At 55.9% G+C, this 461373-nt stretch carries 379 protein-coding genes, 10 tRNA genes, 1 other RNA gene and 6 pseudogenes (2 of these 396 cut by a window edge); 77 read left to right on the forward strand and 319 right to left on the reverse strand.

Going from position 1 to position 461373, the window contains the following annotated elements; translation table 11 throughout:
- Positions 1-2628: the 5' portion of a calcium-translocating P-type ATPase, PMCA-type gene (locus RWV98_RS10905; RefSeq protein WP_317860708.1), read on the reverse strand. Its footprint begins 12 nt before the window's first position; the window shows 2628 of its 2640 coding nt (coding positions 1-2628); the start codon lies at positions 2626-2628; its stop codon lies off the left edge, out of view.
- A 130-nt stretch (positions 2629-2758) separates the two neighbouring features.
- Between RWV98_RS10905 and metA the strand changes: the two genes are divergently transcribed.
- Positions 2759-3673 carry a homoserine O-acetyltransferase MetA gene (gene metA / locus RWV98_RS10910; protein WP_280961172.1) on the forward strand — a complete coding sequence of 305 codons (915 nt, stop codon included), beginning with the start codon at positions 2759-2761 and terminating at the stop codon, positions 3671-3673.
- Positions 3674-3689: 16 nt separating this feature from the next.
- Positions 3690-4490 carry a hypothetical protein gene (locus RWV98_RS10915; protein ID WP_317860713.1) on the forward strand — a complete coding sequence of 267 codons (801 nt, stop codon included), beginning with the start codon at positions 3690-3692 and terminating at the stop codon, positions 4488-4490.
- Positions 4491-4543: 53 nt separating this feature from the next.
- Here the strand turns inward: RWV98_RS10915 and RWV98_RS10920 are convergent, their stop codons facing one another.
- The 20 genes and pseudogenes from RWV98_RS10920 to glyA all read right to left on the reverse strand — a co-directional run bounded on the left by RWV98_RS10920 (position 4544) and on the right by glyA (position 24545).
- Positions 4544-5185, reverse strand: coding sequence for a redox-sensing transcriptional repressor Rex (locus tag RWV98_RS10920; RefSeq protein WP_280961170.1), 642 nt, complete (start codon positions 5183-5185; stop codon positions 4544-4546).
- Between the two features lie 30 nt (positions 5186-5215).
- Positions 5216-6373: an isocitrate/isopropylmalate family dehydrogenase gene (locus RWV98_RS10925; RefSeq protein WP_280961169.1), complete on the reverse strand. Its 1158-nt coding sequence runs from the start codon at positions 6371-6373 to the stop codon at positions 5216-5218.
- A 69-nt stretch (positions 6374-6442) separates the two neighbouring features.
- A complete protein-coding gene (locus RWV98_RS10930; protein WP_317860717.1) occupies positions 6443-8365 on the reverse strand; it encodes an aconitate hydratase in 1923 nt (640 codons plus the stop codon).
- Positions 8366-8549: 184 nt separating this feature from the next.
- A complete protein-coding gene (tsaD, locus tag RWV98_RS10935; protein ID WP_317860719.1) occupies positions 8550-9575 on the reverse strand; it encodes a tRNA (adenosine(37)-N6)-threonylcarbamoyltransferase complex transferase subunit TsaD in 1026 nt (341 codons plus the stop codon).
- Between the two features lie 22 nt (positions 9576-9597).
- A complete protein-coding gene (locus RWV98_RS10940) occupies positions 9598-9843 on the reverse strand; it encodes a hypothetical protein (RefSeq protein ID WP_317860721.1) in 246 nt (81 codons plus the stop codon).
- An 11-nt stretch (positions 9844-9854) separates the two neighbouring features.
- Positions 9855-10325 carry a GNAT family N-acetyltransferase gene (locus RWV98_RS10945; protein ID WP_317860722.1) on the reverse strand — a complete coding sequence of 157 codons (471 nt, stop codon included), beginning with the start codon at positions 10323-10325 and terminating at the stop codon, positions 9855-9857.
- The gene (locus RWV98_RS10950) at positions 10322-10786 is read right to left on the reverse strand and encodes a GNAT family N-acetyltransferase (RefSeq protein WP_317860723.1); all 465 of its coding nucleotides are present in this window, start codon (positions 10784-10786) and stop codon (positions 10322-10324) included. Before RWV98_RS10950 ends, RWV98_RS10945 begins: the two co-directional genes overlap by 4 nt.
- Entirely contained in the window at positions 10783-11226 is a 444-nt protein-coding gene (gene rimI / locus RWV98_RS10955) for a ribosomal protein S18-alanine N-acetyltransferase (RefSeq protein WP_280961163.1), read from the reverse strand. Before rimI ends, RWV98_RS10950 begins: the two co-directional genes overlap by 4 nt.
- Positions 11223-11675 carry a low molecular weight protein arginine phosphatase gene (locus RWV98_RS10960; RefSeq protein ID WP_317860725.1) on the reverse strand — a complete coding sequence of 151 codons (453 nt, stop codon included), beginning with the start codon at positions 11673-11675 and terminating at the stop codon, positions 11223-11225. Before RWV98_RS10960 ends, rimI begins: the two co-directional genes overlap by 4 nt.
- A 93-nt stretch (positions 11676-11768) precedes the next feature.
- A complete protein-coding gene (gene polA / locus RWV98_RS10965) occupies positions 11769-14399 on the reverse strand; it encodes a DNA polymerase I (RefSeq protein WP_317860727.1) in 2631 nt (876 codons plus the stop codon).
- A 197-nt stretch (positions 14400-14596) separates the two neighbouring features.
- Positions 14597-15359, reverse strand: a pseudogene (gene spo0A, locus RWV98_RS19450) (sporulation transcription factor Spo0A).
- Positions 15360-15523: 164 nt separating this feature from the next.
- Positions 15524-16510, reverse strand: coding sequence for a SpoIVB peptidase (gene spoIVB, locus RWV98_RS10980; protein WP_317860729.1), 987 nt, complete (start codon positions 16508-16510; stop codon positions 15524-15526).
- Positions 16511-17386: 876 nt separating this feature from the next.
- On the reverse strand, positions 17387-18088 hold the full coding sequence (locus RWV98_RS10985; RefSeq protein ID WP_280961159.1) for an MIP family channel protein: 702 nt from the start codon (positions 18086-18088) through the stop codon (positions 17387-17389).
- Between the two features lie 110 nt (positions 18089-18198).
- Complete coding sequence (locus tag RWV98_RS10990; protein WP_317860731.1) at positions 18199-19173, reverse strand: P1 family peptidase; 975 nt, start codon at positions 19171-19173, stop codon at positions 18199-18201.
- Positions 19174-19228: 55 nt separating this feature from the next.
- Positions 19229-19888: an ECF transporter S component gene (locus tag RWV98_RS10995; protein WP_280961157.1), complete on the reverse strand. Its 660-nt coding sequence runs from the start codon at positions 19886-19888 to the stop codon at positions 19229-19231.
- A 63-nt stretch (positions 19889-19951) separates the two neighbouring features.
- A complete protein-coding gene (locus RWV98_RS11000) occupies positions 19952-20728 on the reverse strand; it encodes a type III pantothenate kinase (protein ID WP_280961156.1) in 777 nt (258 codons plus the stop codon).
- 65 nt (positions 20729-20793) lie between these two features.
- Entirely contained in the window at positions 20794-21156 is a 363-nt protein-coding gene (locus tag RWV98_RS11005; RefSeq protein ID WP_280961155.1) for a putative ABC transporter permease, read from the reverse strand.
- Positions 21157-21195: 39 nt separating this feature from the next.
- Positions 21196-21648, reverse strand: a complete 453-nt coding sequence (locus RWV98_RS11010) for a nucleoside 2-deoxyribosyltransferase (RefSeq protein ID WP_280961154.1) — start codon at positions 21646-21648, stop codon at positions 21196-21198.
- 62 nt (positions 21649-21710) lie between these two features.
- Entirely contained in the window at positions 21711-23042 is a 1332-nt protein-coding gene (locus RWV98_RS11015) for a glucose-6-phosphate isomerase (protein WP_317860736.1), read from the reverse strand.
- 261 nt (positions 23043-23303) lie between these two features.
- Positions 23304-24545: a serine hydroxymethyltransferase gene (gene glyA, locus RWV98_RS11020; protein WP_305147368.1), complete on the reverse strand. Its 1242-nt coding sequence runs from the start codon at positions 24543-24545 to the stop codon at positions 23304-23306.
- 218 nt (positions 24546-24763) lie between these two features.
- On the opposite strand from glyA, the gene nth reads away from it, so the two are divergent.
- Positions 24764-25402 carry an endonuclease III gene (gene nth / locus RWV98_RS11025; RefSeq protein WP_317860739.1) on the forward strand — a complete coding sequence of 213 codons (639 nt, stop codon included), beginning with the start codon at positions 24764-24766 and terminating at the stop codon, positions 25400-25402.
- Between the two features lie 53 nt (positions 25403-25455).
- Here nth and RWV98_RS11030 read toward each other — a convergent pair whose 3' ends face one another.
- Together RWV98_RS11030 and RWV98_RS11035 are read right to left on the reverse strand one after the other, a co-directional pair.
- On the reverse strand, positions 25456-26283 hold the full coding sequence (locus RWV98_RS11030; protein WP_317860741.1) for a type III pantothenate kinase: 828 nt from the start codon (positions 26281-26283) through the stop codon (positions 25456-25458).
- Positions 26284-26303: 20 nt separating this feature from the next.
- Positions 26304-26810, reverse strand: a complete 507-nt coding sequence (locus RWV98_RS11035; RefSeq protein ID WP_317865751.1) for a metallophosphoesterase family protein — start codon at positions 26808-26810, stop codon at positions 26304-26306.
- A gap of 144 nt (positions 26811-26954) precedes the next feature.
- On the opposite strand from RWV98_RS11035, the gene RWV98_RS11040 reads away from it, so the two are divergent.
- The 3 genes from RWV98_RS11040 to RWV98_RS11050 are packed head-to-tail and all read left to right on the forward strand — an operon-like array spanning position 26955 to position 27973.
- Positions 26955-27227 carry a hypothetical protein gene (locus RWV98_RS11040; RefSeq protein WP_280961150.1) on the forward strand — a complete coding sequence of 91 codons (273 nt, stop codon included), beginning with the start codon at positions 26955-26957 and terminating at the stop codon, positions 27225-27227.
- 18 nt (positions 27228-27245) lie between these two features.
- Positions 27246-27632, forward strand: coding sequence for a hypothetical protein (locus RWV98_RS11045; protein WP_280961149.1), 387 nt, complete (start codon positions 27246-27248; stop codon positions 27630-27632).
- Positions 27633-27649: 17 nt separating this feature from the next.
- Positions 27650-27973 carry a hypothetical protein gene (locus RWV98_RS11050; RefSeq protein ID WP_280961148.1) on the forward strand — a complete coding sequence of 108 codons (324 nt, stop codon included), beginning with the start codon at positions 27650-27652 and terminating at the stop codon, positions 27971-27973.
- Positions 27974-27980: 7 nt separating this feature from the next.
- Here RWV98_RS11050 and RWV98_RS11055 read toward each other — a convergent pair whose 3' ends face one another.
- From RWV98_RS11055 to RWV98_RS11185, 27 genes and pseudogenes are all read right to left on the reverse strand, one after another.
- Complete coding sequence (locus RWV98_RS11055; protein ID WP_317860744.1) at positions 27981-28307, reverse strand: TfoX/Sxy family protein; 327 nt, start codon at positions 28305-28307, stop codon at positions 27981-27983.
- A gap of 3 nt (positions 28308-28310) precedes the next feature.
- Positions 28311-29180 (reverse strand): 16S rRNA (adenine(1518)-N(6)/adenine(1519)-N(6))-dimethyltransferase RsmA, encoded by an 870-nt coding sequence (gene rsmA / locus RWV98_RS11060; RefSeq protein ID WP_317860746.1) that lies wholly within the window; start codon positions 29178-29180, stop codon positions 28311-28313.
- Between the two features lie 67 nt (positions 29181-29247).
- Positions 29248-29775, reverse strand: a complete 528-nt coding sequence (hpf, locus tag RWV98_RS11065) for a ribosome hibernation-promoting factor, HPF/YfiA family (protein WP_280961145.1) — start codon at positions 29773-29775, stop codon at positions 29248-29250.
- A 209-nt stretch (positions 29776-29984) separates the two neighbouring features.
- Positions 29985-30831, reverse strand: a pseudogene (locus tag RWV98_RS11070) (fumarate hydratase).
- Complete coding sequence (locus RWV98_RS11075; protein WP_317860748.1) at positions 30831-32015, reverse strand: amidohydrolase; 1185 nt, start codon at positions 32013-32015, stop codon at positions 30831-30833. Before RWV98_RS11075 ends, RWV98_RS11070 begins: the two are co-directional and overlap by 1 nt.
- A gap of 245 nt (positions 32016-32260) precedes the next feature.
- On the reverse strand, positions 32261-32710 hold the full coding sequence (locus tag RWV98_RS11080) for a S1 RNA-binding domain-containing protein (RefSeq protein ID WP_280961143.1): 450 nt from the start codon (positions 32708-32710) through the stop codon (positions 32261-32263).
- 36 nt (positions 32711-32746) lie between these two features.
- Positions 32747-33028 carry an FtsB family cell division protein gene (locus tag RWV98_RS11085; RefSeq protein ID WP_317860750.1) on the reverse strand — a complete coding sequence of 94 codons (282 nt, stop codon included), beginning with the start codon at positions 33026-33028 and terminating at the stop codon, positions 32747-32749.
- 49 nt (positions 33029-33077) lie between these two features.
- The gene (gene yabQ / locus RWV98_RS11090; protein WP_280961141.1) at positions 33078-33533 is read right to left on the reverse strand and encodes a spore cortex biosynthesis protein YabQ; all 456 of its coding nucleotides are present in this window, start codon (positions 33531-33533) and stop codon (positions 33078-33080) included.
- A gap of 7 nt (positions 33534-33540) precedes the next feature.
- On the reverse strand, positions 33541-33825 hold the full coding sequence (gene yabP, locus RWV98_RS11095; RefSeq protein ID WP_280961140.1) for a sporulation protein YabP: 285 nt from the start codon (positions 33823-33825) through the stop codon (positions 33541-33543).
- A gap of 120 nt (positions 33826-33945) precedes the next feature.
- Positions 33946-34188 carry an RNA-binding S4 domain-containing protein gene (locus RWV98_RS11100; RefSeq protein ID WP_280961139.1) on the reverse strand — a complete coding sequence of 81 codons (243 nt, stop codon included), beginning with the start codon at positions 34186-34188 and terminating at the stop codon, positions 33946-33948.
- Complete coding sequence (locus RWV98_RS11105; protein WP_280961138.1) at positions 34185-34463, reverse strand: HU family DNA-binding protein; 279 nt, start codon at positions 34461-34463, stop codon at positions 34185-34187. The genes RWV98_RS11100 and RWV98_RS11105 overlap by 4 nt, the downstream gene beginning before the upstream one ends.
- Before the next feature lie 13 nt (positions 34464-34476).
- Entirely contained in the window at positions 34477-34866 is a 390-nt protein-coding gene (locus RWV98_RS11110; protein ID WP_317860752.1) for a MazG nucleotide pyrophosphohydrolase domain-containing protein, read from the reverse strand.
- Positions 34811-35269, reverse strand: coding sequence for a MazG nucleotide pyrophosphohydrolase domain-containing protein (locus tag RWV98_RS11115; protein WP_317860754.1), 459 nt, complete (start codon positions 35267-35269; stop codon positions 34811-34813). The genes RWV98_RS11110 and RWV98_RS11115 overlap by 56 nt, the downstream gene beginning before the upstream one ends.
- 25 nt (positions 35270-35294) lie before the next feature.
- Positions 35295-36923, reverse strand: coding sequence for a putative polysaccharide biosynthesis protein (locus tag RWV98_RS11120; protein WP_317860755.1), 1629 nt, complete (start codon positions 36921-36923; stop codon positions 35295-35297).
- A gap of 68 nt (positions 36924-36991) precedes the next feature.
- Positions 36992-37384: a hypothetical protein gene (locus RWV98_RS11125; protein WP_317860757.1), complete on the reverse strand. Its 393-nt coding sequence runs from the start codon at positions 37382-37384 to the stop codon at positions 36992-36994.
- A 225-nt stretch (positions 37385-37609) separates the two neighbouring features.
- A complete protein-coding gene (locus tag RWV98_RS11130) occupies positions 37610-38533 on the reverse strand; it encodes a uridine kinase family protein (protein ID WP_280961134.1) in 924 nt (307 codons plus the stop codon).
- Positions 38534-38554: 21 nt separating this feature from the next.
- Positions 38555-40021 (reverse strand): coproporphyrinogen dehydrogenase HemZ, encoded by a 1467-nt coding sequence (gene hemZ / locus RWV98_RS11135; RefSeq protein WP_317860759.1) that lies wholly within the window; start codon positions 40019-40021, stop codon positions 38555-38557.
- Positions 40018-40650, reverse strand: a complete 633-nt coding sequence (locus RWV98_RS11140) for an MBL fold metallo-hydrolase (protein ID WP_280961132.1) — start codon at positions 40648-40650, stop codon at positions 40018-40020. The genes hemZ and RWV98_RS11140 overlap by 4 nt, the downstream gene beginning before the upstream one ends.
- A 95-nt stretch (positions 40651-40745) precedes the next feature.
- Positions 40746-41204 carry a D-aminoacyl-tRNA deacylase gene (gene dtd / locus RWV98_RS11145; RefSeq protein WP_317860761.1) on the reverse strand — a complete coding sequence of 153 codons (459 nt, stop codon included), beginning with the start codon at positions 41202-41204 and terminating at the stop codon, positions 40746-40748.
- A 131-nt stretch (positions 41205-41335) separates the two neighbouring features.
- Positions 41336-43522 carry a RelA/SpoT family protein gene (locus tag RWV98_RS11150; protein ID WP_317860763.1) on the reverse strand — a complete coding sequence of 729 codons (2187 nt, stop codon included), beginning with the start codon at positions 43520-43522 and terminating at the stop codon, positions 41336-41338.
- 23 nt (positions 43523-43545) lie between these two features.
- On the reverse strand, positions 43546-45618 hold the full coding sequence (recJ, locus tag RWV98_RS11155) for a single-stranded-DNA-specific exonuclease RecJ (protein WP_317860765.1): 2073 nt from the start codon (positions 45616-45618) through the stop codon (positions 43546-43548).
- Positions 45619-45785: 167 nt separating this feature from the next.
- Positions 45786-48617, reverse strand: a complete 2832-nt coding sequence (gene uvrA, locus RWV98_RS11160) for an excinuclease ABC subunit UvrA (RefSeq protein ID WP_280961128.1) — start codon at positions 48615-48617, stop codon at positions 45786-45788.
- 2 nt (positions 48618-48619) lie between these two features.
- Positions 48620-49420: a PhzF family phenazine biosynthesis protein gene (locus RWV98_RS11165; protein WP_317860767.1), complete on the reverse strand. Its 801-nt coding sequence runs from the start codon at positions 49418-49420 to the stop codon at positions 48620-48622.
- Positions 49420-50145, reverse strand: a complete 726-nt coding sequence (locus RWV98_RS11170) for a 4Fe-4S double cluster binding domain-containing protein (RefSeq protein WP_317860769.1) — start codon at positions 50143-50145, stop codon at positions 49420-49422. Before RWV98_RS11170 ends, RWV98_RS11165 begins: the two co-directional genes overlap by 1 nt.
- Entirely contained in the window at positions 50145-52100 is a 1956-nt protein-coding gene (gene uvrB / locus RWV98_RS11175; protein WP_317860770.1) for an excinuclease ABC subunit UvrB, read from the reverse strand. Before uvrB ends, RWV98_RS11170 begins: the two co-directional genes overlap by 1 nt.
- Positions 52101-52102: 2 nt before the next feature.
- Entirely contained in the window at positions 52103-52813 is a 711-nt protein-coding gene (locus RWV98_RS11180) for a JAB domain-containing protein (RefSeq protein WP_280961124.1), read from the reverse strand.
- A 25-nt stretch (positions 52814-52838) separates the two neighbouring features.
- Positions 52839-53441 (reverse strand): GNAT family N-acetyltransferase, encoded by a 603-nt coding sequence (locus RWV98_RS11185; protein WP_317860773.1) that lies wholly within the window; start codon positions 53439-53441, stop codon positions 52839-52841.
- Positions 53442-53623: 182 nt separating this feature from the next.
- Between RWV98_RS11185 and RWV98_RS11190 the strand changes: the two genes are divergently transcribed.
- From RWV98_RS11190 to RWV98_RS11200, 3 genes are read left to right on the forward strand one after another with little or no spacing between them, the layout of a single operon-like run.
- Positions 53624-54175: a DUF4364 family protein gene (locus RWV98_RS11190; protein WP_280961122.1), complete on the forward strand. Its 552-nt coding sequence runs from the start codon at positions 53624-53626 to the stop codon at positions 54173-54175.
- Positions 54172-54549 (forward strand): CidA/LrgA family protein, encoded by a 378-nt coding sequence (locus RWV98_RS11195; protein ID WP_280961121.1) that lies wholly within the window; start codon positions 54172-54174, stop codon positions 54547-54549. The genes RWV98_RS11190 and RWV98_RS11195 overlap by 4 nt, the downstream gene beginning before the upstream one ends.
- On the forward strand, positions 54542-55234 hold the full coding sequence (locus tag RWV98_RS11200) for an LrgB family protein (RefSeq protein ID WP_317860776.1): 693 nt from the start codon (positions 54542-54544) through the stop codon (positions 55232-55234). Before RWV98_RS11195 ends, RWV98_RS11200 begins: the two co-directional genes overlap by 8 nt.
- Before the next feature lie 52 nt (positions 55235-55286).
- On the opposite strand, the gene RWV98_RS11205 is transcribed toward RWV98_RS11200, so the two are convergent.
- The 3 genes from RWV98_RS11205 to RWV98_RS11215 form a co-directional block, all read right to left on the reverse strand.
- Positions 55287-55829: an NADH peroxidase gene (locus tag RWV98_RS11205; RefSeq protein WP_317860778.1), complete on the reverse strand. Its 543-nt coding sequence runs from the start codon at positions 55827-55829 to the stop codon at positions 55287-55289.
- Positions 55830-55869: 40 nt separating this feature from the next.
- On the reverse strand, positions 55870-56280 hold the full coding sequence (locus RWV98_RS11210; RefSeq protein ID WP_280961103.1) for an RrF2 family transcriptional regulator: 411 nt from the start codon (positions 56278-56280) through the stop codon (positions 55870-55872).
- A gap of 241 nt (positions 56281-56521) precedes the next feature.
- Positions 56522-57358 carry a MerR family transcriptional regulator gene (locus tag RWV98_RS11215; RefSeq protein ID WP_280961102.1) on the reverse strand — a complete coding sequence of 279 codons (837 nt, stop codon included), beginning with the start codon at positions 57356-57358 and terminating at the stop codon, positions 56522-56524.
- Positions 57359-57526: 168 nt separating this feature from the next.
- On the opposite strand from RWV98_RS11215, the gene RWV98_RS11220 reads away from it, so the two are divergent.
- Positions 57527-58795, forward strand: coding sequence for an MATE family efflux transporter (locus tag RWV98_RS11220; protein WP_442872061.1), 1269 nt, complete (start codon positions 57527-57529; stop codon positions 58793-58795).
- 66 nt (positions 58796-58861) lie between these two features.
- Here the strand turns inward: RWV98_RS11220 and RWV98_RS11225 are convergent, their stop codons facing one another.
- Positions 58862-60049, reverse strand: a complete 1188-nt coding sequence (locus RWV98_RS11225; RefSeq protein WP_317860783.1) for a phosphodiester glycosidase family protein — start codon at positions 60047-60049, stop codon at positions 58862-58864.
- A 69-nt stretch (positions 60050-60118) separates the two neighbouring features.
- Positions 60119-61753 (reverse strand): DEAD/DEAH box helicase, encoded by a 1635-nt coding sequence (locus RWV98_RS11230; protein ID WP_317860784.1) that lies wholly within the window; start codon positions 61751-61753, stop codon positions 60119-60121.
- A gap of 136 nt (positions 61754-61889) precedes the next feature.
- Between RWV98_RS11230 and RWV98_RS11235 the strand changes: the two genes are divergently transcribed.
- On the forward strand, positions 61890-62726 hold the full coding sequence (locus RWV98_RS11235; RefSeq protein WP_280961098.1) for a putative manganese transporter: 837 nt from the start codon (positions 61890-61892) through the stop codon (positions 62724-62726).
- Positions 62727-62823: 97 nt separating this feature from the next.
- On the opposite strand, the gene RWV98_RS11240 is transcribed toward RWV98_RS11235, so the two are convergent.
- From RWV98_RS11240 to RWV98_RS11255, 4 genes are all read right to left on the reverse strand, one after another.
- Positions 62824-63342: a CpXC domain-containing protein gene (locus RWV98_RS11240; RefSeq protein ID WP_317860787.1), complete on the reverse strand. Its 519-nt coding sequence runs from the start codon at positions 63340-63342 to the stop codon at positions 62824-62826.
- A gap of 281 nt (positions 63343-63623) precedes the next feature.
- Positions 63624-63980: a DUF2752 domain-containing protein gene (locus RWV98_RS11245; protein ID WP_280961096.1), complete on the reverse strand. Its 357-nt coding sequence runs from the start codon at positions 63978-63980 to the stop codon at positions 63624-63626.
- Positions 63980-65584, reverse strand: coding sequence for an ABC-F family ATP-binding cassette domain-containing protein (locus RWV98_RS11250; RefSeq protein WP_317860789.1), 1605 nt, complete (start codon positions 65582-65584; stop codon positions 63980-63982). The genes RWV98_RS11245 and RWV98_RS11250 overlap by 1 nt, the downstream gene beginning before the upstream one ends.
- Before the next feature lie 477 nt (positions 65585-66061).
- Positions 66062-66304 (reverse strand): helix-turn-helix domain-containing protein, encoded by a 243-nt coding sequence (locus RWV98_RS11255; protein ID WP_280960653.1) that lies wholly within the window; start codon positions 66302-66304, stop codon positions 66062-66064.
- Between the two features lie 210 nt (positions 66305-66514).
- On the opposite strand from RWV98_RS11255, the gene RWV98_RS11260 reads away from it, so the two are divergent.
- The 4 genes from RWV98_RS11260 (at position 66515) to RWV98_RS11275 (ending at position 68931) form a co-directional block, all read left to right on the forward strand.
- Positions 66515-67036: a nitroreductase family protein gene (locus tag RWV98_RS11260; protein ID WP_280960654.1), complete on the forward strand. Its 522-nt coding sequence runs from the start codon at positions 66515-66517 to the stop codon at positions 67034-67036.
- 16 nt (positions 67037-67052) lie between these two features.
- Positions 67053-67769, forward strand: coding sequence for an NAD-dependent protein deacylase (locus tag RWV98_RS11265; protein WP_317860791.1), 717 nt, complete (start codon positions 67053-67055; stop codon positions 67767-67769).
- Positions 67766-68650: an SPL family radical SAM protein gene (locus RWV98_RS11270; RefSeq protein WP_317860792.1), complete on the forward strand. Its 885-nt coding sequence runs from the start codon at positions 67766-67768 to the stop codon at positions 68648-68650. The genes RWV98_RS11265 and RWV98_RS11270 overlap by 4 nt, the downstream gene beginning before the upstream one ends.
- Before the next feature lie 65 nt (positions 68651-68715).
- The gene (locus RWV98_RS11275; protein ID WP_280960657.1) at positions 68716-68931 is read left to right on the forward strand and encodes a DUF378 domain-containing protein; all 216 of its coding nucleotides are present in this window, start codon (positions 68716-68718) and stop codon (positions 68929-68931) included.
- A 64-nt stretch (positions 68932-68995) separates the two neighbouring features.
- Here the strand turns inward: RWV98_RS11275 and RWV98_RS11280 are convergent, their stop codons facing one another.
- The 10 genes from RWV98_RS11280 to RWV98_RS11325 form a co-directional block, all read right to left on the reverse strand.
- Complete coding sequence (locus RWV98_RS11280) at positions 68996-70291, reverse strand: O-acetylhomoserine aminocarboxypropyltransferase/cysteine synthase family protein (protein WP_317860794.1); 1296 nt, start codon at positions 70289-70291, stop codon at positions 68996-68998.
- A gap of 434 nt (positions 70292-70725) precedes the next feature.
- Complete coding sequence (locus RWV98_RS11285; protein ID WP_317860796.1) at positions 70726-71784, reverse strand: PfkB family carbohydrate kinase; 1059 nt, start codon at positions 71782-71784, stop codon at positions 70726-70728.
- Positions 71781-72503 carry a glucosamine-6-phosphate deaminase gene (locus tag RWV98_RS11290; RefSeq protein WP_317860798.1) on the reverse strand — a complete coding sequence of 241 codons (723 nt, stop codon included), beginning with the start codon at positions 72501-72503 and terminating at the stop codon, positions 71781-71783. The genes RWV98_RS11285 and RWV98_RS11290 overlap by 4 nt, the downstream gene beginning before the upstream one ends.
- A 13-nt stretch (positions 72504-72516) precedes the next feature.
- Entirely contained in the window at positions 72517-73416 is a 900-nt protein-coding gene (locus RWV98_RS11295) for a sugar phosphate isomerase/epimerase family protein (protein WP_317860800.1), read from the reverse strand.
- A 12-nt stretch (positions 73417-73428) separates the two neighbouring features.
- Entirely contained in the window at positions 73429-74517 is a 1089-nt protein-coding gene (locus RWV98_RS11300; protein ID WP_317860802.1) for a Gfo/Idh/MocA family protein, read from the reverse strand.
- Positions 74514-75203: a YesL family protein gene (locus RWV98_RS11305; protein ID WP_317860804.1), complete on the reverse strand. Its 690-nt coding sequence runs from the start codon at positions 75201-75203 to the stop codon at positions 74514-74516. The genes RWV98_RS11300 and RWV98_RS11305 overlap by 4 nt, the downstream gene beginning before the upstream one ends.
- A 28-nt stretch (positions 75204-75231) precedes the next feature.
- Complete coding sequence (locus RWV98_RS11310) at positions 75232-76344, reverse strand: ABC transporter ATP-binding protein (RefSeq protein WP_317860806.1); 1113 nt, start codon at positions 76342-76344, stop codon at positions 75232-75234.
- 16 nt (positions 76345-76360) lie between these two features.
- Positions 76361-77206 (reverse strand): carbohydrate ABC transporter permease, encoded by an 846-nt coding sequence (locus tag RWV98_RS11315; protein ID WP_317860808.1) that lies wholly within the window; start codon positions 77204-77206, stop codon positions 76361-76363.
- Positions 77207-77220: 14 nt separating this feature from the next.
- A complete protein-coding gene (locus tag RWV98_RS11320; protein WP_280960666.1) occupies positions 77221-78093 on the reverse strand; it encodes a carbohydrate ABC transporter permease in 873 nt (290 codons plus the stop codon).
- Positions 78094-78188: 95 nt separating this feature from the next.
- On the reverse strand, positions 78189-79511 hold the full coding sequence (locus tag RWV98_RS11325) for an ABC transporter substrate-binding protein (RefSeq protein ID WP_317860810.1): 1323 nt from the start codon (positions 79509-79511) through the stop codon (positions 78189-78191).
- Positions 79512-80012: 501 nt separating this feature from the next.
- Here RWV98_RS11325 and RWV98_RS11330 point away from each other — a divergent pair.
- Entirely contained in the window at positions 80013-81785 is a 1773-nt protein-coding gene (locus RWV98_RS11330; protein ID WP_280960668.1) for a sensor histidine kinase, read from the forward strand.
- Positions 81763-83367 (forward strand): response regulator, encoded by a 1605-nt coding sequence (locus RWV98_RS11335; protein WP_280960669.1) that lies wholly within the window; start codon positions 81763-81765, stop codon positions 83365-83367. The genes RWV98_RS11330 and RWV98_RS11335 overlap by 23 nt, the downstream gene beginning before the upstream one ends.
- Before the next feature lie 74 nt (positions 83368-83441).
- Here the strand turns inward: RWV98_RS11335 and RWV98_RS11340 are convergent.
- Positions 83442-84834 (reverse strand): annotated as a pseudogene (locus RWV98_RS11340) (glycine--tRNA ligase).
- 153 nt (positions 84835-84987) lie between these two features.
- On the opposite strand from RWV98_RS11340, the gene RWV98_RS11345 reads away from it, so the two are divergent.
- Positions 84988-85063: transfer RNA gene (locus tag RWV98_RS11345), tRNA-Ala, on the forward strand.
- Positions 85064-85395: 332 nt separating this feature from the next.
- On the opposite strand, the gene RWV98_RS11350 is transcribed toward RWV98_RS11345, so the two are convergent.
- From RWV98_RS11350 to RWV98_RS11390, 9 genes are all read right to left on the reverse strand, one after another.
- Entirely contained in the window at positions 85396-86322 is a 927-nt protein-coding gene (locus tag RWV98_RS11350) for a transketolase family protein (RefSeq protein ID WP_317860812.1), read from the reverse strand.
- 2 nt (positions 86323-86324) lie between these two features.
- Entirely contained in the window at positions 86325-87131 is an 807-nt protein-coding gene (locus tag RWV98_RS11355) for a transketolase (protein ID WP_317860814.1), read from the reverse strand.
- Between the two features lie 3 nt (positions 87132-87134).
- The gene (locus RWV98_RS11360) at positions 87135-88598 is read right to left on the reverse strand and encodes an aldehyde dehydrogenase family protein (protein WP_317860816.1); all 1464 of its coding nucleotides are present in this window, start codon (positions 88596-88598) and stop codon (positions 87135-87137) included.
- A gap of 14 nt (positions 88599-88612) precedes the next feature.
- A complete protein-coding gene (locus RWV98_RS11365) occupies positions 88613-89503 on the reverse strand; it encodes a glycyl-radical enzyme activating protein (protein ID WP_317860818.1) in 891 nt (296 codons plus the stop codon).
- The gene (locus RWV98_RS11370) at positions 89484-91775 is read right to left on the reverse strand and encodes a pyruvate formate lyase family protein (protein ID WP_317860820.1); all 2292 of its coding nucleotides are present in this window, start codon (positions 91773-91775) and stop codon (positions 89484-89486) included. Before RWV98_RS11370 ends, RWV98_RS11365 begins: the two co-directional genes overlap by 20 nt.
- 39 nt (positions 91776-91814) lie before the next feature.
- On the reverse strand, positions 91815-92267 hold the full coding sequence (locus tag RWV98_RS11375) for a hypothetical protein (RefSeq protein ID WP_317860822.1): 453 nt from the start codon (positions 92265-92267) through the stop codon (positions 91815-91817).
- A 15-nt stretch (positions 92268-92282) separates the two neighbouring features.
- Complete coding sequence (locus tag RWV98_RS11380; RefSeq protein WP_317860824.1) at positions 92283-93794, reverse strand: sugar ABC transporter ATP-binding protein; 1512 nt, start codon at positions 93792-93794, stop codon at positions 92283-92285.
- Between the two features lie 27 nt (positions 93795-93821).
- Entirely contained in the window at positions 93822-94799 is a 978-nt protein-coding gene (locus RWV98_RS11385) for an ABC transporter permease (protein WP_317860826.1), read from the reverse strand.
- Between the two features lie 84 nt (positions 94800-94883).
- A complete protein-coding gene (locus tag RWV98_RS11390) occupies positions 94884-96041 on the reverse strand; it encodes a sugar ABC transporter substrate-binding protein (protein WP_317860828.1) in 1158 nt (385 codons plus the stop codon).
- 306 nt (positions 96042-96347) lie between these two features.
- Here RWV98_RS11390 and RWV98_RS11395 point away from each other — a divergent pair, with 306 nt between their 5' ends.
- A complete protein-coding gene (locus RWV98_RS11395; protein WP_317860830.1) occupies positions 96348-97214 on the forward strand; it encodes a helix-turn-helix transcriptional regulator in 867 nt (288 codons plus the stop codon).
- Positions 97215-97986: 772 nt separating this feature from the next.
- Here RWV98_RS11395 and RWV98_RS11400 read toward each other — a convergent pair.
- The 12 genes from RWV98_RS11400 to RWV98_RS11455 form a co-directional block, all read right to left on the reverse strand.
- Positions 97987-98760 (reverse strand): DeoR/GlpR family DNA-binding transcription regulator, encoded by a 774-nt coding sequence (locus RWV98_RS11400; RefSeq protein WP_317860831.1) that lies wholly within the window; start codon positions 98758-98760, stop codon positions 97987-97989.
- An 87-nt stretch (positions 98761-98847) separates the two neighbouring features.
- The gene (locus RWV98_RS11405) at positions 98848-99840 is read right to left on the reverse strand and encodes an ABC transporter permease (protein WP_317860832.1); all 993 of its coding nucleotides are present in this window, start codon (positions 99838-99840) and stop codon (positions 98848-98850) included.
- Positions 99833-101338: a sugar ABC transporter ATP-binding protein gene (locus RWV98_RS11410; protein ID WP_280960684.1), complete on the reverse strand. Its 1506-nt coding sequence runs from the start codon at positions 101336-101338 to the stop codon at positions 99833-99835. The genes RWV98_RS11405 and RWV98_RS11410 overlap by 8 nt, the downstream gene beginning before the upstream one ends.
- A gap of 110 nt (positions 101339-101448) precedes the next feature.
- Positions 101449-102486: a sugar ABC transporter substrate-binding protein gene (locus RWV98_RS11415; protein WP_317860833.1), complete on the reverse strand. Its 1038-nt coding sequence runs from the start codon at positions 102484-102486 to the stop codon at positions 101449-101451.
- A gap of 346 nt (positions 102487-102832) precedes the next feature.
- Positions 102833-103936: a glycerol dehydrogenase gene (locus RWV98_RS11420; protein WP_317860834.1), complete on the reverse strand. Its 1104-nt coding sequence runs from the start codon at positions 103934-103936 to the stop codon at positions 102833-102835.
- A 58-nt stretch (positions 103937-103994) separates the two neighbouring features.
- The gene (locus RWV98_RS11425; protein WP_317860836.1) at positions 103995-104765 is read right to left on the reverse strand and encodes a 5-deoxy-glucuronate isomerase; all 771 of its coding nucleotides are present in this window, start codon (positions 104763-104765) and stop codon (positions 103995-103997) included.
- A gap of 83 nt (positions 104766-104848) precedes the next feature.
- Positions 104849-105652: a 5-deoxy-glucuronate isomerase gene (locus tag RWV98_RS11430; RefSeq protein WP_280960688.1), complete on the reverse strand. Its 804-nt coding sequence runs from the start codon at positions 105650-105652 to the stop codon at positions 104849-104851.
- A 34-nt stretch (positions 105653-105686) separates the two neighbouring features.
- The gene (gene iolE / locus RWV98_RS11435; protein ID WP_317860838.1) at positions 105687-106586 is read right to left on the reverse strand and encodes a myo-inosose-2 dehydratase; all 900 of its coding nucleotides are present in this window, start codon (positions 106584-106586) and stop codon (positions 105687-105689) included.
- 25 nt (positions 106587-106611) lie between these two features.
- Positions 106612-108474: a 3D-(3,5/4)-trihydroxycyclohexane-1,2-dione acylhydrolase (decyclizing) gene (gene iolD / locus RWV98_RS11440; protein ID WP_317860840.1), complete on the reverse strand. Its 1863-nt coding sequence runs from the start codon at positions 108472-108474 to the stop codon at positions 106612-106614.
- Positions 108475-108493: 19 nt separating this feature from the next.
- Positions 108494-109369 (reverse strand): class II fructose-bisphosphate aldolase, encoded by an 876-nt coding sequence (locus RWV98_RS11445; RefSeq protein WP_317860842.1) that lies wholly within the window; start codon positions 109367-109369, stop codon positions 108494-108496.
- Positions 109370-109385: 16 nt separating this feature from the next.
- Positions 109386-110387: a 5-dehydro-2-deoxygluconokinase gene (iolC, locus tag RWV98_RS11450; RefSeq protein ID WP_317860844.1), complete on the reverse strand. Its 1002-nt coding sequence runs from the start codon at positions 110385-110387 to the stop codon at positions 109386-109388.
- 15 nt (positions 110388-110402) lie between these two features.
- Positions 110403-111419, reverse strand: a complete 1017-nt coding sequence (locus tag RWV98_RS11455) for a Gfo/Idh/MocA family protein (protein WP_317860846.1) — start codon at positions 111417-111419, stop codon at positions 110403-110405.
- Between the two features lie 419 nt (positions 111420-111838).
- Here RWV98_RS11455 and RWV98_RS11460 point away from each other — a divergent pair, with 419 nt between their 5' ends.
- Positions 111839-112684: an AraC family transcriptional regulator gene (locus RWV98_RS11460; protein ID WP_317860848.1), complete on the forward strand. Its 846-nt coding sequence runs from the start codon at positions 111839-111841 to the stop codon at positions 112682-112684.
- Positions 112685-112935: 251 nt separating this feature from the next.
- Here the strand turns inward: RWV98_RS11460 and RWV98_RS11465 are convergent, their stop codons facing one another.
- Positions 112936-116526 carry a response regulator gene (locus RWV98_RS11465; RefSeq protein WP_317860850.1) on the reverse strand — a complete coding sequence of 1197 codons (3591 nt, stop codon included), beginning with the start codon at positions 116524-116526 and terminating at the stop codon, positions 112936-112938.
- Positions 116527-116805: 279 nt separating this feature from the next.
- Between RWV98_RS11465 and RWV98_RS11470 the strand changes: the two genes are divergently transcribed.
- A tRNA-Pro gene (locus tag RWV98_RS11470) sits at positions 116806-116881 on the forward strand.
- 625 nt (positions 116882-117506) lie between these two features.
- Here the strand turns inward: RWV98_RS11470 and rpsU are convergent.
- The 11 genes from rpsU to smc form a co-directional block, all read right to left on the reverse strand.
- Entirely contained in the window at positions 117507-117689 is a 183-nt protein-coding gene (gene rpsU, locus RWV98_RS11475; RefSeq protein WP_280960704.1) for a 30S ribosomal protein S21, read from the reverse strand.
- A gap of 120 nt (positions 117690-117809) precedes the next feature.
- A complete protein-coding gene (gene leuS / locus RWV98_RS11480; protein WP_317860853.1) occupies positions 117810-120212 on the reverse strand; it encodes a leucine--tRNA ligase in 2403 nt (800 codons plus the stop codon).
- Between the two features lie 119 nt (positions 120213-120331).
- Complete coding sequence (gene rsfS, locus RWV98_RS11485; protein WP_317860855.1) at positions 120332-120703, reverse strand: ribosome silencing factor; 372 nt, start codon at positions 120701-120703, stop codon at positions 120332-120334.
- Between the two features lie 15 nt (positions 120704-120718).
- On the reverse strand, positions 120719-122350 hold the full coding sequence (locus RWV98_RS11490; protein ID WP_317860857.1) for an LCP family protein: 1632 nt from the start codon (positions 122348-122350) through the stop codon (positions 120719-120721).
- 19 nt (positions 122351-122369) lie between these two features.
- Entirely contained in the window at positions 122370-122957 is a 588-nt protein-coding gene (gene yqeK / locus RWV98_RS11495; protein WP_317860859.1) for a bis(5'-nucleosyl)-tetraphosphatase (symmetrical) YqeK, read from the reverse strand.
- Positions 122958-122999: 42 nt separating this feature from the next.
- On the reverse strand, positions 123000-123593 hold the full coding sequence (nadD, locus tag RWV98_RS11500; protein ID WP_280960709.1) for a nicotinate (nicotinamide) nucleotide adenylyltransferase: 594 nt from the start codon (positions 123591-123593) through the stop codon (positions 123000-123002).
- On the reverse strand, positions 123590-123889 hold the full coding sequence (locus tag RWV98_RS11505; RefSeq protein ID WP_280960710.1) for a YhbY family RNA-binding protein: 300 nt from the start codon (positions 123887-123889) through the stop codon (positions 123590-123592). The genes nadD and RWV98_RS11505 overlap by 4 nt, the downstream gene beginning before the upstream one ends.
- A gap of 124 nt (positions 123890-124013) precedes the next feature.
- The gene (rdgB, locus tag RWV98_RS11510; RefSeq protein WP_317860861.1) at positions 124014-124664 is read right to left on the reverse strand and encodes an RdgB/HAM1 family non-canonical purine NTP pyrophosphatase; all 651 of its coding nucleotides are present in this window, start codon (positions 124662-124664) and stop codon (positions 124014-124016) included.
- Positions 124665-124786: 122 nt separating this feature from the next.
- Positions 124787-125509: a ribonuclease PH gene (rph, locus tag RWV98_RS11515; RefSeq protein WP_317860862.1), complete on the reverse strand. Its 723-nt coding sequence runs from the start codon at positions 125507-125509 to the stop codon at positions 124787-124789.
- Positions 125510-126436: a signal recognition particle-docking protein FtsY gene (gene ftsY / locus RWV98_RS11520; RefSeq protein WP_280960713.1), complete on the reverse strand. Its 927-nt coding sequence runs from the start codon at positions 126434-126436 to the stop codon at positions 125510-125512.
- A gap of 171 nt (positions 126437-126607) precedes the next feature.
- Positions 126608-130183 (reverse strand): chromosome segregation protein SMC, encoded by a 3576-nt coding sequence (smc, locus tag RWV98_RS11525; protein ID WP_317860864.1) that lies wholly within the window; start codon positions 130181-130183, stop codon positions 126608-126610.
- Positions 130184-130424: 241 nt separating this feature from the next.
- Here smc and RWV98_RS11530 point away from each other — a divergent pair, with 241 nt between their 5' ends.
- Positions 130425-130961: a hypothetical protein gene (locus RWV98_RS11530; protein ID WP_317860865.1), complete on the forward strand. Its 537-nt coding sequence runs from the start codon at positions 130425-130427 to the stop codon at positions 130959-130961.
- Entirely contained in the window at positions 130861-132135 is a 1275-nt protein-coding gene (locus tag RWV98_RS11535; RefSeq protein WP_317860866.1) for an FUSC family protein, read from the forward strand. The genes RWV98_RS11530 and RWV98_RS11535 overlap by 101 nt, the downstream gene beginning before the upstream one ends.
- Before the next feature lie 51 nt (positions 132136-132186).
- On the opposite strand, the gene rnc is transcribed toward RWV98_RS11535, so the two are convergent.
- The 11 genes from rnc to RWV98_RS11590 all read right to left on the reverse strand — a co-directional run bounded on the left by rnc (position 132187) and on the right by RWV98_RS11590 (position 145143).
- A complete protein-coding gene (rnc, locus tag RWV98_RS11540) occupies positions 132187-132858 on the reverse strand; it encodes a ribonuclease III (RefSeq protein WP_280960716.1) in 672 nt (223 codons plus the stop codon).
- Positions 132859-133004: 146 nt separating this feature from the next.
- Positions 133005-134018, reverse strand: a complete 1014-nt coding sequence (gene plsX / locus RWV98_RS11545) for a phosphate acyltransferase PlsX (protein WP_280960717.1) — start codon at positions 134016-134018, stop codon at positions 133005-133007.
- Positions 134015-135325 (reverse strand): methylenetetrahydrofolate--tRNA-(uracil(54)-C(5))-methyltransferase (FADH(2)-oxidizing) TrmFO, encoded by a 1311-nt coding sequence (gene trmFO, locus RWV98_RS11550; protein WP_317860868.1) that lies wholly within the window; start codon positions 135323-135325, stop codon positions 134015-134017. Before trmFO ends, plsX begins: the two co-directional genes overlap by 4 nt.
- The gene (topA, locus tag RWV98_RS11555; protein WP_317860870.1) at positions 135318-137837 is read right to left on the reverse strand and encodes a type I DNA topoisomerase; all 2520 of its coding nucleotides are present in this window, start codon (positions 137835-137837) and stop codon (positions 135318-135320) included. The genes trmFO and topA overlap by 8 nt, the downstream gene beginning before the upstream one ends.
- A gap of 130 nt (positions 137838-137967) precedes the next feature.
- Positions 137968-139215, reverse strand: a complete 1248-nt coding sequence (gene dprA, locus RWV98_RS11560; RefSeq protein WP_317860872.1) for a DNA-processing protein DprA — start codon at positions 139213-139215, stop codon at positions 137968-137970.
- A 115-nt stretch (positions 139216-139330) separates the two neighbouring features.
- On the reverse strand, positions 139331-140101 hold the full coding sequence (locus RWV98_RS11565) for a TrmH family RNA methyltransferase (RefSeq protein ID WP_317860874.1): 771 nt from the start codon (positions 140099-140101) through the stop codon (positions 139331-139333).
- 6 nt (positions 140102-140107) lie between these two features.
- Positions 140108-140764, reverse strand: a complete 657-nt coding sequence (locus RWV98_RS11570) for a potassium channel family protein (RefSeq protein ID WP_280960722.1) — start codon at positions 140762-140764, stop codon at positions 140108-140110.
- 126 nt (positions 140765-140890) lie between these two features.
- The gene (locus tag RWV98_RS11575) at positions 140891-142201 is read right to left on the reverse strand and encodes a TrkH family potassium uptake protein (protein ID WP_317860877.1); all 1311 of its coding nucleotides are present in this window, start codon (positions 142199-142201) and stop codon (positions 140891-140893) included.
- 131 nt (positions 142202-142332) lie between these two features.
- The gene (gene lysS, locus RWV98_RS11580) at positions 142333-143841 is read right to left on the reverse strand and encodes a lysine--tRNA ligase (RefSeq protein ID WP_317860879.1); all 1509 of its coding nucleotides are present in this window, start codon (positions 143839-143841) and stop codon (positions 142333-142335) included.
- A 26-nt stretch (positions 143842-143867) separates the two neighbouring features.
- Complete coding sequence (gene greA, locus RWV98_RS11585) at positions 143868-144341, reverse strand: transcription elongation factor GreA (RefSeq protein WP_280960725.1); 474 nt, start codon at positions 144339-144341, stop codon at positions 143868-143870.
- Positions 144342-144549: 208 nt separating this feature from the next.
- The gene (locus tag RWV98_RS11590; RefSeq protein ID WP_317860881.1) at positions 144550-145143 is read right to left on the reverse strand and encodes a hypothetical protein; all 594 of its coding nucleotides are present in this window, start codon (positions 145141-145143) and stop codon (positions 144550-144552) included.
- A 114-nt stretch (positions 145144-145257) separates the two neighbouring features.
- Between RWV98_RS11590 and RWV98_RS11595 the strand changes: the two genes are divergently transcribed.
- Entirely contained in the window at positions 145258-145575 is a 318-nt protein-coding gene (locus RWV98_RS11595; protein ID WP_317860883.1) for a helix-turn-helix domain-containing protein, read from the forward strand.
- Between the two features lie 139 nt (positions 145576-145714).
- Here the strand turns inward: RWV98_RS11595 and RWV98_RS11600 are convergent, their stop codons facing one another.
- The 22 genes and pseudogenes from RWV98_RS11600 to RWV98_RS11705 form a co-directional block, all read right to left on the reverse strand.
- Entirely contained in the window at positions 145715-146872 is a 1158-nt protein-coding gene (locus RWV98_RS11600; RefSeq protein ID WP_317860885.1) for a S41 family peptidase, read from the reverse strand.
- A 67-nt stretch (positions 146873-146939) separates the two neighbouring features.
- The gene (locus RWV98_RS11605) at positions 146940-148121 is read right to left on the reverse strand and encodes a murein hydrolase activator EnvC family protein (RefSeq protein ID WP_280960728.1); all 1182 of its coding nucleotides are present in this window, start codon (positions 148119-148121) and stop codon (positions 146940-146942) included.
- Positions 148122-148154: 33 nt separating this feature from the next.
- A complete protein-coding gene (gene ftsX, locus RWV98_RS11610; RefSeq protein WP_280960729.1) occupies positions 148155-149039 on the reverse strand; it encodes a permease-like cell division protein FtsX in 885 nt (294 codons plus the stop codon).
- Positions 149026-149715 carry a cell division ATP-binding protein FtsE gene (gene ftsE, locus RWV98_RS11615; RefSeq protein WP_280960730.1) on the reverse strand — a complete coding sequence of 230 codons (690 nt, stop codon included), beginning with the start codon at positions 149713-149715 and terminating at the stop codon, positions 149026-149028. The genes ftsX and ftsE overlap by 14 nt, the downstream gene beginning before the upstream one ends.
- A 236-nt stretch (positions 149716-149951) precedes the next feature.
- Positions 149952-151043 carry a PucR family transcriptional regulator gene (locus tag RWV98_RS11620; RefSeq protein WP_280960731.1) on the reverse strand — a complete coding sequence of 364 codons (1092 nt, stop codon included), beginning with the start codon at positions 151041-151043 and terminating at the stop codon, positions 149952-149954.
- Between the two features lie 229 nt (positions 151044-151272).
- Positions 151273-152022, reverse strand: coding sequence for a pseudouridine synthase (locus tag RWV98_RS11625; protein WP_317860890.1), 750 nt, complete (start codon positions 152020-152022; stop codon positions 151273-151275).
- A gap of 452 nt (positions 152023-152474) precedes the next feature.
- Positions 152475-153155, reverse strand: a complete 681-nt coding sequence (locus RWV98_RS11630; RefSeq protein ID WP_317860892.1) for a DUF4830 domain-containing protein — start codon at positions 153153-153155, stop codon at positions 152475-152477.
- A 66-nt stretch (positions 153156-153221) separates the two neighbouring features.
- Positions 153222-154425, reverse strand: a pseudogene (locus RWV98_RS11635) (FprA family A-type flavoprotein).
- A gap of 308 nt (positions 154426-154733) precedes the next feature.
- Positions 154734-156818 carry an elongation factor G gene (locus RWV98_RS11640; RefSeq protein ID WP_317860893.1) on the reverse strand — a complete coding sequence of 695 codons (2085 nt, stop codon included), beginning with the start codon at positions 156816-156818 and terminating at the stop codon, positions 154734-154736.
- Between the two features lie 474 nt (positions 156819-157292).
- Positions 157293-160862, reverse strand: a complete 3570-nt coding sequence (locus tag RWV98_RS11645) for a hybrid sensor histidine kinase/response regulator (RefSeq protein ID WP_317860894.1) — start codon at positions 160860-160862, stop codon at positions 157293-157295.
- A 162-nt stretch (positions 160863-161024) separates the two neighbouring features.
- Positions 161025-163307 carry a hypothetical protein gene (locus tag RWV98_RS11650; RefSeq protein ID WP_317860895.1) on the reverse strand — a complete coding sequence of 761 codons (2283 nt, stop codon included), beginning with the start codon at positions 163305-163307 and terminating at the stop codon, positions 161025-161027.
- Positions 163283-164101, reverse strand: a complete 819-nt coding sequence (gene rlmB, locus RWV98_RS11655; protein ID WP_317860896.1) for a 23S rRNA (guanosine(2251)-2'-O)-methyltransferase RlmB — start codon at positions 164099-164101, stop codon at positions 163283-163285. The genes RWV98_RS11650 and rlmB overlap by 25 nt, the downstream gene beginning before the upstream one ends.
- 140 nt (positions 164102-164241) lie before the next feature.
- Entirely contained in the window at positions 164242-164970 is a 729-nt protein-coding gene (locus RWV98_RS11660) for an SDR family NAD(P)-dependent oxidoreductase (RefSeq protein WP_317860897.1), read from the reverse strand.
- A gap of 125 nt (positions 164971-165095) precedes the next feature.
- Entirely contained in the window at positions 165096-166112 is a 1017-nt protein-coding gene (locus tag RWV98_RS11665) for an alcohol dehydrogenase catalytic domain-containing protein (RefSeq protein ID WP_317860898.1), read from the reverse strand.
- Positions 166109-166786, reverse strand: a complete 678-nt coding sequence (locus RWV98_RS11670; protein WP_317860900.1) for a ribulose-phosphate 3-epimerase — start codon at positions 166784-166786, stop codon at positions 166109-166111. The genes RWV98_RS11665 and RWV98_RS11670 overlap by 4 nt, the downstream gene beginning before the upstream one ends.
- Positions 166787-166885: 99 nt before the next feature.
- Positions 166886-168181: a TRAP transporter large permease gene (locus RWV98_RS11675; RefSeq protein WP_280960742.1), complete on the reverse strand. Its 1296-nt coding sequence runs from the start codon at positions 168179-168181 to the stop codon at positions 166886-166888.
- 16 nt (positions 168182-168197) lie between these two features.
- Positions 168198-168695, reverse strand: coding sequence for a TRAP transporter small permease (locus RWV98_RS11680; RefSeq protein WP_317860902.1), 498 nt, complete (start codon positions 168693-168695; stop codon positions 168198-168200).
- Between the two features lie 36 nt (positions 168696-168731).
- Positions 168732-169748 carry a TRAP transporter substrate-binding protein DctP gene (dctP, locus tag RWV98_RS11685; RefSeq protein WP_317860904.1) on the reverse strand — a complete coding sequence of 339 codons (1017 nt, stop codon included), beginning with the start codon at positions 169746-169748 and terminating at the stop codon, positions 168732-168734.
- Positions 169749-169826: 78 nt separating this feature from the next.
- On the reverse strand, positions 169827-170627 hold the full coding sequence (locus RWV98_RS11690) for an enoyl-CoA hydratase/isomerase family protein (protein ID WP_317860905.1): 801 nt from the start codon (positions 170625-170627) through the stop codon (positions 169827-169829).
- Positions 170624-171937 (reverse strand): acetyl-CoA hydrolase/transferase family protein, encoded by a 1314-nt coding sequence (locus RWV98_RS11695; RefSeq protein ID WP_317860906.1) that lies wholly within the window; start codon positions 171935-171937, stop codon positions 170624-170626. Before RWV98_RS11695 ends, RWV98_RS11690 begins: the two co-directional genes overlap by 4 nt.
- Positions 171938-171964: 27 nt before the next feature.
- Positions 171965-172999: a zinc-dependent alcohol dehydrogenase gene (locus RWV98_RS11700; RefSeq protein WP_317860907.1), complete on the reverse strand. Its 1035-nt coding sequence runs from the start codon at positions 172997-172999 to the stop codon at positions 171965-171967.
- Between the two features lie 203 nt (positions 173000-173202).
- Positions 173203-174222, reverse strand: a complete 1020-nt coding sequence (locus RWV98_RS11705; RefSeq protein WP_317860909.1) for a LacI family DNA-binding transcriptional regulator — start codon at positions 174220-174222, stop codon at positions 173203-173205.
- A 476-nt stretch (positions 174223-174698) separates the two neighbouring features.
- Here RWV98_RS11705 and RWV98_RS11710 point away from each other — a divergent pair, with 476 nt between their 5' ends.
- From RWV98_RS11710 to RWV98_RS11720, 3 genes are read left to right on the forward strand one after another with little or no spacing between them, the layout of a single operon-like run.
- Positions 174699-175814 (forward strand): iron-containing alcohol dehydrogenase, encoded by a 1116-nt coding sequence (locus tag RWV98_RS11710; RefSeq protein WP_317860910.1) that lies wholly within the window; start codon positions 174699-174701, stop codon positions 175812-175814.
- Positions 175815-175838: 24 nt separating this feature from the next.
- Entirely contained in the window at positions 175839-176681 is an 843-nt protein-coding gene (locus RWV98_RS11715) for a transketolase (protein ID WP_317860912.1), read from the forward strand.
- Between the two features lie 3 nt (positions 176682-176684).
- A complete protein-coding gene (locus RWV98_RS11720) occupies positions 176685-177647 on the forward strand; it encodes a transketolase family protein (protein WP_317860914.1) in 963 nt (320 codons plus the stop codon).
- Between the two features lie 164 nt (positions 177648-177811).
- Here RWV98_RS11720 and RWV98_RS11725 read toward each other — a convergent pair whose 3' ends face one another.
- From RWV98_RS11725 to RWV98_RS11760, 9 genes and pseudogenes are all read right to left on the reverse strand, one after another.
- Complete coding sequence (locus RWV98_RS11725; RefSeq protein WP_317860916.1) at positions 177812-178465, reverse strand: DeoR/GlpR family DNA-binding transcription regulator; 654 nt, start codon at positions 178463-178465, stop codon at positions 177812-177814.
- A 31-nt stretch (positions 178466-178496) separates the two neighbouring features.
- Positions 178497-178586: pseudogene (locus RWV98_RS19455) on the reverse strand (hypothetical protein); the annotation flags it as partial.
- A 197-nt stretch (positions 178587-178783) separates the two neighbouring features.
- A complete protein-coding gene (locus RWV98_RS11730; RefSeq protein ID WP_317860918.1) occupies positions 178784-179602 on the reverse strand; it encodes a sugar phosphate isomerase/epimerase family protein in 819 nt (272 codons plus the stop codon).
- Between the two features lie 118 nt (positions 179603-179720).
- Complete coding sequence (locus tag RWV98_RS11735) at positions 179721-180800, reverse strand: zinc-dependent alcohol dehydrogenase (RefSeq protein WP_280960754.1); 1080 nt, start codon at positions 180798-180800, stop codon at positions 179721-179723.
- A gap of 96 nt (positions 180801-180896) precedes the next feature.
- On the reverse strand, positions 180897-181859 hold the full coding sequence (gene iolN, locus RWV98_RS11740) for a 3-dehydro-scyllo-inosose hydrolase (protein ID WP_280960755.1): 963 nt from the start codon (positions 181857-181859) through the stop codon (positions 180897-180899).
- A gap of 70 nt (positions 181860-181929) precedes the next feature.
- A complete protein-coding gene (gene iolM / locus RWV98_RS11745) occupies positions 181930-183102 on the reverse strand; it encodes a scyllo-inosose 3-dehydrogenase (RefSeq protein WP_280960756.1) in 1173 nt (390 codons plus the stop codon).
- A 580-nt stretch (positions 183103-183682) separates the two neighbouring features.
- Positions 183683-184711, reverse strand: a complete 1029-nt coding sequence (locus RWV98_RS11750) for an ABC transporter permease (RefSeq protein ID WP_280960757.1) — start codon at positions 184709-184711, stop codon at positions 183683-183685.
- A complete protein-coding gene (locus tag RWV98_RS11755) occupies positions 184708-186207 on the reverse strand; it encodes a sugar ABC transporter ATP-binding protein (protein ID WP_317860921.1) in 1500 nt (499 codons plus the stop codon). The genes RWV98_RS11750 and RWV98_RS11755 overlap by 4 nt, the downstream gene beginning before the upstream one ends.
- Before the next feature lie 136 nt (positions 186208-186343).
- Entirely contained in the window at positions 186344-187363 is a 1020-nt protein-coding gene (locus RWV98_RS11760) for a sugar ABC transporter substrate-binding protein (protein ID WP_317860922.1), read from the reverse strand.
- Positions 187364-188110: 747 nt separating this feature from the next.
- Between RWV98_RS11760 and RWV98_RS11765 the strand changes: the two genes are divergently transcribed.
- From RWV98_RS11765 to RWV98_RS11775, 3 genes are read left to right on the forward strand one after another with little or no spacing between them, the layout of a single operon-like run.
- Positions 188111-189016, forward strand: a complete 906-nt coding sequence (locus RWV98_RS11765; protein ID WP_280960760.1) for an AraC family transcriptional regulator — start codon at positions 188111-188113, stop codon at positions 189014-189016.
- Positions 189013-189753 carry a sulfite exporter TauE/SafE family protein gene (locus RWV98_RS11770; protein ID WP_280960761.1) on the forward strand — a complete coding sequence of 247 codons (741 nt, stop codon included), beginning with the start codon at positions 189013-189015 and terminating at the stop codon, positions 189751-189753. Before RWV98_RS11765 ends, RWV98_RS11770 begins: the two co-directional genes overlap by 4 nt.
- 24 nt (positions 189754-189777) lie before the next feature.
- Entirely contained in the window at positions 189778-190956 is a 1179-nt protein-coding gene (locus RWV98_RS11775) for an MFS transporter (protein WP_317860924.1), read from the forward strand.
- Between the two features lie 46 nt (positions 190957-191002).
- Here RWV98_RS11775 and RWV98_RS11780 read toward each other — a convergent pair whose 3' ends face one another.
- Entirely contained in the window at positions 191003-191497 is a 495-nt protein-coding gene (locus tag RWV98_RS11780) for a COG2426 family protein (protein WP_317860925.1), read from the reverse strand.
- Positions 191498-191655: 158 nt separating this feature from the next.
- On the opposite strand from RWV98_RS11780, the gene RWV98_RS11785 reads away from it, so the two are divergent.
- Both RWV98_RS11785 and RWV98_RS11790 read left to right on the forward strand, forming a co-directional pair.
- Entirely contained in the window at positions 191656-192006 is a 351-nt protein-coding gene (locus RWV98_RS11785) for a PadR family transcriptional regulator (RefSeq protein WP_280960764.1), read from the forward strand.
- The gene (locus RWV98_RS11790; protein WP_280960765.1) at positions 191993-192316 is read left to right on the forward strand and encodes a permease prefix domain 1-containing protein; all 324 of its coding nucleotides are present in this window, start codon (positions 191993-191995) and stop codon (positions 192314-192316) included. Before RWV98_RS11785 ends, RWV98_RS11790 begins: the two co-directional genes overlap by 14 nt.
- 42 nt (positions 192317-192358) lie before the next feature.
- On the opposite strand, the gene iolG is transcribed toward RWV98_RS11790, so the two are convergent.
- The 6 genes from iolG to cls all read right to left on the reverse strand — a co-directional run bounded on the left by iolG (position 192359) and on the right by cls (position 198195).
- A complete protein-coding gene (gene iolG, locus RWV98_RS11795; protein WP_317860927.1) occupies positions 192359-193378 on the reverse strand; it encodes an inositol 2-dehydrogenase in 1020 nt (339 codons plus the stop codon).
- A gap of 51 nt (positions 193379-193429) precedes the next feature.
- Positions 193430-193720, reverse strand: coding sequence for a Gfo/Idh/MocA family oxidoreductase (locus tag RWV98_RS11800; protein ID WP_317860929.1), 291 nt, complete (start codon positions 193718-193720; stop codon positions 193430-193432).
- A 15-nt stretch (positions 193721-193735) separates the two neighbouring features.
- A complete protein-coding gene (locus RWV98_RS11805; RefSeq protein WP_317860931.1) occupies positions 193736-194878 on the reverse strand; it encodes a Gfo/Idh/MocA family protein in 1143 nt (380 codons plus the stop codon).
- A 543-nt stretch (positions 194879-195421) separates the two neighbouring features.
- On the reverse strand, positions 195422-195886 hold the full coding sequence (locus RWV98_RS11810) for a threonine/serine exporter family protein (RefSeq protein ID WP_317860933.1): 465 nt from the start codon (positions 195884-195886) through the stop codon (positions 195422-195424).
- Complete coding sequence (locus RWV98_RS11815) at positions 195886-196647, reverse strand: threonine/serine exporter family protein (RefSeq protein WP_280960770.1); 762 nt, start codon at positions 196645-196647, stop codon at positions 195886-195888. The genes RWV98_RS11810 and RWV98_RS11815 overlap by 1 nt, the downstream gene beginning before the upstream one ends.
- Before the next feature lie 21 nt (positions 196648-196668).
- A complete protein-coding gene (gene cls / locus RWV98_RS11820) occupies positions 196669-198195 on the reverse strand; it encodes a cardiolipin synthase (RefSeq protein ID WP_280960771.1) in 1527 nt (508 codons plus the stop codon).
- A gap of 143 nt (positions 198196-198338) precedes the next feature.
- On the opposite strand from cls, the gene RWV98_RS11825 reads away from it, so the two are divergent.
- The 4 genes from RWV98_RS11825 (at position 198339) to RWV98_RS11840 (ending at position 208133) form a co-directional block, all read left to right on the forward strand.
- Positions 198339-199538 carry a M24 family metallopeptidase gene (locus tag RWV98_RS11825; protein WP_317860936.1) on the forward strand — a complete coding sequence of 400 codons (1200 nt, stop codon included), beginning with the start codon at positions 198339-198341 and terminating at the stop codon, positions 199536-199538.
- 29 nt (positions 199539-199567) lie between these two features.
- Positions 199568-200440 carry a DegV family protein gene (locus tag RWV98_RS11830; RefSeq protein ID WP_317860938.1) on the forward strand — a complete coding sequence of 291 codons (873 nt, stop codon included), beginning with the start codon at positions 199568-199570 and terminating at the stop codon, positions 200438-200440.
- 431 nt (positions 200441-200871) lie between these two features.
- Positions 200872-203169 carry an S-layer homology domain-containing protein gene (locus tag RWV98_RS11835; RefSeq protein ID WP_317860940.1) on the forward strand — a complete coding sequence of 766 codons (2298 nt, stop codon included), beginning with the start codon at positions 200872-200874 and terminating at the stop codon, positions 203167-203169.
- 86 nt (positions 203170-203255) lie between these two features.
- Entirely contained in the window at positions 203256-208133 is a 4878-nt protein-coding gene (locus tag RWV98_RS11840; protein WP_317860941.1) for an S-layer homology domain-containing protein, read from the forward strand.
- Positions 208134-208197: 64 nt separating this feature from the next.
- Here RWV98_RS11840 and RWV98_RS11845 read toward each other — a convergent pair whose 3' ends face one another.
- Together RWV98_RS11845 and RWV98_RS11850 are read right to left on the reverse strand one after the other, a co-directional pair.
- Positions 208198-209124: a YitT family protein gene (locus RWV98_RS11845; protein WP_317860943.1), complete on the reverse strand. Its 927-nt coding sequence runs from the start codon at positions 209122-209124 to the stop codon at positions 208198-208200.
- Positions 209125-209193: 69 nt separating this feature from the next.
- Positions 209194-209973 carry a sporulation initiation factor Spo0A C-terminal domain-containing protein gene (locus tag RWV98_RS11850; RefSeq protein ID WP_317860945.1) on the reverse strand — a complete coding sequence of 260 codons (780 nt, stop codon included), beginning with the start codon at positions 209971-209973 and terminating at the stop codon, positions 209194-209196.
- 340 nt (positions 209974-210313) lie between these two features.
- On the opposite strand from RWV98_RS11850, the gene RWV98_RS11855 reads away from it, so the two are divergent.
- The 3 genes from RWV98_RS11855 to RWV98_RS11865 are packed head-to-tail and all read left to right on the forward strand — an operon-like array spanning position 210314 to position 214525.
- The gene (locus RWV98_RS11855; RefSeq protein ID WP_317860947.1) at positions 210314-210712 is read left to right on the forward strand and encodes a hypothetical protein; all 399 of its coding nucleotides are present in this window, start codon (positions 210314-210316) and stop codon (positions 210710-210712) included.
- Positions 210706-211590, forward strand: coding sequence for an ABC transporter substrate-binding protein (locus RWV98_RS11860; protein ID WP_317860949.1), 885 nt, complete (start codon positions 210706-210708; stop codon positions 211588-211590). The genes RWV98_RS11855 and RWV98_RS11860 overlap by 7 nt, the downstream gene beginning before the upstream one ends.
- On the forward strand, positions 211583-214525 hold the full coding sequence (locus RWV98_RS11865) for an ATP-binding protein (protein WP_317860951.1): 2943 nt from the start codon (positions 211583-211585) through the stop codon (positions 214523-214525). The genes RWV98_RS11860 and RWV98_RS11865 overlap by 8 nt, the downstream gene beginning before the upstream one ends.
- Before the next feature lie 69 nt (positions 214526-214594).
- On the opposite strand, the gene RWV98_RS11870 is transcribed toward RWV98_RS11865, so the two are convergent.
- Positions 214595-215512 (reverse strand): exopolyphosphatase, encoded by a 918-nt coding sequence (locus RWV98_RS11870; RefSeq protein ID WP_317860953.1) that lies wholly within the window; start codon positions 215510-215512, stop codon positions 214595-214597.
- A 245-nt stretch (positions 215513-215757) separates the two neighbouring features.
- On the opposite strand from RWV98_RS11870, the gene rbr reads away from it, so the two are divergent.
- Positions 215758-217815, forward strand: coding sequence for a rubrerythrin (gene rbr, locus RWV98_RS11875; RefSeq protein ID WP_317860954.1), 2058 nt, complete (start codon positions 215758-215760; stop codon positions 217813-217815).
- Positions 217816-218152: 337 nt separating this feature from the next.
- Here the strand turns inward: rbr and RWV98_RS11880 are convergent, their stop codons facing one another.
- The 10 genes from RWV98_RS11880 to RWV98_RS11925 all read right to left on the reverse strand — a co-directional run bounded on the left by RWV98_RS11880 (position 218153) and on the right by RWV98_RS11925 (position 228654).
- A complete protein-coding gene (locus RWV98_RS11880; RefSeq protein ID WP_317860956.1) occupies positions 218153-219304 on the reverse strand; it encodes a Gfo/Idh/MocA family protein in 1152 nt (383 codons plus the stop codon).
- Between the two features lie 15 nt (positions 219305-219319).
- Positions 219320-220342 carry a Gfo/Idh/MocA family oxidoreductase gene (locus tag RWV98_RS11885; RefSeq protein WP_317860958.1) on the reverse strand — a complete coding sequence of 341 codons (1023 nt, stop codon included), beginning with the start codon at positions 220340-220342 and terminating at the stop codon, positions 219320-219322.
- Between the two features lie 38 nt (positions 220343-220380).
- Positions 220381-221226, reverse strand: a complete 846-nt coding sequence (locus RWV98_RS11890; protein WP_317860959.1) for a sugar phosphate isomerase/epimerase family protein — start codon at positions 221224-221226, stop codon at positions 220381-220383.
- Positions 221227-221238: 12 nt separating this feature from the next.
- Positions 221239-222414, reverse strand: coding sequence for an alcohol dehydrogenase catalytic domain-containing protein (locus tag RWV98_RS11895; RefSeq protein ID WP_317860961.1), 1176 nt, complete (start codon positions 222412-222414; stop codon positions 221239-221241).
- A gap of 7 nt (positions 222415-222421) precedes the next feature.
- Positions 222422-223201: a type I 3-dehydroquinate dehydratase gene (locus RWV98_RS11900; protein ID WP_317860962.1), complete on the reverse strand. Its 780-nt coding sequence runs from the start codon at positions 223199-223201 to the stop codon at positions 222422-222424.
- Positions 223202-223227: 26 nt separating this feature from the next.
- The gene (locus RWV98_RS11905) at positions 223228-224016 is read right to left on the reverse strand and encodes a type I 3-dehydroquinate dehydratase (protein WP_317860963.1); all 789 of its coding nucleotides are present in this window, start codon (positions 224014-224016) and stop codon (positions 223228-223230) included.
- Between the two features lie 17 nt (positions 224017-224033).
- Positions 224034-225545, reverse strand: a complete 1512-nt coding sequence (locus tag RWV98_RS11910) for a sugar ABC transporter ATP-binding protein (RefSeq protein ID WP_317860965.1) — start codon at positions 225543-225545, stop codon at positions 224034-224036.
- Positions 225546-225558: 13 nt separating this feature from the next.
- Positions 225559-226548 carry an ABC transporter permease gene (locus RWV98_RS11915; RefSeq protein WP_317860967.1) on the reverse strand — a complete coding sequence of 330 codons (990 nt, stop codon included), beginning with the start codon at positions 226546-226548 and terminating at the stop codon, positions 225559-225561.
- Between the two features lie 20 nt (positions 226549-226568).
- Positions 226569-227522 (reverse strand): ABC transporter permease, encoded by a 954-nt coding sequence (locus RWV98_RS11920; RefSeq protein ID WP_280960795.1) that lies wholly within the window; start codon positions 227520-227522, stop codon positions 226569-226571.
- A gap of 124 nt (positions 227523-227646) precedes the next feature.
- A complete protein-coding gene (locus RWV98_RS11925) occupies positions 227647-228654 on the reverse strand; it encodes a sugar ABC transporter substrate-binding protein (protein WP_280960796.1) in 1008 nt (335 codons plus the stop codon).
- A gap of 483 nt (positions 228655-229137) precedes the next feature.
- On the opposite strand from RWV98_RS11925, the gene RWV98_RS11930 reads away from it, so the two are divergent.
- Positions 229138-230205, forward strand: coding sequence for a GntR family transcriptional regulator (locus tag RWV98_RS11930; RefSeq protein WP_317860970.1), 1068 nt, complete (start codon positions 229138-229140; stop codon positions 230203-230205).
- 28 nt (positions 230206-230233) lie between these two features.
- Positions 230234-231274 (forward strand): zinc-dependent alcohol dehydrogenase, encoded by a 1041-nt coding sequence (locus RWV98_RS11935; RefSeq protein ID WP_317860972.1) that lies wholly within the window; start codon positions 230234-230236, stop codon positions 231272-231274.
- Between the two features lie 400 nt (positions 231275-231674).
- Here RWV98_RS11935 and RWV98_RS11940 read toward each other — a convergent pair whose 3' ends face one another.
- From RWV98_RS11940 to RWV98_RS11990, 11 genes are read right to left on the reverse strand one after another with little or no spacing between them, the layout of a single operon-like run.
- Entirely contained in the window at positions 231675-232982 is a 1308-nt protein-coding gene (locus RWV98_RS11940) for an acetyl-CoA hydrolase/transferase family protein (protein WP_317860974.1), read from the reverse strand.
- Between the two features lie 18 nt (positions 232983-233000).
- On the reverse strand, positions 233001-234122 hold the full coding sequence (locus RWV98_RS11945) for an iron-containing alcohol dehydrogenase (protein WP_317860976.1): 1122 nt from the start codon (positions 234120-234122) through the stop codon (positions 233001-233003).
- Positions 234123-234182: 60 nt separating this feature from the next.
- Positions 234183-234584 carry a cupin domain-containing protein gene (locus tag RWV98_RS11950; protein WP_280960801.1) on the reverse strand — a complete coding sequence of 134 codons (402 nt, stop codon included), beginning with the start codon at positions 234582-234584 and terminating at the stop codon, positions 234183-234185.
- Positions 234585-234606: 22 nt separating this feature from the next.
- Positions 234607-235581 (reverse strand): substrate-binding domain-containing protein, encoded by a 975-nt coding sequence (locus RWV98_RS11955; RefSeq protein ID WP_317860978.1) that lies wholly within the window; start codon positions 235579-235581, stop codon positions 234607-234609.
- Positions 235582-235634: 53 nt separating this feature from the next.
- A complete protein-coding gene (locus tag RWV98_RS11960; RefSeq protein ID WP_317860980.1) occupies positions 235635-236459 on the reverse strand; it encodes a CoA-transferase in 825 nt (274 codons plus the stop codon).
- Position 236460: 1 nt separating this feature from the next.
- Entirely contained in the window at positions 236461-237351 is an 891-nt protein-coding gene (locus RWV98_RS11965; protein WP_317860982.1) for a CoA transferase subunit A, read from the reverse strand.
- 30 nt (positions 237352-237381) lie between these two features.
- Positions 237382-238347, reverse strand: coding sequence for an ABC transporter permease (locus RWV98_RS11970; RefSeq protein ID WP_317860984.1), 966 nt, complete (start codon positions 238345-238347; stop codon positions 237382-237384).
- Positions 238340-239836 carry a sugar ABC transporter ATP-binding protein gene (locus tag RWV98_RS11975; protein WP_280960806.1) on the reverse strand — a complete coding sequence of 499 codons (1497 nt, stop codon included), beginning with the start codon at positions 239834-239836 and terminating at the stop codon, positions 238340-238342. Before RWV98_RS11975 ends, RWV98_RS11970 begins: the two co-directional genes overlap by 8 nt.
- Before the next feature lie 30 nt (positions 239837-239866).
- On the reverse strand, positions 239867-240676 hold the full coding sequence (locus tag RWV98_RS11980) for a hypothetical protein (RefSeq protein ID WP_280960807.1): 810 nt from the start codon (positions 240674-240676) through the stop codon (positions 239867-239869).
- Complete coding sequence (locus tag RWV98_RS11985; protein ID WP_317860986.1) at positions 240624-241577, reverse strand: CoA transferase subunit A; 954 nt, start codon at positions 241575-241577, stop codon at positions 240624-240626. The genes RWV98_RS11980 and RWV98_RS11985 overlap by 53 nt, the downstream gene beginning before the upstream one ends.
- 9 nt (positions 241578-241586) lie before the next feature.
- Positions 241587-242783: a CaiB/BaiF CoA transferase family protein gene (locus RWV98_RS11990; RefSeq protein WP_317860988.1), complete on the reverse strand. Its 1197-nt coding sequence runs from the start codon at positions 242781-242783 to the stop codon at positions 241587-241589.
- A gap of 289 nt (positions 242784-243072) precedes the next feature.
- On the opposite strand from RWV98_RS11990, the gene RWV98_RS11995 reads away from it, so the two are divergent.
- Complete coding sequence (locus tag RWV98_RS11995) at positions 243073-245091, forward strand: sigma-54-dependent Fis family transcriptional regulator (protein ID WP_317860990.1); 2019 nt, start codon at positions 243073-243075, stop codon at positions 245089-245091.
- 202 nt (positions 245092-245293) lie between these two features.
- Positions 245294-245527, forward strand: coding sequence for a hypothetical protein (locus RWV98_RS12000; protein ID WP_280960811.1), 234 nt, complete (start codon positions 245294-245296; stop codon positions 245525-245527).
- Between the two features lie 117 nt (positions 245528-245644).
- Here RWV98_RS12000 and RWV98_RS12005 read toward each other — a convergent pair whose 3' ends face one another.
- From RWV98_RS12005 to RWV98_RS12040, 8 genes are all read right to left on the reverse strand, one after another.
- Entirely contained in the window at positions 245645-246601 is a 957-nt protein-coding gene (locus tag RWV98_RS12005; RefSeq protein ID WP_317860993.1) for a DMT family transporter, read from the reverse strand.
- A gap of 121 nt (positions 246602-246722) precedes the next feature.
- Positions 246723-248339, reverse strand: a complete 1617-nt coding sequence (gene groL / locus RWV98_RS12010; protein ID WP_317860995.1) for a chaperonin GroEL — start codon at positions 248337-248339, stop codon at positions 246723-246725.
- 281 nt (positions 248340-248620) lie between these two features.
- Positions 248621-250270, reverse strand: a complete 1650-nt coding sequence (locus RWV98_RS12015) for a BCCT family transporter (protein ID WP_280960815.1) — start codon at positions 250268-250270, stop codon at positions 248621-248623.
- A gap of 33 nt (positions 250271-250303) precedes the next feature.
- Entirely contained in the window at positions 250304-250717 is a 414-nt protein-coding gene (locus RWV98_RS12020) for an acyl-CoA thioesterase (protein WP_280960816.1), read from the reverse strand.
- Entirely contained in the window at positions 250714-251010 is a 297-nt protein-coding gene (locus RWV98_RS12025; RefSeq protein WP_280960817.1) for a 4Fe-4S dicluster domain-containing protein, read from the reverse strand. The genes RWV98_RS12020 and RWV98_RS12025 overlap by 4 nt, the downstream gene beginning before the upstream one ends.
- 97 nt (positions 251011-251107) lie before the next feature.
- Positions 251108-252310 carry a CaiB/BaiF CoA transferase family protein gene (locus RWV98_RS12030; RefSeq protein WP_317860998.1) on the reverse strand — a complete coding sequence of 401 codons (1203 nt, stop codon included), beginning with the start codon at positions 252308-252310 and terminating at the stop codon, positions 251108-251110.
- Between the two features lie 37 nt (positions 252311-252347).
- Entirely contained in the window at positions 252348-253526 is a 1179-nt protein-coding gene (locus RWV98_RS12035) for a CaiB/BaiF CoA transferase family protein (RefSeq protein ID WP_317861000.1), read from the reverse strand.
- A gap of 49 nt (positions 253527-253575) precedes the next feature.
- Positions 253576-254754: an acyl-CoA dehydrogenase family protein gene (locus RWV98_RS12040; RefSeq protein WP_280960820.1), complete on the reverse strand. Its 1179-nt coding sequence runs from the start codon at positions 254752-254754 to the stop codon at positions 253576-253578.
- Positions 254755-255154: 400 nt separating this feature from the next.
- On the opposite strand from RWV98_RS12040, the gene RWV98_RS12045 reads away from it, so the two are divergent.
- Positions 255155-255598: a MarR family winged helix-turn-helix transcriptional regulator gene (locus tag RWV98_RS12045; RefSeq protein ID WP_317861001.1), complete on the forward strand. Its 444-nt coding sequence runs from the start codon at positions 255155-255157 to the stop codon at positions 255596-255598.
- A gap of 120 nt (positions 255599-255718) precedes the next feature.
- Here the strand turns inward: RWV98_RS12045 and RWV98_RS12050 are convergent, their stop codons facing one another.
- The 13 genes from RWV98_RS12050 to RWV98_RS12110 all read right to left on the reverse strand — a co-directional run bounded on the left by RWV98_RS12050 (position 255719) and on the right by RWV98_RS12110 (position 299978).
- Positions 255719-256561, reverse strand: a complete 843-nt coding sequence (locus RWV98_RS12050) for a MaoC/PaaZ C-terminal domain-containing protein (protein WP_317861003.1) — start codon at positions 256559-256561, stop codon at positions 255719-255721.
- Positions 256562-256701: 140 nt separating this feature from the next.
- Entirely contained in the window at positions 256702-256827 is a 126-nt protein-coding gene (locus RWV98_RS12055) for a hypothetical protein (protein ID WP_317861004.1), read from the reverse strand.
- Between the two features lie 26 nt (positions 256828-256853).
- Entirely contained in the window at positions 256854-260477 is a 3624-nt protein-coding gene (locus RWV98_RS12060) for an HD domain-containing protein (protein ID WP_317861006.1), read from the reverse strand.
- A 557-nt stretch (positions 260478-261034) separates the two neighbouring features.
- On the reverse strand, positions 261035-261889 hold the full coding sequence (locus tag RWV98_RS12065; RefSeq protein WP_317861008.1) for a DUF2971 domain-containing protein: 855 nt from the start codon (positions 261887-261889) through the stop codon (positions 261035-261037).
- A 96-nt stretch (positions 261890-261985) separates the two neighbouring features.
- Complete coding sequence (locus RWV98_RS12070) at positions 261986-263752, reverse strand: putative bifunctional diguanylate cyclase/phosphodiesterase (RefSeq protein WP_317861009.1); 1767 nt, start codon at positions 263750-263752, stop codon at positions 261986-261988.
- 18 nt (positions 263753-263770) lie between these two features.
- On the reverse strand, positions 263771-264157 hold the full coding sequence (locus RWV98_RS12075; RefSeq protein WP_317860696.1) for an HTH domain-containing protein: 387 nt from the start codon (positions 264155-264157) through the stop codon (positions 263771-263773).
- A gap of 120 nt (positions 264158-264277) precedes the next feature.
- A complete protein-coding gene (locus tag RWV98_RS12080; protein WP_317861010.1) occupies positions 264278-273514 on the reverse strand; it encodes an S-layer homology domain-containing protein in 9237 nt (3078 codons plus the stop codon).
- The gene (locus RWV98_RS12085) at positions 273472-273804 is read right to left on the reverse strand and encodes a hypothetical protein (RefSeq protein WP_317860700.1); all 333 of its coding nucleotides are present in this window, start codon (positions 273802-273804) and stop codon (positions 273472-273474) included. Before RWV98_RS12085 ends, RWV98_RS12080 begins: the two co-directional genes overlap by 43 nt.
- Positions 273805-273932: 128 nt before the next feature.
- Entirely contained in the window at positions 273933-285836 is an 11904-nt protein-coding gene (locus RWV98_RS12090) for an InlB B-repeat-containing protein (protein ID WP_317861011.1), read from the reverse strand.
- Between the two features lie 136 nt (positions 285837-285972).
- The gene (locus tag RWV98_RS12095) at positions 285973-293712 is read right to left on the reverse strand and encodes an InlB B-repeat-containing protein (RefSeq protein ID WP_317861013.1); all 7740 of its coding nucleotides are present in this window, start codon (positions 293710-293712) and stop codon (positions 285973-285975) included.
- On the reverse strand, positions 293709-297641 hold the full coding sequence (locus RWV98_RS12100) for an InlB B-repeat-containing protein (RefSeq protein ID WP_317861015.1): 3933 nt from the start codon (positions 297639-297641) through the stop codon (positions 293709-293711). Before RWV98_RS12100 ends, RWV98_RS12095 begins: the two co-directional genes overlap by 4 nt.
- A gap of 529 nt (positions 297642-298170) precedes the next feature.
- Entirely contained in the window at positions 298171-299025 is an 855-nt protein-coding gene (locus RWV98_RS12105) for a tyrosine-type recombinase/integrase (RefSeq protein ID WP_317861017.1), read from the reverse strand.
- 242 nt (positions 299026-299267) lie between these two features.
- Positions 299268-299978 carry a LytR/AlgR family response regulator transcription factor gene (locus RWV98_RS12110; RefSeq protein ID WP_317861019.1) on the reverse strand — a complete coding sequence of 237 codons (711 nt, stop codon included), beginning with the start codon at positions 299976-299978 and terminating at the stop codon, positions 299268-299270.
- Between the two features lie 90 nt (positions 299979-300068).
- Here RWV98_RS12110 and RWV98_RS12115 point away from each other — a divergent pair, with 90 nt between their 5' ends.
- Complete coding sequence (locus RWV98_RS12115; protein ID WP_317861021.1) at positions 300069-303800, forward strand: sensor histidine kinase; 3732 nt, start codon at positions 300069-300071, stop codon at positions 303798-303800.
- Positions 303801-304035: 235 nt separating this feature from the next.
- Here the strand turns inward: RWV98_RS12115 and RWV98_RS12120 are convergent, their stop codons facing one another.
- From RWV98_RS12120 to RWV98_RS12170, 11 genes and pseudogenes are all read right to left on the reverse strand, one after another.
- Entirely contained in the window at positions 304036-304284 is a 249-nt protein-coding gene (locus tag RWV98_RS12120; protein WP_317861023.1) for a hypothetical protein, read from the reverse strand.
- A gap of 190 nt (positions 304285-304474) precedes the next feature.
- A tRNA-Pro gene (locus tag RWV98_RS12125) sits at positions 304475-304551 on the reverse strand.
- 87 nt (positions 304552-304638) lie between these two features.
- Positions 304639-305454, reverse strand: a complete 816-nt coding sequence (locus RWV98_RS12130) for a purine-nucleoside phosphorylase (protein WP_317861025.1) — start codon at positions 305452-305454, stop codon at positions 304639-304641.
- A gap of 18 nt (positions 305455-305472) precedes the next feature.
- Positions 305473-306759, reverse strand: a complete 1287-nt coding sequence (locus tag RWV98_RS12135) for an amidohydrolase (RefSeq protein WP_317861027.1) — start codon at positions 306757-306759, stop codon at positions 305473-305475.
- An 84-nt stretch (positions 306760-306843) separates the two neighbouring features.
- Positions 306844-307131: pseudogene (locus RWV98_RS12140) on the reverse strand (sigma-70 family RNA polymerase sigma factor); the annotation flags it as partial.
- A gap of 150 nt (positions 307132-307281) precedes the next feature.
- Positions 307282-308193, reverse strand: a complete 912-nt coding sequence (locus RWV98_RS12145; RefSeq protein WP_280960826.1) for a DMT family transporter — start codon at positions 308191-308193, stop codon at positions 307282-307284.
- A 372-nt stretch (positions 308194-308565) separates the two neighbouring features.
- The gene (sigE, locus tag RWV98_RS12150; protein ID WP_280960827.1) at positions 308566-309264 is read right to left on the reverse strand and encodes an RNA polymerase sporulation sigma factor SigE; all 699 of its coding nucleotides are present in this window, start codon (positions 309262-309264) and stop codon (positions 308566-308568) included.
- A 13-nt stretch (positions 309265-309277) separates the two neighbouring features.
- Entirely contained in the window at positions 309278-310120 is an 843-nt protein-coding gene (locus RWV98_RS12155; protein WP_317861030.1) for a sigma-E processing peptidase SpoIIGA, read from the reverse strand.
- A gap of 229 nt (positions 310121-310349) precedes the next feature.
- Positions 310350-311345 (reverse strand): M42 family metallopeptidase, encoded by a 996-nt coding sequence (locus RWV98_RS12160; protein ID WP_317861032.1) that lies wholly within the window; start codon positions 311343-311345, stop codon positions 310350-310352.
- A complete protein-coding gene (locus RWV98_RS12165) occupies positions 311338-312363 on the reverse strand; it encodes a M42 family metallopeptidase (RefSeq protein ID WP_317861034.1) in 1026 nt (341 codons plus the stop codon). The genes RWV98_RS12160 and RWV98_RS12165 overlap by 8 nt, the downstream gene beginning before the upstream one ends.
- Positions 312360-313394: a M20/M25/M40 family metallo-hydrolase gene (locus tag RWV98_RS12170; RefSeq protein WP_317861035.1), complete on the reverse strand. Its 1035-nt coding sequence runs from the start codon at positions 313392-313394 to the stop codon at positions 312360-312362. The genes RWV98_RS12165 and RWV98_RS12170 overlap by 4 nt, the downstream gene beginning before the upstream one ends.
- 206 nt (positions 313395-313600) lie before the next feature.
- Between RWV98_RS12170 and RWV98_RS12175 the strand changes: the two genes are divergently transcribed.
- Positions 313601-314584, forward strand: a complete 984-nt coding sequence (locus RWV98_RS12175) for a hypothetical protein (protein ID WP_317861037.1) — start codon at positions 313601-313603, stop codon at positions 314582-314584.
- Between the two features lie 304 nt (positions 314585-314888).
- On the opposite strand, the gene RWV98_RS12180 is transcribed toward RWV98_RS12175, so the two are convergent.
- From RWV98_RS12180 to RWV98_RS12270, 19 genes are all read right to left on the reverse strand, one after another.
- Positions 314889-315500: a carbonic anhydrase gene (locus RWV98_RS12180; RefSeq protein WP_317861039.1), complete on the reverse strand. Its 612-nt coding sequence runs from the start codon at positions 315498-315500 to the stop codon at positions 314889-314891.
- Between the two features lie 19 nt (positions 315501-315519).
- A complete protein-coding gene (gene gatB, locus RWV98_RS12185) occupies positions 315520-316950 on the reverse strand; it encodes an Asp-tRNA(Asn)/Glu-tRNA(Gln) amidotransferase subunit GatB (protein WP_280960834.1) in 1431 nt (476 codons plus the stop codon).
- A gap of 113 nt (positions 316951-317063) precedes the next feature.
- Positions 317064-318530 (reverse strand): Asp-tRNA(Asn)/Glu-tRNA(Gln) amidotransferase subunit GatA, encoded by a 1467-nt coding sequence (gatA, locus tag RWV98_RS12190; protein ID WP_317861041.1) that lies wholly within the window; start codon positions 318528-318530, stop codon positions 317064-317066.
- Between the two features lie 18 nt (positions 318531-318548).
- Positions 318549-318836, reverse strand: a complete 288-nt coding sequence (locus RWV98_RS12195) for an Asp-tRNA(Asn)/Glu-tRNA(Gln) amidotransferase subunit GatC (RefSeq protein WP_280960836.1) — start codon at positions 318834-318836, stop codon at positions 318549-318551.
- A gap of 1 nt (position 318837) precedes the next feature.
- Positions 318838-320835: an NAD-dependent DNA ligase LigA gene (gene ligA / locus RWV98_RS12200; RefSeq protein WP_317861043.1), complete on the reverse strand. Its 1998-nt coding sequence runs from the start codon at positions 320833-320835 to the stop codon at positions 318838-318840.
- A gap of 189 nt (positions 320836-321024) precedes the next feature.
- On the reverse strand, positions 321025-321708 hold the full coding sequence (gene yunB / locus RWV98_RS12205; protein ID WP_280960838.1) for a sporulation protein YunB: 684 nt from the start codon (positions 321706-321708) through the stop codon (positions 321025-321027).
- A 177-nt stretch (positions 321709-321885) separates the two neighbouring features.
- Complete coding sequence (locus tag RWV98_RS12210) at positions 321886-323820, reverse strand: bifunctional 4-hydroxy-3-methylbut-2-enyl diphosphate reductase/30S ribosomal protein S1 (protein ID WP_280960839.1); 1935 nt, start codon at positions 323818-323820, stop codon at positions 321886-321888.
- Positions 323817-324401, reverse strand: coding sequence for a lysophospholipid acyltransferase family protein (locus RWV98_RS12215; RefSeq protein WP_317861046.1), 585 nt, complete (start codon positions 324399-324401; stop codon positions 323817-323819). Before RWV98_RS12215 ends, RWV98_RS12210 begins: the two co-directional genes overlap by 4 nt.
- Positions 324398-325078, reverse strand: a complete 681-nt coding sequence (cmk, locus tag RWV98_RS12220) for a (d)CMP kinase (RefSeq protein ID WP_317861047.1) — start codon at positions 325076-325078, stop codon at positions 324398-324400. The genes RWV98_RS12215 and cmk overlap by 4 nt, the downstream gene beginning before the upstream one ends.
- Positions 325079-325088: 10 nt before the next feature.
- Positions 325089-326312 carry an NAD(P)/FAD-dependent oxidoreductase gene (locus RWV98_RS12225; RefSeq protein WP_317861049.1) on the reverse strand — a complete coding sequence of 408 codons (1224 nt, stop codon included), beginning with the start codon at positions 326310-326312 and terminating at the stop codon, positions 325089-325091.
- A complete protein-coding gene (locus tag RWV98_RS12230; RefSeq protein WP_280960842.1) occupies positions 326309-327178 on the reverse strand; it encodes a MurR/RpiR family transcriptional regulator in 870 nt (289 codons plus the stop codon). The genes RWV98_RS12225 and RWV98_RS12230 overlap by 4 nt, the downstream gene beginning before the upstream one ends.
- A gap of 78 nt (positions 327179-327256) precedes the next feature.
- Positions 327257-327985, reverse strand: a complete 729-nt coding sequence (locus RWV98_RS12235; protein WP_317861051.1) for a pseudouridine synthase — start codon at positions 327983-327985, stop codon at positions 327257-327259.
- Positions 327986-328026: 41 nt separating this feature from the next.
- Complete coding sequence (locus tag RWV98_RS12240) at positions 328027-329106, reverse strand: D-alanyl-D-alanine carboxypeptidase family protein (protein ID WP_317861053.1); 1080 nt, start codon at positions 329104-329106, stop codon at positions 328027-328029.
- A 72-nt stretch (positions 329107-329178) separates the two neighbouring features.
- Positions 329179-329601, reverse strand: coding sequence for a GerW family sporulation protein (gene ytfJ, locus RWV98_RS12245; RefSeq protein WP_280960845.1), 423 nt, complete (start codon positions 329599-329601; stop codon positions 329179-329181).
- Positions 329594-329974 (reverse strand): DUF2953 domain-containing protein, encoded by a 381-nt coding sequence (locus RWV98_RS12250; RefSeq protein WP_317861055.1) that lies wholly within the window; start codon positions 329972-329974, stop codon positions 329594-329596. Before RWV98_RS12250 ends, ytfJ begins: the two co-directional genes overlap by 8 nt.
- 2 nt (positions 329975-329976) lie before the next feature.
- Positions 329977-330228 carry a hypothetical protein gene (locus RWV98_RS12255; RefSeq protein WP_317861057.1) on the reverse strand — a complete coding sequence of 84 codons (252 nt, stop codon included), beginning with the start codon at positions 330226-330228 and terminating at the stop codon, positions 329977-329979.
- Positions 330229-330235: 7 nt separating this feature from the next.
- The gene (gene scpB, locus RWV98_RS12260) at positions 330236-330850 is read right to left on the reverse strand and encodes an SMC-Scp complex subunit ScpB (RefSeq protein WP_280960847.1); all 615 of its coding nucleotides are present in this window, start codon (positions 330848-330850) and stop codon (positions 330236-330238) included.
- Positions 330847-331569 (reverse strand): segregation and condensation protein A, encoded by a 723-nt coding sequence (locus RWV98_RS12265; protein ID WP_317861058.1) that lies wholly within the window; start codon positions 331567-331569, stop codon positions 330847-330849. Before RWV98_RS12265 ends, scpB begins: the two co-directional genes overlap by 4 nt.
- Positions 331570-331573: 4 nt before the next feature.
- A complete protein-coding gene (locus tag RWV98_RS12270; protein ID WP_280960849.1) occupies positions 331574-332233 on the reverse strand; it encodes a site-2 protease family protein in 660 nt (219 codons plus the stop codon).
- 389 nt (positions 332234-332622) lie between these two features.
- Here RWV98_RS12270 and RWV98_RS12275 point away from each other — a divergent pair, with 389 nt between their 5' ends.
- Together RWV98_RS12275 and RWV98_RS12280 are read left to right on the forward strand one after the other, a co-directional pair.
- Positions 332623-333264, forward strand: a complete 642-nt coding sequence (locus tag RWV98_RS12275) for a TetR/AcrR family transcriptional regulator (protein WP_317861061.1) — start codon at positions 332623-332625, stop codon at positions 333262-333264.
- Positions 333261-333830, forward strand: coding sequence for a flavodoxin family protein (locus tag RWV98_RS12280; RefSeq protein ID WP_317861062.1), 570 nt, complete (start codon positions 333261-333263; stop codon positions 333828-333830). The genes RWV98_RS12275 and RWV98_RS12280 overlap by 4 nt, the downstream gene beginning before the upstream one ends.
- A gap of 72 nt (positions 333831-333902) precedes the next feature.
- On the opposite strand, the gene RWV98_RS12285 is transcribed toward RWV98_RS12280, so the two are convergent.
- The 8 genes from RWV98_RS12285 to RWV98_RS12320 all read right to left on the reverse strand — a co-directional run bounded on the left by RWV98_RS12285 (position 333903) and on the right by RWV98_RS12320 (position 342866).
- Positions 333903-334982 (reverse strand): Gfo/Idh/MocA family protein, encoded by a 1080-nt coding sequence (locus RWV98_RS12285; protein WP_317861063.1) that lies wholly within the window; start codon positions 334980-334982, stop codon positions 333903-333905.
- 64 nt (positions 334983-335046) lie between these two features.
- Complete coding sequence (locus RWV98_RS12290) at positions 335047-336057, reverse strand: zinc-dependent alcohol dehydrogenase (RefSeq protein ID WP_317861064.1); 1011 nt, start codon at positions 336055-336057, stop codon at positions 335047-335049.
- 39 nt (positions 336058-336096) lie between these two features.
- Positions 336097-337203 carry an ABC transporter permease subunit gene (locus tag RWV98_RS12295; protein ID WP_317861066.1) on the reverse strand — a complete coding sequence of 369 codons (1107 nt, stop codon included), beginning with the start codon at positions 337201-337203 and terminating at the stop codon, positions 336097-336099.
- 2 nt (positions 337204-337205) lie between these two features.
- A complete protein-coding gene (locus RWV98_RS12300) occupies positions 337206-338729 on the reverse strand; it encodes a sugar ABC transporter ATP-binding protein (RefSeq protein ID WP_317861068.1) in 1524 nt (507 codons plus the stop codon).
- 91 nt (positions 338730-338820) lie between these two features.
- Positions 338821-339879 carry a sugar ABC transporter substrate-binding protein gene (locus RWV98_RS12305; RefSeq protein ID WP_317861069.1) on the reverse strand — a complete coding sequence of 353 codons (1059 nt, stop codon included), beginning with the start codon at positions 339877-339879 and terminating at the stop codon, positions 338821-338823.
- Positions 339880-340103: 224 nt separating this feature from the next.
- The gene (locus tag RWV98_RS12310) at positions 340104-340892 is read right to left on the reverse strand and encodes an SDR family NAD(P)-dependent oxidoreductase (RefSeq protein WP_317861071.1); all 789 of its coding nucleotides are present in this window, start codon (positions 340890-340892) and stop codon (positions 340104-340106) included.
- Between the two features lie 403 nt (positions 340893-341295).
- Complete coding sequence (locus RWV98_RS12315; protein ID WP_317861072.1) at positions 341296-341718, reverse strand: HIT family protein; 423 nt, start codon at positions 341716-341718, stop codon at positions 341296-341298.
- 74 nt (positions 341719-341792) lie between these two features.
- Positions 341793-342866: an FkbM family methyltransferase gene (locus tag RWV98_RS12320; protein ID WP_317861073.1), complete on the reverse strand. Its 1074-nt coding sequence runs from the start codon at positions 342864-342866 to the stop codon at positions 341793-341795.
- Positions 342867-343268: 402 nt separating this feature from the next.
- Between RWV98_RS12320 and RWV98_RS12325 the strand changes: the two genes are divergently transcribed.
- The 3 genes from RWV98_RS12325 to RWV98_RS12335 all read left to right on the forward strand — a co-directional run bounded on the left by RWV98_RS12325 (position 343269) and on the right by RWV98_RS12335 (position 345166).
- Positions 343269-343727, forward strand: coding sequence for a hypothetical protein (locus RWV98_RS12325; RefSeq protein ID WP_317861075.1), 459 nt, complete (start codon positions 343269-343271; stop codon positions 343725-343727).
- Positions 343727-344578, forward strand: a complete 852-nt coding sequence (locus tag RWV98_RS12330) for a hypothetical protein (RefSeq protein WP_317861077.1) — start codon at positions 343727-343729, stop codon at positions 344576-344578. Before RWV98_RS12325 ends, RWV98_RS12330 begins: the two co-directional genes overlap by 1 nt.
- Positions 344579-344878: 300 nt before the next feature.
- Positions 344879-345166, forward strand: a complete 288-nt coding sequence (locus RWV98_RS12335; protein ID WP_280960862.1) for a hypothetical protein — start codon at positions 344879-344881, stop codon at positions 345164-345166.
- Between the two features lie 349 nt (positions 345167-345515).
- On the opposite strand, the gene RWV98_RS12340 is transcribed toward RWV98_RS12335, so the two are convergent.
- The 53 genes from RWV98_RS12340 to RWV98_RS12600 all read right to left on the reverse strand — a co-directional run bounded on the left by RWV98_RS12340 (position 345516) and on the right by RWV98_RS12600 (position 410562).
- Complete coding sequence (locus tag RWV98_RS12340) at positions 345516-346481, reverse strand: carbohydrate kinase family protein (protein WP_317861079.1); 966 nt, start codon at positions 346479-346481, stop codon at positions 345516-345518.
- A gap of 3 nt (positions 346482-346484) precedes the next feature.
- Positions 346485-347354 (reverse strand): Cof-type HAD-IIB family hydrolase, encoded by an 870-nt coding sequence (locus RWV98_RS12345; RefSeq protein WP_280960864.1) that lies wholly within the window; start codon positions 347352-347354, stop codon positions 346485-346487.
- A gap of 23 nt (positions 347355-347377) precedes the next feature.
- Positions 347378-348769 carry a glycoside hydrolase family 32 protein gene (locus tag RWV98_RS12350; protein WP_317861081.1) on the reverse strand — a complete coding sequence of 464 codons (1392 nt, stop codon included), beginning with the start codon at positions 348767-348769 and terminating at the stop codon, positions 347378-347380.
- A gap of 16 nt (positions 348770-348785) precedes the next feature.
- Complete coding sequence (locus tag RWV98_RS12355; RefSeq protein ID WP_317861083.1) at positions 348786-350696, reverse strand: PTS beta-glucoside transporter subunit IIBCA; 1911 nt, start codon at positions 350694-350696, stop codon at positions 348786-348788.
- 442 nt (positions 350697-351138) lie between these two features.
- Positions 351139-352119 (reverse strand): LacI family DNA-binding transcriptional regulator, encoded by a 981-nt coding sequence (locus RWV98_RS12360; RefSeq protein ID WP_317861085.1) that lies wholly within the window; start codon positions 352117-352119, stop codon positions 351139-351141.
- 69 nt (positions 352120-352188) lie between these two features.
- Entirely contained in the window at positions 352189-352701 is a 513-nt protein-coding gene (locus RWV98_RS12365; RefSeq protein ID WP_317861087.1) for a M48 family metallopeptidase, read from the reverse strand.
- Positions 352702-352789: 88 nt separating this feature from the next.
- The gene (locus RWV98_RS12370; RefSeq protein ID WP_317861089.1) at positions 352790-354367 is read right to left on the reverse strand and encodes an HD-GYP domain-containing protein; all 1578 of its coding nucleotides are present in this window, start codon (positions 354365-354367) and stop codon (positions 352790-352792) included.
- Positions 354368-354389: 22 nt separating this feature from the next.
- Positions 354390-354746, reverse strand: coding sequence for an Hpt domain-containing protein (locus tag RWV98_RS12375; protein ID WP_280960869.1), 357 nt, complete (start codon positions 354744-354746; stop codon positions 354390-354392).
- Positions 354743-356611, reverse strand: coding sequence for a putative bifunctional diguanylate cyclase/phosphodiesterase (locus tag RWV98_RS12380; RefSeq protein WP_317861092.1), 1869 nt, complete (start codon positions 356609-356611; stop codon positions 354743-354745). The genes RWV98_RS12375 and RWV98_RS12380 overlap by 4 nt, the downstream gene beginning before the upstream one ends.
- A gap of 262 nt (positions 356612-356873) precedes the next feature.
- Positions 356874-360203, reverse strand: a complete 3330-nt coding sequence (locus tag RWV98_RS12385) for an ATP-binding protein (RefSeq protein ID WP_317861094.1) — start codon at positions 360201-360203, stop codon at positions 356874-356876.
- Positions 360204-360380: 177 nt separating this feature from the next.
- Entirely contained in the window at positions 360381-360653 is a 273-nt protein-coding gene (locus tag RWV98_RS12390; RefSeq protein ID WP_317861096.1) for a phage holin, read from the reverse strand.
- A gap of 418 nt (positions 360654-361071) precedes the next feature.
- Positions 361072-361158: transfer RNA gene (locus tag RWV98_RS12395), tRNA-Leu, on the reverse strand.
- A 57-nt stretch (positions 361159-361215) separates the two neighbouring features.
- Positions 361216-362586, reverse strand: coding sequence for a sodium-dependent transporter (locus RWV98_RS12400; RefSeq protein WP_280962383.1), 1371 nt, complete (start codon positions 362584-362586; stop codon positions 361216-361218).
- A 10-nt stretch (positions 362587-362596) separates the two neighbouring features.
- Positions 362597-363085, reverse strand: a complete 489-nt coding sequence (gene tadA, locus RWV98_RS12405; protein ID WP_280962384.1) for a tRNA adenosine(34) deaminase TadA — start codon at positions 363083-363085, stop codon at positions 362597-362599.
- Positions 363082-364146, reverse strand: a complete 1065-nt coding sequence (locus tag RWV98_RS12410) for a rod shape-determining protein (protein ID WP_305147452.1) — start codon at positions 364144-364146, stop codon at positions 363082-363084. The genes tadA and RWV98_RS12410 overlap by 4 nt, the downstream gene beginning before the upstream one ends.
- 107 nt (positions 364147-364253) lie before the next feature.
- The gene (recD2, locus tag RWV98_RS12415) at positions 364254-366512 is read right to left on the reverse strand and encodes an SF1B family DNA helicase RecD2 (protein ID WP_317861101.1); all 2259 of its coding nucleotides are present in this window, start codon (positions 366510-366512) and stop codon (positions 364254-364256) included.
- A 27-nt stretch (positions 366513-366539) separates the two neighbouring features.
- The gene (locus RWV98_RS12420; RefSeq protein WP_280962386.1) at positions 366540-366839 is read right to left on the reverse strand and encodes a hypothetical protein; all 300 of its coding nucleotides are present in this window, start codon (positions 366837-366839) and stop codon (positions 366540-366542) included.
- Between the two features lie 194 nt (positions 366840-367033).
- A complete protein-coding gene (locus tag RWV98_RS12425; RefSeq protein WP_280962387.1) occupies positions 367034-367276 on the reverse strand; it encodes a hypothetical protein in 243 nt (80 codons plus the stop codon).
- Between the two features lie 406 nt (positions 367277-367682).
- Positions 367683-368885 (reverse strand): elongation factor Tu, encoded by a 1203-nt coding sequence (gene tuf / locus RWV98_RS12430; RefSeq protein ID WP_280962388.1) that lies wholly within the window; start codon positions 368883-368885, stop codon positions 367683-367685.
- 82 nt (positions 368886-368967) lie between these two features.
- Entirely contained in the window at positions 368968-371073 is a 2106-nt protein-coding gene (fusA, locus tag RWV98_RS12435) for an elongation factor G (protein ID WP_280962389.1), read from the reverse strand.
- A 38-nt stretch (positions 371074-371111) separates the two neighbouring features.
- Complete coding sequence (gene rpsG, locus RWV98_RS12440; protein WP_280962390.1) at positions 371112-371582, reverse strand: 30S ribosomal protein S7; 471 nt, start codon at positions 371580-371582, stop codon at positions 371112-371114.
- 186 nt (positions 371583-371768) lie between these two features.
- Positions 371769-372188 (reverse strand): 30S ribosomal protein S12, encoded by a 420-nt coding sequence (rpsL, locus tag RWV98_RS12445; RefSeq protein ID WP_280962391.1) that lies wholly within the window; start codon positions 372186-372188, stop codon positions 371769-371771.
- A 54-nt stretch (positions 372189-372242) separates the two neighbouring features.
- On the reverse strand, positions 372243-372494 hold the full coding sequence (locus RWV98_RS12450; RefSeq protein ID WP_280962392.1) for a ribosomal L7Ae/L30e/S12e/Gadd45 family protein: 252 nt from the start codon (positions 372492-372494) through the stop codon (positions 372243-372245).
- 268 nt (positions 372495-372762) lie between these two features.
- Positions 372763-376302, reverse strand: coding sequence for a DNA-directed RNA polymerase subunit beta' (rpoC, locus tag RWV98_RS12455; RefSeq protein WP_280962393.1), 3540 nt, complete (start codon positions 376300-376302; stop codon positions 372763-372765).
- A gap of 60 nt (positions 376303-376362) precedes the next feature.
- Positions 376363-380091: a DNA-directed RNA polymerase subunit beta gene (gene rpoB, locus RWV98_RS12460; RefSeq protein ID WP_317865752.1), complete on the reverse strand. Its 3729-nt coding sequence runs from the start codon at positions 380089-380091 to the stop codon at positions 376363-376365.
- Positions 380092-380359: 268 nt separating this feature from the next.
- Positions 380360-380521 carry a hypothetical protein gene (locus tag RWV98_RS12465; protein WP_317861105.1) on the reverse strand — a complete coding sequence of 54 codons (162 nt, stop codon included), beginning with the start codon at positions 380519-380521 and terminating at the stop codon, positions 380360-380362.
- A gap of 183 nt (positions 380522-380704) precedes the next feature.
- Complete coding sequence (locus RWV98_RS12470) at positions 380705-381427, reverse strand: amino acid ABC transporter ATP-binding protein (protein WP_317861106.1); 723 nt, start codon at positions 381425-381427, stop codon at positions 380705-380707.
- Positions 381414-382133: an amino acid ABC transporter permease gene (locus RWV98_RS12475; protein ID WP_317861108.1), complete on the reverse strand. Its 720-nt coding sequence runs from the start codon at positions 382131-382133 to the stop codon at positions 381414-381416. Before RWV98_RS12475 ends, RWV98_RS12470 begins: the two co-directional genes overlap by 14 nt.
- Before the next feature lie 77 nt (positions 382134-382210).
- On the reverse strand, positions 382211-382450 hold the full coding sequence (locus RWV98_RS12480; RefSeq protein WP_317861110.1) for a transporter substrate-binding domain-containing protein: 240 nt from the start codon (positions 382448-382450) through the stop codon (positions 382211-382213).
- Positions 382407-383021, reverse strand: coding sequence for a transporter substrate-binding domain-containing protein (locus RWV98_RS12485; RefSeq protein ID WP_317861112.1), 615 nt, complete (start codon positions 383019-383021; stop codon positions 382407-382409). The genes RWV98_RS12480 and RWV98_RS12485 overlap by 44 nt, the downstream gene beginning before the upstream one ends.
- 1285 nt (positions 383022-384306) lie before the next feature.
- On the reverse strand, positions 384307-385092 hold the full coding sequence (locus RWV98_RS12490) for an ABC transporter ATP-binding protein (protein WP_317861114.1): 786 nt from the start codon (positions 385090-385092) through the stop codon (positions 384307-384309).
- A gap of 12 nt (positions 385093-385104) precedes the next feature.
- Complete coding sequence (locus RWV98_RS12495; RefSeq protein WP_317861116.1) at positions 385105-385872, reverse strand: ABC transporter permease; 768 nt, start codon at positions 385870-385872, stop codon at positions 385105-385107.
- 11 nt (positions 385873-385883) lie between these two features.
- Positions 385884-387116: a nucleotide sugar dehydrogenase gene (locus tag RWV98_RS12500; RefSeq protein ID WP_317861118.1), complete on the reverse strand. Its 1233-nt coding sequence runs from the start codon at positions 387114-387116 to the stop codon at positions 385884-385886.
- Positions 387113-390133 (reverse strand): ATP-grasp fold amidoligase family protein, encoded by a 3021-nt coding sequence (locus RWV98_RS12505; protein WP_317861120.1) that lies wholly within the window; start codon positions 390131-390133, stop codon positions 387113-387115. The genes RWV98_RS12500 and RWV98_RS12505 overlap by 4 nt, the downstream gene beginning before the upstream one ends.
- Before the next feature lie 26 nt (positions 390134-390159).
- Positions 390160-391215 carry a hypothetical protein gene (locus RWV98_RS12510; protein ID WP_317861122.1) on the reverse strand — a complete coding sequence of 352 codons (1056 nt, stop codon included), beginning with the start codon at positions 391213-391215 and terminating at the stop codon, positions 390160-390162.
- Entirely contained in the window at positions 391202-392428 is a 1227-nt protein-coding gene (locus RWV98_RS12515; protein ID WP_317865754.1) for a glycosyltransferase family 2 protein, read from the reverse strand. The genes RWV98_RS12510 and RWV98_RS12515 overlap by 14 nt, the downstream gene beginning before the upstream one ends.
- Positions 392311-393573 (reverse strand): glycosyltransferase family 2 protein, encoded by a 1263-nt coding sequence (locus RWV98_RS12520; RefSeq protein ID WP_317861124.1) that lies wholly within the window; start codon positions 393571-393573, stop codon positions 392311-392313. Before RWV98_RS12520 ends, RWV98_RS12515 begins: the two co-directional genes overlap by 118 nt.
- The gene (locus RWV98_RS12525; RefSeq protein WP_317861126.1) at positions 393570-394001 is read right to left on the reverse strand and encodes a glycosyltransferase family 32 protein; all 432 of its coding nucleotides are present in this window, start codon (positions 393999-394001) and stop codon (positions 393570-393572) included. The genes RWV98_RS12520 and RWV98_RS12525 overlap by 4 nt, the downstream gene beginning before the upstream one ends.
- The gene (locus RWV98_RS12530) at positions 393998-394825 is read right to left on the reverse strand and encodes a glycosyltransferase (RefSeq protein ID WP_317861127.1); all 828 of its coding nucleotides are present in this window, start codon (positions 394823-394825) and stop codon (positions 393998-394000) included. The genes RWV98_RS12525 and RWV98_RS12530 overlap by 4 nt, the downstream gene beginning before the upstream one ends.
- Positions 394822-395415 (reverse strand): recombinase family protein, encoded by a 594-nt coding sequence (locus RWV98_RS12535; protein WP_317861129.1) that lies wholly within the window; start codon positions 395413-395415, stop codon positions 394822-394824. Before RWV98_RS12535 ends, RWV98_RS12530 begins: the two co-directional genes overlap by 4 nt.
- A 620-nt stretch (positions 395416-396035) precedes the next feature.
- Complete coding sequence (locus tag RWV98_RS12540) at positions 396036-397175, reverse strand: glycerate kinase (RefSeq protein ID WP_317861131.1); 1140 nt, start codon at positions 397173-397175, stop codon at positions 396036-396038.
- A 28-nt stretch (positions 397176-397203) separates the two neighbouring features.
- The gene (locus tag RWV98_RS12545) at positions 397204-398169 is read right to left on the reverse strand and encodes a D-2-hydroxyacid dehydrogenase (RefSeq protein WP_317861133.1); all 966 of its coding nucleotides are present in this window, start codon (positions 398167-398169) and stop codon (positions 397204-397206) included.
- Positions 398170-398276: 107 nt separating this feature from the next.
- Positions 398277-399383: a phosphotriesterase family protein gene (locus RWV98_RS12550; RefSeq protein ID WP_317861135.1), complete on the reverse strand. Its 1107-nt coding sequence runs from the start codon at positions 399381-399383 to the stop codon at positions 398277-398279.
- A gap of 24 nt (positions 399384-399407) precedes the next feature.
- Complete coding sequence (locus RWV98_RS12555; protein WP_317861136.1) at positions 399408-400400, reverse strand: sugar ABC transporter substrate-binding protein; 993 nt, start codon at positions 400398-400400, stop codon at positions 399408-399410.
- Positions 400401-400453: 53 nt separating this feature from the next.
- On the reverse strand, positions 400454-401425 hold the full coding sequence (locus RWV98_RS12560) for an ABC transporter permease (protein ID WP_280962415.1): 972 nt from the start codon (positions 401423-401425) through the stop codon (positions 400454-400456).
- The gene (locus tag RWV98_RS12565) at positions 401422-402924 is read right to left on the reverse strand and encodes a sugar ABC transporter ATP-binding protein (protein WP_317861139.1); all 1503 of its coding nucleotides are present in this window, start codon (positions 402922-402924) and stop codon (positions 401422-401424) included. Before RWV98_RS12565 ends, RWV98_RS12560 begins: the two co-directional genes overlap by 4 nt.
- Positions 402925-402939: 15 nt before the next feature.
- Positions 402940-403917 (reverse strand): carbohydrate kinase family protein, encoded by a 978-nt coding sequence (locus RWV98_RS12570; RefSeq protein WP_317861140.1) that lies wholly within the window; start codon positions 403915-403917, stop codon positions 402940-402942.
- Between the two features lie 14 nt (positions 403918-403931).
- The gene (locus RWV98_RS12575; RefSeq protein ID WP_317861142.1) at positions 403932-404975 is read right to left on the reverse strand and encodes an NAD(P)-dependent alcohol dehydrogenase; all 1044 of its coding nucleotides are present in this window, start codon (positions 404973-404975) and stop codon (positions 403932-403934) included.
- Between the two features lie 11 nt (positions 404976-404986).
- On the reverse strand, positions 404987-406051 hold the full coding sequence (locus tag RWV98_RS12580; protein ID WP_317861144.1) for a zinc-dependent alcohol dehydrogenase: 1065 nt from the start codon (positions 406049-406051) through the stop codon (positions 404987-404989).
- A complete protein-coding gene (locus tag RWV98_RS12585; RefSeq protein WP_317861146.1) occupies positions 406051-406962 on the reverse strand; it encodes a class II fructose-bisphosphate aldolase in 912 nt (303 codons plus the stop codon). Before RWV98_RS12585 ends, RWV98_RS12580 begins: the two co-directional genes overlap by 1 nt.
- Before the next feature lie 12 nt (positions 406963-406974).
- Positions 406975-407919 (reverse strand): aldo/keto reductase, encoded by a 945-nt coding sequence (locus tag RWV98_RS12590; RefSeq protein ID WP_317861148.1) that lies wholly within the window; start codon positions 407917-407919, stop codon positions 406975-406977.
- A gap of 220 nt (positions 407920-408139) precedes the next feature.
- On the reverse strand, positions 408140-409978 hold the full coding sequence (locus RWV98_RS12595; protein WP_317861150.1) for a histidine kinase dimerization/phosphoacceptor domain -containing protein: 1839 nt from the start codon (positions 409976-409978) through the stop codon (positions 408140-408142).
- Positions 409975-410562, reverse strand: a complete 588-nt coding sequence (locus RWV98_RS12600) for an ANTAR domain-containing response regulator (protein WP_317861151.1) — start codon at positions 410560-410562, stop codon at positions 409975-409977. The genes RWV98_RS12595 and RWV98_RS12600 overlap by 4 nt, the downstream gene beginning before the upstream one ends.
- Positions 410563-410891: 329 nt before the next feature.
- On the opposite strand from RWV98_RS12600, the gene RWV98_RS12605 reads away from it, so the two are divergent.
- Entirely contained in the window at positions 410892-411728 is an 837-nt protein-coding gene (locus RWV98_RS12605; protein ID WP_317861153.1) for a hypothetical protein, read from the forward strand.
- Positions 411729-411882: 154 nt separating this feature from the next.
- On the opposite strand, the gene RWV98_RS12610 is transcribed toward RWV98_RS12605, so the two are convergent.
- From RWV98_RS12610 to RWV98_RS12635, 6 genes are all read right to left on the reverse strand, one after another.
- A complete protein-coding gene (locus RWV98_RS12610; RefSeq protein ID WP_317861155.1) occupies positions 411883-413586 on the reverse strand; it encodes an SWIM zinc finger family protein in 1704 nt (567 codons plus the stop codon).
- 470 nt (positions 413587-414056) lie between these two features.
- A complete protein-coding gene (locus tag RWV98_RS12615; protein ID WP_317861157.1) occupies positions 414057-415076 on the reverse strand; it encodes a zinc-dependent alcohol dehydrogenase in 1020 nt (339 codons plus the stop codon).
- Positions 415077-415106: 30 nt separating this feature from the next.
- Complete coding sequence (locus RWV98_RS12620; RefSeq protein WP_280962427.1) at positions 415107-416489, reverse strand: MFS transporter; 1383 nt, start codon at positions 416487-416489, stop codon at positions 415107-415109.
- A 45-nt stretch (positions 416490-416534) separates the two neighbouring features.
- Positions 416535-417485: a transketolase family protein gene (locus RWV98_RS12625; protein WP_280962428.1), complete on the reverse strand. Its 951-nt coding sequence runs from the start codon at positions 417483-417485 to the stop codon at positions 416535-416537.
- A gap of 3 nt (positions 417486-417488) precedes the next feature.
- Entirely contained in the window at positions 417489-418340 is an 852-nt protein-coding gene (locus RWV98_RS12630; RefSeq protein ID WP_317861160.1) for a transketolase, read from the reverse strand.
- 383 nt (positions 418341-418723) lie between these two features.
- On the reverse strand, positions 418724-419791 hold the full coding sequence (locus RWV98_RS12635) for a zinc-dependent alcohol dehydrogenase (RefSeq protein WP_280962430.1): 1068 nt from the start codon (positions 419789-419791) through the stop codon (positions 418724-418726).
- 253 nt (positions 419792-420044) lie between these two features.
- Between RWV98_RS12635 and RWV98_RS12640 the strand changes: the two genes are divergently transcribed.
- Positions 420045-420494 (forward strand): hypothetical protein, encoded by a 450-nt coding sequence (locus RWV98_RS12640; protein ID WP_317861163.1) that lies wholly within the window; start codon positions 420045-420047, stop codon positions 420492-420494.
- 6 nt (positions 420495-420500) lie between these two features.
- Here the strand turns inward: RWV98_RS12640 and RWV98_RS12645 are convergent, their stop codons facing one another.
- Positions 420501-421586 (reverse strand): NAD(P)-dependent alcohol dehydrogenase, encoded by a 1086-nt coding sequence (locus RWV98_RS12645; RefSeq protein WP_317861164.1) that lies wholly within the window; start codon positions 421584-421586, stop codon positions 420501-420503.
- 148 nt (positions 421587-421734) lie between these two features.
- Positions 421735-422919, reverse strand: a complete 1185-nt coding sequence (locus RWV98_RS12650; protein ID WP_317861165.1) for an MFS transporter — start codon at positions 422917-422919, stop codon at positions 421735-421737.
- 218 nt (positions 422920-423137) lie between these two features.
- On the opposite strand from RWV98_RS12650, the gene RWV98_RS12655 reads away from it, so the two are divergent.
- The 4 genes from RWV98_RS12655 to gltA all read left to right on the forward strand — a co-directional run bounded on the left by RWV98_RS12655 (position 423138) and on the right by gltA (position 427281).
- Complete coding sequence (locus tag RWV98_RS12655) at positions 423138-424058, forward strand: helix-turn-helix domain-containing protein (RefSeq protein ID WP_317861166.1); 921 nt, start codon at positions 423138-423140, stop codon at positions 424056-424058.
- A 155-nt stretch (positions 424059-424213) separates the two neighbouring features.
- Positions 424214-424960: an N-acetylmuramoyl-L-alanine amidase gene (locus RWV98_RS12660; protein WP_317861168.1), complete on the forward strand. Its 747-nt coding sequence runs from the start codon at positions 424214-424216 to the stop codon at positions 424958-424960.
- An 88-nt stretch (positions 424961-425048) separates the two neighbouring features.
- The gene (locus RWV98_RS12665) at positions 425049-425891 is read left to right on the forward strand and encodes a sulfide/dihydroorotate dehydrogenase-like FAD/NAD-binding protein (protein WP_317861170.1); all 843 of its coding nucleotides are present in this window, start codon (positions 425049-425051) and stop codon (positions 425889-425891) included.
- A gap of 1 nt (position 425892) precedes the next feature.
- Positions 425893-427281, forward strand: coding sequence for an NADPH-dependent glutamate synthase (gene gltA, locus RWV98_RS12670; RefSeq protein WP_317861172.1), 1389 nt, complete (start codon positions 425893-425895; stop codon positions 427279-427281).
- 71 nt (positions 427282-427352) lie between these two features.
- Here the strand turns inward: gltA and RWV98_RS12675 are convergent, their stop codons facing one another.
- The gene (locus RWV98_RS12675; RefSeq protein ID WP_317861174.1) at positions 427353-428108 is read right to left on the reverse strand and encodes a TMEM164-related integral membrane acyltransferase; all 756 of its coding nucleotides are present in this window, start codon (positions 428106-428108) and stop codon (positions 427353-427355) included.
- A gap of 129 nt (positions 428109-428237) precedes the next feature.
- A complete protein-coding gene (locus RWV98_RS12680) occupies positions 428238-430892 on the reverse strand; it encodes a cation-translocating P-type ATPase (RefSeq protein WP_317861176.1) in 2655 nt (884 codons plus the stop codon).
- Positions 430893-431257: 365 nt separating this feature from the next.
- On the opposite strand from RWV98_RS12680, the gene RWV98_RS12685 reads away from it, so the two are divergent.
- A complete protein-coding gene (locus tag RWV98_RS12685; protein ID WP_280963506.1) occupies positions 431258-431425 on the forward strand; it encodes a DUF6774 domain-containing protein in 168 nt (55 codons plus the stop codon).
- An 8-nt stretch (positions 431426-431433) separates the two neighbouring features.
- Here RWV98_RS12685 and RWV98_RS12690 read toward each other — a convergent pair whose 3' ends face one another.
- From RWV98_RS12690 to RWV98_RS12700, 3 genes are all read right to left on the reverse strand, one after another.
- A complete protein-coding gene (locus tag RWV98_RS12690) occupies positions 431434-432171 on the reverse strand; it encodes a class I SAM-dependent methyltransferase (protein WP_317861178.1) in 738 nt (245 codons plus the stop codon).
- Between the two features lie 65 nt (positions 432172-432236).
- Positions 432237-432322: transfer RNA gene (locus tag RWV98_RS12695), tRNA-Leu, on the reverse strand.
- 25 nt (positions 432323-432347) lie between these two features.
- Positions 432348-432432: transfer RNA gene (locus RWV98_RS12700), tRNA-Leu, on the reverse strand.
- Positions 432433-432810: 378 nt separating this feature from the next.
- Here RWV98_RS12700 and RWV98_RS12705 point away from each other — a divergent pair.
- The 14 genes from RWV98_RS12705 to RWV98_RS12770 all read left to right on the forward strand — a co-directional run bounded on the left by RWV98_RS12705 (position 432811) and on the right by RWV98_RS12770 (position 445352).
- A complete protein-coding gene (locus RWV98_RS12705; RefSeq protein ID WP_317861180.1) occupies positions 432811-433140 on the forward strand; it encodes a helix-turn-helix domain-containing protein in 330 nt (109 codons plus the stop codon).
- Positions 433124-433402: a cupin domain-containing protein gene (locus tag RWV98_RS12710; RefSeq protein WP_317861181.1), complete on the forward strand. Its 279-nt coding sequence runs from the start codon at positions 433124-433126 to the stop codon at positions 433400-433402. Before RWV98_RS12705 ends, RWV98_RS12710 begins: the two co-directional genes overlap by 17 nt.
- 473 nt (positions 433403-433875) lie before the next feature.
- Positions 433876-434679, forward strand: a complete 804-nt coding sequence (locus RWV98_RS12715; RefSeq protein WP_317861183.1) for an NAD(P)-binding domain-containing protein — start codon at positions 433876-433878, stop codon at positions 434677-434679.
- 38 nt (positions 434680-434717) lie between these two features.
- Positions 434718-435545, forward strand: coding sequence for a carbon-nitrogen hydrolase family protein (locus RWV98_RS12720; protein WP_317861185.1), 828 nt, complete (start codon positions 434718-434720; stop codon positions 435543-435545).
- Between the two features lie 75 nt (positions 435546-435620).
- Entirely contained in the window at positions 435621-437249 is a 1629-nt protein-coding gene (locus RWV98_RS12725) for an ABC transporter substrate-binding protein (RefSeq protein WP_317861187.1), read from the forward strand.
- A gap of 84 nt (positions 437250-437333) precedes the next feature.
- Entirely contained in the window at positions 437334-438305 is a 972-nt protein-coding gene (locus RWV98_RS12730; RefSeq protein ID WP_317861188.1) for an ABC transporter permease, read from the forward strand.
- Positions 438306-438320: 15 nt separating this feature from the next.
- Entirely contained in the window at positions 438321-439142 is an 822-nt protein-coding gene (locus tag RWV98_RS12735; RefSeq protein ID WP_317861190.1) for an ABC transporter permease, read from the forward strand.
- Positions 439143-439211: 69 nt separating this feature from the next.
- On the forward strand, positions 439212-440204 hold the full coding sequence (locus tag RWV98_RS12740) for an ABC transporter ATP-binding protein (RefSeq protein WP_280963514.1): 993 nt from the start codon (positions 439212-439214) through the stop codon (positions 440202-440204).
- Between the two features lies 1 nt (position 440205).
- On the forward strand, positions 440206-441159 hold the full coding sequence (locus tag RWV98_RS12745) for an ABC transporter ATP-binding protein (RefSeq protein ID WP_317861193.1): 954 nt from the start codon (positions 440206-440208) through the stop codon (positions 441157-441159).
- Between the two features lie 216 nt (positions 441160-441375).
- Positions 441376-441747, forward strand: a complete 372-nt coding sequence (locus RWV98_RS12750; protein WP_317861195.1) for a YhcH/YjgK/YiaL family protein — start codon at positions 441376-441378, stop codon at positions 441745-441747.
- Positions 441748-441769: 22 nt separating this feature from the next.
- Positions 441770-443179, forward strand: coding sequence for a dihydropyrimidinase (hydA, locus tag RWV98_RS12755; protein ID WP_317861196.1), 1410 nt, complete (start codon positions 441770-441772; stop codon positions 443177-443179).
- A 161-nt stretch (positions 443180-443340) separates the two neighbouring features.
- A complete protein-coding gene (locus RWV98_RS12760; protein WP_317861198.1) occupies positions 443341-443919 on the forward strand; it encodes a TetR/AcrR family transcriptional regulator in 579 nt (192 codons plus the stop codon).
- Between the two features lie 118 nt (positions 443920-444037).
- On the forward strand, positions 444038-444400 hold the full coding sequence (locus RWV98_RS12765) for an MATE family efflux transporter (protein WP_317861200.1): 363 nt from the start codon (positions 444038-444040) through the stop codon (positions 444398-444400).
- 13 nt (positions 444401-444413) lie between these two features.
- Positions 444414-445352, forward strand: coding sequence for an MATE family efflux transporter (locus tag RWV98_RS12770; protein ID WP_317861202.1), 939 nt, complete (start codon positions 444414-444416; stop codon positions 445350-445352).
- A gap of 50 nt (positions 445353-445402) precedes the next feature.
- Here RWV98_RS12770 and murD read toward each other — a convergent pair whose 3' ends face one another.
- A complete protein-coding gene (murD, locus tag RWV98_RS12775; RefSeq protein ID WP_280963520.1) occupies positions 445403-446764 on the reverse strand; it encodes a UDP-N-acetylmuramoyl-L-alanine--D-glutamate ligase in 1362 nt (453 codons plus the stop codon).
- Positions 446765-446871: 107 nt separating this feature from the next.
- Here murD and rnpB point away from each other — a divergent pair.
- Positions 446872-447204: RNase P RNA component class A (gene rnpB / locus RWV98_RS12780), an RNA gene on the forward strand.
- Between the two features lie 102 nt (positions 447205-447306).
- On the forward strand, positions 447307-448590 hold the full coding sequence (locus RWV98_RS12785; protein ID WP_280963521.1) for an HD-GYP domain-containing protein: 1284 nt from the start codon (positions 447307-447309) through the stop codon (positions 448588-448590).
- Positions 448591-448707: 117 nt separating this feature from the next.
- Here RWV98_RS12785 and RWV98_RS12790 read toward each other — a convergent pair whose 3' ends face one another.
- From RWV98_RS12790 to fba, 17 genes are all read right to left on the reverse strand, one after another.
- Positions 448708-449355, reverse strand: a complete 648-nt coding sequence (locus tag RWV98_RS12790; RefSeq protein ID WP_280963056.1) for an ABC-2 transporter permease — start codon at positions 449353-449355, stop codon at positions 448708-448710.
- Positions 449355-450203, reverse strand: coding sequence for an ABC transporter ATP-binding protein (locus RWV98_RS12795; protein WP_280963055.1), 849 nt, complete (start codon positions 450201-450203; stop codon positions 449355-449357). Before RWV98_RS12795 ends, RWV98_RS12790 begins: the two co-directional genes overlap by 1 nt.
- The gene (locus RWV98_RS12800; protein WP_280963054.1) at positions 450203-450580 is read right to left on the reverse strand and encodes a GntR family transcriptional regulator; all 378 of its coding nucleotides are present in this window, start codon (positions 450578-450580) and stop codon (positions 450203-450205) included. Before RWV98_RS12800 ends, RWV98_RS12795 begins: the two co-directional genes overlap by 1 nt.
- A 137-nt stretch (positions 450581-450717) precedes the next feature.
- Entirely contained in the window at positions 450718-451725 is a 1008-nt protein-coding gene (locus RWV98_RS12805; RefSeq protein WP_317861207.1) for a sensor histidine kinase, read from the reverse strand.
- A 10-nt stretch (positions 451726-451735) separates the two neighbouring features.
- The gene (locus tag RWV98_RS12810) at positions 451736-452821 is read right to left on the reverse strand and encodes a hypothetical protein (RefSeq protein ID WP_317861209.1); all 1086 of its coding nucleotides are present in this window, start codon (positions 452819-452821) and stop codon (positions 451736-451738) included.
- A gap of 1 nt (position 452822) precedes the next feature.
- On the reverse strand, positions 452823-453518 hold the full coding sequence (locus tag RWV98_RS12815; RefSeq protein WP_280963052.1) for a response regulator transcription factor: 696 nt from the start codon (positions 453516-453518) through the stop codon (positions 452823-452825).
- Between the two features lie 191 nt (positions 453519-453709).
- Positions 453710-454090: an EamA family transporter gene (locus RWV98_RS19460; protein ID WP_442872123.1), complete on the reverse strand. Its 381-nt coding sequence runs from the start codon at positions 454088-454090 to the stop codon at positions 453710-453712.
- Positions 454002-454595, reverse strand: coding sequence for an EamA family transporter (locus RWV98_RS12820; RefSeq protein ID WP_442872124.1), 594 nt, complete (start codon positions 454593-454595; stop codon positions 454002-454004). Before RWV98_RS12820 ends, RWV98_RS19460 begins: the two co-directional genes overlap by 89 nt.
- Positions 454596-454688: 93 nt before the next feature.
- Positions 454689-454762: transfer RNA gene (locus RWV98_RS12825), tRNA-Cys, on the reverse strand.
- A 60-nt stretch (positions 454763-454822) separates the two neighbouring features.
- Positions 454823-454898 (reverse strand) — tRNA-Gly (locus tag RWV98_RS12830).
- A 140-nt stretch (positions 454899-455038) separates the two neighbouring features.
- Positions 455039-455114: transfer RNA gene (locus tag RWV98_RS12835), tRNA-Phe, on the reverse strand.
- A gap of 283 nt (positions 455115-455397) precedes the next feature.
- A tRNA-Asp gene (locus RWV98_RS12840) sits at positions 455398-455474 on the reverse strand.
- A gap of 83 nt (positions 455475-455557) precedes the next feature.
- Positions 455558-456439 carry an Hsp33 family molecular chaperone HslO gene (hslO, locus tag RWV98_RS12845; protein ID WP_317861211.1) on the reverse strand — a complete coding sequence of 294 codons (882 nt, stop codon included), beginning with the start codon at positions 456437-456439 and terminating at the stop codon, positions 455558-455560.
- Positions 456440-456445: 6 nt separating this feature from the next.
- The gene (locus tag RWV98_RS12850; RefSeq protein WP_317861213.1) at positions 456446-457186 is read right to left on the reverse strand and encodes a class I SAM-dependent DNA methyltransferase; all 741 of its coding nucleotides are present in this window, start codon (positions 457184-457186) and stop codon (positions 456446-456448) included.
- Entirely contained in the window at positions 457179-457472 is a 294-nt protein-coding gene (locus tag RWV98_RS12855; RefSeq protein ID WP_280963049.1) for a YerC/YecD family TrpR-related protein, read from the reverse strand. The genes RWV98_RS12850 and RWV98_RS12855 overlap by 8 nt, the downstream gene beginning before the upstream one ends.
- 458 nt (positions 457473-457930) lie before the next feature.
- Positions 457931-458383 (reverse strand): IS200/IS605 family transposase, encoded by a 453-nt coding sequence (tnpA, locus tag RWV98_RS12860; protein ID WP_317861216.1) that lies wholly within the window; start codon positions 458381-458383, stop codon positions 457931-457933.
- Between the two features lie 199 nt (positions 458384-458582).
- Complete coding sequence (gene fba, locus RWV98_RS12865; protein WP_280963046.1) at positions 458583-459515, reverse strand: class II fructose-1,6-bisphosphate aldolase; 933 nt, start codon at positions 459513-459515, stop codon at positions 458583-458585.
- Between the two features lie 257 nt (positions 459516-459772).
- Here fba and RWV98_RS12870 point away from each other — a divergent pair, with 257 nt between their 5' ends.
- Positions 459773-461014: a 6-phosphofructokinase gene (locus RWV98_RS12870; RefSeq protein ID WP_280963045.1), complete on the forward strand. Its 1242-nt coding sequence runs from the start codon at positions 459773-459775 to the stop codon at positions 461012-461014.
- 128 nt (positions 461015-461142) lie between these two features.
- On the forward strand, positions 461143-461373 hold the beginning of the coding sequence (locus RWV98_RS12875; protein WP_317861218.1) for an RNA polymerase sigma factor. The gene runs 285 nt beyond the window's last position; the window shows 231 of its 516 coding nt (coding positions 1-231); its start codon is at positions 461143-461145; its stop codon lies beyond the right edge, outside the window.

Here is a 461373-nt window from a genome sequence, read left to right on the forward strand (position 1 = left end):
CCGCATCCCTTTGGCGCGCAGCGCGGCCTTTCGTATCAAGTCCACCGGCACCACGGTCAGCGACAGCAGTGCGACAAGCGCCAGCTCCCCCATTGTCAGCGGCGCGGTGCGGAACAGCGTACCGCCCCAATAGACTAGACCGACCTGTATCAGCACGACCGCGCCCATGATGACGGTGAACAGGGTGTTTCTTTGCAGGTTGGCCATCAGGTTCAAGCGATACGTTCTTGTATTGAAGCTGTTGCATACGCCGCATAGGATGAACAGCGTAAAGAAACCGGTTTGCAAATAGATCGGTCCGGCGGATTGGCGGTACAGATCCTGAAAGACCGGCAGCTTCAAAAACGCCAAGCAAAGCGCGATGGTGTAGATGCCCATCCATAGTATCTGATGCAGCATATAAGGATTGAGCACCGGCTCGTCTCTCTTTTTTGGTTTCTCCTTCATATATTCCGGCAAAGGCGGTTCGCCCGCGAACGCCAGACCGGCCAATGTATCCATGATGATATTGATCCAAAGCATCTGCACCACGGTGACCGGGGTATCGATTTGCAGAAACGGCCCCACGATTGAAACGCCGACCGCGCACAGATTCATGGTAAGCTGGAAGATGACGAACTTGCGAATGCTTTTAAAGATCGTTCTTCCATAAAGCACGGCGCGCGTGATCGACGCGAAGTTGTCGTCCATCACAACAATATCGCCCGCTTCCTTCGCCACCTCGGTGCCGCTGCCCATGGCAAAACCGACATCGGCTTTCTTGAGCGCCGGCGCGTCGTTGATACCGTCGCCTGTCATACCGGCTACCAACCCGCATTGCTGCGCCACGCGCACCAGTCTGCTTTTATCCGTCGGCAACGCGCGCGCGACAACGCGCAGCGACGGCAACCGGCGCGTCAATTCGTCATCGCTCATGCGCTGCAACTCCGCGCTGGTCACGATCAGGCTATCCGTCCGGTCGAGCAGTCCGGCGTCCGCCGCAATGGCCGCGGCGGTCTCGCGGTTGTCGCCTGTGATCATAACGATCTGAATGCCTGCCTGCTGCGCCTCGCGGATCGCGGCCGGCGCTTCGCGCCGCAGCTCGTCCCGGATTCCGACAAGGCCGATCAGCGTCAGCCCGCGCAGATCGCTTTCACCGTTTACCGGATGATCGGCCACGGCGAGCGCCAACACGCGCATGGCCTTATTCGTCATGCCGCGCCACTCCGCTTCCAACGCGGCCTTGGAGGCAAGGGTGTGTCTCGCCCCCTGCTCATCTAAATAAGATACGCACGCGGGCAGCAATTTTTCCGGCGCCCCCTTGACCAGCGTCACCGCGCCCGCGCCGCCCAGCCGTACCGATGAAAATTTTCGCGTCGAATCAAACGGTACGCCGACCGTCTTAAGACGGCCCTCGATTTGCGCGGGTACCGGCGCAACCGCCTCGAGCAGCGCCCGATCGGTCGCGTTGCCGCCGAGCGCCCGTTTCCCGGAAAGCGCGGCGGCGTTATTATAGTAGCAGCAAAGCGCAAACTGCTCCCACAGCGCGCGGTGGCGCTTCATCTGCGCCAGATTTTCAAACCGCTGCCCGTTGCCGCAGACAAAGCCGGACACCTTGAGCTTGCCGCGCGTCAGCGTGCCCGTTTTGTCGGTAAACAAGATATTCAGGCTGCCCGACGTTTCAATACCGACCAGCTTGCGCACCAGCACATGGTCGCGCAGCATGCGCTTCATATTAGAGGATAGCACGACCGTGATCATCATCGGCAAGCCTTCGGGCACAGCCACCACGACGACCGTGATCGCCAGTGTCGCCGCGTGCAGCACATGGCCGATCACCGCGCCCGGATTTTGAAACTGCATGGCAATCAGCGCCGGGTCCATATCGCAGCTTAGAAAGAAAGAGTTAAATAGGTCGGCGCCCGCGACAAACAACCCGGCCGCAAGGCCGATCTTGCTGAGCACCCCGGCCAGCTTTTCCAAACGGACCTTGAGCGGGCTTTCCCGCGTGCTCTCCTGCATTTCGCGCGCCATGCTGCCATAGAATGTGCTGTCGCCCACGCTGGTCACACACATCACGCCGTCGCCCGCGCAGACGATCGCGCCGCGAAACAAGCCGCTGGGCGACAGAAAATCCTTTTCCGCGCCGCCGGGCGTTTTGCGCTGCTCGGCGCTTTCGCCGTTGAGCGCCGACTGATCGACCGAAAGCCAGCCCGAAACCAGCCTACCATCCGCGGGAATCCCTTCCCCCGCTTGCAGCAGCACGATATCGCCCACCACCAGCTCGCCGATCGGTATTTCGGTCACCAACCCGCTGCGCCGTACCCGGCACCGCGCGGCGGCGGCCTCCTCTTGCAGCTTTAAAAAAGCCGACTCGCTGCCGTATTCCGAAAGCGTTGATACAAAAGTCGCCAAAAAGATCGCCAGCGCAATGCCGACCGATTCAAACCAATTTGCCTCCCGAAACAATAGAATTACGTTGATCGCCAGCGCGGCGAGCAGGATCTTTATGATCGGATCGCCGAAGCTCGCTAAAAACTGCCGAAGAAAGCTCTGCCTTTCTCCCTGTGTCAGTTCGTTTGCGCCGTGCTTCTGCCGCGATTTTTCCACTTCCGCGCTGCTCAGGCCTCTGGCCCCGTCCATGTCCATAAACGTCCCTCCTCATAGGACAAACCTATGAAGGGGCGGCCGGATTTATGACCGTGATACTTGTGAACAGGTTCACATTCTGCTATAATCACAGGTAGATAATACCGCATTTGCAAAGGAGGGACTCCGCTTGCCGATCAAAATAGCCGACAGCCTGCCGGCGCGCGCCATTTTAGAAAGCGAAAATATTTTTGTCATGACCGAACACCGCGCCATGACGCAGGATATCCGGCCGCTGCGCATCGCACTGCTCAACCTGATGCCGCTGAAGATCGTGACGGAAACGCAGATCTTGCGCTGCCTGTCCAACACCCCGCTCCAGATCGAGGTCGATCTGATCCAAACCAAGTCCTATCAGTCCAAAAACACGCCGGAGGATCATTTACTTACCTTTTATAAAACCTTTGACGACATCCGTCATTTAAAGTACGACGGCTTTATCATCACCGGCGCGCCGATTGAAAACATGGCGTTTGAAGAGGTCGATTACTGGGATGAGCTGTGCGAGATCATGGACTGGTCCAAATCGCACGTGCATTCCACCCTGCACATTTGCTGGGGCGCGCAGGCGGGCCTATACCACCATTACGGCGTGCCCAAATATCCGCTGCCGCAAAAGATGTCCGGCGTGTTCCAGCACCATGTGCTTTACCCCAAGGAACCGCTCATGCGCGGGTTCGACAATGTCTTTTGGGCGCCGCACTCCCGGCACACCGAGATTCGGGCAGAGGATATCCGCGCGGACGACCGGCTGCGCCTGCTGGCTGAATCGAACGAGGCCGGCGTTTACATCGTCGAAGCCATGAACGGCCGGCAGATCTATGTGCTTGGTCATTCCGAATACGATTCGGACACCTTAAAGCTGGAATACGAGCGCGACCTCGCCAAAGGCATGACCCCGCAGGTGCCGCGCCACTATTTCCGCAACGACGACCCCACGAACGAAATTCTGGTCACATGGAAATCCACCGCATACCTATTCTACACCAACTGGCTCAATTACTACGTTTACCAGACGACGCCGTACGTGCTTGAAAAGATCTAAGACAAAGGATACTGCTATGATAGAAAAGATCGACGGCGCGCCGACGCTGCGGGATTGGCCGGTACGCATTTGGGACGAGGGCGAGATCCAGCCCCTCTACCGCCCGCATTTAGAGTTCTGGCTGAAGCAGGGATTGTCACTGGAACATCTCCTGTTCGTGCCCGCGCTGCCCTACCAAAAGAAGAGCGTCGAATATATGCTGGCGGTTCGCGACGGCGAGATTCTGCTGCTCTGCCGCGAAGGCGATACAGGGATCACACCGGTCTGCATCCGGCGGGATCAGCTTCGTTACGCCGCGCTGATCACCGAGCTGCTCTATAGCCGCCTTGACCTTTACTGGTCGGACGGCGGCGCGATCCACTGCTCTTCGGCGGCTTTCAACCGAACCACGCTTGATCTTTTTCTACCCGCGCTACACACGCTGCTTGGGCTGCCAATGGATTTTGATTGCCGGCAAGCCGCCGAGGCCCACCCGCGCCCCAGCGCGCTGGCGAACGAGCACTATGCGCTTTATCAGTTCGCCTTGGACGCTTACCGGCTTGGACCCGAAATCCGTGAATGCCATTGGCGCTATCTTCGCCCGGCGTTTTTCCGCCGCAAAAAAGCGAGCGAGGACGCCGCCGTGCTATCCTGCTGCATGCAAAACGGCTTATTTATACAGCGAATGCTCGGCAACCGGCTGGCGGCTTATTATTTTCCATGGCGCACAATCGGTTCGTCCTCCGAATACCGTTCGGCTGGCGCGGATACGTGGGAGATCTTCCTCGACGGACAGATCGGCGAACAGCGCAGCGCGGTCGAGTTTCTCCTTTTATAAGAAAAACGCCAACCTTATCGGGCATGAACTGCACCGATAAGGTTGGCGTTTTGTTATTCTTGTTTTTCCTGACCGATCAAATGACAAAGCGTCATCAGACTGTCGGACAGGTGCACGTTTTCCACCGGAATGCCCAGACCTTCCAGATGCAAATCTTCTCCCGTGAAGTTCCACAGGCCGCTGATCCCGTGATCGACCAGATCGCGCGCCAATTCGGGCGAGCGTCCGCGCGGAATCGTCAGCACGGCAACATCGGGCCCCCGCCGGGCGACATAGTCGAACAAGCCCGATGCGTCGCGTACCTCATGGCCGCCGAACTTACGGCCGACCAGCTCCGGATCGGCGTCAAACGCACAGAGCAGGCGAAAACCGCTCGCGGCAAAATCGAAGTTATTGAGCAGCGCGCGGCCCAGATTGCCCGCGCCGATTAGAATAGCGGTGCGCTGATCCTGCAGGCCGAGAATCGCGCCCAACTCCTCCAACAGCTTATCGACATTGTAGCCGTAGCCTTGCTGGCCAAAACCGCCGAAGCAGTTAAAGTCCTGCCGGATCTGCGATGCGGTCAACCCCATACGCTCGGCGAGCGCGCGGGAGGAAATGCGCTGTACGCCTTCGCCCTTGAGCTCGCTGATGTTGCGATAATAACGAGGCAAGCGCCGGATCACTGCTTTTGATACTTCTTGCTTGCGTTCCACAGGCACTCATCCTCTCTCCCGGCCACACGATTACAGGGCAGACACAGTCTCCAGCACGTAATCGGTGAATTCCTGCGCGGTGCAGCCGGTATCACGGCCGGTGACCACGTATTTCTTCTCTTCAAAAATGCAGATGTCGAGCGCGCGCTCAAGCTTTTTCGCCAGTTCCACTTCTCCAATATGCTCCAGCAGCATGACGGAGGCGCGCAAAACGGACGACGGATCGGCGTACTGCGCGCGGCCTTCCTGCACCATGCGGGGCGCGGAACCGTGAATGGCCTCGAACATGGCGTAGCGCTTGCCGATATTGGCAGAACCCGCCGTGCCCACGCCGCCTTGGATTTCGGCAGCCTCGTCGGTGATGATATCGCCGTAGAGGTTGGGCAGCACAACGACCTTAAAGTCGCGGCGGCGCTTTTCATCCAGCAGCTTCGCGGTCATGATGTCGATATACCAATCATCGAACACGACCTGCGGATATTCCTGCGCCACACGCTGGCAGGTATCAAGGAATTTGCCATCCGTGGTTTTGATAATATTCGCCTTGGTCACGCAGGAAACGCGGTTTTTGCCGGTCTTTGCCGCATAGTCAAAGGCCAAACGCGCGATGCGCTCACAGCCTTGCGCGGTCGCAACGGTAAAATCCAGAAACAGGTCGTCCGCGATTTGAACGCCCTGCGAGCCGACGGCGTAGCCGCCCTCGGTGTTTTCGCGGTAGAAGGTCCAATCGATGCCCAGCTCGGGCACCTTGACCGGACGCACATTCGCAAAAAGGTCCAGCGCCTTGCGCATGGCAACGTTCGCGGATTCCACATTGGGCCACGGATCGCCCTTGCGCGGCGTGGTGGTCGGCCCCTTGAGGATGACGTGGCACTTCTTGAGTTCTTCCAGCGTATCCGGCGGGATCGCGCAGCCAAGCTCGGCGCGGCGCTCAATGGTCAGGCCGTCGATCACGCGGAATTCAATCTTGCCGGCCTTTACCTTGTCCGCCAGCAGCACCTCAAGCGCGTGCTGGGACATCGCGGTGATCATGGGGCCGATGCCGTCGCCCCCGCAAACGCCGATGATAAGTTTGTCTAGCTTCTGGTAATCGATAAAGTCGTCCTGCGCCTTCATTTCTTCGATGCGCCTCAGCTGGCTTTCGACGACTGCTTCAAATTTTTTGATGATGGACTGGTCAATAGACATGGTCTGTATCCTTCCACTAAATTGATATTATTTTAACAAGTTTTCAGTGATCTGTCAAGTTTTCAGGTTTTACGCATTTTGCTGCTTGGCAAAATTGAGCGTGCCGCCCGCGAGCAGCGCGCCGCGCTGACGGTCCGATACCTCGCAGTCGGCCTTAAAGGTGCGGCCGCCGCACTGTACCGTTACCTGCGCGCCGCTTTCGATCTCCTCACGCACATGGGGCAGCGTGATCTCGTCCGCAAGACTTACGGCATCGTAATCGGCAGGGTCCGCAAAGGTCAGCGGCAAAATGCCGGAGTTGACCAGATTTGCCTTGTGAATGCGCGCGAAGGACTTGCACAGCACGGCCTTAACCCCCAGATAGAGCGGCACCAGCGCCGCGTGCTCGCGCGAGGAGCCCTGCCCGTAATTCGCGCCGCCCACAATGATACCGCCGCCCTGCGCCTTGCAGCGCTGCGGGAATTCGGGATCGACATTGATAAAGCAATAGCTGGAATAGTACGGCACATTCGAGCGGTACGGCAAAAGCTTGGCGCCCGCCGGCAGAATGTGGTCGGTCGTGATATTATCCTCGGTTTTCAAAACGATCTTGCCGGTGTACGAGGCTTCCAGCGCCTGACCCAGCGGGAAGGGCTTGATGTTGGGGCCGCGCACGACTTCGACGGCGGACGGATCTTCGGCGGGCTTCACGATGAGGTTATCGTTGACGTCGAAATGCTCCGGCATCTCTATTGCAGGCATTTCGCCCAGCGTGCGCGGATCGGTCAGCACGCCGGTCAGGGCGGAAGCAGCCGCGACCTCGGGCGAAACCAGATAGATCTGCGCGTCCTGCGTGCCGGAACGGCCTTCAAAATTGCGGTTGAAGGTGCGCAGGCTGACGCCGCCCGACTCGGGCGACTGGCCCATACCGATGCAGGGACCGCAGGCGCATTCAAGAATGCGCGCACCGGCTGAAATAATATCGGAAAGCGCGCCGTTTTTCGCCAGCATATCAAAAACCTGCTTGGAGCCGGGCGAGATCGTCAGGCTCACGTCCGGATGAACGGTCTTGCCCTTCAAAATGGCGGCGACCTTCATCATATCGTAATAGGAAGAATTGGTGCACGAGCCGATGCAGCACTGGTTAACCTTGATCGGCCCGATCTCCGTGACCTTCTGCACATTGTCCGGCATGTGCGGCTTTGCCGCCTGCGGCTCCAGCATGGACAGGTCCACCGTGTATTCTTCATCATACTCGGCGTCCGGGTCCGAGCTTAGCGGCACCCATACGTCGCCCCGTCCCTGCGCTTCCAGAAAGCGCCGGGTTTCCTCGTCGGAAGGGAAAACAGAAGTCGTCGCGCCAAGCTCCGCGCCCATGTTGGTAATGGTCGCGCGCTCGGGCACGGACAGCGTCTTTACGCCGTCGCCCACGTATTCGATAATTTTGCCGACGCCGCCCTTGACGGTCATCTGACGCAGCACGTCGAGGATGATATCCTTCGCGGATACCCACGGGCGCAGCTTACCGTTTAAGTACACCTTGACCATTTTCGGCATTGGAATGTAATAGGCGCCGCCGCCCATGGCGACCGCCACGTCCAGACCGCCCGCGCCGAACGCGAGCATGCCGATGCCGCCGCCCGTCGGCGTGTGGCTGTCCGAGCCGATCAGCGTTTTGCCCGGCGCGCCGAAGCGCTCCAGATGGACCTGATGGCAGATGCCGTTACCTGCCTTGGAATAGTAAATACCGTGCTTTTTCGCGACCGATCCGATATACTTGTGGTCGTCCGCGTTTTCAAAGCCGGACTGCAAGGTATTGTGGTCGATATACGCGACCGACCGCTCGGTCTTTACCTGATCCACACCCATTGCTTCAAACTGTAAGTAAGCCATGGTGCCCGTGGCGTCCTGCGTCAGCGTTTGGTCGATCCGCAGGCCGATCTCCTGCCCTACCGCCATTTCGCCATCCACTAGATGCGCCTTCAGGATTTTTTGCGCGATTGTCATACCCATAAAACTCAGTTCGCTCCTCTAAACTTTTTCCCGCCGCGCATGCAAGCGGGAACGGTTGCGGCTTCCACAGCCTTCTCCACGGCAGGCTAGCCCGCCGTGCCCATAAAAAAATAGAAGTGGTTTCTGTTGACAGAAACCACTTCTATTCTACCGCAAAAACGCCCCTTTGAAAAGGGCTTTTTGCCTATCGTTTTATACAAACATTTTCACCGATTTCCGCAGTAGCGAAAGCATTTTGCAGGGTCGTGCCCGTATTTCCTGCAAGAAACTCATAGTATGCCTGACTGCCGATCATGGCGGCGTTGTCCCCGCAAAGAGAAAGCGGCGGCAAATAAAGCGCCAAACCCAGCCGCGCGGCCAAATCGGTCAGCGCCGCGCGCAGGAAGGAATTGGCCGCCACACCGCCCGCGCAAACGATGTTTTTACCGCCCGACTGCTTTACCGCCAGTTCCAACCGCGGCACCAGCGTATCGACCACGGCGCGGCAAAAGCTCGCGGCGAGGGCCTCCCGGTCGAGCGCCTCCCCTTTTTGCTCCGCGTTATGCGCCAAATTGATCACGGCGGTTTTTAGCCCGGAAAAGGAAAAGTCCAGCGGCGCGTCCTTGATCTGGGAATGCGGCAGCTTATATTTCGTCGGATCGCCCGTTTGGGCCAGCTCATCGATCTTCGGCCCGCCGGGGTAGCCCACGCCCAACACGCGCGCCACCTTGTCAAACGCTTCCCCCGCCGCGTCGTCACGCGTGCCGCCTAAGATCTCAAACGTTGTGTAGTCCCGCACCATCACGATCTGGCTGTGCCCGCCCGATGCGATCAGTGTCAAAAACGGCGGCTTCAGCTCCGGGTACGCCAAATACACCGCCGCGATGTGGCCGCGGATATGGTGCACCGGCACAAAGGGCTTTTGCAGCGCGAACGCGAGCGATTTGCCAAAATTCGCACCCACCAGCAGCGCTCCGATCAAGCCGGGCGCGCAGGTCGCCGCGACGGCGTCCACCTCGTTCTTTGTCATGCCGGCCCGCTGCAGCGCTTCCTCAGTCACGCGCACCACGGCCTCGGTATGCCGCCGCGAGGCGATCTCGGGCACAACGCCGCCGTACAGCGCGTGCGTTTCGATCTGCGTATCCACTACGCTGGACAAAATGGTTCGTCCATCCTCGATCACGGCGGCCGCCGTTTCATCGCAGGAGGATTCAATGCTTAAAATTCTCATGGTTCCACCCGATCGTTTCGTTTTATCTCTGTATCACGTATCTGGCCCGCTCGGCATCCTCGCGGCGGACATAGATCACAAATTCATACAGGTAATCCTGCTTTAGGCCGATCACGCTTCTGCCGGAGCAGCCTCCTCGGCCGCGCAGTATATCGCGGCATCTGGCTTGGTAATCGATCCCCGCGCCACGCAGCTTTTCCCGCGCGTCATCATACTCCGTTTGCTCACGCGTGAGCAATATCTCCTGCCGGTTGAACACTGTGATCATGGTTATTCTCCTCACTCCGCCGCGCAAAGCGTCTTTTCCAAGCACACACAGTTGCTATCGCCCACATAAGGGCCGAAGCCCTCCGGCAGCGTCCGGTAGCCAATCCGTTCGTAAAACGCCACGGCTTCCGGCGTTTCCCGCGCGGTTTCCAGCACCGTGCGCGTATAGCCCAGCTGCCGCACCTGCGTTTCGATCGCTTCGACCAGTTGCCGCGCCGCGCCCTGCTTCCGGTAGGCAGGGCGCACATACACGCGCTTGAGTTCGGCGGTCGTCTCATCCAGCGGCTTCCAACCGCAGCAGCCGCAGGGCGTTTCCGCATCGTACAGCATGGCAGCGCCGGCGAGTTCGTTCAGGCTGTTATGCGTGCGGTAATCCAGATAAGCGTCGCCGAATCGGTCAAAATAAAAGTCGTCCAGCGCCTGAGACAGCAAGGTCAGCCCCTCGTCCGTGCGCTCCACAAATCGGCATTGCAGGGCGCTCATCGCATCGTTCCGTCGGAAATCGGCTTTTCCATGCAAACACAAATCTCATCGCCGATGAAATCGCCGTAGTTCGGCACGACCCGATATCCGTTCTTTTTATAAAACGCGAGGGCTTCCGGCATATCCGCGCCGGTTTCCAGCACGGCGCGGTGGCAGCCGCTCTTCGCGGCGTGCCGCTCCACAGCCTCCATCACCGCGCACGCCACCCCCTGCCGCCGGTACGCGGGTCTGACATACATGCGCTTTATTTCCGCCGTGACCGCGTCGTACGCGCGCCAGCAGCCGCAGCCCGCCGGTTTTCCATCTATGTATGCGACCACGGCGCAGGCCATGCCGGACAGCACATGGTATTGCTTGTAACGGTCAGCTGTTTCGCCCCAGCCCGCGCGGAAGAACACGTCCAGCTCAGCAACCAGCGCGACCAGATCGGCGTCGTCCACATCCACGAATTTTATATTCATTCCGCTTTCTCCTTTTTGTACCGCGTCATCAGCACCGCGTCCTCTTTGGGGGCATTGTAAAAGCCGCGCCGCACGCCGACGCGCGCAAAGCCCAAGCCCTCGTAAAGGGCGATGGCGGGCGCGTTGGAAGCGCGCACCTCCAGCGTGACAAACGATAGCCCCGCCGCCCACGCGCGTGAAAGCAGCGCGCCGACCAGCGCCCAGCCAACGCCCTTCCGGCGGTATTCGGGCAGGGTCGCAACGTTGGTGATATACCCTTCATCCATGACGGTTTGGCAGCCGACATAGCCGACGGCAGCACCGTTCATCTCCGCCACCAAAAATATACCGGAACCCAGCTCCTCGCGCAGCGCATTCTCGCTCCACGGCGCGTGAAAGCACGCCCGCTCGATCGCCGCGAGCGCGGGCAGGTGCCGTTCCTCCATCGATACGATGTTCATTTGCCCAGTTCTCCGTCCGGCCCACCCAGCTGGGTAATGACCGCCTGCACGCCCCGGTCGATCTCAGCCGCCGCGCGGCGGTAGGTCTCCAGATCGCCGCCAAACGGATCGGAGACATCCTCGGGCAGCAGCGTAAAAATCTTAGCCGCCTGATCCGGCAGAAGCGCGCAAAGCGAATCATAATGCGCGCCCGTCATGCACACCAGATAGCGCGCTCCCTGCGCGAGCTGCGGGGTCAGCCTGCGCGACCGGTGCGCGGCGATATCCGCCCCCCGCTCGGCCGCCGCTTTTACCGCGTTGCCCGATGCGGGCAGCCCATCCTGTGTAAACAGGCCCGCGGACGCGGCGCGCAGCCCCGTCTTCTTCTCCCCGCCGCGCGCACGGAACAGCCCCTCCGCCATCGGACTGCGGCAAGTATTGCCCGTGCAAATAAATAGTATCTCGTCCATCCTTTGTATCTCCCACTGCATGTCATCCGCATGTTTTCCCCCCACGCCGCAGCGCGCATTTCATGGAGAATAACAGCGAAGTTCCAATCGAAACTATTTTGCGTCGTACCAGCTAAACCCCGCCTTGGCTTCGGCCACAAGCGGCGCCGTCATTTGAAACGCGCCTTCCATCTCCTCGCGCAGCAGACGCATCGCGGTGTCCCGCTCCTCCACCGGCGCTTCAAGGATCAGCTCATCGTGCACCTGCAAAATCAAGCGGCTTTTCAGCCCCTCGCGCAGCAGCCGGTCGTGTACGCGCACCATGGCGATCTTGATGATGTCCGCCGCCGTGCCCTGTATGGGCGTGTTCATCGCCACACGCTCGCCGAACGAGCGGATATTGAAGTTTTTGCTTTTCAGTTCGGGCAGCGCGCGGCGGCGGCCAAACAGGGTCTCGACATAGCCCTTCTCGCGTGCGCTCTCCTTGATCTCCTCCATATATTTTGCAACGCCCGGATATGTGGCAAGATACGAGCGGATAAATTCGCCCGCCTGCTTGCGGGAAACGCCGATATCCTGCGCCAGCGAAAAATCAGAAATACCGTAAACAATGCCGAAATTAACCGCCTTACAGGAGGAACGCATCTGGGGGGTCACATCCTCGATCGGCACATGGTACACCTTGCTCGCGGTCGCGGTGTGAATATCCTGTCCATGCAAAAACGCCTCGGTCATGACTTCGTCCTGCGAGATATGCGCCAAAACTCGCAGCTCGATCTGCGAGTAATCCGCGTCAATCAGCACATGCTCCCGGTCGCCCGCGACGAACATGCGCCGCAATTCCCGTCCCAGCTCGGTGCGCACGGGGATATTCTGCAAATTGGGGTCGGTCGAAGAAAGGCGGCCGGTCGCCGTTACCGTCTGCTGAAAATGCGAATGAATACGGCCATCCTCCGGGCTGATTACCTTGAGCAGTCCGTCCACATAGGTGCTCTTGAGCTTGGAAAGCTGCCGGTACTCCAAAATGCGGCCCACGATCGGATGCTGTTCCGCCAGCCCTTCCAGTACCTCCACGTTCGTGGAATAGCCTGTCTTGGTCTTTTTCTGCGCGGGCAAGCCCAGACGCTCAAACAGAATTTCGCCCAACTGGCGCGGGGAATTGATGTTAAATTCGCCGCCCGCATCCTTGTAGATCTCGTCGACCAGCTCCGAGATGCGCTTATCGAGCGTTTGTCCAAACGTTCGCAGCTGATCGGGCGCGACCGCGCAGCCGAGCGCCTCCATCTCCGCCAGCACATGCATCAGCGGCAGCTCGATATCGAAGTAAAGCGCATGCATGCCCCACTCTTCCAGCTTGGCTTCGGCCTCCTGATAGATCGCGCGCACGGCGTTCGCGTGCGCCGCCATTGAGCGAAGCGCCTCTTCGGTATCGCCGAGCAGCGAGGGGCCCGCTTCCCAGTCGATCTCGGGCAGCTCGGTATTGCAGTAAGCCAGCGCCACGCGCGGCAGGTCGTAGCTTCCCTGCGTCGGATCGAGCAGATAGGCGGCAAGGCAGGTGTCGAATGCAATGCCCTTGGGTTCCTTGCCCATGCGCATCAGCGCATGGCATACCGGCTTCGCATCGTGCAGCACCAGCGAGATCGAGCCGTCGAACAGCCGGTCCGTCAACGCGTCCCAGTCCTCAGGCTCAAATTGCTGCTCGAACAGCACGTGCGCGGTATCCCCCGCGAGCAGGCAGAACGAACTGAGGCTTCCCGCGATCACCGCGAACACAGGGTCCTCTTCCGCGCCAAGCGCGTCGCATAGCGCAAAGGCCTCGCTCGCGCGGGTCAGCTCTTCCGCGGCGACCTCGGGCAGTCCGAATTTTGCGGTTTCGCCCGAAAGCCCCAGCCGAGCGATAAAGTTTTTAAATTCCAGCCGCGTCAGCAGTCCATACAGCGCCTCTTCATCCATGAATTCCTCGGGCAGGTTCTTAACATCAAGGGAAAGCGGCGCCTGACGGTCGATGGTCGCCAGCCAATAGCTGTCCTTCGCGGCCTGCTCGCCCGCCTCGAGCTTGGTCTTCACGCTCTTTTTGATCCCCGGATCATCCAGATGCGCATAGATCTCCTCCAATGAGCCAAAATCGTGCATTAGCTGCATCGCCGTTTTTTCACCCACGCCCGGCACGCCGGAAATGTTATCAGACGAATCGCCCATCAGCGCCTTCAAATCGATCAGGCGGATGGGATCAAAACCGTATTTTTCATGGAATTTAGCCGTATCATAGCGTTCGTAAGTCGTCTGCCCCATGCGGGTGGATACCAGACTGACGACCGTGCCGCCGCCGACCAGTTGCAAGCTGTCCTTATCGCCGGTCACGATCACGCAGTCGTCGCCGTTTTCATCCGCCAGGCGGCTGATCGTACCGATCAGGTCGTCCGCCTCAAAGCCGGGCTGCTCGGCGCGCGTCAGACCCATGGCGTCCAGCACTTCTTTGAGCACCGGCAGCTGAGCGGCAAGCTCGTCCGGCATGCCCTTGCGCGTCGCCTTATAGGATTCAAATTTTTTATGGCGGAAGGTTTTTTCGCGCACGTCAAAACAGACTACCGTACGGTCGGGCTTTTCATCCTCCTGCAGTTTAAACAGCGTGGATAAAAAACCGTAAATGCCATTTGTCGGCAAGCCTTCGTGGTTGGAAAGCTGGCGAATGCCGTAAAAAGCGCGGTTGAGTATGCTGTTGCCGTCGATCACCATTATCTTCATGCGTGCGTCCCTCATAATTTCAGCAAAATTTTCTTAATCTATAGTATACACGTTTCCCTTTGTTTTTTCCAGACAAAAAAAGGCTGGCGGCCTGTTTCGGCTTTCTGTTCCGCACGTTTATGCGGTATGAAAAATTGAGCCGGCGGAAAAATTCCGTCGGCTCAAAACAATGCAGTGCTCAGCGCTTTTGATTGGATTTATGAGCCGAACCGCATTTGCAGGCGCAGGCGGTCGGCGATCATAGAGATAAATTCGGAATTTGTCGGCTTGCCCTTTACACCGGATACCGTGTAGCCGAAATAGTTCTGAAGCGTTTCGATATCGCCGCGATCCCATGCGACCTCGATCGCATGACGGATGGCGCGTTCGACACGGGACGAAGTGGTTTTGAACTTTTTCGCGATCGAGGGGTATAATATCTTCGTGATCGCACCGACCGCTTCCATATCGTCTACCGCCATCATGATCGCTTCGCGCAGATATTGATAGCCCTTGATGTGCGCCGGTACGCCGACCTGATGGATCACTTCGGTCACGCGGACCTCAAGGGCAAGTTCTTCGCCGGCCGCGGACTCATGTTTCTTGCCGTCACGCCACATGCGGATGCGCTGCGCGATCGCCTCGGTGTCCATCGGCTTGCGCAGAAACAGTTCGACGCCGAGCGAAGTGCACTCCGCGCCCGCTTGCGGGCTGGCAAAGGCGGAAAAGGACGATCGTAGGCACGCTGAGCTTTTGCTCGCGCAGGCGATCCAAAACCATGATGCCGTCCAGCATCGGCAGCACCAGATCGATGAGGAGCAGATCAGGCTTTGTTTCCATCACTGCAGCTACGGCCTTTTGTCCATCCTCCGCGATTCCCGCGAGTTCAATATCCTCTGTTTTGGCAAAAGTTTCTGCCAAATGTGCGCAAAAATCATTATCGCTGTCAGCAAGCAATACCCGAATTTTCTGTTCCATGATGTCAAACCAACCTTTTCAAAAATTATTGTTTCTCTTTCTAACCTGCCATTAATTTACCATATCTTCCCAGCTCTTGCAAGTCTTTTGTCGGAAAAAGCGTTTTTACTTGTCGGGATAATCAGACATTTATCGACACGGAAATACAAAAAACCGCTTTTCTTTTATCAGTTTGTCATTTCCTCTATCATTTTGCCGATACTGATCGCATAGCCGCAAGTCGGGTCATTTACCAGCACATGGGTCACTGCGCCGATCAATTTTCCGTTTTGCAATACAGGGCTGCCGCTCATGCCCTGCACGATGCCGCCCGTCTGCCGAAGCAGCCGCTCGTCGGTCACGCGCAGCATCATCCCGCGTCCGTATTCGTCGTCCACGGGATAAACCTTGACCACCTGAACCGCGTACTTTTCCACTGTGTCGCCGTTCACATTCGCCATAATCTCCGCATCGCCTACCTGTACTTCGCTCGCCTCGGCCACCGGGTACGCCGTAAGCGACTGGTATAGGCTGCTGTCCGATAGTGTGCCGAAAATACCGCTTTCCGTATTCTCCGTTACCGTACCGACCTGCTGGTCGGCTGAAAACTCACCTTGCAGCGAGCCCGGCTCGCCAACCTTACCGCGCAAAACGGAACCTACCGTGGAATAGAGCAAGCTGCCTTCTTTTAAGGGAAGCAGCACGCCGGTCTCACTTTCGCAGATGCCGTGTCCCAGTGAACCGTACGCGCCGGTCTCGGGATCGACATAGGTCAAGGTGCCGATGCCCGCCATACTGTCCCGCGCGAGCACGCCGATACGGTACACGCCGTTTTCGTCAGCGCATGGCGTCGCTGAAATTGTTTTGCTAGAGCCGTCTCGCGTCACGCCAATCGTTACCGGCTGACCGGCCGAAAGAGCGATCTGCTTTTGCAATGTCTCGTTGGAATCGATCGCCGTTCCGTTTACCGAAACGATCAAATCGCCTTCCAATACACCGGCGTCCCGCGCCGGGCACATGGCTCCGTTCGCGGTCTGCACTTCGTTTAACCTCACTACCAATACGCCCTCGGCCGACATTTTAATGCCCACCGTGTGCCCAATCGGAATGAGGCTGGTCACTTCTGCCGCCTGCGCCGTCAGCAGCATGGTCATTGCTAAGATAAGGGAAATCACTGCGCGTTTCGCCCGCTGTGTCATCACTCATTCATCACCTCCGCTTTTACTATGTCACGAAATCCGCCGGTTCAGCATTGAGAACCTTTGCTATTCCCGTGATGTTTTTAGCGAATCGATCAGACCTTGTGACAGGAAAAACCCGGAAGCTCAGAGACCCGGCACGATTTAAGAAATCCATCTATCAAAAAGCGCCGTTTCTTGAGAATGTTACATCTGCAGGCTCGCGTTACATTATAAGACATTTTCTGCGCATCAGCAATACTTTCGTAACCATTATTTTTCGACATTTTTCGCGCTAAGATACTGAAATTATAAAAAATCCATTATTTTAAGCATATATAGCCTACAAACAGCACGGCGTCACCTTCCGTTCGGACAGGTATTTTCTGCTTCCTGCATCTAACAGAACCGCCCGCGCGCGTTTTCTATACAACAAACGTATACGCTTACTTATTCTTTACTTTTTCGCATTTTACTATGCCTGTTTGACGCAAATCCATTTACTGATACCGCACTACAAAACGCGTTAAAAGTACTGGAAAAATCAGCAATTTTATATTTTATCGATCTTGCGGACTATCATGATGATACAAAAAAAGTCCGCTTCCATGCCGGAAGCGGACATTATCAGCGTGTTAAAGAACTCCCTCGCGCCGCAGCGCGCATCAAATAGGATTTTGTTTTAAGAAACAAAATCCATAAAAACCGGGAGCATGTATCTCGGTTTTTATACAAACCGACTTCAAGTGTGCCTAAAAGGCGCGCGCAGAAGCCGGAACACTTCGATCGAAATGGGGCTTTGTTTCGATCGACAGGCGGTCAAAACAAGTTTTGACCGCCTGAAGCGGACTTTTTTCATGGGTTTACCCTGATTTAACTGCTCTTTTCAGGAGCCAGCACGAACTTGTAGAACAGGCCCGCCAGCGCGGCGCCAACCAGCGGCGCGAGAATGAATACCCATACCTGACCGAGCGAGCCGTCCGCGCAAAGCAGCGCGGGCCCAAAGGAGCGCGCCGGATTGACCGAGGTGCCCGTAAACGGAATGCCGAGAATATGGACAAGTGTCAGCGTCAGGCCGATGACCAGCCCCGCGACCGAGCCGTTTTCCACCTTGCTCGTAACGCCCAGCACGGCCAGAACAAACACGAAGGTGAGCACGATCTCAACGATCAGCGCCTGACCGACGCCGATGCCCAGCGCGCTTGCCGCGCCGTAGCCGTTGGTGCCAAGCGCCGCGTTCGAGCCAAGCATAACGATCAGTACGCCCGCGCCCGCGATACCGCCGAGGAATTGCGCAATGATATAGCCGATAAACTCATTGACCGGCATACGGCCGGAAACCAGCAACCCGAGCGAAACCGCCGGATTGATGTGGCAGCCGGACACATTGCCGATCGAGTACGCCATCGCGACGATCACCAGACCGAAGGCAAATGCGATCAGCAGCGTGGAGAACGCCAGCGGGCTGGCGGTAGGCGCGCCCGCGCCAAGCAGTGTGTTGGCCGCTACCGCGCTGCCGCAGCCGAAGATGACCAGCACAGCCGTACCCACAAATTCCGCAATAAGTTTTTTCATATGGATATCCCCCTCATTTATTTTTGGGCGTTTCAAGCCCAATCTTTACCTATCAAGTATAAGAGATTCCATTTTGAAAAACAAGGGAAGCGGTCGTTTCGGGTCGTTTTTCACACAGAATGCGCGGATAACGCCTTGGCGGCGGGCAATCCATACGCCGGACAAGCGGCGCGCACCGCTCTGGCGATCGCCTTGGCCATTACATGAGCCGCCAGCGTGCCCACCGCGTTGATATCCGCCGCCGCCTGTCCGGTGGATACCGCGTAGATCGAATCGCCGTCCGCCGTGGTATGCACGGGGCGAATCGCGCGCGCATAGCCGTTGTGCGCCATCGAAGCGATCTTGGTAAGCGCCGCCTTGTCAAACGCCGCGTTTGTCAAGACCGCGCCGATCGTCGTATTGCCGGTAAACAGATCGTGCGCGCGGTCGATGTCGCCATAAAGCGTCTGCTCGGTCGAAGCCAGCCCTTTGCCGTCCTCCGTGCGCAGTCCCGCGATCTGACGGCCCGTGTCGATATCAAAAATATCGCCCAGCGCGTTGACCGCGACCACCGCGCCAACCCGCACGCCGCCCACCTGCACGGCATACGCGCCGATGCCGCTTTTCATCGCACGCGCCACGCCTTTATATTTGCCCACCGTACAGCCCGTGCCCGCGCCCACACAGCCCTCCGCAAACGCCGTGCGCGACGCGCTCTCACAGGCGCGGTAAGCCATGGCCGCGTCCGGCCGCGCTTCCTTGCTGCCAATGGCCAGATCGAACAAACAGGATTGGCACACCAGCGGCACATGCGTCACGCCCACGTCAAAGCCAATCCCCCGTTCCTCCAGAAAACGCATCACGCCGCCGGCGGCGTCCAGCGCAAACGCCGAACCGCCGGAAAGCACCAGCGCGTGGATTCCCTTTGCATCCGCCGTTGGTGCGAGTAGCGGCGTTTCGCGCGAAGCCGGGCCTCCGCCGCGGATATCGACGCCCGCGGGCGCGCACGCGTCGAACAGCAATACGGTAACGCCCGTACCGCCTGCCTCGTCCTGCGCCTGTCCGGCGGCAAAGCCGCCTACCTCCAACAATCCGATTTCCTTCATATTCTATTCCTCCTACCAGAAAAGGGCCGCGAAAAGCGGCCCTTTTGGGTTGTTCTTATATTGTTTTATTCACTGCTTTGGGCGCGGCGGTCCCTATTTTTCCAAACGCGGAAAAGAGCGCCTTGCCAACCGCCAGCGTCAGCACCGCCGCGATGATCGCTTCGGGCACGCCGTTTAAGCCGACAACGCCCATGATGACCCCCAGCAGCAGACTCGGCTCGGTGCCGCCCGCCGCCGCGTACTGCTGGCCGAACAGCAGGTAGATCAGCCCCATCACGCCGACGGTATTGACCATCGAACCGATAAAGCCCGCCACCGGCAGCGCGATCAACTGATTCACCTTAACGCGCGTCAGCGCGCGGAACACATAGCCCGCGATCACACCGATCAGGATACGCGGCAGGATCGCGACGATCAGGCTCATCCAGCTGCCGTGAAAATCCGGGCTAAAGCTATAAAACGGCGTGAACACGAACGAGGTGAGATTGGGCGCGATCGTCGCCCGGAGGACGCTCGTCACACCGAACACGCCGCCCAACACGCCGCCCAGCTTGGGACCCAGCAGGCACGCGCCCAGAATGACCGGGATGTGCATGGTCGTCGCGTTCATAAAGCCAAGGGGGATAAAGCCCAGCGGCGTGAACGCCAGCACCAGCATCAGCGCTACCAGCAGCGCCATTTGTGAAAGCAACTTTACATCAGTCTTCTTTTTCATATGTAGTTTTCCTCCTGCTCCCGTCTCTTCCTTATAGAGTACAGGGCTGATTTTTCGGCAAGATCACTTTTCGGGGCGGTTTTTCTTCCAGATCAGCCGCAATCCGTCCAGACAAAGGCTGTCCACCCGCTCGAACGGTACGCGCAGATAGCGTTCCACCAGCATCGCGGAGCCGCCGGTCAGGTAAACGTGCGGCGTTTGGCCCAGCGCTTCGGCGAACCGATCGATCATGCCGTCCACCATGGCGGCCGCGCCGTATACCGCGCCCACGCGCATGGCGTCCGCCGTGTTGCGGGCGAGCACGCTCTCTTCCCCGGCTTCAATGGCCACGGCGGGCAGCTGCGCCGCCTGCTGCCGCAGCGCGGACAGGCTCAAACGAATTCCCGCCGTGATGGCCGAGCCGACCAACGCGCCCGTTTCATCCAGCACGGTAAAGGTCGTCGCCGTGCCGAGGATGACGACCACGCAAGGCAGCTTGCCGCGTTCGTGGGCCGCTACGGCATTTGCCACGCGGTCCGCGCCGACCTGCCGCGGCTGGTCGGCGCGAATGTTCAGCCCGGTCTTGATACCGCTCGACACCGCCAGCACATCGTCCACACCGAGCAGGTGCAGCGCATACTGCAATACGGCCGTCATAGCGGGCACGACGGAACTGATGATCGCGCCTGTGATCTGTTTGGTATCCACCCCATGCAGCGCGAATACCTGCTGTAGGGAGCAGGCGTAGAAATCGCCCGTCTGCTTGGTTTCGGTGGCGATGGAAGCGGCAAATACCTGCACGTCTTCCTCATAACCGCCCAGCAGCATATGGCTGTTTCCTGCATTGATCGCGATAAGCATGTGTGACCCCTCTTTCGGCATCTTGCCAAGGACATTATACGGTATCGCGCGGGCAAATTCAAGCATTATTTTGACGATTTTGGCAGCATGATCGGTGCGGCGAGCGCCATCCACAAAGCGGCGTATTTAGGGCACACCTGCCCCTTTACATTAAAGCGTTCTTCCGAGTAATCCCACACCTGCATGCGGTAGCGGCGGTTGACCGTCAGGCCGACGATGAATTCCGCCGTTGTAATCAGCGCCGCGCCCGCCGCGCAGCGGCCGAGCGGCGGTTCCTCCCGCACATGCTCGCGCAGATGCGTCAGCGCGACAAGCACCGCGCCGCCGGTCAACGCCATTGTCCAGTGGGTATAACCGCGCCACATCATCTCGATCGCGGCGTATCCCGCCGCACCCAGAGCAAAAAGCCCCGGCGTTTGTTTTTTCATAACATCACCGGGACTTATTGTGCCTGAAAGCAGGCTGTTTTATGCCTCCTCCTTCGCGCACCGCGCGAGTGCCGCGGCAAAGTCTCCTTCCACGATACGGGACGAGCACGCGAGCATTAAATTGAGCGGCAGACCCCAGTTTTCCACGGCAAAGCCGTTCTTGTCCGCCTCGCCCAGCTTTTCCCGCATGGTGCGCCCGTCCGCTAGATAGCCATACACCGTTTTTCCTCGCGCGAAAGCGTAGCCCACCTCAAAGCAGGTGCCGGAATCCGGTTCGTCGCCCCGAAATGGATTTAAATTGGCGATTACAATGTCGGCGGCATCGATCAGGCCGCAGTTGCCCGCGAAAATATCCGGCCCGTTATCCGCCTCGTTATCAAACGGATACAGACCGATGAACCCCTTTTCCGCGCACATGAGCTTCATTTTTGCCCCGCGCTGCCGCGCGTCCGGTGCGAACACGTCAAAGCCAGCCAAATAAATTTTTTTCATAACAGCCTCCCTATAGATAAAAAGGCGGAGCGGGAGAATTCCCGCCCCGGCCAATCGCAGTATTAAAGCCTTGCTTCCAGCTCCTTGCGCCGTTCCTCATATCCCGGTTTACCGAGCAGCGCGAACATGTTCTTTTTGTACGCTTCCACACCCGGCTGATTGAACGGATTCACGCCGAGCAGATAACCCGAAATGCCGCAGGCTTTTTCAAAGAAATAAGATAGATAGCCGAAATGCCATGCGTCGGCCTTGTCGATCTCCAGCAAAATGTTCGGCGTGCCGCCGTCCATATGCGCCATAAGCGTACCCTGATAAGCCTTAGAATTGACAAACTGTACGCTCTTGCCCGCCAGATAGTTGAGGCCGTCGATATCCTCTTCGGCAAGCTCGATCGTCGATTCGCTTCTCGGTTCCTTAACCCATACGACGGTCTCGAACATGCTGCGCGTGCCGTCCTGAATAAACTGGCCGATCGAGTGCAGGTCGGTCGAAAAATTGGCCGAGGTAGCGAAAATGCCCTTGTGATCCTTACCTTCGGATTCATCGAACAGCTGCTTGAACCACTCGCCCAGCATCACAAGAGAGGGCTCGTAGTTGACGAGAATCTCCATGCCCTTGCCCTTGCGGTACAGAATGTTGCGCAGCGCGGCGTACTTCGCGCAGTCATGGCCGACGCCCTCCGCAAAATCCGCCCGCGCCTTGGCCGCGCCCTCCATGGCCGCGTCGATATCGATACCTGCGGCCGCCATCGGCAGCAGGCCGACCGCCGTCAGCACCGAAAAACGGCCGCCAACGTCATCCGGCACGACAAAGGTCTCGTAGCCTTCGTCGTCCGCGAGCTTTTTGAGCGCGCCGCGCGCCTTGTCGGTCGTGGCGAAGATATGGTCCTTCGCACCCGATTTGCCGTACTTTTCTTCCAGCATTTTTTTGAAAACGCGAAAGGCGATGGCCGGTTCGGTCGTCGTACCCGACTTAGAAATAACGTTTACGCCAAAATCCCGGTCGCCGATGATTTTAACGATATCGTTCAGATAAGAGGAAGAAATATTGCTGCCCGCAAAGTAGACCTCGGGGATGCCCTCCGGGCGAACGCCGTTATACATCTGGCCGTTTACAAATTCGATCGCGGCGCGCGCGCCCAGATAGGAACCGCCAATCCCAATGACGACCAGCACTTCGCAGGTATCCTGAATCTTTTTCGCTGCCTTCTTGATGCGGTCAAACTCGTCGCGGTCATATGTATCAGGCAGGTCTACCCAGCCCAAATAATCGCTCCCAGCGCCCGTGCGCGCATGCAGGGTATCCTGTGCGGCCTTTACCAGAGGGGCCATGTTATCCAGCTCGTCCTCTCTTACAAAGCCGTTCAGTCCGGTCAGTTTCAGTTCCATTGCCATTGTCGTATTTCCCCTTTCCTTAGCCGAAGCCTCGGCTCTCTTCTCTTCAATAGTATAGCACAGTTGGGAAAAATGGCAAGGCGCTCGTCGAAACTTTACAAAAAATCCTGTACTTTTACATTATTTCTGTGTTATTTGCATAAACAAAACAGGCTTGCAAGCATGAAAAAAAGGCCGCAGGATTTTATCCTGCGGCCTTTTTATACGTTTTCAGAGCATATTCGGTACCGGTACGCGTTTTATGCGTTATGCCGCGCCCGATCAGTAGATCGGGAAATTCGTGCAGATCTCGGTCACGCTGCGGCGAATATTTTCCGCCTTGTTCTCGAAATCGGTCGCGGTATCCCAGATAAAATCGGCGATGCGGAGCATTTCGGGTTCGCCAAAGCCGCGGGAGGTAACGGCGGGCGTACCGATCCGCTGGCCCGAAGTGGTGAACGGGCTTTCCGGATCGTTCGGAACAGCGTTCTTGTTGGCGGTGATGTACACCTCGTCCAAGCGGCGCTGGAGTTCCTTGCCGGTCACGCCGGTGCCGCGCAGGTCGATGAGCATCAGGTGGTTATCCGTGCCGCCGGAAACCAGATTAAAGCCCTTGTTCAGCAGCGCGTCCGCGAGCGTTTTGGCATTGGTGACCACCTGCTGCTGGTAGGCCATGAATTCGGGACGGAGCGCTTCGCCGAAACAAACAGCCTTGGCCGCGATCACGTGCATCAGCGGGCCGCCCTGCGTGCCGGGGAAGATCGCCTTGTTAAACTTCTTGCCCAGTTCTTCGTTGTTCGTGAGGATCACGCCGCCGCGCGGACCGCGCAGCGTCTTGTGCGTGGTAGTGGTCACCACATCCGCGTAGGGCAGCGGGGACATGTGCAGGCCCGCTGCTACCAGACCCGCGATGTGCGCCATATCGACAAACAGGTAAGCGCCTACTTCGTGCGCGATCTCGGCGAACTTCGCAAAGTCGATCGCGCGGGGATACGCGGAAGCGCCCGCGATGATCATCTTGGGCTGTTCCTTCTGGGCGAGCGCGCGCAGCGCGTCGTAATCGATATAGCCGTTATCGTCCACGCCGTAGGGGATGATATTGTACAGAAGGCCGGACTGGTTGACCGGGGAGCCGTGCGTCAGGTGGCCGCCGTTGTCAAGGCTCATGCCGAGCACCGTGTCGCCGGGCTTTACCAGAGCCTGATAGACCGCCATGTTGGCCTGTGCGCCGGAGTGGGGCTGCACATTGGCATACTTAGCGCCGAATACCTCGCACACGCGCTGGATCGCAAGGTTTTCAACCTCATCCACGCACTCGCAGCCGCCGTAATAGCGCTTGCCCGGGTATCCTTCCGCGTATTTGTTCGTCAAAACCGAGCCCATAGCGGCCATGACCGCTTCGCTCACAATGTTCTCCGAAGCGATCAGTTCAATGTTGCGCGCCTGACGGTCATATTCCGCCTGCATCATTTTGCCGAGCTCAGGGTCGTACGCTTTTACAAATTCCATTGCCTCACGAACCATTTTGCGTTCCTCCGTCTTTCTCCGTATATTACAAAAATATATCTGTCTTAATTAAACCACATTTGCCCCTGTCTTGCCTACTGTCAAACAGATAGATTTTGCGTCACTTTCGCAAATCTTTATGTTAAAAATGTTAAAACACGTGGTCTGTCTTGTTTTTTTTGCGAAATATGATAAGATAAAAGCAGTATCGACTTCGCATATGGGAGATGAGAAACATGACCAAAAAAGAACGCGCCCGCGCGGTGACCGAGCTGCTGAAGGAAGCCTATCCGGACGCCGTCTGCGCGCTGCACTATACCCATGATTACGAACTGCTTTTCGCAACCCGCCTGTCCGCCCAGTGTACGGATGTGCGCGTCAACCTTGTCACGGAGGATCTGTTCCGCCGTTTCCCCAACCTTCAAAGCTTTGCCGAGGCGCCGGTCGAAGAGATCGAAGACTCGATCCGAACCTGCGGCCTGTTCCATACCAAGGCGCGCGACCTGAAAGCCGCCGCCATCATGCTGCTGGACCAATACGGCGGCAAGGTGCCGGATACGATGGAGGCGCTTTTAAAGCTGCCCGGCGTCGGCCGCAAAACGGCCAATTTGGTCCTCGGCGACATATACGGACAGCCCGCGATCGTGACGGATACCCACTGCATCCGCCTGTCCAACCGGCTGGGCTTTGTCAAAGATGAAAAGGACCCGGTCAAGGTTGAAAAAGCGCTCCGCGCGCTGATTGAACCCGCCGAATCCTCAGATTTTTGCCACCGGTTGGTGCTGCACGGACGCGAGTGCTGCACCGCGCGCGGCCCGAAGTGCGCCGCCTGTCCGCTCGGCGCGGTGTGTCCCTCCTTCCCCATCGGCAAGTAGTACATCCGCTATGAATAAAAAGCCTGTCCCGGAAAACGGGACAGGCTTTTTATTCATACTTCTTCTATCGCTTCCAGCAAACGGTTTTCAGGGCTCAGACGGCTGCCGGAGAACAACTCCTTGTTTTCCTGATAGATCAGACGCAGCCCTTCAAGCGTCAAATTGGGATCGACCTCGTCGATCAGGTCGCAATAGCTCGCCATCATACGGCCCATGCCGCCGGTGGCGACCACACGCGCCTGTCCGCCCAATTCCTTCTGGATATCGGTGATGATGCCGGTCAGCGCGCCCACATAGCCGCGCACCGCGCCGGACTGCATAGACTGTACCGTGTTTTTACCGATCGCTTGATCGGGGCGCTCGATATCGACGCGCGGCAGCTTGGACGCTTTGAGGAACAGCGCCTCCATCGCCACCTTGATACCCGGGAAGATCGCGCCGCCTTGATAAGCGCCGCTTTCGTCAATCGCATCGAAGGTTGTCGCGGTGCCGATATCGACGATCACCAGCGGGCTGCCATATTTCCGGATCGCAGAGACAGAGTTGACCAGACGGTCGACGCCGACCTCGCGCGGATTGGAGTAGCAGTTCTGTATCCCGATCTCCACATCGCGTCCCGCCATCAGCGGCTGCACGCAAAGATACTTCCGCACGGCGTTCACCAGCGTATACATAACCTGCGGCACGACCGAGGCGATGATGGCCGCGCTCGTCCGCTCGGTCTCAATGTTCAAGAACTGATAGTACTGCACGATCTGCATACCCAGCTCGTCCGAGGTGCGCTCGGCGTTGGTCGAAATGCGGAAAGAGCCGCGCAGCGTGTCCCCTTCATACAGGCCGAACACCATGTTGGTGTTGCCCACGTCAATGGCCAGAAGCATAATGATATGTCCCTTCTATTTCAGTGTCCGAAGCGTTCTTCACGGATCAGTCCGCCGTCCTCTTCCAGCAGGGTGAGCGATATCGGCATACCGTTTTCTATCGTCAGGCGCGCATAGCTTGCCGGCCCGCCGCGCGGCAGGCTGATGGAACCCGGATTGCAGACCCATACGCCGCCGTATTTTTCAAGCAGCATGCGGTGCGTATGGCCGTAAAAAGCGAATACGCAGCCGTTTTCCGCCGCCTTCTGCGGCACGATCCCGCAGGAATACATGGATACGCGCTCCTTATGTCCATGCGTCAGATAGATGGGCACGTTTTCCGGCGTAATCACCGCACTGTACGGCGCGTCCGAGCCGTAATCGTTATTGCCGCGCACGCGGTATATCGGTTTGTTATGATAGGCCCGGTCCAGCTCGTCCGCATCCTCGGTATGGTCGCCCAAATGCACGGCGCAGTCCGGCTGTTCCCGCTCCATCGCGTAAAACATACCGGCGTTTCGCCCGTGCGAATCGGCAAATATCAGCATCTTCAAATTTGTCCACCCCTTTGGCAGGTAGGATACAGTGGTATTCTACACCGCCCGCGCCGACTTGTAAACCCCACTTTTTCACATTTTTACACGTTCCCCGCATATACTGCACCATCAAGAAACTTACGGAGGGAACTGCCAATGCCGGATCTCAACGATATCTTACAGCAGCTTGCCGTCAAAACAGGCGACAAGGAAATGGTAGACAGGGTACGCGCCGCCCTGTCCACACCGAACGCGCATCAGGCCGCACAGATGGTCTCATCCCAAAACGCCGACGATCTCGAGCGCGCCGCACAGGCGGCTCAGCGCGGCGATATGGCGGAGGCCGCGCGCCTTGCCAACAAACTGATGCAGACGAGCGAGGGCGCGAAACTTGCCGGACAGCTGAGACAAATGCTGTTCCCGAAATAAAGGAGGAACCGAAGCGCCATGGATAACGACCTGTTTTCCTCGCTCCTGAACGACCCCAACGCCCTGCAAAACGCGATGAAAATGGCGAGTGAAGCGCTGGGCGGTGGCGGTGGCGGAGCCGCCGCTCCCGCCTCTTCCCCTTCGCGGGATTACGATCCCTCCGCCGAGCTGATGGAGAAAGCGCTTCCCGTGCTCGGCAACATCGTTCAGAGCGGCCAAAGCGCGGTCAAGCAGGAAAAGCGCGCGCTTTTAAACGCAGTCAAGCCATTTGTGACCGATCAGGTATCCACGCAGTTCGATCATGCCATGCGGCTGGTCAGCATGGCGCGCATGGCGCGCGCCGCGCTGGAGCAAGCGGGCCGCAGGGGCGAAGACCGGCCCGATGAGGGCGAAAAATCTCTTTGACAAGGGAGCGACCACACTTGTATAACCGATATCTCGCATCCTCCGCCCACAGTGCGCCGCCCTTACATAATCCCCAGCCCGCGGCCGGGCCGGCGGGCGACGGTTTTCACAGTGAGGCACAGGAACACGCGCCGCGCGGCGAAACGCCGCACGCACCGCCGCAAGCCGCCTCGGTATTCGGCGACCTCGGCCGGCTGTTTTCCGGCCGGCTGACCGGCATCAAGCTCGATATGGACACCATCCTCGTGCTCGTCGTCGTCTGGTTTTTGATCTCCGAGGGCGAGGATATGGACTGGGATCTGATTCTTATGATCGGCGGCCTTCTCATCTTGGGCATCTGAGCACTGCTCAGACGCCCTTTTTCTTTTTTGGCTTAGGCGCGGGCAGGGCGTCGCAGGTCGCGCGGGCAAGCTCCGCCAAAAAAACGCGGTCATCCAAATTTTCCACATAAAAGTAGCGCCCGCCCTCGTGCGGTTCGATCACGGTAGCCGCTTCGCCGAGCAGCGCCCGACCGGCCTCGGTGATCTTAAGGCAAAACTGGTCGTTCTCCACGGTCGCGAAAAATTTACCGTTTAAATAAACGCCGAATTCTCCAAACATCCGCTTATAGGTGACGGCGCCCGCATCCGAAAGCTGGTCGCACACGTACTGTACAAACTCATGGCTGGACGCCATACCTCAGCGCCCCTCTCTTTTGCTGTCGATCGCATCCGAAAGGCGCGCATAATCGGCAATGGAAAGCCGTTCGCCGCGGATGCGCGCGTCCAGACCGACGGATTCGAGCAGCGCCGCGATCTCTTCTTTGCCCATCTCCCCGCCGATGACGGGGCCCAGCGCGTTGACCAGCGTTTTGCGGCGCATATTGAACGCCGCGCGCACCAGCGCAAACATCTGTTTTTCATTGCCCACCTTGACCGGCGGCTCGGTAAGCGGCGTCAGACGCAGCACGGCGGAATCCACCTTGGGCCGGGGCGTAAAGCACTCGGCCGGCACATCGAACAATATTTCAGCCGCGGCGCGGTATTGCACATAAATCGAAAACGCCGAATAAGCCGCAGAGCCCGGCTCCGCGCAGATCCGCTGCGCGACTTCGCGCTGCACCATGACCGTGATGCGGCGAAACGCGCCGCAATCCAGCAGCGCGGAAAGCGCGGGCGTGGTGATATAATACGGCAGATTGGCGCAGGCGACCGCCTCCGCCCCGCCGAATTTTTCCCGGACCAGCGCGGCCAGATCAAGCGCCAGCACATCGCCCTGCACCACTTCCACATTGTCAAAGGCAGCAAGCGTCTCGTCCAGCACAGGCAGCAGCGCGCGGTCCAGCTCCACCGAAACGACCCGCTCCGCGCGGCCGCAAAGCTCCGCCGTCAGACAGCCCATACCCGGGCCGATCTCGACGGCGTTTTTATATTGCTCCGCCCCGCTTTCCGCGGCGATCCGCGCGGGAACCGAAGCGTCGGTCAGAAAATTTTGTCCGAGCGATTTGGAAAAATGAAAGCCGTGCCGCCCCAAAACGGAGCGGATCTCTTCAATGTCGCACAGACCCATAAAATCATCCTCTCATAAAAGGCCGGCAGCGCGTGCGCGTTGCCGGCCTGTCTCTTATTTGGTCTTGTCAGTCTTCGCTTTCGATCAGGCCGTAACCGCCTGCCGCGCGTTTGTAAACCACCGCGTGGATATTGTCGTTATCCGCGTTGCGGAAAAAGTAGAACTGGTGATCAAGCAGATTCATCTGCAAAACCGCTTCGTCAACGCTCATCGGCTTGACCTCGAACCGCTTACGGCGGACGATATCGAACGGCTCCTCAGCCAATTCGGCAGCCTGCTGCGCGGCCTTGTCGAACGCGCCTTCACGCAGGCGTTTTTCCAGACGGGTCTTGTGCTTACGGATCTGGCGCTCGATACTGCTGATCGCGCCGTCCACAGAGGCGAACATGTCGGTCGTCGTTTCCTCCGCGCGGATGACCAGACCGGACTGCCGCACTGTGACTTCTACCGTTTGTTTGCCGCGCAGTTCGCTGAAGGTCAGCGTGGTATCGGAATCCGTATGGAAATACCGATCCAGTTTTTCTACCTTGCGCAGCGCGTACTGACGCAGATCGTCGTCAATTTTAATTTTTCTCTCGACGATGGTGAACTTCATAACATCATCTCCTAACGGACCGTGGTCCATGATACTATGGGGATTTGCTACTATGAGTATACCACATCTTCGTATAAATTGTCCAATCTATTTTCGCATTTTTCCCAGTTTTTTCAGCAACATTCCCAATCGCGCCAAAAAAGCGACGCCGCGCGGCATATTGGAATCGTTTTAACGCCGCTTGGACCGTGAAAAAGTACAGGCCCGCTTTACAGCGTCCCTTCGGCGTGCCGGGTCACATGGCACGAAATATTGACCACGCACGGCAGGCCCGCGATGTGCGTGCCGAACGGCTCGATCGCGCAGGAAAGCGCCGTTACGGTGCCCCCCAAGCCCTGCGGGCCGACGCCGGAGGCGTTAACCTGATCGAGGATGGCTTTTTCCATCTCCGCGTATAGCGGATCCGCGTTATGCGCGTCCACCGGGCGCAGCAGCGCGCGCTTGGCCAGATACGCGGCCTTGTCCGACGTGCCGCCCAGACCCACGCCGATCACGATCGGCGGGCAGGGATTGGAACCCGCGTTCACGCAGGCGTCCGTGACAAAGTCGATGATATCCTGCTTGGAGGCCGCCGGCGTGAACATTTTCATCGCGCTCATATTCTCGCTGCCGAAGCCCTTGGGCGCGACCGTGATCTTGACCCGGTCGCCCGGCACGAGCGAGGTGTACAAAATGCAGGGGGTGTTATCGTTCGTGTTCTCGCGGCGGAGCGGGTCGCCAACGACCGAAAGGCGCAGAAAGCCGTCCGTGTAGCCCTGCCGCACGCCTTCGTTCACGGCGTCCTCCAGCGAGCCCTCGCCCGAAAGGTGCACATCCTGTCCGACCTCCGCGAATACCACAGCCATGCCGGTATCCTGACAGACCGGCATATCGTTTTCCCGCGCAAGATCGCAGTTGGCGATCATTTCCTCAAAAATCTGGCGGCCGAGGGGCGACTGCTCCTGCTCCTCCCCCGCGCTGGAAAGCCTGCCGCAGATCATCCGGCAGATAATAGTTCGCTTCCATGCAAAGCCGCCGCACCAGTGCGGCGATCTCGCGCATCTCGATTGTTTTCATCATTCGTCCCTCCTGTATTGCTGTGCGCCGTCGATCCAGACGACGCTTACACGCGATTCAAAGCGCATGGGATGTCCGTCCATCAGCACCGCGTCCGCATCCATACCGGGCGCGAGCGAGCCGATACGCGCCCCCAGCCCCGCGATACGCGCGGGCGCCGCCGTGACCGCGCGCAACGCCGCGTCTGCCGAAAGCCCCGCCTTTACCGCGATCTGCGCCGCCATCGGCAGCAGCCGCAGCGGCAGCTCCGGGTGATCCACCGTGATCGCGGTCTCGATGCCCGCCTGATGCAGCAGCAGGGGCGAGCGCTCGGTCAGCGCCCGCAACTCGGGTTTGGAGCGGTCGGTCAGATAGGGGCCGCTGATCACAGGCACGTTTTCCCCCGCGAGCAGGTCGGCGACAAGGTGGGCCTCCGTGCCGTGCACGATCACGGGCTTTAGCCCGAATTCCCGCGCAATACGCAGCGCGGTAAAGATGTCATCCGCCCGATGCGCGTGGAAATGCGCATCGATCTCGCCGCGCAGCAAAGGCACCAGCGCTTCGAGCTTGATGTCGAAATCGGGCGCGTCCTCATCCGGGTCTCCCTCGGCGCGATCCTTGCGGGCCAGATATTCGCGCGCCTTATAAAGCTGCTCACGGATCAGCGCAGCGGTCGCCATGCGGGTAACCGGCGTTTCGTCCTTCTCATGATAAACCGATTTGGGGTTTTCGCCCAGCGCGAACTTGATCGCAAGCGGCGCGCGCAGCACCATATCGTCCAGCCGGCGGCCGGCGGTCTTGATCGCGGCGATCTGTCCGCCGATCGGGTTGGCGCTGCCCGGGCTGACCGCCACCGTGGTCACGCCCGCCTCGATCGTTTCGCGAAACGACCGATCCATCGGATTGACGCCGTCGATGGCTCGCAGGTGCGGCGTAACGGGATCGGTATCCTCGTTCCCGTCCGCGCCTTCAAAGCCAAGGCTGTCCTCGTAAAGGCCCAAATGGGAATGCACGTCGATCATGCCGGGCAGCAGATAGCCCTCCCGCCCGTCTATCACTTCGTCAAATTCCTTTTCCGCCGGTGTTTTTTCCGCCTGACCCAGCGTTTCTATTTTGCCGTCCGCAAACGCGGCGAAGCCGAAAAACTGCTCGTCCGTTTGGTTCACAGTCAGTACATGCACATTTTTAATCAGCGTTTTTTTCATGCGATTCCTCTTTTTTGAAAAATATAGTTGACATTATTTGTAATTCATGGTATATTAATGACGGTGGCAGGAATGCTGCCATGCACCGTTCATATCTTTATCCCCACAATCCTATTTTTTGGCGTTCGGCCGCATTTGCGGCTGAGCGCCCCTTTTTTTATTACATGAGGATAAAACGAAAACCGAGGCTTCCCCCGGTTTTTGTCATGCGGTAAATAAGCGCGATCGGCCAAAACGCCCGGCCTTTACTTCCGGCGGCGCGAACCGTTCTTGCGGTCGGTCGCGTGGCGCACATCGGCCTGACGGGTTTCGCTGTCGGTCATAAACGCTTTGAGCTTATCTTCAAAGGTCATGCTCGCGGGATCCTTTGGTGCGGCCGCGCGGCCGCGCGGCGCCGCAGCGCGCTGAAAACGCGGCTGCCGGGGCGCAAAATTGCCCGCGCCCGGTTGAGGGTTCTGCTGTGCCTGCGCCTTTTTAATGGACAGATTGATGCGGCCCGCTTGGTCGATGCCAATAATCTTGACCTGAACCTGCTGGCCTTCCTGCAAAAAATCCTTGATATCGTTGACGAAACTAGACGCGACCTCAGAAATGTGCACCATGCCCGATTTCCCTTCGGGCAGGGCGACAAACGCGCCGAACTTGGTAATTCCCGTTACTTTGCCGTCTACGATCGATCCCACTGCCAAATCCATATAAATTTTTTTGCCTCCGTTAACAATTTGCCCGGCTTATCTGCTTGATGTGTCTACAAAGACACGCTCGCCGGGTTCCGCATAGCCAAGCTCCGTGCGGGCGATCTCACTGATATCCTCGTCTGAAATGCCGCTTTTAAGGTCTTCCTTCATCGCTTCGTTGGAAGCCTCGTATTCCTCCACGCGCATGTTCAGAGAGTTCAGCTGATCTTTTTTTTCAGCAATCTGCGATTGCAGACCAACGATCTTGACCGCTGCATAAAGCAGGAAAATGAGCGCCGCGATTTTGACCAACATAGGGATCTGCCGTTTTGTCATTTCGCGCCGCCTTTCCTCTTTTCTGTGCACTGCTTGACTGATACGAGTTTTATTTTAAACCCTTTCCACGAAAAATGGAAGGGGTTTTGTTAAACTTTTTTGCGCATTCCTTTATTTTTTTGGAAAGACCAAACCGTTCGGCAAGTCCTTTTACAAGGCGCGCCGCCTGCACGGCCCTGTCCCTTACAAATGCAAACGATGAAAAGAACAAGTGTAAAAGTGCTAACACCGGACCGCTGATCAGCGAAAAATAGATTCCCGCGCCAATGCCCGCGCCCGCGAGCACAAAATACCGCCCCTGCCCCGCGGCCAGCGTGATGCCGTATTCAAACATGGCAAAGAGCACGCCCGCCCAGAACACGGCGTCCAGCAGCGCCGTGAGCCCCCGTCCGGCGCGGCACTGCCGCCGCAGCGCGCGCAGCACATCGTAAAACACACCGATGCCCGCGCCCAAAAGAATGCTCTGTATCAGGATCAGTCCCTGCGCTTCCATCGGAAAAAACATAGCGGCCTCACCTGCCGAACAGGCGCGACAGCATGCCGCCGCGCGGCTGGACGCTGTCATCGTATTCGATCGAGCCGATTTCCCCTAAAACGATCAGCTCGCCCGCCTCCAGCTGCAAACGCTCCACATGCAGCCCCTCCCCGCGCACGGCGAGCATGCCGCGCACGGTCTCCAATAATATCTGTTCCTCATCAAAGCTCTGCACATCCGTCACACCCGAAACGGAGAGTTTCTGTCTTCCCTCCAGAATAATTGTGTGCGGCATTTCCCGACCGCGTTCCTCGGCTGCCATGGTACCGCCCTCCCAGCAAACAAAAATAAAACATCCCGCTCATCATCATACGTGAGGGCGGGATGCTTTATACGAATTTCCGGTAAAAACATGCCGTGTTTTTACCGAGGGATGGTATGATTACAAAAGCTCGCGGTAAAGCGCGGCGGCGTCCGCCTTAAGGGCGTGCTCGGCAATATCGAGCACCTCTACCTTCAGCGTACGCTGGCCGAAAGCGATCTCGATGATATCGCCCACTTTTACCTGATAGGAGGCTTTGGCCGGCTTATCGTTCACCGTGATGCGCGCGGCGTCGCAGGCGTCGTTCGCGACCGTGCGCCGTTTGATCAGACGGGATACCTTTAGGTATTTATCCAGTCTCACTGTTCGTTCAGCTTGTCCTTCAGAGCCTTGCCGGGCTTGAATACGGGCATGGTAGCAGCGGCAATCTCAATGGCTTCGCCGGTGCGGGGATTATGGCCCGTGCGCGCGGCGCGCTCCTTGGTTTCAAATGTGCCGAAGCCGCTGATCTGCAGCTTGTCGTTCTGCGCCAGTACGTCGCCCAGCGCGGCAAACACAACGTCTATCACCTTTTCAGTATCCTTCTTAGAAAGCTCGGCCTGCTCCGCTACCATCGTCACGAAATCGCTTTTTTTCATTTTGTTACCTCCGTTATACCTTTTCTTTCGATTTATTCCAAAGCGTGTCCAGCTCGTCCTCCGACAAATCAGACAGCACCTTGTCCTGATCAAACGCGGTCTGCTCCACTCGGGCAAACCGGGCGACAAACTTATCCGTCGCCTTTTCCAGCGCGCGTTCCGGGTCTACCTTTGCAAACCGCGCCACATTGACCGCCGCGAACAGCAGGTCGCCGATCTCCTCTTCCACATCGCCGCTGCCGGCAAACGCGTCGTTCACCTCGCGCAGCTCCTCGGTCACCTTATCGGCCGCGCCAGAAACATCCTTCCAGTCAAAACCGGCCTTAGAAGCCTTTTTCTGTACCTTTTCAGCGCGGATCAGCGCAGGCAGGCTGCGCGCCACGCTGGAAAGCGCGTCGGTCACGGTCTCCTGCTTTTTTTTCCTTGCGCTTGAGATCGTCCCAGTTGTTTAGTATCTCAGCCGAGGAGGCGACCACGGTGTCGGCAAAAATGTGGGGATGGCGGTAAATCAGCTTCTTGCACACGCCGTCCGCCACGTCGCCGATATCGAAAACACCCTTTTCCCGCTCCATTTCGGTATGGAACACCACCTGCAACAGCACGTCGCCCAGTTCTTCTTTGAGATGCTCGGCGTCCTCTTCATCGATGGCCTCGCACACCTCGTACGTCTCCTCGATAAAGTTGCGGCGGATGCTGTGGTGATCCTGCTCCCGGTCCCACATGCAGCCGTCCGGCGCGCGCAGAATCTCGATAATACGAAGCAGGTCGTCAAATGTATATTGCTCTTTTTGCTTAAAATCTACCATACTTTTTTCTCTTTCTTGTTCGCGCCTATTTCAGGCGCAGCAAATTTGCTATTTTTTCGCCCTTTGGCAAAAGCAGCACGTCCTCGCGCTCGACCGCGTGCAAAAGCAGCAGCAGCACGCCGTATACCAACACGGCAACCATAATGGAAACGAGCGTGACCAGCTTATCGACAACCGACCCCGGCGCGGCGGCCAGCGCACGCGACAACAGCGTGAAGCAGATCATGCTTGACGCGCCCATGCCGATTGTCGCGGCTATTGGCCGCACGACCGTTCTGCCGAATGGCGGCAGGCCGTGCGACAGGCGGCCGATCTGCACCAGATTGATCAGCGCGATCACCCAGTAGCACAGCGTGGTGCTGACAGGCGCGCCCGCGATCTGCAGCCGCGGATCGGCTACCATCACATAATCACCGCAAATTTTGATCAGCGCGCCGATAAACATGGAGATCAGCGGCAGATCGACCCGGCCAAACGCCTGCAGGATCGCGTTGGTGATGGCCACCAGCGCGACGGCCGGCACGGCAAAGCCGAGGATCTGCAGCAGCTGACCGCCCAGCACGGTGTCCTTGGAATAAACCAACCGCACGATCTGCTGACCGAACAGCAGAAAACCCGCGCCGGCAGGCAGGGTAATCAGCAGCGTCAGCCGAAATGCGGTGGACATGGTCTTGGATACCTTGGTAAAATTCTGCATCGCGCGCGCGCCCGCGATCACGGGCAGCACGCTCACCGAGATCGCGGTAATCAGCGTTTGCGGCAAATTAAAAAAGTTGACCGCATACCCCGTGTACACGCCGTAGATCGCCATCGCCTGATCCGAGGTCATTGCGATCGCGGGCGACTGCAGCCGCGCGGAGATGAGCGCCATATCGATCAAGTCGGTCAGGCTCATCACGGCCGAGGTGATGGTAATGGGAATGGACAGCGACAAGAGCTGCCCGCAAAGCTGGCTGAACGGACGCACGGCGTTGTTCAGGCCGTGGCTGAGGACAGAGGCTTGTTTTCTGGTCAGCGCCGCCCGGACCACCATATAGAACGCCGCGGCGACCTCGCCGATCGTGACGCCCAAAACCGCCATCGCCGCGACATGCGGCGCATCGTATCCCTGTCCGACCGCATAATAGGTCAGCCCAAGGCCGACGAACATTTTGCCGAGCGCCTCGATGACCTGCGAAACAGCGGTAGGCACCATATTGGCGCGTCCCTGATAGTAGCCGCGGAACACGGATAGGATGCACACCATCAAAACACTGGGCGCGATCGCCATAACGGCAAAGCGCGCGTCCGCGGATTTGATCAGGTCGGAAAAGACGCCCGCGCCCGCGTAAAGCGCCACCGAACAGACCGCGCCAAACGGAATAAAGATGACCGCCGCCACCTTGACAATGCGGCGCACCTCGTGTTCGCGGCCGCCCGCGGTGGCTTCGGCCACCATTTTGGAAAGCGCCGCGGGCAGGCCGACCGTGGATATGACCAGCATGGTCATATAAATGCGGTAGGCTGCCGTGAACAGGCCAAACGCCGGATTATCCTTGCCGCCGATCAGATTGACGAGCGGGATCTGGAAAACCGCGCCGATCACCTTGACGATCAGGCTTGCAACGACCAGAATCGCCGCGCCTTCGATAAAGTTCTGTTTTTTACGCTGCAAACGATACACGCCCTTTATGCAAATTCTTTTTCTTTAACCGTATGCCGGGCGTGACGGAATATGCGCTATTAAAGCGCCTTACCACAACCGGGACAAAAGGAATCCTCCCGGCTGCATTGCTTGCCGCAGCCGGGGCAGGTCACAAACGACCGCATGCCGGCCAGTTCCTCACGGAGCGCCGCAACCTTTGCTTGCTTTTCATCCAGCCGGTCGATGCGTTCGTCCATTTCATCGCTCGCGGCCTCGATCCCGCGGCGCACATCGTACACCATCCGGCCAATCTCCTTGTAGAGGACCTCGCATTCGGTATTCAAATCGAAAATTTGCAGGTTGATCCTCGTTGCCGAAGCCAGCTCGCCGGCTTTTTTACCGGCGACGTCCGCCGCGCGGCCGGCAGCCTGCCCCGTCCTCGTGGCAACTACCCTGATTTTGTCCAGCAGCGTCTGCACTTTCGCATCCATTGCGATCCTCTCCTTCCGGCGGGCGGCGGGCCGCCCGGTATATTGGCGTTTTTCTGATGTGTTGAAAGCCGAGTATCGATCATTTAAAATGTTAAAAAATCGTCATTTTAAGTGATTGTGCGGCATTATTCCGCACAAATAAACCACTTTACGGTTTATTCAGTAGACATTATTATAAACCTACGATATCCAAAAAGCAAGATATAATGCGGTTTTGCTCATTTTTCAGCCGATAAATTCATGCAAAACCGAGTCCTCCGGGATAACTTTTTTATAGTCGATCGGCGCGATTCTGTCCAAAACCTTATAGATCGGGTACAGATCAGCCGCTTCAAGTTCGTTTTCCCGGTTTTTCAGCTCGTCGCTCAAATACTGCATGAAAATGCATAGTTCGTATGGCAAAAAGGTGTCGATGGTCAGATTGGCCTGCCCCCGATAGGGGGCGATATAAAGCGTTTCGCCGCGCCGTACGGAGTTCCATTGGTGCAGCGTTTCCGCGACCGGCGAGGAGCGGAACAGGCTGTCCCGCATGGCGCGGCGCAAAAAGCGCAGCATATACGGTTCCAGCCTAGGACCTTCGCGCGGCACGACCGTGGACGCCACTGAGAGATACACGCTTGTCGCGGCATGCGCCAGATCGCCCATAATGACCGGATTAAACGAATGGATACCCTCGATCAGCGCGACCTCGTCGGATGCGAGGCTTAGCGTGCGGTCGTTCGGGATCGAGGTGCGCGTCTCGAACTCAAACCGGGGAATGGAGATCTCCTCGCCCGCGATCAGCTGCGCCAAATGCTTGCTGAGCAGCGGCAGGTTCATGCACTCCGGCGATTCAAGATCGGGCACATTATTTTCCGTATCACGCGGCACCTCATAGGTGCCGATCGTGCGGTAATAATCATCCATGGAAATGGTCTCCGCGTGGATGCCCAGCTTTAACAGCGCGCGGCCCAAGCGATCGTTGGTGGTCGTTTTGCCGCTGGAGGACGGGCCGTTGATTAAAACGATCGGCTTTTGCTTAATGTTTTTGGCGATCTCATTCGCCGCGCGTGAAACGCGCTCGCGGTAATAGGTCTCGCAGTCCATGACAAAATCCGCGGCGTCATACCGCGCGCGGTGGTTGATATAATTGACGGTGAATTCAGCCATTTGAGTGGCCTCCTCTCTGATTCAGACGCCGAGCCGCAGCAGTTTTCGCTTGCCGGCCGAAAGCCGGCCGGCCGCGCCGATATACTCCTGCGGATACTTTGGGTTATTCGTGCGTTCGATCCAGCCTGTGTCGCGCTCGACGCGCTTGGACACGCCGCCCGCACCCAGAGACAAGATCGTTTGCAGCTCTTCCATCATCGCAACATTATAGAAGCACTCGGTTCCCGGCTTGCACCAGCCTACGTTTTCAAACCCTCCGGCCGAAAACTTCTGGCGGTACAGGTAGTATGGCCCGTATCCCGCCGCGCCAAGCGCCGTTTCCGCAAGATCGAGCATTTCCCCCACCTTACGCCGCTCGGCGGCGTTCGCCGCCTTATCGGACAGGTCCGCGCCCCGCTTGATGGCCAGCGTATGCACCGTAATATTCTCCGGCGCAAGTCCGATGAGCGTATGAACAGACCGACCGAAGGATTCGGGCGTATCGCCGGTAAGACCGGCGATCAGATCCATATTAATCTCTCGGAACCCTGCCTGCCGCGCCTCTTCATAAGTGCGCAGCACATCTGTTGCCGTGTGGCGCCGTCCGATCTGCCGCAGCACCTCGTCCTCCATGCTTTGCGGGTTGATGCTCACACGGGTGACGCCCGCGGTTTTCAGCGCCGCGAGCTTTTCCGGCGTGATCGTATCCGGCCGCCCGGCTTCTACAGTATATTCACGAAGGAACGAGAAATCGAACGCTTCTGCAAGCCGCGCGGTCAATCGCTTTAGCTGCTCCGCCGTGAGCGTGGTCGGCGTGCCGCCGCCGATATAAATACTCTGTACCCGCTTGCCCGCCTCGCGTACCATAGCGCCGGTCTCTTCGATCTCGCGGCACAGCGCGTCCAGATAGGGCTCGATCAAGTGGCCGGACTGCGCGGTCGCCGCCGATACGAACGAGCAGTAATAGCAGCGGGACGGGCAGAACGGAATGCCGACATAGAGCGAAATATCATCCGGCCCGATCTCATTGCCAAAGAAGAGAGCGGTTTCCGCCGCGCGGATCGTGAGCGAAACACGCTTTTGAGAAACGAAAAAATGCCCGCGCAGGGCCTCGGCCGTCTCGGCGCGGCTTTTGCCGCGTTCGATCAGGCCCCTCGCGAGCTTGGCCGGGCGCACGCCGGTAAGGCTCCCCCAAACGGGCGCCTCCGGCAGGCCGGGCGCGATGGCTTCGTATAAGGTGGTTTTGATCAGTTCGGTCACCGTGCGCTTGCGCGCCAGTTCGTCCATCCCGTCAATGGCCGCGTCGCGCTCGCACCGCAGACAACGCCCGTCCACCACGGCTTCCGCCAAGGCATACGCGCGGCCATCCTGCTCGCGCAGCATGGAGAGACAGCGGTCGCCCGTTTCCGGCAGTTTTTCCGCGCGGGTGAGCACAGCGGCCGGCAGCAGGTGCAGCAGCATTTCTTCGACCGCGTGCTTCATCTCATGTCCGATCAGAACGTAGGTCATTTCCCGATCGCCTGCTTCATATAGGGATTGCGCGCGCGCTCCTCCGCAAGGGTCGACAGGCCTTCGTGGCCGGGCAGCACCTGATAGTCGCCCTCCAGCTCATAAAGCCGCCGCAGCGACCGGAGCATCTGCGAAAAGTCGCCGCCCTCCAGATCGCAACGCCCGCACTCGTGACGAAACAGCGTATCGCCGGTAAACAGGCAATCCCCTATGCGGATCACGGATGAACCGGGCGTGTGGCCCGGCGTATTCATATATGCCGCCGTAAGCGAACCAAAGGTGACGGTCGTCCCCTCGGACGCGAGGATATCGGGTACGTCCTCGACATACGAGCGGACAAAGGGACGGAATTCTCCCATCGCTTCCTTTTTCAGCAACCACGTATCCGCTTCGGGCACGACATATTTTGCGCCGGTCTGCTGCAAAATCTCATGCGCCGCAAGGATATGATCAAAATGCGCATGCGTGAGCAGCACGTACCGAATGTGCAGACCTTCCTTATCCGCCGCAGCTAAAATAGACGGCGCGCTGTCGCCGGGATCAATCACCGCGGCGTCCAAGCTCTGTTCGTCATATACGATATAACAGTTCGTCGCGACCGGGCCGACACAAAACTGAAGAATTTTCATAAAAACAACCTTCCTTTTTTAATTAGTAATTAGGAATTAGGAGTTAGGAATTATTTTACTTCCGCTTTCCATTACTAATTACTAACTCCTAATTCCTAACTATTTCCGCGCATTTGCGCGGTATCCATGATGAGTGTGACGGGGCCGTCGTTTACAAGGCTTACCGCCATATCCGCGCCAAACCTGCCGGTCGCGACCGGCAAGCCGGACGCGCGGCAGCGCGCGACGAACGCCTCATACAGCGGGATCGCGGTATCGGGCCGCGCCGCGCCGGTGAAGCTGGGCCGGTTGCCTTTTTTGCAGTCGCCGTAAAGCGTGAACTGCGAAACGATCAGCAAACCGCCGCCAATATCGGCCAGCGACAGATTCATCTTATCGTTTTCATCGGTGAACACACGTAGCTTTATCGTCTTATCCGCGAGATAGTGCGCGTCTTCCACCGTGTCCCCCTCGGTCACGCCCAGCAGGACCAAAAACCCCTGCCCGATCTTGCCGCAAACCGCCCCGCCGATCGAAACCGACGCTTTTTCAACCCTTTGAATCACAGCACGCATTTTCTTCATCCTTCATTGAGTTAGGAATTAGCAGTTGAATGTATCGGCCAAAGGCCGATATTTTGAATAACCGCGCTATGCGCGGCACCACAATTCCTAATTACGAATTCCTAACTCCTAATTAACAAATGTTAGTTGGTGTCCACCGTTCTCGTCACATCCAGCACGCCCTTGATACTGCGCATGCGGCTGATCAGGTTGTCGAGCTGGTGCACGCCCGCAACGTCCACCATCGCGTTAATCACGCCAAAACCATCGTTTAGATCGCGGGCCGAAATTTCATGCACGTTGATCTTGCAGGCGGCGAGCACGGCCGTCACATCGCTCAGAACCCCAATGCGGCTGCGGGTCGATATTTGCAGACCGGTCGAAAAACGATTCTGCCGGTCCGCGACCGTGATATCCTCGTCCCACCGGGCCTTGACCCAGCGATCGGGCTCTTCCTCCTCGTGCACGTTGACACAGTCCCGCCGGTGAATGGAAACGCCATAGCCGCGCGTGACATAGCCCACGATCTCGTCGCCTGGGATCGGCGTGCAGCAGCGGGCGAACTTGACCAAACAGTTGGCGATCCCTTCCACCACAACGCCGCTTTTGCTGTGTGTGGCGCGGCGCTCGGGCTGGGTATTGTGCACCGGCTGTTCCGCCGCGCTCTCCGGCTCGTTTTGGCGGCGCAAACGGCCCACGTCATCCTTGACCTTGTTGATGACCTTGGTCAGCGTGATGCCGCCGTAGCCGATTGCGGCGTACAGCTCGTCGAGCGAGCCGAACGAAAACTTGTTCAGCGTGTTCTTCTGGATCTCATCGTTGTCATAAAAGCCGTTATACAGCAGGTTGGCGCGCAGCTCGCGGTCCAGATCGTCACGGCCGCTAACAATGTTCTCTTCCCGGCATTCCTTTTTGAACCACTGCTTGATCTTGTTGCGGGCCTCGGTCGTTTTGACGATCTTGACCCAATCGCGGCTGGGGCCGCGCGCTTCCTTGGAAGTCAGTATTTCAACGATATCGCCGTTTTTGAGCAGGCTGTCGATCGGCGCGATTCGGCCGTTGAGCTTGCAGCCCGTCATGCGATTGCCGACGGCGGAGTGGATCGCGTAAGCCAGATCGATCGGCGTTGCGCCCGCGGGCATATTGACCACATCGCCCTTTGGGGTGAACACGAACACCTCATCCGCGAACAGATCGACCTTGATGTTCTTAATAAAATCCTCGGCCTCGGTGTCCTGCTGCGCTTCGAGCAGCTGGCGGATCCACGCAAAGGCCTCTTCATTCCCGGCCTTATCCAGTCCCTGCTTATACTTCCAGTGCGCGGCAACGCCGTATTCCGCTGTTTTGTGCATTTCGGAGGTGCGGATCTGGATTTCAAACGGAATGCCCGCGCGGCCGATGACGGTCGTGTGCAGCGACTGATAGCCGTTGGGCTTGGGCGTTGAGATATAATCCTTAAAGCGGCCCGGTATGGGCTTATACAGATCGTGCACATAGCCGAGGACATTGTAGCAGTCCGCCACGGTCTCAACGATCACGCGCACCGCGCAGATATCGTAGATCTCGTTAATGGTCTTGTGTTGGGCGTACATCTTGCGATAGATCGAATAGATGTGCTTGACGCGCGCCGAGATCGTGTTTTCGATCTTGGCTTCCTTGAGCTTGCCGCCGATGCGGTCGGTTATTCCCTTGAGGAATTCCTCATGCTGCTCGCTCTGCTCTCTCAGGCCGTCGACGATCTCCTTGTAGCCGATCGGGTCAAGGCACTTGAGCGACAGGTCCTCCAGTTCCCACTTGATGCGGCTCATGCCCAAGCGGTGTGCGATCGGCGCGTAGATCTCCATCGTTTCGAGCGCCTTGTCGCGCTGCTTGCGCTCCGGCAGGTGCTGGATGGTGCGCATGTTGTGCAGCCGGTCGGCCAGCTTGATCAGGATGACGCGGATATCGCGCGCCATGGCCAGAAACATTTTGCGCAGATCTTCAAACTGCTCCTGTTCCTTGGAATAACGCAGCATGCCGAGGCGTGTAACGCCGTCCACCAGTTCGGCCACCGTGGTGCCAAATTTGTTTTCGATCTCCCGGTAGCCAAACTGCGTATCCTCGATACAGTCATGCAGCAGCCCGGCGCAGATCGAATCGGTATCCAGCCCCATCTCGACGATGATCTCCGCCACGGATACCGGGTGGATGATATAGGGTTCGCCGTTTTTGCGTTTTTGTCCTTCATGCGCTTTCGCGGCGCATTCATAGGCCGCGCGTATCTTCTTGGTATTGGCCTGCGGGTTCTGTTTCTTTACCCGTTCCAGCAAAAAATCCAATTTATCCTGCATAAGTTTCTCCCCCATTTCGAGGCTCAACCGGCCATACTCTGCAACGTGGCGAGCACAACCGAACCGGAAATATCCGCTTTGCCTTCATACGGTTTGAGGGTGATATTGATCAAACCCTCTTTAAAATGATAGCTGATCAGCTGCGATTCGGAGAATACATCAAGGCAGACCAGCAGCTTGCCGATGTTGATATCGCGGCGGCTTTCCCACGCGATGCGGCGGGACAGCGCGCCGTCCGGAACGGACAGGCGGCCGTCCTCCGCGCGGCAGGACACGTGCCGCCATACCGCGACCAGCTCGGCCCGGCTCGGCAGCAGCACGCGTGCTTCGGCCGCGGAGAGCGGCCCATCCTGCATATAGGTATTGTATAGATTCAAAAGCCTCTGGTCGGCCAGATGCTCGCATTCGCTCAGCTGTACGTCGCACAGGGTGAGCTGCACGGTGGCGCGGCCGCGAAACTCGTTCAGCTCCAAATGAAAAGCCGCGTCGACCGAATTGCCCTGCGCAAAGCCGCAGCCGCCCAGCCCGGTGCCGAACAGCATGGCGGAAAAGCGCTTGCCGTCCTTGGTCAGCGTCACGCGCACATGGCGGTCGCTCGAAATGGGCGTGATATCCTCCACCGTCATGCCGCGCATGCAAAACACCGGCTCGGCGTTCTGCTGTCCAAACGGTTCAAGGAGCGACAGCCCCTTGATCGCCTGCTCGCTGATCCACGAGGGATCAACCTCGCAATCGATCTGCAGCTGCGGCTGCAGGTCCGCGATGGTGACGTGCTCGCCGGCGTACTCGCTCAGTCGCGCGCGCAGCTCTTCAATCTTTTCGCGGTCCACGGTCAGTCCGGCGGCCAGCTCATGCCCGCCGTAGCGGCGCAGCAGATCCTCGCAGGAGGACAGCGCGTCGAACAGGTTGAAGCCCTTGACCGAACGGCCCGAACCCTTGCCCGTATCGCCGTCCAGCGCGATCAGGATGACCGGGCAGCCGTAGCGGTCGCACAGGCGCGAACAGACGATGCCGATCACGCCATGGTGCCAGTTTTCGCCGGACAGCACGATCACGCGATCCTCCGCCGGGTTATATTCCTTGCGCAGACGGGTGAGCGCCTGCTCCAAAATGTGGTTTTCCTCACTCTGGCGTTTTTTATTCTGCTCGCACAGCTCGGCGGCCAGCGCCTGCGCGCGAACGGGGTCGTCCGTCAGGAACAATTCGGCGGCCAGCTCGGCCCGGCCCATACGCCCGGCGGCGTTGATTCGCGGCGCGAGCACAAAGCTGATCGTGGACGAGGTAAGCCGCTTGGTTTTCATGCCCGACTCGCGCAGCAGCATTTCAAGACCCAGATTCTTGGTCCGCGCCATCCGTTCCAGCCCGGCCGCAACGATGATGCGGTTTTCGCCCACAATGGGCATCACATCCGCCACGGTGCCGAGCGCGGCCAGATCGGCATAGCGCGCGAGCATTTCCTCCGCATCGCCTGATAGCGCGCTGATCAGCTTAAACGCCACGCCGACACCGGCCAGATGGCGAAACGGATACTCGCTCCCCGGCCGTTTATAATCGACGATCGCCTCCGCGTCGGGCAGCGCGTCGTGACACTCGTGGTGGTCGGTCACGACCACGCGCATGCCAAGGGCGCGGGCCGCGGCTATTTCGTCAAGCGCGGTAATGCCCGCGTCCACCGTGATAATCAGGCGCGTGCCGTCCTGCCAAAGCTGCTCCAGCGCCGCGCGCGACAGGCCGTAGCCCTCGCTCAGGCGGTTTGGGATGTAATAAGCGCAGTCGGCTCCCACCGAGCGCAGATAATGGGTCAACATACAGGTGGCGGTAACGCCGTCCACATCGTAATCGCCGAACACCGTGATGCGTTCGCCCCGGCTCACCGCGTCGCGTATGGTCTCCACCGCCACCGCCATATCGGGCAGGGCGAACGGGTCGTTCAAACCTTTGGGGTCGCAGGATAAGTACGTCTCCGCCTGCGCGCAGGAGGTGACGCCGCGGGCGGCCAATACGGCGGCGGCCAGCGGAGGAAAACCGCCGTCGCGCTGCAGCGTGCGTACGCACGCCTCGTCAGGTGCGGCGATCACCCATCGTTTTATTTTCATGGGAACTCCCTCATTTTTATTTTTAATTACAATTATTATACCAAATATCTCTCCATATCTCAACATATTTTATGCAAGCTGCAAAATGCACAGGTTCCTGCACTTGGTTTAGGACGATAGCCATAAGATATGGGGGCGTTGCCTTCTTCGGCAACGCCCCCATCGGTTCACTGTTTACTTTTTTCCAATATCTTTTTCAGGTACTGGCCGGTGTAGGAATCCTTGCAGGCCGCTACCTGCTCCGGCGTGCCCACGGTGACCAGACGGCCGCCCTCGTCGCCGCCCTCCGGGCCGAGATCGAGGATATGATCGGCCGTTTTGATCACATCGAGGTTGTGCTCGATGACGACCACGGAATTGCCCGCGTCCACCAGCTTTTGCAGCACGTCGACCAAACGGTGCACGTCCGCAACGTGCAGGCCGGTGGTCGGCTCGTCAAGGATATAGATGGTCTTACCGGTAGAGCGGCGCGACAGCTCTGTCGCGAGCTTGGCGCGCTGCGCCTCGCCGCCGGACAGCGTGGTGGAGGACTGTCCGAGCTTGACATAGCCCAAACCGACCTCTTGCATGGTCTGCATCCGACGGGCGATCTTGGGCACGTTCTCAAAGAACTCACAAGCCTCGTCCACGGTCATGTCGAGCACTTCATAGATGTTCTTGCCCTTATACCGCACCTCAAGCGTTTCCTTGTTGTAACGGCGGCCCTTGCACACATCACAGGGCACGTATACGTCGGGCAGAAAGTGCATTTCAATCTTGAGCAGGCCGTCGCCCGAGCATGCCTCGCACCGGCCGCCCTTGACATTGAAGGAAAACCGGCTCGCCCCGTAGCCGCGCGCCTTGGCGTCCGCCGTCTGGGCGAACAGCTCGCGGATATCATTGAACACCCCCGTGTAGGTCGCGGGGTTGGAGCGCGGCGTGCGGCCGATCGGCGACTGGTTGATGTCGATCACCTTGTCCAGATGCTCCAGACCGGTCATTTCATCATGCGCGCCCGCGCGCGTTTTTGCGCCGTTTAGCTCGGCGGCCAGCTTCTTGTAGAGGATCTCGTTGACAAACGAGGATTTGCCCGAACCGGACACGCCGGTCACGCAGGTAAACGTGCCGAGCGGAATGGTAAAATCGGTATGCTTGAGGTTATTGACCGTGCAGCCCTTTACCACTAAATTTTTGCCGTTTCCCTTGCGGCGTACCTCGGGGATCGGAATGGCCATGCGGCCCGACAGATATTTGCCGGTAACGGACCTTTCATCCTTCAGCAGCTCGTCGATCGTGCCTTCAAACACGACCTCGCCGCCGTGCCGCCCCGCGCCGGGGCCGATATCGACAATATGATCCGCCGCGTACATGGTGTCCTCATCGTGCTCTACGACGATTAGCGTGTTGCCCAGATCGCGCAGTCGGCCGAGCGTCGCCAGCAGCTTATCGTTATCGCGCTGGTGCAGGCCGATCGAAGGCTCGTCCAGAATATACAGCACGCCCATCAGCGACGAACCGATCTGGGTTGCCAGCCGGATACGCTGGCTCTCGCCGCCGGACAGCGTGCCCGACGCGCGGCTGAGCGTCAAATATTCCAAACCGACGGACTGTAAAAAGCCCAATCGGTCCATGATCTCCTTGATCACGCGGTCGCCGATCTTGTGCTGCATCTCGGTCAGCTGCAGGGTATGGATGAACTCCATCGCCTTGACGACCGAACGCTCGGCAAACTCCGCGACATTCAGGCCGCCGATCGTGACGGCCAGCACCTCCGGCCGAAGGCGGCGGCCGCCGCAATCCGGGCACGGGGTCTCGCTCATGCAGTCCTCGATCTCGGCGCGCGAGTACTCGCTCGAGGTCTCACGGTAGCGTCGCTCCAAATTATTGATCAGGCCCTCGAACGGCTGGCGCATCACGCCGCCGGAAACGCGGCTGACCGATATTTCAATGGATTCGCCCTTTGTGCCGTACAGCAGCTCGTCCAGCGCCTTTTCGCTGAATTCTTCAATCGGCGTATCGAGCGTGAAACCGTTGCGTTTGCCCAGCGCGGTGTAATACATATACGAAATGGTGCCGGGATCGGCATTGGCCCAGCCGGAAGCGCGGATCGCCCCCTGTTTGATGGAAAGCTTGCGGTTCGGGATGATACGGTTCGGATCCACCTTCATCTGCACGCCCAGACCGGTACAGGTCGGGCACGCGCCGTAGGGGTTGTTGAAGGAGAACATGCGGGGCGTCAGCTCTTCGATCGAGATGCCGCAATCCTCGCACGCATAGTTCTGCGAGAACATGATCGGCTCGCCGCCGATCACATCCGCGATCACAATGCCGCCGGAAAGAGCCGAAGCGCTCTCCACGGAATCGGTCAGGCGCGCGCGGATATCGGGCTTGACCACCACGCGGTCCACCACGATCTCGATGTTGTGCTTATAGGTCTTTTTCAGCTTGATCTCTTCGGAAAGGTCATAAACCTCGCCGTCCACCCGCACGCGGACATAGCCGGATTTGCGCGCGTCCTCCAGCACCTTGGTGTGTTCGCCTTTTTTGCCGCGAATGACCGGGGCCAGAATTTGCAGGCGCGTTTTTTCAGGCAGCGCCATCAGCCGGTCGATGATCTGGTCGATCGTCTGCTGGTGGATTTCCTTGCCGCATTTCGGGCAGTGCGGCGTGCCGATGCGCGCCCATAGCAGGCGCATGTAGTCGTAGATCTCGGTCACCGTGCCGACTGTCGAACGCGGGTTTTTGCTGGTCGTTTTTTGGTCGATCGAGATAGCGGGCGACAGGCCGTCAATATAATCGACATCCGGCTTGTCCATCTGCCCCAAGAACATCCGCGCATAGCTGGACAGCGATTCCACATAGCGGCGCTGCCCCTCGGCATAGATCGTGTCGAACGCCAGAGACGACTTGCCCGAACCGGACAGGCCGGTCAGCACGGTCAGCTTGTCGCGCGGGATCTTGATATCGATATTTTTTAAATTGTGCTCTCTGGCACCCTTCACATGAATATATTCGTGCATATTTATGATAATTCCTCACTTAAATAAGCCGTTGAAATTTCGCCGCTGAGATAGAGCCGCGCGCCGCCCGTTAGCAGCACCCGGTCGCCCGCGAGCGCACAGGCCAGCGCGCCGCCGCGGGCCGAGAGTTGTCTGGCAACAAGCCGCGCTTTGCCCAGCCGTTCCGCCCAGTACGGCGTTAGGTTGCAATGGGCGGAGCCGGTCACCGGGTCTTCGTTCACACCGCTTTTAGGATAAAAGCAGCGGGAAACAAAATCGCAGCTTTCGCCCCGCGCGGTCACGATCACGCCGTCCCCTTGCGGAATTTTTGCCATGGCCGCAAAGTCCGGTTGCAGACCGCGCACGGTCTGCTCGCTGTCCAAAACCACCAGCCAATCGCGCGCCAAATAGGTCTCCAGCGGTTTTGCGCCCAAAGCCGCCTCGATCTGCGGCAACGGCTCGGTCCGCCTCGCGGGCCGGGCCGGAAAATCCAGACGAAAACACTCTTCGACCGCATCCACATAGAGCGGCCCGCTCACGCTCTGGAAGGTCACGCGGTCGGCGTGCGGCTCCAGGTCGTGTCTGATCACAAACGCGCTTGCCAGCGTCGCGTGTCCGCACAGGTCAACCTCGCCCGCCGGCGTAAACCAACGGATCTGGTAAGCGCCGCGCGCGCGGGTCACGAACGCCGTTTCCGGCAGGTTGTTTTCCGCCGCGATACGCTGCATCTGTCTTGTGGAGAGCGGCTGCTCCGGCAGGCACACGCCCGCCGGATTGCCCAAATAGGCGCCTTGCGCGAACGCGTCGACAATAAAATACCGCATCAGCTTTCCCCCGCCGATTCCGCGCCGCGCGACACCGCACGTTCCATATTTCCCGTTTCTGCATAGCGGTTGGTAAAAGGACAATGTACCATGCACTGCCCGCAAATCGTCGTGGCAACGCCGAAGCTCTCCCGCGTCATTTGCAGCATTTGGCGGCGGCACGCCGCGATATCGACCAGTTCATCGCGGTCGGTACCGTTTTTCCACGCGCGGCCGCGCACCGCGCCCGCGGGACAGTATTGCTCGCAGCGGGCGCAGCCGCCGCAGCGCGGCTGCACGGGAACGCCGCAAACGAGCGGCGCGTCCGTCACCAGCGATGAGATACGGACAGCCGAGCCGTACGCTTCGGTCACGAGCAGCGCGCACTTACCGATCCACCCCAGACCCGCCCGCACGGCCACCGTTTTATGGGGCAGCGCCGTGCGCGCGTCGTCCGACTGGGTGACGCGATCGGTGGACAATGCGCGCGCCGCAAAGCCGCGCTCCCGCAAAAAGCGCTCGCCGGCCAATACGATCCCGTTCAAGCGGTCGTTTAAAACTTGATAACAATCGTAATACCGTTTTGTCGGCCCCTGCCGGATATCACGCAGCACCTCGCGCGGAATGCGCACGGCGACCGCGACGCCGTTGGGCAGCGGCGCGCCCGGCACGCCTTTCAGCGCCCCAAAGCCGATCAGATCCGCGCCCCGCGCGGTTAGGACTTCGCGCAGCTCTTCCTCCAGCATCAGCTTTCCTCCAGCGCCTTGATGCGGTCGCGCAGCTCGGCGGCGATCTCGAATTCCAGCATCTTGGCAGCCTCCCGCATCTGTTTGGACAGACGGTCGATCTCGTTTTGCTTTTCGCCCTTGGTGCGCATTTTGCGTTTGCTGTTCTCGGGCACGTTGGACGTGATCTCGATCACATCGGCCACCTTTTTGCGCACCGAGCGCGGCGTAATGCCATGCGCGATATTGAATTCGTTTTGTATTTTGCGGCGGCGTTCGGTCTCGCTCATCGCGCGGTGCATCGACGGCGTGATCTTATCCGCGTACAGCACGACCAAGCCGTGCTCGTTTCGCGCGGCGCGGCCAATGGTCTGGATCAGCGAGGTCTCCGAACGCAAAAAGCCTTCCTTGTCCGCGTCCAAGATCGCGACGAGCGATACCTCGGGCAGGTCCAGACCCTCGCGCAGCAGGTTGATGCCGATCAGCACGTCGAACACCCCGAGACGCAGATCGCGGATCAGCTCCTGTCGCTCTATGGTCTTGACGTCGTGGTGCATATACCGCACCCGGATGCCCGCAGTCTCCAAATAATCGGTCAGATCCTCGGCCATCTTTTTGGTCAGCGTCGTCACAAGCACGCGCTCGCCGCGCGCGGCGCGGTCGTTGATCTCGCCGATCAGATCGTCGATCTGCCCCTCGACCGGGCGGATGACGACCTCCGGATCGAGCAGGCCGGTCGGCCGGATGACCTGTTCGACCACCTGCCCGGAACGGGACAGCTCGTATTCCGCCGGCGTGGCGGATACATAGACAATCTGGTTCAGGCGTTCGTTGAATTCGTCGAAATTCAGCGGGCGGTTATCGAAAGCCGACGGCAGGCGAAAGCCGTTTTCGACAAGACTTTCCTTGCGGGCGCGGTCGCCGTGGTACATGGCGCGCACCTGCGGCAAGGTGACGTGGCTTTCGTCCACGATGAGCAGAAAATCCTTTGGGAAATAATCGATCAGCGTATACGGCGACGAACCCGGCTCGCGACGCGACAGCACGCGCGAATAGTTTTCGATGCCGCTGCAAAAGCCGATCTCCTGCAGCATCTCGATATCGTACCGCGTACGCTGGCCGATGCGCTGCGCCTCGATCAGCTTGCCCTGCGCCTCAAAATTGGCGATACACGCGTTCATTTCGTTTTCAAGGTCGACGATGGCTTCTTGCAGCTTTTCCTTGGGCGTGACATAGTGACTGGCCGGGAAGATCGCCGTGTGCCCCAGCACGCCGAGGCTGACGCCGGTGAGCGGATTGATCCGGCTGATGCGTTCAACCTCATCGCCGAAGAACTCGATGCGCACCACGTCCTCGTCCGAATAAACCGGCCAGATCTCCACCGTGTCGCCGCGCACCCGGAAACGGTTGCGCTCAAACGCGATATCGTTGCGCTCATACTGGATATCGATCAGGCGATGGATGAGCTGGTCGCGGCTGATCTCGGTGCCGGGACGAAGCGAAATGACCATGCTTTTATAGTCGATCGGGTCGCCGAGCGAATAGATACAGCTTACCGAGGAAACGATGATCACATCCCGCCGTTCGGACAGGGCCGAGGTGGCCGAGTGCCGCAGGCGGTCTATTTCGTCGTTGATCGCGGAATCCTTTTCGATATAGGTGTCGGTCGAAGCGATGTACGCCTCGGGCTGGTAATAGTCGTAATAGGACACAAAGTATTCGACCGCGTTGTTCGGGAAAAATTCACGCAGCTCGGTGCAGAGCTGCGCGGCGAGCGTTTTATTGTGCGCCAGAACCAGCGTGGGTCTTTGCGTTTGCTCGATGATATTGGCCATGGTGAACGTTTTACCCGAACCGGTCACACCCATCAGCGTTTGCTCGGTCAGGCCGTTTTGAATGCCCTCCACCAGCTTGCCGACCGCTTCGGGCTGGTCGCCCGCCATTTTGTATTCACTTACGATTTTAAAATCCGGCATGGTCAATGCAGCCCCTTTCCGCCGTTTATCCGCATTTTAGAACAGACCGATATATAACGGTCCCCCTGCACGACCAGATGGTCGACAAGGCTCACCTGCACGCTGCGCAGCAAATCCTCGATCTGGATGGTCACGGAGATATCCTCTTTCGATATGACCAGCTGTCCGTCCGGATGGTTGTGCGCGAGCGCCACGCCCGCCGCGTGCACGTTCACCGCGTTCGTCATCAACAGTCTGAGGTCGGCCCGCACCTGCGTGATGCTGCCCCGGCCGATCTCCTCGCAGCGCAGCACGCGGCCCTTGCCGTCCAGATAGGCGGCCAGCATGCGTTCGACCGTGTAGCCCTCGAACTGCGGCACGAAGTAAGCGGCCATCTTTTCCTCCGTGGTCAGCGCGCAGCCGTGCAGCTCCACCTTCACCGAATCGGCGCGGTAACGGCTGAACAGCTCGCGCAGAAACCGAAGATTGAGCGCGCTGACCGGGCCGATGCCCTCCACCTGCCGCAGCGCCTCCTCCGTCGCTTCAAACACGGCGTGCAGCGAGCCAAACGTGTTGATCAGCCGGTGTGCGATATCGTTGGTGTTGCCGCGCGGAATAGAGAGGTAGAGCGCCAGCTCCAGGGCTTCAACGTCGGTAAAGACGTCCATGCCGTACTTTTGGAATTTCTCCATCATGCGCTTACGGTGATGCGCGTGCAGGCTGCCGTCCGGCATGCGTCCGCCCTCCTTTTTCAAGCCGTTAACCGATGCGGATGCGCTGCGCGGCCTGCCGGAGCACGCGTTCGGCCACCGGCCCGTCCTTCACCGAGGGAAACGGCACGGTCGGCTGCGGTTCATCCTCGTGCGCGCGCAGCGTTTTTGCCATCCAGAGCACATCGCGCCATTTGCCAAACTTATACATACTGTCCTGATAGGCGCCCGAAATAACAAAGCCCATCGCGGTATGGAATTTGATCGAGGTCTCGTTCGGCGAGGTGATACCGACATAGATGTTATAGTATCCCTGCATTGCAAGCAATTCAAACAGCGCCGCGTAGATCGCGCCCGCCACGCCGCGCCGGTGATGCTCGCGCGCGACATAGATCGAGGTCTCGACCGACCACTGGTAGGCCGCCCGCGCGCGGTGCGGCGAAGCATAGCCATAGCCGATCACCTCATCGCCCTGCGTGCAGACCAGCCACGGCAATTTTTCACCGTAGGCGCGCATGCGGCGAAGAAACTCTTCCAGCGAGGGCGGCTCGTATTCGGAGGAAACGGTCGTTTCGATCACATAAGGCGCGTACAGGGCGAGCATGGCGGGCGCGTCCGCTTCGTCCGCCACACGTAAGATCACATCGCTCATTCTATTCTTTTCCCCTTGTTTCGCTAAAAAATCTACCGTTTTATTATACTACCCGCGTCCGTAATCTTCAATAGCAATTTGCCTGTCAAAGACCAGAAAATCGTACGGATGTTCGACTTGTATTTTGTGCAATTTTGCGATATACTTTTTATACGCTTTTTTTGAAAGGAGATGCAGGAGCGATGGTTCGTTACGGATTTATCCACACCAAAGAAGAGATCAAGTTCCTCATCCTGTTTGCCATGGATCTGCTGCCGTTTCCCGTCAGCTTCAGCACCATTGTCGACCTAACGACTTGGTGCGACGACGGTTTTGGTTATTTCGAGCTGAGCGAGGCATTTTATGAAATGGTGCCTTCCGGCCATATCGACGAGCAGGCAGGCGAAAACGAGCCTGTTTATTCCATCACCGACAAGGGGCGGGAGGCTGTGCCCGTATTTGAAAAACAGATCCCCTACCCCGTGCGCGAAGCCGCGCAGCGCTCCGCCATCCGCGTGGTGCGGCAGATCCGCCGGGACGCCGCGGTATCCACGTCGGTCACCGAGCACGCGGCGAACGACCTGACCGTGCGCATGGAAATGGATCAGGTCTTTTCCATTGAAATGTGCGTGGTCAGCCGTGCGCAAGCCTCCATGCTCGAACGCGCGTTCAAGGGCAACGCCGAGCAGATCTACCAAACGCTTTTACGCGCGCTCACCGCAGATTATGAAACAAAGAAGGACGAGAAAGCTTGAACTATCTGAAACAACTGTGCGTTTTGCTCGCCTGCTGCGTCGCGGGCGACGCACTGTCCATCCTGCTGCAGCGCCGCCTGCCCGGCAACGTGCTAGGCATGGCGCTGCTGCTCCTGTTGCTCGCGCTTGGCCGGGTACGGCCCGCGCATATCGAGGATACCGCGGATTTTCTGTTGCAGAACATGGCCTTTTTCTTTTTGCCCGCCTGTCTGGGCGTGCTGGATATCTTTTCCCAGATCAAGGGAGAGATTCTCGGGATTGTCGCCGTATGCGTGCTGACCACGCTGTGCACCGCAGCGGCCACGGCGGTCACCGTGCATCTGGTGTTTCGCCTGCAGCACCGCGAGACCGAGGAGGCGTTCGACCATGACTGATCTGATTGCCTCTCCCGCGCTGTGGCTTTGCGTATCAATCGCGGCCTACGCGCTGGGCCAATGGTTACAGCGCAAATCGGGTTCCGCCCTGCTCAATCCCCTGCTGTTCGCATCGGTTTTGGTCGGCGCGCTGCTCATCGCCGCCGGCGTTTCTCTGGAGCAGTACCAGAACGCGGGCGCGCTGATTTCCTTTTGCTTGACGCCCGCGACCGTCGCCCTAGCCCTGCCGATCTACCGCAAGCTGGAGGTGCTGAAGAAAAATCTGGCCCCCATTCTGGCGGGCGCGCTGGTGGGCTCCATCGTTTCCATCGGAAGCGTTCTGGGCTTTTGCCACCTGTTCGGTTTGTCGGATGTGACCACCCGTTCGCTGGTGCCTAAGTCGGTCACCACGCCGATCGGCGTGGCGCTATCCGAAATGCTGGGCGGCCTTGCCCCGATCACCGCCGTGTGCATCGTTTTCACCGGCATTATCGGCGCGATCCTGCTGCCTCCGTTCTTAAAACTGCTGCGCGTGCGCAATCCGGTGCAGATGGGCCTGTCGATCGGCACGGCGGCGCACTCGGTCGGCACGGCGCGCGCCATCGAGTTGGGCGAGACCGAAGGCGCGATGAGCGGCCTTGCCATCGGCGTGGCGGGACTGATCACTTCGCTGCTTGTTTCGATTGGTTCCCTGTTTCTGGGTTAAAAAAATCCTCCCGTATCGGGAGGATTTTTTATTATCCGTTTGTCTATCGGTATTAGCCGAAGTAACGAGCCAGCAGACCTTCAAAAGCCTTGCCGTGACGGGCCTCGTCGCGCGCCATCTCATGAACGGTGTCATGGATCGCGTCGAGGTTGTGCTGCTTCGCCAGCTTGGCCAGCTCGAACTTGCCGGCGGTCGCGCCGTTCTCAGCGTCTACACGCATTTCGAGGTTCTTCTTGGTGGAGTCGGTCACTACTTCGCCAAGCAGCTCGGCAAACTTGGAAGCATGCTCAGCCTCTTCGTAAGCGGCCTTCTCCCAGTACAGGCCGATTTCCGGATAGCCCTCGCGGTGCGCGACGCGCGCCATCGCCAGATACATACCGACCTCGGAGCACTCGCCCTCGAAGTTCATGCGCAGACCGTCGATGATCTCCTGCGGAGCGCCCTTGGCAACGCCTACAACGTGCTCGGCAGCCCAAGTCTTCTCGCCGGACTGCTCCTTGAACTTATCGGCCGGAGCGTGGCAGATCGGGCACTCAGACGGGGCGGAATCGCCCTCGTGAACATAACCGCAGACAGAACATACAAACTTTTTCATGGTTTTTTCCTCCTAAGTAAAATAATTTTTATAATATAGGTTAGCTGTGTAATGGAATAAACCGATCCAGCGTGATGGCGAACAGCTCTTTTCGCAGCGAGCGGTTGATCTCGCCAAACACACGGTGAAAATCGCATTCATTCCGGTCGCCCACGCGGGTGCACTGAAATTCATTGGACAGGCAGTGATTGATCGCAATCGGCCCGTCTATGCTTTCAATGATCTCGCCAAGGCTAATTTCGGAAGGGGCGCGGCCCAATTCGTAGCCACCGGATACACCTTTATAAGATCTGGTAATACCGGCCTGCGTGAGCTTGCGAAGAATCTTTAGGGCAAAGCGCAATGTTACGCCGGTAGATTCCGAAATATCCTTGGCGCATTGCTTACCCCCAGCCAAGCCGAGACAGTAGGCCACGCGAATCGCGTAATCCGCTTCATGCGTGATTCTCAAGTCGTCCCTTCCTTTCTCTAATTGGAACATCTTTAGTATAGTATTGACCCCCGATTTTGTCAAGGGGTTTGGCGAAAATTATTGATAATTTTTTTCATTAAGCATTTTCTATCGTTTGTGCCGCTTCAAGAGCGCACGGATAGCCCATGCCGGTTGTCTCTCATTTTCGTCTTTATTATCGTCAGTATATCACAAGTTCTCATAAAAGTCTATTTTTTTCACACAAGTTCACCCCCTCTTTTCATTGGGGGGCAGGGCTGATTTGAATGGAAATTTGATAGACAAAATTCTCTTCCGTGCCCGAAGCCAGATAGCTGACCAGATCATATACATAGCAGTTACCGCATACCACGCGGCCTTGTTCTTCGATATATCGCAGCAGAACGCGGTATGCGTCCCCAAAGGTCTCGCTTTTGCCTTTATGCAAAATGGTGGCATAGCTGCCCGCCGGTTTTTGATACAGGCCCTCGTGTTCAAAATCCGCAGGCACGCGGCTGAAGAAAAAGCTTTCCTCATCGCTGCCGCGCAGCACGTTTTCCCGGGGAATGATCGAACCGAGCGGAAATTTGTCCGCCAGCCTATATTGCTCGCAGCGTGCAAAATGTTCGGCCAGCCGCGCGACGATGCCCTCCGCCCGCTCTCCTTCGCCGGGCGCGAGCGGCACGGCGAGCAGCAGCTCCCTCTCCTGCCGCTCTATATACGGTTCGCCATATACCGCCCCAAGCGCCCGTTCAGTCATGGTTACCGTATGCGCGAGCATTTGCTCCATCTGCTCCAAGCGCCTGCGCTGTATGGCGATCTTTTCTTGTTTTTCGCGCAAAAGGGATAAAAAGTGATGACTGTCGTAATGCTCCAAATACCATTTGATCTCTTTCAGGCTGCTGCCCGCTTGCCCCAGCACGCGAATCAAGTCATAATCGAGAAACTGCGTGCAGGAATAACAGCGGTAACCGTTCGGCGCCACCTTATCCGGTTTTAAAATGCCGATGCGGTCATAATAAAACAACGTTTCCTTTGTCGTGCCGCATAGGCGGGCGAATTCGCCGGTGTTAAAATAAAGCTTTTGCATCTCGCTCATTGAAAAAACCTCTTGACTATGGTGTTACCCTATAGTTTATCATATAGCTTATCGGCAATCAATCTTTGACACGGAGGAATCTTTCCATGGCACCCCAATTAGAACACGAGCGGCTCTTCGGCTCCCTGCCGCCGACACGGTTGTTTTTTTCGCTGCGCGCTGCCCAGCATGGTCAGCATGGCGGTCACTTCACTCTATACGATCGCGGACGGCATCTTCGTCGGCCGCTTTATCGGCGCGGAAGCGCTGGCCGCCGTCAACCTTGTTATGCCGCTGATCATGATCAGCTTTGCGCTGGCGGACATGGTGGCGGTCGGCTCGTCCGTACAGATCGCCATTCGTCTGGGCGAACGCGACGAACACGAAGCCAACCGTATTTTTTCTTTCGCTTGCGGGCTGATCTTTGCCATTTCAGTCGCGGCCGGGGCGATCGGCTTCTTCTTTGCCGGCGATCTGATGCGCCTGCTCGGCGCGGAGGGGGCCGTGCTACGATACGCGGTCGACTATATGCGGGTATACGCGCTGTTTTCACCCGCGATCATGATCTTTTTTGCAGTGGACAACTTTTTGCGTATTTGCGGCAAGGTGCGCTACAGCATGATCATGAACATCGTCATTTCGCTGGCCAACATCGCGCTGGACGCGCTGTTCATCGTCGGTTTTCGCAAGGGCGTCGCCGCTGCCGCGCTCGCCTCCTGCCTGTGCCTCGCTGCGGGCACGGCGATTGGCTTTTGGCCCTTTCTGCGCGGCAGGCTGCCGCTTCGCTTTACCCGTTCTTCATTAAAGCCGCGAGCGGTTTTCAACATCGTTGCCAACGGCAGCTCGGAGTTTTTCTCCAACATCGCCAGTTCGGTCTGCATGGTGCTGTTTAACGCGGTGCTAATGGCGCAAGGCGGCTATTTGGCCGTGGCCGCGTTCAGCGTGATCATGTATATCGACAGCGTGGTCAAATCCATTCTGTTCGGCATGTCCGACGCGCTCCAGCCCGCGATCAGCTATAACTACGGCGCGCGCGACACGCGCCGCGTGTTCGCGCTTGAACGCCGGGTACAGCTTGCCGGGTTTTTGGTATCCATCGCCGTGCTTGCGTGGATGCTGACCGGCGCCCAAAGCATTCTCCCCTATTTCATGGAGGCAGGCAACACCGCGCTGCTTGAACTGAGCCGCCGCGCGCTGCATCTGTTCGCCCTTTCCTATTTGGTCAGTTGGTGCGGCATTGTATCGGGGTCTTTCTTCACGGCGCTGGGTCGTCCGCTCAGCTCGCTCCTGCTTTCCTTCAGCCAAACGCTGCTGCTGCCCGGGCTGAGCCTGCTCCTTCTGCCCCGCCTGTGGGGGCTGGACGGCGTTTGGCTCTCCCCGCTCGCCGCCGGTCTGCTTGCGGCGCTTTTGTCCGCCGTCCTGCTTCGGCGCATCGTGCGCCGCCTGCGGCAGGAATAAAATATGAACCGCCGTGCCAAAGGAAAATTTGGCACGGCGGTTCTTGTTATCCGGTCGTATCGACCGCTATTTTACCACAAAGCAATCGGGCAGGTAGCGTCCCTCCGGGTTTTGGGAAAGTGTGGTGGGGCTGGTGATCTCGCGTCCGTTATAGACCATGACCGAGGAGGAGCCGCCGTCCAGCATAGCGGCCTGATACGCGCCGTAGCGCTCCATGATCTCGCCGCAGCCCGCATAAGTGATGCCGAACGAATGCGTCTTTCGTCCATCCACAACAAGGAACATCGCGGTTTTGTCCTTGGTCTGTCCGATCGCGGTGCGCGGCTGCGCATCGTTCAGCCCTGCGTTGCGTATGATATTCTCACCGTTTAAAATGAGCACCGGCCAGAACTCCACCGCGTCGCGCAGGCTGGAGGTATCGGAAAACGCGCCGATCTGCAAGCGATCTTCATTATCAAAACCGATGATCTTCCAATCGCCGCCCTCGGCCCCTTGTATCTCGCGGCCCTCGCTCTTGAGAAAGCCGTAAGGGATACCGCCCGTGCCGTTGCCCTCATAATCGGCAAAGCCGGAAGCGTTGACGGCGAGCATCGCGTCGTAATCGCGCGCCATATCGGATACGAACGAGCCGTAAGAAAACAGCCCTTCGCATAGGCCGACGGAGACGCGCTCCGGCTGGTGGCAGAACGCGAGCTTGCCCGCATATTCCAGACCAAGTTCATCCTCGCCGGCGATTTGGGCAATCAAAATTCCATACTCCGCGTTGATGGCGACCACGGGATCGCCCTGCGTCGTCCATAAGCCGGTATCATACCGCTTTTTGGTCGGATCGTCGCCGACAAGGTCGATATCGATCTTATCGTAGCCATCCTCTATGTATTCAGGGTTTTGCTGAATGAAAGCATCGAAGCTTTCCGCGTCCAACTCGGAAAAGCGGCTCAAAAATTGACCGCGCGGAGTGGTTGGCGTTTCGTCGACAGGATCCGTTTCCGGTTCCCACGTACTTTCCAAGCCGGCTTGGTTGCGGTTCATCAAATACCGTTTGAGCATGACGTCGTTGATGATGTCGTGCGGGATGAACCACGTCGCCAACCACTGGTGGGTCATGGTGCCCATGGCGGTCTCGATGTACCATTCCCGCCAGCGGGTGACGAAGTTGTTCGGTGTGTAAAGCAGAAAGGGATAGACTGCGGTGATACACACGAGTATAAAGCACGTAAAACCAAGTGCAAAGCGGTGTCGGGCGCCGTTCATGGCCGTATCTCTCCCCTTATCTCTCTGTGGCTTAGGCGGTCACTATCTTTATCTATTGATGCCGGCGGCTTAGCCCTTGCGGTGGCCGCGGAACGAACGCGAACGCGCCGGTCTTGCGGAGGAAGCCGCAGGCTGTCCGCCGGCTTGTTTGACGGCGGGCGCCGCTTCCGTACGGGCCGCCATAGCCGCCGCGACCTTCTGACGGATGCGCGCGGCTGCCGCCTCGCTCAGTTCGCCGGTGCGGGCGGGGGTGTGCGCGTCGTACCGGGGTTCGTTCTGTTCATATTTTGCATAGGGGGCGCGTCCACGGCCCCGCGCGCCTGCCGAAGACGAACGCGAGCGGCGCGGCGCGGCCGCTTTGGCGCGCTGTTCCTCTCGCGCCTCCGCGGCGGGTGCGCGGCGGGCGGTCTGGCCCGCCGCGGGAGCTGCGGCCTTTGCGGCCGGCTGGCGGCGCTGCTTCTGCGCTTTTTGGCGTTGGACGTCCGCCGCGACCTCTTCCGCCGTGGCGTTTTCCGAAACCGGCTTGCGGGTCCTACCGCGGGGCGCGGGCGCGCGGCGCGCGGTCTCCTCGCCCTCCTTCGGCACATGCGGCACTTCGCCCTCGACCGGGATCGCCCGGCCGATCAGCTTTTCAATATCGGCCAGATAGGGCCGTTCGGTATGGTCGCAGAAGGAAATGGCGGTGCCTTCCTGCCCGGCGCGGCCCGTGCGGCCAATGCGGTGCACATAGGTTTCCGGAATATTGGGTAGTTCAAAATTGATAACGAGCGGCAATTCATTGATATCGATGCCGCGCGCGGCGATATCGGTCGCAACCAGAGCCGCGATCTTGCACGCCTTGAAGTCGCTCAGCGCGGTTTGGCGCTGGTTCTGCGATTTATCGCCGTGGATCGCCTTGGACTTGATGCCCGCGCGGTTCAAATCGCGCGCGACGCGGTCGGCCCCATGCTTGGTGCGGGTAAAGACCAGCGTCTGCGCAACGTTGCTTCGACGGATCACTTCCGCCAGCAGTTCCCTTTTTTCCGCTTTTTCCACAAAATACAGCTTCTGCTCGATCTTTTCAACCGGCTTGGCCGACGGGGTGATCGCAATGCGCACCGGGGTATGAAGCAGGCTGTCCGCCAGCGCTGCGATCTCCTTCGGGATGGTGGCGGAGAACAGCATGGTCTGCCGCTTTTCCGGCAGGAACTTGATGATGCGCTTGACATCCGGGAAAAAGCCCATATCCAGCATCCGGTCGGCCTCATCCAGCACGAAGCATTCGATCGAGCCAAGCGTTACGTGTCCCTGCCCCATCAGGTCCCAAAGGCGGCCCGGCGTGGCGATCAGAATATCCGCGCCGCGCTTAATCGCATCCACCTGCGGCACCTGCGACACGCCGCCGAAAATAACAGCGGCCGTGCGGCCCGTATAGCGCGCGTATTGGCAGATATTCTCGAAAATCTGCAAAGCCAGCTCGCGCGTCGGCGTTAGGATGAGCGCGCGCGGCGCGCGGCCCTTGGCGGTCTGCGCCTCCAGCCGCTGAATGATCGGCACGGCAAACGCGCAGGTCTTGCCCGTGCCCGTCTGGGCGCATCCCATGATGTCGTGCCCGTCGATCAGCGGCGGGATCGCCTTTTGCTGGATCGGCGTCGGCTCGTCATAGCCCGCCTCGTTCAAGGCCTTTAAAATGTTCTTTTCGATTCCTAATTCACTGAATTTCATATTGGTCGTACGATTCCCTTTCTTGTATCCGCCCGGCGGCGCAGGCAAATCCTGCTTGCTCGCACGGGCAAACCTGTGTTATAATAATAAATAGCTGTTTTAACGTTTTCAATGCATTTTTATGAGGTGAACCCATTTGTTAGAGATCCTGTCTGATTCATTTTTCGACATCGTCAAGACCCTGCCGCTGCTTTTGCTGGTGTACGCGCTGCTTTACTACGTGGAAAACCGGCTGACGAACGCTCCCACCTTGCTGGCCCGCGCGGCGCGGTTCGGTCCGGTCGTCGGCGCGCTGGCGGGCACGGTGCCCCAGTGCGGTTTTTCCGCCGCTGCCGCCGCGCTGTTTTCAGCGGGCTACCTCGCACCGGCCACGCTGGTCGCCGTGTTTTTGGCAACGTCGGACGAAGCGGTGCCCGTGCTGCTCGCGGGCGGCGTGGGCCTTCAAAAGGTACTTTTACTGCTCCTCGCCAAATTTGCGCTCGCGGTCGTGGGCGGCTATTTGCTGCGGCTGACCGTGTTCCGAGAAAAAAGACGCGGGCATGAACCCATCGAGATCGAAGTGGAGGACTGCTCCTGCTGCGGCGAAGGTTCTCCGGTCGCCGTCGTTTTGTGGCGGACTCTCAAAACCGGGTTGTTCCTCTTCCTCATCCTGCTGGCGCTGAATGGGGCGATCGCATGGATCGGCGAGGACCGCCTTTCCACCCTGCTTCTGGCGGACAGCATTTGGCAGCCGCTGCTCTGCGCGGTGCTCGGCCTTGTGCCCAGCTGCGCGATGAGCGTGCTGCTTTCCCAGCTGTTTGTAAACGGCACGATCAGCTTCGGCGCGTTAATCGCCGGATTATCCACCGGCGCGGGCTTCGGCTATATCGTACTGTTTCAGGAAAAGGCCGGCCGCCGCCGCGCGCTTCCCATCATTGCCGCCACGCTTGTGCTCGCCGTTCTGGGCGGCACGTTGCTGCAGCTTTTTGGCTAAGCGTTTTCCGCTATCGTTCATTTTCATCCTGAACGCAGCAAAAGCTCCCCGTGTATCCGCCGGGCGCTTTTGCTTCGCTCAGGATGTTTTTTTGTTTTTACTCCGCCTCGTGCAGCAGTTCGAGCGCTTGCGCGGCCCAATCCATATCAACGCGGGTAAAATTCTTTGCCGAGGTAAAAAGCCGTTCCTCCACATCCTGCTTCAGGCGCTGGTACAGCGCGCCCGGCATGGCGGCGTACTGTTCCACCCCATCGGACAAAACGGCGACAAAGCGAAAATCGCCGGTGCGCGCGTCAAGCTCGTGAAAGACCAGTTCCACCACGTCAAGATCGTGCCGGAGCCGCATCAGCAGCAACAGCTTCATGATCTCTACCGCGCGGTCGTCCAGCCCAAGTTCCAAAACCGCGATCTTTTCGCGGAACGCGTTCATGGTTTCAACCTCGCGCAGCTTATAACCGGCCAGCGGGTCAAAATCAGCCGTTGGCACGGGCTCCTCTTCATTCCAAAGCCAAACCATAAAGCCGTTTGACATATCGTGGTATAGGCAGGGGTGCACCGCCAGCACGGTTTCACCGCAGTTTGGGCACTCCACCCGGAACAGCGAAAGATCGCGCACCTTTTTCTCTCATTTCAGGCGTGCGGTCGATATTGATATGGTCAATCACCTTATGCTCGCTCTCTTCGTGGCAATGCGGGCACTGTACGGTCATGCGGAACAATCCTTTCTTTCTCACGCGGCGGATATCACAAAGTGTACCCGGTATTCCGCAGCGGCAAACGCGTTTAATTCCGCCGAGCCGCCGGGAGGCTTGATTGCGGTAACTGTGCAAAAAAGCTGCTTTCCGCTATTCTAACACAAAATGTAGTTCTATTGCAAGCGCCGGGGCACAATCGCCGTCAGAGAAACAACACCGGATCGCGCACCGCCAGCCGAACGAGCCAAAGGACGATCCACAGCGCGATCACGCCCCAAAGCAGCGCCCGTTCCCTCTTTTTACTGCCCAGAAGCGGCTTTTTTCCAAATAAGACGTAAAGGAATACCGGCGGCAGCACAAAGATCATCGGGTGCATGCGAAGGGCCCCCGCCAGATCGCCGCGCAGCACGCTTGCCGCCGCGCGGGACAGCCCGCACCCCGGGCAGGGCACGCCGGTAAGGCGCTGCGCCGGACAACCAAAGCCGAGCACGCCCGCCGTGCCGTACGCGAGCACGGCGACGGCGAGCAGCAGCAAAAGGCCCTTCACGCCCTTGCTCATCAGCCCTGATAGCTCTCGCGGAATTCCAAAAACTCGTCGTAGCTGCATTCCTTATCCAGCACGCCGTGCTCGCGCAGCTCGATCACACGGGTCGCGATCGTCTGCACGAACTCATGGTCATGGCTGGCGAACAGCACGGTGCCCTTAAAGTCGCGCACGCCGTTGTTGACCGCGGTGATGCTTTCCAGATCAAGGTGGTTGGTCGGCTGGTCGATCACCAGCACGTTGGAACCGAACAGCATCATGCGGGAAAGCATCATGCGCACCTTTTCGCCGCCGGAAAGCACGTTGACCGGCTTATACACATCGTCGCCCGAAAAGAGCATGCGGCCCAAAAATCCGCGCAGCGTCGATTCCAGCGTGTCGGTGCGGGAATACGGCGCGAGCCAGTCGAGCATGTTTTCCTTGTGGCCGTTGAAGTATTCGGAGTTGTCCTTGGGGAAATAGCTCTGCGAGGTGGTCGTGCCCCATTTGAAGGTGCCCTCGTCCGGCTGCATCTCCCCCATAAGGATCTGAAACAGCACGGTCATCGCCTGTTCGTTGTCGGAGATGAAGGCGATCTTGTCGTCGCGCCGCACGATGAAGGAAACATTGTCGAGAATCTTTTCGCCGTCCACCGTTTTGGAGATGCCGCGCACCTCGAGGATATCCTTGCCCGCTTCGCGGTCAGCGGTAAAGGCGACCCACGGATAGCGGCGGGAGGAAGCGGGCAGTTCCTCTACCGTCAGCTTATCGATCAGCTTTTTGCGGCTGGTCGCCTGACGGGACTTGGACTTGTTGGCCGAGAAGCGCTGGATAAAGCCTTGCAGCTCCTTGATCTTATCCTCGTTCTTCTTGTTCTGATCCTTGATCATGCGCTGCATCATCTGCGAGGATTCATACCAGAATTCGTAGTTGCCCACGTATACCTTGATCTTGCCAAAATCGATATCGACAATGTGCGTACACACGTTATTGAGGAAATGGCGGTCATGTGAAACGACCAGCACGGTGCCTTCAAAATCCATCAGGAAATCCTCGAGCCAATGCACGGCAGCCACGTCCAAGTGGTTGGTCGGTTCGTCCATCAGCAGGATATCGGGCTTGCCGAACAGCGCGCGCGCCAGCAGCACCTTTACCTTTTCGGTGTCGCCCAGCGTTTTCATTTCGCTGTACAGAATCGCGTCCGCGTCAAGGCCCAGACCGTTCAGCAGCTGGGAGGCTTCGGTCTCGGAATCCCAACCGTTCATTTCGGCGAATTCGGCTTCCAGATCGGCTGCCTTGTTGCCGTCCTCCTCGGTGAAGGGGTCCTTCATGTACAGCTCGTCCTTCTCGCGCATCACGGCGAGCAGGCGCGGGTTGCCGCCCAATACGGTGTTCAAAACAGTTTCCTCGTTGAACTCAAAGTGATCCTGCTTGAGCACGGACATACGCGCTTTGGAAGCGATGGATACCGTGCCGGAAGAGGAATCAAGATCGCCCGAGAGGATGCGCAAAAAGGTAGATTTACCCGCGCCGTTCGCGCCGATAATACCGTAGCAGTTGCCCTCGGTAAATTTCATGTTGACGTTTTTAAACAACGGCTCGCCGCTGAAGTTCAGGCTTAATTCAGATACAGTGATCATGGATAGGATATCCTCCGTTTGTCATATATTTAATCTGTATCAGTATACCACATTCCCGCGCGGTTTCACAGCTAATTTGGGAACAAAAACCGATTTTTGTACAAGATGTAGCGAATTTGCCCACGCTCTACCCGCCTTTTGGAGATTCTACGCCCGCAGGGCAAAAAAGCGGCAGGCGGCGGGCCTGTCATGACCCGCCGCCTGCCGCGCAGAGTATCAAAGAAATCCTCGCGCCGCAGCGCGCATTGAATGGAAAATTGAAGTTTTGCTTCAATTTGACAAAAAAACGGGAGCGTGTATCTCGTTTTTTTAACAAACCGGCGTAGGAGTGTGCCTGAAAAGCGCGCGACAAAGCTGGAATATTCGATCGAAATGGGGCTTTGTTTCGATCGACAGACTGTCAAAAATAGTTTTTTTGACAGTCTCAAGCGGCAGGCGGCGGGCCTATCATGGCCCGCCGCCTGCCGCGGTCGGTCGTTATCTGATTTCCTGCTCAAGGGAGTTCATGGCCGGCGTGTCAAAAAACTCGCCCAGCGTGATGTCGAGCCCATCGCAGATCTTTTTGATCGTCACGACGCCCGGGTTGTCGCTTCTGCCATACAGTACGTTTTTGACCGTGGAAGGCGGCACAGCGGACAATTCCGCCAGCCGGTTGATCGAGATGTGCCGCTCCTTGCACAATTCTACGATTCTGGCAGCTACGGTGTCTCTGGTATTCATGTCTTTATCCTCCTGCTCTTCCTTTTATAATTTTACTGAAAAGGGAGATCAAAAGTAGGCTATATATAATCTAGCGTATTATGTTGGCATGACTTGCATTGGACGTGTCGTAAAATGAAATTTCCTGTTCCTCTCCTTGCATTGCCCGAACAGAGCGGCTATACTGTAGTTATCACGATATTTTCAAACAAAACCGAGGAGGTCACTGTCATGAACGAATTGATGCAGCTTATCCAATCGCGCCGTTCCACGCGCGCTTTCCAGCCCGAACTGCCCCCCAAGGAACAGGTGATGCAGCTGGTGGAGGCGGCGGAATGGGCGCCTTCCGGCATGGGCAAATATCTTTGGCATTTCACCGTGGTCTACAGTGCGGAAAAATCGCTTCGTTTGGCGCGCGCGGTAGCCGAAGCGGATAACCGCGGGCCGGATTATAATTTTTACGGCGCGCCGGTCAACATCATCATTTCGTACAAGCGGGATGAAAACCACGCCTTTGTCGACGGCGCCGCCGCCATGGAAAACTTGCTGCTGATGGCGACCGCGCTCGGCCTTGGCTCATGCTGGATCAACCAGCTTCGCGTCACCTGCGATACCCCCGCCGTGCGCGCGCTGCTCACCGAATACGGCGTGCCGGCGGATCATATCGTCATCTGCTCCGCCGCGATCGGCTACATCGCAAAGGAGACCCCGGCAAAGCCCCGCAAGGAAGGTACCGTTACGTTCACCGAGTAAAAAGGAGGCGTCCCTCATGGAGGCACAGGTAAAGCAGCTCAAGGAATGGATCGATCAGAGCGACAATATCGTTTTTTTCGGCGGCGCCGGCGTTTCAACGGAGAGCGGCATCCCGGATTTCCGCTCCGTAGACGGTCTTTATAATCAGCAGTACAAATACCCGCCCGAAACCATTTTGTCCCGCACGTTTTTTGACGCGAATCCGGAGGAGTTCTACCGCTTTTACCGAAATAAAATGCTGGCGCTGGACGCGGCGCCAAACGCCGCGCATTTAAAGCTGGCCGAATGGGAAAAGGCGGGCAAGCTTCGCGCCATCGTCACCCAAAACATAGACGGCCTGCACCAGAAGGCCGGATCCAAGGAAGTGCTGGAGCTGCACGGCTCGGTCCTGCGCAACTATTGCATGCGCTGCCGCAGGCCGTACGATGCGCGCGACATCGCCGCCGGCAAGGGCGTGCCGAAATGTACATGCGGCGGCATGATCAAGCCCGATGTCGTTCTGTATGAGGAAAGCTTGGATTCCTATACGATGAACAAAAGCTTGGAATATATCCGCCGCGCGGACATACTGATCATTGGCGGCACCTCGCTCGCGGTATACCCCGCCGCCGGACTGATCAATTACTACGGCGGTACCAAGCTGGTGCTCATCAATAAAACGCCGACGCCCGCCGACCGACGCGCCGATCTGGTGATCCACGGGCCGATCGGCGAGATCTTCTCGCAGCTGTGACCATCAGGGAAGTGCAGTGCGCCGCCGCGTGCCGCCGTTTAAAGCGAGACTTTCCCTACCGGTGGGATCTGAACCCTTATCGCGGCTGCGCGCACCGCTGCCAGTACTGCTTCGCGGTGTATTCGCACAAATATTTGGAATCCGCCTCGTTTTACGATGAGATATTCGTCAAGACCAACATCGTACAAAGGCTGGAATACCAGCTTTCCCGGCCCGACTGGCCGCGCGAGGTGGTCAATATCGGCGGCATCACGGACAGTTACCAGCCCGCCGAAGCAAAATACCGGCTAATGCCCGATATCCTTCGCTTACTGATCCGCTACCGCACGCCCTGTATCATCTCCACCAAGTCCGATCTCATCCTGCGCGATTTTGATCTGATCGACGAGCTTTCGCGAAAATCCTTCGTCATCATCGCTTCAACCATCACCACGGTGGACGAGGACCTGCGCCGCGTGCTGGAGCCGGGCGGCGCGTCCTCGGCGCGCCGTTTTGAAATGCTCCGCGCGTTTTCGCGAACAAAGGCCTGCACCGGCCTGCATATCATGCCCATCATCCCCTACCTAACCGATGGACGCGATAACCTCGAAGGGCTGGCCGCCGCCGGCAAAGCAGCCGGCGTGCAGTATGTGCAGGCGGCCACCCTGTACCTGCGCGGCGGCACGCGACAGGTGTTTTTCGATTTTATCCGCCGCGAACGGCCCGCGCTTGCCGAAAAGCTGCGCCTGCTGTACGCCCCCGGCGCCGACCGAAAAGCGTACAAGGATAGTCTGTATCAAATGTTTTCCGCCGTCAAGAAAAAACATGGACTGACGGACGACTATGCCGCGATCATGCGCGACCGGCTGCCGCGTGAAAGCGAGCAGCTTTCGCTTTTTTAGCGCGGTATGATTTTTCTTCCTCCCGGCCATACTAAGGGCACAGAAACGTAGAAGGAGGAAGAAAAATGATCGCAGATAAGATCGCGCTGATCCTCGCCATTATCGGCGGGCTGAACTGGGGGAGCATCGGCCTGTTCGGCTTTGACTTGGTAGCCGCCCTGTTCGGCGGCCCCGCCACCATCATGAGCCGCATCATCTACGGCTTGGTCGGTCTGGCCGCCGTTTGGTGCATTTCCCTGCTCTTCCGAGAAGACAGAGCGGAGCACCGCCACGCCTCCTAAAAGGCAAAGAAAAGAGCGTATCCGTCCTTTTTTCGGATACGCTCTTTTTTATTGGGATATGGCTTTAATCCGCCAGCGCCTGCTTGAGATCGGCTAGAATATCGCGGATATTTTCAATGCCGATGGACAGCCGGACCGTGCCGGGGCGGATGCCCTGCTCGGCCAGCTCGGCTTCGGTCAACTGGCCGTGGGTTGTGGTCGCCGGGTGAATGACAAGGCTTTTCGCATCCGCCACATTGGCGAGCAGCGAAAACAGCTGTAGCCGGTCGATGAACGCCTGCGCTTCCTTTGCGCCGCCCTTGATATCAAAGGTAAAGATCGATCCCGCGCCATGAGGGAAATACCGCTCATACAGCGCGCGGTACGGGCTGTCCGGCAACGAAGGATGATTGACGCGCGCAACCTTCGGATGATCCTTTAAAAATTCGACCACCGCGATCGCGTTCTCCACATGGCGCTCTACGCGGAGCGAAAGCGTTTCCAGCCCTTGCAGAAGCAGAAAGGCGTTGAACGGCGAGATTACCGCGCCCGTATCGCGCAACAGGATGGCGCGCAGATAAGTGACAAACGCCGCCGGACCGGCCGCGTCCGCAAACACCATGCCGTGGTAGCTCGGATTGGGCTCGCTGAGTGCGGGGAATTTGCCAGAGGCCTTCCAATCGAACGCGCCGCCCTCTACGATCACGCCGCCAAGCGAAGTGCCGTGCCCGCCGATGAATTTCGTCGCCGAGTGGATGACGATATCCGCGCCGTGCTCGATCGGGCGAAGCAGATAAGGCGTTGCAAAGGTCGAATCGACCACAAACGGCACGCCGTGCGCGTGTGCGACCGCCGCGACAGAATCCAGATCAACCAGATTGGAATTTGGGTTGCCCAGTGTTTCGCAGAATAAAAGCTTGGTATTCGGCCGGATCGCGGCGGCAAAATTCTCCGGTTCGTCCGGGTCGACAAAAGTAGTCTCGATGCCGTAAGCGGGCAGCGTTTGCGCCAGTAGGTTGTAGGTGCCGCCGTAAATCGTCTTCGCGGCGACGATATGCCCGCCGCCCGCGGCCAGACCCTGCAAGGCATACGCGACGGCCGCCGCACCGGAAGCGACCGCGAGCGCCGCCGCGCCGCCTTCCAGCGCAGCCATGCGCTTTTCAAACACGTCCTGCGTTGAATTATTCAGGCGGCCGTAAATATTGCCCGCGTCCGAAAGGTCGAACCGCGCCGCCGCGTGCGCGCAGTCGCGGAATACATAGGAAGTGGTTTGATAGATCGGCACCGCGCGCGCGTCGCTCGCGGGGTCGGGGCTCTCCTGCCCGATATGCAGCTGCTTGGTCTCAAACGCCCAGTTCTCGGTGTTCTGTATCTTTGCCATGATGATAAATCTCCTTTTTACTCGTTTTGCTTTCGTTTCCCTTGTAAAAAGCAGCTTCACATTCGCCCAAACCGAAAATTGGCGCGCAGCAGCTCTTCAAATAGATAATTCATGGTCGCGCCTCAATTCATATTATTTAAATAGGATTTATGGGAATTATACCGTACCTTGCCTTCCCTGTCAAGTTCTTTTCAAAAGAAAAGAAAAAAGGGGGCTGTAAAAAAACTGTTGCAAAATAGAAGAGTACCCAAATGTCATTCTGAACGAAGTGAAGAATCTCGCGCGAACGCGCGGAATTTACGCTGGGAACGCGCGTTCGCGCGAGATTCTTCGTCGCTTCGCTTCTCAGAATAACAAAATTGGTAGCATTCTTCGCTTTGCAACAGTTTTCTATTCATTTGTGAAAATTTATTCTACAGCCCCTTTTTTCGCACTCAATGCAGACTGTCCAACAGCTCGGTCAGGCTTGGGTTATAGCCGTTTTGGATGTAAAAATGGGCAAAGGCGTTGGCAAACGCCACACGGTCGCCGTCCTCCATGCCCATGACCGCGGCAAAGCACGAGGCGGCGTTAAAATTATCGCCCGCGCCGGTCGATATCTTCGGTTCTTCCACAAAATCCGTCGCAAGCCGGGTCACACCGCGCGCGGTCAGCAGCAGGCTGTCGCGCAGGGTGTGAACGAGCACCTCGTCGATCCCATACTTGCCACGCAGCGCGTTTGCGATATCCTCGATCTCCCCCGCGCTGTTCAGCACAGCGGCGGATACGGTGAGCGCTTCGTTTTCGTTCAGGCTTAAAACGGCGGTGCGTTTTTCGGCAAAGCCGCCAATCAGGCGCAGCACCGCGTCGATCTGCTCCGCCGTTTTGCGGGACACGTCGCACAAGTCGAAAAACGCGAACCTCGTTTTATCCGTAGAATCAAGCGTTTTTAGCGCGTGCCGCCATAGATTGTGTGAAAAGGATAGTTCGCTCCAGTTGACCAGCGCGATCAGATCGGCCCCTTCAAAAAGCGCGGGCGCGCGGCCGTCCGTTGCGTCCAGCACGGTTTGCCAAGGGTCGCCCGGCAGCGTGCAATCCGCCGCGAGCATGACCTTGCCGTCCTGAAACTCCATGCAGGTGGATTGCCCCGAGGGGGCGAACGGGTAAAGCGTGCACGGCATGCGGCGGAACGGCTCTTCCACCGCCCCGTCGCCCAGCATGCCGATGCAGCTCACATCCAGCCCCAGACCGCCCGCGCCGCGCGACAAAAACGGCAGGTTGCCGCCGAGCTGGCGCGCCTCCACTTTCAATTCGACCGAGCAGCTCTTTTCCGCCTTGCCGACCAAAAACTCGCCGAACTGTCGGATGGTATCGAACGGCTGCGCGGGCGTATCCGCCGTAGCGGCCTGCCGAAGCGGGCGCACGATCAGATCCGTAAACCCGTCAAACCCAACGGTAAGCTTTTTCCGCGCGATCTCGGCCCGCCGTTCTAGCAGGCCGTCAAAGCGGCTCACAGCCGGGCAGCGGCCGCTTCATCCACCACAACGTAGCAGTTCGGGTGGTTTTGCAGCACGCTGGCGGGCACACGGTTGGTCACCTCGCCGCGCACCGCTTTTTCGATGATCTCCGCCTTGTGCGCGCCGTTCGCGATTAGAATAACCTTTTTTGCCGCCATGATCTGGGCGATGCCCTGCGAGATGCCGTATTCCGGGTGGAACTTCTCGCCGAAATACTTGGTCATGACCCGCTTGGTCGTATCGGACAGCGGAATGATATGGGCGTTCAGTCCAAAATCAACGCCATCCTCGTTAAAGCCCAGATGCCCGTTCATGCCGATGCCGAGCACCGATACGTCCAGCGGACCATAGGAGGCGATATAAGCGTCGAGCTCCCGGCGCTCGGCTTCGATATCTTCCGCCTTGCCGTTGATGATATGCAGATCGAGAAACGGCTTTTGGAGACGGCTCAAAAACTCCGCGCGGTTGAACAGGCCGCAGGAGCCCTCGTCCTCATTCGACAGCCCCACCCACTCGTCCAGCGAAACATAGCGCGCCCGCGCGATATCGACCTCGCCCGCGTTGACCAGATCGGCGAAGGCGTGCACCATGCCGCGCGGCGTATCGCCGCCCGGAAAGCTGATGAGCGCCTGCGGGTTCTCGCGCACGCTGTCCGCGGCGAGCGCGGCGGCGCGCGCGCTCATTTCCTCGTAATCCTTGCAAACAATAATTTTCACCGAATATTCCTCCTCAGTCGATGATATGGATATCGCGCAGGTAATTCAGATTGCGTTTGGCCGAAGCGAAAGCCTGCGCCGTCGTGGCGCGCGGCATGTCGGATTCGACCACCGCGATGCCTGAAAAACCGATATCGTCCATCGCCTTCTTCACTTCTTTAAAATCGATGATGCCGTCCGGCAGGTCGCACATCACGTTAATATCGAACGCGGTATCCGAATCGATATGCTCCGCCATAACCTTTTTGTACACCGCGCCGTCCACCTGTTTGAAGTGCAGGTAGGCGATACGGCTGACAAAGCGGCGCATAAAATTGGGCGCCGACGGATCGCCGGGCTGGCCGTTACCGTTGTCATAGGCGTGATGGCCCGTATCAAAGCAGAGGTTCAGGCCGGTATAGTCCATCAGGCGGACGATCTCCTCCTCGTACTCGATCATGGTCTTGATATGCGGATGATAGACCACCTCGATGCCGAACTCGTTTTTGGTATACTCGCCCATGTCGCGGATCTTGCCCAAAAACGCGTTCCACACGGCGGCGTCCATATCCTTCTTCTTCTCGCTGTACAGGCCCACGTCGGATTCGTCCATCGTCACCAGATACTTGGCGCCCAGCGCGTTCAGGCGCTTGCACAGCGCTTCGACGCGCGGGCGGAAATCGGCAAATGACGCGCCCTGATCAAATTGATAACAGGCCGTGCCCGCGCATACCGCAAGGCCGCGCTTTTGCAGCTCTTCCCGCAGCTTTGCTTCATCGGTCGGCAGATAGCCGTCCGGGCCCAGCTCCAAAGCCTTATAGCCCGCCTCGGCCGCCTGATCGAGAAACACCTCATACGGCGTGCCCGAGGGCGTGCCGTCGGCGTACCAAACGCCCCAAGAGCAGGGCGCGGTCGCGATCTTTACATGACTCATATCCGTTTCTCCTTATCCCTTCTGCTCTTTCATCACGCGGATGATCTCGCGGAACAGCACGAGATCCGCCACGGCGTCCTCCAGATTGGTCTTGGGCTGCTTGCCGGTCTCGATGCATTCAGCCAACAGCTTCAGTTCGGTGTGGAACGCATCGTGGAAGTCGGGGCCGTAGGTGGTGGTCTTGGTATCGGCGTCGTTCGATTCGGTCACCTGCACCGCCGCCGGCTGATAGCGCAGATAGGGCGTTTCGTACTTGACCAGCACCTTGCGCGTCTTCTGGAACACCTCAATCGCGGCGTCAAACTGTACGATGTTCTGGTTGTTGACCAGCTCGTATGTACCGAGGAAACCGTCCTCGAACTCCATCACGATAACGACCTGCTCTCCGTTCGCGGCGGTCGTGACCGAATGGATCTTCTTCGGCACGCCGAACAGCTCGCGCACGGCGGCGAAGGAGTGGCAGCCAAGGCCGGTCATCATCTGATAGGTGATGCGCATCTCGTCGGTCGCGTCCGCGCCGATCGCGCGGTCCAGATGCTGGCGGCGGCGCGCGCCGCCCTCTTTTATGACCTCAGCGGGCACATCGCTCGGATAGAAGATCGGTCTCGTCTGACCGATAAAGAACGGCGCTTCAAGGATGATGTCGCGGAAGCGCAAATATTCGGTCTTCATGGGCTTTTCGGTCAATATCTCCTTGGCCTTTAGGTACGGCCCCGCATAGCGGCGCATGTATCCCACCATGACGATCTGATCCGGATACTGCTTCTTCAGTTCGATCAGCTCGTTCAGCTCGTCCAGACACAGCGTGACCGGCTTTTCCACAAACACGTGCTTGCCCGCCTTTAACGCGCGCGCGGCGTATTCGCCGTGGTACTGGTCGGGCGACAGAATGAGCACCGCGTCGATATCCGCTTTTTCGATCAGCTCGATCGCGTCCAGATAAGTATCCTTGATGTGGTATTTCTTCGCGATAAAATTAACCAGCGAGGGCGCGACGTCGGAAACCGCCGTCACCTCATATTGCTCGCACATATCCTGTAGGATCGGCAGGTGCATGCACTGAGAAACCTCGCCCAGACCGATAACGCCAATTTTAATCATGTTTCATTTCCTCCATTGTTGTTTTTACGAACGATCAGCCGCTTGATATCCGACCACGCGGCAAAGCTCATGACAAAGCTCGAAAGGCCAAACGGGATGAACAGCACGAGCGGCAGCGAAAGCGGAAACAGCCACAGGCTCAGGCCGAGCAGCACCGCGCCCACCGCGAGCGCGGGCAGGCTGTGCTGCAAGCAGGCGAGCGGCAGGATCAGCGCGTTTTTTACCATTGCCCGCGTGGGAAGCTCCATGGAAGAAGCCATTGGCCAAAGGTAGCCGAAGAACAATCCGCCGAACACCGCGCCCATCAGCACAGCGCCGAGCAGCAGCGGACTCTGCCGCACGGCAGGCGCGCCGCATACCAGCAGCAGCACGCCGATGCAAAACAGCTCCGCAAGGCCGAATCCGAGATTTCTCCCAAAATCCTGTTTGAACTGCCGCCGGAAATCAGCCCATACGTCGTTCGGCTTATCGCGCACCATGTTCATCGTGCAGCGGCTGAGCGCACACCGCGCAGCGCCAAAGGTAAAGAGCGGCAGCGCGCATGCCAGAAACAGCAGGTTTAGCTTCAGCACTTGCCAGAACTCGCGCCCGAGGATTTCAAAGAACAGGGCGAGACCCTCCTTGGGCTTCGCGTCCTTTTCAATGCCGGGTCCTTCCTTTAAGTAGCTTGGTCGGAACAGCGTCATGGCGTCTCCCCTCTTTCGCTTCGCGTGATCAGTTGCTGATCACCCGCTCGGTTTCTTTATCAAACAGGTGCATTTTGTTGCGGTCCACCGCAAGGCGCACGGTGTCGCCCGCACGGGCCTGCACACGGCTGGGCGCGCGCACGGTGAGCGGCACGCCGGCGGTATCGCCGTACAGATAGATCTCCGCGCCCATCAGCTCGGCCAGATCAACGTGCAGCTCGATCACGCTCTCCCTCGAAGCGTCAAGGAAGGCGGGCTCGGTGTGCAGGTCCTCGGGCCGTACGCCTAGCACGACCGGCTTGCCTTCGTAGGCGGTCAGATCGGCGCGGTCGGCCATGCCCTCGTGCAGCGGGATGGAATAGGGACCAAAATCGACACAATAGGCCCCGTCTTTCTTCGTCAGCGTCGCATCGATAAAGTTCATCTGCGGCGAACCGATGAAGCCCGCGACAAAAAGATTGCAGGGACTGTCGTACAGGTTCTGCGGCGTATCGACCTGCTGGATCACGCCGTCCTTCATCACGACGATGCGGTCGCCCATGGTCATGGCTTCGGTCTGATCATGGGTCACGTAGACAAACGTGGTCTCAAGCCGCTTGTGCAGCTTGGTGATCTCGGTGCGCATCTGGGTGCGCAGCTTCGCGTCCAGATTGGAAAGCGGCTCGTCGAGCAGGAAAACCGCGGGATCGCGCACCATGGCGCGGCCCAATGCGACGCGCTGCCGCTGGCCGCCCGAAAGCGCCTTGGGCTTGCGGTTGAGCAAATGCTCGATGTCGAGGATTTTGGCGGCCTCATGCACTTTTTTGTCGATCACTTCCTTGCTCTCTTTGCGGAGCGAAAGCGCGAACGCCATGTTTTTATACACCGTCATATGCGGATATAGCGCGTAGTTTTGGAATACCATCGCGATATCGCGATCCTTGGGCGCTACGTCGTTCACCACGCGGTCGCCGATCGAAAGCTCGCCGCCCGTGATTTCCTCCAGCCCCGCGATCATGCGCAGCGTCGTCGATTTGCCGCAGCCCGACGGGCCGACGAGAATGATAAATTCCTTATCCTTGATCTCGAGATTCAGGTTTTCAATGACCTTTACGTCACCGGGGTAGGTCTTATCGATATTTTTGAGCGTTATACTTGCCATCTTGCTTCTCCCTTTCTCATTCCTTCACGGAGCCGGCGGTCAGGCTGGATACGACCTGCTCCTGGAACACCGCGAACACGATTATGGACGGGATGACCGCGATCGTGACCGCGGCGAACATCGCCGTGTAGTTAAAGCTGAACTGCGCGGTGAAGTAGCTCAGCGACAGGGGCAGCGTGCGCGCGGACTGGCCGCTAGTCAGCACCAAGGCGAACGTAAATTCATTCCATGAATTGAGGAAAGCCAGAACGGCCGCCGAAGTAAGGCCGCCCTTTGCGCACGGCATCATGATCTGGAAGAAGGTGCGCACAAAGCCCGCGCCGTCCACATAGGCGGCTTCCTCCAGCGCCTTGGGGATCGATAGGAACGTGCCGCGCAGAATGAGCAGACTCATCGGCAGGTTGAGCGCGGTGTACACCAGTATCAGCCCCGCCTTGGTATCGTACAGGCCCAGCGTCTGCACGACGCTGTACACCGGATGCAGCAGCGCCGTCATCGGGATGACCATCGCGAGCGACAGGACGAAATACAGCACGTCCCTGCCCTTGAAGCGGCAGCGCGCGAACACGTAAGCCGCCATTGCGAGGAACAGCACGTTCATAGCGGTCGCCGCGACCGTGATGATCACGCTGTGTCCAAAGTAGCTGAGAATCGGTGAGATCGTCAGCGCGTCCTTATAGCCGACAAAGCTGAAGCTTTTGGGCAGCGCCACGCCGTTTGACAATATTTCGGCGTTTGTCTTGAATGAGGACATGATGACCCACACGATCGGGAACAGTGCGACGAACACGCACAGGGTGAGGAAAATGTGTTTAAGCACGCACAAAACGCGCTCTTTTGTATTCATTTGAGCAATTTTCACGTTTCGCCGCCTCCTTAATAATCCTCTTCGTTGACTTTGAGCGCCTTATTGATGACCGTCATCGCGACGATGCCGATCACAACGATAAACACGCCGATCGTGTTGGCGTAGCCATAGTTGTTTTCGCCCTTATACACGCCGTAGAGCAAAAGCGGCAGGTTGGTCGTCGCCTTGCCCGGGCCGCCGTTGGTCGTAATGTAGATCAGATCGAACATTTGCAGCATATAGGTCGCCGCCATGACCATGGTGGTGCCAATGATCTTTTTCAGCAGCGGCAGCACGACGAACACATCGGTCTGGAAGGGCGTCGCGCCGTCCACGCGGGCGGCCTCTAAAACAGATTCGTCAATGGAAAGCGCCTGCGCGAGTACCAGCGTTGTCGTGTAGCCCGCGAACAGCACCCAGATCAGCGTGACCGAGGGGAACGCCGTGGAGGAATCCATCAACCAGTTGTGCGTCAGGCTTTCCAGCCCGACCGCCTTGAGCACCGAATTGATCACGCCGAACTGCGGGTTGAAAATGTTCAGGAAGATCATGCCGATCGCGGCGTTCGAGATAATATTCGGCACCATGTACGCGGTACGGACAAATTTCCAGCCGCGCGGCTTTTTATAAAGGATCAGCGCGATAAACGTGCCCAGCGCCACGTGCACGATGCACTGTATGCCGATCCACACGACCGTATTGGTCAGCGCTTGGAAGAAATCCGGGTCGTGGAACAGGCGGATGTAGTTATCAAAGCCAATAAACGTCATACCCTGACCGGTCAGCCGGTAGTCGAACATCGAGGTGGCGAACACCATGATGAGCGGCACCGCATAGATCAGCAGGAACAGCACGACGGCGGGCAGCAGAAAGACGGGAATCCACCCTTTTTTAATTTTCACGTGCGTTTCATTCCTTTCCTGTCAGCAAAAGGGACCCGGCGGAGCATTTCCGCGGGGCCCCTTTGCCGTACCTTTTTCGGGGGTGAAGGTTTGTCTTACTGATTCTTCGCGGCTGCGTCGGTCAGCGCCTGACAGAAGCCGGCGGGATCGAGGTCGGTCGAATACAGGCGCGGCAGCTCTTGGCTGACTACGTCCAGCAGGTTGGAGAACATCGTCGCCTGCATGTTGTCGGTACGTACGGTCGCGTCAGCGGCCTGACCCAGAAATTCAACCAGCAACGGGTATTTGCTTTCGGCTTCCGCGGATACCTCTACGGTAGAGGAAGCGGGTACCATGCCCTGCATTTCAAGACCGAGCTGCTGTGCATGGGCGGAGGTGAAGAACTTGACCATCGCGATCGCGGCTTCCTCCACCTTGGGATCGTCCTGCTTGGTGACAAAGTAGCCTTGGATCGGCGCGTCGTATACGAAGCTGTCCGGATAGATTGCGGAGCCGACCTTTTCGGCAAAGTCCGCGGTGGTCTTGGTGGTATCGGAGAAATCGCCGATCATCCAAGGACCGTTCGCGATCATCGCGGCCTGACCGGAGAGGAAGTTGTTGGCCGCATGCTCATACTTGCCGCCGATCGCGTCAAGCGTGGTATAGTCCTTGAGCATCTTCTGCACCTTGCCCACAGCGTCTTCCATGGCGGGGAAATTGTAATCGGTCGGGTTCATGGTCTGCATGAACTTCAGGCCTTCGTCGCCCGAGGTAGCGACCATGGCGCCCCACCAAAGCTGCGTGACCCAAGCGGAATCCGCGGTGTCGAGCGCGAGCGGCGTAATGCCCGCGGCCTTGAGCGTGTCGCACTGCTGGAAGAACTCGTCCCAAGTCTTGGCGGGCTCCTTGATGCCGGCCTGCTCGAACAGTTCCTTGTTATAGAAGTAGCCTACGACCGAGCCTTCGACAGACGAAGCATAGATTTTGCCGTCGCGGCTGTTGGTGTTGAGCGCCGCCTCCGAATAAAGCGCCTTCCACTCGGGGTCGGCGTTGACCGCATCGGTCAGGTCGACGACCAGATCCTTGGCCAGCGCCAGATCAAGCAGGTTGTAGCCCGCGCCGTAAACCACCGGCGGCAGGTCGCCCGTGCCGAGCTGTACCTTAATCTTATCGACATAGTTTGCATCGCCCGGCACTTCTTCCAGCTTGATCTGGTACTTGCCGGCATATTCCGCGTTGAATTCCTCTACCAGCTTGGCCACCACGGTCGCCGCCGTGTTCACGCCGCACTGGAACGTCGGGTAATTGATGGTGACCACGCCGTCGCCACCGGCGGCGTTCGGTTCCGCCTCGCCCTGTTTGCCGTCCCCACCGCAGCCGGTGAGCAGGGTCGCCATGATTGCCGCTGCCGAAATGAGCGCTAGCATTCTCTTCTTCATGAATGGGTTCCTCCTTTTTTCTCTGGAGCGTCTTTTCATCCGCTCCCCCTTTGATGGATTTATTATATCGTTTAGCCGCGCACCATACAATTCATGCTGCGGCGCAAAACTGGGATTATTCCGCTCTGTTCCCTGCCCGCCTGCGCGCCGGCCGCGCCGGTATTTTTAAAAACAGACTTTTCTTGCACTGTTCCTAGTAAAATCTTGTCCCATCTGACCGGACGCGCGCCCTTGGCTATTCCCTTGGGCACGCAACTATGGTATAATAGCCGCAAAACGGCTATTATACTTTGATTAAATTAATTATACCACCAGCGGCGCATAAGTGTATTTTAACACTTCGAAAATGCTTGCCGCTGTGGTATAATGGCCGCGAACGGCCATTATACCACTTATTAAATGACTATAGCACCAGCGGCACATTAGTAAGAGCTGACCGCTATGTTTTCGCCCGCCGCTGAGGTACAGTAGGAGCCGCCACTACCGAAGGGAGACCGCCGCATGAAAGCGAAGAGAAAGAAACTGCCGCTTACGCTGATCGCCGTCGTACTGTGCTGCGCGCTCGTCGTGGTTCCGGTTTTATGCTCTATCATTTATTTTACCACATCGGTCTCCACGCGTCTGGAAAATACCGCGCGGGAAACCGTTACCTTCTACCTCGATCAGTTTGCCGACCACAGCAGCTCTATTCTTGACACGCTGCGCAACAGCATTTATTATCTGATGAGCGACGACCGCACGCAAAGCATCATGCGCCGCGAGGATATGCCCGATCAGCTGGAACGGCTCGCCGTGGAAGAGGGACTCAGCCGCGCGTTTTTTCTCGGCAATCAGCTCGATCCCAGCGTGGTCACCGGCATCTATTTAGTCAAAAACGGGCGTCAGTACCTGTCGCTGCTGCGCAGCGGCATTTTTCTGGGCACGGCCAACCGTATTTTGAACGTGTATGAGCAATGCGGCACGGAAAACTCCGCGCGCGACCTGTACACCCTGCCCGACCAGCCGGACTATTGCTATTTTATCGTCGACTTTCTCGATCTGGAAACCATGGTCCCGCTTGGCAAGGTGATTATCGAACTGAACGCGGCGCACTTGGTCGATACCTCTTATATCGATTCGATCTATCAGCAGGCCGCGGTGCTGCTCCGCTCGACGGACGGCCGCGTGCTCGCCGCGCCGGACAGCGAGGCGTTCTCTACCGCCGCGACGGACGCGGGCGAAGGTTATCTCGACGTCGAGGGCAAATCCTACTACCACGCCAGCCGCGTGCTCTCCCCCAGCCGCGTGCAAGTCGATATTTTTGTGCCCAAGAGCGAAATTTTTGAAACGACCAATGAGACGGTCAAGGTATACGTTTTCTTTACCGCCGTTGTGCTGGTCATCACACTGCTGCTCGGCGCGGGCGTGCTTTATCTGGTCTATAAGCCCGTGCGGCAGATGCTGCAAAAGATCGACCGCCTTGCGACCGGCGACCTGACCGCCCGCATGGAGGACACGCCCTACCGCGAAACCGAACGCATGGCGGAGACCTTTAACGACATGGCCGACCGTCTGGAAGAGCTGTTCGACGAGGTATACGAAAAGGGTCTTTTGCTGCGGGACGCGGAATTCAACCTATTGGAATCCCAAATCCGTCCCCACTTCATCTTTAATGTACTGGAACTGATCAACATGCGGTGTCTGGCCGCGGGCGAACCCGGCATCTGCCACACGGTATCCAACCTCGCCCAGCTGATGCGCGCCAACATCACGCACAAAAACAAACAGACCATCTCGCTGCAAGAGGAACTGCGCTACGTGCGCTATTATCTGGAATTGCAAAAGGAGCGTTTTGAGGACAAGCTGAACTACTCGATCGATCTGGAGGATCCCGACATGCTTGGCTATTACCTGCCCAAGCTGACCATTCAGCCGCTGGTCGAAAACAGCATTGTGCACGGGCTGGAAAACAAGCGGGGCGGCGGCACCGTGCGCGTCAGCATCTGGGAGGAGACCGAAGCGATGTGCATCCGCGTGTCGGACGACGGCATCGGTTTCGACCCGTCGCTCGTCAACCTCGATATATCCGAAAGCGCCGATGAAAGCACACGCCACAACCACGTGGCGCTCGGCAACATCAACCGCCGTATCCAACTGCTTTACGGGCGGCAATACGGCATGCAGGTGACCTCTTCCCCCGGCCGCGGAACCGATATCCTGCTCACGCTGCCGGTAGACCGCGGCCCCTCACCCGAAGAAAGGAGCGCCCCTGATGCTGAAAGTGATGATTGTTGACAATGAAGCCGCGATCCGCAAAGGACTGATCCACTGCATCCGCTGGGAATCGCTCGATTGCACGATCGCCGCGCAGGCGGAGGACGGCATCGACGCGATCGAACAGATCGCCCATATCGAGCCCGATATCGTCATCAGCGATATCCGCATGCCCGGCATGGACGGTTTGGAGCTGGCGCGGCGGCTCAGCGAAGAATACCCACGCATTCAGGTCATCATCCTGACCGGTTTTCCCGATTTTGAATACGCGCAGCGGGCGATCGAATACCGCGTGGTGGATTTTGTCTTAAAGCCGACCTCGGTCGAAAGCCTGACACAGGCGATCGAAAAGGCCAAGGCCCGCATTCTTCAGGAGCGATCCAGTCAAGAGCTTGAGCGGGCGCTCGCGAACCAATCCGAACAGACGCTGCGTTTGGAGCGCGGCATGCTGCTGCACGATCTGATCCATCGGGTCGATCTGTCCCATCTGTTCGCGCTGAACCGCATGGCGCAGCTCGGTCTCGATCTGACCAGCTACTATGTTCTGCGGCTGGATATCGCCCCCCTCGCCCCGGAGAAGGATGAATCCGATTTTCTCTCCTACCTGCGGCAATCGCAGGAGGTGCTGACCGAGTGTTTGGAAGAATACCCCGTCCACTTTGTGCCGCGCGGCGATCAAATGTGCTACGCGGTCGTATGCGCGCCGGAATCCGCCACGCTGGAAGCGCTCTGCGTCGAAACCGTCGATATCATCGGCAGTCTGCCCCGCTTTTCCCTGTCCATCGGCGTCAGCCTGCACTGCTGCGATCCCCTGATGATGGCGGACGCCGCCGAACAGGCCGAGCAAGCCGTCCAGTTCGCGCAGTACTCGCCGGAACGGCCTGTCATGTGTTTTGAGGATATGCCCGCCATCCCGCAGCAGGTGACGGAACGCACCTTTTCCGATTTGCGGCTGCTCAAGTCGGCGATTGAGAACAGGCAGCGCACGGTCGCGCTCGATATCCTGCGCCGCCTATTCGCCTACATGCGCGAAAACAAACTGCCCGTGGAAACGGTGCGCAACATTTGTGTTTACATCCATCAGTTCTGTATCAGTCTGCTTTTTTTGCCAGATACCGAGGGCTACCTTTCGGAAAGCAGCCTGCCCGCGCTGAAAAAGCTGATCGATGGCGGCTCCCCTGAAGCGCTTGAACAAAATATGCTGTCCTTCGTTCAGCAAATGCTCGATCTGACCGGCGGCGACACCGCGGACGCGGACGGACTGATCCGTTCGGTCAAGGCTTATATCGCGCAGCACTACGCCGAGGAGCTTTCCCTCGAAAGTCTGGCGGGTCAAGTGTATCTCAGCCCCAGCTACTTAAGCAAGCTTTTTAAGCGCGAGGTCGGCGAAAATTTGAGCACCTATGTGCAGAATGTACGCATTGAAGAAGCGAAAACGCTGCTGCTCACGACCGGACTGAAAACCTATGAAGTCGCGGAGCGCGTTGGCATTCCCGATCCGGTGTACTTTTCACGCATTTTCAAAAAGCTTACCGGCGTCAAGCCGAAGGACTTTCGCCAAGCGGAAAGCGAAAAGTCGTCCTCCACGGATCACGCCCCGTGAATGCTGACCGGAGCCGCGGCACCCGCAAAAAAGCGCCTTTCCCTCATAAACGGGAAAGGCGCTTTTTTTGCTTCTTAATATGCCAGTTTCTTGGCGAGGTAATGGGTCAGGTCGTCGATTTTAACGCGCTCCTGCTCCATGCTGTCGCGGTCGCGCACGGTCACGCAGTTATCCTCAGCGGTCTCAAAGTCGACCGTGATGCAGTATGGCGTGCCGATCTCGTCCTCGCGGCGGTAACGCTTGCCGATCGATCCGGCGTCGTCAAAGTCGACGTTCCACTTCTGGGCCAGCTTTTCCCAGACAGGCTGGGCCTGCTCGGACAGCTTCTTGGAAAGCGGCAGCACGGCGGCCTTAAACGGTGCGAGCGCCGGATGCAGGCGCAGCACGGTGCGGATATCGTCCTTGCCGTTCTTATCCTGACCGACGACCTCCTCGTCGTACGCTTCGCACAGGAACGCGAGAGCGACGCGGTCGGCGCCGAGCGAAGGCTCGATCACGTACGGGATATACTTCTCGTTCGCTTCCTGATCGAAGTATTCCATGGATACGCCCGAGGTGTTCTGGTGCTGGGTCAGGTCAAAGTCGGTACGGTCCGCAATACCCCACAGCTCGCCCCAGCCGAACGGGAACATAAACTCGATATCGGTGGTGGCGTTGGAGTAGTGGGAAAGCTCCTCCGGGTCGTGATCGCGCAGGCGCAGGTTCTCATCCTTCATGCCCAGCGAGAGCAGCCAGTTGTGGCAGTAATCCTTCCAGTACTTAAACCATTCAAGGTCGGTACCGGGCTTGCAGAAAAACTCCAGCTCCATCTGCTCGAACTCGCGGGTACGGAACGTGAAGTTGCCCGGGGGTGATCTCGTTGCGGAAAGACTTGCCCACCTGACCTACGCCGAACGGAATCTTTCTGCGCGTGGTGCGCTGAATGTTCTGGAAGTTGACGAAAATGCCCTGCGCGGTCTCTGGGCGCAGGTAGATTTCGTTCTTTGCGTTTTCGGTAACACCCTGAAAGGTTTTAAACATCAGGTTGAACTGGCGGATATCGGTAAAGTTATGGCCGCCGCAGTTCGGGCACGCGATCTGGTGCTCGTTGATGTATTCGAGCATTTTTTGGTTGGACCAGCCGGCCGGGTTTTCGCCGGTCGTATCTTCGATCAGTTGATCGGCGCGGTGGCGGGTCTTGCAGTCCTTGCAATCCATCAGCGGATCGGAAAAGCCGCCCACGTGACCCGAAGCGACCCAAGCAGTCGGGTTCATCAGGATAGCCGCGTCCAAACCGACGTTATACGGCGATTCCTGCACGAACTTCTTTCGCCATGCGGCCTTGACGTTGTTTTTAAACTCCACGCCAAGGGGGCCGTAGTCCCAAGTGTTTGCGAGGCCGCCGTAAATCTCGCTGCCCGCGTACACAAAACCGCGCCCCTTGCAAAGTGCGACGATCTTTTCCATGGTCTTTTCGCTGTTATTCATTATCATTCTCCTTTTGGCGCATCTGGCTGATACGCGCTTTTTTCGTCAAACTGAAAAAAATGCTTGACATAGACCTATTCTACCGATATAATTATTACTTGTCAAGGGACTACGGCAGACTTCCCCAAAAACTCCTTTGATTCACTTGAATATGGGCCTGTAGCTCAGTTGGGAGAGCGTTCGGTTCGCATCCGAGAGGTCGAGAGTTCGAATCTCTTCAGGTCCACCAAAAAAACTGCACTTTATCATCATGATAGAGTGCAGTTTTTTATTACTTAGCCATATACCATCCTTAAATATCGCAGCCTATTTTTCTGTATACAGCAAAAACAAAAGAACGATTCGTCTTTTTTATCTGCCGCATCTTTTTTCTTGCGGCGCACTTTTCGGTCCGCAAATGGTAATTGTTCATGGGAATACTCCCTACCGGTCGTGTTTCTACATAGGCTTACAGCCTTAACCAAATACAATACAATAAGGGCGGCACCCGATGAAGTGCCGCCCTTATTGTTTAGCACTACTTTAAAGCAGCGCTAAATAAAGGAGAAGAGAGGAAGAAAACTATTTAAGAAATGCTGCCGCGTCTGCTGCGATACTCTCAGCGTCCAAACGATAATGATGCAGCAGTTCTTCCGGCTGGCCGGATTGTCCGAAGGTATCCTGTAAACCCAGCTTTTTCAGACGGCAGCCACCGTGTTCACATAGCACCGCCGCTACCGCATCACCTAAGCCTCCTATGACTGAATGTTCTTCCAGCGTCAAGATACGTTCATATCTCGCGGTGCAGGCATGCACGACCGCAACGTCTATCGGCTTGATCGTGTGCACATTGTATACGGCAATGTCGATTCCTTGCGTCAAAAGGATTTCCGCCGCGTCCAACGCGCGCTCCACCATGATACCGCAGGTAAAAATCGCGCTGTCTCGGCCTTGTCTCAGGCAATTTATTTTCCCTATGGTAAAGGGTTGATCCGGCAGCACTCTGGAAGGCATACGGCTCAGCCGCAGATAGGCGGGCCCGTCCATTTGCAAAACGGCGCGAAGTGCTTTTTCCGTTTCCCGTGCATCGGCAGGGCATAAAACAGTCATATTCGGCAGCGATCGCATCAAAGCCAAATCTTCTACAGACTGGTGACTGCCGCCGTCCGGCCCAACGCTAATGCCCGCATGCGTCATGGCTAACTTCACGTTAGCTTTTGGATAGCAGACAGCGTTGCGAATCTGTTCAAAATTACGGCCGGTTCCAAACACTGCAAACGTGGAAACAACGGGCACATACCCCATAGACGACAGGCCGGCGGCCACATCGGTCATGTTAGCTTCCGCAATACCAACGTTAAAAAAACGTTCAGGAAAGGCTTTTGCAAAATGCTTGGTCATAGTCGCGTGCGCAAGGTCGGCGTCGAGCACGACGAGCCTAGGGTTTTCCGCACCCAGTCGGACAAGCGTCTCGCCATAGGCCGCCCGGGTCGCAATCAGCTCCGCCATTCTTACGCCCCCTTTTGCAGTTCGGCCAATGCCGCAGCAAGCTGTTTTTCGTTTGGTACCACGCCGTGTGAACCCACTTGATTTTCATAGAAGGACACCCCCTTGCCCTTCACCGTATGCGCCAGTAAGCATCTCGGCTTACCGAAACCGCTTCCATGCAGCGCATGCACAATCGCATCCAGATCATGCCCATCCACATCATATACGGTAAACCCAAACGCGCGATATTTTGCAGCCAGATCGCCAAGGCTCATGACTTCGTCATTTGCACCGTCAATTTGCAAGCCGTTCCAGTCAACCAGCACAGTGAGGTTGTCCAAATGGTAGTGCGCGGCAGCCATCGCGGCCTCCCAGCAAAGACCCTCTTGCTGCTCGCCATCCCCTGTCAGCGTAAACACATGAGCCGGACTGCCCGATCGTTTGGCTCCTAACGCCATACCGACCGCGATGGAAAAGCCCTGCCCCAGCGAACCGGTAGACATATCGATGCCGGGCAGCTTGTTTTTGTCCGGATGTCCCTGTAAACGGCTGCCCAAACGGCGCAGCGTTTGCATATCTTCCTTTGGGAAATACCCCATCTCTGCCAGTACCGCATAGAGGGCGGGCGCGGCGTGTCCCTTGGACAATACGAAGCGATCGCGGTCTGGGGCGGTGGGATGTCTTGGGTCGACCCGCATAATTTCTCCATAAAGCGCCGTCAGCAACTCGATGCATGAAAGCGAACCTCCCGCATGACCTGAGCCCGCCGCGTGTAGCATGGTCAGTACATTGCATCTCAACCGGGCACAGGTTTGCGCTGAAACTTCCATAGGTCACCCGATTCCTTTCGTATCAAAAATACGCTTTAGCGCAATAGTTTTGGTGTTGCACATTTCGGCGAGCGTATAGGATACGCCTTCGTGCCCGCCAATGCCGGTCATTTTGCGGCCGCCGAATGCTTGATGGTTGTGGCGGTAGTTCGAGCTACCGTTGATGATGCACGCTCCCGCTTCCATCCGTCTGGCGACATACAGCGCCTTCTTAATATCATTCGTCATGACCGCGCTTTGCAGACCATAAGGGATGTCATTGGCGATTGCAAGCGCTTCATCGATTGTGTCAAAGCCGATGACCGGGAACACTGGTCCAAAAATTTCCATATCGTGCGCCACATCCATATCAGTGGTCACCGCGTCCAGCAGCGTAGGCTCAATGTAGGTGTGCTTGTAGCGATGCCCTCCGCACACACAGAACGCACCCTGTTCGATTGTCTTTTGAATTTGCTGTTCCACCTCGATCGCGGCCTTTTTGCTGATAACCGGTCCCATGTCGGTATCATAATCGTACAAATCGCCGGTTTTCACCTGCTCAAGCGCGGTTTTTAGCTTCTCGACAAACTGCGGACGAATGGTGTTCTGCACGATATAACGCTTGCTCGCACAGCAGGTTTGACCTGCGTTGCCTATCCGCCCGGCAACGGTCTCCTGAATAGCAAGGTCGAGATCACAATCGTCGAAAACAATGAGCGGATCATTGCCTCCCAACTCCATATGGCAGTGGTGCAAATGCTTGGCGCAGTTGGTCATGATCTGTTTGCCCGCCTGACAGCTGCCGGTTACGCTGACCGCATCTATGTCCGGGTGATCAGTCAGCCAGTTTCCGACTGTTCCTCCGCCGCCCGTCACGATCTGAATCGCGTTCGGTAGAACGCCGGCCTTCAGCAGCAGCTCGGTAATGTAGATGTTGGCCAGCGGGGTGTCCGATGCAGGCTTGACAATCACTGCGTTGCCCATCAGCAGCGCAGGTATGGCCTTGAAGCAATAAAGGTTGGTCGGGTAATTGAACGGTACGATGCACGCCACCACGCCAAGCGGCTCATAAAGGGTCAGGATCAAATCGTCCTTTGTCCCCTCTTCGCATTCACTGGGGATCATATCGCCCGAAAAGTTGCGAGCTTTCTCCGCAAACGCACGGCATATATATGCGCTCACGTGAATATCCTCCTCAGCCATGCGGATGGGCTTTCCATTTTCCGTGCACTCAAATTCTACTAACCGTTGGAAATGCTCCGGCTGCTCCAGTAGATCCGCAAAGCGGTAAACCGTTTGAATTCGTTCATATAGCGGCACAGCCGCCCACTCTTTTGCACCCAACCGTGCGTATGCCACCGCGCGGTCGACATCTGTTTTGGCAGCGGACGGCACGCTGTCGATCACCTGCATCGTCGCGGGTGCGATAACATCAAACGTTTTTCCGTCCGCCGAATCGGCTTTTCGACCGCCGATTATCATTTGCATAGGGTCGTCCTCCTTTAGCTTAGTGCATTTCGCTGCTTCTCCACAGCAGCCGCAAAACGATTTACTGCTTCGTCCGTTGGCACGGTATTGTTTTTCATGTGATAGGTACGTCCAATTTCTTGATATTTAGGTTCCCCATAGCCATGGTAGGGTAAAATATCCACCTTAACCTGCGGGTATGGTTTTAGGAACACTCCAAGCGCCCTTGCGTTTTCTTCCGAATCGTTATAGTCCGGAATCAGCGGAACACGCACCCATATTGGGGTTTCCCACGCTTGAATCCTTTGAAAATTGGTTAAGATCAGCGAATTGTCCACTCCTGTCATTCGGCTGTGCATCTCCGAATCCATATGCTTTAAATCATACAGCACCAGATCCGTATAGGGCAACAACGGTTCTAAATCACTCCATTTGCAATAACCACAGGTATCAAGCGCGGTATGAAGATGAGCTTGCTTCAGCTTGCGCAATAATTCCAGCGAAAAAGCCGGCTGCATCGTTGGTTCTCCACCCGACAGCGTAACGCCGCCGTTATCGCCATAATAAGGTTTATCCCGCAGCGCTTGCTTTACGATTGCGTCAACCTCCATGTCTTCGCCCGCTATACGGAGCGCGCCAGTGGGACAGGCCCGAGCACAATCGCCGCAAACCACGCATTGCTTGCGATCGATTCGGTGCTGTACCGTTGTGATAAACGAATGAACGGCTTGCCTGCAAACCGCTGCGCACCGCCCACAGCCGATACAACTCTGTCCTCGATAGCGCAACTCGGGGGCATACACCTGCGATTCCGGATTGTGACACCATGCGCAATTCAGTGGACAGCCTTTACAGAAAATCGTGGTACGAATGCCCGGCCCATCACCAGTACTGAAACGCTGGATATCAAATATGCGTCCCCTCATGTCTTCCCCCACTTTTTTTCGTACGGTTAATGATCTCTTCCTGTAGATCGGGTGACAAAACCACGAAATAGGCGCTATAACCGGTTACACGAACCAGCAGATTCCGGTGCATCTCCGGGTTTTGCCGTGCATCCTCCAGCACCTTTTCGTCTGTGATCATAATTTGGATATGAAGGCCGCCCTGCTCAAAATACCCCTTTATCAGCCGCATTAAATTCTCAGTTCCGATTTCGCCGCGCACTAGTTCAGGCTGGATGCTGAAATTTAGTCCGCCGCCTGCCGTGTACTCGAATGGTAACTTTGCCACTGAATTGAGGAATGCGGTGGGTCCGCAGCTGTCAACGCCATAAGTGGGAGACTGATTTTCTGATATGGTATCCCCCGCGCTGCGTCCATCCGCGGAAGCCGCCGTCACCCGGCCCATATCGATCGCCTGATTCAGCGTATAAATCGTGGGGAACAGTAATCGGTCGTAGCCATCCGGCTCATTGGGAATCGGTGAATGGCGCGCGACCTCCTGCACAAAATCGTTAGCCAACCGAACGGTAAAACGATCCACATCGTCATTATCGTTTCCAAACTTCGGAAAGGTGCTGTACACCTCTTCCTGAAGCTGCTCTTGCCCTTGCCAGTTGCTCTTTAAGATATCGGTAAGCTGAGGAAGCGTCAGCCGTTTTTCCCGAAACACCAGCCGATCGATCGCATAAAGGGAATCGCCCGCCGTTGCCATGCCGCATGCGTGCACGTTACAGTGCTTATACTGCGTTTTTTTTGTCATATCAACGCCGTTTTCAAGGCAGTACGGCAGCAATAGCGATTCAAAGGAGAATGTCTTTTTCTCCCTGCAGACCGCATCCGCCCGAGCGGTCACGCCTATCGCCCTTTCCAGCGCGATTTTGAAATGGGCGTTAACCGCACGGTAGATTGCATCCATATCAGTCAGTTGCTCCAGCGGTGATATTTCCGCGGTCAGTAGCTCGCCTGTCAGCATATCGTGGCCGTTATTAAGCGTGATCTCCACAAGCTTGGGCATAATATTCCAGATTTCTCGAATCTCATCCTCCATGGAATCCAGATTGATATTGCAACAGCCATAATGGGTGAAGCGTTTTGCGTCCGCTTCCGCAACGCCCGCATGCTTGAGCGCTTCCACAACGACCCGGTCATTATAAAACGCCGGGTCGCAACGCCCCTCCTTAATGATTTCGACCGCGCGACGTAGAAATGCCGGCGACAGATTGTTATGATAATGGACGTACAAGGTCGGCTGGTGTAGTTTTAATTCCGACTGCGCCTCCAGCATTAACCAGGAAAGTGCATTGATGCGGTCGTTCCCTTGTTCATCCTCTCCCCCAACGTAGATATACTGTACGCTATGGTTGGAAAGCGTACGCTTCGGATTGTAAAAATAGACGCAGAAACCTATCGTTTCATTAGTTTTGATGAAAAAGCTTTCGATCAGCTCCAGCGCAAACGCCTTCGTAAGTTTCCCATTTGCAATGTCCCTCTTATAGTAGGGATACATGTATTGGTCAAAGCTGCCAAACGCATAATCGCGTGCGCCGCAAATATTGGAATTGATATTTTGCAGGAACCACACCGTTTGAATCGCTTCATAAAAGCTACCGGCTGGATGCATGGGTATACGCTCAAAATTCCTTGCCATTTGCAACAGCTCCGCCCGACGTGCCTGTTCTGTCTGATCGACTGCCTGCCGTCGTAGCGTCTCGGCTGTGCGCGTCGCGTATCGTTCGATCGCGTCGCAGATTATGATGCCGTTTTCATAAAACTCGCGTTGTTCCGCATTCAGCAGATCGTTTGACAGTCGTTTGCTCATAAACGCGCGCAATCCGCCAAATCCCTTTTCCAGCACGCTTTCAATGGAATACTTATGATGTCCGTAAGAGAAAAACCATTCCGGCGCATACCGTTTGACCCATTCCGAGCGATGCAACAGCCCCAGACTTTCAAAGCCGAATCCATCCTGCATGTCAAATTGATTGCCCGGTTTTTCGAGAATTTGCTGATATACTTTTTCTTGCGTCACATCGGGTATGATCTCCTTGACCGCACCTACCAATAGTTCATCAGGATGCACGACAATCGTGATATGATCCAGCAAATATGCAAACGCATGCGCATATCTGCGGCCCACCGGCTCTTTTTCGTAAATCTGATACGCCTCTTCCAACAGGATCGCCCGCTCGTAAAAAAACGCCTCATCCGATGTCTGGAACAGCGCTTGTACCCGTTTTGCTATCCGCTCTGTCATTACTATACTTCCTTTGCCGTTTTGCTTTCTAAAACGCTTTTATACAGCCAAAACTGGTTCCGGCAGCTCCATCCGTGGCCCTTCCTGTACCGGTGCTACCACCAGCGCCTCATAATAGTCTGAATCCGGCACCGCCACGAAATGCGCTTTGTTTCCTTCGATCTCCACGCAGGTGCCCTCGCGTATACGCACAATCTGTGCGCTATCCAAGTCAGGCGCGCCGTCTCTCATGTCGCAAAGCAGCATCAGACACGTCCCCTTGATAAAATAAAAGATTTCCTTATCCGGATGCGTTTCGATCATGTGAAACTCCGGAACACAGTGCCATGCCTTGAGAAAACCGCAGGTGACTTGCGTACTGTCAAGCGTGGAAATTAACGGAAAGGCTGTCCAGTCAAAATACGCTTCCTTATGTGACGGCAATTCGTCTTTCCTGCAATATCGGATGCCGGAAACCTTTGCTTCCGCCAGCTCCTGAATCCTAATTTCCATGAATGAATCCTCCTATCATATTTCAGTCGTTCGGTTTTTTGTATTGGCAAAAGCTGCTTCCAAAATGTTAGCTTTACTGATTTGAGCCCCGCGCAATTCTCCGCTGATAACGCCTTCATGCATAACGATCACACGGTCGCACTCGGTGATCACCTCCTCGATTTCTGAACTGATCACAATCATAGATTTTCCTTGATCGCGCAGCTTTCGCATGATGGTGAATATTTCCGCTTTCGCACCCACATCGACGCCGCGAGTTGGTTCGTCCATCAAAATAATTTCCGGTGCGCGAGACAGCATGCGTGCGATCAGCGCCTTTTGCTGATTACCGCCGGAAAGGTTCGTAATACGGTTTTCAATGGTATCTGTTTTTACATGCAGACTATCAGAATACTGCTGCGCCAGCTTCTCCATTTTGCGATGGCTGAGCAGCCCCAAACGCCCTTTAATCAGCTCCTTTTGGATTATTCCAATATTTTCACGTATGGACATCAACGAAAAAATGCCCCATAGCTTACGATCCTCCGTCACAATGCCTATACCGGCGTTAATTGCATCGTTCGCCGACCGAAAGGCACACTCTTTTCCATGTATCCTGACCGAGCCGCTTTTCCGTTTGCGCAAGCCGTAGATCGTCTCAATAATCTCTGTACGTCCCGAACCTTGCAGACCATAGAATCCCAGAATTTCGCCTTGGTGCAGCCGAAAGGAGATATGATGAAATATTTTCCCATCAGACAAATTGATTGCCTCCAGAACAGCCGGCATCTGTGTGCGATCTTGCCGCGCTACCGTTTCATGCGTTAAATTTTTGCCTGCAATATAATTGACGACCGTCTGCATATCCGTTTCTTTCGTCTCCAACGTTGTAATATAGCCGCCGTTTCGCATGACGCTGATACGGTCGGAGATATAGAAAATTTCCTCCAGACGGTGAGAAATAAACAGAATGGTCACTCCTTGCTGCTTGAGTCGCTTAATATGATCAAACAGCTTGCGTGTCTCATTCTCGGTCAAAGAAGAGGTCGGCTCGTCTAGAATCAGCACTTTTGCGTTGCTGCTTAGTGCCCGCGCTATTTCAAGCATTTGCATCTGCGCCACGGTCAGTTCCTTTAGCTGCGTATCCGAAGAGAAATCCAATCCATAGGAACGTAAAATTTCCGCGGCCTGTGCATGCATAGCCTTCCAGTCCAGCCCCGCGCCTTTTCGCAGCTCGCGTCCTAAATAGATATTACCTGCCACATCCAGATTTTCACAGAGCATCAACTCCTGAAACACCGTGGAAATTCCTCGCTGCCGCGCCTCAATCGGTGAGGAAAACCGAATTGCTTGTCCTTCTAGAAAGATTTTCCCCGAATCACCCGCGCGCACACCGCCCAAAATGTTCATAAGCGTCGATTTACCAGCGCCGTTTTCACCCACGATGGCATGCACTTCGCCCTTATGAATAGAAAACGAAACATCATCCAGCGCGCGTATACCGCCGTAGCTTTTACATAAATGCTCAAACCGAATCATTTCTTGCATGCTTTCACCGTCTTTCCATGCGTCCACTCAGCGCTTGCGTTTGGTCGTGATAATATCGAATGCTACTGAACCGATAACTACCAACCCTACCACGATCGTCTGTACGAACGAAGTTACACCCAACAGCACCAGTCCGTTCTTCAGTACACCCATGATCAGTACGCCTATGACTGTGCCGACAATCGAGCCTTCGCCGCCGGTCGTACTCGTACCTCCAATGATAACAGCTGCAATCGCATCAAGCTCCATACCATCGCCCGTTGTTCCCTGTACCGAGCCGAGCCAAGCCAACCCCAGCACCCCCGCCGCAGCTGCCATGAGACCTTCAAACAGGAATACGATGACCTTGATTTTATCGATATTGACGCCTACCACCTTGGATGCGTTGGCGTTTCCACCTACCGCTTTTAAGCGAAAGCCAAACACCGTTTTATGTACCAGAAAGTAAGTAATCACCGCTAGCGCCGCAAAACAAATCGCTAGCATAGGGAAAACATCGAGAAGCTTTCCAACGCCAAAGAAGGTGAATATATCCAGCCCACTCGTTTTTACGGAATTCGCCGTCAATGAAATAACGATACCGCCGGAGATAGTTTGTCCCAAACCACGCGCCACGTTTGTCATGCCCAGCGTGGCGATAAAGGACGGCAGCCCCACCTTCGCTACGAGCAAGCCATTTGCAGCGCCCAACAACATACCCACCAATAGGCTGATCAGTATCGCAGGGATAAACGGTACACCATTTGTCACGAGCAGCGCACAGGTTACGCCGCTCATAAAATATACCGCGCCAGCGGAAAGGTCGATTTCGCCTAAGAGTATGACCAGCGACATGCCCATCGATAAAATACCGGTAAGGGATACCTGCCGCACGATATTGAGGATATTCACCATGCGGGTAAATTTGGGCGTTATGATGGAAAAGAAAACGATCATAATGATCAGACCGCAAAAGACACCGATTTCGCGTCTTTTACCAATCTTTCTCAAGAAACTAATTGACATGAACGTGGTCCTCCTGATTTTTTAACATTGCGGCTTCCCTCCGGCACATGCCGAAAGGAGGCCGCATGTCGATACTTTCAAAGATTAAAGCACCATCTCTCCGGCTTCAACCCTTTTAATATAGTCCTCTACACTATCCTTATCCACGACGATCGGCTCCAACGTAACATCTTCAAAAATACTCACATCATAATTAGAGTAAAACTCTGCAAAAATCTTAGCAGGCATATAACCCTGATTGGTAGGATCTTGGCTGGATAGATAGGTTTCCCATCCGTCACGCACGTTGTAGAGGCTCTCCTCAAACAACTCATGACCCGCACAGAAGATCGGTTCATCTCCAAAGTTGTTGCCAATATCATTCGATTTTAGATATTTTCCAAACAGATACTGCAAACCGTTCACGGAATAGGCGCCTACGATATCTGGATTTGCCAGCATCATGTTTTCAATATCCGCATAAACTGCTGCGTCGTCACCGGTCGTGTGAAGCTCAAGGATCTCTAAGGTACCCTCCGGGTATTCTGCCACACTGTCTTTTAACGCCTGTGCCCGTTTGATTGGTTCATTGGAAGCAAGATCGCCAAACAGCAAAATCTTGCCGCCGCCGTATGTATCATTTACCTTTTTCACCAACGGGTCTGTTATGGATTTTGCCACGCTATATACATCCACCCCCACTGTGCAGAGACGGGCCGATGTGTCTGTCATCGGAGAATTATACCCCACAACTGGAATACCGGCTTCCATCGCTTTGTGTGCCGCCTTAGTAAAAGCGTCTTCATCGATTGCAGCAATGATCAGACCGTCCACACCCTTATTGATCATGGAATCAATAATATCCATGCTTTCGGTGGCATCCCATGCCGTGCCGCCCAGTTGGTACGCATTGATACCGTACTCGTTTTTTGCATTGGTAATGCCGCTATCCAAAAGCTGTGCAAATGGAATCGAAACGTTCTCAAAAACCGCTACAATTTCCCGATCCTGGATATCCACATTCTTATCTACGGAGAATTCATAATCGCCATATGCATATTGGATGGTATTGGCATCATCTGAAATCACTTTTACACCGTCGGGCGCTGATGCAGCAGGCGTATTTGTTGTAGCATTCTCCGTCACTGCATCTAGATCCGGATCTGATGTATCCACTGTTTTGTCAGCACCGCACCCCATTAACATCGCAGCAATCACCGCCGAACAAATTGCAAAAGTCGCCCACTTTTTCGCTGTTTTCATCTGATTTTCCTCCTTTTTGTGTATCATCACTGCATTTCCTTGGTCTTAGTATAATCCCCAACCAAATATGAAGATACATCAATCCTTTCTTAATTTTGCATTATATTACGATGTTATTGTCATTACGTATCACATCCCACAATTTTTTATCGCATTTTTGTTCACTATGTTAGAACGCACATATAGTAGCATATATAAACCATGCTGGCAAAGGAATTTATTTACTTTGTCAAATATAAATTTTCTGCTATAATGTATTAATTCCAATATTCGTTGATTGCTTAGTCAGAGGAAACGGTGAATAGAATGCGTTATTTTGAGGAAGACTGTGCCATTTCCGCACAAGTGACACCAATTAAGCTATTGACCACCATATATAATCAAACTTCCAGCACACTCCCGCATTGGCATAAGTGTCAGGAGATTCTCTATATTGCAATGGGCTCTGTAACAATTACCATCAACAATCATCGTTTTTACGCGGACGAGCATGACCTCGTTTTCCTAAACTCCTTTGATGTGCACGCTTTATATGGCGAAGCAGTTGTCAAGGTCATTCAGTTTGAGGATTTGAATATGTATGACGCGAGACTAAATATCCTCTCTATCTTTTCCATGGCTGATAATTTGCGCATTCTGCGGTATGGCAGCCGCTTTGCAAGTGAAATTACGAGCGAGATTATCACCATTTTTCACAACCAGTCGCTTCATGAAATAGGGTATCAACTCAATAGCCTCGGCTGTTTATTTAAAATAATTTCCTATATCAGCCTATATTCCCCTGATTCGGATGCTGACATAGAAACTAACCGGAAACAGCGCTATAATGCCCATAAATTGCAGAGGGTTTTGGACTTTATCGATGAAAACTATGCGTCAGATATTCATATCGACACAGCTGCCGCTGTTATGAGTTTTTCCCCCAATTATTTTTGTACCTTTTTCAAACAATCTATGGGTATGACATTTTTTGAATTTTTAAATGCTTACCGCTGTGAAAAGGCTGAATATCTCTTGCAAATGACCGATCAAAGTATTACTGAGATTTCATATGCGGTAGGGTTTAGCAGTGTTCAATACTTTAACCGCACATTTAAAAGATTTCGTGGTCGTGTTCCATCGGCGATTCGCAAGGATGCAAAGAAATCTCCGCCGAGCAATACCGATTCCTAACAAGTCGACAAAGAATAGGGCGCGGTATACTTTTATAATCCGCGCACGATATGGAAGCGGTCAATATAATGCGTGTACGGCGCAATAAAAAAGGCCCAGAATAGTACGTTTTAACGTCTATTCCGGGTCTTTTATGCATCTATTGATGGGTTACTTGTGACATTGATCTTACGTATTGCCTGATAAACCGATCGCTTTCTCTGCTTTTGATCAAACAGCAGCCTGTCCCGAAATTGTCTATGGAGCGCCGTACAGCATAAGGGCGGATTGCCCGCAGATCAGCAGCGTACCATCGACTTATATCTACGATATAGTCGGAGGCTCAAGTGCTGAATTTGTATTAAAAAACCCCTGTCTGAAAAACTGCGTTTTACTAGATGTTCAGAAAAAATTCCAGTCGATTTTTATTCTCTACAATCACTTAACTTAGTCAAATTGCTTTTTCACATGTCAATATAAAAGGCAGAGATTATGTAACCGTATCAAAGAGCCAATCTCTGTACTTTTTCAGGGCATTTTAAACACAATAGCAGAAGTATGGCATCCTCTACTATCTCTACGATGACCCGTCCAGTTTTTTCTCGCTTTAACATCTTTCCTCATTCCATTTCTATTCTATCAAAATAGTTTTCTAAAGTCAGGACGTAAGGTTGCGCTTTCGCAACGCGCACGTTGGTACGCTTCCGTGCACTATTTCCTCTGGGATATGAATCCCGATTACACGCTCTGTTAGGCAAGCAGCCGCCCGTTTCGGTACGGTCGGCTGCTTTTGTCACTCTGCGATGAATACCTTGATCTTATACTTTTCCAACAGCCGCATCCATTTCTCGTCCGGCTGGTGGTCGGTGACGATCGTCTGCACCGCATCGAAATCAGCCAGCTTCGGGAAGCCAAGCTTTTCAAATTTTGAGCTGTCGCAAAGCAACACCGTCTGCTTGGACGAGGCAAACATTGCCTTTTTAATATTGGCTTCGGATTCGATTGCGTCGAATACGCCAAATTTTTGGGAGATGCCGCAGCAGGAAAAAAAGGTCTTATCCGCATAGAAGCCGGTGCGGATCAGTGTTTCCGCTGTTTCACCCACGTAGGAGAGGTTGTTTTTACGCAGCGCGCCCCCTGTGCAAATGACGCGAACGCCCTCTTCATCGCATAGCTCCATCACCACCCGCTCGGCGTTCGTGATAACGGTCAGATCCTGCCGCCCCTTTAAATACTTGGCTACAAAAAGCGAAGTAGAGGAACCGTCTATGAAAATCGTTTCCCCTTCGGCGACCAGACCGGCGGCAGCGGCGCCGATGCGTTCCTTGACCTTGCCGTTGATGACCTCGCGCTCACCGACGCGCACCGTTTTTTCACCGGCGGTATCAGACAGGACCGCGCCGCCATAGGTGCGCTTGAGCCACCCCTGCCCCTCTAAAGTTTCAAGATCCTTGCGGACCGTTCCGGGGGACACGCCGAAGTGCTGACACAGCTCCACGCAGGTGACGCCGTGCCGCTCTCTGACCAGACCCACTATTTTTTGCCTGCGCTCTGCCGGTAATATCATACGAATCCCCGCCTTTACGATCTGATCAGCGCCAGCCTGACCGGCAGGATACGGCGCTGTTATGGTTATCTGTATCTTACTGACAATCTATCTGGCCGCCAACCGCCGGGCGCGCGCCTCCATTGATCCGCGGATCACATCGATCAGCACCGCAATGATAATGACAAGGCCGATCACGATAAACTGTGCGTCCGACTGCGCGCCAAGCAGCGTCAGGCCGTTTCGGATGATCGCAATGATCAGCGCGCCGATCATGGTGCCCACCATGGTGCCCTTGCCGCCGAGGAACGACGCGCCGCCGATGATGCAGGAGGCGATCGCATCGGTGTCGTACGGCTGCTGTGCGTTGGTACCGTTGGCGATACCGGTTCGTCCGACCAGCACGATACCGGCCAGCGCGCACATGAATCCCGACAGCGTATAGCAAAAGGTGAGCACGTTTGCCGAGTTGATACCCGACATGCGCGCCGCCTCCGGATTGCCGCCCACGCAGTAGATCGAACGGCCGAGCGCCGTGCGCGTCAAGAAAACATGCATGGCGGCGTAAATGACAATGACCACAAGAAAGCCGACCGGAAATACGCCGCCTATCGTGGCCGAACCCAGCCAAGTGACGCCGTCAGGAAAGTCGGACACCATTTTGGAATCGACCAGCATGAGCGCGACGCCGCATAATACGCTCTTCATGCCCATGGTGGAAACGAAGGGATGGGGCAGGTGCAGCCGGGTGAGCATGGTGCCGTTGATCCAACCGATCAGCGTGCCGGTGAGAATGGCCACGGCGATCAGGATAAACGGACTGGTCACGCCATGATTTTTCATCATACCCATCAAACAGCCGACCGTGATCGCATTCGCGCCAACCGACAGATCGATACCGGCCGTGATCAGGCACAGCAGCATGCCGACGCATAAAAGCGCGTTGCTCGTCGCCTGCTTCAAAACCGCCATCAGGTTGGTGAGCTTTAAAAAGTTCGGCGTGGCGATCGCCAAAATGACGCACAAAAGGACGAGCGCGATCAAGGTGCTGAGTTTGGACAATATCTTTTTCAGATTCTTTTTGGTCTGTTCGTTACTCATCTAAGTTCCCTCCCCAAGCGGCTTTCATCAGAGATTCCTGATTAAAATGTGCGCTGCCCCGCGGTACCGTGGCCATGATGCGCCCCTCCCGCATAACGATCACACGGTCGCTCATGCCCAATATCTCAGGCATCTCGGATGATACCATGATGACGCACTTGCCCGCCTTGACCAAATCGTTCATCACGTGGTAGACCTCTACCTTTGCGCCAACATCAATGCCGCGCGTCGGTTCGTCAAAAATGTATATATCAGCGTCCGAATTGATCCATTTGCCAATGACCACCTTTTGCTGGTTGCCGCCGGAAAGCTGGCCCACGATCGTATCCGTTCCCGGCGTTTTGATGCGCAGCGCGCTCACATTGTCTTTTGTGCGCTGTTCGATCTGTGTATGATTGAGAAACAGGCCCTTGCAAAAGCCCTTTAAATTCGCCAAAATCAGATTGGTGCGGACCGGCTGGGCCAAAACAAGCCCCTGCCCTTTCCGGTCCTCCGTCAAAAAGCCGATGCGGTGACGGATCGCCTGCTGCGGGCTCCTGATATGCACGGGCGCTCCGCCAATGAATACCTTGCCCTCATCCAGCGGATCCGCGCCGAAAACAGCGCGCATGGTCTCGGTCCGTCCCGCGCCCACCAGACCCGCGAAGCCGAGTATTTCTCCATAATGCGCTTCAAACGAAACGTCATGCAAAACGCCGTACGCAGTTAAGTGCTCGGCCTTCAGCGCAACGCCGCCCCGTTCCGCCGTCGCTTTGGGATACATATTATCCAGCGTGCGGCCGACCATCGCGGTGATCAGCGAATCGTTATCCCATTCGCCGATGTCCTTGGTCGCGATGTGCTCGCCGTCGCGCATAACGGTCACGCGGTCGCAGATTTCAAACAGCTCCTCCAGCTTATGTGATACGAATAGAATGGCGATGCCGCGTTTTTTCAGGTCGTTCACGGTCTGCATGAGCTGAGCGACCTCTTTTTCACCGAGAGACGAGGTCGGTTCATCCATAATGATGAGCTTGGCGTCTATCAGCACCGCCTTAGCGATCTCGATCATCTGCTGCACGCCCATGCCGAACGATCCGGCAGGCTTGGTCACATCCAGATCCTGCCCTAAAAAGTGCATGATCTCGCCAGCCTTTTTACGCATCGCACCGTAATCGAGCAGACCCAGCTTGTTTTTTATTTGATTGTTGATGAAAATGTTGTCGGTCACGCTCAGCAGCTTAACGATATTCAGCTCCTGATATACGCAGGCGATGCCCGCCGCTTTGGATTGGTTGGGATCGGCAAATTTGCACGCTTTTCCGTCGATCAAAATCCTTCCCTCATCCGCGCGGTGCACGCCGGTCAGCGCTTTGATAAGCGTGGACTTTCCCGCGCCGTTCTCCCCGATCAGGCCGTGCACCTCGCCGGGCCTGATCCGGAGCGACATATCGCGCAGCGCGACCACACCGGGGAAGCTCTTTGTCATGTGTTCCAGTTCCAATACATATTCACTCATTTTGCGGTCTCCTCCATGCTCCGATCGGGCCGGTTGAAAAGCGGCGCCCCGCATAAAAATATTTATGCGGGGCCGCCTTGCGCACGGGCAAGAAACGCTCTTGTCCGTTCTCATTTCAGCATTGCGGTGTAGCTTTCAAGCAGGTCGTAGCGCTCCTGCGCGTTTTCTTTATTGACGATCGAAGCGCCGGTGTCGATGAATGTGGGAATGGTCTCGCCTTTTGCCGCCTTCAGGCAGGCTTCCACGGATTTGTAGCCCATGCCGAAGCCGTCCTGTGCGACGGACAGCGTTTCGCGGCCGTCCAAGATCGCCTCGCACGCGGAGGTGATGCCGTCAAAGCCGACAAAAACAGTCTTTTCATAAGCCGGATTTCCCTTGACCGCGCGCGCCGCAGCAATCGCGTAATCATCGCCGCTGACGAGGACCGCGCCCACGCCGTCCGGGTAGTTCTGGGAAATGGATTCCATGATGGCCGCGGCCTTGTCCGGCGCAGAATCGCAGTACTGTACCTCGATCACCTTGCCGCCCGCGCCCTCAAAGCCCTTTTTATAACCGGCCAGCCGTGTCTCCGTTGTGGTATCGCCCTGCACGCCCATGATGCAGACCGCGGTCTTCTCGATACCGAGCTCGTCGCAGGCCTCAGCCGCCGCCTTGCCGCCTACCTCGCCCGCCGCCTCGTTGCCCGTACCGACGAAGGACAGGCACTTGTCGGAATCAATGTTGGTATCGACCGCCACGACCGGCACCGTGATATCCGCGATACGGGTAGCGACGGTATCCGCCTGTAACGGCGCGATCACAAACCCGTCAAACTCGCCCGAGCTGATTTTGGTCTCGATCATGTTCATCTGCTCGTCATACGCGATTTCGGACACTGCGCCGATCACCTCCACATCGATCCCCAGATCGATGCCCGCCTGCTTTGCGCCGGCGCCTATGTAGCCCCAGTACTCGGTTGCCAGCGTTTTTAGGATCACGCATAGCTTATAATCGCCATCGGCTTTCTGCGCGGTATCCGGCGCCGCTGTGCCGGTGTTCGCGGCGGCGTCGGGCTGCGCCGTCTTGTCTGTGCCCGTATCTCCGTTCGAGCAGCCCACCGAAAGCCCCATCATCATAAGCGCCATAAACATTGCCAGTTTCCGTTTCATCCTCATTTTCTCCTTTCCATAGTGACGAAGTTATTTAAAAGAAAGACTTTCCTTTCTTTTGCCACGTATTCTTTGCCGTTCATTGCTGTTCTTTATCGTTTCTCTGCGTTATGTTTCTTTCTTGATACGATTATAGGCGTATATTGACGGTTCCGAAAGGAAAATCTTGCGCAGTTCCATCATGTTTTTAACGATAAACTTTATCTATTTGTATTTTCTTGTTGATTTTAAGAGAATGCCGCCCGCTTTTATCCTATCGGCGCGGTAAATCTCTCAAAAAAAGAAGGGCGCGTTGCGGAAAATTTGCAACATGCCCTTCTTTGTGTGTTGTGAAACCGTCCACTTGTTAAACGCGTTTCCGGTAGGCGTGCCCCAGTGCGTCGGCCAACAGGATCGCATCATACACCGCGTCCGCGGTGACGGTCAAGTTTGTGTTAAAAATACTTTCGCCCGGCGCGGTCGCCTTTTCGGCCACCATGCGCATTTCAGCAGGCACGGCCTGTGCGATCCCCATATCCTCCAGCGTGATCGGCAGGCCGATGTCGTCTAAAAACGCGAACGCTTCCCACAGTTCGGTCTCGTCCGCGTTTTCCAGTACCAACTCGGCCAGCGTGCCGAAGGCTACTTTTTCACCATGCATGCAGTGGCAGGCCGGGTGCCAGGTCAGACCGTCGTGGATGGCATGCGCGGCGCTTTTGCCGCCGCTTTCAAACCCCACGCCGGAAAGCAGCGTGTTTGCTTCCACTATGTTTTCCAAAGCCTGCGTGCACACGCCGGCGCGCACCGCCTGCATGGCCCGCCGTGCGTCGCGCCGCAGCGTTTCCCAGCAGAGCCGCGCCATGCCCCCTGCGGTGAGCGATACCTTGCCGCCCGCGACCGTGTCTCCATTTGCCAGCACGCACCGCCGTGATTCGATATAGGTCGCAAACGCATCCCCGATACCGGCGGCAAGCAGGCGCGCGGGCGCGCGGCAGATGATCTCCGTATCCATCACAACCAGATCGGGATTGCGCCGCAGACGAAGGCGGCTTTCCAGCTGCCCCTTTTCATTGTAGATGACCGCGAGCGCCGAGCACGGCGCATCTGATGAAGCCGCCGTCGGCACGATACCGACCGGCACCCGTGCAAAGTGCGCCGCCGCCTTGGCCGTGTCCAATGTTTTGCCGCCGCCGATTCCGAGCACCGCGTCGCATTCCTTTTCGCAGATCAATGCGGCCACGCGCTCTATTTCCGCCGTACTGCATTCGGCGCCGCCCTCGATCAGTAAAAGCTCATCCTCTGACAGGCTCCGCCGCAGGGCCGCCGTGACCCGTTCTATTGTTTCTTCGCCGATCGTCGGGTTGACGACCGCGAGAAACCGGCTGCCGAAAGCCGTCAAATGCTCCTTCAGCTCGCTGAGCACGCCTCTGCCCTGCACATATTTCCCGGGAAAAATGCTTATATTCGCCATAACCGCTCCCCTTTATCAATCAAAAAGTCCGATCAGCCGCTCTGTAACACGGCGCCTTTTACCACCCTGCTTGCAGCGCGGCAAAGCGCTCATTAAAGATTGGCCGCACATATGGATTGCCCGGCAGGTTGCGGATGCACCATACGCTGTATTGCCAGTAGCCCGGCGCTGTGACGCAGGGATGATCCGCGTTCGGCGTGATCTTAACCGCCGTGTTGTTAGTCGTAACAAACGCCTTGTCTCCCACATTCGCAATGCCGAAGCCGTTTGCCGGATAATACTGAAAGAAAAACACCTCAGGCTGGGGGTGGTAGTGATTCGGATAACCGCCCCAGCGGCCCGGCTTGAGGATTACCTCGCCCAGCACAAGATTGGATGCCGGGCAATTATCCTGCGATATGATATCCCGCACCACGCGCTCAGTGCTGCCCTCCAGCGTGTCCGCGCCGCGGCGCACGTTTTTCGCATCCGCGGGCGTCAACAGCCGGGAGGAAAAAGCGCGTTCGTTTTCTGTTTGGTGTACGGTCAGCTCGCTATGGTCGGCATGTCCCTCTATGCGCACCGCCGCCCCGGCGGGCACGTGCAGGCAAAAGGGGCCGTCATCCCGCCACAAGCCGCGCTTGACGCGCACGCGCTTTCCATCCCAGCAGAACGTCACGTCGCCGCGCACGAGCAGGAACGCGCGCTCTTCGTGCGACGCGTCCTCATAGCATGTTTTTCCGGCAAGCAGCAGGAAACCGAACTCCATTTGCAGCTCACCGTCGCCAACCGACGGACCAGCCACCGGATTATAGCCCGGCCGGAACGGTGTAACGCCATCTTTTTTCATTTTTCAGCTCCTTCCTTTGCCGCCCGCGGTCCCATTGCCGCGGGCGGCCCAGCAGAAAATTAAGAAGAGGAAGAAGAGAGCGTTCAAGGAAGCAAATATTTTTCGTTCTCCGGCACCCAGATGCCGGGCAGCCATGTGTGCTGCATCTCAAACAGCGGAATGTACGGATTTGCTTTGTCGTCCCGGATACACCAGATGTAGTAAAGGTTATAGCCGGGCGCGCCCACACAGGGATGCACCTCGTTTGGATAAATGGTAACGGTCTCGTCGTCCTCCAAATAGACCGCGTCGTCTCCCAGACGCTGCAAGCCGAAACCGTTCGACGGATAGAACTTGAAATAATAGATCTCCGGCTGCGGATGGTAGTGGTTCGGATAGCCCGACCAGCGCCCCGGCGCGTGCACATCCTCGCCTAAAACAAGGTTGGAATCCGGGTTGATCGAACGGTCGATGATCGTGCGCCACACGCGCATGGCCGTGTCGTCATTTACGTTCTTGCCGCGCACCTTGGTCACCACATCCTGCGGGGTATAGAGCTTGGACGGAAAAATGCAGTCGTTATCCGTTGCGTGGCAGGCGATCTGCACCGTGTCGGAGCGGCCCGTGATCTTAACGGCCACGCCCGCTGGCACGGACAGGCACCACGGCTGCTCGTCGCGCCACATGCCGCGGCCCGCGCGCACGCAATGTCCCTCCCACTCAAAATCCACCACCCCGCCGATTAGCAGGTAGGCGCGTTCCTTGTCCTCACGGTTTTCATAAATAAGGCCTTGGTTCATCATCAGAATGCCGAAATCCATCAGCATCTCCGGATATCTGTCCGGATTTCCCATTTCTACTATGCTGTTATAGCCCTTATGATAGGGCTTGGTACCGGGTACTTTCATAAAGCGCAAGCCTTCTTTCTCAATCGTATGCCGTTTAAAATCCCATCTTTTCGCGCAGGAATTTGCGCGCGTTCATCGTATAGGTCAGCGGGTGGGCCTTGCTCGGGTCCTGCTCCGCCTCCACAACGACCCAGCCGCCCCAATTATGCCGGTCGAGAATGCCGAAGAACGTATCCCAATCGACCGCGTCGCCGTCACCCGGGGTGGTGAACATACCGGCGGTCACACCCTTGAGAAAGCTCATATTCTCGTCCCGCACGCGCTGCATGACCGCCCGGCGTCCGTCCTTGATGTGCACGAGCGGGATACGGCCGATATAGGTTTCCAGCAGCGCGCACGGATCCTCGCCCGCCGCGGCGGTATGTCCCGCGTCTAGGATCAAATGGACGAGCGCCGGGTCCGTGCTGTCCATCACGCGTGCAATGTCCCCGGCCGTTTGCACGCCGGTGCCCATGTGCGGATGAATACCGAACAGGATTCCCTTTTCCGCCGCCAGCCTGCCGCATTCGTTCAGCCCCTTTGCCAGCGCATCAAACTGCGCGTCCGTCAGCCGCGGCGGCGCGGGATAGAGCGGCACGTCGCCCGATAAATGAATGGTCACGCCGCATTCGCCCGCGCCGATGACCGGCGCGCCCATGGCGGACATAAAATCGAGGTGCTTTTGGAATCGCTCGATCGTTTCCTGCATCGGCCGCTGGGTGAAGCGCATGGAGAACCACGCGTTCGCAAGCTTGAGCCCGCGCAGGTCGAGTTCGTATTTCAGCAAGGCGGGATCGGTCGGGTACGCGCTGCCCAGCTCCAGCCCCTCGTAACCGCCCAGCGCGATCTCCGAAGCGGTCTGCTGCCATGTGATGTCTCCCGCCAGCTCCGGTTCGTCGTCGCTCATCCGGGAGATCGGCGAGCAGCCGATATGTACTTTTTTCGGATCCAGCATAGTCTTTTCTCCTTTTCTAAATGCTTTAATACTGGCGAACCAGCTTCAAGTGCTCGTCGATCTCTTGGCGCGCCTTGCGCACGCTCTCGTGCTCCGATACCTCGGCCAGACCGACGCGCCACCAGCTTTCATACCGCGGCAACCATGAGAACGGCTCGGTTTTAACGTCGATCAGGGTCGTGATCTCTTCCCGCTGCGCGTTTTGCAGCGCGGTTTGAAATTCCTCCAGCGTGCGGGCGGTATAGCCCTTTGCGCCGTAGCCCCGTGCGATCATCGCAAAATCGACCGGCACCTTGTCCTCGATCCAGCCCTTGGGCCGGTCGTTGCGATACCGGAAATCCGTTCCAAACGAGCAAACGCCGTTTGAGGTTTGCAGCTCGTGGATGCATTGATGTCCCATGTTATCGAAAACGATGATAATCAGCTTTTTGTGCTCCTGCAAGCTGGTATGAATATCCGAATGCGCCATGAAGAATACACCGTCGCCCAGAAGCGCGTAGACCGGCTGGTCCGGCGCGGCGATCTTCGCGCCCAGCGCGCCCGAGATCTCATAGCCCATGCACGAATAGCCGTATTCCAGATGATAAGTGCCCGGCTTATGAACGCGCCAAGCTTTTTGCAGCTCGCCCGGCAGACTGCCCGACGCGGCGACGATGATCGCGTCTTCCTCCACCCCACGGTTGAGCTGCTGCAATACCTCGGTCATGCGCAGGCCGTTCGGGTCCTTTCGCCGTTCTTGCGCCGCGACCTCATCGAGCCACGCCGCCTTTTCCTTTTCATACTCATCCGTATAGGCGGAGCGCCAGTTACCGTTTCGCAACGCTTCTGTAAGCTGCGAAAGCGCTTTTTTCGCATCCGCCTGCACGGAAACGCCGTCCATCTTAAAGGAATCAAAGCGGTTCAAATTGATCGAAATCAGCGTCGCGTCTTCCCGGAAGCCGCCCTTGGAGCAAGTGATAAAATCGTTCAGGCGCGCGCCGATCGACAGCACCAGATCGGCCCCTTGCAGCATACGGTTTGCCGCGGCGTTGCCCGTCGTACCGCCGCCGCCCATGTTATAGGGTTTCTCCCACGGGATCAGTCCCTTGCCCGCCGCCGTTTCAACCATGGGCACGCGGAAGGTCTCGCAAAAGTCCATCAGTTCGGCAGCCGCGTCTGCGTATCCAACACCGCCGCCGCAGATGACGACCGGCCGCCTGCTGGAAGCGAGGCGCGCCGCCAGCTTTTGCAGCTGTTCCTCGGTGACCGGCCGGCGGTCCACCGTCCAAACCCGCTTGCCAAAGAAGTAGTCCGGAAAATCATAGGCCTCTCCCTGCACATCCTGCGGCAGCGAAATGCAGCACGCGCCCGTCTCGGCCGGATCGGTCAGCACACGGAACGCGTTGAGGCACGCGGTCATCAGCTGTTCGGGCCGGTCGACGCGGTCCCAGTATTTGCACACCGCCCGAAAGGCGTCGTTCGTGGTCACCGTATAATTGGAAGCGGTCTCCACCTGCTGTAAAACCGGATCGGGCTGGCGGGTGGCGTACACATCCGAAGGGAAATACAGCGCGGGAATGCGGTTTACCGTGGCGGTCGCGGCGGCGGTCACCATGTTGGCCGCGCCGGGGCCGATCGACGAGGTACAGGCGTAGATCCTCATGCGGCCCATTTGCTTGGCGTAACCGGTCGCGATGTGCGCCATATCCTGTTCGTTTTTACCGCCGATAAAGGCAAAATCCGGATTGTCATAATGCGCCAGCGCCTCGCCAAAGCCTAACACATTGCCGTGGCCAAAAATGCCGATCACGCCGGTAACAAACTTGTTTTCCTTGCCGTCGCGTTCGATATATTGCTGATCGAGAAAGCGCACCAGCGCTTGCCCAACCGTCATACGAATCGTCTTCATAGGATTGCCGTCCTTTCCGTTACTTGATGATACCCGCGCAGCCGAGCATGGTCATTTTCTTTTCCGCCTCTTCCCGGATACGCTGCAAAGGCAGCCGGAACAGTTTGGAACGGTCGAACGCGGCCGCGTCCTTTTCAAACTCCTGCCGCAGCGTGTTGCCGAACGCCATACGCAGCGCGGTGCCGATATTGACTTTGGTCACGTGCGTTGGCAGCAGCGTTTGCATGTCCCCGTCCTTGATGCCGGTCGAACCGTGCAGTACGAGCGGAACCTCGGTCTCGCGCTCGATCTCATGCAGCAGGTCGAAATCGATCACCGCGTCCTGCGTTTCCATACGGTGCACATTGCCGATGGATACCGCCAGCCAATCCACGCCGGTCTCGCGCGCAAAGCGGCCCGCTTCCGCGGGATCGGTCTTTGCGGCGTGATACGCCGCGCCGCCCGCGCCGTCCGAGTAGCCGACCGCGCCGATCTCGGCTTCGACCGCGACGCCCAGTCCGTGCGCCAGCTCGACCACCTGCCGGGTCTGACGGATATTTTCCTCAAGCGGCAGCTGGGAGCCGTCGAACATGACCGAATCAAAACCCGCTTTGCAGGCGCGTTCCAACACGGTAAGATCGGTCGTATGGTCCAGATGTCCGCAAACGGGTACCGAAGCATGCCGGGTCAGCATATTGAGTGCATCGGCCCACATTTCGATCGGAAACAGGTCGACGGCCAGTTTGTTCACCATCAGCATGACGGGCGCGCCTATTTTTTCCGCCGCCTTCACAATCTCGTATGCGTCGTCCAGCGAAAACACATTAAACCCGGCAAAAATATGATTTTGCTGTACAGCCTTTGTCATCAGATCGGTGAAAAAAGGTTGAAATTTATTTTTCGGCAGAGTAAGCATGGTTTCATAGCCTCCTTTATTCTCCTTGCACGGCCTCATGGGCCGCCATATATTCCTCCCGCTCGGCGCGGGTGGGCATGGAATCCGAGCAGTCGTTGCGCGAAATAACGATCGAGGACGCCGCCGCGCCGCGTTTCATGCACTCGTCCACGCGGCAGCCGTCCAGCAGCCCGCTGATGAAGGAAGCGGCGTAGGAATCGCCCGCGCCGAAGGTATTGATCACCCGCGCCGGATAAATACAGCCCGGGTACCGCGCGCCGTCCGCCTGAAAGCCTGCCGAGCCGGCCTTTCCGTGCTTGACGACGATCACCTTGGCCTTTTCCCGGAACAGGCGATCGGCCGTACGCTGATCGTCCCGGTTGCCGGGACAGACGATGCCCTCGATCATATTGAACTCCTCGCGCGTGCCGAGCAGAATCTCGCATTTTTCGCAAGCAAGATTGTAGTAAACAGCCGTCTCCTCACGGCTTTTCCATGTAAAGGGGCGGTAGTCGATATCCATCATGATCCGCACATTGTGCTTGATCGCATATTCGATGGCGACAAACACCGCCTCCCGCGACGGGCTGCCCGCAAGCGCCGTACCTGATATCATCAAAATTTTCGCCTGTGCGATGTAGCTTTCGTTGACGTCGTTTGGCTCTAAATTCAGATCGGCCACGCGGTCGCGGTAGAAGATGATGTTCGCCTTTTCCGGACTCAGGATTTCGGACACCGCGATCTGGGTGTTCGCACCCGTTTTGTCGTACACGATGCCGCGCGTGTCGATACCGGCCTGCTGAAAACGCGAGATGATGAACCGCCCGAAGCCGTCGGGCGCGATCTTGCCGATAAATCCGGTTTTCAGCCCCAGCCGCGCCGTGCCGATCGCGATATTGGCGGGCGAGCCGCCGATATGCGGCGAAAAGCTACGGATTTCCTCCATCGGGCAGTTCACGTCGTTCGCATACATGTCGATACCGACACGGCCAAGCGCGATCACATCAAAGGGCCGGTTCTTTTCAAAATGCAAATCCATTTGCAGTTCCACTCCTTATTTCAGCTCCACCGTTTTTCCTGCGCGCAGCGCCTCGGTCGCGGCATAGGTCGCTTCGGTACATTTGGTGCCGTCGTAAACCGTTACTTCAGGTTTTCGTCCTTCGCTGACACAGTTGATAAACTCGATCATTTCATTGAGGAACGCCTCGCGCCAGCGTTCCAGAAAATCCTCGGTGCATTGCTGCACCGCGCCGGTGTGGTCGTAGATGAGCACGCGGTTTTTCTCCGGCACCACCGCAATGCGCAGGATACCCTCGGTGCCCTGTATCTCGGTCTCCACATGCGAACCGTGCGGCGCGATACGGCCCGAATCAAACAGGGCGACCGTGCCGTTTTTAAACTCCATCAGCGCCACGGCGTTGTCTACATCACCGCAGTCGGCAAGCTCCTGATATTTATAGCAGCCGCCTGCCGCCGTGATCTTTTTTACATCGCTTTCCAGCAGCCAGCGCGCCAAGTCAATGTCGTGCACGGTCAGGTCGCGGAAGATACCGCCGCTCGTTGGCGCGAATGGCAAAAAGCTGTCGATGCGCGAATCCGGGTCCAGACTGGTACACTTGACTAAAAACGGCTTGCCGATCTTGCCTTCGCGGATCATTTGCTTGGCCGCCGCGTAAGAGGGGTCGAACCGGCGCATGAACCCCAACTGGAACACTAGCTCCGGGTGTGCCTCGACCGCATGCTCCGCTTGCTTGCACTGCGGCACATCCACGCCCAGCGGTTTTTCCGAAAATACGTGCAGACCGCGCGCCATCGCCTTGCCGATCTGCTCGCAATGCTGCCCCGAGGGGGACACGATCACAACCGCTTCCATTTCCATATTGGTCAGGAACTGATCAAAATCGGTGTACACGGACGGGACGCCCCAGTTATCTTTTACAAACGCCGCCTCTTCGGGCCGTACGCTGCACGCGGCGACAAGCGCCGCGTTCGGAATCTGGAACATCAGGTTGTTTGCGTGGCGCATGCCCAGCCGCCCAAGGCCGACGATGCCGACTTTTACCTTTTTCATCTGTCATCACCTTTCCTCTATTTGCTAAGTTCTGCGTTTCTCTATCGTTTCTTTACTTTTCTTAGGTATGATTATAGCGAAACCGCCAGTTTAGCGAAAGGAAAAATCCTGCTCTGTTTTCACGGAATTTTAATTTAATTTTGGCCGCCTTTGTATTTTGTTGCGCATTTCCCCGCGCATTTTCCCTTGCAGATAGAAAAAAAACGGTTCGTCGACTGACGCCCCGTTCCATTTGTCTGCAATCTGCTGTGGTTGTACTGTTTTGCGTCTTCGCTCAAAACAGCAATAAATATAGCATACTCAACAATTTTTAATTATCATTTTATTGCGTTTTATACCTTGTTTTAGCGCTTTGAAATTTGATATCATCAAAGTGTCATAAAAATATCGGTTTCTGTGCGATTCAAGGAGGTCGTTTTATGGAGACAATGGTTTGGCGCAAAGATCTTACGCTACCACAGTTGTTGTATGTCGATAACACCACGGCCGCGAATCACATCCACTGTATGCATAAGCACGGCCGTATCCTCGAGATCTTGCTGATCGTATCCGGACACGGCATCTACTGTGTGGAGGATGAACGCTATCTGATCGAAAGCGGCGATATTATCATTTGCAACGCCGGTTCGATCCACGATCAGATCCCGTGCGACCGCGAACCCTACGTTACCGCCTGCATCGGCCTGACCGATCTGCACCTTCCCGAGCTGCCTCAAAATTGCCTGATCGCGCCCGGTTCGCCCTCGCTGTTCCATCATCCCGCGCAGTTCGGTGAAATCGTCAAGCTGACACAGCTGATCTGCGCGCATATTCACGGCTTTTCCGAGACCGACCGCCTGCTTTGCCGTCACCTGTTGACTTGTCTACTGGAAAACGTGCTTCAAATGATCTCCTTCTGGCCGCGCCAAAACCCACAGAAAGACGAGCCGCTCATGCGGCAGATCAAGGCCTATATCGATGAGCATTACGCCGAGGAACTTTCCTTGGCTCAGCTCAGCGCGTTGTTTTATATCAGCCCCTATCATCTGTCGCATTTATTTAAAAAATATCTGAACTATTCGCTGATTCAATACGTCATCCGACGGCGTATTGGCGAGGCGCAGTCGTTGCTGATGAGCACCCGTATCAGCATTACCGATATCGCCGGGCGGACAGGTTTTGCCGATACCAGCCACTTCAGTAAGCTTTTTATCAAATATGTCGGCATGAGCCCCAGCGAATACCGCAAGTACCGCCACGAAAAGGCCCCTGCTGCGAATAATTAGCCGCTTCCTCTTCCTACATATCAAAAAGTCCTCTTCGCGCCGCGGCGCATATAAAAAGGAATCGCGCCCTACGATCTCGGTGAATCCCTTGTTTTTTCCTATGCGTTTCCCTTCACTAAATGATATTGATCATGTATCTCACTCTTTTAACAAACCGGCTTCTCTTGCGACAGACTGTCAAAATATTTTTCGACAGTCCAAACAGCGCCATCCGCATTTGCGGATGGCGCTGTTTAGGCGATTGCATATATTTAATCTTGTTCCGGGTTCATGAAGTCGTATAGGGTTTGATAGAGCCGTTTCGGATCGATCGGCTTTGCCAGATGCGCGTTCATTCCCGCCGCCTTGCTTTTTTCGATATCATCGTCGAACGCATTCGCGGTCATGGCAATGATCGGGATGCTTTCCGCATCCGCGTTGCTGAGGTGGCGGATGTTGGTGGTAGCCGTCAGTCCATCCATTAAGGGCATGCGGATATCCATTAGGATCGCGCTGTAATAGCCCTCCGGAGATTTACTGAACATTTCCAGCGCCCGCAGACCGTTTTCCGCCGTGTCGACCTGAAAGCCCTTATCCTCCAGCAGCATCACGGCTACCTCGGTATTAATGGCGTTGTCCTCGGCCAAAAGCAAGCGCTTTCCCGTAAAATCAAAATCCACGTTTTGTTCCGGCTGCGACAGCGCTTCCTTGTGACCCAGCGCCTTGGTAAATGCCGAAACCAAGGAGGATTTGAACATTGGCTTGCTCATCAGCAGGTTGACGCCCGCCAGCTTAGCCTCGTGCTCAATCGAGATCCAGTCATAGGCGGTCATGATGATGATGGTGACCTCGGGCCCGACAATGGCGCGAATCCGGCGGGCGGTCTCGATACCGTCCATCTCCGGCATCTTCCAGTCGATCAAGATCATATCGTAATACTGTTCCGCGCTTCTGAGCTCCGTGACCCGGTCGACAGCCTTGCGGCCGCTGTCCACCCATTCCGCCTTAACGCCCATTTCACGCAGGGTGACGATGGCGCTTTCGCATACCGCAACATCATCGTCCACAACCAACGTTTTCAGGTGCGCGAAATTGCAATCCTGAAGTTTCTGGTGATGGCGCAGCTTTTCTTCCTCCGTGATACCAAGCTTTACATCCACCGTAAATTCCGTGCCGATGCCCCGGATCGAGCGCACGGTGATTTTGCCGTCCATCATATCCACGATGTTCTTGGAGATCGCAAGCCCCAGACCTGTGCCGCCATAAAGCGCGGTCGTACCCGTGGATTCCTGCGAAAACGGTTCAAAAATATGCGGGAGAAACTCTTCGCTCATGCCGACGCCCGTATCGTTTACAATAAAGCGAATGGTGGCGTCGTTTTTATTCTTTCTGCGCAGGGCGGCGGAGAACGTCACTTTGCCGCCTTCACCGGTGAACTTGATCGCATTGGACAGGATATTGATGAGCACCTGCTGCAGCTTCATGGCGTCGCCGATATAGTAGTCGTCCAGCACCGCGTCTACGATGCATTCATAATCCACGCCCTTTGTATCCGCCTGTGAATAGCAGATGGAATTGATGCCGTTTAAAAAATCCTCTGTGGGGATTTTCTCGTTTTTCAGCAGCATTTTGCCGCTTTCGATCCGGCTCATATCCAAAATATCATTGATTAGAGACAAAAGGAACCGCGAAGAGATCCCGATTTTAGAGATGCAATCCGCCACCTGCTCATCATCCCCGATGGACTGCGCAGCAATGGTGCTCATGCCGATGATCGCGTTCATGGGGGTACGGATCTCGTGGCTCATGCGGGATAAAAAGTCGCTTTTTGCGGCGTTTGCCTGCTCTGCCGCCACCAAAGCCGAGGCCAGCTCCTCCTTCTGCCGCTGTTCCTGCAAGACGATATCGGTCACATCGGCCCGCGTCATACAAACACGGTGCAGCTCCTGATTGACATAAAACACCTGAAACTTCTTGACTCGTGGACCGCGCTCTTCCTGCACCTCCAGCACAAAGGTATAGGAATCGGTCTCGGCAAGCTGCTTACGCATGTAGGTAAAGTCTACTTTGCGTAAAAACTCTTCACGGGCCGCAGCATCCATGCTGCGTTCCGCGATCAGGCGGGCTTCTTTTTGAAAGCCGCCCTGAAACGGGATGCTCTTGCTCCAGTTATCATCATGGGCGACCAGACGGTATTCGCCTTTCAGCAAATCGATCTCGGTGATGATGTCATAATCGAACTGTGCGATTTTATTGAGCAGCTGCTCCTGCAGCTTCTGCTCGGTAACGTCCAACGTATAAAAGAAAATGATGATATCTCCGGTTTCGGGGTTCCGGCAAGAGCGAAAGCTTGTGTTGCTCCAAAACACGCTGCCGTCATTTTGCTTTTGCAAAAAATCAAAATGATACTCTATTTTTCCGACAGCGTAATCGGCCAAAATCTTGTCGCGGCATAAATTCTGCAATATCTCCTGCCCCACCTGCGCTTCGAGGGCGGAAGCCGCCAAATTTTCTATCGTTTGGTCATAGGTATCCCCAATCTGCGCGATCGATACATCGGAAATGGAAACATAGTTCTCTACCCGGTTCTTGGTGACATTGACGCGCCCTTGATTGCTGCCCTCTGCGGAGGAAGCTTCTACGAAATAAGCCAGTTCCTTTTCATAGAGCTCCCGCACTCGCTCCTGCATCTGTTTTTCCTCTGTGATATCGACGAATACGCAGTAAAAATATTTTGCATCCGCCTGCTCGGAAACGAGCTGCGCCTTTATCGCGATCCATTTTATCACGCCGTCCTTGCAGATCAGGCGGTTTTCATTGCGTATGGTATTACTGTGTTCGAGTTGCGCGAGCAGCTTGTCCGTCATGACCGCCAGATCCTCCGGATAGATCACGGCGGACATCCGGTTGCCCATAGCCGCAAATTCTTCCCGGGTATAGCCCATAAACTCAAATAAGCCGTCGTTCGCGTCGATCACAGAAAAATCCGCGTCGAACCGGCAGCGGAAAACAGCGCCAGGAATGTTGTTGTAAAGCCGCAGCACCTCGTCCTGCGCCTGCCGCTGCGCCGTGATATCGATGCAGACCGAGGAGATCGCCGGTCTGCCGTCCTCAGCCGTCATCCTGCGCCCCAGATCGTGCACCCAAATATACGAGCCGTCCTTTTTCTTCATTCGATATTCAACGACATAGCTCTCCGATTCTGCAAGCTGGGCTGCGACCTGTTCGTCGACCAAGACACGGTCGTCCGGATGCATGCAGTTTGAAACCAATCCGCCGATATCGGTCACAAATTCTTGTTCGTTTTCATAGCCGAGGTAGCTGAGCATTTGCCGGTTGATAAAATAAAAGGGAAAACCCGTTTCTATGTATCCGCCCATCATACCGCCGGGCAGCGAATCGTTTAGCAGCTCCTGCCTTTGCTGGGCAATGTTTTGGATCACCAGCGTTTGGGGGTAGTGCTCGCTCCCTCGCTGGCTGCTTCCCGGCTCGGCCACATGAAAGCTGATGATTTTCCACGTTCCGTCCTCCGCCCCGAGCAGGGTGAAAAATCCGCGCAGATGCCAAGTATACTGTGAATTTTGCAGCACGATTTCCATGGAAATCCCGCCGACATCCGCGGTCAATCGCTGCTCATTTATCACGGACAGCTCGCATGCAAACGGTTCCGGCATTTCTGCAATGTCCTGCCGAATGTACTCGTCCATTGCCGCTTTGCCTCGGGCAAATTCATTCCTCCCCGTGCCGACGAAAGTCACCCCGTCAGATAAAAGTGCCATTGCCGCATCTGCATCGCGCTGTTCAAACCATGCTTTACAAAAATCGCATACAATATCCTTGACTCCCCTGATTCGTGTCATCATTCTCTTTTTTCCTTCCCATGGCGGTTCTATATCTGACCATTCCGCATCAAGCAGGCCGCAGGTAAATTATAGTCCTTTTTATTATAGCACGGTATCTCAAAACGGTCTACTATGCAATCTCGCAGAGATATGGCCTAGAGATTTTATTGTACGGTTTTAGCGGGAATGCCTAACAAAAGCTGTATAAAAGGCATTGACAAACCAGCCAATGCCTTTTATAATAAATTAGTATTGCTCTATCGCATGAAATGCAAATTTTGTGCAAAACAGCATGGACATCCGGGTGTAGCGCAGTTGGTAGCGCGCCTGCTTTGGGAGCAGGATGCCGCAGGTTCGAATCCTGTCACTCGGACCAGCTCAGAAACACCCCTTATGGCACGAATCCCCGCCTACGGCGAGGCTTCTTAGCCGGGCGGGGTGTTTCTTCGCTTTCGCCCGCGACCCGCTGCGCTGGGCTCACGGGCGAAGAATACGGGGACACAAATATCGATTTTATAAGATAGTGGCAACGCGGAAACACCCCTTATGGCACGAATCCCCGCCTGCGGCGAGGCTTCTTAGCCGGACGGGGTGTTTCTTCGCTTTCGCCCGCGACCCGCTGCGCTGGGCTCACGGGCGAAGAATACGGGGACACAGATATCGATTTTATAAGATAGTGGCAACGCGGAAACACCCCTTATGGCACAAATCTCCGCCTGCGGCGAGGCTTCTTAGCCGGACGGGGTGTTTCTTCGCTTTCGCCCGCGACCCGCTGCGCTGGGCTCACGGGCGAAGAATACGGGGACACAGATATCGATTTTATAAGATAGTGGCAACGCGGAAACACCCCTTATGGCACGAATCCCCGCCTGCGGCGAGGCTTCTTAGCCGGGCGGGGTGTTTCTTCGCTTTCGCCCGCGACCCGCTACGAGGGGCTCTGCCGAGAAGAAAACGGGATAGACATGAAAAAAGCAGGTGCACCATGCACCTGCTTTTTTTAATTAGCGAAACTTTTTCTTCTTGGCGCGCGCAGCCTCAGACTTCTTGCGGCGCTTGACGCTCGGGCTTTCATAATGCTCACGCTTGCGGAGCTCGGAAAGCGTACCCGCCTTAGCGCACGAGCGCTTAAAACGGCGCAGCGCGCTGTCAATAGATTCATTTTCCTTGATGCGGACTTCCGACACAGTTTTCCCTCCCTCCGCGCGTTCCCTTTGGAGACGCTTTGCACGGACATGCGCGCACATGCCGCGCATAGAACCGTAAGAATATTATATCTTTTTTTGGCCTTCCTGTCAACCCATAAATCAACGGACTACAAGATTGACGATCTTATTCGGCACAACGATCTGCTTGACGACTTCCTTGCCCTCGATCGCGCGCTGTACCTTCTCCTCGGCAAGAGCCGCGTCGATGGCCGCCTGCTTGTCGGAATCGACCGGCAGCTTAACAGTAGCCTTGAGCTTGCCATTGATCTGCACGGCCAGCTCCACGCTGTCCTCGACGGTCTTGGCATCCTCATACTGCGGCCACGGAGCGACCGAGAGTAAGCCCTCGCCGCCGATCTGCCGCCACAGCTCCTCGGTGATATGAGGCGCAAAGGGGTTCAGGAGCGCCAGAAACGTTTTGTACTCCGCCATGTTGACGCCTTTATCCGCAAACTCATTGAGCATGCTCATCAGCGCCGCGATCGCCGTGTTGGCCTTGAGGTTTTCAATATCCTCCCCGACCTTCTTGATCGTGCGGTGCATCAGCACCTCATGCTGCGCGGAATAGCTGTCGCCCGGCTGTACTTTTTCGGCAAGCGCCCAAACGCGCTCTAAGAAACGGCGGCATCCCTTGATGGATTTGGGACTCCACGGCGCGGCCTTCTCAAAATCACCGATAAACATTTCATACAGGCGCATGGTATCCGCGCCGTATACATCGACGATCTCATCCGGGTTGACCACGTTGCCGCGGGACTTGGACATTTTTTCGCCGTTCTCGCCCAAGATCATGCCGTGGCTGGTGCGCTTGGCATACGGCTCCTTTGTCGGCACAACGCCGATGTCGTACAGGAACTTATGCCAGAAGCGCGAATACAGCAGGTGAAGCGTGGTATGCTCCATGCCGCCGTTGTACCAATCGACCGGAGACCAATACTCAAGCACTTCCTTGGAAGCGAGCGCGTTCTCATTGTGCGGGTCCATATAGCGCAGGAAATACCAACTCGAACCGGCCCACTGGGGCATGGTATCGGTCTCGCGCTTGGCGGGCGCGCCGCAGTGCGGGCAAACCGTGTTCACCCAATCCGTCATCTTGGCAAGCGGGCTTTCGCCGTTTTCGGTGGGCTCGTAGGAGTCGACGTTCGGCAGCGTCAGCGGCAGCTGATCCTCCGGCACCGGCACCCAGCCGCACTTTTCGCAATAGACGAGCGGAATGGGCTCGCCCCAATAGCGCTGGCGGGAGAATACCCAGTCGCGCAGCTTAAAATTAACCTTTTCGTGGCCAAGGCCCTTTTCAGTCAGGAAGGCGATGATCTTCTGCTTCGCTTCCGCAACGGACAGGCCGTTTAAGAAATCGGAGTTGACGAGCGTGCCGGTCTCCACGTCGGTGAACGCGGCTTCCTGCACATTGCCGCCGGCAATCACCTCGATAATGGGCAGGTCAAACGCCTTGGCAAAATCCCAGTCGCGGTCGTCATGCGCGGGCACCGCCATGATCGCGCCCGTGCCGTAGCCCATCAACACATAGTCAGACACAAAGATCGGAATCTGCTCGCCGTTGACAGGGTTGATCGCGGCCACGCCATCCAAACGGACGCCGGTCTTTTCCTTGTTCAGCTCAGTGCGTTCAAAATCCGACTTGCGCGCGGCTTCCTCACGGTAGACGCGGATCGCGTCGATATTTTTCAGCTTGTCCGCCCAAGTCTCGACCGCCGGATGCTCGGGCGAAATGACCATGTAGGTTGCGCCGAACAGCGTATCCGGGCGGGTGGTGTAAACAGTGAGTTTGTCTCCCTCGGTGGTGGTAAAATCGACTTCCGCGCCGGTGGAGCGGCCGATCCAGTTGCGCTGCTGGGTCTTGACGCGTTCGATATAATCGACCTCGTCCAGATCGTCGAGCAGCCGCTGAGCGTACTCGGTGATCTTCAGCATCCACTGGCTCTTATTTTTATGCACAACTTCGCTGCCGCAGCGCTCGCACGTGCCGCCCACCACCTCTTCGTTGGCCAGCACGCACTTGCACGAGGTGCACCAGTTCACGTTCATTTCCTTCTTATAGGCCAGCCCCTTTTTAAAGAGCTGCTGAAAGATCCACTGCGTCCACTTATAGTAGGCAGGATCGGTCGTATTGACCTCGCGCGACCAGTCGAACGACAGGCCAAGGCTTTTCAGCTGGCTCTTGAAGCGCGCGATGTTCTGCTTTGTGACTTCAGCCGGATGGACATGGTTTTTAATCGCGTAGTTCTCCGTCGGCAGACCGAAAGCGTCCCAGCCCATCGGATAGAGCACGTTGTAGCCCTGCATGCGCTTTTTGCGCGCCACAATATCGAGCGCGGTATAGGAACGCGGATGGCCGACGTGCAGGCCCTGACCGGACGGATACGGGAACTCGACGAGGGCGTAGAACTTCTCCTTATCAGAGTTGTTGGACGCCTCGAAGCAGTGCGCATCGTCCCAGATGTCCTGCCACTTCTTTTCCACTTGTTTATGATCGTACTTCAACGGTATTTCCCCCAAATGAATTAGTAATTAGAAATTAGTAGTTAGTAATGATATGAGCTCGTCCGCGTTACCGCTTTTGAATGACTCATTTCTAATTACTAATTACTAATTTTCTGGGATCACTCGGTAATACCGAGTGATCCCAGCGAGACGGGCGTGCCGTCCTTCCACAAATTCTCAAGATTATAGAATTTGCGCGCTTCGGGCATGAACACATGGACCAGCACGCTGCCGTAATCGAGCAGCATCCACTGGGCGGATTCATAGCCCTCGATGTGGTGCGGCAGGGTCTCATGGTCATATTTTAGGCGCCATTCGACGTTGTCCGCCAGCGCCTTGACCTGCGTGCTCGAGGAGGCCGAGCAGATGACGAAATATTCGGTCAGCTCGGTCAGGTGCTCTACATGCAGCACCTCGACATCGTTGCCCTTCTTTTCTAAAAGCGCTTCGCAGATCGCCTTTACTGTTTGCTGTGCAGTCAATTCATGCACTCCTTACTTATTGTTTTATGCTTCCGGGTCGATCGAACCGCCGCCGGATTCCCCGCCGCCGGTCTCGCCGCCCGTGCTGCCGCCGCCGGATTCCCCGCCGCCGGTCTCGCCACCTGTGCCGCCGCCGGATTCTCCGCCGCCGGTCTCGCCGCCCGTGCCGCCGCCGGATTCTCCGCCGCCGGTCTCGCCGCCCGTGCTGCCGCCGGTTTCTCCGCCGCCGGTCTCGCCGCCCGTGCTGCCGCCGGTTTCTCCGTCAGAGGTTCCCGGCGTAGTGGGCGTGCCGGGCGTTGTGCCTGTTCCCGTGCCGTCGCCCGATCCGTTACTGTCGCCTTGCTCAGGATCGATCGCGCCGGAACCGGAGCCGCCCTCGTTGCTGTCGCTGCCCGAGCTGGAGCCGGAATCAGGCCAAACGTAATCGTCGCCCGGATCTGTGCTTACATGTCCGCCGCCCGAATAGCTTTCCGGTCCGTCCACCATGTCCAGCGTGGTGATCGGCTCGGCAAAGGGATTCATATACTGGTTGACCAGATCGAGCGTTTGCTGATAATACGGGAAATAGAATGAATACGCGACCGGGTCGCTGCCCGCCGTGCTCATTTGCCCATAGCCCGGCAGGGTAAAGAACTGGATATTCTCGTTTTTGATATTCATCGCCTGCATGCCCATCCATAGGATCTGACCGGCGGTGAAGTCGGTTTTGACGTTATTGAAGATCGCGTCCGAAATGTCCTTGATCTTGAGGATGTTCTTCATCTGGAACAAATCGCTCGCGATCTTTTTCAGGAACTTTTGCTGGTTTTCCACACGGCCCTGATCGCCCGTTTCATACTGCATCGAATAGTCGTTCGAGTGCCGCCAGCGCAGGAACTCGACCGTCTGCTTGCCGTTGAGGTGCTGCATACCGGCGTACAGGTCGATGTGCAGATCCTGCGAGGGATCGTCGTACTGCATACGGAACGGCACCTCGTAATCTACGCCGCCGATCGCGTCCACGATCGCGGCGATACCGTCAAAGTTGACGACAACATACTTATCCGGTTTAAAGCCAAGCAGACGTTCGACTTCCTTCTTGGTCTGCTCGATATTGCCGCCCTTGCCGCCGGTCTTGATGCCGTATGCCGCGTTAATCTTACGGGACGCGCCCGAATAGCCGTTGTTGCACATGGTATCGCGCGGGATATTCATGATATTGATGGTCTTTTTCTTGGTATCCATGCGCGCGACCATGATGGCGTCCGTTCGCGTTTCATCCTCGTCCACCGCGCATACGACGAAGGTAAACAGATCGTCCACGCGCGTGCCGGCGTTTAAAAGCTCGTTGACATCCACCTTGTCTCCGTTTTCGGTATCATGGATGGTGGGATCGTTCTTGATTTCCGGCGGGCGGATAAAGATCCACGCCGCAGTTGCAAGACCCACGCACAGCACCGCCACGATGACCGCCGCGATGATGATGCGTTTGCGCTTTTGATTTTTCGTCAGCGGCGTTTTTACTTTGCCGCCTTTTCCGGCTTTTGCCGGCTTTCCGCCCTTGCCCTGTGGCTTCGGCGCCGTCTTATGTGTGCCAGTGGCCGCTTTTGGAGCTGACTTTGGCGAGCCGCTCCCTGTCGTTTTCTTGCGGCCGCCGCCGCCTCCAAACAGTTTCAAAGATTTCCTGCCTCCAGTTTCAGTCCTGCGCGTCCCTCCAGCGGACGCCCTGCGCGATCAAGTCGTTGTACGCGGCGATCGTATCGCCGTGGATCAGCTTGGCCCGCGTCACCAGCTCGATCAACGTTTGGTCGAAGCAATACAGCAGCGCGCGGTCGATGTCTTCTTTTGCGAGTTCGCGCGCATTTTTCACACCGGGAAAGTCGCGCGTATCCTCGATATAATCCGCCAAATAGAGTATCTTATCGAGCACATTCATTCCCGCCTTGCCTGTGGTATGGCAGGCAATCGCGTCGCACACATCCTGCGGCGCGCCGTACTCATCCTTTGCGATGGCGGCGGCCGTTTTTCCGTGCAGCATTTTTGGCTCGGAGAATTCAGCGTTACAGGGTATTATACCGTATTTCTTACTTAAATTCAACTGTTCTTCTTTAGAAAGATGCTTTGTTATGTCGTGCAGGATTGCTGAGAAAGCCGCTTTTTCCACGTCTCCCCCATAAAGTTCGGCTAGGTAGATCGCGGCGCGCTCGCAGCCGAGCGTATGCTCATAGCGGTACCCATGGAGACGCGCGAGTATTCCTTTTCTCATTTCGTCATTGCACAACATAACTTTTGACCCGCCTTTCTGTCTTTTCATCGAATAAAAATATTAAAAACCGTAAAGGTGTTTTCGCTCGATGTAATCGGCGACCGCGTTCGTGGTATAGCGGCGCAGATCGCCGCCGCACCGCAGTTCGGTCGAAGAAATGGTGAGTACGTCGCCGCGCACCAGCTCGATGCGCGCGCCGAGGCTGCTTTGAAGGCCCTTCGCCTTTTCCCGCAGGTTATTCCAGTCATCCGCTTCGCGGGCGCAGACGGCCAGCGTGGCCAGATGCGCGATCTCATCCGGCGCGCGCCAAACGCGATCGAACGATAAAAGCATATCGGTGCCGATGATCAAAAACAGGTCGCTCTCGCCACGATCGTGCAGCGAGCGCAGCGTATCCACGGTATAGCTGGCGCCGCCGCGCCGGATCTCGATATCGCAGAGCTCGGCCCAGCTTTCCCCTTCGATCATCAGGCGCACCATCTTGCAACGGTCGGCTGCCGAAGCGGTGTCCTCCGGCAGTTCCTTATGCGGCGGTATATTGGTCGGGATAAACAGCACGCGTTCCAGCCCAAGCGCGGTCTTGGCGCTTTTCGCGGCGTTTAAATGGCCCAAATGCGGCGGATTAAAGGTGCCGCCCAAAACGCCCGTTCTCATTTGACGAGGACGATCTTCCGCTTGTCCTTATCCGACGCGGGGCGATAGATTACAAATTTCGAGCCGATCACCTGCACCGGATTGGCGCGGCAAGCCTGACACAGCGCTTCGGATACCGTGCGCGGTGTGAGCATGGCGCTTTCCAGCACCTTACCCTTGACGAGTTCGTGGCTTTCCAGCAGCACGTCGAGCTCACGCTCGACCGCGTCGGTCACGCCCTCCTTGCCGATAATCAGCGTATCGGGCAATGTATTTGCCATCGCGCGCAGCTGCGCGCGTTGCTTGGTTGTTAGCATAATGCTCTCCTCTTAATCAATTAGGAATTAGTAGTTAGTAATTAGGAATTGTGGTGGCCGCCAAGGGCGGCTTATTTGATTTATCGCGCTTTGCGCGATACCGCAAACTCCTAACTCCTACTTCCTAACTCCTAACTATTTCATTTAGTTTTTCTTTTAGTTTTTGCAGCGCTCTCGCTCTGTGGGAGATTTGGTTTTTCACCTCTGCCGGCAGTTCGCCGAAGGTGCAGCCATAATCCGGCACAAAGAATACCGGATCGTAGCCGAAGCCGTTCTCCCCCGCCAGACGGCGGGCGATTTCGCCCTCGCATTCGCCACGAACGGTCAGCTCCCGGCCGTCCGTCCAGACGCAGGCGATTGCCGAGACAAAGCGCGCCTGTCGTTTGCCGTCCGGCACGGCGGCGAGATTTCGCAGCAACCGGAGCGTGCGCTCCTTATCGTTTGCATGGGGAGGCAGCGGCTCCAGACCAACCGAAAGCCCATGCTTTTCCGCGTACTCGAAATATTCCGCCGAGCCGTACCGCGCCGAATAGACGCCGGGCGCGCCGTTCAGCGCGTCCACACAAAGCCCGGAATCGTCAGCCAGCGCGGGTAGACCGGTGAGCGCGCACGCGGCTCGCGCTTTGATCAGCGCGTTTTCCTCAAAGGTGTCGCCATCCTCCACAGGCTCGGGCGCGCCTTCGGGCAGCGCGCTGACCTCGATGCCAAGCTCTTGCAAAATAGCGTCCATTTCGCGCAGTTTGTTTTTGTTATGGGAAGCCAGTATAAACTTCATGCGAACCTCCATGAGAAGTTGGATGTAGGAATTAAGAATTGTGGTGGGCGCCAAAGGCGGCTTATTTTGATTTATCGCGCTTTGCGCGATACCGCAAACTCTTAACTCCTACTTCCTAACTCCTACCTCTTTACCAAGTGTTTCTGCTGCACCTTGCTCAGCCTAGCGCAGCCGCGTTTTGCAAGCGCGAGCAGCTTTTTTAGCTCCGCATCGGTGAACGGGCGGCCCTCGCCCGTGCCCTGCACCTCGATAAACTCCCCCTTGGAGGTCATCACCACGTTACAATCCACGATGGCGTGCGAATCCTCGGCGTAGTTCAAGTCCATCACGGCCTCGTTTTCAAAAATACCAACCGAAACGGCGGAAACAGAAGCGGTGAGCGGCATTTTTTCGATCACGCCGTCCTCCAGCAGCTTTTGGCAAGCCAACCACAGCGCGACAAAGCCGCCAGTGATCGAAGCGCAGCGCGTGCCGCCGTCCGCTTGGATTACGTCGCAGTCCACCGTGATCTGGCGCTCACCCAGCGCGGCGCGATCGACCACCGCGCGCAGGCTCCGGCCGATCAGGCGCTGAATTTCAGACGAGCGTCCGTCCAGCTTTAAGCTCTTGATATCGCGTTTTTTGCGCGTGTTTGTGGCGCGGGGCAGCATGGCGTATTCCGCCGTCACCCAGCCAAGGCCCTTGCCCGTGAGAAAGGGCGGCACGTTATCCTCCACGCTCGCCGTGCAGATCACCTTGGTGTTACCCATTTCGATCAGCACCGAACCCTCGGCGTGCATGGTGTAGTGAGGCGTTATTTTGACCGGTCGCAGGGCGCCCGGCGTTCTTCCATCGGGACGTGTCATTTATGATATTCCTCCTTCAAGCGGCGGCAGAATGGCTTCCAAAAAGGCCGAACGGTCGAAATCGACCAGATCGTCCAGTCCTTCGCCCACGCCGACCAACTTGACCGGCACGCCAAGACCCGCCGAGATCGCCACTACGATACCGCCCTTGGCCGTACCGTCCAGCTTGGTCAGCACGATGCCGGACAGCTTCGCGACCTTGTTAAATTCCTCCGCCTGATGCACGGCGTTCTGGCCTGTCGTCGCATCCAGCACAAGCAGCGTCTCGCGCGAGGCGGTCGGCAGTTCGCGGGAGATAACGCGGTCGATCTTGGCCAGCTCGTTCATCAGATTGGCTTTGTTGTGCAGACGGCCCGCGGTATCGACGATGATGACATCGCTTTCTCGCGCCTTGGCCGCCGCGATCGAATCGAACACAACGGCGGCGGGATCCGCGCCCGCCCCGTGGCGGACGATATCCGCGCCCGCGCGCCCCGCCCAGATCTCAAGCTGATCCGCAGCAGCCGCACGGAACGTATCCGCGGCGGACAGCATGACCTTTTTGCCTTCCGCGACATAGCGCGCGGCAAGCTTACCGATGCTGGTCGTTTTACCGACGCCGTTGACGCCGATGACTAGGATCACGGCGGGCTTGCCCGTCGTATCGAGCGGCTGATTAGGCAGCATCATATCGGTGAGCGTGTCCTTTAAAACGTAGCGCAGCTCCAGCGAGGTGGTCACATTCTGACGCTTGGCGCGCTGCTCCACCTCCGCGACGATTTTCGCGGCGGAGACAGCGCCCACGTCGGACAGAATCAGCGCCTCCTCCAGTTCTTCCAGCAGATCGTCGTCGATCGTGACAAAGCCCGCAAACACCTGATCCAGCGACCGCGTGACCGCGTCGCTCGTTTTGGCGAGTCCCTTTTTGATCTTATCGAATAAACCCATTCTTTCACTAATTAGGAATTAGGAATTAGGAATTAGGAATTGCGGTGGCCGCCACTGGCGGCGATCCAATCATCGTGCTTTGCACGATACCACAAACTCCCACCTCCTACTTGCTAACGCCTAACGCCTCCTCTAATTACGAATTTCTACCCGAGAATTGCTTCCGGCAATTCATCGAATGCTGTTTCCCAGCCGCTTTTCTGCTTCCGCGAGGTTCAGCATCAGCAGCTTGGAGACACCCTGCTCCTGCATGGTTACGCCGTACAGCATATCGGCTTCTTCCATCGTGCCGCGGCGGTGCGTGATGACGATGAACTGCGTCTTATCGGACAGGCGGCGTATGTACTGCGCATAGCGGACGACGTTGACATCGTCCAGCGCGGCTTCGATCTCGTCTAGCACACAGAACGGCGTGGGCCGCAGCTTTAAAATAGCGAAGTACAGCGCGATGGCGACAAACGCCTTCTCACCGCCTGACAGCAGCGTCAGCGTTTTGACCGACTTGCCCGGCGGCGAAACGCGGATATCGATGCCGCAGTTTAAAATATCCGAGGTATCGGCCAACTGCAACTCCGCATGGCCGCCGCCGAATATTTCACGGAAGGTCTCGCCAAAGTACACGTTCAGCTTTGCGAATTCGGAAGCAAAAATCTCCTTCATGTTCTGCGTCAGTTGGTCGATGACCTTGTATAGCTCCTTTTGCGCCTTTTCCAGATCGTCCTTTTGTGTTCCAAGGAAAGTATAGCGTTCGCATACGTCCCGATATTCCTCCACCGCGTCCAAATTGACGTTGCCAAGGCTCTTCATCTGCGCGCGGAGCGTACCTGCTTTCTCTTTTGCGGCGTTTCCGTCGCCCAGTTCTATGGCAACGTCCTGCGCGGGCGTGGGGGTCAGCTCATAGCTTTCCCACATTTTGTCCAAAATCTGCGCTTCCTCGTTTTTGAGCTGCACGGCTTTGCTTTCCAAACGCGCGGCCTCTCGTTCGAGGTTCAGGATCGCCTCGTTCTGGCTCTGCGCCTCGCGGTCAACGCGGGCGCGTTCGCCTTCTATGCGCTCGCGCTGCTGGGTCGCGGCGGCAATGCTTTCACCCAGCTTTGCGGTGATGGTCTGCGTATCGCCGCGCCCGGCTTCGGCCTGCTCCAATTCCTGCGTCAGGCGCTCAATCTCGCGTTCAAAACCCGCGATCACATCGTCCGAACCGGAAACGCCTGCGTCCAGCTCGGCTTTCAGCTGCGTCAGTTCTTCCAGCGAGCGCGCCTCCGCCGCCGCAGCGGACCGGTTTTCCGCGATGGCAGTGCGCAGGGAGGCCGCTTCATCGGCTTCTCTCGCGGCTTCCTCCGCAATCTCACGCAGCGTTTCGCGGCACCGCGCGGTCTCTGCTTCCGCCGCTTCGGTGGCGGCTGCCGCCGCCGTTTCGTTCTCCGCGCATGCGGCGATGACGCTTTGATAGCCCGCGCGCGCTTCGGCAATGTTATCGCGTTCCAGCGTCAAACCGTTCAGCGACACGGTCAGGCTTTCGAGCAGCGCCCCATGCTGGGAAACGGAGGCGCGCAGCCCGGCTTCCTCCTGTTCGGCGCGGGCGCGTTCGGCTTCGATCGCCTTGAGGTCATAGTCCAAAGCGGCCAGTTCCTCGCGCGCGGCTAGGCTTGCCTGCTCCGCGTCCCCGAGCGCCTTTTGCAGCGCGGCGACCTGTTCGCGCAGGGCCTTCAGCTTGCCCGCGCGGGCGAGCGCGCCCGTGCCGCGAGAAGCCGAACCGCCCGTCATCGCGCCGCCGGCCTGCAAGATCTGCCCATCCAACGTCACGATGCGGAAACGCCGAGAATATGCTTTGGAAATGGCGAGCGCCGCGTCCATATCCTCTGCAATGACCGTGCGCGCCAATAGATTGCGCACGATCGCCGAATACTTCGGATCGGCGGAAACGAGCTGGTCGGCAGTGCCGCAGCAGCCTTTATGACCAGAAAGCCCGGTTTCGCGCAGCTCCGCCGGGCGGATGGTATCCAGTGGCAGGAAGGTGGCGCGGCCGCCGTCCGAGCGTTTCAAATACTCGATACAGGCTTTGCCGTCCGCCGAAGTATCCACAACAATGGACGAGGCCGAAGTTCCCAGCGCGGTGTCGATCGCGGTAACGTACCGTTCCGGTACGTCAAGCAGCGCGGAAACCGGGCCGTGCACGCCTCTTTGCGCTCCCTTTTCTGCGCGCACCATGATATTTTTGACCGAGCGGGAAAAGCCTTCGTACTCGCGCTGCATGTCGGAAAGCATCTTCTCGCGGTTTTTCGCGTCTGTCAACGCGGCGGCGGCTCTCGAAAGCGCTTCCTGCGTTTCCGCCGCTTTTTTGCGGCGGCTTTCAGCCTTAAGCGCCGCGCCCGCCGCTTTGTTTTTGGCTCCCGCCAACGTATCGAGACAGTCTCGCAGACTGTTTTCCAGCGTTTCCTGCGCGGCCCGCTCGGCGGCCAGCCGCTTTTCAGCCGCCGCGATATCGGCGCCGATCGTGCCCACGCGGCTGTCCATGCCCGCTAGGCCGGTTTCGGCGGCGGTGCGGTCAAGCGCCAGCTTATGGGTCTGCTGCTGCGCCGCTAGGCGTGCGTCCTCGGCCTGCCGTAGGGCGGCCTCCGCTTCCTCCTGCCGCGCGCGCCGGGTCTCGCTTTGACCCAGCACCGCGTTTAGGGACGCCATAAAGCCTTCGTGTTCGGCATTCAGCAGCTCAATGCGGCCCCGCCGTTCGGCCAGCTGTGCGCCCAGCCCCTGCGCCTGCGCCGCGCGCGTTTCGCTTTCGCGGCGGGCGCGGTCGATATTATCGCGGTTATTTTGAATATTGGCTTTCAGCACCGCGGCGCGGCTCGCTTCATCGGCGGCGCGCTGCTCGGCTTCGCGAAGCTGCTGACGCAGCCGGTCGGCTTCTCGGTCGACCCCGCGCATATCCTCGGAAAGCTGCTCGGAGCGCGCGTAAAGCGTTTCCTGCCCCGCTTTGGTTTCGATCAGCTGCGCTTTGCAGGTTTCCATGTCGGTCAGATTCTTTTCCGTATCGGTCTTGATGCGCGTAAGACCGAGCAGCCAGAGCGAAATCTCCAGCACACGCAGCTCGTCGCGCAGCAGCAGGTATTGCTTTGCCTTTTCCGCCTGCTTTTCCAAAGGGCCGACCTGACGCTCCAGCTCCGCGTACAGGTCGCGGATGCGGGTCAGGTTATCCTCGGTGGCGGAAAGCTTGCGTTCCGCTTCCTCCTTGCGGTAACGGAACTTGGTGATGCCGGCGGCTTCCTCGAAGATCTCGCGCCGGTCCTCGCTTTTCAGAGACAGGATCTCGTCGATACGGCCCTGCCCAATGATGGAATAGCCATCCCGCCCAAGACCGGTATCCATAAACAGCTCGTGAATATCCTTGAGGCGGCAGTGGCTGCGGTTGATATAGTATTCGCTCTCTCCCGAGCGGTAATAGCGGCGGGTGATCATGATCTCGGTGAAATCAGAGCGGAAGGCGTTTCCGGAGTTATCCAGAATGAGCGACACCTCGGCAAAGCCGACCGGGCCGCGTTTGGCGGTACCGCCGAAGATAACGTCCTCCATCTTGGCGCCGCGCAGAGAACGCGAGGACTGCTCGCCGAGCACCCAGCGGATCGCGTCCGATATATTGGATTTTCCCGACCCATTCGGGCCGACGATCGCGGTCAGGCCGCCAAGAAAGCTTATCTCCGTCTTGTCCGGAAAGGACTTGAAGCCCTGCAAAATCAGGCTTTTTAAAACCATGTATCCACCTCGTGAACATACTCTGGTAACAGTTTACCACTTCCGCCCCATCTTTTCAATCGCCAAACCCAGATTTTACACCGTGTTCATCTTCAAAAGCCTGCGTTTTCACGCGTTCCTTTCGTCTGCAATTTTCCCTTACCCTATCTATTCACAAAAAGTTTACAGAGTTTGTACGATTTCCACGTGGTTGCATCCGCGCTATATCCATGCTACCATATTAAGTAGAAGGAGTGTCCCTATGCTGCAAAATCGTTTTCACAAAATATCTGTAATCGTTCGTTCCAAGTTCAAAACCGTTACGCGGGATTTTCTGTTTATCTTCCTATTCATCACCCTATTCGGCATGCTGTTCGGGCCGGAAAATTCCATCGTCGGCGTGATCCTCACTATTTTGATGATGTCCTCCCTCGCGCAGGACCTGACCGCCACGCCGGTAAAAAATCTGATCTACGCTGCGTGTATTTTGGAAGCCATGACGCTCGCCGCGTTCCTCACCACGGCGCTGCCGCCGCTCTGGGCGGTGCCTTTCAACTTCCTGATGGTGTTTTTCCTGCTGTATACCTACACGTTTGAATACGCCAGCCACCTGTACATGCCCTATATCCTATCCTACCTGTTTCTGATCTTTCTGGCCCCCATCGGCGCGGCGCAGCTGCCCCGGCGGCTTTTTTTGCATGCTGGTCGGCGCAGGCTGCATTATGGCGTATCAACTGATCCGGTGCCATACCCGCGCGGCCGATACCGTGCAGGAAGCGCTCAACGCCATGCTGGATGAAGCGGGCAACTGCGTTTGCTGCCTGCTTACCGCTACTGCGACGCCCGCGGACCCGGAAACCGTGCGCGCCGAATTATGCAAGCTCAGCCGTGTGGTCTACGAGCGGCGGAAACGGGCGCTGTGTGTATCGGACGCGAGCTTTTCCATGCTGGACGCGGGGCGCGGACTTGAGCACGTGATCTTACAGCTTTACGCGCTGGAAGGCCCCATCACACCCGCGCGGGAAGTGATGCTGCGGCAGCTTCAAACCCAGCTTTCCGCTTTCCGCGCCTTTACCGATAAGGAATGCGGCACGCTGCCTTTGCTCAACCGAAACGCTTTCGGCCCCTTGGATGATGCTGAGGCGGAGGAGCTTTACCGGTCCGCCGCCTATATCCGGGAGCATCTGCTCCATATGGCCGACCCGGATAAGCGCACCGCCTACCGCCCCACGGCGCAATCACTTTCGATCCGTTTGAAAGCCGCGCTCGACGTCAGCCCGGTGCGCGTCGTTTACGCGCTGCGGGTAGCCGCGCTGCTCGCGGCGTTCACCGCGCTCGTGCAGCATTTTCAGCTGCCGCACGGCAAGTGGCTGCTCTTTACGCTGGCCTCGGTCTCGATGCCGTACGCGGACGACGTGGCGCCCAAGGCGAAAAAGCGATTGATCGCCACGCTGCTTGGCGGCGCGGTCGCTTGGACCGCCTTTTCGCTGCTTCCCTCGCCGGGGATGCGCACGGCGGTGATGATGCTGTCGGGCTATCTCACCTCCTACTTTTCCGATTACCGCTTCACCTTTGCCTGCGCCACGGTGGGCGGTCTGGGCGGCGCGGTGACGGGCCTTGCCGGCTGGCGAGAGATAGGCGGTATGTTCGGTGTGCGGCTGGGGTATATCCTCCTCGGCATTGCGATCGCCTGCGTGGTCAACCGCCTGCTCTTCCCCTTTATGCGCCGCACGGCGACCGACCAGCTTTGGAAGAAATACGCCGCCACCACCGCGCTCCTTTCGGAGCTTTGCCGGCAGCCCGGCGTCGATGTGCAGCTTTATTACAGCCTTGTGATACAAGCGCACCTGATCGAACAAAAGTTGCTGCAAAACGCTTCCGACGCCCGGTACAACGGCATGGGGGACCTGCTCGCCACCTGCCGCGACCGTGTCCGCCGCGCGCACCGCATGAGGAGCGCGGCCGGTTTCTAAAAAACGCCAAGACAACAAGAAGCGTTCCCGATCGGGAACGCTTCTTGTTGTTTATTCCTCGCCCATGAGTTCCAGTGCTTTTTTGGCCGCCATCTGCTCCGCCTCTTTCTTGCTGCGGCCTTCGCCGGTGGCAAAGACGTTGGAGTTAAGCAGCAGCTCCATTTGAAAGCGCTTGTCGTGGTCCGGACCGGATTGCCCGGCCAAACGGTAGGACAGTGTTTCCTGCTTGTTTTTCTGCACAATTTCTTGCAGCATGGTCTTATAGTCCTTAAACATGCAGCCAGCAAGCGAAGCGTCCACCTTTTTAGGAATAAAACGCAGAACGAACGCCCGCGCGGGCTCTATGCCGCCGTCCAGATAGATCGCGCCGATCAGCGCCTCGGTCGCGTCCGCTAAAATAGAGGCACGGTCGCGGCCGCCGCCCGCCTCCTCGCCGTGACCCAGACGGATATGGTCGCGCAGGCCGATCTCCGCCGCGATGCCGCACAGCGCGCTTTCGCACACGACAGAGGCGCGGATCTTGGTCAACTCCCCTTCCGGCAGATCGGGGAAGCGGTTCATCAGATGATCCGCCGTGACAAAGCCCAGCACAGAGTCGCCCAAAAATTCCAGCCGCTCATTGTGATGCAAGTGCTGGCTCTTGTGCTCGTTGGCATAGGACGAATGCGTCAGCGCCGTGTTCAAAAGTACCGCGTTTTTAAATTTATAGTTTAGATTCAGCAATCGTAAAACCTGCCTCCCGGTAAATAATTAGTAATTAGGAATGAGTAGTTAGGAATGATGGCGGCGCGCACAGCGCGCATTTATAATAATCGGCCTGCGGCCGATGCCGCAATTCCTAATTCCTAACTACTAATTCCTAACTGCCCTTATTCAACCGTCATGTATTGAATGTTTTCCGAAACCGCTTCGATCATGCCGCTTTTGGTGTAGGCAATGGCCTGCCGCACCGCGTTCATGATGGCGACTTCGTTCGACGAGCCGTGCGCCTTGATCACCGGCTTTGCAATGCCGAGGAACGGCGCGCCGCCCACCCGGTCCTGATCGAACAGGCCGCGAAATTCGTCCATGCCCTTTTTACACGCCAGATAGGAAAGCTTGGTGCCAAGATTGCGGTAAAACACCTTCTTGATCTCGCCCGCCATAAACTTGGCCACGCCTTCGATCGTCTTGAGCATCACGTTGCCCGCAAAGCCGTCGCACACCGCCACGTCGCACGCGCCGAGGGGCGCCATGCTGCCTTCCACATTGCCGACAAAGTTGATTCGGCCCGCATCGCCCGCCGCCTTTAACAGGCCGTACGCTTCACGGCGCAGCGCGTCGCCCTTGGTATCCTCGGTGCCGTTATTGATTAGGCCGACACGCGGATTTTTTACGCCGTTTATCTTTTCCGCGTACAGCGAACCCAAAAACGCGAATTGCAGCAGCATTTCCGCGGTGCATTCGGTGTTCGCGCCCGCGTCGCACAGCATCATCTGTCCGCCCGCGCAGGGCATGACAGGCGCGAGCGCGCCGCGGCGGATGCCCTTGATGCGGCCGCCGTACAGCGTCGCGCCGGTCAGCAGCGCACCGGTGTTGCCTGCGGAAACGAGCGCGTCGCCCTCGCCCTTTTTGAGCAGGCCAAAGGCAACCGCCATAGAGGAATCCGGCTTCTTGCGGAGCACGGTGGCCGGATCGTCGTGCATATCGACCAGATCGTTAGCCGGGACAATAGAAAGATTCGGCAGGCCTTCCAGCCCCTTGGCCGCGAGGATCGCCTGCGCCGCTTCCGGCTTACCGACGAGCACGACCTCTTCCCCGAACTGCTTTGCGGCCAGCGCGCCGCCCCATACAGCCGATTCGGGCGCGTTATCGCCGCCCATTGCGTCTACGATGATCTTCATGCGTCTATTTCCCCTTTCAAAGCTTCGATATGCCCGAGCGCGCGCTCGGATATTTGCATGTTCTTCTCGCGCTTACCCTTTACCTTGAAGCCAAGCGGCTCCAGTATGCCGAAGTTGATATTCATGGGCTGGAATTTTGTTACCGTGTGATCGGAAATATACGCTGCCAGCGCCCCGGTAGCCGTTTCCCGGTCGAGCGCGGGCAGTTTTTTCCCCTTAATCTCCAGCGCGGACGCGATCCCGGCGACAAGCCCCGAGGCGGTCGATTCAATATATCCCTCCACGCCCGTCATCTGTCCGGCAAAGCGAATGCGCGGATCGGTTTTCAGCGCGTAGGTCGCGTCCAGCAGGCGTGGCGAGTCCAAGAACGTGTTGCGGTGCATAACGCCGTAACGCACGAATTCCGCGTTCCGAAGCGCCGGTATCATGGAAAACACACGCTTCTGTTCGCCAAATTTCAAATGTGTTTGACAGCCCACCAAATTATACAGCGTGCCCGAAGCGTTATCGCGCCGAAGCTGCAAGACCGCGAACGGGTCGCGCCCGGTCTTGGGATCGGGCAGGCCGATGGGCTTTAAAATGCCAAAGCGGAGCGTATCGTACCCGCGCCGCGCATTCACCTCGATCGGCATGCAGCCCTCGAACACGCGCGCGTCCTCGAAACCGTGGACGGGCGCTTCCTCGGCGGCCGTCAGCGCGTTCCAAAACGCGTCGTATTCCTCGCGGGAAAACGGGCAGTTGATATAATCCGCCGTGCCCTTGCCATAGCGGGAAGCGGCATAGGCGCTTTCCATATCGATGCTCTCCGCGGTGACGATGGGCGCGGCCGCGTCGAAAAAGTGCAAAAATTCGCCGCCCACCGCGAGGTGGATCGCATCGAACAGCTTGTCCGAGGTGAGCGGGCCGGAAGCGACAATCACACGCCCGGCGGGCAGCTCGGTCACCTCGCCCGGCACGATCTCAATCAAGGGATGGCTGTTGATTTTTTCGGTCACGGCTTTTGCGAAGGCCTCCCGGTCCACCGCGAGCGCGCCGCCCGCCTCCACGCGGTTTTCATCGGCGCAGCGCAGGATCAGGCTGCCCAAACGGCGCAGCTCCTCCTTGAGCAGGCCCGCCGCGTTCGTCAGTTCGTCCGAACGCAGCGAGTTGGAGCATACCAGCTCCGCGAAATCATCCGAATGGTGCGCGGGCGTGCGGACCGCCGGCTTCATCTCGCACAGCACTACCGGCACGCCGCGTTCGGCCAGCTGCCACGCGGCCTCGCAGCCCGCGAGGCCCGCGCCGATCACCGTCACTTTCTCATGCATCGGCGCCTTCCTTTCCTTCGTCCGCGGTTTCCGCCGCCTTTTTCGCCGTGGTCTTCTTTGCCGCCGTAGTCTTCTTGGCGGCGGTCGTCTTTTTCGTCGTTGTGGTTTTCTTGGCTGCAGCAGTCTTCTTTGCCGCCGTCTTCTTGGCGCCGGTCTTTTCCTCGCTTGCCGACTCCTCGGCATCCGCGGTTTTTTTCGCAGCGGCGGTCTTCTTGGCAGCGGTGGTTTTTTTCGCGGCCGTCTTTTTGGCGGCTGTTTTTTTCGTTGTGGTTTTCTTTGCGGCCGTCTTTTTGGCGGCGGTCTTCTTTTCGCCCTCTTCCTCTTCGCCCGCGGCCGCCTTGGCGGCGGCGCGCTCGGCCATCTTGGCGGCGCGCGCTTCGCGGCGGGCGCGGTTCTTTTCAGCCTCCTCAGGCGGCAGGCCTTCCTTAACCAGCTCAGAATAGCCGCAGCCCTCGCGCAGGCAGATATCGGTCACTTCCTTGGAATCGCGGTCGGTATGGCGGAACAGCGAGGAATCGCAGTTCGGGCACTTGGTTTTCAGCGGCTTGTCCCAAGTCATGAATTTGCATTCCGGGTACTTGTCGCAGCCAAAGTACACGTAGCCGCGCGCCGACTTCTTCTTGACCACCTTGGCCCCGCATACCGGGCAGGCCGCGCCGGTATCCTCGGTAATGGCCTTGGTGTTGGTGCACTCCGGAAAGCCCGGACACGCGAGGAACTTGCCGAACCGTCCCGACTTGATCACCATGTTGCGGCCGCACTTATCGCAGATGATATCGGTCACTTCATCCTGAATTTTGATGCGTTGGCCCTCAAGGTCCTTTTCGGCCTGCTCGAGCGCGTTTTCAAAGCCGCCGTAAAAGTTCTTGAGCAGCTGGATATATTGCAGCTTGCCCGCTTCGACCTCGTCGAGCTCGTGCTCCATGTTGGCGGTAAACTCATAGTCCGAAACAGAGGTGAATTTATCCACCAAAAGGCCGGTCACCCCTTCGCCGAGCGGGGTCGGACGCAGCGCCTTGTTTTCCTTGGTCACGTAGTCGCGGTCAATGATGGTGGAGATCGTCGGCGCGTAGGTGGACGGACGGCCAATGCCGCGTTCCTCCATCGCGCGGATAAGCGAGGCTTCGGTATAGCGCGCGGGCGGCTGGGTAAAGTGCTGGCCCGGCGTAAGCGACTCGACCGTAAGCTTGTCTCCCTCGTCAAAGGACGGCAGCGGCTTGCCGGCCTCACCCTTCTTATCATCGTCCGTGCCTTCCTCATAAACGGCGGTAAAGCCGGGGAACGCGACCGTGTGACCGGACGCGCGGAACACATATGACTCACACAGAATATCGGCGGATACGGTGTCGAGGATCGCATCCGACATCTGGCAGGCGACAAAGCGCGACCAAATCAGCTTGTACAGCTTGAACTGATCGGGCGAAAGCGAATCGCGGATATCCTCGGGCACCAGCTTGACGTCCGACGGGCGAATGGCTTCGTGCGCGTCCTGCGCATTGCCCTTGGTTTTAAATACGCGGGGCTTGCCGGGATAATAGGCATCGCCGTAACGGCCCCGGATAAAACCGGCGGCGGCGATCGTCGCCTCGTCCGCCAGACGGAGCGAGTCGGTACGCATGTAAGTGATCAGACCGGTCAAGCCCACGTTTTTCAGCTCAACGCCTTCGTACAGCTCCTGCGCCACGCTCATGGTGCGGCGGGGCGTCATATTGAGCTTGCGCGAGGCTTCCTGCTGCAAGGTGGAGGTGATGAACGGCGCGGGCGCGGATTTCTTCTTTTTGCCGCGCTTGACCGGGCCGACCGCGAACGGTTTATCCGTGACGGCGGCGACGACCGCGTTCGTCTGCTCTTCGTTTTTGAGTTCCACCTTGCCGGTCTGGTCGCCGTAAAAGCGCGCGGTAAAGCCGCCGCCCGCCTCGGTCAAAAGGGCCGCTTCGATCGTCCAGTATTCCTCGGGAACGAAAGCGCGGATCTCGTTTTCGCGATCCACCACCAGTCTGGTCGCGACCGACTGCACGCGGCCCGCGGACAGGCCGCGCTTCACCTTACGCCACAGGAACGGCGAAAGCTGGTAGCCCACGACGCGGTCCAGAATACGGCGCGCCTGCTGCGCGTCCACCAGATCCGCGTCGATATCGCGCGGGTGCTCAATCCCGTATTTCACCGCGGGCTTTGTAATCTCGTTAAAGGTAACGCGCTTGGATTTATCATCCTTCAGCTTTAAAAGCTCCTTCAGGTGCCACGAGATTGCTTCGCCTTCGCGGTCAGGGTCAGTTGCGAGATAGACGAAGTCCGCTTTGCGGGCTTCGCTTTTCAGTTCGGTGATGATCTTGTTTTTTCCCTCGATCGGAATATATTCGGGGTCGAAATCGTGCTCGATATCAACGCCCATGGTCTTTCTCGGCAGGTCACGCAGGTGCCCCATCGAGGCCTTGACCACATAATCGGAGCCCAGATACTTGCCAATGGTCTTTGCCTTGGCGGGAGACTCCACAATTACTAATTTCGACATTGCTTCAACTTCACTTCGCTTTCGGTTTTCTATCCTAGATAGTTAGGAGGTAGAAGTTAGGAGTTAGGAGGTGATGGTATCGCGCTGAGCGCGATGATTTTATCCGCGCACCGCGCGGTACAATAAACTCCTACTTCCTAACTCCTAACTCCTCATTATTAATCGTGAGCATGCCCCGTTCTCGTTTTAAGATACCGTCCATTTCCAGCATGGTGACGATGGACATCACACGGGCCGGGGCCATATCGCACTGCTCAACTAATTCTGCCGGCGTCAGAGCGCCGCCCCGCACCAGCTCCGCGACCTGCCGTTCCTCCGCTGTGAGGTTTTCGGGAAGCGGTTTTGCCGCGGCGGGCTCGTCCGCCTGCGGCGCGGAGAGCGGCTTAACCGCCTGCCGCTGTTCCACCGCCTGCCATGCGGCTTTCGCATCCGCCGTTTGTCCGCCCGCCTGCCGCAAAAAGGCTTCGCGCACGCGCGCGCTGTCGGGCGGTGCGGGCAGCATACCGGCATAGGCGCGCAGAAGCGTTTCCGGTCCGGTCAGGATTGCGGCCTCGCCGCGCTCCAAAAGCTCGTTGCAGCCGGCGGAGCAGCCCGCGTCCACCGGGCCGGGCACGGCGTAAACATCCCGCCCCTGATCGAGCGCGTGGTGCGCGGTCAGCATGGTGCCCGAACGGTAGCTGCGCGCTTCCACGACGACCGACGCGACCGCAAGGCCGCTGATGATACGGTTGCGCGCCGGGAATAGCCCGCCTTTATGCACGGTGCCCGGCGGGTTTTCACTGACGACCGCGCCGGAAAGCAGGATATCGCCCATCAGCCGCCGGTTTTCCTGTGGGTAGCATAGATCCACGCCGCCCGCGAGCACGGCCACAGTGATGCCGCCGCCGCGCAGCGCGCCCCGGTGGGCGGCCGCGTCCGCGCCGCGCGCCATACCGCTTACCGTAACAAAGCCCGCCTCGGCGAGCGACCGTCCAAGCCCTTCGGCCATGCGCACGCCGTAAGGCGTTGGCTCGCGCGAACCGACCACCGCGATACCGGGCGCGGCGTCCAGATCGGGCCAGCGCCCCCGCACATAGAGGACGAGCGGCGGATCGGCGATCGCGCGCAGCCGGTCGGGGTAGGCGCTGTCGCCAAGGGTCAGGATGCGGATATCCTTCTTTTCGCAATCCGACAGGATATCATGCGCGCGGGTCAGGGACTTGTCCATCAGGCATTCCACCTGCCGGCGGTTCAGCCCGGCGGCGGAAGCGGCAAGAGCGGCGCGGTCCGCCGCGTACACCGCGTCCGGCGAACCGAACGCCTGCACGGCCAGATTTGCCGCCTGCGGCCCCAGCCCCGGCAATGTCGCCAGCCAAAGATAGCTTTGCAATGCAGACACCGTTCAACACCCCTTTTGTTAAATTAGGAATTAGTAGTTAGTAATTAGTAATGAAAGGACATCGATCCACGGTTATTTCCCGTGCAATTACTAACTACTAATTACTCATTACTAATTATTTTGTCATTTCATAGATCAAAATTGATGCGGCGACGCCCGCGTTGAGTGATTCGGCGCGCCCCGCCATCGGGATGATCACGGAGCCGTCCGCCGCGTCAAGCGCGGCCTGCGTCACGCCCGCGCCCTCGCTGCCGACGATCACGGCGGCGTTTTCCATTGCGCTGTCGCAAATGGGTACGGCGTCCGCTCGCAAGGCGGCGGCATAAATACGCAGCCCGTTTTGCCGCAGCAGCGACACCGCCTCCAAAAGCGGCAGGCGCGGACAGGGCAAGCGGAAAATGGCCCCCATCGTCGCCCGCACTACCTTGGGGGAAAACGGATCAGCGCAGCCTTCGCACAATACCACGCCGCCAAGCGCGAACGCATCGGCAGACCGCAAAATTGTGCCAAGGTTGCCGGGATCCTGCACCCCATCGAGCAAGAGCACAGGCTTTTGCTCCGCAAGGATATCCGCGCCCCACCGCGGCTGCGCGCAGGAAAACAGCACGCGGCCCGGCGTTTCCACCTCGGAGGCGGAACGAAACAGCGCGTCCGGCGCCTCGTACAGCTTGGCGCCGGCCTCCTCCGCTTTGCCGAGGAGCGCGGAAAACGCCGCGTCCTTCTCCCCCGCCCGCGCGATCACCGTGCCGATTTTCGCGTTTGACGATAGCGCTTCGCGCAGCATCTTTTCGCCCTCGCACAGCATTTCGCCGGTCTCGCGGCGGTACTTCTTTTTCACGGCCCAGCCGGGCCAGATGGCGAAGCGCCGCGTTCTGTTTGCTTTCAATGATGATCATTCGAGCTCCACCACCTGATTGACATTTTCGTTCGTGCCGATCACGATCAACACATCGCCTTCCGCGATCACTTGATCGACCGCCGGGGTCACATCGACCTTGCCGCCCTCGCCGTGGCGGATGGCCAATACGTTGATCAGATATTTGGCGCGCACATTGAGCTGGCCCAGCGAGTGCCCGATCCAGCTATGCGGCGGATGAATTTCCACGATCGAAAAATCATCGCTCACGCCGATATAATCGACCACGTTGGTGCGCGCGAGCCGCTGTGCCAAACGCTGGCCCATCTCGCTTTCGGGCAGCACCACACGGTCCGCGCCGATGCGTTCAAGCACGCGGGCGTGCACCGGGCTTTGGGCCTTGGCCACGATATATTTGGCGCCCATATCCTTCAGCATGACCGTGATGAGCACGCTTGCCTCCAGATCGGTGCCGACCGAAACGATGCAGCAATCGAAGTTGCGCGCGCCGACCGAGCGCAGAACGGCTTCATCCTCGCCGTCGCCCACGATAGCCTGCGTCACGCTGTCCGCGATGCGCTGTACGTTTTCCTCGCTGGAATCCAGCACAAGGACTTCCTGTCCAAGCAGCGACAGCTCGCGCGCCACCGCCATACCAAACCGTCCAAGGCCGATCACTAAAAAGGATTTCATTACGTTACTCCCCGTCATTTAATTAGTAATTAGTAGGTAGTAATTTACAGGCAGGAGTCTGCGGCTATTGCGCAAAGCCGCTACCACAATTCCTAATTACTAATTCCTAACTCCTAATTACAAGCTTCATCCCACCATGACAAACCCTTCCGGGTAGTGCATCTTGGGCGGTTCGCGGCGGCGCATGAGCACGGCGACGCCCAGCGTCAGCACACCCACGCGGCCAAGGTACATCAGCGCGATCAATATGAAATGCGACACCGTGCCCAGCGCGGGCGTCAGCCCCATGGACAGGCCGACCGTTGCAAACGCGGATACCGCTTCAAACAGGCACTGGTGAAAGGGCGCGGCCTCCAAAAAGGAGATGGCGCACGCGCCGGTCAGGCTGAGCATAAAACCGACGATCAGCATGGTCACGGCGTTCATCACGCTGCGCGGCGCAATGGCCCGGCCAAAGGCGAATACCGTCGTCCTGCCGCGCAGAGCCGAAAGCGTGGAAAGCAGCAGGATCGCCGCTGTGACTGTTTTTACGCCGCCCGCCGTCGATCCGGGTGATCCGCCGATCAGCATCAGAAAGCAGCCGAGCGCCTGACTTGGCCCGGTCAGCGCCGCCTGGTCGATCGTGTTAAAGCCCGCCGTGCGCAGCGTGACCGACTGGAAGCCCGCGGCCAACAGCTTGCCGCCCGTATTGAGCTGGCCAAGCGTGGACGGGTTGCCCCACTCGAACAACAGCGTTAGTCCGAAGCCCGCGAGCAGCAAAATGCCGGTCGTGACGAGTACCAGCTTGGTATGCAGGTGCAGGCGCTTAAAATTGCGCTTATCCCACACATCGCTCCACACGAAAAAGCCGAGGCCGCCGACCACGACCAGCACCATCAGCGTTAAAGAAACGATCGGATCGGAAACATAAGCCGTCACCGAGGGGTAGAGCCTGCCCGGCTCACCCATCAAATCAAAGCCCGCGTTGCAGAAAGCGGATACCGCGTGGAACACGCCCATTTTTACGCCGCGCGCCGGTCCGACGAGCGGGATAAAGCGCAAGGCAAGCACCACCGCACCCGCGCCCTCAAACGCGAGCGTGCCGAACAGCACGCGGCGCGTCAGCCGCACGATACCGGCGTTTTCGGTCATATTGAGGCCCGCGCCCATCACCATGCGCTCGCGCAGCGCGATCGTCCGGCGCAGCAGGAAGGAGGCGAGCGAAGCCATGGTCATAAACCCAAGGCCGCCGATCTGGATGAGCAGCAAAATCACCAGATGACCGAAATTCGACCAATAGGTGGCCGTATCATGCACCACCAGACCGGTGACGCAGGTTGCGGAGGTAGCGGTGAACAGCGCATCCTGAAAGGAAGTGAAATCGCCGTTTCTGGATGAGACCGGAAGCGTCAGCAACACCGCGCCCAGCAGGATAATGCCGATAAATCCAAGGGCCATAACGGACGTGGGCCGCCAGCACCTACGGCCACGCCCTAACGTATGGGAAAACGTAGTAAAACCTCTCCCCTCGAAAAGAAATACGAAATGCTGAAAGCCTGAACGGCACCCGTTCAGGCTTTATGTGCGGTTTAGTCCGCGCCCAGCGGTTTCATGGTCGGGAACAATAAAACGTCGCGGATGGAGGCCGAATCGGTCAGGAACATGACCAGACGGTCGATGCCCATACCCATGCCGCCCGTGGGGGGCATGCCGTATTCCAGCGCGGTGACAAAATCGTCGTCCATCATATTGGCTTCGTCGTCGCCCGCAGCGCGCAGCGCGACCTGACGCTCAAAGCGTCCGCGCTGGTCGATCGGGTCGTTCAGCTCGGAGAAGGCGTTGGCCAGCTCGCGGCCGAACACAAACAGCTCGAACCGCTCGGTCAGGCGGGGATCGGACGCCATGCGCTTTGCCAGCGGCGATACCTCGACCGGGTAATCGATGATGAAAGTGGGCTGGGTGAGCTTTTCTTCGACAAATTCCTCAAAGCACAACGCGAGCAGGTCGCCCCAGCTCTCCTTGCCCTTTTCGGTTTCCACGCCCTTGGCCTTTACTTGGCGCAGGGCTTCCTCGCCGTCGATATTCATAAAATCGATCCCAGCGTACTCCTTGACCGCGTCCGCCATGGTCTGGCGCTTCCAGCCCTTGGCAAAGTCGATCTCCGCGCCCTGATAGGTCACCTTGGTTTTGCCCAGCACCGCGTTGCACACGTGCACGATCATATCCTCGGTGATGTCCATCATGCCGTTATAATCGGTATAGGCCTGATAAAGCTCAATGGTGGTAAACTCCGGATTGTGCTTGGTATCCATGCCTTCGTTGCGGAAGATACGGCCGATCTCGTACACCTGCTCCAAGCCGCCCACGATCAGGCGCTTGAGGTGCAGCTCGGTCGCGATGCGCATGTACATATCGATATCGAGCGCGTTATGGTGCGTGATGAACGGACGGGCCGCCGCGCCGCCGGGGATGGTGTTCAGGCACGGAGTCTCGACCTCCATAAAGCCGCGGCCATCCATAAAGCGGCGAATTTCGCGCACAATAGCGGAGCGCTTTTCAAAGGTATCGCGCACCTCGGGGTTGACGATCAGGTCAACATAGCGCTGGCGGTAGCGCATATCGGTATCCTTCAGGCCGTGCCACTTTTCGGGCAGGGGCAAAAGGTTCTTGGAGAGCAGCGTCAGCTCCTGCACGGCAACGGAGATCTCGCCCTTCTGGGTGCGAAAAACCTCGCCGGAGACGCCGATCAGATCGCCGATGTCCAGCTTTTTGTAGCCCTTATACTCCTCTTCGCCGATGTTGTCGCGCTTGATATAAAGCTGCAACCGGCCGCGGCGGTCGGAAAGGTCGGAAAAGGACGCCTTGCCCATGATGCGCTTCGACATCATGCGGCCCGCGAGGCGAACGGTCTGCCCTTCGAGCGCGTCAAAGTTTTCGTGGATCTCGTTTGTGTGGTGGGTGCGCTCAAAGCGCACCTGCTGGAACGGGTCGGCCCCGGCCTGCTGGAGCTCGGCGAGCTTTTCGCGGCGAATGCGCGCAAGCTCGTGCAGCTCTTCGGCGGTCGGTTCTGCCGCCTGCGGGTTTTGCTCAACTGCCATATCTTTCACCTATCTTTAAATATCGATTACTTCTTGATTTCGAGGATCTTGTACTTGACCGTGCCGGAGGGCGCTTCCACCTCTACGATCTTGCCCACCTTTTTGCCCAGCATGGCCTTGCCAAAGGGGGATTCGTCGGAAATCTTGCCTTCCATGGGATCGGCTTCCTGCGAGCCGACGAAGTGGTACTCCTCTTCCTCGCCGAACTCCATATCCTTTACGACAAAGCGGCAGCCGGGCGATACCTCGTCCGCCGAGTACATATCTTCATTAATAATGACCGCGTGCGAGACAATATTCTCAAGCTCCGCGATACGAGAGAAAACCTTGCCCTGTTCGTTTTTCGCTTCGTCGTACTCCGAGTTCTCCGAAAGGTCACCGAAGGAGCGGGCTTCCTTGATCTGTTCCGCGACTTCTTTTTCGCGTACAGTTTTTAAATATTCCAGTTCGTCGCTCAGTTTATCCAGACTTTCCTGTGTCATCTTAAATTCTTTTGCCATAATCGAAACCTTCTCATTCTACGGAATCGGCCCAACTGGAGCCGTACAATACTCACTATTATATGTAAGGAAAACAGCAATGTCAAGCGACGATCAATTTTTTTGCCTAATTTGCCATATCCACGCCAGCTTATGCGCGCTTTTTGTGCTTTATTCGCCCATGCGCAAAAAAAGGGCGGCGGTATTCCCCCGTCGCCCGTGTCGATTGCTATTTTTCTTCCAGTCGGTAGCGCCGCATAGCCTCCGGCAGCGTATCCTCCCGGTCGTCGCCCGGCCAGCGCGCCCGTTGCAGCTCATAGCCGCCCAGCATATAAATTTCGCGCACCGAGCGGTCGATCGCCTCCTGCCGCGTGCAGTACGCGCGGAACTGATTAACCTTTACCTCGTCCGCGAGCCGCCGCTCGACCGCCGCTTTATGCGCTTCCGCCGTCAATCTGAGCTGCTGCACATACGCCCGCCCGCAATAATGCGCAAACTCAGCCTCCGCCTGCTTGAGGTCCGGCGCGCCCTCCGCCTTGCCCAGAAACACCAGCATGGCGTGCGCCTGACCATAGGCGACAAAATAACCGCGCAGCGCGTCTAAATAGATCCAAATGTCGTACATTTCCTCGGTCAGCGCGTTACAGGCGGCGATGTCAAAGCCTTCGTAAACACGATCCATCAGCTTTCTGTTTTCCTCCAGCGCCTGCTGATAGCCCTGTCCAAAGTCCTTCAGATACCGGTTCAGCTCTTCCGTTATCCCGTCAAAGTCCGCGTGCTCGTCCGGCGCGAGCGCCTTGATCGCATATGACAGAATGCTCATAGCATCAAATCTCCTTTTTCTTGATAGCTATATGATGTGTCATTTTGGCACAAATATGAAAGCACAATTTCTTGTCATGCTATACTGATCAAAGAAAAATTTGAGGGATGAAATATGGAGTTTTTTATGGGACGGCGCTTGAAAACAGCGCGCATTAGCCGAGGACTGACCGGTGAACAATTAGCAGAATTGTGTCACATCAACGCGACCTATCTTCGCCAAATCGAAGCAGAGCGCAAAACACCAAGTCTGCCGGTATTTATCAGCCTGTGTAACGAGCTCAAGGTATCGCCGACTTATTTACTGGTCGATGTTTTAATAGAAAACGAACTAAGCGATTTCGGCGTGCTTTACGAACTATGGGAAAGCGCAACGCCGGCACAAATTGAAATTGTGACCGCCATGGTCCGTAGTGCGTTGAAACATATGTAATCTTTCATGCTTTCAACTTGTACACATGCACGAAGAAGCATCGTGCGGCCGAGTGGGGTCACTCGGCCCTACTTCTTTGTAGGGCGTGGTGACCCCACCACGCCGTTCCTTTGGTCACGAGCGCGGCGAACCGCCAACGCTACTTTAATACCTCTATCGCCTTTTGCAGCTGCGGGTCCTCCTCGGGCTCCAAAAAGTAAAAGTTCTTCCGTTGCTCTTCGGTAAGATTCACCTCAATATCGGGCGCGATTCCCTTGCCCGCAAGGCTCACACCCTTGGGTGTGAAATACTCCTCCTCCGACAGGTTGACCGCCGAGCCGTCGGACAGCTTGAACGTCTGCTGCGCGCGGCCCTTGCCCGTCGTATGCGTGCCAATCAGCGTCGCGCGGCCATATTCCTGCAAGGCAGCCGGGAAAAACTCGCCGGCAGAGATGGAACGTTCATCGATCAGCACCGCGATCGGCAGGTCGATCATCTCCGCGTCCGACGAATAAACGGTCTCCTTGCCCTCGCGCGTGCGCAGCGTCATGACCGTGCCCTCGGGCAGAAGCGGGTCGAGCGCTTCGCTCAGCTCGGTGACCCGGCCGCCGCCGTTGCGCCGCACATCGATGATGAGCGCCCGCGCGCCCTGCTCGATCAGGCCGTCCAGCGCCGCCTTGAACTGCTCGGCGGCGCCCGCGTGAAAGCTTGCGATGCGTAAGTACCCGATCTGATCCTCCAGCATTTCGCCCCAAGAGATGCGCTGCACCACCATGGCGCGCGTCATCGCAAGCGTTTTTTGCTCGCCGGTCTCGCCCTTGCGGATGGTCACGGATACCTCGGTCCCCTCTTCGCCCGCGACGGCGCTGATCACTTCGCTCGCCCCGTCCTTTTCGGTGGTTTTGTCGTCCGCGCCCAAGATATAGTCACCCTTTTGGACGCCCGCCTTTTCCGCCGGCGAATCGTCGTAAACCTCGCTCACGCGGATCTCCTTATCGCTCGAAACAACGGAAACGCCGATACCGCAGGTCTTCCCCTCGCTCGACAGGCTATATTCCTCGTATTCCTCCGCCGTCATGTAATAGGACCATTTATCCTCCAGCCCTGCGACATAGCCGGTCGCCGCGTAATCGGCCAGCTTTTCTTGGTCGATATCGCCCACGAACACGCGGTTTGTAATATCGTCTATTTCATGCAGCTTGCTTTGCACCGCCCGGTTGGGCCATGCAAACGCCGCATAGCTGCCCGCCACGCCTACCGCGAGCGCCATCAGGCACATCACGCAAGCCGTTAAAACAGAAACTCGCTTTTCCCTCATTTAAATTCGCCTTTCCTCAAAAACAGGGGGAGAGCGTTTTGTGCTCTCCCCCCCAGATGTCGATCAATTAAAATGTAAAGTAGCTCTTCGGGTCGGTGGTCTGACCGTTGACGTACACCTCGAAGTGAAGGTGCGGGCCGGTGGAGTTGCCGGTAGAACCGACATAGCCGATCACCTGTCCCTGCTCGACATACTGGCCCACCGAAACGACCTGACTGGACTGGTGGCCGTAAGCCGTCATAACGCCGCCGCCGTGGTCGATGACCGTATAGTTGCCATAGCCGGAAACCCAGCCCGCGGTGGTGACGGTACCGGAGGCCGCCGCCAAGATCTCCGCGCCGTAGCCCGCCGGGATATCCTCGCCCGCGTGGAACTTACGGGTGCCGAAGATCGGGTGGATACGCCAGCCGTACGCCGAGGAATTGGAGGTGCAGCTCGGCGTGGGCCAAACAAAGGTGCCAGAATACGGGATGCCGCCCGCCGCCGCGGACTGGCGGCTCATCGCCGCGATTTCGCTGCTGACGGACGCCATTTCACTGGCGATGCGGTCATACTCGGCCTCTTGCTCGGATTTATAGGCTTCCAGACTTTCCTGCAAGGCGGCCTGCTGCTTTTCGTTCGCCGCAAGCTCATCCGCCTTGTAGCTCAGGTTTTCCTGATAGTTTTTCTGTTCATCCTGCGTGGTCTGCAATTCGTCGCGCTTCTTTTCAATGTCTTCCTTAGCGGCGCGGAACTCCTCGACCACCTTCTTGTTATGGTCGATCAGCTGGGTGACGACCTCGATGCGGGAAAGCATATCCGTAAGGCTTTTGGAGTTAAGGACAACTTCCAGATAGGAAGTGTCGCCCTGCTCATAGGTCTCGCGCACGCACTCGTCGAGCTGATCCTTCTTGACCTGCAACTGCTCTTCCGCGACCGTCAACTCGCTGGTTTTCACATCGATCTGGGTTTGCAGGCGGCTTATGTAATCCTCAACCGTGGCGATTTCCTGCTTGGTCAGCTCGATCTCGCTGTTGAGCGCTTTTCGCGCGGCCTCGATATCGCTCACCTGATCGCCTAGAGAAGCCAGTTCCGCTTTAATAGCGGATTTCTGTTCCTCCAAGGTGGATAGCTTATCCTTTAATTCATCCGCGTCCGCCGCCCCCGCCAGAGGGACCAGACCGGAAACGACCACGGAAACCACCATGACGATCACAAGGATCGCGGCGATCGCACCGGAGATCATACGAATGGTCTTTTTGCTCATCATAGAAATCACATCGCTCCTTTGCTCAATCGGGAATCAGACATTCATAAACTTGCGGATGCTCGTAACCGAGCCGCCGATGCCGAACAGCACGCCCGCTCCCGCGAACACGCCGAGCACCAGATACCGCAGGTGGTCAAACGGAACAAGATCGAGCAGCGGTATGACGCCGGAAACAACATTTTGCATTTCGGTATACACGCCCCACTCGGCAAAGAAAGCCAATACACCGGCGAACAGGCCAAGCACCATGCCCTCGATCACAAAGGGCCAGCGGATGAACCAGTTGGTCGCGCCGACCATCTTCTGAATGGATATCTCCTCGCGGCGGGCAAACATGGCCAGCTTTACGGTGTTGGAGATGATAAAGATCGAAATGAGCGCCAACGCCACGACCATGGCCAACGCGACAATGTTGAACACGCGCTGAATCTGCACCAGCTTGGCAATGGCGGAAGCATCCGCGCGAACGCGGGCCACGCCTTCCACGGCTTCGATCTCGGCGATCGTCTGGCTGGCGATGCTGGCGTCCTTAAAGGTCAAAACAAAGGAGTTGCGCAGCGGGTTGTTGCTCGAATCGTAAATATCGAGAATATCGGAATCCTCGCCCATATCGATGCGGTAGTTGGCAAGCGCCTGATCGCGGTCTACGAATTCTATGGTCGCGACGTTCTCAATATCCTTAAAATCGCGGCCAAGGCTTTTGGCGGCGCGGGTATCGAGGCTGTCGTCAATGAAAACGACGATCTCGCTTTGCTTTTGCAAATCGACGATATTCAGGTCGATATTGAGCGCGATCAGCGTCACGGTCCCGGTAAGAAGGAGACAGGCCAGCATAATGATCACAGCGGCGATGGACATAAAGCCGTGCGAAAAAATGTTGCGAAAGCCTTCCTTCCAGTAATAACTAAAGCTTCTCATAATTATAGTACCCACCTGTCTGGTCGCTGATGATTTCGCCCTGATCGATCACGACGACGCGCTTTTCAAACTCGTCCACAAGCCCCTTTTCGTGCGTGACGATCAGCACGGTCGTGCCCAATTCGTTGATCTTCTCGAACAGCGTCATCAGTTCGAGGGAGCGGGCGGGATCAAGGTTGCCAGTCGGTTCGTCCGCAATGATCAGGCGCGGATTATTGACCAGCGCGCGGGCCACCGCGACACGCTGCTGCTCGCCGCCCGAAAGGTTCATCGGCTTTTCACCGGCCTTTTCCGCAAGGCCGACCAGATCGAGCACATACGGCACGCGTTCTTTGATCGCGCGGCTTTTGGCGCCGATCGTCCGCATCGCAAAGGCGACGTTTTCATAGACCGTCTTATTCACGATCAGGCGAAAATCCTGAAACACCACGCCAAGCGTGCGCCGCAGGTAAGGAATCTGCCGTTTTTTCATTTCCCCAATGTTGTAGTTATTGACCAGTACCCGCCCTTCGGTGGGCCGCACCTCGCCGGTCAAAAGCTTTATCATGGTCGTTTTGCCCGAACCGGACGCGCCGACCAAAAAGACAAATTCGCCCGCTTCAATGTGCAGGCTCACTTTGTTCACAGCGCGCGTGCCATTGTCGTACACCATGGTGGCGTCTGTCATTCGTATCACAGGTAGTCCTCCCCGGATTTCTGTTCTTTTTGCAAAAAAAGACAAAGGCGCGTGCGTATGCGCGCCTCTGTCTATTGTAACAGATATTCCCCAAACGCGCAAGTCGACAATTCCTGTCAAAACCCCGCATAAGACGGTTTTTTTGTGAAGATTTCATGGATTTTTGGTAACACCGGCAATTCTTCCGCGCCGATTCCGCATCCCCGGTCGAAACTCTGTATTTTGATAAAACGCTTTTACCGGTTGTTCTCCTCGCGGCTCGCCAGATACTTGCGTACCATGAGCGCGACCTTGAATACGATCGCGTGGTCAAACTCGCGCAGATCGAGACCGGTGAGCTTCTTGATCTTTTCCAGACGGTACACCAGCGTGTTGCGGTGCACGAACAACTTGCGCGAAGTCTCGGACACGTTCAGGTTGTTCTCAAAAAACTTTTGAATGGTAAAGAGCGTTTCCTGATCGAGCGAATCGATAGAGCCTTTTTTGAACACCTCGGTCAAGAACATTTCGCACAGCGTGATCGGAAGCTGATAGATCAGTCGGCCAATGCCGAGGTTTTCAAAGCTGATGATACTCTTTTCCGTATCGAACACGCCGCCGACCTCAATCGCGGTCTGCGCTTCCTTAAAGGAGCGGGCGATGTCCTTCATCTGGGACGAGATCGAACCGATGCCAATCAGGCTCTTGACCGAAAGCTCGGTTTCGAGCGCCTCTTCGATCGCCGCGGCGGACTTGGTCAGCTCCTTCAAATCACAGCCGGCCTTGACCTCGCGAACGACGACGATATCGCTCTCCGAAATATGCAGCACAAAATCGCGCTGCTTGTCCGGAAACAGGCTGGTCACCACGTCGATGGCGGCGACGTCCGCCGGGGCCTGCTGGCGGATCAGGAATACCACGCGCGGCACATCGTTCCCAAAGTGCAGTTCGCGGGACTTGATGTAGATATCGCCGGGCAGGATATTATCCAGAATGATGTTTTTTACAAAAGTCGCCTTGTCGTGCTTTTCATCATAAAGCGTCTTGACGTTGTTGATCGCGACTGCCACCAGCGAACAAATGCTGCGGGCAAGCTCATCCTCGCCCTGTACAAACACGGCGTACTCCATGCGGGAGGTCCTGTCCCCCGTGGTGTGGTAAGTATATCCGCCAAAGCGCACCAACTCTCCGGCAAAGCCAAGCTCGGTGACCGCTTCCTCGCGCATCTCACCGATACGAGGCAGATCGGTGCATGCGATAACCGCTCCTGAAGCATCCACGATGCCAATGGTGCGATCCACCGTATCCTTCATCTGCAAAATGATCGACTGGAACAATCTCGAAGCCATTTCCATCACCTTTCCCGACTGTCGTTTACCCTCTTCTTCTCCTGCGCCGAACGCGCCCCTCATCTGAAGGTCTCTTCTTTGTGCGCTGTCATATGCGTGCTCGTTTAAACGGTTATGAGGAACCATCATTGTTCACAAGAATAAGACGGCATCCCTGTGCATTTTAAGTAATTATATCACAACCGTCAATAGTTTTGTACAAATTTTTTAAAAATTCTTTGTAGAAATTTTATTTTTTTGTTGAGGTCGCCGCGGCAAGCCCCTCCGAAGGGCGCAAAAGCGCGATTTCAGCCTCCGTCAGCGGACGGTATGCGCCGGACGCGAGCGACGTGTCCAGCCCCAGCGCGCCGATCGACAGCCGCTTGAGCGCGGTCACCTCCGCCCCCACGGCTTTGAGCATGCGTTTCACTTGATGGTACTTGCCCTCGCACAGGGTCACGCGCACGGTGAGCGCGGGCGCGTCGCGCACGATCTCCAACGCGGCGGGGCGGCATACCGTGCCGTCCCCCAGCGTCAGCCCCTCGTGAAAACGGGCTTCGGCGTCCGGCGCGAGCTCACCATCGCACACGGCTTCGTACAGCTTTTGCACATGGCGGCCCGGGGCCATGAGCGCGTGGCTCAAAGCGCCGTCGTCCGTGATCAAAAGCAGCCCTTCCGTGTCCTTATCTAGCCGGCCGATCGCAAACAGGCCCTTGCGTTCGTTCTCGGGAAACAGTTCCATCACCGTTTGATGGCGGCCGTCCCTGTTGGCGGTTATGACGCCGGCGGGTTTATTGAGCATATAATACCGCTGCGCGCGGTAACAAAGCGCCCTGCCGTCCAGCGTGAGCGCGGCAAGATCGGGATCGGCCTTATACGCGGGATCGCGTACGGTTTGTCCGTCCACTGTCACACGGCCCGCGCGGACCCACGCGGCGACCTCGCGCCTGCTGCCGCAGTTGAGATGTGTGAGAATTTTATCCAAACGCATTCCGGGCATTTTGTGCCTCCCGACCATCGATTACTGCAAATAGCATAACACTTTTTCGCAATTTGCACAATAGACAATCGTAAAAAAAGTGTATTTCTATCAGGCAACCGTGCGAAACAGAGAAACCAACAGCCATTTTTTGTGCGAATCGGCGTATACATTTGCATAAAAACAGCCCGCCGCAGACTCTGCTGCGGCGGGCTTTAGCGTGTCAAAGAACCTCTCGCGCCGCAGCGCGCATAAAATCGAATTTTGCCGCAAGTGGCAAAATTCATAAAAACCGGGAGCACGTATCTCGGTTTTTATACAAACCGACTTCAAGTGTGCCTGTAAGGCGCGCGCAGAAGCCGGAATTCTCGATCGAAATGGGGCTTTGTTTCGATCGACAGACTGTCAAAACTTGTTTTTTGACAGTCTGCAGCCCGCCGCAGACTCTGCTGCGGCGGGCTTTGGGTGTCATATTACTCGCTTGGCGCGCTTTCTGGCGTATCGCCGGCGTCCGCCGGCGGGGTCTCCGCACTGTCGGATGGGGCGGCCGCGTCCTCTGATGGAGTCGCGTCGGGCGCCGCCGTGCCCTCAGAAGGCGTTTCCGCGCCTTCCTCCGGCGGGGTCTGGCCGTCCTGCTGGGGCTGGCCGGTCTGCGGCGCGGCCGTCTTTTCCTCCGGCATGCCGGTGATCCCGTGCACAAAGCCGTCCGCCTCGGCGGCGCTGATATCGGCCGCGATCAGCTTGTTTTTGCGGATGAGCAAATTGGCGGTCACGCCCTCCGCCCCGCTGGGATATTCGGTCAGTTCATAGGTGTAAAGCGTGGCGCGTTTGCCCTGATAGGGCGTTAGATCGAGGCCCTGCGCGAGCTGAATGGCGTTGTAGGCCTCGTATGTTTCATCGAAGGTCTTGGGCACCTGCACCTCGCGCTCGCTGCGCGGCTCCGGTTCGACCTTCCAGCCGAAGCTGTTTAGAAGCGCGACGCGCTGCTCATTGTTCTTTAGTTTGGCGTCCATCCCCTCGGCCGCCGTAGCCTCCGCGCTGGCCGGTTCCGCCGCGTCGGGCACAAGCGCCGATACGCCCCACACGACCGCACCGACCACTAAAACGCCCGCAATCGCCTTTTTTACCGATACCTTAGTTGCGTAAACGATCATTTTCGTCCCTCCTGCCGCTAACATGGTCTATCCTATGCGGCGGGCGGACGGGTCAGAACAAAAAAGTTAAACAAGCTCCGCGGCAAACGCCTGCGCGAGCGCGTGCAGGCTTTCGCGCTGCACCTCGGTCAGCGAGGACCTGAGCGAGACCGGGTTCTCCATCACGTTCATGGCTTTCATTTCTGCAAGGCGCGCGGCCATGTGCTTGGCCGCCACGGGCGCCCAAGTGCCGTTATCGATCAGGGCCACCGTGCGGTTCTGCACGTTCAGCGCCTTCATATCGCTCATCAGCGCTTCCATTTTGGGATGCAGATTGCCATTATACGTCGGCGCGGCAAAGACAAGATGACTGCACCGGAAGATTTCGGCGATCAGGTCGGACAGATCGGCGTCCGATACGTCGTACATCTTGATATCATGCACGCCCGCTTCGGCCAGTTCGCCCGCAAGGACGGAGGCGGCGTTTTCGGTATTGCCGTACATGGTGGCGTAAAGGATGAGCACCGCTTTATCTTCCGGTTCGTAGGTGCTCCATTTCTGGTATTTCTCCACCAGCACCTCCGGATGCGCGCGCCACACCGGCCCGTGCAGCGGGCAAAGGAACTGGATATCGAGCAGCGCGGCCTTTTTCAGCACCGTCTGCACCTGCGCGCCGTATTTTCCCACAATGTTGGCGTAATAACGGCGGGCGTCGGTCATCCAGTTCTGGTCAAAGGTGATCTCATCGTCAAACAAATTGCCGGCCAGCGCGCCGAACGTGCCGAAAGCGTCGGCGGAAAACAGGGTCTTGCCCAGCTCGTCGTAAGTGACCATGACCTCGGGCCAGTGCACCATGGGCGCCATGAGAAAATGCAGCGTATGGCGGCCGGTGGAGAGCTTGTCCCCCTCGGCGACGACGAGCGTGCGGTCGCTCACGTTGAGCGGGAAAAACTGGCCGATCATGGACAGGGCTTTTGCGCTGCAAACCAGCTTGACATCCGGCCAGCGGCGCAGCGTTTCGCCCAGCAGCACGCAGTGATCGGGCTCCATGTGGTGGATGACCAAATAATCGAGCGCGCGGCCATCCAAACCATGCTCCAAATTTTCAAAAAACAGGCGGCCAATGGCTTCATCCGCCGTATCAAACAGTACGGTCTTTTTCGTCCAGCAGCAGATAGCTGTTGTACGACACGCCGCGCGGGATTGGAAAAAGGTTTTCAAACCGGTTCAGCCGGCGGTCGCTGCCGCCGATATAAAGAAGATCATCCGTAATTTTTCTTGTGCAATACATATTAAGGTGTGCACCTCCATTACTTCTAAGTCTGCTTCCAGTATACCACGTATTTTTCTCTAAGTGTATACAAAAATCCTGCCACGCAAACCGTGCGCTTCGTCAAAAAAGCACGGATTCGCCGTATTTAATGCGCCCGCTCCGCCTTACGGGCGGCCGCGCACATGCCGCTTGCATGAAACCGGCCGCCCCTGCCCGGTCATGCTAGACCTGCCACTGCTCGACACGCGGCGGGGGCGCGAGGGGCTCTTCAACACGCTAAAAGGAACCGGAGAAAATTTTCTCCAGTTCCTTTTTGGGTTTTTCTGTTATTCTTTATTGAGTGCTTCCAGACGCGCCTTGTTCTCTGCAATGACCTTTTCCTGAACCGGCTGGGGCGCTTCGTCGTACCGCTCGAACTGGGATACGAACGAACCGCGGCCCTGCGTCATCGAACGCAGCGTGATCGCATAGTCGGTCAGCTCGGCCATCGGCGCTTCCGCGACGATCTCCTGCTTGCCGCCCTCGATCGGGTTCATGCCCATGATGCGGCCGCGGCGCTTGTTCAGGTCGCCGATCACATCGCCCATGTAAGCATCCGGAACGACGGTCTTGATCGCGGAGATAGGCTCGAGCAGAACCGGGCTGGCCTGCGGAATGCCCGCCTTGTAGGCCAGACGCGCCGCCATTTTGAACGAAAGCTCGTTAGAGTCCACATCGTGGTACGAGCCATCGGTCAGCACAGCGTGCAAGCCGACCAGCGGATAGCCCGCCAAAACGCCATGCTCCATCGCTTCGCGGATGCCCTTATCTACCGCCGGATGGAAGTTCTTCGGCACGGAACCGCCGAAAATCTTTTCCTCGAACAGATAATCGCCCTCGGTATACGGCTCGAAGTCCATCTTGACATGGCCGTACTGGCCGTGGCCGCCGGACTGCTTCTTATGCTTGCCTTCCACCGATACCTTTTTGCGGATCTTCTCGCGGTAAGGTACGATCGGCTCGGTCAGATCGACATCAACGCCGAATTTATCTCTCAGCTTGGCGCACAGCACATCCAGATGGATGTCGCCCGCGCCCGAAATGGTGTGCTGCTTGGTCTCGGGGTTGAATTCGGTTTCAAACGAAGGATCCTCATCGTGCAGACGGCTGAGGCCGGCGGAAATCTTTTCTTCCGCGCCCTTCACCTTAGGCACGATACCGCGCGTGTAGCACGGCGGCGCGATCTCGATCGGCTCGAGTTCTACCTTGCGCACGCTCATGGAGAGCGTGTCGCCGGTCTTGGTGGTGACCAGCTTGGATACCGCGCCGATGTCGCCGCAGCCGACAAGCGGCACCTCGGTCGTCTTTTTACCGCAGACGGTAAAGATATGGCTCATTTTTTCGTTCGCGTCCGCCCGCTTGTTGACAAGCACCATGTCCTGCTTGACCTCGCCCGACATCACCTTGAAATAGGAGAAGCGGCCGTACTGGTCGGCAACGGTCTTGAACACAAACGCGCAGGCGGAACCGTTGGGCGTGCAGTTGATCTCAATCAGTTCGCCCTTTTCATCCTCACACAGCTCGATGGGCTTTTCATCCGGCGAGGGCATGTAGTCCGCAATGCCCTTGAGCATGGCATAGGAACCGATACCGGTCGCCGCGGTGCCGCAGAACACGGGCGCGATGACCAGATCCTTAACGCCCTGACGGATGCCAGCGATCAGCTCTTCATCGGAAAATTCCTCGCCCGCAAAGTAACGCTCCATCAGTTCTTCGGACAGCTCGGCCACGTTTTCGCAAAGCGCGGCGCGGTGCTGGTCGATGCGCTCCTTCATATCCTCCGGGATCGGGATCTCGACGCGCTTGTTGCCGTCCATCTTGTAGGCCTTGCGGATGACGCAATCGACCACGCCGACGGTATCGCGGTTGCCTTCAAAGATCGGCACGACGATTGGCGCGACGGATACGCCGAATTGCTTTTGCAGCTTATGCAGCGAGGTATAGTAATCCGAGTTTTCCTCGTCGATCTTGGAGATGTAGAACATGCGCGGCATGGCGTGCTCTTCGGCGCGCTCCCACGCTTTTTCCGTGCCGACGCCCGGGCCGGATTTGCCGGTCGCGACAATCAGCGCGGATTCCGCCACGCGCATCGCGCAGTTTACTTCGCTTTCAAAGTCGAAGAAGCCGGGCGTATCGAGCAGATTGATCTTGCAACCCTGCCACTCGATCGGCGCGACAGCGGTAGAAATCGTGAACTGGCGCTTGATCTCTTCGGGATCAAAATCGCACACGGTGTTGCCATCTGTGATTTTACCGACACGATCGGTCACGCCAGCGATGTTCAGCAGGCTTTCGATCAGCGAGGTCTTGCCGTCGCCGCCATGGCCCATCAGACATACGTTGCGAATCTTATTTACTGGATAATTGGCCATATGTTTATAACACTCCCCTGCCCTTGCTCCATGCGCGGGCACTTTGTTTCGGGAACAACTCCCTGTTTGTTATTATACACGAGTTTGCATGTCGTTGCAAGCGGTTTTTTGTGCAAGTTTATGAGGTTCGTCCGACGCAACCGGACAACACCCGCGTACGTTCGGCCCAGCAAATTTTTCTGCGCATTCCATACAATTTCCATTTTATCATTTTGTGCAACTCGACGAATTTTTATTTTTTTCAAATTTTCTGTCACAAATCGCCCTTGTCAAACGTTTATATAGTATACGAACCTTTGGAGGGATGGAATATGACCAGAGCCTATATCGCGACCGCCGCAGCCGTACTGATGGTAGCACTTGCCGTGTTTTCCATCCTATCCGTCATGCCGTTTTAAGCGTTGCCGTACATTCTCTTTTTTCTTCATTTCTTTTTTGACAAAGAGCCGTTTCCAGTAAGGAAACGGCTCTTTGTCATTTGTCTGAAAGCAGCTTTTCCAGCGCGTCGCGCAGCAGCTTCATATCGATGGGCTTGGCCACATGCGCGTCCATACCGGCGGCCAGCGCCGCCTGCACATCCTCGGAAAAGGCGTTGGCCGTCATGGCAACGATGGGGATGGTCGGCGCGTCCGGCCGGTCAGCCGCGCGGATGGCCCGCGTGGCTTCATAGCCGTTCAGCTCGGGCATCTGCACATCCATTAAAATCGCGTCATATGTGCCGGGAGCGGCGCTTAAAAACGCCTGCACGGCCCGGCGGCCATCCACGGCCACGGTCGAGCGCGCGCCGTGCAATTCGAGCAGCGCGCCCAGTATTTCGGCATTGATCGCATTGTCCTCCGCCACCAGAAAGTGCCGCCCGGCAAAAGCCGCGTCCCCGGTCTCCGCGCCGGCCGAATAGGGTTGTCCGTTCATCGTATCGGCGCAATCCGCCATCTCGCAGGAGCGAAAGTCCAGTGTGACAAAGAAGGTGGTGCCTTCGTCCACGCGGCTTGTAACACGGATGTCGCCGCCCATCAGATCGATCAAGCCCTTCGTGATGCTCAGGCCAAGACCGGTGCCCTCCATGCGCCCGGAAACCGATTCGCGGCTGCGGGTAAAGGGCTCAAACAGATGCGCGAGAAATTCCTCCGACATACCGCACCCATTGTCCTGCATGGTAAAACGATACCTTGCCCAGCCCGCGCCTTTGTTTTCCGGCAATTCATCCACCGTAAACCGCACCGTGCCGCCCCGCGGCGTAAACTTGACCGCGTTCCCAAGGATATTGATCAGGATCTGATTCAGGCGCAGCGCATCTCCATAAAAGCACGGATGATCCAGCGGGCCCATGTGCCGTTCCAGCGTAAGGCCGCCCGTTTCCGCCTGCGGCTGCAAAATGGCGAATAGCTGCTCGACCAGCTCGGGCAGTAAAATCTGCGTGCTGCCCAGCGTTACTTTGCCGCTTTCGATCTTGCTCATATCCAGTACATCGTTGATTAGGCTGAGCAGATGCTTGGAGGAGATCGCAATTTTGGACAGGCAGTCCCAAACACGTTCGGAATCGCCAAAATGGGCGGTGGCCAGCGTGGTCATACCCATAATCGCGTTCATCGGCGTGCGGATATCGTGGCTCATTGCGGAAAGGAAGTCGCTTTTGGCGCGGCTTGCTTCCTTAGCGAGCGCGAGCGCCTGTTCCAGTTCATCCTTGGCCTGCCGTTCGGCGCGGAGCATATCGGTCACATCGGCCCGCGCAAGGCAGACGCGGCCGAGCGACATATCCGCCGCTGAGATCGTGATGCGTTTGATGCGCTTGCCCGTCCCGGAAGATACGGTGGCGTAAGTAAACGAATAGGGACCCTCGCGCGCGAGCCGGTCCATGATATGATCCCGCTTGAGCATGTCGAAAAACGCTTCCCGATCCTCGCGCACCACATAGACTTCGCCGAAATGCCGCACAGCGTCCGAATAACAGTGGCGTTTGGGCCAAGCGTCCGCGCTTTGCGTAAAGGCCAAGGCGGTAAAGCTATCCTCCTGCACATCCACGTCAGCTACCAGATCGTAGCCCGTCAGGGAAAGACCGCGCAGGATACGGTCTGATATCACCTGATCGGTCACGTCCATAACGGTCAGGATACCCGTTACGTCGCCCGTATCCGGCTCGGCCACCAGATGCACCGTGATCTGCACATAGCGGCCCCGCTTTTCCCGCGGCATGCGCATGAAGCATTTCAGCCGCTGCTCGGACTCGCCGCGCCGAAAAGCCGCAAGCGCCGGCTCGTTCAGGTAGCGGTCCAAAAACGCCTGCCGCTCCGCCGGATCAGGGATTAACTCTGAAATACCGGTAAAAAAGGCGTTGCGCTCGTTGCCCAGATTATTCAGCAGATCGGAACCGGTAAAGTCGATGATCTCTTCTATCCGGCTTTGGGTCACATTGCAGTGACCCACGATCAGCGTATTCGGACCGGGCGAGCGGTAATGCTGTAAAAGCAGCTCTTTATACTGCTGGCGGATGCGCTCCTGATCCTCCATTTCCCGCGTCACATCGTTGCAGGTGGCATAGATGCGCTTGGCGCCGGTTTCCTCCCGCGCGATGGACAAACGGCATTTGATCCATATCGCGCTTCCGTCTACCCGTTTCAGCCGCCCGCGCAGTTCCAGAAAGTCGTCCTTCCCCGCTACAAATTCCCGTATCAGACGGCTCACGCGCGGTGCGTCGTCCGGATGGATACAATCCAGCACATCGTTCCCATAGCGCTGCTGCGCTTGCTCGGCCGTCATGCCGAGCAGCGCGCCGAAGCCTTCGGATAGATATTCCGTAAGGTAATGCTGCTTAGCGCTCAGCCGCACGACGGCAACGCCGCCGGGCAGATTGCTCACAATGGTTTGGAAGTACTGCTCAAGCCGCACCATTTCCTTTTGCGTTTCCTTCAGATCGGTGATATTGTGGAACACGCAGTGCAGCAGCGGACAGCCATCCTGCTCGCCGGTCTGCTTGGCCAGCACATGCACCCAAACGGTATGCCCGTCCCGGTGCAGCTTGCGGAATTCAAAATCCGCCACGGTGTGGTTTTGCAGCGCCTCGTTCACCCGGCGAACGACCATTTCCGTATCCGCGGGATGGGTCATTTGCACCGCGTCGCCACGGCAAAGCTCCCGGTATTCTTCCACGGTATAACCCGTTATCTCGGGCACGCCGTCGGAAAAGTAAATGGTTTCAAAGCGATCGGATATCTTATAGATCGCCACGCCGCCCGGAATGGCGTTGATGATATCCTGCATTTTTTCGCTGGATTCGGCCAGTTCTTTTTCCAGCCGCACCCGCTCGCTGACATCGGTATACACCGCGTACAGCAGCTTGGAGCCATCCTCCTGCGCCTTGACCGAACCGTCGAGCTGAATCCAGCGGTATTCTCCTTTTTTATCGTTAAACACACGGTAGATATGCCGCATGACGCGCCCCGTGCGGATGGTCTCCGCGATTTTTTGCGCAAGCGCGGGCAGATCGTCCGGGTTCACGCCAAGAAAGGTGGTCTCCTGTTCCATATCCGCGATGTGCTCATCCGAATAGCCCATGATCTCGTAAAAAGCAGGGTTATGGAACACCGGCGCAATCGTGCGGCCATCGTACCGGTAGCCGCACAGGCCGCAGGGAACGCTGCTGAAGGTGGTCTCCAGCTCCTCCGTGACCGCGCGCACCCGCGCTTCCTCACGCTTTTGGTCGGTGATATCCAGTATGTATTCGATATGGGCGCGGCGGCGTCCCCAAAGGATGACCTTGCCGCTCAACTGATAAACGCGGCCCGTGGAGGGCAGGCGGAACTCGCGCACGCACAGCTCGTCCTCCCGCATTTCGCCGATCCTGCAAAACGGACAAGGGCGGTCAAAGCCAGCGGCGCCGTAGCAGGTGGTCTTTCCCACGATCCCAGACCGCAGAAGAAGCTCGCGGGCCAACCGGTTTGCATAGAGCAGCTCGTAATCGTCCAGCGCGCTCACATACATGGCAACCGGAGCATTATCCAAAACGGCCGCCATTTGATCCGGGGATAAAACAACGCCCTGCATCATCAGCTTCCGCCCCCCTTCCATTACATACCTTCATTCTATCCCACACGACCGTCAATTACAAGTTGAAAAGCGTTCGCAGCATCAAAAACGGACGGACCGTAAGAAAAAAAGAGGAAGAAAAACGCACGGTTTTCTTCCTCCTTTTTCTGTTCTTGCCCCGGTTCAGTGGGTTTGCTGTGTGATGATAAACACGGGGATGTACCAAATCAGTAAATAAAGCAGCAGGTGCAGCACGGGCAGCGCGGAGACGGCGTTCTGGAACAAAAGGTAGAACACAATCAGCATACCGCACACCCCGGCGAACGCGCCCAGCGTGATGCACGAGCGCACCGCGCCCGCGAGCTTATCCGCCGCACGCAGCACCGTGATGAACGGCCCGGCGCCCTCGCGCGTCAGGATGGCAGCCGGCGCGTCGTCTGCGGTATAGGCCGCGTCCATGATACGGTCGACGGTGGCCGGGTCGGGCTGGTCGGCAAAGCCGCGTTTCAGATCGAACTGACTTTCGACCATGGCGGGCGAAATATTAAAATCCGTTACAGCCAGCGCGGCGCTCATATGCATGCGGCGCATGGTGCGCATGGCGTGGTAGGTGCCCTTGGTCGGCTGATAGCGCAGCGTCAGCACGCCCGCGAGCGCGCCGTCCACGACCAGATAAGCGTTGCAGGTGTCCGCGCTCTGTCCGGCGCGCATGCGCACGCCCATTTTGACCATCAGCGCCGCCGTGCCCAGCACGGCGCGGTGCCCGCCTACTTCACCGGCAACGCCGCCGTCTACCAGCTGCACGCTTTTGGCGCTGGCGACCGCGCCGTACCGCTCGCGCAGCGTTTCGTTCAGCACGCGGCCAAGCTCCAGCCCGGCCCCGTCGGTCAGAGCGGCGGCAAAGGCCAACACCTTATCATCCGCCATGCCGCCCATGTTTTGCAGCGCTTCCAGCGCGATCGAACCCGCGGGGAACAGATCGTTCTCCGTCAGGATGACTTCCTCCGTGCCGCGCAGCAGACCGGCTTGACGCGCGCCCGCGAGCGCCGCGCCCGTGCCGAGCAGGCGGCGGGATACATTTTTATACCCCGCGCCGAACGCGCACAGCAAGCCGATCGGCGCGGAAACGGATAGGAGCGCGGAAAACGCCCAGAAAAAGCGGATCGGATCACCCCGGCCGAGCGAAGCCACCAGCGCGAAGATAATGGACGCGGCCAAAGCGATCGGCGCATAGATCATGGAAAAGCGGTCGATCGTGTCCGGGCGCTCCATTTCGCGGAGAAAATCCTCCATCTGGCCGAGCGGACCCTTGACCGCGCGGCACACATCGTCCGTCCGGTCATAATGGCTGTACACCGCCATCGGCCGCTCCGCCGAAGCGATCGCCTTATATGCTCTCGCCCGCGCCGCGCAGCGGCCGCGCTCTTCGCGCATGGCCGCGTAAAGCAGCAAAATGCTGACGGCAAGATACGGAATCTCCACACCGGACTGGTTATCGAACACAATGATGGACGCGCCGTGCAGCAGCGAGGCGATCACTGAGAACGAGACCAGCGTGGAGCGGTCCGGAATGCCGTGAAACAGGTTGAAAAAGCCCATGCCGAATACGTCGACGCCCAGAAATATCGCGATAAATTGCAGCAGCATCAGCGCGCCAATCGCGATCGACTGGTTTTCGCCCGCATCCAGCGCGATGGGCACCGGCAGCATTTCAAACGTGGGCGCAAGGCTTAAGTAAGCGGCGGCGGCGGCGAGCAGCAGCACCAGAAGCGACCGCACATTCAGCCCGCGCGCGCGGCGAAGGGCCGAGCGCTGGGCCTGCGTGGGATCGCGCAGAACGATGTCTTCCTCTTCCTCGGCCTGCTCGGCGGCAAGGCGCGCGGCGCGCTCCTCCTTGCGGGACAGCTTCTGTCCGCGCGCGCGCTTTTGGGCGCGCGGAGAGGGCTGCGCCTGTTCGATCTCCTCTTCCGGCGGCTCGGCCGCGCGTGCGACGCGGACGGCGCGCTTTTGTTCGGCCTTTGCGCGCTTTGTGCTTTCCTTTGCTTCTCGGGCGGCGCGGCGCGCCTTGCGCTCGTCCACCTCTTGCTGTTCAAAAGCGCTCAGATCGGGCAAGTCGTCCTCGCCCACGATTTTTTGCTGCGCGGGCCGCGTTTTGGGAGCGGTCTGCGCGCGGGGCGCGGGCTGCGGCGCGGCTTTGGGCGCCGCTTGCCGGCGCGGCGCTTCCGGGCGCGCTTGCGCCTGCGGAGCGGCCTGTGTTCTGGGCGTTGGCTGCGGGGCGGCCGGAGCTCTGGGGGCGGCCTGCGCGCGGGGCGCCGGCGCCGCGGGCGGCTGGCGCTTTGGCTGCGCCGGGGCCAGCCCTTCCACTTCGGCGATGATGGAATCGAGGTCGAATTCCCCGCTGTCCGGCACGTCGTTTAAATACGCCTTGAGATCGTCAAGGTTCATGGTTTCGTCTTTTCTGTCCATATCTCTGTGATCCCTTTCTCTATTTCGCGTGCGTACGGCGGCGCACAGCCTCGAACAGCATCACAGCGGCGGCGTTCGACGCGTTGAGCGAATTGACGCGCCCCCGCATCGGGATGCTGACGATATAATCGCATTTTTTCGCGCGTCAGGCGGCTGAGGCCTTCGCCTTCGGACCCAATCACCAGCGCGCAGGGCCGGTCAAAATCCGCTTCAAAAAGCGGCGCGTCGCCGTCGGCCTCTGCGCCGAACAGCCAAATGCCGCGCGCTTTCAGCTCGTCCAGCACGGCGGCGAGGTTATTTGCCTTGTGCACGCCCATGTGGGCCAGCGCGCCGGCGGCCGCGCGGGCCACCGCGGCGGTCAGCCCGACCGCGCGGCGCTTGGGGATCACGATCCCATGCGCACCCGCCGCCTCGGCGGAGCGGATGATCGCGCCCAAATTGTGCGGGTCCTCAATGCCGTCGCATACGACGAGAAGAGGCGGCTCTCCGCGCTGCTCCGCGACGAGCAAAATATCCTCCAGCGCCACGTAATCCTGCGCGGCCACCTGTGCGATCACGCCTTGATGGCTGCCGGTCGGGCTCATGTGGTCTAATTTGCGTCTGTCGCACGTGACCACCGGCACCCCCTGTTTTCTCGCGGCGGAGGCAATATCACCGCCGCGGCCGCCCTCTGCCAGAAAAATCTTATCGATCGTCCGGCCGGCGCGCAGCAGCTCCAAAACGGCGTTGCGCCCTTCGATCAGCGTTCCGTCGTCCTGACGCGGCGGGCGCTCGCTCCGATATCCACTGGACATTTTTGTCCTCCCATTTAATTTCAGATAAATGGATTATACCATATTCGATGCCTACTATTCAACGCCGCTCGACCGAATTCGTGAAAAAAGCACAAAAGTTCGGCGCGTTTTTCCAAAACGCCCGAACCTTTGCGCCCGTTTTACTCTGTCCCGGCGCGCTGCTTCGCGCCATAGGCAGTGGGAAAGTACCATGGCGTGCCGCCTGCCAGCGCGCCGCCGTCCACGTTATACACCTGCCCCGTCATATAGCTCGACGCGTCGGACAGCAGCAGGATCGTCATGCCCATCAGTTCCTCCGGCTGCGCCATACGGCGGCAGCAGGTCATGTCCTCAATGCAGGACAGCCTAGCCCGGTCCTCCTTTAGTTCGCGGCACAGCGGCGTTTCAACAAAGCCGGGCGCGATAGCGTTGGCCTGAATGCCAAACGCGCCCCACTCGACCGCCATCGACCGCGTCAGTCCCAAGATGCCGCTTTTGGCGCAGCCGTAAACCGAGCTGCCGCCGCAGATGCGCGTGGAATTGTAGGAGGCGATATTGACGATCTTGCCGCCCCGCACCCGCATTGTCTTGCGCACCACCTGCTGCCCCATGAAAAAAGCCGCCTTCAAGTTGACGTCCATGATCGCGTCGTACAGCGCCTCGTCCACATCGAGCAGGCCCAACCGCTTGCTGACGCCCGCCCCATTAACCAGACCGTCGATGCGGCCGTGTGCCGCAAGCACCTCGTCCACACAGGCCTCGATCTCGCTCACCCGCCGCAGATCGACCCGGTGCGCAGTATGTCCCGCGCCCTGCATGGTTGGTAGCACCGCACGCACGGCGTCCAAGTTTAAGTCGCACAGCGCTACCTCCCGCGCCCGCGCCCGCAACGGCCCGCGCCATCTCGCTGCATATGCCGCCGCCCGCGCCGGTGATCAAAACCACCTTGCCTTCTAAAGAATAGTGTTTTCGCAGATTTTCCGCAACATTCACCGCTATCAGCTCCTTCTTATCCTCACACCGTCAACACGATCTTGCAAGCGTCCGCTTCCCGCTGTCCGGCAAGCGCGAACGCTTGCTCGTACTGCTCCAGCGGAAAGGTATGCGTTACAAAACGCCGCAGCATTTCCATACGCGCGGGCAGCGCCGCCAGCACCTTGGGAAACATTTTGTACTGATGCCGGGTGCCCGCGATGGTCAATTCCTTTTGATTGAGCGGTGCGAAATTGACCGTGACCGGGTCGCTGCTGAACGACAGCGGCACGATCGCTCCCGCGGTCGCCGCCAGCTCGATCGAGAGCGGCAGCAAGGAAACGTCGTCCGTCGCGTCAAAGATCTCGTTCGCGCCCACGCCGCCGGTCTGTTGCATGACCAGCGCCAGCAAATCATCCTTTTGCGGATCGATCGCCGCATCCGCGCCAAAGGCTGCCGCCCGGCGGCGACGGCTTTCACTTGGGTCGGATACGATCGCGCGGGCGCCCAGCCGCTTTGCGGTATCCAGCACCATCAGGCCGATCGGCCCCGCGCCATGGATCAACACCGTGTCGCCGGGCAGAGTGCCCGCCCTCGCATGCGCTTGCTCGCCGATCGTACAGGGCTCGATCGCGGTGGCAAGCGCCCAACCAATATCGTCCGGCAATTGGAAAAGGTTGCGCGCCGGACTGACAAAATACTCGGCAAAGCCGCCGTCCACATGCACGCTGACGATCTGCAGGTGTTGGCATACGTTGCGCCTGCCCCGGCGGCAGGCGTGGCAATCGCCGCAGTATCGCAGCGGTTCCGCGATCACCCGGTCGCCGGGCGCAAGCCCGGTCACGCCGTCGCCGATCGCCTGTACCTCGCCCACGATCTCATGCCCCGGAATGCGCGGGTACTGCGCCGCGGAATTGCCGCCGCAGAGCAAATGCAGATCCGAACCGCAAATGCCCACGGCGCGTACCCGGACCAGCACGTCGTCCGGCCGAATGATACGCGGCGGTTCCACCTCACGCAATCCATAAACGCCCGGCCTTTCGACCACGATTGCTTTCATACTGATACCGCCTTTCCTTCCGCTGCCGCGCGGATGCGCGGCACGATCCGATCATAGGGCGCTTGCTGCTCCAAAAGCACGCGGTTGCCGCAGATGAATCCGCGTACCCCCTGCTTTGCGAGCCGGGGGATCACCGCGGGCGTAACGCCGCCGTCTATCATCACGGTATAGCCCCACCGCGCCTGACCGGCGGCAAACCGCTTGATCTTCGGCTCGACAAAGTCCAGATAGCTTTGTCCGGCAAAGCCGGGATTCACCGTCATCAGCAGCACATAGTCGCAAAGCGGCAGCAGCTCCTCCACCTGTGCAAAGGAGGTCCCCGGATTCACCGCCAGACCGCTCTTGCAGCCCAGCGCGCGGATCGCCGCAAGGGTCGCCGCAGGGTGGCGGTCCGCCTCCGCGTGAACATACAGGATGTCGGCCCCGTGCTCCGCCGCCAGACCGATGTAGCGCGCCGGGTCGTTCACCATCATATGCACATCGATCGGCCGCTTCGTATGGCGGCGTATCGCGTCCAGATCCTGCATGCTCATTCCAAGGTTGCCGACAAAGCCGCCGTCCATCAGGTCAACATGAAACAGATCGACCCCCGCGCGGTCCAGCGCTTCCACCTCTTCCGCGATGCGGTCCACCGGCAGGTAAAAGGCGGATACCGAAAGAACAAGAGATTGCATGCTTCGCCTCCCTTTTCTGTTTTGCTCGGATGAATCATTTTGCCCACCGGCGTGCTGCCGGCGGGCAAAAGAAATGTGTACGTTGTTGGTTTACCTTCCTTATCCCGCCAGCAGATTGGGCAAAAAGGTGACGATTTGCGGGATATACGTGATCAGCAGCAGGCAGATGATCAGCTGCGCGATATAGGGCAGCGCTTCCCTTGTATAGTCCTCTATTCGCGTGCCGGTGATCGAGGTGGAAACGAACATCATCGCCCCGAACGGCGGCGTCATGCCGGCGATGGTCAGGTTGACCGCCAGCACGATACCGAAATGGATCAGATCGATGCCAAGCGCCTGCGCCGCAGGCACCAAAAGCGGCGCGAGTAAGATCATCGCCGCGCCGCCGTCGAAGAACATGCCGACGATGAGCAGCAGGATGTTGACGACGATGAGGAACACATACGGGTTGGAAATGCCGCTGATGATCGCTTCGGAAATCATATTCGGCAAACGCTCCCAAGTCAAGTAGATCGAAAACGCCTGCGCGCCCGCCAGAATGAACATAACGCCGGCCGTGTTCACGACCGATTCCTTGATGATCTTCGGAATGTCGGACGGCTTGAGCTCCTTATAAACGAACATGCCGATGATAATGGCATACAGTACGCAAATCGCGCCCGCCTCCGTCGGCGTGAAAATGCCGAAGCGCAGGCCGAGAACGAGGCCGAACGGCACGAACAGTGCCGGCAGCGCATCGATAAACGCGCGGCCGAACTCGCCGCCGGAAGCCGCCTTTTCGCGCGAGGGCTTGTAGTTTCTCTTTTTGGAGATCCACCAGGTGAGCACCATCATGGTAACCGTAATGACGATGCCGGGGATATAGCCCGCGTAGAACATTTTAGCGACCGATACGTTGGACGCGGTTGCGTATAGGATCAGGATAATGCCGGGCGGGATGATCGGCGTGATGCACGAGGACGCCGCGGTGACCGCGCAGGAAAACGCACGGTTATAACCCAGCTTCTCCATCTGCGGCACCAGCATTTTGCTTTGCAGCGCGGCGTCCGCGTTCGCGGAGCCGGACAGGCCGCCCATCAGCGCGGAGAGCAGCACATTGACCTGCGCCATGCCGCCCCGCATTTGGCCGACGATCATTTCCGCCAGCCCCATCAGACGCTTTGTAATGCCCGAATAGCCGAACACCACGCCCGCGCAGGTAAAGAACGGGATCGCCAGATAAGTGAACGATGAATTGGACGAGATCATTTTTTGTATCATGCTGCACGGGTCCATCGTCCCCGGGGCGAGCAGAAAATAGCTGGCAGCCGCAATGATCATAGAATAAGCGACCGGCACCTTGAGAAAGAACAGAACGAATAAAATGATGATCGGCACTACAGACCAGAATGACACAGCGTTTCCCCCTTTCTCAGGTACGTTCCTCAAGGGCGGCTTCTTCGATCTTTTCGCCCTTTAGGCACTTTATCATGTTATAGAATGAATAGCCGCCCAAGATCAGGGCCGCCGCCGGCACGCTCAGATCGACCCAGAAATACGGGATGCGCAGGATCGGGGTCGAACGCACCAGCCCTTGGATCGAAAGCTCGATTCCCCAAACGATCAGGCCGATATTGGCCACGCCGACCAGCGCGAAGGTAAAGACCTGCACCACGCGCTGCGCCCCATCCGGCAGGCGGCTGACCAGCGCGTCAATGGAGATTAGCCCTTGATTGCGGTATACGATGCAGATGCCGAAAAACACCGCCCAGTTAAAGCTGAGATAGGCGATCTCCTCCGCCCAAGCGAACGATTTGGAAAACAGAAAACGCGCCAGTACGTTGACTGTTATGACGCCGACCATGACGACAAAGCCGGTTCCCGCCACGATCGTTTCCAGACGGTATAGGATATCTCCGAATTTTTTCATATGTGGTTCCTCCATCCGGTCCGGCAGTGCGATCGCTTACGCGATCGCCTGCTGGATGCGCTCATAAAGACCATCCGACCACTCCGGGAACTGTTTCGGCGTGTCCTGCGCGGCTTCGATAAACGCGGCCTTGTCGATCTCGATGATCTGCACGCCCTCGTCCACCAGCTTTTGCTCATATTCCTTTTCCACGCTCTGCACCCGCTCGACCGCCTTATCGGCAAAATCGGAAGCGCAGTCGTCGATCGCCTTTTTCGCCTCGTCCGATAGCGACTGGTACACCTCTTCGCTCATCACGATCGCGGTGGAGGCGATCAGATGCTCGGTGCGCACCAAATACTTGCAGGGCTCGTACAGGCGCGCGGAATACAGAAGGCCCATCGGAGACTCCGCGCCGTCCGCCACGCCCTGCGACAGCGCTTGATAGGTTTCGCTCCACGCGGTGTTGGTCGCGTTGCCGCCGAGCACGCGCACGACTTCGTTCCACATCGGCGTGGCCGCGCAGCGGATCTTCAGCTTGCCGATATCCTCGCGCGAATGCACCTCTTTATTGCAGATCAGGTTGCGCGCGCCAAAGTAATGCAGGTCAATCAGATGCAGGCCCTTATCCGCCAGCGCCCGGCTCCATTCCTCGCCAACCTCGCTTTTCCAAAGCGTTTTGATCTGTTCGGGAGTCTGAATCAGGTAAGGCGCCATACCGGCCGCCAGATCGGGCACGTAATTTGCCAGATAGGAAAGGTCGCAGTCCACCACGACCGGCTGGCCCATGGCCGCCATTTCGAGTACGTCGGCGGTCGCGCCTAGCGCTTCGGAGGGATACAGCTCGTAGTTCACTTCCTCGCCGGAGGCCTCGCGGATATCGGAAAAGTACTCGTCGTACCACTGGTACTCGGGATCGGTGCTGGCCTTGACGAAGTTGAACTTCAGCGTGACCTTGTTTCCGCCCGCCTCGCCGCTTTGCCCGCCGGCTGTTTTCGCGTCGCCGTTTCCGCAGGCCGCCAGTGATACGCACAGGCTCGCCGCTGTCAATGCTGCTAACAATCGCTTTTTCATTGTGAAAACCCCTTTTCATTACACGTTTTAGTTTGTCTTTTTTCTTTATTCATGATGCCAAACGGCAACCATAAACATTTATTCGCCCCGGTAGTTCGGTTCGCGCTTTTCCAGAAAGGCCGTTACGCCCTCCGCGAAATCCTGATGCCGCGCCATATACCGGGTGTAGGTGACCTCCAGATCGTTTTTTCGCTTCATCTGAAAATCCTCCTGTGCGTTCAGGCACGCTTTCAGGTACCGAAGCACCAGCGGGCCGCGTTTCACCAGCTCCCGCGCCTTGGCCATGGCCGCGGGCATCAGCTCGTCCAGCGTATCGACGACCTGCGTCACGCCGCCGTACCGTTGCAGCTCCTCCGCCGTCAAAAAGGTGCCGCAGTAGCACATATCGCGCTGGATCATCGGCGGCAGGATGCGCCCCAGATGGCCCGAGCCGCCGACAACGGATAGCTTGGCCTCCGGCGCGCCGAACACGGTGTCCTTCACCGCGATGGTGATATCGGCCCCCGCCGGGTAACACAGGCCGCCGCCCAGACAGTGCCCGTGCACCGCGCAGATGAGCGGCACGCGCAGCTCGTACAGCGCCAGCGCCCCATCGTAATACTTTTCCTGTACGTTGGTCACGTCCCGGTCGTCGATGCTCTTCTTAAATCGTTTGATGTCAACGCCCACGCAAAAGGTTTTGATATCCGAATGCAGGATGCATACCCAAATATCATCCTCCCGATCAATGTAATCGCACAGCAGCAGAATCTCCTCCTGCACCGTGCCGCTCGCCGCGTTAACGGGCGGGTTGTGCAGCGTCATGACCGCAATGTGGTCCTCCACGGTCAAAAACACCTGTTCCAGCTTGTGCGCGCCCACGTGTTCCACTGTTTTCATGTCCCTGCCTCCTCGTTTCCATAGCGTTCGCGGTAAGCCTGCCGGAGCTCGTCCCGGAAATCCGGGTGCGCGATAGAGATGAGCAGCCGCGCGCGTTCGCGCAGACTTTTGCCGCGCAGATCGACCGCGCCGTACTCCGTTACGATATAATGTACGTCGGTGCGGGTGGTCGTCACCGTGGTGCCCGGGGCAAATACCGGCACGATACGAGAAACGGTACCGTGCTTTGCCGTGGACGGCATGGCAAGAATCGCCTTGCCATTCGGACACATGGACGCGCCCCGCACATAATCGAGCTGCCCGCCGATGCCGGAAAACTGCTTTGCCCCCATGGATTCGGAATTGACCTGCCCGTTAAAATCGACCTGTAAGCAGGAGTTGATCGCCACCATTTTGTTTTGCTGCGCGATTACGACCGGGTCGTTGACATAATCGACCGGCAGCATCAACACATCGGGGTTCTGGTCGACAAATTCATAAAGCTTTTTGCTGCCCATCAAAAAGGCGGCCACCATTTTGCCCTTGTTCAGCGTTTTCGCCGCGCCGGTGATCACGCCCTTTCGGTATAGATCGACCACGCCGTCGGAAAACATTTCGGAATGGATGCCCAGATCCTTTTTATCGCCAAGAGATTTCAGCACCGCGTCCGGGATAGAGCCTATGCCGAGCTGCAAGGTCGAGCCGTCCTCGATCAGCGCCGCGCAGTTGCGGCCGATCGCCTCCTCCACCGCGCCGATGCTGCCGCCGCCCAGCTCGGGCAGTGGGCTGGACGCTTCCACCGCATAGGTAAGACGCGAAACGTGAATAAAAGAATCACCCATGGTGCGCGGCATTTGGTCGTTGATCTGCGCGATCACGATCTTTGCCGCCAGCGCCGCCGGCTTGGTGCCGCCCACCGAAACGCCGAACGAGCAAAAGCCGTGCTTGTCGGGCGGGGTCAGGGATACCAGCGCCACATCGACCGGCATGGTGCCGTCCGTGAAAAACCGGGGCGACTGATAGAAGAAAAACGGGGTGTAATCCGCCCGCCCTTCCTGCACGGCGGCCCTTGTGGACGGACCGACGAACAGCGCGTTGTGGCGGATGTGCCCCGCCATTTTGGGCAGCGTATACTCGCCCTTGCCCATCGGCACCCAATGAACGATCTCCACATTTTTATACTGCTCATAGTTTTGCACCATCGCGTCCACCAAGACCGGCGGCTCGTTCGCGGCGTGCCCGAAAAACACGCGCGCGCCGTCCGGTATATGCTTCACCGCCTCCGCAGCCGTGGTCAGCTTGGCGCGGTAGATCTCTTTCCAATCCTGCATGTTGTGTTCAGCCCCTTTTATGCGTTGTTACGAAAAATCAATGAGTACTTTCAGCATGGATTTATCCCGCCGCGCCGCCTCAAACGCTTCCACGGCCTTTTCCTTCGGGTAAACAGCGGAAACCACCCGGCGTAAATGCTTATCGAGCAGACCGTCGTCGATGATCTTGGCCGCGGCTTCCATTGAGCGCGCGGTCGAATTGCGCACGCCCAAATAATTCGCTTCATTAAAAATGATCGCGTTTACATCAAAGCCGCTTTCAAACGAACCGCTGCCCGGCATGCCGACCTGCACCATCGTCGCGCCCTGCCGCAGCATTTTCAGACAGGTATCGAAGCCGTTTTGAAAGCCGGTCACTTCAAAAACACGGTCAAATTTCCTGCCGCCCGTAACGGCGGTGCACTGCGCTTCAAAATCCGCGGCCGCAATATCTGCCACGTCAAAACCCAGCTCGCGCGCGATGCGGATGCGATCGGCGTTGATCTCGGCCAGCACCACGTGGGCAGCGCCGTTCAGCCGCGCCACCATACCGATCAGCACGCCGATGGTGCCCGCCCCGGCGATAAACACATCCTCGCCCGCCTGCAAGCCCGACCGCCGCACATCGTGCACCGCGATCGTCAGCGGCTCGACCAGCGCCGCGAGCTTCATATCGACCTCCGCCCGGAAGGGAACGATCCGGTCGGCGCGGCATTTCACATATTCGCTGTAAAAACCGTCGCAGCCCGCTCCCATGATCTCAATCCGCTTGCACAGGTTCTCACGCCCCGACCGGCACATCTCGCACGATCCACAGCCCTTGACCGCGTGGATCGCGACCTTATCGCCCGGTTTCAGATCGCGTCTTCGCACGCTGTCGATCGATACGATCTCGCCGCATACCTCGTGCCCCATGACAAAGGGCGGGCGCGCCGTCGGATGCTGGCCGGACATGATGTGCATATCCGAACCGCATATCCCCGCGTACCGGACGCGGACAACCGCTTCCTCTTCCTCCGGTTCCGGAATAGGCGCTTCCACCAGTTCCAGCTTGTTGATATCTGTTAAAACCAATTTCTTCATTGCTCTATTTGCCTCGTTTCCGGTGCCGCTGCACCATATTCAAAGAAATGCTGTAAGAAACCGTTCTCGGTACCGCTCCCGCAGAGGTTTCAGAAATATCCCCTGTAAAGTGTAATCATAGGGGGATTACCATATATAGCCGGTACCGTGACCGGCACCGTTCCCGCGATCGAATAAAGAACCGTCCGCCCACGAATGTTCGCTCATGAGCGGACTTTGCTTGTACTCTCCCTGACGCACAGCGTCGGCGCGATATCAATCGAATGCGCGCGCTGCGTGTTCGGCTCCTCCAACAGGTCGAGCAGCAGATCAACGCATAGCTGCCCTTTTTCTTCGATATGCTGATCCACCGTTGTCAGCGCCGGGCTGATCTGTGCGGCGATCGGGATATTATCGAAGCTGACGATGGAGATATCATCCGGCACGCGCATGCCGCTGTCGCGCACCGCGCTTTCCACGCCAATCGCCATATAGTCGGAAGCGACGAAAAGCGCGGTGATGTCCGGATGGTCGGATAAGATCTCTTTTGTGGCGGCATAGCCCGATTCGATCGAGTTGCCGCCCTCGCGGATCATTCCTTCCGTAACCGGAAGGTTTTCGGCGCGCATCGCGTCCAGATAGGCGCGGCAGCGTTCCCCGCTGGAGGGCAGGAAGTGCGGGCCGTTGATATAAGCAATCCGCCGGTGGCCCAGCCCCAATAAATGCTCCATCGCGAGCATCGCGCCTTTATAGTTGTCGGTACAGACCTGATAGGCGTTTGATAAGAACTGACACTTGCCTACCGTCACAAACGGGATATTGCTTTCCAGAAAAGTCGTCATCGCGCTTTTATGCTCGGGCAGCGGGCTGACCATGATCAGACCGTCCACCCGGCGCTGCTTGACCGCGTTAATGGCTTCCTTCATATCCTTGCAGCACAGCAGCAGCACATAATAGCCGCGCTTTTGCGCCGCTTTCAGCATGGTTCGCTGAATTTCGGAATAATACTGGTTTTTGAAAATATAGTCGATATCGTGCGGGATGACCACGCCGATGCAGTTGCAGCGCTTTTGCGACATGCTGATCGCGTACACGCTGGGTTGGAAGCCGTACTTTTCCACGATCTCCATCACCCGCTGCTTGGTTTCCGGCAGTACATCCGGCTTGCTGTTGAGCACACGCGAAACGGTGGATTTGGAAACGCCGGCTTCCCGCGCAATTTCAGATATGGTGATATTGGCCATCGTTTCTCCCCTCCTCCGTCCGTTGTTCCGTCTGTCTGATTCACACTATACGTTCAACCGTCCGCTTTGTCAATACCCGAAAGGCGTATTTTTAACCCCTCCGCGGCAATTTTGTGAACAACCGCCATTCTGTGCAGATGATCTTTGTATAAATCTCATAAAACCGTTCCCGCAGAGCATTTCCCATCGTTTTATGTGGATTTACAATAGGACTTTGTGCAGGTTGCATTATCTCCCGGGAACGGTTTCGTGCAATCTTTTCAAACTTATTGAAATTTCGCAAAAGCGCTTGACTTCCGCTCCGCTCCGGTTTATAGTTGCCATAGAAACAGGAATGCGCAGGAGATCGGTCCGGCTGTGCCGAACCGTCCGCGCCTTTCTTTTTGCAACGTCGCGGTACCGCTCCCGCGCAAGGCTTCAATCATAATATCGATAGGATCACTCGTGCTTCAAACGCTAAGGAGGCTGTCTAACAAATGAAAGAATTTAAAATGTACGCTGATATCGTCTATCAGGATTCGCTGCAAGACTTTATGGAAAGCGAACGGATCGATGGAAACGATTTTATCCTTACGAACGAATTTCTCTATCACGAATTTGTAAGTCCCCTCGCCCCGCCGTGCGGCGCGCTCTTTATCGAGGCCTACGGAAATGGCGAGCCGACGACCGATATGGTAGACGCCATTCGCAAGGATTTGCCCGCCGGCATTCGCCGCTTGATCGCGATCGGCGGCGGCTCGGTCATCGATATCGCCAAAATGCTCTCGCTTCATGTGCCAAGCGAAAAGACGGAGGATCTGTTTCTTGGCCAGCAAGCGCCCACGCGCATTTACGAGGTCTACGCCCTGCCCACCACCTGCGGCACCGGCAGCGAGGTAACGAACGCCTGCGCCGTCGAATTGACCAGCCTGCACACCAAGCGCGGTCTGAACAGCCCCTTGATGTTCCCGGCGAAGTCCGTGCTGATCCCCGCGCTGATCGAGGGCCTGCCCTATCGTTTTTTCGCCACCTCCTCGATCGACGCGCTGATTCACGCGGCCGAATCCTTCCTTTCCCCCAATGCCTCGCCGGTTTCCGAATTGTTTTCCAAGGAAGCGATGCGGCTGATCATCAGCGGGTATCGGTACATTCTGCAAAACGGAACGGACAAATGGGCCGACCGCGCCTCGGATTTTATCAACGCATCCAATTTCGCGGGCCTTGCGTTCTGCTCCGCGGGTTGCGCCGCCGTGCACGCGCTCAGCTATCCCCTTGGCGGCGGCTACCACATCCCTCACGGCGAGGCCAATCAGCTCGTTTTTGCCGCCACCTTCCGCAAATATAAGGAGAAGCAGCCGGTAGGCAAGCTGAACGCGCTGGAGGCGCTCTGGGGCGAATGGCTGGGCGTGCCCGCCGAAGAGGCGCTTGAAGCGGCCTTCACGCTGTTCGATCAGGTGCAGGCCCGCCGGCCGCTGCGCGAGTACGGTATCCCGCAGGATGCGCTTTCCGGCTTTGCCGAGGGCGTGCTCGCAGGGCAGACGCGCCTTTTGAACAACAACTATGTGCCTCTGACGATCGCGGATATGATTGATATCTATCAGGCGGTTTATTGATGGAAGAAAGCGAAGGGATGAAACATGAATAACAATTTAAAGGAGCTCAACATTTTCGCCGCACGGATCAGAAAGGCGGCGCTGCGCTCGATGAACTCATTCCATGGCGGCCACGTTGGCGGCTCCATGTCCATGGCCGATCTGATGGCCGCGCTATACGGCGCGGCCATGCGGGTCGATCCGAAAAATCCCCAGTGGCCGGAACGCGATTGGCTGGTCGTATCCAAGGGGCATTGCGGCCCCGCCGTTTACGGCACGCTCGCGCTCATGGGGTATTTCCCCGAGGACGAGCTGGAGACCCTGAATAAGGAAGGCACCCGCCTCCCCTCCCACTGCGACCGCAACCGTACCCCCGGCATCGATATGACCACCGGCTCGCTCGGACAGGGCGTTTCGTGCGCGGTGGGCGCGGCTTGGGCCATGCAGTACCGCGGCATGCCCAACACCGTATATACCATTTTGGGCGACGGCGAATGCGACGAGGGACAGGTTTGGGAAGCCGCCCTTTTCGCGGCGACCAAAAAGCTCGGCAACCTGATCGCCTTTGTCGATCAAAACCAAAAGCAACTGGACGGCTTTACCCGGGAAATCTGCGACGTGGGCGACCTGCGCCAAAAGTTTGAGGACTTTGGCTGGCACGCGCAGGAGGTGGACGGCCACGATATCGCCGCCATTCTCGCCGCCATCGAGCAGGCCAAACAAACGCCCGGCCAGCCTTCCATGATTGTGCTGCACACGGTAAAGGGCAAGGATTGCTGCTTTGCCGATCAGTATTACAACCACTTTATCCGCTTTTCGGAGGAGGATTATCAAAACGCTGCCGACTGGCTGGATCAAAAAATCGCGAAGCTGGAAAGTGAGGACTGAACCATGTACAAAGTAGTCAGCGAAATTCGCCCCGAAAACGAGGAAATGCGTGTAGCCTTTGCCGCTACCATGGAGGAATTGGCCGCGGCCGATCCCGATGTGGTCTATTTCGACTGCGACGTAATCAATTCAATCGGCATGACGGCATTCTCCCAAAAATATCCCGACCGCTGCGTCGACTGCGGCATTCAGGAAGCCAATATGATCTCCGCCGCCGCGGGAGCCTCCGCAGTCGGCCTAAAGCCCTTTACGCACACCTTCGGTCCCTTCGCGGCGCGGCGCGTCATCGATCAGGTTTACATTTCCGCCGCCTACGCGGGCCTCAATATCCGCATGGTCGGCTCTGATGCTGGCGTGACCGCCTCCTATAACGGCGGCACGCACATGCCGATCGAGGATATGGGCCTTTTGCGCACCATCCCGCAGGTCACGCTGCTGGAACCGACCGATTCGGTCATGCTGGCCGACCTGATGCGGCAGACCAAGGATCTGCACGGCGTATACTACATTCGCATCACCCGCAAGGTGACCGACCGCATTTTTGAGGAAGGCTCCACCTTTACCATTGGCAAGGCCGCCGAGCTGCGCGACGGAAGCGATGTGACGCTGGTCTGTTCCGGCTATTCCACTTCGGACACGCTCCGCGCCGCCGGGCTGCTCGCGAACGAAGGCATATCCGCCAAGGTGCTCAATATTTTCACCCTCAAGCCGATCGACGCCGAGGCGATCACCGCAGCTGCCCGCGCGACCGGCGCGCTCGTCACGGTTGAAAACCATAGTATCATCAACGGACTGGGTTCCGCCGTTGCCGAAGTGCTGGGCGAGACCTGCCCGGTCCCGCTCAAGCGCATCGGTGTGCCGGACGTTTTCGGCGAGGTTGGCTCGATCGATTACCTGAAAGATACCTTTGGCATGAACGTTCGCCATATCGTGGACGCGGCCAAAGAAGTGCTGCGCCGCAAATAAAACAGCTTCTCTCTTTTTCTCCTCTCTTCTATCGGCCGGCTGCCCGTTTTCTCCGCGCAGGAGCAAAACGGACAGCCGGTCCCTTTTTACGGTCGCCGGCTTTTGCGCTTTGCTGGCAGACATACCAAGCCGCCGCGTAACACATACGCGGCGGCCCGATTTTTTTATTCAGCAATCAGAACATCGATATGCAGTTTTTCAAACATTTGCCGCCACGCCGCGTCCGGCGGCCGGTCGGTAATGATCGTCTGCACCGCTTCAAAATCGGCAAGCTTGGGAAAACCCAGCTTTTCAAATTTGGAGCTGTCGCAAAGCAGCACCGTTTGCTTAGAGGAGGCAAACATTGCCTTTTTAATATTCGCCTCGGCCTCCACCGCGTCGAAAATACCGAATTTTTGCGAGATGCCGCAGCAGGAGAAAAACACCTTATCCGCATAGAAGCCGGTGCGGATCAGCTTTTCCGCTGTTTCTCCCACATAGGAAAGGTTCTTCTTGCGCAGCGCGCCGCCCGTGCAGATCACGCGCACGCCCTCCTCATCGCACAGCTCGAGCACCACGCGTTCGGCATTGGTGATCACGGTAATGTCTTTTCGAGCCTTGAGGTGTTTTGCCACAAAAAGCGAGGTGGACGAAGCATCGATAAAAATCGTTTCCCCATCGGCTACCAGCCCGGCGGCAAACGCGCCGATCCGGTCCTTGACCGCTTGGTTGGTCACCTCGCGCTCGCTGATGCATACGGATTTGTCCTCCGCCCGTTCGGGCAGAACGGCGCCGCCGTACGTCCGCTTCCAGCACGCCCCGCTCCTCGAGTGTTTCAAGGTCCTTTCGGATCGTTCCGGGGGACACGTCGAAATGCTCGCACAGCTCCACACAGGTGACGCTATGCCGCTCCCGTACCAAACCCACAATTCTTTGTCTTCGCTCTGCCGGTAATACCATACGAATCCCGCCTTTTCGCTCTGATAAACGCCCGCCCTGCTTGGCAAGATATGGCGTTTTTTCTCTCTTACCTCTATCTTACTGAAAAAGCGACCCAAACACAAGCTGTTTTTGTAAATTCACGCCAAGGCGGCCCGGTTTTTCACAACAGCAAAAGGCGAAGCACCTATCGTACTTCGCCTTTTGCGTCGCGCTATTTAATGGATCAGCGCTTTCATATGCTCGATCGAACGCTTTGCCGCTTCCTCGCCGTTCGGCACGGGCAGGCACTCGACTGAGAGGATACCCTCATAGCCGATCTCGTCGAGCGCTTCCAGCATGCGGCCAAAATCGAATTGACCGCTGCCGCAATACTGGCGGGAATTGTCCGCCAGATGGAAGTAGCCGAGCCGCCCCTTGCAGCGACGGATGGCCGCGATCGGGTCGCATTCGTCAATGCCCATGTGGAACGCATCCAGATGCGCGTAGCAGTTATCAAGATTATACTTCTCCAAAAAGGACATGGTCTCTTCCGCTGTTGTGAAAATGTTCACCTCGTAGCGGTTGATTACCTCAATATTCAGCTTAACGCCGCGCTCCTTGCCATAATCGTTTAGAATGCGCATATTTTTGGCCAGACGCGACAAATATTTTTCACGGCTGCCGCCCTTCGGCACATTGCCCTTGACCCAGCCGACCACGATATCGGCGCCGAACTTCTGCGCCATATCGATATACTGTCGCATGCCGTCCAGCGCGGCCTGCGCGATATAGGGCTCGTCCGCGATCAGGCTGCACATGCCTTCGGTATTGAGCCTGCCGGTGATGACCATGCCGACGCGCGCGCCAGTGCGCTCGGACACGGCGCGGATCGCGTCGTAGTCAAATTCGACATCCTCGCGGGTGTGCACCTCAATCGCGTCATAGCCAAGTCTTGCCGCCTTTTCGAGGTTTTCTTCCACCGTTCCCTTGAGCAGGATCGGCGCCGTCGCCGGCGCGTCATCCGCTGAAGATACGGCAAATTTCCAATTATACATCAAGCCGCCTCCTAATAATAAAGCCGGATTTGCGAATGGGGCCTCGCAAACGAGGCCCCATCCACATGAGAGAGAGAAGAATAGGAAAGATATAAAGGATAGAGAATTGAGAGCGAACTTAGTCGTCGAAGGTCAGCATGACCTTGCGGGCAACTTCCTGATTTTGCGCCATCTTCATGGCTTCGTCCAGATCGTCAAACTTGTAGTAGTGGGAAACCAGACCCTTGAAGTCGTACTTATCCTTGATCTTGGACATGAAGCGGATCGTGCGCGGGAACCAGTTGGTCGTGCCGCCGGAGCCCGAGATGTGCAGGGTCTTCCAGATGGTCTTGCCGATCTCGACCGGAACCTTGCGGCCGATGGAGTGGCCGACAACGCCTACGCGGGCGGAGTGACCGGCAATATCGAACAGGGACGCGATGCCGATGTCGTTGCCCGAGCACTCGATGACAACGGACGGGCCGCGACCACCGGTCAGGCGCTTGAGCTCAGCTTCGAGCGCGCCCGGCTCCTTGAACTGGGAGGGGTCTACGGTCAGGGTCGCGCCATACTTCATGGCGTTCTGACGGCGGGACTCTACCGGATCGATCACGATAACGGTCGCGCCGGAGGTAGCCGCTACCATCGCGGCAGAGCAGCCGATCGGGCCGCCGCCGATGATTGCAACATCATCCGAAGCGTCGGGATCACAGTGGTTGCCCCAAATGCCCCAGTAAGCAACGTTGAAGTTCTCAACAAAGATGCCGATTTCGTCAGACCAATCGTCCGGGATCACGTGGGTGTAAGCTTCCTCGAGGATCATGTATTCGCCAAAGCCGCCGGGCGAGTCGGGACGGAAGCCGACTTCACGCATGTTCAGGCACGCGGAGGACATTTTGCCGTCCTTGCAGTTTGCACACTCATGGCAGGGCAGCACGCAGTCGCCAACGACCTTGTCGCCAACCTTAACGGAGGAAACGCCGGAGCCGATCTCAGCCGCGACGCCCACCCATTCGTGGCCGGGGGTGTAGGGGCCCAGATCGTAACGGCCTTCGGCCGATTCGCCTTCAAAGCACTCTACGTCGGACTTGCAGATACCGCAGGCCTTCAGCTTGATCAGGATCTGGTTGGGCTTCAGCGGCGGCAGCTCGAGCTCCTCGATGCGCAGATCGAACGGACCATGCATAAACGCAGCCTTGCACTTGTTAGGACGATTCATAATTAACGCTCCTTTTCTTAACTGTTTATTCGTTGCGGCGGGGCCATGGGGAGACCCAAGTCCCCGCCGCGGTCATTCGTTTTCAGACGCCGGGAATCAATACTCCAGCGTGTAGATGTGGCGGCCGCCGGGCTCGTTCGGCCCCTTGATGACGGCTTCGATGTCCTCGCGCGAACGCTGGGTCATCTTGTCGATCGGAGGCAGCTTGCCGGCCGGGTACATCTCGAGGATGTCGTTTACGAGCTTCTCGAGGTAATCGAGCGTGCGCTCTACGCCTGCTTCCGCCTTCTTGCCATCAGCCATGCGCGCATCACCAATAACGCCCTCGGGCTGGCAGATGCATTCCATGCCGCAGGAACCAAACGCGTTGTACCACTTGATCGGGCCAGCACCGTCCTCAGCAGAGGTATTGATATGGCCAGCGGGCAGGAGCGGAGCCTTGTTGACAGCGATCGCGTCTTCCATGTGGATGAATTCCGGGAAGAGCTCGAGGCACCAGGACTGCTCGACTTCGTCAGCATGTACGAACGGCATGTCGTAGGGCCCGCCCTTCTCCTTGGTGAACATCTGATCGCCCGCGCAGTTCCAGAAGTGGGTGTACAGCACGATGCCGGGCACCTGCCACTTCTTGCCGAAGGTGTGGATCGCAAGCGGGATCACATAGTCCTGACCGTGGCCGTTGACGATGATGATCTTGCGGAAACCGGTGTTCCAGTAGCCGGCCAGCACATAAGCGATGTAATCGGCCAAGATCTTTTCGGGGATCATGATGGTGCCCTTCTGGCCGAGGTGGTGGTACGGATGCGAGCCATACCAGATCGGCATGGCGACCGTGCAGCCGGTCTTTTCCGCTACCAGCTCGCAAAGGCGGGTATCAAGGTAAGTATCCTCGCCGTAGGGGGCGGAAGGACCGTGGTTTTCGGTGGAGCCGACAGGCAGCAGCAGTACGTCGTTCTTTTTCAGGCGCTCGTCGAGCATCTTGGTGGTCATGTTCTGGTAGTAGATGCCGTCCTGCGCTTCCATGTGTCCGCCCTTAGCGGGCAGGTTCCATTTGGACATAATTTGTTCCTCCTTAGTTTTCTTGAAGTGTGTGTATTTATATGGTTGTAAAGATAGATCGCGAAAGTGATTACAGGCGCGGGTAGCTGGTGGATACCAGTACCTTGCCGGCGGTGATCTTCATACCTTCGAGGATGTCCTCAAGGTTGAAGCGGCCGGTGCACATTTTGCGCATATCGATACGGCCGGAAGCCATCAGCGCGATCACATCGGGGTAGATGCCCTGACCGGACTGGCCGTTGGAGCCCGAGATCGTCGCCGCGTTCCACTGCCAGTTGAAGATATCGACCGGGGTAATGCCCACGGTGTGGCCGATCTGCACGGTCTTGCCGCCGATCGCCAGCGCCTTGCCCATAACGGGGTAGGTAAACTTGGTGGCGCCCGCGCACTCCGCGAAGAGCGAGATGCCCGCGCCGTTGGTCATGTCCATCAGCATTTCCGCCTGCTCGTCGGGAGACTTGAAGGAGGTGGGATCGTACACGTAGTCCGCGCCGCAGGCCTTGGCCAGCTCCACGCGCTCCGGCACGCTCTCGAAAGCGATCAGCTTGGCAGCGCCCGAGGTCTTGAGCAGCTGAATGGCAGCCAGACCAATCGGGCCGCAGCCGAATACCGCCGCGTGTCCGCCGGGACGAAGGCCGCCGCCGCGAACGAACAGGCCGTTGTAAGCAACGCCGGTGGGCTCGATCATCGCGCCCAGCTCGAAAGCGGTCATCTTGTCGCCGCCATAGTAGTTCATGATATCGTTGAGCTTGTAGCAGTACTTGGCATGAACCGCCGTGTACTCGGCAAAGCCGCCGTCATATGTAAGGCCGGGCTCTTCAAGCTCCTTGCACTGGTTGAACATGCCGCGGCGGCATGCGTCGCACTCGCCGCACCAGTGCATGGATTCGACCGATACCAGATCGCCTACCTGCAGCTTCTTGACGTTCTTGCCTACCTCGACGATCTCGCCGGCGAACTCGTGGCCGGTGATGATCGGGTACTTGGAGTGTCCGTCATACATCGAGTAGCCGTCCGCGTCCTGCTTGAGCAGGTGAGCGTCCGTGCCGCAGATGCCGGCGGCGCCTACCTTGATCATGACCTGCTCGTCGCCGCAAACCGGCATCGGACGGTCGGTCACAGAACCGTGGATGTTCTTCCAGATCTGGTTGCCGCGCAGCGCACGTCCGGTCGTCTTTTCCCGTTCGGAAAGGACATAGCCTTCACGCGGCGCGTGATCCGCTTCCACATAAAATGCTCTCATTTCATTATCCTCTTTTCGTCAGCAGTTCGTTTGGTTGCTTTCCTTCGTGGTTTATGGTATATCCGGGGGTTTAAGGAACGCTGCGCGCCTTGCGTTCCCTCTTTGCTTTTGTGTCTCTATTATAGCTTTGCACGCCGCTTTCCGCTATATTTTTCTTGTGCCATGTTTTCTTTTTGAGGGCCGTTTTTCGTGAAATCCCGCCTCGTTCTTTCACATTCTTGCGAGCACCTAATTCTTGCGGTGTCCGGCGCCCCTTTCTTGGGCATTCCTGCTTTCCTCTCCCCCTTCCCCCTCCCAAACAAGACCAATATGCGCTGTTTTGGCGATTATTTATAATTTACACCCTTCTTTTTGTTTACTTCGCATAATCGAGGCGCAAGGTATAAATCATTGTGAAATCATCAGAACGCCGGCCATATCGCAAAATTTCCATTCCCCTTGCGCGCGGTATGGGCAAAAGCACAGAGCCCCGGCGGCACGCGCAACGCGGCCCCGGGGCAAATAAAGAGGGCCGGAACTTACGTTCCGGCCCTCGATGCTGCTCTTACATCTTATATATAGGAGCAGTTTGGGTCTGTCATTACTTTTCGCTCTTCTCTTCAGCCTTCGCAACAGCAAGACGCTTTGCATTAGCTTCCATACGGCTGCGGACTACGTCGACGAATACCGCCGCGATAATGATGGCGCCGATAACGATCAGCTGCAAGTCGGACGAAACGCCCAGCAGGTTACAGCCGTTGCGGATAACGGTGATCATGAACGCGCCGATCAGCGTGCCCCAAACGTTGCCCTTGCCGCCGAGGAAGGACGCGCCGCCGATGATACAGGACGCGATAGCATCCAGATCGCCTTCCTGCGATGCCAGCGGTACCGCAGAGTTCAGACGGCCGATATACACGACGCCGGCCAGCGCGCAGAAGAAACCGCTCAGCGCATAGCAGGTGATCTGTACATTATCGGTATTGATACCGGCCAGACGGGCCGCTTCCGAGTTGCCGCCGAAGGAGTAAATCTTACGGCCAAGCGGCGTCTTGGAAAGGAAGATGTGCATCAGAACAAATACAACGATCGTCAGGATAAACGAGAGCGGAATGCCAACAGGCTCCGCGGTGCCCACGGTCAGTACGCCCTTCGGGAAGCCGGCGATAGAAGCCGAGCCCATGATAACGAGCGTGATGCCGCGGTAGATGTTCTTGGTGCCCAGCGTTGCGATGAAGGGGTGAGGCAGGTGCAGCTTGGTCAGCAGCAGGCCGTTGATCATACCCGCTACCGCGCCGATGACCAGACAGATGACGATCAGGACGATCGAGTTGACCATCGTATCGGCGGAAAAGAATTTCTTCATCAATACGGCGGTCACGCCGGTCGAGATCGCGAGCAGGGAGCCCGCGGACAGGTCGATACCACCAAGCAGGATAACGCACAACATGCCGACGCTCATCAGCGCCACGATCGGCACCTGACGCAGCAGGTTTAGGATGTTGGTCATGGTAAAGAAGTTGCCCTTGGTCGCGATGCCGAGCGCTACACAGATCAGCACCAGAGCAAGCAGCGGGCCGAGCTTGCCGAGAGCGTCCTTAAAGGACGATTTTTTCGTGGTTTCAGTCATTCCAAAGTTCCTCCCCATGCGGCTTTCATAATATCTTCCTGATTGAAGTGTTCGGAATCACGGTCGATCTTCGCCATGATTCTGCCGTGACGCATAACGATCACGCGGTCGCTCATGCCAAGGATCTCAGGCAGTTCGGAAGAGACCATCAGCACGGCTTTCCCCTTTTTGACCAGATCGTTCATGACGTTGTAAACTTCGATCTTTGCGCCGACGTCGATACCGCGCGTCGGTTCGTCGAAGATGTAGATATCCGCGTCCGTGTTGACCCACTTGCCGATAACGACTTTCTGCTGGTTGCCGCCCGAAAGCGAGCCGACCGGCGTTTCCAGCGTCGGCGTCTTGATGCGGTAGGTCTTAACGTTCTCTTCCGCTACCTTTCTGTGCTTGCTTTCATCGAGCAGCAAGCCCTTGCGGTCGCGGTCGATCGTGGCAAGGTGCAGGTTGTTCATGACCGATGCATCGAGGATCAAGCCCTCGCCCTTGCGGTCCTCCGTCAGGAACGCGATCTTGTTATGGATAGCGTCCGCCGGACGGACGATATTTACCTTCTTACCTTTAATGTAGATATCGCCGCTGTCGCGGATATCCGCGCCAAACAGCGCGCGCATGGTCTCGGTACGGCCCGCGCCGACCAGACCGGAGAAGCCGAGCACTTCTCCCGCGTATGCGGTAAAGCTAACATCATGCAGAACGCCCGCGCTGTTCATGTGCTCAATGCGGAGCATTTCCTCGCCCTTCTGGGCGAATTCCTTCGGGAACAGGTTGTCAAGGCTGCGGCCCACCATGTGGGAGATCAGCAGGTCCTTGGTCATTTCCTGTACCGGCGTGGTGGAGATCCATTTGCCGTCACGCATGACCGTGATATCGTCGCAGCACTCGAAGATCTCTTCCAGCTTATGCGAAACGAATACGATCGAAATGCCCTTATCCTTCAGCATCTTGATCGTTTTGAAAAGCTGTTCTACTTCCGACTCGGATAGAGACGAGGTCGGCTCGTCCATGATGATCAGCCGTGCATCCGAAAGGATGGATTTGCCGATCTCAATTGTCTGCTGCACGCCAAGGCCGAGCTTCGAGCATTCCGTACGGGGATCGACCGGCTGTCCGAGGTCGGCCATGATCTCCGCGGCGCGCTTGTGCATTGACTTATAATCACACAGGGGTCCCTTGGTTTTGTAATAGTTGATAAACAGGTTGTCCGTGACGTTCAGTTCCTGAACGATGTTCAGCTCCTGATACACACAGCCGACGCCCGCGTGCTTTGCGACCATCGGGTTGGTCAGATGGACCTGCTTACCATCGATAAATATCTGGCCCTTATCCGGCTGGTTTACGCCGGTAAAAACCTTGATGAGCGTACTTTTACCCGCGCCGTTTTCTCCGATTAGACCATGCACGGTACCCTTGCGCACCGTAAAGGACATATCATCCAGCGCGACAACACCAGGGAAGTATTTGGTGATATTCTTTAACTCCATGATTACTTCGTTCATAATGCCGCAATCACCTACTTTCGATAGATACGTTTTAAAAGGAAGCCGGGGGATATTACTCCCCCGGCATTGCCTTTCCCCATATAGTTCAAGACTTTCAGGGTAGCTGTTTCGTTCTTACAGTACTAAGTACGGATCAGCTCTCGCCTACCAGCTCCTTGAGGTTCGCTACGAAGTCGGCAGCGTTCTCCGCGCTGACCATCTCCGCGCCGGAATCGATGCGATCTTCGATCGTTTCGCCCTTGGCAAGCTTAACAGCGTTCTCAACGCCCAGCTGGCCCATCTTGTACGGGCTCTGCGCAACGGTACCGACCATTACGTCGCTGCCGCCGGCGATGATCTCGCAAACCGGGATCGTGCCATCGAAGCCGATAACCGGAATGGTCTTGCCCGCGTTGGTGATTGCGCGCTCAGCGCCCTGCGCCATGGAGTCGGCGGTGGTGCAGACTACGTCAATGTTGTCGTAGCGGTTCATCAGGTCCTGCATGACGTTCATGCCCTTCTCAGCCTCGGAGTCGGCAGCCTTGATCTCAAGGATGTTGACGCCAGCGGCTTCCAGACCGGCCTTGAAGCCAGCTTCGCGCTGATCATGGGTGGTGTCGCCCGCACGGCCGCGCAGGATGATGGCATTCTTGCCTTCGCCTACGAGCTTGCCGGCGAAGTCGCCGCCGATTTTGCCGGCTGCTTCGTTACCGGTGCCGATGAAGGAAACCTTCTTGTCAAAGGTCGGCAGGTCGGTATCAACAGCGATAACCGGAATACCGGCATCGTCAGCCTGCTGCAGAACGGGGATAACGGTGTCCGGAGAGGACGGAGCCAGACAGAGCACGTCGATCTTCTGACCAACGAGGTTCTGGATCATGTCAACCTGAGCCTGCACGTCCGATTCCGAGTTCGGAGCGATGAAGTCCAGCTTAACGCCGAGGCGGTCAGCCGCTTCCTTCGCACCCGCCTGAACGAGTACCCAGTACTGGTCGGCCAAGCTCTTTACAACAAAGCCAACATGCACATCGCCGCCGGCGGCACTGTCGTCGCCGCCCTCAGCGCTGGTGTCCGGAGTCTTTGTGTCGTCGGTCTTGGCCGGTTCGCTGCCGCAAGCGGTCAGCGACAATGCCATGGCACCCGCCAACAGCATTGCAAGTAATCTCTTTTTCATTTTTCTTCCTCCTTGAGTGTTTTATATAAACCAACCGAGTGGTTCATATCGTCTCTTAGCGCGCCGCCACCCCTCACGGGAGGAATTATGTACTGCGGCTGCGCGCACGCATAGGGTTCACAGGGCGCCGTTCTTTGGGTCGGTTCACTCAGCCGATGCATATATGCACCAAATGAAAAGGGCGCCTCTTCTATAAAACGCCCACGCCGGCAAGCAGCCTAACCAAAATATTGCGGGTGCGGTTTTCACCGCCTGTCCCTGTTTATCGGTGCGCCCGGCATGTCCGGACAACACCCGCCCTCAAGCGTGCAATTAGCATATCATGTTCCATCGTCGTTTTGCCATACAATTATTGCGGCGATTACACCCTTTTAGGGTTGTTTTAAGCCTCTTCAAGAATGTCAATTTAGTAATCTTGCGTTTTTGGGCCTTTTACGGACTTGTAACCTCATCCCGTTCAGTAACTTGCACAAATAAATCTTAAATTTTTGTGCAACTTTTTCAAAGAATTCAAGCACTGTCCGGTTTTTCTCTTTCTTGCGAACAAAAGTTGCTCAAAACTTGTGCCTTTTTCGCATATGATATGGTATCCTTTTGATTTCTTGCGATTCCACCCGCCTGTTTTTTGGGGTTCGAGCGATTGACAAGTTTGCGCTGACGTGGTATAAAGTTAGCGCTATCTATTAAATCTTGCGGTATGGACAAGACCGTCCGCGCCGTCATCCGACTATAAAGGAGGTTTGCCACGTGATCCAGTGCTTTGCCGATTCTGCGTATCAGTCCAGTTTTGAGGCTGGGAAAACGCCCCGCTTGCTTTTCGCCAGCAAGATTGACTCGTCCTATTCTTCACACCCGCGCGTGCTGCACAAACACAACGATTCTTTAGAAATTCTATATGTTCGCTCGGGCACCGGCGTATATATCATTGAAGAAACGCGCTACGCCATCAAAGCAGGCGACATCATCATTTGCAATTCCGGGCGGCTGCACGACGAGGACCCCTCCTGCAGTCAGGATCTAAACACCCTTTGCATCTCGGTATCCGACGTCCACGTGATCGGCCTGCCGCAAAACCATTTGATCGACGCGCAATACTCCCCCGTTTTCCCCGCGGGCGAATCCGCCGAAATCGTCGGCTCGCTGATGACCATGATTCACAGCATGCTCGCGAGCGATCCTTCCGGCTCGGTGGAGACCTGTCAGCACCTTACCGTCGCTTTGCTGTGCAAGCTGCTGCTCGTCATCCGCAAGCACTGTGCGATCGCGGGCGATACGGTGCACACCCGTACTGATATTATTGTAGAACAAGTGAAGAGTTATATCAACACGCATTTTGACGAACCCTTCACTTTACAAGATATTTCCGATTCCATTCATGTAAGCCCATACCATCTTTCCCATGTTTTTAAGGCACAGACCGGTTATTCACCCATGCAGTACACGCTGCGCCGCCGTTTGGGCGAAGCGCAAAGCCTGCTGATCTCGACCGGGCTGACGATGACGGAAATCTCCGTCATGGTCGGTTTTGGCAATCCGTGCCACTTCAACACCATGTTCTCCAAATATATCGGCATGTCGCCCAGCAAATACCGCTCTTCCTATGTCGATCGGAAAAGCGGTGAAAAAATACCGGAAACGAGGAAGCTGTTATGACCTTATCACTTGCCGTTTATATCTTCATTATTATTTCCATTTCCTTTATCGTCAAGGGTCTGGCGGGCTTCGGCGATCCCCTGATCTCCAATCCGCTGCTCGCCATGCGGCTGGACAACAAGGACATTACCCCCGCCCTGCTTCCCGTTTCGCTCATCCTGAACGCCTTTATCGTGCTGAAAAACCGCGCGGCGTTTTCTCTGCGCGCTGTCGCGCCGATCGCTTTTTGGGTGCTGCTCGGCATCATCCCCGGCACGATGCTCCTCAAGCTCGGCGCGCCGTGGATCCTCAAGGTCGTGCTCGGCCTGCTGATCATCGGCCTGGGCATCGAGATGCTCACCCGCAAGGATACGGGCGATATGAAGCCCAATCCGGCCGTTCAGGCGATCATGAGCTTCCTCTCCGGCGTTACCGCGGGCCTGTTTGGCATCAATATGCTTTTCCTGATCTACTTAGAGCGCACCGCAAAGGGCCGTCAGGAATTTCGCGCCAATGTGTGCTTTGTCTTTTTTCTCGAAAATCTGTTTCGCACGATCGTTTACATCTATAACGGCATTTTCACCGCGTTCACATTACAGATCACGCTGGTCACCATTCCCGCGGCCTTCCTCGGCATGTGGATCGGCTCGCAGATCGACAAGCATATCGACGAAAAGCGCATCAAAAAATTGATCATCTATGTATTTATTCTCGGCGGCCTATCAACGCTGATCAAAGCGCTGCTGTTCCGCGCCTGATAGAGAGGACAATCCGAAACCGACATGAAGAAACAATCTTTTTTCGGGTCTCTTGTGCCCCGCGACCGTTTCATGGTGGGCAACCTTTTCTTTCTGTATTTGATCCAAGGTATATTTACCATCCTGATCGGCTCGATCCTGCCGATGATGAAAGCGGAATACGGACTGGACTACCGCATCGGCGGTTTTTTGATCTCGGCGCACTCCATCGGCAACCAACTCACCGCGCTGATCGCCGGTCTGGTGGCCCTTGGACTGGGCACCAAGCGTTCGCTCTTAATGTTCAACGCCATGCCCTTTATCGGTTTTGCGCTGACGCTGGTCACCGGCAATCCGCTGCTTTTGATTTTCGCGTTGCTGCTCACCGGCGTTGGCCGCGGCGCGATTAGCAATTATAACAACCAGATCATCAGTTCTCTTTCGGGGGGCTCGGCGGCGCCGCTCAACATGCTGCATGGGTTCTTTGCGATCGGCGCGGTCTCCGCGCCCTTTCTTGTGCTCTTTTGCACCCGGAACAGCGACCACGGCTGGCGGTATGCCGTCATTGCCATCATCGCGCTCGGCATCATCTCGATGATCTCCTCGCCCTTTATGAAAATGGACAGCGCGCCCAGCGCGGATTCCGCCGAGGGCGGCAGCTCATTCGGCTTTTTAAAGGACCGGCAGCTTTTACTGTCCGCCGCGATCATGTTTTTCTATCAATGCGTCGAGGCCTCGGTCATGGGCTGGATGGTCACCTACTACATCGATTCCGGCGTCGCCACACAGGATTCGGCGCAGCTTCTCACCTCGCTGCTTTGGGTGACGATCCTCATCGGGCGCTTCGCGTGTTCAGCGCTTGCCAGCCGCTTTTCATCCGCGCGTATCATCCTGTTTTTGTGCAGCGGCATCATCCTGTTCCTTATTGTTCTGCTTTTCTGCCACAGCCTTGTTCCCATGCTGTTCGGTACGATCGGCCTCGGACTTTCACTTTCGGGCATGTACGGCACGACGGTCGCCAACGCGGGCGACGTTTTCGGTAAGTATCCGCTCGCCATGGGCGTATTCGTCACGGCCAGCGGCATCGGCGCGATCATTACGCCCTCGATCATCGGCGCGATCGCACAGCATACCGACATGCGCCTCGGCATGGGCGTATTGCTCTTCCCCGCCGTGATCGCCCTGCTGCTCGCCATCCGCAACCGGGTAAAAAACCCCGGGTAAATTAAAAAAATCCTTCGGACAGCGCATAACCGTCCGAAGGATTTTTTTATTGGAAGCTCTGAAACACGCCCAGCGCGCCGTGCGAGGCGGCCAGCACGATCAGCCCCGCCGTGACCACGCCGCACAGAATGGAGAACAGCGCCTTGCCCTTGGGCATTTTCAGAATGGTCGCGATCAGCGCGCCAGACCATGCGCCCGTTCCGGGCAGCGGTATCGCAACGAACAGGAACAGACCGATGCGCGCGTACTTGGTGACTTTGTCGGTCTTGCTCAAAAGTTTGTTTTTATAAGCCGTGCCGAGCTTGGTGAACGGCCGCAGCGAGATCACCCAGTCGAGTATCTTTTCCCCGAAAAACAGCAGAAACGGGATCGGCAGCATATTGCCGAGGTATGCGAGCGGCAACACGACATGCCACGGCAGTCCGGCCGCCACACCGAGCGGCACCGCGCCGCGCAGCTCCACCAGCGGCACCATGGAAATGATCGTTACCGCCAGCTCCGCGCCCGCGCCGAGCAGCCAGTTGAATAAATCGGCAAACATGTATTCCGTCCTTCCTTTTTTGCTGAAACTACTGCCTATAATACCCCAAAAACGTCTCAAGCACAAGCCTTTTCTGGAAATTTTACATTTGACATACCTCGTTCATCGAGGTATACTGTCCACACATAGAGTAGCATAGGTTGCTTGGAGGTGTTTTTATGCCAAAGAGAAAAGAAGAGCCCGCGTTTGCGGGCAGCAATATCCTGCTCATCCTCGCCCTTCTTGAGGATGAGGATAAGTATGGCTACCAAATCATCCGCGAGCTGGAATGCCGTTCGGACAAAACCTTCTCCATGAAGGAGGGCACGCTTTACCCCATCCTGCACGGACTGGAAGAACGCGGCGAGGTGCGAAGCTACGAACGCGAATCCGAAGCCGGCCGGCGACGACGGTATTACAAGCTGACGCGGCAAGGCGTTAAAACACTCGCCCGCTGCCGGCAGGAGTGGCAGGCCTTCTGCCGCCAGTTCGGCAAAGTGGTCGGGGGTGAAGCCTGTGTCGTCCTCTGAACGGATCGAGGCTTTCCTTACCCGCGTATGCGTCCACATCCGCTGGCGGCCCTACCGCGACCGTATCCGGCGCGAGCTGACCGACCATATCCTCACCCGCGCCGAATACCTGATGAATGATCGCGGCTTTAGCGAAAGCGAAGCCGTCGCGCAGGCCATCTGTATGATGGGCGACCCGGACGAGATCGGCGCCGCGCTGCACCGCGAAGGCCGTCCGCTGCGCCGCATCCTTTTCGTGTGCTTCACCTGCGTAATCTGGGCGGGTATTCTTTGCTGCCTGATCATGCTGTTAAACTGTTTGATACGTTAAAGCGCGCTGTAACCTGTGATGGTACAGCGCGCTTTTTGTGTTTTACACGTCGATGATTTCTACCTTTTCCAGCTTGCCGCTCTTGAAGGAGCGGGCGGCGGCTTCCGCGATCAGCACGGCCTGCAGACCGTCAAAACCGGTGACGAGCGGCTGGGTTCGGTTTTCGATCGAAGCGGCAAAGGCGCGTAATTCGTCGAAATACGCTTCCTTGTAGCGCTCCGGGAAATGATAGGGCACTTTAGCGCCGTGATAGCCCGTTTCATTGAACAGGCGCACGTTGTTCTCATACACGTTATCATCCATTACGCAGCCCTTGGAGCCGAGCGCTTCAATCCGCTGGTCGTGGCCAAAGCTCGAACGGCGGCTGACTTCCAGAATTCCGATGGCGCCGTTTGCAAACTTGAGCACCGCATGGCCGCTGCCCACGTCGCCGTATTCGCTGATCTGCGGATCGCACACCGAGGTGCCGGTCGCAAATACCTCAACCACCTCGCTGCCGGTTAGGAAGCGCGCCATATCAAAGTCGTGGATCATAAAATCGACAAAGATACCGCCGGATTCCTGAATGTACTTCATGGACGGGGGCGCGGGATCGCGCGAGGTGATCTTCAGCACCTCTACATCGCCCACGCGGCCCTCGGCGATCATGCGCTGCATGCTGCCGTGGTGCAGATCAAAGCGGTGGTTAAAGCCGATCTGAAGGATCACGCCTTCTTCCTTGACCGCCTTCAGCGCTTCGCGGATGCGGGGCACGTCGTGGTCGATCGGCTTTTCGCAGAACACATCCATCTTTTTGCGGGCGGCGCGGATGATCAGATCGGAATGCGTCTCCGTGACCGAGCTGATGATGACCGCGTCGATGGTGGGATCGTTAAACACCTCGTCCGGGTCGCGCGTAAACTTGGGCAGGCCCATTTCCAGAAGCTCCGCTTCCTGCTCCGCGGTCAGGTATGGGTCCATGCCGGTAACGACTTCAAATTCCTTCATGGTAAGAATGTTGCGGGTATGCATTTTACCGATACGGCCCACGCCAAGCATGGCAACGCGAATTGGCTTTCTCATAGCGATAGCGCTCCTTTTATTGATCAATACTCGATTTGTACCGGATGATTTTCACGGAAGGACTGCGTGGTCGCAAAGGCCATGCGGCCCTTTGGCGATCTGTTCAAAATGCATCACGCTCGGCGTAACGATCGCGACCGCGTCGATATCCGCCTTTTGCAGCATTTCATCATAATCCGTATAGGTATCTGCTATGCCGAATTGTTCGCGGGCGCGCGCAAGCTCCGTTTCGACCGGCGAGCAGGCCGAAGCGAGCTTTACGCCGGGAATGCGAAACGCCAGATTCGCCGCATGCACGCTGCCAGCCGCCCCAACCCCGCAATGCCGATCTTGATTGGCCATCGCAATTTCCGCCCGTTATTCCACCGGCATCCAGACACTGTCCCGCCGGTCGCTTTCCACGCAGGCATGAACGAATTTTAACCCGCGCACGCCGTCCTCCACCGTCGGGAAGGTAAAGCTTTCCGGCTCGCGGCCTTGCTTACGGGCCAGCAGCACCTCGCAGAACGAACGGTAGATGTTGCCGAACGCCTCAAACAAGCCTTCCGGATGGCCGGGATTGGTGCGGCTCAGGCGAATGGATTCCTCGTAGTTGTACGGACTTGCCGCCGAATAATACTGTACCGGCCCGCCAAGGCGGGTGAACTTGAGCCGTCCCGCGTCCTGATGCTGCCATTCGATCGCGCCCTTGGTGCCGAACACGCGCAGCTTGATATCACACTCGTGCCCGATGGCGATCTGCGAAGCCCACAGAAGGCCGGTCACATTATTAGGATACTGGCACAGAATGGTGGTGTTGCTCTCCATTTTCAGGTCGCGCGGAATATGGTCGAACCGCGCCAGCACGCGCTCGGGCGAAAGGCCGGTGGCCGCTTTAACCAGATATTCGATATGGGTGCCGATATCGGCCGTTGCCTGTGATTCGCCCGCCCGCGCGGGGTCGAGCCGCCACATCGCGTTGGCGCTGTTTTCCTGCACCAGCGCGAGCGCCAGCCACTCCTGCGGGTATTCCGCGTTAATATAGGTGATCTCGCCCAGCTCGCCGTGCTCGATCAGCTCGCGCGCCTGCCGGATCATGGCATAGCCGGAATAGGTATAGGTAACGCCGAACAGCAGGTTCCTTTCCTTGGCGATCCGGGCCAGCTCCTCGCCCTCTTCCACGGTAAAGGCCAACGGCTTGTCGCAAACGATATGGATGTTCTGCTCCATAAACGCCTTGGCGATCTCGTAATGCGTATCGTTCGGCGTGACGATCACGACGAAGTCGAGCCTGTCGTCTCCCGTGCGCGCGCCCTCGGCCGCCGCCATGGCGCGGTAATCGGGATACAGGCGAGTCAAATCGCGTATGCCCCATTCCTCCGCCTGCGCACGGTTTTTTTCCTCATGGCGGCTAAAGCAACCAGCCGTCAGTTCGCATTTGTGGTCCAGCAGCGTGCCGCGCATATGTACCGGGCCGATCCCTCCGCCCGCGCCGCCGATCATACCGAATTTGAGTTTCATGCAACTGCCTCCTTCATTTTTCTGCGCTTCAGTGAACCGTTTTATTTCTTATCAAAATTTGTTCGATTTTTTCTATCTGTCTGCATTATACTATTCCTGATTTCTCCTGTCAATACGTGAATAATGCACAAGCTTTCCGATCATTTATCATGCATCTTTTTTATTTTTTCGCTTTTAATTTTGATTTTGTTTGATTTATTTTTATAATATTTGATTTTCTTTCGATGCATTCACACTTTAAATTTCCGTTTCCCTATGCAAAACAGCAAGAAAAAAAGGACGCTTGCAAACTTGTTTGCAAGCGTCCTGAGCGTGTCGACAAAGTCGACACGCTGTCTAGGGGGCACCCCGTGCCCCCTAGATACTCGACCAGTTCCGGAGAAACCGGTCTCGATACCCCCGGGTTACGCGCCCGGTGGCGCGGGTCGAGGTGTTTTTTCGAGGTACACGCCCCCGAAAAAACGGATTTTACGTCGCTTCGCTCCATTTCCCTTTCTATGCGCGCTGCGGCGAGAGACCTTTGGCTACAATCTGTAGTCCTAATCAATGCGCCTTTTTTCCTTGCCGCACAAAGGCAAGGATATGCAGCACCGCCTGCACGGCGCAGCCGGCTAAAATAATGCCGAAGGAGATCACGCCCGCCTCCTTGAGGACGAGGCTGCCCATATGCGTAAAACGCTCCGTATCCCCACTGACCAGTGCGAGCGTCGTGTAATACAGATCGCCGCCCGGCACCAGCGGCACCATCATGGGCACCATCAGTGTCAAAACGGGCGTGCGAAGCACGCGTGCGGTCACTTCCGCCACGGCGGCTGTTGCCAGCGCCGCCACAAAAAAAGCGAACACGCGGCCTCCGGTCAGCTCAAACGCCACCAGATAGGCGATCCAATCGAGCGCGCCGCCAAGGCCGATCGCGACCAGCTTGCTGACCGGCACGTGGAACAGCCAGCCGAACCCAATGGCGCCGATCAGCGCCATCAGCACTTGGACCACATAGCTCATCTCCATCACGCGCCCCCTCCGAACCGCATCAGCACCAAGGCGCAGCCGCCCGCGATCGCCAGCGCGCGCAGCAGCGCTTCGCACGCGCCCATCAGGCCGCTGATCGTATCGCCGTTTATCACATCCCGCAGCGCCGTGACCAGCGCAATGCCGGGAATGAGCAGCATGATGTTGCCAATGATGATCTTATCCACATTTTGCCCAACGCCGATTTGCGTCAGCCCTACCGCCAGCAGACACATCGCGGCGGAGGCCACGATCGTCAGCACGACGGGCTGTAGCTGCACCCGCGCGCCGCCCCGCATCACGGCATAAAGCAGCAGGCTGCAAACCATCGCCGCCAGACCGTCCCACGCGGAGCCGCCGAAAAACACGGCAAAGGAGCCCGCGATAACCAGATACGCCATGACCTGCGACAGTGCAGAGCCCGCCGGGGCAGCGGCAATCGCGGCGATGCGGCCCCGCAGCACCGCCAGCGGCAGCGGCGCGGCGCAGACCTCGCGCGAAAGGGCGTTTACCTGCTCGATCCGCCGCATGTCGGTATCGCGTCGGGTGACGCGGCGGGTCTGCGTATAGACAGCGCCGTCTTTATGGCGCGCCGTAACAATCACGCTTGCCGTAATGGTGAGCACATCGGCCCGTTCAAAGCCATAGGCAACAGCCATGCGGCTCATCGTGTCCTCTACACGGCTCACCTCGGCGCCCGAGGTGAGCAGCATTTCGCCCGCGTCCAGAATGCAGCTGAGAATTTGCTCGCTGTTTTCCATCTCCCGTTCCCCTTTGATATGTTATAGCAGCGGCGCGAACAGCCGCAGAACCGACGCCGCGATCGACCGCAGCCACGGCACGCGCCGCAGCCATGCGTCGTCCACGATGCGGCATTTGTTGATCGTTTCGAGCACATCCTCCTTGACTGCATGCACCACGGAGCTGTCGTAGAAACAGGTGGCGCACTCAAAATGCAGGAAGAAGGAACGGAAATCCATATTTATCGTGCCGACCACCGCGGTATCGTCGTCCGAAACAATGCACTTGGCGTGTAGGAAGCCCGGCGTATATTCGTAGATCTTAACGCCCGCGCGGTGCAGCTGCTGATAGTACGACCGCGTGATCAGATACACCAGCTTTTTATCCGGGATGCCGGGCGTGAGAATGCGCACATCGACGCCGGACTGCGCCGCAATGGTCAGCGCAGTGATCATCTCGTTATCCAGCACCAGATAGGGCGTGGTGATATATACATACTCGCGCGCGGTGTGGATGATCTGCAAATAGACCGATTCGCTGATGTTTAAGTCATCCAGCGGGGAATCGGCAAAGGGCTGCACGTAGCCGTCCGCCGGCAGCTTGACCGTGGGCAGGTACGCGTCGAGCGGCGGAACAGGCTCGCCGGTGGCGTATTCCCACATTTGAAGGAAGAGCGAGGTCATGCTTGCGGTGCCTTCGCCCCGCAGCAGGATGCCGGTATCCTTCCAGTGACCGAAGCGCACCTTTTCATTAATATATTCATCCGCCAGATTGATACCACCCATATATCCCACGTTGCCGTCAATGATCATCATCTTTCGGTGGTTGCGGTAATTTAAATAGGTGTTCAGCGTCGGAATGAAGCGGTTGAACCGCACGGCGCGGATGCCCAGCGTGCCGAGATAGCGGTCATAATTCGTGGGCAGCGTCGCGATACAGCCCACATCATCATAGATCAGGCGGATATCAACGCCCTCGCGAACCTTTTCGCTGAGGATCGAAAGGACGCGATCCCACATGATCCCCTCTTCCACGATGAAGTACTCCATATAAATGAAGCGGCGGGCTTTTTTCAGTTCCTCGCACATGGACTCGAACATTTCTTCGCCCACGCGGAAATAGTGCGCTTCCGTATTGGTCCAAGCGGGCATGCCGTCCAAATTCTGGATATAGCGCGCACGGGACGCGTGGCGGGGATTGTCCGCGGCCAGCGCCTCGGTCGCCGGATGCCGCATGTATTCATTAAAATCAGGCGGCTGGGGCTCGTACTTATGCTGGGTGCGCGCGCGGTTGAACGGTGTGTTGCCCCACAGCAGATAAAACAGGCCGCCAAACAGCGGCAGCGTCAAAATAATTACGATCCACGATATTTTATACGTAGGGTTGTCATATTTTCGCACCAGCCAGATCACTATAATAATACTGAGGACCACGAGCGCGCGCGGCATCCACAGCCATTTCTCGCTGAGCAGCCCTACGCCGAACATAACGATGACCAACTGGATGAGGACCAGCAAACCTCCCACAACACGTCGGTCGCCCAAAAAGCGGCCTAACAATTTACGCATGGCGCGCCTCCCTTCTACGAATTCTTCTCCAAATATCATGATATCGCACGAAATGCCAAAAGTCAACGCGCGCATTGCCGAACAGGCAAAACTATGGTAAAATAAAGCGAAAGTTAAATTTACCACCTCGGGAGGAAACAAATATGCCCCATACCCCGGTCCCGGCTCAGGAACTTACCAGCCGGCTCACCCGTCTGCGTGCTGAAATGCACCGCCACCATCCGGATTGGCACATGATCATTCTGGACAATAAGATCGATCTTTATTACTTTACCGGCACCATGCAGGAGGGCGCGCTCGTCGTCACCCCCGACGAAGCCGTGCTGTTCGTCCGCCGCTCCTTCGACTGCGCGAAGCGCGATTCGCTCTTCGCGGATATCCGGCCCATGGGCGGATTCCGCGCGCTGCGCGAAGCATTTCCGCAGGTGCCCGAAACCGTATTTTTCTCCACCCGCACCATGACGCTGCAAAAGCTTTCCATGCTGCAAAAGCACCTGCCGTTTACCTCCTATCTCTCGGCCGACCATGTGCTTTCCGCCCTGCGCGCGGAAAAGAGCGAATACGAACGCGCCTGTATGCGAAAATCAGGCGAGATCCACGCGCATGTGATCGAAACGCTCGCCCCCGCTCTGCTGCGCGAGGGTGTGAGCGAGGCGCGGCTCTGCGGCGAGATCTGCACCGCGCTGCTGGAACAAGGCGGCATGGGCATTTCGCGCTTCAACCAGCCCGCGGCGGAGGATGTGCTCGGCGTGTGCAGCTTTGGGGAAAACGGTTTGCGCGAGGCCGCGCTTGATTCTCCGAGCGGCACGGTCGGCACCTCGATCGCCATGAAATCCATCGGTTCGTCCGAGCGGCGCCTGCAAAACGGCGAACCCATCCTGCTCGATATCCCCTGCGGTTTTCGAGGCTACCACACGGATAAAAGCATTTCCTTCTTCTTCGGCCGCCTTGCCGATCATCCGCAGGGCGATCTGATCCGCGCGGCGCACGAGCACTGCGTCTTTTTGGAATACGAGATCGCCTCTATGCTGACGGCGGGCGCGGCGCCCGCTGAGATTTATGAAAAGGTGCTCGCCATCGTCGATCCCCGCTTCCGCGAGGGCTTCATGAACGGCGCTAAATTCCTTGGCCATTCCATCGGGCTGACGATGGATGAAACGCCCGTGCTCGCCCCCGGCTTTACCACACCGCTCGCGGCCGGCATGACGATCGCGGTGGAACCCAAGATCGCGCTCCCCGGCATCGGCCTGATCGGCACGGAAAACACTTATGAAGTCGTCAGTCATGGCCCCGCGCCGTCACTGTCCGGCGCGTGCCAAACGCTATTTGAAATCAGCGGCTGAAACACGCCGCGGAAAAGAGGAAAACCGCTATGTATCCATTTGTTTTGGTGACCGACTCCACGATCGACGAATCCGCCTCATATTTTGAAACGCACGATATCAAATGTGCGCCGCTCTCCTTTACCATTGACGGACGCACCATTGAGGAGGATTGCGGACAGACCGTGTCCTTCCACCAGTTTTACGATCTGCTGCGGCAGGGCAAAAAGTCCGTCACTTCGCAAGCCAAGCTGGAAACCTTTTTGCAGATTTTCCGCGATGCGCTGAACGCCGGGCAGGACGTGCTGTATATCGGCTTTTCCTCCGGCCTTTCCGGTACGTTTCAGGCTGGCTGCATGGCGCGGGACGAGCTCGCCCCCTCCTATCCCGATCGCAAGATCGTCTGTGTGGACACGCTCTCCGCCACCGGCGGCGAGTTTTTGCTGCTTGACCGCGCGCGAGAGCTGCGCGACAGCGGCTGCACCGTGGAGGTGACCGCCGAAGCCATCCGCCAAATGCGCCTACACATCATCCACCTGATTACGGTAAACGATCTGGAGCATCTGCACCGCGGCGGCCGCCTTTCCAAAACGACCGCGGTGGTCGGCGGACTGCTCGGCATCAAGCCGATCATTTGGGTCAATAACGAAGGCAGGCTGGGCGTCGGCCACAAGGTACGCGGGCGTCAAAAAGCGATTGAATACCTCGGCAGCCGCGCGCTGCGCGAAATGACGGACAAAAAGCAGATCGTCCGCATCTGCCACGGCGATTGTATAGAGGATGCCGAGGCGCTTGCCGCCTATCTGCTCGAGCATGGCGCCGTTCGGTCGGAGATCCGCTATTGCGGCACCGTGATTGGCACGCATGCCGGTCCGGGCATCCTTGCGGTCTTCTTTATCGGCGGCGAGCGCAGGGCGGAGTAACTTTACCGCGGTATCCGAAAAAAGGATTTCCATATTTTTAAACAAAAAGCACCACATAATGTGAATTATGTGGTGTTTTTATTATGAGTTCATTATGCATTTTAGCACAGGCCCTCTAATATTGCAACCGGGTTTCAGTTTTGTGCCTTTTTGTGAAAAATACAAGCAAAACTGAAAGTTGGAATATTAGAGGGCCTGTGCTACAAAGTATAATTAACTCATAATAAAAGCACCACATAATTCACATTATGTGGTAACCAAACGACAAACTCTTTGAATAGCAGGGCCGCAACGCCACGGCGGTTAGCACCGCTGTGTGCGGAAGCCCCAGCCGCCGTTGTCGTTTGCCAACAATAAGGGGTGGGGGGGTTGATGCCGTCTGAAACTGGTAAGGCAATGGCAAACTAATGAATTCAGAACGGAGTGATTCAATGAAGTTACACAGAAAACTGGCCGGGCTGGTCTCGGCCGCGGTCGTGCTATCCTCGCTGAGCGTGGGCGCGTTCGCCGCCTCGCCGTCGGACTTTGCCGACATGCCGAGCGACTGGTCGCGCCCCGCCTTGGAAAACGCGATCAACAACGGCCTGCTGAACGGTTCGGACGGCAAGATCAACGCCTCCGGCCTGCTCACCCGCGCGGAGCTGGCCGCTATCGTCAACCGCGCCTTCGGCGCGACCAAGACGGCGGATATTTCCGCCTATACCGATGTTCCGGCGAGCGCTTGGTACTATGCGGATATGCAAAAGGCCGTACATATGGGCACCTTTGAGGGCTCGAACGGCAAGCTCAGCCCGGCCAGCGCCATCACCCGGCAGGAAGCGTTCACCGTGCTGGCGCGCGCGTTCAGCCTTGCGGACGGCAGCGCTTCTTCCCTCTCGAAGTTCTCGGACGCCTCGGCTGTTTCCTCGTGGGCCAAGGGCCCGGTCGCGGCGCTTACCGAAGCGGGCTATGTGAACGGTTCGGGCGGCAAACTCAATCCGACCGCTTCGATCACCCGCGCGGAGTTCGCGCAGATCGCGGACAACCTCGTTTCCGCCTACCTGCCCAAGGAATACACGGGCACGGCGGACGGCAACGCGATGGTGCGTGAAGCGGGCGCGGTGCTCGACAAGGCCGATATCAAGGGCGATCTGATCCTTGGCGACGGCGTGGGCGACGGCAACGTCACCATTCGGGACAGTAAGGTTTCCGGCCGTCTGGTCGTGCGCGGCGGCGGCGTACACTCGATCATTATTTCCGGCTCGACCGAGATCGGCACGGTCGTTGTTTCCAAGGTAGACGGCAACGTGCGCGTCGCGACCGAGGGCAACGCCAAGGTGCAGACCATCGTCGTGGACGACGGTAAGGACGATGTGATCATCGAAGGCACGGTAGGCAAGGTCGAAATCGCTTCGGCGAACGTGCCGGTTGTGCTGCAAAACGCCAAGGTGGACGAGGTCGTCGTCTCCGCGGCTGGTGCGGATGTGACCGTGGACAAAAACTCCACCGTCAAGACCGTTACCGTTGACAGTGCCGCCGAGAACACGGCGCTGACCGTAGCGGGCAAGGTAGACACCGTGGCCGTAAAGGGCGACAACACGACCGTGACCGCCGAAAAGGGCGCGACGATCGCCAAGGTACAGACCGCCGCCGCGAACACCGAAGTCAAGGGCGACGGCAAGGTGACCAAGGTAGAGGCGCAGGCAGGCTCGACCGGCGCGAAGGTAACGACCCCCGGCACCTCCATCACCGTTGATAAGGGCGCGGACGCGGTCAAGACCGATAAGGGCACGGTAGAACCCGGCAAGACCGGTTCGACCAGCGGCACGACCACCGGCGGCGGTGGCGGTGGCGGCGGCGGTGGTGGTTCCTCCGCACCGTCCGCTGAATCGCTCCGTGCCGATCTGCTGGCCGCGGTCAAAGCCAAGATTCCGGAAGTTAACGATAACATGGACTATGCCACTCTGCTCGATCCCGAGCCGGTGGAAATGAGCGATATTTACGAAGTTGGAGTGGATGTCGAGATCTACAATGTGACCAAGGGTCTCGCCAGCGTGGCACAGGATGTGCTCTCGCCCGTTATTAAAATCGTGCAGGACTACGGCCAGATCACCACGATCAAGATCGCGGATTCTGACAATATCTCGATCGCGGCGGACAATGCCGATTTGAGCACCCAGATCATTTCTGCCGTAAAGGGCTGGATTCCGGGCGGCAAAACGCTGGCCGATGTAGTAGGCAAGGATTTGACCGTTACCTTAAACGGTTCAAGCCGCGGCACGGACTACAGCGTTCCTTACACGCTGCATTTCAAGGATATGTCCGATGCGGCGATCAACGGGCGCGCACAGGAAAGCATGAAGGCTGTATTCGACCAGTTGACCGATGTAGCTACCAGCGAGTGGGCCGATAACACGCTGACAGTCAACATTACCGATGGCGACAAGTCCGTTAAGGACGTTTACACCATCATGAGCGACACGCTGGCTATTGAGCTGGCCAAGTATAATGATTTCACGACGCTGAAGATCGGCGAAAGTGATGCGCTGACCTACGATCAGATCAAGGATAAGGATCTGGTTGCGCTGGTCGCAGCAATCAAGAACTCCGGTCTGATGGACGGCGATAAAAAGGTTGGCGGCAACACCAAGCTTTCCGTTCTCAATGCGCAGAAGGTGGACGTAGTCGTCACCTCGCGCGGCGGTCACGAATACAAATATACCGTAGCATTTGTATATACCACCGCTTAAACTAAGCCTCCTTGCTCCAGAGCCCGGGGAAACGCTTTACGGCTTTCCTCGGGCTTTTTTACTAAATGAAATCGGGGGAATCAAACATGAAACCTGTCGGCAAAAAACTCGTTAGCCTGCTTCTCTCCGCCTGCTTGCTCACCGGCACTGCACCCGCGCTGGCGGTGAATGATACGCTTCAAAGCGCGCCTGACACCGATGTTACCGACCAATACCAAACAGCGAATGATACCACGGATCACAGCGAGCTTGTTACTTATAATGCCGAAATCGACGATCCCAGAGAATTGATCGTAAAAAATGATATGGGCGCTACCATAACTTATAAGAATGCCCCCAAAAAGGACAGCACAGCTTGGGAAAAGGCCGGCTTTACACATAACGGCAATACGGTTTGGCAAAGCTCAAACGTGAAGGGGTATTCCACCCTTGCTTTCCAAACGGACAAGCCCTGCTATATTGTTTATGATTATACGCTGGCTTCCGCCAACTCTTCTAGCCTTTCACATAAGGCAACCACAAGTTTGGATAAAACATCGGCCAGCTTAACAAAAGTTCCAAAGGCCGCACGAGTGGATTATGCAGACGAATCGGCATTATCCACCGCAGAGTGGCAGACTACCGTTATGGAGCTTACCGCGAAGAATCCCGTGCTATGGCTTGAGCATTCTTCTAGTGATATTGATACCAATCCTTTAAAACGTTCCTATATTTCAAACATTCAAATTTATGAGACGCTTGACGACCTGCCGGACGCCTATAAAGCGACTGTAAATTTTACTTTTAATACTGCCCATGGCTATGTTGACTCTAAATATACGCAGGCAAGAGACGCCCATGCAGAGAAGCTTGTACAGCCGACTTCCATGACGGTTCCTCTGTATTCGTACTTCACATTATATTTTCGGACCGAGTTTGCCTCTGTAAACGGTTGGTCTGTCACGGATGCCGAAAACGCCGTATTAAAGACCAGCGATTCCTACAGCCTTTACTGGACTGTGGAGCAGCCCGGCTCCTATACCGCTACACTCGACTCCAAACTATTCTCTCCCGGCCCGGAGCGCATGGAACTTCTGACTTGGGACAGCGACGTGAACAGCTGGTCCTCGGTCAGCGGCGACGATAACGTGGCCGACTACGAAGGCTATTGGTGGGATCAAGCCTACGAAACTGATAAGAACCGTCAGTGGCGCATACAGGTCACCAAGGGCGCGGCCGCATACGAAAATCTGTCCGTGACCGACAACGGACAGCCCGTTACGCTCGACGCGGACGGGTGCTACGACCTAATTCCGGGGAACGATACACACGCCATCGCCTTTCATTTTCAGCAGGCAGGCGCGGACGACCTTGTTCGTACCGTTATGCTCTGGCCCACAATTCGCTTTGATCAGGCATGGAGCTATCCGGAAACCGTGACCATCGGCCCGGACGACCCCATGCAACTATATTGGGGCAACCAGTATCCCTTCCAGTTTAATGCTGAAAAAAGCACACCCGACCGCACGGTCTTCACAACTACCAATCAGGACGCGTACCTCGGCACCTCTTACATGAACGTTCAAACGAAACAGACCGGCCTTCTGTCCTTCGATTATATGGTCGACGGCAGTGATCGAAACGATCTAGTCATAAAGGATGACGATACGGGTGCAGAATTCGTCAGAGTCAACGGTAAAAAGGGCTGGACGCACGTAGAAATACCGATTGAGGTTTCCCCTTCCAGCCCGGAAGATACTGGGAAATATATTTACATTGAATATATCAACTGGGATGGGGACACGGTACCCAATTCCTATGCCGCGTTATCAAACCTCCAGTATGAAGTCGGCACCAAGAGTATTACGCTAAACATCTCCGAAGGTGGAACGGTGAACGGCCTAAACACCGGCTCAAACACAGTGGAGCTGGGCAAAACCATAACGCTTACCGCCACCCCTAACGGCAACAACCAATTTCTCGGCTGGTTGGACGCGGAAAACAATCTGCTATCCGCTGAAGCCACCTATTCTTTTGTCGCGCGAGAGGATCAATCCATTACCGCCTTATTCGCCGATCCCGGCGGAAGCATTGCACAGGCGGGCCTGAACCTTTACGACAGCTTACCCGAAGCGTTTGAAGCGCTTTCACAAACCGGCGGTACCGTGCGCCTGCTGCACGATTATACGCTGCCGGAAAATATCACGGTGCCCGCGGGCGTAACCCTTCTAATTCCTTACGCCCAAACCGACACCGGCTACAATGCTTCCACCGGCTATAATCCGGACGGCACCGAAACCAAGCCGAACACCGGTGTTTCACCGAACGCCAAGCGGTTTTGCACGTTAACGGTCCCCGCCGATAAAACGCTCACCATCAACGGCTCGGTACTGATCAACGCCGTAACAGGCCGGCCCGCGGCGGGACACTACGATATGGATGTGACCGGCGGCTTTGCGCAGATCAACCTTGCGGGCAGCATAGACGTTTCGTCCGGCGGCTTATTGGACGTATGCGGCTATATAAAAGGCAGCGGCACCGTCACCGCTCTGCCCGGCGGCGAGATACGCGACCTGTATGTGGTACGCAACTGGCGCGGCGGTTCGCAGGCCTTCGAGGTATTCCCCGAGGTTTATCCGATGAATCAGGTGGATATGCATAACATCGAGGCGAAGACCGTGATTCAGGCGGGCGGCAGCCTGACCGGCACAGTGAAAATGAACGCTTCCGGCAGCTACTATTACACCCGATTTCCGCAGGTCGATCCGAAAAACGGCTTAATCCGGCAACATACCGGATCGGTCGTCAAGACCTATGACCCGAATACGGACCGTGAAAAACTAGTGCTTTCCGGCGGCGGTTCGATCGAGTCCAGCACACTCGAGATCGTCGGCATGGATCTGAGCACCTCCAGCTTCCTTTACCCCATTGACGGCGATATGGATTTTATTCTGACTTCCGGTGCGTGGACGGTAAACGAGCGTCTAAAATTTATGCCGGGTGCAAGCATCACCGTGGCGGACGGCGCTTCGCTGACCGTTTCTGATAAAACCGCAAAATCCGGCGCCGCCAATCAAATGGTGCTGTATGACAGCTTCCAGCCCGAGGATCCCAAGAACACCAGCACAACAGCCTACCCCAAGGATCGCGGTCCGTCCATATTGACGCTTCAGGGTGGCGCGGCGCTCACCCTCTCAGGCGCGTTCGGCGGTGCGGTGCAAGTGGACGGCACCGCTACGGCGGACAAGCCGGTACGTATTGCCACCGCGCCGAACACCACTATGACAGTGACGACGCTTGAAGCCAACGGTTACTGTAACGGTACCCGCGAGCTCACCTTCCCGGCAACGCTGAACGGCCTTGCTATGACAGCGGATGAAGCCTATAAGTGCTATTTTGAAAACGGCACGCTTGTGCTGAAAACCAAAGCCGAGCAGGGGTTCGAGGACGCGTGCGCCCGATTGGACGCGGCCGCTTACGCGGACACCTCGGTTGCCGGCGAGGAGGCGCTCGCCGCCTATGTCAAGGGCCTTGCGGAGACCGCGGTCAATGACAGATCGATCGCCGTCACCGTTACGCAGGTATCCTATACCGCGCCGGTGGGCGGTACTTCCGAAAAGCCGGAAGGGGTAAACGGCAGCTATACCTTTACTTCTTCCCTTGCCGCGGGCGGAAAATCCTACACCGCCGCACAGAAAACCATTGCCGTGCTGGCCGAGCCCTATCACCGTCCGAGCAGCGGCGGTTCCGGCGGCGGTGGCGGCGGCAATACCAACACCTCCAAAGGCGATACGACGACAGGGGCGGACGGTTCCGTCACTACGACGGTCACCGATCCAACCACCGGCACAGTTACCGAGACCACGAAATCTACGGACGGCTCCACAACAGTAACGGAGACCCAAAAGGACGGCACCATAACCGAAACCGTCAAGGAAAAGGACGGCTCGACCAGCGAAACCGTAACAAAGCCCGATGGTTCCGTTACCGCCAAGACGGAGACCGCTTCCGGTATCAAATCCGAAGCAAGCGTTACAGCGGACGGCACGGCCGAAGCGGAGGCCACCGTTCCCGCAAAAGCGATCCCACAGGACCAGCCGCTTTCCATTGAAACCCCGGCAGGCTCGATCACGCTGCCGCCCGAAACGCTCAGCACGGTGGCAAGCGCGAAGGAGCTATTACTCTCCGTGTCGGTCACGCCTGCCGCAAACGATTCAGCGGGAAATGTCGCCACCATCCGCCTATCCGTAAAGGCGGACGGCAAAGCCGTTACCGGCCTTGGCAGTATCACGCTGCGCGTACCGGTCGGCAAGCTGCTGATCCCCGACACCCGCACGCCGCTGGCGGACGGCAAGACCGCCGCAAGCGTGCAGGTTACGCAGCCCTCGTTGATCGTAAGGGCGGACGGCACGCTGCTGCCCGGTGCCTATGTCACAGGCGACACACTGGTCGTCACCCTGACGGGCGACGCCACGCTGACCCTTTCGGAGAACGCAAAGGACTTTTCCGATGTGCCCGCGGATCACTGGGCGCACACCGCCGTTGCCTTTGCCACGGCGCGCGAGCTGTTCAGCGGCACCGGCGAACGCACGTTCAGTCCCGGCAGCGACATGACGCGCGCCATGCTGATGACCGTTTTAGCGCGTCTGGACGGGCAAGACGTATCCGGCGGCGCGACCTACTACGAAAAAGCCATGGTATGGGCGCAAAGCGCAGGGATATCGGACGGTAAGAACGCCCTTTCCCCCATCACCCGCGAACAGCTCGCCGCCATGCTGTACCGCTACGCGGGCAGCCCGGCCGTAAACGATGCGGCGCTGTCCTTTGCGGATGCGGCGCAGGCGTCCTCTTATGCCGGAAGCGCGCTGCGCTGGGCCGTGGACGAGGGCCTGCTCACCGGCAAGCCCGGTGGCCTGCTCGACCCCAAGGCTTCCGCCACGCGCGCCGAGGTATCCGCCATCCTGATGCGGTATCTGGTCCAATAAACTTGACAAGGCATACAAAAAGCCCCGCGCGACTGCGCGGGGCTTTTTGTATATGATAGGCTTGTCAGTCGTGCGGGCGCTGATAAAAATTGCCCGCGACTTGATCGGTTTTCAAAATATTGATGAACGCATGCGGATCGATCTCGCGCACTTGTTTGGTGATGCGTTTAACCTGATCGCCCGAAATGACCGAATAGATCATATCCCGCTCGGTACCGTTATACAGACCGGTGCCGCGAAACAGCGTCGCGCCGTGGTGCGTGGTATCCTTGATGTTTTCGTATACCTGCGCGGCCCTGTCCGAAATGATGAACAGCGTGGTGCGCTTATAGCGCGGGTTGATCATATGGACCACCTGCGTGGAGGCGAATTGGAAGATGATCGAATACAGCGCCTTATCCCAGCCGAAGAGCACGCCGGCAATGCCAAGCATCACCGCGTTGCCGACTAAAATATAATTCCAAGCATCAATATTCAGGCGTTCCGAAAGCGCCACCGCGATAAAATCCGTGCCGCCGCTCGTCGCCCGGCCCAGCAGACACAGGCTGATCGCAAACCCGTTGATCAAGCCGCCGAAAATACAGACGAGCAGCACGTCGTTGGTCAGCGGCATGGAAGGGATCAGGTCGGTCAACACGCTGGTCAGCACGATCATCAGGCAGGAATAAATGGTGAAGCGCTTGCCGATCAGCCGGAAGCTGATAACCGCGGGCACCGCGTTGAGCAAAAAATTAATCAGCGTAAACGAAAGGGTAATGCCCGCGAATTGCTGCGCGCTGCGCTGGATCAGCAGCGTCAGGCCGTTAAATCCGCCCGGGAATAGGCCGCCCGCTTCCACAAAGCTTTTGATGTTCATCGCCATGAGCACGCTGGCCAAGATCACAAGCGCCAGACGCTTTGCCATTTCCCGCCCGGCATGCGTCTGCGCCGCACGTTTTTCCGCCGGTTTATCCGTTTGTCCCATTGCCGCCGCACCTCGCTTCTTTTTCATAAGGCTACCGATGCTTTTATTATAGCACGTTTAAACCAAATTTTTAAGATAGCGCGCGCGTTTTTTTGTTCAATCTGTTTGCAGCATTTGGTCTATTTCACCCTGCCGCAGCAGCTCGGAAGCGCGGGCGATAAATGCGGCGTTTGTCGGATGGCCCTTTTTCCAAGTCGATACCGGGCCAAAATACTCTTCCAGCAGTTCCCGATTGCCTTTTTCCACGATCTTTTCTATGGCGTTGCGAATGACGCGTTCCACGTTTTCCGGCTTATTATCGAACTTCGCGGCCAGTTCGGGATATATCTGCTTGGTGATGTTGCTTGCCGCGCCTTCATGCATCAAATCATAAAGGATCGCTCTATTGATGTAAAGGTAGCCCTTGGTTCCCTGCGGAATGCCAAGCACATGCATCATTTTGACCACGCTTTTCTGCCAAAGCAATTCTTGATCCCGTTCCTGCTGCTGGCCCTTGCTGTCCCGCAGCACTTCCAGCCGCGTTAAAATGGTTTGCGTTAGCAAGGGCTTTTGTAAAACGGCGGCTACTTTCAAATAGTGGCAGTCAAGGCTGAATTGCGGGCTGACGAAAAACGTCAGCAGTACAACGTCGATCGGCAGCCGTTCTTTCTTCAGGAGCGCCGCGATTGTCACGCCGTCCAGCTGCGCCAGCATCGCGTCGAGAACGACAACATCCGGCCGCTTTTCCAATGTGATGCGCAGCGCTTCCGCGCCATCCTTCACAGATGCGATCAGATCAATCCAGCCGCACTGCTCCATTGCCGTCGCCACGATTCTTCGAAATTCGTCATCACGCTCCGCGAGCAGCACACGGATGATCCTCTTAGGCTCTTCCATTGTTCCCGCCACCTTCAAATATGAATTTTTTTCCTGTCTATAAATTACCATATTTCATAAAAATCTTCAAGGCATCCGACTACTTTCGACGAAAAACATGTTGACATCTACCGACATGCGCCGACATATAGAAACAAAACCGCACCAACTGTTATCTTTTGAGCGCCCATACAGGTTATACCATAAGCGTATGTCAAGATATCATCGTACTTGACAAAAAATTTTATTTCCGTCCTTTGCCGCACAGATGCATTTACGGCCAGCGGGAAATATGATAAAATAGAGAAAATATGTTAGTTCACGCGCTGCCCGAACAGCGCTTCGCCGGGAGGGCAAGAGAATGGTACGACGCTTATTACGAAAGATCGGCGCAGGCGCGCTCGCGTTGCTGCTGACGCTGACTGGCTGCGGCACGGCAAACGAGGTACATAATTACGCGGAACAGCCCGCGCCCACAAAGCAGCTCACGTTCTTCGGCAACAAATACGAACCGGAAAACGTAACGATCATAGAAGAGATCCTGACCGACTTTATGTTGGAGCACAAGGATGTGCAAATATCCTACGAAAGCCTAAAGGGCGCGGTTTACTATACGGCGCTGGAAAAACGGATGGCCGCCGACAGTGCGGATGATATTTTCATGGTCAACCACGATACCGCGCTTGCCTTTACTATGGGGGGAAGCTGGCGGACCTGTCCGGTCTGGATGCGATCTCCGAATTTTCCGAACACATGCTGAGCCAGATGACCGAGCCGGACGGCAGTATCTACTGGGTGCCGACCACGATCTCCGCGTTCGGCCTTTACTGCAACCTTGATCTGTTAAAGGAGCATAAACAGAAGGTGCCCGCCACCCTTGCGGAATGGCAGGCCGTCTGCGACCATTTTGTATCGCAGGGCATGACCCCCATTGTGGCGAATAACGATATTTCGCTGAAAACCTTGGCCATCGCCCTTGGTTTTTATCCGCTTTACCGGGATAACCGGCAGCAGGAGACTTTTGCCCGCATCAACGCCGGCGAGGAGCTGCTGAGCGATTACCTGAAGCCCGGCTTCGCGCTGGCCGAGGCTTTTTGCCAAAAGGGCTACATCGATGCGGCGGCCGCGCTTGAAACAAAAAAGACCTCCGACGACCTTGCCGCGTTTGCCGAAGGGGACGCGCCCTTTATGCTGACCGGCGCATGGGCGGCGGGCCGGTTCAAGGCGCTGGAACCGGACTTTGATTTTCAGGTGATCCCCTACCCCGTGCTGGAGGACGGCTCGGTTTTGGTGATCAACCCCGATACCCGGCTCAGCGTCAGCGCGGACAGTACCGAGCCGCAAGCGGCTCTTGACTTTGTTTCTTACTTTTTGCAACAGGAAAATATTCAAAAATTCGCGGATAATCAGGCTTCTTTCAGCCCGCTACAGGCAGGTTCGGCCACCTCTCTGCCCGAGTTGCAGCCCGTGGTCGACAGCTTCCGGACAAGCCCCACCGTGATCGGATCGGACAGTCTGCTCGACTTCCCCATTTGGGACCTTACGGCCGACGCCTGCGCGCTGCTGCTTGCTGGAAACAGTTTGGAACAAACGATGGATTGGCTCGACGAACAGGTATTGGTGGCGCTGCATGAATAAAAAGAAATTTGCGTTTGTTTTAGCTTCCGTTATGCTGGCGGCCGTGCTTTGCGCCGCTACCTATCTATTTATCAGCGACGTGCGCGCGCAGCTTTGGGATAACTCCATCAGCACCATTATGGAGAGCACCCGGCAGGGGGCGAATGCTTTGCGCATTCAGCTGCAAAAGGATTACGATATCCTGCGGCCTTTATCCAAACGCTTTGGCTCCGTCTCCGTCTCCCAGCTCGCATCTTATGACACGATCGATAGCGGCACCTCGCTCTATCTGGCGGACGGCACCCGCGTTTCCGCTTCGGCCGAGTCCGACCTTTTTGTCGTTAACGCATTGGGTGACGCATCCGGCGACGAAGGCATGATTGATCCCCATATCTCCAGCGTTACCGGCAAAAACGTCTTTGATGTTTACCTCAGAACGCAGCTTGCCGATGGGACGGATTGTTTCATCGTCAAAGAATACGGAGTGGATGAAACTGCGGCGCAGTTTTCCCTTTCGTTCTATGACAACACCGGTTTTTCTTATTTGGTTAACCAAAGCGGCACGGTGCTGATCCGCCCCGCTCATGTCAACAGCAATAAGACGATCCAAAACCTTTTCGACATGCTGTCGCAGGAGCAAAACGATCCCGCCGTCGTCGATCAGTTCCGGCAGGCGCTGATCAACGCGCAGACCGGCTGGGCGCGCTTCTCCTACAAGGATGCAAACACGATTTTCTGCTACACGCCGCTGATGGAGGAAAACGATTGGTACCTTGTTTCCATCATCCCGGAACAAGTCATTCAGGCGCAGACCAATAATATCCTATTCAAGGCCATGCTGCTCTTGGCATTGGTGCTGCTGAGCATGACGCTGCTGCTGGCGGTCTATCTGTACAACAGCGGCAAAACGCACCGCACGCTGGAAAATCAGGCGGCCTTTATCACCCATCTTTACAATTCCGTGCCGGAAGGCATTGCCCTGATCAGCTTGGAAGAGCCCTTCCGCTTTATTCAGGTCAACCGTGAAGGCCGCCGCCTGCTGGGCTATCCGGAGGACACGCCAAACGATTTTTCGCAGACGGGGCCGATCGAGGCGATGCTGCATCCCGATGATAAAGAGCAGATCAAACAAAAGCTGCGCGAAGCCGCGGCGGGCGGCGGCAAGCAGAGCATCGTCAACCAGATCGTTAAGCTGGACGGCAGCTATTTTTGGACATCCGGCATCGTGGAGCGTATCGTGGATATGAACGGTACCGCCATTCTGATCGCCACCTTCCACGATATTACCAGAGAAAAGCTCGCCGAAGAAGAAGAGGAACGCGAAAAGCTGATTGAGCGCCGCTCGCTCATCAGCGCGATTTCAAACGCCTATCCCCTTATTCTGAGCCTGAACCTGACGCGCGACGAACTGAATGTGCTTTACGCCGCGCCCACCATGCGGATGCCGCTGCTCCCTGAACGCACCTGCACCGGTATCTTCGGCGCGTTTGAAGCGTCCATCCACCCGGATTTCCGGCAGGAGTACCGGTCGCGCCTATCCCCGAAGCATTTGCTCGAATGCCTCAGCAGCGCAAAAAGCGAGGTGTATTGGGAGGCGCGCGGTCTGTTCACAGACGGTATGTACCATTGGCTTTCGCTGCAGATCCTTCACGTGGACAATCCCTTTTCCGAGGACTGCACCGCCATTCTGCTCATCCGCTGTATCGACGAGCAAAAACACGATGAGGAGCAAAACCGGCAGGCGCTGCAAACCGCGCTGGACGCCGCCAATGCGGCCAGTCAGGCCAAGGGGCAGTTCCTTTCCAACATGAGCCACGATATCCGCACGCCGCTCAACGCCATCATGGGCATGACGACCATTGCCGAGGCGCATCTGGACGAGCGCGACCGGATTGAGGACTGCCTGCACAAGATCGAGCTTTCCAGCGCGCACCTACTCAGCCTGATCAACGACGTGCTGGACATGTCCAAGATCGAAAGCGGTAAGCTGTCGCTCCGAGAAGAGCCGGTACACTTGACCGCGCTGTTCTCCAATGTGGTCGAGCTGGTCCGTCCGCAAGCGAGGGACGGTTCGCTCACCATGGAAGCCAACCTGATCCACATGCGCGACGAGCAGGTCATCGGCGACCCGCTCCGCATACGGCAGGTGATGATCAATATCATCAGCAATGCCATCAAGTACACGCTGCCCGGCGGCGAAGTGCGGTTGATGCTTTCGCAGGTTGCGCCTTATCAGGATGGGTACGGCAATTACCAGTTTGAATGCACGGATACCGGCATCGGCATGGACGAGGCTTTCCTCCAAAAGCTGTTTCTGCCCTTTGAACGCAGCCGGGATTCCACCACCAGCAAAATCGCCGGTACCGGTCTGGGCATGGCGATTACCAAGAACATTCTCGATATGATGGGCGGCAGCATCTATGTGACGAGCAAGCCGGGCAAGGGCTCCGCTTTCACGGTCACGCTGCATTTGAAGTTGCAGGAACACGGCGCCAAGCCGACGGAAGCGCCGCCGCGCCTGTTGGAGAATCGCCCGCTTCTTCCGCCGCTGCAAGAGGAAGCCGCGTTCAGCGGCAAACGACTGCTGCTGGTAGAGGATAACGAGCTGAATCTGGAAATCGCGCAGGAGCTGATCGGGATGACCGGCGTGCATATAGAAACGGCCTGCAACGGCTTGGAAGCGGTACGAAAAATAGAACAGAACCCGCCCGGATATTACGCGTTGGTCTTTATGGACGTGCAGATGCCGGTCATGGACGGTTACGAGGCCACGCGGCAGTTGCGGCAGCTGGCCCGGCCCGACGTCAAAGCGCTGCCGATCATCGCCATGACCGCCAACGCTTTTGCGGAAGACATGGAAGCGGCGAGCCGCGCGGGTATGAACGGCCACATCTCCAAACCGATTGATCTAAACGCGGTACACGAGACCCTCCGCAAATGGCTGACCGACGACTAGAGAAGCCCAAAACATAAGAGCACCGCTGTTTACAAAGCGGTGCTCTTTCTTGTTATAATTCGTTGGGAGTTACCGGCTCAGGTCCACCAGCTCGTCCAGCAGGAGCGGGATCTTCGTTTCCATTTCCTCGTCCGGGAATTGGCAGGTGCCGACTTGCCGGTGACCGCCGCCGCCGTATTTTAGCATCAGCTTACCGACATCCACTTGGCTGGTGCGGTTCATAATGCTGTAACCCACGGCGCACGCGCACCCCCTGCCGCCCTTGCCGCTGACAATCCACACCGAAATGTTCTGCTCCGGGTATAGGCTGTAAATCATAAACCGGTTGCCGGAATAGATGGGATCGACCCCGCGCAGATCGGATATGATCACCGGGCCGCGCACCACGGTATGGGCGCGCACCATTTCAATAAACTTTTCCGTCTGCTCCCAATAGAGGTCGCGCCGCTCCTTCACATCCGGGTTGGCCATGATCTCCTCAATGGGCTTGGTGTGGCACCAGTCGATCAGTTCCTCCATCAGTTGATAGTTACTGATGCGGAAGTTATGAAAACGGCCCAGCCCTGTGCGGGGGTCCATGATAAAGCCGAGCTGTATCCAGTCGTTCGGGTGCAGGACCTCTTCACGCGTCAGATTAGCGGAGTCCACTTTATCCACCGCGTCGAGCAGAGCTTTGCAGTCCGGGAAGCGTTCGGCGCCGCCGTAATAATCATAAATGATATGGGCGCAGCTCGGACAGCTGCGGCTTTCCCCCTTGTATTTTCCCTTATAGGCGTTCCGTTCCTGCTCGCTCGAATGGTGATCGAACCACAGGCCGCAGCCCTCTACAAAAGGCACGTTTGCCAGACAGTCGTCCGGGCCGACTTCCACCAAGCCGTCCTGCAAATCCTTGGGATGTACAAATTTCCAATGGTCGATAATACCGGCTTCCTTAAGGAACACCGCGCAGGCTAAACCGTCAAAATCTGAACGTGTCAGCAGTCTCATATGCACCCAGCTTTCTTCATTTCAATCGTATCGCACGGATGAAACATCCGGTTACAATTAGTATACCATTTCCATTTCACAACCGCAATGCGTAATCGACAGATTCAGCGACTTATCCGCGGAAGCCCGCAATCGGAACAGCAGGCATTTAGAAATGCCTTAAGAACTTTTTTCATTGTAAAAAATTTTTCTCTATGCTATACTGTTATTAATTAACAACGGATATTAGCAAAGGAGGAAAGTTTATGTCAAAACATCTACCCCTTAGTGTCCGCGTAGCGATCGACAGGGACAATCCCAGCATTCGCCGTCAGGAAGAAAAGTGCATCAAATGCGGCATGTGCAAGGAGGTATGCACCCGCGATATCGGCGTGCATGACTGCTATACGTTAGAGGATACCGGCGATCATGCGATCTGCATCAACTGCGGCCAGTGCGCCAACGTCTGTCCCCCGGCAAGCATCACCGAGGTATATGAGTATCCCGCGGTTCAAGCCGCGATTGACGACCCTGAAAAAATAGTAATCTTTTCAACGTCGCCTTCTGTTCGCGTGGCGCTTGGCGAGGAATTCGGCGGCGCGGCGGGAAGCTTTGTACAAGGCAAAATGGTGGCGCTTCTGCGTGCGCTGGGCGCGGATTACGTGTTGGATACGAATTTCGCGGCCGATCTGACCATTATGGAAGAAGCATCGGAGCTGATCGAACGCATCACCAAGAAAAACAAGCCGCTGCCACAGTATACGAGCTGCTGTCCGGCGTGGGTCAAGTTTGCGGAAACCTATTACCCGGATATACTTGCCCATATTTCTTCGGCAAAAAGCCCGATCGGCATGCAAGGACCCACGATCAAGACCTATTTTGCAAAAAAGATGGGTATCGCACCTGAAAAGATCGTCAATGTAGCGGTCACGCCCTGCACGGCAAAAAAGTTTGAAATTCGCCGAAGCGAAATGAACGCCGCCGGCAAGCAACTCGGCCAGCCCGAAATGCGGGACATGGATCATGTGATCACCACGCGTGAATTAGCGCTTTGGGCCAAGCAGGCCGGCATTCGCTTCGACGCGCTTGCCGAAAGCGAATACGATAAGCTGATGGGACAGGCTTCCGGCGCGGGTGTCATTTTCGGCAATACGGGCGGCGTGATGGAAGCCGCCCTGCGGACCGCGTACGAATTCATTACCAAGGAAAAGGCCCCGAAACAGCTCTATCAGCTCGAAGCGGTGCGCGGCTGCGACGGCATACGCGAAGCCAGTATCGATATCGCCGGGATTGAGGTCCATGTCGCCGTTGTTTACGGCACTGCCAACGCCCGCAAAATGATAGAGCTCGTCAAAAGCGGGGCCAAGCAGTATCATTTTATCGAGGTCATGACTTGTCCGGGCGGCTGTATCGGCGGCGGCGGTCAGCCCCGCGATCTGGAAGCGGACGCAGACGCCGTGCGCAACGCGCGCATCGGCAGCCTTTATAGCCAAGATGAGAAAATGACGCTGCGGCTCAGCCATGAAAACCCGGAGATCCAACAGCTGTATGCCGATTTCTACGGTAAGCCCTTGAGCGATACGGCGGAAAAGATGCTGCATACAGCCTATCAGGACAGAAGCAACGATTTACATCAAGGAGGAATGAAGCAAATGGCAAAATGGAAATGCAAGGTATGCGGTTATGTATACGAAGGGGACGAGCTGCCCGCGGATTTCAAATGTCCGATTTGCAAGCAGCCCGCTTCCGCGTTTGAAAAGCAGGAAGAACAGCCCGCCGCTGCCGGCGCCTCCCCCTATACCGGCACCAAAACAGAGCAAAATTTGATGGAGGCCTTTGCCGGCGAAAGTCAGGCGCGCAACAAGTATACTTATTTTGCACAAGTCGCGCAAAACGAAGGCTATGACCAAATGGCCGAGCTATTCCTGAAAACCGCCAGAAACGAGCAGGAGCACGCCCGCATCTGGTTTCAGGAGTTGGGCCACCTCGGCGACACGGCATCCAATCTGCTCGCCGCCGCAGAAGGTGAGAATTACGAATGGACCGATATGTACGACCGCATGGCAAAGGACGCGGATGAAGAAGGTTTCCACGATCTGGCAGAGCGTTTTCGCAAGGTCGGTGCGATCGAAAAGCGCCACGAGGAGCGCTACCGCAAACTGCTTGAGAATATCCAGATGCGGCAGGTGTTTGAAAAAAGCGGTCAGGCCATGTGGGAGTGCCGCATTTGCGGCCACATCGTAGTGGGCACGAAAGCGCCCGAAGTATGCCCGGTTTGCAAATACTCGCAGAGCTATTTTGAAGTACATATGGACAATTTCTAAGCGTTTAAACTTCATATTATTTAGAAGCACCGCCCTGCCGGCTTTCAGCCGCCGGGGCGGTGCTGCAGCTTGTCAAAGAATCCCCTCGCGCCGCAGCGCGCATAAAATAGGATTTTGCCGCATACGGCAAAATTCATAAAAAGCCGCGACATGTGCGTGACTTTTTATACAAACCGACTTCAAGTGTGCCTGTAAGGCGCGCGCAGAAGCCGGAATTTTCGATCGAAATGGGGCTTTGTTTCGATCGACAGGCTGTCAAAACTTGTTTTTTGACAGCCTGAAGCACCGCTCCGCCGGCTTTCAGCCGGCGGGGCGGTGCTTTTTTGATGCAATCAGATTATCCGTTTCCGTTGTCTACCGTGACCCATACATTGTTATGCGCGTTCGATTCCAAGCAGGCGTCTACAAATGCAATCCCCTTCACGCCATCCTCAACGGTTGGATAGCGGAAAGAGCCCGGGTCGCCGCCGGTCTTGCGGGCGATCAGGTTGACGCAGAACCCACGGTACAAATTGCCGAACGCCTCATAAAACCCCTCGATATGGCCGGACGGCAAACGGCACAGTTCTCTGGCCGCCGGATATAAATAATCGCGATTGGTCGTATAGATTTGCGGCGGTTGGTTGATCCGGGTCACGCGCAGCTCCCACGGCTTGAGATGACTCCATTCGACCGAACCCTTTTCGCAAAAAATGCGTACGGTCAGCTCGGTCTCATGGCCTATGGCAATCTGCGAGGTCCAGATCATGCCCGGCACGCCGCCGTCAAATTCGACCATGACCTGCGCGTTGGTCTCCAACGGGATATTTGCCGGAATGCTGTCGAACCGGGCAATGACACGGCGCGGATGCAGGCCGGTCATTTTCGCGATCAGGCACTCAACGTGCGTGCCGATATCCGCGCAGCAGCCGGACGCGCCCGAGCGCGCCGGTTCCTGCCGCCACGTCGCCTGTTCCGAACTACCGGAAACCAACGATACCGCCAGCCATTCCTGCGGATATTCGCCGTGTATGCAGGTGATCTTGCCGAGTTCTCCCGCATCGATCATTTCACGCGCTTGCCGGATCATCGCATAGCCGGTATATGTATAGGTTACGCCGAAAAGTAAACGCTTTTCCTTGGCGAGCGCGGCCAATTCGCGGCCCTGCGCGGCATTCAGCGCGAGCGGCTTATCGCACATGACGTGGATGCCGCGCTCCAGAAAGCACTTGGCGATCGGATAGTGCGTGTCGTTCGGGGTGGTGATGGACACAAAATCGATCCCATCTGCGCGCGCGGCCTCCCGCTCGGCCATTTCCGCATAGCTTGCGTACACGCGTTCCGGCTCGTCAATGTTCCACCGCTGCGCAAACGCGCGGTTTTTCTCAATATTGCGCGAAAAGCAGCCCGCTTTGAGGATGGCGAGGTCGTCCATCAGCGCCGCATGCCGGTGCACATCGCCGATGAAGCCGCCGCCCCCGCCCACCATACCAAATGTTAACTTGTTCATTTCGCATCACCTTCTTTAAAAATTTACATGATAAAAATCCGGACAATCGACCGATCGGATCGGGACAATCCCGCCTGTCAGGCGGGACTGGCGGCAGGCGCTCGCCACCAAGCTTGCGATATAGCCGTCCCAAGCGGAGGGGCCGGTAATGTTTTCCGCTTGTACCGAGGCGATCCATTCGCGAAGCTCAGTGATATACGCCTCATCAAAACGCTCCTGCCAAGTGGGAACGATCTGAAAGGCGCTTTGTCCGTCGCAGCGAACGACCGTGTGGGCCGGATCGGGCAGACTGGCCGTTCCCAGATCCCCCACCACTTCGCAGCGGATGTCGTACCCATAGCGGCAGTACCAGAACAATTCCAGCTCCACGCGAACGCCCTGCTTGGTTTCCAAATAAACGAGCTGCGGATCGATCAAGTCGTCCCCGCAAAAGCGCGAAGAACGCGGAGCGACCAGTTGCGCGGAAACGTAGGTATCTTCGCCGCCGATCAAATAGCGGGTAATATCAAATTCATGCACAAGCGCATTGGTCGCAGACATATCGCTCGTGATTGTTGCGCCGCCCGCCGGAGCTAGGTTGCGGTGCTGCGCCCGTACCACCAGCGGCCTGCCGATAGTCCCCTTTTCAATGACCGTGCGCAGTTCCCGGTAAGCCTGATCGTAGCGGCGCATGAAGCCGACTTGCAGCAGCCGCTTGCCCGCCTTTTGCTCCGCCTCCATGATGCGCAGACAGCCTTCGGGCGTATCCGACAGCGGTTTTTCGCAGAAAACATATTTTCCGGCTTCGATGGCGGCGATCGAAAATTCCTCATGCGTCGGGTCCCAAGACGCGATCATCACCGCGTCCACATCGTCCGCGCGGATCAGCTGCCGCGGCTCCGCGATAAAGCGCGCGCCGCAGTCTGCTGCGACCTGCTTTGCGATAGCCTCGTTCGCATCATTGACCGCCGTGACCCTTGCCCCCGGAATGACCGATTGTATGTTCCCGATATGGTGCCGGCCCATACCGCCGGTCCCTATAACTCCAATGCGTAACATGTTTCCCACTCCTTTTGAATAACCCATGCCTAAAATAATCAGTCCTTTGTCAGTTCGTATCGCAGCTTCGCAATATCCTTCCGGAACAGATCAATGGGGTCCTTCGCTTCTCCCCGCAGGGGCAGCTTTGTATAATAGTTTTCAAAAACAAACCAGCCCCGATAATCCTGTTCGCGCAAAAAGCGGATTTGCTCCTCAAAACGCGAATCTCCTTCGCCCAGACATTTGCTGCTGTAGGCTTCGCCCAAGCCGTCCTTTACATGCAGTTGGTTTACCATGTAGGGATAGACAATCGGCAAATGCTCCATGGGGTCATAGCCGCGAAAGCACCTGTAATTCTGCGAATCGTAAAACAGCTTTAAGTTTTCACGATTCACTAAGCCGAGCAGCCGCTTTAGCTGCGCCGACGAGATCGCGGTTTCGGTCGCGATGATCGTGCCGCTTTGCGCGGCTTCATCGCATGCATACCGTAGCGCTTCCACCGTGTTTTCGATATCCCGCTCGGTGCGCATATCGTTATCGACAAAACTGGGGATCATCAGCACCGGAACGCCCAGCGCCGCCGACGCTTCCAGCGCGATATCCAGCCCTTCATAGGCAATATCGCCAAATGCCGTGCCGCGGCCGTTGCGCAAGCCGTGAACGTTTAAATCGTTCATGACAATGGAGATCAACTCAACCCCATATTGCTCGGCCGCCTCCTGATACAGCGACCGAACCCACGGATGGCCCAGTTTGAACCCGGTCTCATAAAACCCCGCTTCGATCTGCACCCCGTCCATCCCCAGCGCGGCGGCCATTTTCATGCTAAAAATACTATCGCCCGGCAGACACCATTCGGGTACGGCCAGCTTATATTTTTCCGAATCAAACGCAGTACGCATCTTGTATTCTCCTTACGCCTCATAAAACTGGCTGACTAAAATTTTGCCCGCGCAGCCCGAACCGGCCCGCGCGATCGCCTGATCGGTCTTTTCGAGCGGATAACGGCCGCCGATGCAGCGCCGCATATCCAGTACCTTTGTCGCGAACATGCGCAGCACGCTCGGGAAAATGTCGCTGCCCGCCGAACCGCTACAGCAGTATACCGAGGTGCCGTTGTAGATGAACGGCGTCATATCGATCGGCGGTACCCGCCCGGGCAAGCCGATCTGTACCAGCTTGGCATGCGCGGACATCATGCCCGTGATCTGCGGATAGGTTTGGCCCGGGTTGCCGGCCGCTTCAATACACATATGACAGCCGATGCCGTGGGTCAGTTCTAATACAATGCCCGGCAGCTCGCCTGCCGCCGGATAATCCAACGGGTTCAAGCAAACGTCCGCCCCCATTTTCTTTGCAAGGTCCAGCTTTTCGGGAACCGTATCGAACACAAAGACCTTCGCCGCGCCCGCCGCACGGCAGAGCGCCACCGCCGACAGACCGATCGGCCCCGCGCCGAATACCGCGACATGCGCGCCCGGCTTGATCCCGCCCGCGTTGATCACGACCGAATGATAGGCAACGCCGGTCGGTTCGGCCAGCGCGCCCGCTTCCAAAGCGGCCATTTTACTGCCCAGCAATTCCGCGATGTCGTTGATCTTGCAGCAATACTTTTCCGGTACGGCCGCGTATTCGCAAAAACCGCCATCCGCGGAAAGGCCGATGTCCTCGCGCTCATCACAGTTGTTGTAAAGGCCGATGCGGCAGTTGTTACATTTCCCGCAATAATGAATCTGCTCGACCGCGATCAGATCGCCAGCCTTAAACTCCTTTACGTTTTTTCCGGTCTGCACGATCTCGCCTGAAAACTCGTGCCCTAGAATGACCGGCAGCCGCGTATGGCAGTTGTACTGCATATAACCGTTTTCTTTTGATGCAATGGAGTGGATATCGCTCCCGCAAACGCCGCAAGCGCCGACTCGAATCAGCACCTCGTCCTCTTTGGGTTCGGGCGTCCGCACATCCTCTATCTGATAGGACAGATTCTTCCAGCACAGGCCGGAGGTATAGGAGCGATGCTCCTTCTGCTCCCTTTCACCCAGCTTGACCCCGCCGGTCGGCGCCCATTCCCCCTCGCAACACAAATGCACGCATCGTTTACCGCACCCCCAGTTCGCTTTCCGTCATATCAAACACCTCGAGAATGGCCTTAAAATAATCCTCGTCCTCTTCGTAGCCGCCGCGCACACCGCTGCACGTAAAATATCCAAAATCCGAACCGCATTCGCCGCCCAAAATACGCGTGACCATGGCAATGTGGTTCATACCGCACATGCAGTACGGTGTTTTGCATATGCCCTGCTCCCGAATCCGTTTCGCCGTTTCCGCGATGCGGATCACATCCTCGTAGCTGTGCGCGGTCAAATACAACTTGGGGATGTCCGCGCCCTTGTCCATCGCTTCCCGCACTTTGTTCAGCATAAATTCGTTATCCGGAACGCGGTCCCAATCATGGAACGAAAGCAGCACCTTGGTGCCGAAGCGCGCGGCCGTTTCCTTGATCGCTTCGATATATGCTTCATCGCTGTCGATCTCCACGTCCACCATGCCGATACGCCCGGTTTGGATGCAGGCCTTGACCATGCGCAGCCGCAGATCGCGCGGGAACGCACGCACGCCGCCTTGCTCCTTGACGCGGAAGGTCACGAGCAGCGTGGAATCCCTGACGATATCGGCCAAACGGTTCGCGGTCTCGCATAGCAGGCGCTCGGCAAAATCCGTATCCGCCATGGGGGCTACGTAATCCAGCCGCCATTCCACGATGTCCGGCGCATGCAGCATGACTTCTTCGGCCGCCGCAAGGATCGCGCGCTGGCTGCCCTCCTTGACCATGATGCAGGAAAGGTATTTTTCACCGCCCATTGTCACGCCGTTCATTGGATATTGAAGCCTGCTTGATAATTTCATGTCCCGTCACCGTCCCCATCGTACTCATGATCGATCGCGTATATGCGCCGCAGCTTTCGGTACTCGTCAAGGGTCTCCAGCGCCATGCCCTCGTTCGCTTTCCGGCTGAGCGGATAGCTTCCGAAATCATTGCCGCAGCGCTCGCCGAAAAGACGCAGCATCAGCCCCGCTTCGCCGATGGCGGAAATACAAAACGGCGTTTCGAGCATGCCCTGCTGCTTTGCGCTTCGCGCCGCCTGCGCGATGTGGAGCATATCCACATCGTCCACCGCCAGATATAGCACCCGCGTCAGCGCCGGTCCCATCGCTTCTACCGCCTGTGCCGCCTGTAACACTTCCTCCTTACTGCCAACGCCCCGGTAATTTTGCCGGGTCAGGATGAGCTTTACGCCCGTGCCCGAAAGCAGCGCCTTTACCTGTGAAACAAACCCGCTGTCCTCCGGCTCTATATCCACAAAATCAGCAAGGCCCTTGCGCACACAGGCTTCCAGTACCGCAAGGCCCAGCGTTTTGTCAACCGGGTCGTCGGCGCCTTGCGCCTTTATCCGAAGGCTGATAGGGATCTCTAGCGAAACGCACGCCGCAATATCCTCCGCGAAACGGTTAAGCGCGCCGTATTGGTTCAAGACGATCTCTAACACGTCCAACGTACCGACACAGGGCAGGTTCAGCTGCCGCCGCAGCGCTTCCGCGTTTTCCGGCGCCATGCTTCCGAATACCCGATAACGGCTACCGCCGAGTTCACACGTTTTTGCCCGTACCTTTTTCTTGCTTTGCAGCTTCATAATCTCACCGTTTTCCTTTACAAAGTGCTTTCCAAGATCCGTTCCTGCGTCATTTGGCTTTTATCCTCTATTTCCAGCGAAATCGATCCCTTTTTCATCACATAGATACGGTCGCTCATGCCGATCAGCTCGGGCAACTCGGACGAGATCATCATGATCGCCACGCCTTGCTTCGCAATGCCGTCCATGATCTCATATATTTCCGCCTTGGCGTTCACGTCGATACCGCGGGTCGGCTCGTCCAAAATGAGCAGGTCGGGCTTGCTTTCCAGCCACTTGGCGAACAACACCTTTTGCTGGTTGCCGCCGCTGAGCGTGCTGACCGGCTGATCCATGGAACGGCAAATAACGTTTAACTCCTCGATCTTCTCGGCGGCCTCCTGCCGCTCTAATTTTTTGTTCACCATATGGTTTTGAAACAGCCGATAGAGCGAAGCAAGTGAAATATTCTCTTTAATGTCCTTATCGATGATCAATCCATCGATCTTTCGATCCTCGGAAAGGTAGGCGATCCCCTGTTTGATGGATCGGCCCGCTGTCGGCGCGGTATAGGTTTGGCCCTTGTAAACGATTTTCCCGCCGAAGTACGTCCGCACGCCGAAGATGCTCCGGGCCAGCTCCGACCGGCCCGAACCGACCAAGCCGCCCATGCCGACGATCTCGCCCTTTCTGATGTGCAGGTCAATCGGCTCGGTATTCGGCCCTATCCGCAGGCCTTCCACCTCGATCACATCCTCGGCACCCACGGTATGCGTACAGGTATACATGTTCGAGATGGTACGCCCGACCATTAATTTAACGACCTTATCCTGATCAAATTCCCGCATGGAGATGGTCTGGATCGATTGCCCGTCGCGCAGCACCGTGAGGCGGTCGCCGATCTCCTGTAATTCGTCCATACGGTGGGAGATGTAGATGATACTGACTCCATTTGCCTTGAGCTTGCGGATCAGGTCGAACAAATGATTGATCTCGCTGGCTGTCAGCGACGCGGTCGGCTCGTCCATGATCAGAATCTTTGATTGGTACGAAAGCGCCTTGACGATCTCCACGACCTGCTGCCGCGCGGTGGAAAGATCGCGGATCATGGTTTTCGGGTCGATCTCGCGGAAGCCGAATTCGTCCAAATACTCGCGGCTTTTTTGATAAATATACTGATGATCAACAAAGCCGCGCCTTACCGGTTCCCGCCCGAGAAAAATGTTATGCGCGATATCCAGATTCAAGCAAAGGTTGAGCTCTTGGTGGATAAATGCCACGCCCTTTTCCCGCGCCTCTTTCGGGCCCTTGACCGAATAGGCCGATCCGTCCAGCGTGATCGCGCCTTCGTCGGCCGCGATATTGCCGCCAAGCACCTTCATCAGGGTGGACTTGCCAGCGCCGTTTTCTCCCATCAGAACGTGGACTTCTCCGTGTTCCAAATCAAAATTCACCCGGTCGAGGATCTTTACCGTGGTGCCGGCGATCTTTTTGCCGTATTCATCAAAGATATATTTCGTGATGTTTTTCATCTCTAATATTTTTGCCATCATGCCGCCGCCTTTACTGAATCACTCGGTTTTTCACGTTTTCAAAGATAATCGCAGCTAAAATAATAATGCTCTGTACCGCTGTGTACATGTAATAGTTCACACTCAGCAGACCCAATATATTCTGTATGGTGAAGATCGTCATGACGCCCAGCAGCGATCCCCACACCGAACCGATGCCGCCGAACAGGCTCGCGCCGCCCAGCACGGCCGCGGTGATGACCGTGAACGTAAAGTCGGTCCCCCCCATGGTGCACACGCAGTTGTTGACGCGCGCCGCCATCAGCACCGCGCCCAACGCGGAGCACAGGCCGCATATCACATACACCACGACAGTCGTAAAGGCGGCGTTGATGCCGCTCAGGCGACTGGCGGCCGCGTTCAGTCCGACCGAGGTCAGCGCCCGACCGTAAGTAGATTTATGCAGGATAAAAAAGCAGACCAGCGCGACCAGCAGCATGATCCAAACGGTAGAGGACAACCCCAAGATCTGCACGCGGCCGACCGCGAGCACGGATTCCGGCAGGTTGGTGATTGCCGAGCCGTTACTGAAGATCTGCGCGATGCCATAAATGATATACCCCGTTCCGAGTGTTACAATAAACGCCGGAATGTGCAGAAGCTGCACCAGAATCCCGTTGAGCAGGCCGAACAGCGCGCCAACGAGCAGCGTAAGGAGGATGGCGGTCAGAACCGGCATGCCCTTTGTGACCGAACAAAACCCAAAGATGTACGCGCAAAAGCCGACCAAATAGCCGACCGACAGATCAATGCCGCCGGTCATCAATACAAAAGTCATGCCCAAGCAGCAAATTGCGGCGATCGAGCCCTGTGTGATGATATTGACGCCATTGTCGATGCCGATAAAATTTTCGACAAACAGCATGCCGTACAGCCAGACGGCAACAAAAATAATGACATTACCATAGGATTTCACAAAATGCTTTACATTTTGTTTTCCGCTCCCCTTCGAGGGTGCGGCAACATTTTTTACAGCAGCCATTGTTTACACCTCTCCGTCCGTTAAAAGACCTTCGCCGATTTGAGCTCTTTGTTCTTGTTCAATACGCTTACGCCGACCACGACGATGATCGCCGCGCCGATGACTAAATTCTGATAAAACGGATCGAAGGCCAGCATATCCAAAGCATTGCGCAAAAAGCCGATGATCAGCGCGCCCACCACGCTCATCCAAGCCTTACCTTCGCCGCCCAGCATGCTTACGCCGCCGATCAGTGAAGCCGCGACGGCGTCCAACTGGTAAGCCGCGCCCTGCGTCGGGTGCACGGTCGCCATCTGCGCGCTCAGCAGAATGCCCGCGATCGCGGAAAACAGGCCGCAAACGGCAAACGCGAAAATCTTCACGCGAGAGGGAGAAATTCCTTCGGTCTTGACCGTGTTCTCGCTGCCGCCCAGCGCGTAAATATGCTTGCCCATGCGGGTGTAACGCAGGATTACCGACGTGATCACAAACAGAATCACCATGATCCATGTGTTGATCGGGATTCGGAGAATCAGGTTGTTTCCAATGGCGGCGTAGGAATCCGGCAGACCGCTGATCGAGGTGCCCTTGCCTACCACCAGCGCAAGGCCGAGCATGATCTGTCCGGTGACGTAGGTGGCGATGAAGGGCGGGATATTGATCTTAGATACCAAAATACCGTTCAACACGCCAATGAGCATGCCGACAAGCGCGCCCGTTAGCATGGAAAGATAGATATTGATACCTCCCAGCATCAAGAACCCGCTGACCATGGCGCAAAAGGCCATCACGCCGCCGGTGCCCAGATCGATGCCCTTAATAATCAGTACCAGCGTCATGGCCAACGCGCAGATCGCGATGGTGGAAGCCTGTCTGGTAACGTTCATGATATTATTGAACGTAAAAAAGCCCGGGATAAAGCTTCCGCAGACGCAAAGCAGGATCAGTAAGGCCAAATAAAAAATATGCTTCTTTTGAACGCTCTTACGCTTCACTTCCGATACTCCTCCTTTTTCCGTGGGTACAAGTTCGGGTGAATAACCAAAGATTATTCACCCGAACCGAACGCCGCCCGACCGCGCCTAAGCATTCGGCGGCAACTTCATTTGAAATATCGCATTAGAATACCACGTCTTCCGCTTCTTCGGTATTATCCGGATTGATGAAAAAGTAGCCCGAGTCGATGTATTTGTCGTAATCCTCCGCTTTGGTTTCGCCGCTTACAATATCGGCCATGATCTCTCCGCTTTTCTGCCCGATCACGCCGGGATACTGGGCGACACAGCCGTAGCAGTTGCCCGCTTTGATGGAATCCAACGCCGATTTGTTGCCGTCCACCGATATGATCGCAATATCCGCCGGATTCAGTCCCTTGTTCTGCACGCCGCTAATCACACCGGAAAGCATGGCGTCCGAGCATAGGAAAATGCCCTTCATATCGGGATCGGACGACAGCATGTTCTCCGTGACCTGCATCGCGACGTCGCTGAGCCAGTTGCCGGCCTGCTGGTTGACGAGCTTGACCTTGTCCTGCTCCTCAATCGCTTCTTGGAAGCCCTGCGCACGCAGCTCGCCGCCCATGGCGCCGGACGCGCCGCGAACCGTACAAACCTTGCCCTCCTTGACCTTTTCGATCATCCGCTTGCCCGCTTCATAGCCAATTTTATAGTTGTCAGAGCCGATATAGGTCACATATAGATCCTCGTTGCCTTCCGCCACGGCGGCGTCGGCGATAATCACCGGGATATTCGCTTCTTTCGCCTTCTTGAGCGCCGGTATGATCGCGTTGCCGTCCATAGGCGCTATGACGATACCTTTCGCCCCGCGGTTGATGGCGTTTTCAATGTTTTCCACCTGCTTTGATACCGTCAACTCATCGCCCGCCAGCGTCAGCTCGAACTTAAAGCCCGCCGCCTCCACTTCCTTCTGGCATTCTTCTACCATAACCCGCTGAAATTCGTTGTTTGTGATCGTTTTGGTGCTGAAAACGATGGTTCCCTTTTCATTGTCCGAGCCCGCGGCTGTTGCTGAACCTCCGACATCGCTTTGCGGCGTTCCGCATCCGACGAGACCCACCGTCAACCCAGCGGCCATCAGCAACGCGATACCTCTTCTTCTCTTTGCCATTTTTCATGCTCCTTTCAACAATGCATTTTAAATACATATTCTTTTTAGAATCATGTATTTTGTATGCTTATATAGTACATCCTTCCTTCCATCTGTTTCAATGCATTATTCTTCCAAATTTTATAGGCTATATTTAGCCACATCGCTTGTTATTTCTTTGAATCAATCGTTAATTTATGCATTCTATACATTTTTCCGCTGCCCATTTCAGCACAATATCCATTGCGTTTGTCATCAATATGTCTTATTCTAATTTTAGTACATATCAAATACATATTAACAACAGGATTTGCAAACATGTATATACGCAGTAAGAACGATCTTTCCCTTAACCGCGTACCATCCAACCCTTTTTCAGCGGACGATCGGGTTGTTTTTGCAGAATAACCGTGCTAAAATGTATGATATACAGGATCGATACAGCAACATACATAGGATATCTTCATGTTTTAGAGCATGTAGGATGATGGAGCGAAGGTTATTATGCCAAAATATTTATCAATCGCCGACCAAATCGAGCAGCAGATACTGTCCCATACCTTACAGCCCGGCACACAGCTCCCTACCGAAAAGGAACTGATGAGCCAGTTCCACGTCAGCAGGCAGACGATCCGCAACGCATTTTCTTGCCTTTTGAAAAAAAAATTGATCTATACCGTCAAGGGTTCCGGCACTTTTGTTTTCAAAAGCGTTTTTCCGCCCACCAATTCCAAAAATATCGCCGTGCTGATCACGGACGCGGACAATTACATTTTTCCCTACAAATCGGCCAGCATCAATGGCGTTTTGACCAAACACGGTTATATCAGCAATGTATTCGTTACCAACAACCGGATCGACTATGAGGAAAACACCATCCGCGAAATCCTATCCACCAATTATGCCGGCGCGATCATCGAGATCACCAAGGCAGTGATCCCCCGTTGCAGCAAGCTGATCGCCGAATTGAGCCAAAAGCTCCCCGTCATCCTGATCGACGGATACTATCCCGATTTCCCCGAGATCCCCTATGTATCGTTAGACGACCGCAAGGGCGGCTATAAAGCCACGGAATATCTCATCCGGCACGGACACAAAAAAATCTTCCACGTGGGGAAGATCGATGATCTGCAAGGCGTATTGCGGTATCAAGGCTATGTCGGCGCTTTAACGGATCATGGGCTTGCGTTTTCCGAGGATCACGTATTTTGGGTCACCGAACCGCTCTATACCAATGTTCCGGAGGGCTTGATGGAGTCCCTTTGCCAAAAGATTCAGCAGTGTACCGCGGTCTTTTTTTACAACGACGACATTGCCGCCAAGGTCGTGCCGGCGCTGCTGCAGCGCGGCGTCAAGATCCCGGACGACCTTTCGGTGATGAGCTATGATAATTCGCTCTTGTCCATGCACCCGCTCGAGTTGTCCTGCATCTCCTATCCGCTCAACGAGTTGGGATGGGTCGCGGCGGAACATCTGCTGCGGCGAATTGATGATCCGAATTTTGACGCGACCTATATCTTTGAACCCGAAATCGTCGAGCGCTCCTCCGTACGGCGTATCGCCGACCCATAATTTTTTTACGAAAGGACCGATTCATCCCATGAGCAATCTGATGCGTGCCGCGATTTTTGAAGGAAACGGCGTATTAACGGTCAAGTCCGTCCCCATCCCCCAGCTCCAGCGAGATACCCAGCTGCTGCTCAAAATCGAGGCGGCCAGCATTTGCGGCAGCGATCTGCACGGACTTGCCGTACCGCCGGGACAGTACATGAAGCCCGGCATCGTCTACGGGCACGAGTTTTGCGGTACCATCGTTAAAATGGGCCAAGCCGTTCAAGGCTTCGCCTTGAACGACCGGGTCGCGGTCAATCCCCGCGTGCGCTGCGGCGCCTGCTATGAATGCACCCACGGAAAGGGCGATCTCTGCTCCAATTCCTACCACTACGGCCAGACTGGGGACGGCGGTTTCGCGCAGTACGCTTTGGTCGAAGCGAAGCAGCTTTACCGCGTGGATCCGTCCATTCCCCCAGAAATCGCGGCGCAAGCCGAGCCGCTCGCCTGCGTAATGAACGCCATCCATCGGGCGCGCCCCACGCCGGTCGACCATGTGCTGCTGTACGGCGCCGGGCCGATCGGGCTGACCTTCGTCCGCGTCCTGAAGTTGTTCGGCATTCAGAACCTTATCGTCACCGCCAAAGGGGAACGGCGGGTGCAGGAGGCGCGAAATTGCGGGGCGGACATCGTCGTGGATACGCAAAAGGAACGAGTGGAGGACGTGATGCGGGCGCACTGGCCATACGGCGCGGACCTAGTCATCGACGCGGTCGGCCGCGGCCCGATCCTTTCCGAGGCGCTGCCGCTGATGAACCCGCAGGGCCGACTTATCCTGTTTGGTTTTGACGCCAACGCTTCCACCACACTGCCGCCTTCTCTCTTTACCTTAAACGAACTTTCCGTTTGCGGCGTGCTGGGCAAAGACTTTCCCTCCGCGCTTGAAATTTTAAATCGCAAGGATCTTGCGCTCGACCGCTTTATTACACACCGGCTCGCGCTGGACGACATCCTGCAAGGCATTGATCTGATGCGCCGGAAGGAAGCATGCCGCGTGATTGTTTATCCAAACGGTTCGCCTATCGCTTAAGTGCCCCTGCCCGCCGCCTCCTCACTGGCGTTACAAAAAAGAACCCCCTCGCGCTGCGGCGCGAGGGGGTTCTCAGACTGTCAAAAAACAATTTTTGACAGTCTGTCGATCGAAACAAAGCACCATTTCGATCGAGAATTCCGGCTTCTGCGCGCGCCTTTTAGGCACACTTGAAGTCGGTTTGTATAAAAACCGAGATACATGCTCCCGGTTTTTATGAATTTTGCCGTAATCGGCAAAATCCTATTTTATACGCGCTGCGGCGCGAAGGGTTCTTTGACACGGCGAAAGGACGACATTTGCACGGTCTTGCAACCATGCAAATGTCGTCCTTCGTATCGCGTCACCGATACAATCAAGCTACGGAAGGCTTGCTATACCCTGTATCGCACATACTTTTTCAAAATGACGGACAGGTTCCAAAACGCGCCTGATATTCCTCGGCCAGCTCCTTGCGGAACTTCGGATGCGCTATGGCGATTAGGCGTTTCGCTCGCTCGCGCAGCGTCTGGCCACGCAAGCACGCGACACCGTATTCGGTCACGATATAGCCCACATCGCAACGGCTTGTTGTCACAGGCGCGCCGTCTGTCAAGGTGGACACGATTTTGGACGCGGACTCGTCGTTTGTTGCCGCATGCAGGGCAATGATCGACCGTCCACCGCTTGAAAGATTGGCGCCGCGCACAAAATCCATCTGGCCACCAATGCCAGAGATCTGCCGCAGGCCGATCGCTTCCGCGCAAACCTGCCCTTGCAGATCGACCTGCACGCAGGAATTGATGGAAACAACATTGTCGTTTTGCGAAATCACTGCGGGATTGTTGCACACGTCCACCGGAAGCATACGAATCATCGGGTTATCGTTGACATAATCGTACAAACGCCGCGTTCCCATCAAGAAGGTGACCGAGACTTTACCGATATCGCGTTGCTTACGTTTGCCATTGATCACACCGCTTTCCAGTAGTGGCAACACACCGTCTGAAATCATTTCGGTATGCAAACCAAGATCCTTTTTGCTACCCAGAAACGTGCACACCGCATCCGGCAGCGCACCGATCCCCAGCTGCAGACAATCTCCATCCTGCACAAGGCCCGCAATATGTTCACCGATCTTGCGGTCGATTTCTCCGATTACAGCCGGTTTGCTCTCCGGCAGCGGTTCCCATGAACAAAAAAAGCCGTCAATTTCGGACACATGCACAAAGCTCTCTCCATAAGTACGCGGCATATTGGAATTGACTTCAGCAATCACCGTTTTGGCCGATTTGACCGCCTGCGCGCCGTAATCGCATGAAAGACCGAGCGACACATATCCGCGCTCATCCGGCGGCGAACAGGTGAATGCGAAAACATCCACGGGAAGTGTTCCATCACGAAACATTCGCGGTACATCGGAGAAGAAAACCGGCGTATAATCCGCCCGGTTCTCCGCGATTGCCTTGCGCGCCGGCCCGCCGACGAATAACGCATTGTGCCGAAAGTGCCCCTCCATGCCGGGCTGCAAATACTCACCCGAACCGAGATAGACCATATGCGCGACCTCAACGCCGCTGAACCGATCGGCCATGCGCGCCATCGTACGCTGAAAGACGATCGGCTCACCCACCGCATGGCCGAACACCACACGGTCGCCATTATGAATCACCGATACGGCTTGCTCAGGCGTTAGCGTATGCTCTTTATAATAGGTCCTCCAATCCATTGCGCCCTCCCTCCCTGCTCAAAACGCCCGCCGATAGATATCCAAAATATCGTCTTCCAAAAGCTCCACATAGTTGTTCTCAAGTAGACGCTGCTGCGTATTCAGCACATTCCGCGCGAACACCGGAAGCTCCTCCTCTGTCACGCCGTGCATGCGCAAAGGCGTTTTTTTCATCACCTTGTCCATCAGTCCATACAGCTCGTCCAGCGCGCGTTCAGGCGTACTGCACAGCGCAGCCGAGAGCAATTCCTGCAGCCGGTTCAGCTTGCCCACCGGTTTTTTCTCCTGATATTTGCGCATCACATCCGCGAACATCAGCTGGTTGGCCTGCCCGTGCGGGATATGATGCACACCGCCCAGCGGATAGCTCAACGCATGTACAGCCCCGCAGCCCGCGTAGCCAAATGCAATACCGGCATAGTTAGACGCACGTAAAAATTCCAACGCCTGCCCCTTCCATCCTTCCGGCCCCCCGCAATTCACCGTAATTTTCCACCCGCGCAGTATCAGCTGCAGCGCACGCTCGGAAAACACCTCGCTCAGCGCACAGGCGTTCGGGCTTAAGTAACTTTCCACCGCGTGTATCATAGCGTCGATCGAACTGGTTGCAAACACCGGATATGGCAGACTAGCAAGCAACTCCGGTATAAGCGCAGCTTTTTCCGCAAACATCGCCGGCGATACCAGCCCGACCTTTATCCCCTTCCTCGTTCGATTGAGGATTGCAATATTCGTCGCCTCGCTGCCCGTACCACAGGTTGTGGGGACAAGGATCAGCGGATGCTCCTTTTGCAGCTCGTCCATACGCCCGTACATAGCATCTACCGTATCGTCGCGTTGGGCGACCGCCAGAACCTTCGCAATATCGATCACCGTGCCGCCGCCTACCGCAATGATCCGGCGGTACTTCCGGCCGCGAAGCGACTGCAAAATCCCGTCCACCATCACATCGGTAGGCTCGCCCGCACCAAACTCCTCTTGGAACAAAGTCTGACAGGACAAATCCAGCCGTGCGATTGCCGGTTCATAAATATACGCATTGGTCAGTATTAAATCATCGATGCCCAAATGTTCTTCATTGGCAAACTGCTGAAAGCTTGCAAACTCCTTCATACCGGTGACAATTTTAAAATCTTTCATATTCGTCTTTCACCCGATTCCTTCCTTTGGACTTTCTGCCAATCGGACGCGAATGAGCCGCTACCTCTTCTCTTGAGAAAATTCCGGAAAATCAAAATCCTCATAAAAGGTGTACTGAACAGCATCCGGCTTCGGTCCATAAAAACACACGAGGTGTAGCGGGATTTCCCCCGTGTTCCAGACCATATGCGGAACGCCCTGCGGAAACAAAACGCAAGCTCCCGGCTCCAGCCCAAAAGTTTCACCACCTACTTTTACTTTTCCCGTACCCGAAAGAACAAAAACGGTTTCCTCTCCATGATCATGCGCATGGGCCGGCTTGGCTCTGGCGCCCGGTTCATAAACGACCGTACAAACAGAGCTGTACATGCCGCCTGTTTTTTGCGGTGTTTGCAACCAATAAACCCGGCGGCCATTCATATCGCGCTTTTCTCCATCGCGCTCATTGCTGCATAAATTCATTGTCTTACCACCTTCGCTCCGTTTAACGTCTGTAGTGATCGACGTTTTCCGTGGTGATCACCTCGGAGGGAACCAATATTTTAGCCTCCACCGCTTCACCCCGAATGGCTTTCAGTGCGGTTTCGACGCCTTCCTTGCCAAAGGTGGGAAAATAACCGGAAACCATTTTCCCGTTTTCAACATTATCCAAAACCTCGGGAATCATACCGTCCGCAGCGGATACCACACAAATGCCATGATCGATATCCGCCGTATACCCCATCGATTCGATCGCCTGAATCGCGCCCAGCGCCATGTCATCGTTATGGCAGTACACGACCTGAATCTTATCCCCGTGCGCTTGCAGTTGATCTTCCATAGCGGTCATAGCTTTGCTGCGTTCATAGTTGCAGGAAAGTTCGGACAAAACCGTAAATTTCGTATTGGCGTCAATAATCTCATGGAACCCCACGCCGCGGTTCACATTGACCAGCGACCCTTCCTTGCCTGTGAGCTGCACGATATAGGCGCCGTCCGGGAATTTATTCTGTACATATTCTCCCATCATCCGCCCGGTTTCCGTCGCGTCCACAGTAATCAGAGACGTTACGTTTGCCCCCGGGATCTCGGATGACAGTGCGATCACCGGAATGCCCGCGTCGACCGCATCCTGCACCGCGTTTGCAATCGTATCCGCGTGATATGTCTGTACAATGATCGCGTCCACGCCAAGGGTGATTAAATCTTCAATATCGGAAGCTGCTTTTTCCCCGCTGCCGTTCGCATCCGTGATCGTCAGTTCCACGTCATTTTCTTCGCAAGTCGCCTGAATGTCCTCTTTCATACTTTGCGTCCAATCGATATCGTTCTTATCCTGCGAAAAACCAATCACCAGCTTTTCGGCGCCGTCGCTGCGAACTTCCTCGTTTCCATCCGCATTTGTTTCGCCGCCCGTGCAGCCTGCCAGACCAGAGACCAGCGTAAACCCTGCCATAATCAGTGCAAATCGCTTTTTCATTCTTTTTCGCTCCTTTTCGTATGATTATTCTCATCAGACGCAACTTTCGGAGATCAATCTGCCAAAGTTGCCGGTTCTCCTGTTATGCCTGCATTTAGGAATTTTCGTTTGGGGTCGATCTTCGTGCGGATCAGCGCCAGATCCTCTTTTGTCGGCGGTTCCGTTACCGAAACGTCTCGCGGTATGGAAATGGCAAACCCTGTGTTTTCGACTATCATTTGTTTGGTACAGCCGGGATGGATACTTCGCACTTTCATTTTGCCATCTATCCCAAATTCCATGACGCCGTACTGTGTCAATACGAGCACCAGTCCCGCGCCCGGCAAGCCTTCCCGGTCATTTTGGCCTGCCGAAGATGCAAAGTCCACATGGTCCACAAAGGTACGGCGGTCGTGCTGAAAAATGCCAAACGTCCGCTTGGCCATAGACATGATCTCGCTTTGCGCCAGACAGCCCGGAAAACGTGCTTTGATGCGCTCTCCCCTGCCGATCTGCACAAGATTAGTATGGCCGAATTGATCGACCTGCGGCGCAGAAATAAAACCGATACTGACGTGTCCCCGCATAAAAAAGTTGAGCACATCGTGGGACGGTAGCTGCGCGCGGCCGGGCCACGCCAATACGTCCGGTTCAAAGTTCGTTTCCGGTATGCAGTCCCCATCCAGTTCCATATCTACCACCGAGCCCAGACACATGATAAAATCAGGGGCTTGTCTTAGTTGCGCTAACCGCGCCGCCACCGCCGGAATGCCCACCGCACGAATATAAGCCTTGCCGCCCGTCCCTGTTCCGATAAAACCGCATAGATCATCCGGCCTAATGTGGCGTGACATTTCAACCGCCAGAAGCTCTTCCAACGTATAGTCACATGGTTTCATTTCACTTCCCCTCCCTTTGTATCGCTACTTTGGCCAAATACTCTTGCCAGTCTCCGGGGGTCATGACGAACTCTTCAATATACTGCCGGCTGCCTTCATCCGTTGCACAGCATGCCTGATAGTATTCGCCATGTTTCAAGTCAAAATCATAGCGCGCATCGCACGAGTTCGGGTGTGCGCCTAACGGCGCCAGACAAACGCTTTCCACTAAAAAACCCGGCAATAAGGTTTGGAATTTGCTTTTCATAATCACCTCCGTATCAACGATCTCTTCTACCGAAACGATCAGCTTTTTTGCGCTTTTCGCAATAAAAATATCGGGTTCATTTTCCATCATGCGCACCGCATCGAACTGAATGTTTCCGTATTCATCCGCCCGACTTGCATGGATTAAGGCATAGTCGGGCGTCCATGCCTGTAAGGCAACATATCGTTCCCCTGTGAAAGGACAGGAAATGGTTTTTTGGTAATCAGCCTGCTCCATCAGCGCCGTATGTAGGGGAACTTTTGAAACCGCAAAAGTCAGGCCTTTGCTCGCTGCCAAGAATCTCTCCTGCGCTGTTGTTTCCGTATGATCCACATACCGTATGCGACGCTCTTGACAGGCCCTGCGAAAATTTTTTGCCAGTCCCAAATTTGCCATTCCCACGTACGATGAATGCGCTTCACGCACCAGCCCCGCCGCGATCAAAAGATCATAATCGATTCCGTTATTCCAACCTTTCAGCACCAAATCCGTTTTCTGCTGACGGATCAATTCGTGCACCAAGGCCATTGGATGGCGGCGATTATAAGAACCGCCAATGGCGACCTCGCTTCCCGACCGAATGGGCGCGACCGCGTCGTATATACTTTTCAATTTAATGGTGCGGCTTTCCAAACGAGCAGTCATTATGATTTAGCTCCCTTCGCAAAGTTTTGATTATCTTTTCTGCCGCTGACTGATCAGCACCGCGATCACAATGATGATCCCCTTTAGAATCTGTTGTTCCGAAGAGCCCAAACCGATCAGGTTAAAGAAGTTCGCCAAAACCGCGAACACCAACAGTCCCAGAAATGCGCCGGAAATCGATCCTCTGCCGCCGAGCAGGCTGTTCCCTCCCACCAGAGCCGCCGCGATCGCATCAACCTCCAATGCCTCTGCCGCCAACGGCTCCGCAGTGGACAGCCGTGCGACATTGATGAGCGCCGCAATGGCACACATGCCGCCGCTAATGACATAGGTCATCATTCGTACCTTTTTTGTCCGAATACCGGATAAACGCGCCGCGATCTCTCCGCCGCCGCTCGCAAATACGTTGCGTCCAAATATCGTTTTAACCGCAATAGCGTCGAAAATAATAAACATTGCCACCAGAATGATGGCCGACACGGATACCACTCCAATCTTGCTGTTTAGCCAGGAATAGGTTTTCACATTGGAAATATAGGTCCCGCCGGTCAGAAACAGACACAGCCCGCGCAAGGCGATTTGTGTGCTTAGCGTCACAATAAAAGGCTCCATGTTCTGATACGCCACCAGATAGCCGTTAAGCATTCCCGCCGCTATGCCAGTAGCCAGCACCGCTACCAGCGTGAGCACCGGCGGCAAATGCATACAATAGCCGGTTACGAGACCGCAGATCGCCACCGTGGAGCCTACAGACAGATCAATGCCGCCGCCAATGATCACTATGGTCATGCCGATCAGTACAATGCCCAGCATGGCATTTTGCCGCAGAATATTCAGTAAATTGTTTACTTTTAAAAACGACGGCGAAAAAACAGATGAAACAATGATTAATACCAAAAGCGCAATCAATATGCCTAATTTATCGTTTGCTTTAAAACTAAAAAAATTTTTTACTTTTGAAAAGCTGTACGGCTGTGCCGCAGTATTTCTATCCATTTTTCACCACTCCCGTCGCATATTGAATAATCAAGCTTTCCGTGGCATCCTGACCAGCAAGTTCTCCTGCGATTTCTCCGTTATGGATTACCAATATCCGATCGCTCATACCGATCAATTCGGGCAGCTCCGAGGATATGACGATCGCCGCTTTCCCCGCATTTGTCAGCTCTCTGATCAGCTTATATATTTCTTCCTTTGCGCCGACATCCACGCCGCGCGTCGGCTCGTCGAAAATATATAGATCAGCGTCTCTCATCAGCCATTTTGCAAACACTACTTTTTGTTGGTTGCCTCCGCTTAAACTGTCCACCGGGGTCATAAGGTCCGGCGCACGGATCGACAGTCTGGCCTTGTATTTTTTTGCAGCCTCTCCACGCTTTGTCTCATTGATGAACAGGTGTTTTACAAACATCTTGAGCGAAGCCAATGTCATGTTTTCGCGAATCGAGGCATGCATGACCATACCGCTGTGGCGGTCCTCCGTTACATAGGCGATCTTGGCCGCAATCGCATCATTGGGTGAGTTGATTTTGACTGTACGCCCCTTTACCACGACCGTTCCGGCATCTGCCGGACGCATACCGAAAATTGCATCCATGATCTCCGTGCGCCCCGCTCCGATCAGACCGCCGAACCCCAACACCTCACCCGCATACGCAGAAAAGCTGATATTCCGGAACACATCCTTCACACCGAGATTTTCCACACGAAGGATCTCGTCGCCGACGGTATCCGCCTTTTTCGGGAAATTCAATCCAACTTCGCGCCCTACCATTAAATTGACCAGACTCTTTTTGTCCACCTCGCTGATTTTGACCGTGTCTACCAGTTTTCCATCTTTTAATATCGTCGCTTCATCGCATAGCTCAAACAGTTCTTCCATTCGATGTGTGATATATACAAAGGTAACGCCCTCCGCACGCAACTTCCGTACGATTCCAAAAATATGCTCTTTCTCATGCTCGGTCAGAGAGGAGGTAGGCTCGTCCATAATAATCAGTCGTGATCGATAATACAACGCCCGCGCAAATTGCAGCAGTTGCTGTTCTCCCATACTTAAGCGCCCAGCCGGTATAGTTACGGGCTTCTGGATACCCAAATGCTCGCAAACCTTTTTACTTTCCGCCAACAATCCCTTTTGATCGACAAAGAAACCCTTTTTCGGCAGTTCTCCCAAGCAAATATTTTCTGCTATCGAAATGGTCGGAATGATTTGCGGCTCTTGATGAACCAAACCGATCCCGGCATTTCTCGCATCCATCGCATTGCGGAATTCGACCTTTCTGCCATCATACAGCACTTCGCCCTCATCTTTCGGATATATCCCGCTCAGCACCTTCATCAAGGTGGACTTTCCCGCGCCGTTTTCGCCGACAATAGCATGAATCTGCTTCCGTTTCACAAACAAATCCACTTGATCCAAGGCCAAAACACCGGGAAATTGCTTTTTTATTCCTCGCATTTCGACCATGTAATCCTCATGCACTGTTCTCACCCTCCTTCAAACGCTTTCCCATCATGTTCCTCCCTGTAAAATTCCTTTTGGATCAATCTCCTTTCTCAAAAGTCTCAGCTCTTCTTGCGTGGGTTCCGTTGTCATCGGCACCTCACCCAGATCGCCTATGTCAAAGCCGGTGCTTTCAATGAGCTCTTGTTTGGAAACTCCCTTATGAACGGATTTAACATAGATCTTTCCATACTCATCAAACGCAAAAATACATTTGGGGGTAAAGATATATTTGGGGCCGTTTCCCGGCAAGCCGAGTCGGCGGCGTCCCTGTATGCCGCCGGGATAACCAACGCCTGAAATATGATCCACCTTGTTTACGAAGTTTCTTTTATCATGATGTGGCATCATGATATATTCGCGACCGAATACCGCGAAATGCTCGGGCAGGAAAATCGGACCAACTAATTGTACTTTCACCGCCTTGGGCTCACCAATGTACGTACAGTTGATATTGCCTTCACGATCCACTTGAACGCCTGTTCCAAATGCAAAATCAATGTCGCCCGCTTTGTAAGCCCATGTGCCCGGATAATCCTGCATCTGCGCCTCGCATTCCAGATTGAGCAGATCATTGCTGAATTCACAGGACGGCATTGCGGTAAGCTTGCTCAGCACGGGGTTGTGCAGCCAGCCGCATAGCAAGATCGTTAGATTCGGGGCATGGGTCCGCTTTGCCAACTCCATTCCCAAGAGCGGTATGTTGGTATTGTACATTGCTGCTAACTTTCCTGTTGCCAGACCGGTAAATCCCACTTCGTTGTCCTTAATTGTATGGGCTAAATTCACCGCCAACAATTCCGCTATGTTGTACTCCATCTTTCCCCTCCTTTTCTTCCGTCAATGCACTGATCTGTTCGTACCCTATTTGCTTTAAATACGCCGCCTGATCCCTCGTTTGCAAAATCAGCGTTTGCAGAAACGTATGAAAGGCTTGTGGATCCGCCGAGGCTTCTACGTATTTTTCAAAAAACGCATCATCCATCTTGCGTACACCGAGCACCGGCGTCGGATGAGAACCGTTCGGCGCATGCACGACCGCCCGAACGCGGAACGCAGGTATCACATTCAAATGCGGAGTTTTTTGTATCTCTTCTGTTGTAATGATCTTTTCGGCTGTCACGATCAGATTCCGCGTCGCTCTTGCTATCGCCACGTCCATGCTTTGCGGCAGCAAATGTCTCGGCTGTATTCTGACATTTCCATAGATATCCGCCGCCGGGACATGTATCGCCGCAACATCCGGGTTTGCCGCCGGAACGGCATACAGTGTCTTTCCGGTTATTGGATCTAGAAAGGTTTGAATTTCCTGATTCAGATTGACAATATCCGAACCGCCTAAATAGGAGACCGGCCAAAAACTCAGGCCCTCCGCGTTTGCCCGAAAACGGTCCCAGCTGATGAGCTCCGGATAATGCACCACGCGTATCTCACCGGCTTGTACCGCACGGCGATAATTTGCGGCAAGACCAAACTTTTCAAGACCGACATACGAGGTTTCCACACCTTTGAGACAACCGGCCCCCGCCAGCATATCCACATCGATCGAGTTCACCGAGCCAACTACGGTTAGTTCCCTTTTCTGCAACCGGATCAGCTCATGCACCAACGCCATGGGCTTCTGATAGATCGCAAAGCCGCCGAGCGCGATACGATCGCCATCCCGAATGAGCGAAACAGCCTGCCGCATACTGCATAGTTTTGATTTTCTTTTTGACATATGAAACTCCTATTGCGTAATTGCATGTCTATTCTTTAATTCTTCCAGTTTTACGTCATCCAGCCGCAGCCAATCCTTCAACACCTCCTCATTATGCTGTCCCAACACCGGACAAGCCCGCTGTGGCGGAATATCCAACGCTGAAAAATGGTAAGGCATATCCATCATGGTCACATTACCCATGATCGGATGCTCTATTTGAATCAATTTTTTCCGATAGCGGAGCTGCGGATTTTTGATCAGATCAGCCGTGTTTTCCACCCGTGAACATACCAACCCGTGTTGTTCCAATATAAGCTGCACTTCCTCTGCGCGTTTTTCAGCGATCCATGCGCCCACGATCCTGTCGATCTCGTCGCGATGCTGGAAGCGAGCTTGCTGCTTCGCAAAGCGTTCATCTTTCAAAAGGTCGGTTTGGTCCATTGCTTCACACAGTGCTTTAAAATGCGGTTGGCTGCCGGCGATCAATAATATGTGCGCTCCATCCATCGTTCGATAGCAGTTGCCCGGCGATAAGTAGCGATCTTGATTCCCCACACGGGAAGCGATTTTTCCGTTTGCCGCCTGATCCGGTATGCTGCTGAGCAGCAGTGTGGCGGCGCATTCCAACAACGAAAGCTCTATCAACTGCCCCTGCCCGTTTTGTTGTCGGCCGATATAGGCCGCGAGGATCGCATATGCGGCATAAATTGCGGTCACATGATCTACCGTAAAAGTGCCGTGCACCATCGGCGGGCCGTCGGGGTCGCCGGTTACCGACATCAGTCCGCTCATTGCCTGAATCGCTGCGTCAAATCCCGGTTTATCACGGTAGGGACCTTTCGAGCCGAACCCAGAAATAGAGACCATGATCAGACGCGGATTGATTTCGTGTAGTGTTTCCCAGCCGCATCCCATCTTTTCCATCGTTCCCGGTCGAAAATTTTCGATTAACACATCCGCTTCTTTTGCGAGGTCTCGCAGTAGCGCTTGACCCTCCTTCGTGCGGAAATTCAATTCCAAACTGCGCTTGCTTCTGTTTACCGCAAAAGTGTAGATACTTTCCCCATGGATTTTAGGTTCAAAGCTTCTTGTATCATCTCCCACGCCGGCTTTTTCTACTTTGATCACATCTGCGCCTAAGTCGCCGAGCAGCATGCCTGCAAACGGTCCTGAAATATAACGCGAAAGATCCAATACCTTCAATCCCTTTAAAAACGGCACCATTGGTGAATCCCCTCTTTCGTTGCATATTTGGATACTTAGTTAGAAGCAATTACCGTGCCAACTCTGCAAAAATCAAAAAATATTTTTTATCGCGTTATCAGGGCTATTTTTGCTACTTCCCATCTCCGAACAGCGCAAACTTTTGTGTCATAATTGACACATGCGACATGTGCGTGCGTCCATTTTGTCACATGTTATAATATATCAAACCAACGCGCTTGCTTTTTATGCAATCTTTCTATACAATAGAAAGACCAAATAAAATGTAGCATTGAATCGGGGTGATTCTATGAGTAATGATTTGTCATTGCAAAGAGAGCAGCGGGCGCGGCAGCTATTTTTTGAACAAGGCTTTTGCGATCTCAACATTTTTCCGGAGGAAATCTATGACTCATGGAGGCGCTGTCTAGCACATCATCTTGATCCCGCGGCTCCCATGAAAAAGGTTTTATCCAAAGGTGAATTTAAAATGCGCTGCGATCAAAACGCGCAGCTCTTATCGATTGCCGTACCATTCATGGAATTGCTTTATCAGGTCGTCAAGGATACTGATTTTTCAATTATGCTATCGGATAGCGACGGCTACATCTTAAAGCTCATTGGCGATCCGTCTATTCTGCGGGACTATAAGCATAAAGACAACCCCTTGGTTGAAGGTTCCTGCCGCAGCGAAAATATATTTGGCACCAACGGTATAGGAACGTCGCTCGCTCTGCGCAAGCCCATTCAGTTGACGCCCAACCAGCATTTCCGTTTGGAGCCTCATCCGGTGAGCGGTACAGGCGCTCCCATCATCTTAGCCAACGGGACGCCGATCGGCGCTTTATCCATGTCCGGTCCACCCAACAAAGTACATCGGCATACGCTTGGTATGATCACCGCCGCCAGCAGAGCCATTGAAGAGCAATTTGCTTTGCAGCAAACCAACACGCAGCTCGCTACCACCAAAAACCAGTTGCAAACGATCTTGGACACCTTTGATCAGGGCGTTTTTCTGATTGACAGCAATTATACGATCATCGATGCGAACCGTACCGCCCAAAAGCTTTTGGGATTTGGCAAGCATGAGATTATCAATCAGTCGGTCTTTTCTTTTATTAAAAAGCTGGATTTTTCAAATGTTGAATCCGCTGTCTATGATGTAGAGCTATCGTTTCACACACGATTTAAAACAGAAAATTTCTTTGTCACCCTGCATAGGATCGATCAGGATGCCTATCATTCTTTCCTGATCGTATTTAGAGAGTCTGAGCGTGTGCATAATCTTGTCAACAAGTACATTGGTTCCAATGCCTACTTTACCTTCGACGATATCATTGGCGAATCCACCGCGATTGTATCGGTCAAAGAGAACGCACAAATCGCTGCGCAAAACGGCTCGAACGTTCTGTTAGTTGGCGAAAGCGGCACCGGCAAGGAGCTATTTGCACAATCCATTCACAACAGCAGCAGCTTTTGCAATGGCCCGTTCATTGCGGTTAACTGCGGAGCGATTCCCCGCACCTTAATCGAAAGCGAGTTGTTCGGTTATGAATCCGGCGCTTTTACAGGCGCCAAACGGTCCGGTAACGCCGGCAAGTTTGAGCTTGCGAACAACGGCACTATTTTTCTTGACGAAATCGGCGATATGCCATATGAGGTGCAGATCGATCTGCTTCGCATACTGCAAACGAGAGAAGTCACGCGGATCGGCGGAACCAAGCCAATCCCACTGAACATCCGAATCATCGCCGCCACCAACGTCGATCTGGAGCAAGCCATCGCGGAAAAAACGTTTCGGCGTGATCTATACTACCGCTTAAATGTACTGACCTTTCACATCCCTCCACTTAGAGAGCGTGAACAGGATGCGCTCCTATTGGCCGATTATTTCATTCAAAAATACCAGCAGCCGCACAGGCAATCGTTACTTGGCATTTCTCCTTCCGTACGGCAGTTATTTCTACAGTATCCTTGGCCCGGCAACATCCGCGAACTTGAAAACACGATTGAGCGCGCGTGTTTACTCACCCAAGAGCACGAAATCTCGCCCAAACACTTGCCCATTAACATTTTGAAAGGTACAATATTTCACAATTCCGCTTCTTCGCAGCGTGACGACAAGGCTTTTCGCATTCAAATAGCATCCTCCGGCTCTTCGATCCGCCCCGTTGAGGCGGCCGAAAAAGAGTTGATCGAAACCACACTAAAAATTTGCTGCGGTAATATCAAAGAAACGGCCGAGCGATTAGGTCTCAGCCGCCGCACACTGTATCGAAAGGTCGATAAATATCACATCGATTACTATGGAATCCGCAAGCTATTTTAAAATACATTCTTCATAAATCATTCAGCGAGCTTTCTTCACCTATTATTTATTCTATATCCATTTTGCAGGCAACTCACTATGCAAATAATGGTAATGCAGTCCACGCCGTATTCGTGCATTGCGTTTTCTTGTGCCAGTATTCGTGTTTATTCCCAGTTCATTGGTGCTATACTATTTTCATCTTTGACAAGGAAGTGGTATTATGCCCCGTGGTGTAAAAAGAGAAGTCAATTATACGGCCGAACTAGCCGAGATCGACGCAAAGATCAATAGACACAAAGCACAGATATCGACACTAGAAGCCCGCCGCAAAGAAATCGTGGATTTGCAGCAGCAGGCCGATGCCAAACGCTTAATGGAGTTCTTAACAAAAAGCGGCCTTTCTATCGCCGATGTTATTGAAAAGTTATCTCCGACATACAAAGAGAGCGCTTAACAGCGCTCTCTTTTTTATATAAGTGCGGCGTTAAAAAAGCCAAGGCGTTTCGCCCAATCGAAACGCCTTGGCTTTTTCTTTCGTTATACAAGTGCAGCACCGCTAATATGCTGCATTTTATTCTATGGCTCCGTCGGACACAGCTGGCGCAGGTTGCTCCGCCGCTTCCGGCTCAGGAATCGGCTTTTTGTCCTTGCCCGCCAGCAATATCATTGCCGCGACGATAAACGCAATGCCGGCATAATCCATGACTTGCAGCGGTACGCCCAGCCAAAACACGCTTAAAATCGCCGAAGTGACCGGCTCAACCGCCGCAATAATGCTACCCTTCGCCGCGCCGATGCGGCGCACGCCTTCCAGATAGCAGCAGAAGGCGCAGATCGTTCCGAACAGAACGATAACAATCAAACCACAAACCGTAACCGCATCCCATTGGCCAACGATATGCCAAGGCTGAAAGATCGCTCCCAGCGCGATACCGCCGATCAGCATACCGAAGCCGGTGACCGGCACCGTGTCATACCGTTCGATCAATGCGCGCGGCTGCACGCTGTATACTGCAAACGCACACGCGCCGATCATGCACCAGACAAACGCTTTGCCGCTCAGCGCGAGCTGCGTTGGATCGCCATGCGTCGCCAACAAATATACGCCCACGATCGCACACAAAACAGCCAGCAATTCCTGCTTGCTCGGCATACGTTTTTCGCGCAGCGCCAGCCAGACCAATACGATCGCCGGACCGGTATACTGCAACGTCGTCGCCGTGGCCGCGTTAGAGAGCTCAATAGAGCGAAAAAACGCATACTGGCACAGCGCCATGCCAAATAGCCCAAACACCACCAGCGCGCCCACTTCCCGCGCGGAGCGGAACATCGCCGTCGCTTTGCCGCGCCAGCGCGCAAGCGAATACAGCGCCAGCAGGATACCGGCGACCGTCAGCCGCACCGAAACCAGCCAATCGGCATTGAGGCCGCGGTTCATAAACAGATATTGACCGCAAGCGCCTGAAAAGGCCCAGCACATACCGCCAAAGGCCGCCATAAAATAACCGATGCGTTTGTATCTTCCCATATGAATCCTCCCTCATATTGGAAATGTCGCTGCGTCAAACCGGCGGCTTTTGCGCAAATTTGTAGCCGTATGCATACTGGTGAAAGCCTTGTATGGAACAGTGAAAAGCTTTCTCACAGGGTCACATCAGCGGATTACCGCCATGCTTTCGCAGCCATGCTTCGTCCTTAGGATCAATCACGTCCACTTCCGTGGTCAAAAACGTGGAGGCCATTGAGGCAGCGTTTTTCAGCGCCTGCTTGGTCACCTTCACAGGATCCACGATGCCTGCTTCGATCATCGGTACATAAGTATTGGTTTCGGCGTCAAAACCGATGCCCTCGCCGCGCCGCATCGACTCGGCTATGACCACATCGCCGCTGCAACCCGCGTTTTCCGCGATCTGTCTGGCCGGCTCCTCGATCGCCCGGCAAATGATGCGCGCGCCAGTTTTCTCATCGCCCATCAACTCCTGTGCATACGCTTCCACGGCGGCAACCGTATTGCAGAGAGCAAGGCCGCCTCCGGCGACTACGCCTTCCGCCAAAGCGGCGCGCGTCGCATTCAAAGCATCCTCGATCCGCAGCTTCTTCTCTTTCAGTTCTACCTCGGACGCAGCGCCGACTTTGATGACGCCCACGCCGCCGGCGAGCTTACCCAGCCGTTCCCGCGCCTTATCAATATCAAATTCGGTCTTTGCTTCCGCGAGCTGCCTGCGCAGCATCGCCATTCGATCCGCGATCTTCTCCTGATCGCCGGCGCCATTGATGATGAGCGTCCGATCCTTCATGATCGTAACCTTTTCAGCCTGACCGAGGATATCGACGGTCGCCTCGCTCAGCACGTCGCCCGTTTCCTCCCGGACCACCGTTGCGCCGGTCAAAAGCGCCAGATCGTCCACCAGCGCCTTCTTTCTGTCGCCAAAGCCGGGCGCGCGGACCGCAACAACGTCGATCGCACCCTGCATCTTATTTACGATCAACGCCGTGAGCGCCTTGCCCTCGACGTCATCGGCCACGATCAAAAGCGTCCGTTTGAGTTGCGCGACCTGATCGAGCAGCGGAATGACATCCTGCAAGTCGCTGATCTTCTTATCTGTAAACAAGATATAAGGGTGATCCAGCACCGCTTCCATCCGTTCCTTATCGCTTACCATATAAGAGGAAAGATAGCCCTTGTCAAACTGCGTACCGGTTACGATCTCAAACGTGGTGTCCAGCGTTTTTCCCTCTTCGACCGTGATAACGCCGTCTTGACCGATCTGCTCCATGATTTGAGCGATCATACGGCCAACCGCTTCGTCAGAACCGGACACGGTCGCAGCCCGTGCGATGTCTTCCGTCTTTTCCACGCGATACGCCTGCTCGTCCAGCGCTTTGACCACCACGTCGACCGCGCCGTGGATGCCTCTTCTGACCGCCATGGGGTTCGCGCCCGCAGCGATATTTTTCAGGCCCTCACGAATGATGGCCTGCGTCAGCAGGATCGTCGTCGTCGTGCCGTCTCCGACTTCGCTATTGGTTTTATCGGCAACCTCCTTGAGCATCTGCGCGCCTAGGTTTTCAGTGATGTCCTCCAATTCGATGCCATTGGTGACAGTCGCCCCATCGTTTGCAATGAGCGGCGTGCCGGACGGCCTGTCCACCAAAACATTCCTGCCCTTTGGCCCCAGCGTGACCTTCACCGCGCTTGCGAGCTTATCCACGCCGTTCCAAAGCTTGTTTCTGGCGTCCTCACCATAATATAAATCTCTTGCCATATTTGTCTCTCCTAACTTTTTATCCAATTATGGGTGATATCTAAGGATTTGAAAGGAAGCAAATACCACCGAATTATATTATACTACAAATTAATTGGTAATTCCAGTAAAACAGCGCAAAGCCTTGGACCGCACAAGTCTGCTGAAGCCTTTTTTAGATTCTTCTCCGAAAGAACCGCGCCGCGTGGGAATATCCGAAAAAAGCCAAGGAGACTCGCTTTCACGAGGCTCCTTGGATGCCGCGGCTGCCTAAAACGGCCCCGGCGCTTTCCGTATGGCAATCAAACCTTGACTGCCACCTTCTCTTCTACCTTTTCTTGCGGCTTTGCTTCATCAGCCTGTTTCTCATCTTCCGCCAACGCTTCCTGCCGTTCCTCCTCTTCCTGCTGCGCAATAATCTTAGCGTGCAGGCCGATTCGGTCGTCATGCTTGAGCCATCGCATCAGTCCGATTTGCGTGCCCACCAGAATAACTAAAAACGGCGCTGAAAGAATGATCGCGATTTGCTTGATCGCAGTAAAGCTTGCGCCAACCAAAATGATCGCCATTGGGATCACCGCGAGCAAAACGCAGAAGAACAGACGCAAGGCCATTTTAGGCGTTCCCCGTTTTGTCACAGTCTCAGCCAGCGCCAACGAGGCCGAGTCCATGGACGGCGCCACGAAGCCAACGATCAGCAATAGTATAATAAATGGAAGCAGTGTTTTTCCTAGCGGCAGTACCTCTAAAATCCGGTAGATCGCCGCATCGCCCACGCCGCTGGTAACCAGACCGATTACATCGACCGTACCCTGCAGATGCGTAAAGATGGAAAAGCTGCCGTTGATGCCGAAAATCGCGATACCGCCGCCCGTCATGATAAACATCGTGTAGATGGCTACTTCCCGAATCGTTCTTCCCTTGGATACCTTGGCAATGAAAATACCCATCATCGCCACATAGTTGAGATAGAACGCCACGAAGTAGATCGTCCACGCTTCGGGGAAACCGGTATTGGAGACCGGATCGGTGAACAGCGCCATTCTGGGAAGCTTTACGATCATATGGCCCAGCGAGTTGACGATGTTCTTGAGAATAAAAGTGGTCGGCCCCATAAACAACACGAACAGGAGGAACAGTACACAAAGGATCGAAGCGGCATTGCTGATGACTTTCATACCCTTCTGTGTGCCAAGATAGGCCGTGATCGAGTAAACGACCGCGATGAACGCAATGACACCGATCTGCACCACCGGAGTTGCCTCCCAGCCGAACAGCTGCTTGAGACCGCCGGTTGCCAGCGGCACCGCCAACCCCAAAGAAGAGCTCAGCGCGCCTAAAATGCCGAAAATAACCAGAAAATCAATGACCTTGCCAATAGCGTTCTTTCCCTTTACCTTTTCGCCCAGCATTGCGCAGCAGACCGCGCTCGTTTGGAAGGACTTCAACTTTCTGACATACACGCCGTAGGCGATTGCCACACCCATGATGGTGTACATGGATTGGTTGACAACGCCCCAGTGGAAGAACTGATAACCAAGAGACGACTCGATGACCTCCACGCTGCCGGGCACCATGCCGAGACCGGGCGTTTGATAATAACTCGCCCACTCGGTAAAGGACCAATATAGTGCGGCCGACGCGAGCGACGCCAACAGCATCATTGAAAAATAGCTGAAATTAGAGTATTCCGGCTTACAGTTTCCGAGCCGGACCTTGCCATACTTACCGAAACAGAGATAGAGTCCAACGATAAAGGTCACAAACGCCACTACCTCAAAAATCGATCCCAATCCGGAAATCATCAAATTAAAGAAGGAACTGATCGCGTTCAGCGTCGATTCCGGGTTCAAGATCATGAAGATGATGAATACAATGAGCACCGCCACGCTTACGACGATCAAACCGACTTCAACATCTGAATTTTTGCCTTGCTTTGTGTTTTTTCCCATTCTTTCCTCGCCTCCGTTCTGTTTATTGTTAGGTCATACCGTTAATATTTTCCTCATCAAGTCAGTGATCGGACGGCTGGCGCGTTTTTCTATATCATAGCCTACATATACAGATTCGCACCACAGGATCAGATCGTCCTCTCCCTGCCGGTATATTTCAAACTCAATGGTAAAGCTCTTGCGGCCGATCTTGATCTTGCGAATGCCGACCTCGAGCATATCCCCTTCATATGCACTGGAAACAAATTCGTAGGTAGACTTTTTATGGCACACCTCGGAGTCGTACTTTTCCGCAAGCTCTTTATAGGAATATCCTCTTGAGCGGAGAAATTCTTCAAAAGCCAAGTCGGTATATGCCACATAATTGCCGTTATACACAATGCCTTGGCGGTCAACCTCGCCAAAGCGAACGCGCAAGGGGCAGAAGAAAACGCAGTCTTTTCTCATTTTGATTCTCCCTGTTTCTTCCGGTATTCGCGAGATCTATTCAGGCGCTTTTGCGCCGCGCGCAATGCAGCGGCCGCGTTGGCCGAGCGTTTACGCACTTTGTGCCGGAGCGCGCCAAAGGCGCATACGTCTACGCAGTACCCGCAGTTGATACAGGTCAGAAAGGCTGTGGTAATCCCCCGCGGATAGCCCTCCTCGTCGACCTCGATCACGCGCATGGGGCAAATGTCGACACAGGCATTGCACTTAACGCATTTTTCCTTATCCGGCGAAATCAGTTCAACGGTTCTCACAACTATGTCCTTTCCAAAAAATCCACCCAATGCGCCGCCTTGCATTTTCATGCAGGCTGTGCATTGGGTGGATCGTTTGTTGCACCCATAACATTTTTCAACCTGCTTGGTGCACAGCTCCTTCTGCGATCAGGCTATCGATCTTCTGCTGGCTGTACCCCAGCCCGCTGAGTATCTCTTTGCTGTTTGCACCCGGGGAACCGGCCGCCGACGCGTTCGGGTCGACCGGCGTCTTGCTGAATAGGATGGGCGTATTGGTAACGGTGTACTCGCCTACGCCAAGCTGATCGATCTTGGTTATCACATTGAGTGATTTTGTTTGCGGGTTGTTATCAAACTCCTGCAGCGACTGTACCGCAGCTGCTGGTACGCCGGCCTTGCCGAGTTTATTCTCCAAATCATAGCGGCCCATGGATTTTGTCGCTTTTTCCAGCTCCGCGATCAATGCTTCCCTGTTCTGAACCCGCTGCTCGTTGCCGGCGAAGCGCGGATCCGATACAAGAGCGTCCAGCCCCAGCGTATTGCACAACGCCCGCCACTCTTCCTCCTTGGTCACAGCCACAACGACGTTGCCGTCCTTGGCCGCAAATTCACCGTAAGGCGCATACCATACATAATGGTTGCCCGTGCGCTCGGTGAACTCGCCCGTGATGGAGTGCTCCAGCACCGGCGACTCGCACATATAAAATGCGCAGTCAAGCATCGCAATGTCCACGCGCAGTCCCTTGCCGGTTCGCTGCTTGTGCAGAAGCGCCATGGACAGGCCGCGCAGCAGCTGCAAGCCGGCCCAAGTATCGCACAGAGAGAAACCGGGCTTGATCGGCGCGTCTCCCGCCATACCGGTCTGCCCTACCAGACCGCTGCGGGCCGCGGCGATAATATCCATGCACGGAAGGTGGGACAGCGGTCCATATGTACCAAAACCGGAGATCGAGCCATAGATCAAGCCGGGATTGACTTCGAGCATCTTATCGTAACCGATGCCGAGCTTTTCCAGCGTGCCTGCCTTGAAGTTCTCGATAACGATGTCCACCTGCGCGACCAGATCAAGGACGACGCGCTTGCCTTCTTCGGAGCGCATATCGATCGCAATGCCCTTCTTGCCTCGGTTGTATTGGCAAAAATACAAGCTGATATCATTGACGTACGGTCCGTATTCGCGCGAGATATCGCCCGCGCCGGGCCGCTCGATCTTAATTACCTCCGCGCCCATATCCGCCAGCATCATCCCGCAGAACGGAGCAGATAGAACCTGAGAAAAATCAAGAACTTTGATCCCGTTAAGAGGTCCTTTCTTCATTTTCACTCTCCTCACTTATCTTATCCACACACGCCGCTCAAACGACGCCTTGCTGCTGCAGCTTTGCAAGCGCCGCTGCATCGATCCCCAAGGCGGAGTAGAGCTGCGCGTTCTGCTCTCCGATCGCCGGCGCGGCGCGCAGAGGCTCCTCTTGCTCTTCGGCGAACTTGACCGGCTTGCCCGGCATTTCCAGTTCGCCCAGATCATTATCCTTCACGGAAACGATCATATTTCTTACCTTTAATTGCGGCTGCTGGAGCGCTTCCTTGGTCGTCGAACACATCGTGCCCGGAATCAGCGTTTTATCGCAAATATCCGCGATTTCCTGCATGGAGTAGGTCGAGAACAGCGTTTCCAGCTTCACGCGCAGATCGCCGAAATAATGGTAGCCGCGCACCAGATTGGAACAGTACAACTCGTCTTCCTTCCACTCCGGCCGTTCAAATGCATCGCAGAACTTGGCCCACTGTGCATCCGACGAAATGCCCATGGCGACGTAGCCGTCTTTGCATTTAAGAATATCATAGGGGTTGATCAGCGGATGGGCATTGCCTGTGCGCATCGGGTCCTCATGTTCCGCGCCGTAGGTGATGACCTTATCCTCTGAAATAGCGATGGCCGAACCGCAAAGCGTCGTTTCCACCAGCTGACCTTCGCCGGTTTCCTTGGCGTGATAGACCGCCAGACATACCGCGGAGGATAGGAAACTCGCCGCGTAGCGCTCCGAGATTGAGAAGCCGATCCGCGCGGGCGGATTTTCCGGGAAGCCGGTAAAGTGCATCACGCCGCTTTTGGCCTGCGCGATCAGATCGTACTGCGGTGTGTTCGCCCCTTCGCCGGTCGAACCGTATGCCGAAATGCGTCCATATACGAGGGATGGTTTGATAGCTGATAATTCTTCATATCCCAGACCAAGCGCCTGCATCGTGCCGGCAGGAAAGTTCTCCAAAACAACATCGGCCGTGGCCGCCAGCTTTTTGAATATCTCTTTGCCCTCGGGATGATTCAGATCGAGCGTAATGCTCTTCTTGCCGCGATCACGGAAGCTATGATGAATACTGGCGCCATTTTTTAATGGCGCCAGCATTCTCAGCGGATCCCCGGTCTCCGGAGCTTCAACTTTTATAACTTCCGCTCCGTAATCAGCCAGTTCCATCCCGCAGTAACCGGAAAGTGTCATCAAATCGAGTACTTTGATTCCTTCTAAAGGATACATAGTGACCTCCTATTACTGTGAGAAGAAAGCCTCACGGGTTTGTTTTTAATTACTCCTCGTAAGCCCAGCCAGTGTACAGCTCTACGCCGCGCTTCTTGATCTGGCCGCCGATGACGTTGCGCTGGATCTCGGAGGTACCCTCCCAGATGCGGTCAACGCGCTGGTCGCGCCACAGACGCTCGACAGCGTTCTCACGCATGTAGCCGCGGCCGCCAAGGATCTGAACAGCCTTATCGGTTACGTGGTTAACCATTTCAGAGCACCACAGCTTGATGGCGGATGCACGGGCATGCTTCAGCTTGCGGTCCATATCGCCGGAAATCTCCCAGCATACGCGGTACAGCAGGCTCTTAGCGGCCATGATCTCCATGGTCATGTCAACCAGCATGTGCTCGATTACCTGATAGTCGCGGATCACGCGATCGCCCTGAACGCGGTTGGCCGCAAAGTCGTTGGCTTCCTTCAGCACGCGCTCCGCGCCGCCTACACAGCGAGCCGCAATGCCCAGACGAGCTTCTACGAACCAGTCCTTGGTCATGTTGAAGCCTTCGCCGATGCCCTTCAGGATCTTGGATTCGTCAACAACGACGTCCTCAAACAGGAATTCGGGGTGTTTGAACGCGAAGTGATGCGTGAACTCGGGGGTGCGCTTAACGCTTACGCCCGGCGCGTCCTTCTCAACGAAGAATACGGTGGCCTTGTTTGCATCGCCGTCGATGTGGGTATGTACCAGCAAGAAGTCGGCAATGTTACCAACGGTTACGTACCACTTTTCGCCGTTGATCTTGTAGCCGCCGTCGCACTTAACAGCAGTGGTCTGGCACATGGTCGGGTCGGAACCGGCGTCAGCTTCCGTGATGGCGTATGCATCGCGGCGCTTGCACTGGTTACTGGGAATCAGGTACTCGTCGATCTGCTCCTTGGTGCCGAACTTCATCGGGAAGGACGGCTGCGGAACCGCATCCCAGATCGCGCCGGTGGACATGCCGAACTGCTCGCTGCAGAGCATCTGCTCGAACAACGTCATGCCCTGACCGCCGTGCTCCTTGGAATGGTTGGTGGCGTTGAAGCCCCACTCCATAACCTGCTCCGTGATATATTTGTGCGTTTCGGGAGAGATGCCGTTATTCTCCTCGCACTCCATCTCGTACGGGAACAGTACCTGCTCGGTAAATTCTCTTGCCTTCTCCTGAAGTGCGCGATGCTCCTTGCTCAGTTTGAAATCCATACTAACGCTTCCTTTCATAAAAAGAGATTTTAGTTAGACCGATGTCGGTTTGTCTGTTATTTGTTTGTCTGTTCTCGGTTTGTCCGGCATCGGATAATTTATGGTTTTATTATATGTCATCTGCCCAAAAAGTCAATAGCATTCTCTTCATTTTTGTTCGATTTGTATGTTTCCACAGAAAAGCCCGTCCAACTTTGTGCAGTACGAGGAATCCGAACTGCTGTGGGCATAATTGACGGACCGCCGTCATACCGGGCGTGTGCTACGTCCCCTTTTGTTTCTTAAAGCACAATGATTGTGTGATTTTATGTCGTTTGGCATATAAAACCATTGACGCGCAGGCTGTATATGGCATATAATATATAGAATTATAATTGTATGGACTAAGGGGGAAATGACCATGCAACATCAGTTCAATGAACTATTTGACCGTTATTATAAAAGTTGGCGCGGGATAGAGTCTGCGTATGATAAAATCGCAGCCAACCATGGCGTCACCTCAAATATCATGAATATTCTCACGCTGCTCTATAAGCAGCGCTCGCCCATGACACAGAATGAACTGAGCAAGGAACTTAACCTATCCAGACAGACCGTGACAAGCGTGGTAGACAGTCTGGAGGCGCGCGGTCTGGTCACGCGCAGCATAGCCGAGGGCGACCGGCGCAGCCGTGTGATCAGCTTAACCGAGCAGGGACGGGCGTCCGGCCGCGAGATGGGCCGTGCGATGCGCCGCATCGAGTTATCCGCGTTTGAAGCGCTTTCCGGTGAGGACCAAATCGCCTTTGTGGACAATATGGAAAAGCTGTGGCACGGCTTGGCTCACGCCTTGGGGGAAGAATAAAAAAGTAGGGATTATAACCCCCTGAAAAGCAAAAGAATCGGCGGCTCGTTTTATACGGGCCGCCGATTTCTGTTTCTGCGTTCCATATTTGTTTTTATCCCAAGCGGGACCGCCTCTCTCCTATTCGATCCGCGCGGTGCAGAAGTTGAGGACCGCGTCGCCGGTCGTCAGGTCGATCAGCCGGAACACGATTTGCCGGTCATCCATCTTCCAGATCTGCGTCTGCACCGGACAGTTAGGCTCCAGCGCCGAGGTAAAGCGAACGGACAGAGAACGGATCGCCTCCGGCCGCCCCGGGCAGACCGCCTTGATCAGCGCGCGGCAGGCATAGCCTGCCGTACACATCCCCATGAGGATAGGCCGGTCGAAACCGCCAAGAGCGGCAAAGTCCGGATCGATATGCAGGATATTCGGATCGTTATCAATGCGGTAAAGCGCCGCCTGATTTGGGCCGATATGGTCGTCCACCACGAAGTCGGGCGCGCGTTTGGGATACTCCACCGTCACATTGGGCGGCTTTTTGCCGCCAAAACCACCGGTGGACATATCGATATCCTTGGTCAGCAATGTGAACGCCTTGTCTCCCTGTTCGTCAAACGCTTCGGCTTGAATGAACGCCAAGCTGCCGCGCCCTAAGCCACGGTCATAAATATCGAGCAGCTCGACAGAATAAGTGATTTTCCCTTCCACGCTGGTGATCGGCTTGTGATATTCGATCTCAAAACCGTAGTGTAGCGTATCGGGCAGGCTCTGTCCGTATTCGTAGGCATCGGTAAACGTCTTAAAACCGAGGATCGCCGCCCAATAGGTGGGAATGATCTTCATATTTTTCTCGTATACATATTCCAGCTCGCCATCGACATTCGCACCGACACTGAGCGCGTAAAGCGCCAGCTTGCGCCAATCGTACCGCAGCTCCATCGGCGCGCTTTTCCGGCCGATTACTTCAAATTTCAGCGCCACCCTGACCGTTCGCCCCTTTCGTTTGCATCGTTTTTCCATTATATCACAGACGCCGGACTGATTGCAAGCAGCAGCGGTTTTGCTTTCATGCACTTCATTACTGCACGTGAAACCGCCAGCCGCCCCCTGATCTTTCACGGTTACCATTGCATGGCGTATTGCGCATAGGTATCCGCGTTAATGTCTTCCAACGCCACGCAGTCCATCTGTTTAAAAAGCGTACTGATTACTTTGCTGACGCTCCACGGCGGTTTTACTTTTTGCATTACCAAGCCGTTCTGCGTATAGAGTATCACTCTAACTCAAACTTTTGCAGCGGTACATCATACTCTTGCGCGGTTTCTGTAAACGCCCTATTGTTCGCGATGATAACGTTAAATATTTTCTTTCCCTCATCGGTACGGATCGTGTTGACCGCCTTCCAAAAGTCTAAAAAGCGTGCCCGGGTCAAATGCAATTCTCTTTTATACAAAAGCGTGAGCAGCTTATAAAGCATTTGCAGTTTATCGATATCTTTTGCTATTTTTATATTATAATCCGTGATCGTTTGATCGTCCCAGCTAAACCATAGCTTCAGATATTCCGTCAAATCTGCTACATCGCGGTGCGTGCCAGATAAGAACACCTTCTCGCAGTAATTGCTTTCCAGCTCCTTCATCCCCTCATATTGCACGCAGCATGGCGGGTAATCGCCCGTATAGGCCTCGCCCATATCATGTATCAGCAGCATATTGAGAATTTTTTGCTTATCATAATCACTATGGGTATAGCTTTTGCTTGGCAGGAACAGCAATCCGATCAAATACGCTTCAAACACATGCTCGAGCGTGGTTTCATGCTGCTCGCCGTTCTGAACGATTCGTAAATAATCCGCTTTGCTTAAGCTGTCTTGTTTATCCGGGATGCACCAGCCAGTCTTTTTTACCCGTTCCAACTGAGACAATTCTTCCAAAAGCGCACCGGGATCAAAAAGATCGTCCGGACGCAGAGCATCCCCCGAACGCATTCTTTCTTTACACGTTTCAAAAGCAGTCTTTTGATGAATAAGATACTGGATAAAAAGTTCCTTCCTGTTCGTTTTTTGAAACCGTCTGACATAGATATCGATTATTTCAATCAGTGATGATAAAATATTAATTGCCATAGGGTCGTCATATGTATTATATTTACTGTTGTAAAAAAAGGAACGGATTTTCTTTTCGCTGTTTTTTCTCAGTGCAAGGGGCGAATCAATACGAACTTGCACCAGATCGCAAAGTGTGAAAAGTTCCAGCCGCAGCAAGGGATAGTGCTTATTTGCACCGATCCGCGTTTTCAAACGGCTCGCTAAAAGATGATACGTATTGTAAATATCAAACCCTTCGTATACGACATCCTCTCTGATCGAAATGTCTTCCGCCTTCCGATCGCCGTAAAATTGCAGGTAAAAATCGCGATTGACCTTTCTCTCCCATTTATCGGACAGCAACCGGTCGATGTACGCGTCAATCATTTCATCTTGGTTGTTAGAATTTGCAATTCTGCTTAAACAGATCGACCGCTTCGCAACAGAAAACTCATAAAAATCCGCACTTGCAATCGTTCCTGCTTGCGCCAGCTGATCCAAGCTTTGTTCCTGCTCTGCCAGAAGTTGAAGAATTGTATCGTTATCTCCCCGCGTGCGGCCCAGCAGGTGCGAAATCGTTGATTTCCCAGTATACGATAGCTTGTCATATTGTAACTGCGCAAACGAGATCATTTCCGCATGCAGATTCAATTTGTCTACAAAGCCCCGGATATAAGAACAAATTTCGTGTCCATATAGCTGATCCAGACCTGAATGTGGCGATATTTCCGTGATGGCTTTCACGTTTTGCGCGCTAAGTACATAGTTCGCTGCAAGCAAATACCTTGCAATCAGCTTTTGGGTTCGGATCACTTCAAAATCCTGATTGCTGATCTGCTTGACATGCTCACGGATCCAAGTATAATTCTTTTGCGGTTTCCCCATGTACAGGTGATAGCTCATTTCTGCCGCTTTTGCTATATTGGCGTTCCCCAGTTTAGATCTAACAAAGTCATCTAACATATCAAAGAAGGTGTGTGTATTTCGCTTGCACAGGTATTCTCCAAAAACAACCAGTATGTTCAGGTCGATCTCTAGAATCTGCATTCTATTGATATTTTCCATGATACAGTCATACGCATCGTCTTCATAGCTGTTCAAATCGCAAAACGCCCTGATAAAGTTTTCATATTTGATCGTAGAATTGACCTTATGTGTTCGGATCCGGTTGAAATAAATTAAATATTCGGCATCGCGCGCGATTTGCTGCGGCGTAAATTCAAGATTGAGATCCTCATCCGTATCGATCCCATAAATAAAGTGTGCATATGGCTGAAACTCTTTGCTATTGATCGTTTGGTCGATCATTTTCTCAATGCGTGCGTTATGATAAAATACATGCTGGCTCAGTCCATCTATCATGCAGCACGGCCGGCAGTTGTATTTCTTCGACAGATCTAGTCCCTGTCTGAGTATATCCTCTACCTTCCGTTTTATTTTATTGACATAGGCTGCCGAATCCTTATTCTCATTCTGTCGGGAATGCGTATGAATAATCTCTTCCAGATTGATATAGATCGGCAAAAAATCAAAGGTACCGCTGCCAAACTTATAAAGTAAATTTAAATAGGTGATTGACATAAAAAGGCTTTTCCCTAGTCTGGCTTCGCCCCTTAATGTTACGCTTACCCGTTTTTCAGATTTCTGGATCAACTGTGATAGTGTATTGATCAAACCATCCTTCGCACTGATTACGTTGCCTGCCATGCCCGCTTGCGGCTGCTGCAGGGTTGCAAAGGAACGGAAAAGAATGTCGATCAATCTCCATTCTGGTCCGGAACGAACCGCCTCAAAGCTCTTGACCCGTTCCGCCAGATTGTGCACCTCTTTAGTACCGAACAAATACCGTAACGCTTGCCGTTTGAGCGACGATTCACTCAGCTCCAAAATCCGCTCGATGTCATTGAGAGAACCGACAATTTGCCATTTCTCGTCCTTGTACACGATCGTACGGTGATAATACTGATTGGTATCGCTGAATTGGTGCAAGCCGCATGTGATATGGTCGCTATCCAAGGGCGCGCCGACAATATAGTCATAATTATGCGCGCTATCCGTATGCTTATCGCCATATAGCTGCAAACCGAACAGTGTTTCTATTTGGTCAAGAACAGCGGTGTATTCGTTTTCCGGGTAGGTCAACAAGGCGTGCTCACAATAATCCGTTCTCGGCGCATGAGCCACCAATACATTGTGCTGCTTGCTTAAATTGTTTTTCGTTTTAATCAACGCATCTTTGTTTTTCTCTATGTTTTTTTCAATCGAATCGCAATCCACGCAAAGCTTCTGCGTACCTTTATCAATCCAATGGCTGTTTAGAACCAGAAAATTAATTCCTTCAATTTTCCTGAAATGTGTTTCATAGGTGTTTTTCTTCATGATCATTTTATCAATGAACCGGCTGATCAAGGAAAATCTCCTATCGCCATATTCCACATTATGCAATTCGCAAACCACCTTGTTATTTCCGGCAGCGAACATATTGACATCATGATTACCGCAGCATATGATCATTCTGTTATTCGCAATATCAAGTTCCCGCATCAGATAGGCAAAGTACTTTTCGGCCAATGCAAAGGCTGTGCTAGCTTCCTTTTCCCATAGCGCCGCCTTTTCTTCCGCCGAAGAGGATTCTGGAATACGCCGGCCGATACATTTGCTATCAATTACATCCCCGTTATATACCAAAATAATATTCGATAGGTTGAGCCCCTTGATAAAATCCACCATTGTGCAAAAAACAACATTGTCCTCCGGCTCCCCCATTGTCGCTTTGATATGAAAATCTGACAGCTGAAGGATCGTTTTCATAGTATCACCTTTTACCTATTCCGTTCATTTGTAGCTTCAGTCAGTACAGTACTCAGTAACAGCAGGCGGCAGGCTGCTGTTCGTTGCTCGCAGAGTATTGCATAGGAGTTTACGGCAAATTGGATTCGTCATAACGACCACACTCCCCTTGCCGCCGCCCACTTGTTTTGTATATATTATATCATACTATTTCAGAATTTCCACCTTATCCTTGGTCATTTTGGGACATTTTAGAAGTTTTGTTTGTTTTGAATATCAAAGCAAAAAACGCGGAACAGTCTATACGAGTGTAGTCGAAGACGGTACATAAGAGAGGCCACTTATATCGTCGCATCTAAAAAGTTTATAAAAATCGCAAAAAGACCGCCCAACACATCATTTCTAACGTGTTGGGCGGTCTGAAAACATGGTCGGAGTGGAATTACAGAACTTGCAAAAATCCAGTAAAATCAATGATTTACAGGCAATCGACAAGCTGTATTTACAAAATACTTTCTGCATCCTTTGCATCAACATAATGTAACAACTAATAAGCTACTGTAATTCTCTTGTCCGTGTTATCTATATGATATGCTGGAGTAAGAAATCTTTTTTTCACGCCGTATTTTAGGCGCATATTGATTTAGGAATAGTGTAAGTTGATTAAAATCGACTTCTGATTTAGGCCCGAGCACTATTTCACATATACTATCTTCCGGTAGCGGATATTCAAAGTATGAAATGAGTTTTGAATTTTTACTCCGAAAATGAATTGGAAGACCATTAATTTGAGGTAATTTTATTTGAGATAAATTAGCTAACAATTCTCGATAGCATGGATAATATACCATCCTAATTTCTTCTTCTTCAGAAAAACCTTCTCCTTTTAAATAAACAGACAATTCTTCTAGACCGCACATTAACATACTTAATATTTTCTCTTCACTACTACAATTATGCTTTTCTTTTAAAATAGTAGAAACTGATAAAAACTTTTCGATTAATTCATCGTCATTGTCATGATAGCATACCTCATCTATTTGCACTAATGGCTGTTCGTGTCCGTATTTGACATGCATTAAATCGAAGCAGGAAAATTTTGATAAATCAAATCCAATGCAAACTCCTTTACCATCATCCCCATATGCACGCCATTGACTTAATAAATTCTTGTTGCGTGTAAAACAAGCAATGTAGGGGAAATCAACTTTTTGTGCATAAGTTAAGGCCATCTTTTCTAATAAATTGTTGTTAAAAAGCTCATCGCCTTTATGCTTTTTTACTACTCGCTCCAATGATGACAAAAACATTCTGTCATCAAGTGCATCATTCGTAGTCTGTACATGGGATAGCCAAATTCTATTAGTTACCAAGACTTTCATAAAAGTTTCTAAGGAACAATAATGATACATGATATCAATTTCGTTAATCATCACTTTTACTCCTCTTGGAATTGTTTATTTTTATGAATTATACCATCTATAAAACTTTACAATACTTTTCTATGCAATTATTTTTGCAATAATCTTTCAAACGCTTTCACCGGGATGGGTTTGGAGAAAAAAGAAGCCTTGCCCGATATCGCAGCCAATGCTTTTGACGTAGTCCAGCTGGGCTTTGGTCTCTATGCCTTCGCACACGGTTTGCATTTGAGTTTCGTGCGCCATCTCCACCACCTTTTTCAGCACCACGCGGCTGCGGGCGTTCGTCTCAAAATCCTGCAACAGGCTTCTATCCAGCTTGAGCACGTCCGCGGACAGCATGCTCAATACGTTCAGCGAGGCGTAGCCTGTTCCAAAGTCGTCTATGGCGAGCCGCACGCCGCGTTCATGCAGCCGGCGCGAAAGCGCGTACATCTCCGTATCGTTCTCTACAAACGCGCTTTCTGTTAATTCCACTACGATTCGACCGTGCGGCACCTGCCACTTGTCCAGCACCGCGCAGAATTTTTCCACGTAGTGCGCTTCACACAGATGCCGACGGGATTGGTTGGAGCATATCTCCACCGGCGGGAGACCCTGCTTGGCCCAGCCGTGCATCTCTTTGCAAAGCTGCTCCAAGAGATAAAAGTCCAGATCCCGGATGAACCGGTTTTCCTCAAACAGCGGAATGAACTCGTCCGGCCCAATGATTTCTTCCTCCGCCGTCACCCAACGAACCAGCGCCTCCCCGGCCGTCACCTGTCCGGTCTTTAAGTCCACCTGCGGCTGGATGTATAGCTTGAATTCTCCGTTTTTCAGCGCGTCCGAGGCGCGCTCCATCAGATCGTTCCTTCGGAACAGCTGCGTTTCCAGTGCATCGTTATAATACGCATACCTGCTCGCGCCCTCCTCGCGCGGAGCGCTTTGCAGCGCGATCAGCGCCTTGTCCAGCATCTGCCGCACACCGCGCCGGCTTTTGGCTGGTATCGGATACACCCCCGCCGCAAAGGTCACATGGATGCGAAGCTCCTGCTGCATCGCTTCATCCAGCAGGCAATCGCGTATCTCTTCTATGCGCTGCTCCAGATCTTTTGTGGCCGAGTAGGTCAGCAGCATGGCAAAGTGATCCTTTTCCAGACGCGCGCACAGCTCGCCTTCCACGCATTTGTCCTGTATGTTCTGCGCAACGCTCCGCAAAACATTATCCCCCACATCAAAACCGTGCAGTTGGTTGATATAGCGGAAATGGTTCACCCCGAACGTCAGCACCGCAAACCGTTTTTCACTCGGCTTTGCCAGCGCCTCCCGACACCTGCTTTCAAAGCCCGGGCGGTTCAGCAGGCCCGTCAGGCCGTCCTGCTCCTGCAACTTTCGGCCTTGCTGCTCCAGCATCTGACGCAGGGACCGCTCTATCTCCATATAGTCCCGCCGCGCCTTTTCCACGTTGAACCCGGTTTCCCCGGCCTGCTCTTCAAACGGCATAGAATGATGGAACTGTACCACCTTCCAGCCGTCACGCTCCCGCCGGAACACGCCGGAAAAGCGCACCGGCTTACGGAACGCCACTCCACCGGTAAGATCGGACTGCACGGTAAGGGTAATGATACCGCCCGCGATATCCGGCCCCAGCTGTTCGATATGATACTGCTCGTCCGATATCACCCAGCCGCCCTGATACGTTTGTCGCTCCCGCGCAAAAAGCTCTATCAGCGACCGGCGGTCGTAGCCGATTTCCACACGCCCGGCGCCTACCCAGCTGATCCGTTCGGAAATTAAAGAAAGCAAGCTAGTATAGTCGCGCTCTACAAAATATGCCTTTATCAGCCGCTTTGCCAGACCTTCTATTTCGTCCCGGCTATCCTGCATCGTTTTCATGTCATTTCAGCCCTTTTCCTATGCGCTCTTTCCCTCTTTGCTCCTCGCCCGTCTCAGTTCCTTTTGCAGCTTGCGAATCTGCGCCTGCTGTTCACGGATCACATTCAGCAGCAGCTTGCGGGGCGTGCGGTCGTTATTGATCTCCTTCCATTTCCCCAGCTGGCCCGCCTCATACGCCCGCCGCCAGTGATAGGAAGCCCGTTCCACGCGCTTATACCCCAGCATTTCCACGGAGAAGCCCGCGTCTGTAAAGATCTTCGTCGGTCCTTCTCCCGCCATGTACCGCTCGATAAAATGCTCTTTAAACGCGTTGGTATACTGTATCTCACGCGGCGATACCGAAAAAACGTTTGGGTTTTGCTCCAATGTTTCCACTTCGTCCTGTGTAAATAACCGTTTACCCATACTGCCCACCTCTCTATCCAGAGAATTATATTTTTAATCTCCCGCTCCAAACCCACCTTATAAACAGATGGGCTTGGAGCGGGAGGGGACGAAAGTCCCCTCCCCCAATGCCTTTGGGTTTTATAGGCTGACGTAACGCATCAGCATGGCCGCCACTTCGGCGCGGGTGGCGTTGCCCTTGGGATCGAGCAGCCCGCCGCCCTTGCCGGTAATGATGCCCTTACCGGATGCCCAGCGCAGCGCATCCGCCGCGTACGCAGATACCTGATCCGCGTCGCTGAACGCCAGCTCGCCGCCATCCACCGCAGGCGAGCCCGCAAAACGGTACAGCATGGCCGCGAGCTGTTCCCGGGTGATGCTGCCATCCGGGTTGGTGCCGTCCGAAATGCCGGTCTGCACCGCCCACGCCATGGCCTTGGAATACCACTGCTCTCCGCCAGCCGTGTCCTGCCCGTCCAAACGGGCCAGCACGGTCATCAGCATGGCGCGGCTCATCTGCGCGTCCGGCGCAAAGGTTCTGTCGCCCATGCCGCTGAACAGGCCGCGCGAGGTGACGAAGCTGACAGCGTCCGCGTACCACTTTTCCGCGGGCACGTCGTCGAACTGCTTGGCGTTATCCACCACCTTGAGCGTGGCCGACTCATCCAGCCATACGCGCAGGCCGGTCTCGGTGACTGCGCACTTGTTGACCAGCTCTTCGCTGCCGTCCGGCTTGACGATAACGGCTGTCATGCCCGGTGTGGGATTTCCCACCGGGATATCTACCACAACGTTGTTCATCCCGTTCGGTATGGTCACATTTGCGGTGATATCGCCATTCTTTCCGATGGTCGTCTCCACCTTCACACCGTCCTTGCGTGTTTCGGTGACGGTGACGCCGCCGTCCTTATCGGTTACCTTGATGATTACGGAACCATCCGGGTAAGTGGTGGTTTCGGTGGTCGTGCCTGTTTTTTCATCGGTCACGGTCTCGGTCTTGGAGCCGTCCGGATTGGTCACCGTATCATTCGTGCCGGTATCCGGTGCGGCGGCTCCGCCGCCACCTCCACCGCCTCCACCGCCGCCGGAGCTGCCGCCGCTGCCGGAATCATCCGGCTTGGTGCCGTCGCCGCCGGAGGGTTCGGAATCGCCGAACTGCGCGTAGAGTGTTGTGTCTTCCATCAGCTTGACCACGGTATCCGCCGTGATCTTCGTGCCGCCGCTTGCCGCGGTGAACCAGCCCTGAAATACCTTGCCGGACAGGCTGGCGCGGGGCAGCTTGCCGTATTTCGCGTCGTATGTCACGGTAAGTTTATTGCCGTCCGTCAGCTCTACGCCGTTGGAGCTGATGGAACCGCCTTCACCGGGAACAAAGGTCACCACATGCGTACCTGCTTTCCAGCCTGCCGTGGCGGTAAGGTCCGCCGCCGGCATATGGGCCGGAATCTCCGTGACTGCCGCATCGGCCGGTGTGAGCGCGACCGTCCAGCCGTTAAAGCTATAGCCGGTACGCGTCAGTTCCGCACCGTCCGCGTCCGTTTTCGGCGCGGTGATGACCGTGCCCCAGCGATAGGTTCCGTTCGGCGTATAGTTTCCGGTCGCCGTCATCGTACCGCCGTTCGCGTTCCAGTTCAGCGCAAACTGATCGCGCGCGTAGTATATCTTCACAACGACGGGATTTACCGTCGTACCGTTTTGGTTATTGCCGTCCGGATCGACGCCGAGAATCTCGACGTTCCGCACGCCCTTCCCCTCTGCGGTATCCAGATGATAATTTGTGTAGGCGTACTCGTTTCCGGTAAGCGCTGTTTGCCGGCCGGTAACGCCCTGATACGTGACCGCGTCCGCGTCGCTGAATTTGTGCGCCGCGTCATATGTGTGATCCGGCTCGGCCTTGTAGGTTCCGTCCACCTGCTCCAGATAGACCGCCACCTGATACGGGGTGTCGCTGTTCGGCTGATACGTGACCGTATACGGCGCATCCTCCGCGGTCATGACCCCCTTGATCTGTGGTTTCACCGAGCTGAAATATAAGTTTTCCGGCGAAACCGTTTTGGGCGTAAAGCCCGGCACGGCGGGCGCCGTTACATCATATTTGCCGCCTACGATCAGCGATTGTTTATACGTCTCCGGTGTGACTGCGGAACCCGGATTTTCAAGCACATATTCTACCGAGAGCTCATACTTACGCTCGGTATGATCCCACGTCGCGTCAAACGTTTTATCGCTATCGGGCATTGCCATACCTGCGACAAACTGCGACCATTCCTTGAACTGATAGTCGCTCTGATTGTCGCTCTCGCGCACCGGCGAAATGGACGGCGGGGTAATCGTCGCGCCGTAACGATATTCCGCTGTTTGTGTTTTTACCGGATTCTCGGTCGCCGGGTTTTGTGCAAAATACCCCTCCTTCGCGTCCCAAGTCACTGTGTGTACGTTGCGGTCATAATAAACCTCTACCACGGTCGTACCGTCCGCCGCGATATTCTGCTGCGTTAGCTTTTTGCCTTCCTGCTTCGAAAGATGGAAGCCGTTCGCGCCGCCCGGCGTTACAGCGGTCAGCGTGTTCGTCGTACCATTTCCTGTTCCGTTTTGGCTTTCTGCATGGTCGTACTCATCACCTGTGGTCTGTTGGTAGTAATACTTCACAGTGTACGCGGTGTCATGGTTCGGTTTATAGGTTACCGTGATCGTGTGATCCGCCGCCGGCATTGTCCCGCTGACCGTCGCACGATCAGGCGTGTAGCCGGTTACTGTGGGCGAGACCTGCGAGTATGCAGCCTCGAAATGCAGTTCTGCCGTATACTGCGTTGGCGCCAGCTCAGTATGTCCGTCCTCCATCACATAATTGATGGTCAGTTTATACGGGTGCGGGCTCGACTTCCACGCAGCGTGGTAATACACGGTTCTTGCAGGCATTGCAATCGCCGTAAACTCCTGATTGTCCGCGTCCAGCCATTTGTCGAAGGCGTACTGATTGTGCGCGTCTTCGTCGCGGGTAAAGCCTGCGTTGTTCAGCGCTTCATCCGTCGGCGCTGCGATATGCTCCCCGTACTCTGCCTGCGTCTTGATGGTCTTAGCGCCACCCGTGTAATGTCCTTCCACGGCGTCCCACACCACATCGTAAAGGTTGCGGGTATAGTACACTCTCACTTCTGCGTTTCCGTCCGCATCAATGTTGCTCTGTTCAAAAGATTCCGGCGTAAAACCCTCATAATGCAGTGCGGATGCTTTGGTCATTGTGTTGGTCGTGCCGGAAAGCTCCTGCGTGTCCTCCGTTGCCTCCGTATAAGCGTCCTGCCTGATATTCTTTTTAAAGTGGCGAACCGTATACTTCGTAGCCGTATTCGGGCTGTAAATGACGGTAACCGTCACATCGCCCGTTGGCATGGTGCCTGCTATTTCGGACTGGTTCGGCGTATAGCCCTGCACGTAGTAGGCAGAGGTGTTGTCCGTGGGGTTCAGCTCCAGCTTGTATGCCGCGCCTTTTGCCAATGTTTGCGTATACGTTTCAGGGAACTTCGGTACGCTCTCCACACGGTCCGCATCCGAGCGCTTAAACAGAACGGTCAGCGTATATTCCTGTTCGGTCTGCGACCACTGCGCCAGATATGTTTTGTTCTCCGCTGGCATCACATCGCCTTCCGACCAGTTCTGCCATGCGTCAAATGTATAGGTATAGTCGTTGTCCGGGTCGCGGGCCGGGGGCGTCTCCGGCGGGGCGATCTTCCCCCCGTAATATACCTGCGTAGTAAAGGTGCGATTAAGAGAATCAAACAGGCCGTATACCGCATTCCACGTCACATCGAACTTCTGGCGGTCGTAGTATATCTTGACCACCGCTTCGCCGTTCGCGGTGATGTTGGTCTGCGTAATGGTTTGCGCCTTAAAACCGGGCAGGTCCTTGGCTATGGCCGCTGTCTCTGTATCCGTCATGCCGTAATAGGTTTCATAATCGGTATCCGCTCCGATCTTGTACAGCGTATAGCTTTCGTTACCCGTGAGCACTCCTGTCTTATCGCTGTTCAGCGGCTGAATATAATGATATACCTTGTACGCCGTTGCCGCGCTGGCAAAGTACTCTACCGTGACGTTTACATCCTGCGCGGGCATCACACCGCTCACCGCCGACTGACTGGGGGTGTAGCCCGATACATCCGTCGGAGATGCAACAGTATAGGAATCGCCAACCTTATAATCATGCTCGTATTTCGGAGGCGCGGTCGCCGTGCTGCCTTCCGGCATTTTATACGTAACCGTCAGCTTGTACTCGACCGCTGTCTCGTTCCAATTGGCATAGTAGGTCTTGCCCGCCACCGTATCCATGGTGGGCTTGTTGGCTGCGTCGTAGCCCTCCCATGTATCCGCGAAGGTATATGCGTGCTGCGCGTCCGAATCGCGCGACAGAGAGGTATAATCCGCCGCCGTCGGCATTTCGATTACGCCGCCGTACTTGACCTGCTGGGTATAGGTCTTTTTATCGGCGGTTTTCTCCCCGAAATAACCGCCGTTCGCGTTCCATATCACGGGGTAGCTGTTGCGGTTATACTTGATGGTAATCACCGTGTCGCCATTCGGACTGATTTTTTCCGCTTGCACGCTTTGCGCGGTAAAGCCGGTATAGGTGCGCGGCGCCGGGGTCACTTCCGAATCCGTTACGCCGGAATAGGTCTGCTCGTCGCCTGCTTGTTCCTCATAGCCGTTGTCATCCGTCACGCTTTGCAGCGCATGCTTTACCACGTATTTTGTATTGGTGTTTGGGTAATAGGTTACCGTGATCGTGAGCGACTCGGCGGGCATTTTGCCCGTCAAGGGGTGATCCGCCACCCAGTGGTAGCCCGGTTTTTCCTCCGGCTTATTCGCGTCCGCCGTAAAATCATAGGCGGCGTTATACGCCAGTTGCTTGCTTGTGCCCGCGGGCAAGTCCAGTGACAGGCCTGTATCTGACTTTTCATAGGCCAGCGTCAGCGTATATTGAAGCTCTGTGGAATTATACGCCGCCTGATAGCTCTTTCCGCTGGCGGTCATTATGTCGTCGGCGGTCCAGCCTGTCCATTCCTTAAATTGGTACGAATACTGGCTGTCCTGATTCTTTCTCGGTACATCTTCCAGCTTCGGTATCTTCGCGCCGAACTTCACCTTCGTTTTTTTAATCGGTTCACTTCCGGCAAACGTGCCGGTGCCCGCATCCCACGTAACATCGTATTCTACGCGGTCATAGTAGACGTCAACCACTGTACTGCCATCCGCCGCAATTGTTTTGTTCTGGATGCCACCCCCTCGCAGCACAAAACCCTCAAAACTTTTCGCAGTAGCGGCGGTTTGCTGACCCGTTACACCGCCCCTCGTTTCCCGCGCCTTTTCTTCCTCTGTATACGTGCCGCCCTCCAGATCGGCCAAATGGTGCTTGACGGTATATTTCACCGAAGTATCAGGATAATACGGCACCTCTACCGTTAGATTTTCCGCCGGCATTGTGCCAGTCAGTATAGCTTGCGCCGGGAAGTAGCCGTCTCGCGGCGGCATGGAAACGCTGTATTTAACGCCATAGCTACAAGCCTGATCATCTACCGTAGGCGTATCGCCGCCAAAACCGTCCGGCATCTTGCATACCACGTGCAGCGTATAGGTCTGCTTCTCTGTCGTCCACTGGGCCTGAAATGTTTTGTTCTGCGGCTGGGACAGCGTCGTATCGTCTGAATAGTCCTTCCATGTATACGTGGTATACTTGGAGTTCGGGTCACTGGTCTTGCCAGTGGCGCTGCTGCTGTCCGGCGGCACAATTTTCTGTCCGAAAGTTACTTCCGTGGTCGTCTGAGTGGAGCCATTCGTCCAAGTGCCGTCAATCAGGTCCCATGTCATGGTGTATTTTTTCCGGTCATAATACACCTTGATGGCCGTCGATCCGTCCGCCTTGATCTTCTCCTGCACGATCGAGCCCTTGAGCGCAAAGCCGTCGTAGGATTTTGCCGCGGCTGCGGTGTCACTATCGGTCGTGCCGGTCATGTTGTCCGTGTCAGCCGGACTTTCCTCATAACCGCTTCCATCCGCCTTTTGCAGGTAGTGCTCTACCTTGTACGCCGTATCGGTGTCCGGGAAGTAGTTTACGGTAACCGTAACATCCTGCGCGGGCATGGTAACCGTTACGGGACTCTGCGAGGGGGTGTAGCCAGTTACCACTGGCACGTTCTCAAAGACAACCTTCTCCCCTGCTTTTTTTCCCGCAATAACAGTCGGATCGGGATTCTTAATATCACCCTGTGTCCCGCTTGGCAATATGTAGTTGATCGTCAGTGTATACGTCAACGGGATTGCCGTCCACTCCGCACGGACGGTGATATTCTGCGCGGGCATCGTGCTGTCATGATCCGCCCATTTACTAAACGTATAGCTATTTGCATTATCTGCTTTCCGGGTAGGCGCGTCATAATCTAAAACAGTCGAGCCGTACATCACGTTTTTTTGCAAGGCAAAGCTGCTGCCGTCTCCAAAGGCGCCCTGTCCCGCATCCCATGTGATGGTGTACGTCTGGCGGTCATAGTACACCTTCACAACGGTGTTGCCCTCAGCGTTAATCGTTTGTTGGGTCACGGTTTGCGCCTTAAAGCCATCCACCGGCTTGGCAACGACGTTGGTTTTGACGCCCGTCGTGCCGGACAGCGTTTCATCCGGCGCAAGCGTTGTATTTTTTTCAAACTGATTCAAATCCGTACTGCCCGACGCAGGCTGAAAGTAGTATTCCGCCTTATAGGTTGTGGCCGTATTCGGGAAATACTTTACCGTAACGGTTGCGCCGCCCGCAGGCATCTTGCCCGCAACCACAGCCTGTGCCGGGGTATAGCCGGTAACCGCGGGCGAGGCAATACTATACGCCTCTCCCACTTTCTTTGTGACGGTTCCATCCGCGGCGGCCTGTGTGCTATCCGAAGCAAGTACATACTTTACCGTAACGGCGTATTCACGCGCCGTGGGCGTCCACTCCGCTAAAAAGGTCATGTCCTTGGCTGGCATGGTCATATCCGCCGTGTAACCGGTCCATTCCTTAAAAGCGTAGCGATTGTTCTCATCTTCGCTCCGCGTAGGGCTATTCGGCACGGTGATCTTGTCGCCATAAGCGACTTGGCGCGTCAGGATCGCTACATCGTTAGAAGAGTCATTCTTGAGCGAGCCGCCGTTTGCGTCCCATGTTACGGTATACTTGTGCGGGGTGTAGATCAGTGCAATCACGGTCGAACCGTCCGCGTCGATCTTTGTGCCGGTAATGCTTGTTGGTGCATCATAGCCGTCCATCACGATCGTGGAGGGGGTAACTGTGGAGTCCGTTGTGCCCTTCAGGTTGTCCGTCCGCACCAGATTTCCCGCCGATATACTCCCTTTATAGTGTTTTACTTGATAGGCCGTATCTGTTTTAGCGTAAAAAGTAATCACGATCGTCATGTTCGTGGCGGGCATAGTGCCCGTCAACGGATGATCCGAACGCCAGCTATAGCCTGCAACAGCAGTTGGGTTGGTTACCGTATAGCTCGCGCCGGCTGCAAACTGCTGCGTCGTCGTCACATAGCTGTCCATATTCAGCCGCAGATCCTCTTCTTTTTCATATTGCACGGTGAGGGTAAAGGTTCTTGCGGCGGCTTCAAATTCGGCAATATAGGTTACCGCTCCGGTAACGGCAGGGAATGCATTTCCCTTTCCATACAGAGTGCCGTCGCCGCCCGCCATTGTCCAGCCCTTAAACGTATACGTGTTTTGGCTGTCCTGCGCTTTGGTTGGTTCCGCTCCGCTAAACGCAGGAACATCACCATAGGTCACTTGGGTCGTACTGACCTGTCCGTCTACGATCCAGGTCACCATATAGGTCTGCTTTTCCGCGCTGTACACCGCGTAATAATCCCGCGCCTCTATGGCGGCGGGTAACGGCGCATCCTTACCGACCAACGACGCGCCGCCGGTCGATGAGCCGTTCTTATAATCCGCCGCGTCCGTGCTGGGGGTACCAGTACCGCCGTAGGCCCAGCCAACAAAAGTATAGTCCATTCCCCCGCTGGATACCTTTGCGGTCGAGCCACTGAATTTAGGTATGTCACCGTGGGCACAGGTTGTTTTTGTTTCTCTGCCATCTACATGCCATGTGATAGCATATGTTTTGCCGGCTGCGTTTTCCACTTCCAGCTTCACATTTGTCTTGACTTCTAAAGTAAAATTCAGTAGGTATGGATTGTCCGCCTCTGGTGTTCCTGTCAGCGTCTCCATATCCGCTATCACCACAATATTATCTGGATCTACACTTTCATCCAGTTCCAGTTGAAAGGAAAGCTTTGTTCCAGCGGACACCGTGATAGAGTTTCCAATCGCACCAGGAACCTTAAATTTATACGTAGTTTGATCGAGCCAATTCACCGTGCATTTGCTCGGCGAGATACCCGTTACTTCAATCGTCATATCGCCGTTTACGCCGGAGATAGAATACAAGTGCGTATTACTCGTATGGTCGGCGTTCTTTGTAGTTTGTCCTGCATCGGTAGTAATAATGCCCCGCACGATCGGCGTTCCTGTATAGCCGTCCGCCACATGCACATAAAATTGATAGGTGCCGTTATGATCTACCATCATGGTGCCATCCACGCTGGCAACAGTAAAACCGGTTTGATCTGTTGGAAATGTTACTGTATGCCGGTTTGCCGCCGCATCTGTGATAGACACAGATATCTCACTGGTAACGGCATCAATCGTATAGGTAACTGTGCTATTGCCTGTGTTCTTCACACCTGTCAGCTTTTTGCCGCCGTATGAGGCTTGTGGCGTTGCCTCTGTGTAGCCCGTTTCCAGCGCAATCGTAAATATTATCTTATTGCCATGTGTCGCTTTGGCAATATAGCTGCCGGAGGTATCGATAACCGATGTAGAAGCGCTGCCTACGGTCACCTGCGTCAGACGATAGCCTTTTCCGGATTTGGGGATCGTCACATTATAGGTGTTTTTTGTCCATATCGAACCGTTTCCCGGTTGTATCTCCACCACTGTATTACTTTGTACACCTGAAATGGTATAAGTCTTTATGTCCGGCGCGGTTCCAAAAATTTCACTTCCGCCAGCTAAAACCTTCATGTTCGTTTGCGTATAGGCATCCTGCAATTTTACGTTGAATGTAAAGTGTTCCCCTTTTGTAATGGAATACTTCTGCTGATTCCCCGAAACCGCTGGGCTGCCGTATCCATCGGCGGTGATCGTAAACACTTCGTCGTTTTTCGGCAAAGTGACCGTCACCTTATCCGCAATGGGCATTATCGCATTGCCGGCCGGACGGATGGGTTCTATCGTCACCTCGGTGTCTTCCGTCACGCCGGAGAGCGTATAGGTCCCCTCTTCCGAGGGGGGCACGCCTTACCGTTCGCCGCTACCAGCACCTGCGTGCCGGCATGATCTTCCGCCATTTTTACACGGAAGGTAAAATCGCTGTCCTTATTGATCCGGTATATTTGCGCCGTATCCGTTTCTTCATACGGTTCCACCGTGCTTTCTACTGCAACGGTAAACGTATCGCCGCCCTTCGGCAGGGTCACCGTCGCCTTGTCGGCGGCCAGCGCGGCGGTTGGCAGCATCGTCAGCAGCATTACTGCCGCCAGCAAGCTGCTGACACAGCGTTTTAACCTGCTTTTATTTCTGCTCATGCCTTCTCCTCCATTTCATTATTGCAAAGTCGCTGCGGATTCCCTCCCGCAAGCCCTTAAAATTAAGGGCTTGCGGGAGAGGGGGAGCGGAAAGTTCCCCCTCCGCCCGTGCGTTGCTTATCCCTGTTTCATTTGGCCACCTGTCCGCAGTAGCGGGACAGGATCGCCGCTATTTCCGCTCTCGTTGCCGTTCCGGCGGGCGCGAGCTCCTGCTCTGTTCTGCCTGTGATCAGGCTCTTTTGCACACACCACTGCATGGCTTCCCGCGCCCACGCGGATACTTCGTTCGCATCCGTAAAGCCCGAGAGCTCCGCCCTGCCGTCGGTGTCAAAGCCCTTCAGCACCGCGTAGCGGTACAGGATCGCCGCGGTCTGTTCGCGGGTGATCGGATCGTCCGGACCAAAGCGGTCGTTGCCGTAGCCGCCCGCCACATCGGTCTGCGTGGCCCAGAGGATAGCGTCCGTATACCACTTGCCTTCCGCCACATCGGCGAAGGGCGACGCGCCGCTCACCGCTGGCGAACCCGCCATGCGGTACAGGATGGTCACCAGCATGCCGCGCGTGAGCGTTTCATCCGGCGCGAACCGGTCGCTTGACACGCCCTTCATCAGCCCGTTTGCAAATACATAGTCCACATAATCGTGGTACCAGCTGCCGTAGGGGTTGTCGAGGAACGTGCCCTTGGTCGGGCAGCTCTCGCCGCCGTCGCAGGGGGTAAACCCGGCGTCGTCCGTGCCGGGCTTGTCCGGTTCGGCGGGCCCAGTGGCTCCGCCACCGCCGCCTCCGGCTCCGCCGCCACCGGAATCTCCGCCGCCGGTTCCGCCGCCGCTGTTGGTTTTCCATTGCGCCTGATATGTGGCGTCTGCCTGCGGGATTGTTCCGCTAAACGCCGGGAGCCAGCCCTCGAACGTGTAGCCTTCGCGCGTGGCTGTCGGCGCGGTTACGGCCGCGCCCCATTTGCCTCGCACGCTTGCGGCGCCTTCCAAAGTGCCGCCGTTCCCGTCGAACGTTACCGTATACGCCTTACGCTCGTAATAAATCTTTACCACCGTTTCGCCGCTGCCGAGGATCTTTTGCTGCTCCACCGGTCTCGCCGTGTAGTGCGCGAGCTCCTCCGCTGTTTCCGCGGTCATCTGGCCGGCGATGCCAATGCGTTCCTCCGTCTTTTCCGCCTTGTAGCTGCCGTCCGCCTGCTCCATGTACTGCTCCACCTTGTACGGAACGCCCATGGCGCTGGGGTAATACGTCACCGTAAGGGTAAGGTCGCTCGCCGGCATAATACCGGTTAGGCTGTTCGGAATCGCCACATAGCCGTCCAGCGCGGGGAAATCGGTGAACGTATACGCGCTGCCCGCCGCGAGCGTGCCGGTGATCGGCTCCGGCGCGGTCGCTCCGTCCTCGCAGACGAACTTCACGGTATACGTGTAATCCCGTGCCGCTGTGCTCCAACGCGCCACATAGGTCAGGTTTTCCGCGGGCATGGTCTCCGGCAGCTTCGCGCCCCAGCTCAGGAACGTGTAGCCGCTGTTCGCGTCCGCTTCCCGCGTCGGTTCTTCCGGTTCCGCGATGCGCTGGCCGTACAGCAGCGTGGTGGTCTGCGTTTCGTCCTCTCCCCACTTGCCGCCGTTGCCGTCCCAGACGACGTCATACTCGTTGCGCTTGTACCGGATCGTTACCACCGTATCGCCGCCTATGGTCTCCTGCGTATACGTTTCCGCCGTAAAGCCGGGGATCGGCATGGGCCTTGCCTGTGTTTCTTCGTCTACCGTGCCGCCCATGGTCTCTTCCACATAGACGATACCATCCGTGTCGTCCATGGCCAGAAGCATCGGCATATCCGGCAGCGGTTCCAGCACGTGCTTTACGATGTACTTCGCGTCCGTGTTCGGGAAATAGGTCACGGTAAACGCGAGGTCGTTCGCCGGCATTGTGCCCGTTACCGTTTCAAGGCTCGGGAAGTATCCTTCCTTCTCCGGCGTGTAGATCGCGTAGTCCTTGCCAATGGCGTACACGTCCGAGATATCCTCAAAGGCTTCGCTGCCGTCCTTGTTTTGGTACGAGACCGTTACCTCATAGCTCCGTTCATCCGTGTCCCACTGGGCGATAAAGTACAGGTCCTTCGCCGGCATCTCCGACGGAATGGCCTTATCCCATTTGCTGAACCTATAGCTGTAGTTTACGTCCTCATCCTTGGCAAGTCTTGTGGGCGAAGTGATACTGCCGCCGTATTTCACGCTCTGTATCGTTTCGTCCTCCCCATTCACCTTGCCGCCCGCGCCGTTCCACGTTACCTTGTAGCTGTTGCGGGTGTACAGAATTTCCACCACGGTGCCGCCGTCCGCGTTCACCGTCTGCTGCTCTATCGCTTGCGGTGTAAAGCCTGTGTAAACTCGCGGTTCGGCCCGCGTCTGCGTACCCGTCTGGCCGTACAGCAGATCAAAGTCCGCTTGCTCATAGGCCGTGCCGTTTAGGTTTTGCAGCTTATGCACCACCTTGTACTGTACCCCTTGGTTCGAGTAGTACGTCACCAGCACCTCGGTATCGTGCGACGGCATCGTGCCGGTCACGATCGCGATGGACGGCGTGTACCCTTCCACCTTGGGCGATACCACACGGTAGCTCCGGCCCGCCGTTACCGTTTCTTGATGCGCTTCCGGCGCCGCCGTTCCGTCACCCATTTTGTAGGTCACGGTAAGCTGGTAGCTTTGCGCCGCGCGGCCATACTGCGCGGTATACGTCACGTTCTGCGGCGGCATGGTCTCCGGTACTTCCGGCGTCCAACCGGTGAATACATAGTCAAAGTTCGCGTCCGCCGGTCTCGTCAGGTTGGTGGGCCGGTCTATTGCCGCTCCATAACGATAGGTCGCGGTTTTGCTCTTTTCACCGCCTGAGAACGCGCCTTCTCCCGCGTTCCACGTCACCGTGTATTCATTGCGCGTGTAGCGCACTTCTACCAAGGTACTGCCATCTGCCGCGATTGGTTTCTGCACGACGCGCTGCGCCGTAAAGCCCGGATAGCTACGCGCCGCGGCCTTGCTCTCCTTGCCCGTCTCGCCCCGCAGGGTTTCGGTATCCGCAAGCTCATAGGCTTCGCCGCTTACCGGCTGGAGCAGATGTTTTACCGTGTACTGCGTGCCGGTCTCCGGATAATACAGAACCGTTACCACCGTGTTCTGCGCGGGCATCGTGCCCTTCACGCTCGTCACGTTCGGGCGGTAGCCTTCTACCGCCGGGATGTCCTTGATCTCATAGCTTTCGCCGACGATAAACTGGTAGTCCTGCGACGCGTGGGCTTCCGTGCCATTTTCGTACTGATACCGCACGGTAAGCCGGTAGGTCTGGCGGTTGGTGTTCCACTTGGCGGTAAAGGACAAATCCCCCGCGGGCATCGTTTCCGGTATCTCCGCGTCCCAGCCGCCGAAGGTGTAGGCGTAACCCGCGTCGCTTGTGCGGGTCGGGTCCGCGGGCTTGGTGATTGACGCGCCGTACTTCACGGTCTGCGTCCATCTGTCCTCCCCGTTTACCTTGCCGCCCGCCGCGTTCCACGTCACCTGATACCCGTTCCGCGCGTACTTAATCTGCACTGTGGTATTGCCGTTCGCCAGAATCGTCTGCTGCTCCGGCGTTCCGGCGGTGTAGCCTTCGTAGATTTTGGGCACCGCCGCCGTCTGCGCGCCCGGCTGGCCGCGCTGTACCTGCTCGTCCTTGATCGGGCCGTAGGTCCCGTCCTCCTGTTCCAGAAGGTGCTGCACCTTGTAGGTCACGCCCTTGGTGGATACATAGGTAACAAGTATCTCCGTATCCTTCGCGGGCATGGTGCCGGTTACCACACTTTGGTTGGGCGCATAGCCCTCGATGCTCGGGCTTTCCACGTTGTAGCTGCCGCCGGTGCTCACCTGTTCCCTATGCGGTTCGTGCGCCGTTGTGCCGTCCGCGAAGCGGTACAGCACGGTGAGCGTATACGGCTTGGCCGTGCGCTCGTACTGCGCCGTGTAGGCCACATCCCACGCGGGCATGGTATCCGCCACCGAAGGCGACCAGCCGGTGAACCGGTACGTGAACAGATCGTCCGCCGCCTTCGTTGGGGTGGGCGCTCCGGTGATTGCCGCGCCGTACTTTACGGTGCTGATTTTCGTCGCGGCGTTGCCGTCGAACTGGCCGTCCCCCGCGTTCCATGTCACCGTGTAGCTTTCGCGCTCGTACTGGATCTCCACCACGGTTTCCGTCTCGCTGGAAATGGTCTGCTGCGTCACGGAAGAGGGTTTCTTGAAGCCCGCGTACGTCTTGGCCGCGGCCTTGGTCTGCTCGCCCGCCGTACCGCGTAAGTATTCCGTCTCCGCAAGGGTGTAGCCTTCGCCTGCCGCGTCTTTTTGCAGGTGCTTCACTGTGTACCGCGTGGCGTTGTTCGGGTAGTACGTCACCGTGATCTCCGTATCCGCCGCGGGCATGATACCTGTAACGGTTTCCAGATTCGGCGTCATGCCCTCCACGGCTGGCGAACTCACGGTATAGTTTTGTCCCACGGTATAGACTTCGCTCTTGCTCGGCGCGGCTTCGCCGCCGTCCGCTTTTTTGTAGTGCACCGTTAGGGTGTATTGGTTCTGCACCGCGGACCACGTTGCAAAGAACGTCTGGTCCCCCGCGGGCATCGTCTGCGGTACCGACGGCTCCCATCCGGCAAACGCATACCCGAACTGCGCGTCTCCGTTCTTTACCGGCGTGGACGGCGGCGTAAGCGTTTCGCCGTACTTAACGGTCCGCGTTACGGTCTTTTGTCCACCGATCGTGCCCCCGTTGCCGTTCCACACAACCTGATAGCTGTTTCGCGTGTAACGGATTTCCACCGCTGCCGTACCGTCCGCGCGAATGGTGGTCTGCTGTACCTTCTGCGCCGTGTAGCCGTCATAGCTGCGCGGCAGGGCCGACGTTTGCGCGCCCGTTGTTCCGCGCAGCACCTCGGTCTCCTCGATGTCGCCGCCCACGGCCTCCCGCACATGCTTTACCGTATACTCCACGCCGCTCGTGGAGACATAGGTGACCGTCTCCGTCGTATCCGACGCGGGCATAACGCCCGTTACCACCGTGCGGTTTGCCGCGTACCCGCTTACCTCGGGCGACGCGATCCGGTAGCTTTCACCCACCGACATGTTTTCCTTTACCACGGCTTGCTTCGCCTGCGTGCCGTCCGCGTACAGGTATTGCACTGTTAGCGTATACGTGCGCGGCGTTCTTATGTACTGCGCCGTGTAGGTCACATCGTACGACGGCATTTCACCGGCAACCGACGGATACCAGCCGCTGAATGTATAGGTATAGTTCGCATCCGCCGCTTTGGTGGGCGCTGTGGGCGCGCTCACCGCCGCACCATACCGCACGCTGGTAAGCTCATTCGCCGCGCCGCCCGGGAAGGTTCCGCCGCCCGCGTCCCATGTGACGGTGTAATACCGCCGCGCATAGTACGCCTTGACGACCGCCTTGCCGTCCGCTGTGACTGTGGCTTGCTCCACATGGTCCACCGTGTAACCGTCGTAATTCTTGCCGGTCTCGCTTGTCTGACGGTCCGCAAAGCCGGTCCGCGTTTCGGTTTCATATGCCGCGCCGTAGGTTCCGTCCGTCCCCGCGAGATAATGCTCCACCGTATAGGTTGCAGCGGTCGACTCATCATAATAAACCACCGTGACGTTTACATTGGATGCGGGCATCACGCCCGAAACGCTTGTTTGGCTCGCGGTTTTACCGCTCACCGCCGGGAAGCCGGACAAGTAATAGTCTGATCCCACCGCAAACTTTCCGCTTACCGGTTCGGCGCCGCCGATCGCCTTTCCGTCCTGATCTACAAAGCTCACCTTCACCGTGTATACCCGCGCCGACGGCGTCCAGTACGCCGTATAGCTCTGGCTTCCTGCCGGCATCGTTTGCGGCACCGCAGCATTCCATCCCGCAAAGGTAAAGCTGTTTGCCGCTTCCGACGCGTGCCTTACCTCCGGCTCATTGATCGTTTCGCCATACTGGTAGGTTTCGCTTTTTACTGCCGTCGTCAGTCCGGCATCGTTAAAGTACCCGCCGTTCGGATCCCACTTCACCTCATAGCTGTTGCGATTATATTTGATCTCGATCTCCGTCATGCCATCTCTATTGATGGCGGTCTGTGAAAATCCTTGTGCCGTAAAGCCCTCATAGGCCTTTGCCACAGCCTCGGTCTGTTCTCCCGGCGTACCGCGCAGTTGTTCGGTTTCCGCCATGACATATCCGGCCCCGGACAGCTCTTGCTTTTTGTGAACCACCTTGTATGGCGTACCGCTATCACTGTAATACACAACGGTAAGGTTCAGATCGGTGCTAGGCATGGTTCCTGTAAGAGTCTGCTGGGTCGGCGTGTAGCCCGAGATATTCGGAGAATCCGCCGAATAGGTCTCCCCTGCCGCGACCGGCATTCTTTTCTCCGGCGCCGCCGTACTTCCGTTTGCGTACTGGTATTGCACCGTAAGTTCATACTCCCGCGCGGCTATTTCGTACTGGGCAGTATAGGTCACGGGGCCGCTGACCAGCGGCAGGGCCGCGCCCGGCGCATAGGTCTTTTTCCCATCGCTCCAACCGGTAAACGTATACCGGTATTGGCTGTCCTCCGGCCGTTCCGTTTCTCCGGTAAATTCAGGCGCTGCTCCGTATAGATAGGATTCCGATGTCACCGCACCGTTTACCGACCACAGCACCTGATATTTGCGCTCGGTTTGGCCAAAGACGGCGGTGTAAGTCGCATCCGCTGAAACCGGCGGCAGCTGCCCGGTGTATATCTTACCCGATGCGTCCTTCCAGCCTTGGAATACGAAATCCGCACTTCCCGTGGACTCTTTTTGCGGCACTGAGCCAAATAACGGTATTTCACCCTCTTCAACGTTTTCGGTTGTCGTTTTACCGTCTACCACCCAACTAATCGCAAACGTCTTTTTGTCTGGCAGTTCCACCGTCACCTTGGTATCGGTTATGACATTTCCAACGCTGTATACATAGATGGGTTGGTCGTCCAACTTGATTTTGGGACTTACCGGATCATTGTTCGCACGTACATCCGGATCGCCCTCCGCATAATCTCCGTTTAGCTGCAACGCGAACATATACGTACCGCCATAGCCGACTACATTGCCCGTTGTCAACGGTTCCACTGTGTACCCATAGCCTTCTACTACGTTGACTTTACAGGTTTTTGTGGTCATGTTTTCAAATGTCAGCTTCGTATCCTCAGTAATATCCCACAGGTAATAGGTACTGCCATGCGATGTCAGCTTTTCCGTTTTTCCAGAGCTGCCAGTGGCAATGACTATGGGCGACGCATTCTGATACGCTGCGCTAAAATCAAATGTAAATGCGAACATCCCGCCATGTGCCACCGGATTTGACATACCGTCGATCGGGACGATGCGGTAATCGGCGCTGTCCTCATAGGAAACGGTGTGGGTATGCGCAGCCAGCGCGTCCACCGTAATATGCTGGTCCTCCCGAATCGCTTCCAGTTTATAGGTGTATGTTGTACCGCTGATTCGGATCGGATCAAGCGCCTTTCCACCATTCGCGCGGACCACCGGCGCCGCGCCGGCGCAATCATACGCGACCGTCACAGTAAAGCTATGGCTGCCGTTATATGGCACTGTAGTAGCGTCCACCTTGGCGATTGTATAGCCGCTGCCGGTGCCGTAGGTAACCTGATAGCGGTTCAGCGTCAGACCGGTAACCGATACCGTATGATCCGCCTTGACGGATGGAATGGTATATACACCATCCCGCGCGGTAAGCTCCTGCGAACTGCCGCCCTCCGGTGTGGTGGTCACCTTAATCGACGACTGACTGTACTGAGGGTCTAGCTTGACGGTGAAGGAATAATCGTTGCCATGCGCCACGAACTCTGTATTTTCCGGCACCGCAACGATACGGTAACCAGTCTCTCCTTCCTTGGCGCGCACATGATAGATCTGTTCTACGCCGATCACAACGCTTTTCGGGCCATCCATGCTGATTTTATAAATACCATCCGCGGCCGGCTTCACCTCTGTACCGTTAACCTGTACGATAAACGGCGTATCGGTGGCGTTACCCGCTGCGTCCTTGACCCGAAACGCCAGCGTACCGCCCCGGCGTATGTCAAATGCATTGTCCTGATTGCCGGAATCCGTCCGTCCGATGGTTTGGCCCGTTACGACCTCTACCTGATAGCCCTGTGGTACTTCCATGACCGCCGAATAAATATCCAGATCGTAATAGAGCTTCAACGTGAGCGTCTTTCCAGCTTCCACTGTGCCGGATGCTACGGTATTCGCCGCACGATAGTTAATTTGATAGCCGGGATAGGTTTTTGCCTGCGCACTTACCAAGGTACCGGCATCCCGCTCCAGCGGGCTTTCGGTTTCGCGCACTGTATAGTCGCCGTTCGGCTGCTGCTGATAATGCTGTACCTGATAGTAGCCCTGATTTACCTTCCACACGGCGTATAAAACAATCGTTTCCGTACTGGTGGGCTTGTAGCTGCCCGGTGTAAGGCCGCTATCCGGTGTGCTCGCTGTTTGGTTTTGGCTCCATCCAAGGAAGGTATACCCTGTCCGGCTGACCTTATCCGCGCCCGGCAGTGTAAGCGACGAATTAAGCGCCCGCACATTGACCGCCTGCACACTGCTGTCCAACACGCCGCCGTTCTCGTTCAGAATAATGGTCGCCTGATTATTTCTCCAGCCCGCCGTGATCGTATGACCTTCCAAGCTGCTGATTTTGGTATCATTTTCGATTTTCCAGCCCATATCGGTAAACCAACCGGTAAAGGTATAGGCGCCGCCCGTACCATTGTTCGGAGCTGGAATCGTGCCGCCAAACAGTGAACCGTAGGTCTGATCGTATTTTGCGTCAGCAAACTGCTGCGTCATAGTACTGCCGCTAATCGAAGTATTCGCCAGCGTGGTCTTAAAGGTGACCGGCACGGTGATCGGCGTCCACTTCGCATAAAGCGTTAGCGTTCCATTGCCCGTATTGGAGGCTTTATCCGTCGCTGTTGCGGCAGTTCCCGTACCCGCCGCATTCTGATACCAGCCCTTAAAAGCATAGCCCTTGCGTGTTGGCACGGGCAGATCGCCGAACGCATGGTCAAATTCGATCGTTCGACCCACACACGCTGAGCCGCCCTGCGGATCAAACGCAATGACCAGTTGACCGCGTACCCACTTGGCATACAGCGTATGTGCTTCCGCTTCGCTTACCACTGTATCCGCCGTTACCTGTGTGCGGTAGTCCTTTTCCAAATACCAGCCCGCAAAGGTATTGTTGCCAGCGGGATCTGTCAATGTCGGCAGCGTTCCGTATTTTTCTCCGACGGTAGCGGATTGTTTTTTCGGATTTGACACCCCGCTTAAAGCTGCACTAAAGGAAATATCATACGTCTTACCGGTATAGACAGGATATAACCGGTGGTCGTATTCCACATCCACGGTATCTGTTTTCTTTTTCTGGGTAGCTGCATCTTCGGGATCTACATACCACCCCTTCAGTACCTGCCCATCACTCGACAAATTCGGCTGTTCACCATATGGCTGTCCGTAATCTATAATCTTTTCCCACAGGAAATCCTCCGCCAGCACATAGGTGACGCGGATTTGCAGCGGCTCCCAGCCGGCATATAAGGTTTGGTTCTCCGCTTTGGTCACCTTGGTAAATCCGCCGCGCACCAAATCCTTGGGACCGCATACTGCATTGCTATACCAGCCGGTAAATACATAGCCCTTGCGCGTCGGGCTGGGCAAGGACGGGTACAGTTCGCCATAATAAATATCATGTGTCGCTGCGCCGCCATGCCAATCTATTGCTTCTGTTGTATTCTTGTCCAGCGTAAGCTTGTATTTTATCGGATTCCATTTTGCAAAAAGATTTAAATCACTTGGATAATTCCATATGCTTTGCACGGGACGGGCACTGGCGTCATATACCTTTTCACCCCACGCTCCATCCTCTGTCTTCGTAAAATACCCTTCAAAAACGCTTCCCGTTTTTTCCGGTTTTGCAAACGACGGCATGGCCGTATCGTATGTGACCGTCTGCGCAATGGCACTGCTTTCGTTTTGCGGATCGACCACCAGATTATAAGTGTTGGCCTTCCACTGCGCGTTTAGCGTATATGTGGCGTCGATTTTATCCCACGGTCTCAGACCGTTGCCATTCGGCCCAATATAAGTATTGGAGCTTTGGTCGTTATATCCCAAAAACGTATAGCCCTGCCGGATGGGCGGCGTAATAGCTGCAATAGGCTCATTGTAGGTGGCATGAATCGTCGGCCCGGACTGCTGCCCGCCCTGCGGATCCAGCGTCACTGTCGTTTTTGCGGCTTCCCATTTTGCATATAGTGTGGTGCCTGCCCGAGTCGACCACTTTTTTGTACTGCTGCCATCCGCGTTATATATTTTCTCTCCGCCGCCATCTGTTTTCGTATAGTATCCGCCAAACGAGTAGCCTTCTTTTATTGGCAATCCATCCTGCGGTATGGCTGGCAAAATTTCATTGTATTCCGCGGTCACCTCCGTTACTGGTTGCACCTTCGCGCCCTGTCCGTTTAGCACAATGGGGTATTCATCCCCTCTCCACTGTGCATACAGCGTTTTCGTGCCGCCGTCCGCTTCCCTGTCCGGTGTTAAGTCGATCGTCCAGTGGCGCACTGAGTTACCTATGTCATTAAAATAGACATCGCCGCCATTTGGTGCTGTATAATAGCCTTTAAAAAACTTATCCTTCTTTTCCGGCAGTGTTTCACCGATCGCAATGCCGACCGGCTCCGGCTGTTGGTCAAATTTGACCTTCGTCGAAGTGATCGAACCATCTTTATCGCCGCCATTCCGGTCGAACTGAACGGTATATGCTTCGGGCTCCCATTGTGCATATAGCTTACAGTTGCTCACACTCATATTGCGATCCTTATTGCCTACAATTTGACCGCTTTCGTCTGCCCAGCCGATAAACTTATAGCCCTCGCGCGTCGGATGGGGCAAATCGATATCGCTCGATTCAGGTTTCCAACCGCTTTCATCATCGCCCTCCCAGTACGGCCATTCTCCATTTGCCAAGTCATTTGCATTGGTATCGCCATACTTTTGATAATACTGCATGGTAAAGCTATTTCCATATTTCGCTTCATAATCGCTGGGGAGCGAAGCTTTGGTAGTGCCATTGCCGCTGGCCGAATCATTTAAATCAAGGGTAAGCGTAAAGGGAGCGATCGTTTTGTATTTCGGATACAGTGTAATATCATGATCAAGGAATGTGGTTTCAAATTGAAATTCCTCTCCCGAACCATCCGCATGCTCAGTCCATGCCACAACCTTTTTGCCAATGCTGTCCGTATAGCTTGCAGGCAGCCTCGGCACATTATGAAAGCTGGAATTTAGTTCTACGATATTGATACTATCTTCGCCGTCTCCGTCTACCCATTTTGCCGGACAATATACATCATAATTCTGATCGCCAAAGCCGGCGTATCTCACCGTCGCGCACCACAGTTGCGCACACTGCGTACTGGTATGGGTGAGGGCGCCGGTATGATAATCCAGATTCATCGTATCGCCGTTCACCCGGTCAACATACAGTCCTTGAAAAGTCGCCAATAGAACCGTACCGCCCTGACAGTCCAAATTGCCAATATGCTGTCCATTCCATCGCGTACTGATAATACTGCCCTGATACGCGCCCACTGAATAATTCGGGGTTGCTTTAAAATATAATGGTTGTGCCGCGCCGGTTCTTTGGCCCGGATAGTCTTTGCGCCCTGTATTGGTTACCTCGTTCGATGTAAAGCCCGCAAATGACAAGGAGAATTCAGGGATCACGTCACGAACCATATCTCTGGCTCTATATTCCTCATGCACAGTTCCACGCACCGGCTTAATTTCCACTTGCCACGTCCATGCGTTCCAGTCCGCCAACGCCTGAATCGGCATTACGCCGATTAGAATACAGCAGAGCAGTCCCATACTCATGACGCATTTTAATAATCGTTTTCCAATCTTCATATCCCTCTACTCCTTTTGGCTATGGTTTCGGCCGAAGGGCCGTTATGTGATTTCTTTCCCGCAAGCCCTCTTGCAACATCAAGAGGGCTTGCGGGAAAGGGGGAAGCGCTTGTTCCCCACTTTCCTGCTTGGCCTGTCAGGCCTTGCTTTGGTTCACATAGGTACAGAAACGGGATAGGATGGCCGCCACCTGCGCGCGGGTCGCGCTGCCCGCGGGTTCCAGCGTATCCGCGCCCGTGCCCGTGATCAGGCCGCAGTTCACCGCCCAAGAGACGGCTTCCACCGCCCATGGGGATACCGCGCCGCCATCCGCAAAGGCGGAAAGGTCGGCCGCGCCCTGCGTCGGTACCCCGGTGCTCTTAGCAAACCGCTGTAGGATCGCCGCCATCTGCTCACGGGTAATCGCATCCTCCACGCCGAATTGGTTATTGCCGTAGCCGTTTACCACGCTGGTCTGCGTGGCCCAGAGGATAGCGTCCGTATACCACTTGCCTTCCGCCACATCGGCGAAGGGCGACGCGCCGCTCACCGCCGGTGAACCCGCCATGCGGTACAGGATGGTCACCAGCATGCCGCGCGTGAGCGTTTCATCCGGCGCGAACCGGTCGCTTGACACGCCCTTCATCAGCCCGTTTGCAAATACATAGTCCACATAATCGTGGTACCAGCTGCCGTAGGGGTTGTCGAGGAACGTGCCCTTGGTCGGGCAGCTCTCGCCGCCGTCGCAGGGGGTAACCCCGGCGTCGTCCGTGCCGGGCTTGTCCGGTTCGGCGGGCCCGGTGGCTCCGCCACCGCCGCCTCCGCCGCCGGAACCGCCTCCACCGGAACCTCCGCCGCCATCGTCCGTGGTTTCGGCCTTCCATTGCGCTGTGTAAGTGGCGTCTGCCTGCGGGATTGTTCCGCTAAACGCAGGCTGCCAGCCCTCGAACGTATACCCTTCGCGCGTGGCTGTCGGCGCGGTTACGGCCGCGCCCCATTTGCCCCGCACGCTTGCGGCGCCTTCCATAGCGCCGCCGTTCCCATCGAACGTTATCGTATACCCCTTACGCTCGTAATAAATCTTTACCACCGTTTCGCCGCTGCCGAGGATCTTTTGCTGCTCCACCGGTCTCGCCGTGTAGTGCGCGAGCTCCTCCGCTGTTTCGGCGGTCATCTGGCCGGCGATGCCAATGCGTTCCTCCGTCTTTTCCGCCTTGTAGCTGCCGTCCGCCTGCTCCATGTACTGCTCCACCTTGTACGGAACGCCCATGGCGCTGGGGTAATACGTCACCGTAAGGGTAAGGTCGCTCGCCGGCATAATACCGGTTAAGCTGTTCGGAATCGCCACGTAGCCGTCCAGCGCGGGGAAATCGGTGAACGTATACGCGCTGCCCGCCGCGAGCGTGCCGGTGATCGGCTCCGGCGCGGTCGCTCCGTCCTCGCAGACGAACTTCACGGTATACGTGTAATCCCGCGCCGCTGTGCTCCAACGCGCCACATAGGTCAGGTTTTCCGCGGGCATGGTCTCCGGCAGCTTCGCGCCCCAGCTCAGGAACGTGTAGCCGCTGGTCGCGTCCGCTTCCCGCGTCGGTTCTTCCGGTTCCGCGATGCGCTGGCCGTACAGCAGTGTGGTGGTCTGCGTTTCGTCCTCTCCCCACTTGCCGCCGTTGCCGTCCCAGACGACGTCATACTCGTTGCGCTTGTACCGGATCGTTACCACCGTATCGCCGCCTATGGTCTCCTGCGTATACGTTTCCGCCGTAAAGCCGGGGATCGGCATGGGCCTTGCCTGTGTTTCTTCGTCTACCGTGCCGCCCATGGTCTCTTCCACATAGACGATACCGTCCGTGTCGTCCACGACCAGAAGCATCGGCATATCCGGCAGCGGTTCCAGCACGTGCTTTACAATGTACTTCGCGTCCGTGTTCGGGAAATAGGTCACGGTAAACGCGAGGTCGTTCGCCGGCATTGTGCCGGTTACCGTTTCAAGGCTCGGGAAGTATCCTTCCTTCTCCGGCGTATAAATCGCGTAGTCCTTGCCGATGGCGTACACGTCCGAGATATCCTCAAAGGCTTCGCTGCCGTCCTTGTTTCGGTACGAGACCGTTACCTCATAGCTCCGTTCATCCGTGTCCCACTGGGCGATAAAGTACAGGTCGTTCGCCGGCATCTCCGACGGAATCGCCTTATCCCATTTGCTGAACGTATAGTCATAATTGACGTCGCTTAGCTTAGTAGGCCGGTTAGGCGCGGAGAGCGCAGCGCCGTATTTCACGCTCTGTATCGTTTCGTCTTCTCCGTTCACCGTACCGCCCGCGCCGTTCCACGTTACCTTGTAGCTGTTGCGGGTGTACAGAATTTCCACCACGGTGCCGCCGTCCGCGTTCACCGTCTGCTGCTCTATCGCTTGCGGTGTAAAGCCTGTGTAAACACGCGGTTCGGCCCGCGTCTGCGTACCCGTTTGGCCGTACAGCAGTTCAAAGTCCGCTTGCTCATACGCCGTGCCGTTCAGGTTTTGCAGCTTATGCACCACCTTGTACTGCACCCCTTGGTTCGAGTAGTACGTCACCAGCACCTCGGTATCGTGCGACGGCATCGTGCCGGTCACGATCGCGATGGACGGCGTGTACCCTTCCACCTTGGGCGATACCACACGGTAGGTCCGGCCCGCCGTTACCGTTTCTTGATGCGCTTCCGGCGCCGCCGTTCCGTCACCCATTTTGTAGGTCACGGTAAGCTGGTAGCTTTGCGCCGCGCGGCCATACTGCGCGGTATACGTCACGTTCTGCGGCGGCATGGTCTCCGGCACTCTCGGCGTCCAGCCGGTGAATACATAGTCAAAGTTCGCGTCCGCCGGTCTCGTCAGGTTGGCCGGCCGGTCTATTGCCGCTCCATAACGATAGGTCGCGGTTTTGCTCTTTTCACCGCCTGAGAACGCGCCTTCCCCCGCGTTCCACGTCACCGTGTATTCATTGCGCGTGTAGCGCACTTCTACCAAGGTGCTGCCATCTGCCGCGATTGGTTTCTGCACGACGCGCTGCGCCGTAAAGCCCGGATAGCTGCGCGCCGCGGCCTTGCTCTCCTTGCCCGTCTCGCCCCGCAGGGTTTCGGTATCCGCAAGCTCATAGGCTTCGCCGCTTACCGGCTGGAGCAGGTGTTTTACCGTGTACTGCGTGCCGGTCTCCGGGTAGTAAACCACAGTCACCGTCTCGTCCTTCGCGGGCATCGTGCCCTTCACGCTCGTCACGTTCGGGCGGTAGCCTTCTACCGCCGGGATGTCCTTGATCTCATAGCCCTCGCCGACGATAAACTGGTAGTCCTGCGACGCGTGGGCTTCCGTGCCGTTTTCGTACTGATACCGCACGGTAAGCCGGTAGGTCTGGCGGTTGGTGTTCCACTTGGCGGTAAAGGACAGATCGCCCGCGGGCATCGTTTCCGGTATCTCCGCGTCCCAGCCGCCGAAGGTGTAGGCGTAACCCGCGTCGCTTGTGCGGGTCGGGTCCGCGGGCTTGGTGATTGACGCGCCGTACTTCACGGTCTGCGTCCATCGGTCCTCCCCGTTTACCTTGCCGCCCGCCGCGTTCCACGTCACCTGATACCCGTTCCGCGCGTACTTAATCTGCACTGTGGTATTGCCGTTCGCCAGAAGCGTCTGCTGCTCCGGCGTTCCGGCGGTGTAGCCCTCATAGATTTTGGGCACCGCCGCCGTCTGCGCGCCCGGCTGGCCGCGCTGTACCTGCTCGTCCTTGATCGGGCCGTAGGTCCCGTCCTCCTGTTCCAGAAGGTGCTGCACCTTGTAGGTCACGCCCTTGGTGGATACGTAGGTAACGAGTATCTCCGTATCCTTCGCGGGCATGGTGCCGGTTACCACGCTTTGGTTAGGCGCATAGCCCTCGATACTCGGACTTTCCACGTTGTAGCTGCCGCCCGTGCTCACCTGTTCCGTATGCGGTTCGTGCGCCGTTGTGCCGTCCGCGAAGCGGTACAGCACGGTGAGCGTATACGGCTTGGCCGTGCGCTCGTACTGCGCCGTGTAGGCCACATCCCACGCGGGCATGGTATCCGCCACCGAAGGCGACCAGCCGGTGAACCGGTACGTGAACAGATCGTCCGCCGCCTTCGTTGGGGTGGGCGCTCCGGTGATTGCCGCGCCGTACTTTACGGTGCTGATTTTCGTCGCGGCGTTGCCGTCGAACTGGCCGTCCCCCGCGTTCCATGTCACCGTGTAGCTTTCGCGCTCGTACTGAATCTCCACCACGGTTTCCGTCTCGCTGGAAATGGTCTGCTGCGTCACGGAAGACGGTTTCTTGAAGCCCGCGTACGTCTTGGCCGCGGCCTTGGTCTGCTCGCCCGCCGTACCGCGTAAGTATTCCGTCTCCGCAAGGGTGTAGCCTTCGCCTGCCGCGTCTTTTTGCAGGTGCTTCACTGTGTACCGTGTGGCGTTGTTCGGGTAGTACGTCACCGTGATCTCCGTATCCGCCGCGGGCATGATACCTGTAACGGTTTCCAGATTCGGCGTCATGCCCTCCACGGCTGGCGAACTCACGGTATAGTTTTGTCCCACGGTATAGACTTCGCTCTTGCTCGGCGCGGCTTCGCCGCCGTCCGCTTTTTTGTAGTGCACCGTTAGGGTGTATTGGTTCTGCACCGCGGACCACGTTGCAAAGAACGTCTGGTCCCCCGCGGGCATCGTCTGCGGTACCGACGGCTCCCATCCGGCAAACGCATACCCGAACTGCGCGTCTCCGTTCTTTACCGGCGTGGACGGCGGCGTAAGCGTTTCGCCGTACTTAACGGTCCGCGTTACGGTCTTTTGGCCGCCGATCGTGCCGCCGTTGCCGTTCCATACCACCTGATAGCTGTTTCTCGTGTAACGGATCTCCACCGCTGCCTTTCCGTCCGCGCGAATGGTGGTCTGCTGTACCTTCTGCGCCGTATAGCCGTCATAGCTGCGCGGCAGGGCCGACGTCTGCGCGCCCGTTGTTCCGCGCAGCACCTCGGTCTCCTCGATGTCGCCGCCCACGGCCTCCCGCACATGCTTTACCGTATACTCCACGCCGCTTGTGGAGACATAGGTGACCGTCTCCGTCGTATCCGACGCGGGCATAACGCCCGTTACCACCGTGCGGTTTGCCACGTACCCGCTTACCTCAGGCGACGCGATCCGGTAGCTTTCGCCTACCGACATGTTTTCCTTTACCACGGCTTCCTTCGCCTGCGTGCCGTCCGCGTACAGGTATTGCACCGTTAGCGTATACGTGCGCGGCGTTCTTATGTACTGCGCCGTGTAGGTCACATCGTACGACGGCATTTCACCGGCAACCGACGGATACCAGCCGCTGAAGGTATAGGTATAGTTCGCGTCCGCCGCTTTGGTGGGCGAAGAGGGCGCGCTCACCGCCGCCCCATACCGCACGCTCATGAGCTGGTTTGCCGCGCCGCCCGGGAAGGTTCCGCCGCCCGCGTCCCATGTGACGGTGTAATACCGCCGCGCGTAGTACGCCTTGACGACCGCCTTCCCATCCGCTGTGACTGTGGCCTGATCTACATGGTCCGGTGCATAGCCATCGTAGTTCTTGCCGGTCTCGCTCGTAACCTGTCCGGTGTAGCCGGTACGCTGCTCTGTTTCGTACGGCGCGGCGCTATACGCGCCCGTTGCGTCCGCAAGGTAATGCTCCACCGTGTAGCCCGAGGCATCCGCCGCGTCGTAATACGCTACTGTAACAGCTACGTTCGCCGCGGGCATCACGCCGGAAGCGCTCGTTTGGCTTGGCTGCTTGCCGTCTACCGTCGGGAACCCGGACAGATAATAATCCGACCCCGCGGCAAACTTACCGCTTACCGGCTGCACACCCGCTATGGCCGCGCCCGACTTGTCCACAAAGTTCACTGTTACCGTGTACATCCGCGCCGACGGCGTCCAATACGCCGTGAAACCCGTGTTGAATGCCGGCATGGTTTCAGGCACCGTACCGTCCCAGCCCGCGAAGGTGTAGCTGTTCGCCGCTTCCGACGTATGCTTTACCTTCGGCACTGTGATTGTTTCGCCGTATTGGTAAATTTCGATCTTTGCCGTTGTGGATAGATCCGTATCGTCAAAGTAGCCGCCGTTGGGGTCCCATCTCAGTTCATACCGGCTGCGTTCATACCGAATCGTCAAAGCCGTGCTGCCGTCCTCCGCGATTTTTTCCACCGGCACGCTGCCACGCGTGAAACCATCGTAGCTTCGCGCGAAGGCTCGCGTATTTTGTCCCGCGACGCCGCGCAGCGTTTCGGTATCCACCGCTTTGTAGACTCCGTCCAATCCCTGTTGTTCATGCACGACCGTATACGGCGTATCCGTTGACTTGTAATAATAAATTGTGAGCGATAGATCGTGCGCGGGCATTATACCGCTCGCCACGGTCTGCGACGGGCTAAGCCCTTCATACGAAGGCGCGGAAATTACATAGCGCGTGTTATACGCTATTGTATCCCTCGTTTCGGAAAGCTTTTTCCCATCATTCGCGTTTACAAAGCGTACATGCAGCGCAAAGGTGCGTTGTGACGGCGTAAACTGCGCGGTATAGGTAGCCGGTCCGGTGACAAGCGGCAGCGCCGTGCCCGGCGCGTATGTTTTCTTGCCATCGCTCCAACCGCTGAAGACATATTCGCTGTAGTGGTCATATTCCCGCGTGGTGTACTCGTCTATCCCGTCAAAAGTAGCGGCGGCGCCGTAGGGCAACGCTTCGCGGTGTACCGCGCCCGCCGAGGTCCATACGATCTCATACGTGCGCTTCGTCGTTTCAAATACCGCGGTATAGGTGGCTTCGCCAGTCACCTTGGGCAGCCCGCCGGTATACACCGTTCCGCCTTCGTCCCGCCAGCCCTTGAACGCATAGCCGTACTCCAGTGTGGGGCTTTTTTCCGGAATTGTGCTAAACTTTGGTGTTACGCCGTGCTCAATCATCTCCGAAGTCTCTTTGCCCTCAACCACCCACTTAATCAGGTATTGCTGCTTGGACAGACCCGAAACGTTAATATCCGTATTGTCCGTTACCGGCGACAGCGTGTAGGAATATACGAAATCATGCTTCGCTGTCGGTTCCAAAACCTGCGTATAATTTGCCCTTACAACCGGCTCTGCCCCTCGATAGGTCTCATCCAGCGTGATGGTGAAATCAAACGAACCGCCGTACTGCACGTTTCCGCTTTGCGGGGCGGCGGTAAAGCCAACGCCCTCGATCACATTCACCTGATAGCTGGGCTTACGCAGCCCCGTAACAAGCACGATCTGATCTTCCGTAATATTCTCTATGGTATAGGTAGTGCCGATTCCCGTGAGTATTTTTCTGCTTCCGGAATCCCCCAGCGCCGTTACCACCATGGCGGATGCGTCGATATCGCTTGACAAGCTTACGGTAAAGCTAAAGCTGCCGCCCCGACGCACGGTAGTACTGCCGACCGGCACCAGCGAATACCCCTCGCCCGATGGCAGCGCAACACTGTAATGCTCCACCACCAACGGTTCCACCATGATGGATTGATTTTCCATTACGTTGGAGATCGTATAGGTATACTCCCTCCCGTTGATCTGCCCCGCGGTCAGCACCGAACCCCTGTTGCTTCGTACAACGGGAACCGCGCCCTCGTATTCCGGGGTCAGTGTCAGCACAAAGGTATGGCTGCCGTTGTATATCACGGTCTTGCTATCCTTCGGCGAGATCGTATAGCCCACGCCATCGTCGTACGATACCTCGTACCGGTTAAGCTGCAAGCCTGATACGGTTATACTCACATTCTTCGATACCGACGCAACGGTATATGTACCGGCGACCGGATCCAGCACCTCGCCGTTTGCCTCTACCGTAAGCGTGGACTGGCTGTATTGCGGGTCGACCGCGATGGTAAAGCTCAATCCTTGCCGTATTCCGCGGTGAATACTCCGCTGACCGGCTTAATCTGGTAGCCGTTCTGCACGGCGGGCGGCGTAATCGCAGCCACCTTGCGGGATGCGGTTACAAGCAACTGCGTGCCTTCCGTCACATTCAAGCGAAGCTCTTGCCCTACCTTGCCGGTAAAGCCGGTGTTTGTCACACCATTCACCTGTACCTGCATAGTCGCCGGGTCAAAATTCGGATCGAGCGTTACCTTGAACCGCAGCGTGCCGCCATGCCGGACAGCGGTTTTATCCGCCTGCGTTATCAAGCCTTCCGCTTCCGTGCTGAGCAGCTCCGCCGTGCAGCCCTCCCCCGATACGATGGATACCGGGTACTGCGCGCGGTCGTAATACAGCTTTAGGGTAATACCCTTATCCTCCGGCACTACGCCAGAAATTATGCTGGGCGCTTCGTAACGGGGCGCGAAGCCCGTGTAGGTTTTCGCGGTGGCATAAAGAATAGAAGTCGCCTGCGCTTGCACATCCTCGATCTCAAACGGCGTATCCGGATATGTGCCGTCCACCTTCTGCTGGTAATGCTGTACCGTGTTTTTTATCTTGAGCGGCTCCCATACCGCATACAGCACCACCGCCGTGTTGTCGTCATGGCTAAAGCTCGTTGTATATTCCGGCGCGGCGGCTCCCTGTGTCTTGCTCCAGCCGAGCAGCTTATAGCCCTTTCGGCTCATATTCGCCGCGCCGGGCAGCGCTACCTCCGTGCCGACGTTGATCGACACGCTGCTCTCCATACCCGTGAGCGCGCCGCCGTTGGCGTGGTATACCAGCGTATAGACGTTTTGCGACCATGCCGCCGTCAAACTGATCGGTTCGGTCGACTCGATCTGGCTGCCGTCGTATACCGGCTGGTCGCCGTTGTACCAGTTGACAAACGTCCAGTCCGTTTTGACCGGTACAGGCAGCTTGCCGCCGGAGAACGCCGCGCCGTAGGCCGATCCAAAATCACCGGTTGCGGTTGCCGTTGCCGCGCCGTTTACCGTTGCGCCGTCGCCGGGTTTTAGCGTAATCTGTACCCGGTCGGGCTTCCACTGCGCGTAAGCGATAATGGGGTCGCGGCTGGAGCATAGCGTGTCGCCCGTGAGCGTTTCGCCCGAACCGTCTTTCTTGGTGTTCCACGAAAGGAAGGTATACCCATAACGCTGTGCGCTTGAAGGCCACTGACCATTGACATTATAGGAATAGTTCAGATCAACGGTGATCGAAGCGATCGCCTCGCCGTCGTCCACGTCAAAGCTGATGTTTTGCTGTCCAAGCACCCACTTGGCATACAGCGTATGGTTCTTGTCCGTTTTTACAGTGCTGTCCTTCTCGATACGGGTCATAAAGGTGGTCTGTTCCAGATACCAACCGCCAAAGATCCAATCCTGCCCGCTGGGCGGCTGCGGTTTGGGCAGTTCGCCATACGCGCTGCCATAGCTCACTTGCAGCGTGTTTGATGCGCCGGCGGGCAAGCTGCTTCCCTCGCCCGGGTCCAGCGTGACCATCCATTTATGCGGATCGTATTTTGCATAAACCGTGTGCCGGGCCGGATTCGTCACCTTTGTTTGCTCGCCGCTCTCTTCGTAAACAATCTTCGTTCCCCAGCTGCCGCCCGTGCTGCCGTTTTTCGTCCACCAGCCGTTAAAGTCGTAACCGGTACGCTCCATTTCGTAGCCCTTGCCGTATGGCTCCAGATAGCGTACCTGCCGCGGCAGCTGCAGTCCCGCGGATAACTGGTAATCCACTGTAAACTGCAGGTGCTCCCAACCAGCGTATAACGTTTGCGGCTGCTTGTTCTGTTCGGTCACCATGGTATAGCCGCTGCGCACCAGATCCTCTGTTTTGCAATCCCTATTGGAATACCACCCTGTAAACGTATAACCGGTACGCGTCAAAACCGGCAGTTCCGGATAGGTAATTTCATAGTATCCGGTCGTCGAGTAGGTGTTTTCCGTTGGCGACAGGCCGGAAACATTGGCGCTCCACGGGTCGCCCGTGTTCCCATCCGCCATCAGGTTGGGATCAAAGGATATCTTGCTTGGGTTGGGATTCCATTTGGCGTACAGCACCGTTCCGTTTGATACGATATCCCAAGTCGTGCAGGTAGGTTTGCCCGCTTTGTCAAAGTATTGCTTATCCAGCGTGGAACCGCTCTTGCTCCAATAGCCGTCGAATTCGTAACCGATGCGGGTCGGCATGCTGCCGGTCAGCGAGGGCAGAGAGGCCGTCGGTGTGGCATATGCCGCGCTGTAGCTGGCGGCGTGCGTCCCTTCCACGGTAGCGCCGTTTCCGTTAAACGTCGCCGTATAAGTATTCGCCTTCCAGTGCGCATAGAGCGTAGTGTTTTCGGCGATTGTCCACGCGCGCTGCGCCACGCCGCTTGCGTTAAAATATTGGGTGCCGCCGCCGTTTTTCGCGGTGTAGTAGCCCTGAAACGTGTAATAGGACCGGCTGGGCACACTGATATTGCTTGGCGTGCTGTCATAAGTAGCGGTAAAGCTGCTTGTTCCGCCGGTGCCGGACTGCCGATCCAGTGTAGCGGTATAGGTGTTCGCTGTCCAGCGGGCATATATGGTTGCATTCCCCACCTTATCCCAGTCCCTCTGCGCGGTGCCGCTTCCGTTAAAATACTGCGTGCCGCCGCTAGTGGAATCTGTATCGTAGTAACCGCTCAAGGAATAGCCCGTGCGCGAGGCCACTGAAATATTGCTCGGCTTATAGCCTAAATAACAGGTCTGGCTAGCGGTTCCTCCCGTGCCGCTCTTGTGGTTGAAGGTCGCCGTATATTCGATTTCCGATTTAGTGCCTGTAGAGCCTACTGATTGTTGGCTGTTACCATTAATGCTCGCGGTACTGGCCTTCCAAATGCCGCCGCAGCCGCCATGGCTGCCCGTACTGCCGCCCGCACCGCCCGCAGAACGTGAATAGCCGCTCAAACTTATCAAAGGAGCATCTCCACCGTTTCCTGCTCCGTTGCTGCCTTTGCCGCCGCCGCCGCCCCAATGTCTATACTCAGCGCCCTGCCAAGTGCCTCCGCCGCCTCCGCCGCCTCCGCCGCCTCCGCCTGCCGCGCCGCCGCCAATGGCATAAACCGGCCCCGCAATCATACTGCCGCCGCCGCCACCGCCGCCGCCGCCGGCGGTATAATGCTCGTCTTTACCATTGTTGCCATGCTCAACACCGTTACTCGCGCTGCCACCCGACCCATTTGTTGAAGTATAGCTGCCGGCGCTTGCCGTAACAGAGACACTTCCCAATACATACAGTTTCCCCATCGAAGTACCGCTGCCGCCGGTTCCACCATTGCTGCCACCGCTGCCCGACGCAGCAATACTATGCTGTCTAGGGGATTTTTTGCCGGCACCGCCAGCACCGGCGGCGCCGGCGGCGCCGCCGGTGCCGCCTATACCGGCGCCGGGTGCTGCCGCGCCTTTTCCGCCGTTGCCGCCATCGGCGCCGTTAATACCGCTTGCCCCCGCGCTCGCAGCACCTGCGGCCGCACCATTTCCTGCGGCTACTCCATTGCCGCCCGTAGCCTTCAAAGCCCCTCCGCCGGTAACCAGCAATGTGGAATTGCTGGGAATCAGCAAACCTGCGCCGCCGCCGGTGTCACTTTTCCCGTCGCCTCCGCGCAAGGTCAACGTTTTTCCTGAAGGAATATACAGCACTGCGGTAGCGCCGTCGGCCACCCGCAACGCGGGCTGTCCGGCCGATGCGGTTATCGTTACGTTGCCATCCAGCCTGTAGACCGTCTTATCATAAAGCATACCGGTGCTGCTGTCCATTTGTACGACCGAGGTATATCCCGCAGCGGCGGACGGTACGAATAATCCCAGCAGCTCGGGCGCCGATCCGGCCAGCAGTATAAACGCCAATAAAAGGCTGGCCACCCGTTTTAATCTGTTTTTCATTTGGCGCGTCCCCCTTTACCGCAGCGATACGCCGCGTTATAGATTTCCTGCCCGTTTTGCGGACTTTGGGTCAAAAGCAAAAATTCTTGCCGCATCATTTGCTTCGCTCCTCTTTTCTTAATCTGAAAACACGTCAAAGCAAGGGGCCGTTTCTAGTCCCTCGCTTCTGATTCGATTTTGCAGCCTGCCGCCGCTTTGGTCTAAATGTGCTACTACATAATACGAATTATGTGATAGTCTCAATTTGATTAATGGATGCCAAATATGAAAAAACCAAGCCTGCGCGCAAAAGTCGAGCGCGTGCAGGCTTGGTTTTTATGCATGTGAATAGGAGGATTTTGATTAATTCGTCAAATCCCCTAAAAATATATATTTGTTAGCAAAATATCTTTGTTTATTTCACCCCACCCCCTTGACTTTTATGTCGTTTTGTCTCATAATAATGATATTATTTAAGAAAACAAACATATATGTAACCGACGGGAGCCATACACACTACATAATTCGTATTATGTGGTGTTTTCTTTTTTTATCCACACTCTATCAGCCCCAAACGGGACAGCAGTTTTTTCTGCTCCGCGCCGCTGGTGGCCGTATAAATGCGGGTGGTCTCCACACTGGAATGGCCGAGAATGTCCGCCAAACGGATGATATCCTTTTCCAGTTGGTAATACGTGATTGCAAACAGGTGCCGCAGGTTATGCGGAAAAATCTTCTCCGCAGGTACGTTTGCTTTTTGGCTCAGGCGCTTCATATCCGCCCAAATATTGCTGCGGTCCAGCGGGCGGCCCGAACGGGATACAAATACCGATCCTTGCTCCACGCCGTGCGCCCGGCAAAAGCGGAGGAGCGGCCCTTTTAGTTCCGCGGGAATAAAAACAACGCGCTCCTTCCCCTTGTTGACAATCCGCGCATAGCCGGTCTTGATCGCCGCCACCGTGATGAAACGGTGTTCGCTTACTCGAATGCCGGTGGCGCAGATCGTCTGCATCAGCAAATACAATCGCTCGTTCTGCTTATTTTTTGCGGCGTGCAGCAGACGCTGGTATTCGTCCTTGGTCAGTTCACGGTCGGCCTGTCGGAAATTTTGCCGCTGCATACGCAGCAGCTTAACCCGGCATTCGCCCCAGCCCAAGAAAGCCAGCAGGCAATTCACCGCCACCAGCATGGAATTGGCGCTGCTGCCCTTATAGCGCTCCGCCAAGTGCTTTTTATAAGCCATAACGGCTTCCTTATCCACAATTTTACATGGCTGCAAAAAGGCGCAGAACGTCCGTACATCCCGCAGATATTTGGCAATCGTATCCCGGCTGCGTTCATCAGCAATCAACTGCTTTCGGAAGCTGTCCAGCACCGTGGCTGTTAAAACATGTGTTTCGTTCATCGAGGTTCCTCCTTCTCATGTGCGATTAGTATGGCCATATGGACCAACAACCTATCCGCACCAGAAAGATACTATATGCAAAAATAAGTATCCGTGCAATTCTCTTTATTCAATCCGCTTGTATTAAGCTTTTTTGTTCACATGCATCATTATAGATCGAACAATGGTTGCGAAAAACCCTTTTGTCGAAAACAACCGGTTTTTGTCGAAAATAACGGTCTGAGAACTTGTATGTCCAGTTCTCAGACCGTTATTTTATAATCCAGATATGCTTTTTTAAACGGTTCCTTATAGGTGCGGCTCATCGGCAATTTTTTACCGCCGCTCAATTCCACACAGTCGTACCGTATGGCCCGCACCCGCGCCAAATTGACCAGATAGCTTCTGTGGCACTGCGCCGCCGCGATACCCGACAAACGCTGCTCAAAATCCTCCAGCTTGCCTCTGCATTTAATCTCCTTACATCCCTCCGCATGCACCAATACATCATGGTTGATACTTTCGAGGTAAAAAATCCTCTGCTGTTCCAGTACCTGAACGCTGCCACTGGCTTGCAGCGTTATTTTCTCATCCGGTCTAGGGCCGTGCAGCAGGGCGTAACGAATCGCGCTTTGCAGCTTATTGCGATCCGGCGGTTTGACGATATAATGAATCGCGTGGATATCGTAGCCTGCCAGCAGATAATCGGTGCTGCTGCTGACCAGAATCACCGAGCAATCGTAGCCCCGCCGCTGCACCTCCTTTGCCCAAACCAGCCCTTCCGGCCCCTCAAATAGGATATCCAGCAGGATTAATTGATATGGTGCGCTGTCAAATGCCTCTAACAACTGCTGTATGGATAAAAACCGATCCACTTCGTAAGCGAGGTCAAATGTCGGCATGATCTGCCTCACCAGCTCATTCATTTGTTCCAAATCTTCTATTTTATCGTCACAAATTGCGATACGATACATGCCGGTATTCCTTCCCTCCTATATTGGCTGTATTTACCTGCGCACATATGTGGTATATCATGTTACACTCTTGGAAGGAGATGTTATCATATGCAGGTTAAATACAAACTTATGGTTGGTTTATGGGCCGTTTTATTCACCTATTTTTATACGCTGCCGGCGCGGGCCATGGACATGGATCCGGCACAGAATTACAATATCGCGCCGGATGTAACTCCACAGCCCCCCGCCGAGCCGCCAAGCGACCCCAACACCGTAAAAACCGCCGATGAGCTGGCGCAATGGTTTGTGTATAACCAAGAAGCGGGAGGTACGGTAAGCCTCGCTGCTGATCTCATATGGGACCGTTCGCACCGCATCACACGCCCGCTTTCACAGGTAACGATCCTCACAGGGGAACATACCATCCGCATCCAGCCGGGCGCGCAATGGGATGTGCGCGCCCCTCTCGTTTTCCGGGGCGGCGGTACAATCTTTTACATAGAAGAGGGCGGTACGCTATCGCTTTACGCGGAAAATGAGATCCACGCGACAGGCGACGGCGCAACGGCTATTCTAACCGAAGGCCCGCATGGCGTCGTTTCCGATCACGGGCAAGTGTTTGCATATGGAACGGGCGCAACGGCCATTCGTTCACAAAGTGATCTTACCCTTTCCATTCTGTCCGCTATGGCCACCGGTATCGACGCCATAGCCGTAGCGTGCGAAGGCGACGCCGACCTGACCTACTGCCGTCTTATTGCCGAGGGCGAAGGGGCGCGGACGGTCGCCGCAACAGGCGGCGTTACGCTGGACGCCTGTTACGCTATGCCCGAAATAACGGGCGCGGCAAGTTTTTCCCGCTCGGCAGTGGTTTCGCTCTCTCCGCTTTATACGGAAACCGGAGGGAAACCCTATGAGCCAAGCCTGCGTTTTACCATTTGCCGGCTTCTTTCAGACAGTCGGCCGCCGCTTTCCGTCAGAATCCCGTTGACGTTGGATGTGAACGGAATTGGCACAGAAGTGGAAGTGCAATACGCACTGCCCGTACACTTTGCGCCCCGCTTTCCAGAGATCGATATCGGGCTGCCGAAAGCGTATACGGTTCCTCTCTATGTGCTCGATCCCGAACGCCCCCGCCTAATCTCTGCCGATGTACAGAACGGTGAACTGCGGCTCAGCCTTTACCGGCCCATACCCAAGGAAACAGTAACAACGGTATACGTTTCCACCGATGACGGCGCAACATGGGTGTTGCAGCTGACTAAGGAGGGTTCGGTTTCTTCCTATGTGCCAACGGGTTTCCGGTTGGAGCCCGGAAACAAGGCGCTTTTCTATTTGGAGCTGTCGCGCGATGGCAAAACACAGCGTTCCAATCTGCTTACGGTGTCCTACACCGAAACAGGGGAGCTTCTGTGCCCGCCGGATAACGGCGATTACGACGGCGGCGACATGGAGGATGACAGCTCACCGACACCTCCTCTCGATCGGCCGGGCAAACAGACCTCCGAAAGCTCGCGCTATCCTTCACACGGCGCGGAGCCGTCTGCGGGCAAATCACTTCCGGCGCTCCCGCTGTTTCCTTCTATCTCCATAACAGACACAGAAGCAGAGGAAACCGCTCCCCGTTCCCCGCCCCAAAATGCCGCCCCGCCCCAAAATGCCGCCCCGCCCCAAAATGCCGCCCCGCCGCTTAAACCTGCGGAGCCATTTGGGGCTCCGGTAATTACGCCCGCTTTCCTTCCCGGTGTGGAAACGCAATTCCCTATTCGATCCGCGGAGACGTTGCCCACGCTGGAACAAACCGATGAGCTGTCGCCGTCCACTGGTGCGAACGCTCCGCGCGGCGAACCGGAACTCTCTCCAGTAGAAATGCCCCCTTCACATGCCGCAGGGTCACACAGCGCTGTATTCTATGCCGCCGCTATCTGCGTACTGTTGTTTGGTATCAGCATCGTCATTGGTCGCCTAATCTATAAGCGACGTTTTCTCGGCATAGGCAAGGCGCTTCTCGTATTCTTTTGTGTTTCCACCGTGCTGAGCGGCGTTCTCTTCTTCTTAGTCAAATTCGGGCTGGACAGCAAATACGCTTCCCAGCCGCAAGCCAGCCAAGGCGTGCTGAACGCCGCCTTGATTCCTCAGGAACAGTCACTGACTTTTCTGTGGGATGGGTGGGAGTTCTACGAGGACAATCTCACCCCGGAGGCGCTCCATACCGGCGAACACATCCCGTCCTATATCTATATCGGACAGTTTGGGGAGTACTATTGGAGTGGTTCCTTTCCCGGCGGTGGCGCCACGTATCGCCTGACCATTGAAACACCGGACGACGGTCAAACCTACGCGCTGGAAATCCCTCATGTTTTCGGTACCTACCGACTTTGGATCAACGGCGCGCTCTACAGCAGTGATACGGACAAGCGCCCTTACCTGCTGGTGGAACCGAAAAACGACCGCATTGAGCTCGTAATAGCCGTAGAGTCACACGATCAGTTATACAACGGCCTTGTCTATCCCCCTACCCTCGGCACGCCTGAAGCGGTTTGGACGCTGCTGCAGCTCCGCTCCGTTCTTACGGTTTTGGCTTGTGGATGTGCTGTTTTTCTGGCTTTGCTGTATTTGTTGATCGGTCTTAAAGCACGCAAGGCCCGGCGGGCTTTCTTCTTTGCGCTGCTCTGCATTTGTTATGTGGGCACCGTAATGAGGGTTCCCCTACTCACCCTCGGCGTGCCCGCTGAAAGCTTGCTGGTTTTTTGCAGGGTATGCTACTACGGTATTTTTCTATCTACCATGCTAATTTTAAACGATTTATATGCGGTAAAGCAAGAGGTAATGTGCGCCACGTTCTTTTTAGGTGCATCCATGTGCCTATTTGTGCTTTGGTTCCAGCTTTGGGGCGTACGCGGGAATATGGAACTTTTCCAGCTCTTCAGCCAAACCGTAACTTGGTATAAGTTTGCTGTCGCCGCTTTTTTGGTCGGGCTGTCCGTGCTTGCCGTGGTGCGAAACCGTCCGTACAGCATACGGCTGCTATTTGGCGTTTTGTTTTTCGCCGCCGCGCTTCTGGCCGACCGCATCTATCCCAAGTATGAACCCGCGCTGTCACACTGGCCGGTGGAGACTGCCGCACTGCTCCAAATCGGTATCATCGCCGGGGTCTTGATCTCCGACACCGTACGGGTCTATGGAGACAATATTCTGCTGCATGAAAGAGACCGAATCACGCAAGCCCTAATCAACGCGCAAACCGTGCAGTATACCACGCTTTCCCGCCATTTGGAGGATTTCGCCCGCGTGCGCCACGATATGCGCAGCCTACTGATCGCTCTGCAAAACCGGTGCCAGAACGGTGACTATGCGGGAATAGATGACCTGATCCAAGGCAGCCTTGGCGCGACGGCCGCGCCCGCCCTCACTGGCAACAGCCTGATCAACGCGATTTTATCCGTGTTGCTTGGCGAAGCCGAAAGCGAGCGCATTTGCGTGCATACCGACTTGGGTCCCCTGCCGCCCAAGCTCCATATCGCGGATACCGACCTGTGCGTCCTGCTTTCCAATTTGATCCGCAACGCGATTGAAGCGACCAGCGCGCTGCCCGCAGATCAGCCGCGTACCATTGACCTGTATCTGCGATATAGTTGGGGCGATCATATGCTGAATTTCTCCTGCAAAAACCCTTGCCGCAAAAAGCTGCGTTTTACCAAAGGATTACCGCTTAGCTCAAAACAGAGTTGGGGACACGGTCTTGGTCTAAAGGCCGTGGAAGAACTGATACAAAAATACGGCGGCGTTCTTTCTCTGGAGCAGCAGAACCATGTCTTCATCGCTAGATTCTCAATATAATTTTTTGTGCGCCGACTGGGAAAAAAGCCCGTAGTATCAAGGTTTTTCAGCTTTGTATAACTTGATTTTTTAAGGTAAAGTTGTTTTTAATTTTGGTCAAAATCAAGTTAAAAAAATTGAGAGGAAACAGTTCTTTGCATTGCAAAAAATAAAGCGGAAGCGGAACAATTCTGTAAGAAAATGTTCCGCTTCCGCTTTATTTTTTAGCTGGATAAAAGATATCAGAGACATATGCCTATTGATGTCTTAGCTTAACTTGCTCTTGATAGTATGCTTCAAGCCTAACAAGAAAGGCTGCTTTATTTACTGTCATACCCTCTGGAGTTTCCCTTGTCTCCAACTCTAACTGTTTCGTCGCTTTAATTGCCGTTCCTTTGGCTACGTCTAATATCTCCGACAAGTCTTTTAGCAGAAACGTATCCGGGAATTTATTCAGCCTGTGCATAACTTCTTGCAAGTTGATAACTTTAGACCAATGCTTCATGCACTAAGACTTTTTTCGCTTTAAATTGTTTCGCTCACGGATGCGCGGTAGTATTCATAGCACCTCATATTTTTTCAGAAAATGTGGGCGCATATGTGGGCATTTAAAGAATTCACTTAACTAAAGCACCTTGAAAAGTGTTTATAATACAGAAAAAGGGCGAAAAACAATGTTTTTCGCCCTTCCAAAGTGGTCGAGGTGACAGGATTTGAACCTGCGGCCTCTTCGTCCCGAACGAAGCGCTCTACCAAGCTGAGCCACACCTCGATTATGCTGTCTTTTTCCTGTGACAGCTTTATTATTATATCGAATTTATGAGGTGTTGTCAACTATTTCTTCACTCAATTTTTAATTTTATATATGGAAGATCAGCGCGCGGATGAACGAACGGAACACGGGGCCGCGCGCGGCGGCGATTTCGTTTACCTCCGCGCCGGATAACGGCTGCATCAGAACGCCGGAAGCCATATTGGTGATCATCGCCACGGCGGCAACCGGCAGGCCGCAATGCGCGGCGGCGATCGCCTCGTACACGGTCGACATTCCGACGGCATCCGCGCCGAGCGCGCGGAACGCGCGAATTTCGGCAGGCGTTTCAAACTGTGGGCCGTTCACACCGCAGTAAACGCCGTGGCGTAGCGCAATACCGCAATCCGCGGCAGCCTGATTGGCCAGTTCACGCAGAGTGGGCGCATAGGCAAACGTCATATCCGGAAAGCGCGTACCCAGCGCCGCATCGTTTGAACCGGTGAGCGGGCTCTTGCCGGTCATATTGATATGATCCTCGATCAGCATCAGGTCGCCGACCGAAAAGTCCGTATTGATACCGCCCGACGCATTGGTCAGCACCAGCGCACGCACGCCGAGCGCCTGCATGACATAAACCGGAAAAGCGATGTCCGCGGGCTCGTAACCCTCATAGCCGTGCAGGCGCCCCTGCATGCACAAAACGGTTTTGCCCGCCAGCTTGCCGCAAACGAACCGGCCTATGTGGTCGGGCGCGGTAGAGGTTTTAAAGTGTGGAATCTCCCCATAGGGCACAAAGACCGCGTCCCCAATCTCATCGGCGATCGGGCCCAGCCCGGAGCCGAGCACTAGACCGATTTCCGGCTTTTGCGATAGCCGCTTCGCGACGGCTTCCGCCGCCTGCCGTACCTGCTGATGATCCATGAGCGTCTCCTTCCCTTTTTACAGGCCCGCCAGAATGCGGTCTGTTCTGCGTTGCGCTTGCGCCTTGACCCGCTCGATGTCGAGCGTCAGGAACGAGCCGTCGCGATAAAGCACCTTACCGTCCACCATGGTTAGTCTGACATCGCTGCCGCCGGCGGCGTAGACCACATTGCAGGCGGCGTTCGTCATCGGGGTAAACTGCGGCGAATCGGTATCAATCACACACAGATCGGCCCGGCCGCCCACCTTGATTGCGCCGCTGTCCTCCCGGCCTTGGCTGTGCGCGCCCGCGCGCGTCAGCGCGTACAGCGCTTCCTTAGGCGTAATGAGCGTGGAATCATGGTAGTAACCCTTGTAGGCTGTGGCGAACAGATACAGATCCTGCAAGATATTCAGGTTGTTGTTGGAAGCCGCGCCGTCCGTGCCGATCGCCACGGAGATACCGCGCCGCATCAGCTCCGGCACGTTGGCATAGCCCGAAGCCAGCTTCAGGTTGCTGGCCGGACAACAGGCCACGGTAACGCCGTGAGAACGAAGAATTTCAAAATCCTCCCCTTCCAGCCAGACGCAGTGCGCCGCCGTTGTGGGCACATCAAAAATGCCGTGCGCCTGCATATAAGCGGCGGGCGTCATGCCGTGCCGCAGCTTGCAGCCCTTGTGTTCGGACTCGGTCTCGGACAGGTGGATGTGCATGCGCGTGCCCCGCTCTTTCGCCTGCGCGGCCACGGCTTCCACCACCGCCGGAGAGGAGGTATATTCCCCATGAATGCACAGGTCGATCGTAAGCCGCCCATCGCCCGCGCCCTGATAATCGCGCAGCAGCTCCTCATTGTCGCGGTACGCCTGAATCTGCTCGTAAGCGCTGCCGTCGAATACGGTCAGGCCCCGGCTGAGATTGCACTTGATGCCGCTTTCCAAAACGGCCTTCGCCATCGCTTGGCATTCAAAATACATATCGGTAAAGGATACCGTACCGCACTGCACCATTTCGGCAATGGCCAGCTGCGTGGCCCAGTACACATCCTCATCCGTCAGGCAGTCCTCAAACGGGAACACCTTTTCATTCAGCCACCTGTCCAGCGGCAGGTTTTCCGCATAGCCGCGCAGCAGCACCATGGGCGCGTGGCTGTGCACATTGTAAAAGCCGGGCAGCAGCAGGCGGCGGCGGCCGTCATAGCGTCCGCCGTAATCCTCCTGCGGCGCGGTTTCGCCGATATAGGCGATACGGCCGTTTTTTACGCCGACATACCGGTCCCGTTCCAGTTCCAGTTGTTCGTTTAACAGATCAATATTACAAAATAACATGATTTTCACCTGTCCTTTGGGTGTAAGTATGGGTTTGGCGGCTTAACTACAAATATTGTGGAGGCGTTTTCCCCAAATAACGTTCATCGGCACGGCATAGGTAGAAAAACGCACGCCCAGATCGATATTAAAATGATCGATCGATTTCATCAGTCCAATGCAGCCGACCTGAAACAGATCGTCCGGCGATTCGCCGCGCCCGTGAAACCGCTGGATGACCGAAAGCACCAGCCGCAGATTGCCGCGGATTAGCTCGTCCCGCGCCTGTTTATCCCCATCCTTAACGCGACGCAGCAGCGCGTCGGTCTCCTTCGCGGTCAATACGGTGAGCCCGGCCGTATTGACCCCGCATATCTCTACCTTTGTTTGCACGAAAAAACCTCCTGTCCCTGATCCAAAGAGCAAGTGTTCAACATGAGGATTTTCCCCTGCGCACCAAATGAATATACTGCCGAAATTTTTTGCCAGCCGACTTTTTTCGACTGGATTTTGCCCGGGTTTGTGCTTATACCGGCAAACGCCTTACAGACTGTCGCCCGCGCTTTCCATTTTGTTCTTTTTTAATTTTGCGGGCAGGTTCAGCAGCACGATCGCGCTGAGGACGAGCAGAATGCCGCAAAGCTTATCCCACGATACCGCTTCGTGTAGCAGCGTTACGCCGAGAACAGTGGCGACGACCGGCTCCGCCGTGGAAAGGATGGCGGCTTGCCCGGCGGGCACCTTAGCCAGTCCCGCTGTGTATAACAGATACGCCACGACCGTGCACACCAGCGCGCAGCCAAGCGCGTTTCGCAAAACCGCAGGACTGCGGCACAGCCCCAAAAGCCGTACCGGCTGCGACAGCGGGATTGTCGCCAATGCGGCAAATACCGCTGTATAGGCGGTAATGGTCTCCGGCTTGTAATGAACAAGCGCAAACTTGCCGAAAATACTATATAACGCGTAGCCAAAGCCAGAGCCGAGCCCCCAGAGAAGCGCCACAGGCGTGAGCCGTACCCCGCCCGCGGTAAATACGCCCGCCACGAACACACAGCCCAATACCGTGAGCGCCAACGCGGTCACGCTGCGCGCGGAAAGCTTTTCATGAAACAGTACGGCGGAAAGCACCATGACAAAAACCGGCGCGGTATACAGCAGCAGCGCCGCCACCGCGACGCCCGCATATTTGATGCAGGTGATATAGCAAAAATTAAAGAAGGCCAAGCTGCACACGCCCGTGCCGATAAAGTAGAGCAAATGCCGCGGCCGTTTGATGCGCAGCGCCGCCGGATCGCGCACCGCGAGATACACCACATATCCCACCGCGGCGAGTGCAAACCGCATGGTAATCGTCTGCATGCTCGTCAGACCCTCGGCAGATAACCCACTGTAAAACACCGGGATCGCGCCCCAGCACACCGCAGCCGCAACGATGAGTAAATACGCTTTTTTCATTTTATTGGTTTCCCCCAGACACGTTTTTATTCTACCGCATTTTTCCGCTCCATGCAAGTTTTACAGCACGGTGCAGCCGGTAAAAAAACGCCGCGGCAAAAGCCGCGGCGTTTCAGCGTGTCAAAGAACTCCCTCGCGCCGCAGCGCGCATAAAATAGAATTTTGCCGTTTGCGGCAAAATTCATAAAAACCGGGAGCATGTATCTCGGTTTTTATACAAACCGACTTCAAGTGTGCCTAAAAGGCGCGCGCAGAAGCCGGAATTCTCGATCGAAATGGGGCTTTGTTTCGATCGACAGACTGTCAAAACTTGTTTTTTGACAGTCTGAAACGCCGCGGCAAAAGCCGCGGCGTTTAGTGCGGGAACCACACTCATACCCACTTCAGAATGTCCTTGCGCATGCGCGCGATGATGCGCTTTTCCAAACGGGAGATGTAACTTTGCGAAATGCCGAGCAGATCGGCTACCTCCTTCTGCGTCATGGCTTCGGCCATGCCGATGCCGAAGCGCAGCGAGATAATGCGCTTCTCCCGCTCGGGCAAGCGGTCTAGCGCGCGCAGCAAAAGCGCCCGATCCACATCGTCCTCCAGTGGACGCAGCACGCTGTCGGCCTCTGTACCCAATATATCGGAAAGCAGCAGCTCGTTGCCGTCCCAATCCGAGGAAAGCGGTTCGTCAAAGGAAATTTCCGTGCGCTGGTTGCCGATCTTGCGCAGATGCATTAGGATCTCATTTTCGATACAGCGCGAGGCATAGGTGGCAAGCTTCACGTTTTTATCGCTTTTATAAGTACCCACGGCCTTGATCAGCCCAATCGTGCCGATCGAGATCAGATCCTCCGTGCCAACGCCGCTCGATTCAAATTTACGCGCCAAAAAAACGACCAAGCGCAGGTTGTGCTCGATCAGCGTATTGCGCGCGGCTTCGCTTCCCGCCTGACAGGCGGCGACCTGCTGCGCCTCCTCCACGGCGGAAAGCGGCGGCGGCAGCACCTCGCTGCCGCCGATATAATAGACGCGCCCGCGCCGTTTCAGCAAGTTCAGTAATTTTCCCAGCCATTTTTTCAGCATGATGCTCTCCCTTTCACACGCCCAGCAAGCCTTCGTAACCGCCCTGATCCATTCGTTCCGTTCCAATCGCCAATACACAATCTATTTTTTTGCCGGCGGCGTCCCATACCCCGTCCGGCCTGAAAAACAGCAGCAGGCCGTTCGCCGTGCCGACCGCCTGATACGGCAGCAGCCCCGCGCGCCGCGCCAGCTCGGGCGGCAGGGCGGCAAGGCAGGCGGCGGCGTTCCCCGCCGTCAGCCCTTGCAGCGCGGCAAACCGTTCGCCCAGCAGCCGCGCGGCGGCGCTTTGCCCCAGAATAAGCGCCGGTTTTCCGGAAGCGGGCTCGGTCAGCTCATTGCCTGTGTCGCGCAGCACATTCACCTGTATGCGCCTATCAAACAACGAGACCGTGACCGTGCCGATCTGCCGCCGTACCGCGCCGTGAGCCGCGTCGCCCCGGAGCAGCACGCCGCTTACCGCGTATCCCACGGCGGCGGCCAGCAGCAGCAAGCGCAGCGGCACCGCGAGGTAATAGCCCGCGCCGAACAGCAGCCGTTTCCCGGTCGCCGCGCCGAGCGCCAGCGCCACACCCGCGAACGCGGCCGATACCAGCAGATAAAGCGCGCAGACACGCACGAACGGCCCTTTGCCATAGTACGCCGCGGCACAAATCCCCACGCCCGCTGCAAGCCGCAGCGGCAGGGCTCCCAGTACCGGCATTACGGCGCCCAGCACCGCATAAGCGCCGCCCAGCAGCGCCGCGAGGGCGATGCGCCCTCTTCCGCTATGTATACCGCCCAGCCGGGCCGCGGCCAGCAGGGTCGCGTAATCCATCAGTGCGTTCACCGCGAACAGCACATCCACATAGACCGTCATACGCGCCCTCCCTCCGCCGATTGCTATCATATCACTTTGCGGCCGAGCTTTTTGACGAAAGGACACAAGCAAAAAAATAGGAGATAGGAAGTAATGAGAAATTAGGAATTAGTAGTTAGGAATTGTGGTATCGCGCAAAGCGCGATGATTGAATATCCGGCTTTGCCGGAACTCCACCATTACTAATTACTAATTTCTAATTACTACTTCCTAACCCCTACTTTAAAACTTAAAACGTATGGCAAACGGCGTGTGCGAGCAGCGCGGCCGCGGCGGCGACGTCGCTTTCGGCGCACATTTCGCTTGGGGAGTGGATATACCGCGTCGGGATGGACACCGCGCCGGACAAAACGCCCGTGCGCGTCTTTTGCAGGGCGGCCGTATCCGTGCCGCCAAACTGCAATATCTCGCGCTGGAGCGGCAGGCCGAGCGCTTCGCCCGCCTGCGTCAATCCCGCGACGACCTGCGGCGCGCAAATGACCGAGCGATCCATGACCTTGATCGCGGGGCCGCCGCCGAGCGATACCGCCATGGGGCTTTTGCGCTCGGGCAGGTCGCCGGTATCGGTCACATCGACCGCGAGCGCCAGATCGGGCTCAACCGCGAACGCGGCGGCGCCCGCGCCCCGCAGGCCGACCTCCTCCTGCGAGGTAAACACAAAGTATAGGTCGTTATCCGTTTCGGCGAGCTGCTCCATCGCAAGCAGCAGCGTCACGCAGCCGATGCGGTTATCCAGATAGGGGCCGCACAGCACGCCGTTCTGTGAAAAGCTCGGCGCGGCAAACACGGCGAAATCACCCACCTGAACCTGCCGCTCCGCCTCCGCGCGGTCTTTCGCGCCGATGTCGATAAACAGGTTGTCGAGCGTCAGCTCCTTAAAGGGCGTTTTTTCCTCATAGGAGATCACGCCGCGCGTGCCGTTTGCAAACCGCACCTGAATATTGATCAGATCGCCCTTAAATAGGCCGCCGACCGGTGAAAAGCGCAGAAAGCCGTTATCGTCGATATACGTGGCGACCACACCGATCGAATCCATGTGCGCGGCCAGCAATATCTTTTTGCCGCCGCCTTTTTTCCGGCAGATCAGGCTGCCGAGCGCGTCCGTCGTCATATCGTCCACATAGTCTGCGGCGAGGGCGGCAATGGTCTCGCGCACCTCCTGCTCGCGGCCGGACGGCCCGAACGCGCCGCCCACCTTCTGGTAAAGGTCAAATATTTTACTCATCGTCGTTCCCTCCGAGTTCCTCTAAAAATGCGCGGCAGAGCGCCAAAACAGCCTCACAGTCCGCCGTGGCCGCGACGCTTGCGGGCGAGTGGATATAGCGCACCGGCGCGGCGACCGCGCACACGCGCACGCCCGCGCGGCTCTTGTGGATGCGGCCCGCGTCCGTGCCGCCGGAAACGCGGCTTTTGGTCTGCCACGGAATATGGCGCGCCGCTGCGGCGTCCCGCAGCAGCTCGAACAGCGCGGCGTCGTAGATCGTCGAACCGTCCATGAACGGAATGACCGCGCCGCCGCGCAGGCGGCAAACAGCCTTGCCATCCTTTACATCGTACAGGTCCGCCGCGGTCGTGCCCTCAATCACCAGACAAAAGCCGGGGTCGAGCGCATACGCCATGGTCGCGGAGCCGCGCAGGCCGGTTTCCTCCTGCACGGTGAAGCAAAACCACGTATCAACCGGCGGCTTGTCCTTCAGTATCGTCAAAAGCACGGCGCAGCCGATCCGGTCGTCGATCGCGCGGGCCTTCAAAAAGCCGTCGCCAAACAAAACGGGCGGGGAATCAAACACGCCGTAATCGCCGGGCGCGACAAGCGCCTCCACCGCAGCACGGTTCTCCGCGCCGATATCGATATACAGGTCGCGCGTCTTTGGCATGTGCTTCCGTTCCGCCGCCGTGGTCAGGTGTACGGCCTTAATGCCGATCACGCCCACCGTTTTGCCGAAGCGCACGCGCCGTCCGATGACGACGCGGGGATCAACCCCGCCGACAAAGCCGAATTTCAGCATGCCGTCCTCGGTCGCGCGCTTTACAATCACGCCGACCTCGTCCATGTGCGCGGCCAGCACGACCGGGCGCTCGGGCGCTTTTTCGCCCCGGCGCAATACCATCAGGTTGCCGATCGCATCCTCGCGTATTTCGTCGGCAAAGGGTTCGGCCTGCCCACGGATAAAGTCCCGTACCGCGTCCTCACAGCCCGAGGGGCCGGGCAGCGCGCACAGGGTTTTCAGCAGTTCGATCATGCGCCCACCTCCCCATCGAATTTGCGGACAAACTGGTAGATCAGATCAGCCGTGTCCGTCAGATCGGACAGACGGATCGCTTCGATCGGCGTGTGCATGTAGCGCAGCGGAATGGAGAGCAGCGCGGTCGCCACGCCGTGCGCGACGATCTGCATCGTCCAAGCGTTGGTGCCGGTATTCCCTTCCATTACCTCGGTTTGATAATGGATATCCTCCGCCTTGGCGGTCTTCTGAATAGCCGTCGTCAGCCCCCGGTGCAGGTTGGGGCCCACGCCGATGAGCGGGCCGCCGCCGTATTCAAACACGCCCTCCGCCGGTGCGTCCGGCGTTTTGGCATGGCTGACATCCACCGCGATCGCAAACGAAGGCTGCACCGCAAACGTACCCGTGGCCGCGCCGAGGCCGGTCACTTCCTCCTGCGCGCTGATCAATACGGCCACATCGCATCGCAGCGATTTTTCACCCGCAAGCCGCTCCATCGCGCTGAGGATGGCGGCAATGCCCGCGCGGTCGTCCAAGCTTTTGCCCGAAACGCAGTCGCCCGCGAGCCTCACCGGCTCGCCCGCGAACACGATCGGCGTGCCGATCGTGATTTTCTCCTTCGCGTTTAAAAGGCCGGTGTCGATCAGCATTTCGTCGACCGGTACGGCATTGTCCTGCTCGCCCGCCTTCAGCAGATGCGGCGGCAGGCAGGATACCACGCCGAACAACGGCTCTTCCGCTAGGATGGTCACCTCTCCCGCCAGCAGCATACGCGGGTCAACCCCGCCCACCGGCGCAAAACGTAAGAAGCCGCCCTCCAGCACATCGGTCACCAGAAAACCGATCTGATCCAGATGCGCGTCCAGCAGGATGGTGGGGGCGTCCGGCTTGCCGCAGCTTTTGCGCGCCAGCACATTGCCGTGCACATCGACCGAGACTTCGCTGCAATAGGGCCGCAGCATATCCGCTACCGTTTCCGCGGCCTTTGGCTCAAACCCACTCACCGCCGGCAGGGCGCACAGCGTTTTTAGGGTCTCAAATATCTCCAAAACATTCATTCCTCCCTTTCCTGATTTGTTTTGTCAAGGAATATTATACCCTTTGGGCCCTCCCATTACAATAAAATCTGTTTGCTTTGCCGCTATAATTCCCTTTTCTGTTGATTCTCACTTGACGGCCTTGCCACGCGGTGGTATATTGTTGTTATAGCGAAACGTAAATATTATTTACCTTTTTGAAAATGGAGGGATCGAACATGACCGAGCTCACCCTTGCCGCGCGTTTTGCGCTGCTTTCTCTCAATGCACAGGATAGCCTGCATATGACAGTCGCCAAGCGTATGGCGCTGCGCTGCACGGCTGCCGCCGCTGTTTGTGAAGTACAGCTTGATCGCGGCTTTCCGCTGGATAGCGCTTTTCTCACCGCGCCGGGCGATCCTTCTCTGTCGCTTTACCAACAGGCGGCGCTTGAAGCGCTGGACCCTCAGCCTGCCGACACGGCCATCGACCTGCTCGCGCGCACCGCGCATCTGCATGATAAGGCGCTCGCCGCCGTTGAGCGCGCTGTGACCGATCTGTTAAAAGGCCGAAATCTGCTGGACGAGGTTCAATCCCTGCTCGCGTGTGATATGGATTTTGACGTACAAAACATGGATTTGCTCGAATACCGCGCGGAGCGGGAGGCGTATCATTCCATCGCTGAAGCCCTCCACACCGAGATTTTGACGGACGACCAAATGGACGATGAAAACGTGCTGTTCTTTTTCCTGCTGCGCGAAAGCGGCTGCATCCACGACTTGTTTTCCGAAGGCGAGATGCCCACGGTCCATGTGCAGATGCAAAAAGCAAGCGCCTTTTCCCCACTCGCCAAAGTGCTGTTTCCGCTCGATATCCATAAAAATATGGAGAAAAAGATCAAGGAATTTTTGGAGGGGAAAAAGAACATGTCCACCGCAGACTGCGGGGTCGGCCTGAACTTTCTTTTCCCTGTTTTTCAGCGCAATCAATCAGTCTTTATCGATGTGGAAAAGCTGTACGAATCGAACGAGGACTTTTTGGCTCATGTTTTGGAGCGTCTTAAAAACCACGAAGTCGAGGTGCTGCGAACCGGCAAGGTACCGCTTTTGCGGATCGATAATGTTCTGTACGAGGCCGTGCCCAGCGCCGTACCCGTCGGCGGCGTAGGTTTACGCGTACCCGTTTACGGCGCGCGCCTGCGGCTCTATCCAATGTTTCAGTAAAGACGCGGCAAGCTACCGCGGCTCTCCCCCATGGTGGACAAAACGGCGGCGTGTGGTCACGCCGCAGTGCGCATAGAATGGAAAATGGAGCGAAGCGACGTAAAATCCGTTTTTTCGGGGGCGTGTACCTCGAAAAAACACCTCGACCCGCGCCACCGGGCGCGTAACCCGGGGGTATCGAGACCGGTTTCTCCGAAACTGGCCGAGTATCTAGGGGGCACGGGGTGCCCCCTAGACAGCGTGTCGACTTTGTCGACACGCTAAAAAGGAGGAGGGACAACCGTTTGGTTGTCCCTCCTCCTTTTTAGCATGCTTTTGAGTTTTCCGGCTCATTCACCTGTAAAAGCGTGACCTCGCCGGTTTGGGTATTGTACTTGGCGGCGGCAAAGGTCAAATCGGGCACGCTTGCCAGCACGGGGTCTGCCCGAAGTAGGGCAAGGCTGCTTAGAATATTGAAATTCTCCGCTTGTTCGGCCACTTGCTCGGGCAAGGCCGCTTGTCGGATCGCCTGTTCGACCGAGGGGGCGATCTGGCTAAGCACCCGCTTCATGCAGCCGTTTCCCTTGCCTTGCAGCGCGCCCGCCACAGCGCCGCAGCCCGAATGGCCCATCACCAGCACCAGCCGCGCGCCCAGATCGGCGACCGCGTATTCCACGCTGCCGCGTTCAAAATCCGAAACCACGTTTCCGGCTGTGCGGATCGAAAAAATCTGCCCCAGCCCTTGGCAAAAAACCAGCTCCGGCGTGACGCGGGAATCCGAACAGCACAGCACCGCCGCCCGCGGCCGCTGCCCTTCGTTGCAAAGGCGGGCAATCTCCGCCCGGTCCGCGATGGCGGGGCCTTGCCCTTCGCGAAAGGCGCGGTTGCCCTCCAGCAAGCTTTCCAGCACCGCCCGGCCTTGCCCGCTTTGCTTCATGCCATCGGCCCCTTCCCTGTTACAGCTTTGCAAGCTCCTCCGCGATCAGCTTATTGATGATCTGCGGATTGCCCTGTCCCTTGGAGGCCTTCATGCACTGGCCCACAAGGAAGCCGGTGACGTTTTTACCGGCCTTGAAGTCGGAAACGGCCTTTTCATTGTTTGCCAGCACGTCCTGCACGATCGCGCGAATCGCGCCCTCATCGGACACCTGCTTGAGGCCCATGCGTTCGACGATCGCCTCGACCGCTTCGTCGGTCTCGAACATGGCGGGCAGCACCTTTTTGCCTGCCGCGCCCGAAATCGTGCCCTGATCGATCAGCACGATCAGATCGATCAGCTTATCGGCGTTCAGCCTCGTGCTTTCCAATTCGACCGCCTTGTCGTTCAGATACTTGGAAATATCCGAAAGGATCCAGTTGGCGGCCGCCTTGGGCTTTACCTTGCCGGATTTCGCGCAACGGTCGAGCAGCTCCGCCTTGGCGAAGTTCTCCGAGATCAGTCGCGCTTCCATCGCGGTCATGCCGTACTCGTTCAGATAGCGCTCGTAACGGCTGATCGGCAGCTCGGGGATCTCGCTTTCGATCCGGCGCATCCACTCGTCGTCGATCTCGACCGGAATCAGGTCGGGATCGGGGAAATAACGGTAGTCCTGCGCGTCCTCTTTGGTGCGCATGACGGTGTTTTTCAGCTTCACATCATCCCAGCGGCGCGTTTCCTGCTGTACCTCACCGCCGTGCTCTACCAGATCGATCTGGCGCGCGATCTCGTAATCAATGGCGCGCACCGCGCCCGAGAAGGTGTTGACGTTCTTCATTTCCACGCGCGTACCCAGCGTATCCGATCCTTCCGGGCGGATGGACACGTTCACGTCGCAGCGGATCGAGCCTTCCTCCATCTTGCAATCCGAGATATCGAGGTAGCCGAGCGTGGTCTTGATCATTTCGAGAAATTCCTTGGCCTCCGCCGAGGAACGCAGGTCGGGCCGCGTGACCATTTCGATCAGCGGCACGCCGCAGCGGTTAAAGTCGACGACCGTGCCGTCGATCTCGTCATGCAACAGCTTGCCCGCGTCCTCCTCAAAATGGATGCGCTCCAACCGGCAGGACTTTTTTTCGCCGTCCACATAGAAGAACACCTCGCCGTTTTCGCAAATCGGCACATCGAACTGCGAAATTTGGTAGGCCTTGGGCAGGTCAGGGTAAAAATAATTCTTACGGTCGGCCTTGCACAGCCGGTTTACCGTGCAACCGGTGGCCTTGCCCATCTTGGCGGCATAGTGCACGACCTCGCGGTTCAATACGGGCAGCGCGCCCGGCATGCCCGTGCAGACCGGGCAGGTATGGGTGTTGATCGGCGCACCGAATCCGGTCGAACACGAGCAGTAGATCTTGCTCTTCGTCGATAGCTCCGCGTGCACCTCAAGGCCGATGACAGCTTCGTATTTCATTTAAATGTATTCACTCCTTAAACCTATCTGTCATTCTGATGAGCGGAGCGAGGAAGAATCCCGCGCGTACGCGCGAGTTCCTTCGCTGCGCTCAGGAAGACGATGCGGGTAACTTACAGTGCCGCGATAATATTCTTGAGACCGGACGCCTGCTCAAACGCAAGGCCGGCGTTTAAAAGCTTTTGCTCGCCAAAGCGCGGGCCGATCAGCTGCATGCCGACGGGTAGGCCCGCCGCGTCATAGCCGCAGGGTTGCACCAAACCGGGCAGGCCCGCGATGTTGACCGATACCGTGCAGATATCGCCCGCGTACATCTCGATCGGGCTGGCGGTCTTGGAGCCCAGCTCGTACGCCGTCGTCGGCGCGACCGGGGTTAGAATCACATCGCACTTCCGGAACGCTTCGGCAAACTCCTCTTTGATCTTGCGCTGCGCGGCGCGCGCCTTTTTGTAGTAAGCATCGTAATAACCGGAGGACAGCACATAGGTGCCCAGCATAATGCGGCGCTGCACCTCGGCCCCAAAGCCCTCCGAACGGCTTTTAACATACAGGTCGATCAGATCCTCAAAGCCTTCGGCGCGGTAGCCGTACTTGACGCCGTCGAACCGCGCGAGGTTGGAGGACGCTTCCGCCGACGACAAAATGTAATAAACCGGCAGCGCATACTCCACAAGCGGCAGAGAGATCTCGAATACCTCGGCGCCTAGGCTTTTATAGGTCTCGGCGGCCTTCATCACGTTATCGCGAACCTCATCCGAAACGCCCGCGCCGAAATACTCCTTCGGCAGGCCGATCTTCATGCCCTTGACGTCCGCGTTCAGGTTTTGGCGGACCGAGCCCTCAAACGGCGTCTTGACCGAGGTCGAATCGTGCAGCGGGTCGTGGCCGGTGATCGCGTCCAGCAGCATGGCCGCGTCCTCGATCGAACGGGCGAACGGGCCGATCTGATCCAGCGAGGATGCAAACGCGATCAGACCATAGCGGGACACCGCGCCGTACGTCGGCTTGAGGCCGACCACGCCGCAGAACGACGCAGGCTGGCGGATCGATCCGCCGGTGTCGGAACCGAGCGAAAGCGGCGCTTCGCCCGCGGCCACGATCGCGGCCGAGCCGCCGGAGGAGCCGCCCGGCACGTGGTCCAGCCCGTGCGGGTTATGCGTCGGATGCACGGCCGAATTTTCACAGGAAGAACCCATGGCGAACTCGTCCATATTGGCCTTGCCGGTGATGACCGCGCCGTGCGCGGCCAGCTTTTCCACGACCGTCGCGTTATACGGCGGCTTAAAGTTATAAAGCATTTTGGAAGCGCAGGTGGTCAGCGTTCCCTTGGTGCAAATATTATCCTTCACGGCGACCGGAATGCCCGCAAGCGGCGAAAGCGCTTCGCCCGCGGCGCGCTTATCATCCACCGCCTTCGCGGCGGCAAGCGCCGCGTCCTCGGTCACGGTCACATAGCCCTGTACCTTGTCCTCCACGGCCTTGGTGCGCGCCAGCACGTCTTGCGCCAGCTCGACGGCGGAGATCTCCTTATTGCGGAGCTTGTCGGACAGTTCCGCTGCTGTCTGCTTAAAAAGTTCCATTCTGCTGCTGTCCCTCCCTTATTCGACGACGCGCGGCACAGCCACGCCGCCCGCCTGAAAGTCCGGCGCGTTCGGCGCGACCAGCTCGTCCGGTGTAAATTCCTGAATCACTTCGTCCTCATGGAACGCGTTCTTGCGTTCGGTGTCGATCACATCGGTGATATCGCCCAGATCAAGGTCGGCCAGCTTGTCCACCATGCCGACGATGCCCTGCATATCCTCCGCCAGCCGGTCGAACACGCCGCCATTGGAATCGAGCCGCGCCAAAACGGCGATGTGCTCGATCTCACCCCGCGAAATTGCCATATTATTTTTCCTCCTCTGCTGCTTCTCGTATCATGTTTTGAAATTCTTCTTCTGTCAGCACGGGAATACCGAGTTCAGCCGCTTTTTGCAGCTTGCTGCCCGCGTTTTCCCCTGCGACGACGTAAGCTGTCTTTTTGGAAACCGAGCCGGACGCTTTACCGCCCAGCGACTCGATCAGATCGTTGATCTCCTGCCTGCTGTAAAGCGTCAGGCTGCCGGTGGCGACGATTGTTTTGCCCGCGAGCAGATCGCTTTTGGCGGTCTTTTCGCCGGTAAAGTTCACGCCGTGCGCGCGCAGCTGATCGATCAGCGTCTTCGACTGGTCGAGCTCGCGCCACGCGGCGATGGATTCCGCCGTGGTCTGCCCGATATCGCGAATCTCAGTCATTTCCTCCACCGTGGCGGCCAAAACCGCGTCCAGACTGCCGAAGTGGTTGGACAGTACCTTGCCCGCCTTCTGGCCGACATGGCGAATGCCGAACGCAAAGAGCAGCCGCGACAGATCGCGCGTTTTACTGTCCTCTATGCCGCGCAGCAGATTGCCCGCCCACACATCGACCTTTTTGCCGAGCGGCAACAGCTGTTCGAGCGTTAGGTCGTACAGGTCGGCCGCCGAACGGACAAGACCCGCGTCAATCAGTTTGACCAAATTTCCTTCGCCGCAGCCGTCGATATCCATCGCGTCGCGCGAGGCAAAGTGCATCAAATTGCGCAAAAGCTGCGCCGGACAGGCCGCGCCTGTGCAGCGAATGGCGGCTTCCTCCTCGTCCTCGAACACAGGCGCGCCGCAAGCCGGGCAAAAGCGCGGCATTTCATAGGGCGCCGCGTCCGCCGGGCGCTTGTCCAGCTCCACCTCGACGATCTCCGGAATGATCTCCCCCGCCTTACGCACCGATACCGTATCGCCCACGCGCACATCGAGCTCCCGGATAAAATCGCGGTTGTGCAGCGTAGCGCGGGACACGGTCGTGCCCGCGAGGCGGACCGGCTCTAAAACGGCGTTCGGCGTCAACACGCCCGTGCGGCCGACCGAAATGACGATATCCTTCAAAAGCGTTTGCTTGATTTCGGGCGGATATTTATACGCCGCCGCCCAGCGCGGGAATTTCGCGGTGGAGCCAAGCGTTTCACGCTGCAAAAAGTCGTTTACCTTGATTACCGCGCCGTCGATATCAAAATCCAGCGCGCCGCGGGTCTCGCCCATGCGCAATATCTCGCTGTGGCACTCATCCGCCGTGTGGAAGATCGGATACACCGGACTGACCGGAAACCCCAGTTTTTTTAAATAATCGAGCGACTCCGTATGGCTGCCAAGGGGCAGCTCGTCCGCGTTTTGGATGTTGAAGCAAAAGATCGAAAGGCGGCGCTCCTTGGTGACCTTGCTGCTCTTTTGCCGCAAGGAGCCCGCCGCCGCGTTGCGCGGGTTGGCGAGCAGAGGCTTTTCGTGCAGCTCCAGTTCAGCGTTCAGCGCATCGAACACCGATTTTTTCATATACACCTCGCCGCGAACAATCAGCCGCGGCGGCGCGTCCTCCAGCTTTTGCGGAATGTCCTTAATCGTTTTCAGGTTGGCGGTCACATCCTCGCCCACCTGACCGTCTCCGCGCGTAAGACCCTGCGTGAATACGCCGTTTTCATACAAGAGCGCGACCGAAAGTCCGTCGATCTTGTATTCGACCACATATTCGGCTTCGCCCACCGCGCCTTCGACACGGGCAAAAAACTCACCCAGCTCCTCGAAGGAAAACACATCCTGCAAGCTTTCCAGCGGATACGCGTGCCGCACCTTGGCGAAACGGCCGGATGCCGAACCACCGACCCGCTGGGTCGGCGAATCAGCGTCGGCGTACTCCGGGTGTTCGGCTTCCAGCGCGCGCAGCTCGCGCTGGAGCATGTCATAATCATAATCCGAAATTTCGGGCGCGTCTTCGTTATAGTATTTTTCATTATGATACCGCAGCTTTTCACGCAGCGCGGTGATCTGACTGAGCGTATCCATCAGCACCTTCTCCAATCCCAATACAGTTTATTATACCAAATTTTCTCGCCCACTGAAAGAGGGAATTTAATTAATTAGGAATTAGTAATGAGTAGTTAGTAATTGTGGTATCGCGCGGGGCGCGATCATCAAATCAATCGGCCCGCGGCCATTCCTTGTTTTTAATTCCTAATTCCTAACTACTAATTCCTAATTGGTTTCCGCGTAATCGTTGATTTTTCCCAACAGACCGTCCCTCGTATCGTCGATATAGGTATACTGCTCGGGCACGGTGCCGATGATCACGGTATCCGTCACCGGATAGGAGGTCTTCACCTCTTTATACGTCACGCCGAACGGGGTCAGGATGCGGAAACCCGCCCGCACCTCGATCAGGATGTTATGCCGTGTTTGGTTGATGCCTGCGGAGGAAAACGCGCTGACGAACTCGGCGGACATCTGCGATAGCGCGGTCATGCCGACATCCACCGTCGGCCCCATGCCGCTGAACAGCGAGGGCGCGAACACCGAGCCGAGCGGCACCTCTACCGTTGTCTGCTCCAGATCCTCCAGCCGTTCAAATAGGCCGTTGACGAGCGCGGCCTTGATCTGGCCGATCGCGATTACATCGGTTTTCAGCGCGGTGACATGGTTTTCGTCGTCTCTTTCCAGTACGACCAGATTTTCATAGGTTTCTCGGTCTGCGTATATTTTATCCTGCAAAACGTTGTTGATCTCTTGCAAGGCGCTGTCTTCGCATAAATTCACTGCATATTCCATAAAAACCGGCCGAAACCGCAACGTGATCACAGCGGCGAGCGCCAATACAACCAGCGCGCAAACGACCAGCCACCGCGCGCCCCGCCCTCTTCTCCGGTACCTTCTTCGCCGCATTCACACCAACCCCTTCAGGGTCAGTATACGCGGAACACGCAGTCTGGTATCACAAAGATTGAACGCGGCACCCCGCCTGCTGTTTTCTATTTTGTGCCCGCCGCCGCATGATGGACGTTTTCTAAAGACAAAAAGGCCCGCTGCAGCATGCAGCGGGCCTTTGAACGCATTTGAAACTTATTCGTCGTCGTACTCGTCGTCATCGACAAGCAGAGCGCGGATGGAAAGGGATACCTTCTTCTTCTCATCGTTGATGTCGATGATCTTGGCATCCACCTGCTGGCCGGCGGTCAGCGCATCCTCGGGCTTGGCGATGCGGTGATCGGCGATCTGCGAAATGTGGATCAGGCCGTCCACGCCCGGTACGATCTCAGCGAACGCGCCGAAGGGCATGAACTTGAGGATCTTGACTTCCGCTACGTCGCCCACAGCGTAGTTGGACTTGAATACGTTCCACGGATTGTCCTCTTCGCGCTTGTAGCCGAGAGAGATCTTCTTGTTTTCCTTGTCCAGACCGATTACAAACACCTTGATCTGATCGCCGACAGCGACGACCTCGCTCGGGTGCTTGATGCGGCCCCAAGACAGCTCGGAGATATGGACCATGCCGTCCACGCCGCCGATATCTACGAACGCGCCGTAGCTCGTCAGGGACTTGACGGTGCCGTCGTACTCGTTGCCGACCTCAATGGTCTCCCAGATCTTTTCAGCGGCAACCTTGCGGGCTTCCTGCTGGATCTGGCGGATCGAACCGACCACGCGCTTGCGCTGGCGGTTGATCTCGGTAATATAGAAGGACTGCTTGGTCTTAACCAGCTGGCTCATCGGCTGATCCTTGGGCACGCCGGTCTGGCTGGCGGGCACAAACACGCGCACGCCGAACGCCGTGGCGACAACGCCGCCGCGGTTCTCTTCGACGATAATGCCTTCGACGACCGCGTGGTCCTCAAACGCCTTCTCGATGGTCTCCCAGCCCTTGAGCTGATCGACGCGCTTCTTGGACAGGGTAACGGTACCCTCGCCGTCGTTGACACGAACGACAACGGCTTCGATCTCATCGCCGGGGTGGATATTGGCGTTTACGTCGTAGGACGGGTCGTCGGACAGCTCGCTCAGCGGGATGTAAGCGGTATGCTTAACGCCTAAATCGACCTGCACATCGGTCGAGGAAATCGCTACTACCGTACCGGTGACTTTCTCTCCTGTATTTAAAGTTTTGAAGGACTCTTCGAGCATCGCCGCAAAGTCTTCACCATTTTCAATTTTCGTTTCTTCGCTCATCATGTTACTGACCTCCTTAATTATCCATGCCGGTGTGGATGCTCCCGCCGTGATCCCGACCCTGCGGCCGTGCCCGCGCTCCTGTGCCTGAAGCTCCTCGGCGTCCTCGATGAGCAGGACGTTTCCGCACAGCGAGCGGCTGATCTCGTACAGCCGTTTGGTGTTGGAACTTTTTTTATCACCGATTACGATCATCTCATCCGACGCACCGGCAAGCAGACGAGCCTCCGACTGGCGCTCATCCGTCGCTTTACATATTGTATCAAAAATTTTGAGGTTTGTACACCTTTTTTTTAGTAAGCCGATAGATTTATTCCAAAGCGTTCGGTTTACTGTCGTCTGCGCGACGACAGAGATCGGCCGCCGGCAAAAGGCGGGGTCTTCCACGGCGCGCGCGGTCTCCGTTTCGCTTGCCAGAACGACCGATTCCCCGCACCAGCCCTGTATGCCCACCACCTCTGGATGGCCTGGGCTGCCGAAGATGACGACGAGCCGCCCGTCGGCCGATTGCTCGTCCGCTATTTTATGGATCTTATGCACAAAGGGGCAAGTCGCGTCGAATATTTCGCAGCGCTTTTCGGCCAGCTGCCTCAGTGCCGCGCGGGGCACGCCGTGCGCGCGGATCAAAACGGGCGCGCCGTCCGGAATCAGCGCGATCTCCCCCGCGGTCTGCACGCCCTTTTCGGTGAGCCGGTCTATCTCATGCTGGTTATGGATAATCTCGCCGTAAGCGTAAATGCGACCGCGTTTTTCAGCTTCCGCCTCTGCCAGCTCGACCGCGCGGCGCACGCCGAAACAGAACCCGGCGGTTTTGGCGACGGTCACACTCATATGGTATCCTTCAGCGCATAAATGCGGCGCAGGATATCGTCCGCGATCACCGCGTAATCCTTTTCCTTGGGATCGGGCAGGAACGGCTTGCCGATCACGACCGTGGCATGGCAGCGGCGGCCCTTGCCCTCTGAAATGTACATGGGCAGAATCGGCGCGCGGGTCTTGACCGCGAGCATCGCCGCGCCCTTTTTCGTCTCCCCCTCGGCCGCGTCGCGCGTGCCCTGCGGGAAGATGATGAGTTTTTGCCCTTGCTTTACCGTATTCAGCGCCGTTTTGATCGCGGTGATATCCGCGCCGCCCCGGTCGATCGGGAACGCGCCCAGCCAAGTGATCAGCGGGCCGAGCAAGCCCTTCTGGAACAGCTCCTTTTTCGCCATCAGCCGCAGCGGCACCTTGCCGCCGAGCGCGGACGCGGCCAGCGGCGGATCGGACAGCTGGCAGTGGTTGGGACAGACGACGCAGCCGCCTGCCGGGATGTTTTCCCGCCCTTTTACCGTAAAGCCATAATAGATATGATAGGCCAGCGCCACGAACGGGATCGCGATGCGCTGAAACCAGCGATGATATTTACTTTTCATGCTGTCTCCTCCTTTTCCCGAATGATGCGTACGACCGCTTCTATGCTCTCCGCGAGCGTCAAATCGCTCGTATCGAGCTTAATAGCATCCTCCGCTTGGCGAAGCGGGGCGATAGCGCGCGTCATATCCTGCCGGTCGCGCCTTTCGATATCTTGCGCAACGCTTTGCAGCGTTACGGTAAGTCCCTTTTCGCAAAGCTCGTCGTACCGGCGCTTGGCACGGCACGCGACCGAGGCGGTCAAAAAGATCTTGACCTGCGCGTCCGGCAGAATGACCGTGCCGATATCGCGCCCATCCATAATAACGTTGTTCTCTCGGGCCATGCCGCGCTGTAAATCGAGCAAGAACCGCCGTACCTCGGGCACGGCTGAAACCTTGGAGGCGTACTGCGCGATCTGCGGCGTGCGAATGGCCGCCGAAACGTCCTCGCCGCCCAGCAACACGTGCTGCACGCCGTCTTCGTATCGCAGCGAAACACGCAGGCCGTCAAGGGCCGCAATAATACCCGCCGTATCCTCATCCGCCACGCCGCGGCGGCAAACGCAAAGGCCGATCGCGCGATACATCGCGCCCGTATCCACATAGATGAATCCGAGCTGCGCCGCCGCCGCCCGCGCCACTGTCGATTTGCCCGCGCCCGAAGGCCCGTCAATCGCAACCGCAAGATATCCCATCATAGCTTCCTCCCTATGCGTGCGCCGCGGAAAGCCCGGCAAGCCTTCCGGTCGACCACGCGATCTGTAAATTGAACCCGCCGGTATAGCCGTCCACGTCGAGCACCTCGCCCGCGAAATACAGGCCGGGCGTTTTTTTCGATTCCATCGTCTTGGGGCTGACCTCCTTGACGGATACGCCGCCCGTGGTGACAATCGCTTCCTCCACCGGACGCTTGCCCGACAGGGCGACCGGAAACGCGCGCAGCGTGTGCAGCAGCTTCCGCCGTTCCTCCTTGGTGATGGAATGCACCTTGGCGCGCGGATCGATCCCGGCCGCCAATATCACGGCGGGGATCATCTTGCGCGGCAACAGCTCGCCCAAGGCGTTAACAAAATCGCTATTTTTATGCTTTTCAAAGTCGCTCAGCAAGCGCTTGTCAAGCGTTTTTTCATCCAGCGCGGGCTTAAGATCGATCTCCGCGCGGTAAGTTTTGCTACCAAAATGCCGCATGTGCGCCGAAGCGGACAGCACCAGCGGACCGGATAGGCCGAAATGCGTAAACAGCATTTCGCCAAAATCCTCATAAATCTTTTTATCGTTTTCCAGAATGCTGAGCCTCACGTTGCGCAGGCTCAACCCCATCAGCTCGCCGCACACGTTCCCCGCTTCGGTCAGCGGCACGAGCGAGCCGTTCGGCGGCACGATCTTGTGCCCCAGCGCCTTAGCAAAGCGGTAGCCGTCGCCGGTCGAGCCGGTCTGCGGATAGGACACGCCGCCGGTGGCCAAGATCACAGCGTCCGCCTCGTAGATCTTGCCGCCCGCCCGCGCGCCGGTCACACGGCCATCCGCCGCGGTGAGCTCCTCCACGGCTTCGTTTACAATCGTAACACCCGATTGTTTGTTCCATGTAAAAAGCGCGTCAATAATATCGGCGGATCGATCGGAAACCGGAAAAACGCGGTTTCCCCGCTCGGTCTTGAGCGGCACGCCGCGCGCCTCAAAGAAATCCTTTACATCCTGCGCGGAAAAACAGCCCAGCGCGGAATATAAAAAGCGCGGATTGACCGGTACATTCTGCAAAACGGTTTCGTTATCGCAATCATTGCACACATTGCAGCGGCCCTTGCCGGTGATGAAAAGCTTGCGCCCCACCTTTTCATTCTTTTCAAACAGAGTGACGCGCGCGCCCTGCTCCGCGGCCGTGCCCGCCGCCATCAGTCCGGCGGCGCCGCCGCCAACGACTAAAATATTCAAGTGGTCTCGTCCTCCGGCTTCTCATATACGTCATATTCCTCCCAGATGCTCTCTAGGGAGTTAAAGGTGGCTTCTATCTCTTTTTTATGCTCCATACCGACCGCGACGATCAGCGCGTTGATGACGGAAAGCGGCGCGATCAGCGAATCGACAAAGCTGGCCATGTCGCTTTTGGCGATCAGCGTATGATCGGCCACGCGGGCCAGCGGAGACAGGTGCGAATCCGTCAGCGCGATCACGCGCGCGCCGCGGTCCTTCGAGTAACGCATGGCGGAAAGCGTGCGCTTGGAATAGCGCGGAAAGCTGATGCCGAGGAACACATCCCCCTCGCCGATGCGCAGCACCTGCTCGAAAATCTCGCTGATGCTATTGGTGTGCACCAAATGTACGTTATCGAACAGCAGGTTAAAGTAAAAGCCCATGAAGCTCGCCAGCGCGCCCGAGGAACGCACGCCGAGAATGTACACGCGGCGGGCATGCAGCAGCGCGTCCACCGCGCCCTGAAAGGCGTCCCGGTCGATCTCGTCCAGCGTCATGCGGATCATATCCATATCCGCGTGCAGAACGGTCTGCAAAACGTCCCGGCCGCCCATCCGGTCGGAGGATACCTCCATACGCTGCACCGAGGTAAGCTTGTTGCGGATCATTTCCTGCAGCGCGCGCTGTAAATGCGGGTAGCCCTCGTAGCCAAGTTCGGTCGCAAAGCGAACGACGGTCGATTCACTGACACCGACCGTCGTTCCGAGCCGGCTGGCAGTCATAAACGCCGCTTTATCATAATGCTCTAAGATAAAGCGCGCAATCTGTTTCTGACCCTTGGAAAAGCCGGGCAATTCATTTTGTATTTTTCCGATCAAATCGTTCATTCCTTAACACTCCTGCTGCCGCTTAGGTTTCGGCCAATTTCATTCTAAGCGGTTTACAGCAAAAATGCAAGAAGTATTTCACCCTTCCTGCATATTTGCAGCAAGGCCCTGCAAATACGCAAGCTCCTTTTCGGTCAGCTCGCGCCATGAGCCGGGCGTTAAACGCGGGTCGAGCATCAATTTTCCAATGGCGATACGTTTTAAACGGCGCACCTCCAGCCCGCACTGCTCGCACATTTTGCGGATCTGGCGGTTGCGCCCTTCGTGTATTCCCAGACGCAGCTTCACGCTTTCTTCGTCATGCTCTAAAATGTCCACCGTGGCGGGCGCGATCTGATAGCCGTCAATTTCCATGGGTTCGGACAGGCGCATAGCCTGATCGACGCGGCCGCGCACGCGTACCTCGTAATACTTGGGCACCTCATGGCGCGGATGGGTGAGCGCATAGGTCAGCGCGCCGTCGTTGGTGAGCAGCAGCAGCCCCTCGGAGGTATAATCCAACCGGCCGACCGGCACCACGCGCGCGCCGCAGTTCGCTGTGAGCGCGGCCACGGTTTTGCGCCCGTGCTCATCCTGCATGGTGGAGACCACGCCGCGCGGCTTGTTAAGCATCAGATAGCGCTTTTGCTCGTTTCCGCCGATCGGCTTGCCATCCACGCAGACGCGCTCCTTTTGCGCGTCCGCCTGATCGCCGAGCGAAGCGCGGCGGCCATTCACCGTCACGCGCCCGGCTTCGATCCAGCTTTCCGCCGTACGGCGCGAGCACAGGCCGGCCTGCGCGAGTATTTTCTGTAACCGTTCTTTCAAGATGTCATCCTCCGTTTTGTCTAATGCCTATCGTCTTGTCTTTAGGAAAACAGGCGCTCCCAAAGGCGCGCGGGCAGGCTTTTCTGCTCCGGCGTTAAAAGCGACGCTTCGCCGTACAGCACGTTATCCTCAGCGAGCACCGCGCCTCCCAGCCGGTATTCCATACGCCCCGCGCGCGCCGTTTTGACAACGGGCGCGTAGCAGATGGTATCACCGTAGCGGACCGCCTGTATTTTTTCCTTTTCCTCTGGCGTTAAATACGCCGTTACCGTGTGCTGCGCGATCAGCGGTACTTCGTCCGCGTCGCCGCCGAACACATGCTGGGTGCCCACCTGATCGCCCGCGTGGTGCAGCGTCACTTCTTCGTAGCGGGAAAAGCCGTTGTCCAGCATGGCCATATGATCGTTCCAATCGTCCGGCGCGTTCAGCGTCACGGCGACGAGCGTGCGGCCATTTCGCTCGGCGGCGGAAACCAAGCAGCGGCCGCTGCGCTTGGTAAAGCCGGTCTTGATGCCGATCGCGTCGTTATAAAGCGTCAATAGCCGGTTGTGGTTGCTCATCACGCGCTCGCCCGCGCGGTAGTTTTTCGTGCCGACGATCTGCCGGAACGTGGGGTCCTGCATTCCGGCGGCCGCGATTTTGGCAAGCTCCAGCGCAGTGGTATAATGCGTTTCGCTGTCGAGCCCGTTCGGGTTATCGAAATGGGTGTTTGTCAAGCCGAGTTCCTTCGCCTTTGCGTTCATTTTATCGATAAACGCGTCATAGCCGCCGCACTCTCCCGCGATGGCGACCGCGGCGTCGTTGCCGGATTCCAGCAGCAGGCCGTACAGCGTGTCGCGCACGGTGAGCGTTTCGCCCTCGCGCAGGTACATGGACGAACCCTCCACCTGTGTATACGCCTTTTTCACCTGATAGGTGCGGTCGAGGTCGCCCTCCGAGATCGCGACCAGCGCGGTCATGATCTTGGTTGTGGAGGCCATCGGCAGGCGCGTATCGGCGTTTTGCTCGAACACCGTTTCGCCCGTATCCGCGTCCAGCACAGCGGCGGCGGCGGCGTTTACCGCGCCCGCCCGACCGGGCAGAAACAGGCAAAGCGCCAAAAGGCAGGCTATTTTTTTCATATCCACATCTCCCTGTATAACAAAACCTACTCATAAAAATACTATGAGTAGGTTTTGCGGGGAGCGGGCCTCTTATTCCGCGTCTTCTCCGGTTTCGTCTGCCATTTTTCCGTGGCGGCCGTTCATAAAGCCGGATACCTTGGAGATCGCGCCGGGGATCATTTCGACCAGACGGTCGACCGTGGTGGACGCCTGCGCGTTGACGCCTAGGATCTGCGCGTCCCCGCTTGGCGAAAGGATCAAAAAGCAAACAGGCGAAACCGTAACGCCCGCGCCGCCGCCGCCGCCAAAAGCGAGGGGCGCGCCGCTTTGCGCGTGGCGGGGCAAGAAATCGCTGCCGCCCGATGCAAAACCAAAGGTCACCTTGGAGACCGGGATAACCGTCGTGCCGTCCACCGTGTGGATCGGCGTGCCGATGATGGTGTTGACATCCACCATTTCCTTGATTTTAGCCATGGTTTCGGTCATCAGGTTGCTGATGGGATGCTCACTCATTTTCTATCGCCTCTTCTTTCTTTGTCAGGTTTTTATACATCCTATAAAGCTTTTTGCCGTGCCGCAGCAGAATCAGCGCCAGCCGCAGCGGACGGATCGAACAAAACACCGTGAACGCCCATTCGGTATGGTCCGCATCAAAATCCGCGTCCGCGCTCACGTGATAGTCCTTCATATCAAAAGTATTCTCCAAAAACGGCGTTACCATGCCGCAAAGAGTAGAAAAATAACCGAGATACAAACCCGTTTTCGCCGCGTCGTCCGTGCCGAATAGCACGCGCACGCGCAGTTTGGATATCCGAAGGGAATCGCTCGCCTCACCCAGCAGGGTAAACAGCAGATCGATTGCCTGCTCCAGTTCGATTTCGCGCAAATTCAGGCCTTTTTTTTTCGGCGCCGGCGGCTTTTCCGCGGCGGGCGGCGGCGGTTTTTCCTCCTTTTTTTACGGTGGGGCGGCGGATAAAGAGGAATGCGCACAATGCCGTAGCGCAGATCGATGGTGATATCTCCGTTTACCCCGGCGGCCTCCACGCCGGTGCGGACCGTGAGCAGCAGCAGGGCAAGTACGAGCACCGCGAGAAGCACGATCAGCACCACGCGCAGCAGAATCAGAAGGATGCCAGCCATCCGTTATTCACTCCGTTTCGTCCGTCCCGGCGGACGGCTGCTCCAGACCGATCTGCCCGTCCACCTCTTGTTCGGGCGCCGCTTCTTCCAGCCTTAGCTCCATTTGCTCGTTTTCCTCCAAAGAGGGCAGCGCGGGCAATTCGGACAGGCTGGTGAGCGAAAAGGTGCGTAAAAAGATATCGGTCGTGCGGTACAGGATCGGGCGGCCGGGCACATCCATGCGCCCCGCTTCCTCGATCAGCCCCTTTTCGACAAGGCCCGCGACCGTGCCGCCCGAATCAACGCCGCGCAGCTGGTCGATGAACGCGCGCGTCACCGGCTGGCGGTAAGCCACGATGGTGAGCACTTCGAGCGCCGCGGGGGAAAGCGAGGGCGGGCGTCGGCTTTCGGTCACGCGGCGGGCGGCGTCCGCATAAAGGGGGCGGCTGCAAAGCTGTAGCTTGTCCTCCATGCGCAGCAGCATGATGCCGCGCTGTTCAAAATCATAGGCGTTCGCAAGCTCCTGCGCCGCCTCCAACAGTCGTTCCCGTGTGGTTTCCAGGGCGGCGGCCAGCCGGTCGACCGGCACGGCGTCGCCCGCGGCGAAAAGCACGGCCTCCAGACCGGCCTCCAGCTCTGTCATACAGTTTCCTTCTCCTTATCTGTGGCGAGCGTCAGCTCCAAGTCTTCCCCGTCGCCCTCCAGCAAGACGCGCTTGGTTTTGGACAGCTCCAATACAGCCAAAAATGTCGCGACGATCTCCGAGCGGTTCTTTGCATCGTCGAACAGGCGCTGGAATCGCACCCGCGCCGACCCAAAAAAGCGCTTTAAGATAGCGGTGATCCGCGTGGATACCGGCACCGGCTCGTGGCCGACGATGCCGCTGAACGCGTTCGCCGAAGGCGGCATGCGCCGTTCGGCTTTTTGCAGCATGCGGTTTGCCGCGCGCACCAGATCGCTCACCGAATGGCGATATTCGCGCACAGGCGCGCCGGGCAGCGTTTCCGGGGATTTGACAAAAATATCGCGCCCAAATTCGCTTTTGGACTTTAAGACCGGCGCGATCTCTTTCATGCGCTGATATTCGAGCAGCATTTCGACCAGACCGGCGCGCGGGTCCTCTTCCTCTTCTTCCTCGTGCTTTGGCAGCAGCATTTTGGATTTGATATACACGAGCTGCGCCGCCATCGCAACGAAATCACCCGCCACATCCATGTCCATGACGTGCGCATCGTGCAGCACGGCAAGGTACTGGTCCAGAATCTCGGCGATCGGGATATCGTAGATGCTCACCTTGTTTTTCGCGATCAGGTGCAGCAGCAGGTCGAGCGGCCCGTCGAAATTTTCTAAATGAAAATCCATGTTTTCACCCGATCAAGACGCTCATCAAATTCCAAGCAAGGTTCTGCACCCACAGATTGACCCCACCGATGAGGAAATCGAGCCAGCCGAACCAAAGCGCGGCAATGAACACGATCAGGATGATGGACTGATATTTTTGCAGCTTGAGCGACCAAGAGAACGGCAAAAAAGCATCGACCACACGCGAACCGTCCAGCGGGTGGATCGGGATCAGGTTGAACACGCCCAGACCGACCGACATGCTGGCAACGATACGGCAAAACAGCAAAATGGCGATTTGAAGCGCGCCCAGCTGCATTGTCCCCAGCCAGAGGTACAGGCAATAGAACACAAACGCGGTCAGCAAATTCGACGCCGGGCCAGCCAGCGCGGTCGCCGCCATGCCGAAGCGGCGGTTTTTAAAGTTTGAAATATTGACCGGCACCGGGCGCGCCCAGCCGAAGCCAAATAAGATCAGGCACAAAAAACCGAACGGGTCGATATGCGCCAAGGGGGAAAGCGTCAACCGGCCCGCAGCCTTGGCGGTACGGTCGCCCAAAAGGCTCGCCATGCCGCCATGCGCGGCTTCGTGCACGGTCAGACACAGCACAACGGCCGGCAGCGACAGCGCCAAATAGATCAGCGCCGTGCGCAAATCGCCGATACGCAAAGCATTCCAAAGCAAAATAGGTTCCTCCAACGATAGTAATACAACATATAGTATACCTGCTTTTGCCCATAAAAACAAGCATTTCCTAGGGTCCGCCCAAAACTTTGGCAATCCATGATAAGCTTGCAAAACTTCTCTTGCGCCGCTAGGGAGATTGTGATAGAATTAATTAAACCGATAGTTCAATTAATTTACAGTGCGTCAAAGAACCCCTCGCGCCGCAGCGCGCAATAAAATTGAAAGTTGAAGCTTTGCTTCAATTTGACCAAAAACCGGGAGCATGTATCTCGGTTTTTGAACAAACCGGCGGCGAAGTGTGCCCAAAGGGCGCGCGCCAGAGCCGGAATTCTCGATCGAAATGGGGCTTTGTTTCGATCGACATTTAATTAATTCTGGAGGAGCGCATGGGCCGAAGAAAGAAGGAACCGGAAAGCGTGCACCGCGACAACATCGCCGCGGCCGCGGAACGCCTGTTTGCCGCTAAAGGCATAACCGCAACCACCATGGATGATATCGCGAAGCAGGCCGGATACAGCAAGGCTACCTTATATGTGTATTTTACAAACAAGGAAGAGATTGTTGGGCTGCTGGTGCTGAAAAGCATGAAAATGCTTCGCGCCGTTCTGCACGAGGCCGTATCCGCACCGGCCGCGACCAAGGAAAAGTATGAGCGGCTCTGTCACGCCTTGGCGCAATATCAGGCGCAATACCCGCTTTACTTTTCGCTTGCATTGGGAGAGATCAATATTGATTTTGACAAAAAGGATCACCTCCCCGTAGAGAGAGAAACGTTCGAGGTCGGCGAGCAGATCAACGCCGAAATCGTTCAGTTTCTCCGGTCCGGCATAGAAGCGGGGGCGCTTTTGCCGGACATTCCGGTTTTGCCCACGGTTTTTCTATTTTGGGCTTCTTTGTCCGGCGTTATACAAATGGCGGCGCATAAGAGGGCCTATATTGAACAAGCAATGGGCCAAACGAAGGAACAATTTCTAACATACGGCTTCGACAGGCTCTACCGGCTGATCGCAAGGGAGGACAAAGAATGAGAAAAAAGCTGCTTGCGCTCTTGGGCAGCCCGCATGATCACGGCTCGACGGCGGCCATGCTGGATCGCGCCGTACACGCCGCTGCCGCGCACGGGTGGGAAGTCACCACCGTGCGGCTGTACCAAAAACAGCTCGCCTATTGTAAGGGCTGCCGGGTCTGCGCCCAAACCAGAACCTGTGTCATAGACGATGATATCCAAGAGATCGCCGCGCTGCTGCGAACCTGCGACCGGGTCGTATTGGCCGCGCCCACCTATTGGGCAAACGTACCGGCTAACGTAAAAAACCTGTTTGACCGGCTGCTTGGCACGGCGATGGAGGAGACCGCAACCTTCCCCCGCCCGCGCCTATCCGCGGAACAAGAATACTTACTCTTGACCGCCTGCAATACCCCCTTCCCCTTTTCGTGGCTGTGCGGGCAAAGCAGCGGCGCTTTACGCGCCATGCATGAATTTTTCAAAACCGCGGGCATGAAGCGTATAGGAAGCGCCGTTTTCTCGGGCGCGAAAGGCAGCGCCGCATTGCCGCGCAGAACCGAGAAAAAGATCGAACGGTTTTTCCGCTAACTATCATAGAAGGCTAAAAACGCGTACGCTTTCCGACTGGATGAAAGCGTACGCGTTGCTTTTGCCGTGGAATCAAAGCCTCGCGGGGCGGCGGCAGGCGGTCCCTAGGGTTACAAACCGCTCTTCCCCGGCGCTTGTCAGAAAAGCGTGCAGGATTTCTAGGGTGTGCAGCGCCAATTCCCCGCTCGCCCGGTGCGGGCGCCCCTCCCGGATTGCCTCCGCCATATCGAGCAGGCCGATACCGCGGCAGTTTTCGGTATGCCCATAGGTCAGCGGCACTTCGCGAAAGACGCTTTCCCGCGCGCGCAGCAGACAGACCGGCCCGCCAAAGGTATCCGGATCAGGCACGCGCAGCGTGCCCTCGGTTCCGTATATCTCAAGGAACGGCAGCCCATGCCCCCATACGTCAAAGCTATGCAGAACCGTCGCCAGCACGCCGTTTTGAAACCGGATCGTCCCGGTCACATGAGTAGGCGTTCCGACCGAAAACATCTCTCCCGCATGCGGCCCGGGGCAGGTGCAGGTGCGCGTGTCAAACCCCTTTGCCGTCATTGCGCAAACGGAGCGCGCGGGCCCCAGCAGATGGATCAGCGCCGTCATATAGTAAGGCCCGTAGTCCAGCAGGGGTCCCGCGCCGGGCTGATACAAAAACGCCGGGTTGGGGTGCTCGTGCTCCGGCCCGTGCCATGCCAAAAACGCACAGGCTGCAAGGGGACGGCCGATCTCCCCCTGATCGAGCAGCTGGCGGCAGGTCTGCAAGCCGCCGCCCAGAAAGGTATCCGGCGCGCAGCCGATGCGCAGGTTCCGTTCCCGCGCGAGCCGCAACAGCTCCCGCGCCTGTTCCGGCGTTCCTCCAAGCGGTTTTTCCGAATAAACATGCTTGCCCGCCAAAAGCGCGCGGCGGTTGATTATATCGTGCGCCGCCGGGGCGGTCAAATCGAGCACCAGATCGATCGACGGATCGGCCAACAGCTCGTCGATGGTCATCACCCTTGGGATATGGTGCTTTTCCGCCGCCGCGCGGGCCGCTTCGATATGCCGGTTCGCGCAGGCTGTCAGACAAACGGAATCCCGCTCCCCCGCAAGGTTTTTAAAATAAATATCGCTGACGTCGCCGCAACCGATCACGCCGACGTTTACCCGGTTAAGCATTCTCCCGCTCCTTTCCAAAAGAGGACCGGCCCGGTGTGAAGAAGCCGGGCCGGCCGAAAGTTTTTTATTTTACTTCGATCACGGTTTTAACCGATTTAGCCGCGGCCATCTGGTCGATGCCGTACTTGGTTTGCTCGAGCGGAACGCGCAGCGTGACCAGTTTCTCCACGGGGATCCTGTGATTTTCAATGATGTCGACCGCCTGCGGGAAGGTGCCCTTGGTGATATAGGCGCCGACGATCTGCAGCTCCTTAAAGACGATCTCCACCTGATGTACCGTGGGCTGTGCAACGGTATTGATGCCGAACAGCACGATCGTGCCGCCCTTTTTCGCGGCCAAGATCGCGGTATCCAGCAGTACGCCCACCGCGTCCACCACGATATCCGCGCCAATCCCGGTCTTCTCCATCAGAAATGCCGGCACATCCTGCTTCATCGGGTTTACCGTGTAGGTCGCGCCCAGTTCCGCGGCAAAGCGCAAGCGCTCCTCGTTGGTGTCGCTCACGCAAACGTCCGCGCCCATGGCCTGATACAGCATCATATACAGCATGCCGATCGGTCCCGCGCCCAGAATGAGCACAGTCTCGCCCGGATGCGCGCGCGCCTTGTTGGTGCCGTTGAGCACGCAGGCCAGCGGTTCGGCCATGGCGGCGATATGCGCGGGCACCTCGGCCGAGATCTTGTACACCATCCGTTCCGGGATACAGGCAAACTCAGCCATTACGCCGTCGATGCTGTCGCCGATGTGCTGAAAATTCTCACAGAGGTTGATGTGGCCCGTCCTGCAGTAGTGACACTTGCCGCACCAGATATTCGGATGAATGACCACATGATCACCCACCGCGACGCCCGTGACGTCCGAACCAACCCCGACAACCTTGCCCGTGCCCTCATGGCCTAGAATCAGTCCCTTTTTAAACTCGTAGAGCGGCGGAACCGCGAGCGCCCGGATATCGGTGCCGCACACGCCGATGGCGTGGATTTCAATCAATACGTCGTCCGGATTTTTCACCTCGGGCTTTGGTACGTCCTTTACCTCGAGACAGCCGGAGCCTTGAAACAGAGCAGCCTTCATAACTGATAAGCCTCCTTTTGGGTTTCAGCATCTTGCGCCTTACGCGCCCTTCTTGTTTTTAAACTGCGTATCAACGATCACGGCGACCAGAATGATAAGCCCCTTGAAAATATTCTGGAAGTCCGAAGAAACGTTGAGCAGCGACAGCAGATTTGCCAGCACGCCGATGAGCAGCACGCCGATGATGGTGCCGCCGATGTTGCCGATGCCGCCCGACAGGCTGGTGCCGCCGATGACGGTGGCGGCAATCGCGTCCATCTCCGCGCTTTGGCCCGCGGTGGGCACGCCGCTCTTGAGCTTGGCCGCGATCAGCAGGCCGCCGAGCACCGCGCAGAAGCAGGCGCACGCATGGCCCTGCATAATGGTGCGGTCCACGTTGATGCCGGCCATTTTGGCCACGTCCTTATTGCCGCCGACCGCGTAAATGCGGCGGCCGAACGCCGTATGGTTGAGCAGGAAATAGGTCAGCAGCAGCATGACGCCTAAGTACAGAATCTGGCAGTTCATAAAGCCCGTCGATATGACCAGATAGGCCATGTACGCCTCAATGATGAGGTACAGCGCGGCAAACAGCACGGCGTTCGCCGTCGACGTTTTCTGCTGGCGAATCTTTTTCAGGCAGGAAAGCACGATAAAAACCGCGATTACCGCCAAAATGGCGAGCACGACCTGATACGGCACCCTGCCGGAACCGAAGATATCCAAAAAGCCCTGCTGGCTGATGGGCAGGTTGGCCGCGCCGGTAATGGCGAGCGCCGCGCCGCGAAAGCCGGTCAGACCGGCCAGCGTGGCGATAAAGGCGGGGATTTGAAATTTTGCAATGATTGCGCCAATGCCGTAGCCGAGCGCCGCCGCGCCGACCAAAAGGATCAGCACCGCGAAATACCACGGCATGTGCTGCATCAGAACCGCGGCCAACACGCCCGTCAGGCCGAAGAGCGAGCCGACCGTCAGGTCGATACCGCCCAAAAGGATCGCAAACATCGCGCCGCAGGAAGCCACGCCGTTGGTGCAGATCTGCCGAAGCACATTAAGGATATTGACCGGTTTTAGGAACGTGCCGCTGAGGATGGCCGAGATCACGATCAGAACGACCAATGCAATCAGCGAGGTAAACTTGGATACATCGATATTTCGTTTCCTCATGTTTATTCTCTCCCTATAGCAATTCTGAACAGTGACTCTTCCGTTATCGCATCGCCGATCATTTCGCCTGCATTACAGCCGCCGCGCACCACGATCACGCGGTCACAGTTGCCGATGGTCTCCGGCAGCTCGGAGCTGACGATCAAGATCGCGATGCCCTGCTCGGCGAGTTTTCTCAGCTTTTTGTATATCTCCGCTTTGGTGCCTACGTCGATGCCCTTGGTGGGCTCGTCCAGAATCAGCACCTTCGGATCGGTCAGCAGCCACTTGCCCACGACGACCTTTTGCTGGTTGCCGCCGGATAGGCTGCTCGCGGTCTGCCGCTTTGTGCTGATGCGCACCTCCATCTGTTTGATCATCGCGTCGTTTCGTTTTGCCTCTTCTTCAAAATCCAGTACGCCGAACTTTTTGGTCAGCGTGGGCAGAGACGGCGCGGTCAGGTTGTCGTTGATCGAATGGTTCAAAACCAAACCGTTGCCCTTTCGATCCTCCGTTATCAGCGCAATGCCGTGCTTTACCGCGTCCGAGGTCGATCTGATCTCGATCTTCTGCCCATGCAGATAGACCTCGCCGGAGGTAAATTTGTTAACGCCTTCAAAAATAGAATTGACCAGCTCGGTGCGCCCCGCGCCTACCAGACCGTAAAAGCCCAGAATCTCGCCCTGCTTGATCTGGAAACTGAAATTATCGATGATTTTGCGTTCGGGCAGGTGCGCGTCGAACAGGTTCCAATTTTTCACCTCGAACACCACGGGCGCGTCGGCCTGATACGTCGGCTTTTGCGGATACATATTTTTCAGATCGCGGCCGATCATCAGCTGCACCACATCGTCCTTGTTGATCGTCTTGATATCAATGCCCGCCTGAATGAGTTTTCCATCCTTTAAAACCGTGACCGTGTCGCAGATCTGGAATATCTCATCGAGCTTATGCGTGACAAAGATACAGGTGACGCCCTTCTTTTTTAAGGCGCGCACGATCTCGAAAAATCCATCGATCTCCTTATTGGTCAGCGAGCTGGTAGATTCGTCGAAAATCACGATTTCGCCCTGTTCGGAAAGGGCCTTGGCGATCTCGACCATCTGCTGCATCGCGACCGTAAGCGAACGAATCTTTACCTGCGGGTCGATATCGAGACCGACCTCCGTGAGACATTCCTTCGCTTTTTCGTTCATGGTCTTTTTATCCAAAACGCCGAATTTGGTCGGATAATGGCTGAGAAAGATATTTTCCGCCACCGTCATATCCTGTAAAAGCGCCAGCTCCTGATGCACCAGAAAAATGCCCTTGCGCTCCGCGTCGACGGATAGACGGTTTTCGAGCTCCTCGCCCTTGAAGATGACCTGTCCTTCGTATGCTCTTTTGGGGTTTACACCGGCCAAAATCTTGGCCAGCGTCGATTTCCCCGCCCCGTTTTCGCCGCAAAGAGCCATGACCTCGCCTTTTTCGATCCCAAAGGAGACGCCGTCCAACGCTCGCACACCGGGAAACTGGATGGATACGTTTTTAAATTCTACCAGTGCCATGTTTCACCTTTCCAATCTTTCGTAAAGGTTTTGCTGCAAAAGCCGGCGGACAACGCACACCGGCTTTTGCAGCAGCGCGTGCAGATCGCGTTTACTCGAACAGATGCGGATACATTTCCTTGCCGACGGTCAGATCGTCGCAGCTGTTCCAGCGCAGATCGATCAGCGACATCTTAACGCCCGCGTCATTGATCTTGTCGTAAGCGGGCTCTTCGCCGTTCGCCAGCGAGATCGCCGCGTCGATCACCTTGGTGCCGTACAGCTTGGAGTTTTTATCAACGCTATAATACTTGATGCCCTTTTGCATCAGCATGACGGCGTCCTCGTCGTCATCCATCGAAACGAAGATCACGTCCTTCTCAATGCCGATCTCCTCGCAGGCGTTATACGCGCCAACGCCCATCGCGTCGTTCGCACTGATTACGCCCTGAATATCCGTGGTCTTGGCAAGCACGTTCTGCATGGTGGTCATGGCGAAATCGCGCGCCCAATCCGGGCACCATTCCTGATGCACCACGGTAATCTGCGGATAGTTTTTCAGCTGGTCCACGGCGCCGTTGTGCACAGCGGTGGCAACGGAATCGCCCAGCGTGCCGTCCATCAGCACGATGTTGGCCGGGCCGTCGCCAAAAACTTCGACGAATTTATCGACCTTGGCCTGTCCAATACCATAGAAATCGCCGGAAACAAGGATATCGGGCATATTTTCGCCTTCAAAATCAACTTCGAGCGAGATAAAGGGAACGCCCGCGTCGACGCAGGCCTGCGCCATCTCTACCGAGACCGTGCCGTTGACCGGCTCGATCGCGATAACATCGAAGCCACGGGTGATGTAGTTGTGGATGATATCGAGCTCCTTGGAAGCGTCCAGATCGCAGGGCTGCCACTCCATGTAAACGCCCTTTTCAATCGCCCGCTCCTCGGCGCCCGCCATCATATCACGGTAGGTCTTTTCCTTCATGGTCTGACTGGTGATGCCGATCTTGATCGAAGCTTCCTCTTCACTGATCATGCCCGCCGACTGGGGGGCGTCCGTGCTCTGCGTATCCTCGGGCGTATCTGCCGCCGGTGTGTCCGTACCGGTGCCGCCACAAGCCGTAAATCCGAAAACCATGATAACCGCAAGCAACATCGCAGCGATTTTTTTCATTTTTATTTCCTCCTCAGGTAGGTAAACATTGTCGTTTTCATTCTATCTGTGTTTTACTAGGAGTTCCGGTGTTTCAGGTGGCGCCTATCATACAGATATTGCACGGGCAATAAATCATATATTAATATATTATGTATCGTAAACAGATACGCTTCTTCCTCTCCTGTGACGGGATACCACCTTTGCTTTTACTGGATTTTACTTTTTTGCCGAGGAACTGATTCTTAGTGCATTTCTTGGCCGCCGCTTACATTGACCGCCTGCCCCGTCATGTAGTCGCTAAGCTCGGTCGCCAAAAATACGGCGACGCGCGCGATCTCGACAGGGTCCGCATAATGTCCTAGGGGGATAGCGCTTTCCCACTCGCGCAGAATAGTTTCGGCGTCCCTTCCTTGAATCTCAGAAGCCCAAACCGATTCCCGAAGCGTCATATCCGTCATCACAGAGCCCGGGCAGAAGCAGTTGACGCGGATATTGTCTTGTGCCAGTTCAAGCGCCAAGCCCTTGGTAAAACCGATTACGGCGGCCTTGGTGGCGCAATAGTGGGTCAGCAGCGCGGCGCCTGTTTTGCCGCATTGGGACGCGGTATTGACAATCCGCCCGCCGCCCTGCTTTTTCATGTAGGGTATGACGGCGCGCGAGCAAAGGAACACGCCCCTGCAATTCACCGCGAAGATTTCCTCCCAATCCGCCAAGGGCAAATTTTCGATGGTGGACATGCTGATCGTGCCCGCGTTGTTATACAGCAGATCGATCTTTCCAAAGTACGCCTCCGCGGTCTTTGCCATTTCCGCCGCGTCCGCTTCGCTTTTCACATCCATTTGAAACGCAATGCTTTTGCGGCCCATTTTTTGAATCTCTTGCACGACTTCGTTAGCCCGCTCTTCGTTACGGCCGCATACCATCACATCCGCACCGCATTCGGCCAGCCCCAGTGCGATCGCGCGGCCGATGCCCGCTGTTGCGCCGGTGACGATCGCCGATTTTCCGGTCAGATCAATGGTGTAGTTCATTTTTCATTCCTCCCCATCGTTTCGTGCTGTAGCTTGCGTACTATACTTGCTTGTGGCATGCCTACCTCCCTTCGTTTCATTTTTCAAATTATGATACAGGAAGGTCTCCCTCCTTGAATCCTCTCAACCTCGATTGCTGTGTCCGCTTTATTGTTTACTAATATATTAATACTTTTGTTAGAGAGTGTCAATCACTTTCTCACAAAAACACCACAAAATCAGGTGTCTATTTTCGGTTATTCTTAACGAAAACCAACCCTATTTCTACCTTTTTACCCACTTATCCGGTTTTCTCAGCATGTGCGAACGCCGCGCTGTTTTCCCGATCTATACGAAAAAGCGCACTGCAAGCCCTATCGGTTTTGCAGTGCGCTTTTTTCGTTTCACGGCATACGCCGGGTTCTTACATGCCGAGTTCCTTTTTGAGCGCAGCAATCATTTCCTGATACTCTTCATCCCCCAGGAAAACCGGCTGATCGTTGCCGATGGCAAAGCTGCCGCCAAACTCAAAGCCGCCCTCGTACTTCGGGACGATGTGGAAATGCAGGTGCGGGTTGGTGTCGCCATAGGAGCCCAGATTGATCTTGGTGCAGCCCCACAGCTTCTTGACGGCGCCGGAAGCGGCGGCCAGATCGTCGGCAAAGTCGTGGCGCTCCTGCTCGGTGCACTCGCACAGTTCCTTCTTATGCGTGCCCAGCGCCAGCGCGCAGCGGCCCTTATGCGCCTGATCCTTAAATAGGTACAGCGTGCCGGCCTTCATCTTGCCGACCTCGAACATCAGCGCCTCGCGGCCCTCATGGTGTTCGTCACAGTAAAAACATCCCATTGTTATTCTCTCCCTTATGTTCAGAATTTAGCATATCTATTATACCGCGTTTTGCCGCTGATTTCCAGCCCTATTTACCGCGCCGCTGCATATAAGTTCGTATCCCACGCGGGCACATAGGGGTGATGCCGCAGATACAGCCGGTACGCAGGATTCATTTCATGGATGAGCAGCGGCAGCTCAAAAAAGTCCGCGCTGGTGTGATAGGCCGCGATATTTAAGGCAGGGCCAAAACGCCGGATCGTTTCCCGCGCGCCCGCGATCGCTTGCCGTTCTGCCCCTTCCACATCCATTTTTAAATAGGTGCAGGGCGCGCCGTTCAGCACGCTGTCCAGCGCGCGCATTTCGGTTTTCACCCCCTCGCGCGCCACACGGCTTTGCCGCCCGGCCTTAGCCGCGAAGGTAAGCGTGGTATCCTCCCGCCATGCGCCCGCCTGCACCAGATGAATTTCCCCCGTGAGATTTTCCGCCGCATAGGCCGAAAGCTTGCGAAAGCTTCGCGCATCCGGCTCTAACGCGGTGATGGAAGCGTAGCGGCCCTTCGTATGATGCAGAAATTCGCGGACCGTATCGCCGGTATACGCGCCCAGATCGGCAAAATGTTCGTTTTCTCCCAGACAAAGCAGGTTTTCAAATGCTTCGGCCTTTTCCGTTTCACTTCCAAACAGATACCGCAGGCGGCCCGAAAGCTTAAAGCGCACCGTGTCCAAAAACACCTGCCGCGAACGCTCGTCCGCCAGCAGTTCATACGCGCGGGCCATGGCGGCCTGATTTTGCCGGGCGAAAGCCGCATCGAACACCGGCCCGGGCACCACGGGCACATCGGGCGCGAACACATCGTACCGCGCGTCTAGATCGGTAAAGCGCCGAAGCAGCTCGGGCCGCTGGCTGGCAAAGCAGATGACGAGCACGATATGCTCCGACAGACGTTCGGTCACGCCGGAGAGCGTTTCCACCGGGAAGCCCCGAAAGGAATGGCCGCGCACAAAGCCGTCGCTTGCAAACACGGCGGCCGCGCGTATGCCGCGCGCTTCAAATTCGTTTAAGACCTTATCCGCTCCATCGCCCATGCCATATAGCGCGATCGGGCGCTTTTCATCCCGCAGTACATCCCACACGGATCGTTCCAACCGGTCAAAGTCCATCATTCTTTCCTCCTGCCCGCCCTATCAAAACAAGCGGTATACTAGCCGTTTCGCGGTTAGTATACCACAGCGGCAAGCAATTCCGAAGAGTCAAAACACACCTAAGAGCCGCTGATGGTATAATTAATTCAATCCTGGTATAATAGGCGCTTTGCGGCTATTATATCACAGCGGCATGCGCAAATAAAGCTATCAGCATTCGCTAAGCGCCGCTGATGGTATAATTAATTTAATCCGGGTATAATAGCCGTTTTGCGGCTATTATACCATATTTTCGCACCGGTTGCAAAGTGACCGGTCCCCAACGAAAAATAACCGCGCAAACGACCAAATTCTCGTTGCGGTTTTCCTCCCCTTCCAGTATAATTTAAATATACGAAATTATTGGAGGGGGAGGTGCGGCCCATGGCTTTGTCAAACGGCATCCTTGCCATGAACCCGGACAAGTACCGTGAAATGGACGGCGTAGTGTTCGACCTGAACAGCTATGCCCGCCATTGCCAACCTTCCGAGCCCGAAGTCCCCGCGGAAGAGCCCGCCGTTCCGGCCGCCGCCGCGCCCGCGCCGGTGTTCGCGGTCGATCCGTTCCACGCGGGCTGGTACGAAGCGGAGGAGGGACAGGCCCCCGTGCCCATCATGGGCGGCTTCCTGCCGCCGGATGAGACCTGCGCTGTTACCGAGGGCGCGATTACCGTGACGCGCACCGTGTTTGTACGCCCCGGCTCGGGTTCCGGCTCCGGTTCGTCCTACACGACCTCATACACCACTTCTTACCGCATATCCTATCTGGGCTCCGGTTCGGGTTCCTATGTCTTCGGCTCGTGCGTCTATCTGGCGGGCGGTTACGGATTGGAGCTGATCTGATGCATGCTTTTCACTCCAACTGGACGCGGCCCTTCTTTGCCCGTAACCCGGGCGGCGACTACGCGGTAGAACCGTTCGAGCTGCTCACCACCGCGCTCTCCGCGCTTCAGTGGCAGCGCGAAAACGGCGCCATTTCCATGCTGTGCGACACTGTGGCCGCGCGCTACTACGAAGCGCTCGGCCTTTTCTTTTTATGGAACGGCGGGGTCTATCCCCTGCTGGACGATATCCCGGCGGACGTCAACCCCATCGCCTTTTGGGCGGCGGGCAAGCTGTACGCGCTCGCGGCCCTGCGCGCGCCCTGCGTCATGATCGATACGGATTTTATCGTGTGGAAGCCAATCGCTCCGCTGCTGAACGAGCTGGACGCCGCCGCCATCCACCGGGAGGACATCTCCCCCGGCATCTATCCCGGCCCCGAAGCCTTTGGCCGTTCGCAGGGATTTGACTTGTCTGCGCTCGATTGGACCGTGCGGCCGCTCAACACCGCGCTCGCGTACTTTGGAAGCGACGCTTTCCGCCGGTTTTATACCGATACCGCGATTAGCTTTATGCGCTCCGCGCCCGAGGCGGACGATGTGCTCACCTATATGGTCTTTGCCGAACAGCGTATGCTCGCCATGTGCGCGGCGGGCTACGGCGCGCGTGTTGCCGCCCTGTCCGATCTGCCCGGCCTATTTGGCGGTCAGGCGTATTACACCCATGTCTGGGGCTTCAAACAGCAAATGCGCGATAACAGCGAACTTTACAGTGATTTTTGCCGCCGCTGTGCCGCCCGCCTGTGCCGCGATTTTCCCGAAGCGGCGGAGCAGATCGCCAAGGTCCCCTCGCTCGCGCCTTACTTTGCATAACGACAGGCGTCTGGCAAGAAAACAGTGCATTGAAAAACGGGTCTGACTCGGAAGGATTTTCGAGTCAGGCCCTTTTTATATACACATAGCGACATAAGCAAACGGAAAAACATCAATCATCCAGAAGGGATTCGTCAAGCGATCTACCATCTAAAAGACGAAAAATAAGAGAGCGGCGTCCAGTCGTCAAACAAGCCGCCGCTCCCCAGATGCACAACCGTCCAAAAGGACAGAGCGCATAAATATTATACACTATACGCCCTCCCTCTTTCAAGCGGTTGTAAAAGAAAGAGTGACATTATGGAAAACGGATACCATTCATTTGCAACAAACTTTAAGGATTGCTGCGCCCGCTCCTGTACCCGCTTGGCGTACGAAAAGGAGAAAACAGATCCAGACTTTATCACTGCATCTCAGGAGTGCAGTGAGCTTTATCAATCAATACAGGCAAAGTTGTCTGGCGACGCACTCCTGCTCAACAGATTTGACGCTGCAAAAAATAACGAAAATGCGATCAGCGTCGAGTTTGTGTATCAACAAGGCTTTCAGGACTGTATTTACCTCCTGCGTTGGTTAGGGCTGCTATAGAATAATAAAGGGGCTGTAAAATAAGTTCTCACAAATGAATAGAAAACAGTTGCAAAGCGAAAAATGCTACCAATTCTGTCATTCTGAGGAGCGAAGCGACGAGACCGTAGTCTGCTATCCTTAATCTGCCGCTTAGTGGCATTTTAATGAGTGCGAATCTCGCGCGAACGCGCGGAATTTACGCTGGGAACGCGCGTTCGCGCGAGATTCTTCACTTCGTTCAGAATGACATTTGGGTACTCTTCTATTTTGCAACAGTTTTTACAGTCCCTTCCATTCTTTTTAGATTAATAACCAGCAGTGAAGGCCGGGTATTTAATAAAAATTCTTTTCCCTGCACTGTTATGTATCATGCTTCCGGATACGCCTTTTGCAGCTCTTCCAGCGTTGCCATGGCCGCGCCTTTTTGCTGCACGGTGAGCGACGCATAGCGGGCGGAAAAGCGCAGGTAAGCGGAGAGCGTTTCCTCTGTCAGCTTTGCCAGACCGTCCGCCGTGACGCCGTCGCGAATAAGCTGATAGAGAAACGAGCCGATGAACGAATCGCCCGCGCCCGTCGTATCGGCGACCGGCACCGCGATCGGCTCGCAGGCAGCCGAAGCGCCCTGTGTGTATACTGCCGAGCCCGCCGGCCCCTTGGTCACCAGCAGCAAACGGCAGCCGCCGGCAAAAAGCTGCTTCGCGGCTTCCCGCTCGTCCGAAACGCCGGTGACAAACGCGATCTCATCATCCGACAGCTTGACCAGATCGGCATAGGGCAGAAATTCACGGATGGCGGCGCGGCATTCTTCGGGCGAATCCCACAGCGGCAAGCGCACATTGGGGTCGAACGAAATGAGTGCGCCCGCCTGACGCGCCGACTCGATCGCGCGCCGGTGCGCCTGCTTTACCGGCCAATCCACCAAATCGACCGAACAGAAGTGCAGCGCGGCGCAGCCCGTAAACATCGCGGGCGTGATCTGTTCAGGCCCAAGGTAGAGATCCGCCGAGGGATTGCGGAAAAAAGAAAACTCGCGGTTGCCCGCCGCATCGAGCGAAACAAAGGCAAGGCCGGTATTTGCGCGCCCGGTGCGGAACACATACGAGGTATCCACGCCGTTGCTTTGCAGCACCTCCAGAATATGATCGCCGAACGCGTCCTCGCCCACCTGTGAGATCATGGCCGCGTCGCCTCCAAGGCGGCTGACCGCCGCGGCCACATTGGCCGGCGCGCCGCCCGCGACGCGCTCAAAATGCGTCACCTCGCGCAGCGCGCAGCCCTTTTCCTGCGGCACAAAATCGATCAGCAGCTCGCCGATCGCCACCATACGCTTCATCTGCTACATCCCCTTCAGCACATATTTTTCGATCGCCCGCGCGACGCCGCACGCAAGGTTGGACGCGGTTACAGCGTCCGCCGCCGCGCGCACGGACGGCAAAGCGTTCTCCATCGCCACACCGAGGCCCGCCATGCGCAGCATGCTCAAATCGTTATCGCTGTCGCCCAGCGCGAGCACGCCCTCCATGCCGCAGCCCAGCCGCCCGGCGAGCGCTTCAAGCCCCCGCCCCTTGTGTACGCCCCGGCTGTTTACCTCCACATTTTTCAGCTTGCCGCCATACATGACCGATGGAGCGGTCTCAAACAGGCCCGTCCGATCGAGCGCGGCGGTCATTTCGTCCACAACCGCGGTATCGCCATGGTACAAAATGGCCTTTGTGATCCGTCCCCGCTCGCACCGCAATACCTCGCGCCATGCGTCCTCGGTCTGCACAAAGATCAGGTTTTCCCTTTGTTGTCCGCCGAAAATGTCGTGCCCGTAGGTCTCGCGCAGCGTGCGGACAAACTTTTCAAATTCCCAGCCATAATACATATGGGTCGCGGTATACAAACACGGGTCAGTGCCAAAGGCGGCGCAAACCGCTTGTAAAGCGGCAAGCGCGGCGTCATCCAATCCCGCAAACAAAACCGGCTCTCCCTGCGGCAGCGGCCGTACATCGGCGCCATTGGCCGTGACCGCCCAATCCGCGGGCGCGAGCAGCTGTTCGCTGTACCAGCCGGCGTCCAGATAGTTGCGGCCGGTGCACAGAGCGACCTGCGCGCCGTTAAGCTGCGCCTGACGGATCGCGCGCGCGTTTTCCGGCGGCACGCGGCTGTTTTCATCCAGCAGCGTACCGTCCAAATCGATCGCTATCAGCCGGTACTGCGGCATTGACGCGTCTCCCCTTTCCTGATTCAGCGTTTGATCGTGAGCGAACCCATTTCCCACAGACGAACCTTGCCCTTTCCGGTAAAGCGCACGCCCCGCGCGTCCGGCCGCGGGTAGTAGCGCGTAGTGAGCACGCTTTCCCCGTGATTGACGAAAATTTCAAGCGACGAGGTATCGGCCAGAATGCGCAGCGCGCGCACCTCGCCCACCTTGGCATGGCGCACGGTGCGGCCCGCGCCGCCGCCGGTGAACGAAAGGGTCATTTCTCCCTGTCCCCATTCTAACACAGCGCTGTCCCGGATGACAAGACCGCCCTTCGCGCAATCCGTGAGTTCCAGATCGAACACCGCCGCGTCCCCAGCCTCGACCGGTCCCCGGCGAAGCGCTTCCAGCTCCGCGGCCGGATAGCGCAGCATACGGCCGTTTTGCCAATCGCACCGGCAAGGCACGGTCATGGCGTGCTGCCAACCATAGGCCACGGTCGGATTTTCATACGGCGCGTCCGGCATGCCCATCCAGCCGATCAGCAGGCGGCGCTCCCCGTCCAAAAAGGTCTGCGGCGCGTAAAAATCAAACCCGGTATCCATCTCACGGTACGCGCCAAGCGTATAGGCCGAACGAAAATCGCCGTCCAGCGGGAAATATCCGCAGGAATACACGTTTTGAAACGTATCGCGCCCGTGCTCCACGCCCTGCGGCGAACAGACCGCGACCCATTGCCCATTCAGTTCAAACAGGTCGGGGCATTCCCACATATAGCCGAACGCGTCGGGCGTTGTGATCGTGTTGATATGCGTCCAATGCCGCTTGTCGCGGGATTCAAAGACGAGCAGCTCACCCCTGTTTTCCAGCGTGCGCGCGCCCTGCACCATATAATACGCCCCGTCGTACGCGAAAACCTTGGGATCGCGCACATGACAGGTCAGCCCGGCGGGATAGTCCCGGTTTTCCAAAAGCAGCTCGTTGGACTGGGCCGTCACGCCGTCCCGGCAAACGGCCAGCGCGGTGTTGTGTCCGCGCCCCTCGGTCACATAGTCAAAATCGCCGGGGTGCTTGACGTTTCCGGTGTAATATAGGTACATCACACCGTCCTCCACCAGCGCGGAGCCCGAATATACGCCGTGCAGGTCCCATGTCTGATCCGGATACAGCAGGGGCGGCAGCTGCTCCCACTGGACAAGGTCGCGGCTGCGGTAATGCCCCCAATGCTTGACCCCGCCGGTCGAATCGAACGGGCCGTACTGATAAAACACATGGTACCAATCCCCACATCGGCATAAGCCGTTGGGATCGTTCATCCAGCCGACGGGCGGCATGAGATGAAAGCGTAGGCGGTAGGGGTCCTGCTCCGCGCGGGCAAGCCCCTGCCGCTCCGCCTCGGCGACAAGGCGGGCAAGGTCGCGGTGCAAAGCATTCATATCCGTTTTCCCTCCGTTATTTGGATAGCGTGAGCAGCGTGTCCGTGACCGCGCCGACCGCGCCTAACGTTTTCTGTACCGCCTGATAATCGTCCGAATTGGTGACGATGACGGGAATGATGGTCTTGTAGCCCTCGGCTTCTATCGCTTTCAGGTCGCATTCAAGCAGCAGGTCGCCCGCCTTAACATGCGCGCCTTCCTGCGCGTGGCCGGTAAAATGCTTGCCGTTTAAATTGACGGTGTCGATGCCCACATGGATCAGAAGCTCGGCCCCGTTATCGCAAGTCAGGCCGACCGCGTGTCCCATCACGGTCTCAACGGTCGCGTCGCAGGGGGCGAACACCTTTCCCTCCTCGGGTTGGACGGCCACGCCCTTGCCGAGCACCTCGGCGGCGAAGGCCTCATCCCCCGTTTCGGAGAGCGGTACCGCGCGGCCGGTCACAGGCGAGGCGATCGATACCGAAGCGGTCTGCGCGGCGGGAACGGATACCGGCGTTTGCTCTTCCGGTATTTGGAGCGGCGCTTCCGTCTGGTCTTCCTCGGGCGCTTCCTCCTTGATGCCCATGATCCAAGACAGCGCGAAGGCCACGCCCGCCGCGATGACGACGGTGATCACATATTGGACCGGACGGTGCAGGTGCAGCAGGATACCGAAAATACCGGTAACGCCCGTGCCGGTCGCGCCCAGATGGACGATGGAGGCGTACAGCGCGCCGCACGCACCGCCGATCGATCCGGCGATGAACGGACGGAGATAGCGCAGGTTGACGCCGAAGATCGCGGGCTCCGTAATGCCAAGGAACGCGGAAAGCGAAGCGGGCAGCGCCATGGCCTTCAGCTTTTTATTGCGCGTCTTGAGCGCGACCGCGAGCGCCGCGCCGCCCTGCGCCACGTTGGCGGCCGAAGCCAGCGGCAGCCAGAAGGTCAGGCCGTATGCCGCGAGCTGTCCCAGATCGATGATGGTATACATGTGATGGATGCCGGAAACGACCGTAGTCGCGTACACGCCGCCCATGAGAAACGAACCGATGCCAAACGGGATGGCGATCAGCCACTGCACGCCGGAAATGATGTTGTTTTCGATAAAGGTGAACACCGGGCCGATGGCCGCGAGCGTCAGATAGCCGGTGACGAAAACGGATACCAGCGGGGTGACGAACAGATCGAGCATGGCGGGCACGATCTTATGCAGCCGTTTTTCGATAAAGCACATAACCCAAACCGCAATGATGACCGGAATGACATGCCCCTGATAACCGACGAGCGGCACCTCATACAGGCCGAAGAACACGGACTGCATGGTGTGTACGCCCTCGGTCGCCACCGTCCATGCGTTTTGCAGGTTGGGGTGCAGCATGATCATGCCGATGACCGCGCCCAAAAACGGGTTGCCGCCAAACACCTTGGCCGCGGAAAACGCGATCAGGATGGGCAGGAACACATAGGCGACGTTGGAAAAGAGCTGCGCGAACACATAGAACGAACCGCTGGTGTTCAGTTCGATAAAACCGTTACCCACCATGAAGTTCAAAGACTCCATGATGCCCATCAGGAAGCCGGAGGCGACGATCGCGGGAATGATCGGCACGAAGATATCGCCCAGCGTTTTAATCGCGCGTTGGAACCAGTTGCCCTTTTTGGCGGCGGCGGCCTTTACCTCGTCCTTAGAGGCGGCGGACGCGCCGGACTGACGGATAAATTCGTCGTATACCTTATTGACCGTGCCTGTGCCGAAGATGATCTGGAGTTGTCCCTGCGCCTCGAACACGCCCTGCACGCCTTCGGCGTTCTCCAGCTTTTTCTTTTGCACCTTACCATTATCCGCAATGACCAGCCTGAGTCTGGTCGCGCAGTGCGCCGCGGATACGATGTTGTCTTTGCCGCCGATGCAGGCGAGCACTTCAGAAGCCGCTCTCTGATAATCCATGCCTTGTTCCGCCTTTCTCTTTTATATGAAATCGTTTTCACTTTATGGTTTCATTATAGGACCGTTGCCTCTGTTTGTAAATCCGCATTCTATCCAAATTTAGCGCTCTGTTTTTGCGCATTTCACCGAAAGCACAAGTTAGTTTTCCCCATCTTGAAAGAATCATCCTTTGGAATTCGGTTGCCACAAAGCGAAAAGGCTGTAAAAAAACTGTTGCAAAATAGAAGAGTCCCCAAATGTCATTCTGAACGAAGTGAAGAATCCCGCGCGAACGCGCGTTTCCAGTGTAAATTCCGCGTGGTCGCGCGAGATTCTTCGTCGCTTCGCTCCTCAGAATGACAAAATTAGTAGCATTCTTCGCTTTGCAACAGTTTCCTATTCATTTTTGGGAACTTATTTTACAGCCTCTTTTCGCGCAGCGATCTATTGTAAAAGCAAGATTTTACACCGTTTCGCCGCGAATAATCTCAAACCCAAGCATGAGCTGACGCTTTTGGTCGGTGCCGCTGTCGATGATATGCAGCAGGTCGCGCGCGGCCTCCTCCCCGCTGGAAAAGTAATAATAGTGCGCGGTCGTCAGCCGGGGCCGCAGCAGCTCGGCCATTCTGGAATGTCCGATGCCCGCCACCGCGATATCCTCCGGCACACGGCGGCCAAGATCACGCAGCGTGTCGATCGCGCCGATCGCAATGGAATCGGTTGCACAAAAAACACCATCTATATCCGGTATGCGCTCGATCAGGCGGCGCGCTGCGGCGCGACCGCCTTCCACGGAAAAGTCACTTTGCTCGCACAGCGCAGGGTCCTCTTGCAGCCCGGCTTGCCCCAGCGCCGCAAAATAGCCTTCATAGCGCAAAACACCCGCCGCTTTATCGCGGCGCGTCACGCCGATGCAGCCGATGCGCCGCCGCCCGGACGCCGCCATCAGCGTCGTCAGCGCTTCGGCAGCGCTTTTATCATCATGATAGATGCAGCTGATCCCCGGCGCCTGCTGTCCGACCACAACGGCGGGCACGCCCGCCGCGCCGAGCGCCTTCTTGTGCGCCGCGGAAAGCACAGTCGCGACCAATATCACGCCGTCCACCATGTTGCCCCGGAATACTTCGAGATATTCCAGTTCCTTTTCCGAACGGTTATCGGTATTGGCCAGCAGCAGACGGTAACCGCATTGCTCCAGCACGCGCGAAATCCCGGCCACCACGCGGCTGATCGATTCGGAATCGATACGGGGCACGATCACGCCGATCATTTTTGTGCGGCCCGTGCGCAGCGTTTGCGCCTGCTGCGAGGGAACATAGCCGGTCTCCTCGATCACTCGGCGGATCGCCTCGCGTTTTTCCGAAGAAATATACCCGTTGTTCAGATAGCGCGAAACCGCCGCCTTGGATACGCCCGCCCGCTGCGCGATCTCTGCAATGGTCATTCTCTCCACGTCCTTTGCCCCAAACTTGCTGCGTACATTTTATCACGCCGCGCGGCGCGCGTCAAATGCTCAGCGCAGCAGGGCGCGGCGCGCCTTGTAATCGGGCAGCACGCTTTCGACCAACCGCCAAAATCTTGGGCCGTGATTTTTATGGACGATATGCGCCAACTCGTGCACGACCACATAGTCGATCGCTTGCTCCGGGTAATCCATCAAATACAGCGAAAAGCACAGACGGTTTTTCGCGCTGCATGAACCGAACCGCGTGCGCGCCGCCGTTATGCTGATCCCGGTGGGGCGCAGGTCCATTTTTTCCGCATAAGCGTTCACGCGCGCGGGCAGCTCTTGCTGGGCGCGCAAAATAAGCTGCCGCCGTTTTTCCTCATCCGGCTCCGGGTGCGCGTCCAGCCGTGCCTGCTGGCGGGCGAGCGCGCGTTCGAGCCAATCCCCGTGCGCCCGCAAAAAGTCTTCGATCTGGGCCTGCGTCACGCGCTTGGGCGCGCGGACCAGCACCTTGCCTTCCCGCGTCACTTCTAGCGCAAGCGTGCGGCGCGCCGAACGAATCAGCGTGTAGTTTTCCAACTTGTGTTTCCTCCCTATACCCCAAAAACGACGGAGCGCGGCTTTTGCCGCGCTCCGCCGTCTTTGAAACGTTTTTTTGTTTTGCCGCTCAGTTTTTCTGGGTCAGCGCCGCGTCGTTCTTGGCCGCGAGCTCTTGTAAGCGCGCAAGCTGCGTTTGCTCTTCGTGGATATCCACGAACTTGCCGATCGCGCCGACGACCTCGCCGCTGCTCTCATTCTCCCACAGCGGGCGCGCCACGGCCTTGAACCAGCGTTCCTGCCCGCCTACATGCAGCCGGTAGGAAGCTTTGGCGATCGGCCGGTCGGGCGTGGCGCTGCGCAGCCGGTCGCGCAGGTCCTGATAGTCGGCCTCGCGGAACACACGCCGCATCTCGGCGTTCTCCGCCGGATGCTCGATCAGCATGCTCAGTCCCAACTGCCGCGCGCCCCATTCAGACATCGTCAGCACGTCGGTATGGTAGTTGTACTCAAACTGAATTTCGTTGGACATCGAGGCAAAGAACTGATATTTCGTCCGCTCCTGCTCCAAAAGGGACAGCGTGCGGCTGGATATCTTCTTGCCCGTCAATATCTGGCTGGACAGCGCGCGTATATTTTCCTCGTTCACCTCGCCCTGCGAATGCAGGCGCAGTTCTTCCTTCAGAAAAGGCGCGACTTGCCGCAGGCAATCCATCAGCAGCGGGTTAAACGTACCGCACTCGCCGCCAAGGATCATGTTCAGCGCGGTCTCGTGCGAATACGCCGCCTTGTAAACGCGTTCGCTCGTCAGCGCATCGTACACATCGGCCAGCGCGACCACCTGCGCTTCGATCGGGATATCGTCGCCTTTCAGGCGGTCCGGATAGCCGCGCCCATCGTACCGCTCATGGTGCCAGCGGCAAATGCTGTAGGATACCTCGATCAGTTCCTCGTGGTGCCGGAGCATCGCGTCCTTCATAATCGCGGCGCCGATCTCGCTGTGCGTTTTCATGACCTCAAACTCCTCGGTCGTCAGCCGACCGGGCTTGTTGAGGATATTTTCCGGGATGGATATCTTACCGATATCGTGCAGCGCGGAAGCGTTGACGATGAGCGCGATCTTAGCCGCGGAAAGCGGGTATCGGTCGGTCATTTCCTGCAGCTTGCGCAGGAATATCTCGGTCAGCGTGCGGATATGCAGCACATGCAGACCGCTTTCGCCATTACGAAATTCCACGATATTGCTCAGGATTTCGACCATCAAAAAGTTATTCTTTTCCTTTTCCACGACCTGCTCGGCCACCATGCCCTCTAATTCCTTCTGTTTGGAATAGAGCATGATAATGTTATGGACGCGGCGCTTGACCGTCTTTTCGTCAAACGGGCGGCTGATATATTCGCTCGCCCCCAGATCATACGCGTGATCGATATAGGAGGAGGCGGTTTCGGAAGAGATCGTGATGACCGGAATGCGCGCGATCCAGTCGTTTTTGTTCATCATGGCCAGCACTTCAAACCCATCCATTTCGGGCATGACAATATCAAGCAGGACCAGAGAGATCTCATCCTGCCTTCTTTTCAGTGCTTCGACCGCTTCCGCGCCGTTGGACGCTTCGATGATCTGATAATCGTCCGCCAGCATATCGGCAAGCATCGCGCGGTTCATCTCGGTATCGTCCACGATCAGGATCGTGCCTTGCTTTTTCATTCGTGCTCTCTCTTTCTGACCGTCAGGCGTTCACGCAGCATGCAATGCACCGGATCGTTTCTTCATAGGTCTCCTTCGCCCGGTCGTAAAGGGTCTCCGCATCGGGTGTGATCAAGCCCCCGCGCAGCGCCTCGGTAAGCGCCGCGGCAGCGTTCTGCAGCTTTGTCAGCGACAGGTTCATGCAAATGCCCTTCAGCGAGTGGGCGGCGCGGAACGCTTCTTCCGCGTTGCCGCTCTGCATGGCGTCCGTCAGGGTTGCAAAGCTCAAATCTCCCTTAAACATACGGAGAAAACGGGCGATCCGGTCATCGCTCATCAGGCGGCGGCGCACGTCCTCGTAATCCGCGCCCATGCTTTCATAACATTCTTTTATCGTCATTGTGCGTGATTCTCCTTGCTTTCTTTTATCAGCAGGCTCTCAAACTCCGGCTGCGGCATGGGGCGGTAAAATACATAGCCCTGCACATAATCGCAGCCGATCTCCGTTAGATATTTGACCTGATCCATTTCCTCGATGCCCTCCGCCACGGTGTGGATATGGAACTTTTGCAGCAGCTCCACGATACCCTGCACCAGCGCCAGATCACGCGTGTGGTCGGCGCCGTCGGTGAAGAAAAAGCTGTCTATCTTGACCACATCCACCGGCAGGTCCTTGAGCAGGCTCAGCGAGGAATAGCCCTTGCCAAAATCATCGATCGAGCAGGAAAAGCCGTGCGCCTTCAAATCCTGCACGATGTTCAGCATCAGCCCGGCGTTATCAAATACGATCGATTCGGTAAATTCAATTTCCAGCAGCGCGGGCGGGATGCGGTACTTGTCCCGGATCTCCACATAGCGCCGTACAAAGTTTTGGTCATAAAACTGAATGCGCGAAACATTCACCGAAACCGGGCACACAGGCTTGCCTTCGTCCATCATGCGGCGCAGGCTGCGGCACACGTCTTCCAGCACATAGCGGTCCAGCTGGTCGATCATGAACTTTTGCTCGAATACCGGGATGAAGCGATCGGGCGGGATGATACCGCCATCCTCCGTCCGCCAGCGCACCAGCGCTTCCGCGCACCCCACCCGTCTAGTCTTTAAATCGACCTTGGGCTGGTAATGAACCGTAAACTCGCGGCGTTCCAGCGCTTCCAGCATACGGTTTTCTATGTTCTTCTCTTCCCGCAGACGCTGCCGGATGCTTTCGTTGTAGTACACATAATTATGGTTGGTACCGTTTTTAACCGTTTTGCGCGCAAAATTCGCGCGATCAAGCAGACCGTCGATGGTCAGCTTTTCGACCACGTCTTCGATGCAGCAAATGCCGCAGCAAGTCGGCAGCGACTGGCGATAGTTCGAGGCGTGCATAAACTCGGTGATCAGATGGTCGACGCGGCGCTGTCTGACGGCGACCTCTTCCTTATTTTGATAATGCAGCAGCAGTACAAAATTATCCGCCGACACGCGACCGCACAGTTCCCTCTCGTCCAGCTCGGCCAAAAGCATTTCGCTGTACCGCGACAGCACGCTGTCGCCGTAGGCATAGCCGAACACATCGTTTATGTATTTAAAATCCGCGAAATCGGTATAGACGATCGCGTATTTTACCAATTTTTCGCTGTCAATCAACTGCTGCGCTCGTTCCTTGAACGCACTGAGCACATATACGCCCGTCAGCGTGTCGCGGCGGGTCAAGTCGCTCAATTTGCGGTTGGTGTTTTCCAGCGTCAGCAGCTTTTGCGAGGAAGCCCAGAAAATAAACGCCCACGTGACCAACATGACCAGCAGCATCCCAACGCAGATGATCATCAGCTGCCGCGTCATTCTGGCTGAATACGCCTCGGCTGCGAATACCGTATCGTTCGCCTGATCAAAATATGCTTCGCTCAGGGTCAGCAGCTCCTCGTGGGTCGCCGCGCCACTGCGGTGCGCATAGATTTCTCGTTTTACCTCGTCCCACATTGCGCTGAGCTTGGCGAGGTTTTGCTGGTAAGCGGCGTCGTCCGGCGTCGGCAGGCCGTATTCGCCCTGCGCTCCGTTCAGCTCGCGCAAGATATTGTCCAGATATTCCAGCGTATCGTCATTCGGCTGGCCCATCAGTTCCAGCTTGATCAGCCGCTGCGTCGCGCCGCGAACGATACCGACGTAGTTGATCAGCCTGCCGTTCGACTGCATCCGCACGATGGCGCTCACCGTGATACTGCCGAGCAGGATGAGCGATAGGAATAAACTGATTAGGCCCACCTTTAAGAACCGCTTCAACCGCCCGTCACCGCCCTTTTATATAGACATTTTTACATAAACGCGCACGAATACATCACCCGCACGAAAAACAGCACAATATTTAACGTACGTGTCCGCCCCGGTTACCCGCGCCGCAGCATAATCTATACTTAATGTATATTGTACCTCATTTAGGTCAAAGAAGCAAGCCGAAGTCGCCGCTCGTTTCCGATAAATACATGAAAACGGGCGGATCGGCCCGAAAGCGCCGATCCGCCCGTTTGATTCTTGCGCTTGCCGGTCAATCGATCCAGCGGTGCAGGGTCTCCATCAGCCGGTCGATCTCAAGCGGCTTGGTCACGTGCTCGTTCATGCCCGCCTGCCGCGCGCGGTACGCGTCGTCCGCAAAAGCGTTCGCAGTCAGGGCGATAATGGGAATACTCCCCCCGTCCGGCCGGCCCGCTGCGGCCATGGCGCGGATCGCCCGGGTGGCTTCATAGCCATCCATCACGGGCATCTGTATATCCATCAGGATCAGCGCGTAGGTGTTGGGCGGGGCGGCGGAAAAGCGTTCCACCGCCTGCCTCCCATTGGCCGCGCATACGATTTGCAGCCCCGACATGCCCAGAAGCTCCTGCGCGATCTCGCGGTTGAGTTCGTTATCCTCCACCAAGAGGATGCGGGTGTCCGGCGCGAAAGCCGTTTCACACGCATCATTCCCGTCGCAGGACGGCTCGGATGCCGCTTCCTTCTCCGCCAGCTTGAGAAACAAGGTAACGATAAAGCGCGTTCCCTCTTCCAGCCGGCTTTCCACCCGAATGGTGCCGCTCATCATCTGCACCAAATTATGCGTGATGGCAAGGCCCAGACCGGTGCCCTGTACCTCGCTCACCCGGGTATCGGCCGCCCGCTCGAACGGTGTGAACAGCTTGTCGATAAACGCCGGCGGAATACCGATGCCATTGTCCTCGACGATAAACTCAAAGCAGCCCACCCCTCGTTCGCCGGACAGTTTTTCCTCGACCGACAGGGAGATGCGGCCGCCCTCGCCGGTGTATTTAACCGCGTTGGAGAGCAGGTTGATCAGGATCTGCTGCACGCGCATGGCGTCCCCGCAAACCGCGTTGCTGCGCACCATGCCATGGGTCTCAAATAGCTGGTGCTTACGCTCCACATCCGGCCGGACGATCTGCGCGACCGTGTGCAGCGTATCGTCCAGCATAAAGGTGCTTTCGTCCAAACTGATGTTGCCGGATTCGATCTTCGACATATCCAGCACCTCGTTGATCAGCCCCAACAGGTGCTTGCCGGAAATCAGGATCTTGTTCAGGCAATCGGCGGTCTTCTCGTGGTCCTCCAGCTGTTTTTCCGCAATGGAAGCCATGCCAATGATCGCGTTCATCGGCGTGCGGATATCGTGGCTCATGCGGGACAAAAACTCGGATTTGGCGCGGCCCGCGCGCTGCGCGCCCTCGTACGCTTCTTCCAGCGCCTGCTTGGCCATTTTCTCTTCCGCTTGCCGTTCCAGCGCCTGCTGCTTCTCTCCGGTTATGTTGCGCAGCGTGACGATAGCGGTTTTGGTCTCCGCGTTCTCCATCGATACGGGGTGGACCTCCAACCGCAGCCACGAGACCCCTGCCCCGTCCTCCTGCACCTGCCGGAACTCCACCTCGGTGTGTCCTCCCGCGCGCGAGACTTCGTCCAGCAGCCGCTGCCGGTCGCAAGCGCGGCCCACCTCGGCGCGCGAACCCTCTTCGACATAGGGTAAAAGGTAGGTGCAAAGATCTTTGGAATAACAGCCTGCGCGCGGGAAGGACAGGCTGTCCCGCGCCTGCGGCAGGCGTACCGCATAGTATTGATCCTCGGATAGGTTCACGTAAAATATACTGATATAAACGCCGCTGATCGCTTGTAGGGCTGATTGGCTCATATGCAAGCGCTCGCTGCTTTCCGAAAGCGTTTCCTTCATGCTGTGGATATTGCGGATCGTGCCCACCACACGGCAGGGCCTTCCGTCATGCTCGATCAGCCGGCTGCTGATCCGATGCCAGCGATAGGCGCCGGGCGCCGAGTGCGGCGTGACCACGCGAACCTCAAAGATACCGGCCCGGCCGTTGCAGATATTGTCGCGCACCAGCGGCGCGTCCTCCGGGTGCATAAAGCGTTCGTCCAGCAAAAGCTTCGAGTAGTCGCGCAGCGCCCGGCGCTCCACCCCCTGCCCCGGCTTTGGTTCATAGCTGATGAAGGTATCCGAATCCATCAGGTACTCAAACATGGCGTCGCGGCTGGATTCCATCGCCACGCGGTACATCTCCTGCTCCTGTTCGAGCTGCTGCTGCAGCGTCTTACGCTCCGTGATATCGATCAGCGTGCGCTGGATCACCAGATCGCCCTCCGGCGTACGATCTACCACCATATTGGTGCCGTCCAGCCAGCGGAGCGTTCCGTCGCGCAACAGCGCGCGGTAGGACCGGTCCTGTCGGTCGCCCAGCTCCCGCAGAAGCAAATAGGTATCGCGCAGCATGGCCTGATCCTCCGACAGCACCGTGCCCAGCACGCCGTCGTGCCAGTCGCGAACCCCCGCCTCTTGGTTTTCATAGCCTAAGAGGGACAGCGCCGCCCGGTTGAGCGAGATCAGCTCGTAAGTGCCGTCCGCGCGGCGGACAAAGCGGATGATGCCGCAGGGCACCGTATCGTAAATGCTGGTTAACAGCTGCGTCTGTTCCCGCAGGCGCTGTGCGTCCTCTTCCGCGCGGGTCACATCCAGATACAGGCTGTTGACCATCCAATGCCCGTTTGCGTCACGCGCTTTCTTGCCGCTATCCAGCACCCATTTTAGGCTGCCGTCCTTGCAGCGGACCCGATAGCGCGTGGCATAGGCAAGACCGCCGTCCCGAAACGCTTCTTCGCAATCCGCGAGGGCCTGCTCCAAATCGGGCGGATAAACGGCCCCCACCGCGGTACCGCCCGTAACGGCCATGAACTCCTCCACCGTGTAGCCGAACAATGCGGCGGCTTCCTCGCTGACAAAGGCAAAGGAATAGGTAGCATCATCCCGACTGATCTTGAGGCCGCCCGCAACGGATGACAGCACCACATCCATCTGCCGGTTTTGCTGTAGCGCCTGCGCTTCCAGCGCTTTGAGACGTTCCTGCACATATTCGTAGGATTGTTTGCCGATCTTCTCCGGAAACAGCTCTTCTTCGACCAGATCCTCGTACGGGTTGGAGCAATGAATATGCGCGCAGCGCAGGCCTCCGTCTGTTTGCTGTAAAACGATCGTCACCCGCTGGTGCACCTTTAGGTACATTCCCACATCGGGCGCGGTAGCCACCCACATGCGGCCGGATACCACATACAATCCCGGCGACGGTTCGATCACATCATATTCCTCGTCCCAGATATCGCACTTTGGGATCGCGCCTTCAAATCGGGTGAAGATATCCAGCGCAGCTTCTCGTCCCACAAGGTATTGATCCTCGCCGGCGCCCAGCCAAGTGAACTGCGGGGCAAAATAAGCGGCCACGCCGGTCGAGTTACCGTCGCAGTAGTGCATGTGCATCAATCGGCTTGCTAGGGCCTTCGCCGCCTCCCGGCGTTCGGCCTGCGCCGCGTCATTCTGAATCCCCAATTTGCCCCAACCTTTCTCTTTCGCACATGCGAAAAACAACATTTTCACTTTAATCATACCTGATTGCACGTAAAGCGTCAAGAACAATGGTGGTGATTCAAAGAAAGAGGCGCGGATACCGCCACGATATCCGCGCCTTTTATTCCAAACAGGTCATAGAAACAGTATCCGCCACGCTCAGCTCCGCGCCTGCGGCCGCTCCAGTTCCATCACCCTACGGCAATCCGCCATACCGGGAGTCGTTGGATCGTTCAGCGCGTTCCAAATATTCGATACGATCACAAACAGGCAATAAGGGCTTTTCGCGGCGCCGACGACAACATTCCATACATCCGCCCAAGTCACCATGCTGGCGGCGGTCAAGCCGCCATAGGCCAACGCCGTCGCAAACGCGCCCAGCGTGATCTGAACCCAAACCACCGGGTTCCTCAGCCGCAGCTTCCAGTTCATCTATCGTTCTCCCTTCCACCTATACATTTCCCGTTTTGCAGTATATGACTTCCGGCGTTATTTTGTTCCGCTTCGCGGGTCTGCTCCGATAGCGAAGAAACACCCCGTCCGGCTTAGAAGTCTCGCCGTATTGCGGCGGGACTTCGTGCCATAAGGGGTGTCCCGTTCCTTTGTCCTCCTCGGAGCAGCGCCCAGCGCAGCGGGTCTGCTCCGATAACGAAGAAACACCCCGTCCGGCTTAGAAGTCTCGCTGCATTGCGGCGGGGCTTCGTGCCATAAGGGGTGTCCCGTTCTTTCGTCCTACTCGGAGCAGAGCCCAGCGCAGCGGGTCTGCTCCGACAACGAAGAAACACCCCGTCCGGCTTAGAAGTCTCGCCGTATTGCGGCGGGGCTTCGTGCCATAAGGGGTGTTTCTGAGTGGTGCCGGTGACCGGACTCGAACCGGTACGCTGTCGCCAGCGGTGGATTTTGAGTCCACTACGTCTACCAATTCCATCACACCGGCAAAGATGGGGTGCAACAGAAATTATTATATCCTATTGCACCGCATTTTTCAAGTGTTTTAAGCAAAGAACTTATCTTTTATCCCAAGCGCAAAGATGATCAACACAATGACCGGAAGAATATAGCTGACATAGATGCGCATCCAGTCCTGCACCTTGATGCCGCCGCCTTCGTTGGCTTCCTCTTTAAACTTCTTCCAGCCCCAGCCGTAGCGGCTGGTACAGAACAGAAGGTAAACGAGCGAGCCGATGGGCAGCCACAGGTTGGATACGAGAAAATCCTCTAAATCGAGCACGGCGGACCCCGCGCCGAACGGCTGGAAGCCGCTCCACAGGTTGTAGCCCAGCACGCACGGCAGCGACAGCAGGATCATCAGCACGATGTTTACCGCCGCAACCTTTTTTCGGCTCGCGCCGGTCAGGTCCATACCGCAGGAGAGAATGTTCTCAAACACGGCGAGCACAGTGGAAAACGCCGCGAACGCCATAAAGACGAAGAACAGGCTGCCCCACAGGCGGCCAAGCGGAATATTATTAAAGATATTGGGCAGAGTGATGAAAATCAGGCTCGGTCCGCTGTCCGACGGCACGCCGAAGGAAAAGCAGGCCGGGAAAATGATCAGGCCCGCCGTGATGGCCACAAAGGTATCCAAAATACCGACGCTGACCGCCTCGCCCATCAAGGCGCGGCCCTTGCCGATATAGCTGCCGAAGATCGCCATCGCGCCGATGCCAAGCGAAAGCGTGAAGAACGACTGGTTCATCGCACCGACGATGGTCGCGCCAACGCCGACCTCCGCCATGCGGGCAAAATCAGGCTTTAGGTAGAAGGAAAGGCCCTCGGACGCGCCATCCATCATGATGCTGTTGACCGCGAGCACGACCATGATCGCGAGCAGCGCGATCATCATCACCTTGGTCACGCGCTCCAGACCGTTTTGCAGGCCGAACGAGCAAATGCCAAAGCCGATGAGCACGACCAGCACCATCCAGCCGCCCATGACGAGCGGCTGCGAGAGCATTTCGGTAAAGGTGCCCGCCACCTGATCGGGCGACGCGCCGACAAAACGTCCCGACGCGGTCAAATAAAAATAATGCAGCATCCAGCCCGCGACGGTGGTGTAAAACATCATCAGCAAATAGTTGCCGATCATCGCGAGATAGCCGTGGATATGCCATTTCTGCCCCGGCTTTTCCAGCGCCTGATACGCCGCTACCGGACTTTTCTGGCTCGCGCGGCCAACGGCGAACTCCATCGTCATGATGGGCAGGCCGAGAATAATCAAAAAGAAGATGTAAAACAGTACGAATGCGCCCCCGCCGTACTGTCCCGCCATATATGGAAATTTCCACACGTTGCCGATACCGATCGCGCAGCCCGCCGACAGCAGGATGAACCCCAGCCGCGAGCCCAGTCTTTCTCTTTGCATACAATACCCCTTAGTTTGTTTTTGAGGCGTTTTTCGCGCCCCTTCCCCTCTTTTCGCGAAGCTTTTTAAAGAATGCCGTGAGGAGACCCGCGCAGGCCTCCTCCATGACGCCGCCGACCACGGCGGGCTTATGGTTATAGGGCAGCGCAAACAGATCGACCAGCGTGCCGCAGGAGCCGGCCTTTGGATCGCTAGCCCCGTAAATAACGGTGCGGATGCGGGCGTTGATAATGGCCCCCGCGCACATCGGGCAGGGTTCCAGCGTTACGTACAGATCGCATTGATGCAGCCGCCAGCCGCCAAGCTTTTTGCATGCCTTGCCGATAGCCTCGATCTCTGCATGGTGCAGGGCGTTCTTTTTGGTCTCGCGCCGGTTGCGCCCGCGGCCGACGATCTTACCATCGCGCACCACGACGGCGCCGACCGGCACCTCGCCTTCCTCCGCCGCCTTCTGCGCCAGACGCAGCGCGGCCTTCATGTATTTTTCCTGCTCGGTCACTGCATCATCTGCCGCCGGCGGGAAAGATTCATGGTGCCATCCTGCATGGCTTGCAGGTTTTCCAGACAGTTGCCCGTGCCGTACGCGACACAGGAGATCGCTTCGTCCGCGATATGGGTCGGGATGCCGGTCTTGGAGGCGACCAGCTTGTCAAAGCCCCAAATCAGCGAGCCGCCGCCCGTCATCACGATGCCGTTGGTGGAGATATCGCCGGTCAGTTCGGGCGGCGTGCGCTCGATAACCCAGTGGATCGCTTCGATAATGGCGGCGCTGACCTCTTCCAACGCGTCGAGGATCTCGGTCGAGTTGACCGAAAAGGTGCGCGGCAGACCGGTCATCAGGCAGCGGCCCTTGACCTCCATCGTGACTTCCTCGGTGCGGGGATAGACACAGCCGATGCCCTTCTTAATCGCTTCCGCCGTGCGGTCGCCGATCAGCGCGTTGTGCTTGCGGCGCACGTACTTGACGATGGCTTCATCAAACTTATCGCCCGCGATTTTGATCGAGGTCGATTCCACGATGCCGCCAAGGGAAATGACCGCCACATCGGTTGTGCCGCCGCCGATATCGACGACCATGTTACCGTTGGGCTTGGCGATATCGATGCCCGCGCCAATCGCGGCAGCCACCGGTTCTTCCACCAAAAACACGCGCTTAGCGCCCGCCTGCGTGCCCGCGTCGATCACGGCGCGCTCTTCCACTTCGGTAATGACCGAAGGCACGCAGATCACCAGATTGGGCTTAAACAGACGGAAGCCCTGTACCTTGCGGATAAATTCCTTGATCATGCGCTCGGTCATCTCATAGTCTGAAATGACGCCTTCGCGCAGCGGACGGATCGCGACGATATTGCCCGGCGTACGGCCCAGCATCTTCTGCGCGTCCGCGCCGACGGACAGTATTTTACCCGAAGCCTTGTCCACCGCCACAACAGAGGGCTCGTTCAGCACAACGCCCTTGCCCTTGACATAGACCAGCACGGTTGCGGTGCCGAGGTCAATCCCGATATCGCTTGAAAACAGCGAGAATTTTTTAGCCAGCGTTTCTAAAAAAGAGCCCATATCTATTCATCCTTACCTTTAAGCCAAATTTTCATTCATTACATTATAACCCAAGCAGGTCATGCTTTTCAAGGCTATTTGCAAATTTATTATCAATTTGCACCCATTTACCCCGAATTTTCCGTTTTTTCCGTCCCCGGCTGCCACTTGTCGCGCAGCCGCACCTTGAGCGCGCTGTAACGCCTGCCCTTCTGGTTATTATCCACCATGTAGGTAATGGTCTCGCCGCTGCCGACAATGACCAGCAGCCGCTTGGCGCGCGTGATCGCGGTATACAAAATATTGCGCGTGAGCAAACGGCGCGGGATGCCGCTGGACAGAGCCAGCACCACCGCGTCAAATTCGCTGCCCTGCGCCTTGTGCACCGTTACGGCATAGGCCAGTTCCAATTCGTTCAGCATGTCAAACGTATATGTAGCCAGCTTATCGTCAAAGCGGACGATCAGGCATTCCTGCTGCGGATAGATCCTGACGAGCTCGCCCACATCCCCGTTAAAGATACCGGTGCCCGCTTCTTCCTCGCCGCTTTTTTCCCATACGATATCATAATTGTTGCGCACCTGCATCACGCGGTCGCCTTCGCGGAACACGGTTTCGCCAAAGCGCTTTTCCGCCTTGTCCGCGCTTGGCGGGTTAAGCGCCTCCTGCAAGCGAGCGTTGAGCGGCGCCGTGCCGCTCCCTTGCCGTCTGGCGGGCGACAATACCTGAATCTGCGAAGGGGCAAATCCATAGTGCTCGGGTAATCGCTTGACGCAGAGCTGCGCGATCGTTTCTATGACGGCCGCCGGGTCCGAGCGCTTCATGATAAAAAAGTCTCCATCGGCCGCAGACGCCCTCGGCATCTGCCCCGCATTGACCGCATGCGCGTTCATTACAATATCGGACTTTTGCGCCTGTCGGAATATCTCGGTCAGCTCGATCGTCGGCACGCAGTGCGAACCGATCAGGTCCCGCAGAAAGTTGCCCGGCCCAACGGGTGGCAGCTGGTCCGCGTCGCCTACGAGGATTAATCGCGCGCCATAGGGCAGCGCTTCGATCAGCGCCTGCATCAGCGAGATATCGACCATGGATACCTCGTCCAAAATGACCGCGTCGCATTCGAGCGGATTGGTCATACTGCGCTGAAAGGCCAGCCGGCCGCCCGCGGCGTAGCCCGCTTCCAACAAGCGGTGTATGGTCTTGGCCTCCATCCCGGTCAATTCGGATAAGCGCTTGGCGGCGCGCCCGGTAGGCGCGGCCAGCAGCGTATTAAGACCGAGCGCCTCAAAAACCTCCAGAATGCCGCGCACCGTGGTCGTTTTACCGGTGCCGGGGCCGCCGGTCAGAATGACAAGGCCGTTTTTTGCCGCTTTCGCGATCGCCTGTTTTTGGTTTTCCGAAAACGGAAACGCGCTGTCCAGCTCCAATGCGGTTAGCAGCTCGTCCACATCAAAATCATATTCAAAGTTGCGTTCCGCCATATGGCACAGCGCTTCGGCCAAATAGGCCTCGGCTTCATGCATGGTACGCAGGTAAACCGCGTCCCGCCCGGCGATGAACTCCCGCACAAGCTTGCCTCCGTCGGCCAGCCGGTCGATGCTTTCCAGCGCGCGGTTTTCGTCGAATACCACATCATCCTCGCTGAGCAGGGCGCACACCGCGCCCACCAGCTTTTCCACGGGAATAAACGTATGGCCGTTATCCAAATTAAAAGAAAGCGTATAAATCACGCCCGCGTCCGCCCGTTCCTCGGATAGCATGGACAGACCCAGATTAAACGCCAGCGCATCGGCCAGTTTAAAATCAATCTCGTAATAAGCGTCGCACAGCAGATAGGGGTTTTCACACAGCGCGTCGATCGCGCTTGCGCCGAGGCGCTTATAAAGCAGCGCGGTCAGCGAGAGCGGCAGCGCATGCTCGTTTAGAAAATCCATCAGCAGCCGCATTTCGCTCTGTTCCGTGAACTGGCGGCCGATCTCTTTCGCCTTGCGTTCGGTGATGCCGCGCAGCTCGGTCAACCGCTCGGGTTCGGCCATCAGGATATCAAAGGTATCCTCTCCAAACTTTTCGGCAATGCGCGCGGCGAGCCGTTGACCCACGCCGCGTATCAGGCCGGAGCCGAGATACTCCGCGATACCGCGCACCGACGAAGGCAGGCGGCGTTCAAACGCCTCGGTGGAAAACTGTTCCCCATAGGACGGATGCGTGACCCAAAAGCCGGTCAGAATCACCTGTTCCCCCAGTCCGATATTGGGAAAGGTGCCGGTCGCGGTCACCTCGCCCCCATCCTCGGACAGGAGACGCAGCACGGCATAGCCGTTTTCCGCATTGTAGAAAACGATCTGCTGCACCGTGCCGCGTATCATTACGTACTCTCTCTCGTCCACTTGCGCTTTCCCCAATCCTTGGCTTTATTAGTCCAGATACATGATGTCCTGCCGCACCGCCATATGCTTAGCGATATTCTGCCCTTGCCCGTTGCCGATCTCGACAAAGGTGATGGACAGACCGGGCAGGTACTGCCTGCGCATATGCAGCGCAACGCGAATGAGCTGCTCGGACGAGGCGTCGCAGCCATCGCCATAGAGCGTCAGCTCCGCGCTGCCGCGTTGACGCAGCACGCGCATGAACACAAGCTCATACACGGTATGCAGCACCGTATAAAACCCGACAGCGGCAAAAACGGCGAGCACGGTTTGCCAGAAAACAGACATGGTGTTCCCCTCCTGCATTCAGGCTATGCGCGCCCGTCGCCACGGGTTCCGATACTTATTTTATTTTATCACAGCATGGGGAAAAAGTAAATCACAGCGCCGCGCATGCAGACCTTTGCTTGCCGCCAAGGGAAAGCAAAAACAGGGGCCGCGACGTTTGGCGTTTCGCCGCAGCCCCTACAAGTCGGCGCTGCTTAAAGCTCGTGCTCGCCGCACCAATCGCGCAGGTCGTCGCTGTTGGTCCCGCTGATCGGATGCGCGTGTCCGCAATCGCGGTCATGCGGGCTGAGCGCCTTGCCGGTCGGGAACGCTTCGTCCGCCGTCGGCGCGCCGCCCTGTGTGTCGCGCGCGGCCACGCTCGGCTTGGAAAGCTCCATCCACTCTATATTTTTCTTGGCCGAATCCAGTTGTTTTTGAGAAACCTCTTTCTTTTCCATGTGCAAAACCTCCTTTTGCACTTATTCTCCCGCGCAAAACAGGTTTTCACACATGCAAAAACTTCAAAAACAGGCAAAAGAGTGCCCGAACAAAATGTTCGGGCACTCTTCAGACTGTCAAAAATAGTTTTTTGACAGTCTGTCGATCGAAACAAAGCCCCATTTCGATCGAAAATTCCGGCTTCTGCGCGCGCCTTACAGGCACACTTGAAGTCGGCTTGTATAAAAACCGAGATACACGCTCCCGGTTTTTATGAATTTTGCCGCAAGCGGCAAAATCCTATTTTATGCGCGCTGCGGCGCGAGGGAGTTCTTTGACAGGCAAAAGAGTGCCCGAACAAAATGTTCGGGCACTCTTGAAAAGCGTTATAAATAACGGTTTTTCAAACTGCAAAGCAGCTTAAAATTACTCGTTGATCTTGATAACAACGCCGGAGCCAACGGTACGGCCGCCTTCGCGGATAGCGAAGCGGAGGCCTTCCTCGATAGCGATGGGGGTGATCAGCTCAACGTCCATTTCAACGTTGTCGCCGGGCATGCACATCTCAACGCCTTCCGGCAGAGCGATAACGCCAGTAACGTCGGTGGTACGGAAGTAGAACTGCGGGCGGTAGTTATTGAAGAACGGGGTGTGACGGCCGCCCTCTTCCTTCTTCAGAACGTAAACCTGACCGCGGAACTTGGTGTGCGGGTGGATGGAGCCCGGCTTAGCCAGAACCTGACCGCGCTCGATGTCGGTCTTCTGGATGCCGCGAAGCAGAGCGCCGATGTTGTCGCCAGCCTCAGCGTAGTCCAGCAGCTTGCGGAACATTTCGATACCGGTAACAACGGTCTTGCGGGGCGCTTCCATGAGACCAACGATCTCAACTTCTTCGCTCAGCTTCAGCTGACCGCGCTCAACACGGCCGGTAGCAACGGTACCACGGCCGGTGATGGAGAATACGTCCTCGACAGGCATGATGAACGGCAGGTCCGCCTTGCGCTCGGGGGTCGGGATATACTCGTCAACAGCGTCCATCAGCTCGCGGATGCACTTGTACTCCGGAGCGTTCGGATCCTTGGAGTCGGACTCCAGCACGCCCAGCGCGGTGCCGCGGATAACCGGCACGTCGTCGCCCGGGAAGTCGTAGGAGGACAGCAGTTCGCGAATCTCCATCTCTACGAGATCGAGCAGCTCCTCGTCGTCGACCTGATCGACCTTGTTCATGAATACAACGATATAGGGAACGCCAACCTGACGGGCAAGCAGGATGTGCTCGCGGGTCTGGGGCATCGGGCCGTCAGCAGAAGAAACAACCAGAATAGCACCGTCCATCTGAGCAGCGCCGGTGATCATGTTCTTAACGTAGTCAGCGTGGCCCGGGCAGTCGACGTGCGCGTAGTGGCGCTTGTCGGTCTGGTACTCAACGTGAGCGGTATTGATCGTGATGCCGCGCTCTTTCTCTTCCGGCGCCTTATCGATCGCGTCATAGGCCTGATACTCCGCGTCGCCCGCGAGAGCCAGAACCTTGGTGATAGCCGCGGTCAGCGTGGTCTTGCCGTGGTCAACGTGGCCGATGGTGCCGATGTTAATATGCGGCTTATTTCTTTCAAACTTTTCCTTAGCCATGGTGGATATCCTCCTCGTAATTTGAATTCTAAGTCATTGGTAGATTTATTCTACCGCAAATTGCAGAAAAATGCAATAGGTTTTAGTTATCGTTTTTGTTGCGCTGGTCGATGATCTTCTCCTGAATGTTCTTCGGCACTTCGGTGTAGTGGCTGGGCTGCATGGTGTACTGGCCGCGGCCCTGACTGCGCGAACGAAGCGTCGTAGCATAGCCGAACATTTCGGAAAGCGGGACGGCCGCCGCGATGGCCTGTACGCCGCCGCGCGCTTCCATGCCCTGAATCTGGCCGCGGCGGGAGTTCAGGTCGCCGATTACGTCGCCCATATACTCCTCCGGAACCATAACGTCAACCTGCATGATGGGCTCCATCAGCACCGGGTCGGCCTTCCGCATCGCTTCCTTAAACGCCATGGAACCGGCGATCTTGAACGCCATTTCGGAAGAGTCGACTTCGTGGTAAGAGCCGTCGTACAGCGTTACCTTCACGTCAACGACCGGGTAGCCTGCAAGGATACCGGCCTGCATTGCGCCCTGAATACCCTGATTGACAGGCTCGATATATTCCTTCGGGATCGCGCCGCCGACGATCTTGTTGATGAACTCGTAGCCCTTGCCGGACTCGTTCGGCTCAACAATGATCTTACAGTGGCCGTACTGGCCCTTACCGCCGGACTGGCGGGCGTACTTCTGATCCACATCAGCCGAACGGCGGATGGTTTCCTTGTACGCAACTTGGGGAGAGCCTACGTTTGCTTCCACCTTAAACTCGCGGAGCAGACGGTCGACGATGATCTCAAGGTGCAATTCGCCCATGCCGGCGATGATGGTCTGACCGGTTTCCTCATCCGTGTAGGTGCGGAAGGTCGGATCTTCTTCTGCCAGCTTGGAAAGCGCGATGCCCATCTTTTCCTGACCGGCCTTGGTCTTGGGTTCGATCGCAACGCGGATAACCGGTTCCGGGAACTCCATGGACTCGAGGATGATCGGGTGCTTTTCATCGCAGAGCGTGTCGCCCGTGGTGGTGTTCTTAAAGCCTACGGCCGCCGCGATATCGCCGGAGTAAACAACGTCGATATCCTGACGGTGGTTGGCGTGCATCTGCAGAATACGGCCCAGACGCTCACGGTTGTCCTTGGTGGCGTTGAGCACCGAGGAGCCGGCCGTGATCGTGCCGGAGTAAACGCGGAAGAATGTCAGGCGGCCAACGTACGGGTCGGTCGCGATCTTGAACGCGAGTGCGGAGAACGGCGCTTCGTCGGAAGACGGGCGGGAGTCCTCTTCATCGGTCTTGGGGTTGATACCCTTGATATCCGGGATATCGGTCGGCGCGGGCATATACTCGATTACCGCGTCAAGCAGGGGCTGAACGCCCTTGTTGCGGTAAGAGGTGCCGCACAGCACCGGAATGATCTCAACATTGCACACGCCCTTGCGCAGCGCGGCCTTGATCTCCGGAACGGTGATCTCCTCGCCCTCGAGGTACTTCATCATCAGATCCTCGTCAAGCTCGGCGACCGCTTCGATCAGCGCGTCGTGGTACTCCTGCGCCTTTTCCTGCAGCTCCTCCGGGATGTCCTCGTCGCGGACGTCCTTGCCGAGGTCGTCATAGTAGACTTCAGCGCGCATGTTGATCAAGTCGACGATGCCCTTAAAGGTATCCTCAACACCGATCGGCAGCTGGATCGGCACGGCGTTGCACTTGAGGCGGTCCTTCATCATGCCGACGACATTGTAAAAATCGGCGCCCATGATGTCCATCTTGTTGACGAACGCCATACGCGGGACTTGATACTTGTCCGCCTGATGCCAAACCGTTTCAGACTGCGGCTCAACGCCGCCCTTGGCGCAGAATACGGTGACGGAGCCGTCCAGTACGCGCAGCGAGCGCTCTACCTCAACGGTGAAGTCAACGTGGCCCGGGGTGTCGATGATGTTGATGCGGTGTTCCGGGAACTGGTGCTGGGAACCGTCCCAGTGGCAGGTGGTCGCGGCGGACGTGATCGTGATGCCGCGCTCCTGTTCCTGCTCCATCCAGTCCATCGTCGCGCCGCCGTCGTGCGTCTCGCCGATCTTGTGGTTTACACCGGTGTAAAACAAGATACGCTCGGTGGTGGTGGTTTTACCGGCATCGATGTGGGCCATGATGCCGATGTTTCTGGTTCTTTCTAGGGAATATTCTCTAGGCATATTGCTCTCCTTTCAAAGCGTAGCGGGAAACGCCTCTATTAATAACGGTAGTGCGCGAACGCCTTGTTCGCTTCCGCCATCTTGTGCGTATCCTCACGCTTCTTGACAGCACCGCCCAGGCTGTTGCAGGCGTCCATGATCTCGCCGGCCAAACGCTCGCGCATGGTCTTTTCGCTGCGCGCGCGCGAATACTTGGTCATCCAGCGAAGGCCCAGCGTCTGACGGCGCTCGGGACGGACTTCCATCGGAACCTGATAGGTGGCGCCGCCTACACGGCGGGCCTTAACTTCGAGCGACGGCATGATGTTCTCCATCGCTTCGGTGAAAACCTCCAACGGCTCCCGTCCGGTCTTTTCACGGATGATATCAAAAGCACCATAAACGACTTTCTGCGAAACGCCCTTCTTGCCGTCCAGCATGATCGAATTGACCAGCTTCGTGACGAGCTTGGAATTATAAAGCGGATCGGGCAGAACGTCTCTCTTGGGGACATTACCTCTTCTTGGCACTTTACTTCCCTCCTTCAAAAATATTTGATTTCATAGGTACTCCGGCCTTCTTATCAATTAAGAACAACCGTTGTAATGCCTGTCCGAGGTGATATATCGGTTTCGGATATAAAACGCCCAGACAAAGCATGCTTGTGCTTTGCTCTGAAAATTTTAACTTTTCTCGCAAAACGTCAGCAGGTAAGCTTACTTGCCTGCCTTAGGTCTTTTCGCGCCGTACTTGGAGCGCGCCTGACGGCGATCCGCTACGCCCTGCGTATCCAGTGTGCCGCGGATGATGTGGTAGCGCACGCCAGGAAGATCCTTGACACGGCCGCCGCGAACCATAACGACAGAGTGCTCCTGCAGGTTGTGACCGATACCCGGGATGTAAGCGGATACTTCCATCTGGTTGGTCAGCTTAACACGAGCGACCTTACGAAGCGCGGAGTTCGGCTTCTTCGGCGTCATGGTTTTAACCGTCGTGCAAACACCGCGCTTCTGCGGAGCGGACTGGTCGGTGGCCTTCTTCTTCTGAGAGTTGTAGCCTACCTGCAGAGCCGGCGCCGTGGACTTGGCGGTGACTGCCTCGCGACCCTTACGGACGAGTTGGTTAAAAGTTGGCATTTTATTTCCTCCTTCTTTCAAAAGTGTTTATGAAAAAGCGCGTTTTGCGCAGTTTCAGCTGGTTTGGCGCAGAACCGTGACCACCGCGGCGCCGACATCGATACCGGCCGCGTCGCCCAGTTCCGCCATAGTGGTGATCTCGCTCACCTTGGTATTCGTTTCGCCGCAAAGCTCATAGATGGGTGCTGTGACGCGCTTTTCCGCGTCCAGCGCGACGAAGACCTCGGCGGCCGCGCCGTCCCGAATGGCTTTTTTCGACTGCTTCACACCAATGACCTTGTGCGCCGTGCGAAGTTCTGAAAGCATAGTAACCCTCCTATACGGCATACTACATTAGTATAGCGGTTTGCAGCAGCGAAGTCAAGCACTTTTCCAGATTTATCGTAGAAATTCACAGTATTCTCTCCCCCACGCCGCGCGCCGCAGCACGCATTCCAAAGGCAATGGCCAAAGCGCGCCGGAATCAAAATTCCGGTGTGCTTTGGGCGCAGGGATCGATTGCGAGCGCCGCTTGCAATCGAATAAAAACAGAGGAACGCCACAAAGCATTCCCCTGTTTTCCCTGTTTTATACCTTATAAGGAACTGTTGGAATCGAGATCCACCGTTTTTTCGTAATGACCGTCGCAGTACTCGGTCATGCCCGAACCGGCGGGGATCAGCTTGCCGATAATAACGTTTTCCTTCAGGCCCAGCAGCGGGTCGACCTTGCCCTTGATGGCGGCGTCGGTCAGCACGCGCGTGGTCTCCTGGAAGGACGCGGCGCTCATCCACGAATCCGTAGCCAGAGAAGCCTTGGTGATACCCATCAGCGTCGGCTCGGAGACCGCAGGCTGCAGGCCTTCCTCGCCCGCTTCGATACGGCTCTGCACCTGCTTGTTGCAGTCCTCAAACTCAAGCAGGTCCATGACCGAGCCGGGCAGCACGGTCGCGTCGCCCGCGTCCTCAACGCGCACCTTGCGCATCATCTGGCGGACGATAACTTCGATATGCTTATCATTGATATCAACGCCCTGCTGGCGGTAAACCTTCTGTACTTCCTTGATCTCATAATCGTGCACGGCGCGCGGATCGAGGATGCGCAGAATATCGTGCGGGTTCAGCGCGCCGTCGTTGAGCTGCTCGCCCACGGCGACAGTCTGGCCGTCCTCCACGCGGATGCCGGAGGAAGAAGCCAGCTGGTACGAAACCATTTCGCCGGAGTCGCGGTTGGTGATGTTGACGGTTTTGACCGTGGTGCGCTTGGATTCCTCGATCGAAACCACGCCGCCGATCTCCGCGAGGGTCGCGGCCTTCTTGGGCTTGCGCGCCTCGAACAGTTCTTCTACACGGGGCAGACCTTGCGTGATATCCGAACCGGCGACGCCGCCGGTGTGGAAGGTACGCATGGTCAGCTGGGTGCCGGGCTCGCCGATCGACTGGGCCGCGATAATGCCTACCGCTTCGCCCTTGCCGCACGGATTGCCGGTGGCAAGGTTCATGCCGTAGCAATGGGTGCACACGCCCTTGCGCGCGCGGCATTCCAGAACGCTGCGCAGCTGCACGCGCTTGATGCCGGCGGCGATGATGCGGTCTGCGTCCGCCTCATCCAGCATTTTGCTGCTGGACACGATCAGATTGCCCGCGTCGTCCATGATATCGTTCACCGGGTAGCGGCCGAGCAAGCGCTCGCGCAGCGGCTCGATGATCTGGTTGCCTTCCTTGATGTCTTCTACCCAGATGCCCTTGACAGCGCCGCAGTCGTCCTCGCGGATGATGACATCCTGCGAAACGTCGACCAGACGGCGGGTCAGGTAACCCGAGTCGGCGGTACGAAGCGCGGTATCGGCCAGACCCTTACGGGCGCCACGCGCGGAGATGAAGTACTCGAGTACCGACAGGCCTTCACGGAAGTTGGACTTGATCGGGATTTCGATCGTCTTACCGGAGGTGGATGCCATCAGGCCGCGCATACCGGCCAGCTGACGGATCTGGTTGATCGAACCACGAGCGCCCGAGGTAGCCATCATCTGGATCGGGTTGAACTTCTCCATGTTGCCCTGCAGCGCCTTGGTGACTTCGCCCGTGGTCTTTTCCCACTCGGCAACGGTCAGGCGGTAGCGTTCGTCGTCCGTGATAAAGCCGCGCTTGTATTTCTTATCGATCAGGGCGACCTTCTTTTCGGTCTCGCCGATCAGCACCGGCTTTTCATCCGGAACCGACATATCGGCAACCGCAACGGTCAGCGCGCCCTTGGTGGAATACTTATAGCCCATGGCCTTGATCGAGTCCAGCACCTCGGCCGTGACGTTGAAGCCGTGCACGTGAATGCAGCGGTCGATGATCTTGCCAAGCTCCTTCTTGCCCGCGGTGAACATGATTTCAAGGTCCAGCAGCTTGTCAGGATCGGAACGGTCGACAAAGCCCAAATCCTGCGGAATGCGCTCGTTGAAGATCAAACGGCCCGGGGTTGCGTCGACCAGCTTGGATATCTTACGGTCGCCCAGATCGCGCTCCATGCGCACCTTGATCGGCGCGTGGATGCCGACAACGCCCTGATCGTAGGCCATCAGCGCCTCGTCCGCGTTGCGGAAGATCTTGCCGGTGCCCGGCTCGGTTTCGCGGTCGATGGTCAGGTAGTAAGCGCCAAGCACCATGTCCTGCGAGGGGATGGTGACGGGCTTGCCGTCCTGCGGCTTCAACAGGTTGTTCGCGGACAGCATGAGCAGGCGGGCCTCGGCCTGCGCCTCGGCGGAAAGCGGCACGTGCACCGCCATCTGGTCGCCGTCAAAGTCGGCGTTGAACGCAGTACATACCAGCGGGTGCAGGCGGATGGCGCGGCCCTCGACGAGGACGGGCTCGAACGCCTGAATGCCCAGACGGTGCAGCGTGGGCGCGCGGTTCAGCATGACCGGGTGGCCCTTGATGATGCCTTCCAGCACGTCCCAGACCTCGGTCTTGGCGCGCTCCACCATCTTCTTGGCGGACTTGATGTTGGAGGCGGTGCCGTCCTCGACCAGCTTCTTCATGACGAAGGGCTTGAACAGTTCGAGCGCCATCTCCTTGGGCAGGCCGCACTGATATATCTTCAGGTCCGGACCGACGACGATGACCGAACGGCCGGAGTAGTCGACGCGCTTGCCCAGCAGGTTCTGGCGGAAGCGGCCCTGCTTGCCCTTGAGCATGTCGGACAGGCTCTTGAGGGCGCGGTTGTTCGGACCGGTGACCGGGCGGCCGCGGCGGCCGTTATCGATCAGCGCGTCCACAGCCTCTTGCAGCATGCGCTTTTCGTTGCGCACGATGATATCGGGAGCGCCCAGCTCAAGCAGGCGCTTTAAGCGGTTGTTGCGGTTGATCACGCGGCGGTACAGGTCGTTGAGGTCGCTCGTTGCGAAGCGGCCGCCGTCGAGCTGTACCATCGGACGGATCTCGGGCGGGATGACCGGCACGACGTCCATGATCATCCACTCCGGGCGGTTGCCCGAAAGGCGGAACGATTCCGCGACCTCAAGGCGCTTGATAAGCCGCAGGCGCTTCTGGCCGGAAGCCTCGTGCAGCTCGGCGGTCAGTTCCGCCGAAAGCTTATCCAGATCGAGCTCGGCTAGCAGAGCCTTGATCGATTCGGCGCCCATGCCGGCCTTGAAGTCATCCTCGTACTTTTCGCGCATGTCGCGGTACTCGGCTTCGGTCAGGATTTGCTTCTTCATCAGCGGCGTGTCGCCGGGATCAATGACGATATAAGAGGCAAAGTAGAGCACCTTTTCCAGTACGCGCGGGCTGATGTCGAGAATCAGGCCCATGCGGGACGGAATGCCCTTGAAATACCAGATGTGCGATACGGGCGCGGCCAGCTCGATGTGGCCCATGCGCTCGCGGCGGACCTTGGCGCGGGTGACCTCTACGCCGCACTTATCGCAGACCTTGCCCTTAAAGCGAACCTTCTTATATTTGCCGCAGTGGCACTCCCAGTCCTTGGTTGGGCCAAAGATACGCTCGCAGAAAAGGCCGTCCTTTTCAGGCTTGAGCGTGCGGTAGTTGATGGTTTCGGGCTTTTTCACCTCACCGTACGACCATTCACGGATCAGGTCGGGCGAGGCAAGGCCGATTTTTATGGCGTTGAATGTATGATATCCCATAAAGTTTTATGAGCTCCTTCCCTGTTTACGGACGATTTTGAACGGACTTTGCTCCTTCGGTCATTCGTCGAGGCCGTCGTCAAAATCGTCCCCGGCGGCGTCAAGATCATCCTCGGTATCGTCGTCGGCGTCATCGTCATCCACCGCGGCGTCGGCGAACAGATCGCTGTCGCCGTCCTCGGCGTTGTTGATGCCGAAACCGGCCGCCACGAACTCATCATCCTGACCGGACACCGCGTGCTCCATCGGACGGATATAATCGGATTCATCCTCTTCATCGTCCGCCAGCTCGATGACATCCATATTTTCATCCAGCACCTGAATATCAAGGCACAGGCTCTGCAATTCCTTAACCAATACCTTGAACGATTCCGGAACGCCCGGCTGCGGTACGTTGTGGCCCTTAACGATCGCCTCGTAGGTCTTGACACGGCCGGTGATATCATCCGACTTGACGGTCAGGATCTCCTGCAGCGTGTAGGCCGCGCCGTACGCCTCGAGCGCCCAAACTTCCATCTCGCCGAAGCGCTGGCCGCCGAACTGGGCCTTGCCGCCGAGCGGCTGCTGCGTAACGAGCGAGTACGGGCCGGTCGAACGCGCGTGGATCTTATCGTCGACCAGATGGTGCAGCTTGAGGTAGTACATATAACCAACGGTTACCGGGTTATCAAACTTGTCGCCGGTGCGGCCGTCGTACAGCACGCTCTTGCCGTCGCCGTTGTAACCGGCCTTAATCAGCGCTTCCTCGATGTCCTTCTCGTTCGCGCCGTCGAATACCGGGGTCTCGACCTTCCAGCCGAGCTTACGGGCGGCAAAGCCCAGATGCACCTCCAGTACCTGACCGATGTTCATACGGGAAGGCACGCCCAGCGGGTTGAGCACGATGTCGAGCGGGGTGCCGTCCGACAGGAACGGCATATCCTCCTGCGGCAAAATGCGGGATACAACACCCTTGTTACCGTGACGGCCCGCCATCTTATCGCCGACCGAGATCTTGCGCTTCTGCGCGATATAGCAGCGCACGACCATGTTGACGCCGGGCGACAACTCGTCGCCGTTTTCGCGGGTGAACACCTTGACGTCCACCACGATGCCGCTTTCGCCGTGCGGCGCGCGCAGCGAGGTATCGCGCACCTCGCGCGCCTTTTCACCGAAGATGGCGCGCAGCAGGCGCTCCTCGGCGGTCAGCTCGGTCTCGCCCTTGGGCGTCACCTTACCGACCAGAATGTCGCCCGCCTGCACTTCGGCGCCGACGCGGATGATGCCGCGCTCGTCGAGGTTGCGCAGCGCGTCTTCGCCCACGTTCGGGATATCGCGGGTGATCTCTTCCGGCCCAAGCTTGGTATCGCGGGATTCGGATTCGTATTCTTCAATGTGGATGGACGTGTAAACGTCGTCGCGCACAAGGCGCTCGTTCAGCAGAACGGCGTCCTCGTAGTTATAGCCTTCCCAGGTCATAAAGCCGATCAGCGCGTTCTTGCCAAGCGCGATCTCGCCCTGATCGGTCGAGGGGCCGTCGGCCAGAACGTCGCCCGCCTTGACGCGCTCGCCCAGCGAAACGATCGGACGCATATTGATACAGGTAGACTGGTTGGAACGCAGGAACTTGGTCAGGTGATAGGTTTTTTCATCGCCCTTGTCGTACTTGACAACGACCTCTCGCGCGGTCACGCGGGTGACCACGCCGTCGCTTTCCGCCAGCGGGATGGTGCCGGAATCGACCGCGGCCTTGTATTCCATGCCGGTCGCGACGACAGGCGCTTCGCACTTTAAAAGCGGCACGGCCTGACGCTGCATGTTCGCGCCCATCAGCGCGCGGTTCGCGTCGTCATGCTCAAGGAAGGGGATGAACGCGGTCGCGACGGAAACCATCATGCGGGGCGAAACGTCCATCAGATCGACTTCCTTGCGGTCGACCTCGATGATCTCATCGCGCATACGGCAGGTGATACGGTCGCGTTCCAGACAGCCGTTTTCGTCGAGCGGCTCGTTCGCCTGACAGACGATAAATTCGTCCTCCACGTCGGCGGTCATATACTGCACATCGCCGGTGACCTTACCGGTCTCCTTATCGATCACGCGGTAGGGCGCTTCAATAAAGCCGAAATCGTTGATGCGCGCATAAGTCGCCAGATAGGAGATCAAACCGATGTTCGGGCCTTCAGGGGTCTCGATCGGGCACAGGCGGCCATAGTGCGAGTAGTGCACGTCGCGCACCTCGAACGATGCGCGGTCGCGGCTCAGACCGCCGGGGCCGAGCGCGGACATACGGCGCTTGTGCGTCAGCTCCGCCAGCGGGTTGTTCTGGTCCATGAACTGGGAGAGCGGCGAGGAGCCGAAGAACTCCTTGATCGCGGCGGTGACCGGACGGATATTGATCAGGCTCTGCGGCGTGACGATATCCAGATCCTGAATCGTCATGCGCTCGCGGATCACGCGCTCCATACGGGAGAAGCCGATGCGGAACTGGTTCTGCAGCAGCTCGCCGACCGAACGGAGGCGGCGGTTACCGAGGTGGTCGATATCGTCCGTCGTACCGACGCCGCAGCCGAGGTTCAGCAGGTAGCAGATCGAAGCGAGCATGTCGTCCACGATGATGGTCTTGGGCACAAGCTCGGTCATGCGGGCGGTGACCTGCGCCTTCAGCGCTTCGCCCTGATTGTTCTCCATGATCTCCTTAAGGACCACAAAGCGGACCTTTTCCTTCAGGCCCAGCTCGGCGGCGGTAAAGCCGGTGTAATCCTTGAAATCATCCGCGTCGACCATGCCGTTGCCAAACACGCGCACCGGACGGCCTTCGCCGGATTCAATGGTAACGCCGTGCACACCGCGGCGCTCGAGCAGGCGCGCCTTCTCGCGGGAAAGGATCTCGCCTTCCTCCGCCAAGATTTCGCCCGTCATCGGGTCGGCAACGGGCGCGAGCAGCTTGTGGCCCGAGATGCGCCGCGCGATGGCAAGCTTCTTGTTATACTTGTAGCGGCCGACGGCGGAAATATCGTAGCGGCGCATATCGAAGAACATCGAATCCATCAGGTTGGTGGCGGACTCGACAGAGGGCGGCTCGCCCGGACGCATCTTCTTGTAGATCTCGATCAGCGCCTCGTCCGCCGTGGTGGCCGGGTCCTTTTCAAGGGTCGCGATGATGCGCTCATCCTCGCCGAACACTTCCTTGATCTCCGCGTCGGTCTTTACGCCGATTGCGCGAATGAACGAGGTGATCGGGATTTTGCGGTTTTTATCGATACGGACGTAGAAAACGTCGTTCGAGTCGGTCTCGTATTCGAGCCACGCGCCGCGGTACGGAATAACGGTGGCGGAAAGGATCGCCTTATCCGTCTTATCGAATTCCTTACCGTAATAGACGCCGGGCGAACGGACGATCTGCGAAACAATGGCGCGTTCCGCGCCGTTGATGATGAAGGTGGCGGAATCGGTCATGCGCGGGAAATCGCCCATGAAGATCTCCTGCTCCTTGATCTCGCCGGTCTCCTTATTGCGAAGGCGCATGCGCACCTTGAGCGGCGAGGCATATGTGGCGTCGCGCGCCTTGCACTCCTCCACCGAATACTTGGGCTCGTCGTCCATCGAATAATCGAGGAAGGAAAGCTCCAAATTACCGGTGTAGTCCGTGATGCTGGCAGTGTCCGAGAACACCTCTCGCAGGCCCTCGTCCAAGAACCACCGGTAGGATTTCTTCTGCACCTCGATCAGATTGGGCATCTCCAGAATCTCATCGATGCGCGCAAAGCTCTTTCGTGTGGTTTTGCCGTGCTGTACGTCTTTCACCATCATGTGCTTCAATCACTCCGTTTCTTTCGGCATTATTTTGATACGCCCGGCGGCGTGGCAAAATCTTTAAAATTGCTCTTGCAATTACAGATTCACCGTGATAACATGTATTTAGCTATTGGCAGAATCGTATCTAATTTGTCGAGCGTTTTATTATACCATAGAATTTTTGCCAATGTCAAGCATTTTATTGCACAGAAAAGCGGACAGAACACTCTGTCCGCTTGTTTTTTTGTCACAAAAGCGCGATAATAACGACATATATTATTCAGAACCGGCCCGCGCGCCGCAGAAAGCATTCGGCAAAGTATACGCCCGCGCAAAAACCGCGGAAATAGTTTTCCCGCGTCAGCTTATCGCCTTCCGCCAGACCGATATCTTGCACACGGCGAAGCAAGCGCCGCTGTTCAACATTTAATTGGCTGCGCAATTCTTCGGTAGCTCGCTACGCTCGCAATAGATACGCGGCAGTAGCCGCAGCGGCGGGGTGCGGTCACCCCGCCCCACTCCTTGGTTTATCTCCCATTTTCAGTAACGAGAAAACCGTTAAGCGTAGGGCGGGGTGACTCACCCCGCCGCATTTCTAATTGTGAGCGTCAGCAAACCCCTGTTTTTACAACACCTTGGACAAAAAGTCCTTTAAACGGGGATTCTGCGGATTGGCGAAAAACGCCCCCGGTTCGTTTTGCTCCATGATGCGCCCCTCATCCATGAACAGCACGCGGGTGCCGACCTCGCGGGCAAAGCCCATTTCGTGTGTGACGACCACCATGGTCATACCGTCCTCGGCCAGCTCCTTCATGATCTCCAGCACTTCACCAACCATTTCCGGGTCGAGCGCGGAGGTCGGCTCGTCAAAAAGCATGACGTCCGGATTCATGGCGAGCGCGCGGGCGATCGCGATGCGCTGCTGCTGTCCGCCGGAAAGCTGGGCCGGATAGCTATCCGCCTTATCCGGCAGACCGACGCGGGCCAGCAGCTGCAAGGCGCGCTTTTCCGCTTCCTCATCGCTCATGACCTTGAGCTTTACCGGAGCGAGTTTAATGTTTTCCTTGACCGAAAGATGCGGGAACAGGTTGAACTGCTGGAACACCATACCCATCTTGCGGCGCAGGATATTGATATCGGTTTCCTTGGAGGTGATGTTCTGGCCCTCAAACACGATATCGCCGCTGGTGGGCTCTTCCAGAAGGTTCAGGCAGCGCAGAAAGGTGGATTTGCCGGAGCCGGAAGGTCCGATGACAACGACCTTTTCTCCCTTTTCGATATGCTCGTCAATGCCCTTGAGCACCTCGTGGCTGCCGAAGGATTTATGCAGATTTTTAACGTCGATCACTTGCGCGCAGCCTCCTTTCAAGCATGCCGAGCAGTTTTGTCAGGATCATAACCATAACCAGATAGATAACGGCAATGGACAGATACGGCATCCACGGCGCATAAGTACGGCTCTGCACAATCATAGCGCCCTTGGTCAGATCCATCAGGCCGATGACCGTACAGATGGAGGTTTCCTTGAGCAGCGTGATCAGCTCGTTGCCGAGCGCGGGCAGGATGTTCTTAATCGCCTGCGGGATGATGATAAACTGCATGGTTTTTGCATAGTTCAGACCAAGCGAACGCCCAGCCTCCATCTGTCCCTTGTTGATGGACATGATGCCCGAACGAACGATCTCGGCGACATATGCGCCGGAGTTGACGCCGAAGGAAATAATCGCGGCGAGCACCATATTCTGTGAAGAACCAAACAAAATAAAATAGATGATCAGCAGCTGCACCGTGCTGGGCGTGCCGCGAATGACCGTAAGATAGATTTTGCTGATCAAATTGCCGATGCCGAGCAGCACGCCGCCCAACCCGCGCCAGTGCACACGCTGGCTATCATACGCAGAGCGGATGACAGCAATGCACACGCCGATGACGACGCCCACCAGCAGCGCACCCAGCGTGACTTTCAGCGTCGTTCCAAGTCCCTTGGCAAAGTAAATGTACCAGCGACCATCCTGAATGAAGGTCTGATAGAATTGTTCCCTGAACCATTCCATCGGCCTGTCCCCCTTTTCTGTAAAAATACGCAGAGGGGGCGGCTAAAGCAAGCCGTCCCCGTTGCGTTTTGCACAAATTATTCCGCGGTGATATACTTATCGACGATCTTCTGGACCGTGCCGTCCGCGATCAGTTCGCCAAGCGCCTTGTCTACCGCATCCTTCAGGGCGGTGTTGTCCTTTGCAAACGCAATGGCGTAATCCTCTTCGGTGTAAGCGGTGTCGAGGATCTTGAGGCCTTCATTGGCGGCAACAAACTTCTTGGCAGGCTCGTTATCGATGACGACGCAGTCGATCTTGCCCTGTGTAAGCGCCATAACGGCGTCGGTGCCCTTGCTGGAAGCGGTTCATCGCTTCTTCGCCGAAATCGTCTGTGCAGTAAAGGTCGCCGGTCGTGCCCTGCTGCACGCCGATCTTCTTGCCGGCCAAATCGTCCGGAGATGCGATTTCAGAATTTTCGGGCACAATGATCGCCTGCACGCCGGTCGCATAGGTCTGCGAGAAATCGACGTTCTTTGCACGGTCCGGGTCTACCGTCATACCGGCCATGCCCATATCGGCCTTACCGGCGGCAACCGCGGTGATGATCGAATCGAACTCCATATCGGAAATGGAAAAACCAAGGCCCAGCTTGTCGGCAATGGCCTTGCCCACCTCGGCGTCGATGCCGACAATCTCTTCGCCTTCGTAGTACTCGAAGGGCTCGAAGAACGCGTTGGTTGCCATGGTCAGCGTACCGTCGACCGCCAGCTTGTAATCGGTGGACGCGGCGTTGTTGGAATCAACCGGGGCATCGTCCTTGGGCTCATCCGCCGGCTTACTGCCGCAGCCCGCCAGCAGGCTCATGCTCATCGCGCCTGCGAGCAGCGCGCACACTAATTTCTTCATTCGTTAAACTCCTCCTAATTTCGGTTTTGGACAACCGACTTTCAAATCAAGGTTTATTATACGGTCTTTCGTTTAAAAATGCAAGTAGTAATTCCATCATTTCTTACGGCGCGCAAAAGTTTGTAGGTGTTTACAAAAGTCTAATTTTTGCAACAAATTTGCCCGCCAAGTCACAATCAGTGCATCGATTCGTATGACCCTCTATGTCCCCCGCTGTTTATGCAAATCCTTTTATGTCCTACAGTGTTTATCATGTTTTTCCGCATATTGTAATTCAGCTTGTTGAGCACATATTTAATACTCGCTACGAAGAATATTATTTATTCCAAACCGTATCTGAACTACTACTTTGCTTAAATCATAGGCTCGAAACTGTCTGAAAAATCAAAAACAGATTCTTCGCTACATCATCTTTAACGAGAAGTGAATAAGTGTTTATATATGGAATTGTCATTTGCTCTCTGGAATGTCCCGGCCGTTACCCGACAAGTCGTTATAACAACAAGTTTATAACGACTTACAGGGGGGCAGATGACTTACTCTGCCACTACCATGAGTATCCACCGAATGAAACAAACAGAAATTCTGCATTTTTTCAATGTAGCCCAAAGCATCGGAAGTTGATTTTGCTGCCTTACGTCGATTATAAAGCAAAATTTAGAGGCGAATCCTTTTTGAGCGGCTAAAAAGTGCGGCGCTATCGTCAACGTTTATCAATTCGATCAAACAAAATTGCTGGTAATACCATGTAAAGAATCGTAAAACCTACTTCAATAGTTAAACCCCGCCAGTTAGCCTCCGTTAAAATACGTTGCATTCTTTATACGATCCATATCAGCGACCGCTTCCATAACGAGCTCTCCATTGGATTTTAAAGACGAAATTTCCCGATCTATATCAATCACTTTTCGGCAGTCATAGCTGTGTAGGATATCTTTCAATACGAATCAGCGGAATAATATTCATTTTATTTCGCAACATTTTATCAGTAATTTTTATTTTCCCTCATGAACATTTGATAAACAAAACAATGCTTGACATTAATAATGTTGCGTACATCTAAAAAATCATTAAATTTTGCTCTAGGGGACTGCACCACTTAAACAAAGTTCTTGCCTGTACTCAGGCAAATTTAATTACGTTCGTAAATTAGACATTATAACAGAAGCTTTATGAGAACATCAAGTTATAGACGCACCTTCTTGCGTTTACTTATATTCATTTGTGTATAACTGCATTTATGAGGATAAATATACACATTAACTGTGGTTCTGGATTAACTTGCTTAGTCCTTGACACGTCGCAGCACACAATCGTTGTTACCCGTTGTTGATATCAAGAAATTTTCGTACCGATTACAAATTTCCTGTACATTACTGCCAAAGGCTTTTTGCTCGCCTTTATGTAGCCAGAGGACTTTGCTGCACATTTCACGCACTTGCTCAAGAGAGTGGGATACGAGAATAGTCGTTGTGCCACCTGATATAATTTCTCTCATTTTAGCTTCACTTTTCTTTTTAAAGGCGCCATCACCGACAGAAAGCACTTCATCCAGAATTAAAATATCCGGTTGCACAAGACTGGCGATTGAAAAAGCCAAGCGTGATTTCATGCCTGATGACAGTTGCTTAAAAGGTCTGTCCTGAAATTCCTCCAGCTCAGCAAAAGCAATTATCTGTCCATAGGTATCATCCATAAATTTGCGGGTGTAACCCAGCATAGCACCGCGTAAATAGGTGTTTTCCCGGACGGTCAAATCTCCGTCAAAGCCGCTACCCAATTCAAGCAGTGCTGCGATCGTTCCTTGGCGATCGATCCAACCGGTCGTTGGCTCCATAATGCCAGATACAGCTTTCAAAAGCGTCGATTTCCCCGCTCCATTTGTTCCGATAATCCCCAGCATATCGCCTTTCTCAAGCTCAAATGAAACATTTTTATCCGCCCAAAATTCTATTACCTTATAATCTCCAGTCAGCTTGCGCAAAAAGTATTCCTTCAGGCCAATTTCCTTGAAATCTCCTGTCATATAGCGGATGGACACATCCTGTACTTTTAGCATCGTTCCCGGCATGCAATTCCTCCGTTACACATAATATAAAAAGCGCGTGTTGTACTTTTTGTACATCCAGCACCCGACTACCAGCGCGATCAGCACATCCGCCACCATCAGTAAATGAAACCATACCGATGGAATGGTTGCGTCAAGTACGATTTTACGGAAGTAGCGAATAAACAGATAAACAGGATTCAACAAGAACAAGTTCTGCATCATAGGGGTGTACTTATCAATCGTATAAAAGATGGCCGATAAGTACATCAAAAGCTGGGTAAAAACCGACCAGAGGTACTGAATATCCCGAAAAAATACATACAACGCGGACAGAATTAGGCCAATACCAATATTGAATAGCACCAAGCAGACAATTGGAAAGAGTAAAAAAACAAATTTTAAGGTGAACGTAATTTCGTCTAATATGCAAAACACAAAGAAAACACATAGCGTCAAGCCAAAGTTGATTAGTGTCTGTACATTTTTGGAAAAAAGAAATAAATACTTCGGCACATTTACTTTACTGAAAATGTTCGCATTTCCCATCAACGTTTGCATGCCTTGCCCTGTTGATTCACTGAAACAAGAAAAAATCAGGTTTCCACAAAACAGATAAGTGGTATAATGATCCATTCCACGTCCAAAAAACTGCGTAAACACAAGCCGCATGACCAGAAGCATCAAGAGTGGAGAAAGCACACTCCAAGCCATGCCCAGCACCGTTCGCTTATATTTCTTTTTAAAATCCCGCTTTACCAGTTCTTCAAACAGGAACTGATAGTGCATCAATTTGTGAAACATGGATACTCCTATTAATCACGAAAATAAAGGTCACGCGTATAAACCTTGTCCATAAACGACTCTAACTCAGGACTGTAGCGGTTGGCCAGAATGACTTGGCTTTGCACAGCAAATTCCGCAAAGCTTTTGACTACTTGGCTGCCAAAAAACATATTTTCTGAAAGAGAAGGCTCATAGATCACGATCTTTGCCCCTTTCGCTTTCAGTCGTTTCATTACGCCCTGAATGCTCGACTGGCGGAAATTGTCAGATCCTGTCTTCATGGTCAGCCGATAAACACCAATGATACAAGTTTTGCCCGGAGAGCCGTCTCTCCCTTCGCCATTCGGGCCATAATAACCGGCCTTCTCCAAAACTCGGTCAGCGATAAAGTCCTTGCGCGTGCTGTTTGCATCTACAATAGCGCCGATAATATTGTTTGGTACTTTGTCAAAGTTTGCACGCAGTTGCTTGGTGTCCTTTGGCAGACAATAGCCGCCATAGCCAAAGGATGGGTTGTTGTAAAAATTACCAATACGAGGATCATAGCCAATTCCCTCAATGATCTGACGCGTGTTCAGTCCACGCACCTCGGCATATGTATCGAGTTCATTAAAAAAGGCCACGCGCAGTGCGAGGTAGGTATTGGCAAATAGCTTGACCGCCTCTGCTTCAGTCGGATATGTCAGCAACGTTGGAATGTCCTGTTTCAGCGCCCCCGCAGTCAGTAAACTAGCAAAAGTCATCGCAGTAGCCTTTAGCCGTGCATCTTCAAGCAGTGTGCCTACGATGATACGAGAGGGATACAGATTGTCATACAGTGCGCGCCCCTCCCGCAAAAACTCTGGAGAGAAAAGGATATTCTTACTATCGAACTTTTTGTGTGCCCAAATTGTAAACCCTACCGGCACAGTGGATTTTATGACCATGATCGCTTTTGGATTAACCGCCAACACTTCTGCGATAACGGTCTCCACTGAAGAAGTATCAAAGTAATTTTTGACCGGGTCATAATTCGTAGGTGTACAGATAACAACAAAGTCCGCCGTCCTATACGCGCTCTTGCTATCTGTCGTCGCTGTTAAATTCAGAGACTTTTCTGAAAGATATTCTTCAATTTCAGGATCGGCCAGCGGCGACCGCTTTGCATTAATCAAATCGACCTTTGCCCGCACTAGATCAACTGCTGTCACCTCATTGTGCTGCGCTAATAATATGGCGTTGGCAATTCCAACGTAGCCTGTTCCAGCGATGGCGATATTCATTGAATATCACCCAACCCCTTCTTTTTAGGAAGGGGGCTTTTAGGTGGAAGCTTTATTAAATCACCATAGTATTTATTCTGTTCCTCCGAATCCCATTTTCCTGTACCACTCTGCGGAGTAAATGTCATCTCACCAAAATAAACCTGATCGTTGACTGAATAAAAGTCAACCCGAACAAATGCAAATTCTTTGCAAAGTATTTTTGCAAATCCAACCATTTCATTAAATGTCTTTGGTCTCACGGGTTCAGGGTTAATATGTGGATAATTTACCCCATAATCCTGTAGCACCCAATTTAAATTATAAATGTTTCTTTTATGGTGGTTGGTGCCGCTTCCAATGTCCACCCATACAAATCTTGGCTGTCCGTTAAAACAAAAAAATCTATAATCATAGATATCTCCCTCCAAATCTGCCATATATTTTTCAGCGATAATCCGAGGTGGAATATTCATATAATGTAACTCTAATCCATACACAAATGCAAAGTTCTTTTGCCCCCATTCATCAAATTTTTGCCTGAGCAAACTATAATCTATAGCATTTTTATCCTTAACTACAGCATTCCAACCACTGCCATGATTCATTTTTAAAACAAATTGTTCAGGTAATTCGTTAAAATTGATTTCGTCAAACTTTTCCCAAACTCCTAGTAGTGGGATTAAGTGCGCTTTTCCAATTCTCTCCGAAACCCATTGACGAACCAAAAACTTATCAGCCAACTGAGTTTTTAGGGTGGAACTGTCATATAGTTTGAGCCATTGAATCTTTTCATTAAAGGTTCTTGGATTTTCTAAATTTAGATCTTCCTTTGTGACCCGTTTATACCAAAGCTTTAATTCTTCCTCATACTGCTCGGGCTGCAAATTTACAAAGTAGTCATAATTACGTATCACCTTAGAGGAGGCATTTTTTCTGTTTGGAGAAGACGGGTTTTGCTTATTTATTGATGTCGGAGACAAAACAATTGCTTTCGATTGTTCCATATCAGAAAGTATGCGCAAATGGATTAAAATGCGTCTAAACGTATATGACGCGCCGTGATCTTTATAGCAATGAATTATACCCCTTATCTTTCGTGGCATCCAAGTTATGCAGCGTCCCACTTTATATGTTATAGAATGGCGGATAGAATGCACTTCGTCAGACAATGTTTCCACACGCTTTTGCAGATTCGTTATCTGACTCTTTAACATCTGAAATTTTTCCATATTATGAATTTGTATAGATTGTTGTCTGTCCCCTTCTAACTGCAAACTCTCCATAGCCATTTGCTCATAAAAAAGCAGATCCTTAAGTATGGGATAATAATTTAATATATTGTTAAGCTGAATATAAAAGAGTTTTTCCCCTCGATCATTAATTTTCCATAGCGCTTCTTCTTGGGTACCGGCTATATATGAGAGCCTCGAAATATTTTTATCAACCACATTTATCTTGTATCCATTAAGCATACCCATGATCCAAAACCAAATATCATCATTAGTAGGTGTAAGTTTGCAAAACAAATCTTCACGCAACACATCTGAATGCAAACAATGGGGAGGATACAAGCAACCAGCTCCTCCAGATAACTTATGAAGATAGGTTGGAACAGGATACACCTTTATGGCGTCTGGTGTTATTTGAATATCATTTGCATTATTATAGTAAATAGAGGTAATTCTATGGCATTGAATGCAATTCGGTTTTGAGCGAAATCCGCGCAAAAGAAATTCGATTAGATGTTTATCAAACAGCAAATCATCATCAACTGTAATTATAATATCTTCTGGATATTCTTTTAAGCTCGGTATCAGCTTTTTATAAGCTTTCAAATCTTTAGTCCATTTGACTTCAATAATTTCCGATATTAGATTTGTTAGCTCTAGTGGAAGATCATTCATTAAATTAGGAAATTGAGATTGCGCTAACCACAAAACTATTTTATCAGGCAATATCGTTTGTTGCATCAACGTCTGAATTGTTTGATGTACTGTACCAATACGTTTGGGGTATGAAGTTAACGAAACAACAACTTTGGGAAAATATGATCGATCAAAGCGGGATTTTGAGCTTTCCTGTGCCTCTGAAAAAAATTTCCAAAGTTTATTATCCCTTATCATTTCTTTTTTTAATGTGTAAAACACCGGATGTCCAAAAAACAATTTACCACACTCATTATAGAAATCTTCATACCCCTTTGAATATCTTGCTCCAGCATAATTGTTTAGCGAAAAATATAAATTTGAAATAATAAAATATTGCACTGACTGTTCGACTTTTTTATAGTAATCTAACTTATGCGCATGTTCATATGTTAATAGTAATGCTCTAATTACGTTAGATAATTTATTACATTTGGAGCTTGTTATAGAGCCCTCAAAGTTAACTCTGTAATAAATTAATGGCTTTTCAATATATGCAATTTTTGATGCAGAAACCGCACACATTGAAGAAAAAGTAATGTCATTTGTTGAAGATAACGTTTCGAAAGACAAATGGTTATTCTTTAAAAAATTACTTCTTATTAGTTTATTCCAAGGTACCGGATTAATAATTGACATAATTCGTTGCGGACAATCTTTATAGCTAAATGTTTTAAACTGTTGAGGTAGCACGCTTTTATTAATATCTTTTTTTAATTCCAAAGAAGTGCTTTGCTCATCATATCTATAATGGTCAAAAACAACAATATCAGCTAAATATTCTTCAGCTATTTTTACTGTCTGCTCTAATAAAGACTTTTCACAAAAATCATCACTATCCATAAACAGGACATACTTCCCTTTAGATAATGCAAAACCATTATTTCTAGCTACGCCTGCAAATTGGTTCTTTTGTGTATAAATCTTGATTCTTGAGTCTTTTTGTTGGTATGAGTATAAAATTTTTAATGAATTATCAATGGAACCATCATCTACACAAATTATCTCGATTTCTTTTAGTGTCTGATGCATCACGCTTTCCAAACACTGCTCTAAATAATGCTGCGCATTGTAGACAGGTATAACGACTGATACTATCGGTTTTTTCATTATTTACATCCTCATTTGATTTTTATTTATAAAGAACACAAAAATTTCTTATCATATGAAGTGATAATCGATATAGTTTTTCGTCCGATATATTTTCCCATGCAATAATTATTACAACATCTATATAACTTTTCAGCAAATAATTGATATGCATTGTTACAGTACTCATCATTCACGTCATCCATTAAAACACAGAACGAATCTGATAAATTTTGTGGAATTAGCTTTAACGCATCAATACGACGATATTTTTGTGAACGACTATGCCCTGGCCCATCGATCGACATGAAATCAAACTGAATACTCGGTAGTTTCTCCTTAAGGTTACGGTACACTAAAGTACAATCGTCATTCAGAAAATTAATTTCTTCAGCTGGAACATGTAATAATTTAGTTGATACAGGACAAGAATAGTTTTGCTGAAAAAAATTAATCCATTCCAAATCCTGCTCCACCACAATATGCTCCACATCATCAAAAGCCGCCGCATACTGCGCGATCATGCGGGTAGACTGTCCTAATCCCAGTTCCAAAATTTTTTTAGGATGCGTTTCATTCAAAACACGATACATCACATAGAGATAAGGATATCCAACCGCCCAACGTCCGGGCGAAAAGCTTTTATCGTTTAACCATGTGCTCTCTGTGATCGTATTATTAAAAATCTGCGCCCACACAGCTTCCGACGCCTGCCGTGCTGCTTCAGCAGATAGATTTCGTACCCGCTCCAAATCTTTTTTTAAACTCTCATGCTCTTGTATGATATTATCGTTTGCTGCCGACTGCTTTTTTACGAATGTCTCAAGGCAATCCAAGCCATCTGCAGACCGCTTCTCCTGCTCCCGATAGTTTTTTTCAAGGGTATCAAGCTGTTCCTGCTGATCTTTCATTTGCTGAAGAATAGTAGCCTTTCCCTGCTGAATTTGCGTAACGCAAATATCCATCTCAGACTGCTGTTCAGAAAGTTTTTTATTTTGTTCCTCCAGCACTGAAAGCACCCGCTCAATCTCTCGATTAAAAGCCTTCACTGGCGGCGGCAAAATGCGCTTCAGTAATTCCTTTATTGCCCTAATCAGCCCCATGTTTTCTCTCCAGTCTATTTTTTATCTGTATCAGTGTGTAATACAATCCGTGCTCTTTTTGACAGTTTAGCAGCCTTTTTGCCGGTCCCGGCCTTTTCCCGGACGGTGGAGTTTCATAGCGCAGGCCATAGTAGAGCGAACGGAACGGAAACTGCTGTAAATAATTTTCTCCAACCTCGGCTTCGTCGTAGCTCTGCAAAAACATTCTAAGCTGCGCTTTTAAAGCAGCAGGCTCAGCAGCTTGCGGCAGAAGGCGCTCATACCATCCTAAAATACCGTTAATCTCTTGACGCAGAATCAGTTGTTTTAACTCCGGCTCTATGTCTGTACACAGCTTGCGAACGATACTATAGTTATCAAGCTGCGCAGCATAATGCTCCGCTTTTCTGCCTACGAGCGAATTTTGCTGCGCAACACGGTAGCATACAATAATTTTATCCGTTATCATCAGCCGCTGTGCCTTAAGCAAGCACTGAATGTAAAAGGAATGGTCGTTGATGCAGCGCAAGTTATTAAACATAATATTGTTTTCTTCCAAAAACGATCGGCGGTACAAGCCGTTCCAAGGCACGTCAGCGGTCTGCAGCAGCCGTTCAGGCATTTGACGGAAGTTTAGTACCTTCTTTCTTTTTCCCCAGCCAATGCTGCTGTTTGTGGAAAACGGTGTCGTATATTGTTTCCCGTTTGAACTATCAAGACAGCGAAAGCGACCTTTGACCCAGTCTAACCGATTCTTTTCAGCTAATTTAAACAAATACTCCAGCGCGCCTTCCAAATAAAAATCATCTGCATCCAAAAAGGCGATGTATTCTCCGCGGGCCTTCTTCATCCCACAATTACGAGCAACGCCGGCATACCGGTTTTTTTGTGTGTACACACGTATCCTCGAGTCGCCCGCTGCACAGCGTTGCAGCATGGATAGGCTGGTGTCGGTAGAACCATCATCAATAAAGATCACCTCAAGTGATGGTCCGGACTGTCTCAGCACAGAATTCAATGTCTGCTTTAAATAGCGTTCTCCGTTATAAACCGGAATGATAACCGATATTTCGATCGATTTGCTCATTTTATTCCCACAACCTCTATCCGCTGCGTCTATTTTAATGACCTTTGCTGTCGGTAAAGAAAATACCGACCAAACAGCGTCGGACACAGCACCATGCAACCATGCTTCAGCTTGCTTTTCAATGGTAGGCACGATGTCAGCACACAAAGCCACCCCTGCCGCAGTTCTTTTTGTAGCGCCAAGACCTTCTCTAATAAAGATTTTTCTGTAACCAATCGACAGCAAACTTCCGCGAATTCTGTCTGACGGCGCGCCCTGCATAAGTTTCGCGCTTGTTTTGTCTGACACAGAGCTAAAACAGCGTCCAGCGCGGTCACTGCGGTCATCCGCCGTTCCAACCAGCCTGTGCTTGTTTTTTGTTTTCTGATGGCGCTGTCGCCGTGCTGCCGGTAATGATATGTGGCCGACTGTATGCATTTCACCTTTTGACAGTAGGTGAAGTATGTAGCGCAGAAAAGCATATCTTCTGCGTAATAAAGGGTTTCCTGCAAAGCAATCCTGTTATTCTGAATCACAGAGCGTCGAAATAACTTATTACACAGGAAACCCTGAAATCGATTTGGCATCAGCATGCTCACTATCGCCGTGTCTGTTGAAAGAACTTCGGATACACAATAACATCTGCGCTCGGATTTCCCCGGATATTCTAGCCAATAGCCGCATATACTGCAATCCGATTGACATTGCTCCATTCCTTCAATTAGACACTTCAAATGGTTTGGATCCACCCAATCATCTGCGTCTACGAATGTAATAAATTCGCTGCATGCACGGTGCAATCCCGTGTTACGCGCGGCGCTGACGCCCTTATTGGGTTGATGGATCACCTGAATTCTTTTATCCTGCAGCGCATAATGGTGGCATATGGCTAGAGACGCATCTGTCGATCCATCATCTATCAGCAAAATTTCAAAGTCCGAATATGACTGGCAAAGTAGACTGTCCAAACATTGGGATAGAAATTGTGCTGCGTTAAACACGGGAATAATGACACCAATATGTGCAGTCTGCATTTTATCCTCTTCCCATCCATTGTTTGACACGGCGTGTACCATCCGGACCAAGCATTTGTGCCAGTTTTGTATTAACTCGGTTTTGCAACGGCATCGGGACGCTTGAAAATGATGGATTGCTAAAGAATTATCTGTCAAACAGATTTTGCCCGTCTTCAAATCCTTCGGCGAAAAGAAATCCTTTGGATAAATTGATACTTCGCACACCTTTTGCTGTGAATTGTCCTGACGCAGTCCCATTTTCAAGAAAAGTTCTGTCATACGCTCTGTATTTGTCATATAGTCATAGCTTCCATCCTGTCGTATGAATTGCATATCCTGATACTGCGCCTTCGCACTGTAAAAAAAGAATGCCGAGGCTCAGCCGCCATCAAGCAGGTAGCGATTCTTTCGTCGCTCTCAAACCCTATGACACCTCTCTCACTCAGCAAGATATCGAGTGGTTTTAAAAGCTCAACATCGGTATCTAGATAAATTCCACCTTGATCACATAACACTGCCAGTCGGACGTAATCGGAAACAAACGCCCACTTTTTTGCTTCAAATGCCTGTCTTACATAGTTATTATCTTGCAAAGGCGCGTTTTTTTCATTCCAGCAGATTATTTCATAAGCTGGACAAAGACGCTTCCAGCTTTCCAGACACTCCTTGGTTTTTCGGTTCATTGCACCGCCGAACCAGCAGTAATGAATCTTTGGGGGAATCATTGTGACAGTCCTTTCAGTTGCTTGAGGACAAACGCGGGCAACAATCCTACGATTAGTGGCTTCATTACATAAGGGTATGCGCTGGGCAGCAACCCTAATTCTTTAAAACGGACAAAACGCGTAACGCATTCATTGATTCTATGAGAAAAGCGGCGGTTTCCCTTCACTGTACTGGGAACTGTATACTCAAGCAATTTTTCTTGAAGATTTGCGCCTTGAAGTCCTTTGGTATAAAGTCTGAGCAGTAAATCATAGTCCTCACATAAAATGCAGTGTCGGTCTTCCGAATACCCGCCAACCGCTTCAAGCGCTGTTCGGCGAAACAGTAAAGCTGGATGGATAAAAGGCTGTGTAATGTAAAAATCGTTTACTTGGGGGAATTCCGGAAAGCAACGCTGCCCTACAATTTGGCCACCGCACCACAGATCTACATTGCACCCAACAAACGCTATCTTGGTATGCGTCTGCAAATACTTCAACTGACACTTCAGACGTTCAGGATGGGCATAATCGTCATCATCCATACGAGCAACCCAAGTTCCTTTTGCTTGTAGCAAACAAAGGTTAAGCTTGGCCGGTAAAGTAAAGCAATTATCCTTTCGTATCAGTCGAATGCGAAGGTCGGAAGCAGCCTGTGCATTTAAAAACGTACAGGCTTCTGGCACCGAACCGTTATCGCAGATTAACAATTCCAGATTGACCATGCTTTGCTCTAAAATAGATTGAACACTGCGCTTTAGCAGTGCAATATTATGATCACGATAATAAACACCCATAATAACGGAAATAAGAGGTGGTTGCATAAAATTGATCCCTACCTTCATCTGACCCACTTCCAAAACGTCTGATGTGATACGCCTAAGATCTTTGCCGCTTCCCGTGTCGATATTTCCTTGGAAAGCCAGCGTTTCTTCAGCCTATAGAACTCTTCTTCCTTTTCCAGCGGCGGGCGTCCGAAGCGGATGCCTTTTGCTTTGGCCGCATCGATCCCCTCACGCTGACGCTGGCGATGTTCAGCATATTCATGCACCACTGTGGAGTTGAACGCTTCGATCAGAAGGTTGTTTATCAGTTCTACAGCCCACTGCTGGTCTTCGGATAACTCGATCATCGTAGTCGGCATATCAACCACTTTTAAGCGAACACCATTCTCTTTCAGCCATAGCAGTTCCAATTTGATATCCGCTTTGTTGCGGCTCAAACGGTCCAGAGATTTAATAATTAGCGTATCTCCTTCGCGCAGTGCAGCGTTTTTTAGCAGCTGATAGCTGTTCCGAACGGTATTCCGGTCCGACTCTAGGTCGATAAACATCTCATTCTCCTGCGCACCAAGCTCATGGAAGGCATTCAGCTGCGCATCCAAGTTCTTCTCATCGTCTGATACGCGGGCATAATAAAAGGTTTTGTGTTGCATACTCTCACCTCTTCTTCCTGCATTTCTTCGATGATTTCTTTCTTTTTTATTGAGAAGACAATCAAAAGGTGTACTATTTGATTTCCACTGAAAATTTCCAGTCATTATACATCACTATCGGTAACTGGAAACGATGTGCTAATTAACTATTGCTTTTTAAGCACTTTTGCGATATACTTGATTAGGCAAAAAAGCTGTCAAAAGGCACACCTTTTGACAGCTTTTTACCGTTTTCACCTTATATTTTTTGTATATTCTCTGATTGCTCAATATTGATATCCGTTATTTATGAGCGCCTGCTTTAGAAAAATGCGGATTGCGGTTGGCGTATCAAGACCCAAAGCTGAAAACAATGCAAGTAAATAAAAAGGATAAAGGAAGTAGCCCCATCAGTTAAAGTTAAGTTACTACACTTTACCAGACCGAGGTGAGGTCGCAGCCTTCATGCGTTAAGAGGATGTGGCCTGTACGAACTAAGAGCTTTTGCCGTAGGTACGTTCCCCGGCCATATGTGCACGGTTACATATCAGGCAGTAACCCTGTAAGGACACAACATACGCCGGCATAATAAGACGCAGAGACAATGCGCTCATTCAGAGCAGCATCATCTCTGCGTTTTGTTATTTAGCCGCACGTAATAGACTGAACACCTGCAGCGCAGTTAGAAACAGGTTGTGGGCTGCATTTTCAGGATGCAGCGCGTGCTCCAGCGTGCAAGGCGCTTGCAGGATTGGAAAGTATGCGTCGATCCCCTCCGCATTCAGCGCCTCCGCATCGGGCGCAGCACTGCCGCAAAAGGCGACTACCAGTGCACCGGAGCGCTTTGCCATGCGGGCGACCGTGGCCGGAGCCTTTCCCATCACGGTCTGCGCGTCCAGTCGGCCTTCGCCTGTGATTACCAGATCGGCATCCTGCGCATGTGTTGTGAAGCCTACGTTGTTGAGAATCACCTCGGCTCCAGACTGTAACTTTGCGCCGCAAAAGGATACGAGCGCATAGCCTAGACCGCCAGCCGCGCCGCTGCCCGGCATATTTTCTATGGAAATTCCATATTTTTCACGTACGATGCCGGCAAGTCGCGACAGCGCCTCATCCAGCAGCTGCACCGTACCGGCATCCGCTCCCTTTTGCGGCCCAAATACGGCGGAAGCGCCGTTGGGACCGCATAGCGAGTTCGAGACGTCGCATGCCACTTGCAGGGTGGATACCGCAAGTCGCGGGTCGAGCCCGGTACTATCGATATCCGACACCCTCATCAAATCCGCTCCAAGCATGCCGACCGGATCGCCATTTTCGTCCAGAAACTTGCAGCCGAGCGCTTGCAGCATGCCCATACCGCCGTCATTCGTCGCGCTGCCGCCGATACCGATCATAAAATGGCGGCAGCCCGTGTCCAACGCGTCGCGTATCAACTCGCCCACGCCATAGGTTGTGGTATAAAGCGGATTTCTTTGCTCCTCCGGCACCAGCGCCAACCCGGCCGCCGACGCCATTTCCACAACCGCTGTTCGTCCGTTTTCAAGGATACCGTACAGCGCGTTAACCGGTTTCCCCAACGGTCCTATGACGCGCACCCGCCGTTTTTCCCCGTGCAGACTATCCACGACCGCATCCACCGTTCCCTCCCCGCCGTCCGCCAATGGTAAAACCGTGATTTTTGCGTTTGGAAACACCTGTCGCGCTGCCGCCGCCACGGTTCTCCCTGCTTGCAACGATGTCAGGCTCTCCTTAAAGGAATCGATCGCGATCACAATTTTCATATGCTTCTCCTTTGCCGCGCATACGCGATTACGAATTGACGACGTTTATAGGCGTGCCCGCTAAAAAGGCTTTCAGGTTTTCCATCGCGCATGTCAGGATGCGCGCGCGGCTCTCTTTTGGGGCCCAAGAAATATGCGGTGTGATGATACAGCGCGGTGCGGAAAGCAGCGGATTATCTCCGCTGATCGGTTCGCTGGATACTACATCGACTGCCGCCGCCGCTACTTTTCCCGCATGCAGCGCATCCGCCAAATCCTGCTCCACGATCAGCGGGCCGCGGCTGTTGTTAATCAGAATAACGCCGTCCTTCATCTTGGCGATGGTTTCCCGGTTAATCATCCCCTCGGTCTCGGGGAACAGAGGGCAATGAAGGGTGACCACGTCGGAAAGCGCCAACAGACCATCCAGATTGGTGTACTGTGCGATCTGTTTTCCCGTGTCGGTCTGTACCGCGTCAAACGCAAGCACATGCATGCCAAGCGCCTTTGCGATGCGTCCGGTCGCTTGTCCGATTCGGCCAAAGCCGATAATCCCGATCGTTTTGTCAAACAGCTCAATCAGCGGATAGTCCCAAAAGCACCAGTCGCTGCACTGTTCCCACTTGCCATCATGTACCGCTTGATCATGGTGGCCGATGTGATGGCAAATCTCCAGCAGCAGCGCAATGGCGAACTGACTGACTGAAGCTACGCCATACGACGGCACGTTCGTCACCGGTATGCCCTTCTCTCGCGCGTAGCGGTAGTCGACTACGTTGTAGCCCGTTGCCAATAGGCCGATAAACCGGATCGAGGGACAGCGGTCAAGCACGTTACGCGTAACAGGCGTTTTATTGGTGTAGACGATTTCTGCATCGCCAATGCGGCGAATGATTTCCGTTTCATCCGCAAGCGGCGTCCGATCGTAAACGGTCAATTCTCCGAACGTTTCCAGACCGCTCCAGCTTAGATCTCCCGGGTTTTCGGTGTAGCCATCCAAAATGACAATTTTCATAGCATTTCTCCCGTTGCATGTCGATATAGTTGCGGGTTATACTCAGTATACCGCGCCCTTTTTCAAAAAACAAGGAGCCGCCGGTACGGCGGCTCCTCACGTTCAGCTTACTCAATGGTCAATAGTCTCTGCGGATTGTCCTTGATGATCGCGTCGAACTCATCGTTTTCAACGCCTACCAGATTGCATATCTCACGGAACCTGCCGATGATGTGATTGTAGCAATATCCCCCGCAGGTGGAAAATCGGTGTCTTTCAGCGGAATCGTGCGATAGCAAAATCCTATCCTGATAGCCGCGCACGATCAGCTTATATACCGCCTGCGCGCGCTGCTTATCGGAGGCGTTGCACCATGCGCCATAAGTCATTTTCTCGTAGCTCATGTTGCCGACGCCGTCAAAGGAGATATACGCGCCCTTGTCCATCAGCGCCTGCAAATGTCCGAAAGCGTCGCTTTCGCTCCAATTATCCTGAATTAAGCAGGCTTCTCTGTGACTGAAGGCAAACTTGTTAAGGTCCATACCTTCTTCCTCAAACACTTTCAGGATTTTAAAATCATGCCGCCACTGGTATACGTTGACATGCACGTTGACCGGCAGACCGGTTTCCTTTGCCGCGATCGCGGCGGCGCGCAGGCACTTCCATTCGTCGTCGGTAATGACGTCGCTTGTACCGATCTCGCCGATGATCCCAGGCTTAATACCGGTTTTGCCATAACCGTTACGAATGATATCAATATACTGCCGCGCCAAATCGTCCACAGTCAGCTTGCTAAAATCGGTCTTTCCGTTTGGTGGGAAGTGCCCGACAGCGCCGACGATATAAATGCCGGACTGTTCGGCCAAAGCCTTGATGCGTTCCCAGTGCTCGTCGGTGGGCTTGCCCTCCGCATAAAACTTGGTGTTGTCGTCACAGGTCAGGTCGACGACCGTGCCGCCGCCGGCCCTCTGAAAGCGCCTGAGCTCCTCAACAAAGAGCGCATCGTCATAATTGAGCAAATTATCGCGTACACCATAGAAGTTTTCATTCAGGATGTAGTGCAGATTGTCCAGTGTGACCGGCTGCTCGAAATACTGCCGTTTTTCAGGGTCCGAGTCGGGCATTTCATAGTGATTGAGCCAGTTCAGCGTGTGCTCGTGTGGAAGCGTATGTCCCAGCATCTTTGGCTCGACAGGCCCCTGCACGGTCATAACCTTGCCTAAATTTTCTTTCATGGCCGCTTTTCCTTTCCCAAGCTTTTAATAATCCTTATAATCCGCTACATTCGATGCGTCGACCGCGCTGAACGGAACGATTTTATCCGTTGGCTCCTTGCCATCGCGAATCTCTATGCAAAGTTCAATAAACGCTTTCGCCTGCGCCTTGTAGTCTTGTAAGACACTCATGGACATTTCACCCGCCGCGATGGAATCCTGCGCTTCGGCGGAAGCGTCGAATCCGGCCACGATCACATCGCCGTCGAAACGGTCGGCCGCTTTCATCGCTTCGATGGCCGGCAGCGCGGTCTCATCAGCGGTTGTCACAACACACTTGATGTTGTCGTATGCCTGTAGCCAGTTTTCCATGATCTTCAGGCCTTCGTCGCGGTTGTTATGCGCATCCTCGCGGGCGGCGACGGTAACGTCGTCACGTCCGGCGTCCTTTAGCGCCGTTAGCATGCCTTCCTCGCGGGCCAGCGATTGTTGATCGCCGTCATGGCTGGCCATATAAAAAATCTCTGCGTTTTGCGGGAGATGCTCTGCCAGCCACTGCCCCTGCAAATAGCCGCCGTCATAATTCTCCGATCCGACATAGGCATATTTCTCATAGCCGTCCGCCCGGTCGGTCAAACCGTTCAGCAGACCCACGCACCATGCGTCCGCTTCCGCACAGGCGGTTGCGACCGGCATGCAAGCATCGGAGTCGTCCCAAATGCCGCCGACGACCTGCGCCCTTTGCGCCAGCATGGATTCCGCGTTGCTGATCTCGGTATAAACATCACGGTTTGCCTGTGTCAGCAGCACGGTCATGCCCTCGGCCTCCCCGTACTCCTTGATCGCGTTGGCAAAATTCATGCAATAGACGCAGGAGCTTGTGGAATATTCGCAGCCAATGATAAACTCCTTTGCGCTTCCCGCGGAGGCGCTGTCCGCGCCGCTCTCCTCTGCGCTTGGCGCCGCCGGTTCGCCGCATGCCGACAGTCCGCCCACAAGCATCAGTGCCGCCACCAAAATGCTGATTGCTCTTTTCATGATTTTTCCTCCTTTGATATTGGTTTAATGTGAATGAAATTTAGCGTGCCTACTCACTTGTTGCTTTTTTTCGTATTGATATCAATAATGACCGCCACAGCGATCAGCAAACCCTTTGCGATCGTCTGCCAGTTACTGTCAAGCCCCATCAAAATCATGACGTTATTGATGATACCGACGATGATGGCGCCGACGATGACGTTGAACATCGAGCCGTGGCCGCCGCTGAAGCTGGTACCGCCGACCACAGTCGCCGTGATCGCGTCGAATTCATACCCGCCGGTCGTGATGTTGGGCGTTGCCGCCATCATGCGCGACGTAAGGATCAGCCCCGCGATACCGACCAGCGCGCCGTTGATCACATAGGTCAGTCGAAGGATTCGGTTCACATTGATACCCGCCGCGATACTAGCCTTCAGGTTACCGCCAATGGCGTACATGTATAGGCCAAGTCTGGTTCGTTTGAGCATAAACTGCATAAGAATTAGTACAAGCGCGAGCAAAACCAGCATATTGGGTATGAAATCAAACAACTTACCCTGACTTAACCATTTCAGCTTATCCAACCCTTTTATCGTTTTGCCGCCGCTGTAAAGATAGCTCATGCCTTCAGCAAGGCTCATAATGGCAAGCGTTGCGATAAACGGCGGCAGCTTGAACCAAGTAATCATGCTACCGCTGATGTAATTGAGCACGATGCCGATCAGCATGGCGACGGCAAAGCATACGATCACGGAATTTGTTTGCAACAGCGCATTGGCTGCAAAGCAAGAGGAGACAGCCGCGACAGCCGAGGCGGACAGATCGATACATCCGCTGACGAGCAATATCGTTTCGCCCGCCGCAATGACCGCGACCGCCGTGATCTGCTTCATGACGTTCGTTAGGTTGGAAGCTTTCAAAAAATTGGGGTTTGCGATACAAGCCCCGAGAAACACGATGATCATGATCAAGAAAATGCCGTATTTCTGATAAATTTCGCCTACACTGCTTTTGTTGAGCTTGGAACCTACGCCATTCTTCATAGTTTTCTCCCCCCATCGATGATGGTTTTCATGATACCGTCCTGCGTCGCGTTTTCGTGCGGAAATTCGTCCAGAATACGGCCGCTGTCCATCACGATGATGCGCTGGCTGACATTGATGACCTCCGGCATTTCCGAGCTGACGATGATGATCGCCATGCCCTGCGCCGCAAGATCTTTAATAATCTGATATATCTCCTGTTTCGCACCGATGTCGATGCCTCGCGTCGGCTCATCCATAATCAGAACCTTGACATCCTTTCGGATCAGCCACTTGGCCAGCACAACCTTTTGCTGATTACCGCCGGAAAGAAACGCGGTCTTTTGGTGAATAGACGGCGTTTTGATCCGTAAAAGCTCTGTTTGCCCGCTCACCTCCCGCGCAATGCGTTTGAAATCCAAACTGCCGTATTTTGAGTATTCCTTTGCGCTGGGGAGCATCACATTCTCGCTCACCGTAAGATCGCCCACAAACCCATGGATGGCGCGGTCCTCAAACACCAGACAGATTCCGGCCCGAATTGCGTCTTGGGTTGAGCGTATCTTGACTTTTTCTTTGTTGATAAAAATACTGCCGCTTTGGTATGGATCCATGCCGAAAAGTGCGCGCATCACTTCGCTGCGTCCCGCTCCGACCATGCCCGAAAAGCCCAGCACCTCGCCCTGATGCAGTGTAAAAGAGATATTTTCGAATACGCCCTGTCTGGTCAGGCCCTCCACACGGAGCACCTCTTCCGTGCCGCATGTTCCCACGGGAGGATACACCTTACCCATATCGCGGCCGACCATCATTTGTATGATCTTAGCCTCCGAAGCTTCTTTTCTTGGAATGGAGCCGATCAGCTTTGCATCGCGCAGAACGGTAATCGCGTCGCACAGCTCCATAATCTCATCTAGCTTATGACTGATGTAAACGACCGCTATCCCTTTAGCCTTGAGCGCCCTGACCTGCTCGAACATTTTCTGAGTTTCCACCGTGGTAAGCGACGAGGTGGGTTCGTCCATGATCACAACCTCCGCGCCGCGTGAGATCGCTTTGATGATCTCTACCATTTGACACTGAGCGATACTGATATCGCTCATTTTGGTTGTCGGTTCCATTTGTAACTTGAGCTCGTTGATCAGTTCTTTTGTCTTTTGACAGCGCGTTTTCTTGCTGATCACACCGCCTGTGGCGGGCTCCCGCCCCAGAAATATATTTTCCTCAATGGTCAGTCCGGGCACATAGGCCAGTTCCTGCGGGACGATCGATATTCCCGCGTCCAGCGCTTCCCGCTCGCTACGAAAGTCAACGACTCGCCCCTTATAGCGGACTTCGCCCGCATCCTTTTTATAGGTGCCGGATAGTATTTTCATTAAGGTAGATTTGCCCGCGCCGTTTTCACCGACCAGTGCGTGAATACTGCCTCGCCGCAGCGTTAAGCTTACGGAATCCAGCGCTTTAACGCCGGGAAAGCTTTTTGTAATGTCCTTCATTTCAACGATCACGTTGTTTTCCATAGCTCCCGCCTTTCCTCATACGCACGGCGTGATTTTCATGCGTTTGTTCCGGCTTTCCAGAAAAGCCTCCACCTGTTTCGCGCTTTCAATCCCGGCGGTTGCGCCGACCCTCCCCACAGCCAGTGCGCCCGTGGCCGAAGCGTATGCCGCACAAGCCTCCAGCGGCAGTTCGTGGATCAGCCCCGACATGAATCCGGCCGCATAGCAATCGCCCGCGCCGGTCGTATCGATCGGATCAACATAGAAGGGCTGCTGAAAAAAACGCGTTTTCTTATTTTTGATCAGGCTTCCTTTTGCACCGAACTTGATTGCCACCGTGCCGATGCCTAAATTCAAAAAGTAATCCGCCATTTCATCGGGATCACGCTTGCCGGACAGCATGGCTGCTTCCCGTTCGTTGGGAAACAAGTAATCCAGATAGGGCAACGCGTGCCGCAAGCCGTCTAAGGAGCAGTGCGCCGCAGTCGGGCCAACATCGGCGCAGGTGATCGCGCCGTTTTGCTTCGCCGTTTGGAATAGATGTGTGAGCGCCCGATCGTCAAACTTTTCATGCACAAAAATGCTGCCGAACGCGATGAGCCGCGCCCTCCGTATCACCTCGTAATCCACATCGTCCTCGCAGAACTCGGTGCGTGATGTTTTGTTTTTGCTGATCGTATAGATCCGTTTGTCCTTCGCGCCGATCAAAATATTATTGGCCGCCGTCGGCGCATCCGGATCGCGGTAGACCGATGCAACGTCCACCCCCGCCGCTTCGGCTTGCTCCAGCAAAAAGCGGCCGATAAAATCGTCGCCTACTCGACTGATCAAACCCACGCGGTTTCCCAGCTTGCTCATGGCCATCGCTTCGTTTACCGCGTCGCCGCCCGCGCTGTAGGTGATCGATTCCGCAAGATTTGGCTCGGTTTCCAAAAACGTATTGAAATCCAAGCCGCTTGTTGAAATATCCAGCAGACAGGTGCCCAGACAGATGGCGTCAAATTTTTTATCCATGGTATCCCTCCGTTTCAGAATTTGATAACGGCTTTGACCACGCTCTGCTTGTTGTGCTCCGCCTGTTCAAACGCAAGCTGTGTATCCTCAAAGGCAAATTCATCGGTCGCGAGCTGGTTGATATCGATTCGCCCGCTCGCGATCGCCTCGATCGCCGTGGGATAAATGTTGGCGTAGCGGAATGTAAAAATCAGCTTGACCTCTTTTTCCGTCAATTCGTAAAGCGTAAGCGTCGTCGGCGCATTGACGCTGCCGACCTGTAGGATCGTACCGCCGCGTCCAATGAGCTTTGCAGCAAGCTGCACGGTTTCCGGCCGCCCGGCTGCTTCCAATACAAAGTTCGGCAGGCCGCCGCCCAGCAGCGTCCGAACCTTTGTGAGCGGATCCTCGCGCGCAGAGTTGATCACCGCGTCCGCGCCCAATTCCAATGCTTTTTGCAAACGGTTATCGAATACATCAACCATGATGATCTTAGAAACGCCGCGGGCTCGTGCCGCCAGCAGCAGCGTCAGACCGATACAGCCCGAACCCAAAATAACGGCTACATCGCCCAGACCGATACCGGCGCGCTTCGTCGCGTGCAGGCCGATGGAAAGCGGCTCGATCAGCGCGCCCGCTTTGGTATCGACAGTAGCGGGGAGTTTGAACGCCATATGCGCCGGATAGTCGATATAGCGGCGCAGGGCCCCGTTGAAATACGGCGGACACGCCATAAATTTTACCTCCGGGCACAGGTTGTACCGGCCGCTTTTGCAGAACGCGCACCTACCGCAAGGCACGCCCGGCTCCAGCGCAACCTTGTCCCCCACCGTCAAGTGCGTGACGTTTTTACCGGTCCGCACAACCTCGCCCGCGCATTCGTGGCCAATGATAAAGGGGAGCTTATGTGCGCCGTTTGCAACCTCATGGTTGTGGTCGCCGAAAAAGAATAGGTCGGATCCGCAAATGCCCATGTATTCCGTATGTACGATCACCTGATCGTCGCCGCAATCCGGCATTGGGATTTCCCGCTTTTCCATTTTTCCTACGCCTACCTGATAAAACGCCTCGTTTTTCATCTGTTCCCCTCCTATTCCGGCAGCAGCACTGCTTTGGCGACCTGCTGGGATCGCATCATTTGATACCCAGTTTTATATTCACTAAGCGGTAAAACCGCGCCGATCAGGCTTTGCAGATCAAGCTGTTTGGTTTCGAGCAGCCGCATCACCTTGGCCCACGAGGTGCCGTTATAACCCATGTGGCCGATCACCGTGATCTGTTTATCAATCAGCGGCAGCAGCGAATATCCATACGCTCCGGGCGGATTGCCGATACGGACGAATTTTCCATCGTGCTGCAAATACTCCATGGCCTGATGCATGACAGCGGGCGCACCCGCCGCGTCCACCACGATGCCAACGCCGTCCTCCCCCGCGAGCTGCCGCACGCGGGCGGGGATGTCCTCCTCATCCGCAACCAGCAGATGTGTCGCGCCAAATTGGTGAGCCAAGGGAAAGCGCTTTTCCACATCGCTTTTCATGCCGATGCAAATGATGCTGCTCGCACCCGCAAGCTTTGCCATTTGCAAGCTGTATAAGCCGAGCGGGCCAAGCCCGACGATCACGACCGTGTCCCCCGGCCGGACTTGTGCTTCCTGTATCATGGCACGGTACGCATTGGCGGCGGGCTCCATAATCGCGCCTTGCTCAAAGGAAACACAGTCCGGAAGCTTCATGAGGCAGCTCGGGTAAAGCTTTAAAATATCGCCGGGGATTCTGCAATATTTTGTAAAGCCGCCGTCCATGCCGGAACCAAGCGTTTTGCGGTGCAGACAATGCACAAAATCGCCGCGCAGGCAAGCCGAGCATTGGCCGCACGCATAACCGGTGTTATCGGAAACGACACGGTCGCCGATTTTCCAGCGGCCGCTCACACGGCTGCCCAGTTGGCAAATAACGCCGCAAAATTCGTGCCCCAGTACGAACGGATGATCCGCGTTAAACGCACCGCTTTCCCAGTGCAGGTCGGCGCCGCAGATGCCGGCGGCCCTCACTTCAACCAAAATGTCGTCTTCACCGCAAACTGGAACCGGTATTTCCTGAAGCGCCAGTTTGCCGCGTTCCAGATACCGCAGCGCGGTCATGGTCTCGCCCATTACTGAAACCTCCTCGCCGTCACTGTTTCCGTTTCAGAGATCGGAATGGTAAGGGCCTGCGTGTTGAATACCTCCAAAATATGCCGTGTTTCCGAAACAACGGATTCCATGCCCACTTCGAGCATCTGACGGGAGGTCAGTCGCTTGCCCATCTGCGCATTCGAGAATTCCCGCATAGCGTCCGCACAGTTGATCATCATACCGGAGATATAGTTGACCTTATTGATCCCGCCTGCGACAGCCTTTGAAAATTCCTCATCCGGCAGGCCGGAGCCCCCGTGCAGGACCAAAGGCAGATCGCCGACGCGGTCGCGGATCTCCGTCAGGCGTGGAATATCCAGATGCGGCGTACCCTGATAGGGGCCATGGTTAGAGCCAAAGGCGACGGCCAGCGCGTCAACGCCGGTAAGGTTTGCGAACCGCTCCGCTTCCTCGGGCTTCGTATAGAACTGGGGCTTTGCAATCCCCTCGTCGGGTGTGCCCTCGTAACCGCCCACATGGCCGATCTCGGCTTCCACGCTCACGCCGCAGGCATGCGCGGCTTCCACAACCTTGCCGACCAGCGCCACATTTTCTTCAAACGGCAAGGTGGAGCCGTCGATCATCACGCCGCCGCAGCCGTAATGGATCGCCCGCATGCAAAGCTCATAACTGCCGGCGTGGTCGATCATCACACAGACCGGGACCTTGGCGCTACGCGCCATTTCCAGCAGCATCCGCAGATGTACGTCTTGCCGGAAATCAGCCGGGAACGTAAAATCACCGGCAAACATCAGGATCAGCGGGCGGTTCATTTGCTCACAAGCGAGCAGACACCCCTGCGCTGTGAAAAAGTCATGTCCGTTCAGCGCGGGCACGGCGTATTTTTTCGCAACAGATTCGCTTAGTATCTCTTTTAATGTTACTAACATGATGCCGTCTCCTTAACAGTCCAGATACGTTTCGATCGCTTTGTTGATGGTTTTCATTTCTTCATCCGTCAGCGTCCAGTCAAAGCCGCCGCAGTTTTCATTCGCTTCTCGGGTATTGCGCGAGCCGCAAAGCGAGGTATCGACAAAATCGCGCTGTGTGTTCCAATTCACCGCGATCTGCGCCAGCGCCGCGCCGCGTTTTTCAGCAATCACATCCAGTTCTTTGAGCAGTTTCATCACCTTAGAAAACATCGGCTCGCGGAAATACGGGAAAAAGGCGACGCGTGCGTCGTCCGGCGCAAAATTCGGAAGGGACCGGTACTGTCCGGTCAGTACACCGCTGGCAAGGCTCGAATAAGTCATCGTACCCATGCCCCGGCTGTGCGCCCACTTGAGGAATTCCTCGTTCGAGCGGTCGCACATGTTGTAACACATCTGCACCGCCTCGATCTTCCCATACTTTTCGGCTTCCAAAATCTCTTCCTTGGTAAAGTTGGAAACACTGATGTGGCCGATCTTGCCCTGCTGTTTCAGCTCGTTCAGCGCGTCCATTGTTTCCTCGATCGGCGTGTTTTGATCGGGCCAGTGAATCATGTAATTATCGATATAGTCGATACCCAGATTGCGAAGCGATTCCTCACAGCACTTAAAAATAAAATCCCGGCTGCCGCAGCGAATAAAAATGTTGCCGTAAATATTCATGGTGCCGCATTTTGTCGTAATATACAGCTTGTCGCGGATCCCCTTGATGCACTCGCCCACTATTCGCTCGCAGTCTCCTGCTGAATAGGACAGCGCCGTATCCAAATGGTTTACGCCGTTCTCCACCAACGCGTGAACGGTGTCGATCGCGTCTTTCTTCTCGATCGCTCCCCATTCCTTGCCCCCAAGCGTCCAGGAACCGATACTCAGACAGGAAATATCCCATCCGTAATTGCCAAATGATTTGTAACGCATTGTCATACAACCTCCTTAAACATAAAAAAACAGAATGCCCCCGCTTATTACAGCGAAAGCATTCTGCACTTTCTCTCATCACATTCGGCAAAAAACCCTTCATGAGTCCCGCCGAATCTATTCACTTTTGATGGGCTAAGTATAACCTCATCCCAAGTCCTTTGTCAACACTTTTTTATTTTTTCAGTAATTTACGCTATTTTTTGATACTTATTTTTGTTCAATCTTTACTATTCCGCGCGTCATATACATGCGAGGTCGGAAACAGGATCCGCACCGTCGTTCCCGCGTTATTCGCAAAATCCACCGTGCCATGCAGCCCCGCAATAATGCTTTTGACCACGGACACGCCAATGCTCCCCGACAGCTCCATTTGTTCCCGATTCTTCAATCCGCATCCATTATCTGCGATGATCAACTGTATATTCTTACCATCGTTGTGACAAAAGACGCGGATCACATTATCCTTACGCCCCTGAAAAGCGTGCTTCATGCAGTTGCAAATCAGTTCATTGACCACCAGCGATATCTGCGTCGCCTTATTGTATGGAATACTGATGTTTTCCACGTCCAGATTGATGCGCACATCGTCTCGCTCATATATTTTGATCACTTCTTTCACGATATTGTAAAGATTTACAATGCTACCCTCGTTTTTATCTTTGGCCAGCAGGTTATGCACGATCGCTATACTGGAAATACGCGATATGATGGATTGAAAAATCTCATCGATGTCGCCGCCCTTTTCCTTGTAGTGCAGCTTCTGCATATAGATCATGGAGGTGATCATTTGTAAATTATTCTTTATTCTATGGTGACTTTCTTGCAGCAGCATCGAACGGCCGATCAAGTTGGAGGTTTCAATCGCAATCGCGATCTCTTTGCCAAAAGTTTTTAAATACCGCTCATCGGTCTCGCTAAGCAGACGGTTCTCCCGGAAGGATACTTGAATCAGCCCGCTAATCTGTTCATTACGGTTGACCGGCATACAAACAATGGTGCGTATCTCGCGGTTCTCCTGAAAAAGGGCTTCATATCCCGCGGTTTGTCCGGATAGGATTACAAGATTCCCTTCACACACCAGCCGGCAGATCGCGTCGCTTTTCAGACTGGGCACTGACAATTTTGTCTCGTTGTCCCGTATCGTGTCTATTACGCCGTTTACCTCTTCGTTGAGCAGGTAGATCACGCTGTTTTGCGCACCCAATACTTTGGTGATATCCTTTGCAAGATACAGCAGTTCTTTTTTCAGCTCCGAACTCGAAGATAAAATATCGCGCGCATTGACAATAGTTTGCAGAATATCCCATTCCTTGTCGCGCGAATCTCGTTGAAGCGGCGCCCAGCCTGACAGCATGTACATGATCTCTTTGGGATTTTTGATCACATCCTCGGTCTTGGCGGTTATTTTAATCAGCCCGTCATCCAAAACCGATATTCTGTCCGAGATATGTAGTGCATCGTCCAGATGGGAGGTCACAAACACGATGCTTTGCCCGCGTTGTTTCATTTCCCGCAAGATATTGAGCAGCCCGCCTCGGTTGTCCTTATCAATATCCAGAAAAGGCTCGCTAAGCACCACGATTGGGCAATTTTTGATATAAGCGCGCAGAAATTCAAGCATTTTCCGATCTTCGCGCGCCATTTCACGGACTTTTTTCCGCAAATCCAACTTGATCTGGAACTGCTCAAGCAGCTCCTCACATCGCCGTAGCTCCTGCCTCTTTTTTAAACGAAAAACACCAGTCTTCGTCAAAAAAATATTTTCCGCAGCCGATAAGTACGGGAATTGGTTCGCCCCCTGACGAACCACATCGATCCTGCGCTCCTTCCTGCAAAACCGCGCCGGCTCGCCCAATAAGAAGCATTGACCGGAATAGTCCGACAAATCGCCGCTCAATAAATCGACAAACTTTCGCAGTTCGTGCGTGGCCATGCCGACTACCGCGTGGATTTCCCCCTTTTGCAGCGCGAAACTGAGATTGGAAAATAGCTGCTCTCCGTCGCTGCGAACAGAAATATCCCGCATTTGCAGCACCGTTTCCGCCGTTTTATTCATTTGATTTTCTCGCTTACATCTACGATCTTTTGCGCCACCACGGCCATTTTGGTGTTGGTATCCGCACTCTTTTTTTGCAAAGCTTTCATTGCTTGCTGCTCGGTTAAGCCAAATTGATCCATCATCACACCCTTGGCCCGCTCGATGATAATCCGCTCCTTCAACTTCGATTCCGCTGTTTTCTGTCCCTGCTCCGCCTTCCTGCGCTTTTCAAATTGGCTTACCGCGATTTTGAGGGCCGAGCGCAACTCATATTCATCTATCGGCTTTTGCAGGTAAGCGAAAACACCGGCCGCGCAAGCGCGCTCCACATAGTTTTCATTCCGGTAGCCGGTCACGATGATCGTAGGGATCTCTTGTTCTTGATTAACGGTATCCGCCGCCGTGATTCCATCCACTACCGGCATATCGATATCCATGATCACAATATCCGGCTGTTGTTTACGGATTCCGTCGATTGCGGCTTGTCCGTCCAACGCGGTGCCGACAACCTCATGGCCGCATATCTTTACAAGCGCTTCAAAGCCCATGAGTACGATCGGCTCATCCTCTGCAATGAACACCCGTAATTTTTTATCACCCATGTGTATCCCCTTTCCCAATCCAGAATCGCTGATATATTTGTATATTAATTATAACACCCAATCGTTCCTCTCACAATTTACAATCCCGAGATGTCCTGTCATTCTTATATATCCACAAAAATCGCCCTTCTTTTTTGGTCAAATCGTTAATTTTCTTAAGCGTTTGACAAACCACTTGACAACTTCTATGTAATATGTTTTAATCGGTACAACGAAATTGAGTTTATGGCAGATTCAATTTCTTTGTGGTAAGAAAGTGACGGATGCTTTCGCTGTATAGGCGAAAGCATCCGTTTTTTTATTCAATTTTTCATTAAGGAGTGTAAAAAATGATCTACCAATTTAAAATCGACCCACAAAAGTTACCTGCGCTGACTGAGGAACAAAAAGCCTGCCCTTATGCAGCGCTATATGAACGGGATATCGCCGAACCCGGAGCGGATATCCTCGCTGCCTTTGCGCCCGATCACGAGATCGCTTCCAGTTCGGCGGTCATGCCGGAGGACTTATGCAAAATTTTAGATCCAAATTTCCACCCCACAATGGGTTATTGCGTCATGCCTAACGGCGTCGGCTATTCCTGTACAGTGGTTCGATTGCCCGGGGCAGTTCCAGAAATGTATGATTACCGGCTAAACTTGGTTTTCGCAGAAGATATGGGGTTTATTGTGGAATATCCCGGCTTCCATTTTGAGCATTACGACGGTCTGTGTATAGAGGACAACGGCGCGGGACCCAAAGCGCTGATCCTTGACCGCAATTATTCCTTTGCCGAATTGGGTTTTCCCAGCGATCCCACGAAAATCAATTCCGATATTCTCAGCATTTCCGCCCACGATCAGGATATCGTGGCGGTGGAAGGTCCCATCGACCCGAACCGCGACAAGGGCGTGCTGATTTTGGTCAACAAGCGGATAGCAGGCGGCATGGAGCAGTGGTGGTTCGTCTATTCCGGCTTGCATATTCAAGACGGCAAATCCGCCGTTGTACTGGCTGCGGACGAAGTGATCTCCGCCGAATCCTGCCGCAGAAAGGGCCTGCATCTTGCCTATGAATCTGTCAACCAGCTCCAGTATTTGCCCATACTCATGGAGCAGTATCCGTTCCGCGCGTTCACGCCTCCGCGCCCCTGGCCCGAGCGCTACCGCTTCCTGCAGCATAAATAGACTATCGTTGAACCCACAATCGAGTAGGCTAGTGATCAATTCCCCTTCTCTCACACCACCATATGGATTCCGGACTTTATCCGGTTTGAAACGTGCATCGCCGGTTGCACAAACAGCAAGCCGCTGTGCATAACTTAGCGCACAGCGGCTTGTTTTATAATTGTTTGGCCGCCTTTCGCTCCAAAAGCGTTAGCTCCTCCTGCAGGGCGCTGCGGCGGGGATATGTTTCCCGCAGTTCCATGACCAGCTGTCTGGCTTCGGCGGTTCCTCCGTAACCGATTAGTTTTTCAAGGAGTGAGCACAGCTTATGATAGTCCCGCCGATTCTGGACTAGCTCCCCGACGGAACGGATCTGTGACGCGCACAGCGCATACACCCGCTGCGGGTATTGTTTGGCCAACTGGTTTCCGTAAATAAATACTGTATCCGGGTTTCTTTCTACTTGCTCTATCAGAAGCGCAAGCTCCGATTCCTTCGCTAAAATCAACATGTATTGATCGCAGGGGCGCGATGCGGCAATCGACTGCAAAAGCGACGGATATTCCTGCTCCCAACAGCCATCTGCCTGCAGGCGCTTTTTCAGTTCATCATAGCACTCCAGCTTACCCAGCAGGAGCATAGTGCGCAACTGCGCTGTCAGCCTCTTCTCCTGTCCGGCAGTACGATAAATATTACAGAGAAGCTCATGCCACTGGCTGGGAGAGCCATAGGGATTACGGGATGTTGTTTCGGCTTTTTCCAGACACAGCTTTTCCGCACGCTTGTAGTTCCCGGCGTCCATATCCATAATAGTCGCCAACTCCCGAAGCCGATCAAAATTCAGATGCTGTGAAAGAAAATCTCTGGCAGCTTTTGCTCCCTCCATGGTTTCGATCAGGCGAAAACGGGTTTCCATATTTGCTTCCATGCAATATTCTCTGCCGTATTCCATTTTACCGGCGGCGGCAAGCAGCTCGTCCAATAATGTGCTCAGCTTGGGCGCGCTTTTCTGATCGGCGAGCAGCGCTGCGCAGTTCAAAAGATCGTAGCGCAAATCCTCCCAGTCGTCAAACGTCTTGTTAAGCGCGATTTTCAGAATTTTGTCAAAGGAAACCTGTTTTTTCTTGGGCTCACCGCTTTGAAGGCTCGCCGCCGCATTCTCCAAAAGCTCCAATCCGTAATCCATCGTGTCACACAGACAACCCGAGCTGCTGTCCGCCTCAGAGGCCAGTTTTGCCCCGATGTGCAGCATCTCCAGTGCAAGGGCTATGGCCGCGGCAAACCGCCCGCGCTCCACGTGACGGCGCGCTGTTTCGAGAACCTCGTCCAGATCATTGCAGATTGCGTCACAGCCCCGCATGTCAATATCGCCTCTGTGCGTGTTGCGCCGGATGGATGCGTGTATCATCTCTTTTGCGGCGCTCAGTTCCTGCTCATCAGGTGCGCCCAGCGCAAATAGGACATTGGCGCAAAAACGCGCATCTTCCTTGGTGTGCTCCAGAATCAATGCCGCAAGTTCCTTCTTTGACGCCTTAGACAGCAGTGGTTCCAGCGAAAACGAAGGTTTGTTTTTATTTTTTCTAGGCGTAGTCTTTTTCTCTTTTGCTTTCCCGTTCTGCACAGCGAGCAACATCGCAACCACATGCTTGCACACATCCCCGCCATCATAGGGGCAGGTGCAATACCAATCCTTTACCTCTTGCTCCTCGGAAAGCTGAATATCCACATCATACGGCTCCCAGTCGCTGCCGTGCACCTTTGCGGAATAGTGACCGCCGTCCCGAATGAGACGCTCGACCATGCCATTTTCGTAATACCGCACACCTCTCTCATAAATGCGTATATCCACAGCGGACAGGAATTCTTCGATCGTTTTCATATTGATACATTTCCTTCATCAATCAATTGAAATTCCTCTATTGTATCTATTTTACTCCTCAGTCATTTCAAAGTAAATATTTTTAGGCTTTCATTCTGATCGAACTCATGGCATATCCAAATATGAGCGATGCTTTTTCCAATCAATACGAACTGCTATCGACAGACTGTCAAAGAATCCCTCGCGCCACAGCGCGCATTAAATAGAATTTTGCCGCTTGCGGCAAAATTCATAAAAACCGGGAGCATGTATCTCGGTTTGCTCTCATTTAATCGCCGCACGGCGGCGGTCAGTGGATAGAGGCCTACGGGCTATACAAACCGACTTCAAGTGTGCCTAAAAGGCGCGCGCAGAAGCCGGAATTCTCGATCGAAATGGGGCTTTGTTTCGATCGACAGACTGTCAAAAATACTTTTTTGACAGTCTGGTGCGCGCCGCAGAAGAACTATCTGCGGCGCGCATGTCTATTATTACGTCTTACTGCAATCCAATAGGATTTTGGGGTATTTCGCGGTTTTAAACACCTCGAAACTCTCAACCGCTTCGCTCAGCGGCATGACCTTGCCGATGATCTTATCGGTTTGCATCCGTTCGATCATGTTGATCGAACGGTTCATGATCGTCGTCGTGGTGAACACCGTTTGAATGCGGCCTTCCTTCATATACAACGCATGCAGGTTGAGCGGCATTTCAAACTGGGGCGGGAACACCGCAAAGTAAACGGCGGTGCCGCAGCGCGCCAAAATCTCGATCGGCGTCGCGGCCGCCTTGGGCGAGCCGGACATTTCAAACACGTAGTCAAAACCCAAACCGCCGGTTATCTCCATTGCGCGGGCGGCCGCGTCTTCATGAAACGGGTCAATTACATACTGCGCGCCCATCGAAAGCGCCAGCTCACGCTTTTCGGGCACCGGGTCGATCACCGTAATGCGCGCCGCGCCCGAAAGTAAGACCTGATTGAGCATGATCGAGCCTATGCCGCCGACACCCGCGACGCACACGGTCGCACCGTGGCGGATGGGCGCCAAATCCATCGCGCGCAGACAGCAGTTTGTTGGTTCAACGATCGCGTAATCGCGCAGTTCCGCGCTGTCGGGCAGTTTGTAAATAGTCTTAACGTCGGTAACGACGTATTCCGCGAACGCGCCGGTCGGCTTGGAATGGATGCAGTACTGCGTCATGCCCTTTTTACACCATTCGCATTCGCCGCAATGGGAAACGGGGAACATCGTCACCTTGTCGCCCAGCTTATAGCCCGCGGCCTCGGCCTCCGTGCTCAGTTCAACGAGCGTGCCCGCCGCCTCATGTCCAAGCGGCGCGGGCGGCTTACTGCCCATCACGCCCATGGTGACCATATGGACATCGGTCGCGCAAAGCGCGGCGTAGGCGATCTTTACTTTGACTTCCCCCGGCCCCACCGCCGGAATATCCACGTCGATCAGATCGATCTTGTTCTCATCCAGCCACCAAAGCTGCTTCATTTTTGCCATAGTAAAACGCTCCTTTCAAAAGCCGACCGGTCAATTCGCGAGCCCGCGTTCGCGCAGATTGCTGACGATTTCGCCGTAAGTCTTCTTATCCAGTTTGTAGGAGAACATCGCGATCGCACAAACGATGGAGAACAGTCCGACAAAAATATGCGAGCCGAAATTCATGGTGAAAAGCACGGCGTCGCTCTGCGTCGCGTTCGGCACATAGCCGACGATTTGCAGAATAAAGGACGCGCCCGAAATCGCAACCGCCTGCCCGACCTTCAGCATAAAGTTAATGAAGGTCGAAACAAAACCGGCACAGTAAACGCCGTATTTGTGATAGGTGTACTCCGCCGTGTCGGGCATCATGCCGAATACGTTGCCCAGCATCATACCGGTGCCGAAGCCCATGCCGATATTCATCACATAGTAGAGCGCCTGACCGACAGGCGTAGTGATCGGAAGAAAGAACGAAATCAGCGCGCAAGTGGCGATCAGCGAGAACGCTACGCCGCTTATCGTCCCCTTGTTTTTCACGCGAGGCACCAGATAGCTTACCGCGAACGCGCCCACCATGCCAAGAATGGATTGAAGGGTCTGCGTATTGGCGTAAAGCAGATCGTTGCCCGCGTTATATGTGCAGAAATACAGGCGGAAAGTCATGCCGCCCTGAATAATGCCCCAGCCGGCATAGGCGATGGCGATCTGAATGACCGGCCAGTTGCCCTTGAGAACCTTGAACTGCGAAATGAACGAAACCTTCTTGGATTTGCTCATGTCCACCTGAACGACTTCCTTCGTCGACAGGATCGTGATGATAAAGAACGGCAGCGCCATTGCGGAAAAAATCAAAGCGGCCTTGCGGTATCCGGTCGCGCCGCCGCCCGTCGCATTGACAATACGCAGTGTGGCAAAGCTTAGAATGGTCATGGCGAGGAACGCGCCGGTCATGCGGTAACTGGAAAGCGCGCTGCGCGTATCCGTATCGCGCGTCATGGTCGCCGGCATCGCCGAATAGGTCACATTCACCATCGTGTACAGCAGCACCAAAATAAAGTACATGCCAAGGCCCCACCACGTGCGCGCGGTTTCCGACCAGTTAGGGTTGGTGGTAAAGGTCAGCACGTTGAAAACCAGCATGGGGACGCAAGCAAAGATGATCCAAGGGCGATAGCGGCCCCATTTGCTGTTCGTATGATCAGCCAGCGAACCGATGACCGGATCGTTGATCGCATCCCAAAATTTTGAGATAAAAATAATGATACCGACCGTGGCGGCGTTGATCATCGCAACGTCGGTCAGGAAAAACACCAGATATGCGCTGACGAGCGACCAACTCATATTACAAGCAAAGTCACCGCAGGCGTAACCGATCTTTTTGGGAACGCTCAGTTTGGTATATTCATCGACTGTTGCAGGCGCAGTACTCATTTCGGTTCCCCTTTCTCTGTATCCCTGTTTATATGTCTATCCCCGTCACACCATTTCCCGAACCGCCTTGACGACATCGGCAATATCGTAGCCGTATTTCCGGCGCAGTTCTTCGCCGCTGCCAAAACCCGCGTAAACCTGCGGTATGCCGAAGCGCTTGAAGTTTTTTGGCCTGATCGCGTTGTCGACGAAGAAATCGGAAATGGAGCTCGCCAAGCCGCCGCGCATCAAGTGGTCCTCCCACACGACGATGTTGCCGGTCTCTTCGACCGCCCTACGCACCACGGCTTCATCAAACGGCTTGATGGTGTACATGTCGACCACGCGCACATCAATGTTTTCTTTCGCCAGTTCCTCGGCGGCGTCAAGCGCCTCGCCGACCATTTCGCCGTGGGCCAGAATGGTCGCGTCTTTGCCGTCCCGCGCCGTCACGCTGCCGCCGATCGAAAAGTCGACCGCGCCCGGTTCATACAGCTGGCGGTCCTTTTTGCCCTGTGCCAAACGGATGTACATCGGCCCCGGATATTCCATCGAAAGATGGAGTATGTCGCGGATCATGTTCGGGTCGCAGATGGAAATCACCGTCATGTTGACCATCGACTTGACAATCGCAATGTCCTCCATCGCATTATGGGTAGAGCCGCCGCCCGAGGTCAGTCCGCCTCCTGTGCCGATAATGCGCACGGGCAGGTTCTGATAGCACACCGCCGTGCGAACCTGCTCGCAAGCGCGCATTGACAGAAACGGAAGCATGCCCATGATGACCGGGATGTTGCCTTCGAGCGCCAGCCCCGCCGCCACGCCGACGCAGTTCTGTTCGGCTATGCCGACGTCTATATAGCGGTCCGGAAAGTCCTGCCGGAACTGTTTCAGGTTCATGCCGACATCGGGCGTGCAGACAAACAGCCTGTCGTTCGTCTCGCCGATTTCATGCAAGGCATCGCCAATGACGCTGCGCGCCGAAATCCATTCCCCAAAATTAAAAGAACCAGCCATCGTTTACGCCTCCTTACCGTAATTCTTCGCGAGATCCTCAAGCGCCTGCTTGAAATCCTCTTCATTCAGGCTGCCGGCATGCCAGCCGACCACGCCTTCCATGAAATCAACGCCCTTGCCCTTGCGCGTGTGCGCGATGATCGCGGTTGGCCGCAGAGAGGACGAAGGCGGTAGGCTGTCGAGCGCGTCGACGATGGCGTTCATATCGTGGCCGTCAATCTCGATCACATTCCATCCGAACGCCTTCCATTTGTCCGCATAGGGCTCCATCACGGTGATCTCCTCCGTGTGGCTGCACATCATCTGCTTGTTGCGGTCGATCACCGCGATCAGATTGCCCAGCTTGTACGACCGCCCCGACATCGCGGCTTCCCAAACCGAACCTTCACAGGTTTCGCCGTCGCCCAGCATGCAAACAACGCGATGGCTTTCGCCTCGTGCTCTGGCCGAAAGCGCCATACCAACCGCCATCGACAGCCCCTGTCCCAACGAACCCGAGGAACACTCGACGCCCGGCAGCTGCACCTTGCAGGGATGCATGCCGTACGCACTGCCCAGACGGCCGTAGGTGCGGACAATTTCGTCGTAATCGAAAAAGCCGCGCATCGCCATAGCGATGTACATGCACACCGCGCCGTGGCCCTTGCTCAGGATAAACCGGTCGCGCTTTGGATTGCGGATGTCGCTCGGATCAACGTTTAGCCCGTGGTGGAACAGGCCGATCAGCAAGTCGGTCATCGACAGATCGCCGCCAATATGCACCGAGCCCTCGTAAACGCCGCACAGGTTAATCAGTTTTCGGCGCATTTCGTACGCCAGATCGGTCAAACGCAAAACTTCCTGTTTGTCTGCCATCATACATACCTCCTCGGATTTCGGTTTGGAAAAACGCGCCGCAAACATTTTGGTACTGTTATTGATAGAAAAACAAGGTTTCACCCAGAAATATGATTCCTTTATCCATGTTTTGTCTATTTTCACCTTACGTCTGCGGATTCGTTGTCTCTGTTAAGCATCATACGACAGTTTTTCAGGTTTGTCTGCCGGCATAGCGGACATGAAATTGTTTTTTCTGTCCAAAATCAGCCGCCTCACCTGCGCATATTATGCAAAATGTACAAATTACCGCAAGAGCTTTTTGCATATGCCACGATTCCCTCCGCGACACCGCACCCGGATAGAAAGCGGCTGCCGGAGACTTTTGTCTCCGGCAGCCGCAATAGAATGATGAAGCGCTCTTATTCCAGATCGGGATTGCATTTGACGAGGATCTTGGGATATTTACCGGTCAACTGCGCGTCAAACGCCGCGACAGCATCGTCCAGATCGAACACGGTTTCGGTCAGGCACTTGAGATTGAGCCGCGAAAGCATTTGCAGCGCGCGCGGGTAGGCGTACGGCGCCACCATGACGCCTGTGACGGTAATTTCGTTAAAATAGCAGTATTTTGATATATTAAACGGCAATTCATACTCGTTCGGATACTGCGCGCCGTAGATCAGCATGCCGCACTTAGCCGTAATATCGGGCAGCGCGGTCACCGCGCGAACCGAACCCGAGCAGTCGAGCACGATATCGTAACCGCGGCCCTCGGTCAGCTCCATCGCGCGGTCGACAACGCTTTCGCTGGACGGGTCAATCAAATACTGCGCGCCCAGTTCGCTGGCCAGCGCGCGGCGGTCGGCGATCGGCTCGATCATGGTAAGCGAGGTTGCGCCGTACAGGTTAAAAGTCTGCAACGCGAGCAGACCGATCGGTCCGCCGCCGCACACGCAAACGCGCATGCCCGCTTTCATTTGCGCCTTGTCCATCATGCGGATGATGATCGACATCGGCTCGAGCAGGCAGCCTTCTTTCAAGCTGATCTCCTCGGGCAGCTTATACACCTGATCCTCATGCCAAATCAGTTCGGGCGCATAACCGGGACGGTTATAGGTCTGCGCATTTTCGCAAAACTGCTGTTGGCCGTTCTGGCAGTAATAGCAGCCGCCACAGAAGCGCAGGAAGTTGCCCGCCACACGGTCACCCACTTTGAGTCCCTTGTGGTGCGCTTCCGGCCCCAGTTCGAGCACAACGCCCGAAATCTCATGCCCCAACGGGATGGGGTCGGTCGAGCCCTGCTCCTGCCCGAAACAGCCGCCCACGCAGTGCGGATCGGATCCGCAGATCGCACAGTAAGCGACCTTAATACGCACATCCTGCGGCCCCATCGCGGGAAGCGGCAGGTCAAGCAGTGCAACCTTGCCCCGGGTTTCCGGATTGGGGTCTTTCATATCGCCGACGCGCACGCCACACAGTGTTTTCATTCCAAACAGCCTCCTTTATTTGCCGTACATCACATTCGTCTACACGAGGGGGCAGCCCCCGTTATGGTTCATCTTACAGGCGTTTTCACGCCGCTGTCAACTTCGATTCAGCCATGATTGCGCACATTCCTGTCCTTTTTAGGGCTATAAAAATTTACCTCCGCTTTTTCTACACCCGGCCGTGTCCGCATTTGCTGACAGCGCGCCCGCGGCCTGTTATAATGAGGGCAACACAAGACATGGAGGGGTTTTTATGAGCAAGCTAAAGGAACAACGGTTGGCCGCCCTGCGCAAGGAACTAAAGCCCGGCGAGCGGGTTGAAGCCGCCGGCGAGTTCAGCGCGGCGCGCGGCGTATGCATCTTTTTTGCCGTCGCCCTGCTTTCCTTTGCCGCGGGACGTATATTCGCCTCGCAGATCGTCGTGCTGATGCTGACCAATCTGCTTTCGATGTGGATGATGGTCGACGCGGCACGCGCGCTGTTTACCGCGCAAAGCTCGTGCGTACTGGTGACCGATCGCCGCGTATTTGGCTCCGCGGGCGACAAGACGTTCAGCCTGACGCACCGCCAGATCAAGCAGATCTACGAGCGCTCCGGCTTGTTCCTCGATTCCGGCGAGGCGCATTCGAGCGTCATGCTGCGCTATCTGTCCAATCAGAATACGGTGCGCGAAGCGCTCGCGCGGCATCGCAAAGCCGCCTGACCCTACTTAATCCTCCACGCGCAGCACGGCTTTGATCGCGTCGCCCCGGTGCGAGGCGGCAAAGGCCGCGTTGATCTCCTCAAACGGATAATAACGGATCAGCCGGTCGACCGGAAACCGCCCCGCGCGGTAATAATCGAGCAGCTTGGGGATAAAGGCTTTCGGCACCGAGTGCCCTTCGCTGACGCCGCGCACGGTTTTTGCGGCAAAGCCTGCGTCCAGTGTGACCGTCGAACCCGCCCCCGCCATGACCAACGTGCCCAAATAGTTCAAAGAATCCAAGCCGGCGCGCAGCATGGGTTCTGCGCCGCTGGTATCGATCGCATAATCGGCCCCGTAGCCCGTGATCTTCCGAATGGCCGCCGCCATATCGTCCGTCTCTTTGCGATTGACGGTATGGGTCGCGCCCAGTTCCGCCGCAAGCGCCAGACTGCGCGGATTGCCGCCGACGGCGATGATTTTTTCACAGCCCGCGATGCGCGCGGCCATAATGGCGCACATGCCCACCGTTCCGCAGCCAAACACCGCGATAGACGAACCGAACGGCGGCTTCAAGCAATTGAGCACGATCCCCGCGCCCGTTTGCACGCCGCAGCCAAACGGCGCGACCAGACCGAAATCGAGATCGTCGTCCACCTTGACCGCATTGCGCGCCTTTACCACACAATGCGTCGCGAACGACGACTGGGAGAAAAACGAAGCGAGCGCTTTGCCGCCCAGCTTCAGCCGCCGCGTGCCGTCCGGCATAACGCCCATAAAATTCAAAGCGCCCATCTCCTCGCAGGCGTAGGGCCGCCCGCCGACACAAGGGCCGCACTTGCCGCACGAAGCATAGGTCATCACCACATGGTCGCCCGGCTCGCATTCCGTCACCGCCGCACCAACCGCCTCGACAACGCCCGCGCCCTCATGCCCCAGCACCGCGGGCAGCGGCACGGGCAGGTGCTGCATCTGCGCCGCCTCGTCGGTGTGGCAAATGCCCACCGCTTTCACCCTGACCAGAATTTCATCCGGTTTGCACGCCTCCAATTCGACGCGCTCGATAGCGAACGGAGCGCCGCGCGCTTTGGTCACTGCCGCACGAATCCACATAAAAATACCTCCTCTTTGTTTTCTTTTTTGGGTGGTTTATTTTTACATGCTTGAAGTGAAAGTATCTGAAAACCGTCCTACCATTTCGTAAACTGTTCCATTCACTATTTCACTCCAGCATGATAAAATAAAAGCGTGTTTTTATAGCTCACGCCGTCTCCCCTGCGTCGCGCGCGGCGGTATGCCGCGCCGAGCGTCCAGCCATCATTAGGCAGCACAGCGTCAGCAGCACATACCCGGCAGCGGCGAGCAGCATCATGCCTCCCTCGGTCGCGATACCGGTCGCGGCGGCTATGGCGCCAAAAACCGGCGCGGACAAAAACTGGCCCGCGTTCGAGATCGCGCCATTGATCCCGAACGCATAGGTTGCCTGTTCAGGCGGCGCCGCTGCGCTGATCATCACCTGTGTCTGCGGCAAAAACCACGCAAGGCCAATGCCGATCAGCACGCTGCCCGCATACAGCACCGCCAGCGTGCCGGACCGTGCGATGATGAAGAACCCCGCCATTGTCACCGCAACGCTGACCGGCAGCATCCAGCTACGCAGCCGCTTATGCAGCGCGCCAAACAGCAAACCGCCCGCAAAGCCGCAGCCGTTGACCACCGAATAAGACAAGCCGGCATGCGACGCGTCGCCCAGCCCGGTATTGGCGACAAACAGAGAAATGTTGTTCGTGTACGCAAAATACAGCACCAAATAAACCAGCGAAAGAAACGCCACGGCAAACACCGCGCCGGGCAGCCGCCCGCGGCTTACCCGCGTCTCCGTTTCGGCCCGCCGCGCGGGACCGCCGTCCGGCAGGCAAATCCAAACGGCAGCCATTACCGGCAGGCCGATCAGATACGCCAAAAAGCAGTACTGCCAGCCGACGACCGACAGCAGCCCGCCCACATAGGTGTAAAACGCGCCGCCTAACATGCCAACCGCCGAGACCAACCCCAATACGGCCGCGCGCTGTCCGCCCTCAAAATGCTCGGCTGCAAGGCTGGCCGTCAGCGGCACAACCAGCCCGATCCCCGCGCCGTACAGGCAGCGCATGACCATGATCACTGGGAACACATGGATGAAGAACGGCGTCAACCCGCCGATCAAAAACAGCACACAAGCGAGCAGCAGCAACTTTTTCTTGCTGATATAGCGGCAGAACACGCTGCTGAACAGCGTGACCGGCGTCTGCACCAGAATGGGCAATGTGATCAGCATCTGCACCAACCGCACCGGCACCTGCGGAAACGCCGCCGCAAGGTCGGCCACACCGGACGCCGTTGCCAGCGCGCCCATCGTCAGCATGGATACCGCGCATAGCGCGGCTTTAATCCGAAGCTTTCCCACCAGACCGCCTCCTGTCCGACAAACTCTAGCAAACCGTTTCTTTGTTTTGATTTTAACGTTTCCCTGTGCCGGCGAACAGGCGATACCCCGCCATAAGTTTCGTGATTTCGTCACTTTCGGCCCGCTCCGACCGGCAATTTCGTCACCTTGCACAAGAATCAGCTACATATTTTTACATGAGATTCGCCGGTTGCACCGGCGGAAAGGATGAACCGCCCATGGATTACACCGTGCTGGATGCATTTGCCGGCATCAATTTAAAAATACCGCTTTTATCCGCCACGCTCACCATTTACGACATCAGCTATTTCACCAATACCCGCTCGACGGATTTCGCGCACAACCATTTCTTTCACGAGATCTATTTGATGCTGGATGGTCAGGCGTCCGTGGTGGTCGATGCCGAGCGGCTGCCGCTTTCCAGCGGCGAGCTGCTGTACCTCGCGCCGGGCGTGACCCACCATTTCGATTACCTGCCCGGCACGGAATTCCGCTACTGCAATTTTGCTTTTGATATCGACTATAAACCCGCCGAACTCAATCTGCCCGAATCCATCAAGGACGAGCGCTTTCTGATTCAGAACATGGGTGCGCACCCTTGGCTGCGCGCGCAGGACGGCTTCGGCTGCCGCGCAGCCGTAGACAGCCTATGCTACTCCCAGCAGACGCACTATATGGGCGATTTCATCAAAATCCGCAACTACATGGCCAATTTTTTCATTTCGGCGCTGCAGGCTTATTCCCCGATTAAGTCCCGGCCGGATTTTATCGAAGCCATTACCCCTGAAAACGAGCGCATTAAAAACCAAACGCTCAAGATCGCGCATTACATACAAACCCACTATACCGACGACCTCTCCATCGAAAACGTATCCCGCGCGCTGAGTTATTCCCCCCGCCATATCCAGCGCATGGTGTCGGGTTATTTCGGCATGTCGTTTTCCAACCTCGTGCTGTGCTACCGCATCGGCCATGCGCAGCACCTGCTGTACCTGACCGATTTGACGATCGAGCAGATCAGCGAGCGCTGCGGTTTTAGCAGCAGCAAAATTTTTACCAGACATTTTAAAGAGCAGCATGGTATGACGCCAACCGAATACCGCCACCAAACGCGCCGCCGAAACGGGCGCGACGGTTAGATAACCCTGAAAACAACGGGTGAAAAAAATATACGGCGAGGCCATTCCCATTTTTTGTTCGGTTTGCCGGGCGGCGCGCGGTCCGGCCGTGACAAGTCGCCGCGCTTGCGCATAGTCTGCTCCTAGGAAACGCTTTTTGTATAGGAGGTTACGCTATGCCCAGCATTTATCTTTCTCCCTCGACGCAAGAGTACAACCCGTATTACGACGGAGGCGGCAGCGAAGAATATTACATGAACCTGATCGCGGACGCGATGGTACCGTATTTGATCTCTTCCGGCATCGAATTCACCCGCAACACGCCGGATATGACCGCGGCGTCCTCTATTCAGGCATCAAACGCGGGTGATTACGACGCGCACGTCGCTCTGCACTCTAACGCCGCGCCGCCCAATCTGTCCGGCCAGCTGCGCGGCACCGATGTTTACTACTATCCCCGTTCCGACCGAAGCCGCCGTTTGGCGGAAATTACCGCGGCTAACCTAAAAGCCCTGTATCCCCTGCCCGATCAGGTGCGCGCCGTTCCCACCACGTCGATCGGCGAGGTCGCCCGCACACGCGCGCCCGCCATACTGATCGAGTTTGCCTACCACGACAACCCGGAGGACGCCGAATGGATCAAGAATAATATCGATGCGCTGGGCCGCAACGTGGTGCTTTCTCTATGCGAGTTTTTCGGCATCCCCTTCGTCGAGCCCGAGCCCATCCGAACGGCCACGGTAGAGGTGGAATCCGGCAACCTGAACATCCGTTCCGCGCCGTCGCTCACCGCCCCGATCATCGGCAAAGCGCCGGACGGCGCGCAGCTTTTCGTGCTAGGCCAGTACGACGGATGGTATGTGGTGCGGTATAACGAGTACGAGGGCTACGTACGCGGAGACTATATTGTGCTAAACTATTAAATTTTGATTGAATATCCCTTGCGTTCAACGACTAGAAACGATATAATATTTCTGTTCGATGCGAAAACGCAAGGAGGTACTTATTGCTGTGTATCAAATTCTGGAAAAGCGGACACTGAACGCAAATACCAAGCTGATGGTGATCGCGGCGCCGCACGTTGCGCGGAAGGCCGAGCCGGGGCAGTTCATTATCCTGCGCGTGGATGAGAACGGCGAGCGCATTCCGCTCACCATCGCGGACTACAACCGGGAAACGGGCGCTGTCACGATCATCTTTCAGGAGGTCGGCGCGACGACCATGGCGCTGGGCGAAAAAAACGTCGGGGATTCTCTCGCCGATTTTGTCGGCCCGCTGGGCCGTGCAAGCGAGCTGGAGGGCCTGAAAAAGGTCGCCGTCGTCGGCGGCGGTCTGGGCTGCGCCATCGCCTATCCGCAGGCGAAAAAGCTGCACGAAATGGGGGCCGAGGTAGATCTGATCGCCGGCTTCCGCTCCAAGGATATTATTATCCTGAAGGATGAGATGAAAAACGCCTGCACCAATCTGCACATCGTCACGGACGACGGCTCGAACGGCCGCAAGGCGCTGGTCACGCAGGTACTCAAGGAACTGATTGACGCGGGCAACCAGTACGACGCGGTCATCGCCATCGGTCCGATGATCATGATGAAGTTCGTATGCGAGACCACCCTCCCCTACGGCGTCAAGACCATCGTGTCCATGAACACCATCATGGTGGACGGCACGGGCATGTGCGGCGGCTGCCGCCTGACCGTCGGCGGCGAGACCAAGTTCGCCTGCGTGGACGGACCGGATTTCGACGGCCATCTGGTCGATTTCGACGGCGCGATGCGCCGCGCGGGCGTGTACAAAGCGCAAGAGACCGCCGCGAAAGAGAAACACCTTTGCAGACTGACCGGGGAGGTGCGCTGACATGCCGAATATGAATCCGAAAAAAATGCCCATGCCCGAGCAGCCGGCAGACGTACGCAACAAGAACTTTGAAGAGGTAACGCTTGGCTACACGCCCGAAATGGCGATCGAAGAAGCGCAGCGCTGCCTGAACTGCAAGAACAAGCCCTGTATCGCGGGTTGCCCCGTACAGGTCAAAATCCCCGAGTTTATCGCGCTCGTGGCCGAGGGCAAGTTCCTTGAAGCCGCGGCTAAGATCAAGGAGACCTCCGCCCTGCCCGCTGTTTGCGGCCGTGTTTGCCCGCAGGAATCCCAGTGCGAGTGCAAGTGCGTGCGCGGCATCAAGGGCGAGCCTGTCGCCATCGGCCGTCTGGAACGCTTCGCGGCGGACTACGCGCGCGAGCACGGCGAGGAAAAGGCGCAAAAGCCCGAACCCAACGGCCACAAGTGCGCCATCGTCGGCGCGGGCCCGGCGGGCCTTACCTGCGCGGGCGATCTGGCGCGCATGGGCTATGCCGTTACCGTATTTGAAGCGTTACATACCGCCGGCGGCGTGCTGATGTACGGCATTCCGGAATTCCGTCTGCCCAAGGCGATTGTTCAGAAGGAGATCGACACGCTGAAGGATCTCGGCGTGGAATTTGTTCTGGACTTTGTCGTCGGTCGTTCGGAGACGATCGACGAGCTGTTCGCGGACGGCTACGAGGCGATCTTCGTCGGTTCCGGCGCGGGCCTGCCCACCTTTATCGGCGTGCCCGGCGAAAACGCCAACGGCGTATACTCGGCCAACGAATACCTCACCCGCATCAACCTGATGAAGGCTTATCAGGAAGGCTCGCCCACGCCCATCCAGCACGCGCACAAGGTCGCGGTAGTCGGCGGCGGCAACGTCGCGATGGACGCGGCTCGCTGCGCCAAGCGCATGGGCGCGGAAGAGGTATACATCGTATACCGCCGCTCCGAAAAGGAGCTGCCCGCCCGTCTGGAAGAGATCGAGCACGCCAAGGAAGAGGGCGTTGTATTCAAGTTCCTCACCGCTCCGCTCGAAGTGCTGTCGGATGAGAACTACAGCGTCACCGGCATGAAGTGCCAGCAGATGGAGCTTGGCGAACCGGATGAATCCGGCCGCCGCCGCCCCGTACCGGTGGAAGGCAGCGAATTTACGCTCGATTTGGACTGCGTGATCGCGGCCATCGGCACCAGCCCCAATCCGCTGATCCGCACGACCACCCCCGGCCTCGATACCAACCGCAAGGGCTGTATCGTCGCGGACGACGAGCACGGCATCACCTCGAAGGATGGCGTGTTCGCCGGCGGCGACGCCGTTACCGGCGCCGCCACCGTTATCCTCGCCATGGGCGCCGGCAAGCGCGCCGCCGCGGCGATGGATGCGTACATTAAGAATAAGTAAACCCGATCACAGCATTTAAACAGCAAGGCCCGCAGTTCGTTATGAACTGCGGGCCTTGCTCAAAATTACGCTTATTCACTATGCCGCACGGAGACGGCGGCGCGGCGGTGCGCGGCGAACGGCAGGTGGATGATAAAGCTCGCTCCCGCGAGCAGCAAAAACGTGATCAGCAGATAGACCGGTCTGCCAAAAGTATGGAAAACCCATACCAGCGGCGTGCCTGCGGGCGGCGCGTAAAGGAACATATAGTTTTCCCCGAAAATGCGGTCCACCCCGCCGACGAGCAACACCAGCGCGAGAAATACGCACAGCACGCGCGGAAACCGGTGCGGATCGGGCCGGTGCAGATCAGCCGTCACCATGGCCAGCGGCACATAGATCAGCAGCATGTGCAAAAGAACGGTCTGGATCGTCTGAAACGACCATAGCGGGTAATAATCCGCCACACCGGCGGGAAACAGAATGCCGAACACACCGCCCAGCAGCGAGGTCGCGTAGACAAAATCCCGCAGGGCCATGGACCCGGAAAAGACCGCCAGCGGAATGAACAAGCTTTGCACCCCGCATAGGTGCAGCGGCAGAAGCTGCACCACCTCGGTCACGCCGGTCAGATAAAGCCATACCGAATGTGAAAGCTCCAATACAGGCACCAGCACCGCCGCCACCCGCACGGGCGTCCACATTTTTTCCCGCGGCAGCCGCCGCGTCATCCAGAGCAGCAGCGCGAGCCCCGCGGCGGCCAGCAGTACCAGCAAAAAATGCCCCGCTCCGAAAAAGGCGAACGCCGAATCGCTCGGCTCGTACGAGCGCACAAAAAATTCCGTCATAATTCCCCTTCCGGCGGCTCCCTCCTACGAGTGCCGCTTCTTTTATCTTTTTTTATCTTTCCTTGCCAGTATAGCACAAAAACAGGGAATTGTGTAGCCTGCCGCCGGAATTTGGCGCAACGCGGACTTTTAACGCGTCCCCCGCCTATTCCACCACTTGACGGCCTCCATCTGCACGATAGAGAGCAGCGCAAGACCGATCACCGCCAGCCACGCCGCCGCAGGCAGCGTGGTGAGCCGGAACGCGCTTTGCAGCGCGGGCACAAACAGGATGCACGCCATCAGCAGCGCCGAAGCCGCAAAGGACACGACGAGCCACGGGTTCGCGCCCTCGGCGCGCACCCAGATCGGCTCGGTGTTGGAGCGCTGGTTGAACGCGCGAAGCATCTGCGACAGCGCCAGCACGGAAAACGCCATGGTCTGGCCCGCCGCGTGGCTGCCCAGCCCGGCGGCGCCGATCCAGTAAGCCGACAGCGTCATCGCGGCGACAAACACGCCTTGCGTGACCACCCGCCGCACCAGATCGCGCTCAAACAGCGTGCCGGATTTGACCGGCTGGTGCTTCATGATATTTTTGCTTGCCGGGTCCACGCCGAGCGCCAGCGCGGGCAATGTTGCCGTTGCAAGATTGACCCATAGGATGTGGACCGCCAAAAGCGGCGCGTCCCAGTTCAGCAAGGTGGCGGCAAACAGCGTCGCGATCTCCGCGATATTGCCCGCGAGCAAAAACTGAATCACCTTTTGGATATTGCGGTAAACACGGCGGCCTTCCTTGATCGCGTAGGCAATGGTGGTAAAGCTATCGTCCAGCAGGATCAGATCGGCCGCGTCCTTGGCAACGTCCGTGCCGGTAACGCCCATGGCCACGCCGATATCGGCCGCGCCCAGCGCCGGCGCGTCGTTCACGCCGTCGCCGGTCATAGCGGCCACCTCGCCGCCACGGCGCAGCGACTTTATAATGCGCAGCTTATCCGCCGGTGATACACGGGCGAACACGGTCGCGGTTTTTACCGCGTCGTCCAGCGCTTCGTCGGTCATCGCATCCAATTCCTCGCCCGATACGGCGGTATCGCCGGGGCGGTAGATCCCAAGCTCCTTCGCGATTGCCAGCGCGGTCACCTTATGGTCGCCGGTGATCATGATCGTGCGGATGCCCGCGGCGCGGCAGGTGCGCACCGACTCGGCGACCTCCTGCCGCGGCGGGTCGATCATGCCCACCGCGCCGACAAAGGTCATATCCCGTTCCACGTCCGCGTCCTCCTCCGGCAGCGCGGGCAGCGTTCGCGTGGCAAAGCCCAATACGCGCAGCGCGCCCGCCGACATCGTGTGACACAGCCGCGCGATATTATCCCTATCCTTTGCCGTGATGGGCCGTACGCCCTGCGCCGTCAGGATACGGGTGCACAGCGGCAGCATTTCGTCCACCGCGCCCTTGGTGTAAGCCGTCCACGCGCCGTCTATCCGGTGTACCGTGGTCATGCGCTTGCGGTCGGAGTCAAAGGGCTGCTCAAATAGGCGAGGGTAGTCGTCCTCCAGCGTCTCATGGTCGATGCCGAACGCGCGCGCCAGCAGGATCAGCGCGCCCTCGGTGGGGTCGCCGATCACCGCGCCCTCGCGGTCGGGGTCAAGGCTCGCATCGTTGCACAGCGCCGCCGCGTATACCAGTTCCCGGTAGACCGCCGGATGGCGGGCCGCGGCCTGTTCGACCGGCGTCGTCCGGCCCGCTTCAAAATCGCCGTTTACCGCAATGTGCGTCACGGTCATGCGGTTGAGCGTCAGCGTGCCCGTTTTGTCGCTGCAAATCACCGTGGCGCTGCCCAGTGTTTCCACGGCGGGCAGCTTTCGGATCAAGGCGTTTTTCTTGGCCATGCGCTGCACGCCGAGCGCCATCACAATCGTAGCCGTGGCGGGCAGACCCTCCGGAATAATGGAAATGGCCAGCGAGATCGCCACCAGAAGCTGCGGAAGCAAGGGCCGCTGGTACAGCGCGCCCACCAAAAAGATCAGCACACACACGATCAGGCCGACCACTGTGAGCGTTTTGCCCACCGCGTCGAGCTTTCTCTTAAGCGGCGTATCCAGCTCATCCTGATTTTCCAGCATGCCCGCAATGCCGCCCACCTCGGTATCCATACCGGCAGCCACCACCACGCCCGCGCCGCGTCCATAAGTAACGATCGACGACGCGTACGCCATATTTGCGCGGTCGCCCAGCGTTGTCTCCGCGGGAAACACTGTTTCCGCGTCCTTTTCCGTGGGCACGGATTCGCCGGTGAGCGAGGCCTCCTGTATGGTCAGGCTTGCGGCATCGGTCAGGCGCAGGTCGGCAGGCACCATATCGCCGTCGCCCAGCAGCACCAGATCGCCCACAACCAATTCGGCCGCGGGAACCATGCTTTCCTCGCCCTCGCGGATGACGCGCGCCGACGGCGCGCTCATGTTTCGCAAAGCATCCAGCGAAGCCTGCGCCTTTTTCTCCTGCACGATGCCGATCACCGCGTTCGTGACGACGATCATAAAGATCACGGCCGCTTCGATCCATTCGCCCAGCACGGCGGAGAACACCGCAGCGCCAATCAAAATGAGCACCATGGGGTCGAGCACCTGCGCCCGCAGCATTTGCAGCACGGTCTTGGGCGGTTTGGCGCGCAGCTCATTGCGCCCGTTCTTTTGCAGTCGTTCCGCCGCCTCGGCGTCGCGCAGGCCGTCTTCGTTGGTCCCCAGTTGTTCCATGACCGCCGCACGCTCGAGCGCGTGCCAAGGCTTTCGTTTGTGATGATCCATTTTGGACTTACCACTCCTTCTTGATGATAAATATAGTTTATATTCTGACCGCCTACTGGCGGAGGTCAGCAAAAAAGAAAAACAAAAAGGCACGACCCGTCGGCCCTTTCAAAAAAGGGCGCAGGTCATGCCTTGATTTAGCATATGATTTTTGAATTACAGCCGGGCGGCCGAAACATCGGTCCGCGTCGCTACTGTCGGCATCGTCCATAGTGGGCGTTCGTTTCCTTTCCAGCGAAATAGATTGTGCCCTATTATATGGGATCGGGCGCGCGCTGTCAAGAGGAAAAACAAATAATTTACAAACATCGGCCCGCGCGGTAAGCCGCCGCCTGTCGGCGCATACGCTATACGGGGTGATTTGGATGGATGGCAACCAACTGGTGGCAGCGGTCACCGCACTGGCGATCTCCATATCGGGCGCGAACACGGCGGCGGATACCGCTATGCTCGGACTGATCTTCACGCAGCTTGGCGATACGCTGGCCACGCTTGCGGCCAAACGCGCGGAAACAGAAACGGACAGTGGATGAAATACTCTTTACCCTTGCTTTTTTGCCGCGACAAGCAGCATCATCGGGCGGCGCAGCTCGTCCCGCATGCCGGGCACCGTGTCCAGCAGCCCCGGCTCCGGCTGGGGCTCCACCAGTCCTGTGACGGCAAAGCCGGTTTTCAGCAGGGTGTTCAGGTAGGTGGTCAGCGTTTTATGGAACTTGGTCACGTGTTCGCCTAGAAAAACGGCGTCCCTCCGGCCTTCTTCAAAGTAACGGTCCACCGGCCAGTGATCGCGGTTTCCCGCCGGGTCATAGCTCCAGTCCTGCGTGCCGTAGGCGGTAAACACCGGATGTTCCACGGAAAAAACAAAATCGCCGCCCGCAGCAAGGCAGTCGCCGACCCGCCGGCAGATATCCCCAAAATCCGGCGTATAGTGAAAGGCCAAAGAACTGATTACCACATCGAAGCTATCCTGCGCAAACGCTATGTCCTCCATGGCCATACGCTGATAGGAAACGCTGGGCGCATGCGTCTTTTCACGCGCGACCGCGAGCATCTTTTCTGAAATATCCGTGCCCAGCACGGAAGCCGCGCCCTGTTCGGCCGCGTAGATGCAATGCCAGCCAAAGCCGCAGCCGATGTCCAGCACGCGCTTGCCCGTAAAATTCGGCAGCAGCTTTTTCAGCTCGTGCCATTCGCCCGCAGCGCTCAGCCCCTCGACCGATCGCGGAAAACGGCTGTATTCTTCAAAAAACTTTTGATCGTCATATTTGTTTTCTTTCATTTTTTACGTACTCCTTAGTGATAAAAAAGAAAGTACCGATATCGTTAAGAAATCGGTACTTTCCTTGGTGCGGATGGGGGGACTTGAACCCCCACGTCCTTGCGAACACTAGCACCTGAAGCTAGCGCGTCTGCCATTCCGCCACATCCGCATATTTTGTTTTCGGGCTTAAGAGGTGGTGCGAGTGACGGGACTTGAACCCGTACGTCGATTGACACACGCCCCTCAAACGTGCCTGTCTACCAGTTCCAGCACACTCGCATTTGCCTGCTTGTCGAGTCGCTTCACTGTCAGCGACAATATGTATTATATCGAAATTGTCCCGACTTGTCAACACAAAATTTCATATTTTTTCATCTGGAATTTTCTTTCAGATCACGCGAGAAATCATCGGGCCGCAAGGCCGCTGAAAGGACAGGCGCAGTCTTCCGGACTTATCACCCGTTGGCTGTTTGCCGATCCGTGCAGACCGCATTGTCCCTTACGGTTTCCTCACTCCTCCCTCCAAATTTTAATATTGGAAAAAATAAGGTTGACATTTCGGAAAACTCCGTTTACTCTGATAGTATAAACATCATCCAGACAGAGAAACCACCCGTATCGCGTATGATTTTTACGTTTAAAATATGGAGTAACAACATGAACCATTTGAAGTTAGAGGATTTGGGCAAACGAATTGCAAAACTGCGGAAAGAAAGGCATATGACACTCAAGCAGTTGTCTGACGCAACGGGCATATCCGTGGGTTTTCTCAGCAAGATCGAAAACGGCGTCTGCAATCCGTCTATCAGCAATGTTCAAAAGATATGCTATGCCATGCAAGTGACGGTCAATGAGTTAACCGCGTTAAAAAAAGAAGACGAACTGCTGAGCACCATTCTCAAGCACGAATCCTACGTATTAAGGAAGGAAAAACCGCTGCCTGATTTATGGCTTTGGCGATACGTTCCGTTTGGAAACGGTCTTTGAAGGCACGCCGGGGTTTAAGGTCAACATCATGACCCTGACCGCCGGAAACTCCGAACAATCGCATTGCATTCAGGCTTACGACAACTTTGCAATCGTCGCAAAGGGCAGCATGAAGATCGATCTGGATGATGGCACGCATTTTATTCTTTGCGAAGGCGACTGTGTCATGATCCGCGCGAAGCAGCAGCATTCCATCACCAATCTGTCGGATGACACCTGTATCAGCTACTGGATTGAAATAAAGGATACCCAAAACCCCTAAAATCCAGCGTTTTCCATCACTTTTCATAGGAACAGCCCCCGCGGACATCGCATGTCTGCGGGGGCTGTTCCTATTTTTTGTAGCGGTTCCGTTTTGTTCTTAAAGGAAAACTTTCTTATTTTCTATTTATTAAGAAACATTTTTCGTATTTATCTATTTTTTATCCAATATTTTTTACAATCTTGCAGCGTTTTCAACAATTTTTATAGTTCGATTGTTACTATTACACAAATTATACTTGACACTTCATTTCAATATGGTAAACTTCAATACATCAGATGATGTCTATATATTTTCTTTTAGGAAAACAAAACTGGAAATTTCAAAAGAAAAGCTGGCGAAACAGCTCCATACAACTTGATACCGATCTGATTTAAGCGAAAGAAGGTGTTATCGTATCTCCCAACCGCCATGCAGATCCATGTAAATCAAGGGGCACACCCTGTTGCAATCTATATGAAAGGTGTTTTTAAATGATGAATAAGCTACCCACCTTGGGGTTCCTTGGCTGCGGCGCGATCACCACAGCCATGGTTACCGGCTTTTGTGAGCGCGCCGGCAACGTCCCCTACCCCATCGTTGTTTTTGACATGAAGGAGGAATCGAGCCAGCGCTTACAGCAACTGTTCCCGGATCGTGTGACGGCCGCCGAGAGCCTTCAGGAATGCGTCGACGCGGCCGATTGGGTGATCATCGCCGTATGGCCGCAGGCCGGCAAGGAGGTCATCGAGTCCCTCCGGTTCCGTCCCGCGCACAAGGTCATCAACGTCATGTTCGACAAGACGGTTGAAGAGATCAAAACGTGGATGAACTGCGAGGTCGACACGATTTTACATATGATACCCGGCACCTTCCTCGCCTTCTATCCCGGCCCGATCGTGCAGTGTCCGCCCACGCCGGAAGCCGCCGAGATCTTCGGCCACATCGGAGAGATCGTCGATGTGGGAAGCCGCTACCACGCAGCGATATTCGGTTCTATCACCGCCTGTTTCGCCCCCATGTTTGCCATAATGGATCGCTTGATCGATTGGGCGATCTCCGAAGGCGTTCCCGTCGGCGCCTCCACGCAATATGTGACCCGCATGTTCGCGGCGGTTTGTCAGGAAGCCTGCCGGAAGGACCGCGAGGGAGTCCACTACATGGCAACGGTCAGCACGCCGGGCGGAATCAACATGCTGGCGCTGGAGCTTATCGAAAAGGCCGGCGGCTTTCAGGCTTGGGTCGACGCGATGGGCCCCGTTTTGAACTGTACCGCAGGAGATATCCCGAAGGGTTAAACAGAAGATACAAAGACTGCAAATAAGAGAGGTAGAGCATGAGTCATTTGAAAGCTGCGCTTTTGCAGATGAAGGTACAAAACGATAAGCAAGCGAATATCGACGAAGCAATAAGGCTGATCCAAGAGGTCGCGGCCGAGGGCGCGGATCTCGCCATCTTACCCGAAATGTTCTGTTGCCCCTATAATAATATTTATTTCAGGGAATATGGCGAAGCGGAACGAGGAAGCGCGCACCAAGCTTTAAGCGAGGCGGCCAAAAGCAACCGCGTCTATGTTGTGGGAGGCTCCATCCCCGAACTGGACGGGGACAAGGTATACAATACCTCCTATATTTTTGACCGGCGCGGCGCGCAGATAGGCAAGCACAGAAAAATGCATTTGTTTGATATCGACGTGGAAGGCGGACAGCGGTTCAAAGAATCGGACGTATTATCCGCAGGCGACGAAGTCACGGTTTTTGATACGGAATTTTGTAAAATGGGCGTTGCGATCTGTTACGATATCCGTTTCCCGGAACTGAGCAGGCTGATGGCGCTCCGCGGCGCGGAAATCATCATCGTGCCGGCGGCGTTCAACATGACCACCGGCCCAGCGCATTGGGAAATCTTGTTTCGCGGCCGGGCCCTCGACAATCAGGTTTATGCGATCGGCGTTTCTTCCGCGCGCGATTATGAAGCCTCTTATCATTCCTACGGCAACTCCATCGTGGCGGCTCCTTGGGGCAATATCGTAAACCGGATGGACGAAAAACAAGGGTATATCATACAGGAGATCGATTTGGAGCAAGTGGCCAAGGTCAGGAAAGAGCTCCCCATGTTAAAGCACCTGAGAAACGACGTTTACACATTGCAGACCAACCAATAGCAAGGAGGAGACTGTTTATAAGCGTTTTGACCGCGATCCAATCCGGGGCCCCTGAAACTGTATAGGAGGATTCAAATGAAAAAGGTTAAAAATCGCAGTTCCAAGATTTTAGCATTCCTTTTGGCGGCTCTTTCTGTTTTCACCCTGCTGGCCGGCTGCGGCAACGGCGACGCTTCATCCGGCGCAGATACAGGCAAAAGCGCGGGGGCTTCGTCCCTTGGCGCGCAGGATCCCACCAAGTTGACCGTTCAGGCCGCTACCGACCCCGCCATACTGGTCCCGATGCACTCCTACGTCGTGCCGGACCATAACATCATTTACAACATTTATGACGGCCTGACCGAAATGTACATGGGCGATTCAAACGATATTCGCCCCGCTCTCGCGGAATCGTGGGATGTTAACGATGAAGCCACAGAGTACATCTTCCATTTGCGCCACGGCGTCAAATGGCACGACGGCGTTGAATTTACCGCCAAGGACGTGATCGGCACGATCGATCTGCAAAAAGAATCCGCGTTGACTAAAAACAAGATCACCATGTTTGAAAAGTGGGAAGCGGTGGACGACTATACGGTCAAGATCACCTTGAACACGCCGTTCCTCTACATGCCGGCCCTGATGAGCACGCCGCAAATGCTCATCGTAAGGCCCGATCTGGTAAAGGAACACGGCGACGCGGTCGAAGCGATCGTCGGCACCGGCCCATACATGGTGGATCAGTGGAACACCGGCGAAGGCATCACACTGAAAGCCTTTGAAGATTACTGGATGGGCAGCCCGAGCATCAAAACCATAGAATTCAAAACCATATTGGATAACAACACGGCGGTCAACGCCTTCAAGAGCGGCGAACTGGACGAGTTCCGGTTTGCCAGCGCGCTCGATATCGAATCGGTCAAAAACAATCCCGACGTCGTCGTAACGACCGTGAAAAAGGATTCCACCTTGGTCCTGCTCATGAATATGGATAACGTTCCGGCGCTCGACGACTTGCGCGTTCGTCAGGCGATCGCGTACGCCATCGACCGAGAAGCGATCAATCTAGCCGTTTTTGACGGCCTGAGCGAGCCCAGCCGGATGCCGTTTACAGAAAACTGCCCCGGTTGGCTGCCCAAGGAAGAATACGAGCAGTACGACTATAACCCCGAGAAGGCCAAAGAGCTGCTGAAAGAAGCCGGATACGGCGAAGGCGAGCTGTCTTTGAAATTGACCTACGCGACCACGCCGCTCGAAACCAGCGCCGCGACCGCTTTCCAAGCGGCCCTGCTCGCGGTCGGCATCGACGTTGTCAGCGAACCCCTTGAAATGAATATCGCCGTGCAAAAGGTTTCCGCGTCCAGAGATTTTGAACTAGCGGTTTATAACATGGGCTTTACCGCTTCCAATCCCGTCAACATTTACAACAACAACTGGCATTCCAACAGCGCTTTCCTATTCTTTAATTATAAGCAGAAGCCGAAGAGCGAGCCCCTCGACAAGCTGATTGAAGAAGCGAATTCCTCCAGCGATCTGGACGAGGCGCGGGCCAAGTATCAGGAAGTCATGAAGCAAGTGATGGATAACGTGTACAGCGCTCCCTCTGTTCGCGTCAACCAGCAAATCCTGACCGACGCCAGACTAAAAGGCATCAACTACGATTCGGTCTCGACCGCGCAGCAGAAATTCTACTACTATCACTGGGACTTAGGAGAGGGTTCGTAAGCTAACGCCACAAGGCATCGTTTGGCCCAACCGGCCGGTGGATACCGTCGCCAAACGATGCCTTTCTTTCAAAGGAGATCACAAATGGGAAGATATATCCTAAGAAGAGTCGTCTTGATTCCGATCATGCTTCTTTTTTCCACTTTTATTATCTTTTGTTTGGTGAACATCTCCCCTACCGATCCTGCATTGATCATACTTGGCACAGACGCTACGCCAGAGGCGGCGGCGCAAGTCCGAACCGAGCTGGGGCTGGACAAGCCGTTTCTTGTGCAGTATGTCAATTATATCAAAAACGCTGTTCAAGGGGATCTGGGGACCTCTTACTTTACAAAAAACCAAGTCAGCGATGAAATCCTATCGCGCGTGCCGACGACCCTAAAGTTAACCTTCGGCGGGATCCTTTTGGCCATCGCGATCGGCGTGCCGCTGGGCATCCTATGCGCCGTCAAACAATACAGCTGGATCGATAACGTTGCGACCACGGTCGCCATGTTCTTCGCAGCCATGCCGACCTTTTGGCTCGCCCTATTGCTGATGCTGCAATTTGCCATGAAACTGCGATGGTTCCCGGTCATGGGGACCAACGATGGGCTGAAAAGCTTTATTTTGCCGATCATTACGGTCTCGCTGCCATACATAGGCCATTATTTAAGATATACGCGTTCCTCCATGCTGGATACGATCCGTCAGGATTATGTAACGACCGCGCGCTCCAAGGGCAACGCGGAGCGAACGGTTATCTTGAACCACTCGCTGCGCAATGCCCTTTTGCCGCTGGTTACGATCACCGGGCTGTACATTGCCGGACTGATGTCATCGGCCGTCGTCGTGGAGAGCGTTTTCGCCCTGCCGGGCGTGGGACTGCTGGTGCTGGAATCGATCAAGAAAAAGGATATTCCCATGATCTTAGGCTGTATCGTTTTTCTCGCCACGGTATTTCTGGTGATCACGCTGATCATGGATGTGTTATACGCCTATCTTGATCCTCGAATCAAGGCAGCCTATATGAAAAACCAAAAGGGCTTTGGCAGACATGCAAAAAAGGCAAAGTAAAGGAGGGTTTACACCGTGGCACATCCTAAAAAAGCAAAAAAGAACAGCACCTTTCACGAGGGTTGGCGCAGATTGCGGAAAAACCCCCGCGCCATGGTGGCCTTAGGGTTTCTGATTTTTTTCTTTCTTGTGGCGATTTTCGCGGACTTTATCGCGGATTACCAGACGCAGGTCGTCATGCAGGTACCCGCGGAGCGGCTGCAGCCGATCAGCGCGGCGCACTGGTTCGGAACGGACAACTACGGCAGAGATATCTTTGCCCGAATCGTCCACGGCACGCGCATCGCCGTTCTTTACGGGTTTGGCGCTACTTTGATCGGCATTGTGATCGGCAGCTTGGTCGGGACCACCTCCGCCTATTTCGGCGGCCGGATTGATGATATCATCATGCGTATCGTCGATGTCATGAGCACCATCCCCACGTTATTGCTGGCTTTGGCGATCGTTGCCGGTCTCGGCGGCGGTTTGATACAGGTCGTGATCGCGCTCGCGGTCGGGCAGATACCAAACTTTGTGCGCGTGGTGCGTTCCTCCGCCCTGTCCGTTGTCAATACGGAATATCTGGAAGCCGGCAAGGCGCTGGGCGCCGGTCACCTTTGGCTTATTTCCAAATACGTGATGCCCAATGTCATCAGCATTATCTTGATACAGGGCGCGATGAACGTATCCTTCAATCTGCTCATGGGCGCAACGCTCAGCTTCGTCGGCCTCGGCGCGCAGGTGCCGACGCCGGAATGGGGTTTTATGCTGGAAGGAAGGGCTTTCCTTCATGGAGTTCTACCCGCATATCGTCATTATTCCCGGTCTTTGCCTTATGCTTGTTGCATCAGCCATTAACACCTTCGGAGATTGCCTGCGGGATGCTTTGGATCCGAGGCTGAAAGGAAAAGCATAGGAGGAACAGATATGAAGGAAAAGCTTTTAGAAATAACGGATCTGGAAATTCAGTACGTGACCGACGGCGAGATCGTGCACGCGATCAACGGAATTGATCTTACCATTCACAAAGGCGAGACAATGGCGCTGGTGGGTGAGACCGGCGCGGGAAAAACCACAACGGCCATGGCCATCCTCCGTTTGCTGCCCAAGTACACCGGAAAAATTAAGCGCGGCAAAATTATGCTGGGCGATATAGATCTATTGCAGCTAAAGGAAAAAGCGCTGCACGATATTCGCGGCAAACGCATTTCCATGATCTTTCAGGACCCCATGACGAGCCTCAACCCAGTGATACCCGTGGGCAAGCAAATCGGCGAAGTGATCGCATTGCACAATCCACACATGAGCAAGCACGAGGTCGAAGAAAAGGTAGAGCAGATGCTCGGTTTGGTCGGCATACCCGCTCGCAGAAAAACGGAATATCCGCACCAGTTTTCCGGCGGCATGAAGCAGCGGGTCATGATCGCGATCGCCATCGCCTGCAATCCCGAGCTGCTCATCGCCGATGAACCAACCACGGCGCTCGATGTGACGATTCAAGCGCAAGTGCTTAAAATGATGAACAATCTGCGCAAGGAGCTGAACACCGCCGTTTTGCTGATCACCCACGATCTGGGCATTGTTGCGAACTTCTGCGATGCCGTATCGATCATGTACGCGGGCGAGATCATTGAGCAGGGCACTTTGGAGGATATTTTCGACAAAGAAAGAGAACACCACCCCTATACCATCGGCCTATTCGGCTCAATACCGAACATCGAAGATCAAAGAGACCGATTAAGCCCCATCCCGGGCCTGATGCCCGATCCGACCGATCTGCCAAAGGGCTGCAAGTTTCACACGCGCTGTCCGAAATGCACCGAGCAATGCAAGGACGGCGAGGTCCCTGTCCACGTTCGGGGCACGCATCAAATAAAATGCCGCCTGATCGAAGACGCGGCCGCAAACGGAGGTGTGTGAAATGGGCGAAATCTTATTAGAATGCAAGCATTTAAAGAAGTATTTCAGCGTGCCGAACGGCATGCTCCATGCCGTGGACGACGTGAGCTTTTCTTTGGAAAAAGGTAAAACGCTGGGCGTCGTGGGCGAAAGCGGCTGCGGCAAGTCCACCTTAGGGCGCACCATACTCCGGTTGCTTCCCCACACCGACGGCGAAGTGATCTTTGAGGGCCAAAACATCCTGCAATACAGCGGCGAGCAAATGAAGCGCCTCAGAACAAAAATGCAGATCATCTTTCAGGACCCTTTTTCCTCGCTCAATCCGCGCTACACCGTTTTTGACACGATTGAGGAACCGCTAAAGATCCACAAGGTCTACAAGACGCAAAGCGAAGTGTACGGCAGGGTCAAGGAGCTCATGGAGGTGGTCGGTCTTGCGGCGCGCTACGAAAACGCCTATCCCCACGAGCTGGACGGCGGGCGGAGACAGCGCATCGGCATCGCCAGAGCGTTAGCCTTGAATCCCAGCTTCATCGTATGCGACGAGCCGGTCAGCGCGCTGGACGTGTCCATACAGGCGCAGGTACTGAATCTGATGATGGATCTCAAGGATTCTCTGGGCCTTACCTACATGTTCATCACGCACGACCTTTCCGTGGTCAAGCATATTTCGGACGATATCGTGGTGATGTACCTTGGCCAGATCGTGGAAAAGGCCAACGGCAACGATATTTTCGCGCACCCTCTGCATCCCTATACCAAGGCGCTGCTCAGCGCCATCCCTCTGCCCGATATCAAGTACAAGGGCAAGGAAGCCGAGACCATCAAGGGCGAGCTGTCCTCGCCGATCAACCCGAGCCCGGGCTGCCGCTTTGCCCCGCGTTGTCCGAAAGCGACGAAAAAATGCACGGCCTGCAACCCCGCGCTCAAAAACATGGGTTCCGATCATTGGGTATCCTGTCATTTATATGATTAGGAGGGCGGTGAGCGGAAGCACCGGAACGCGTCGCCGCACGCGATAGGACCGGATTACAAACAAGGAACAGGGCGGCGGGCCGCACTGCTCCGCCGATTGATAGGAGGTCAACCATGGTATATGATAATTTAGATCGTCTTGCACGGTATTCCTTTCTCAACGAGAACATTTGCACCGTTATAAAATATCTGGAAGGAGCATTCTACCGAAGAGCTTTTGGCTCTGCCGGCCGGCAGATACGACGTCGACGGCGAAAATTGCCGCCTATTCAAGCAATCCTTTGATTCCAAGCCCATCGACGAAAAGGGCTTTGAGCTCCACACCAAATATACCGATCTTCAGATCGTCCTCGGCGGGATCGAGACCTGCTACATCGACTTTGTCAACGACCAGAACGCATATCCCGGCTATGACGAAGAGGCGGACCTCTGCCTCTATCCCCATCAAGTGGACGGCCGTATCATTCTATATCCCGGCGTATTCGCCCTTTTGGAGCCGAACGACGGCCACCTGCCGCAGCGCCGCTACGGCGACACACCGGTACATGTGGAAAAGCTTTTGTTCAAGTTGCGGAACGCGCCAGCGTAAAGGAAAAGGAGTGTAAGCTTTCATGGATCTGATCATCAAGGGAGGAACGGTCGTATCTCCTTACGGGCGTAAACAGACGGACGTGATGGTGGACAAGGGTAAAATCGTCGCGGTTGGCGACGCGAGCGGTTTTCAGGCCGGCCGCGTCGTGGACGCCACCGGTAAAATGGTCATTCCCGGCGGTATCGATACCCACGTGCACATCGAATCCCCTTATATGGGACGCTTTGGCGGGGATGATTATTATACCGCCTCGGTGGCGGCCGCGATCGGCGGCACCACTACTTTTATCGATTTCGTCAAGCCGTCCGAAGGTCATACGCCGATGGAGCTGGCGCAAAAGCGCATTTCCATGGCCGAGGAACGCGGCGCGGTCGTCGATTTCAGCTTTCATATCGTTTTGAACAAGGCTGCTCCGGAAGTGTTCGGCGCGATCAAGGAAATGGTCGCCTTCGGCACCCCATCCTTTAAGATGTATACGACAACCACCAAGGACGGCGATATTTACGCCTTAATGGAAGAGATTAAGAAGCAGGGCGGCTTGGCATTTATACACTCGGAAAACGCCGGAATCATTGATTATAAGGTCGCGCAGGCGTTAAGCGAAGGCAAAACCGACTATATTTATCAAGCGCTGACGCGGCCGAACATTGTGGAGCAGGAAGCGATTCAGCGCATGGCGCTGTTTGCCACAAAGCTCGGAGCAGCCGTCTTTATCGCGCACGTGTCCACCCATGAAGGCGCGGAGATCTGTCAGGCGGCAAAGAAAAAGGGCCTGCCCGTCTATGCGGAGACCTGTCCGCATTATCTGCTCTTTACCGAGGACAAGCTCCGGGACGCTGAAAACGGGCTGCTGTATATCCAAAGCCCGCCCTTGCGCAAGGAAGAGGATATCGACGCGCTGTGGAAAGCGCTCAAGAACAGATCGATCCATGTTACCTCGACCGATCATTCCTCCTTCCCCCGGTTTGAAAAGGCCATGGATTTGAAAAAGGATGAAAACGGGAACTATATCCCGGAATTCAACAAGGTGACCAACGGTGTGCCCGGAATCGAAATGCGGCTCCCCACCCTGATCAACGGTGTAAGCGAAGGAAAGCTGACATGGGAAGAGCTGGTATACGTCAACAGCTACGGCGCCGCTAAGATCTTCGGCTTCTATCCCGACAAGGGCCTGATCGAAGCGGGCGCGGACGCGGATATCGTGCTTGTCGATCCCGACAAGGAGGTCTCCATCACAAACGCCATGCTTCATATGAAGGTCGATTATACCGTATATGAAGGGCTGCAGTACAAGGGGTGGCCTGTTATGACCATTCAGAAAGGCGTGATCCTAGCGGAAAACGGAGCATTCGTCGGGCCAAAGGGTCACGGCAAATTCATCCGCCGAAAGCTCGATCCAACCATTCTCAAAACCTCCGATTGGTCATAAGCGCTTCCATAACAACAGCAACACAGGCTGCCGAACTTGCGGTTCGGCAGCCTGTGTTGCGTATATCGATCCCCTTTATCGCACCGTCAATGCAACACCGTGTTGACTTTACCGCGCCCATGGAGTATAATGCCGATATCTTGTTTTGGGAGGCCTTCGTCATGTCCGGTACCAACCGCCGCGTGCAGTTCACCCGGAACGCCCTGCGCGGCGCCCTGCTTGAGCTGATCCGGCAAAAGCCCATCAAAAGCATCACAGTGACCGATCTGTGCTCCTGCGCCGATATCAACCGCAGCACCTTCTACCTGCATTATAAGGATGTATACGATCTTTTGGGCGAAATGGAAAACGATCTGCTCGCTCAAATGAGGGGCGCATTCCCGCCCGAAAACGAGCACGCCCTCGGCATGCTGCCGATGATCCGCGTGGTGTACGAAAACCGCACGCTCTGTCTTGCCATTCAGGGCGAAAACGGCGATCCCCGCTTTGCCGAGCGGATTACCCGTCTGTCGCGCGAAGCGTTTGTTTCCCGTTGGCGGCAGACCATGCCCGCCCGCGAGGAGCACCAGATCCTGCTGATCTACTCCTTCGTCAGCGCCGGCGCGGCCGCCGTTTTGATGCAGTGGCTGCGGGACGACTGCCCCGAAAGTCCGGAAGAGGTGGCCGAGCTGCTCCGCCAGTTTGCGGAAAGCTGCTTTGCTTCCTTTGCGCCGGGTACGGCGGACAAGCCTAAAAACTAAATCAACATCGCTGCGCTTTGCCGCCGGGTAGAGCGTGAAAAACAGCGTTCGGCCCCGCACCGACAGGCCATAGAAGGTGCGGATTTGCCGGGCGCTTTTTAATGGAGGAAATCACCAAATGCAAACGCAAAACCTAAACCGGGAATTCGGCCGGTACGTCACCCTGAACATCTTCGGCATGATCGGCCTTTCATGCTATATTCTGGCCGATACGTTTTTTATCGCCCGCGGCACGGGCGCGAACGGACTGGCCGCGCTGAACATCGCCATACCAGCCTACAGCGTGATGCACGGAACCGGGCTGATGATCGGTGTGGGCGGCGCGACGCGCTACTCCGTCTGCCGCGCGCAGGGCGATGGGGCGGCGGCAGACCGCACCTTCACCCACGCCGTTTTGCTCGCGCTGCTTGTCAGCGCGGTATTTCTCGCCCTCGGCGCGTTTTTTTTCCGCTCCGCTCGCCCGCCTGCTCGGCGCGAATGACGCGATCTTTGCTATGACGCGCACCTACTTGCAAACCCTTTTGTGCTTCGGCCCATTTTTTGTGTTGAACAACGTGTGCGTCGCCTTTGTGCGCAACGACGGCGCGCCCGGCTTGGCAATGTTCGGCATGCTCTTTGGCAGCTTCGCCAACATTGTACTAGATTATTTGTTTATTTTCCCCTGCGGGCTTGGCATTTTCGGCGCGGCCCTCGCGACCGGCGCTTCGCCCATTTTGAGCATGCTGGTGCTTTCCCGCCATTTCAAAACCCCGGCGCGCGGGTTTCATTTCCGCAAAACGCCGGTTCGCCCCAGACTGTTCGGCGCGATCTGCGCACCCGGCCTTTCCTCTCTGGTGGGCGAGCTGTCCACCGGCTTTGTGCTGCTGCTGTTCAACATTGTCATCCTGCGGCTGGCGGGCAATATGGGCGTGGCGGCGTACGGCATCGTCGCCAACCTGTCCATCGTTGCCATCTCCATTTTCACCGGCATCGCGCAGGGCACGCAGCCGCTGCTCTCCGGCTGCTACGGACGCGGCGAGCAGGCTTCGCTCGGCTTGCTGGTGCGGCGCGCGGCCGTTCTGGCGCTTCTTATCGCCTCCGCGCTTTACGCGGTCGTGTTCCTGTTCGCCGGGCCGCTTGCCGCAGCCTTTAACAGCGAAGGCTCCGCCGCCCTTACCGCGCTTGCCGTGCCCGGCCTGCGCATTTACTTCGGCGGGCTTTGGTTCTGCGGCGTCAATATCATCGCGGCGGCGTTTTTCAGCGCGGTCGGCAGGCCTGTATGGGGCTTTCTGCTCTCGCTGATGCGCGGGCTGATCGTTATCGTTCCCGTGCTGCTCACCCTGTCCTATCTGTTTGGTATGACCGGCGTGTGGGCGGTCTCTCCCGTGATGGAAGGCGTCACGCTGCTATTCACGCTCAGCCTGCTTGCGGCGTATTTCCGCAAAGCCGCATAACGAAAAAAAGCTGCCGCAGACAAAGTCTGCGGCAGCTTTTTTCTATGCTTTTATAGTGCGTTTACCAGCGCCTTGAACAGGTTGCCGCGCTCCATAAAGTTTTTGAAGCGGTCAAACGAGGCGCTTGCCGGGCTCATCATGACCACGTCGCCCGGCTCCGCCACGGCGGATGCCTCGCGCACGGCGGTCTCCAGATCTTCCACTTCGATCACCGGCGGCTTTTCGCCCTCGGCATTCCGTACGCAATCGCGTATCTTGGGCCCGGTCGCGCCGGTGACGAACAGCGTTTTCACATGGCGGCAGATCGGCTCGCCCAGCACGTCGTACGGAATGTTCTTATCATATCCGCCCGCGATGAGGATTACCTTTTGCTGAAACGAAGCGAGACCCGCGATCGTACGCGTCGGGCTGGAAGCGATAGAATCGTTATAATACTTGACCCCGTCCTTCTCCCGTACAAACTCGATGCGGTGCTCCACCCCGCCGAAGGTAGCGGCCACGGCGCGGATATCCTCGTCCGTGCACCAGCCCTGAACGATCGCGGCGGCCATCATCATGTTGTAAACGTTGTGCGCGCCGGGGATGCGGATATCGCCCGCCGCCATCAGTTCGCGCGACACGCCGTTTTCCGCGATATAGATGGTGTCGTTTTTCAGATATACGCCGTTGGCCAGCTCGCTCTCCTTGCTGGTGCAAAAAAGGTTGCCGGACGCGTGCAGCGAACGCGTGACCTTGTCGTCCAAATTAAGGATCAGCCGGTCACCCGGCTTTTGGTTGCGATAGATCGCGGTCTTTGCCTCGACATACTCCTCGAAATCCTTATGGTAATCGAGGTGGTTCGGCGTCAGGTTGGTGATCGCCGCGACCGACGGGCTGTACTTCATGTGCATCAGCTGGAAGGAAGAAAGCTCGACCACGGCGAGATCCTCCGGCCCCATCTCATTGACGCGCGGCAGCAGCGGCCGGCCAATATTGCCGCCCAGATGCACGGTTTTGCCCGCGTGCCGCAGCATTTCGCAAACCAGCGTGGTCGTGGTGGTTTTGCCGTCCGACCCGGTGATGCCGATGATCGGACACGGGCACACCGCGAAGAAAAGCTCCATTTCGCTGGTGACGGTGCTGCCGTTTTCACGCGCCTTTTCCAGAAAGCGCGGGTGCAGGCCGGGCGTGCGGAAGATCACATCCTCCGTCAGCGCGTCCAGATAATGCTCCCCCAGCACAAAATCCACGCCCAGCGTCGCCAGCGTGGCGTATTGATCGCCCAGATCCTCGGGCGTTTTTTTGTCGTGCACGGTCACCTTGATACCGGCTGCGCGCAGCATACTGATGAGCGGCATATTGCTGACCCCGGCGCCGATCACGCCGACCGTTTTATCCAGCAAGCCGCCAAAATATTGTTCCAAAGCTGTCATGTTATGTGCATTCGCCCCTTTTCACATATCCTATAGTGTACACGATTTTGCATTATATTGCAAGTACGGTTTGACGCTTTCCTTTTTTTGCGGTATACTAAGGAGCGTGAGTGATGCAAATGGTCGCGCAGCATACGCTGTGAGGAAAGTCCGGGCTGCACAGGGCAAGGATAACGGATAACGTCCGCCGAGGGTGACCTTAGGAATAGTGCAACAGAGATATACCGCCTCTTTTATAAGGGGTAAGGGTGGAAAGGCGAGGTAAGAGCTCACCGCGCCCCGTGGTAACACGGGGGGCCTGTAAACTCTATCCGCAGCAACGTCGACCGGGGCTATGATCGGCCCGATCGTCCCAACTGACGGCTTGAGGCGTGCGGTAACGCGCGTCCCAGATAGATGATCATTGAATACAGAACCCGGCTTATAGCATCACTCACACCATGCAAATAAGCGCGCGAACCGTTCCCAATAGGTACGGATCGCGCTTTTCTTTTATCCTTATTTGTGTTACACTGAGAAAAACAGCGGAAGAGGATAACCCTATGCTGCAATATAACATCAGCTTTATCGACAACAAAGCCATTATCGGCATCCTGCGCCGCACCTGCAACCACGTGGACAAGCGCCTGATGGATCACGGCATCCGCGTGGCCTATATCGTCTCCCGCCTGCTGCGCGACATGCCCGGCTGGGACGCCGCGATGCAGCGCGACGTCTGCACGCTTGCCATCCTGCACGATGTGGGCGCTTACAAAACCGCCGAGATCGACCGCATGCTGAAATTTGAAAGCAACAACATTTGGGAGCATTCGGTGTACGGCTATTTGTTCGTCAAATACTTTTCCCCGCTGCGGGAATACGCGCAGGCCATTCTATTTCATCATGCGCCGTGGCGGATGCTGCAAGGCGCGGCCGACGTCAGCGAGCAAAACAAGCAGATCGCGCAGCTGCTCTCGATCGCCGACCGGGTGGACGTATGTCTGAACGCCGAGTATTGCCCGTATGCGGAATTGGTTTCGCTGCTCCAAAAGGAGCGCGGCACACGCTTTGCGCCCGCCCTCGTCGACCGGGTGCTGGAACACGACTTTACCGCCGTTTCCGCCGAACAGGCGGAAAGCGATCCGGTGTTTGCGCGCATGCTGTACGGCACGCCGTTTTCCGAAGCGGATATCCGGGAATATTTGACCATGATCATCTTTAGCATCGATTTTCGCAGCCGCCACACGGTCACCCACGCGATGACCACCACGAGCATCTCCAGCGAACTGGCCTTCTTTATGGGGCTTGACTCCGCCGCGCGCAGCGATATCGTTTGCGGCGCGCTGCTGCACGATCTGGGCAAGATCGGCGTACCGGTCGAAATATTGGAATACCCCGGCAAGCTCAGCCCGCAGGCCATGTCCGTGATGCGGTCCCATGTCGATATCACGGAGGAGATCTTTGACGGCTCCATTCCCCCGCCGATCCAGCGCATCGCCCTTCGTCACCATGAGAAGCTAAACGGCGCAGGCTATCCCCGCGGCCTAACAGGCGGCGAGCTGACCCTCGGCGAGCGCATCGTCGCCGTGGCCGACATCGTGAGCGCCTTGGCCGGTACGCGCAGCTACAAAGAAGCCTACGGCAAGGAACGCATCGTCCGCATCATCACCCAAATGAAAAGCGACGGGCTGATCGACCCCGACATCGTCGATTGTATGAACCTGCATTACGACGAGATCATGCGCGCGACGCAGGACCGCTGCCTGCCTATTCTGGATATCTATCAAGCGCTGCAAGAGGAGTACATCACCCTGTTCACGCGCTATAATACCAAAGAACCGCAATAGACCAAAAAGCCACGCACATGTCGCGGCAAAATCCTATTTTATACGCGCTGCGGCGCGAGGGGTTCCTTGACACACTGAAGCGCCCGGACAATACTGTCCGGGCGCTTTTCTGTTTTCTTATAGCTCGGTCTTTTGATAAACCTTTACTGCTAACGCATAGCAGATCAGATAAACGATCAGGCCAACGGCCGTCAGCGCGACCGCGTATGAGCACAGCGTGGCGCCGCTGAGCGATTCCAGCCAGCTCAAGTCAGGCATGGGCACGCCCACCTTCTTTACCAGAAACACAAAGAGGATGGGCACCCAGACACAGGCGATCATCACATACCGCGCCTTTTCAATGCCCCACTTGACGGTAGCCACCAAAATAACGCCCATCAGGATCAGCGACATCGCCTCGCAAAGGATCAGGCCCGCAAGATTGCTGATCAAGTCCTCTTCCGGATGCAACACGTTATACACCGCCGCCAGCACCGTGCTGATTGCCAGCATAGCGAGACTGGAGGACAGACTCAGTACGAATTTACTGCCCACCACGTCGCGCCGCAGGATCGGCATGGACAGGCTCAGCCGATCCCAGCCGTAGGCCTTATCGACCGAGCAGAGCGTGATCGGCGTCATGATGCTGAGCATCACGATGATCATGGAAAAAAAGGATGGTCCGCTTATAAACAAACCGGTCAGCGCAAAAACCGCAAGGACGAACAGCAGTGACTTGAGCGACTGTTTAAAGCTCATCCAGTCGGCATACAGCATCGCTTTCATCAGAAAGTCTCCCCTCTTGTTAAAAACAGCATGATTTGTTCGATATTGACCGTTTCCACCGGCCAGTTCGCGGGCACCTGACCGCGCCGCACCAGCGCCTCGCAGCCGAACGCGCCCGCGCGCTTTGCACGCACCGCCTCCGGCGACAGCGCGGCCATTTGATCGGCGGTGCAGCGCAGCACGCCGTAGGTATCCAGCAGCTCGTCGCGCGGCTCAGACAGTGCGATCTGCCCATTGTGTATAAAGGTGATGAAATCGGCTATTTTGTCCAGATCGCTTGTGATGTGGCTGGACAGCAGAATCGCGTGCCGTTCATCCTGCATAAAATCGTAAAACACATCGAGCACCTCGTCGCGCACGATCGGATCAAGGCCGCTGGTCGGTTCGTCCATGATCAGCAATTCAGCGTCGTGCGACAGCGCGGACGCGATCGCCACCTTCATCCGCATTCCCTTGGAGTAATCCTTGATCGGCTTCTTTTCATCGATATGAAAGCGCTTCATAAAGCCGAAGAACTGATCCGAATGCCAGTTTTGGTAAGCCTTGCCCAGCAGCGTATCGACATGGCAGGCGTTGAGCGTGTTTAAGAAGCTGCCATCCTCCAAAACAACGCCGATGCGTTCCTTAAACGCCCTCTCGTCCTTTCGGTTGTCCAGCCCAAGCACGCGGATATCGCCGCTGTCCGGGCGAATCAGGTTCAGGATCGCCTTGATCGTGGTGGTCTTGCCCGCGCCGTTTTCCCCGATGAACCCCATCACGCTGCCGCGTGGCAGCGTAAAGCCGACGTCTTGCAGCGCGAACCCCGCGTACTGCTTGCACAGGCCCGTTATCTCCAATGCGTTTTCCATTATGTTTCCTCCTCGAACAGAGTCTTGGCAATATCCAAAAATTCATTTTCAGGCAGCTGCCCAATCCGTGCGGCCTGCACCGCGTTCGACAAATGTTCCTCCACCACGCGCAGCTGTTCTTCGCGCAGCCGTTCGGTACTGCACGAGGCGACAAAGCTGCCGCGCCCGGTCTGCGTTACGATAAATCCGTTTCGCTCCAGTTCCTCATAGGCCCGCTTGGTCGTAATCACACTGATACGCAGTTCCTTTGCCAGCAGGCGCATGGAAGGCAGCGCTTCTCCCGCACGCAGTTCGCCCGATACGATCTTGGTCTTGATCTGTCGGAAAATCTGTTCATAGATCGGTGCGCCGTCCATATTCGACAGGATGATCTCCATGGTGTTCTCCCTTCCATATCGTATATACTCATTATACACAATATATTCACCCTGTCAATAGCCTTAAGAAAGAAAACATAAAAAAAACCGCCCAAGCAGGATTGCTCCCGCGAGGGCGATTTTTTCACAAAGGCGCGTCAGGTATTGCCGACAGGTTCGATTCCATAAAGCGGGAACGTGATGGTGACCTTGAACAGGTCGCCGTCCACATCCACCTTGAGCGAACCGCCGCAGGCAGTCACATAGCTTTTGGCGATCGCCAGACCAAGACCGGAGCCCTCGGTCGTGCGGGCCGCGTCGCCGCGCACGAAGCGCTCGGTGATCTCCTCGCTGTCAAACTCCATGGCGTAGTTGGCAATGTTTTTAATCTCGATCAGCGCGTCGCGCTCGCGCTGCGCCACGGTGATGAACACGCGCGTGCCGTGCATCGCATATTTCACGCAGTTGCCCAGCAGGTTTTCCAGCACGCGGGAAAGCTTTTTGCCGTCCGCCAGAACCGGTACCTCGCACTCGGGCATGGTCACCTTCATGACAAGCGCGCCGTCCGCGATCGCGTGCTCCTGCTCGGCCAGCGCCTGCCGCACGAGCGTGCACACATCGAGCTTTTCCGAAGCGATGGTTTCCGCGCCGGACTGCACCTTGGAGATATCAAACAGATCGCTCGTCAAATTTTTCAGCCGGTTTGATTTCTGGTAAATGATCTTCGCGTAATCATTCGCTTCCTCCGGGCTGAGATGCTCCTTACAAAGCAAGTCGGAATAGTTGATGATACTGGTCAGCGGCGTTTTCAAATCGTGCGATACATTGGTGATCAGCTCGGACTTCATGCGCTCGGCCTTGATCTCGTTTTGCAGCGCGGCCTGCAAGCCGTCGCCCACGGAGTTGATATCATCCGCCATGGCGGCGAACACACCCGCCGGCGCGTCGGTCACCTTATAGGACAGTTCGCCCGCACGCAGGCGCTTGAGACCCTCCACGATTTTATCGAACCCCGCGACGCGGTTTACAAGGAACACCGCCGCCACGCCAAACCAGACTACGCCGAGCACAAACGCCAGCGCGCCGTCGCCATAGTCCATCGAGAAGCCGAAGATCATGGCGAGTATGGCAAGCACGGCCGTATAGCCGAAGAAGATCAGCGCCACATTGCGCGTTTTATAGTTTTTGGAAAGACCGTTCCACAGCGTATCCTTGCCGTAGCCCAGCGCGTGCCAAGCCTTTTTTACACATACGGATAAACCAGAACCACAGCTTTTTAACGACTTTCCAGCACCACTTACAGGCGCGCAGGATGAACGAGCGGGCAACGAAGCTGCGGTTTTTTAAATTGCGGACAAGGGATAGGATCAGCTCCATCACCATGGCGAACGAACACACGAGCAGCAGCGTGAGCAGTTGGAAAATGACCGCGACGCCCGAGCCGTTACCATAGCTCAGTTCTTCGATCGCAACAAAGGACAGCGCAATGCTAAGCCCCACGATACCCGCGATCAGCGCAAGGTTGAGTTCAACGAACAGGCGGTCGATCAGCACCAAATGCACCGCCTCGTCCTCCGGCTTGCGGCCGGTGACAAAGAGCAGGTAAAGGAAGGATACTATCGCAACCGCAAACAGCATCAGCACGCGCCGCAAGGCGCCTTCAAAGGTCTGTTTGCCCTCCTGCCAGCGCTGGTACAAGGGGGAAACTTGCTGCTCGGTCATGCGGAGCATGATGCAGTCGCCCGGTTGCAGAATATCCCTTGCATTCTCCACGGTCTGGTTGTGCGCCGCATTATCAAAGGCATAATTATAATCCGGGTTCCAGCGTTCCAGCACGCCGTTATACCAAAGCCGCACATTGGTGTACACTTCATCCGGGCGGATTACCACATAATAGGCGGAGTTTTCCACCTCTTCCTGCGTCAGATCGGCATTTTTAATCACAGTCCCGCCCAGCTTCGCGTAATAATCACCCGCAAAGTTATCTTTCAGCTGGCGCATATCCCGATCCGACTCCCCTCCGCCGCGTAGCATCCGGTCTAAAATGCCGGACGCACTGCTGAAAGGGTTGTTCAGGATATAGGATTCATTAAAGTCCGCTTCAAAGGTATAGACGCCTACTTCGCCGTCCTGTCCGTTTCTTTGTTGTTCCAGAAACCATTCCAGCGTTTTGCCTCCGGTCATGGTGGCTAAACCGACGCACACCAGACAAAGAATAAAGGCGACCGCCTTGAGGATAGGCGACCTTGTTACTTTTTTCATCTCACTCGTTCCTCTCTATCTTGTAGCCGACGCCCCAGACGACCTTTAAGTAGCGGGGCTCCTTGGGGTTGATCTCGATCTTCTCACGAATATGGCGGATGTGCACCGCGATCGCGTTGTCGGAAACCGCTTCCTCGTTCCACACCTGCCGGTAGATCTCCTCGGTTGAGAACACGCGCCCGGGGTGGCGGCAGAGCAGCTCCAAAATTTTGTATTCCAGCGGCGTCAGCCGCACCTCTTCCCCATCCACCGAGGCCGTTTTGCTTTCCGTATCCAGCACAAGGCCTCGAATGGCGATCTGTTTTTCCGTCACCTGCATTGCGCCAAGCTGGGTATAGCGGCGCAGCTGGCTCTTGACCCGCGCGACCAATTCGGACGGATTAAAGGGTTTTGTGATGTAATCGTCCGCTCCGGCGGTCAGCCCTAAGATCTTATCCGCGTCCTCCGATTTTGCGGAGATCAGAATGATTGGAATATTTTTGCTTTCCCGTACCTTGAGCAGCGTTTTGATGCCATCCAGCTCCGGCATCATGATATCAAGCAGCAGCAAATGCACCGGTCTGGTCATGATGATGTCCAGCGCTTCCAGCCCGTTATATGCCTTTTCGATCTCGTAGCCGTCCGCCTGCAAAAAGATCGCAATGCTATCGACGATCTCGTGATCGTCGTCCACGATCAGGATCTTTAATTTCTCCATGCTTCCCCCTCCTTACAGGTACTATCATAACAAAGGTTTCTGTTGGTTTTATTCACGAATTTATTAAGAATTTCTTGAGATTGCACCAAGGCGGCAAAGCGCCCGTTTCGATTATAGCATACCCCGCGCCGCCTGTCACACCGCCGCGCCGGGCAGCAAAAAAGACGCTTGTCACAAAGCGTCTTTTGTTGTTATCCCTTTTCGCGCGCTTCTGTCTGGCTTTCCAGCATGCGGTTATAGAAAAACATCAGGACCGATACGCCGCAGATCACCACATAGCCGATCGCGCTCAGCAGGTCCGGTATCTGCCCGAACAGCATAAAGCCCAGCAGCGCCGCAAACAGCACCTGCGTATAATCAAACACCGATATTTCCTTGGCCGGGGCGTGCGCGTAGGCCAGCGTTACGCCGAACTGTCCCAATGTCGCGGCAAGGCCCGCGCCGAGCAGGCAGGCCGTTTGCCAAAGCGTCATCGGGTGATAGTCAAATATCAAAAACGGCAGCGTTGCCAGCGTGGAAAAGGCAGAAAAGAAAAACACGATCCGCGCGCTCTTTTCGCCCCGCCCCGACAGCGCGCGTACCGCCGTATAGGCCGCGCCCGCCGCCATGCCGCCCGCCAGACCGACCAGCGCCGGGAATACCGCCGAGGAAAAACCGGGCTTGATGATCAGCAGCGCGCGCCCCAAAAGCCGCGAGCACCGCGCCGTACTGCACCAAATTCGCGCGCTCCCGCAGCAGCGCCAGCGAAAACAGGATGGCGAAAAAGGGCGACATTTTATTTAGAATATTGGCATCCGCCAACAGCAGATGGTCCACCGCGTAGAAATTGCAGAAAATGCCGAGCGTACCGCACACGGCGCGCAAGGTCAGCAGCGGAAGATTGCCTTTTCCCCAGCGGAACCCCACGCCGTTGCGTTTCAGCACGAAGCCCGCGAATATCATCGCAACGCAGTTGCGGAAAAAAGCCTTTTGCGTAAACGGCAGGTCGCCCGCCAGACGGACCAGCGCGTTCATCGCGGCAAACCCAAAAGCGGACAGCAGGATAAAACCAATGGCCTTGCTTTTCTTTGATAACATTCTGATCACCCGATTCCTTCCTTCATTCCTGTACGCTTATTATGTGATAAAAACGCAAAAGACCATCGGCGAAAAGCCGATGGTCTTTTTTTCTGGAGGTACCACCCAGAATCGAACTGGGGATCAGGGAGTTGCAGTCCCACGCCTTACCGCTTGGCTATGGTACCATACCATATTTAAGATATGCGGAAAATGAAACGGCATTCCTAAAAAGTGAAGAAAAAAATTGGAGCGGCTGACGAGGCTCGAACTCGCTACCTCCACCTTGGCAAGGTGGCGCTCTACCAGATGAGCTACAGCCGCATATATTTTATTGCCGTTTGTGCTGTCATGCCGGGTATGATCGTTTTCCGCGGGAAAACCGGTGTCTCCGGGCGAAATCGCTTTTGCTGGGGCAAAAGCATGGATTTTTCATATCGCACCATAGGGTGCGATATGAAAAATGGTGCCTCCGGGCGGAATCGAACCACCGACACGGGGATTTTCAGTCCCCTGCTCTACCGACTGAGCTACAGAGGCGTGTCATAAATCGCCTAACGGCGGGATGCGAGAAAACTTCGCTTCGCTGGTTTTTCGATAAATCGCCTAACGGCGGGACGCTGGAAAGGGCGGGTGCATTTTGGGCGACCCTGTGGTTGCTATTTTAGGGGCTGGTGGCGCCTAGCCGCGGGGTTATCACCTTTGCGTTGACACCCACGAGCTAAACAACATGCCACCGGCATATTTTTTACGGCTACGCCGCCGCTCTTTCAAGTCCCATCCGGGTCGCCTACTTTCGTAAGCGACCTGATGAAACTGGAAGTGGCGACCCGGATGGGACTTGAACCCACGGCCTCTAGCGTGACAGGCTAGCGCTCTAACCAACTGAGCTACCGGGCCAATTTGCTGCCGCTTTATTACCAGCGGCAGTAATTATTATATCTAAAAACCATCATTCTGTCAACAGTTTTTTTCTTCTTTTTTCAGCTTTCTGCCTGCGTCAGCAAATCTTGCAATTCTTCCCGCGTAAAGGCATAGATTTTATCGCAAAATTGGCAAGTAACCTCACTTTTTTCCTGTTCGTCCGCCATTTTTTTCAGTTCGTCACGGCCCATGCTGATAAGCGCGCGTTCTACTTTATGCCTGCTGCACCCACAACGATAGCCGATTTCACTTGTCTGTAAAAACTCCACGTCAAAGCCGTCCAACACTTGCTCTATGATCTGCTCGAGCGTCTGCCCTTCTGCAAGCAGCGCGCTGACCGGGCGGATCTGCGCAAGGTTTTTTTCCAGCCGGTCGATGTCCTCGTTCCGCACACCGGGCATCAGCTGCACCAAATAACCGCCCGCCGCCTTGATCGACTGATCGGTGTCCACCAAAACGCCCAGCGCACAGGCGGAGGGAATCTGCTCACTCTCCGCAAAGTAGCGCGTCAGGTCGGCGGCGATCTCACCGTTTGTCAGCGCGACCGTGCCGGTCACAGGGTCCTTTAGCCCAATATCCTTAATCACCATCAGATAGCCGCGGCCCACGCCGCCGCCCACGTCCAGCTTGCCATCCTCCCGCAGGGGTAGGTCGCAGGCCGGATTTTGCAGATAGCCGCGCACAAACCCGTCCGAATCGCCCACGCAGACGATCGCGCCCAGCGGGCCGTTACCTCTGATCTGCACGGTCACCGAGCCGTCCTCCACCTTGAGCTGGCTGCCCAGCATAGCGGAAGCGGTCAGCGTGCGGCCAAGCGCCGCAGAGCCCAGCGGCAGGGTCCCATGTATTTCGCGCGCGCGCTCCACCAGCCCGGTCGTGCGGGCGGCAACGATCTGAATGCCCGCGTTGCGGGTCAAAGCGCGCAATAAAGTATCGCTCATAGTTCGTTAATCTCTCTTTCTTGCGGTAAAAAATACGCGGTCCTCCCCGCCCCGAACGGGCGAGAAGGCAAAATCGCCGTATGTATGGATATCGGCAAAGCCCGCTTCGGCCAGCATTTGCCGCAGTGTTTCCAGCGGATAAACGCGTTCCTCGTGCGTTTCCTGCGCGCGGCGCCACAGGCCGTTCTCGCGCGAGAAAATATCAAACTGATAGGCGCACAGCTCGTCCTCCACGGCAGCCTGCCACACGCAGAACACGTCCTCTTCCTCGCGGACATAGCTCTGCCCATCGATCCGGGCGAATTTCTCCGGAGTGTTCACATCGAACACGAAAAGCCCGGTCTTTGGTTCTAAAAACAGGTGTACGCGGCGAAACGCTTCGCGCAAGGCCGCGGGCTCGGTCACATAATTGACCGAATCCAAGCAGCACAGACACGCGTCCACCGTGCCGTATAGGTCAAGCTCCTCCATGCGCTGGTTCAAAAACAGCGGCCGTGGCGATAGCTCCATCGTGCTTTCCATGGCTTGCATCAGCATTTCCGGAGAAGCGTCCGCGCCGATCATTTCATAGCCGCGCTCGGTCATCAATCTGGTCAGCCGCCCGGTGCCGCACGCCAGATCAAGGATCAGCTTTGGCGAAAGCGCCTCGCGCCGGAACAGCGCCTGAAAAAAGTCCGCCCATTCCGCATAGCCCACGTCCTCCGTAAACCGGTCGTAGTATGCGGAAAGCGCCTGATAGCTATTCATCTTCCTTCAGCCGGTCTAGCAGCGTACGGTAGCCGTCCGAGCCGTAAACAAGGCACTTATTCACGCGGCTGATCGTCGCTGTGGAAGCGCCGGTCTCCTGCACGATATCGGAATAAATACGGCCTTCGTCCAGCATGCGGGCCACCTGAAAGCGCTGTACCATCGCGCGCAGCTCGGCGATTGTGCACAGGTCCTCAAAAAAATCATAGCACTCTTCCACGGATTGCAGCTTCAAAATGCCCTGAAAGAGGATGTCCATATCCTCATCCTTCAGTTTTTTGTTCAAGATACTCCCTCCCTATTCAAAATTCTTCTTATGATACAAACATTATATCACACCGCTTTCATAATGTAAAGTGTAACAAGTTCAAACTCCCAAGGGTGGTTTTTCCCTATCCATATATAGTATTTTCACCAATCTGCTTTCTGCAATTTGTTAATAAGCAGTAACCTTTCAATGCGCCATTCGTTAAGCCCCCCTTTCGTCACGCGCCTGCAGCGCGCGCCACCTTCCCCTCGTAGTGGGAAGGCCAAAGGGCGGCGCTATGCCGTATAGAAGTCAGATATTCTTAACTAAATGACATTGGTGGAGTCATCCCACCGCCCGCGACTGCCGCCGCGCATTCAAACGCGAGTCATGACCACCCCAAAGCGGGGTGGCATGAACAAGCCCTATAAGGGCATAAAAAAAGCCAGCGCCTAAAAGACGCTGGCTTTCACTTCGTTCAAGCCCTGATGGTAAGACTACTTACTACCCTTGAAAGGGTCAACATATTCTTTCTTACTTAAGCTATCTTCGATTTGATCCTGCTTATCTTGCTCCCTGATATATTTTTGAATCGTGGCCGTATTGATTCCTACCGTGCTCACATAATATCCAGTCGCCCAGAAATTACGACTGCCGAATTTATATTTTAAATTCCCATGCCGCTCGAATATCATCATCGCACTTTTCCCTTTTAAATATCCCATAAACTGCGAGATACTGTATTTCGGCGGCACGCTTACGAGTAAATGAATATGGTCAGGCATCATATGCCCTTCGATGATTTCCACACCCTTCCACTTGCACAAATCCTTTATAATTTGCTGTATATCTTTTCGCAGCTGCTTATAGATTATTTTCCTTCGATATTTCGGTGTGAATACGATGTGATACTTGCATACCCATTTTGTATGTGCTAAACTGTTTGCCATAAAGGTCTTCCTTTCTGTTTCTTTGGTGGCTTGAACACTCACCATTTTATCAGTTTGGAAGTCCTTTTTTGTTTAAACTTGAATCCCACCCGCATTGCGGGCGGTTCTTACCGTATTTGCTCTGCAAATACGCCACCGCTAAAGCACTAATGCAAAAAGCGCGCCGGAAAATCCGGCGCGCTTTCTTTCATATCTACTTTTAGGCCTTGCCGTTGCAGCCAAGCACGTTGACGAGCTTGTGCGCAACCATGTCCTTGACGGCCTGACGGGCAGGCTTCAGGTACTGGCGGGGATCGAAATCCGCCGGATGCAGCGCCATGTGCTCGCGGATCGCGGCGGTCATGGCCAGACGGATGTCGGAGTCGATGTTGATCTTGCAGACCGCGCCCTTGGCAGCCTCGCGGAGCATTTCCTCCGGGATACCGATAGCGTCCGGCATAGCGCCGCCGTACTGGTTGACCTTAGCAACCATGTCCTGCGGAACAGAGGAGGAACCGTGCAGCACGATCGGGAACTCCGGCAGACGGCGGGAAACTTCCGCCAGAATGTCGAAGCGGAGCTGCGGGTTCTGGCCGGGCTTAAACTTGTAAGCGCCGTGCGAGGTGCCGATCGCGATTGCCAGAGAGTCAACGCCGGTCTTGGTAACGAAATCCTCAACCTGCGCCGGATCAGTGTACTGGTGATCCTCAGCGACAACGTCGTCCTCAACGCCGGCGAGCTGGCCGAGCTCGGCCTCTACGACAACGCCGTGCGCGTGCGCGTATTCAACAACCTGCTTGGCAACCTTAACGTTCTCATCGTACGGCATGGCGGAACCGTCGAACATAACGGAGGTAAAGCCGCCGTCGATGCAGGACTTGCAAATTTCAAAATCAGAGCCGTGGTCCAGATGCAGCGCGATCGGAATATCCGGGCACTCCTTGACAGCGGCCTCTACCATCTTAACGAGGTAGGTGTGGTTTGCATATGCACGGGCGCCCTTGGATACCTGAAGGATAACGGGAGCCTTCTGCTCCTGACAAGCTTCGGTAATGCCCTGCACGATCTCCATGTTGTTCACATTGAAAGCGCCGACAGCGTAGCCGCCGTGATAAGCTTTCTTGAACATCTCTGCAGAAGTAACTAATGACATGGATAAACTTCCTTTCTATAAATGAAATTAATAAAGAATTCCACCACTATTCTACCAGTATGTCGGCCTAAAATCAAGTCCATAATCCAAATGCCCCCCATTTTTTGCTTTTCTCGGCTATTCGCCGCCCCCTGCCCAAAAAACCCAAAATTCCATTGATTTTATTCCGTTTTTATGGTAACCTTTAAAGTGAAAGAAAATGCAGTGGCAAGGTAACAAACCAATGTGTTTTAATTTGTTAGGAGGTTTTCAAAATCATGAGTGAACTGAAAGGCGCATGCGTCATCGGCCAGTCCGGCGGCCCGACCTCGGTGATCAACTCTTCCGTTCTCGGCGCACTGGAGACTGCGCTGGACAATCCGTCCATCACCCGCGTGTTCGGTATGGCCCACGGCATCAAGGGCCTGTTGAATGACGAACTGTACGACATCGACAAGGAAGATCGCGACGAACTCGCGCTGCTGCGTTATACCCCGTCCTCGGCCCTCGGCTCCTGCCGCTATAAGCTGGCCGATCCCGATATCGACGATACCGATTACAAGCGCATCCTCGAAATCTTCAAGAAGTATGATATTCGCTATTTCTTCTACAACGGCGGCAACGATTCGATGGATACCTGCAACAAGGTTTCCAAGTATATGATGAAGTCCGGCTACGAGTGCCGCGTCATGGGTATCCCGAAGACGATCGACAACGACCTGTTCGGCACCGACCACTGCCCCGGCTTCTCCTCCGCCGCCAAGTATATCGCTACTTCCTGCATGGAGATCTATCAGGACGCGCGCGTATACGACATCGGCATGGTTTGCGTTGTTGAGATCATGGGCCGTCACGCCGGCTGGCTGACCGCCGCCGCCGGTCTTGCGACCGCGCAGGGCGCAGGTCCCGACCTGATCTACCTCCCCGAGACCGACTTCGACATGAAGAAGTTCCTCGCGGACGTAAAGCGCATTTACGACGAGAAGGGCAACTGCCTTGTCGCCGTTTCCGAAGGCATTCACTATGCCGACGGCACCTTCGTTTCCGAAGCGAAAACCTCCGCTACCGACGGCTTCGGCCACGCGCAGCTGGGCGGTCTGGCCGCCATGCTGGCTGACACTGTTAAGAACGAACTCGGCTGCAAGGTTCGCGGCATCGAGCTTTCCCTGCTGCAGCGCTGCGCCGCGCACTGCGCTTCCAAGACCGACGTGGACGAGTCCTATATGGCCGGTAAGGCTGCTGTCGAGAACGCCGTTGCAGGCAAGACCGACTTTATGCCCGGCTTCAAGTGCACCCGTGACGCGAACGGCTACAAGTGCGAGATCGAGCTTCTGCCCCTCTCCGAAGTTGCAAACACCGAAAAGAAGGTTCCGCGCGAGTGGATCAACGAGGAAGGCAACGGCGTGACCGAGAAGTTTATCGAATACGCACTGCCGCTGGTAAACGGCGAAAACGTAGGCCCCAAGGTAAACGGCCTGCCGCGCTTCGCCCAGCTCAAGAAGATCATTGCCAAGCCGTAAGGTTTTCTAGCAAGTCCCTTTACGCCCCCACGAAATTCGTGGGGGCGTTTTTTTGAAAAAAATTCTTTTTTATGCGGCAAAAACGGGCGCTGCACCGTCAATTCATTAGGAAGGGATGTGAAGGACTAATGGCAGAGGACCGATCGCTGCGGCCGGATCCCGAAATGATCCCCCAGCTGCTTGATACGTACGGCGATCGGCTGCTGCGCCTGTGCACGCTCTATCTGCGGGATATCCATCTCGCGGAGGACGCGTTGCAAGATACCATGCTGCGCGCTTGGCGCGCGCGTGATACCTTCCGCGGCGACAGTGGCGCCGCGACCTGGATCACCCATATCGCGGTCAACGTATGCAGGGAT

Source organism: Agathobaculum sp. NTUH-O15-33 (genome assembly GCF_033193315.1).
Lineage (GTDB): Bacteria > Bacillota > Clostridia > Oscillospirales > Butyricicoccaceae > Agathobaculum > Agathobaculum faecihominis_A.

Excerpts from the sequence above, each read along its gene's own strand:
- RWV98_RS10915 (WP_317860713.1), top strand. The coding sequence starts at position 3,690 with ATGATAGAAAAGATCGACGGCGCGCCGACGCTGCGGGATTGGCCGGTA.
- RWV98_RS10925 (WP_280961169.1), bottom strand. The coding sequence starts at position 6,373 with ATGTCTATTGACCAGTCCATCATCAAAAAATTTGAAGCAGTCGTCGAA.
- RWV98_RS10930 (WP_317860717.1), bottom strand. The coding sequence starts at position 8,365 with ATGGGTATGACAATCGCGCAAAAAATCCTGAAGGCGCATCTAGTGGAT.
- tsaD (WP_317860719.1), bottom strand. The coding sequence starts at position 9,575 with ATGAGAATTTTAAGCATTGAATCCTCCTGCGATGAAACGGCGGCCGCC.
- RWV98_RS10940 (WP_317860721.1), bottom strand. The coding sequence starts at position 9,843 with ATGATCACAGTGTTCAACCGGCAGGAGATATTGCTCACGCGTGAGCAA.
- RWV98_RS10945 (WP_317860722.1), bottom strand. The coding sequence starts at position 10,325 with ATGAGCGCCCTGCAATGCCGATTTGTGGAGCGCACGGACGAGGGGCTG.
- RWV98_RS10950 (WP_317860723.1), bottom strand. The coding sequence starts at position 10,786 with ATGAATATAAAATTCGTGGATGTGGACGACGCCGATCTGGTCGCGCTG.
- rimI (WP_280961163.1), bottom strand. The coding sequence starts at position 11,226 with ATGAACATCGTATCGATGGAGGAACGGCACCTGCCCGCGCTCGCGGCG.
- RWV98_RS10960 (WP_317860725.1), bottom strand. The coding sequence starts at position 11,675 with ATGGACGAGATACTATTTATTTGCACGGGCAATACTTGCCGCAGTCCG.
- polA (WP_317860727.1), bottom strand. The coding sequence starts at position 14,399 with ATGAAGATAATGGTGATCGACGGCAACAGCATACTCAACCGCGCTTTT.
- RWV98_RS10985 (WP_280961159.1), bottom strand. The coding sequence starts at position 18,088 with ATGAAAAAACTTATTGCGGAATTTGTGGGTACGGCTGTGCTGGTCATC.
- RWV98_RS10990 (WP_317860731.1), bottom strand. The coding sequence starts at position 19,173 with ATGAAGGAAATCGGATTGTTGGAGGTAGGCGGCTTTGCCGCCGGACAG.
- RWV98_RS10995 (WP_280961157.1), bottom strand. The coding sequence starts at position 19,888 with ATGAAAAAGAAGACTGATGTAAAGTTGCTTTCACAAATGGCGCTGCTG.
- RWV98_RS11000 (WP_280961156.1), bottom strand. The coding sequence starts at position 20,728 with ATGCTTATCGCGATCAATGCAGGAAACAGCCATATGCTGCTGGGCGGT.
- RWV98_RS11005 (WP_280961155.1), bottom strand. The coding sequence starts at position 21,156 with ATGAAAAAACAAACGCCGGGGCTTTTTGCTCTGGGTGCGGCGGGATAC.
- RWV98_RS11010 (WP_280961154.1), bottom strand. The coding sequence starts at position 21,648 with ATGAAAAAAATTTATTTGGCTGGCTTTGACGTGTTCGCACCGGACGCG.
- RWV98_RS11015 (WP_317860736.1), bottom strand. The coding sequence starts at position 23,042 with ATGGCAATGGAACTGAAACTGACCGGACTGAACGGCTTTGTAAGAGAG.
- glyA (WP_305147368.1), bottom strand. The coding sequence starts at position 24,545 with ATGGTTCGTGAGGCAATGGAATTTGTAAAAGCGTACGACCCTGAGCTC.
- nth (WP_317860739.1), top strand. The coding sequence starts at position 24,764 with ATGACCAAAAAAGAACGCGCCCGCGCGGTGACCGAGCTGCTGAAGGAA.
- RWV98_RS11030 (WP_317860741.1), bottom strand. The coding sequence starts at position 26,283 with ATGCTTCTGGCCATTGACGTGGGCAACACCAACATGGTGTTCGGCCTG.
- RWV98_RS11035 (WP_317865751.1), bottom strand. The coding sequence starts at position 26,810 with ATGCTGATATTTGCCGATTCGCACGGGCGAAACGCCGGTATGTTTTAC.
- RWV98_RS11040 (WP_280961150.1), top strand. The coding sequence starts at position 26,955 with ATGCCGGATCTCAACGATATCTTACAGCAGCTTGCCGTCAAAACAGGC.
- RWV98_RS11045 (WP_280961149.1), top strand. The coding sequence starts at position 27,246 with ATGGATAACGACCTGTTTTCCTCGCTCCTGAACGACCCCAACGCCCTG.
- RWV98_RS11055 (WP_317860744.1), bottom strand. The coding sequence starts at position 28,307 with ATGGCGTCCAGCCATGAGTTTGTACAGTACGTGTGCGACCAGCTTTCG.
- rsmA (WP_317860746.1), bottom strand. The coding sequence starts at position 29,180 with ATGGGTCTGTGCGACATTGAAGAGATCCGCTCCGTTTTGGGGCGGCAC.
- hpf (WP_280961145.1), bottom strand. The coding sequence starts at position 29,775 with ATGAAGTTCACCATCGTCGAGAGAAAAATTAAAATTGACGACGATCTG.
- RWV98_RS11075 (WP_317860748.1), bottom strand. The coding sequence starts at position 32,015 with ATGAAAAAAACGCTGATTAAAAATGTGCATGTACTGACTGTGAACCAA.
- RWV98_RS11080 (WP_280961143.1), bottom strand. The coding sequence starts at position 32,710 with ATGGATTTGGCAGTGGGATCGATCGTAGACGGCAAAGTAACGGGAATT.
- RWV98_RS11085 (WP_317860750.1), bottom strand. The coding sequence starts at position 33,028 with ATGACAAAACGGCAGATCCCTATGTTGGTCAAAATCGCGGCGCTCATT.
- yabQ (WP_280961141.1), bottom strand. The coding sequence starts at position 33,533 with ATGTTTTTTCCGATGGAAGCGCAGGGACTGATCCTGATACAGAGCATT.
- yabP (WP_280961140.1), bottom strand. The coding sequence starts at position 33,825 with ATGGCAGCCGAGGAACGCGGTCGGGAAATGCCGCACACAATTATTCTG.
- RWV98_RS11105 (WP_280961138.1), bottom strand. The coding sequence starts at position 34,463 with ATGAAAAAAAGCGATTTCGTGACGATGGTAGCGGAGCAGGCCGAGCTT.
- RWV98_RS11115 (WP_317860754.1), bottom strand. The coding sequence starts at position 35,269 with ATGGTAGATTTTAAGCAAAAAGAGCAATATACATTTGACGACCTGCTT.
- RWV98_RS11125 (WP_317860757.1), bottom strand. The coding sequence starts at position 37,384 with ATGGATGCGAAAGTGCAGACGCTGCTGGACAAAATCAGGGTAGTTGCC.
- RWV98_RS11130 (WP_280961134.1), bottom strand. The coding sequence starts at position 38,533 with ATGGCTGAATTCACCGTCAATTATATCAACCACCGCGCGCGGTATGAC.
- hemZ (WP_317860759.1), bottom strand. The coding sequence starts at position 40,021 with ATGACCTACGTTCTGATCGGACATGAGATGAAGCACGCGGTCGAAGAA.
- RWV98_RS11140 (WP_280961132.1), bottom strand. The coding sequence starts at position 40,650 with ATGAAAATTCTTCAGTTTTGTGTCGGCCCGGTCGCGACGAACTGTTAT.
- dtd (WP_317860761.1), bottom strand. The coding sequence starts at position 41,204 with ATGCGTGCTGTGATTCAAAGGGTTGAAAAAGCGTCGGTTTCGATCGGC.
- RWV98_RS11150 (WP_317860763.1), bottom strand. The coding sequence starts at position 43,522 with ATGCAGGATAAATTGGATTTTTTGCTGGAACGGGTAAAGAAACAGAAC.
- recJ (WP_317860765.1), bottom strand. The coding sequence starts at position 45,618 with ATGAAAATAAAACGATGGGTGATCGCCGCACCTGACGAGGCGTGCGTA.
- uvrA (WP_280961128.1), bottom strand. The coding sequence starts at position 48,617 with ATGCACGAATATATTCATGTGAAGGGTGCCAGAGAGCACAATTTAAAA.
- RWV98_RS11165 (WP_317860767.1), bottom strand. The coding sequence starts at position 49,420 with ATGCGGTATTTTATTGTCGACGCGTTCGCGCAAGGCGCCTATTTGGGC.
- RWV98_RS11170 (WP_317860769.1), bottom strand. The coding sequence starts at position 50,145 with ATGCTGGAGGAAGAGCTGCGCGAAGTCCTAACCGCGCGGGGCGCGGAT.
- uvrB (WP_317860770.1), bottom strand. The coding sequence starts at position 52,100 with ATGCCGGATTTTAAAATCGTAAGTGAATACAAAATGGCGGGCGACCAG.
- RWV98_RS11180 (WP_280961124.1), bottom strand. The coding sequence starts at position 52,813 with ATGCCGGACGGCAGCCTGCACGCGCATCACCGTAAGCGCATGATGGAG.
- RWV98_RS11185 (WP_317860773.1), bottom strand. The coding sequence starts at position 53,441 with ATGAGCGATGTGATCTTACGTGTGGCGGACGAAGCGGACGCGCCCGCC.
- RWV98_RS11190 (WP_280961122.1), top strand. The coding sequence starts at position 53,624 with ATGGTTCGTTACGGATTTATCCACACCAAAGAAGAGATCAAGTTCCTC.
- RWV98_RS11200 (WP_317860776.1), top strand. The coding sequence starts at position 54,542 with ATGACTGATCTGATTGCCTCTCCCGCGCTGTGGCTTTGCGTATCAATC.
- RWV98_RS11205 (WP_317860778.1), bottom strand. The coding sequence starts at position 55,829 with ATGAAAAAGTTTGTATGTTCTGTCTGCGGTTATGTTCACGAGGGCGAT.
- RWV98_RS11215 (WP_280961102.1), bottom strand. The coding sequence starts at position 57,358 with ATGAGCGAGATGCAAAAGCTTTATTTTAACACCGGCGAATTCGCCCGC.
- RWV98_RS11220 (WP_442872061.1), top strand. The coding sequence starts at position 57,527 with ATGGTCAGCATGGCGGTCACTTCACTCTATACGATCGCGGACGGCATC.
- RWV98_RS11225 (WP_317860783.1), bottom strand. The coding sequence starts at position 60,049 with ATGAACGGCGCCCGACACCGCTTTGCACTTGGTTTTACGTGCTTTATA.
- RWV98_RS11230 (WP_317860784.1), bottom strand. The coding sequence starts at position 61,753 with ATGAAATTCAGTGAATTAGGAATCGAAAAGAACATTTTAAAGGCCTTG.
- RWV98_RS11245 (WP_280961096.1), bottom strand. The coding sequence starts at position 63,980 with ATGAGCAAGGGCGTGAAGGGCCTTTTGCTGCTGCTCGCCGTCGCCGTG.
- RWV98_RS11250 (WP_317860789.1), bottom strand. The coding sequence starts at position 65,584 with ATGATCACTGTATCTGAATTAAGCCTGAACTTCAGCGGCGAGCCGTTG.
- RWV98_RS11255 (WP_280960653.1), bottom strand. The coding sequence starts at position 66,304 with ATGAATACCAGAGACACCGTAGCTGCCAGAATCGTAGAATTGTGCAAG.
- RWV98_RS11260 (WP_280960654.1), top strand. The coding sequence starts at position 66,515 with ATGAACGAATTGATGCAGCTTATCCAATCGCGCCGTTCCACGCGCGCT.
- RWV98_RS11265 (WP_317860791.1), top strand. The coding sequence starts at position 67,053 with ATGGAGGCACAGGTAAAGCAGCTCAAGGAATGGATCGATCAGAGCGAC.
- RWV98_RS11275 (WP_280960657.1), top strand. The coding sequence starts at position 68,716 with ATGATCGCAGATAAGATCGCGCTGATCCTCGCCATTATCGGCGGGCTG.
- RWV98_RS11280 (WP_317860794.1), bottom strand. The coding sequence starts at position 70,291 with ATGGCAAAGATACAGAACACCGAGAACTGGGCGTTTGAGACCAAGCAG.
- RWV98_RS11295 (WP_317860800.1), bottom strand. The coding sequence starts at position 73,416 with ATGAGTCATGTAAAGATCGCGACCGCGCCCTGCTCTTGGGGCGTTTGG.
- RWV98_RS11300 (WP_317860802.1), bottom strand. The coding sequence starts at position 74,517 with ATGATTAAAATTGGCGTTATCGGTCTGGGCGAGGTTTCTCAGTGCATG.
- RWV98_RS11305 (WP_317860804.1), bottom strand. The coding sequence starts at position 75,203 with ATGACGCTGTTCCGACCAAGCTACTTAAAGGAAGGACCCGGCATTGAA.
- RWV98_RS11310 (WP_317860806.1), bottom strand. The coding sequence starts at position 76,344 with ATGGCAAGTATAACGCTCAAAAATATCGATAAGACCTACCCCGGTGAC.
- RWV98_RS11325 (WP_317860810.1), bottom strand. The coding sequence starts at position 79,511 with ATGAAGAAGAGAATGCTAGCGCTCATTTCGGCAGCGGCAATCATGGCG.
- RWV98_RS11330 (WP_280960668.1), top strand. The coding sequence starts at position 80,013 with ATGAAAGCGAAGAGAAAGAAACTGCCGCTTACGCTGATCGCCGTCGTA.
- RWV98_RS11335 (WP_280960669.1), top strand. The coding sequence starts at position 81,763 with ATGCTGAAAGTGATGATTGTTGACAATGAAGCCGCGATCCGCAAAGGA.
- RWV98_RS11350 (WP_317860812.1), bottom strand. The coding sequence starts at position 86,322 with ATGGCGGAGCTGATTGCGACCCGGGCGGCCTATGGCGAGACGCTTGTC.
- RWV98_RS11355 (WP_317860814.1), bottom strand. The coding sequence starts at position 87,131 with ATGGAAGTTTCAGCGCAAACCTGTGCCCGGTTGAGATGCAATGTACTG.
- RWV98_RS11360 (WP_317860816.1), bottom strand. The coding sequence starts at position 88,598 with ATGCAAATGATAATCGGCGGTCGAAAAGCCGATTCGGCGGACGGAAAA.
- RWV98_RS11365 (WP_317860818.1), bottom strand. The coding sequence starts at position 89,503 with ATGAGGGGACGCATATTTGATATCCAGCGTTTCAGTACTGGTGATGGG.
- RWV98_RS11370 (WP_317860820.1), bottom strand. The coding sequence starts at position 91,775 with ATGACAGAGCGGATAGCAAAACGGGTACAAGCGCTGTTCCAGACATCG.
- RWV98_RS11375 (WP_317860822.1), bottom strand. The coding sequence starts at position 92,267 with ATGGAAATTAGGATTCAGGAGCTGGCGGAAGCAAAGGTTTCCGGCATC.
- RWV98_RS11380 (WP_317860824.1), bottom strand. The coding sequence starts at position 93,794 with ATGCAAGAAATGATTCGGTTTGAGCATTTATGTAAAAGCTACGGCGGT.
- RWV98_RS11385 (WP_317860826.1), bottom strand. The coding sequence starts at position 94,799 with ATGTCAATTAGTTTCTTGAGAAAGATTGGTAAAAGACGCGAAATCGGT.
- RWV98_RS11390 (WP_317860828.1), bottom strand. The coding sequence starts at position 96,041 with ATGAAAACAGCGAAAAAGTGGGCGACTTTTGCAATTTGTTCGGCGGTG.
- RWV98_RS11395 (WP_317860830.1), top strand. The coding sequence starts at position 96,348 with ATGCGTTATTTTGAGGAAGACTGTGCCATTTCCGCACAAGTGACACCA.
- RWV98_RS11400 (WP_317860831.1), bottom strand. The coding sequence starts at position 98,760 with ATGATATTACCGGCAGAGCGCAGGCAAAAAATAGTGGGTCTGGTCAGA.
- RWV98_RS11405 (WP_317860832.1), bottom strand. The coding sequence starts at position 99,840 with ATGAGTAACGAACAGACCAAAAAGAATCTGAAAAAGATATTGTCCAAA.
- RWV98_RS11410 (WP_280960684.1), bottom strand. The coding sequence starts at position 101,338 with ATGAGTGAATATGTATTGGAACTGGAACACATGACAAAGAGCTTCCCC.
- RWV98_RS11415 (WP_317860833.1), bottom strand. The coding sequence starts at position 102,486 with ATGAAACGGAAACTGGCAATGTTTATGGCGCTTATGATGATGGGGCTT.
- RWV98_RS11420 (WP_317860834.1), bottom strand. The coding sequence starts at position 103,936 with ATGGCGAATATAAGCATTTTTCCCGGGAAATATGTGCAGGGCAGAGGC.
- RWV98_RS11425 (WP_317860836.1), bottom strand. The coding sequence starts at position 104,765 with ATGAAAAAAGATGGCGTTACACCGTTCCGGCCGGGCTATAATCCGGTG.
- RWV98_RS11430 (WP_280960688.1), bottom strand. The coding sequence starts at position 105,652 with ATGAAAGTACCCGGTACCAAGCCCTATCATAAGGGCTATAACAGCATA.
- iolE (WP_317860838.1), bottom strand. The coding sequence starts at position 106,586 with ATGCTGGATCCGAAAAAAGTACATATCGGCTGCTCGCCGATCTCCCGG.
- iolD (WP_317860840.1), bottom strand. The coding sequence starts at position 108,474 with ATGAAGACGATTCGTATGACGGTTGGGCAAGCGCTGGTGCGCTTTCTC.
- RWV98_RS11445 (WP_317860842.1), bottom strand. The coding sequence starts at position 109,369 with ATGCTTACTCTGCCGAAAAATAAATTTCAACCTTTTTTCACCGATCTG.
- iolC (WP_317860844.1), bottom strand. The coding sequence starts at position 110,387 with ATGGATTTGCATTTTGAAAAGAACCGGCCCTTTGATGTGATCGCGCTT.
- RWV98_RS11455 (WP_317860846.1), bottom strand. The coding sequence starts at position 111,419 with ATGAAAAAGGTAAAAGTCGGCATCGTCGGCCTTGGGCGGCTGGGCATG.
- RWV98_RS11460 (WP_317860848.1), top strand. The coding sequence starts at position 111,839 with ATGGAGACAATGGTTTGGCGCAAAGATCTTACGCTACCACAGTTGTTG.
- RWV98_RS11465 (WP_317860850.1), bottom strand. The coding sequence starts at position 116,526 with ATGATGACACGAATCAGGGGAGTCAAGGATATTGTATGCGATTTTTGT.
- yqeK (WP_317860859.1), bottom strand. The coding sequence starts at position 122,957 with ATGTTGTGCAATGACGAAATGAGAAAAGGAATACTCGCGCGTCTCCAT.
- nadD (WP_280960709.1), bottom strand. The coding sequence starts at position 123,593 with ATGAGAACGGGCGTTTTGGGCGGCACCTTTAATCCGCCGCATTTGGGC.
- RWV98_RS11505 (WP_280960710.1), bottom strand. The coding sequence starts at position 123,889 with ATGCTAACAACCAAGCAACGCGCGCAGCTGCGCGCGATGGCAAATACA.
- rdgB (WP_317860861.1), bottom strand. The coding sequence starts at position 124,664 with ATGAAGTTTATACTGGCTTCCCATAACAAAAACAAACTGCGCGAAATG.
- rph (WP_317860862.1), bottom strand. The coding sequence starts at position 125,509 with ATGACACGTCCCGATGGAAGAACGCCGGGCGCCCTGCGACCGGTCAAA.
- ftsY (WP_280960713.1), bottom strand. The coding sequence starts at position 126,436 with ATGGGTTTATTCGATAAGATCAAAAAGGGACTCGCCAAAACGAGCGAC.
- smc (WP_317860864.1), bottom strand. The coding sequence starts at position 130,183 with ATGGTTTTAAAAAGCCTGATTTTGCAGGGCTTCAAGTCCTTTCCGGAC.
- RWV98_RS11530 (WP_317860865.1), top strand. The coding sequence starts at position 130,425 with ATGCTGCAAAATCGTTTTCACAAAATATCTGTAATCGTTCGTTCCAAG.
- RWV98_RS11535 (WP_317860866.1), top strand. The coding sequence starts at position 130,861 with ATGCTGGTCGGCGCAGGCTGCATTATGGCGTATCAACTGATCCGGTGC.
- plsX (WP_280960717.1), bottom strand. The coding sequence starts at position 134,018 with ATGAAGATCATCGTAGACGCAATGGGCGGCGATAACGCGCCCGAATCG.
- trmFO (WP_317860868.1), bottom strand. The coding sequence starts at position 135,325 with ATGCATGAGAAAGTGACGGTGATCGGCGCGGGCCTCGCGGGCTGCGAG.
- topA (WP_317860870.1), bottom strand. The coding sequence starts at position 137,837 with ATGTCGAAATTAGTAATTGTGGAGTCTCCCGCCAAGGCAAAGACCATT.
- RWV98_RS11570 (WP_280960722.1), bottom strand. The coding sequence starts at position 140,764 with ATGAAATCCTTTTTAGTGATCGGCCTTGGACGGTTTGGTATGGCGGTG.
- RWV98_RS11575 (WP_317860877.1), bottom strand. The coding sequence starts at position 142,201 with ATGGCCCTTGGATTTATCGGCATTATCCTGCTGGGCGCGGTGTTGCTG.
- lysS (WP_317860879.1), bottom strand. The coding sequence starts at position 143,841 with ATGGCAGTTGAGCAAAACCCGCAGGCGGCAGAACCGACCGCCGAAGAG.
- greA (WP_280960725.1), bottom strand. The coding sequence starts at position 144,341 with ATGGCAAAAGAATTTAAGATGACACAGGAAAGTCTGGATAAACTGAGC.
- RWV98_RS11590 (WP_317860881.1), bottom strand. The coding sequence starts at position 145,143 with ATGAGCATTCTGTCATATGCGATCAAGGCGCTCGCGCCGGACGAGCAC.
- RWV98_RS11595 (WP_317860883.1), top strand. The coding sequence starts at position 145,258 with ATGGAGTTTTTTATGGGACGGCGCTTGAAAACAGCGCGCATTAGCCGA.
- RWV98_RS11600 (WP_317860885.1), bottom strand. The coding sequence starts at position 146,872 with ATGAGGGAAAAGCGAGTTTCTGTTTTAACGGCTTGCGTGATGTGCCTG.
- RWV98_RS11605 (WP_280960728.1), bottom strand. The coding sequence starts at position 148,121 with ATGATGAGCAAAAAGACCATTCGTATGATCTCCGGTGCGATCGCCGCG.
- ftsX (WP_280960729.1), bottom strand. The coding sequence starts at position 149,039 with ATGAGAAGCTTTAGTTATTACTGGAAGGAAGGCTTTCGCAACATTTTT.
- RWV98_RS11620 (WP_280960731.1), bottom strand. The coding sequence starts at position 151,043 with ATGGCTTCGAGATTGTTCCAGTCGATCATTTTGCAGATGAAGGATACG.
- RWV98_RS11625 (WP_317860890.1), bottom strand. The coding sequence starts at position 152,022 with ATGCCCGGAATGCGTTTGGATAAAATTCTCACACATCTCAACTGCGGC.
- RWV98_RS11630 (WP_317860892.1), bottom strand. The coding sequence starts at position 153,155 with ATGATCGTTTACGCAACTAAGGTATCGGTAAAAAAGGCGATTGCGGGC.
- RWV98_RS11640 (WP_317860893.1), bottom strand. The coding sequence starts at position 156,818 with ATGGCCAATTATCCAGTAAATAAGATTCGCAACGTATGTCTGATGGGC.
- RWV98_RS11645 (WP_317860894.1), bottom strand. The coding sequence starts at position 160,862 with ATGATGCAGGGCGTTGTTTTATCCCCGGATCAAATGGCGGCCGTTTTG.
- RWV98_RS11650 (WP_317860895.1), bottom strand. The coding sequence starts at position 163,307 with ATGGACAGAAAAGACGAAACCATGAACCTTGACGATCTCAAGGCGTAT.
- rlmB (WP_317860896.1), bottom strand. The coding sequence starts at position 164,101 with ATGTCCAGTGGATATCGGAGCGAGCGCCCGCCGCGTCAGGACGACGGA.
- RWV98_RS11665 (WP_317860898.1), bottom strand. The coding sequence starts at position 166,112 with ATGAAAGCAATCGTGGTCGAAAGGCCGGGCGTTTATGGATTGCGTGAG.
- RWV98_RS11670 (WP_317860900.1), bottom strand. The coding sequence starts at position 166,786 with ATGCAATCTCTTGTTCTTTCGGTATCCGCCTTTTACCTGCCGGTGGAC.
- RWV98_RS11680 (WP_317860902.1), bottom strand. The coding sequence starts at position 168,695 with ATGAAAAAATTCGGAGATATCCTATACCGTCTGGAAACGATCGTGGCG.
- dctP (WP_317860904.1), bottom strand. The coding sequence starts at position 169,748 with ATGAAAAAGCGATTGTTAGCAGCATTGACAGCGGCGAGCCTGTGCGTA.
- RWV98_RS11690 (WP_317860905.1), bottom strand. The coding sequence starts at position 170,627 with ATGAAAACAGTGGAACACGTGGGCGCGCACAAGCTGGAACAGGTGTTT.
- RWV98_RS11695 (WP_317860906.1), bottom strand. The coding sequence starts at position 171,937 with ATGCAGGATTGGAAAGAGATCTACCGCGCCAAGCTGACCACGGCTGCG.
- RWV98_RS11700 (WP_317860907.1), bottom strand. The coding sequence starts at position 172,999 with ATGAAGAAATTGGTTTTAACAGATATCAACAAGCTGGAACTGGTGGAA.
- RWV98_RS11705 (WP_317860909.1), bottom strand. The coding sequence starts at position 174,222 with ATGGCCAATATCACCATATCTGAAATTGCGCGGGAAGCCGGCGTTTCC.
- RWV98_RS11710 (WP_317860910.1), top strand. The coding sequence starts at position 174,699 with ATGAAAGAATTTAAAATGTACGCTGATATCGTCTATCAGGATTCGCTG.
- RWV98_RS11715 (WP_317860912.1), top strand. The coding sequence starts at position 175,839 with ATGAATAACAATTTAAAGGAGCTCAACATTTTCGCCGCACGGATCAGA.
- RWV98_RS11720 (WP_317860914.1), top strand. The coding sequence starts at position 176,685 with ATGTACAAAGTAGTCAGCGAAATTCGCCCCGAAAACGAGGAAATGCGT.
- RWV98_RS11730 (WP_317860918.1), bottom strand. The coding sequence starts at position 179,602 with ATGTATAATTGGAAATTTGCCGTATCTTCAGCGGATGACGCGCCGGCG.
- RWV98_RS11735 (WP_280960754.1), bottom strand. The coding sequence starts at position 180,800 with ATGAATCGTCCTAACAAGTGCAAGGCTGCGTTTATGCATGGTCCGTTC.
- iolN (WP_280960755.1), bottom strand. The coding sequence starts at position 181,859 with ATGTCCAAATGGAACCTGCCCGCTAAGGGCGGACACATGGAAGCGCAG.
- iolM (WP_280960756.1), bottom strand. The coding sequence starts at position 183,102 with ATGAGAGCATTTTATGTGGAAGCGGATCACGCGCCGCGTGAAGGCTAT.
- RWV98_RS11750 (WP_280960757.1), bottom strand. The coding sequence starts at position 184,711 with ATGACTGAAACCACGAAAAAATCGTCCTTTAAGGACGCTCTCGGCAAG.
- RWV98_RS11755 (WP_317860921.1), bottom strand. The coding sequence starts at position 186,207 with ATGAACGAAGTAATCATGGAGTTAAAGAATATCACCAAATACTTCCCT.
- RWV98_RS11760 (WP_317860922.1), bottom strand. The coding sequence starts at position 187,363 with ATGAAAAAGAGATTACTTGCAATGCTGTTGGCGGGTGCCATGGCATTG.
- RWV98_RS11770 (WP_280960761.1), top strand. The coding sequence starts at position 189,013 with ATGACCTTATCACTTGCCGTTTATATCTTCATTATTATTTCCATTTCC.
- RWV98_RS11775 (WP_317860924.1), top strand. The coding sequence starts at position 189,778 with ATGAAGAAACAATCTTTTTTCGGGTCTCTTGTGCCCCGCGACCGTTTC.
- RWV98_RS11780 (WP_317860925.1), bottom strand. The coding sequence starts at position 191,497 with ATGTTTGCCGATTTATTCAACTGGCTGCTCGGCGCGGGCGCGGAGCTG.
- RWV98_RS11785 (WP_280960764.1), top strand. The coding sequence starts at position 191,656 with ATGCCAAAGAGAAAAGAAGAGCCCGCGTTTGCGGGCAGCAATATCCTG.
- iolG (WP_317860927.1), bottom strand. The coding sequence starts at position 193,378 with ATGAGAAAGCCAATTCGCGTTGCCATGCTTGGCGTGGGCCGTATCGGT.
- RWV98_RS11800 (WP_317860929.1), bottom strand. The coding sequence starts at position 193,720 with ATGGCCAATCAAGATCGGCATTGCGGGGTTGGGGCGGCTGGCAGCGTG.
- RWV98_RS11805 (WP_317860931.1), bottom strand. The coding sequence starts at position 194,878 with ATGAAACTCAAATTCGGTATGATCGGCGGCGCGGGCGGAGGGATCGGC.
- RWV98_RS11810 (WP_317860933.1), bottom strand. The coding sequence starts at position 195,886 with ATGGAGATGAGCTATGTGGTCCAAGTGCTGATGGCGCTGATCGGCGCC.
- RWV98_RS11815 (WP_280960770.1), bottom strand. The coding sequence starts at position 196,647 with ATGGAAAACAGCGAGCAAATTCTCAGCTGCATTCTGGACGCGGGCGAA.
- cls (WP_280960771.1), bottom strand. The coding sequence starts at position 198,195 with ATGCGTAAATTGTTAGGCCGCTTTTTGGGCGACCGACGTGTTGTGGGA.
- RWV98_RS11825 (WP_317860936.1), top strand. The coding sequence starts at position 198,339 with ATGCCCCATACCCCGGTCCCGGCTCAGGAACTTACCAGCCGGCTCACC.
- RWV98_RS11830 (WP_317860938.1), top strand. The coding sequence starts at position 199,568 with ATGTATCCATTTGTTTTGGTGACCGACTCCACGATCGACGAATCCGCC.
- RWV98_RS11835 (WP_317860940.1), top strand. The coding sequence starts at position 200,872 with ATGAAGTTACACAGAAAACTGGCCGGGCTGGTCTCGGCCGCGGTCGTG.
- RWV98_RS11840 (WP_317860941.1), top strand. The coding sequence starts at position 203,256 with ATGAAACCTGTCGGCAAAAAACTCGTTAGCCTGCTTCTCTCCGCCTGC.
- RWV98_RS11845 (WP_317860943.1), bottom strand. The coding sequence starts at position 209,124 with ATGAAAAAGAAGCGAGGTGCGGCGGCAATGGGACAAACGGATAAACCG.
- RWV98_RS11850 (WP_317860945.1), bottom strand. The coding sequence starts at position 209,973 with ATGGAAGAGCCTAAGAGGATCATCCGTGTGCTGCTCGCGGAGCGTGAT.
- RWV98_RS11855 (WP_317860947.1), top strand. The coding sequence starts at position 210,314 with ATGGTACGACGCTTATTACGAAAGATCGGCGCAGGCGCGCTCGCGTTG.
- RWV98_RS11860 (WP_317860949.1), top strand. The coding sequence starts at position 210,706 with ATGCTGAGCCAGATGACCGAGCCGGACGGCAGTATCTACTGGGTGCCG.
- RWV98_RS11865 (WP_317860951.1), top strand. The coding sequence starts at position 211,583 with ATGAATAAAAAGAAATTTGCGTTTGTTTTAGCTTCCGTTATGCTGGCG.
- RWV98_RS11870 (WP_317860953.1), bottom strand. The coding sequence starts at position 215,512 with ATGAGACTGCTGACACGTTCAGATTTTGACGGTTTAGCCTGCGCGGTG.
- rbr (WP_317860954.1), top strand. The coding sequence starts at position 215,758 with ATGTCAAAACATCTACCCCTTAGTGTCCGCGTAGCGATCGACAGGGAC.
- RWV98_RS11880 (WP_317860956.1), bottom strand. The coding sequence starts at position 219,304 with ATGAACAAGTTAACATTTGGTATGGTGGGCGGGGGCGGCGGCTTCATC.
- RWV98_RS11885 (WP_317860958.1), bottom strand. The coding sequence starts at position 220,342 with ATGTTACGCATTGGAGTTATAGGGACCGGCGGTATGGGCCGGCACCAT.
- RWV98_RS11890 (WP_317860959.1), bottom strand. The coding sequence starts at position 221,226 with ATGCGTACTGCGTTTGATTCGGAAAAATATAAGCTGGCCGTACCCGAA.
- RWV98_RS11900 (WP_317860962.1), bottom strand. The coding sequence starts at position 223,201 with ATGAACGGCGTGACAATGGGCGGTGAAAAATACCTTTCCTGCATCATG.
- RWV98_RS11905 (WP_317860963.1), bottom strand. The coding sequence starts at position 224,016 with ATGAAGCTGCAAAGCAAGAAAAAGGTACGGGCAAAAACGTGTGAACTC.
- RWV98_RS11910 (WP_317860965.1), bottom strand. The coding sequence starts at position 225,545 with ATGGCAAAAATATTAGAGATGAAAAACATCACGAAATATATCTTTGAT.
- RWV98_RS11915 (WP_317860967.1), bottom strand. The coding sequence starts at position 226,548 with ATGGCTGCTGTAAAAAATGTTGCCGCACCCTCGAAGGGGAGCGGAAAA.
- RWV98_RS11925 (WP_280960796.1), bottom strand. The coding sequence starts at position 228,654 with ATGGCAAAGAGAAGAAGAGGTATCGCGTTGCTGATGGCCGCTGGGTTG.
- RWV98_RS11930 (WP_317860970.1), top strand. The coding sequence starts at position 229,138 with ATGCCAAAATATTTATCAATCGCCGACCAAATCGAGCAGCAGATACTG.
- RWV98_RS11935 (WP_317860972.1), top strand. The coding sequence starts at position 230,234 with ATGAGCAATCTGATGCGTGCCGCGATTTTTGAAGGAAACGGCGTATTA.
- RWV98_RS11940 (WP_317860974.1), bottom strand. The coding sequence starts at position 232,982 with ATGGATTGGAGGACCTATTATAAAGAGCATACGCTAACGCCTGAGCAA.
- RWV98_RS11945 (WP_317860976.1), bottom strand. The coding sequence starts at position 234,122 with ATGAAAGATTTTAAAATTGTCACCGGTATGAAGGAGTTTGCAAGCTTT.
- RWV98_RS11950 (WP_280960801.1), bottom strand. The coding sequence starts at position 234,584 with ATGAATTTATGCAGCAATGAGCGCGATGGAGAAAAGCGCGATATGAAT.
- RWV98_RS11955 (WP_317860978.1), bottom strand. The coding sequence starts at position 235,581 with ATGAAAAAGCGATTTGCACTGATTATGGCAGGGTTTACGCTGGTCTCT.
- RWV98_RS11960 (WP_317860980.1), bottom strand. The coding sequence starts at position 236,459 with ATGAAACCATGTGACTATACGTTGGAAGAGCTTCTGGCGGTTGAAATG.
- RWV98_RS11965 (WP_317860982.1), bottom strand. The coding sequence starts at position 237,351 with ATGACTGCTCGTTTGGAAAGCCGCACCATTAAATTGAAAAGTATATAC.
- RWV98_RS11970 (WP_317860984.1), bottom strand. The coding sequence starts at position 238,347 with ATGGATAGAAATACTGCGGCACAGCCGTACAGCTTTTCAAAAGTAAAA.
- RWV98_RS11980 (WP_280960807.1), bottom strand. The coding sequence starts at position 240,676 with ATGGAGTACAACATAGCGGAATTGTTGGCGGTGAATTTAGCCCATACA.
- RWV98_RS11985 (WP_317860986.1), bottom strand. The coding sequence starts at position 241,577 with ATGTCAAAAAGAAAATCAAAACTATGCAGTATGCGGCAGGCTGTTTCG.
- RWV98_RS11990 (WP_317860988.1), bottom strand. The coding sequence starts at position 242,783 with ATGGTGCCGTTTTTAAAGGGATTGAAGGTATTGGATCTTTCGCGTTAT.
- RWV98_RS11995 (WP_317860990.1), top strand. The coding sequence starts at position 243,073 with ATGAGTAATGATTTGTCATTGCAAAGAGAGCAGCGGGCGCGGCAGCTA.
- RWV98_RS12000 (WP_280960811.1), top strand. The coding sequence starts at position 245,294 with ATGCCCCGTGGTGTAAAAAGAGAAGTCAATTATACGGCCGAACTAGCC.
- RWV98_RS12005 (WP_317860993.1), bottom strand. The coding sequence starts at position 246,601 with ATGGGAAGATACAAACGCATCGGTTATTTTATGGCGGCCTTTGGCGGT.
- groL (WP_317860995.1), bottom strand. The coding sequence starts at position 248,339 with ATGGCAAGAGATTTATATTATGGTGAGGACGCCAGAAACAAGCTTTGG.
- RWV98_RS12015 (WP_280960815.1), bottom strand. The coding sequence starts at position 250,270 with ATGGGAAAAAACACAAAGCAAGGCAAAAATTCAGATGTTGAAGTCGGT.
- RWV98_RS12020 (WP_280960816.1), bottom strand. The coding sequence starts at position 250,717 with ATGAGAAAAGACTGCGTTTTCTTCTGCCCCTTGCGCGTTCGCTTTGGC.
- RWV98_RS12030 (WP_317860998.1), bottom strand. The coding sequence starts at position 252,310 with ATGAAGAAAGGACCTCTTAACGGGATCAAAGTTCTTGATTTTTCTCAG.
- RWV98_RS12035 (WP_317861000.1), bottom strand. The coding sequence starts at position 253,526 with ATGTATCCTTTAGAAGGAATCAAAGTACTCGATTTGATGACACTTTCC.
- RWV98_RS12040 (WP_280960820.1), bottom strand. The coding sequence starts at position 254,754 with ATGGATTTCAAACTGAGCAAGGAGCATCGCGCACTTCAGGAGAAGGCA.
- RWV98_RS12045 (WP_317861001.1), top strand. The coding sequence starts at position 255,155 with ATGCAACATCAGTTCAATGAACTATTTGACCGTTATTATAAAAGTTGG.
- RWV98_RS12055 (WP_317861004.1), bottom strand. The coding sequence starts at position 256,827 with ATGCAAAAAGTAAAACCGCCGTGGAGCGTCAGCAAAGTAATCAGTACG.
- RWV98_RS12060 (WP_317861006.1), bottom strand. The coding sequence starts at position 260,477 with ATGAAAACGATCCTTCAGCTGTCAGATTTTCATATCAAAGCGACAATG.
- RWV98_RS12065 (WP_317861008.1), bottom strand. The coding sequence starts at position 261,889 with ATGATTAACGAAATTGATATCATGTATCATTATTGTTCCTTAGAAACT.
- RWV98_RS12070 (WP_317861009.1), bottom strand. The coding sequence starts at position 263,752 with ATGAAAACGATGCAGGATAGCCGGGACGAAATAGAAGGTCTGGCAAAG.
- RWV98_RS12075 (WP_317860696.1), bottom strand. The coding sequence starts at position 264,157 with ATGGGTAAACGGTTATTTACACAGGACGAAGTGGAAACATTGGAGCAA.
- RWV98_RS12085 (WP_317860700.1), bottom strand. The coding sequence starts at position 273,804 with ATGAGCAGAAATAAAAGCAGGTTAAAACGCTGTGTCAGCAGCTTGCTG.
- RWV98_RS12090 (WP_317861011.1), bottom strand. The coding sequence starts at position 285,836 with ATGAAGATTGGAAAACGATTATTAAAATGCGTCATGAGTATGGGACTG.
- RWV98_RS12100 (WP_317861015.1), bottom strand. The coding sequence starts at position 297,641 with ATGAAAAACAGATTAAAACGGGTGGCCAGCCTTTTATTGGCGTTTATA.
- RWV98_RS12105 (WP_317861017.1), bottom strand. The coding sequence starts at position 299,025 with ATGAACGAAACACATGTTTTAACAGCCACGGTGCTGGACAGCTTCCGA.
- RWV98_RS12110 (WP_317861019.1), bottom strand. The coding sequence starts at position 299,978 with ATGTATCGTATCGCAATTTGTGACGATAAAATAGAAGATTTGGAACAA.
- RWV98_RS12115 (WP_317861021.1), top strand. The coding sequence starts at position 300,069 with ATGCAGGTTAAATACAAACTTATGGTTGGTTTATGGGCCGTTTTATTC.
- RWV98_RS12120 (WP_317861023.1), bottom strand. The coding sequence starts at position 304,284 with ATGAAGCATTGGTCTAAAGTTATCAACTTGCAAGAAGTTATGCACAGG.
- RWV98_RS12130 (WP_317861025.1), bottom strand. The coding sequence starts at position 305,454 with ATGGATCATCAGCAGGTACGGCAGGCGGCGGAAGCCGTCGCGAAGCGG.
- RWV98_RS12135 (WP_317861027.1), bottom strand. The coding sequence starts at position 306,759 with ATGTTATTTTGTAATATTGATCTGTTAAACGAACAACTGGAACTGGAA.
- RWV98_RS12145 (WP_280960826.1), bottom strand. The coding sequence starts at position 308,193 with ATGAAAAAAGCGTATTTACTCATCGTTGCGGCTGCGGTGTGCTGGGGC.
- sigE (WP_280960827.1), bottom strand. The coding sequence starts at position 309,264 with ATGCTGAAAAAATGGCTGGGAAAATTACTGAACTTGCTGAAACGGCGC.
- RWV98_RS12155 (WP_317861030.1), bottom strand. The coding sequence starts at position 310,120 with ATGACGGTCTATGTGGATGTGCTGTTCGCGGTGAACGCACTGATGGAT.
- RWV98_RS12160 (WP_317861032.1), bottom strand. The coding sequence starts at position 311,345 with ATGAGTAAAATATTTGACCTTTACCAGAAGGTGGGCGGCGCGTTCGGG.
- RWV98_RS12165 (WP_317861034.1), bottom strand. The coding sequence starts at position 312,363 with ATGATCGAACTGCTGAAAACCCTGTGCGCGCTGCCCGGCCCCTCGGGC.
- RWV98_RS12175 (WP_317861037.1), top strand. The coding sequence starts at position 313,601 with ATGACCGAGCTCACCCTTGCCGCGCGTTTTGCGCTGCTTTCTCTCAAT.
- RWV98_RS12180 (WP_317861039.1), bottom strand. The coding sequence starts at position 315,500 with ATGAAGCAAAGCGGGCAAGGCCGGGCGGTGCTGGAAAGCTTGCTGGAG.
- gatB (WP_280960834.1), bottom strand. The coding sequence starts at position 316,950 with ATGAAATACGAAGCTGTCATCGGCCTTGAGGTGCACGCGGAGCTATCG.
- gatA (WP_317861041.1), bottom strand. The coding sequence starts at position 318,530 with ATGGAACTTTTTAAGCAGACAGCAGCGGAACTGTCCGACAAGCTCCGC.
- RWV98_RS12195 (WP_280960836.1), bottom strand. The coding sequence starts at position 318,836 with ATGGCAATTTCGCGGGGTGAGATCGAGCACATCGCCGTTTTGGCGCGG.
- ligA (WP_317861043.1), bottom strand. The coding sequence starts at position 320,835 with ATGGATACGCTCAGTCAGATCACCGCGCTGCGTGAAAAGCTGCGGTAT.
- yunB (WP_280960838.1), bottom strand. The coding sequence starts at position 321,708 with ATGCGGCGAAGAAGGTACCGGAGAAGAGGGCGGGGCGCGCGGTGGCTG.
- RWV98_RS12210 (WP_280960839.1), bottom strand. The coding sequence starts at position 323,820 with ATGAGTGTGACCGTCGCCAAAACCGCCGGGTTCTGTTTCGGCGTGCGC.
- RWV98_RS12215 (WP_317861046.1), bottom strand. The coding sequence starts at position 324,401 with ATGAAAAGTAAATATCATCGCTGGTTTCAGCGCATCGCGATCCCGTTC.
- cmk (WP_317861047.1), bottom strand. The coding sequence starts at position 325,078 with ATGATGGGATATCTTGCGGTTGCGATTGACGGGCCTTCGGGCGCGGGC.
- RWV98_RS12230 (WP_280960842.1), bottom strand. The coding sequence starts at position 327,178 with ATGAACGATTTGATCGGAAAAATACAAAATGAATTGCCCGGCTTTTCC.
- RWV98_RS12240 (WP_317861053.1), bottom strand. The coding sequence starts at position 329,106 with ATGAAAAAAATAGCCTGCCTTTTGGCGCTTTGCCTGTTTCTGCCCGGT.
- ytfJ (WP_280960845.1), bottom strand. The coding sequence starts at position 329,601 with ATGAGTGAGCATCCCATCAGCAACCTGATGACCGAAACCATGGCTAAA.
- RWV98_RS12255 (WP_317861057.1), bottom strand. The coding sequence starts at position 330,228 with ATGGCTGGCATCCTTCTGATTCTGCTGCGCGTGGTGCTGATCGTGCTT.
- scpB (WP_280960847.1), bottom strand. The coding sequence starts at position 330,850 with ATGACAGAGCTGGAGGCCGGTCTGGAGGCCGTGCTTTTCGCCGCGGGC.
- RWV98_RS12265 (WP_317861058.1), bottom strand. The coding sequence starts at position 331,569 with ATGGATTTTCATTTAGAAAATTTCGACGGGCCGCTCGACCTGCTGCTG.
- RWV98_RS12275 (WP_317861061.1), top strand. The coding sequence starts at position 332,623 with ATGGGCCGAAGAAAGAAGGAACCGGAAAGCGTGCACCGCGACAACATC.
- RWV98_RS12280 (WP_317861062.1), top strand. The coding sequence starts at position 333,261 with ATGAGAAAAAAGCTGCTTGCGCTCTTGGGCAGCCCGCATGATCACGGC.
- RWV98_RS12285 (WP_317861063.1), bottom strand. The coding sequence starts at position 334,982 with ATGCTTAACCGGGTAAACGTCGGCGTGATCGGTTGCGGCGACGTCAGC.
- RWV98_RS12290 (WP_317861064.1), bottom strand. The coding sequence starts at position 336,057 with ATGAAGGCTGCTCTGTTTCAAGGCTCCGGCTGTCTCGAGGTAAAGGAC.
- RWV98_RS12295 (WP_317861066.1), bottom strand. The coding sequence starts at position 337,203 with ATGAGGAAACGAAATATCGATGTATCCAAGTTTACCTCGCTGATTGCA.
- RWV98_RS12300 (WP_317861068.1), bottom strand. The coding sequence starts at position 338,729 with ATGGCACTGGTAGAATTTAAAAACGTATCCATCCAGTTTCCCGGTGTG.
- RWV98_RS12305 (WP_317861069.1), bottom strand. The coding sequence starts at position 339,879 with ATGAAAAAAATCGCTGCGATGTTGCTTGCGGTTATCATGGTTTTCGGA.
- RWV98_RS12310 (WP_317861071.1), bottom strand. The coding sequence starts at position 340,892 with ATGAACTACACCATTGATCTGACCGGAAAATCGGCGATCGTCACCGGC.
- RWV98_RS12315 (WP_317861072.1), bottom strand. The coding sequence starts at position 341,718 with ATGGGATGTTTTTACTGTGACGAACACCATGAGGGCCGCGAGGCGCTG.
- RWV98_RS12320 (WP_317861073.1), bottom strand. The coding sequence starts at position 342,866 with ATGATGGACTTTGACCGGTTGGAACGATCCGTGTGGGATGTACTGCGG.
- RWV98_RS12325 (WP_317861075.1), top strand. The coding sequence starts at position 343,269 with ATGGCTTTGTCAAACGGCATCCTTGCCATGAACCCGGACAAGTACCGT.
- RWV98_RS12330 (WP_317861077.1), top strand. The coding sequence starts at position 343,727 with ATGCATGCTTTTCACTCCAACTGGACGCGGCCCTTCTTTGCCCGTAAC.
- RWV98_RS12335 (WP_280960862.1), top strand. The coding sequence starts at position 344,879 with ATGGAAAACGGATACCATTCATTTGCAACAAACTTTAAGGATTGCTGC.
- RWV98_RS12340 (WP_317861079.1), bottom strand. The coding sequence starts at position 346,481 with ATGAAGCGTATGGTGGCGATCGGCGAGCTGCTGATCGATTTTGTGCCG.
- RWV98_RS12345 (WP_280960864.1), bottom strand. The coding sequence starts at position 347,354 with ATGCCGCAGTACCGGCTGATAGCGATCGATTTGGACGGTACGCTGCTG.
- RWV98_RS12350 (WP_317861081.1), bottom strand. The coding sequence starts at position 348,769 with ATGAATGCTTTGCACCGCGACCTTGCCCGCCTTGTCGCCGAGGCGGAG.
- RWV98_RS12355 (WP_317861083.1), bottom strand. The coding sequence starts at position 350,696 with ATGGATTATCAGAGAGCGGCTTCTGAAGTGCTCGCCTGCATCGGCGGC.
- RWV98_RS12360 (WP_317861085.1), bottom strand. The coding sequence starts at position 352,119 with ATGACCATTGCAGAGATCGCGCAGCGGGCGGGCGTATCCAAGGCGGCG.
- RWV98_RS12370 (WP_317861089.1), bottom strand. The coding sequence starts at position 354,367 with ATGAAAAAGCAAGGCACGATCCTGATCGTGGACGATACCGAGATGAAC.
- RWV98_RS12375 (WP_280960869.1), bottom strand. The coding sequence starts at position 354,746 with ATGACGATAAAAGAATGTTATGAAAGCATGGGCGCGGATTACGAGGAC.
- RWV98_RS12390 (WP_317861096.1), bottom strand. The coding sequence starts at position 360,653 with ATGAACTGGAAGCTGCGGCTGAGGAACCCGGTGGTTTGGGTTCAGATC.
- RWV98_RS12400 (WP_280962383.1), bottom strand. The coding sequence starts at position 362,586 with ATGCAAAGAGAAAGACTGGGCTCGCGGCTGGGGTTCATCCTGCTGTCG.
- RWV98_RS12410 (WP_305147452.1), bottom strand. The coding sequence starts at position 364,146 with ATGGGCTCTTTTTTAGAAACGCTGGCTAAAAAATTCTCGCTGTTTTCA.
- RWV98_RS12420 (WP_280962386.1), bottom strand. The coding sequence starts at position 366,839 with ATGTCTGTTTTCTGGCAAACCGTGCTCGCCGTTTTTGCCGCTGTCGGG.
- RWV98_RS12425 (WP_280962387.1), bottom strand. The coding sequence starts at position 367,276 with ATGGAAAAGAAAGAGGTTTCTCAAAAACAACTGGATTCGGCCAAGAAA.
- tuf (WP_280962388.1), bottom strand. The coding sequence starts at position 368,885 with ATGGCTAAGGAAAAGTTTGAAAGAAATAAGCCGCATATTAACATCGGC.
- fusA (WP_280962389.1), bottom strand. The coding sequence starts at position 371,073 with ATGCCTAGAGAATATTCCCTAGAAAGAACCAGAAACATCGGCATCATG.
- rpsL (WP_280962391.1), bottom strand. The coding sequence starts at position 372,188 with ATGCCAACTTTTAACCAACTCGTCCGTAAGGGTCGCGAGGCAGTCACC.
- RWV98_RS12450 (WP_280962392.1), bottom strand. The coding sequence starts at position 372,494 with ATGCTTTCAGAACTTCGCACGGCGCACAAGGTCATTGGTGTGAAGCAG.
- rpoC (WP_280962393.1), bottom strand. The coding sequence starts at position 376,302 with ATGGGATATCATACATTCAACGCCATAAAAATCGGCCTTGCCTCGCCC.
- rpoB (WP_317865752.1), bottom strand. The coding sequence starts at position 380,091 with ATGGTGAAAGACGTACAGCACGGCAAAACCACACGAAAGAGCTTTGCG.
- RWV98_RS12475 (WP_317861108.1), bottom strand. The coding sequence starts at position 382,133 with ATGGAATGGTTCAGGGAACAATTCTATCAGACCTTCATTCAGGATGGT.
- RWV98_RS12480 (WP_317861110.1), bottom strand. The coding sequence starts at position 382,450 with ATGGCGCTTACACAGGGCAAGATCGACTGCGTCGTCATCGATAACGAG.
- RWV98_RS12485 (WP_317861112.1), bottom strand. The coding sequence starts at position 383,021 with ATGAAGAAATTAGTGTGCGCGCTGCTCGCAGGCGCGATGAGCATGAGC.
- RWV98_RS12490 (WP_317861114.1), bottom strand. The coding sequence starts at position 385,092 with ATGCCGGGAACGATGCTAAAAGTACAGGATGTGTCCATCCGCTATATG.
- RWV98_RS12495 (WP_317861116.1), bottom strand. The coding sequence starts at position 385,872 with ATGTTTCACAAATTGATGCACTATCAGTTCCTGTTTGAAGAACTGGTA.
- RWV98_RS12500 (WP_317861118.1), bottom strand. The coding sequence starts at position 387,116 with ATGAATATCGCCATCGCTGGAACAGGCTACGTTGGAATTGCCAACGCC.
- RWV98_RS12505 (WP_317861120.1), bottom strand. The coding sequence starts at position 390,133 with ATGAAAAAACCGATAGTATCAGTCGTTATACCTGTCTACAATGCGCAG.
- RWV98_RS12510 (WP_317861122.1), bottom strand. The coding sequence starts at position 391,215 with ATGGGGCTGATTAGGGCAATAAAGGAATTACTGAAGCGCATTTTGCCG.
- RWV98_RS12520 (WP_317861124.1), bottom strand. The coding sequence starts at position 393,573 with ATGACAAATACAGAGCGTATGACAGAACTTTTCTTGAAAATGGGACTG.
- RWV98_RS12525 (WP_317861126.1), bottom strand. The coding sequence starts at position 394,001 with ATGATTCCCCCAAAGATTCATTACTGCTGGTTCGGCGGTGCAATGAAC.
- RWV98_RS12530 (WP_317861127.1), bottom strand. The coding sequence starts at position 394,825 with ATGAAGGTAGGGATCAATTTTATGCAACCACCTCTTATTTCCGTTATT.
- RWV98_RS12535 (WP_317861129.1), bottom strand. The coding sequence starts at position 395,415 with ATGCAACACAAAACCTTTTATTATGCCCGCGTATCAGACGATGAGAAG.
- RWV98_RS12540 (WP_317861131.1), bottom strand. The coding sequence starts at position 397,175 with ATGAAAATTGTGATCGCGATCGATTCCTTTAAGGAGAGCCTGACATCG.
- RWV98_RS12545 (WP_317861133.1), bottom strand. The coding sequence starts at position 398,169 with ATGAAAATTGTCATTTTGGATGGCTACACCGAAAACCCGGGAGATCTA.
- RWV98_RS12550 (WP_317861135.1), bottom strand. The coding sequence starts at position 399,383 with ATGAAAGAAAATTTAGGCAAGGTTATGACCGTGCAGGGGCCTGTCGAG.
- RWV98_RS12555 (WP_317861136.1), bottom strand. The coding sequence starts at position 400,400 with ATGAAAAGAGCAATCAGCATTTTGGTGGCGGCACTGATGCTTGTGGGC.
- RWV98_RS12560 (WP_280962415.1), bottom strand. The coding sequence starts at position 401,425 with ATGAAGAATGGCGTAGGTTCCAAGCTCAACAAAAGCAGTGTAGGCGAA.
- RWV98_RS12565 (WP_317861139.1), bottom strand. The coding sequence starts at position 402,924 with ATGGAAAACAACGTGATCGTTGAAATGAAGGACATTACAAAAAGCTTT.
- RWV98_RS12570 (WP_317861140.1), bottom strand. The coding sequence starts at position 403,917 with ATGGATAAAAAATTTGACGCCATCTGTCTGGGCACCTGTCTGCTGGAT.
- RWV98_RS12575 (WP_317861142.1), bottom strand. The coding sequence starts at position 404,975 with ATGAAAAACGAGGCGTTTTATCAGGTAGGCGTAGGAAAAATGGAAAAG.
- RWV98_RS12580 (WP_317861144.1), bottom strand. The coding sequence starts at position 406,051 with ATGGGCGAGACCATGACCGCGCTGCGGTATCTGGAACGCGGCAAACTG.
- RWV98_RS12585 (WP_317861146.1), bottom strand. The coding sequence starts at position 406,962 with ATGTTAGTAACATTAAAAGAGATACTAAGCGAATCTGTTGCGAAAAAA.
- RWV98_RS12590 (WP_317861148.1), bottom strand. The coding sequence starts at position 407,919 with ATGCGTTACAAATCATTTGGCAATTACGGATGGGATATTTCCTGTCTG.
- RWV98_RS12595 (WP_317861150.1), bottom strand. The coding sequence starts at position 409,978 with ATGAATAAAACGGCGGAAACGGTGCTGCAAATGCGGGATATTTCTGTT.
- RWV98_RS12600 (WP_317861151.1), bottom strand. The coding sequence starts at position 410,562 with ATGGGTGATAAAAAATTACGGGTGTTCATTGCAGAGGATGAGCCGATC.
- RWV98_RS12605 (WP_317861153.1), top strand. The coding sequence starts at position 410,892 with ATGATCTACCAATTTAAAATCGACCCACAAAAGTTACCTGCGCTGACT.
- RWV98_RS12610 (WP_317861155.1), bottom strand. The coding sequence starts at position 413,586 with ATGAAAACGATCGAAGAATTCCTGTCCGCTGTGGATATACGCATTTAT.
- RWV98_RS12615 (WP_317861157.1), bottom strand. The coding sequence starts at position 415,076 with ATGGCAAAAATGAAGCAGCTTTGGTGGCTGGATGAGAACAAGATCGAT.
- RWV98_RS12620 (WP_280962427.1), bottom strand. The coding sequence starts at position 416,489 with ATGAGTACTGCGCCTGCAACAGTCGATGAATATACCAAACTGAGCGTT.
- RWV98_RS12625 (WP_280962428.1), bottom strand. The coding sequence starts at position 417,485 with ATGGCTGGTTCTTTTAATTTTGGGGAATGGATTTCGGCGCGCAGCGTC.
- RWV98_RS12630 (WP_317861160.1), bottom strand. The coding sequence starts at position 418,340 with ATGGCAGACAAACAGGAAGTTTTGCGTTTGACCGATCTGGCGTACGAA.
- RWV98_RS12635 (WP_280962430.1), bottom strand. The coding sequence starts at position 419,791 with ATGAAAACACTGTGTGGCGTGCGCGTCGGCGATATGAAAGACCCCAAT.
- RWV98_RS12640 (WP_317861163.1), top strand. The coding sequence starts at position 420,045 with ATGAGCAAGCTAAAGGAACAACGGTTGGCCGCCCTGCGCAAGGAACTA.
- RWV98_RS12645 (WP_317861164.1), bottom strand. The coding sequence starts at position 421,586 with ATGTGGATTCGTGCGGCAGTGACCAAAGCGCGCGGCGCTCCGTTCGCT.
- RWV98_RS12655 (WP_317861166.1), top strand. The coding sequence starts at position 423,138 with ATGGATTACACCGTGCTGGATGCATTTGCCGGCATCAATTTAAAAATA.
- RWV98_RS12660 (WP_317861168.1), top strand. The coding sequence starts at position 424,214 with ATGCCCAGCATTTATCTTTCTCCCTCGACGCAAGAGTACAACCCGTAT.
- gltA (WP_317861172.1), top strand. The coding sequence starts at position 425,893 with ATGCCGAATATGAATCCGAAAAAAATGCCCATGCCCGAGCAGCCGGCA.
- RWV98_RS12675 (WP_317861174.1), bottom strand. The coding sequence starts at position 428,108 with ATGACGGAATTTTTTGTGCGCTCGTACGAGCCGAGCGATTCGGCGTTC.
- RWV98_RS12680 (WP_317861176.1), bottom strand. The coding sequence starts at position 430,892 with ATGGATCATCACAAACGAAAGCCTTGGCACGCGCTCGAGCGTGCGGCG.
- RWV98_RS12685 (WP_280963506.1), top strand. The coding sequence starts at position 431,258 with ATGGATGGCAACCAACTGGTGGCAGCGGTCACCGCACTGGCGATCTCC.
- RWV98_RS12690 (WP_317861178.1), bottom strand. The coding sequence starts at position 432,171 with ATGAAAGAAAACAAATATGACGATCAAAAGTTTTTTGAAGAATACAGC.
- RWV98_RS12705 (WP_317861180.1), top strand. The coding sequence starts at position 432,811 with ATGAACCATTTGAAGTTAGAGGATTTGGGCAAACGAATTGCAAAACTG.
- RWV98_RS12715 (WP_317861183.1), top strand. The coding sequence starts at position 433,876 with ATGATGAATAAGCTACCCACCTTGGGGTTCCTTGGCTGCGGCGCGATC.
- RWV98_RS12720 (WP_317861185.1), top strand. The coding sequence starts at position 434,718 with ATGAGTCATTTGAAAGCTGCGCTTTTGCAGATGAAGGTACAAAACGAT.
- RWV98_RS12725 (WP_317861187.1), top strand. The coding sequence starts at position 435,621 with ATGAAAAAGGTTAAAAATCGCAGTTCCAAGATTTTAGCATTCCTTTTG.
- RWV98_RS12730 (WP_317861188.1), top strand. The coding sequence starts at position 437,334 with ATGGGAAGATATATCCTAAGAAGAGTCGTCTTGATTCCGATCATGCTT.
- RWV98_RS12740 (WP_280963514.1), top strand. The coding sequence starts at position 439,212 with ATGAAGGAAAAGCTTTTAGAAATAACGGATCTGGAAATTCAGTACGTG.
- RWV98_RS12745 (WP_317861193.1), top strand. The coding sequence starts at position 440,206 with ATGGGCGAAATCTTATTAGAATGCAAGCATTTAAAGAAGTATTTCAGC.
- hydA (WP_317861196.1), top strand. The coding sequence starts at position 441,770 with ATGGATCTGATCATCAAGGGAGGAACGGTCGTATCTCCTTACGGGCGT.
- RWV98_RS12760 (WP_317861198.1), top strand. The coding sequence starts at position 443,341 with ATGTCCGGTACCAACCGCCGCGTGCAGTTCACCCGGAACGCCCTGCGC.
- RWV98_RS12765 (WP_317861200.1), top strand. The coding sequence starts at position 444,038 with ATGCAAACGCAAAACCTAAACCGGGAATTCGGCCGGTACGTCACCCTG.
- RWV98_RS12770 (WP_317861202.1), top strand. The coding sequence starts at position 444,414 with ATGACGCGCACCTACTTGCAAACCCTTTTGTGCTTCGGCCCATTTTTT.
- murD (WP_280963520.1), bottom strand. The coding sequence starts at position 446,764 with ATGACAGCTTTGGAACAATATTTTGGCGGCTTGCTGGATAAAACGGTC.
- RWV98_RS12785 (WP_280963521.1), top strand. The coding sequence starts at position 447,307 with ATGCTGCAATATAACATCAGCTTTATCGACAACAAAGCCATTATCGGC.
- RWV98_RS12790 (WP_280963056.1), bottom strand. The coding sequence starts at position 449,355 with ATGAAAGCGATGCTGTATGCCGACTGGATGAGCTTTAAACAGTCGCTC.
- RWV98_RS12795 (WP_280963055.1), bottom strand. The coding sequence starts at position 450,203 with ATGGAAAACGCATTGGAGATAACGGGCCTGTGCAAGCAGTACGCGGGG.
- RWV98_RS12800 (WP_280963054.1), bottom strand. The coding sequence starts at position 450,580 with ATGGAGATCATCCTGTCGAATATGGACGGCGCACCGATCTATGAACAG.
- RWV98_RS12810 (WP_317861209.1), bottom strand. The coding sequence starts at position 452,821 with ATGAAAAAAGTAACAAGGTCGCCTATCCTCAAGGCGGTCGCCTTTATT.
- RWV98_RS12815 (WP_280963052.1), bottom strand. The coding sequence starts at position 453,518 with ATGGAGAAATTAAAGATCCTGATCGTGGACGACGATCACGAGATCGTC.
- RWV98_RS12820 (WP_442872124.1), bottom strand. The coding sequence starts at position 454,595 with ATGTTATCAAAGAAAAGCAAGGCCATTGGTTTTATCCTGCTGTCCGCT.
- hslO (WP_317861211.1), bottom strand. The coding sequence starts at position 456,439 with ATGAGCGATACTTTATTGCGCGCTTTGACCCGCAACGCGGGCATTCAG.
- RWV98_RS12850 (WP_317861213.1), bottom strand. The coding sequence starts at position 457,186 with ATGAATAGCTATCAGGCGCTTTCCGCATACTACGACCGGTTTACGGAG.
- tnpA (WP_317861216.1), bottom strand. The coding sequence starts at position 458,383 with ATGGCAAACAGTTTAGCACATACAAAATGGGTATGCAAGTATCACATC.
- fba (WP_280963046.1), bottom strand. The coding sequence starts at position 459,515 with ATGTCATTAGTTACTTCTGCAGAGATGTTCAAGAAAGCTTATCACGGC.
- RWV98_RS12870 (WP_280963045.1), top strand. The coding sequence starts at position 459,773 with ATGAGTGAACTGAAAGGCGCATGCGTCATCGGCCAGTCCGGCGGCCCG.